The 453,451-nt window shown below is 67.0% G+C and carries 441 protein-coding genes, 8 tRNA genes and 18 pseudogenes (2 of these 467 only partly in view); 209 read left to right on the top strand and 258 right to left on the bottom strand.

The window, feature by feature from the left end:
* Both MRAB57_RS12060 and MRAB57_RS12055 read left to right on the top strand, forming a co-directional pair.
* Positions 1-569, top strand: partial view of an acyl-CoA dehydrogenase family protein gene (locus tag MRAB57_RS12060; protein ID WP_077087754.1) — the 3' portion only. Its footprint begins 538 nt before the window's first position; 569 of the gene's 1,107 nt are visible here — the last part of the coding sequence; the start codon falls outside the window, past its left edge; it ends in the stop codon at positions 567-569.
* 62 nt (positions 570-631) lie between these two features.
* Positions 632-1,393: an acyl-CoA dehydrogenase family protein gene (locus MRAB57_RS12055; protein WP_083743608.1), complete on the top strand. Its 762-nt coding sequence runs from the start codon at positions 632-634 to the stop codon at positions 1,391-1,393.
* A gap of 1 nt (position 1,394) precedes the next feature.
* Here the strand turns inward: MRAB57_RS12055 and MRAB57_RS12050 are convergent, their stop codons facing one another.
* Positions 1,395-2,459, bottom strand: coding sequence for an NAD(P)H-dependent amine dehydrogenase family protein (locus MRAB57_RS12050; protein ID WP_077087753.1), 1,065 nt, complete (start codon positions 2,457-2,459; stop codon positions 1,395-1,397).
* Between the two features lie 84 nt (positions 2,460-2,543).
* Between MRAB57_RS12050 and MRAB57_RS12045 the strand changes: the two genes are divergently transcribed.
* The gene (locus MRAB57_RS12045; protein WP_077087752.1) at positions 2,544-2,858 is read left to right on the top strand and encodes a DUF4190 domain-containing protein; all 315 of its coding nucleotides are present in this window, start codon (positions 2,544-2,546) and stop codon (positions 2,856-2,858) included.
* 11 nt (positions 2,859-2,869) lie between these two features.
* Here the strand turns inward: MRAB57_RS12045 and MRAB57_RS12040 are convergent, their stop codons facing one another.
* Positions 2,870-4,066, bottom strand: a complete 1,197-nt coding sequence (locus tag MRAB57_RS12040; protein ID WP_077087751.1) for an acyl-CoA dehydrogenase family protein — start codon at positions 4,064-4,066, stop codon at positions 2,870-2,872.
* 231 nt (positions 4,067-4,297) lie between these two features.
* On the opposite strand from MRAB57_RS12040, the gene MRAB57_RS12035 reads away from it, so the two are divergent.
* Together MRAB57_RS12035 and MRAB57_RS12030 are read left to right on the top strand one after the other, a co-directional pair.
* On the top strand, positions 4,298-4,948 hold the full coding sequence (locus MRAB57_RS12035; RefSeq protein ID WP_077087750.1) for a TetR/AcrR family transcriptional regulator: 651 nt from the start codon (positions 4,298-4,300) through the stop codon (positions 4,946-4,948).
* A gap of 274 nt (positions 4,949-5,222) precedes the next feature.
* Positions 5,223-6,062 carry a mycofactocin-coupled SDR family oxidoreductase gene (locus MRAB57_RS12030; protein ID WP_077087749.1) on the top strand — a complete coding sequence of 280 codons (840 nt, stop codon included), beginning with the start codon at positions 5,223-5,225 and terminating at the stop codon, positions 6,060-6,062.
* 4 nt (positions 6,063-6,066) lie between these two features.
* On the opposite strand, the gene MRAB57_RS12025 is transcribed toward MRAB57_RS12030, so the two are convergent.
* Both MRAB57_RS12025 and MRAB57_RS12020 read right to left on the bottom strand, forming a co-directional pair.
* On the bottom strand, positions 6,067-6,483 hold the full coding sequence (locus MRAB57_RS12025) for a DUF5313 domain-containing protein (protein ID WP_077087748.1): 417 nt from the start codon (positions 6,481-6,483) through the stop codon (positions 6,067-6,069).
* A gap of 20 nt (positions 6,484-6,503) precedes the next feature.
* A complete protein-coding gene (locus tag MRAB57_RS12020; protein ID WP_077087747.1) occupies positions 6,504-6,995 on the bottom strand; it encodes a MarR family winged helix-turn-helix transcriptional regulator in 492 nt (163 codons plus the stop codon).
* Between the two features lie 88 nt (positions 6,996-7,083).
* On the opposite strand from MRAB57_RS12020, the gene MRAB57_RS12015 reads away from it, so the two are divergent.
* Positions 7,084-7,923, top strand: coding sequence for an SDR family NAD(P)-dependent oxidoreductase (locus MRAB57_RS12015; RefSeq protein ID WP_077087746.1), 840 nt, complete (start codon positions 7,084-7,086; stop codon positions 7,921-7,923).
* Here the strand turns inward: MRAB57_RS12015 and MRAB57_RS12010 are convergent.
* The 9 genes from MRAB57_RS12010 to MRAB57_RS11970 form a co-directional block, all read right to left on the bottom strand.
* Entirely contained in the window at positions 7,920-10,340 is a 2,421-nt protein-coding gene (locus MRAB57_RS12010; RefSeq protein WP_077087745.1) for a CaiB/BaiF CoA transferase family protein, read from the bottom strand. The two genes, MRAB57_RS12015 and MRAB57_RS12010, sit on opposite strands and share 4 nt — an antisense overlap.
* Positions 10,340-11,335, bottom strand: a complete 996-nt coding sequence (locus MRAB57_RS12005; RefSeq protein ID WP_077087744.1) for an enoyl-CoA hydratase/isomerase family protein — start codon at positions 11,333-11,335, stop codon at positions 10,340-10,342. The genes MRAB57_RS12010 and MRAB57_RS12005 overlap by 1 nt, the downstream gene beginning before the upstream one ends.
* 2 nt (positions 11,336-11,337) lie before the next feature.
* On the bottom strand, positions 11,338-12,465 hold the full coding sequence (locus MRAB57_RS12000) for a M24 family metallopeptidase (RefSeq protein ID WP_077087743.1): 1,128 nt from the start codon (positions 12,463-12,465) through the stop codon (positions 11,338-11,340).
* Positions 12,455-13,699 carry a M24 family metallopeptidase gene (locus MRAB57_RS11995; RefSeq protein ID WP_077087742.1) on the bottom strand — a complete coding sequence of 415 codons (1,245 nt, stop codon included), beginning with the start codon at positions 13,697-13,699 and terminating at the stop codon, positions 12,455-12,457. The genes MRAB57_RS12000 and MRAB57_RS11995 overlap by 11 nt, the downstream gene beginning before the upstream one ends.
* Positions 13,699-14,760 carry an amidohydrolase family protein gene (locus MRAB57_RS11990; RefSeq protein WP_173814019.1) on the bottom strand — a complete coding sequence of 354 codons (1,062 nt, stop codon included), beginning with the start codon at positions 14,758-14,760 and terminating at the stop codon, positions 13,699-13,701. Before MRAB57_RS11990 ends, MRAB57_RS11995 begins: the two co-directional genes overlap by 1 nt.
* A gap of 170 nt (positions 14,761-14,930) precedes the next feature.
* The gene (locus MRAB57_RS11985) at positions 14,931-16,169 is read right to left on the bottom strand and encodes a cytochrome P450 (RefSeq protein WP_077087740.1); all 1,239 of its coding nucleotides are present in this window, start codon (positions 16,167-16,169) and stop codon (positions 14,931-14,933) included.
* A 1-nt stretch (position 16,170) separates the two neighbouring features.
* A complete protein-coding gene (locus MRAB57_RS11980; protein ID WP_077087739.1) occupies positions 16,171-16,365 on the bottom strand; it encodes a ferredoxin in 195 nt (64 codons plus the stop codon).
* An 11-nt stretch (positions 16,366-16,376) separates the two neighbouring features.
* Positions 16,377-17,042, bottom strand: coding sequence for a TetR/AcrR family transcriptional regulator (locus tag MRAB57_RS11975; RefSeq protein WP_077087738.1), 666 nt, complete (start codon positions 17,040-17,042; stop codon positions 16,377-16,379).
* A gap of 134 nt (positions 17,043-17,176) precedes the next feature.
* The gene (locus tag MRAB57_RS11970) at positions 17,177-17,986 is read right to left on the bottom strand and encodes an SDR family NAD(P)-dependent oxidoreductase (RefSeq protein WP_077087737.1); all 810 of its coding nucleotides are present in this window, start codon (positions 17,984-17,986) and stop codon (positions 17,177-17,179) included.
* A gap of 142 nt (positions 17,987-18,128) precedes the next feature.
* Here MRAB57_RS11970 and MRAB57_RS11965 point away from each other — a divergent pair, with 142 nt between their 5' ends.
* The 3 genes from MRAB57_RS11965 to MRAB57_RS11955 all read left to right on the top strand — a co-directional run bounded on the left by MRAB57_RS11965 (position 18,129) and on the right by MRAB57_RS11955 (position 21,610).
* Positions 18,129-19,013 (top strand): hypothetical protein, encoded by an 885-nt coding sequence (locus MRAB57_RS11965; RefSeq protein ID WP_077087736.1) that lies wholly within the window; start codon positions 18,129-18,131, stop codon positions 19,011-19,013.
* Positions 19,014-19,085: 72 nt separating this feature from the next.
* On the top strand, positions 19,086-19,832 hold the full coding sequence (locus tag MRAB57_RS11960; protein WP_077087735.1) for an SDR family oxidoreductase: 747 nt from the start codon (positions 19,086-19,088) through the stop codon (positions 19,830-19,832).
* 146 nt (positions 19,833-19,978) lie between these two features.
* Entirely contained in the window at positions 19,979-21,610 is a 1,632-nt protein-coding gene (locus MRAB57_RS11955; RefSeq protein WP_077087734.1) for a multicopper oxidase family protein, read from the top strand.
* Here MRAB57_RS11955 and MRAB57_RS11950 read toward each other — a convergent pair.
* Genes MRAB57_RS11950 through MRAB57_RS11915 form a run of 8 tightly spaced genes read right to left on the bottom strand, consistent with a single transcriptional unit; the run spans position 21,598 to position 30,739 of the window.
* A complete protein-coding gene (locus tag MRAB57_RS11950) occupies positions 21,598-22,431 on the bottom strand; it encodes an alpha/beta fold hydrolase (RefSeq protein WP_077087733.1) in 834 nt (277 codons plus the stop codon). The genes MRAB57_RS11955 and MRAB57_RS11950 overlap by 13 nt on opposite strands.
* Complete coding sequence (locus MRAB57_RS11945) at positions 22,431-23,423, bottom strand: cyclase family protein (protein ID WP_077087732.1); 993 nt, start codon at positions 23,421-23,423, stop codon at positions 22,431-22,433. The genes MRAB57_RS11950 and MRAB57_RS11945 overlap by 1 nt, the downstream gene beginning before the upstream one ends.
* Positions 23,407-24,237, bottom strand: a complete 831-nt coding sequence (locus tag MRAB57_RS11940) for a coniferyl-alcohol dehydrogenase (protein WP_077087731.1) — start codon at positions 24,235-24,237, stop codon at positions 23,407-23,409. The genes MRAB57_RS11945 and MRAB57_RS11940 overlap by 17 nt, the downstream gene beginning before the upstream one ends.
* A gap of 6 nt (positions 24,238-24,243) precedes the next feature.
* The gene (locus tag MRAB57_RS11935) at positions 24,244-25,551 is read right to left on the bottom strand and encodes an LLM class flavin-dependent oxidoreductase (RefSeq protein ID WP_077087730.1); all 1,308 of its coding nucleotides are present in this window, start codon (positions 25,549-25,551) and stop codon (positions 24,244-24,246) included.
* Between the two features lie 2 nt (positions 25,552-25,553).
* Positions 25,554-27,284, bottom strand: a complete 1,731-nt coding sequence (locus MRAB57_RS11930; protein WP_077087729.1) for an FAD-binding protein — start codon at positions 27,282-27,284, stop codon at positions 25,554-25,556.
* A complete protein-coding gene (locus MRAB57_RS11925) occupies positions 27,281-28,198 on the bottom strand; it encodes a 3-carboxyethylcatechol 2,3-dioxygenase (protein WP_245835904.1) in 918 nt (305 codons plus the stop codon). The genes MRAB57_RS11930 and MRAB57_RS11925 overlap by 4 nt, the downstream gene beginning before the upstream one ends.
* Positions 28,146-29,876, bottom strand: coding sequence for a bifunctional 3-(3-hydroxy-phenyl)propionate/3-hydroxycinnamic acid hydroxylase (locus MRAB57_RS11920; protein WP_077087727.1), 1,731 nt, complete (start codon positions 29,874-29,876; stop codon positions 28,146-28,148). The genes MRAB57_RS11925 and MRAB57_RS11920 overlap by 53 nt, the downstream gene beginning before the upstream one ends.
* Positions 29,876-30,739: an alpha/beta fold hydrolase gene (locus MRAB57_RS11915; protein WP_077087726.1), complete on the bottom strand. Its 864-nt coding sequence runs from the start codon at positions 30,737-30,739 to the stop codon at positions 29,876-29,878. Before MRAB57_RS11915 ends, MRAB57_RS11920 begins: the two co-directional genes overlap by 1 nt.
* Positions 30,740-30,867: 128 nt before the next feature.
* On the opposite strand from MRAB57_RS11915, the gene MRAB57_RS11910 reads away from it, so the two are divergent.
* Both MRAB57_RS11910 and MRAB57_RS11905 read left to right on the top strand, forming a co-directional pair.
* Positions 30,868-31,545, top strand: a complete 678-nt coding sequence (locus MRAB57_RS11910) for an IclR family transcriptional regulator (protein ID WP_077087725.1) — start codon at positions 30,868-30,870, stop codon at positions 31,543-31,545.
* A 14-nt stretch (positions 31,546-31,559) separates the two neighbouring features.
* Positions 31,560-33,173: an FAD-dependent oxidoreductase gene (locus MRAB57_RS11905; protein WP_077087724.1), complete on the top strand. Its 1,614-nt coding sequence runs from the start codon at positions 31,560-31,562 to the stop codon at positions 33,171-33,173.
* On the opposite strand, the gene MRAB57_RS11900 is transcribed toward MRAB57_RS11905, so the two are convergent.
* Positions 33,166-34,398, bottom strand: coding sequence for a sensor histidine kinase (locus MRAB57_RS11900; RefSeq protein WP_077087723.1), 1,233 nt, complete (start codon positions 34,396-34,398; stop codon positions 33,166-33,168). The genes MRAB57_RS11905 and MRAB57_RS11900 overlap by 8 nt on opposite strands.
* Positions 34,399-34,511: 113 nt before the next feature.
* Between MRAB57_RS11900 and MRAB57_RS11895 the strand changes: the two genes are divergently transcribed.
* A complete protein-coding gene (locus tag MRAB57_RS11895; RefSeq protein ID WP_077087722.1) occupies positions 34,512-35,165 on the top strand; it encodes a response regulator in 654 nt (217 codons plus the stop codon).
* On the opposite strand, the gene MRAB57_RS11890 is transcribed toward MRAB57_RS11895, so the two are convergent.
* The 3 genes from MRAB57_RS11890 to MRAB57_RS11880 all read right to left on the bottom strand — a co-directional run bounded on the left by MRAB57_RS11890 (position 35,158) and on the right by MRAB57_RS11880 (position 38,267).
* Positions 35,158-36,081, bottom strand: a complete 924-nt coding sequence (locus MRAB57_RS11890; RefSeq protein ID WP_216823737.1) for a thiamine pyrophosphate-dependent enzyme — start codon at positions 36,079-36,081, stop codon at positions 35,158-35,160. The genes MRAB57_RS11895 and MRAB57_RS11890 overlap by 8 nt on opposite strands.
* A gap of 162 nt (positions 36,082-36,243) precedes the next feature.
* Positions 36,244-37,128, bottom strand: a complete 885-nt coding sequence (gene meaB / locus MRAB57_RS11885; protein WP_077087721.1) for a methylmalonyl Co-A mutase-associated GTPase MeaB — start codon at positions 37,126-37,128, stop codon at positions 36,244-36,246.
* The gene (locus tag MRAB57_RS11880; RefSeq protein ID WP_077087720.1) at positions 37,128-38,267 is read right to left on the bottom strand and encodes a thiolase family protein; all 1,140 of its coding nucleotides are present in this window, start codon (positions 38,265-38,267) and stop codon (positions 37,128-37,130) included. Before MRAB57_RS11880 ends, meaB begins: the two co-directional genes overlap by 1 nt.
* A gap of 215 nt (positions 38,268-38,482) precedes the next feature.
* Between MRAB57_RS11880 and MRAB57_RS11875 the strand changes: the two genes are divergently transcribed.
* Both MRAB57_RS11875 and mbp1 read left to right on the top strand, forming a co-directional pair.
* A complete protein-coding gene (locus MRAB57_RS11875) occupies positions 38,483-39,367 on the top strand; it encodes a proline iminopeptidase-family hydrolase (protein ID WP_425436808.1) in 885 nt (294 codons plus the stop codon).
* Positions 39,368-39,464: 97 nt separating this feature from the next.
* The gene (gene mbp1, locus MRAB57_RS11870) at positions 39,465-39,707 is read left to right on the top strand and encodes a microaggregate-binding protein 1 (RefSeq protein ID WP_077087718.1); all 243 of its coding nucleotides are present in this window, start codon (positions 39,465-39,467) and stop codon (positions 39,705-39,707) included.
* Between the two features lie 37 nt (positions 39,708-39,744).
* Here the strand turns inward: mbp1 and MRAB57_RS11865 are convergent, their stop codons facing one another.
* From MRAB57_RS11865 to MRAB57_RS11850, 4 genes are read right to left on the bottom strand one after another with little or no spacing between them, the layout of a single operon-like run.
* Positions 39,745-40,512 carry an enoyl-CoA hydratase/isomerase family protein gene (locus tag MRAB57_RS11865; protein WP_077087717.1) on the bottom strand — a complete coding sequence of 256 codons (768 nt, stop codon included), beginning with the start codon at positions 40,510-40,512 and terminating at the stop codon, positions 39,745-39,747.
* Position 40,513: 1 nt separating this feature from the next.
* Positions 40,514-41,602, bottom strand: a complete 1,089-nt coding sequence (locus tag MRAB57_RS11860) for an acyl-CoA dehydrogenase family protein (protein WP_077087716.1) — start codon at positions 41,600-41,602, stop codon at positions 40,514-40,516.
* A complete protein-coding gene (locus tag MRAB57_RS11855) occupies positions 41,589-42,494 on the bottom strand; it encodes an acyl-CoA dehydrogenase family protein (RefSeq protein ID WP_077090561.1) in 906 nt (301 codons plus the stop codon). The genes MRAB57_RS11860 and MRAB57_RS11855 overlap by 14 nt, the downstream gene beginning before the upstream one ends.
* Positions 42,472-43,887, bottom strand: coding sequence for a class I adenylate-forming enzyme family protein (locus MRAB57_RS11850; protein WP_077087715.1), 1,416 nt, complete (start codon positions 43,885-43,887; stop codon positions 42,472-42,474). Before MRAB57_RS11850 ends, MRAB57_RS11855 begins: the two co-directional genes overlap by 23 nt.
* A gap of 152 nt (positions 43,888-44,039) precedes the next feature.
* Between MRAB57_RS11850 and MRAB57_RS11845 the strand changes: the two genes are divergently transcribed.
* Both MRAB57_RS11845 and MRAB57_RS11840 read left to right on the top strand, forming a co-directional pair.
* Complete coding sequence (locus MRAB57_RS11845) at positions 44,040-44,375, top strand: 2Fe-2S iron-sulfur cluster-binding protein (protein WP_077087714.1); 336 nt, start codon at positions 44,040-44,042, stop codon at positions 44,373-44,375.
* 18 nt (positions 44,376-44,393) lie between these two features.
* Positions 44,394-44,702, top strand: a complete 309-nt coding sequence (locus tag MRAB57_RS11840; protein WP_077090560.1) for a DUF4286 family protein — start codon at positions 44,394-44,396, stop codon at positions 44,700-44,702.
* Here MRAB57_RS11840 and MRAB57_RS11835 read toward each other — a convergent pair.
* From MRAB57_RS11835 to MRAB57_RS11815, 5 genes are all read right to left on the bottom strand, one after another.
* Positions 44,699-45,166 carry a hypothetical protein gene (locus MRAB57_RS11835; RefSeq protein ID WP_077087713.1) on the bottom strand — a complete coding sequence of 156 codons (468 nt, stop codon included), beginning with the start codon at positions 45,164-45,166 and terminating at the stop codon, positions 44,699-44,701. The two genes, MRAB57_RS11840 and MRAB57_RS11835, sit on opposite strands and share 4 nt — an antisense overlap.
* Before the next feature lie 114 nt (positions 45,167-45,280).
* Entirely contained in the window at positions 45,281-46,321 is a 1,041-nt protein-coding gene (locus MRAB57_RS11830; protein WP_077087712.1) for a CaiB/BaiF CoA transferase family protein, read from the bottom strand.
* Positions 46,318-47,274, bottom strand: coding sequence for an LLM class F420-dependent oxidoreductase (locus MRAB57_RS11825; RefSeq protein ID WP_077087711.1), 957 nt, complete (start codon positions 47,272-47,274; stop codon positions 46,318-46,320). The genes MRAB57_RS11830 and MRAB57_RS11825 overlap by 4 nt, the downstream gene beginning before the upstream one ends.
* Positions 47,259-47,684 carry a cobalamin-dependent protein gene (locus tag MRAB57_RS11820; protein WP_077087710.1) on the bottom strand — a complete coding sequence of 142 codons (426 nt, stop codon included), beginning with the start codon at positions 47,682-47,684 and terminating at the stop codon, positions 47,259-47,261. The genes MRAB57_RS11825 and MRAB57_RS11820 overlap by 16 nt, the downstream gene beginning before the upstream one ends.
* Positions 47,685-49,262: a methylmalonyl-CoA mutase family protein gene (locus MRAB57_RS11815; RefSeq protein ID WP_077087709.1), complete on the bottom strand. Its 1,578-nt coding sequence runs from the start codon at positions 49,260-49,262 to the stop codon at positions 47,685-47,687.
* Between the two features lie 69 nt (positions 49,263-49,331).
* Between MRAB57_RS11815 and MRAB57_RS11810 the strand changes: the two genes are divergently transcribed.
* Both MRAB57_RS11810 and MRAB57_RS11805 read left to right on the top strand, forming a co-directional pair.
* A complete protein-coding gene (locus MRAB57_RS11810; RefSeq protein ID WP_077087708.1) occupies positions 49,332-50,156 on the top strand; it encodes an SDR family oxidoreductase in 825 nt (274 codons plus the stop codon).
* A 49-nt stretch (positions 50,157-50,205) separates the two neighbouring features.
* Entirely contained in the window at positions 50,206-51,744 is a 1,539-nt protein-coding gene (locus MRAB57_RS11805; RefSeq protein ID WP_077087707.1) for an amidase, read from the top strand.
* Positions 51,745-51,746: 2 nt separating this feature from the next.
* Here MRAB57_RS11805 and MRAB57_RS11800 read toward each other — a convergent pair whose 3' ends face one another.
* The gene (locus MRAB57_RS11800; protein WP_077087706.1) at positions 51,747-52,556 is read right to left on the bottom strand and encodes a methyltransferase domain-containing protein; all 810 of its coding nucleotides are present in this window, start codon (positions 52,554-52,556) and stop codon (positions 51,747-51,749) included.
* Positions 52,557-52,615: 59 nt separating this feature from the next.
* The gene (locus MRAB57_RS11795) at positions 52,616-53,308 is read right to left on the bottom strand and encodes a M15 family metallopeptidase (protein WP_425436807.1); all 693 of its coding nucleotides are present in this window, start codon (positions 53,306-53,308) and stop codon (positions 52,616-52,618) included.
* Between the two features lie 170 nt (positions 53,309-53,478).
* Between MRAB57_RS11795 and MRAB57_RS11790 the strand changes: the two genes are divergently transcribed.
* The 3 genes from MRAB57_RS11790 to MRAB57_RS11780 all read left to right on the top strand — a co-directional run bounded on the left by MRAB57_RS11790 (position 53,479) and on the right by MRAB57_RS11780 (position 56,693).
* Complete coding sequence (locus MRAB57_RS11790) at positions 53,479-55,464, top strand: molybdopterin-containing oxidoreductase family protein (RefSeq protein ID WP_077087704.1); 1,986 nt, start codon at positions 53,479-53,481, stop codon at positions 55,462-55,464.
* Positions 55,465-55,707: 243 nt separating this feature from the next.
* Positions 55,708-56,148: a hypothetical protein gene (locus tag MRAB57_RS11785; protein ID WP_083743370.1), complete on the top strand. Its 441-nt coding sequence runs from the start codon at positions 55,708-55,710 to the stop codon at positions 56,146-56,148.
* Between the two features lie 89 nt (positions 56,149-56,237).
* Entirely contained in the window at positions 56,238-56,693 is a 456-nt protein-coding gene (locus MRAB57_RS11780) for a PPOX class F420-dependent oxidoreductase (RefSeq protein ID WP_077087702.1), read from the top strand.
* A 12-nt stretch (positions 56,694-56,705) separates the two neighbouring features.
* Here the strand turns inward: MRAB57_RS11780 and MRAB57_RS11775 are convergent.
* The 4 genes from MRAB57_RS11775 to MRAB57_RS11750 form a co-directional block, all read right to left on the bottom strand.
* Positions 56,706-56,767 (bottom strand) — tRNA-OTHER (locus tag MRAB57_RS11775).
* A gap of 197 nt (positions 56,768-56,964) precedes the next feature.
* Positions 56,965-57,624: an RES family NAD+ phosphorylase gene (locus MRAB57_RS11770; RefSeq protein WP_077087701.1), complete on the bottom strand. Its 660-nt coding sequence runs from the start codon at positions 57,622-57,624 to the stop codon at positions 56,965-56,967.
* Complete coding sequence (locus tag MRAB57_RS11765) at positions 57,621-58,016, bottom strand: XRE family transcriptional regulator (RefSeq protein ID WP_077087700.1); 396 nt, start codon at positions 58,014-58,016, stop codon at positions 57,621-57,623. The genes MRAB57_RS11770 and MRAB57_RS11765 overlap by 4 nt, the downstream gene beginning before the upstream one ends.
* Positions 58,017-59,151: 1,135 nt before the next feature.
* Complete coding sequence (locus MRAB57_RS11750) at positions 59,152-60,192, bottom strand: alpha/beta hydrolase (protein ID WP_245835902.1); 1,041 nt, start codon at positions 60,190-60,192, stop codon at positions 59,152-59,154.
* A 210-nt stretch (positions 60,193-60,402) separates the two neighbouring features.
* On the opposite strand from MRAB57_RS11750, the pseudogene MRAB57_RS29165 reads away from it, so the two are divergent.
* Together MRAB57_RS29165 and MRAB57_RS11740 are read left to right on the top strand one after the other, a co-directional pair.
* Positions 60,403-60,643, top strand: a pseudogene (locus tag MRAB57_RS29165) (IS1 family transposase); the annotation flags it as partial.
* A 354-nt stretch (positions 60,644-60,997) separates the two neighbouring features.
* Positions 60,998-61,285 (top strand): annotated as a pseudogene (locus MRAB57_RS11740) (TetR/AcrR family transcriptional regulator); the annotation flags it as partial.
* A gap of 74 nt (positions 61,286-61,359) precedes the next feature.
* Here the strand turns inward: MRAB57_RS11740 and MRAB57_RS11735 are convergent.
* From MRAB57_RS11735 to MRAB57_RS11725, 3 genes are all read right to left on the bottom strand, one after another.
* A complete protein-coding gene (locus MRAB57_RS11735) occupies positions 61,360-62,307 on the bottom strand; it encodes an SAM-dependent methyltransferase (protein WP_077087697.1) in 948 nt (315 codons plus the stop codon).
* Complete coding sequence (locus MRAB57_RS11730) at positions 62,304-63,140, bottom strand: alpha/beta fold hydrolase (protein WP_077090558.1); 837 nt, start codon at positions 63,138-63,140, stop codon at positions 62,304-62,306. Before MRAB57_RS11730 ends, MRAB57_RS11735 begins: the two co-directional genes overlap by 4 nt.
* Positions 63,141-63,222: 82 nt before the next feature.
* On the bottom strand, positions 63,223-63,864 hold the full coding sequence (locus tag MRAB57_RS11725; RefSeq protein ID WP_066911730.1) for a TetR/AcrR family transcriptional regulator: 642 nt from the start codon (positions 63,862-63,864) through the stop codon (positions 63,223-63,225).
* Positions 63,865-63,956: 92 nt separating this feature from the next.
* On the opposite strand from MRAB57_RS11725, the gene MRAB57_RS11720 reads away from it, so the two are divergent.
* Positions 63,957-64,367: a limonene-1,2-epoxide hydrolase family protein gene (locus MRAB57_RS11720; RefSeq protein ID WP_077087696.1), complete on the top strand. Its 411-nt coding sequence runs from the start codon at positions 63,957-63,959 to the stop codon at positions 64,365-64,367.
* 4 nt (positions 64,368-64,371) lie between these two features.
* On the opposite strand, the gene MRAB57_RS11715 is transcribed toward MRAB57_RS11720, so the two are convergent.
* The gene (locus MRAB57_RS11715; RefSeq protein ID WP_066911724.1) at positions 64,372-65,034 is read right to left on the bottom strand and encodes a TetR/AcrR family transcriptional regulator; all 663 of its coding nucleotides are present in this window, start codon (positions 65,032-65,034) and stop codon (positions 64,372-64,374) included.
* Positions 65,035-65,149: 115 nt separating this feature from the next.
* Here MRAB57_RS11715 and MRAB57_RS11710 point away from each other — a divergent pair, with 115 nt between their 5' ends.
* From MRAB57_RS11710 to MRAB57_RS11680, 7 genes and pseudogenes are all read left to right on the top strand, one after another.
* Positions 65,150-66,124: an oxygenase MpaB family protein gene (locus MRAB57_RS11710; protein ID WP_083743369.1), complete on the top strand. Its 975-nt coding sequence runs from the start codon at positions 65,150-65,152 to the stop codon at positions 66,122-66,124.
* A 264-nt stretch (positions 66,125-66,388) separates the two neighbouring features.
* Positions 66,389-67,297 carry an SDR family oxidoreductase gene (locus MRAB57_RS11705; protein ID WP_077087694.1) on the top strand — a complete coding sequence of 303 codons (909 nt, stop codon included), beginning with the start codon at positions 66,389-66,391 and terminating at the stop codon, positions 67,295-67,297.
* A gap of 54 nt (positions 67,298-67,351) precedes the next feature.
* A pseudogene (locus MRAB57_RS11700) lies at positions 67,352-67,567 on the top strand (aldehyde dehydrogenase family protein); the annotation flags it as partial.
* A gap of 13 nt (positions 67,568-67,580) precedes the next feature.
* Positions 67,581-68,789: a cytochrome P450 gene (locus MRAB57_RS11695; protein ID WP_024636719.1), complete on the top strand. Its 1,209-nt coding sequence runs from the start codon at positions 67,581-67,583 to the stop codon at positions 68,787-68,789.
* Positions 68,790-68,947: 158 nt separating this feature from the next.
* Complete coding sequence (locus MRAB57_RS11690) at positions 68,948-69,859, top strand: SDR family NAD(P)-dependent oxidoreductase (protein ID WP_077087693.1); 912 nt, start codon at positions 68,948-68,950, stop codon at positions 69,857-69,859.
* Between the two features lie 28 nt (positions 69,860-69,887).
* Positions 69,888-71,156: a cytochrome P450 gene (locus MRAB57_RS11685; protein ID WP_077087692.1), complete on the top strand. Its 1,269-nt coding sequence runs from the start codon at positions 69,888-69,890 to the stop codon at positions 71,154-71,156.
* Between the two features lie 6 nt (positions 71,157-71,162).
* Positions 71,163-72,380 carry a cytochrome P450 gene (locus tag MRAB57_RS11680; RefSeq protein ID WP_077087691.1) on the top strand — a complete coding sequence of 406 codons (1,218 nt, stop codon included), beginning with the start codon at positions 71,163-71,165 and terminating at the stop codon, positions 72,378-72,380.
* Here the strand turns inward: MRAB57_RS11680 and MRAB57_RS11675 are convergent.
* The 5 genes and pseudogenes from MRAB57_RS11675 to MRAB57_RS11650 form a co-directional block, all read right to left on the bottom strand.
* On the bottom strand, positions 72,370-72,648 hold the full coding sequence (locus tag MRAB57_RS11675) for a hypothetical protein (RefSeq protein ID WP_157900593.1): 279 nt from the start codon (positions 72,646-72,648) through the stop codon (positions 72,370-72,372). The genes MRAB57_RS11680 and MRAB57_RS11675 overlap by 11 nt on opposite strands.
* A 245-nt stretch (positions 72,649-72,893) precedes the next feature.
* Positions 72,894-73,441: pseudogene (locus MRAB57_RS11665) on the bottom strand (MMPL family transporter).
* 162 nt (positions 73,442-73,603) lie between these two features.
* Complete coding sequence (locus MRAB57_RS11660; RefSeq protein ID WP_077087688.1) at positions 73,604-74,737, bottom strand: spirocyclase AveC family protein; 1,134 nt, start codon at positions 74,735-74,737, stop codon at positions 73,604-73,606.
* Positions 74,738-74,779: 42 nt separating this feature from the next.
* Positions 74,780-75,916 carry a spirocyclase AveC family protein gene (locus MRAB57_RS11655; protein ID WP_077090557.1) on the bottom strand — a complete coding sequence of 379 codons (1,137 nt, stop codon included), beginning with the start codon at positions 75,914-75,916 and terminating at the stop codon, positions 74,780-74,782.
* Between the two features lie 343 nt (positions 75,917-76,259).
* A pseudogene (locus MRAB57_RS11650) lies at positions 76,260-76,712 on the bottom strand (SDR family oxidoreductase); the annotation flags it as partial.
* A gap of 509 nt (positions 76,713-77,221) precedes the next feature.
* Between MRAB57_RS11650 and MRAB57_RS11645 the strand changes: the two are divergent.
* Positions 77,222-77,734 carry an alpha/beta fold hydrolase gene (locus MRAB57_RS11645; protein WP_157900592.1) on the top strand — a complete coding sequence of 171 codons (513 nt, stop codon included), beginning with the start codon at positions 77,222-77,224 and terminating at the stop codon, positions 77,732-77,734.
* Between the two features lie 36 nt (positions 77,735-77,770).
* On the opposite strand, the pseudogene MRAB57_RS11640 reads toward MRAB57_RS11645, so the two are convergent.
* Positions 77,771-78,182: pseudogene (locus tag MRAB57_RS11640) on the bottom strand (SDR family NAD(P)-dependent oxidoreductase); the annotation flags it as partial.
* A 624-nt stretch (positions 78,183-78,806) separates the two neighbouring features.
* Here MRAB57_RS11640 and MRAB57_RS11635 point away from each other — a divergent pair.
* The 5 genes and pseudogenes from MRAB57_RS11635 (at position 78,807) to MRAB57_RS11615 (ending at position 85,149) form a co-directional block, all read left to right on the top strand.
* A complete protein-coding gene (locus MRAB57_RS11635; RefSeq protein ID WP_077090556.1) occupies positions 78,807-80,126 on the top strand; it encodes a TetR/AcrR family transcriptional regulator in 1,320 nt (439 codons plus the stop codon).
* Positions 80,127-80,363: 237 nt separating this feature from the next.
* Positions 80,364-81,863 carry a nitric oxide reductase activation protein NorD gene (locus MRAB57_RS11630; RefSeq protein ID WP_425436742.1) on the top strand — a complete coding sequence of 500 codons (1,500 nt, stop codon included), beginning with the start codon at positions 80,364-80,366 and terminating at the stop codon, positions 81,861-81,863.
* Positions 81,860-82,816 carry a CbbQ/NirQ/NorQ/GpvN family protein gene (locus tag MRAB57_RS11625; RefSeq protein WP_083743368.1) on the top strand — a complete coding sequence of 319 codons (957 nt, stop codon included), beginning with the start codon at positions 81,860-81,862 and terminating at the stop codon, positions 82,814-82,816. The genes MRAB57_RS11630 and MRAB57_RS11625 overlap by 4 nt, the downstream gene beginning before the upstream one ends.
* 60 nt (positions 82,817-82,876) lie before the next feature.
* A pseudogene (locus tag MRAB57_RS11620) lies at positions 82,877-83,446 on the top strand (ABC transporter substrate-binding protein); the annotation flags it as partial.
* Positions 83,447-83,814: 368 nt separating this feature from the next.
* Positions 83,815-85,149, top strand: coding sequence for a lipase family protein (locus MRAB57_RS11615; protein ID WP_157900591.1), 1,335 nt, complete (start codon positions 83,815-83,817; stop codon positions 85,147-85,149).
* 208 nt (positions 85,150-85,357) lie between these two features.
* Here MRAB57_RS11615 and MRAB57_RS29505 read toward each other — a convergent pair whose 3' ends face one another.
* Entirely contained in the window at positions 85,358-85,603 is a 246-nt protein-coding gene (locus MRAB57_RS29505) for a hypothetical protein (protein ID WP_306460716.1), read from the bottom strand.
* Positions 85,604-86,227: 624 nt separating this feature from the next.
* Positions 86,228-86,677: a hypothetical protein gene (locus MRAB57_RS11605; protein ID WP_245835900.1), complete on the bottom strand. Its 450-nt coding sequence runs from the start codon at positions 86,675-86,677 to the stop codon at positions 86,228-86,230.
* 415 nt (positions 86,678-87,092) lie between these two features.
* Here MRAB57_RS11605 and MRAB57_RS11600 point away from each other — a divergent pair, with 415 nt between their 5' ends.
* The 3 genes from MRAB57_RS11600 to MRAB57_RS11590 all read left to right on the top strand — a co-directional run bounded on the left by MRAB57_RS11600 (position 87,093) and on the right by MRAB57_RS11590 (position 89,256).
* Positions 87,093-87,344, top strand: coding sequence for a hypothetical protein (locus MRAB57_RS11600; protein WP_077087685.1), 252 nt, complete (start codon positions 87,093-87,095; stop codon positions 87,342-87,344).
* Positions 87,345-87,449: 105 nt separating this feature from the next.
* Complete coding sequence (locus tag MRAB57_RS11595; RefSeq protein ID WP_077087684.1) at positions 87,450-88,439, top strand: IS481 family transposase; 990 nt, start codon at positions 87,450-87,452, stop codon at positions 88,437-88,439.
* Between the two features lie 592 nt (positions 88,440-89,031).
* Positions 89,032-89,256 carry an antitoxin VbhA family protein gene (locus tag MRAB57_RS11590; protein WP_077087683.1) on the top strand — a complete coding sequence of 75 codons (225 nt, stop codon included), beginning with the start codon at positions 89,032-89,034 and terminating at the stop codon, positions 89,254-89,256.
* Between the two features lie 248 nt (positions 89,257-89,504).
* On the opposite strand, the gene MRAB57_RS11585 is transcribed toward MRAB57_RS11590, so the two are convergent.
* Entirely contained in the window at positions 89,505-89,843 is a 339-nt protein-coding gene (locus tag MRAB57_RS11585) for a hypothetical protein (RefSeq protein ID WP_077087682.1), read from the bottom strand.
* Positions 89,844-90,341: 498 nt separating this feature from the next.
* Here MRAB57_RS11585 and MRAB57_RS11575 point away from each other — a divergent pair, with 498 nt between their 5' ends.
* The 4 genes from MRAB57_RS11575 to MRAB57_RS11560 all read left to right on the top strand — a co-directional run bounded on the left by MRAB57_RS11575 (position 90,342) and on the right by MRAB57_RS11560 (position 94,905).
* The gene (locus MRAB57_RS11575; protein WP_157900590.1) at positions 90,342-92,228 is read left to right on the top strand and encodes a hypothetical protein; all 1,887 of its coding nucleotides are present in this window, start codon (positions 90,342-90,344) and stop codon (positions 92,226-92,228) included.
* Positions 92,229-92,414: 186 nt separating this feature from the next.
* Positions 92,415-93,230, top strand: a complete 816-nt coding sequence (locus MRAB57_RS11570) for a TIGR04255 family protein (protein ID WP_077087679.1) — start codon at positions 92,415-92,417, stop codon at positions 93,228-93,230.
* Positions 93,227-93,907: a hypothetical protein gene (locus tag MRAB57_RS11565; RefSeq protein WP_077087678.1), complete on the top strand. Its 681-nt coding sequence runs from the start codon at positions 93,227-93,229 to the stop codon at positions 93,905-93,907. The genes MRAB57_RS11570 and MRAB57_RS11565 overlap by 4 nt, the downstream gene beginning before the upstream one ends.
* 2 nt (positions 93,908-93,909) lie before the next feature.
* Positions 93,910-94,905: a hypothetical protein gene (locus MRAB57_RS11560; protein WP_157900589.1), complete on the top strand. Its 996-nt coding sequence runs from the start codon at positions 93,910-93,912 to the stop codon at positions 94,903-94,905.
* Positions 94,906-94,924: 19 nt separating this feature from the next.
* Here the strand turns inward: MRAB57_RS11560 and MRAB57_RS11555 are convergent, their stop codons facing one another.
* Positions 94,925-96,493 (bottom strand): ApeA N-terminal domain 1-containing protein, encoded by a 1,569-nt coding sequence (locus tag MRAB57_RS11555; protein ID WP_157900588.1) that lies wholly within the window; start codon positions 96,491-96,493, stop codon positions 94,925-94,927.
* Between the two features lie 42 nt (positions 96,494-96,535).
* Positions 96,536-97,543 (bottom strand): IS481 family transposase, encoded by a 1,008-nt coding sequence (locus MRAB57_RS11550; RefSeq protein WP_108638077.1) that lies wholly within the window; start codon positions 97,541-97,543, stop codon positions 96,536-96,538.
* A gap of 1,428 nt (positions 97,544-98,971) precedes the next feature.
* Between MRAB57_RS11550 and MRAB57_RS11540 the strand changes: the two genes are divergently transcribed.
* Positions 98,972-100,063 carry a tyrosine-type recombinase/integrase gene (locus tag MRAB57_RS11540; protein WP_077087673.1) on the top strand — a complete coding sequence of 364 codons (1,092 nt, stop codon included), beginning with the start codon at positions 98,972-98,974 and terminating at the stop codon, positions 100,061-100,063.
* Between the two features lie 98 nt (positions 100,064-100,161).
* On the opposite strand, the gene MRAB57_RS11535 is transcribed toward MRAB57_RS11540, so the two are convergent.
* The 3 genes from MRAB57_RS11535 to MRAB57_RS11525 all read right to left on the bottom strand — a co-directional run bounded on the left by MRAB57_RS11535 (position 100,162) and on the right by MRAB57_RS11525 (position 100,449).
* Positions 100,162-100,238: transfer RNA gene (locus tag MRAB57_RS11535), tRNA-Phe, on the bottom strand.
* A 26-nt stretch (positions 100,239-100,264) separates the two neighbouring features.
* A tRNA-Asp gene (locus tag MRAB57_RS11530) sits at positions 100,265-100,341 on the bottom strand.
* A 35-nt stretch (positions 100,342-100,376) separates the two neighbouring features.
* Positions 100,377-100,449, bottom strand: a tRNA-Glu gene (locus MRAB57_RS11525).
* A gap of 134 nt (positions 100,450-100,583) precedes the next feature.
* Between MRAB57_RS11525 and MRAB57_RS11520 the strand changes: the two genes are divergently transcribed.
* Both MRAB57_RS11520 and MRAB57_RS11515 read left to right on the top strand, forming a co-directional pair.
* Positions 100,584-100,659, top strand: a tRNA-Lys gene (locus MRAB57_RS11520).
* An 80-nt stretch (positions 100,660-100,739) separates the two neighbouring features.
* A complete protein-coding gene (locus MRAB57_RS11515; protein ID WP_245835898.1) occupies positions 100,740-101,537 on the top strand; it encodes a TIGR04255 family protein in 798 nt (265 codons plus the stop codon).
* A gap of 3 nt (positions 101,538-101,540) precedes the next feature.
* Here the strand turns inward: MRAB57_RS11515 and MRAB57_RS11510 are convergent, their stop codons facing one another.
* Complete coding sequence (locus tag MRAB57_RS11510) at positions 101,541-102,440, bottom strand: class I SAM-dependent methyltransferase (RefSeq protein ID WP_077087671.1); 900 nt, start codon at positions 102,438-102,440, stop codon at positions 101,541-101,543.
* Positions 102,441-102,536: 96 nt separating this feature from the next.
* Here MRAB57_RS11510 and MRAB57_RS11505 point away from each other — a divergent pair, with 96 nt between their 5' ends.
* Positions 102,537-103,034, top strand: coding sequence for a nucleoside deaminase (locus tag MRAB57_RS11505; protein ID WP_077087670.1), 498 nt, complete (start codon positions 102,537-102,539; stop codon positions 103,032-103,034).
* A gap of 20 nt (positions 103,035-103,054) precedes the next feature.
* Positions 103,055-103,423: an ArsR/SmtB family transcription factor gene (locus MRAB57_RS11500; protein WP_077087669.1), complete on the top strand. Its 369-nt coding sequence runs from the start codon at positions 103,055-103,057 to the stop codon at positions 103,421-103,423.
* A gap of 26 nt (positions 103,424-103,449) precedes the next feature.
* Here MRAB57_RS11500 and MRAB57_RS11495 read toward each other — a convergent pair whose 3' ends face one another.
* Entirely contained in the window at positions 103,450-104,508 is a 1,059-nt protein-coding gene (locus tag MRAB57_RS11495) for an oxygenase MpaB family protein (RefSeq protein ID WP_077087668.1), read from the bottom strand.
* 68 nt (positions 104,509-104,576) lie between these two features.
* Between MRAB57_RS11495 and MRAB57_RS11490 the strand changes: the two genes are divergently transcribed.
* The 5 genes from MRAB57_RS11490 (at position 104,577) to phoU (ending at position 110,520) form a co-directional block, all read left to right on the top strand.
* Positions 104,577-105,188, top strand: a complete 612-nt coding sequence (locus MRAB57_RS11490; protein ID WP_108637930.1) for a TetR/AcrR family transcriptional regulator — start codon at positions 104,577-104,579, stop codon at positions 105,186-105,188.
* Between the two features lie 92 nt (positions 105,189-105,280).
* Positions 105,281-106,303, top strand: a complete 1,023-nt coding sequence (locus tag MRAB57_RS11485; RefSeq protein WP_077087667.1) for an acyl-ACP desaturase — start codon at positions 105,281-105,283, stop codon at positions 106,301-106,303.
* A gap of 7 nt (positions 106,304-106,310) precedes the next feature.
* Entirely contained in the window at positions 106,311-107,444 is a 1,134-nt protein-coding gene (gene dusB, locus MRAB57_RS11480; protein WP_077087666.1) for a tRNA dihydrouridine synthase DusB, read from the top strand.
* Positions 107,445-107,667: 223 nt separating this feature from the next.
* A complete protein-coding gene (locus MRAB57_RS11475; RefSeq protein ID WP_083743367.1) occupies positions 107,668-109,791 on the top strand; it encodes an LCP family protein in 2,124 nt (707 codons plus the stop codon).
* Between the two features lie 57 nt (positions 109,792-109,848).
* Positions 109,849-110,520, top strand: a complete 672-nt coding sequence (gene phoU, locus MRAB57_RS11470; RefSeq protein ID WP_077087665.1) for a phosphate signaling complex protein PhoU — start codon at positions 109,849-109,851, stop codon at positions 110,518-110,520.
* 13 nt (positions 110,521-110,533) lie between these two features.
* Here phoU and pstB read toward each other — a convergent pair whose 3' ends face one another.
* From pstB to MRAB57_RS11440, 6 genes are read right to left on the bottom strand one after another with little or no spacing between them, the layout of a single operon-like run.
* Positions 110,534-111,310: a phosphate ABC transporter ATP-binding protein PstB gene (gene pstB, locus MRAB57_RS11465; RefSeq protein WP_077087664.1), complete on the bottom strand. Its 777-nt coding sequence runs from the start codon at positions 111,308-111,310 to the stop codon at positions 110,534-110,536.
* Between the two features lie 12 nt (positions 111,311-111,322).
* The gene (pstA, locus tag MRAB57_RS11460; RefSeq protein ID WP_077087663.1) at positions 111,323-112,237 is read right to left on the bottom strand and encodes a phosphate ABC transporter permease PstA; all 915 of its coding nucleotides are present in this window, start codon (positions 112,235-112,237) and stop codon (positions 111,323-111,325) included.
* Positions 112,234-113,265 (bottom strand): phosphate ABC transporter permease subunit PstC, encoded by a 1,032-nt coding sequence (pstC, locus tag MRAB57_RS11455; protein ID WP_077087662.1) that lies wholly within the window; start codon positions 113,263-113,265, stop codon positions 112,234-112,236. Before pstC ends, pstA begins: the two co-directional genes overlap by 4 nt.
* 31 nt (positions 113,266-113,296) lie before the next feature.
* Positions 113,297-114,406: a phosphate ABC transporter substrate-binding protein PstS gene (gene pstS, locus MRAB57_RS11450; RefSeq protein WP_077087661.1), complete on the bottom strand. Its 1,110-nt coding sequence runs from the start codon at positions 114,404-114,406 to the stop codon at positions 113,297-113,299.
* 10 nt (positions 114,407-114,416) lie between these two features.
* Complete coding sequence (gene mshD, locus MRAB57_RS11445) at positions 114,417-115,355, bottom strand: mycothiol synthase (RefSeq protein ID WP_077087660.1); 939 nt, start codon at positions 115,353-115,355, stop codon at positions 114,417-114,419.
* The gene (locus MRAB57_RS11440) at positions 115,352-116,131 is read right to left on the bottom strand and encodes a winged helix-turn-helix transcriptional regulator (protein ID WP_108637929.1); all 780 of its coding nucleotides are present in this window, start codon (positions 116,129-116,131) and stop codon (positions 115,352-115,354) included. The genes mshD and MRAB57_RS11440 overlap by 4 nt, the downstream gene beginning before the upstream one ends.
* A 209-nt stretch (positions 116,132-116,340) precedes the next feature.
* On the opposite strand from MRAB57_RS11440, the gene lmeA reads away from it, so the two are divergent.
* The 9 genes from lmeA (at position 116,341) to MRAB57_RS11400 (ending at position 124,602) form a co-directional block, all read left to right on the top strand.
* A complete protein-coding gene (gene lmeA, locus MRAB57_RS11435) occupies positions 116,341-117,153 on the top strand; it encodes a mannan chain length control protein LmeA (protein ID WP_077087659.1) in 813 nt (270 codons plus the stop codon).
* 46 nt (positions 117,154-117,199) lie between these two features.
* Entirely contained in the window at positions 117,200-117,622 is a 423-nt protein-coding gene (locus MRAB57_RS11430) for a thioredoxin family protein (RefSeq protein ID WP_077087658.1), read from the top strand.
* Between the two features lie 5 nt (positions 117,623-117,627).
* Positions 117,628-117,747, top strand: a complete 120-nt coding sequence (locus MRAB57_RS29600) for a putative leader peptide (protein ID WP_425436741.1) — start codon at positions 117,628-117,630, stop codon at positions 117,745-117,747.
* Positions 117,748-117,846: 99 nt separating this feature from the next.
* Positions 117,847-118,329, top strand: coding sequence for a DUF4395 domain-containing protein (locus tag MRAB57_RS11425; RefSeq protein ID WP_077087657.1), 483 nt, complete (start codon positions 117,847-117,849; stop codon positions 118,327-118,329).
* A 15-nt stretch (positions 118,330-118,344) separates the two neighbouring features.
* Positions 118,345-119,178 carry a sulfurtransferase gene (locus MRAB57_RS11420; RefSeq protein ID WP_077087656.1) on the top strand — a complete coding sequence of 278 codons (834 nt, stop codon included), beginning with the start codon at positions 118,345-118,347 and terminating at the stop codon, positions 119,176-119,178.
* Position 119,179: 1 nt separating this feature from the next.
* Complete coding sequence (locus MRAB57_RS11415; protein ID WP_077087655.1) at positions 119,180-119,482, top strand: DUF1416 domain-containing protein; 303 nt, start codon at positions 119,180-119,182, stop codon at positions 119,480-119,482.
* Between the two features lie 155 nt (positions 119,483-119,637).
* Positions 119,638-120,306: a nitrobindin family protein gene (locus tag MRAB57_RS11410; protein ID WP_077087654.1), complete on the top strand. Its 669-nt coding sequence runs from the start codon at positions 119,638-119,640 to the stop codon at positions 120,304-120,306.
* Between the two features lie 261 nt (positions 120,307-120,567).
* A complete protein-coding gene (locus tag MRAB57_RS11405) occupies positions 120,568-122,934 on the top strand; it encodes a hypothetical protein (protein ID WP_077087653.1) in 2,367 nt (788 codons plus the stop codon).
* A 144-nt stretch (positions 122,935-123,078) separates the two neighbouring features.
* Positions 123,079-124,602, top strand: a complete 1,524-nt coding sequence (locus MRAB57_RS11400; RefSeq protein WP_083743365.1) for a sensor domain-containing protein — start codon at positions 123,079-123,081, stop codon at positions 124,600-124,602.
* A gap of 242 nt (positions 124,603-124,844) precedes the next feature.
* Here the strand turns inward: MRAB57_RS11400 and MRAB57_RS11395 are convergent, their stop codons facing one another.
* Positions 124,845-125,732, bottom strand: a complete 888-nt coding sequence (locus tag MRAB57_RS11395; protein ID WP_077087652.1) for an aminodeoxychorismate lyase — start codon at positions 125,730-125,732, stop codon at positions 124,845-124,847.
* 67 nt (positions 125,733-125,799) lie between these two features.
* Here MRAB57_RS11395 and ygfZ point away from each other — a divergent pair, with 67 nt between their 5' ends.
* A complete protein-coding gene (gene ygfZ / locus MRAB57_RS11390; RefSeq protein ID WP_077087651.1) occupies positions 125,800-126,894 on the top strand; it encodes a CAF17-like 4Fe-4S cluster assembly/insertion protein YgfZ in 1,095 nt (364 codons plus the stop codon).
* Between the two features lie 148 nt (positions 126,895-127,042).
* Entirely contained in the window at positions 127,043-127,231 is a 189-nt protein-coding gene (locus tag MRAB57_RS11385; protein ID WP_077087650.1) for a DUF3073 domain-containing protein, read from the top strand.
* 44 nt (positions 127,232-127,275) lie between these two features.
* Here the strand turns inward: MRAB57_RS11385 and purM are convergent, their stop codons facing one another.
* The 3 genes from purM to MRAB57_RS11370 form a co-directional block, all read right to left on the bottom strand.
* Complete coding sequence (gene purM, locus MRAB57_RS11380; protein WP_077087649.1) at positions 127,276-128,370, bottom strand: phosphoribosylformylglycinamidine cyclo-ligase; 1,095 nt, start codon at positions 128,368-128,370, stop codon at positions 127,276-127,278.
* A gap of 51 nt (positions 128,371-128,421) precedes the next feature.
* Complete coding sequence (gene purF / locus MRAB57_RS11375) at positions 128,422-129,966, bottom strand: amidophosphoribosyltransferase (protein ID WP_077087648.1); 1,545 nt, start codon at positions 129,964-129,966, stop codon at positions 128,422-128,424.
* A gap of 130 nt (positions 129,967-130,096) precedes the next feature.
* Positions 130,097-130,492, bottom strand: a complete 396-nt coding sequence (locus MRAB57_RS11370; protein ID WP_077087647.1) for a sterol carrier family protein — start codon at positions 130,490-130,492, stop codon at positions 130,097-130,099.
* 108 nt (positions 130,493-130,600) lie between these two features.
* On the opposite strand from MRAB57_RS11370, the gene MRAB57_RS11365 reads away from it, so the two are divergent.
* Positions 130,601-131,890 (top strand): HAD family hydrolase, encoded by a 1,290-nt coding sequence (locus tag MRAB57_RS11365; protein WP_077087646.1) that lies wholly within the window; start codon positions 130,601-130,603, stop codon positions 131,888-131,890.
* A 280-nt stretch (positions 131,891-132,170) separates the two neighbouring features.
* Here the strand turns inward: MRAB57_RS11365 and MRAB57_RS11360 are convergent, their stop codons facing one another.
* Positions 132,171-132,671, bottom strand: a complete 501-nt coding sequence (locus MRAB57_RS11360) for a tautomerase family protein (RefSeq protein WP_077087645.1) — start codon at positions 132,669-132,671, stop codon at positions 132,171-132,173.
* A 114-nt stretch (positions 132,672-132,785) separates the two neighbouring features.
* On the opposite strand from MRAB57_RS11360, the gene MRAB57_RS11355 reads away from it, so the two are divergent.
* The gene (locus tag MRAB57_RS11355) at positions 132,786-133,265 is read left to right on the top strand and encodes a winged helix-turn-helix transcriptional regulator (protein WP_077087644.1); all 480 of its coding nucleotides are present in this window, start codon (positions 132,786-132,788) and stop codon (positions 133,263-133,265) included.
* A gap of 11 nt (positions 133,266-133,276) precedes the next feature.
* Here the strand turns inward: MRAB57_RS11355 and purL are convergent, their stop codons facing one another.
* The 3 genes from purL to MRAB57_RS11340 all read right to left on the bottom strand — a co-directional run bounded on the left by purL (position 133,277) and on the right by MRAB57_RS11340 (position 138,741).
* Entirely contained in the window at positions 133,277-135,553 is a 2,277-nt protein-coding gene (purL, locus tag MRAB57_RS11350; protein ID WP_173814018.1) for a phosphoribosylformylglycinamidine synthase subunit PurL, read from the bottom strand.
* A gap of 83 nt (positions 135,554-135,636) precedes the next feature.
* Entirely contained in the window at positions 135,637-137,451 is a 1,815-nt protein-coding gene (locus MRAB57_RS11345) for a molybdopterin-dependent oxidoreductase (RefSeq protein ID WP_077087642.1), read from the bottom strand.
* A gap of 219 nt (positions 137,452-137,670) precedes the next feature.
* The gene (locus MRAB57_RS11340) at positions 137,671-138,741 is read right to left on the bottom strand and encodes a phosphotransferase (protein ID WP_077087641.1); all 1,071 of its coding nucleotides are present in this window, start codon (positions 138,739-138,741) and stop codon (positions 137,671-137,673) included.
* 83 nt (positions 138,742-138,824) lie between these two features.
* Between MRAB57_RS11340 and MRAB57_RS11335 the strand changes: the two genes are divergently transcribed.
* A complete protein-coding gene (locus MRAB57_RS11335; RefSeq protein ID WP_077090550.1) occupies positions 138,825-139,415 on the top strand; it encodes a TetR/AcrR family transcriptional regulator C-terminal ligand-binding domain-containing protein in 591 nt (196 codons plus the stop codon).
* Here the strand turns inward: MRAB57_RS11335 and MRAB57_RS11330 are convergent.
* Entirely contained in the window at positions 139,409-139,756 is a 348-nt protein-coding gene (locus MRAB57_RS11330; RefSeq protein WP_077087640.1) for a VOC family protein, read from the bottom strand. The two genes, MRAB57_RS11335 and MRAB57_RS11330, sit on opposite strands and share 7 nt — an antisense overlap.
* Before the next feature lie 11 nt (positions 139,757-139,767).
* A complete protein-coding gene (locus MRAB57_RS11325) occupies positions 139,768-141,027 on the bottom strand; it encodes a M18 family aminopeptidase (protein WP_077090549.1) in 1,260 nt (419 codons plus the stop codon).
* A 77-nt stretch (positions 141,028-141,104) separates the two neighbouring features.
* Between MRAB57_RS11325 and MRAB57_RS11320 the strand changes: the two genes are divergently transcribed.
* The 3 genes from MRAB57_RS11320 to MRAB57_RS11310 are packed head-to-tail and all read left to right on the top strand — an operon-like array spanning position 141,105 to position 143,732.
* A complete protein-coding gene (locus MRAB57_RS11320) occupies positions 141,105-142,124 on the top strand; it encodes a Dyp-type peroxidase (RefSeq protein WP_077090548.1) in 1,020 nt (339 codons plus the stop codon).
* Entirely contained in the window at positions 142,121-142,921 is an 801-nt protein-coding gene (locus MRAB57_RS11315) for a family 1 encapsulin nanocompartment shell protein (RefSeq protein WP_077087639.1), read from the top strand. Before MRAB57_RS11320 ends, MRAB57_RS11315 begins: the two co-directional genes overlap by 4 nt.
* Positions 142,922-142,955: 34 nt before the next feature.
* Complete coding sequence (locus MRAB57_RS11310; protein ID WP_425436806.1) at positions 142,956-143,732, top strand: SDR family NAD(P)-dependent oxidoreductase; 777 nt, start codon at positions 142,956-142,958, stop codon at positions 143,730-143,732.
* On the opposite strand, the gene MRAB57_RS11305 is transcribed toward MRAB57_RS11310, so the two are convergent.
* Together MRAB57_RS11305 and MRAB57_RS11300 are read right to left on the bottom strand one after the other, a co-directional pair.
* Positions 143,729-145,429 carry an MOSC domain-containing protein gene (locus MRAB57_RS11305; protein WP_077087637.1) on the bottom strand — a complete coding sequence of 567 codons (1,701 nt, stop codon included), beginning with the start codon at positions 145,427-145,429 and terminating at the stop codon, positions 143,729-143,731. The two genes, MRAB57_RS11310 and MRAB57_RS11305, sit on opposite strands and share 4 nt — an antisense overlap.
* A gap of 36 nt (positions 145,430-145,465) precedes the next feature.
* On the bottom strand, positions 145,466-146,182 hold the full coding sequence (locus tag MRAB57_RS11300) for an SDR family oxidoreductase (protein ID WP_077087636.1): 717 nt from the start codon (positions 146,180-146,182) through the stop codon (positions 145,466-145,468).
* 165 nt (positions 146,183-146,347) lie between these two features.
* Here MRAB57_RS11300 and MRAB57_RS11295 point away from each other — a divergent pair, with 165 nt between their 5' ends.
* The 7 genes from MRAB57_RS11295 (at position 146,348) to MRAB57_RS11265 (ending at position 152,522) form a co-directional block, all read left to right on the top strand.
* On the top strand, positions 146,348-147,217 hold the full coding sequence (locus MRAB57_RS11295; RefSeq protein WP_077087635.1) for an alpha/beta fold hydrolase: 870 nt from the start codon (positions 146,348-146,350) through the stop codon (positions 147,215-147,217).
* 78 nt (positions 147,218-147,295) lie between these two features.
* Positions 147,296-147,988 carry a TetR/AcrR family transcriptional regulator gene (locus tag MRAB57_RS11290; protein WP_077087634.1) on the top strand — a complete coding sequence of 231 codons (693 nt, stop codon included), beginning with the start codon at positions 147,296-147,298 and terminating at the stop codon, positions 147,986-147,988.
* On the top strand, positions 147,985-148,659 hold the full coding sequence (locus MRAB57_RS11285) for a TetR/AcrR family transcriptional regulator (RefSeq protein WP_077087633.1): 675 nt from the start codon (positions 147,985-147,987) through the stop codon (positions 148,657-148,659). Before MRAB57_RS11290 ends, MRAB57_RS11285 begins: the two co-directional genes overlap by 4 nt.
* 114 nt (positions 148,660-148,773) lie before the next feature.
* Positions 148,774-149,823 (top strand): zinc-binding dehydrogenase, encoded by a 1,050-nt coding sequence (locus MRAB57_RS11280; RefSeq protein ID WP_077087632.1) that lies wholly within the window; start codon positions 148,774-148,776, stop codon positions 149,821-149,823.
* 21 nt (positions 149,824-149,844) lie between these two features.
* Positions 149,845-150,528, top strand: coding sequence for a haloacid dehalogenase type II (locus MRAB57_RS11275; RefSeq protein WP_077087631.1), 684 nt, complete (start codon positions 149,845-149,847; stop codon positions 150,526-150,528).
* 60 nt (positions 150,529-150,588) lie between these two features.
* The gene (locus MRAB57_RS11270; protein ID WP_077087630.1) at positions 150,589-152,034 is read left to right on the top strand and encodes a dihydrolipoyl dehydrogenase family protein; all 1,446 of its coding nucleotides are present in this window, start codon (positions 150,589-150,591) and stop codon (positions 152,032-152,034) included.
* A gap of 20 nt (positions 152,035-152,054) precedes the next feature.
* The gene (locus tag MRAB57_RS11265; protein WP_077087629.1) at positions 152,055-152,522 is read left to right on the top strand and encodes a cupin domain-containing protein; all 468 of its coding nucleotides are present in this window, start codon (positions 152,055-152,057) and stop codon (positions 152,520-152,522) included.
* On the opposite strand, the gene MRAB57_RS11260 is transcribed toward MRAB57_RS11265, so the two are convergent.
* Complete coding sequence (locus MRAB57_RS11260) at positions 152,516-152,914, bottom strand: VOC family protein (protein ID WP_077087628.1); 399 nt, start codon at positions 152,912-152,914, stop codon at positions 152,516-152,518. The genes MRAB57_RS11265 and MRAB57_RS11260 overlap by 7 nt on opposite strands.
* A 102-nt stretch (positions 152,915-153,016) precedes the next feature.
* On the opposite strand from MRAB57_RS11260, the gene MRAB57_RS11255 reads away from it, so the two are divergent.
* From MRAB57_RS11255 to MRAB57_RS11240, 4 genes are all read left to right on the top strand, one after another.
* Positions 153,017-154,225, top strand: coding sequence for a cytochrome P450 (locus MRAB57_RS11255; RefSeq protein ID WP_077090547.1), 1,209 nt, complete (start codon positions 153,017-153,019; stop codon positions 154,223-154,225).
* 96 nt (positions 154,226-154,321) lie between these two features.
* Positions 154,322-154,792, top strand: coding sequence for a hypothetical protein (locus MRAB57_RS11250; protein ID WP_077087627.1), 471 nt, complete (start codon positions 154,322-154,324; stop codon positions 154,790-154,792).
* A 138-nt stretch (positions 154,793-154,930) separates the two neighbouring features.
* The gene (locus tag MRAB57_RS11245; RefSeq protein WP_077087626.1) at positions 154,931-155,740 is read left to right on the top strand and encodes a lysophospholipid acyltransferase family protein; all 810 of its coding nucleotides are present in this window, start codon (positions 154,931-154,933) and stop codon (positions 155,738-155,740) included.
* 32 nt (positions 155,741-155,772) lie between these two features.
* On the top strand, positions 155,773-157,188 hold the full coding sequence (locus MRAB57_RS11240; protein ID WP_173813930.1) for a WS/DGAT/MGAT family O-acyltransferase: 1,416 nt from the start codon (positions 155,773-155,775) through the stop codon (positions 157,186-157,188).
* Here the strand turns inward: MRAB57_RS11240 and purQ are convergent.
* From purQ to MRAB57_RS11225, 3 genes are all read right to left on the bottom strand, one after another.
* Positions 157,155-157,829 carry a phosphoribosylformylglycinamidine synthase subunit PurQ gene (gene purQ, locus MRAB57_RS11235; protein WP_077087624.1) on the bottom strand — a complete coding sequence of 225 codons (675 nt, stop codon included), beginning with the start codon at positions 157,827-157,829 and terminating at the stop codon, positions 157,155-157,157. The two genes, MRAB57_RS11240 and purQ, sit on opposite strands and share 34 nt — an antisense overlap.
* Positions 157,826-158,065 carry a phosphoribosylformylglycinamidine synthase subunit PurS gene (gene purS, locus MRAB57_RS11230; protein WP_077087623.1) on the bottom strand — a complete coding sequence of 80 codons (240 nt, stop codon included), beginning with the start codon at positions 158,063-158,065 and terminating at the stop codon, positions 157,826-157,828. The genes purQ and purS overlap by 4 nt, the downstream gene beginning before the upstream one ends.
* 64 nt (positions 158,066-158,129) lie before the next feature.
* On the bottom strand, positions 158,130-158,864 hold the full coding sequence (locus MRAB57_RS11225) for an ATPase (RefSeq protein ID WP_108637928.1): 735 nt from the start codon (positions 158,862-158,864) through the stop codon (positions 158,130-158,132).
* Here MRAB57_RS11225 and MRAB57_RS11220 point away from each other — a divergent pair.
* Positions 158,841-159,479, top strand: coding sequence for an MBL fold metallo-hydrolase (locus tag MRAB57_RS11220; protein ID WP_077090545.1), 639 nt, complete (start codon positions 158,841-158,843; stop codon positions 159,477-159,479). The genes MRAB57_RS11225 and MRAB57_RS11220 overlap by 24 nt on opposite strands.
* Before the next feature lie 90 nt (positions 159,480-159,569).
* On the opposite strand, the gene MRAB57_RS11215 is transcribed toward MRAB57_RS11220, so the two are convergent.
* Both MRAB57_RS11215 and MRAB57_RS11210 read right to left on the bottom strand, forming a co-directional pair.
* On the bottom strand, positions 159,570-161,237 hold the full coding sequence (locus MRAB57_RS11215; RefSeq protein ID WP_077087622.1) for an FAD-binding dehydrogenase: 1,668 nt from the start codon (positions 161,235-161,237) through the stop codon (positions 159,570-159,572).
* Positions 161,238-161,286: 49 nt separating this feature from the next.
* The gene (locus MRAB57_RS11210; protein ID WP_077087621.1) at positions 161,287-161,991 is read right to left on the bottom strand and encodes a DUF2334 domain-containing protein; all 705 of its coding nucleotides are present in this window, start codon (positions 161,989-161,991) and stop codon (positions 161,287-161,289) included.
* 199 nt (positions 161,992-162,190) lie between these two features.
* On the opposite strand from MRAB57_RS11210, the gene MRAB57_RS11205 reads away from it, so the two are divergent.
* A complete protein-coding gene (locus MRAB57_RS11205; protein ID WP_173813929.1) occupies positions 162,191-163,807 on the top strand; it encodes a DHA2 family efflux MFS transporter permease subunit in 1,617 nt (538 codons plus the stop codon).
* Positions 163,808-163,858: 51 nt separating this feature from the next.
* Positions 163,859-165,469 (top strand): DHA2 family efflux MFS transporter permease subunit, encoded by a 1,611-nt coding sequence (locus MRAB57_RS11200; protein WP_077090544.1) that lies wholly within the window; start codon positions 163,859-163,861, stop codon positions 165,467-165,469.
* Between the two features lie 5 nt (positions 165,470-165,474).
* Here the strand turns inward: MRAB57_RS11200 and MRAB57_RS11195 are convergent.
* A pseudogene (locus MRAB57_RS11195) lies at positions 165,475-165,771 on the bottom strand (TetR-like C-terminal domain-containing protein); the annotation flags it as partial.
* Between MRAB57_RS11195 and MRAB57_RS11190 the strand changes: the two are divergent.
* Positions 165,772-165,999 (top strand): annotated as a pseudogene (locus tag MRAB57_RS11190) (DoxX family protein); the annotation flags it as partial. It abuts the pseudogene before it with no gap.
* Here MRAB57_RS11190 and MRAB57_RS11185 read toward each other — a convergent pair.
* Complete coding sequence (locus MRAB57_RS11185; RefSeq protein WP_108637927.1) at positions 165,928-168,087, bottom strand: S9 family peptidase; 2,160 nt, start codon at positions 168,085-168,087, stop codon at positions 165,928-165,930. The pseudogene MRAB57_RS11190 and the gene MRAB57_RS11185 sit on opposite strands and share 72 nt — an antisense overlap.
* The gene (locus MRAB57_RS11180) at positions 168,087-168,980 is read right to left on the bottom strand and encodes a phosphoribosylaminoimidazolesuccinocarboxamide synthase (protein WP_077087618.1); all 894 of its coding nucleotides are present in this window, start codon (positions 168,978-168,980) and stop codon (positions 168,087-168,089) included. Before MRAB57_RS11180 ends, MRAB57_RS11185 begins: the two co-directional genes overlap by 1 nt.
* A gap of 52 nt (positions 168,981-169,032) precedes the next feature.
* Between MRAB57_RS11180 and MRAB57_RS11175 the strand changes: the two genes are divergently transcribed.
* Positions 169,033-169,653: a hypothetical protein gene (locus MRAB57_RS11175; protein WP_077087617.1), complete on the top strand. Its 621-nt coding sequence runs from the start codon at positions 169,033-169,035 to the stop codon at positions 169,651-169,653.
* Here MRAB57_RS11175 and MRAB57_RS11170 read toward each other — a convergent pair.
* The 3 genes from MRAB57_RS11170 to purB are packed head-to-tail and all read right to left on the bottom strand — an operon-like array spanning position 169,634 to position 173,285.
* On the bottom strand, positions 169,634-170,626 hold the full coding sequence (locus MRAB57_RS11170; protein ID WP_077087616.1) for a tellurite resistance/C4-dicarboxylate transporter family protein: 993 nt from the start codon (positions 170,624-170,626) through the stop codon (positions 169,634-169,636). The genes MRAB57_RS11175 and MRAB57_RS11170 overlap by 20 nt on opposite strands.
* Entirely contained in the window at positions 170,623-171,870 is a 1,248-nt protein-coding gene (locus MRAB57_RS11165; RefSeq protein ID WP_077087615.1) for a cytochrome P450, read from the bottom strand. Before MRAB57_RS11165 ends, MRAB57_RS11170 begins: the two co-directional genes overlap by 4 nt.
* Positions 171,867-173,285 (bottom strand): adenylosuccinate lyase, encoded by a 1,419-nt coding sequence (purB, locus tag MRAB57_RS11160; protein ID WP_077087614.1) that lies wholly within the window; start codon positions 173,283-173,285, stop codon positions 171,867-171,869. Before purB ends, MRAB57_RS11165 begins: the two co-directional genes overlap by 4 nt.
* Before the next feature lie 42 nt (positions 173,286-173,327).
* Here purB and MRAB57_RS11155 point away from each other — a divergent pair, with 42 nt between their 5' ends.
* Entirely contained in the window at positions 173,328-174,074 is a 747-nt protein-coding gene (locus MRAB57_RS11155; protein WP_077087613.1) for a DUF429 domain-containing protein, read from the top strand.
* Here the strand turns inward: MRAB57_RS11155 and MRAB57_RS11150 are convergent.
* The gene (locus tag MRAB57_RS11150; RefSeq protein ID WP_173814017.1) at positions 174,071-174,706 is read right to left on the bottom strand and encodes a TetR/AcrR family transcriptional regulator; all 636 of its coding nucleotides are present in this window, start codon (positions 174,704-174,706) and stop codon (positions 174,071-174,073) included. The two genes, MRAB57_RS11155 and MRAB57_RS11150, sit on opposite strands and share 4 nt — an antisense overlap.
* Positions 174,707-174,749: 43 nt before the next feature.
* Here MRAB57_RS11150 and MRAB57_RS11145 point away from each other — a divergent pair, with 43 nt between their 5' ends.
* Together MRAB57_RS11145 and MRAB57_RS11140 are read left to right on the top strand one after the other, a co-directional pair.
* Complete coding sequence (locus MRAB57_RS11145) at positions 174,750-175,661, top strand: alpha/beta hydrolase-fold protein (protein ID WP_077087611.1); 912 nt, start codon at positions 174,750-174,752, stop codon at positions 175,659-175,661.
* A 26-nt stretch (positions 175,662-175,687) separates the two neighbouring features.
* The gene (locus MRAB57_RS11140) at positions 175,688-177,271 is read left to right on the top strand and encodes a gamma-glutamyltransferase family protein (RefSeq protein ID WP_077087610.1); all 1,584 of its coding nucleotides are present in this window, start codon (positions 175,688-175,690) and stop codon (positions 177,269-177,271) included.
* Here MRAB57_RS11140 and purD read toward each other — a convergent pair.
* The 5 genes from purD to MRAB57_RS11115 are packed head-to-tail and all read right to left on the bottom strand — an operon-like array spanning position 177,268 to position 182,099.
* Positions 177,268-178,536: a phosphoribosylamine--glycine ligase gene (gene purD, locus MRAB57_RS11135; RefSeq protein ID WP_077087609.1), complete on the bottom strand. Its 1,269-nt coding sequence runs from the start codon at positions 178,534-178,536 to the stop codon at positions 177,268-177,270. The two genes, MRAB57_RS11140 and purD, sit on opposite strands and share 4 nt — an antisense overlap.
* 39 nt (positions 178,537-178,575) lie before the next feature.
* Complete coding sequence (locus tag MRAB57_RS11130) at positions 178,576-179,013, bottom strand: carboxymuconolactone decarboxylase family protein (protein WP_077087608.1); 438 nt, start codon at positions 179,011-179,013, stop codon at positions 178,576-178,578.
* Positions 179,014-179,868, bottom strand: coding sequence for an NAD(P)-dependent oxidoreductase (locus MRAB57_RS11125; RefSeq protein ID WP_077087607.1), 855 nt, complete (start codon positions 179,866-179,868; stop codon positions 179,014-179,016).
* The gene (locus tag MRAB57_RS11120; protein WP_077087606.1) at positions 179,865-180,614 is read right to left on the bottom strand and encodes an SDR family oxidoreductase; all 750 of its coding nucleotides are present in this window, start codon (positions 180,612-180,614) and stop codon (positions 179,865-179,867) included. Before MRAB57_RS11120 ends, MRAB57_RS11125 begins: the two co-directional genes overlap by 4 nt.
* Before the next feature lie 18 nt (positions 180,615-180,632).
* Positions 180,633-182,099, bottom strand: coding sequence for an aldehyde dehydrogenase (locus MRAB57_RS11115; RefSeq protein WP_077087605.1), 1,467 nt, complete (start codon positions 182,097-182,099; stop codon positions 180,633-180,635).
* 223 nt (positions 182,100-182,322) lie between these two features.
* Between MRAB57_RS11115 and MRAB57_RS11110 the strand changes: the two genes are divergently transcribed.
* From MRAB57_RS11110 to MRAB57_RS11065, 10 genes are all read left to right on the top strand, one after another.
* Positions 182,323-182,961, top strand: coding sequence for a TetR/AcrR family transcriptional regulator (locus MRAB57_RS11110; protein ID WP_077087604.1), 639 nt, complete (start codon positions 182,323-182,325; stop codon positions 182,959-182,961).
* Positions 182,958-184,175, top strand: coding sequence for a cytochrome P450 (locus MRAB57_RS11105; protein ID WP_077087603.1), 1,218 nt, complete (start codon positions 182,958-182,960; stop codon positions 184,173-184,175). Before MRAB57_RS11110 ends, MRAB57_RS11105 begins: the two co-directional genes overlap by 4 nt.
* On the top strand, positions 184,175-184,999 hold the full coding sequence (locus tag MRAB57_RS11100) for an SDR family oxidoreductase (protein WP_077087602.1): 825 nt from the start codon (positions 184,175-184,177) through the stop codon (positions 184,997-184,999). Before MRAB57_RS11105 ends, MRAB57_RS11100 begins: the two co-directional genes overlap by 1 nt.
* A gap of 52 nt (positions 185,000-185,051) precedes the next feature.
* Positions 185,052-186,404 (top strand): cytochrome P450, encoded by a 1,353-nt coding sequence (locus MRAB57_RS11095; RefSeq protein ID WP_077087601.1) that lies wholly within the window; start codon positions 185,052-185,054, stop codon positions 186,402-186,404.
* A gap of 12 nt (positions 186,405-186,416) precedes the next feature.
* Positions 186,417-186,626: a ferredoxin gene (locus tag MRAB57_RS11090; protein WP_077087600.1), complete on the top strand. Its 210-nt coding sequence runs from the start codon at positions 186,417-186,419 to the stop codon at positions 186,624-186,626.
* Positions 186,627-186,628: 2 nt separating this feature from the next.
* Positions 186,629-187,174 carry a nuclear transport factor 2-like protein gene (locus MRAB57_RS11085; RefSeq protein WP_077087599.1) on the top strand — a complete coding sequence of 182 codons (546 nt, stop codon included), beginning with the start codon at positions 186,629-186,631 and terminating at the stop codon, positions 187,172-187,174.
* Between the two features lie 145 nt (positions 187,175-187,319).
* On the top strand, positions 187,320-188,447 hold the full coding sequence (locus MRAB57_RS11080; protein WP_077087598.1) for an NDMA-dependent alcohol dehydrogenase: 1,128 nt from the start codon (positions 187,320-187,322) through the stop codon (positions 188,445-188,447).
* Positions 188,448-188,462: 15 nt separating this feature from the next.
* Positions 188,463-190,517, top strand: coding sequence for an FAD-dependent oxidoreductase (locus MRAB57_RS11075; RefSeq protein WP_077087597.1), 2,055 nt, complete (start codon positions 188,463-188,465; stop codon positions 190,515-190,517).
* Between the two features lie 19 nt (positions 190,518-190,536).
* Entirely contained in the window at positions 190,537-190,956 is a 420-nt protein-coding gene (locus MRAB57_RS11070; RefSeq protein WP_077087596.1) for a ketosteroid isomerase family protein, read from the top strand.
* A 37-nt stretch (positions 190,957-190,993) separates the two neighbouring features.
* Positions 190,994-191,398: an HIT family protein gene (locus MRAB57_RS11065; RefSeq protein WP_077087595.1), complete on the top strand. Its 405-nt coding sequence runs from the start codon at positions 190,994-190,996 to the stop codon at positions 191,396-191,398.
* Here MRAB57_RS11065 and MRAB57_RS11060 read toward each other — a convergent pair.
* Together MRAB57_RS11060 and phoP are read right to left on the bottom strand one after the other, a co-directional pair.
* Positions 191,395-192,825, bottom strand: a complete 1,431-nt coding sequence (locus tag MRAB57_RS11060; protein ID WP_077087594.1) for a sensor histidine kinase — start codon at positions 192,823-192,825, stop codon at positions 191,395-191,397. The genes MRAB57_RS11065 and MRAB57_RS11060 overlap by 4 nt on opposite strands.
* Positions 192,826-192,856: 31 nt before the next feature.
* Positions 192,857-193,576 carry a two-component system response regulator PhoP gene (phoP, locus tag MRAB57_RS11055; RefSeq protein WP_077087593.1) on the bottom strand — a complete coding sequence of 240 codons (720 nt, stop codon included), beginning with the start codon at positions 193,574-193,576 and terminating at the stop codon, positions 192,857-192,859.
* 162 nt (positions 193,577-193,738) lie between these two features.
* Here phoP and MRAB57_RS11050 point away from each other — a divergent pair, with 162 nt between their 5' ends.
* Together MRAB57_RS11050 and MRAB57_RS11045 are read left to right on the top strand one after the other, a co-directional pair.
* On the top strand, positions 193,739-194,467 hold the full coding sequence (locus MRAB57_RS11050) for a hypothetical protein (protein ID WP_077087592.1): 729 nt from the start codon (positions 193,739-193,741) through the stop codon (positions 194,465-194,467).
* Between the two features lie 28 nt (positions 194,468-194,495).
* Positions 194,496-194,570: transfer RNA gene (locus tag MRAB57_RS11045), tRNA-Thr, on the top strand.
* A gap of 623 nt (positions 194,571-195,193) precedes the next feature.
* Here MRAB57_RS11045 and MRAB57_RS29160 read toward each other — a convergent pair.
* The 6 genes and pseudogenes from MRAB57_RS29160 to MRAB57_RS11010 all read right to left on the bottom strand — a co-directional run.
* Positions 195,194-195,280: pseudogene (locus MRAB57_RS29160) on the bottom strand (DUF6131 family protein); the annotation flags it as partial.
* A 798-nt stretch (positions 195,281-196,078) separates the two neighbouring features.
* The gene (locus tag MRAB57_RS29155) at positions 196,079-196,453 is read right to left on the bottom strand and encodes a hypothetical protein (RefSeq protein ID WP_245835896.1); all 375 of its coding nucleotides are present in this window, start codon (positions 196,451-196,453) and stop codon (positions 196,079-196,081) included.
* Between the two features lie 355 nt (positions 196,454-196,808).
* On the bottom strand, positions 196,809-197,219 hold the full coding sequence (locus tag MRAB57_RS11025) for a hypothetical protein (RefSeq protein WP_077087590.1): 411 nt from the start codon (positions 197,217-197,219) through the stop codon (positions 196,809-196,811).
* Between the two features lie 121 nt (positions 197,220-197,340).
* Positions 197,341-197,520 (bottom strand): DUF6131 family protein, encoded by a 180-nt coding sequence (locus tag MRAB57_RS11020; protein WP_077087589.1) that lies wholly within the window; start codon positions 197,518-197,520, stop codon positions 197,341-197,343.
* Between the two features lie 51 nt (positions 197,521-197,571).
* Entirely contained in the window at positions 197,572-197,745 is a 174-nt protein-coding gene (locus MRAB57_RS11015) for a CsbD family protein (RefSeq protein ID WP_077090542.1), read from the bottom strand.
* Between the two features lie 74 nt (positions 197,746-197,819).
* Positions 197,820-198,269, bottom strand: coding sequence for a hypothetical protein (locus MRAB57_RS11010; RefSeq protein WP_077087588.1), 450 nt, complete (start codon positions 198,267-198,269; stop codon positions 197,820-197,822).
* A 141-nt stretch (positions 198,270-198,410) separates the two neighbouring features.
* Between MRAB57_RS11010 and MRAB57_RS11005 the strand changes: the two genes are divergently transcribed.
* The 3 genes from MRAB57_RS11005 to MRAB57_RS10990 all read left to right on the top strand — a co-directional run bounded on the left by MRAB57_RS11005 (position 198,411) and on the right by MRAB57_RS10990 (position 202,099).
* Positions 198,411-199,130: a TetR/AcrR family transcriptional regulator gene (locus MRAB57_RS11005; protein WP_077090541.1), complete on the top strand. Its 720-nt coding sequence runs from the start codon at positions 198,411-198,413 to the stop codon at positions 199,128-199,130.
* Between the two features lie 730 nt (positions 199,131-199,860).
* Positions 199,861-200,547, top strand: coding sequence for a type 1 glutamine amidotransferase (locus MRAB57_RS10995; RefSeq protein WP_216823736.1), 687 nt, complete (start codon positions 199,861-199,863; stop codon positions 200,545-200,547).
* Between the two features lie 301 nt (positions 200,548-200,848).
* Complete coding sequence (locus tag MRAB57_RS10990; protein WP_077087586.1) at positions 200,849-202,099, top strand: phosphatidylserine decarboxylase family protein; 1,251 nt, start codon at positions 200,849-200,851, stop codon at positions 202,097-202,099.
* 122 nt (positions 202,100-202,221) lie between these two features.
* Here MRAB57_RS10990 and MRAB57_RS10985 read toward each other — a convergent pair whose 3' ends face one another.
* Positions 202,222-203,400 (bottom strand): ATP-grasp domain-containing protein, encoded by a 1,179-nt coding sequence (locus MRAB57_RS10985; RefSeq protein WP_216823735.1) that lies wholly within the window; start codon positions 203,398-203,400, stop codon positions 202,222-202,224.
* Positions 203,401-204,841: 1,441 nt separating this feature from the next.
* Here MRAB57_RS10985 and MRAB57_RS10980 point away from each other — a divergent pair.
* The 4 genes from MRAB57_RS10980 to MRAB57_RS10965 all read left to right on the top strand — a co-directional run bounded on the left by MRAB57_RS10980 (position 204,842) and on the right by MRAB57_RS10965 (position 212,299).
* A complete protein-coding gene (locus MRAB57_RS10980) occupies positions 204,842-205,708 on the top strand; it encodes a slipin family protein (protein ID WP_077087584.1) in 867 nt (288 codons plus the stop codon).
* A 30-nt stretch (positions 205,709-205,738) separates the two neighbouring features.
* Complete coding sequence (locus MRAB57_RS10975; RefSeq protein WP_281254373.1) at positions 205,739-208,249, top strand: phosphoketolase family protein; 2,511 nt, start codon at positions 205,739-205,741, stop codon at positions 208,247-208,249.
* A 109-nt stretch (positions 208,250-208,358) separates the two neighbouring features.
* A complete protein-coding gene (locus MRAB57_RS10970; RefSeq protein WP_077090540.1) occupies positions 208,359-209,354 on the top strand; it encodes an Acg family FMN-binding oxidoreductase in 996 nt (331 codons plus the stop codon).
* Between the two features lie 188 nt (positions 209,355-209,542).
* Positions 209,543-212,299: a cation-translocating P-type ATPase gene (locus MRAB57_RS10965; protein WP_077087583.1), complete on the top strand. Its 2,757-nt coding sequence runs from the start codon at positions 209,543-209,545 to the stop codon at positions 212,297-212,299.
* 463 nt (positions 212,300-212,762) lie between these two features.
* Here the strand turns inward: MRAB57_RS10965 and MRAB57_RS10960 are convergent, their stop codons facing one another.
* Together MRAB57_RS10960 and MRAB57_RS10955 are read right to left on the bottom strand one after the other, a co-directional pair.
* Positions 212,763-213,395, bottom strand: a complete 633-nt coding sequence (locus MRAB57_RS10960; protein WP_077087582.1) for a hypothetical protein — start codon at positions 213,393-213,395, stop codon at positions 212,763-212,765.
* A gap of 72 nt (positions 213,396-213,467) precedes the next feature.
* On the bottom strand, positions 213,468-214,295 hold the full coding sequence (locus MRAB57_RS10955) for a GAF and ANTAR domain-containing protein (protein ID WP_077087581.1): 828 nt from the start codon (positions 214,293-214,295) through the stop codon (positions 213,468-213,470).
* A gap of 311 nt (positions 214,296-214,606) precedes the next feature.
* On the opposite strand from MRAB57_RS10955, the gene MRAB57_RS10950 reads away from it, so the two are divergent.
* Entirely contained in the window at positions 214,607-215,062 is a 456-nt protein-coding gene (locus tag MRAB57_RS10950; RefSeq protein ID WP_077087580.1) for an STAS domain-containing protein, read from the top strand.
* A gap of 919 nt (positions 215,063-215,981) precedes the next feature.
* Here the strand turns inward: MRAB57_RS10950 and MRAB57_RS10945 are convergent.
* From MRAB57_RS10945 to MRAB57_RS10925, 5 genes are all read right to left on the bottom strand, one after another.
* Positions 215,982-216,779 (bottom strand): DUF732 domain-containing protein, encoded by a 798-nt coding sequence (locus MRAB57_RS10945; RefSeq protein WP_077087579.1) that lies wholly within the window; start codon positions 216,777-216,779, stop codon positions 215,982-215,984.
* Between the two features lie 59 nt (positions 216,780-216,838).
* On the bottom strand, positions 216,839-217,978 hold the full coding sequence (locus MRAB57_RS10940) for an epoxide hydrolase family protein (RefSeq protein WP_077087578.1): 1,140 nt from the start codon (positions 217,976-217,978) through the stop codon (positions 216,839-216,841).
* A complete protein-coding gene (locus MRAB57_RS10935; RefSeq protein ID WP_077087577.1) occupies positions 217,975-219,966 on the bottom strand; it encodes a flavin-containing monooxygenase in 1,992 nt (663 codons plus the stop codon). Before MRAB57_RS10935 ends, MRAB57_RS10940 begins: the two co-directional genes overlap by 4 nt.
* Positions 219,967-220,132: 166 nt before the next feature.
* On the bottom strand, positions 220,133-221,272 hold the full coding sequence (locus MRAB57_RS10930) for a hypothetical protein (RefSeq protein ID WP_245835895.1): 1,140 nt from the start codon (positions 221,270-221,272) through the stop codon (positions 220,133-220,135).
* Between the two features lie 352 nt (positions 221,273-221,624).
* A complete protein-coding gene (locus tag MRAB57_RS10925; protein WP_077090539.1) occupies positions 221,625-222,269 on the bottom strand; it encodes a S1 family peptidase in 645 nt (214 codons plus the stop codon).
* A gap of 179 nt (positions 222,270-222,448) precedes the next feature.
* On the opposite strand from MRAB57_RS10925, the gene MRAB57_RS10920 reads away from it, so the two are divergent.
* Entirely contained in the window at positions 222,449-222,715 is a 267-nt protein-coding gene (locus MRAB57_RS10920; protein WP_077087576.1) for a YdeI/OmpD-associated family protein, read from the top strand.
* Between the two features lie 66 nt (positions 222,716-222,781).
* Complete coding sequence (locus tag MRAB57_RS10915; protein ID WP_077090538.1) at positions 222,782-223,672, top strand: lytic transglycosylase domain-containing protein; 891 nt, start codon at positions 222,782-222,784, stop codon at positions 223,670-223,672.
* A gap of 4 nt (positions 223,673-223,676) precedes the next feature.
* Here the strand turns inward: MRAB57_RS10915 and MRAB57_RS10910 are convergent, their stop codons facing one another.
* The 8 genes from MRAB57_RS10910 to MRAB57_RS10880 form a co-directional block, all read right to left on the bottom strand.
* Complete coding sequence (locus MRAB57_RS10910) at positions 223,677-224,447, bottom strand: enoyl-CoA hydratase (RefSeq protein WP_077087575.1); 771 nt, start codon at positions 224,445-224,447, stop codon at positions 223,677-223,679.
* A gap of 77 nt (positions 224,448-224,524) precedes the next feature.
* Entirely contained in the window at positions 224,525-225,508 is a 984-nt protein-coding gene (locus MRAB57_RS28805; protein ID WP_173813881.1) for an MAP_0585 family protein, read from the bottom strand.
* 28 nt (positions 225,509-225,536) lie between these two features.
* Positions 225,537-226,007 carry a lipoprotein LpqH gene (locus MRAB57_RS10900; protein ID WP_077087573.1) on the bottom strand — a complete coding sequence of 157 codons (471 nt, stop codon included), beginning with the start codon at positions 226,005-226,007 and terminating at the stop codon, positions 225,537-225,539.
* Between the two features lie 149 nt (positions 226,008-226,156).
* Positions 226,157-226,813, bottom strand: coding sequence for a S1 family peptidase (locus MRAB57_RS10895; RefSeq protein WP_108637925.1), 657 nt, complete (start codon positions 226,811-226,813; stop codon positions 226,157-226,159).
* A gap of 152 nt (positions 226,814-226,965) precedes the next feature.
* Positions 226,966-227,556, bottom strand: a complete 591-nt coding sequence (locus MRAB57_RS10890; RefSeq protein WP_077087572.1) for a TetR-like C-terminal domain-containing protein — start codon at positions 227,554-227,556, stop codon at positions 226,966-226,968.
* A gap of 93 nt (positions 227,557-227,649) precedes the next feature.
* Positions 227,650-228,525: an alpha/beta fold hydrolase gene (locus tag MRAB57_RS10885; protein ID WP_216823734.1), complete on the bottom strand. Its 876-nt coding sequence runs from the start codon at positions 228,523-228,525 to the stop codon at positions 227,650-227,652.
* A 100-nt stretch (positions 228,526-228,625) separates the two neighbouring features.
* The gene (locus MRAB57_RS28800; protein WP_173813927.1) at positions 228,626-228,790 is read right to left on the bottom strand and encodes a hypothetical protein; all 165 of its coding nucleotides are present in this window, start codon (positions 228,788-228,790) and stop codon (positions 228,626-228,628) included.
* 105 nt (positions 228,791-228,895) lie between these two features.
* Positions 228,896-230,035 carry a TDT family transporter gene (locus MRAB57_RS10880; RefSeq protein ID WP_077087571.1) on the bottom strand — a complete coding sequence of 380 codons (1,140 nt, stop codon included), beginning with the start codon at positions 230,033-230,035 and terminating at the stop codon, positions 228,896-228,898.
* Between the two features lie 104 nt (positions 230,036-230,139).
* Between MRAB57_RS10880 and MRAB57_RS10875 the strand changes: the two genes are divergently transcribed.
* Together MRAB57_RS10875 and MRAB57_RS10870 are read left to right on the top strand one after the other, a co-directional pair.
* Positions 230,140-230,364 (top strand): hypothetical protein, encoded by a 225-nt coding sequence (locus MRAB57_RS10875; RefSeq protein ID WP_077090535.1) that lies wholly within the window; start codon positions 230,140-230,142, stop codon positions 230,362-230,364.
* 20 nt (positions 230,365-230,384) lie between these two features.
* Positions 230,385-230,771 carry an integrase gene (locus tag MRAB57_RS10870; protein WP_245835894.1) on the top strand — a complete coding sequence of 129 codons (387 nt, stop codon included), beginning with the start codon at positions 230,385-230,387 and terminating at the stop codon, positions 230,769-230,771.
* A gap of 41 nt (positions 230,772-230,812) precedes the next feature.
* On the opposite strand, the gene MRAB57_RS10865 is transcribed toward MRAB57_RS10870, so the two are convergent.
* Entirely contained in the window at positions 230,813-231,403 is a 591-nt protein-coding gene (locus tag MRAB57_RS10865; RefSeq protein ID WP_077087570.1) for a hypothetical protein, read from the bottom strand.
* 277 nt (positions 231,404-231,680) lie between these two features.
* Here MRAB57_RS10865 and MRAB57_RS10860 point away from each other — a divergent pair, with 277 nt between their 5' ends.
* Positions 231,681-233,255 (top strand): LCP family protein, encoded by a 1,575-nt coding sequence (locus MRAB57_RS10860; protein WP_077087569.1) that lies wholly within the window; start codon positions 231,681-231,683, stop codon positions 233,253-233,255.
* A gap of 10 nt (positions 233,256-233,265) precedes the next feature.
* On the opposite strand, the gene MRAB57_RS10855 is transcribed toward MRAB57_RS10860, so the two are convergent.
* The 5 genes and pseudogenes from MRAB57_RS10855 to MRAB57_RS29700 all read right to left on the bottom strand — a co-directional run.
* Positions 233,266-234,051, bottom strand: a complete 786-nt coding sequence (locus MRAB57_RS10855) for an SDR family NAD(P)-dependent oxidoreductase (protein ID WP_077087568.1) — start codon at positions 234,049-234,051, stop codon at positions 233,266-233,268.
* A 14-nt stretch (positions 234,052-234,065) separates the two neighbouring features.
* On the bottom strand, positions 234,066-234,899 hold the full coding sequence (locus MRAB57_RS10850; protein ID WP_077087567.1) for an SDR family oxidoreductase: 834 nt from the start codon (positions 234,897-234,899) through the stop codon (positions 234,066-234,068).
* Positions 234,900-235,025: 126 nt separating this feature from the next.
* Positions 235,026-235,961 carry an enoyl-CoA hydratase gene (locus tag MRAB57_RS10845; RefSeq protein ID WP_077087566.1) on the bottom strand — a complete coding sequence of 312 codons (936 nt, stop codon included), beginning with the start codon at positions 235,959-235,961 and terminating at the stop codon, positions 235,026-235,028.
* A 114-nt stretch (positions 235,962-236,075) separates the two neighbouring features.
* Complete coding sequence (locus tag MRAB57_RS28795) at positions 236,076-236,834, bottom strand: hypothetical protein (RefSeq protein WP_173813880.1); 759 nt, start codon at positions 236,832-236,834, stop codon at positions 236,076-236,078.
* A 180-nt stretch (positions 236,835-237,014) separates the two neighbouring features.
* Positions 237,015-237,083: pseudogene (locus MRAB57_RS29700) on the bottom strand (DivIVA domain-containing protein); the annotation flags it as partial.
* Between the two features lie 597 nt (positions 237,084-237,680).
* On the opposite strand from MRAB57_RS29700, the gene MRAB57_RS10835 reads away from it, so the two are divergent.
* From MRAB57_RS10835 to MRAB57_RS10825, 3 genes are all read left to right on the top strand, one after another.
* Positions 237,681-237,845 carry a hypothetical protein gene (locus MRAB57_RS10835; RefSeq protein WP_108637924.1) on the top strand — a complete coding sequence of 55 codons (165 nt, stop codon included), beginning with the start codon at positions 237,681-237,683 and terminating at the stop codon, positions 237,843-237,845.
* Positions 237,846-239,327: an alpha,alpha-trehalose-phosphate synthase (UDP-forming) gene (locus tag MRAB57_RS10830; protein ID WP_077087564.1), complete on the top strand. Its 1,482-nt coding sequence runs from the start codon at positions 237,846-237,848 to the stop codon at positions 239,325-239,327.
* A 69-nt stretch (positions 239,328-239,396) separates the two neighbouring features.
* Positions 239,397-239,975: a hypothetical protein gene (locus MRAB57_RS10825; protein WP_077087563.1), complete on the top strand. Its 579-nt coding sequence runs from the start codon at positions 239,397-239,399 to the stop codon at positions 239,973-239,975.
* Between the two features lie 10 nt (positions 239,976-239,985).
* Here MRAB57_RS10825 and MRAB57_RS10820 read toward each other — a convergent pair whose 3' ends face one another.
* The 12 genes and pseudogenes from MRAB57_RS10820 to MRAB57_RS10765 all read right to left on the bottom strand — a co-directional run bounded on the left by MRAB57_RS10820 (position 239,986) and on the right by MRAB57_RS10765 (position 251,791).
* Entirely contained in the window at positions 239,986-240,477 is a 492-nt protein-coding gene (locus tag MRAB57_RS10820) for a mammalian cell entry protein (RefSeq protein ID WP_077087562.1), read from the bottom strand.
* Entirely contained in the window at positions 240,477-241,163 is a 687-nt protein-coding gene (locus MRAB57_RS10815; protein WP_077087561.1) for a mammalian cell entry protein, read from the bottom strand. Before MRAB57_RS10815 ends, MRAB57_RS10820 begins: the two co-directional genes overlap by 1 nt.
* Positions 241,163-242,890, bottom strand: a pseudogene (locus tag MRAB57_RS10810) (virulence factor Mce family protein). Before MRAB57_RS10810 ends, MRAB57_RS10815 begins: the two are co-directional and overlap by 1 nt.
* Positions 242,891-242,901: 11 nt before the next feature.
* A complete protein-coding gene (locus MRAB57_RS10805) occupies positions 242,902-244,059 on the bottom strand; it encodes a virulence factor Mce family protein (RefSeq protein ID WP_077087560.1) in 1,158 nt (385 codons plus the stop codon).
* Positions 244,056-245,474, bottom strand: coding sequence for a virulence factor Mce family protein (locus tag MRAB57_RS10800; protein ID WP_077087559.1), 1,419 nt, complete (start codon positions 245,472-245,474; stop codon positions 244,056-244,058). Before MRAB57_RS10800 ends, MRAB57_RS10805 begins: the two co-directional genes overlap by 4 nt.
* A complete protein-coding gene (locus tag MRAB57_RS10795) occupies positions 245,471-246,535 on the bottom strand; it encodes a virulence factor Mce family protein (protein WP_077087558.1) in 1,065 nt (354 codons plus the stop codon). The genes MRAB57_RS10800 and MRAB57_RS10795 overlap by 4 nt, the downstream gene beginning before the upstream one ends.
* A complete protein-coding gene (locus MRAB57_RS10790; protein WP_077087557.1) occupies positions 246,525-247,577 on the bottom strand; it encodes an MCE family protein in 1,053 nt (350 codons plus the stop codon). The genes MRAB57_RS10795 and MRAB57_RS10790 overlap by 11 nt, the downstream gene beginning before the upstream one ends.
* Positions 247,577-248,779: an MCE family protein gene (locus tag MRAB57_RS10785; protein WP_077087556.1), complete on the bottom strand. Its 1,203-nt coding sequence runs from the start codon at positions 248,777-248,779 to the stop codon at positions 247,577-247,579. The genes MRAB57_RS10790 and MRAB57_RS10785 overlap by 1 nt, the downstream gene beginning before the upstream one ends.
* A gap of 20 nt (positions 248,780-248,799) precedes the next feature.
* Positions 248,800-249,642: an MlaE family ABC transporter permease gene (locus tag MRAB57_RS10780; RefSeq protein WP_077087555.1), complete on the bottom strand. Its 843-nt coding sequence runs from the start codon at positions 249,640-249,642 to the stop codon at positions 248,800-248,802.
* 7 nt (positions 249,643-249,649) lie between these two features.
* Positions 249,650-250,414 carry an MlaE family ABC transporter permease gene (locus tag MRAB57_RS10775; RefSeq protein WP_077087554.1) on the bottom strand — a complete coding sequence of 255 codons (765 nt, stop codon included), beginning with the start codon at positions 250,412-250,414 and terminating at the stop codon, positions 249,650-249,652.
* Between the two features lie 235 nt (positions 250,415-250,649).
* Positions 250,650-251,564 carry a 3-oxoacyl-ACP reductase gene (locus tag MRAB57_RS10770; protein WP_077087553.1) on the bottom strand — a complete coding sequence of 305 codons (915 nt, stop codon included), beginning with the start codon at positions 251,562-251,564 and terminating at the stop codon, positions 250,650-250,652.
* Positions 251,565-251,599: 35 nt separating this feature from the next.
* Positions 251,600-251,791 carry a ferredoxin gene (locus MRAB57_RS10765; protein WP_077087552.1) on the bottom strand — a complete coding sequence of 64 codons (192 nt, stop codon included), beginning with the start codon at positions 251,789-251,791 and terminating at the stop codon, positions 251,600-251,602.
* Between the two features lie 188 nt (positions 251,792-251,979).
* Between MRAB57_RS10765 and MRAB57_RS10760 the strand changes: the two genes are divergently transcribed.
* Genes MRAB57_RS10760 through MRAB57_RS10745 form a run of 4 tightly spaced genes read left to right on the top strand, consistent with a single transcriptional unit; the run spans position 251,980 to position 256,570 of the window.
* On the top strand, positions 251,980-253,158 hold the full coding sequence (locus tag MRAB57_RS10760; RefSeq protein WP_077087551.1) for an acyl-CoA dehydrogenase: 1,179 nt from the start codon (positions 251,980-251,982) through the stop codon (positions 253,156-253,158).
* Between the two features lie 31 nt (positions 253,159-253,189).
* A complete protein-coding gene (locus tag MRAB57_RS10755; RefSeq protein WP_077087550.1) occupies positions 253,190-254,287 on the top strand; it encodes an acyl-CoA dehydrogenase family protein in 1,098 nt (365 codons plus the stop codon).
* 53 nt (positions 254,288-254,340) lie between these two features.
* A complete protein-coding gene (fadD17, locus tag MRAB57_RS10750) occupies positions 254,341-255,852 on the top strand; it encodes a long-chain-fatty-acid--CoA ligase FadD17 (protein WP_077087549.1) in 1,512 nt (503 codons plus the stop codon).
* 4 nt (positions 255,853-255,856) lie between these two features.
* Complete coding sequence (locus MRAB57_RS10745; RefSeq protein ID WP_077087548.1) at positions 255,857-256,570, top strand: hypothetical protein; 714 nt, start codon at positions 255,857-255,859, stop codon at positions 256,568-256,570.
* Here MRAB57_RS10745 and MRAB57_RS10740 read toward each other — a convergent pair.
* The 3 genes from MRAB57_RS10740 to MRAB57_RS10730 are packed head-to-tail and all read right to left on the bottom strand — an operon-like array spanning position 256,556 to position 259,724.
* A complete protein-coding gene (locus MRAB57_RS10740) occupies positions 256,556-258,106 on the bottom strand; it encodes an acetolactate synthase large subunit (protein ID WP_077087547.1) in 1,551 nt (516 codons plus the stop codon). The two genes, MRAB57_RS10745 and MRAB57_RS10740, sit on opposite strands and share 15 nt — an antisense overlap.
* Positions 258,103-258,927, bottom strand: coding sequence for an amidohydrolase family protein (locus MRAB57_RS10735; RefSeq protein ID WP_077087546.1), 825 nt, complete (start codon positions 258,925-258,927; stop codon positions 258,103-258,105). The genes MRAB57_RS10740 and MRAB57_RS10735 overlap by 4 nt, the downstream gene beginning before the upstream one ends.
* Positions 258,928-258,956: 29 nt before the next feature.
* Entirely contained in the window at positions 258,957-259,724 is a 768-nt protein-coding gene (locus MRAB57_RS10730) for a fructosamine kinase family protein (RefSeq protein ID WP_077087545.1), read from the bottom strand.
* A gap of 92 nt (positions 259,725-259,816) precedes the next feature.
* On the opposite strand from MRAB57_RS10730, the gene MRAB57_RS10725 reads away from it, so the two are divergent.
* The 3 genes from MRAB57_RS10725 to MRAB57_RS10715 are packed head-to-tail and all read left to right on the top strand — an operon-like array spanning position 259,817 to position 261,962.
* Positions 259,817-260,107: a YiaA/YiaB family inner membrane protein gene (locus MRAB57_RS10725; protein ID WP_077087544.1), complete on the top strand. Its 291-nt coding sequence runs from the start codon at positions 259,817-259,819 to the stop codon at positions 260,105-260,107.
* Between the two features lie 45 nt (positions 260,108-260,152).
* On the top strand, positions 260,153-261,310 hold the full coding sequence (gene macS, locus MRAB57_RS10720; protein WP_077087543.1) for a MacS family sensor histidine kinase: 1,158 nt from the start codon (positions 260,153-260,155) through the stop codon (positions 261,308-261,310).
* Positions 261,303-261,962: a response regulator gene (locus tag MRAB57_RS10715; RefSeq protein WP_077090532.1), complete on the top strand. Its 660-nt coding sequence runs from the start codon at positions 261,303-261,305 to the stop codon at positions 261,960-261,962. Before macS ends, MRAB57_RS10715 begins: the two co-directional genes overlap by 8 nt.
* Here the strand turns inward: MRAB57_RS10715 and MRAB57_RS10710 are convergent.
* The gene (locus MRAB57_RS10710) at positions 261,959-263,254 is read right to left on the bottom strand and encodes an acyltransferase family protein (RefSeq protein ID WP_077090533.1); all 1,296 of its coding nucleotides are present in this window, start codon (positions 263,252-263,254) and stop codon (positions 261,959-261,961) included. The two genes, MRAB57_RS10715 and MRAB57_RS10710, sit on opposite strands and share 4 nt — an antisense overlap.
* 81 nt (positions 263,255-263,335) lie before the next feature.
* Positions 263,336-264,988 carry an acyl-CoA synthetase gene (locus tag MRAB57_RS10705; RefSeq protein ID WP_077090531.1) on the bottom strand — a complete coding sequence of 551 codons (1,653 nt, stop codon included), beginning with the start codon at positions 264,986-264,988 and terminating at the stop codon, positions 263,336-263,338.
* 64 nt (positions 264,989-265,052) lie between these two features.
* Here MRAB57_RS10705 and MRAB57_RS10700 point away from each other — a divergent pair, with 64 nt between their 5' ends.
* Together MRAB57_RS10700 and MRAB57_RS10695 are read left to right on the top strand one after the other, a co-directional pair.
* The gene (locus tag MRAB57_RS10700; RefSeq protein WP_077087542.1) at positions 265,053-265,865 is read left to right on the top strand and encodes a crotonase/enoyl-CoA hydratase family protein; all 813 of its coding nucleotides are present in this window, start codon (positions 265,053-265,055) and stop codon (positions 265,863-265,865) included.
* A gap of 104 nt (positions 265,866-265,969) precedes the next feature.
* The gene (locus tag MRAB57_RS10695) at positions 265,970-266,830 is read left to right on the top strand and encodes a hypothetical protein (RefSeq protein WP_077087541.1); all 861 of its coding nucleotides are present in this window, start codon (positions 265,970-265,972) and stop codon (positions 266,828-266,830) included.
* 33 nt (positions 266,831-266,863) lie between these two features.
* Here the strand turns inward: MRAB57_RS10695 and MRAB57_RS10690 are convergent, their stop codons facing one another.
* The 3 genes from MRAB57_RS10690 to MRAB57_RS10680 are packed head-to-tail and all read right to left on the bottom strand — an operon-like array spanning position 266,864 to position 269,870.
* Positions 266,864-268,057 carry a cytochrome P450 gene (locus MRAB57_RS10690; RefSeq protein ID WP_173814015.1) on the bottom strand — a complete coding sequence of 398 codons (1,194 nt, stop codon included), beginning with the start codon at positions 268,055-268,057 and terminating at the stop codon, positions 266,864-266,866.
* 11 nt (positions 268,058-268,068) lie between these two features.
* Entirely contained in the window at positions 268,069-268,785 is a 717-nt protein-coding gene (locus MRAB57_RS10685; protein WP_077087539.1) for an acetoacetate decarboxylase family protein, read from the bottom strand.
* A 44-nt stretch (positions 268,786-268,829) separates the two neighbouring features.
* Positions 268,830-269,870 carry an LLM class F420-dependent oxidoreductase gene (locus tag MRAB57_RS10680; protein WP_077087538.1) on the bottom strand — a complete coding sequence of 347 codons (1,041 nt, stop codon included), beginning with the start codon at positions 269,868-269,870 and terminating at the stop codon, positions 268,830-268,832.
* A gap of 81 nt (positions 269,871-269,951) precedes the next feature.
* Here MRAB57_RS10680 and MRAB57_RS10675 point away from each other — a divergent pair, with 81 nt between their 5' ends.
* Genes MRAB57_RS10675 through MRAB57_RS10660 form a run of 4 tightly spaced genes read left to right on the top strand, consistent with a single transcriptional unit; the run spans position 269,952 to position 273,629 of the window.
* Positions 269,952-270,956 carry a Zn-ribbon domain-containing OB-fold protein gene (locus MRAB57_RS10675; RefSeq protein WP_077087537.1) on the top strand — a complete coding sequence of 335 codons (1,005 nt, stop codon included), beginning with the start codon at positions 269,952-269,954 and terminating at the stop codon, positions 270,954-270,956.
* 14 nt (positions 270,957-270,970) lie between these two features.
* The gene (locus MRAB57_RS10670) at positions 270,971-272,032 is read left to right on the top strand and encodes a thiolase domain-containing protein (RefSeq protein WP_077087536.1); all 1,062 of its coding nucleotides are present in this window, start codon (positions 270,971-270,973) and stop codon (positions 272,030-272,032) included.
* Positions 272,032-273,225: a thiolase domain-containing protein gene (locus tag MRAB57_RS10665; protein ID WP_077087535.1), complete on the top strand. Its 1,194-nt coding sequence runs from the start codon at positions 272,032-272,034 to the stop codon at positions 273,223-273,225. The genes MRAB57_RS10670 and MRAB57_RS10665 overlap by 1 nt, the downstream gene beginning before the upstream one ends.
* Positions 273,222-273,629 carry a nuclear transport factor 2 family protein gene (locus tag MRAB57_RS10660; RefSeq protein ID WP_077087534.1) on the top strand — a complete coding sequence of 136 codons (408 nt, stop codon included), beginning with the start codon at positions 273,222-273,224 and terminating at the stop codon, positions 273,627-273,629. Before MRAB57_RS10665 ends, MRAB57_RS10660 begins: the two co-directional genes overlap by 4 nt.
* On the opposite strand, the gene MRAB57_RS10655 is transcribed toward MRAB57_RS10660, so the two are convergent.
* Positions 273,626-274,150 carry a gamma carbonic anhydrase family protein gene (locus MRAB57_RS10655; RefSeq protein ID WP_077087533.1) on the bottom strand — a complete coding sequence of 175 codons (525 nt, stop codon included), beginning with the start codon at positions 274,148-274,150 and terminating at the stop codon, positions 273,626-273,628. The two genes, MRAB57_RS10660 and MRAB57_RS10655, sit on opposite strands and share 4 nt — an antisense overlap.
* Positions 274,151-274,265: 115 nt before the next feature.
* Here MRAB57_RS10655 and MRAB57_RS10650 point away from each other — a divergent pair, with 115 nt between their 5' ends.
* Together MRAB57_RS10650 and MRAB57_RS10645 are read left to right on the top strand one after the other, a co-directional pair.
* Positions 274,266-275,453, top strand: coding sequence for a 3-ketosteroid-9-alpha-monooxygenase, oxygenase component (locus MRAB57_RS10650; protein ID WP_077087532.1), 1,188 nt, complete (start codon positions 274,266-274,268; stop codon positions 275,451-275,453).
* A gap of 2 nt (positions 275,454-275,455) precedes the next feature.
* Positions 275,456-275,902: a hypothetical protein gene (locus tag MRAB57_RS10645; RefSeq protein ID WP_077087531.1), complete on the top strand. Its 447-nt coding sequence runs from the start codon at positions 275,456-275,458 to the stop codon at positions 275,900-275,902.
* 6 nt (positions 275,903-275,908) lie between these two features.
* On the opposite strand, the gene MRAB57_RS10640 is transcribed toward MRAB57_RS10645, so the two are convergent.
* The 7 genes from MRAB57_RS10640 to MRAB57_RS10610 all read right to left on the bottom strand — a co-directional run bounded on the left by MRAB57_RS10640 (position 275,909) and on the right by MRAB57_RS10610 (position 282,207).
* The gene (locus tag MRAB57_RS10640) at positions 275,909-277,054 is read right to left on the bottom strand and encodes a sulfotransferase family protein (RefSeq protein WP_077087530.1); all 1,146 of its coding nucleotides are present in this window, start codon (positions 277,052-277,054) and stop codon (positions 275,909-275,911) included.
* Positions 277,054-277,836 (bottom strand): SDR family oxidoreductase, encoded by a 783-nt coding sequence (locus tag MRAB57_RS10635; protein WP_077087529.1) that lies wholly within the window; start codon positions 277,834-277,836, stop codon positions 277,054-277,056. Before MRAB57_RS10635 ends, MRAB57_RS10640 begins: the two co-directional genes overlap by 1 nt.
* Positions 277,833-278,960 carry a hypothetical protein gene (locus MRAB57_RS10630; protein ID WP_077087528.1) on the bottom strand — a complete coding sequence of 376 codons (1,128 nt, stop codon included), beginning with the start codon at positions 278,958-278,960 and terminating at the stop codon, positions 277,833-277,835. The genes MRAB57_RS10635 and MRAB57_RS10630 overlap by 4 nt, the downstream gene beginning before the upstream one ends.
* Positions 278,961-279,048: 88 nt before the next feature.
* A complete protein-coding gene (locus MRAB57_RS10625; RefSeq protein WP_077090530.1) occupies positions 279,049-279,348 on the bottom strand; it encodes a hypothetical protein in 300 nt (99 codons plus the stop codon).
* Between the two features lie 52 nt (positions 279,349-279,400).
* Complete coding sequence (gene dmpG, locus MRAB57_RS10620; protein WP_077087527.1) at positions 279,401-280,459, bottom strand: 4-hydroxy-2-oxovalerate aldolase; 1,059 nt, start codon at positions 280,457-280,459, stop codon at positions 279,401-279,403.
* The gene (locus MRAB57_RS10615) at positions 280,456-281,370 is read right to left on the bottom strand and encodes an acetaldehyde dehydrogenase (acetylating) (protein WP_077087526.1); all 915 of its coding nucleotides are present in this window, start codon (positions 281,368-281,370) and stop codon (positions 280,456-280,458) included. The genes dmpG and MRAB57_RS10615 overlap by 4 nt, the downstream gene beginning before the upstream one ends.
* 51 nt (positions 281,371-281,421) lie before the next feature.
* Positions 281,422-282,207: a 2-keto-4-pentenoate hydratase gene (locus tag MRAB57_RS10610; protein WP_077087525.1), complete on the bottom strand. Its 786-nt coding sequence runs from the start codon at positions 282,205-282,207 to the stop codon at positions 281,422-281,424.
* 72 nt (positions 282,208-282,279) lie between these two features.
* On the opposite strand from MRAB57_RS10610, the gene kstD reads away from it, so the two are divergent.
* Both kstD and MRAB57_RS10600 read left to right on the top strand, forming a co-directional pair.
* Complete coding sequence (gene kstD / locus MRAB57_RS10605; protein WP_077090529.1) at positions 282,280-283,962, top strand: 3-oxosteroid 1-dehydrogenase; 1,683 nt, start codon at positions 282,280-282,282, stop codon at positions 283,960-283,962.
* Between the two features lies 1 nt (position 283,963).
* Positions 283,964-284,824, top strand: coding sequence for a MaoC/PaaZ C-terminal domain-containing protein (locus tag MRAB57_RS10600; RefSeq protein WP_077087524.1), 861 nt, complete (start codon positions 283,964-283,966; stop codon positions 284,822-284,824).
* Positions 284,825-284,846: 22 nt separating this feature from the next.
* Here MRAB57_RS10600 and MRAB57_RS10595 read toward each other — a convergent pair whose 3' ends face one another.
* From MRAB57_RS10595 to MRAB57_RS10565, 7 genes are all read right to left on the bottom strand, one after another.
* Positions 284,847-285,725: a hypothetical protein gene (locus tag MRAB57_RS10595; protein ID WP_077087523.1), complete on the bottom strand. Its 879-nt coding sequence runs from the start codon at positions 285,723-285,725 to the stop codon at positions 284,847-284,849.
* Positions 285,726-285,840: 115 nt separating this feature from the next.
* Complete coding sequence (locus tag MRAB57_RS10590; protein ID WP_077087522.1) at positions 285,841-287,010, bottom strand: lipid-transfer protein; 1,170 nt, start codon at positions 287,008-287,010, stop codon at positions 285,841-285,843.
* Positions 287,010-287,411 (bottom strand): MaoC family dehydratase, encoded by a 402-nt coding sequence (locus tag MRAB57_RS10585; RefSeq protein ID WP_077087521.1) that lies wholly within the window; start codon positions 287,409-287,411, stop codon positions 287,010-287,012. Before MRAB57_RS10585 ends, MRAB57_RS10590 begins: the two co-directional genes overlap by 1 nt.
* Complete coding sequence (locus MRAB57_RS10580; RefSeq protein WP_077087520.1) at positions 287,408-288,370, bottom strand: bifunctional MaoC family dehydratase N-terminal/OB-fold nucleic acid binding domain-containing protein; 963 nt, start codon at positions 288,368-288,370, stop codon at positions 287,408-287,410. The genes MRAB57_RS10585 and MRAB57_RS10580 overlap by 4 nt, the downstream gene beginning before the upstream one ends.
* Positions 288,367-289,530: an acyl-CoA dehydrogenase FadE29 gene (gene fadE29, locus MRAB57_RS10575; protein WP_077087519.1), complete on the bottom strand. Its 1,164-nt coding sequence runs from the start codon at positions 289,528-289,530 to the stop codon at positions 288,367-288,369. The genes MRAB57_RS10580 and fadE29 overlap by 4 nt, the downstream gene beginning before the upstream one ends.
* A complete protein-coding gene (locus MRAB57_RS10570; protein WP_077087518.1) occupies positions 289,521-290,534 on the bottom strand; it encodes an acyl-CoA dehydrogenase family protein in 1,014 nt (337 codons plus the stop codon). The genes fadE29 and MRAB57_RS10570 overlap by 10 nt, the downstream gene beginning before the upstream one ends.
* Positions 290,534-291,784 (bottom strand): cytochrome P450, encoded by a 1,251-nt coding sequence (locus MRAB57_RS10565; protein WP_077090528.1) that lies wholly within the window; start codon positions 291,782-291,784, stop codon positions 290,534-290,536. Before MRAB57_RS10565 ends, MRAB57_RS10570 begins: the two co-directional genes overlap by 1 nt.
* A 121-nt stretch (positions 291,785-291,905) precedes the next feature.
* Here MRAB57_RS10565 and MRAB57_RS10560 point away from each other — a divergent pair, with 121 nt between their 5' ends.
* The 3 genes from MRAB57_RS10560 to MRAB57_RS10550 are packed head-to-tail and all read left to right on the top strand — an operon-like array spanning position 291,906 to position 293,929.
* The gene (locus tag MRAB57_RS10560) at positions 291,906-293,069 is read left to right on the top strand and encodes a steroid 3-ketoacyl-CoA thiolase (protein ID WP_077087517.1); all 1,164 of its coding nucleotides are present in this window, start codon (positions 291,906-291,908) and stop codon (positions 293,067-293,069) included.
* Positions 293,070-293,076: 7 nt separating this feature from the next.
* A complete protein-coding gene (locus MRAB57_RS10555; RefSeq protein ID WP_077087516.1) occupies positions 293,077-293,463 on the top strand; it encodes a DUF8021 domain-containing protein in 387 nt (128 codons plus the stop codon).
* Between the two features lie 10 nt (positions 293,464-293,473).
* Entirely contained in the window at positions 293,474-293,929 is a 456-nt protein-coding gene (locus MRAB57_RS10550; protein WP_077087515.1) for a nitroreductase family deazaflavin-dependent oxidoreductase, read from the top strand.
* 6 nt (positions 293,930-293,935) lie between these two features.
* On the opposite strand, the gene MRAB57_RS10545 is transcribed toward MRAB57_RS10550, so the two are convergent.
* Both MRAB57_RS10545 and MRAB57_RS10540 read right to left on the bottom strand, forming a co-directional pair.
* On the bottom strand, positions 293,936-294,841 hold the full coding sequence (locus tag MRAB57_RS10545; RefSeq protein ID WP_077087514.1) for an SDR family oxidoreductase: 906 nt from the start codon (positions 294,839-294,841) through the stop codon (positions 293,936-293,938).
* Positions 294,842-294,854: 13 nt separating this feature from the next.
* Positions 294,855-295,652, bottom strand: a complete 798-nt coding sequence (locus tag MRAB57_RS10540; protein WP_173813926.1) for an SDR family oxidoreductase — start codon at positions 295,650-295,652, stop codon at positions 294,855-294,857.
* Between the two features lie 65 nt (positions 295,653-295,717).
* Here MRAB57_RS10540 and echA20 point away from each other — a divergent pair, with 65 nt between their 5' ends.
* Genes echA20 through ipdC form a run of 4 tightly spaced genes read left to right on the top strand, consistent with a single transcriptional unit; the run spans position 295,718 to position 299,173 of the window.
* On the top strand, positions 295,718-296,473 hold the full coding sequence (gene echA20, locus MRAB57_RS10535; protein WP_077087513.1) for a (7aS)-7a-methyl-1,5-dioxo-2,3,5,6,7,7a-hexahydro-1H-indene-carboxyl-CoA hydrolase: 756 nt from the start codon (positions 295,718-295,720) through the stop codon (positions 296,471-296,473).
* Entirely contained in the window at positions 296,470-297,354 is an 885-nt protein-coding gene (gene ipdA / locus MRAB57_RS10530; RefSeq protein WP_077087512.1) for a cholesterol ring-cleaving hydrolase subunit IpdA, read from the top strand. The genes echA20 and ipdA overlap by 4 nt, the downstream gene beginning before the upstream one ends.
* A complete protein-coding gene (gene ipdB, locus MRAB57_RS10525; RefSeq protein WP_077087511.1) occupies positions 297,351-298,106 on the top strand; it encodes a cholesterol ring-cleaving hydrolase subunit IpdB in 756 nt (251 codons plus the stop codon). The genes ipdA and ipdB overlap by 4 nt, the downstream gene beginning before the upstream one ends.
* A complete protein-coding gene (gene ipdC / locus MRAB57_RS10520) occupies positions 298,103-299,173 on the top strand; it encodes a (3aS,4S,5R,7aS)-5-hydroxy-7a-methyl-1-oxo-octahydro-1H-indene-4-carboxyl-CoA dehydrogenase (protein WP_077087510.1) in 1,071 nt (356 codons plus the stop codon). Before ipdB ends, ipdC begins: the two co-directional genes overlap by 4 nt.
* 71 nt (positions 299,174-299,244) lie before the next feature.
* On the opposite strand, the gene fadA6 is transcribed toward ipdC, so the two are convergent.
* The 4 genes from fadA6 to ipdE1 are packed head-to-tail and all read right to left on the bottom strand — an operon-like array spanning position 299,245 to position 302,987.
* Positions 299,245-300,405: a steroid 3-ketoacyl-CoA thiolase FadA6 gene (gene fadA6 / locus MRAB57_RS10515; protein ID WP_077087509.1), complete on the bottom strand. Its 1,161-nt coding sequence runs from the start codon at positions 300,403-300,405 to the stop codon at positions 299,245-299,247.
* 2 nt (positions 300,406-300,407) lie between these two features.
* Positions 300,408-301,010, bottom strand: coding sequence for a TetR family transcriptional regulator KstR2 (gene kstR2 / locus MRAB57_RS10510; protein ID WP_077087508.1), 603 nt, complete (start codon positions 301,008-301,010; stop codon positions 300,408-300,410).
* Between the two features lie 43 nt (positions 301,011-301,053).
* Complete coding sequence (gene ipdF, locus MRAB57_RS10505) at positions 301,054-301,842, bottom strand: (5R,7aS)-5-hydroxy-7a-methyl-1-oxo-2,3,5,6,7,7a-hexahydro-1H-indene-carboxyl-CoA reductase (protein WP_077087507.1); 789 nt, start codon at positions 301,840-301,842, stop codon at positions 301,054-301,056.
* The gene (gene ipdE1 / locus MRAB57_RS10500; protein ID WP_077087506.1) at positions 301,839-302,987 is read right to left on the bottom strand and encodes an acyl-CoA dehydrogenase IpdE1; all 1,149 of its coding nucleotides are present in this window, start codon (positions 302,985-302,987) and stop codon (positions 301,839-301,841) included. Before ipdE1 ends, ipdF begins: the two co-directional genes overlap by 4 nt.
* Before the next feature lie 153 nt (positions 302,988-303,140).
* Between ipdE1 and MRAB57_RS10495 the strand changes: the two genes are divergently transcribed.
* From MRAB57_RS10495 to MRAB57_RS10480, 4 genes are read left to right on the top strand one after another with little or no spacing between them, the layout of a single operon-like run.
* Entirely contained in the window at positions 303,141-304,286 is a 1,146-nt protein-coding gene (locus tag MRAB57_RS10495) for an acyl-CoA dehydrogenase family protein (protein ID WP_077087505.1), read from the top strand.
* Entirely contained in the window at positions 304,283-305,218 is a 936-nt protein-coding gene (locus MRAB57_RS10490; RefSeq protein ID WP_077087504.1) for an acyl-CoA dehydrogenase family protein, read from the top strand. Before MRAB57_RS10495 ends, MRAB57_RS10490 begins: the two co-directional genes overlap by 4 nt.
* Positions 305,219-305,267: 49 nt before the next feature.
* Positions 305,268-306,218: an acyl-CoA dehydrogenase IpdE2 gene (ipdE2, locus tag MRAB57_RS10485; protein WP_077087503.1), complete on the top strand. Its 951-nt coding sequence runs from the start codon at positions 305,268-305,270 to the stop codon at positions 306,216-306,218.
* A complete protein-coding gene (locus MRAB57_RS10480) occupies positions 306,215-307,384 on the top strand; it encodes a pyridoxal phosphate-dependent aminotransferase (protein WP_077087502.1) in 1,170 nt (389 codons plus the stop codon). Before ipdE2 ends, MRAB57_RS10480 begins: the two co-directional genes overlap by 4 nt.
* On the opposite strand, the gene MRAB57_RS10475 is transcribed toward MRAB57_RS10480, so the two are convergent.
* Both MRAB57_RS10475 and MRAB57_RS10470 read right to left on the bottom strand, forming a co-directional pair.
* On the bottom strand, positions 307,374-309,209 hold the full coding sequence (locus MRAB57_RS10475; protein WP_077087501.1) for a fatty acyl-AMP ligase: 1,836 nt from the start codon (positions 309,207-309,209) through the stop codon (positions 307,374-307,376). The two genes, MRAB57_RS10480 and MRAB57_RS10475, sit on opposite strands and share 11 nt — an antisense overlap.
* Before the next feature lie 209 nt (positions 309,210-309,418).
* Positions 309,419-310,249, bottom strand: a complete 831-nt coding sequence (locus tag MRAB57_RS10470; protein ID WP_077087500.1) for an arylamine N-acetyltransferase family protein — start codon at positions 310,247-310,249, stop codon at positions 309,419-309,421.
* 273 nt (positions 310,250-310,522) lie between these two features.
* Here MRAB57_RS10470 and MRAB57_RS10465 point away from each other — a divergent pair, with 273 nt between their 5' ends.
* Both MRAB57_RS10465 and MRAB57_RS10460 read left to right on the top strand, forming a co-directional pair.
* Positions 310,523-313,630, top strand: a complete 3,108-nt coding sequence (locus MRAB57_RS10465) for a serine/threonine-protein kinase (protein WP_077087499.1) — start codon at positions 310,523-310,525, stop codon at positions 313,628-313,630.
* Positions 313,630-314,073, top strand: coding sequence for a YybH family protein (locus tag MRAB57_RS10460; protein ID WP_077087498.1), 444 nt, complete (start codon positions 313,630-313,632; stop codon positions 314,071-314,073). The genes MRAB57_RS10465 and MRAB57_RS10460 overlap by 1 nt, the downstream gene beginning before the upstream one ends.
* Positions 314,074-314,079: 6 nt before the next feature.
* Here the strand turns inward: MRAB57_RS10460 and MRAB57_RS10455 are convergent, their stop codons facing one another.
* The 3 genes and pseudogenes from MRAB57_RS10455 to MRAB57_RS10445 form a co-directional block, all read right to left on the bottom strand.
* Positions 314,080-314,496, bottom strand: coding sequence for an ArsI/CadI family heavy metal resistance metalloenzyme (locus tag MRAB57_RS10455; protein WP_077087497.1), 417 nt, complete (start codon positions 314,494-314,496; stop codon positions 314,080-314,082).
* A gap of 29 nt (positions 314,497-314,525) precedes the next feature.
* Positions 314,526-315,575: pseudogene (gene arsB, locus MRAB57_RS10450) on the bottom strand (ACR3 family arsenite efflux transporter); the annotation flags it as partial.
* Positions 315,572-315,940, bottom strand: coding sequence for an ArsR/SmtB family transcription factor (locus MRAB57_RS10445; RefSeq protein WP_077087495.1), 369 nt, complete (start codon positions 315,938-315,940; stop codon positions 315,572-315,574). The gene MRAB57_RS10445 and the pseudogene arsB, both read right to left, overlap by 4 nt.
* A 496-nt stretch (positions 315,941-316,436) precedes the next feature.
* Between MRAB57_RS10445 and MRAB57_RS10440 the strand changes: the two genes are divergently transcribed.
* Positions 316,437-316,871, top strand: coding sequence for a hypothetical protein (locus tag MRAB57_RS10440; protein WP_245835893.1), 435 nt, complete (start codon positions 316,437-316,439; stop codon positions 316,869-316,871).
* Positions 316,872-316,907: 36 nt separating this feature from the next.
* Here MRAB57_RS10440 and hsaB read toward each other — a convergent pair whose 3' ends face one another.
* Genes hsaB through hsaA form a run of 4 tightly spaced genes read right to left on the bottom strand, consistent with a single transcriptional unit; the run spans position 316,908 to position 320,456 of the window.
* Positions 316,908-317,474: a 3-hydroxy-9,10-secoandrosta-1,3,5(10)-triene-9,17-dione monooxygenase reductase subunit gene (gene hsaB, locus MRAB57_RS10435; protein ID WP_077087493.1), complete on the bottom strand. Its 567-nt coding sequence runs from the start codon at positions 317,472-317,474 to the stop codon at positions 316,908-316,910.
* A gap of 10 nt (positions 317,475-317,484) precedes the next feature.
* Positions 317,485-318,396: an iron-dependent extradiol dioxygenase HsaC gene (gene hsaC / locus MRAB57_RS10430; protein WP_077087492.1), complete on the bottom strand. Its 912-nt coding sequence runs from the start codon at positions 318,394-318,396 to the stop codon at positions 317,485-317,487.
* Complete coding sequence (hsaD, locus tag MRAB57_RS10425) at positions 318,393-319,268, bottom strand: 4,5:9,10-diseco-3-hydroxy-5,9,17-trioxoandrosta-1(10),2-diene-4-oate hydrolase (RefSeq protein ID WP_077087491.1); 876 nt, start codon at positions 319,266-319,268, stop codon at positions 318,393-318,395. The genes hsaC and hsaD overlap by 4 nt, the downstream gene beginning before the upstream one ends.
* 3 nt (positions 319,269-319,271) lie before the next feature.
* A complete protein-coding gene (gene hsaA, locus MRAB57_RS10420) occupies positions 319,272-320,456 on the bottom strand; it encodes a 3-hydroxy-9,10-secoandrosta-1,3,5(10)-triene-9,17-dione monooxygenase oxygenase subunit (protein ID WP_077087490.1) in 1,185 nt (394 codons plus the stop codon).
* Between the two features lie 147 nt (positions 320,457-320,603).
* On the opposite strand from hsaA, the gene MRAB57_RS10415 reads away from it, so the two are divergent.
* Positions 320,604-321,686, top strand: coding sequence for a ferredoxin--NADP reductase (locus tag MRAB57_RS10415; protein ID WP_077087489.1), 1,083 nt, complete (start codon positions 320,604-320,606; stop codon positions 321,684-321,686).
* Positions 321,687-321,717: 31 nt separating this feature from the next.
* Complete coding sequence (locus MRAB57_RS10410) at positions 321,718-322,251, top strand: hypothetical protein (RefSeq protein WP_077087488.1); 534 nt, start codon at positions 321,718-321,720, stop codon at positions 322,249-322,251.
* A 4-nt stretch (positions 322,252-322,255) separates the two neighbouring features.
* Here the strand turns inward: MRAB57_RS10410 and MRAB57_RS10405 are convergent, their stop codons facing one another.
* Entirely contained in the window at positions 322,256-324,409 is a 2,154-nt protein-coding gene (locus MRAB57_RS10405) for an acyl-CoA dehydrogenase family protein (protein WP_077087487.1), read from the bottom strand.
* 273 nt (positions 324,410-324,682) lie between these two features.
* On the opposite strand from MRAB57_RS10405, the gene kstR reads away from it, so the two are divergent.
* Entirely contained in the window at positions 324,683-325,282 is a 600-nt protein-coding gene (gene kstR / locus MRAB57_RS10400) for a cholesterol catabolism transcriptional regulator KstR (protein ID WP_173814013.1), read from the top strand.
* Positions 325,283-325,300: 18 nt separating this feature from the next.
* On the opposite strand, the gene MRAB57_RS10395 is transcribed toward kstR, so the two are convergent.
* Positions 325,301-326,380, bottom strand: coding sequence for an Rv3575c family transcriptional regulator (locus MRAB57_RS10395; protein WP_077087485.1), 1,080 nt, complete (start codon positions 326,378-326,380; stop codon positions 325,301-325,303).
* 149 nt (positions 326,381-326,529) lie between these two features.
* On the opposite strand from MRAB57_RS10395, the gene MRAB57_RS10390 reads away from it, so the two are divergent.
* From MRAB57_RS10390 to MRAB57_RS10365, 6 genes are read left to right on the top strand one after another with little or no spacing between them, the layout of a single operon-like run.
* Positions 326,530-327,447: a metal ABC transporter solute-binding protein, Zn/Mn family gene (locus tag MRAB57_RS10390; protein ID WP_077087484.1), complete on the top strand. Its 918-nt coding sequence runs from the start codon at positions 326,530-326,532 to the stop codon at positions 327,445-327,447.
* Positions 327,434-328,261: a metal ABC transporter ATP-binding protein gene (locus tag MRAB57_RS10385; RefSeq protein WP_077087483.1), complete on the top strand. Its 828-nt coding sequence runs from the start codon at positions 327,434-327,436 to the stop codon at positions 328,259-328,261. Before MRAB57_RS10390 ends, MRAB57_RS10385 begins: the two co-directional genes overlap by 14 nt.
* Positions 328,258-329,118, top strand: a complete 861-nt coding sequence (locus MRAB57_RS10380) for a metal ABC transporter permease (protein ID WP_077087482.1) — start codon at positions 328,258-328,260, stop codon at positions 329,116-329,118. The genes MRAB57_RS10385 and MRAB57_RS10380 overlap by 4 nt, the downstream gene beginning before the upstream one ends.
* A 16-nt stretch (positions 329,119-329,134) precedes the next feature.
* Positions 329,135-329,893, top strand: coding sequence for a LamB/YcsF family protein (locus MRAB57_RS10375; RefSeq protein ID WP_077087481.1), 759 nt, complete (start codon positions 329,135-329,137; stop codon positions 329,891-329,893).
* Positions 329,893-330,810 carry an MBL fold metallo-hydrolase gene (locus MRAB57_RS10370; RefSeq protein ID WP_077087480.1) on the top strand — a complete coding sequence of 306 codons (918 nt, stop codon included), beginning with the start codon at positions 329,893-329,895 and terminating at the stop codon, positions 330,808-330,810. The genes MRAB57_RS10375 and MRAB57_RS10370 overlap by 1 nt, the downstream gene beginning before the upstream one ends.
* A gap of 3 nt (positions 330,811-330,813) precedes the next feature.
* A complete protein-coding gene (locus MRAB57_RS10365) occupies positions 330,814-332,055 on the top strand; it encodes an SLC13 family permease (RefSeq protein WP_077087479.1) in 1,242 nt (413 codons plus the stop codon).
* Here MRAB57_RS10365 and MRAB57_RS10360 read toward each other — a convergent pair.
* Positions 332,052-334,661, bottom strand: coding sequence for a LuxR C-terminal-related transcriptional regulator (locus tag MRAB57_RS10360; protein ID WP_077087478.1), 2,610 nt, complete (start codon positions 334,659-334,661; stop codon positions 332,052-332,054). The two genes, MRAB57_RS10365 and MRAB57_RS10360, sit on opposite strands and share 4 nt — an antisense overlap.
* 171 nt (positions 334,662-334,832) lie before the next feature.
* On the opposite strand from MRAB57_RS10360, the gene MRAB57_RS10355 reads away from it, so the two are divergent.
* Complete coding sequence (locus tag MRAB57_RS10355; RefSeq protein WP_077087477.1) at positions 334,833-336,236, top strand: FAD-dependent oxidoreductase; 1,404 nt, start codon at positions 334,833-334,835, stop codon at positions 336,234-336,236.
* Positions 336,237-336,267: 31 nt separating this feature from the next.
* On the opposite strand, the gene MRAB57_RS10350 is transcribed toward MRAB57_RS10355, so the two are convergent.
* From MRAB57_RS10350 to carD, 6 genes are read right to left on the bottom strand one after another with little or no spacing between them, the layout of a single operon-like run.
* On the bottom strand, positions 336,268-337,200 hold the full coding sequence (locus MRAB57_RS10350; RefSeq protein ID WP_077090526.1) for a glycerophosphodiester phosphodiesterase: 933 nt from the start codon (positions 337,198-337,200) through the stop codon (positions 336,268-336,270).
* A 52-nt stretch (positions 337,201-337,252) separates the two neighbouring features.
* Complete coding sequence (rlmB, locus tag MRAB57_RS10345) at positions 337,253-338,194, bottom strand: 23S rRNA (guanosine(2251)-2'-O)-methyltransferase RlmB (RefSeq protein WP_077087476.1); 942 nt, start codon at positions 338,192-338,194, stop codon at positions 337,253-337,255.
* On the bottom strand, positions 338,194-339,603 hold the full coding sequence (gene cysS, locus MRAB57_RS10340) for a cysteine--tRNA ligase (protein WP_077087475.1): 1,410 nt from the start codon (positions 339,601-339,603) through the stop codon (positions 338,194-338,196). The genes rlmB and cysS overlap by 1 nt, the downstream gene beginning before the upstream one ends.
* Positions 339,604-339,653: 50 nt before the next feature.
* Positions 339,654-340,133 (bottom strand): 2-C-methyl-D-erythritol 2,4-cyclodiphosphate synthase, encoded by a 480-nt coding sequence (gene ispF, locus MRAB57_RS10335; RefSeq protein ID WP_077087474.1) that lies wholly within the window; start codon positions 340,131-340,133, stop codon positions 339,654-339,656.
* The gene (gene ispD, locus MRAB57_RS10330; RefSeq protein WP_077087473.1) at positions 340,130-340,798 is read right to left on the bottom strand and encodes a 2-C-methyl-D-erythritol 4-phosphate cytidylyltransferase; all 669 of its coding nucleotides are present in this window, start codon (positions 340,796-340,798) and stop codon (positions 340,130-340,132) included. Before ispD ends, ispF begins: the two co-directional genes overlap by 4 nt.
* Before the next feature lie 41 nt (positions 340,799-340,839).
* Positions 340,840-341,328: an RNA polymerase-binding transcription factor CarD gene (gene carD, locus MRAB57_RS10325; protein WP_077087472.1), complete on the bottom strand. Its 489-nt coding sequence runs from the start codon at positions 341,326-341,328 to the stop codon at positions 340,840-340,842.
* Positions 341,329-341,719: 391 nt separating this feature from the next.
* Here carD and MRAB57_RS10320 point away from each other — a divergent pair, with 391 nt between their 5' ends.
* From MRAB57_RS10320 to disA, 3 genes are read left to right on the top strand one after another with little or no spacing between them, the layout of a single operon-like run.
* Positions 341,720-342,196 carry a copper chaperone PCu(A)C domain-containing protein gene (locus MRAB57_RS10320; RefSeq protein ID WP_245836085.1) on the top strand — a complete coding sequence of 159 codons (477 nt, stop codon included), beginning with the start codon at positions 341,720-341,722 and terminating at the stop codon, positions 342,194-342,196.
* A 52-nt stretch (positions 342,197-342,248) separates the two neighbouring features.
* A complete protein-coding gene (radA, locus tag MRAB57_RS10315) occupies positions 342,249-343,643 on the top strand; it encodes a DNA repair protein RadA (RefSeq protein WP_077087470.1) in 1,395 nt (464 codons plus the stop codon).
* 27 nt (positions 343,644-343,670) lie between these two features.
* Positions 343,671-344,744: a DNA integrity scanning diadenylate cyclase DisA gene (gene disA / locus MRAB57_RS10310; protein ID WP_077087469.1), complete on the top strand. Its 1,074-nt coding sequence runs from the start codon at positions 343,671-343,673 to the stop codon at positions 344,742-344,744.
* Between the two features lie 9 nt (positions 344,745-344,753).
* Here the strand turns inward: disA and MRAB57_RS10305 are convergent, their stop codons facing one another.
* Together MRAB57_RS10305 and MRAB57_RS10300 are read right to left on the bottom strand one after the other, a co-directional pair.
* Entirely contained in the window at positions 344,754-345,563 is an 810-nt protein-coding gene (locus MRAB57_RS10305; protein WP_108638072.1) for a hypothetical protein, read from the bottom strand.
* Between the two features lie 115 nt (positions 345,564-345,678).
* A complete protein-coding gene (locus tag MRAB57_RS10300; RefSeq protein WP_077087467.1) occupies positions 345,679-346,296 on the bottom strand; it encodes a carbonic anhydrase in 618 nt (205 codons plus the stop codon).
* 30 nt (positions 346,297-346,326) lie between these two features.
* Between MRAB57_RS10300 and MRAB57_RS10295 the strand changes: the two genes are divergently transcribed.
* Positions 346,327-347,211 carry an HhH-GPD family protein gene (locus tag MRAB57_RS10295; RefSeq protein WP_077090525.1) on the top strand — a complete coding sequence of 295 codons (885 nt, stop codon included), beginning with the start codon at positions 346,327-346,329 and terminating at the stop codon, positions 347,209-347,211.
* Here the strand turns inward: MRAB57_RS10295 and MRAB57_RS10290 are convergent.
* Complete coding sequence (locus tag MRAB57_RS10290) at positions 347,194-347,949, bottom strand: alpha/beta fold hydrolase (protein ID WP_077087466.1); 756 nt, start codon at positions 347,947-347,949, stop codon at positions 347,194-347,196. The two genes, MRAB57_RS10295 and MRAB57_RS10290, sit on opposite strands and share 18 nt — an antisense overlap.
* A gap of 64 nt (positions 347,950-348,013) precedes the next feature.
* Here MRAB57_RS10290 and mhuD point away from each other — a divergent pair, with 64 nt between their 5' ends.
* Together mhuD and MRAB57_RS10280 are read left to right on the top strand one after the other, a co-directional pair.
* On the top strand, positions 348,014-348,334 hold the full coding sequence (gene mhuD / locus MRAB57_RS10285; RefSeq protein ID WP_077087465.1) for a mycobilin-forming heme oxygenase MhuD: 321 nt from the start codon (positions 348,014-348,016) through the stop codon (positions 348,332-348,334).
* Complete coding sequence (locus MRAB57_RS10280) at positions 348,306-349,667, top strand: Cpe/LpqF family protein (RefSeq protein WP_077087464.1); 1,362 nt, start codon at positions 348,306-348,308, stop codon at positions 349,665-349,667. The genes mhuD and MRAB57_RS10280 overlap by 29 nt, the downstream gene beginning before the upstream one ends.
* A gap of 3 nt (positions 349,668-349,670) precedes the next feature.
* Here MRAB57_RS10280 and MRAB57_RS10275 read toward each other — a convergent pair whose 3' ends face one another.
* The 19 genes and pseudogenes from MRAB57_RS10275 to MRAB57_RS10180 form a co-directional block, all read right to left on the bottom strand.
* Positions 349,671-350,222: a histidine phosphatase family protein gene (locus MRAB57_RS10275; protein ID WP_077087463.1), complete on the bottom strand. Its 552-nt coding sequence runs from the start codon at positions 350,220-350,222 to the stop codon at positions 349,671-349,673.
* Entirely contained in the window at positions 350,219-351,010 is a 792-nt protein-coding gene (locus MRAB57_RS10270) for a CbtA family protein (RefSeq protein WP_077087462.1), read from the bottom strand. Before MRAB57_RS10270 ends, MRAB57_RS10275 begins: the two co-directional genes overlap by 4 nt.
* Before the next feature lie 7 nt (positions 351,011-351,017).
* Complete coding sequence (locus tag MRAB57_RS10265) at positions 351,018-351,227, bottom strand: CbtB domain-containing protein (protein ID WP_077087461.1); 210 nt, start codon at positions 351,225-351,227, stop codon at positions 351,018-351,020.
* A gap of 162 nt (positions 351,228-351,389) precedes the next feature.
* Complete coding sequence (locus tag MRAB57_RS10260; protein ID WP_077087460.1) at positions 351,390-351,770, bottom strand: YbjQ family protein; 381 nt, start codon at positions 351,768-351,770, stop codon at positions 351,390-351,392.
* A 131-nt stretch (positions 351,771-351,901) separates the two neighbouring features.
* Positions 351,902-354,433: an ATP-dependent protease ATP-binding subunit ClpC gene (clpC1, locus tag MRAB57_RS10255; protein WP_077087459.1), complete on the bottom strand. Its 2,532-nt coding sequence runs from the start codon at positions 354,431-354,433 to the stop codon at positions 351,902-351,904.
* A gap of 325 nt (positions 354,434-354,758) precedes the next feature.
* Complete coding sequence (gene lsr2, locus MRAB57_RS10250) at positions 354,759-355,097, bottom strand: histone-like nucleoid-structuring protein Lsr2 (protein ID WP_025736770.1); 339 nt, start codon at positions 355,095-355,097, stop codon at positions 354,759-354,761.
* Positions 355,098-355,218: 121 nt separating this feature from the next.
* Positions 355,219-356,727, bottom strand: coding sequence for a lysine--tRNA ligase (gene lysS, locus MRAB57_RS10245; RefSeq protein ID WP_077087458.1), 1,509 nt, complete (start codon positions 356,725-356,727; stop codon positions 355,219-355,221).
* Positions 356,728-356,783: 56 nt separating this feature from the next.
* On the bottom strand, positions 356,784-357,599 hold the full coding sequence (locus MRAB57_RS10240) for a type III pantothenate kinase (RefSeq protein WP_077087457.1): 816 nt from the start codon (positions 357,597-357,599) through the stop codon (positions 356,784-356,786).
* Between the two features lie 2 nt (positions 357,600-357,601).
* Positions 357,602-358,018: an aspartate 1-decarboxylase gene (gene panD / locus MRAB57_RS10235; protein ID WP_077090524.1), complete on the bottom strand. Its 417-nt coding sequence runs from the start codon at positions 358,016-358,018 to the stop codon at positions 357,602-357,604.
* Positions 358,018-358,950 (bottom strand): pantoate--beta-alanine ligase, encoded by a 933-nt coding sequence (gene panC / locus MRAB57_RS10230; protein WP_077087456.1) that lies wholly within the window; start codon positions 358,948-358,950, stop codon positions 358,018-358,020. Before panC ends, panD begins: the two co-directional genes overlap by 1 nt.
* The gene (locus tag MRAB57_RS10225) at positions 358,947-359,882 is read right to left on the bottom strand and encodes a Rossmann-like and DUF2520 domain-containing protein (RefSeq protein WP_077087455.1); all 936 of its coding nucleotides are present in this window, start codon (positions 359,880-359,882) and stop codon (positions 358,947-358,949) included. Before MRAB57_RS10225 ends, panC begins: the two co-directional genes overlap by 4 nt.
* 116 nt (positions 359,883-359,998) lie before the next feature.
* A pseudogene (locus MRAB57_RS10220) lies at positions 359,999-361,397 on the bottom strand (DUF6779 domain-containing protein).
* 87 nt (positions 361,398-361,484) lie between these two features.
* Entirely contained in the window at positions 361,485-361,961 is a 477-nt protein-coding gene (locus MRAB57_RS10215) for a DUF3180 domain-containing protein (RefSeq protein WP_077087454.1), read from the bottom strand.
* Positions 361,961-362,476 (bottom strand): 2-amino-4-hydroxy-6-hydroxymethyldihydropteridine diphosphokinase, encoded by a 516-nt coding sequence (gene folK, locus MRAB57_RS10210; protein ID WP_077087453.1) that lies wholly within the window; start codon positions 362,474-362,476, stop codon positions 361,961-361,963. Before folK ends, MRAB57_RS10215 begins: the two co-directional genes overlap by 1 nt.
* A complete protein-coding gene (folB, locus tag MRAB57_RS10205; RefSeq protein WP_077087452.1) occupies positions 362,476-362,874 on the bottom strand; it encodes a dihydroneopterin aldolase in 399 nt (132 codons plus the stop codon). The genes folK and folB overlap by 1 nt, the downstream gene beginning before the upstream one ends.
* Entirely contained in the window at positions 362,867-363,709 is an 843-nt protein-coding gene (gene folP, locus MRAB57_RS10200; protein ID WP_108637923.1) for a dihydropteroate synthase, read from the bottom strand. The genes folB and folP overlap by 8 nt, the downstream gene beginning before the upstream one ends.
* A complete protein-coding gene (gene folE, locus MRAB57_RS10195) occupies positions 363,706-364,314 on the bottom strand; it encodes a GTP cyclohydrolase I FolE (protein WP_077087450.1) in 609 nt (202 codons plus the stop codon). The genes folP and folE overlap by 4 nt, the downstream gene beginning before the upstream one ends.
* Positions 364,315-364,602: 288 nt before the next feature.
* Positions 364,603-367,008: an ATP-dependent zinc metalloprotease FtsH gene (ftsH, locus tag MRAB57_RS10190; RefSeq protein ID WP_077087449.1), complete on the bottom strand. Its 2,406-nt coding sequence runs from the start codon at positions 367,006-367,008 to the stop codon at positions 364,603-364,605.
* A 240-nt stretch (positions 367,009-367,248) separates the two neighbouring features.
* Positions 367,249-367,659, bottom strand: a complete 411-nt coding sequence (locus MRAB57_RS10180; protein WP_077087448.1) for a VOC family protein — start codon at positions 367,657-367,659, stop codon at positions 367,249-367,251.
* A gap of 103 nt (positions 367,660-367,762) precedes the next feature.
* On the opposite strand from MRAB57_RS10180, the gene MRAB57_RS10175 reads away from it, so the two are divergent.
* Genes MRAB57_RS10175 through MRAB57_RS10165 form a run of 3 tightly spaced genes read left to right on the top strand, consistent with a single transcriptional unit; the run spans position 367,763 to position 370,916 of the window.
* Complete coding sequence (locus MRAB57_RS10175; RefSeq protein WP_108637922.1) at positions 367,763-368,728, top strand: alpha/beta fold hydrolase; 966 nt, start codon at positions 367,763-367,765, stop codon at positions 368,726-368,728.
* Positions 368,725-369,900, top strand: a complete 1,176-nt coding sequence (locus MRAB57_RS10170; RefSeq protein ID WP_425436738.1) for an LLM class flavin-dependent oxidoreductase — start codon at positions 368,725-368,727, stop codon at positions 369,898-369,900. The genes MRAB57_RS10175 and MRAB57_RS10170 overlap by 4 nt, the downstream gene beginning before the upstream one ends.
* Positions 369,900-370,916 (top strand): zinc-binding dehydrogenase, encoded by a 1,017-nt coding sequence (locus MRAB57_RS10165; RefSeq protein WP_077087446.1) that lies wholly within the window; start codon positions 369,900-369,902, stop codon positions 370,914-370,916. The genes MRAB57_RS10170 and MRAB57_RS10165 overlap by 1 nt, the downstream gene beginning before the upstream one ends.
* Before the next feature lie 23 nt (positions 370,917-370,939).
* Here the strand turns inward: MRAB57_RS10165 and MRAB57_RS10160 are convergent.
* Positions 370,940-371,095, bottom strand: a pseudogene (locus MRAB57_RS10160) (PE family protein); the annotation flags it as partial.
* A 415-nt stretch (positions 371,096-371,510) separates the two neighbouring features.
* Here MRAB57_RS10160 and MRAB57_RS10155 point away from each other — a divergent pair.
* On the top strand, positions 371,511-372,323 hold the full coding sequence (locus MRAB57_RS10155; protein ID WP_077087445.1) for a helix-turn-helix transcriptional regulator: 813 nt from the start codon (positions 371,511-371,513) through the stop codon (positions 372,321-372,323).
* Positions 372,324-372,669: 346 nt separating this feature from the next.
* Here the strand turns inward: MRAB57_RS10155 and MRAB57_RS29145 are convergent, their stop codons facing one another.
* Positions 372,670-372,945 (bottom strand): hypothetical protein, encoded by a 276-nt coding sequence (locus MRAB57_RS29145; RefSeq protein ID WP_245835892.1) that lies wholly within the window; start codon positions 372,943-372,945, stop codon positions 372,670-372,672.
* A 124-nt stretch (positions 372,946-373,069) separates the two neighbouring features.
* On the opposite strand from MRAB57_RS29145, the gene MRAB57_RS29140 reads away from it, so the two are divergent.
* The 3 genes from MRAB57_RS29140 to MRAB57_RS10140 are packed head-to-tail and all read left to right on the top strand — an operon-like array spanning position 373,070 to position 374,636.
* On the top strand, positions 373,070-373,642 hold the full coding sequence (locus MRAB57_RS29140) for a cytochrome P450 (RefSeq protein WP_245835891.1): 573 nt from the start codon (positions 373,070-373,072) through the stop codon (positions 373,640-373,642).
* Positions 373,639-373,875 carry a hypothetical protein gene (locus tag MRAB57_RS10145; protein ID WP_077087444.1) on the top strand — a complete coding sequence of 79 codons (237 nt, stop codon included), beginning with the start codon at positions 373,639-373,641 and terminating at the stop codon, positions 373,873-373,875. The genes MRAB57_RS29140 and MRAB57_RS10145 overlap by 4 nt, the downstream gene beginning before the upstream one ends.
* A gap of 8 nt (positions 373,876-373,883) precedes the next feature.
* Positions 373,884-374,636 (top strand): SIMPL domain-containing protein, encoded by a 753-nt coding sequence (locus tag MRAB57_RS10140; protein WP_077087443.1) that lies wholly within the window; start codon positions 373,884-373,886, stop codon positions 374,634-374,636.
* Between the two features lies 1 nt (position 374,637).
* Here MRAB57_RS10140 and hpt read toward each other — a convergent pair whose 3' ends face one another.
* Genes hpt through dacB form a run of 4 tightly spaced genes read right to left on the bottom strand, consistent with a single transcriptional unit; the run spans position 374,638 to position 378,672 of the window.
* The gene (hpt, locus tag MRAB57_RS10135; protein ID WP_108637921.1) at positions 374,638-375,300 is read right to left on the bottom strand and encodes a hypoxanthine phosphoribosyltransferase; all 663 of its coding nucleotides are present in this window, start codon (positions 375,298-375,300) and stop codon (positions 374,638-374,640) included.
* Positions 375,301-375,302: 2 nt separating this feature from the next.
* A complete protein-coding gene (gene tilS, locus MRAB57_RS10130) occupies positions 375,303-376,262 on the bottom strand; it encodes a tRNA lysidine(34) synthetase TilS (protein WP_077087441.1) in 960 nt (319 codons plus the stop codon).
* Positions 376,241-377,290 (bottom strand): zinc-dependent metalloprotease, encoded by a 1,050-nt coding sequence (locus tag MRAB57_RS10125; RefSeq protein ID WP_077090522.1) that lies wholly within the window; start codon positions 377,288-377,290, stop codon positions 376,241-376,243. The genes tilS and MRAB57_RS10125 overlap by 22 nt, the downstream gene beginning before the upstream one ends.
* A complete protein-coding gene (gene dacB / locus MRAB57_RS10120) occupies positions 377,287-378,672 on the bottom strand; it encodes a D-alanyl-D-alanine carboxypeptidase/D-alanyl-D-alanine endopeptidase (protein ID WP_077087440.1) in 1,386 nt (461 codons plus the stop codon). Before dacB ends, MRAB57_RS10125 begins: the two co-directional genes overlap by 4 nt.
* A 132-nt stretch (positions 378,673-378,804) precedes the next feature.
* On the opposite strand from dacB, the gene MRAB57_RS10115 reads away from it, so the two are divergent.
* The gene (locus tag MRAB57_RS10115) at positions 378,805-379,293 is read left to right on the top strand and encodes an inorganic diphosphatase (protein WP_077087439.1); all 489 of its coding nucleotides are present in this window, start codon (positions 378,805-378,807) and stop codon (positions 379,291-379,293) included.
* 16 nt (positions 379,294-379,309) lie between these two features.
* Here the strand turns inward: MRAB57_RS10115 and MRAB57_RS10110 are convergent, their stop codons facing one another.
* Entirely contained in the window at positions 379,310-380,386 is a 1,077-nt protein-coding gene (locus MRAB57_RS10110; RefSeq protein WP_077090521.1) for a DUF475 domain-containing protein, read from the bottom strand.
* A gap of 126 nt (positions 380,387-380,512) precedes the next feature.
* Between MRAB57_RS10110 and MRAB57_RS10105 the strand changes: the two genes are divergently transcribed.
* The 3 genes from MRAB57_RS10105 to MRAB57_RS10095 are packed head-to-tail and all read left to right on the top strand — an operon-like array spanning position 380,513 to position 382,856.
* Positions 380,513-381,811, top strand: coding sequence for a polysaccharide biosynthesis protein (locus tag MRAB57_RS10105; protein ID WP_108637920.1), 1,299 nt, complete (start codon positions 380,513-380,515; stop codon positions 381,809-381,811).
* A gap of 13 nt (positions 381,812-381,824) precedes the next feature.
* Entirely contained in the window at positions 381,825-382,520 is a 696-nt protein-coding gene (locus tag MRAB57_RS10100) for a glycosyltransferase family 2 protein (RefSeq protein ID WP_077087438.1), read from the top strand.
* Positions 382,521-382,856 (top strand): DUF2304 domain-containing protein, encoded by a 336-nt coding sequence (locus tag MRAB57_RS10095; RefSeq protein WP_077087437.1) that lies wholly within the window; start codon positions 382,521-382,523, stop codon positions 382,854-382,856.
* A gap of 2 nt (positions 382,857-382,858) precedes the next feature.
* On the opposite strand, the gene MRAB57_RS10090 is transcribed toward MRAB57_RS10095, so the two are convergent.
* Complete coding sequence (locus MRAB57_RS10090) at positions 382,859-383,803, bottom strand: GDP-mannose 4,6-dehydratase (RefSeq protein WP_077087436.1); 945 nt, start codon at positions 383,801-383,803, stop codon at positions 382,859-382,861.
* Here MRAB57_RS10090 and MRAB57_RS10085 point away from each other — a divergent pair.
* Positions 383,769-385,583, top strand: coding sequence for a hypothetical protein (locus tag MRAB57_RS10085; protein WP_173813925.1), 1,815 nt, complete (start codon positions 383,769-383,771; stop codon positions 385,581-385,583). The genes MRAB57_RS10090 and MRAB57_RS10085 overlap by 35 nt on opposite strands.
* On the opposite strand, the gene MRAB57_RS10080 is transcribed toward MRAB57_RS10085, so the two are convergent.
* The 3 genes from MRAB57_RS10080 to MRAB57_RS10070 all read right to left on the bottom strand — a co-directional run bounded on the left by MRAB57_RS10080 (position 385,580) and on the right by MRAB57_RS10070 (position 387,709).
* Positions 385,580-386,344, bottom strand: coding sequence for a glycosyltransferase family 2 protein (locus tag MRAB57_RS10080; protein ID WP_077087435.1), 765 nt, complete (start codon positions 386,342-386,344; stop codon positions 385,580-385,582). The genes MRAB57_RS10085 and MRAB57_RS10080 overlap by 4 nt on opposite strands.
* Positions 386,345-386,369: 25 nt before the next feature.
* Positions 386,370-386,445 (bottom strand) — tRNA-Thr (locus MRAB57_RS10075).
* A gap of 55 nt (positions 386,446-386,500) precedes the next feature.
* The gene (locus tag MRAB57_RS10070) at positions 386,501-387,709 is read right to left on the bottom strand and encodes a DNA polymerase III subunit delta' (RefSeq protein ID WP_077087434.1); all 1,209 of its coding nucleotides are present in this window, start codon (positions 387,707-387,709) and stop codon (positions 386,501-386,503) included.
* Positions 387,710-387,819: 110 nt separating this feature from the next.
* On the opposite strand from MRAB57_RS10070, the gene MRAB57_RS10065 reads away from it, so the two are divergent.
* Positions 387,820-389,493, top strand: coding sequence for an adenylate/guanylate cyclase domain-containing protein (locus MRAB57_RS10065; protein ID WP_245836084.1), 1,674 nt, complete (start codon positions 387,820-387,822; stop codon positions 389,491-389,493).
* A gap of 9 nt (positions 389,494-389,502) precedes the next feature.
* On the opposite strand, the gene topA is transcribed toward MRAB57_RS10065, so the two are convergent.
* The 3 genes from topA to cspA form a co-directional block, all read right to left on the bottom strand.
* Positions 389,503-392,316, bottom strand: a complete 2,814-nt coding sequence (topA, locus tag MRAB57_RS10060) for a type I DNA topoisomerase (RefSeq protein WP_077087432.1) — start codon at positions 392,314-392,316, stop codon at positions 389,503-389,505.
* Between the two features lie 203 nt (positions 392,317-392,519).
* A complete protein-coding gene (locus tag MRAB57_RS10055; RefSeq protein WP_077087430.1) occupies positions 392,520-393,110 on the bottom strand; it encodes a hypothetical protein in 591 nt (196 codons plus the stop codon).
* Between the two features lie 178 nt (positions 393,111-393,288).
* Entirely contained in the window at positions 393,289-393,492 is a 204-nt protein-coding gene (gene cspA, locus MRAB57_RS10050; protein ID WP_007166602.1) for a cold shock protein CspA, read from the bottom strand.
* A 250-nt stretch (positions 393,493-393,742) separates the two neighbouring features.
* On the opposite strand from cspA, the gene MRAB57_RS10045 reads away from it, so the two are divergent.
* Positions 393,743-396,064, top strand: coding sequence for a DEAD/DEAH box helicase (locus MRAB57_RS10045; RefSeq protein WP_077087429.1), 2,322 nt, complete (start codon positions 393,743-393,745; stop codon positions 396,062-396,064).
* A gap of 242 nt (positions 396,065-396,306) precedes the next feature.
* A complete protein-coding gene (locus MRAB57_RS10040) occupies positions 396,307-397,335 on the top strand; it encodes a PAS domain-containing protein (protein WP_077090518.1) in 1,029 nt (342 codons plus the stop codon).
* Here the strand turns inward: MRAB57_RS10040 and MRAB57_RS28940 are convergent.
* The 7 genes from MRAB57_RS28940 to ssd are packed head-to-tail and all read right to left on the bottom strand — an operon-like array spanning position 397,332 to position 401,810.
* Positions 397,332-397,643 carry an Rv3654c family TadE-like protein gene (locus MRAB57_RS28940; protein ID WP_077087427.1) on the bottom strand — a complete coding sequence of 104 codons (312 nt, stop codon included), beginning with the start codon at positions 397,641-397,643 and terminating at the stop codon, positions 397,332-397,334. The two genes, MRAB57_RS10040 and MRAB57_RS28940, sit on opposite strands and share 4 nt — an antisense overlap.
* 16 nt (positions 397,644-397,659) lie before the next feature.
* Positions 397,660-397,962 carry a TadE family type IV pilus minor pilin gene (locus tag MRAB57_RS28935; protein WP_077087425.1) on the bottom strand — a complete coding sequence of 101 codons (303 nt, stop codon included), beginning with the start codon at positions 397,960-397,962 and terminating at the stop codon, positions 397,660-397,662.
* A gap of 23 nt (positions 397,963-397,985) precedes the next feature.
* The gene (locus tag MRAB57_RS10030; protein WP_077090517.1) at positions 397,986-398,177 is read right to left on the bottom strand and encodes a DUF4244 domain-containing protein; all 192 of its coding nucleotides are present in this window, start codon (positions 398,175-398,177) and stop codon (positions 397,986-397,988) included.
* 36 nt (positions 398,178-398,213) lie between these two features.
* Positions 398,214-398,801, bottom strand: coding sequence for a type II secretion system F family protein (locus MRAB57_RS10025; protein WP_108637919.1), 588 nt, complete (start codon positions 398,799-398,801; stop codon positions 398,214-398,216).
* Positions 398,798-399,604 (bottom strand): type II secretion system F family protein, encoded by an 807-nt coding sequence (locus MRAB57_RS10020; RefSeq protein WP_077087423.1) that lies wholly within the window; start codon positions 399,602-399,604, stop codon positions 398,798-398,800. Before MRAB57_RS10020 ends, MRAB57_RS10025 begins: the two co-directional genes overlap by 4 nt.
* Positions 399,601-400,764, bottom strand: a complete 1,164-nt coding sequence (locus MRAB57_RS10015) for a TadA family conjugal transfer-associated ATPase (protein ID WP_077087421.1) — start codon at positions 400,762-400,764, stop codon at positions 399,601-399,603. Before MRAB57_RS10015 ends, MRAB57_RS10020 begins: the two co-directional genes overlap by 4 nt.
* A complete protein-coding gene (gene ssd, locus MRAB57_RS10010) occupies positions 400,761-401,810 on the bottom strand; it encodes a septum site-determining protein Ssd (RefSeq protein ID WP_077090515.1) in 1,050 nt (349 codons plus the stop codon). Before ssd ends, MRAB57_RS10015 begins: the two co-directional genes overlap by 4 nt.
* A 493-nt stretch (positions 401,811-402,303) precedes the next feature.
* On the opposite strand from ssd, the gene MRAB57_RS10005 reads away from it, so the two are divergent.
* Complete coding sequence (locus MRAB57_RS10005) at positions 402,304-403,149, top strand: HAD-IB family hydrolase (protein WP_077087420.1); 846 nt, start codon at positions 402,304-402,306, stop codon at positions 403,147-403,149.
* 439 nt (positions 403,150-403,588) lie between these two features.
* Here MRAB57_RS10005 and MRAB57_RS09995 read toward each other — a convergent pair whose 3' ends face one another.
* The 5 genes from MRAB57_RS09995 to MRAB57_RS09975 all read right to left on the bottom strand — a co-directional run bounded on the left by MRAB57_RS09995 (position 403,589) and on the right by MRAB57_RS09975 (position 409,468).
* Positions 403,589-404,341 carry an oxidoreductase gene (locus tag MRAB57_RS09995; protein ID WP_077087419.1) on the bottom strand — a complete coding sequence of 251 codons (753 nt, stop codon included), beginning with the start codon at positions 404,339-404,341 and terminating at the stop codon, positions 403,589-403,591.
* Between the two features lie 104 nt (positions 404,342-404,445).
* Positions 404,446-406,062, bottom strand: coding sequence for a dipeptide ABC transporter ATP-binding protein (locus tag MRAB57_RS09990; protein ID WP_077090514.1), 1,617 nt, complete (start codon positions 406,060-406,062; stop codon positions 404,446-404,448).
* Positions 406,059-406,922, bottom strand: coding sequence for an ABC transporter permease (locus tag MRAB57_RS09985; protein WP_077087417.1), 864 nt, complete (start codon positions 406,920-406,922; stop codon positions 406,059-406,061). The genes MRAB57_RS09990 and MRAB57_RS09985 overlap by 4 nt, the downstream gene beginning before the upstream one ends.
* Positions 406,915-407,841 (bottom strand): ABC transporter permease, encoded by a 927-nt coding sequence (locus MRAB57_RS09980; RefSeq protein ID WP_077087415.1) that lies wholly within the window; start codon positions 407,839-407,841, stop codon positions 406,915-406,917. The genes MRAB57_RS09985 and MRAB57_RS09980 overlap by 8 nt, the downstream gene beginning before the upstream one ends.
* Position 407,842: 1 nt before the next feature.
* A complete protein-coding gene (locus MRAB57_RS09975) occupies positions 407,843-409,468 on the bottom strand; it encodes a peptide ABC transporter substrate-binding protein (protein WP_077087414.1) in 1,626 nt (541 codons plus the stop codon).
* Between the two features lie 100 nt (positions 409,469-409,568).
* Here MRAB57_RS09975 and MRAB57_RS28535 point away from each other — a divergent pair, with 100 nt between their 5' ends.
* Positions 409,569-410,390, top strand: coding sequence for an LppU/SCO3897 family protein (locus tag MRAB57_RS28535; protein WP_077087413.1), 822 nt, complete (start codon positions 409,569-409,571; stop codon positions 410,388-410,390).
* Between the two features lie 3 nt (positions 410,391-410,393).
* On the opposite strand, the gene MRAB57_RS09965 is transcribed toward MRAB57_RS28535, so the two are convergent.
* Positions 410,394-410,939 carry a DUF4232 domain-containing protein gene (locus tag MRAB57_RS09965; protein WP_108637918.1) on the bottom strand — a complete coding sequence of 182 codons (546 nt, stop codon included), beginning with the start codon at positions 410,937-410,939 and terminating at the stop codon, positions 410,394-410,396.
* 141 nt (positions 410,940-411,080) lie between these two features.
* Here MRAB57_RS09965 and acs point away from each other — a divergent pair, with 141 nt between their 5' ends.
* Positions 411,081-413,042: an acetate--CoA ligase gene (gene acs, locus MRAB57_RS09960; protein ID WP_077087411.1), complete on the top strand. Its 1,962-nt coding sequence runs from the start codon at positions 411,081-411,083 to the stop codon at positions 413,040-413,042.
* A gap of 1 nt (position 413,043) precedes the next feature.
* Here acs and MRAB57_RS09955 read toward each other — a convergent pair whose 3' ends face one another.
* Entirely contained in the window at positions 413,044-413,739 is a 696-nt protein-coding gene (locus MRAB57_RS09955; RefSeq protein ID WP_108637917.1) for a S1 family peptidase, read from the bottom strand.
* Between the two features lie 210 nt (positions 413,740-413,949).
* Here MRAB57_RS09955 and MRAB57_RS09950 point away from each other — a divergent pair, with 210 nt between their 5' ends.
* Positions 413,950-414,465 (top strand): phage holin family protein, encoded by a 516-nt coding sequence (locus tag MRAB57_RS09950; protein WP_077087410.1) that lies wholly within the window; start codon positions 413,950-413,952, stop codon positions 414,463-414,465.
* Positions 414,466-415,431 carry an alpha/beta fold hydrolase gene (locus tag MRAB57_RS09945; protein ID WP_077087409.1) on the top strand — a complete coding sequence of 322 codons (966 nt, stop codon included), beginning with the start codon at positions 414,466-414,468 and terminating at the stop codon, positions 415,429-415,431.
* Here MRAB57_RS09945 and marP read toward each other — a convergent pair.
* From marP to nth, 4 genes are read right to left on the bottom strand one after another with little or no spacing between them, the layout of a single operon-like run.
* On the bottom strand, positions 415,424-416,617 hold the full coding sequence (gene marP / locus MRAB57_RS09940; protein WP_108638071.1) for an acid resistance serine protease MarP: 1,194 nt from the start codon (positions 416,615-416,617) through the stop codon (positions 415,424-415,426). The two genes, MRAB57_RS09945 and marP, sit on opposite strands and share 8 nt — an antisense overlap.
* Before the next feature lie 5 nt (positions 416,618-416,622).
* The gene (locus tag MRAB57_RS09935) at positions 416,623-417,429 is read right to left on the bottom strand and encodes an NUDIX hydrolase (protein ID WP_077090512.1); all 807 of its coding nucleotides are present in this window, start codon (positions 417,427-417,429) and stop codon (positions 416,623-416,625) included.
* Positions 417,430-417,487: 58 nt separating this feature from the next.
* Positions 417,488-418,120: a TlpA family protein disulfide reductase gene (locus MRAB57_RS09930; protein WP_077087407.1), complete on the bottom strand. Its 633-nt coding sequence runs from the start codon at positions 418,118-418,120 to the stop codon at positions 417,488-417,490.
* 15 nt (positions 418,121-418,135) lie between these two features.
* A complete protein-coding gene (gene nth, locus MRAB57_RS09925; protein WP_108637916.1) occupies positions 418,136-418,816 on the bottom strand; it encodes an endonuclease III in 681 nt (226 codons plus the stop codon).
* Between the two features lie 161 nt (positions 418,817-418,977).
* Here nth and MRAB57_RS09920 point away from each other — a divergent pair, with 161 nt between their 5' ends.
* Both MRAB57_RS09920 and crp read left to right on the top strand, forming a co-directional pair.
* Positions 418,978-419,376, top strand: coding sequence for a hypothetical protein (locus MRAB57_RS09920; protein WP_245836083.1), 399 nt, complete (start codon positions 418,978-418,980; stop codon positions 419,374-419,376).
* 97 nt (positions 419,377-419,473) lie between these two features.
* Entirely contained in the window at positions 419,474-420,148 is a 675-nt protein-coding gene (crp, locus tag MRAB57_RS09915; protein WP_077087405.1) for a cAMP-activated global transcriptional regulator CRP, read from the top strand.
* 26 nt (positions 420,149-420,174) lie between these two features.
* Here the strand turns inward: crp and MRAB57_RS09910 are convergent, their stop codons facing one another.
* Genes MRAB57_RS09910 through sp36 form a run of 3 tightly spaced genes read right to left on the bottom strand, consistent with a single transcriptional unit; the run spans position 420,175 to position 421,607 of the window.
* Complete coding sequence (locus MRAB57_RS09910; protein ID WP_077087404.1) at positions 420,175-420,969, bottom strand: MBL fold metallo-hydrolase; 795 nt, start codon at positions 420,967-420,969, stop codon at positions 420,175-420,177.
* A 5-nt stretch (positions 420,970-420,974) separates the two neighbouring features.
* Positions 420,975-421,430 carry a RidA family protein gene (locus MRAB57_RS09905; protein WP_077087403.1) on the bottom strand — a complete coding sequence of 152 codons (456 nt, stop codon included), beginning with the start codon at positions 421,428-421,430 and terminating at the stop codon, positions 420,975-420,977.
* 15 nt (positions 421,431-421,445) lie between these two features.
* Complete coding sequence (gene sp36, locus MRAB57_RS09900; protein WP_096443360.1) at positions 421,446-421,607, bottom strand: Sp36 family protein; 162 nt, start codon at positions 421,605-421,607, stop codon at positions 421,446-421,448.
* A 54-nt stretch (positions 421,608-421,661) separates the two neighbouring features.
* Here sp36 and bagA point away from each other — a divergent pair, with 54 nt between their 5' ends.
* A complete protein-coding gene (bagA, locus tag MRAB57_RS09895) occupies positions 421,662-422,684 on the top strand; it encodes an ATPase BagA (RefSeq protein WP_077087402.1) in 1,023 nt (340 codons plus the stop codon).
* Complete coding sequence (gene bagB / locus MRAB57_RS09890; RefSeq protein WP_077087401.1) at positions 422,681-423,838, top strand: ATPase BagB; 1,158 nt, start codon at positions 422,681-422,683, stop codon at positions 423,836-423,838. Before bagA ends, bagB begins: the two co-directional genes overlap by 4 nt.
* 328 nt (positions 423,839-424,166) lie before the next feature.
* Here the strand turns inward: bagB and MRAB57_RS09885 are convergent, their stop codons facing one another.
* The gene (locus tag MRAB57_RS09885; RefSeq protein ID WP_077087400.1) at positions 424,167-424,517 is read right to left on the bottom strand and encodes a WhiB family transcriptional regulator; all 351 of its coding nucleotides are present in this window, start codon (positions 424,515-424,517) and stop codon (positions 424,167-424,169) included.
* Between the two features lie 386 nt (positions 424,518-424,903).
* Here MRAB57_RS09885 and ponA2 point away from each other — a divergent pair, with 386 nt between their 5' ends.
* The 4 genes from ponA2 to MRAB57_RS09865 all read left to right on the top strand — a co-directional run bounded on the left by ponA2 (position 424,904) and on the right by MRAB57_RS09865 (position 429,587).
* Positions 424,904-427,333, top strand: a complete 2,430-nt coding sequence (ponA2, locus tag MRAB57_RS09880) for a transglycosylase/D,D-transpeptidase PonA2 (protein WP_077087399.1) — start codon at positions 424,904-424,906, stop codon at positions 427,331-427,333.
* Positions 427,334-427,387: 54 nt separating this feature from the next.
* Positions 427,388-428,347: a metallophosphoesterase gene (locus MRAB57_RS09875; RefSeq protein ID WP_077087398.1), complete on the top strand. Its 960-nt coding sequence runs from the start codon at positions 427,388-427,390 to the stop codon at positions 428,345-428,347.
* A complete protein-coding gene (gene cds1 / locus MRAB57_RS09870; protein WP_077087397.1) occupies positions 428,344-429,450 on the top strand; it encodes an L-cysteine desulfhydrase Cds1 in 1,107 nt (368 codons plus the stop codon). Before MRAB57_RS09875 ends, cds1 begins: the two co-directional genes overlap by 4 nt.
* Before the next feature lie 60 nt (positions 429,451-429,510).
* Positions 429,511-429,587 (top strand) — tRNA-Pro (locus MRAB57_RS09865).
* Between the two features lie 28 nt (positions 429,588-429,615).
* Here MRAB57_RS09865 and MRAB57_RS09860 read toward each other — a convergent pair.
* From MRAB57_RS09860 to MRAB57_RS09850, 3 genes and pseudogenes are all read right to left on the bottom strand, one after another.
* Complete coding sequence (locus MRAB57_RS09860; RefSeq protein ID WP_077090510.1) at positions 429,616-430,671, bottom strand: PPE family protein; 1,056 nt, start codon at positions 430,669-430,671, stop codon at positions 429,616-429,618.
* A gap of 14 nt (positions 430,672-430,685) precedes the next feature.
* Positions 430,686-431,891, bottom strand: a complete 1,206-nt coding sequence (locus MRAB57_RS09855; protein ID WP_077087396.1) for a PPE family protein — start codon at positions 431,889-431,891, stop codon at positions 430,686-430,688.
* 255 nt (positions 431,892-432,146) lie between these two features.
* Positions 432,147-432,323, bottom strand: a pseudogene (locus MRAB57_RS09850) (TetR/AcrR family transcriptional regulator); the annotation flags it as partial.
* Here MRAB57_RS09850 and MRAB57_RS09845 point away from each other — a divergent pair.
* Both MRAB57_RS09845 and MRAB57_RS09840 read left to right on the top strand, forming a co-directional pair.
* A pseudogene (locus MRAB57_RS09845) lies at positions 432,323-432,481 on the top strand (carboxymuconolactone decarboxylase family protein); the annotation flags it as partial. The pseudogenes MRAB57_RS09850 and MRAB57_RS09845 sit on opposite strands and share 1 nt — an antisense overlap.
* A 79-nt stretch (positions 432,482-432,560) precedes the next feature.
* Complete coding sequence (locus MRAB57_RS09840) at positions 432,561-433,109, top strand: hypothetical protein (protein WP_077087395.1); 549 nt, start codon at positions 432,561-432,563, stop codon at positions 433,107-433,109.
* Positions 433,110-433,192: 83 nt separating this feature from the next.
* On the opposite strand, the gene MRAB57_RS09835 is transcribed toward MRAB57_RS09840, so the two are convergent.
* Together MRAB57_RS09835 and MRAB57_RS09830 are read right to left on the bottom strand one after the other, a co-directional pair.
* Positions 433,193-433,573 carry a thiol-disulfide oxidoreductase DCC family protein gene (locus tag MRAB57_RS09835; protein ID WP_077087394.1) on the bottom strand — a complete coding sequence of 127 codons (381 nt, stop codon included), beginning with the start codon at positions 433,571-433,573 and terminating at the stop codon, positions 433,193-433,195.
* Between the two features lie 44 nt (positions 433,574-433,617).
* Complete coding sequence (locus MRAB57_RS09830; RefSeq protein WP_077087393.1) at positions 433,618-433,911, bottom strand: DUF4193 family protein; 294 nt, start codon at positions 433,909-433,911, stop codon at positions 433,618-433,620.
* Positions 433,912-434,096: 185 nt separating this feature from the next.
* Between MRAB57_RS09830 and MRAB57_RS09825 the strand changes: the two genes are divergently transcribed.
* On the top strand, positions 434,097-434,771 hold the full coding sequence (locus tag MRAB57_RS09825) for an HAD family hydrolase (RefSeq protein WP_077087392.1): 675 nt from the start codon (positions 434,097-434,099) through the stop codon (positions 434,769-434,771).
* 7 nt (positions 434,772-434,778) lie between these two features.
* Here the strand turns inward: MRAB57_RS09825 and MRAB57_RS09820 are convergent, their stop codons facing one another.
* Entirely contained in the window at positions 434,779-435,279 is a 501-nt protein-coding gene (locus MRAB57_RS09820; protein WP_077090509.1) for a DUF6328 family protein, read from the bottom strand.
* Positions 435,280-435,362: 83 nt separating this feature from the next.
* Positions 435,363-435,728, bottom strand: coding sequence for an STAS domain-containing protein (locus tag MRAB57_RS09815; protein ID WP_108637915.1), 366 nt, complete (start codon positions 435,726-435,728; stop codon positions 435,363-435,365).
* Positions 435,729-435,880: 152 nt separating this feature from the next.
* Here MRAB57_RS09815 and MRAB57_RS09810 point away from each other — a divergent pair, with 152 nt between their 5' ends.
* From MRAB57_RS09810 to MRAB57_RS09785, 6 genes are all read left to right on the top strand, one after another.
* Complete coding sequence (locus MRAB57_RS09810) at positions 435,881-436,783, top strand: STAS domain-containing protein (protein ID WP_077087390.1); 903 nt, start codon at positions 435,881-435,883, stop codon at positions 436,781-436,783.
* Positions 436,784-436,805: 22 nt separating this feature from the next.
* Positions 436,806-437,195 carry an STAS domain-containing protein gene (locus tag MRAB57_RS09805; RefSeq protein ID WP_077087389.1) on the top strand — a complete coding sequence of 130 codons (390 nt, stop codon included), beginning with the start codon at positions 436,806-436,808 and terminating at the stop codon, positions 437,193-437,195.
* Entirely contained in the window at positions 437,185-437,595 is a 411-nt protein-coding gene (locus tag MRAB57_RS09800) for an anti-sigma regulatory factor (protein ID WP_077087388.1), read from the top strand. Before MRAB57_RS09805 ends, MRAB57_RS09800 begins: the two co-directional genes overlap by 11 nt.
* Positions 437,592-438,224 carry a SpoIIE family protein phosphatase gene (locus MRAB57_RS09795; RefSeq protein WP_425436737.1) on the top strand — a complete coding sequence of 211 codons (633 nt, stop codon included), beginning with the start codon at positions 437,592-437,594 and terminating at the stop codon, positions 438,222-438,224. The genes MRAB57_RS09800 and MRAB57_RS09795 overlap by 4 nt, the downstream gene beginning before the upstream one ends.
* A complete protein-coding gene (locus tag MRAB57_RS09790; protein WP_077087387.1) occupies positions 438,221-440,446 on the top strand; it encodes a SpoIIE family protein phosphatase in 2,226 nt (741 codons plus the stop codon). Before MRAB57_RS09795 ends, MRAB57_RS09790 begins: the two co-directional genes overlap by 4 nt.
* Positions 440,447-440,529: 83 nt before the next feature.
* Entirely contained in the window at positions 440,530-441,531 is a 1,002-nt protein-coding gene (locus MRAB57_RS09785; protein ID WP_083743357.1) for an iron-containing redox enzyme family protein, read from the top strand.
* Here MRAB57_RS09785 and MRAB57_RS09780 read toward each other — a convergent pair.
* The 6 genes from MRAB57_RS09780 to MRAB57_RS09755 all read right to left on the bottom strand — a co-directional run bounded on the left by MRAB57_RS09780 (position 441,524) and on the right by MRAB57_RS09755 (position 444,984).
* Positions 441,524-441,733, bottom strand: coding sequence for a CDGSH iron-sulfur domain-containing protein (locus MRAB57_RS09780; protein ID WP_077087385.1), 210 nt, complete (start codon positions 441,731-441,733; stop codon positions 441,524-441,526). The two genes, MRAB57_RS09785 and MRAB57_RS09780, sit on opposite strands and share 8 nt — an antisense overlap.
* Positions 441,730-442,422 (bottom strand): HemK2/MTQ2 family protein methyltransferase, encoded by a 693-nt coding sequence (locus MRAB57_RS09775; RefSeq protein WP_077090507.1) that lies wholly within the window; start codon positions 442,420-442,422, stop codon positions 441,730-441,732. Before MRAB57_RS09775 ends, MRAB57_RS09780 begins: the two co-directional genes overlap by 4 nt.
* 94 nt (positions 442,423-442,516) lie before the next feature.
* Positions 442,517-443,071, bottom strand: coding sequence for a type 1 glutamine amidotransferase domain-containing protein (locus MRAB57_RS09770; RefSeq protein ID WP_077087384.1), 555 nt, complete (start codon positions 443,069-443,071; stop codon positions 442,517-442,519).
* Positions 443,072-443,084: 13 nt separating this feature from the next.
* Positions 443,085-443,453, bottom strand: coding sequence for a malate dehydrogenase (locus MRAB57_RS09765; protein WP_077087383.1), 369 nt, complete (start codon positions 443,451-443,453; stop codon positions 443,085-443,087).
* A 38-nt stretch (positions 443,454-443,491) separates the two neighbouring features.
* Entirely contained in the window at positions 443,492-444,478 is a 987-nt protein-coding gene (locus MRAB57_RS09760; protein ID WP_077087382.1) for an LLM class F420-dependent oxidoreductase, read from the bottom strand.
* Positions 444,479-444,519: 41 nt separating this feature from the next.
* Positions 444,520-444,984, bottom strand: coding sequence for a GatB/YqeY domain-containing protein (locus MRAB57_RS09755; protein WP_077087381.1), 465 nt, complete (start codon positions 444,982-444,984; stop codon positions 444,520-444,522).
* Positions 444,985-445,021: 37 nt separating this feature from the next.
* Between MRAB57_RS09755 and MRAB57_RS09750 the strand changes: the two are divergent.
* The 5 genes and pseudogenes from MRAB57_RS09750 (at position 445,022) to MRAB57_RS09730 (ending at position 450,301) form a co-directional block, all read left to right on the top strand.
* Positions 445,022-446,204, top strand: a pseudogene (locus tag MRAB57_RS09750) (DUF7847 domain-containing protein).
* A gap of 17 nt (positions 446,205-446,221) precedes the next feature.
* Positions 446,222-446,875 carry a DUF4129 domain-containing protein gene (locus tag MRAB57_RS09745; protein WP_077087380.1) on the top strand — a complete coding sequence of 218 codons (654 nt, stop codon included), beginning with the start codon at positions 446,222-446,224 and terminating at the stop codon, positions 446,873-446,875.
* Positions 446,872-448,005: a DUF4350 domain-containing protein gene (locus MRAB57_RS09740; protein ID WP_077087379.1), complete on the top strand. Its 1,134-nt coding sequence runs from the start codon at positions 446,872-446,874 to the stop codon at positions 448,003-448,005. The genes MRAB57_RS09745 and MRAB57_RS09740 overlap by 4 nt, the downstream gene beginning before the upstream one ends.
* Positions 448,002-448,979, top strand: a complete 978-nt coding sequence (locus MRAB57_RS09735; protein ID WP_077087378.1) for an AAA family ATPase — start codon at positions 448,002-448,004, stop codon at positions 448,977-448,979. The genes MRAB57_RS09740 and MRAB57_RS09735 overlap by 4 nt, the downstream gene beginning before the upstream one ends.
* Complete coding sequence (locus MRAB57_RS09730; RefSeq protein ID WP_077087377.1) at positions 448,979-450,301, top strand: DUF58 domain-containing protein; 1,323 nt, start codon at positions 448,979-448,981, stop codon at positions 450,299-450,301. The genes MRAB57_RS09735 and MRAB57_RS09730 overlap by 1 nt, the downstream gene beginning before the upstream one ends.
* Before the next feature lie 7 nt (positions 450,302-450,308).
* Here the strand turns inward: MRAB57_RS09730 and MRAB57_RS09725 are convergent, their stop codons facing one another.
* Positions 450,309-451,301 (bottom strand): stage II sporulation protein M, encoded by a 993-nt coding sequence (locus MRAB57_RS09725; protein ID WP_077087376.1) that lies wholly within the window; start codon positions 451,299-451,301, stop codon positions 450,309-450,311.
* A gap of 77 nt (positions 451,302-451,378) precedes the next feature.
* Between MRAB57_RS09725 and MRAB57_RS09720 the strand changes: the two genes are divergently transcribed.
* Positions 451,379-452,275 carry an RDD family protein gene (locus tag MRAB57_RS09720; protein ID WP_077087375.1) on the top strand — a complete coding sequence of 299 codons (897 nt, stop codon included), beginning with the start codon at positions 451,379-451,381 and terminating at the stop codon, positions 452,273-452,275.
* A gap of 26 nt (positions 452,276-452,301) precedes the next feature.
* Here MRAB57_RS09720 and MRAB57_RS09715 read toward each other — a convergent pair whose 3' ends face one another.
* Positions 452,302-452,691, bottom strand: a complete 390-nt coding sequence (locus tag MRAB57_RS09715) for a hypothetical protein (protein WP_077087374.1) — start codon at positions 452,689-452,691, stop codon at positions 452,302-452,304.
* A gap of 188 nt (positions 452,692-452,879) precedes the next feature.
* Here MRAB57_RS09715 and MRAB57_RS09710 point away from each other — a divergent pair, with 188 nt between their 5' ends.
* A protein-coding gene (locus tag MRAB57_RS09710; RefSeq protein WP_077087373.1) for a PadR family transcriptional regulator crosses the window boundary here: on the top strand, positions 452,880-453,451 show its 5' portion. It continues 157 nt past the right edge of the window; the window shows 572 of its 729 coding nt (coding positions 1-572); its start codon is at positions 452,880-452,882; its stop codon lies off the right edge, out of view.

The following is a 453,451-nucleotide window of genomic DNA, read 5'->3' as shown; positions in this document are numbered from 1 at the left end:
ACCTGGACACGCCGGGAATCACCATCCGGCCGTTGCGCACGATGCATGGCGTCGACGAGTTCTGCGAGGTGTACTACGACGACGTGGTGATCCCCGGCAGCCGGATGCTCGGCCAACCGGGTGACGGCTGGCGACTCGCCATGGACCTGCTCCCCTACGAGCGCTCCACCTGCTTCTGGCAGCGCATTGCGTACCTGTACTCCCGCTTCGATGCGCTGATCGCCGAGGTGTCCGGCGGCACCCAACACGGCGGCCACGACGAATACGACCTGGGCGCAGCCTATCTCGCGCTGCACATGGTGCGCTCCCGTTCCCGCCTCACCCAACATCGGCTGCGCGACGGGGCGCGCCTGGGTCCCGACACGTCGGTCGACAAGGTGCTGCTGGCCTCCGCCGAACAGCGGCTCTACGACACCGTGCGCGACCTGCTGCCCGGCGACTTGGAGCTCGACGATATGCCGTGGCGCTCGGAGTATTTGTACTCCCGCTCGGCGACGATCTACGGCGGGACCGCCGAGATTCAGCGCAACATCATCGCCCGCCGGCTGCTCGACCTCGGGAAGGAGTGATCGTGGACCTGACCTCAGACTCCGAGGAACTGCGGCTGCTGGCCGAGTCGATACGCACCGCGATGAGCTCGGCTTCCGGCGCCAAACTCGATGCGGCGTTGGGCGATCTCGGTTGGCAGGACATGCTGGCTGAAATCCCGGATATTGCCACTCCCTTGGTGTTTCGACTGCTCGGCGAAACCGGCGCACATGCGCCGGTGCTCAACGACGTGGTGCTGCGCGCGGCCCGACGGGCGTCGGGCGGTGTCACCCCGCTTCCGTTCGCGGGCGGCTCCTGGGTGGTGTGGAACCGCGAAGACATTCCGAGTTCGGCGATCGACAGTGAATTACCGATACATCCTGTCGCAGAAGGTGATTCAGCCGCACAAACCGGGCTGGCCGCCGGACGGCAGGCACTGGGCTGGTGGCTCGTCGGCGCTAGCCGCGCCATGCTTGCCCTGGCGCGGCAGCACGCCCTGGACCGCGTCCAATTCGGCCGTCACATCAGTTCGTTCCAAGCGATTCGGCATCGGCTGGCCGAAAGCCTGGTTGCGATCGAAGGCGCCGAGGCGACGCTGCACACGGCCGCGAACCCATCCGACGACCCGGACGGCCTCGCCTGCCTGTTGGCGAAGGCGGCCGCCGGCCAGGCGGCGCTGACCACCGCGCGGCATTGCCAGCAGGTCCTCGGCGGCATCGGCTTCACGGCCGAACACATGTTGCACCGTCACGTCAAGCGGGCGCTAATACTGGACAGCCTGCTCGGCAGTTCTCGAGAACTCACCAGCGAGGCGGGCAACGTGTTGCGCGCCAAGGGATCCGCGCCCCGGCTGGCGCAACTATAACTCAGCGATTCCCGAATCCGTTGTGACTGCGGATCAATGGCAGGTCGGCCGTGGTGGCGAAGCCGCAGGGCGCGGCGCAGACGGCGGGTACGGCGTTGAGGATCTGCATCCCGGTGGCCACGCTGGCCGACCGGACGTGTTCTTCCATGCTGGCGGCCCGGGTGAAACTGGCCAGGGCGAAAAAGTGCGTGCGCATCGACGGGTCGCCGTCGATGGTCAACGTCCAGCCGTCCTTGGGTTTCGGCCAGTGCCCGGGGTATTCGCCGCCGACCGTCCACAGCGTCTCGATCTCGATCAGTGTTTGACCGTCGCGGCGTCCGGACCAGTTCCACCGTTGCCCGGCAGTGGTTCCAGCATGGAGCACGCGGTCGAAGATCTGGTGATCGGCCTGCGCCGCTACCGCGTCCACGCTGACCGCGACCTCGTCGATGCCCGCGTTGAGCGCGTCGGCGAGGAACCAGACCTGCTCTTCGAATATGCCGCTGTTGAACGCCAGGAATTCGGTGCCGGTGCGGCTGATCGTGTCCACCGGTTGCCCAAAGGCCATGTTGTCGAACGTGATCGACGTACTTTCATAGACCGACCAGTCGGCCCGCTCCTGCAGCGTGACCTTGTCGATCGTGCGGCTCATCCCCGACAACGCCAAAGGCAATACGCCGGAAAGGTTTCCGGGGTTCAGCCCGCTGCCGTGCACGGTTGAGTCACCGGCCTGGCAAGCCCGCAGCAGCCGGTCCCGATCCGCGGGCGCGGTGCGTTGCGGGTGGAACAGGAAGGCCGTCGTGACCACGTTCTTGCCGCTGGCAAGGATGGCGCAGACGTCGTCGATGCTCGTGTTGCGCGGCGTGTACAGCACGCAGTCGGCGTCCAGGGCCAGGATCGCGGCGGGATCGGTGGATGCCGTCACGCCGATGGGTTGCCGTCCGACCAGGGTGCCGATGTCGACGCCGCTCTTGGCCTCGGAATACACCCGGGCGCCGACGATTTTCAGGTCGGGGCGGTGGTCGATGATCGCCGTCGTGATCTCGCCGCCCACCGTGCCGATGCCCCACGGAATGACCCGGATCAACGCGACACCTTCGTTCGCACGGCACGCTCCAGCTGGTTTGCGGCTAGGTTTGCACTGAGCAACCTACACCTAGGATTAGCAGGCATGAGTCATCCGGACGCCCCGAAAAACCAGATCGGCACCACTTCGCTGATCCTGGGCGTGGCCTCGCTGATGACCTGCTGGTTGATGCTCGGCGTGCCGCTGGGCGTCGCGGCGGTGGTGACCGGCGACATCGCCAGAGGCCGAGTCAACCGAGGCGAAGCGACCAATCGCCGGGTCGCGATCGCCGGCATCGTGTTAGGGGTGGTCGCGATAGCCGCCGGGCTGACAGCCCTCGGCTACTACGCCTGGGTGGACTCCAAGGATCCGGGCTGGTTCCAACGGTGCGTGGACGACCCCGCGACGAACAATTGCTGAGCGAGTCGGCGCTAGTTGCGCGGTAGGCCGAGGATCCGTGACGCGATGATGTTGCGCTGGATCTCCGAGGTTCCACCGGCGATCGTGGCCGCGAAGGTGCGCACGTAGCGGTCGAACCAGCTGCTGTAGTGGCTGTCCAGATTCAGCGGGGCAAACGGCGCGGTGACCGCGCGCATCGCAAGCCCTTCCGGCCCTTGAGAGTTCAGCTCGTCCTCGCACGCCCGCTGCATGGCCTCCGACCCGAGCAACTTGAGCACCGACTGGGCGGGCACGTCCTCTTCGCCGCGGGCGGCCTTGGCCAACGACGCCGACCCCATCAGCCGCATGGCGTAGCGATCCATCACCAGCGTGGCGTAACGGTCGCGCTGCACCGGACCGGACGGATGGGATTCCACGCACAGCGCCTGCAGCATGTCGGCGTAATCCATCCACAGCATGGCGCGTTCGTGGCCCAACGATCCGGTCGCTACCCGCCAGCCCTCGTTGACCTCGCCTACCAAGTTTTCGGCGGGCACCCGCGCGTCGGTGAAGAAGACCTCGTTGAAGTCGACGTCCTCGTGGTCGGACACCGATGCGAACGGGCGGCGCACCACCCCCGGGGTATCGGTGGGAATCAGTAAAGCGCTGATGCCCTTGTGTTTTGGCGCTTCGGGATCCGTGCGCACGAACGTCAGCAACACATCGGCGTGATGGGCGCCCGACGTCCACACCTTCTGTCCGTTGACCACGAAGTGGTCGCCTTGCGAATCCGAGGAGCGCACCGCACGCGTTTTCAGCGACGCCAGGTCCGACCCTGCGCCGGGTTCGCTCATGCCCAGCGACGCGGTGATCTCGGCGCGCAGGATCGGTATGGCCCAGCGCTGCTTTTGCTCCGGCGTGCCGAACGACAACAGCGAAGCGGCGATGATGCCCACACCCTGCGGGTTGAAGCTCTGATACATCCGCCGCCGCGACAGCTCCTCCATGTACACGTACTGCTGCAGCAGCGACGCATTGCGGCCGCCGAATTCCGGCGGATTGCCTGGCAGCAACCACCCGTTGTCGAACAGCAGCCGCTGCCAGTGGCGCGCCCACTCTGGCACGTCCGAACTCGAACCAGGTCGCTTCAGCACGTCACCCGACGCGAAGAGGTCCGACAGATGGCCGTCCAGGAACGCCACAAACTCGTCGCGAAATGCCTCGACGTCGGCATCAAAGGTCAGCTGCACAGCACTCCCGGGGATACGCCGGCCCTGGCGGATCAGGCTTTCCGCCTAGGACGTGATTGACTCTTTACGAATGGGCTTCCATACACACGTGTAAGAGAATAATATTCTCGCAGTACGAAAGTTACAATCTCCGACACTACGGCCGCGAGGGGGTCGAGCGCACCGATGGCACGGCGTTCTCCGGTAGAGTCCAATCATGTTCTCCCCTCGCGGCAATCGTCTGAGCCGGCCGTGACCAGCCCGAGCGAGGAGCCGGCCTGGAAGCAGCGGGCCGTCGAACGGTCCATCAAGACCGCGAAACTGCGCGCCGCACAACGCGTCCAGCGCTTCCTGGATGCCGCGCAGGCGATCATCATCGAAAAGGGCAGCACCGACTTCACTGTCCAAGAGGTGGTGGACCGCTCGCGCCAGTCACTGCGCAGCTTCTACCTGCAGTTCGATGGCAAGCACGAGCTGCTGCTGGCGCTCTTCGAAGACGCGTTGAGCCGGTCGGCCAACCAGATCCGTGCGGCCACGGAGAACCATTCCGATCCGCTCGAGCGGCTCAAGGTGGCCGTCGAGCTGCTGTACGAGTCGTCGCGCCCGGATCCGACGGCCAAGCGCCCGCTGTTCACTGACTTTGCCCCGCGCCTGCTGGTCACGCACCCGGCCGAGGTCAAGATTGCCCACGCCCCGCTCGTGGCGTTGCTGACCGAGCTGATGGAAGCGGCAAGTGACGCCGGGAATTTGCGGCCCGAACTCAATCCGCGCCGCCTCGCCGCCATGACGATGCAGACGGTGATGTTCATCGCGCAATCCAGCGGTGGCCCCGACGATGCGACGATTCACCCCATCGACGCCGACGAAGTCTGGGATTTCTGCTCACGCGGATTCGCGCGCTAGCGCGCCGCCCCGCTGCCCCCCCAAGCTGACCAAATAGCGCACACGATTTGCCGCAGGAGAATCGAATTCTCTAATATTCAGAATCACAAATAGCCAAAATGATTCCGCCGTTGACACCTATTGGCGGCTGATGACAGAGTTCTCCGAAGCGGCACGAAACGTCGATCTGAGCGAATGCAAGCTTTCCCCGACGTCCACCGTTCGGGGCTGGGAGACAATGCCGGCTCATCTCCGCTGAGGCGTGCCGAACAAAACAAGAAGGAATGAGGTAGCCATGGCTGGACGTGTTGAAGGCAAAGTCGCTTTCGTCACCGGTGCGGCGCGCGGTCAGGGCCGCGCACACGCGGTGCGGTTGGCCCAGGAGGGCGCCGACATCATCGCGGTCGACATCTGCAAGAAGATCGACACCGTCGATCTGATCGCCGCCTCCACACCGGAGGATCTGGCCGAGACCGCGGACCTGGTGAAGGGGCACAACCGCCGGATCTACACCGCCGAGGTCGACGTCCGTGATTACGACGCGCTCAAGGCCGCGGTGGACACCGGCGTCGAGCAGCTCGGCAAGCTCGACATCATCGTCGCCAACGCAGGCATCGGCAACGGCGGCCAGACGCTGGACAAGACCAGCGAAGCCGACTGGACCGCGATGATCGACATCAACCTCGCCGGTGTGTGGAAGACCGTGAAAGCCGGTGTGCCGCACCTGATCGCGGGCGGCAACGGCGGCTCAATCATCCTCACCAGCTCGGTCGGCGGCCTCAAGGCCTACCCGCACACCGGCCATTACGTCGCCGCCAAGCACGGTGTGGTCGGCTTGATGCGAACCTTCGCCGTCGAGCTCGGCGCGCAGAACATCCGCGTCAACTCCGTGCACCCGACCAACGTGAACACCCCGCTGTTCATGAACGAGGGCACGATGCGGCTGTTCCGCCCCGACCTGGAAAACCCGGGCCCCGAGGACATGAAGGTTGTCGGTCAGCTGATGCACACCCTGCCGATCGGCTGGGTCGAGCCCGAGGACATCGCCAACGCGGTGCTGTTCCTGGCATCCGACGAGGCGCGTTACGTCACCGGCGTCACGCTGCCCATCGACGGTGGCAGCTGCCTCAAGTAGCCGCCTAGAAGGGGCTGCTGTTGTTTTGCCACTCCGCCGATTCGGGCCGCGGCCCGAATCGGCGGGCGTAGTCCTCGTGCATCCGTGCGTTTTTGCGACGGTTGATCTCGTCGACCAAGTTCGGGTTCAGGCCGTGTTGTGCAAGTCGATGCCGGCGCCAAACCTTGTTCAGGGCAAGCGATATCAGCAACGCCCAGATATAGAGCGGCGCGGTCATCTCGGTGTGCACGTAGAGCGAGGCCGGCAGCAGCCACAGCGGGGCAAGCACCACCAGCGGCGGGATGGCCCACCGCAACATGTGCCGGCGGATGGCCCCCTCGCCGGCCAGGTCGCGCGCGACCCAGCTGCGCATCGAGTCGGGTAGGCGCTTGCCGTAGGAATAGCCGATGCGCTGCCAGAGATTGGGTTTCGCGGCGGTCATGGTGGCTCCTTGGGGTGGTGTCAGGATTGCAATGCGCCGGCCGCTTGGGCGGCCGCGTTGATACGGGTGAGAACCTGATGCAGGTTCTCGAGCTCGGCCAGCTCGACACCGAGGCGCGCCACAACGGCGGGCGGAATATCAAGTGCGCGCTCGCGCATGGTGATTCCCCGTTGGGTGAGCTTGACGTCGGTGGTGCGCTCGTCCGCAGCATTCTTGGCGCGAGTGATCAGGCCGAGGCCTTCCAGGCGCTTGAGCATCGGCGAGAGCGTGGCCGAATCGAGCTGCAGCGCCGCGGCAATCTCCTTGACCGACAACGGCAATTCGTCCGCCGCGGGCTTCTTGCGGTGATCCCAGAGCGCCAGCATCACCAGGTACTGCGGGTGGGTGAGACCGAGCGGCTCCAAGAGGGGCCGGTACACCGCCAGGACCGCACGATTCGTGGTCGCCAGGGCGAAGCACACCTGATGTTCGAGCGCGAGCGGATCGATCTCGCGCGCGGTCAGCTTGGCCATACATACATAGTGCCCTAATAGTTAGCGCGCTATCTACATGATGCCTCTCACACCGGCGCCCGCGGGGAGGGAATACGCTCTTGAATCCATGGACGGATTCGAAGGTCGCGGGGCAGTCATCACGGGCGGCGCGAGCGGCATCGGGTTGGCCACCGCCACCGAGTTCGCCCGCCGCGGCGCCCGCCTAGTCCTGGCCGACGTCGACAAGCAGGCGCTGGAGCAGGCCGTCACCAACCTGAAGGCCGACGGTTTCGAGGCACACGGCGTGGCGTGCGATGTGCGGCACCTCGAGCAGATGGTGCACCTCGCCGACGAGGCGTTCCGGCTGCTCGGCCAGGTCGACATCGTGTTCAGCAACGCCGGCATCGTCGTCGCGGGCCCGCTGGTCGACATGACGCACGAGGACTGGCGCTGGGTGATCGACATCGATTTGTGGGGCTCGATCCACGCCGTCGAGGCGTTCGTGCCGAAGTTGCTCGAGCAGGGCAAGGGCGGCCACGTCGCCTTCACCGCATCGTTCGCCGGGCTGGTGCCCAATGCCGGCCTCGGGGCCTACGGCGTTGCCAAATACGGCGTCGTCGGCCTGGCGGAGACGCTGGCCCGCGAGGTCAAGGACAAGGGCATCGGGGTCTCGGTGCTGTGCCCGATGGTCATCGAGACCAAGCTGGTGTCCAACTCCGAACGCATCCGGGGCGCGGACGACGGACTGGCGTCCACCCCCGACGTGACGAGTGCGTTCGGGCCGCTGCCGCCCACGCAGGACGAAACGGTGTCGGTCGACGCCGTGGCGCGGCTGACCGCCGACGCGATCCTGGCCAACCGTCTCTACGTGCTGCCGCACGGGGCCGCGCGGACGTCGGTGCAGCGCAGGTTCGAGCGCATCGACCGCACCTTCGACGATCAGGCCGCCGAGGGCTGGACGCACTAGGTCGCCGAATACATCGCCGGCGCTTGGCCGATGACGCCGTCGGACTCCAGGTCGGCGATTTCCGATGCCGTCAGCCCGAGCTCGGCAAGCAGCTCGTGGTTGTGCTGCCCGAGCAGCGGCGCGGGCTGCGCGTGCAGCGTCGCGGGTCCGGCGGAAAACTTCAGCGGTACGGTACTGAGCCGAGACTCCCCGCTCACCGGATGGTCGACGACTTCGAAAAAGCGGCGGAAGGCCAATTGCGCCAACTCCGTTTGGCGATGCGGCTGCATGACCTTGGCGACCGGAACACCCGCGTCCCACAGGGCCGCGACGATGTCGTCACCGGTGCGGTCCGCGCACCACGCGGCCAGGTGCTCGTCGATGAGGTCGTGATGCTCACGTCTGCCCGCCATCCCCGCTAGCGCGGGATCGGTTGCCCAAGAGGGGTTTCCGATCGACCCACACAGGCCGTGCCACTGCTCGTCGGTTTGCACCGCGATCGCGACCCAGTTGTCGGGCCGCCCGAATTCGTCGATACCGGCACAGCGGTAGAGATTCTGCGGCGCGGCCGTCGGTCCCCGGTTCCCGTCGCGCTCCAACAGTGCACCGTAGGCCGAGTACTCGATGACCTGCTCGGCGGAGATGCTCAGTGCCGCGTCAACCATCGCGGCTTCGACGAACACGCCGTCTCCGGTGCGGCGTCGGTGCTCGAGCGCCAGCAGCACCGCGTTGAGCGCATGCACACCCGCGTTGGGATCACCGATCGAATACGGGTCATACGGCGTGCGGTCGGGGTAGCCGGTGAGCCAACTGACGCCGGATGCGGATTCGATGACGTAGGCGAAGGCCGGGTTGTCCCGCCACGGCCCATCGAGGCCGAAGCCGGGCATCCGCACCATCACGATGTCGGGTCGAATCGATTGCACGGCAGCGAAATCCAGGCCAGCCTGGTCCAGCACCCGCGGCGTGAAGTTCTCCACGATCACGTCGCACGTCGCGATGAGCTCACCCACGAGCTCGCGGCCGCGCGCACTCTGCAGGTCTAGCGTCAGGCATTTCTTGTTGGTGTTCAGGGCCTCGAAGATCGGCGATTTTTCCCACCACTGGTCCTCGGTGATCGGTATGCCGGCAATCAGCCGCGTGCCGTCCGGGCGGCGGGTGGATTCGAGGTGGATAACCTCGGCGCCGAGCATGGCCAGGAAGTGGGTGCCGCAGGGGCCCGCCCAGAACGCCGTCATGTCCAGCACTCGAAGGCCGCTGAACGGCAATGGTTTTGCGGTCCCGCCCGGTTCGGGTCGTGGTGTCAGGTCCGCGTTGCGGTACTGCTCGGTGTGCTCCCCCAGCCGCGGCGCCGGCTGTGGCTCGCGCAATTGCGCGGGACGCAGCCGATACGGGTGGCTCGGCTGCTGAAAGCCGTTGCGGGGATTGCGCACGAAGGACTCGCGTTCGACGAACTGATCAAACGACGTGACGTTCGCCCCGTTGGCCACGGGTGCGTTGGGGATCCGGAATGCCGAGGCCAGTTCCCTGATTTCATCGACCGAGGTGACGGCCAGCCAGGCGAAGATCTCGTCGGCGTAGACGTTGGCCAGCTCGGTGATCGATAGCGGCGACTCCTCGTCGATCCACTCCGGGTGACCGACCATCGCGCACAAGTCGAACCACTGCTGCGCCGTGCCACACCCGACATCCACCAGACCGTCTTTGGCTTGGGCCACTCCGGGGATGGTCGGGCGCCGGGTGTCTCGCCAGGGCCGTCCAAGGAGTTCGAAGTAGGTGACGGGATAATAGGTGAGACAGAGGATCTGGGTTTCGAGCATGGACAGGTCCAGCAGTTCGCCCGCCCCGCCGTCGATTCGGCGGTATCGCGACGTCATGGTGGCCGCGCTGGCGTAGGCGCCCGCCAGGTACTCGCCGACCTGGCCGCCCACGAAGACGGGCGCCCGCTCCTGCTCGCCACGCCCGAGCCCAACGATCCCGCCCGACCACGCCTGCAGGGTGAACTCGGTGGCCGCGCGGTCCCGCCATGGACCTTCCAGACCGAATGGAGTGATCGCGGTGACGGTGAGGTGTGGGTGACGAGCATGAATGGCTTGCGGCGTAAAGCCTTGGTGTTCAGTGACTTTCGATCCATCGGACCAGATCACCGCGTCCGCGGAGGCGAGTAGCCGGTTCACCAGGTCGGTGTCCTCGTTGCTGTCGGGATCGGTGACGACACTGTGCTTGGCGCCGGCCAGGAAGCTGAACAGGGCGCCATCACCGTCGGCCGGGATCGCACTCGAGGCCGACCATCGGCGCAGCGGATCACCTTCTGGTGACTCAACTTTGACGACGTCCGCGCCGCCATCGGCGAGCAACTTCGTGCAGTAGGCGCCCGCTATACCGGTGGACAGATCGATCACCGTATAGCCGGTCAACGGCGGGTCGACGGGCGCCACTATTTCTTTCTCTTCGCTTTGGTTTCCTTGCCGGCGCACGCCTTCTTGCGCGCTTTCTTGCTCAGCGCCCAATCGGTGGGGAACTTGCCGTCGTTGTCCTTGACCGCATCGCCCAGCCCGCGTTCCATGGCGTCATCGAGCATTAACTCGTCGCCGCCGTCCGGGCGCACCTGGGAGCCCATCGACTCGAAGACGGCGCTGAGCATGCTGCCCAGGTATTCACCCTGGAACTGCTTCATGATCTCGAAGAAGACCTTCTGCATGAACACCGTGTCAGTGGGGCGGTTACGCGCGCAGGCCAACGCGTACTTGTCCACCTCGGCCTCCAGCTCATCCCTGGGGACCACGCTGTTCAGGAAGTTGCAGTCGTACATCTCGGCGGCGGTGAAAGCCCTTCCGGTGAAAACCATTTCCTGGAACTTGCGGATGCCCATCGTCTGGGCCCACCACCACATGCGCGGGCCCCAGCCGTAGTAGCGAAACGACGGATGACCGAACAGCGCGTCGTCGCTGGCGATCACCAGGTCGGCGTCGGCGGCCTGGTAGAAGTGCCAGCCGTAGCAGTACCCCTTGGCCTCGAGGATGCTGATCTTCTTGAAGTCCTGCAGGCCGCGGATGCCGGAATTCGGATTGGCATACCACTGGCCCAGGGTCGCGCCGTTCCGAAAGGAGCCTTGCGGCGGATACCTGACTTCGTCTGCGCCGATTCGATATTCGGCGAGCCGCGGACCCTGATCAGCTGCGTCCCGGATCCGCATCACCTCGGAAAGGTCGGCGCCCGAACCGAGATCGTCACCGGCCCCACGGACCACCAGCACCTTGACGTCGTCGTCGACGTTGGCTCGGTGCAAGAGATCCGCATACCGCACCCGCGCCGCGATCGTCGGGGCATTCAGGTAGTCGGGCCGGTCGAACGTGATGGTCGCGATGCGGGTCTTGGCATCCTTGCTATAGCGGATGATCTCCTCCGCCGGCGGCTCAGACTTCTCAGCCATCGCTACGGGTGCCAGAAGGGGCTGGAGGTCAGCACTTCGGGACCATCCGCGGTAATCAGCACCGCCTCTCGCCCGAATACCGCCCCGACGCCCTGTTCCCAGACGTAGCCCGTCACCGCGAGCACCATGCCCGGCTCCAAACGCTCCGCGGCCGCGGTCACGGGCAGGTGCTTCGACACGACGGGCGGGTCGAATCCCATGCCCAAACCGCGGGCCACCGGCATCGGCGGCGCCGGCTCACCCGCCGCCTCGTAGGCGGCCAGCAATTCCGTGGCCCCGAAACCGGGCTGGCACGAAGAGATCAGCTTGGCCCACAAGGCTTCCCAGCGCTTGTGCAGCGCCGCGGCGCCGTCCGGCGTGCGCCTGGTGTCCGCCGGCCAGGTTCGTCCAACCTCGCCGACGTAACCACCGGCCAGCACGCCGGCGGAGAAGGCCACCAGATCGCCGTCCTGGATCCGGCCATCACCGTTGGCCCGGCGCCACGGATGCTCGCGCGAAGTCACCCACGCGACATCCTGATTTGACGGGGTGCTCACGCCGCCTGCCGCCGCGGATTCCAGCAACGCGCCGGCAAGTGTCTGTTCGCTCACCCCTGGCCGTAGCTCGGATATCGCTGCGGCCAAAGAGGATTCGGCTACCGCGATGGATGAGCGCAGGGCGGCTATCTCCTCGGCCGTCTTGATCCGGCGGGCGTCCCGCACTGCCAACTCTCCGTCAACCAGCTGCGCGTTGGGAAACGCGGTGGGCAGGAGCTGAGCGAAAACCGGTGAGAGCGCATCGGTTCCGACCCGGCGGGCGGTGGCCGCGCCCTCGATGCGCGCCAGCGCCGACATGGTATTCATCGGATTCCACGAGATGCCGTAGAGGTTCTCGTGCGGGATGTCCTCGGGAATCCCCTCGTCCCACGTGCTGAGCAGGTGAATGGCGCCGGTCTCACGCACCAGCACACAGCTAGGCCCGAACGGCCGGGTGCCGGCGACCCACAGTTGCTGGGCCCCGGTGACATAACGAACATTGGCCTGGCGACCGAGTACCAGCACATCGAGATCGTGTGCGGCCATCTGGTCCAGGGCCCGCTGACGACGCCCTGAGCGCAGCGTGCGCTCGTCGGGCAGGACTTCAGTTGCCATAGGGGTCGTACGGGTAGTTGGACAAGCGGAGCCAGCCTTCCTCGGTGATCACCAGGACCTCTTCGCTGCGGTAGCCGCCGGTGCCGTCTTCCCACACCACCGGCTCCAGGACCAGCACCATCCCGGGTTGCAAGACAAAGTTTTCGTCGAACTCCTGCCCGAGATCGGTTCCGATCATGGGCATTTCGGCCGCGTTGACACCGATCCCGTGCCCCAGGTAGAAGTGCGGCAGCCACGGCTTGGTGCCACCGTTGGCATTGATCGCGGCCCGCCCCAGATCCGCCGCGGTGGCGCCGGCCTTGGCAACACCCAACACCGCAGACATGATCTCGAACCACTTGTCGAACTGCGCCTGCTGGCGCGGTGACGGGTCCCGGCCGACGATCCAGGTGCGGCCGAAGTCCGAGCAGTAACCCTGGTAGGTGATGCTGACGTCGCTCCACAGCACGTCGCCCTCGGCCAGCTCGCGCTCGGTGCTCAGCAACGGCAGCGCCAGGTCGCCGTGCGTGGTCCACACACCCTCGGCCTTGCTCGGCGGCATCACCTGCCAGATCGGCTCCAGCATGCTGGCCGACGCTCCCAATTCGAAGGCCCGGCGTAAAAAGCTTGCCGACAAGTCGATTTGGCGAACGCCGGGGGCCAGTCGCTTGTGTACCTCGACCATGGCTTCGTCGGTGATCTGGATCGCGGTCCGCACGCAGGACAGTTCGTCCGGCGTTTTGACCAACTTGGCGGCGCTGACAACGGCCGCGGCGTCGACCGGCGGACCGCCGGGGAACAGTTGCTTCGCGGCACGAGACATCGCGCCGGTGATTTCGTCGACCGCGATCACCGAACCGGGCGGAATCAGGTCGGCAATCGTGCGCGCGAAATTGGCTACGCCCTCCTCGAATTCGAGGTAGACGGGCCCGTGCAAGTGATCGGCGGGCAAGTCGGACTCCTGCGATGCTCCCTCGCGGAACGGCAAAAACAGGTGCGGCCACTCGTCGTTGGCCAGCACCACGGCCACCGGCCGTTCCACGTAGGACAGGCCGGCGTCGCCGAGCGGCCAGCTGGCGCCGGTCGCATAGGTTACCGCGTTGTTGCCCAACAGGATCAGCGCGTCGACTCCGCGCTCGGCCATCGCCGAGCGCAGCCGGGCGCCGGTCTCCCGGCGCAGCCGGGCCAGGTCGGGCGTTTCGGGGATCACCAGTCCGCTGCCGGTGCTGGTGCCCAGGTCTGCGAGCGTCTTCACTACAGGCCCAGGAACTTCGTCACATTGTCGCTGACGATCTTCTTCGCGTTCGCCGGACCGACGGCGTCGACCACGGCCTTCAGCGATTTCTCCGAGTAACCGTAAGTGCTTTCGTTGTGCGGATAGTCGCTGGACCACATCACCTTGTCCACCCCGATCTGGTCGATCAGTTGTAGGCCCAGCGGGTCGACCATGAACGACGCGCTCATGTGGGTGTCCCAGTAGTAGCGCACGTCGTGCTCCAGCGGCCGGTTCAACATGTGCTGGTAGGACCCCATCAGATGTTCGGCGTCCTGCAGGGCCCACGGCACCCAGGCGATGCCGCCCTCGAACCAGCCGATGCGCAGCCCGGGGTGATCGTCGAGGATGCCGGTGAAAAGGTACTTGGCGAACTGCTCGCGGAAGCCGTCGATGTTGATCATCATGCCGACCACCACGCTGTTGAACTGACACGGGGTTTTCGGCGGGGTCTCGCCGATGTGGTGCGTGATCGGAAGCCCGGCGGCTTCGATCTCGTCCCAGACCGGCCGCATCGCGTCGCAGCCGTAGTCGATGATGTTGCCGTCGTCGTCCTTGCCCGGGTTCAGCGGCAACAGGAAGGTCTTGAGCCCCAACGATTTCAGCTCTTCCAGTGTCTTCCTAGCGCCCTGCGGGTCCCACCAGTTGATCAGACCGGCACCGTAGAAGTGCCCGTTCGAGCGCTCCTGCAGTTCGGCGATGTACTCGTTGTAGATGCGGAATGCCAGCTCGCGAAGTTGCTTGTCCGGGTAGTGGAACAGCGCCAGGATCGCGTTGGGGAACGCCAGTTCCTTCTCGACGCCGTCGTCGTGCAGCTCCTGGATGCGGGCCTCGATGTTGGTGCTCGCCGCCCCGGGCAGGTCGTCGTATTGCATCAGCACCGCGCTGAAGTCACCGGGCAGGAACGACTGACCCTTGCGCCCGACCTGGTAGGCGCCGTCCTCGTACCAGATCCGGGGTGCCTTGTCCTTCAACTCATCCGGGAAGCGGTCGAAGAAGATGTCGTCGGCCAGCGAGATGTGGTTGTCCGCGGAGAACACCACGGTGCCCGCGGGCAGGCCCACGTCGCTGTCCGCGGCGTGGCCGCGCCGATCCTTCGGTGCGCCATAGCCACCGGGCGGGTAGAGCGAGGCGGTAGTCGTCGTTGACATTATTGACCCTCCATTCGGATCGGGATATGAGGACTAATCTCGGGCTGCTCAATCGATTTCGGTTACCAGGTCACCGGCAATTCGTAGACGCCGTAGGCGAGCCGGTCGTGCTTGAACGGGACCTCCTCGACCGGTACGGCCAGCGCCATGGTCGGGATGCGGCGGACTAACGTCTGGAAGACGATCTGCAGCTCCGCCCGGGCGAGCTGCTGACCCACACACTGGTGCCGGCCGTAGCCGAAGGCGACGTTGCGGTCGGCCCCCGAGCGGTGCACATACAGCCGATCCGGCTCGGTGAAGGCGTCGGCATCCCAGTTCGCCGGCGCCAGATCGATGATGATGCCCTCGTTCGCGCGGATGGTCTCCCCCGCGATGTGGATGTCCTCCAAAGCGACTCGGCGCTGGCCGTTTTGGATGATGCTGAGGTAGCGCAGCATCTCTTCGACCGCGTTGGCGAGAATCTTGGGATCTTCGGCGTCGCGGATGACGGCCGCCTGGTCGGGGTTCAGCAGCAGCGCGAGGACACCGAGCCCGATCATGTTCGCGGTGGTCTCGTGTCCGGCGATCAGCAACCCGGTGCCCAGCTGTGCGGCTTCCTTCACGCTGAGCTCGCCGGCCTTGACGCGCTCGGCAAGGTCGGAAACCGCGTCCTCCGCAGGGTTTTCCATCTTGGCCTCGACGAGCTGAGCCAGGTATTTGTGCAGGCTCATCGCGCCCTTCATGGTGTCCTCGGCGGCGGCGTAGCGCGCGAGGCCCACATTGGCGTGGTGCTGGAACATCTCGGCGTCCTCGTAGGGCACGCCGAGCAGTTGGCTGATCACCAGGGACGGCACCGGCAGCGCGATCGAGGAGACGATATCGGCCGGCTGCGGCCCGGCCAGCATCGTGTCGATGTGGTCGTCGGTGAGGTGCTGGATCGTGGGCCGCAGGTTCTCCACCCGACGGAAGGTGAACGGCTTGGACAGCATCCGCCGGAACCGGGTGTGCTCCTCGCCGTCGGCGGTGAACACCGACCGCGGCCGCTTGTGGACGGTGGACAGCATGCCTTCGTTCCAGTGCGGGAACCCGGCAACGCGGTCGTCGACGCTGACCCGGGAATCCGAAAAGAGTTCGCGCACCTGCTCATAGCCGGTGATGAGCCACGGCATGCTGCCGTCCCAGATCCGAACCCGGGACAGCGGTTTGCTGTCGGCGAGCGCCATGACGTCCGGGGGCGGGGCGAACGGGCAGCGAGCGTCCCTGGCCATCGGATATTCCGGGATCTCTGCCTCGGTTGTGGTGTCCGTCAATGCTTCCGACATGTCATTCCTCGATGTGGATTGCCTGGGCTGGGCACGCGGCGACGGCCTGGCGGGCGCCTTCGCTCTGTTCGGGCGACGGGTGGTCGTTGAGCAGGACGACGACGCCGTCGTCGTCTCGCTGGTCGAACAGTTCGGACGCGTGCATGACGCAGTTGCCCGACGATGCGCAAATATTCTGGTCGACAGTCACTTTCATGGGCTTACTCTTCACTCGTGCGGCGTGACGGGTGCCAGCCATAGGCCCACGATCGCATCGATGAGGCCGAAAGCAGCAGTCCGCCAGGATGATTGGGCCGTTTGCGTGCCCGCGGCGAGCGCGCGTTCGCGATCGGCGCAGGTGTGCATCAACAAATTGCGGGCCATGATGTTGCGCTCGAAGTGGACATTGGCCGGCAGGTTGGGCAGGCAGCGGTTGAAGCCGTCGACGACCTGAACCAGTGACGGCGAACTCAGCGCGCCCTTGACGACGATGTTGTAGTAGGCCGGGTCGGTCATGGCCTGCGCGGCGAAGCGCGCGTACCAGGTCGGGTTGCCGAGGTCGGCCAGGTGGTCGGTGAGCGGGCGGACCAGGCAGGCCACCCAGTCGCGCAGTTCGGCGTCGCCGCCCGACTCGAGCAGCTCGGCGACCATCTGCTCGCGCAGCTGCTCGACGGGTCCACGGTGCTTTTCCTCGATGGCGCGCACCAGGTCGGCCTTCGTGCCGAAGTGGTACCCGACCGCGGCGTTGTTGCCCTGCCCGGCGGCCTCGCTGACCTGCCTGTTGGACACCGCGAACATGCCGTGCTCGGCGTACAGCCGCTCGGCGGCGACCAGTATCGCCTCCTGTGTGGAGCTGGCCCGCTCGGTGCGAACAGCCCTGCCTGCCGCGGTCATTGCCCTAGTCAACCTCGTCCGATCCCTTTAAGTCAAGCGCTTGATTTAAATTGCTCACGTGTTCCACGCCGAGCGTGACGCTGCGGTCACGCTGGGCGCCGAACGTGACGGCAGCGTCACGCTCGGCGGACGCGCTAACCCTCGCTCCTCCGGGGCCGGACCACCTTGCCGGTCGAGGTCCCGCCGTCCACCGGGAGCACGGTCCCCGTGACATACGGCGAGCGGTCCCCCGCGAAGTACAGCGCCGCCTGTGCGACGTCGTCGGGCGTGCCCTCGCGCTTCAGCGGACGGTCGTCGCGCATCCCCTGACGGATCTTCGCCTCGAACTCCTTGAGCTGCTCCGGGCCCATTCCGGCGGCCGACTTGCCCAGGATCGGCGTGGGTATGCTGCCCGGCGCGATGGCGTTGACCCGAATCTCGTAGCGCGCCAGCTCAATTGCCGCGGATTTGGTGAACTGGATGACCGCGGCCTTGGATGCGCGGTAGATCATCACCCCGCCGCCGGCCTGAATGCCACCGATCGAGGTGAGGTTGATGATCGACCCACCACCGTTTTCGGCCATGTGCCGGGCGGCATCTCGGGTCCCGGCCATCACGCCCAGGACATTGACGCCCATGATCCGGTGGAAATCGGAGAGGTCATCGTCGAGCAGGCGGCGCAGCGGGCTGGAGACCGCGGCGTTGTTCACCATGACGTGCAAACCACCGAATTTCTCGACGGTGGTGGCCACCAGAGCCCCGATCTGTTCGGGATCGGAGACGTCGGTCCGCGAAAATAGGGCGACGTCTCCCAGCCCGGCGGCCAACTCCTGCCCCTTGTCGGCCTCGACGTCGGCGATGACGACCCGGGATCCCTCGGCCACAAACCGTTCCACGATGCCGCGCCCGATGCCGGAGGCTCCGCCGGTGACGATGGCGACCTTGCCCTTCAGTTCGTTGACCACCCGACGAGTTAATCCGTGCGCCAGGTATTAAGTCAAGCAGTTGATTTAAGTGAATCGCCACAGCAAACCCCGGCTGATGGACAGCGGCTGGCTATTGTTTGGCCATGAGCGAGGCGGTCTCGACCTTCGGATTGCGGCGCCAATGAATCCCGACAACTTCTGCACCTCCGACCAATGGAGCATGATCACGTCGGCGCCGTCGACGTCGCAGCTCGCCGGTGTGCTCGGCGGCTTCCTGATCACGGCGATCGCCCTGCTGTTCGACCGTGGCAGCCGGGAGGGCGTGCACACGCTGGCGCTGTTCTCGTCGGCGGTGCTGATCCTGATGCTCGACAGCTTCCTGTTCAGCCTCATCAGCGGAACCCAGCCGCCCGACAACGCTGACCGCCAGGGCATCTGCGCGATCGCCTGGACGCAGGGTGATCTGGCGACCGGCATGCTCGCGGCGGGCACCACGGGGCTGTTCGGCGGGCTGGGCTGGATGCTCGCGAGTCACGCCGTGAACAAGGTCCCCTCCGAGGACCCCGCGGACATCCGCGCCTACTGCTTCCTCGCCGACCTCGGCGGGTGGCTGACATTCGGCTCCGCGATGGCGACGACGTTGATCATGAGCGAGACGAGCATCGACTATTTGCATTTCGTGCTCGGCCACCGACCGGCGCTCTGGCTGACGGGGGCGATCGTCGGATTCAGCGCGGCGGTCATCCTGCTCGATTTCGCGTTGGTCTACATCCGCACGAAGACCCTCAACCGCTCGCTGGCGAACACCGCCGAGCCGACGCGGTTGGCGCTGCGGTCGATCAAGGTGGCCACTGTGGGGACGCTGTTTCTCGCGGTCGCCGCGTCATGGCTCGCCGTCAGCCTGGCGCGCTTCCCGATCGGCTGGCTGACCACCCCCAACCGCGGATTCGTCGGATTCGTCTTCGTGCTGGCACTTCTCGTGCCGACGATCGTCTCGACCGCGATCTGCTACTCGGTCGCCAGCACCGACGACGGTCCGGCCCGGCGCTTCGCCAGGCGCCCGTAGGGGTTCCAAACGGCCGTCCCACCGACCATGCTTGTGCCAGCAAACCATCGAGAAAACGAAAGAGGCGTGGTTATGAAGGTCTTGGTCATCGGCGGCAGCGGGCTGATCGGGAAGCAGGTCGTCGCGATCCTCACCGAGCAGGGACACGAGGCCGTGCCGGCCTCGCCGAGCACCGGCGTCAACGCCATCACCGGCGAGGGTCTCGCCGACGCCGTCGCGGGTGTGCACGCGGTGGTGGACGTCGCCAACTCGCCGTCCTGGGCCGACGACGACGTGCTGGAGTTTTTCACCACTTCCACCCGCAACCTTCTCGAAGCGGAGCGGGCCGCGGGCGTGGCGCATCACGTCGCGCTCTCGATCGTCGGGTGCGACCGGCTGCCCGACAGCGGCTACATGCGGTCCAAGGTCGCCCAGGAGAAGATCATCGTGGAATCGGGTGCTCCGCATTCGATCGTGCGAGCGACGCAATTCTTCGAATTCGTTGGCGGCATTGCCGATTCGCTGGCCGACGGCGACACGATTCGCGCGCCGCACGGGGCGTTCCAGCCCATCGCTTCGGTTGACGTCGCGACGGCCGTCGCCCGCGCGGCGAGCGGCGATCCGGCCGGTCTGACCAACATCGCCGGCCCCGAAAAGCAAGGCATGGACGACTTCATCCGGACCTGGTTCGCCGCGACCGGCGATGCGCGCGAAGTGGTCACCGACCCGGCAGCCCGCTACTACGGTGCGGTGATCGACGAGGGCAGCATCGTCCCCATCGACGGCGAAGAAGTGACGGTCTACCCCACCAAGTTCAAGGATTGGGCGGCTTCGCAGTAACGGTGCCGCGGGCGACCGATGGCCGCGTTCAACGGAATTCCTGTCTGAGTCGCCTAACGTCGTTTCGGTAACGGTTGCGCGTTGACTACCGGCCAAGCACGGTATAACTCGCTGGGGACGAATTGACCGACAACAAGGAGCGATCAATGCCGGTGCCACCCACACCCGGGGTCCCCTGCGACGCGGCCCAGCTGACCAGGCGGGGCTTCATCGCGGCCGGCATCGCCGGCGGGTTGACGCTGGCGGGCTGCAGCGGCGCCAAGCCGCAGCCGCCCGGCGCCGCGGCCCAGATGAACGCGGCAATCGCTGCGGCCGAGAAGGCTCGCCCGCACAGCGGCCGCACCGTGACCGCCAACTTGACGCCGCAGGTGACCGAGATCGACTTGGGTGGACCGATCGCCCGCACGCTGGCCTTCGGCAATTCGATCCCCGGCCCGGTGATCCGGGCCCGCGTGGGTGACGAACTCGTTGTCACGGTGTCGAACAAGCTCGACCATCCGACGTCGGTGCATTGGCACGGCATCGCGTTGCGCAACGACATGGACGGCGCCGAGCCCGCCACCCCGGACATCGGCGCGGGCCAGGACTTCACCTACAAGTTCAGCGTCCCGAACCCCGGAACGTATTGGGCTCACCCGCATACCGGGCTCGACGAAGACACGGGCCTGTATCTACCGGTGATCATCGACGATCCTACCGAGGGCAGCTACGACACCGAATGGATTGTCGTCCTTGATGATTGGACCGACGGCATCGGGAAATCCCCGCAACAGCTCTACGAGGAGCTGGTCAGCCCGAACAAGTCCGGCATGCCCATGCCCATGCCGGCCGCGACGCCCACCCCGCCGGTAAGCACGTCCGCCACCTCCACGACCCCGACCTCGACGACGTCCGCGACGTCGAGCACCCCAACCAGCTCGGCGGCCGCGCCACCGCCGCCACCGGAGGCACCGCGGGTCGGAAACAGCGACCTTCTCGGCGGCGACGCCGGGGATATCATGTACCCGTACTACCTGATCAACGGGCGAATTCCGGCCGCCCCCACCACTTTCAACGCCAAGCCCGGTCAGCGCATCCGGATCCGCTTCATCAACACCGGATCCGACACCGCCTTCAGGGTCGCGCTGGGCGGCCACTCGATGACGGTCACCCACACCGACGGCTTTCCGGTGGTGCCCACGCAGGTCGACGCCCTGCTGATCGGCATGGCCGAGCGCTACGACGTCATCGTGACCGCGGCCGACGGCGTCTTCCCGCTGGTCGCGGTCGCCGAGGGGAAAAACGCGCTGGCGCGGGCGCTGCTCTCCACCGGGAAGGGCAGCGCCCCCGACGCACAGTTCCAACCGCCCGAGCTCACCAAACGCGTGGGCACCATCGAGATGTTCACCGCCACAACGCCGGTCAACCTGGGCCGACCCGAACCCAACCTGGACCTACCGGTTGTCCTGGGCGGCAACATGATGCAGTACAACTGGATGATCAACGGCGAGCCCTACAGCAAGACCAATCCGCTGCAGATCCGGCTGGGGCAACGGCCCACCCTCACGTTCGACAATACGACGATGATGTATCATCCAATTCACCTGCACGGGCACACTTTTCAGCTGATCAAGTCCGACGGCACCCCCGGCGCCCGCAAGGACACCGTGATCGTGCTGCCCAAGCAGAAGCTGATCGCCGTCCTGGTCGCCGATAATCCCGGGCAGTGGCAGTTGCACTGCCACAACACCTACCACCAGGTCGCGGGAATGATGACCCGGCTGGATTACGTCTTCTGAGCCGCCTTAGCCAAAAAGTCCAGCAGCAGCTCGTTGACCACTGAGGACTGCTCGATCTGTGGGCAGTGGCCGGCGTCGTCGACCACCGCCGACCGGGCGCCGTCGATCTGCCCGGCGATCTCGGCGGCCCAACCCGGCGGCAGCAGCTTGTCCTTGCCGCCCTCGACGACAAGCGTCGGCACACCGATGCGTTCGTAGGCACGGGTGGCCGACGGGGTCGGGGGCCGCGACGAGCCGGGACGACGGAACCTGGCCGCGGCCACGGCCTCCCACGCTCCCGGCGCGGTGCTCGACTCGTAGCGGCGTCGCACGTATTCCTCGTCGCCGGGGTAGGCGGAATCGTAGAACAGCGCCTCGACGATGCTGCGCATGGCCTCGTAGGTCGCGTCGTACTCCTGCAGCGCCTCAAAGTGCTTGTTCTGCTGGATCTCTCCGCCGCCACAGATGATCGTCAAGCCGCGCACCGGCAGCCGCGGCGCCTCCGCCGTGGTGTCGTTGAGCAGGTTGATGGCGCCCATGGAGTTTCCCACGAAATGCGCCGAGGCGATGCCGAGGAGATCGCAGAACCGGGCGACGTGGCGTATCCGCATGCCGCGGCCGTCGACGAAGTCGATCACCTTCGCCGAATTTCCATAGCCCAGCATGTCGGGGGCCAACACCCGATAGTGCGCGGCGAGCGCGGAAATGGTGCGTTCCCAGCCGAGTTCGGCGCTGGCACCGAACTCGCCGCCGTGCAGCAGCACCACCGGATCGCCTTCGCCCGCCTCCAGGTAGCCGGTGGTCAGGCCATCCACCAGCATGGTCTTGCGTTCAAAGCCCATCACTTGATCGCGATCGGGTTGACCGGGGAGCCCACGGCCCCAATGACTCTCAGGGGCGGCGCGATGAGCTGGAACTCGTAGACACCGTCGGCGGCGCAATCGCCGGCCAGCGCGGTGAGGTCCCAGTACTCGCCGAACATCATTCCCATATCACGCAGGCAGAGCAGGTGCAGGGGCAGGAATACGCCGTCGACTCCGGAGACGAGGTCCTCGACCTGGAGGTTGTCGGAGGCGACCGCCGCGACCTCGTGGTCGTGCAGCCACGAGGCGCAGCCCCAGTCCAGCCCGGAGAAGGGCTCGGTCTTGTTGCCGGTCTGCGCGAACCTCGTCCACCAGCCGGTCCGGATCAGGACGATGTCACCGCGTTCGATCCGCACGCCCTGCGTGCGTGCGGCGTCGTCCAATTCTTGGGGCGTGATCGGATTCCCCTGCTCGAGAAAGACTTCCGCGCCGCGATGGCGAACCAGGTCCAGCAGCACGCCTCGGGAGGTGATGCCCTTGCCGTCGACCTTGTCGATTCCGCAATGGCGGGCGCCCATGCTGGTCACCGAGTTCGCGGGGAAGCCGTTGTAGAGCTGCTCGTCGTAGTAGACGTGCGACAGCGCGTCCCACTGGCTGGCCGCCTGCAGCGGCATGATGATCAGGTCGTCGTTGAAGCGGAACGGGTTGTCGTCGCCCATGTAGCTACTGAGCTGCTTGGCTATCGGGTTGCTCGCCCAGCCCGGCCCATACTGGAGCAGCGTGTTCGCGTCGCCGCCGTCGATGGTCATCACGTGCACGGGATTGTGCCGATATTCGAAGGCGCCCTGCGGGCCCGAGGCGCCGAAGTCCACGCCGAGCGGAAACACCTTGCCGTGCTTGACCAGGGCCGCCGCCTGGGCCGCCTTGTCTTGGGTGATGAAGTTCAGCGTGCCGAGCTCGTCGTCGTCACCCCACCGCCCCCAATTGGAGACGTCACGCGCGACCCGCCGGAAGTCAGTCAAGTCGGCCATGGGCCCGTCCTTCCTCGAGTTCACGGGCGATCGCGGCACCCACGTTTCCGCCGTCGACCCAGAGGACCTGTCCCGTGATGTAGCTTGCTGCACGACTATTCAAGAAGAGCAGCACCGCGGCCTGCTCGGCGGGGTCGGAAACGCGGCCCAGGGGTTTGGGAATGTCGTCGAGGAAGCCCTGCCCGTACGCCGTCCGCAGCTGATCGAGGATCGGGGTTTCGGTGACCCCGGGCCCGGAGCAGTTGATGCGAATACTCTTGGCGCCCAACGGCGTGGCGCTGCGCATCGTGTAGAGGATGATCGCTTCCTTAGACAGTTGATAGCCGTTGCCCAGTTCGTCGGGGTGGGCATGACACCAGTCGATGCCGTCCTGCATCGTCGCGGTGCCCAGCAGCGGCGCCACCACCGCCGCGTGTTCGCGGTAGGCGGCCGCCGCGAGCGACGACACGCTCACGACGGATGACCCCGCGCCCATCCTTGGAACCAGCGCCTCGGTGACGTGCCGCAGGCCCAGGAAGTTGATGGTGGCGACCAGCGCCGGCTCGCCGATCCCCGACGAGACGCCCGCGACGTTGAAGAGCGTGTCGACGCGCCCGCCGACCGACGCTACCGCGCCGTCGATCGAGACCGGGTCGGCCAGGTCGACCTCATGAAACTCGTTGACCGGCAACGATGGCCGGCGTTTGTCCAGCCCGACGACCTCGGCTCCGAGCTCGGTGAGCTGTCGAACCACGTGTTCGCCGATGCCGGACGCACACCCGGTGACCACCGCACGGCGGCCGTCGTAGCGCCACAGCTGGTCGATGTCTACCAAGGCCTTCTACTTCTTGTTCTGTTCTTCCTTAGCCCGCTGAGCCGCCTGGACCCGGCCCTCGTTGATCTCGGCCATGGCCTCAGGAATCTCGCTGGCGGTGAACTTACCGCCACGACCGGTGGGCAGGCCGCCGAAGGAGTAGTTTTCGTCGAATTTCGGTGCGGTCGACTTGGGCCGGCGCGCCTCCACCTTCTCGATGACGGGTGCCAGGCGCTTGGCCTTCTCGGCCACCTGCTTCTTGTCGCGCTCGATGAACTCGGGCAGCACCTCTTTGCCCATCAACTCGATGGACTCCATGGTGCCCTCGTGACTGCGCGGGTTGAGCAGCAGGATGATCTCGTCGACGCCGCTCTCCTCGTAGCCACGCAGGAATTCGCGCACGGTGGCCGGCGATCCGATCGCGCCACGTCCCGGGCCGTAGGCCAGCGTCGGATCCTTCTCGACCTCTTCGAGGTAGCGATTCCACACGCCGGTCCGCCCGGGGGTGTGCACGCCGGTCATGTAGTAGTGCATGATGCCGAACGAGAAGAAGCCGCCGCCCTGCCCGAGGCGCTGCAGGGCCTGCTCGTCGGTCTTGGCGACCATCATCGACAGGTCACCGCCGATGGCCAGGATGTTCGGGTTGATCTGCGGCGTGGCGGGCACGCCGTTCTCCTCGAGCTCCTTGTAGTAGCCGTTGACCCGCTCGGTCAGCGGTCCGGGCCCGGTGTAGGCGAAACTCAGTGCGCCGATGGCCTTTTGGGCGGCCATCTGCACGCTGGCCGGCCGGGTGCAGGCCACCCAGACGGGCGGGTGCGGCTTCTGCAGCGGCTTGGGCACCACGTTGCGGGCCGGCATCGAGACGTGCTGGCCTTCGAACCCGGAGAAGGGTTCCTCGATCATGCAGCGGATCGAGACCTCGAGCGCCTCTTCCCACTGCGCGCGCTTGTCGGCGGGGTCGATGTTGAACCCGCCCAGCTCACCGACGGAGGAGGATTCGCCGGTGCCGAACTCGACGCGCCCGTTGGACAGCAGGTCGAGGGTGGCGATGCGTTCGGCCACGCGCGCGGGGTGGTTCACGATGGGCGGCATGTGCATGATGCCGAAGCCGAGCCGAATGTTCTTGGTCCGCTGGCTCGCCGCGGCCAGGAAGATCTCCGGGGCGGTGGAATGACAGTATTCCTCGAGGAAGTGGTGCTCGGTCAGCCAGACGGTCGAGAACCCCGCCTTGTCGGCGGCCTCCACCTCGTCCAGGCAGTCCTGCATCATGACGTGCTCGTCGTCCGGGGCCCAGGGGCGCGGCAGGGCGAACTCGTAGAACAGTGAAATTTTCATTGCTACCTCCTATGAGAATTAGTGGCCTGGGTGGCTAGATGTTTGGCGGCGACGAAGCCGAAGGTCATGGCCGGGCCGATGGTCGCCCCCGCCCCCGCGTAGCTGCGGCCCATCACCGCCGCGGAGGTGTTACCCACCGCGTACAACCCCGGTACCGCCGTGCCGTCCGGCCGCAGCACCCGGGCATGTTCGTCGGTCAGCAGACCGCCCGAGGTGCCCAGGTCGCCGAGCACGACCCGGAACGCGTAGTACGGAGGATCGCCCAGCGGGTACAGGTTTGGGTTCGGCAACGTCGGGTCGCCGTAGTAGTTGTCGTAGACGCTGTCGCCACGGTTGAAGTCGTCGTCGTGACCCTTGCGCGCGAGTTCGTTGAAGCGACCGGCTGTTTCGTGCAGCTGCTGCGCCGGGACGCCGATCTTGGACGCCATCTCGTCCCAATTCATCGCCGATTTGACGACGCCCGATTCGAGCCACGCCTTGGGCACCTTGCGCCCCGTCGGCACCGGGGCGAACGGGATTTTCGGTATCGGCAGGTGACCCCCGACGACGTAGCGGTTGAACGACCGGTGATCGGTGATCAGCCAGCACGGGATGTGGGTGACCCCGGAGTTCTGGCCGTCGATCATCGCGTGGCCGAAATCCATGTACGGCGCGGCCTCGTTGATGAAGCGCTTGCCCGCACCGTTGACGATGAACTGGGACGGCATCATCCGCTCGTTGAGCATGAATTGCATTCGGCCGTCCGGCCATTGGATCGCGGGGAACCACCACGCCTCGTCGAGCAGGTCGGTGGCGGCGCCCAGCTTCTGGCCCGCGCGGATTCCGTCGCCCATGGAGGCCGGATTGCCGAAGCTCCAGTCCTGGTCCACCACGGGCAGGTGTTCCTTGCGCCAGGCCAGGTCGTGGTCGAAGCCGCCGGAGGCCAGGATGACGCCGGCGCGCGCGGCGATCCGCTGCTTGGCGCCGTTTCGCTCCACCACCGCGCCGGTCACCGATCCGTCGACGTCGGTGAGCAATTCGGTCATCGGCGAGTCCAGCCACAGCGGGATGCCGCGCTCGCGCATCGCCAGCCGCAGCCGGGCCGCCAGCGATTGCCCGATCGCGGCCATCCGCTCGTTGAACACCCGGGCCCGGACCATGCGCGCGACCAGCTTGAGCAGCACGCCCTTGCCGGTCCACGACTGCCTGATCCGATAGAACTGGCGCAACTCCTTGGGGCCCAGCCAAATTCCCCGCGGCGCCAGCGCCAGGGGCTGCAGCAGCGTCTGCTCGTCGGCACCCAGCTTCCGTAGGTCGATGGCCGGCACGTTGATCGTGCTGCCCAGTTCCGACCCGCCGGGCCGCTCCGGGTAGTAGTCGGCATAGCCCGGCTTCCAGACGAATTCGAACCAGCCGGACAGCCCTTCGAGGAATTCCAGCATCTTCGGCGCGGCCTCGACGTACTGCCGGATGCGGGCCTCGCTGACCAGGCCGTCGGTGATGTCGAGCAGGTATCGGACCACTTCTTCGGGGTCCGGGGTGTAGCCGCCCCGGCGCTGCGCGGGCGCGCCCGGCACCCAGATGCCGCCGCCGGACAGGGCGGTGGAACCGCCGAAGTGCGAAGACTTTTCGACCACCAGCACGTCCAGCCCCGACGCTGCGGCGGTCAGTGCGGCCGCCATCCCGCCGCCACCTGATCCGACGATCAGCACATCGACGACGTGGTCGTGGCCGTCGCGGTCCGCGGCGGTCATGTCAGCGTCGCCGTTCTGATGGCGAACCCGGCGATCAGCTCGGCGGCCGGCTTGTAATAGCGCAACACGGTCTGATAGTCCCCCGCCGTCTGCAGCGCCGCGAAAGCGGCCACCCACGTTCTGATTTCGTGCGCGGAGCTGCCACCTTCGGACAGGACGAAGGAGTTCGACCACTGGTCGAAATCGTCGATACGCCCCGCGTCGACCGTCTCGAGGAAGCGGTGGTCCCAGGCCGGGTTGAGCGGTTGCAGATCGCTGTCACCGCCCGCGAAACTCCGGGCCGCTTCCATCACGGCGGTCTGCCGGGCCTGCCGCTGCTCGGGCGTCATCGGCGTGCCGTGCACAATCCGGTCCAGGGCCGCCGGCCGCGCCGTCGCCAATGTCGGCACCGGAGGGCTGTGTGACAGCCCGCCGGACCCCAGTATCAACACCCGCTTGTCCAGGGTGGCCAGAAAATTGCCGATGGCCGTACCCAGCGCCCGGACCCGGTGCATGGGGCCCAGCGGTACGGCGACCGCATTGATGAAGACCGGGATCACCGGTCGCGCGGTGGCGTCCCCGAACAGCTTCTCCAGCGGTTGCACGGTGCCGTGGTCCACGTCCATGCTCGCCGACACCGCGACGTCGACGCCCGCGTCCAGGACGGCCTCCGCGCACCGCTCCGCGAGCTCGGTGGGCACGTCGAGCGGGCCCGCGTGCGTGCCGTAATCACCAACACCGTTGGCGCTCAGCCCGATACAGAACGGCGGCATCGACTTGTAGAAGAACCCGTTGTAGTGATCCGGGGAGAAGGTGAGCACCAGCTCGGGGTCATAGTCGCGGACGAAGTCGCGCGCCTGCGCGATGGCACCCTCGATGTCGTCAAGCAGGTCCCGCGACGGCCCCGGAAGATTCAGGAGCGGGCTGTGGGACATACAGCACAGAGCCGTTGCCACTGTCGACATCACCCCCTCCCGGGATGAGGGTGAGGGCGTCGATCAGCGACGCGCTCAGGTCGGGGGCGAGCTGGGCGATGCAGGCACCCGCGATGCATCGATCGGGACGCAGGAACACCACCGATTCCTTGTGCCCGTCGAACCAGCCTTTGAGGCCGCCGGTGCGATCGCCGACGACGATGACGTCCGGGTCGTCGTGCGCGGCCCAGTGCAGCTGGGTCGACGGCCGCAGGGCAATGAAGTACGCGCCCAACGCTTTCCAGGCCGTGAAAGCCTCGTCGCCGAGGATCTTGCGCGGGTTGTTGTTCCAGCACAGGACCGCGAACCACGGGCCGAGCACGTCGTCGAGCAGGACGTCCTGCTGGGTGCGGGTATCGACCTTCGGCTGGATGAACAGGGTGCCCACCGGCGACAGGGCGCTGCGCGGCTCCTTGGGGTCGAGCGAATGCACGACGGCGCCCTGCTCGTAACGAGGCATCGGCTTGAACCGCATCTCGAGCACATATCGCTTGAGCGACGGGACAATTGACGCGGAGCGCACCAGCAGGTCGCGCGCCGAGGCGACCCGGCGATTGGTCGGCGAGATCACCCGGCCCACCATCGTGGACAAATCGATCATGGCCCGGGCGTGCTTGCGGCGCTCCACATCGTAGGTGTCCAGCAACGCCTCGTCGGCCAGGCCGCGCACCACCGCGGCCAGCTTCCAGCCCAGGTTTGCGGCATCCCGGATGCCGCTGTTGTAGCCCTGGCCCTGCCACACCGGCATCAAGTGCGCGGCGTCGCCGGCCAGCAGCAACCGGCCGCGCCGGAATGCGCCGGCGATGCGGGAGTGATGGGTGTAGACGCGGCGCCGGATCACGTCGACCCGGTCAGGATGCGGCACCATCCGCGCCAGCATCCGGGTCAGGAACGCCGGATCCTCGGCCTGCTCGTCGGATTCGTCGGCGTGAATCATGAACTCGAAGCGGCGAATTCCGTGCGCGATCGAGATTGAGGCGTACGGGCGTTCGGGGTCGGCGCCCACCTCGCTGTTGGGGTGACCCAGCGGGTCGTTGGCGATGTCGACGACCAGCCACCGCGTCGAGGACGTCGTGCCGTCGAAGGAGACATCCATCGTGCGGCGCGTCATGCTGCGCCCACCGTCGCAGCCCACCACGTAGCGCGCGCGCACGGTGGCCGCCTCGCCCGCACCGCCGAGGGTGACGGTGACGGCGTCGGCGGCTTCCTCGCAGGCGGTCATCGGGCTGCCCCAGCGCACCTCGACGTTGTCGAATCTGTCCAAGCCGACCAGCAATTCGGCGTCGACGAGCGGCTGCACGAATCCGTTGCGCTTGGGCCAGCCGAATCTCGCGTCGGGCGGGGCCATTTCGGCAAGGATGCGGCGCTTGGCGTCGACGAAACGCAGGATCTGGTTGGGCACGGTGTGCGGCAGCACGCGGTCGACCAGACCGATCGACTGGAAGGTGCGCAGCGACTCGTCGTCCAGCCCGACCCCACGCGGGTAGTCGATCAGCGTGTCCCGTTCCTCGGCCACCAGCGTGCGGACACCCTGGGCGCCAAGGGTATTGGCCAGGGTCAGGCCGACTGGCCCCGCGCCGACGATGACGACGTCGACGTCCACGCCCTCGTCTTTGGCCTGGTGCCCGTCGTTGCCCATCAGCGCCCCAGCAGGAAATCGAGATGCAGGCGGTTGAAGGTCTTGGCGTCCTCGTACTGCGGCCAGTGACCGCAGCCCGGCATCACCTCGAAGCGCGCGCCCGGGATCATCGACGCCATGCGGCGCCCCTCGGTGACGTCGGCGGTGGGGTCGTCACTGGTCCACAGCACCAACGTCGGCGCGGTGATCGAGCCGTATTCGGTCGGACCGAGGATGTTGCGCGCGCGAATCTCGGGGTCCTGCAACGCCATGATGTCGCTCATCGCGGAGACGAATCCCGGCTGGCGATAGACGCGTTGGCGGCTGGCGACTAGGTCGTCGTAGTCCTTGGACTTGTCGGCCATCAGCCACTTGATGCGCGCCTGAACCGTTTCCCAGGTCGGGTCCTCGGCGGCGGCCATCGACAGCGTGATGATGCGTTGCATCACCACGGGGTCGGCCTGCGAGCCGCCGGCGGTGTTAAGCACAAGGCGCTCAACCACATCCGGGTGGTCGACCGCGGTGCGGGCGGCGACCCAGCCGCCGAGCGATTCGCCGCTGATGTAGGCGCGGTTCACCCCGATGGTGCGCAGCACCGCCATCAGGTGCTCGACGTAGTGGCTGACTTCCAGCGGATGGCCCGGCTTGTCGGTGTAACCGTGGCCCAGCATGTCGACCGACCAGGTCCAGAAGTGCTCGGCGTGCGCCGCCAGGTTGCGGACGTATGCCTCGGCGTGGCCACCGGATCCGTGCAGCAGGACCAGCACCGGCTTGCCCGGATCGCCGGCCCGCAGGTAGCGGGTCTTCACTCCACCGGCGCTGAGATAACCCTGCTCAAACGCGACGCCCTGGAGATCGCTCCAGACGCTTTCGAACTCAGCCACGGTTGCTCTCTGCCTGCCTCTGGTGGAAATCCGGTTCTCGATTTAGACTTACCTCGTGTGCGAATATCGCACATGTACGTGCGTTATATATTAGAGCTTCGCTCTCGACATGGAGGTCTGTCAAGACTGTGACGGCTTCGGGCACCGGCTCCCAGACGCTGGCCAGGGGAATCACCGCGCTGCAAATAGTGGCGGCCTCTCCGACCGGCCTGACGGTGCAGCAGCTCGCCGACCAGATCGGGGTGCACCGCACGATCGCCTATCGGCTGCTGTCGACGCTGTCCCAATTCCGGCTGGTCGCCAAGGGCGAGGACGGGCGCTATCGGCCGGCCGCCGGGCTGGCGGTGCTCGGCGCCTCCTTCGACCGCAACGTGCGCCAGCTGAGCCTGCCGACGCTGCGCGCCCTGGCCGACGAGCTCGGCACCACGGTCTCCCTGCTCGTCGCCGAGGGCGATCAACAGGTGGCGGTCGCGGTGATCGTGCCGAGCCATGTCGCATACCAACTCTCCTTCCACGAAGGCAGTCGCTATCCCCTGGACCGCGGCGCCGCCGGAATCGCGTTGCTGGCGAGCATGCCGCCGCGCCCGGACGAGCGCAGCCTCGTCTCGCGCGCTCGCGAGCGCGGCTGGGTGACGACATACGGTGAGATTGAACCGAATACGTACGGGTTGGCCGTGTCGGTGCATCGCCAAGCGCCCTCCCCACCAACCTGCATCAACCTGATCTCCCATCGGGAGGACGTCGTCTTGCGTGGAAAAGACGCGGTGCTCACCGCCGCAAAGCAGTTGACCGAGCTACTGAGCTGAAGGGATAGCCGTCCATGCCTTGGGACTCCGAAGTCGATGTCGTCGTGCTCGGCAGTGGCGGCGCCGGGCTCACCGCGGCGCTGTCCGCGTTGTCCGCCGGCGCTTCTGTGGCGGTGTACGAGAAGGCCCCGACGGTCGGCGGGACCACCGCGGTCTCCGGCGGCGTGGTGTGGATTCCGGCCCACAACCGTTCTCCCGAAGGCGAATTGACGGAAGCCGACGCGTTGCGATACCTGCGGGCGCAGTCCCTCGGCCAGATGGATGACGATCTGGTCGAGACGTTCGTGCGGACCGGCCCGACGATGCTGGAATTCGTGGAGGGACACAGCCCCCTGCGCTTCGAGGTCGCCACCGGATTCCCCGATTACCGACCGGAGCTACCGGGTGGGCAGCCGACCGGGGGCCGGTCGCTGAGCGCGGGGCCGTTCGACCTGAACCAGCTCGGCGAGTGGGGCAAGCGGATCACGTCATTTCCCGCGGACTGGTCCAACGTCGGTATCGATGCCGAGACCCGCGCACGCCTGCATGTGACGGTCGACGAAGGCAGCGACCTGTGCGTCGCGGGCACCGCGCTGATCGCGGGCCTGCTCAAGGGATTGCTCGACGCCGGCGTGACGCCGCACACTGACGCCACCGCCGAGGAACTCATCGCCGAGGGCGGGGAAATCACCGGCGTACGTATCTGCTTGGCCGGCAAGCACATCAACGTGCGCGCGCGCCGCGGGGTCGTCCTGGGGGTGGGCGGCTTCGAGTGGGATCCCAACCTGGTGCAGGCGTTCTTGCGCGGCCCCATGCACGGCCCGGTGTCGCCGCCGAACAACACCGGCGACGGGCTGCGCATGGCGATGGCACACGGCGCGGACCTGGCCAACATGGGCGAGGCGTGGTGGGTGCCGATCGTGCAGATCCCCGGCGACAGCATCGAGGGCAGGCAACGCAGCCGCAGCGTGCGGCTGGAGCGCACCCGCCCACGCAGCATCATCGTCAACCAGGCCGGGCATCGATTCGTCAACGAGGCCTGCGATTACAACTCCATGGCCGGGGCGTTCCACTACCTGGATCCCCGCGGCGGGTACGTCAACGATCGCGGCTGGATGGTATTCGACTCAGTTCACTTGCAGCGCTATGGATTTCTCGGCATCGCGCCCGGGGACCCCGTTCCGGACTGGTTCTGCGAGTCCGCTGATCTCGCCGAGCTGGGCGCCAAGACCGGCATCGACGCAGAGGGCCTCATCCGAACGGTCGAAGAGTGGAACCGCCATGTCGCGCAGGACGCGGATCCGGACTTCGGGCGCGGTTCCAGTGCGTACGACGGCTATTGGGGCGACGACACCGCCACCACGGCCGCCGGCAAGACCCTGGGGCCGATCGATACCGCGCCGTACTATGCGGTGCCGGTGTCCATCGGCGCGATGGGTACCAAGGGCGGGCCGCGCACCGATCACGATGGGCGGGTGCTGCACGTCAGCGGCGAGCCGATCCCGGGGCTATTCGCCGCGGGAAACGCGATGGCCGGTGCGACGGGGCGGGCCTACGGCGGTGCCGGTGGAACCATCGGCCCGGCAATGGTTTTCGGCTACCGTGCGGGTCACGCAGCGGCGACCGGGAAGTCGGTCGATCTCAAGTAGCGGGGTGCGCCGGCTTCAGCGGCATTTCCACGCAGATGTGGGAGCCCACGGGTTCGTCGAGGATGAGGAACACCCCGCCGGCCGCGTCCACCCGGGTCCGATGGGACTCCAACCCGATGTGGCCCTCGCCCAGGCGGCGCGCCATGGTGTCGGCGTCGAATCCCACCCCGTCGTCGGTCACGTCCAGCACGCATTTGTGTTCGTTGACTCCGAGCGTCACCGAAGCGTGCTTGGCCTTCGAGTGGTGCACGATGTTCGAGAGCAGTTCGCGCACCACTCCGAAGACGATCCGGTCGTTCTCGTCGCGGATCGGATAGTCGATGTCGGTGGAAACCTCGATGCCCGAGCGCCGCTGGGTGTAGGAGGCCAGCTCCTGGACGGCGGCACCCAGCCCGGCCTGCTCCAGCACCGCCGGGTGCAACTCGAAAGTGGCCTGCCGCAGGCTCTGTGAGGCGGTCTGCAGCCCGGCCAGCGCCCGCTCGACACGCTCGTCGCCCGGGAAGGCGTGCTTGAGCTCGACGAGTTCCTGGCGCACGGCCAGCACGTCTTGCAGCGGTCCGTCGTGGATGGACTCCGATATGCGGCGCTGTAGCACGTCCGACGCGGTCATCGTCTGGGCGAGCAATTCCTCCCGCAGCGCGCTCAGGCCGGCGATCGAGCGCGTGTGCCGCTCCTCGATGCGGACGGCCATGTATGCCGTGCCGCACAGGCCGGCGTAGAGCGCAAATCGAAACAGAGTCTCGTCGAGCCCGAATTCGTCCTGCATCAACGGATCTTCAAGCACCGCAATCAGATACCCCACCATCGAGCAGACCAGCACCACCGCCGCCCGCCGCGACGAGACGTCCAGGCCGATGAAAATGGGCAGCAGCATCATGATCAGCAACGGATCGATGCCGTCGGTGGACAACACCTGAAAGACCGTCAACGCCACGACGTCAACGATGGTGAAACCGAAGGGCTCGAGCCGGCCGATCCCGACCAGCCGCCCCCGCCCGAGCCACGCGAATGGGGAAAATGCCCGCGCCAAAGCGAAGAGTGCGACACCCGCGTACAGGCCGATCAAAATGCTTTGCCGGGGCCATTCATACCGGCGGGTGCCAATGACCATGGCGGTGAGCATGAGTCCGACCACGCCGATGCGGATCACGGCGGCGATTCGGTACGAACGCAGCTGATGCCCCCTGCGCGTGCGCTGCAGTTCTGCGTCGCCGATCTCCGTCACCCGATCACCGTACTCATCGGCGCCACCTCCCCCGAGGTAACTTGAGAAATTGCGAATCAGCAAGTCCGGAACTCCCAACTTCCCCTTTGCGGCGTACCGCTAAACTGTCCGCCATGTCCGGCGCAGCAACGCCCGAAAATGTGCGTGTGGTTGTTGGTGACGACCACCCGCTTTTCCGCGAGGGCGTCGTGCGCGCGCTCTCCTCGAGCGGTTCGGTGACCGTCGTCGGCGAGGCGGACGACGGAGCCGCGGCCCTCGAGCTCATCAAGGAGCACCGGCCCGACGTCGCGCTGCTCGACTTTCGGATGCCCGGCATGGACGGCGGCGAAGTGGCGGCGGCGGTGCGCAGCCAGGAGTTGCCGACCCGGGTGCTGCTGCTTTCGGCGCACGACGAGTCGGCGATCGTGTATCAGGCGCTGCAGGCGGGCGCGTCCGGCTTCTTGCTGAAGGACTCGACCCGCGCCGAAATCGTCAAGGCGGTGCTCGACGTCGCGCAGGGTCAGGACGTCGTGGCGCCCGCGCTGGTGGGCGGTCTGACCGCCGAGATCCGGCACCGCGCAGCACCGAGCGCCCCCGTGCTCAGTGCACGGGAGCGCGAGGTGCTCAATCTGATAGCCCGGGGTCAAAGCATCCCTGCGATAGCCGGTGAGCTATTCGTTGCGCCGTCGACGGTGAAAACGCACGTTCAGCGGTTGTACGAAAAGCTCGGGGTCAGCGATCGCGCGGCGGCCGTTGCCGAGGCTATGCGCCAAGGCCTGCTCAACTAGCCGCCGGCCATTCCTCGGGCTGCCGCACCGACTCCGGTGCCTGGCCGACCAGCGTGGCCTTCGCGAAGACCTCGGCCTCGGCTACCAGGTAGCGGGCTCGGCGCTCCACTTCGTACAGGTGGGCGTCGCTGACGCCGCTGGCGATCAGGTGGTCCCTGGTCGTGACCAACGGGTCGACCTTGCCGACATTGTTGAACGGGTTGGTGACCGCGCGCACCAGGGTGGGGCCTTCGTCGGCGCTCGCACGCCGCAGCGCACTCGCGACCGAGTTCCGAACCGCTCCAACCTCATTGCCGTCGACCGACCACACGGGCATCCCCAGGAGCTCCTGCAGGACACCGTCCTCGATCTCGCCGCGCGCACCGCGCGAGTTCTCGACGACGAACACCACCGGCAGCCGCCACAACACCGCCGCGTTGACGACTTCGGCGAAGTCGGCGGAGTTCACTTCGTGCTCGCCGATGACGCAGAGGGTGACCCGACCTTCTTCGGAGAGCCAGTTCGCGTAGGCCTGACCCACGGCGCGCAGCGCCGACCGCTGCAGAGCGCTTGCAGATGACCACAATTCGCCGCCCCGCTTGACCTCGCGCGGGGTCTCCTCGTAACCGCAGTCCGCATCCCGGCCCGCGCCGATCTGCTCGCCGATGCTCGGGCCGAGCGGCATCGCCAGGCCGATCTGCTGGGCGTGCAGGACGTGGGGAATGCTCGTCGTGAGGGCATCGCCCGGCCGCATCGCGGCGGTCGCGCCGATCGCCACGGCCTCTTGGCCGAACGCGGCCTGCACCGGGTCCTTGATCAGACCGTCGATGCGCAGGTCCTGCAGCGCCATGTCGACCAGACGCAACACCCACATGCGCCGGTACAGCTCCAGCTGCTCGCTCAGAAGTGCCGTCGACTGCTCAGTGGTGGAAGTCATCTGCCGCTCTCCTAACTCGTCGCGATGTGTCCGCTATGGGCACCACCAAAAGGTATGACGAATTAGCTGGACAGAACTCCGCCGATCGGATGGCAAAAGTGATGAATGTTGGTGTCCCCCGATCGGGGGACAAGGGGGGCCGCCGGTTTTCCGACGCCGATGTCAATCCTGCAGGTCAGCGGGGGGTGAGAGCAGGCGATCGGCCGCCGCATAGGGGTTATCGCGCCCGTCCACCACCGCCTCGGCAAGCCGGTCGAGGTCGGGTCGCGTCCGCAGGCGGGTTTGCGCCAGGGACAGGATCTGCGCCCGGGCGCGGGCCAGCCTGCGGGCCCGGCTGTCGGTGCGGCGGTGGTCGTCGATGGCGGCCACCAGCTCCGCCACCCCTTCTCCGCGGGCGGCGACGAGGCTGACGATCGGGGCCGACGTTTCGGCCCGCAGGTCCCGGACGGTCTGTTCGGCCCCGTCGCGGTCGGCCTTGTTCACCGCGACGATGTCGGCGACCTCCAGCACGCCCGCCTTGGCGGCCTGCACCGCGTCGCCGGCGCCGGGGTTGAGAATGACGATCGTCGGGTCGGCGACCGCGGCGATCTCGATCTCGGACTGGCCGACGCCGACCGTTTCGAGCAGGACCACGTCATAACCGATCGCGCCCAGCAGGGTGATGGCGGCGGGCACCGCGGCGGCCAGCCCGCCGAGATGACCCCGACTTGCCACCGACCGGATCAATACGTCGGAGTCGTTGATGTGGGCGGCCATCCGAATCCGATCGCCCAGCAGCGCGCCACCGCTGAACGGTGACGACGGGTCGACGGCAAGCACCGCCACCCGATTTCCCCGCTCGCGGTAGGCGCCGACCAGCACAGCGATCGTCGTCGACTTGCCCGCGCCGGGTGGCCCGGTGATCCCCACGACGAGCACCGGCGCGGGTTCGACGCTGGCGAGCACCTCGTCGCGGCGCTCACCCTCGACGAGGCTCAGCAGCCGGCCCACCGCGCGTTGGGATCCGTTGCGCGCCCCCGCAATCAGGTCGGCGATGGATGTGGACACTAGGGGGCCGGAACCTCGATGACTGTCGCCGAGCCCATTCCGCCGCCCGCACACATGGCCGCGACGCCGATTCCGCCGCCGCGCCGGCGCAACTCGTGCACCAGGGTGACCAGCATCCTGGCCCCGGTGGCGGCCACCGGATGCCCCAGCGAGCAGCCGCTGCCGCTCACGTTGACCTTGTCCGGATCCAGCTCGAGCAGCTTGATGGTGGCCACGCACATCGCGGCGAAGGCCTCATTGATCTCGAAAAGGTCCACGTCAGAGGCCGAAAGCCCGGCGCGGGCAAGGGCTTTCGGAATGGCGTCCACCGGAGCCAAGCCGGTGATCGCGGGGTCGACGCCGACGGACGCCCAGGACCGCACCGTGGCCAGCGCGGGCAGCCCGAGCCGGTCGCTGGCGATCGTCAGGGCCGCGGCGCCGTCGTTGGCGCCACACGCGTTGCCGGCGGTGATCGAAAAGCCCTCGATCTCCGGGTGCAGCGGCTTGAGCCCGGCCAGCTTCTCCATGGTGGTGTCGCGGCGCGGGTGCTCGTCGACCGAGAACAGCCCGTGCGGCGTTTGGATGGGAACGATCTCCTCTTTGAAGCGGCCTTCGTCGATCGCGGCGATCGCGTTGCGGTGCGACCGCAGCGCCCAGGCGTCCATCTCCTCGCGGCTGACGCCCGCCTTGACCGCGGCGTTCCATCCCACGGTGATCGACATGTCCATGTTGGGGGCGTCGGGACGGTCGGGGTGGGTCGGCGGGAACCAGTCGACCCAGTCCTCGCCGACTTGCAGCCGCGACCGCGGCGACGTCGACGCCGAGTTCACCCCGCCGGCGATGATCAGCTCGTCCATCCCCGCGCGGATGCTGGCCGCCGCGCTCTGCACTGCGGCCTGGCCGGCGGCGCAGTGCCGGTTGTTGGCCAGGCCGGGCACCTGGGTCAGGCCGGCCGTCAGCGCCGCGTGGCGGGCGATCACGCCGCCGCCGTTGAGCCCCTCGCCCAGGATGACGTCGTCGACCTGCGCCGGGTCGAGGTCCGCCGCCGCCTCGGACACCACGTGATTCGCGAGGTCATAGGCGTTGGTATCGCGCAGCGTTCCCTTGCGGGCGGTTCCGATGGGAGTGCGTAGGGCGGACACGATGACGGCTTCGGGCACGGTTCTTCTCCACTTCGGCGGGCATGCTGCGGCACTTGAGAGCAGACCGCACGTACATGAGAACACTATTCTCTCAGGCCGAGAGCGTGAGTTGCAAGGACGCCGGTACGGCCTCGATCGGCGAGCAGACGCAGAATCGCGTATAACGGCACCCAACTGTGCGATTCTGCGTCTGCTCACCGATCAATCAGGAGGCACGGCCCACCATGACCCAGGTGGAGGGGACGATCGCGGTCCCGGGCGGAAACGTCTGGTTCAAGCGCGTCGGCGGTGGCCGCGGCCGCCCGCTGCTGGCGGTCCATGGCGGCCCGGGGTTGCCGCACAACTACATCCGCTCGCTGGAGCGGCTGGCCGATGAACGCGAGGTGATCTTTTGGGATCAGCTCGGCTGCGGTAACTCCGAACGCCCGTCGAACCCGACGCTGTGGACGATGCCTCGTTCGGTGGCCGAGCTGGACGCGGTGGTTAAGGAGCTGGGACTCAACCGTTTTCACATCTTCGGAAATTCCTGGGGTGGCATGCTCGCACAGCAGTATGTCCTGGACGCGCCCGAGGGCGTCGCCAGCCTCACCATCTCCAACAGCATCGCTTCCATACCGGAATTCTCAAAGATGGTGGCGCGCTTGAAATCTGAGCTCGATCCGGCGACCCAAGCGGCCATCGATCGCCACGAAGCCGCGGGCACCACCTACTCCGCCGAATACCAGGCGGCGATCCGCACCTGGAACGAGACCTACCTTTGCCGCCTGCGCCCCTGGCCCGCCGAGCTCGAGGACGCATTCCGGCGAATGGGCCCCGAGATCTTCGAAACGATGTTCGGGCCGAGCGACTTTCACATCGTGGGGACCATCAGCAGGTGGGACGTGTTCGACCGATTGAGCGAGATCGCGCTGCCGACCCTGGTCGTCGCAGGCAGGTTCGACGAATGCGCGCCCGAACACATGTTTGCGATGCACCAGCGCATCGCGGGATCGCGGTTCGAGTTGTTCGAGTCGAGCGCGCACATGCCGTTCATCGAGGAGCCCGCGCGGTTCGACGAAGTGATGCGCGACTTTCTGCGGGCCCACGACGGCGTCGACGCTGGTCAGCTGCCAGGGTGACCGACGCCACAGCTTTGCGGTCGTTTAAAACGATTGCCACGCCCGGCTCTTTGGGTACGGGTCTAGAGTCCGTCAACTGACTGAAGGGGGAGCCATTATGAGTGACCGCGACAATGGACTCGTAGAAGGCGTCCGGGGCGTCATCGAGGACGCGATCGGCAAGACCAAGGAAATCGCCGGCATCTTGCTGAACAACGAGAGTCTTCGCAAGGAAGGCCGCGCGCAGCAGGACAAGGCGAAGGCGCAGCGCGACGTCGCCAAGAAGGAGGCCCAGGCCGAGGCGGCGCGTGGCGCCGAGAAGACGGCCGAGGCCCGCGAAAAGGCCGCCGCTAAGAGCTAGTCACCCACGGTAGAGGACTGGGCCGCGATCTCGCGGCTCAGTTCTTTGCCGCGTTGAACTTGGCGACGTTGGCCCGGAAGTCTTCGGTCAGGAACGACTGGCTCTCGGCCGAAAGGGCGTAATCCAGGCTGGCCAGCACCGCGCGCTCCAGGTGAATGTTGAGCACCCGCTTGGTGCTTTCGACCGCCTGCTGCGGCAGCTTCAAAATCTTCTCCGCGGCGGCGATAGCCTCCGCGACCGGATCGGCCGCCACGTGATTGGCCAGGCCGAGCTCGACGGCCCGCTGCGCCTTGATGCGGGTTCCCGTCAGCGCGTATTCCTTGGCCAGCAGCAGGCTGATGTGCAGCGGCCAGGTCAGCGGCCCTCCGTCGGCGGCGACCAGGCCCACCTGCACGTGCGGGTCGGCGAGGTAGGCGTCCTCGGCGATGTAGACGAGGTCGCTGAGCGCCACCAGGCTGCAGCCGAGCCCGACGGCGGGGCCGTTGACGGCCGCTACCACCGGAATTCGGCATCGTGCCATGCCCAGGACGATCTCGCGCCCGTCGCGAATGGTCTTGGCCCGCAGATCCGCGTCGTTCGCAAGCTCTTCGAGGTAGCCGAAATCGCCGCCCGCCGAGAATGCCCTGCCGGCGCCGGTGATCACCGCCGCGCGGGCGCTGGGGTCATCGGTGAGCCGCTGCCAGATCCGCGCGAGCCCGGAGTGTAGGTCGTCGTTGACCGAGTTGAGCGAATCCGGCCGGTTCAGCGTGATGATGCGCAATGCACCATCGGCACGGACGTCGATTTCGTCAGGCATGTCGTACACGTCAGACTCCCAATCCCAAGATTCGTGAAGCGATGATGTTTTTCTGGATCTGTGAGGTGCCACCCATGACGCTTTGCGCGCGACTGTACAAATATGCGCTCAGCAGGTCCGGATCGCGGGTCCCGGTGACCGCCAACGCGGCATGCCCGACGGATTGCTCGACCCAGGTCATCAGCAGCTTGTCGAGCGACCCCTCCGACCCGTGCGATACGCCGTCGAGCTGTTCGGACAGCCGCCGCCGCACGTGATGCGTCAGCATGTCCGACTGAACCGCGGCCCATGCCAGCTCTTCGGAAACCTCGCCGTCGTTGCGGGACAACAGCTCTCGCACCAGCTTGCCGTAGCGGGCCGCGTAGCCGAGCGTGGATGGCTCGCGCTCGTGCCCGACGACGGTCATCGCCACCGCCCAGCCGTCACCGGGGGCGCCGACCATGCGGTCGGCAGGCACCGTGGCATCGTCGAAGAACACCTGACCGAACTCGTTGGTGACGCCGTTGATCATCTGCAGCGGGCGCTGTTGCACCCCAGCCTGTTTCATGTCCAGAACGAACGCCGACAGGCCGCGGTGCCGCTTGGCCTCGGGGTCGGTGCGCGCCAGCAGCAGGCATCGGTCCGCGACGTCGGAGTAGCTCGTCCAGATCTTGTGCCCGTTGATCACATAGTTGTCGCCGTCGAGACGGGCGGTGGTGGTCAGCGACGCCAGATCCGAGCCGGCACCCGGCTCGCTGAAGCCCTGGCACCAGCGCTCGGTTCCGTTGATGATGCCCGGCAGGAAGCGCTTTCGCAGTTCGTCGTTCGCGTGGTGGCCGATGCCGTAGACCAGGTAGCCGACGCTGGGGCGCGGCGGAGCGCCGGCGCGCACCAGCTCCTCGTCGACGATGACGTCGTAGACGGGGGCCAGGTCCTGCCCGCCCCAGTCGCGCGGCCAGGACAGGCCGAAGAAACCGTTCTCGTACAGGGCGCGGTGCCAGTCGGCCATGCGGGCCCAATACTCGTCGCCGGATCCGGAGAACTCCTTGGCATGCGCGGAAAGCCAGGCGCGCAACCGTTCCCGGAAGGCCGCCTCGTCGGATGAGTCACGAAAGTCCAAGATCGATCTCCTTCAACGCGACCGGCCATAGCTCGGTCGATGTCAGCGCACGGCGCAGATAGACGTGTGCCACGCACTCCCAGGTGTTGCCGATGCCGCCGTGCACCTGAATGGCCGTTTCGCAGACGGTTCGGGTGGCGCGCGCGCAGTAGACCTTGGCGATCTGGGCGGCCCGAGTCGCTTCGGCGGGGGACAGCTCGTCGACCGCCCATGCGGCATGGCGCAGCACGCTGATCGAACCCTCGATCAGCGCAAGGCTTTCGGCCAGCAGGTGCGCGATGGCTTGATAGGAACCGATCGCCTTGCCGTACTGCTCACGGATCTTCGCGTAGTCGCAGGCGACGGCGTGGGCGCCGCGGGCGACCCCGACCAGATCCGCCGCGGTGGCCACCAGCGCGAGCGCATGCCATTGGGCCGCAACGTCTTCCGAGACCTGGCCGAGCTCGGTCGGCGAACCCGTGAGCTCGGCGTCGGCGCGGGTCAGATCCACCCCAACGCCCGGGGTGCCCAGGTCGAACGCCAGCACCGTGGTGCCGGAGAGCTGCAAGGCCCGCTGGTAGCCGCGGGCGTCGATCGCGCGATCGTCGACCGCGATGGTCAGTCCCCCCGCGTCGGCTGCGACGTGGCGCGCCAAATCGTCGGCCAGGACCGGGCCCAGGAACGGCGCGTCGACCAGACGGCGGCCGAATTCCTCGGTAACGATCGCCACTTCGACGCCGGAAGCCTCGTCGGAACGCAGCGTCCGCCAGCCCGTCGCCTCAATTTGCCTGTCCAGACGGCTGATTCGGCCCTGGTCGTCCAGATCCTGGACGGCGCCGGGCCCCAGGTCGTCGCCCAGCTTCGCGGCCGCGTCGCGTAAGAGCTGTTGTTCAGCTGTTAGTCGTACATCCATAGCGCTCCTTCAAGACTCTGCGCAGCACCTTGCCCGACGGCAGGCGCGGAATATCGGGCACGAAGACGACCCGGCTCAGGCGTTTGTAGGACGCCAACCTTTCGTCCACGCGGGCGGTGAGGTCGGCGGCGACCGCCTCCTCGTCCAGGGGGCTGCAAATCGCGACCGCTGCGACGACCGCTTCCCCGTTGATTCCGTCGGGAACGCCGAACACCGCGCAGTCTTTCACGGCCGGGTGGCCGTGCAACACCGTTTCGATTTCGGCCGGCGCAACCTGGAAGCCGCGCACCTTGATCATTTCCTTCAGGCGGTCGGTGATCCGCAGCCACCCGCCGACGTCCAGCCAGCCGACGTCCCCGGTCCGGTACCAGCCGTCGTGGATGACCTCCGCGGTCGCCTCGGACGGCAGGTAGCCGGCCATCAAGGTGTCCGACCGCGCCTGGATCTCGCCGATCTCCCCGGGAGCGACGGGTTCGCCGGTCTGCAACGAGATCACGCGGATGTCCACGCCGGCCACCGAGCGGCCGACCGAATCGAGCCGGGGCCCGTCCAGCGGATTGCACGCGATGACGGGCAATTCCGTTGTGCCGTAAGCGGGTAGCCAGCCGACTCCGGTCCGCTTGGTGACGGTTTCGGCGACGCTGGCGCTTACCGGTGTGGCGCCCCACATGATGTAGCGCAGCGAGGACAGGTCGAACGACTCGAGCGTGGGATGCGAGGCGATGGCCAGCGCAATGGGGGCGACCGCCATTTCGATTGTGATGCGGTCACTTTCGATGTGCTGCAGCATCCGGTCGATGTCGAACCGGGGGTGCAGCCGCATCCAGGCGCCGGTCCGCAGCACCGTGAGGATGTTGAGCAGGCCGAGGATGTGCGAAGGCGGCGTCACGATCTGGATTCGGTCGCTGCGGGTGAGCTGCAGTGCCTCACGCCACTGCCGCACGGCCTCGTGCAGCGCCGCGTGCGTGTGCCGGACGGCCTTGGGCAGTCCGGTGGTGCCGGAACTGAACACCAGCACCGCGTCGGCGCGGGGCGGCAGCGACCTAGGCGTCGGCTCCGTGGGCGTGATCGGTTCGTCCAGGTGCAGCATCGGCATCAGGTCCGCCAGTACCGGGTGGTCGCCGATGGCATGCGACGGCTGCGTGAGCCCCAGCGCGTGGTCGACCTCGTCGCGCTTCCACGCCGGACTGATCAGCACGACCGTCGCGCCCAGCCGCCAGATCGCCAGCAGGGCGGCGACGAACTCGGGCCGGTTGGATGCCATGACCGCGGCGCGTTGACCTGCGGCGAGTCCGGCCTTGGCCAGATTGGCGGCGAGTCCGTCGGCCAGCGCGTCGAGCTGCGGCAGGCTGTACTGCCGTTCCTCGAACGCGAGCGCGGCCGGCTCGGTCACGTCCTGTCCTTTCCTGGCAGGCCCGGCTGACCCGACATCCGCACAGTCCTGAGAAGATCCTATCGATTAGTGAGAATAGTATTCTCTAGAGTGAAGAATGCAAGTACGGCGTTGGTAGTCAGCGGTGGCCCGCGGACTCGCAGTGTTCCCACATGCGCCGTCACACGATGATCGAGGAGACTGCACGGGTGGCAGAACCGTTGAACGGGGCCGGCGCCGGCAAGGTGACCATCTACCTCGAACGTAAGAAGGTGGAGGTGCCGCTGGTCCCCGGCGAGACGCTCCTGGAAACCGCCCGCCGTGCCGGCTTGGACCCGCCGTTCAACTGCGAGGCCGGCAACTGTGGCACCTGCATGGCCCGGCTTGAAGAGGGCCACGCGAACATGCGGATCAACGACGCTTTGGACGACGACGAGGTGGCCGACGGCTACATTCTGACGTGCCAGGGTGTACCGGACACGGACTCGATCACGGTGCGCTACGAATAGTCCCGAGAGGTGGCGGCGATGGCCAAGGGCATCATTTTCGTCAAGAGTTATCCCAGCTCGCCCGAGCGCGAGCAGGAGTACAACACCTGGTACGACGAAGTCCACCTGGGCGAGCTCGTGGCGCTCGACGGTTTCGTCTCGGCGCGGCGGCTGCGTCCGGTCGACGGCAACGGCCCGTACGTCGCCATCTATGAGATCGAGGGCGACGATCTGCAGGCCATCTTGGATGGCATGGTCGCCAACGCCGGGCAGCTGCACATGTCGGATGCCCTGCAGTTGGACCCGGCGCCGATCCCCCGACTGCTCGAGACGACCACCGAGGCCTAAGCCTTCGCGGCCGGCGGGTTTGCCTCGAAGCTTTTCAGCATCTCGGGTTGCAGGGGTTCCATCTGCAGGTAGATGTCGATATGACGGATCTTGCCCTCATCGGTGAACTCGTACACGGACAGGGAGTTGACGACGCTGCTGAAATCGCCGACCTTACTGCGCTCCTCGAGTTCGAGGAACACCCGGCCGTCGCTCTCGGTGATGCGCTTGAAAGAACATTCCCACTCCGACGACATGGCCCAGTTTGTCAGGAAGTTGACGTAATCCGACCACGTCATCACCTCCTTGAAGGCGCCAACGCGCTCGAACTCGTCGGTGGCGAGCAGCTCGGCCAACGGTGCCCAACTATCAACGGAGAAGCCAGGTTTCTTCGCTTCGTCAACCAATCGCTTGGTGATCAGGCTGTATTGCAGCACCGTGCGCGCTCGACCGGCATGGCTGTCGATGACGTCCGCTACGTTCACCGCGCTTCCCCCTGGATCGAACTCACGTTATGGCCGAACGTGAAGGTGACTTCACGCTCGAGTCCGAACGTGAAAGTGGTTTCACGCTCGACGAGAAGCACCCCCGGCCGCGCGCTAGCACTGCGGCAGCTCGGGCGGCGGGCGGTACTCGGGCTGATAGCCGGAGATGTGGATCGGGCTGCCGACGAGCCGGAACTCGCCGGCCGTCACCACAACTTCCGGCGTGGCCTCGAGCGCCTCGGGCAGGATCCGGACGGCGGCCGCCGGGACACCGAGCGGGCGTAGCCGTCGTTCCCATCCGGCGGCGGTGTCGGTTGCCAGCATCGCGGTGACGACGGCCAGCACCTCGTCGCGGCGGGCGACCCGCTCGGCCATGGTCTCGAAGCCGCCGACGCCCGCCTCGGCGGCGAACGACTTCCAGAATCCGTCGTGTGTGATGAACAGCGCGAGATATCCGTCGGAGGTCGGAAAGAGCTGAGCCGGAACGTAATACGAGTGCGCCCCATAGGGGCGGCGCTGTGGCACGACGCCGTTGTTGAGGTAGGCCGAGGCGTGGTAGTTGAGCTGCGAGAGCATGACATCGCGCAACGAGACGTCCACCTGCCCGCCGGTGCCGGAGACGATCTTAGCCAAAAGCCCCAGCGCCGCGGTCATTCCGGTGGAGTTGTCGGCCGAGGAGTAACCGGGCAGCGTCGGCGGGCCGTCCGGGTCACCGGTCAGGGCGGCGGTGCCGACGCCGGCCTGCACCACGTAGTCGAAGGCCGGATCGTCGCCGCCGTACAGGCCGAAGCCGGTGATCGCGACACAGACGATCCGCTCGTTGTGCCGGCGCAGCTCGTCGTAAGTAAGGCCCAGCCGGCGGATGGCCGACGGCTTCAGGTTCACCAGCAGCGCGTGCGAATCCGCGACCAGCTCGCCCAACCGCTGTTGTCCCGCTTCGGAATTCAGGTCCAGGCAGATGCTGGACTTGTTGCGGTTGAGGCTGGCGAAGTAGGTGGCGCCGACGCTGCGGGAGATCTCGCCCCCGGCGGGCTCGATCTTGGTGACCTCGGCACCGAGATCGGCGAGCAGCATGGTGGCGTAGGGCCCCGCCAGCATGGTGCCGACCTCGAGGATCTTGATCCCCGCCAGCGGCCCGGTGTTGCTGTCAGTCAACGCAATTCCGCTGCGAGCGAGGCGATCATTTCGCGGGTACGGCGTTTGGAGGCGACGAGCTCGTCGCGGTTCTCGCCGATCGGCAGCAGCCGCACCGACAGGTCGGTCACGCCCGCGTCGGCGAATCGGCGCATCCGGGCCAGGATCTGCTTCTCGTCGCCGGCCGCGCACAGGTCGCCGACGTCGCGGGCATCGCCGCGGTCGAGCAGGCGCTGATAGTTCGGCGACACCTCGGCCTCGCCCAGAATGCGGTTGGCCCGTTCCTTGGCCTCGTCGACCCGCGAAGGCTCACACAGGCATACCGGAATACCCGCGACGATGCGCGGCGCGGGCCGGCCGGCATCCGCGGCGGCCTTGGTGATCTTGGGCGCGATGTGATCGCCGATCGCGCGCTCGTCGGCCATCCACAACACGGTCCCGTCGGCGAGCTCGCCGGCGATCTGCAGCATCACCGGCCCCAGCGCGGCGACCAGCACCGGCATCGGGGTGTCGGCCCCGACGGCCATCGGGTTGTGCACGGTGAACGAATCGTTCTCGACGTCAACGTCTCCCGGCCCGGCGATCGCTTCGTTGAGCACCTGAAGGTAGTCGCGGGTGTAGGCCGCCGGCTTCTCGTAGGGCAGCCCGAGCATGTCGCGGACGATCCAGTGGTGCGACGGCCCGACACCGAGCGCCAGCCGGTTACCGGCGACCGCGTGGGCCGAAAGGGCCTGCCGGGCAAGGGCGATCGGGTGCTGGGCCTGCAGCGGCACCACCGCGGTGCCCAGCTCGATGCGCGAGCTGTGCGCGGCCATCAGCGACACCATGGTCAGGCAGTCGAAGTCGTTGGGCACCTGCGGCATCCACGCGGTGTTCAGCCCCGCGGATTCGGCCCATTCGATGTCGGCGGCCAGCTTGTCCACCTTGCGGGCCATGTCGCCACGCTCGGCGCCGATCATCACTCCGACGCGCACGGTTCCTCCAATGCCGGTTCGGGGGTGCCGGTCAGTACGCGGATCTCGCGCACCAGGTTCTCCAGCGGCGTCCCAGTGGGGAACACCGCCGCGGCACCGGCGGAAAGCAGTTTGGGAACGTCGGCATGCGGGATCGTCCCGCCGACGACGACGGCGATGTCGGCGGCATCGGCGGCCCGCAACGCCTCGACGGTGCGCGTGGTCAGCGCCAGGTGCGCACCGGACAGGATGCTCAGGCCGACGACGGCGACGTCCTCCTGGACCGCGATGGAGGCGATGTCCTCGATGCGCTGCCGGATGCCGGTGTAGATGACTTCGAAGCCGGCGTCACGCAGGGTCCGGGCGACGATCTTGGCGCCGCGATCGTGCCCGTCGAGGCCGGGCTTGGCGACGAGAATGCGAGCTGTCATCTAAAACACCACCGGTTGCTGGAATTCGCCCCATACCGCCTTGAGCGCGGAGACCATTTCCCCGACCGTGCAGTAGGCATTGGCGCAGTCGATCAACTTGTGCATCAGGTTGTCGTCCCCCTCGGCCGACCGCGACAACGCAGCCAACGTGGATTCCACTGCGGCCGAATCCCTTTCGGCCTTGACCTTGGACAAACGCTTGAGCTGCAGATCGCGGCCCTCGGCGTCGAGCTCATACGTGACGACGTCGTGCTCGGGCTCCTCGGTCACGAACCGGTTGACCCCGACCACCGGCCGGGTGCCGTCTTCGACGTCGTGGTGCAGGTTGAAGGCCTCGTCGGCGATCAGGCCCTGCAGGTAGCCGTCCTCGATGGCGTGCACCATCCCGCCGTGGCGTTCGAGGTCGGCCATGATCTCGATGATGCGCTCCTCGGTGGCATCGGTGAGCGCCTCGACGAAGTAGGAGCCGCCCAGCGGGTCGGCGACGCTGGCCACGCCGGTTTCGTGCGCCAGGATCTGCTGGGTGCGCAGCGCCAGCGTCGTGGTCTCCTCGGTGGGCAAGGCGAACGGCTCGTCCCACGCCGCGGTGAACATCGACTGGACACCGCCGAGCACCGCGGCCATCGCCTCGTAGGCCACCCGGACGATGTTGTTGTGGGCCTGCGGGGCGTACAGCGACGCGCCACCGCAGACGCAGCCGAAGCGGAACATTGCCGCCTTAGCCGTCGTCGCCCCGTACCGCTCCTGCACGATCGTCGCCCAACGGCGCCGTCCCGCACGGTATTTCGCGATCTCCTCGAAGAAATCGCCGTGGGTATAGAAGAAGAACGAGATCTGCGGCGCGAACTGGTCGATGGTCATGCGGCCGCGCTCCACCACGGTGTCGCAATAGGTCACCCCGTCGGCCAGGGTGAACGCCATCTCCTGCACCGCGTTGGCCCCGGCATCGCGGAAGTGCGCCCCTGCCACCGAAATCGCGTTGAACCTCGGCACCTCGGCCGCGCAGAACTCGATGGTGTCGGCGATCAGCCGCAGCGACGGCTCCGGCGGCCAGATCCAGGTGCCGCGCGAGGCGTATTCCTTGAGGATGTCGTTCTGGATGGTCCCGGTGAGCTTGGCCCGCGGAATCCCCTTTTTCTCGGCGGCGGCGACGTAGAACGCCAGCAGGATCGCGGCCGTGCCGTTGATCGTCATGCTCGTGCTGAGCTTGTCCAGCGGGATGCCGTCGAACAGGATCTCGAAGTCGGCCAGGGTGTCGACGGCGACGCCGACCCGACCCACCTCCTCGCCGAACTCGGGGTCGTCGGAGTCGTAGCCGCATTGGGTGGGCAGGTCCAGCGCGACCGACAGCCCCGTCCCGCCCTGCTCCAGCAGGTAGCGGTAGCGGCGATTGGATTCCTCGGCGGTGCCGAACCCGGAGTACTGCCGGAACGTCCAGAGCTTGCCGCGATAGCCGGACGCGAAGTTACCCCGGGTGAAGGGGAACTCCCCCGGCTGCGGAGGCTCCGCGGCTACATCCGCCGGCCCGTAGACGGGCTGCAGCGGGATACCAGACGGAGTGTGGGCCGTATTATCCATCGGTGAATAACGTACTTGCAAAAAAAGAGAATGCCAATACCGCCTACTTGACCAGGCCAAAGGAGACAAATGGTTAACAAAGAGTTCGCCGACCGGACCGTGGTGATCTCCGGCGGCAGCCGCGGCATCGGCCTCGCGATCGGGATCGCGGCGGCCAAGCGGGGCGCCAACGTGGTTCTGCTGGCCAAGACCGACACCCCGCACCCCCGCCTGCCCGGGACGGTGCACACCGCGGCCGGTGAGGTCGAGGCCGCGGGCGGCAAGGCGCTGGCCGTGGTCGGCGATGTGCGCAACGAAGAGGACGTGCAGCGCGCGGTCGACGCCGCGGTGCAGCGGTTCGGCGGGGTCGACGTCTGCGTGAACAACGCCAGCGCCATCGCGACGGACCCGACGCCCACGCTGTCGGCCAAGAAGTACGACCTGATGCAGGAGATCAACCTGCGTGGCACGTTCCTGTTGACCAAGGCGTGCGTGCCGCACTTGCAGAAGTCGGCCAACCCGCACGTGCTGACCATCTCGCCGCCCATCAACCTGAATCCCCGGTGGCTGGGCGCGCACCCGGCCTACACGCTGTCCAAGTACGGCATGACGCTGCTGTCGCTGGGCTGGGCGGCGGAATTCGCCGACGACGGCATCGGCGTGAACTGCCTGTGGCCGGAGACCTACATCGCCACCTCCGCGGTCGCCAACATGGCCGACGGTGACCGGTTGGCCCAGTCGTCGCGCAGCCCGGAGATCATGGGCGATGCCGCGGTCGAGATCGTCTCCCGGCCCGCGCGCGAAGCCACCGGCGACTGCCACATCGACTCGGAGTTGCTGCGGTCCAGCGGTGTTTCGGACCTGTCCCGCTACGGCGGTGGGGACCAGCCCATTGGAGACCTTTTCCTGGACTGAGCGCTAAGCTGCTCGGACGCGCAGGTCACGGCCCACGACGGAGGTCGACATGACGGTGTCCAGGCCATCGGCGGCTGATATCGACTCGGCCGCTAGGCATTTCGGCTTTCACTTCGACGCGGACGAGCAGCGGGGCTACCAGGCTTTCGTCGGGCACTCGCTGAAGGCCTACGACGTGGTCGACGAGCTCTACGATCGGCTCGCCAAACCGCAGGCCCCCGAACGCGCGTACGCATTCCCGAAGCCAGACGCCAACCCGCTGGGCGCCTGGTACGTCACTACCGCGATCGCCTCCGGCGCCGAGGGCCCGCTGTCGGGCAGGCCGGTGGCGATCAAGGACAACATCGCGGTCGCCGGCGTCCCGATGATGAACGGGTCGCGGGCCGTCGAGGGGTTCGTCCCCAGCCGGGACGCGACGGTCGTCGAGCGCCTGCTCGCCGCCGGCGCAACGATCGCGGGCAAGAGCGTGTGCGAGGACATGTGCTGCTCGGGCTCCAGCTTCACCTCCGCGTCCGGGCCGGTGCGCAACCCGTGGGCGCCCGATCGCGAGGCGGGCGGATCGTCCAGTGGTAGTGCGGCATTGGTGGCCGCGGGCGAGGTCGAGCTGGCCCTGGGCGGCGATCAGGGCGGATCGATCCGCATCCCCGCCGCGCTGTGCGGCGTCGTCGGGCACAAGCCGACGCACGGGCTGGTCCCCTACACCGGTGCCTTCCCGATCGAGCGGACGATCGATCACCTCGGCCCCATGACACGCACTGTCGCCGACGCCGCCCTGTTGCTCACGGTGCTCGCCGGGGCCGACGGCCTGGACCCGCGCCAGCCCGGGGCCCTCGACGCCGTCGACTACCGGGCCGCACTCACCGGCGACGTGGCCGGCCTGCGCATCGGCCTGCTCACCGAGGGCTTCGGCCAGCCCGGCTCGCTGGCCGCGGCCGACGACCTGGTCCGCGCCGCCCCCCGGCGCTTCACCGAAATCGGTTGCACGACCGGCGAAGTCAGCGTGCCCATGCACCTGGCCGCCCTGCATGTCTTCACCGTGATCATCACCGACGGCACGGCCTATCAGATGCTGGACGGCAACGGCTACGGCCTGGGCGCCGACGGGCTGTACGACCCGGAACTCATGGCGCACTTCGCAAGGCAGCGCGTCGCCCACGCCGACCGATTCGCCAGCACCGTCAAGGCGACGGCGCTGTGCGGCCATCACGGCCTGCGCGCGCTGGGCGGCGTGTCCTATGCCAAGGCGCGCAATCTGGTACCGCATGTGCGCGCGGCCTACGACGACGCGCTGGACCAATACGACGTGCTGGCGATGCCGACCGTGCCGGGCACGGCCAGCACGCTGCCGCAGGGCGGCCCGGAGGAGGTCGCGCTGCTCGCGTCGGCCCTCGGCAAGGCGCGCAACACCGCGCCCATGGACATCACCGGCCATCCCGCCGTCTCGGTGCCGGCCGGCCTCGTCGACGGCCTGCCGGTCGGAATGATGCTCGTGGGCAAGCGATTCGACGATGCCACCGTGCTCAAGCTGGCCGATGCCTTTGAAGCGCTGTGCGGGGGCTTTCCGAGCCCGCCGGGCGCCGCCGCATAAAGTTAAGCGCGGCAGATGATTTCGCCGTGCGGTATCGCGATCCAGCCGTCCGGTGCCGCGGCCCACTGCAGCCACGCCGCGGAGATCTCCTCGAGTTGCGCGGCGGTGGCCAGGCCCAAGCGCACGATGTCGCGCGCAATCGCCGAGTGCAGGATGCGGTCGGCCCACATTCCGCCCCACCACTCGCGGTCCGCGGGTGTCGCGTAGCACCACAGGCTGCCGGTCGGCACGACGTCGTCGAAGCCCGCTTCCAGCGCCCAGGACAGCAGCCGCCGGCCCGCGTCCGGTTCGCCGCCATTGGCGCGGGCGGCGTGCTCGTAGCTGTCGCGCCACAGGTCCAGCGCCGGCAGTTGCGGGAACCAGATGAAGCCCGCATAGTCGGCGTCGCGCGCGGCGACGACTCCACCCGGCCGGCACACGCGGCGCATCTCTCGCAGCGCCCGCACCGGATCGGCGACGTGCTGCAGGACCTGGTGGGCGTGCACGACATCGAAAGTGCCGTCCGGGAATTCGAGCCGGTGCACATCGGCGGTCGCGAAGGAGACGTTGGACAGGTTGCGGCTCTCGGCCTCGGCGCGGGCCACGTCGAGAACGTCGGTGACCTGGTCGACGGCGGTCACCGCCCCGGGGGCGACCCGGGCGGCGAGATCGGCGGTGATCGTTCCCGGGCCGCACCCGATGTCGAGCACCGACAGCCCCGCCGTCAGGTGGGGCAACAGGTAGGCCGCCGAATCCGCCGCGGTGCGTCGCCGGTGGCCCCGCAGCACCGACTCGTGATGTCCGTGGGTGTAGGAGGCCGAGCGCTCGTTCATCACGCCAGCCTAGCGCCTGCGCCAGAATATGAAACTGGTGTCTCACTATTTGAAATAGCTCAATCGACCGGGACGTTGAGGATCGGGCGGTCGACGCCGGCGCCGGGCCCGTCGAAATGCCACCACTCCCCCGAATACACGGACAGCCCGCCGTACTTCATCGCATCGCGCAGCTGTGCCCGGTTCGCCTGCGCGTTGGCGCTGACCCCCTGCGTCGCGAATGCCGTTGCCCGCGGCGAGAAATCGTCGAAGTCGGTGCCCATGTCGGCCACGCAGAGCCCGGCGACCTGCCGCTCGGGCGGGCATTGCTGTTGCACCGCAGTGAATGTCACGTCGACCGAACGCCCGGACTCGTGGCTGTGCGCGTATTGACCCGGGCGCGCCACCCAGGCCGGGTTGGGGACAACGTTGAACATCCGGACCTGGACGTCGTGCGGGCGGTAGCAGTCCCAGAACACCAAGACGTGGCCCTGCGGCCGCAGCGCGGTCGCCGCCGTGGCGAGTCCGGACGCCATGGATTGGTGCACCAGGCATCGGGCGTCGGACGGATACAACTGGGTGTGGGTGAAGTTGTTGGTCGTCGCGTAACGCAGGTCGATGATGGCGTCGGGCACCACGGTTCGAACGTCGACGAATCCGGCGGCGTGCGCCGCGTCGCTCACCGGTGGCACGTCGGGGCCGGCCTGTGCCGCCCCGGGGCCGCACACCGCGATCAAGCCGACGGCCACCGCCAGCGCAAGGAACCGCCGCATCGCACGCATCCGCCCATTGTCGCGGTTCGCGTTCGATTGCCGCCTTAAGGACGGCGTTCATCCGCCTTTCGCGAGGCGGCCCGTAACGCCGCAAAGTGACTTGCGTCACCATAGCCGATCGTCTAGTTTTGAGTAGCCGATCGGCTAGTCACTAGACGAGGAAGTTCCGCATGCACACGGTCCGTAGCTTCTGCCGCATCTGCACCTCCGTCTGCGGGATCCTGGTCGACGTCGAGGGCGACCAGGTCCTGCAGGTCCACGGCGATCAGGACCACCCCTTCTCCCACGGCTATTGCTGCCCGAAGGGGCGGGCGCTGCCGCAGCTGCATCACCACCCGGATCGCCTGGAACGGCCGCGTATGCGGGTGGACGGCCTGTTGCAGGACACCTCGTGGGAAACGTGCCTGGACGATCTGGGCTCGCGGTTGAAGGACATCATCGATCGCCACGGACCCGAGTCGGTCGCCTTCTATTTCTCCACCATGGAAAGCGCCGGGTTCCGGATGGCCGAGGCCCTGCACGCGGCCATCGGCACCCCGGCGAAGTTCAGCCCGCTGACCATCGACGGCACCGCCAAGCCGTTGATCTCGGATCTGGTGGGCGGCTTCATGGGCCTGTCGGGCAGAGCGGACCTGGACAACACCGACTTCCTGATGCTCGTCGGCATCAATCCCGTTGTCTCCCATGGCCACGCGATCTCGATGCCCAACCCTACGGGCACGGTGCGCGCGATCGCCAAGCGCGGGCAGGTGTGGGTGATCGACCCGCGTCGCACCGAGACCGCCCGGCTGGCCACCGGTCACCTGGCGCCCCGCCCCGGCACCGACCACGCGGTGCTGGCATATCTGGTTCGCGAAATCCTTTGCGACGGCATGAAAACCGATGTGCCGGTACAGGGTATCGACGAGCTGACGGCGGCGGTGGAGCCCTTCACGCTCGAGCACACCGCGACACTCGCCGACGTGCCCGCGGCCGAGTTGCTCGAGCTGTGCGCGGCGGTGCGCGCCGCCAAGTGCGTCAACATCGAAACCGGAACGGGCGTCACCATGACGGCCGAACGGGGCAATGTCACCCAGTGGCTCGCGTGGGTGCTGATGATCCTCACCGGCGCGATGAACCGCCCCGGCGGCATCTGGTTCCATCCCGGATTCGCTTATCAGCTAGAGGCTTTCGGCGAGTTCCTGCCCATCACGCCGATCGAGGGGTCGTTCGGTCCCGGCCCGCGCAGCCGCCCGGAGGCGCAGGCGTTCATCAACGAATGGCCGTGCGCCGTCCTGCCCGACGAAGTCGAGGCCGGAAACATCCGGGCCCTGATCAACGTCGGCGGCAGCCTGATCACGTCGTTTCCCGAGACGGGCAAGTTGATCCCGGCCCTGCGGAACCTCGAAGTCTTCGCCACCACCGAGATCATCAACAACGAAACCACGGAGTTGGCCACGCACGTGCTGCCGACCAAGGACCCGTTGGAGCGGCCCGACATCACCATCCACGACATCCTGAGTTCGCAGGTGTCGGTGCAGTACACGTCCGCGGTGGTGGCCCCGGTCGGTGAGCGGCGCTCGATGTGGTGGGTCTTCGCCGAACTCGGCCGCCGGCTCGGCTACGAGATGGGCAGCCTCGGGGACCCCGAAACCAGCACCGACGACGACGTGCTCAAGGTCCTGCTGTCCGGCGCTCGAGCCAAATACGACGAGGTTGCGGCCAAGGGTTGGGCCGAGGTCCCCAGGGAGCTGCCCGCGGAGTGGGTGGAGGACCACATCGGACGGATGGGCGGCTGGCGCCTGGCGCCGCCGTTGCTCGTCGACCAGCTGGCCGCGCTCGAGCCGCCGGCGCCGCTGGTGTTCGTGCCGCGCCGCCAGCGCAAGAAGTTGAACGGGCAGCTCGACTTCCTCGGCGAGCCGCCCGAGATCTTCATTCATCCCGATGACGGCGAAGCCGCCGGAGTCTTCAACGGCGACAAGGTGACCGTCCGCAGCTCCACCGGCGAGCTGACCGGCATCGCGAAGGTCGACGGCTCGATTCGGCGTGGGGCGGTGTCGATTCCGCACGGCCACCACGCGGCGAACGTCAATCGCCTGACCAACAAGGATGACATCGACGTCGTCACCGGCATGGTGCGTTATTCAGGCATCCCGGTCAGCCTGCACCCGGTGTGACGCCGCGGCTTAGCGCCGCAGAGCGTTCCCTTCTTGTCCTGCAACGGCTTTAGCACCAATGTGAGCTGGATTTCACAAAGCGGGTGTGTGTGATTTGCCTAACGAGAGCGCATTTATCGCCGAATTCACTGGCCGCCTTTGATACGTTCGCAACAATATCTTTGACAGAAATACTGCATCAGGAAATCAATGCGAAGAATCATCGCGCTGCTAATTGTCGGCGCCAATATGCTTGGGGCAACAATGTTTTGGGGTAACGCTGGCATCGCCGCGGCGGACGCCAGCTCCGGTGCCTTCGTGCCGTTGACACCGAAATTCCGGGCGTGTGACTTCACCTGGGCGACGAATGTGGCGACAAACGGCACGGGCAGCGGCCGCACCGCGATTAGCAAGGCGGGATCCAACAAGGTCGTCGCGCAGGTGCAATTGATCGCCGCGCAGCCGCAGGCCCACTACAACGTCAGGCTGATCCAGTCGCCCAGCCCCACCGCGGGCTGCGGGGCCGGGGATGCCGGAGTCACCGCGGGCGGTTTCGACACCGACGGCAGCGGAGCGGGCGCGCTGACGCTGCAAAGCACGATCTCTTCAAACACGACGGGCGTGTGGGTGTTCGTCGACCGACCATCGCCGCACTCGCAGACGCCGATCGACTTCTTCACATCGGAAATCATCACGCCGATCTAGCCGAGGGCATTTCCACCGTCAGGCGCGTTGCGCCCCAACGTATTCGATCAGATCACTGACCCGGTACTTTTGTCGCTACCATTGGCCTCATGGCTCCCAAAGTGGCGACCGCGGATGTGGTCAGTCTTGCCGAGCTCCTCGATTTCATTCGGCCGAGACACAAGATGCTGTTGACCAGTTTTCGTTCCGACGGGTCGTTACAGAGTTCGCCGGTGACCGGCGGTGTCGACGAGCAGGGCCGCATCGTGATCGCGAGCTATCCCCAACGCGCCAAGTGCCGCAACATCCGGCGTAACCCGTCGGCGAGCGTGGTCGTCTTCTCCGATGAATTCAACGGGGCGTACGTGCAAGTCGACGGTGCGGCCGAGGTGATCGATCTGCCCGAAGCGGTGGACCTGCTCGTCGACTATTACCGGGTGATCGCTGGAGAGCACTCCGATTGGGCGGAATATCGCCGCGCCATGGTGGACCAAGGCAAGTGTCTGATCCGGATCACGCCGCGCCACTGGGGGCCGGTCGCCACCGGCGGTTTCCCGCCGAAGTAAAGCTGTCCGAAGTGGTGGCCAGGGGCGGGATCGAACCGCCGACCTTCCGCTTTTCAGGCGGAGTTCGGGCCTACACCAATGTGTTTCAGCCGGTCAGACCAGACGCGCGACCGGCATTCGGACGTGTTGGATCAGTCGGTCTGGCTCGTTGGCCCCATATTGGCCCCATGACGTGACCCAAATCGGCCGCAATCGACAGGCAGGATGCAGTGCAATTTTCTTGCGTGTGGTCCGAAGGGCACCACGCGCGCATCCCAATCTGGGAGCAATTTCACGGCGCCGGCTCAAGCATCAGGCCCCACGGCGTGGTGACGTTGGTGAGCGGTTCGGGCGGCGGGTCGGTGAGCGCGATGAGGTCTCCCGCCAAGCTCGCGGTGCCGCGGCCCTCGAAGAGTGCGACGCAAGCGTTGCCGTCCAGGCGGGACGGGAACCGGACGGCGCCGGCGCCTCGGTCAAAAAGGTCCGCGGCGATCGTCTGCGTGATGGCGCGGCGACTGGTGGTGATCTCGTGTAGATCGAGGTGCTGCAGGTCGTGCTTGAGCAGCAGTTCGACGTGGCGATGCTCGGTCTCCTGGCGTGTGGGGACGTCGGTCAGGTCGATCAAGGGGCCATCGAGCTTGAGGACTGTGGGAACGAGGACGTGCTGTATGCGCCACTGCGCAGTGACCGGCTTCTCAGCGAAGTCTTGAGCGGCCTCGGGTCCGTAGCGCTCGACATGGCGGCGCAGCGCGCCGAGGTTCGGCCGGAAGTCGGCTAGAACCTCGCGGAGACACGTTTCGGCCGAGTCAGCGCAATAGAGCGTGCGGAAACGGCGGTGGACGTCGTCGAAACGGTGACTGAACTGGTATAGATCTAGCGGAGTGAAGCCGAGCGGGTCAGCGTAATAGCCAACCCGCCACAGGGGTCGCCCTTGCTCGGGCGCCGCGATCACGACTGGAAGCTGGCGACCTGCCGTGCGGCCCGTACGACCATCGCGAACTCCGCGGTGTCGATCGCCGCACCGAGCACCTCGATCGGCGCGCGATCGTCCAAGCGCGTGTTGGTGCCAAACAGCCACGCCCGCGCCGTCTTGTCGTCGTAGGCGTCGACGAGCATCCTGACGACCTTGTAGCCCTCGCGTAACCGGCGCTCGGTCGCGCCGTGAGGTTCCGGGCCGCCATTGCGCGCGTAGCGACCGATTTGTTTAGCGTCAGCCAAGCCCGCCATCGCCGCCGCGACGCGTTGGCCGACAGCCTCTTGCAGATATGCGGCGATCTCGCGGATCGAAAGCGTCGCTGCCTCATCATCCAGCCGCTGCGCCGCAGAGACGGTCAAGACCGGCATATCGCACCTCCATATTGGTCTACCCGAGACATTACCACATAAGTGCCCGGTAACACGCCCATAAGCTACACCAGATAGCACACCAGGCGGCCCGACCTACGCCGGTTCGCGGTTGGAGAGGTTGAAACAGCATGTTCGCAGCAAAAATGCGCCAACACGCCGCTCGCTGGCCACGATTCGACCTCTAAGGTGTGAGCTAACCGGTCGCCGTCTTCCCCAATACGCTCGGTCTCATAGCTGCAGGTCAGCGATGTTCAGCCGTCCAGCCTGTCTCGCCTCGTCCCGCTTGTTCGCATCGGTTTCATCATGTTACGTGTCCAAATCCGTGGCCAATCCTCCGAGCCACAAGCGGAACCACACCGCCTTGCGCGAGGTGCTGGCAACGCAAGGGGGCCGCAGCCCGGCGTTGTCCACCACTTCTCCCGTCGCCGCTGCCTGTGCGGGACGAAGCTATGCCGGTTTCGTTACGTCGTTTCGTTTCGTTGCGTCATTTGACATAAAGCGACGAAAGTCGCATCTCGCCGCAACGCGGCGGCGATACTAGCGCCTGAGCGACTGCCACTCAGCGAGGGGGCGCTTTACGCCGGCGCTGCGTGTATGGTCGGCTGGAACCTGCCGGTCCGCCAGCTTGGCCGACGCGCTGGTGGCACGGGCAGTGATCTTCTTGACGTCCGCCTTCTTGACACTCTGCCTATTCACTCGCTGCGTTTTCTCATGCGTCTGCCGGTCGTGCCGGTAGCGGGCAAGCTGAGCCCGAAATTCGTACGACATCATGAGTGGCGGAACAACTATTGGAATTCTGCTGCAGCCGCTGCCGTTTCGCGTTGCTGTTCACTCGTCGTGTCGAATGATGCCACCGCGACCTCTCGGCCAAGCACATGCGCCACGGCCAGCCCCATACCGCCAGCCCCACCAGTCACCACTGCCACCTTCGGCATCACCGGAGGCCCTCGGAGGGCGATTCACTCGTATTCAGCGCATCCACGACGAGCGTGACTCCCACATCGGTGGCGCAACGGGCAGCTAGCGGCTGGGTGTGGGACAGCCTCGGGGCGAGTGTGGGCGCCGGTGATGGCGGTGTTTCTAGTCCTGGGCGGCAGGAATCGGTTCGCATGATGCTCCTAACGGTGCAACCTCAGCCGCGGCTGAGGTGGGCCCGAATGGCCGAGATGGTCGCCGCAACCGCATCGGCGCTGCCGCCGCCGAACGGTGCGAGACTGGCAAAGCCGTGCGTAAGCGCATCGAACTGGCGGTGGTCCACGCTGACACCGGCCGAGCGCAACGCCGCGGCGTATTCGTTACCCTCATCGCGCAGCGGATCGAATCCCCCGGTAAGCACCAGAGCCGGCGCCAGACCGGATAGATCAGCGGCCTTCAGCGGCGATACCCGCGCATCGTCGGCTGCGAGGCCGGTCCCGCCCAAATACAGCTCCGTGAACCAATCCCTGTCCTGCCTGGACAGAAAGAACCCGTCTGAGAACAAGGTGCGCGACCGGGTCTCCTCACACAGGTCGAGGACCGGATAGAGCAGCACCTGCAGCGCCGGCTGTCGAATGCCCTCGTCGCGGCTACGCAGCGCGACCAGCGCAGCCAGGTTTCCACCGGCGCTGTCCCCGCCGACGCCAATACGGGACGGGTCGGCGCCTAAATCGGCGGCATGTCCAAGTGCCCATCGATACGCTGCGAAGCAATCGTCGACCGCGGCCGGGGCCTTGTGTTCCGGCGCGAGCCGGTAGTCCACCGACAACACATGAATTCCCGCGTCTCTACAGATCATCCGGCACAGTCCGTCATGAGATTCGATGTCACCCACGACGAAACCACCACCGTGGAAAAACACAAGTAACGGGGCCGGCCCCGCAATAGTCGGCAGATAGTGCCGTGCCCGCAGGGGGCCGTCGGGACCGGGGATCGTGAGGTCGGCGGTGGTGACAGCGACGTGGGCGCCCATCACCGAGTGCGAGTTCCGCATCAGGGCGCGGGCGACTCGCGGATCGTCAGCAGCCGACAGACCGCCGGTACGTGTGATTCGTTGGGCGGCCAGTATCAGTTGAACCGTGCTGTCAAGGGTGTTGCCGTCGATGATGACTTTTCTGCCGCCGGCGAGAAGGCGCTTCAGCCAAAGCGGAATCCGCGGCATGACCTTCACCCCGATACGAAGGGCTGCGTTGAGCACCGAGAGAGAGCGGCTCCTAGGCTTCGTAAGTGCCACAGCTAGCCCCTTGTGTCATTCGAGGTCAGCGAGCACCGAAACCCCGGCTACCAGCGAGGCTTCCTGTCACGCCTCGCGCGTTTCGCGACTTCCTTTCCGGGGACTGTAGCGGGAACATATATTTGGTTCAACCAGGCAGCTTCGGCCTGGCCGGTTGTGGAAGTCAAGCAACAGGATCTCAACAAAGCTTCCACGACGTATGTCAAGCGGCAGAACCTATCCATGCGGATGTGTATGCGGCGGTTCACCCGGCTCACCAACGGCTTCTCCAAAAAGGTGGAGAACCTGGCATGCGCGGTGTCGCTGCACTACATGTACTACAACTTCGCCCGCCCGAAAAACGACACCCGCGATGGCTGCCGGGGTCGCCAACCGCGTGTGGACGCACCGCGACATCACAGCGCTACTCGACTAGCTTCCCTGGCCACGACAGTGCACCGCCACAAATGAGAAGAATACAGCCTGCGCGGAACAGATATTTGGTTCAATGCCAGGACGCGTCTTCGGCGAATGACTTGGGGAGGATCAGTGCAGAGCAACAAAGCTGGCGCAGGTTCAGTTTCGACCGTGCTGGTCGATTCGCATCAGGTGGGTGTGTGGCGGTTTGGGTCGCCGGGTGGATGGCCGTTGGTGTGGAATCACGGCGGACTCAGTTGCGGTATGGACGCCACGGTGATGGACGAGGCGGCGCAATCTTGTGGCGCGGAGATCATCGCTATTGACCGACCCGGCATTGGGCGCAGCGACCTGTGGAGCATGGCCTCAGTCGACGCTCGTCGCATCGGAGACGCTCAGCGAGGACGAGATCGCCGACGCGGGTATCGCCGACATCACGCGGGCGCTCGGCGTGCTCGGTCAGATCAGCGCTGAGGGCATGCGTCTGCGCGGGTTGCGGGCCGGTCGGCCCGACCTGCCCGCGCACACCACGGTCGCAACGATCGCCGGCATGGTCGCTTTGCGCTCGACCTTCTTCGGGGCCAACCAGCCTTCCCGTGAGGCGATCGTCGACGAACTCGTCCAAGCGATCCTGCACGGTTTCCTGCATCGCTGCGACTGAAAGCCAAGAACGGCGCGACCGAACATGCCGAATGAATCACCGCGGTGACCAGTCACGAAATGCGGCTGTAGACGTCATGGGCTGGTCAGGGCAGATCCCGGAGGCATTGTGGCGGTGATCAGGGAGCTGATCGGAAGGACACCGATCAGGTCGGCAGGCAGAGCGCGCCCGAGGCGCGCCATCAGCTCGCGGCTGTCGAGGGCGTCGACGATCCATCCGCGGCGCGCAAGCCAATCGGCAATGTCGGTGAGGTCCTCGTGCTTGATGTAGGCCGCCACGTCCATGGCGACGCCGATCTTGTCGCGCATCTCAGCGGCCCCCTGCCGCCAGCTGCTCATCCGATCCTCACCGAGATGGGTCGACGCACTGGGATAGGCGTCCGCTCCGATACAGCTACCCTCGGCGCTGAGCCCGAGTACCCGGTCGAAGAGGTGCTCCTGATCGGCAGACGACAGGTACGGAAGCAGCCCTTCCACCAGCCACGCCGTGGACGCCGAGGCATCAAAGCCCGCCGAGCTCAGCGCTGAGGGCCACTCGTCGTCGCGAAGATCGACCGGCACCGCACGCATATCCGCCACCGGCACCGCGCCATGCGCCCGCAACACGGTGTGCTTGAAACCCAGGACATTGGGTTGATCCACTTCGTAGACCACCACCCCGGACAGGCTGTTCAAGCGATACGACCGGGCATCCAGACCGGCAGCGAGGATGACCACCTGACGGATTCCCGCGGTGACGGCGGCGGCGAGGAAGTCGTCGAAGTGCACGGTTCTGCTGGCGACGTAATCGCGCCCGCTCGTGGCTGCCCGGCGGCCGTTGTCATCTTCGGGACCCATCCAGGACAGGTCACCCGAGGCCATCATCTGCCAACCGGGCTCCTCGACGGCCGCGACCAGCACAGCGGCGAACTCGTCACGAAACAGCGGATCGTCCTGGGCCGTCTCGGCGGCCCGCTGAGCCGCCACCCCCAGCGCGGTGGTTCCGAGATTGGTGGTGACATCCCAGCTGTCGTTGCCGGTCATGACGCCGCCGCGATGTCGACGATGGCGCTGGCCAGCTCCTGGGGTGCATCGATCATCACGTAAGCGAGACTGTGCGGAATCGTGATGAGCGTGGCCCGGGGGAAATCGCGGGCGAGCCGCTCGGCATCGGAGAAGGGAAACAATTTGTCCTCGGTTCCCCACACCACGGCCACTGGCTTGTCGAAGCGCTGGATCGCGTCGACCGCCCGCAGGGTCAGCGCCGGATCCAACGACGCGGTGACGGTGGCGGCTTGCGCACGCGTGGACTTGTTGGTCAGGAAGGCACCGAACAGCTCGGCGCGTTCTCCCGCGGACAGTCGCGTGCGACACACCGCCCGCAGGAACACCTTCTGACCCACCGGGCTGGCCAGCATGGCGAGCATCGCTCGGCCCACCGCGGGACTTCGTCGGCACAACCGCACGACGAGCTTGAACTGGCCAGGCGGGAAGTGCTCGTAGCTGTCACAGTTAGTGAAGACCAGGCTGGCGATGCGCGACACGTCCAGCGAGGGGTCGCCCAGCGCGGCCAGCACCAGCCCGCCGCCGGTGTCGTTGGCCACCACCGTGACATCGTGTAGGTCGAGCTGGTCGAGAAAGGCCACGATGCGCCTCGCCGCGGCGCCGGCACCCAGATCGACATCGCGACCGACCGGCAGATGGGCACCCAGCGGCCAGGTCGGCACGATGCAGCGCACCCGCCCCCCCAGCGCCGCCACCACCCGCTGCCAAATCGCCCCGCCGACGTAAACGCCGTGCACGAACACCACGACTGGCCCCGATCCGGTGTCGGTGAAGTCGATGACTGCGTCATCCACGGTGCAGCTGTTGCCCATCACGCCTCCTTTGCCGGCAGCTTTGTCCATGAGATCTGCCCGCGTGACGTGCGAGCCTACATACAGGCTGTATGTGGGTCAATCATTCGCGGTCGGTGTTGCGCAACCCTTCGACGAGTGCATCCAGGGTGTGCACCGCTCGATCGCGCGCTGCGACCTGATCGGCGGCGTTGGCGATGAACAGTGCGGCCTCGTCGGCGGCCGCGAGCAGCAGATGCGCGAGCACGTCGATCGACAGTGCCGTGGCTAGGTCACCCTCGTCGGCGGCGCGGTGCAGCATGGCGTGGATAGCGCCCAGGCCGTAGCGGCTTTCCAGCTCGCGCCAGCGCTGCCAGCCCAGCACCACCGGTCCGTCGATGAGCAGGATCCGTTGCACGGGCTTGGTCAGGGAGGCGTCGAGGAAGCCGAGCAGGCCGCGCCGCAGCACGTCCAGCGCCGACAGATCCGCATCGCCGGTGAGCTTCTGCGCTGCCGCCATCACGAGTTCTTCTTCGACCGTCAGGAAGACGGCCTCGAAAAGAGCCTGCTTGTCGGTGAAGTGGTGATACAGCGCTCCGCGCGTGCCCACACCGGCGGCCAGCACGATCTCTTCGGTCCCGGTGTCGTGGTAGCCCTTCTCGACGAAAAGGTCACGTGCAGCGTCGATCAACGCTGCACGGGTGGCCTCAGCCTGCGCAGCGCGGCGGGCTTTGGTGTCGAGGCGCTCAGAACCGGCGGCAGCCATCACGTAAGCCTATTGCATACCGCCTGTAGGTGACCTACATTCTGTATCTGAACCGTAGCTTCGCCTGCCCTGTAGCTCACCGGAGGTCGCTGATGCCTGATCCCGTCGATGTCGTCCGCCAGTTCTGCGCGCTGATGGAAAAACGCGACGCCGAGGCGCTGCGCCCGCTGTTGGCCGACGGTGCGGTATATCAGAACGTCGGCATGCCCGCCACCGTGGGCGCCGACGCCATCGTGGAAAACATGGCCGCCCAGTTCTCCATGTTTCCCGACGCCTATGCGTTTGAGATCGTCAACATCGCCCACGACGGTCCGATCGTTCTCACTGAACGACTCGATTACATTCAGGCCCCCGACGGATCCAAACCGGGCGTGCCGGTGATGGGAACATTCGTGGTCGACGAGGACGGCACAATCACCCGCTGGACCGACTACTTCGACGTCAACCTGACCGTCAAAATCCTGCAAGGCGAGGACATCTCGGCGCTGGTGCCCACCGCCTAACAGCTCACCGGCGCAGTGGAATGCTGTTCGCCGAGACGGCTGGCAACGCGGCCGCGATGTCGGGGATGGCCAGTAACAGCCCGGCAACGGTGTCAGCGACGTGATCTTGGTCGGTGGCGAAATCACCGCGCAGCCAGCCGGCGATCACTTCCATCGCACCGCTGACCAACGCAAACGACGCCATCTCGATGTCCAGCCGGCTAGCAGGTCCAGTGGTGGCCGTATCGGTGAGCATCGCGGTCATCGCGTTGGCGATCGCCCGAGTGCTGTCCACGCGCGCACGCTGCATCACGTCGGAGGTGTGCGAGCGCAACAGCAATTGGCCACGGCGCGGATCGGCAGTGAGAAATACCAGCGACGCAGCAGCGGTGGCGCGGATCTGCGCGCCGACATCGGAACCGACACCATGGGCGGCGGCGCCGACTGCCTCCAGCCCGGCAGTGGTCTGATCCCTGACCATGGCTTCTAGCAGTGCGTCGGAATCGGTGAAGTGCTCGTAGAAATATCGGTCGTTGAGTCGCGCGCGTGAACACACCGCACGCTTGGACACCGCGCGCGCACCGTATTCGGCGAAGAGGTCCAGGGCCGCCTCCAGCAGCGCCGCACGCCGGGTGGCGCGACGCCGCTCGGCAGTGACGCCACCGTAAGAGCGCGCAACAGAAGTCATCGCAAAAAGTATCCCAGAGCCCTTGACCCTTCGGACTGTTTGGTGCAATCTGACACCAGAATATATTCTGGTGTCGCGCTGCGCCAGATCTGCCCAGATCTGAGGGAGAGGCCTCATGTCGGTTGAATCGCCTGACGTGTTGATCGCGTCATCAGCACCGATCCACGACCACCCCGCGGCGTCGTGTCTTGCTGACGCGCCAACCGCCTCGGTGGCCCACCGTTTCGAACGCATCATGGGAACCCGGTTGCTGGCACTGTTCTCCCCGGCCCTGTTCGACGAGATGATGCTGCCGATGGTGTCAGCTTCTCTGGTTGACACCGCCCGCATCCGCGACAACCCGTATGGGCGGGCACGGCGCACGGCGGCGTCAGACCAAGTGGCGGTGCTGGCGAACGGCGCCCATCGCCGCGAAGAGATGCAACGCCTGGTGCGGCTGCACCGCGACATCAAAGGCGTGACACCCGAGGGGATCCGGTACAGCGGGCTCAACCCCGAGGCCTGGAACTGGAATCTGATCAGCATCTTCTTCATGCACCGCGGCGCCTTCATCGCGCTGACCGGTGAACAGCTCGACGACACGGGCGATCAGGCCGTCTGGGACCGCTACCGAGCACTCACCGCCGACTTGCAGATGCCCGGCCGGGCGCGTGAACTTCCGACCAGCTATCCACAGCTGTGCGCCTACTACGATCATGTTGCCGCCGAAAAGCTCACCCACACCGAAGCTTTGGACATCGTCATGGCCGCCACACTGCACCCAAGGCGGCCCGCGCACATGCCGGCGATCACCGCGCCGCTGTATTCGCTTCTTGGCCCGATCTTCGGGCATATTGCGGCCATCCTCGGATTCGGCATCATGCACCCCAGAGTCCGCGCCCTGGTCCCGATGCCCTGGACGCGCCGACACGACATCGAATTTCTCGTGTTCAGCCGGGTACTGCGCGGGGCCTACCGTCGGCTGCCGCGCCGCATCACCGAAACACCCTTGGCCCGCAACCGCCGCCAGTACGAGCGCATCGTCGCCCGGTATCAGGGTGTCGGACTGGTGTCCTTCGTGCCCGGCGCCACCCAAACCTGCGGTCGCTGAGGTTGTCTCACGCAGAGCCGACATGCCGCGAAGGAGTCGTCGTGGCGATGGAGACGCTCACGGCGAGCTTTTCCGATTCGACCCGCGCTACGGGAGTAAGGGATTACACGAAAGTGACCAGCGTGCAGAGCTTCTATGACACGGCCGGCCAACGGAGACCGTGCCGGGCAGTGATGGGGTCGACGCGGATACGGGGCCGATCGCAGAGCCATCGCGCCGTCGATACGGTTTCTGACAGTCCATGCTGCGCGCTGCAGGTCAGCCATGGGTGAGTCCCGCAGCGTCGTCATCACCGGGGCCTCGCGCGGGCTGGGGCTGGCCTCGGCGGCCCACCTGTACAAGGCCGGATGGCGAGTCGTCGCGGCGATGCGCACACCGGAGATCGGCCTGCAAAACATACTGGATGCCACCGGGGCCCCCGCCGACAGTTCGCGGTTGATCGGCGTGCAACTCGATCTCACCGATCCGGCATCGATCACGAACGCAGCCAAGGCCATCCTCGAGGCGGTTGGAGCCCCGGATGCTGTGGTGCACAATGCCGGGATCACCGCGGTGGGCTGCGTCGAAGAACTCGACCTCGACGTGTGGCAGCAGCTGTTCGCCACCAACCTGTTCGGCCCGGTGGCACTGACCAACGCGCTGCTGCCCTCGATGCGCGCCGCCGGACGCGGCCGCATCGTGGTGATCGCCAGCGAAAACGGTGTCCGCGGGATGCCCTGCACGGCGTCGTACTCGGCGTCCAAGGCCGGATCTGAGCGGTGGGCTGAAGCCCTGGCCGCCGAGATCGCGCCGTTCGGGCTGGGTGTCAGCGTCCTGGTGACCGGGGTGTTTGACACCGACATCATCACCGACGCCGGGGTGCAGGACCACCGCGACTTCAGCGGACCCTACGGCGCCTTGACCACCACCATCGAGCGGCGGGGCCGACTGGCCATCCGGATGGCCAGCCCGCCCAGACGTTTCGCGCACGCACTGGCCAAAGCCCTCGACGATACTGCGCCCTACGCCCGGCACGCCGTCGGCGTCGACGCCAAAATGCTGCTCATCCTCAACCGGCTTTTGCCCGCCAGGGCGATGCACCAGATCATCCGCATCGCCATGGGCCTTCCACGGCACGGCGCCGCCAAGGCCACGAGCGCAGCGCCACGCCCGGAAAGCGAGAACCGTGTTTGAGGCAGTTACCGGTCGGTCTGAGTCGCGGATGCTCATTGACGACAGCTGGTCGACGGCCAAGCCGGCAACGTGATGTCGGGATCACTGGAACAGTCACTGGCCGTGGCGCGGCGGCTGCGCACCGGGTTCATCGGACTCAACGGCACGGTCGGATACGGCGCCGACACCCCGTTCGGGGGTTTCAAGGCCAGCGGTGTCGGCCGCCAAAACGGTGTCGCCGGGTTCGACCAGTCCACCGAGGTGAAGTCCGTCGCCTACCCAGCCAGCTGAAAGGTTTTAGCGCATGCAATTATTCGATGATCTGGAGGACTTCGGGTCTTTCGATGACGCCGTGGCCGGCGACGTCCGCGACCCCTATACCGAACTGTCGCGGATGCGGCGCACCGAACCCATTCAGCGCCTCGACTTTTCGGTCATGCCCGGCGAGGAGGGCAAACCGGTCTTCATGGTGTACCGCCACGAGGACATTCAGGAACTGTTGCGCGACAACGAAACCTTCTCCTCGGCCATCATCAAGGACTTCTTCGGGATCGGCAAACACGTCATGGTCGGCATGGACGAGCCCGAGCACGGCCGCCACCGCGCACTGGTCTCCAAGGCCTTCTCCCCCAAAGCGCTGGCGCGCTGGGAAACCGATCTTGCCGGCCGAGTCGGCAACGAGCTGATCGACACGTTCGCCGATCGCGGCAGCGCAGATCTGGTGAAGGAATTCACCTTTCCCTACCCCAGCCGAGTCATCGCCGGCCTGCTGGGCCTACCCCAAAAGGACTATCCACAGTTTCAGCGGTGGTCCATTTCGCTCCTGTCAGTAGGGGTCAATCCCGAGCGCGCCGCCGAAGCCACCAAGGCGCTGGGTGACTACCTGGTGCCGATCCTTGCGGCCCGCCGCGAGCAGCCCCGCGACGATCTCACCAGCGGCCTGGCCGCCGCCGAGATCGACGGAGAGAAACTCTCCGATGAGGAAATCTTTTGCTTCCTGCATCTGTTGTTGCCCGCCGGGGTGGAAACCACGTACCGCTCACTGGGAAACCTGCTGTTCGGGCTCCTGTCCAACCCCGATCAGCTCGACGCCGTGCGCGACGACCGCACACTGCTGTCAGCAGCCATTGAAGAGGCCGTGCGGTGGGAGGCGCCGCTGCTGTCGATCACGCGTGTGGCCACCCGCGACACCGAACTGGCCGGGGTGCCCATCCCCGCCGGGTCCTCGGTGATGCCGATGCTCGGTGCCGCCAACCGCGACGAGAACCGCTACCCCGACCCCGACCGGTTCGACCTGTTCCGTCAACCCAGGACCCCGATCTCGTGGGGTCACGGTCCGCACGTCTGCCTGGGAATGCACCTGGCCCGCATGGAGATGCGCGTTGCGGTCAATCTCTTATTGGACCGCCTTCCCAACCTGCGGCTGGACCCCGACGGCAACGATCCCCACATCCGCGGGCAGGTGTTCCGATCGCCGACGTCGCTGCCGGTCCGGTTCGGCGCCGACACCTAAGAGGTGGCGGTGGGTTCCACGACGGGTCGACGCGATGATGCACGGCGGGCGGCCGCAGCACCGCTTACTGCGGCGCTGCCCCGAATCGCCTGCGGTGGACCGGTCTGCCACGTGGGCGCAGTCGCCTCGAACCGCACAATCGCAGACAGGAGGGGGTCGTGACCGGACTGCGCTTCGATGACCGGGTGGTCGTGGTCACCGGCGCGGGCCGGGGGGTCGGACGAAGCCACGCACTGCTGTTGGCCGCCAAGGGAGCACGCGTCGTCGTCGTCGATAGCGGCGCCGACATCGACGGCAGCGGTCACTCTCGGGCGCCCGCCGAAGCGGTCGCCGAGGAGATCAACGCCTCCGGCGGCCAAGCCGTCGCCTGTTTTGCCTCGGTCGCCGATGAACGCGCCGCCGCCGACATCATCGACACCGCGCTCAGACAGTTTGGGCGGCTGGACGCGATCGTCAACAACGCCGGCATCCACGATCCCGCCCCGTTCCAAGATCTGACCGTCAGCCAGTTTCGCACGATGATCGACGTTCACTATGTCGGCACCGCGCTTGTCACCCGCGCCGCCTGGCCGCACTTCATCCGCGCCGGATACGGCCGGGTGGTCAACACCGTTTCTGAAGCCATGCTCGGCGGTATCCCCGAATTGAGCAGTTACGGGGCAGCAAAGGGTGCAGTGTTTGGACTGACCCGGAATCTGGCCACCGAGGGAGCCGCGCACGGCATCGCGGTTAACGCCATCGCGCCGCGCGCGTTCACCCGCATGTCGGCCTCACACTCCCACGCCCTGGCCGACCACCTGTCCATACCCACCGACGTCATGGACCAAATCAACGCCGCCATGCCGCCCGAATTATGCGCGCCGGCAGCGGTGTTCCTGGCTCACGACTCGTGCACACTGACCGGTGAGGTTCTTCAGATTGGGATGGGCAGCGTCGCGCGCCTCGCCGTCGTGCGTGGACCCGGCTTCGCCAGGGACGCGCTGACCGCCGAAGACATCGCCGACAACCTTGCCGACGTCATGAACCTCCACGACGCCTCGGTCACCGGATCCGCCGCGCCCGTATTGTGACGGCCCCACTGCAAGAGGAGATTTGGCTGTGAACGACTTCGATTCGGTCGACTATTTCACCGACCCTGAGCTGGTGCCCGACCCCTACGGGTATTTCGACCATCTACGCGCCAAATGCCCGGTGACCGCCGAGCCGCACCATCAGGTGATGGCCATCACCGGCCACCAAGAAGCCCTCACCGTCTATAAGGACAACACCTTTTCGGCGTGTGTGTCGGTGGCCGGCCCCTACGCCGGGGTGTCCTTCGACACTAACACCGATGACATCAGCGCCCTGATCGCCGAAAAGCGCGACCAGATCCCGATGAGCGAGCACATCGTCACCCAAGACCCCCCCGAGCACGCCTACACCCGAGGGCTGTTGAGCCGTCTGCTGACCCCCAAGCGCCTGTCGGAGAACGAAGACTTCATGTGGCGCTTGGCCGACGAGCAACTCGACGAGTTCGTGTCCCGCGGCAGCTGCGAGTTCCTGGAGGACTACGCGCGACCGTTCTCGCTGCTGGTGATCGCCGATCTGCTCGGTGTTCCCGAAGACGACCACAAGCTGTTCCGTGCGACGCTGGCAGCCAACGACGAGGTCCCCGGCGCTCTCGGCGACGACGCGCCAGCGCACAACCCGCTGCTGTGGCTGGATGAGAAGTTCGCCGGCTACATCGTCGAGCGCCGCGCGCAGCCACGCCAGGACGTGCTAACTGAACTGGCGCAAGCCAAGTACCCGGACGGGTCAACACCTTTGGTGATGGATGTCGTGCACCTGGCGACGTTCCTGTTCTCGGCGGGCATGGAGACCACCACGAAACTTCTCAGCTTCGCGCTGCGCGTTCTCGGGGAGCGCCCCGACATTCAGACGGTGCTGCGCGAGGACCGCAGTCGCATCCCGGTGTTCCTGGAAGAAACGCTGCGCATGGAAAGCCCGGTGAAAAGCCACTTCCGCCTGGCACGGCAATCGACCACGGTGGGCGGCGTGCCGATCGCGGCCGGCACCACCATGATGCTGCTCCCTGGAGCATGCAACCGTGACCCCGCAAAGTTCGACGCTCCCAACGAATTTCGGCTGGACCGCCCGAATGTGCGTGAACACATCGCCTTTGGCCGCGGCAACCACTCCTGCCCAGGGGCGCCGCTCGCGCGTGCCGAAGGCCGCATCTCACTGAACCGCATCTTTGACCGGATGGCCGACATCCGCATCAGCGAGGCCTGCCACGGCCCCGCCGACACCCGCCACTACGGGTATGAACCCACCTTCATCCTGCGCGGTCTGACCAACCTTCACTTAGAGTTCACCCCGCTGGACTGACCGTCGATGTCTTCGGAAACCTCAGATCTCTCCTCCGGCGGCGATATGCCAGTGATGCCGGTCCCCCGCGCAGTTCAGTGTCCGCTTGAGCCGCCTGCGGCATTCACGACCTGGCGCCAGGAGCCGGGTCTGCGACGTGCGACATGGCAAGGCCAACCACACTGGGTGGTGAGTCGCTACCACGACATCCGGGAAGCGTTAGTCGATCAACGACTTTCGGCCGATACGATCGATTGGTCCCGCATGCCTGCGGGCCGCGAAAATACACCCGTCATGTTTGCGCGAACCGACGACCCCGAACATCATCGGCTCCGACGGATGATGACCAGTCAATTCACCTTCAGGCGCAGCGAATCGCGTCGGCAACAAATCCAACAGCTGGTCGATGAATGCCTGGATACGATGATTGCCACCGGGCCACCATCGGATCTGGTGCGCGAATTCGCTTTGCCCGTACCGTCTTTGGTGATCGCTTTGCTGCTGGGCGTCCCGGAGGAAGATCTCGATTTTTTTCAGCGCAACACCGCGATCACCTTGGACTCAAGTGTGAGCGACGAGCAGCGTTCGCAGGCATTTGCGGCAATGTACCTTTACATTCACGAGTTGACACAGCGAAAGCAACGCGAGCCCGGCGACGACCTGATCAGCCGCCTGGTCACCGATTACGTAATGACCGGCCAACTCGATCGAGACACCACAGCCATGACGGGCGTGATCATGATGCAGGCGGGTCACGAAACCACGGCGAATATGATCGCGTTGGGTACCCTTGCGCTGCTGGATCGGCCAGAGGTGTTTCATCGACTGGGCCAAACCGACGATCACTCTTTGGTTGCCAACATCGTTGAAGAGCTGATGCGGTATCTCACCATCGTGCAGAGTCAAGTCGACCGGGTGGCTACCCAAGACCTCGTAATCGGTGGCCAACTCGTGCGTGCGGGAGAAAGGCTGTTGATGAACCTGCCGGCCGGCAACTGGGATGATACTTTCGCCAGCCATCCCGATCAGTTCGATGTCGAGCGAAAGACGCGGGGACACCTCGGTTTTGGCTACGGAGTTCATCAATGCATCGGGCAGAACCTTGCGCGAGTCGAAATGCAGGTAGCGTTTGCGTCACTGGCAAGGCGCCTGCCCAGCTTGCAATTAGCCGTACCGTCAGCCGATCTCACGTTCAAAGCCGAGTCCGGCATCTACGGTATGAATGAGCTGCCCGTCACGTGGTAAAACGCGTTCGGGAGCTCATCCGTGCTGGAGTTCGGGTAGCAGCCGGTCCAGGCGGCGTGGGATCCACCAGTTCCAGTTCCCGGTGATTTTCAATGAAGGCAGGCACAAGGGTGACGCGGATGAGTGTGGCGTCAAACAGCACCGCAACAGCGAGTCCGAATCCCATCTGTTTCATCTCCGGGATTCTGTCCAGGCAGAAAGATCTGAAAATTGCCACCATGATCGCGGCCACCAACAGGATCAGTGTGCAGGCCACAAGAACCGGCACCGGGCGTCTCATCACCGCACGCGCCCAACGTTCCCATCGACTACCGTTGTCTGCCAATCGTTTGGAGCTGGGTGAAGCCTCCTCCCTCTGTCCAGCCGGTCGCCCAGGACGACCAGCAACAATGCCGGCAAGAGGGTCAGTGCGCCGGTGACCAGGACGAGGATAACGAGGATGACTCCGATTGCGGAGTCAGCGTAAAACGGGCCGACCGGTGACTGCCATTGCGACCAGTGAGATGACGACGATCATGCCCGAAAGAGCGCCGTGCGACCCGCTGTCTCGAGTGTTCGCACGATGGCCTGCCGCGGGACCATGCCGGCGGACAGTTCCTCACGGTAGCGCCGCACGATCAGCAACGAGTAGTCGATCCCGATCGCAAGGCCCATCATCGCCACCAACGACTCGACGAATACGTTCCAGTCCATGAGGGACACCGAAGCGACAACAAGCCGAGAGTGACCCCCACAGCGCACATTCCGAGCACCATCGGCATCATCGCGGCCAGCACGGACCGCTGCGCGAGCGGCAGCACGATGAACGCCAATGGCAGACTGACCATCTCGGCGGTCATCATGTCCTGTCCGTCGACTTCGGTGAGGTCGCCCATCAGCGGACTGTTGCCGGCCATCGCGGCGTTGATTCCAGCGGGCATGTCTTTCGCCAAGTGCTCGTTGAGCGACGCCGACGCCTTCCGGCGTTCACCAACATCGCCCTTGAGCAAGACGGTTGCCGTAATGACGCTGCCATCGGCAGAAAGCGCGCCTCCCCCGGAAGCGCCCGCGGGGCAGGACATCCACGATGACCAATTGTCGCCTCACCACGCCGGTTTCCCACGCGAACGTATCGGCGCCTTCGGCACAGATCGCCCCCAACGGCAATCACAGGGTCACACGGTCGTTCCCGACGTGCAGACTGCGCACTCGTTGCTTGCAGACGCCACCGATGCGCCCAGCACTCACTGCTTGTTCGAAGCGCACCGGTCACTGATGGATCCGAGCGTCACGTGGGGACGTCCGTGCGGTTGGGCCATCATCCACGTCGAGGCAATACCCACCGAGTACGGGCCTTGCTGACCGTTTTGCTCGTAAAAGCCCTGCGGGTCATAGACTTTGGCTTCCGCGTAGGGCCAGGGGCACGCGACAGATGTCGCGATCCGTGTCCATTTGAACGAGGCGAACGCCAGCCCGTACACCAAATAGAACACATTGACGATGATGAGCATCACGATGAACGAGCCCAGCGCCGGTCGGCCCGTAAAGATGCGGGCACGTTGGGCCAGTTTCTCCGACACCGTGCGGCCGGTGTCGTCCCGATAGACCAGTATCCCGGCAGGAATCATCACCAGCGTCACCAATGAGGATTCCCACAACAAGGGGAATTGAACGGGAGTGCCCACAAAGATCGACCCAAAGGGAATCACCTGGGAGTACATGTAGAGCCCGGTGTGGATCATCGTGACCTCAAGAATCATGTCGATAATGAACCCGAAGATGAAGATCAGTACCCCCAGGCTCAGCAGGGGGTGGCGCCACACGAAGGTGTCAGTGCCCCGCCGGGCCTGAATTTTGCGCAGCGCCCAGACTCCCGGGAAGTACGGTCCGAACTGGAACATGACGTAGCCGAAGACGACGAACGGTTCGACGGTCGGCGCCAGCGAGACCCATGGCCAGGATTCGGGCCAGTGCCATAGCCGCGGGTCGTACACGGCGTAGGGCGCCCAGTTCATCAGCGGGTCCTGCCAGACGATGATCGTGGTCACCAGGCTCATCAGGATGTAGGGGTGCGGCCCGTAGCGTCGCCAGCCCCATACGCCTGCCACGATGAGGCCCACGACGGCGATGACGGTGAAGATCTGCAGGACGGGGATCCAGTGCTGGTAGCCGAGGAGCGGCTCCCAAGGCCGTGGCGTACCCGTGACCGCGGGGTTTGCGATCCGCGCATCAGGATAATTGCGCACGTTCCACCCGACAGCCACCACCGCGGCGACACCGAGCGCGAGCCACACCCACTTCCAGATCCCGCTGGCCGACCAGCGGGTCCGCTCGATGTCGGGTCGGCTCGCCGGCTTGGAGGTTCGTTCAGTGGTCATTGTCTCTCCTCACCCATCACTGATCGTCTGAAATTTGCGCGGTCACCTGTTGGCGCCCTGGGCACAACGGTCACTTTCGGAGCCGAGCTGCACGTTCGGGCGCCCGCGGGGCTGGCCGTTGCCCCAGGTCGACATGATCCCGACTGAATAGGGACCTTTCTGGCCGTTCTGCTCGTAAAACCCCTGGGGGTCAAAGACTTTGGCGTCGGGGTACGGCCACGGACAAGCGACCGAGGAGGCCAGCCGAGACCACTTCAGCGCGGTGAACGTCACTCCATAGACCAGGTAGGAGACGTTGATGATGACCAGCATCACCAGAAACGAGGCGAGCACCGGCCGCCCTGCGAGGATGCCGGCGCGCTGGGCCAGTTTTTCTGACACCGTGCGGCCGGTGTCGTCGCGATACACCAGGATGCCGGCGGGGATCATGACCAGCGTCACCAACGACGACTCCCACAGCAATGGGAACTGGTAGGCAGTGCCCACAAAGATGGAGCCGAACGGGATCACCTGGGAGTAGATGTAAAACCCGGTGCGCACGAGGAAGACCTCTAACAGCATGTCGATGAGGAAGCCGCAGACGAAGATCAACGCGGCGAGGCTGATCAGCGGGTGACGCCACACGAAGGCGTCAGCCCGGCGCCGGGCCTGACGTTTGCGCAGAATCCAGACGGCAGGAAAATACGGGCCAAACTGAAACAACGCATAACCCAGGACGACGAAGGGCTCGATGGTCGGAGATATCGAAACCAGCGGCCATGACTCGGGGAAATGCCACAGCCTGGGGTTGTACACCGCGTAGGGCGCCCAGTTCATGATCGGGTCTTGCCAGGCGATGAAGGTGGTCACCACACCCATCAAGACGTAGGGGTGCGGCCCATAGCCTCGCCATCCCCACAGGAATAGCGCAAAAAGGCCGGCGACCAACACGACCGCGAAGATCTGGAACAGCCCCAGCCAATGGTCATAGCCCACCAGCGGCTCGACGGGGCGCGCCGCGCCGGAGACCTCCGGATTACCAACCCGCGCATCGGGATAGTCGCGCGCGTTCCACGCGACGGCGACGACCAACGCGACGCCGAGCACCGCGAGCAACCAGGCTGCGATCCTGCCCCTTGGGGACCGTGCAGCGACGCGTTGCGGTGTCCGCGAAGGTGCTGCGGTTTGCTCGGTGGTCACCAACCGCCCTCCACAAACATTTGTTCCGGCCCGGGGCGATCGCCGACTACGTCTCGGGATCGCATCGATAACGCCGGAGCCCCGCTGCGGCGGGGCTGGCGTGGAGGCGGATGGGGTGAACGCCTGTCGTACTCGGATGTCATCTAGCGGCTCACCAGCGCGCGCGTCGCCGGCGCCCCCGGCGGCCGCGACGTCACGGGGTCGACCTGCACCTCTGTCGAGTCAACCGACATTGCTCCCTACCCATTCTTTCTGGTGTCGTTCGGCACCAGACCATGATTGTGGAGTCAGACTGCACCACAACGGGGCCATTGGTCAAGCATTCAGGGGGCACGTCCCATCTGCCGGGCCCGTTTGGCCACTTCAGCAGGGACCCGGCGTCCACGCGGATGTATTGGCCGGTGATGTAGCGGCTTTCGTCGCTGGCCAGGAACACGCCCAGGTTGGCTTTGTCTTCGGATTCGACGGAGGGAATGGGCATGGCCCGGAAAAGGGTGAATAACGGTTCGGCGTCCTCGCGGGTGGCCTTCTTGCCCGCTTGGGTCAGATCCGGGCGGAACATGCTGTACATGCCATCGTTCTGCAGCAGGTGGGTGTTGCAGTTGGTCGGGTGGATGGCGTTGATCTGGATCATCCGCGGCGCCAGGTGCAAGCACATCTCCTCGACGTCCTCCATGACGACGCGCTTGCTCCAGGCGTAGCCCGCCCCGCCGGGGCCCATGTTCGGGTTGTCGGTGGCGCCCCGGATCATGCCGGCGGTGGAACCGGTGACGATGATGGAGGCGCCGTCGCACAGTGCGCGCTATTCGACTAGACCTCTGCACCGGGCCGCGATCATTATGCCAGCATGTGCAGGGAAATACCACTAGCGCGGAACAGATATTTGGTTCAATAGCCGAGAACGGTGCGGCGGGGTGACCTTTCGGAGGGGCGATCAATGCAGAGCCACAACGGCGGTACCGATTCGGGTTCGACCGTGCTGGTCGATTCGCGTCGCGTGGGTGTGTGGCGGTTTGGGTCGCCTGGTGGGTGGCCCCTGGTGTGGAACCACGGCGGACTCAGTTGCGGTATGGACGCCACGGTGATGGACGAGGCGGCGCGTTCTTGTGGTGCCGAAATCATCGCAATTGACCGACCGGGCATTGGGCGCAGCGACCTGTGGAGCATCGCCTCGGTTGGCCAGTGGGGGCACACCGTGGCTCAGGTTGCTGACCTGCTGCTTCTAGATGACTTCGCCGTCGCCGGCTGGTCGGGCGGAGGCCCCTTCGCGTTAGCGTGCGCTGCGGCGATGCCGGGCGAGTACGCGTGGTCGCCACCATCGACGGGATGGCTCCCCTGGAGCGACTCAGGAACGTCTTCGAGATTGGGTTCTTGCCCGATGAGTTGCTCATCCCGGCCGCCCGATGGGCGCCGTGGGCCGCTGCGGCGCTGCTGCAACTGATACGCCGTGTACCGCCACGGGTGCTCGGGTGGGTCCTCCCGCACCTAGCAGGCAGCCGGGATGGCGCAGCACTCAACCCGCCGCCCCTATCCCTGCTGGCGACGCATCGCGAAGTGATGAGCGGCGGCGTACAGGGAATGGTCGAAGAGTACCGTCACTACTTCGGCTCATGGGGCTTCGACCTCCCCGAGATCCAGCAGCCGGTCACCATCTGGCAAGGGGAAGAGGACACCTTGGTGCCGATGAAACATGCACGTCGTTTGGCTAGCCTGTTGCCCAACAGCACGCTGAGAACGGTTCCCGCGACCGGTCACCTGCTCCCCGTTGTCATGGCCAAAGAAATTCTCGACGATCTCGCGCCAAGGCCGCGCAACTAGCCAATAACTTCAAACTGACCCACTACCCACAGGTGCGGGCATGGTGACTGCGACGGTGCTCATCGCGCCGACCAGGTCGACGTCGGAGGCGTCGACGAAATGCATGGGGTCGGGGTTGCCCATCGCCATCGGCAGGATGCCGGCATTGGCGACGACGACGTCGATCCTGCCGAGATCGGCCAGAGCGGCCTCGACGGTGTCGCGCAGTTCGTGGCGTTCACGCACTCGGGATTCGCGCGACCACGCGCCGCCCAAGTTCTTTCACCGATCGTTCGGTGTCAGAGAGGTCGTCGGGTGTCGCCAACGGGTGAGTTGCTCGGGACGTCCCGGCAGATATCGAGGGCAACGATGTCGGCGCCCGCTTTGGCTATGGCGACGGCGTGCGCGCGCCCTTGGCCGCGGGCAGCTCCCCTGATGACGGCGACCTGCCGTCGAGACGTCCGGACAAAGGATCTTCCTCCACTTCGGTTGCTTATCAACGTGATACGGCTAACCTGCAGGCCGGTCCATCAACCAGGAGCAGGAAGCGGTGACTCGGCGTCTGGCTGCGGTCCCTTGACCAACCCAACTGATCTGGTGCAATCTAGCACCAGATCTTATTCTGGAGTCAGACTGCACCACAATAGGTCGGGACGGAGAGGACGAGCGATGTCGCTAAGCTGCCCGCGTGTCTCGACCGGCCGGTTAGAGGTGTCTGCTGAGCTGGTGGCCATCTCAGTTCTCTTCGGTAGCGCGTCGATGAGCTTGGGTCCGACCGGGTCGAGCAGCTGTCGGGTTCGCGTTGCGCCCAGGAAACGCTGCCGCCCCGCCGCACCCGCCGACGCTCTTGGGGATTCGCCGTCATGACAGGCCTGCTTCGATTCGCCACCCGATGCTTGCCTTGGCAATTCATCGGCACCACGCGTGGTCGCACGCCGCGAGAGCACGGTCGATTCAGCGCCGGCCACAACAACGTCGGACGGAGGTCAGCCGCACCCGGCGCCGCCAACAGACCTCCAGACATTATCGAGTGTCAGTCATGGTGACCCGCGCCCGCGTCATGCGATCGGCTCAGCCCCGCCGGGCCGAACCGATGTCACCACCGCATAGTGGTCCCCGCTTGCCGGCGGACACTTGTTGGGCCCGCCAGTGCACGGCACGTGCCAGGATCCTGCAAGCGGCCGAATCGGTGATCGCCTCGGCAGGCCCGCGCGCCTCGTTGGCTGACATCGCCGCAGCCGCCGGCATATTGGCGGGCAGCCTGTATCACCACTTCAGCAGCAAAGAAGAGTTACTTTTCGAACTGGTCCAGCGTTTTCGCGCCGACATCGACGGCGTCGCAAAGGCGGCGCTCGATGACACCGACCACCGCCAGGCCAGCCCATTCCCCGCCGGGTTCTATGACTTCGGCTCAGCCATCGCGCGCTGTGCGGCGCGCCACCCGGCCGCATTGCAGATGTCATTCTTCGAGGCTGCCAGCGCCAACCCATCACTGAGCCTGCTTCTGTCCGCGAGACCCACGACGCTGCAATACACGATGACCCAGATACTGGCGGCCGGCGCGGCCAACGGTCTGCTTCGATCAGGTGTCGCCATATCGGCGCTGGCCGATCGTATCTGCCAAAGCCTGATGCACGTCGGGCTCGACGTCATCCGCCACACCGCCGCCGCCGAGGATGTCGCCGCCCTGTTGTGCCGAATCATGACGACAGGGCTGAGCAGCCAGCCGCCTACAGATGACGAACTGGACTCCTCGGCCGCCTTCGCCGCCGCCGAAAAGGCCATCGGCTCGTGGGGTGAGGACAGCCATGTCGAGGTCACCGGCAAGTCCGCCTACATCCACGCCGTGGCGCGAGAACAATTCGGTCGCCGCGGATATGAGGCCACCACGATGCGCGACATCATCGAGGCCACCGCATTGGGTCCTGCCCGCGTGTACTCGGTGGTCGGCTCCAAAGACAGGTTGTTCAGAGCGATCATCGAGGCGTTCGGACGCAAGGCCGGCGGAGGTTTCGCCGAAGTCCTGGCCAGCGACGCCACCGCGGTCGAGAAGCTCGATGCGCTCAGTTGGGTCAACATCAACGCGATCGACCGCTTCCCCCACGAGTGGAAGATTCAGCTCGCGTGGCTGCGCCAGCACCCGCCGAACACACCAGAACCAGGCCTGGCCTTCGCCCAGCGACTGGCCGAACTGGAAAGCCTGCTGCGCGAGGGCATCCGGTCACACGACCTGCAAATGCACACATCATCGCTAGAGATGCTGGCGCGCTGCGTCATGGCCGTGTTGTGGATACCCGAAAACCTCGTCCACCGCCTGGGTAGACGGGCGGCGCTGCGCCTGGCCCGCGACACCGTGATCCGTGGCATCGCCGACCGCAGCCTGACTCCGACGCGCGGCCCGGCACGGACATAGGACCAGATGACACCCGATCGCCCCGCCACACCCTTGCCACAGCTAGAGATGCTGGCCTCAGCGCTGTCAGGGCAACCGGTTGCCGTCGCCGCGATAGAGCCCGGGCAGCCGTGCTGGACCAACAGGCGCACGATTTTCGTCGACCCAAACAGCCCGCCCACAGCTCGACTCACCGCGATCACCGTTCAAGCCTGTCTGATCGCGGCCGACAGCCTCCAACCCGCGATCACCCGCACATTGAGCACACATCGCGCGGCGGTGCGCCGCTACCTGGCCATTGAAGGTCACCGCGCGCTGGCCGCCAACCAGACGTGGCTGCCCCCGGCAGTGCGCACGCTCATCGACGACGACCTCGCCTCGCGCACCGACTCGCCGGCCGCCTCACTCGACATCGCGTTAAGTCGCCAACCCATACCCGACCCGCCCGCCGATTTCGGCGTCCTACGTCCCCGCAAGGTCGTCGTCGACAAACGCGCCGACCACGGGCCCGGGCCGGCCGGCGAGCACACCCCACGACGACAACAGGACAAAGAACTCCAGGAACTGGCCGACGACGACATCGCCGACGACCAGGACATGCAAGACCCGTTCACCAGCCCGGTCGGCGGTGGCGGCGTGCTGGGCAAACTGCTGGCACGCATGCTCAGCGTGGTGCGCCAGCTGTCCGGAGGCGGCCAACCAGGCGCTGACACACCGACGCATCGCACCCGGGCCGGCGCGACGGGCAGCACTGCAGTGGTTTCCAACGCACGATCGGCAACCGAGACTGACGATCCCTTCGCCCCGCACGCCGCGACATATCCCGAATGGAACATGCGCGAGCGCCGCTACCGCCCGCAGTGGTGCACGGTGCACGAGATCGAACCCCCGAATACCGGTGCGGCCGCGCACATCGCACGCGATATCGGGCTGCGTAAGCCGCTGGCACGCCTCGGGGTCGGCCTGCAACGGTCGCGCCGCCAGGCCCAAGGCGACGACATCGACATCGACGCGGCGGTGGAAGCCCAAGTGGAAACACGGGCCGAAGCGCCCTCGGCCGAGGAGGTCTACCTCGATACCCTGCGGCGCCGACGCGATCTGGGGGTGATGATTTTGGTCGACGTCTCTGGATCCACCGCCGAACCGGGAACGCACGGTCAGACCGTACACCAACAGCAGCGCACCACCGCAGCAGCGCTCACCGTGGCGCTGCACGACCTCGGTGACCGAGTCGCGTTGTATGCGTTCGCCTCCCAAGGTCGATCAATGGTTGAGGTGACACCGGTAAAACGCTTCGACGATCACCTCGACACCCGCACCATGCAACGGCTGCAGGCCATCACTCCCGGCGCCTACTCACGACTGGGCGCCGCGATCCGTCACGGCACAGCGGCGGTAGAAAAACACGCCGGCACGCCGCGCCGCCTGCTCGTGGTGGTCTCTGACGGCCTGGCCTACGACCACGGATACGAACGCGACTACGGTGCCGCCGACGCGCGCCGCGCGCTGGGGGAGGCGCGCCGCCGCGGCACCGGCTGCCTGTGTCTGACCATCGGCGCCAGCACCGACGTCGCGGCGCTGCGCCACGTCTTCGGCAGCACCGCCCACGCCACCATTGCACGCCCCGAGGATCTCAAAGGTGTTGTCGGACCCCTTTTTCGGTCCGCGCTTCGCTCGGCAGAAGCGCGCCGCCGCCTGACCAAAGCCACCCGCCCGGTTCAGCACATCACCTCAACAGAACGGACACGAAGCGCATGACGCGATCCACCGACCCCCAGCACCTGACCAACGTGTCCGCACCGCGAGACCCCGGCAACGACGGTGGGCGGCTGCACGTTGCCAGCACCGAGGGTGCAGTGGCCCCATCGGCGGCCGCCGACACCGCCGGCAACGGTGAATCGACCCGCGCCGACGTCGGCGACAGTGCTGCCCGTCCCTACTATGTCGCCGTCGGTGATGAAGAAGACGTGTTCAAAGCCGCCTACCTGCAAGGCCTTTCGATTCTGCTCAAAGGTCCCACCGGCTGCGGCAAGACCCGCTTCGTCGAGGCCATGGCCCACGACCTGGGTCGCCCACTGATCACCGTCGCCTGCCACGACGACCTCACCACCGCCGACCTCGTCGGACGATTCCTCCTCATCGGCGGAGACACTCAATGGGTCGACGGGCCGCTGACCCGCGCGGTGCGCGAAGGAGCCATCTGCTACCTCGACGAAGTCGTCGAGGCCCGCCAAGACACCACCGTCGTGCTGCACCCATTAGCCGATCACCGCCGCCAGCTGCCCGTCGAACGGCTCGGCGTCACCCTCGAGGCGGCACCCGGGTTCGGCCTGGTGGTCTCCTACAACCCCGGCTACCAAAGCGTCCTCAAAGATCTCAAAGACTCCACGCGGCAACGCATGGTCGCCTTAGAGTTCGACTTCCCCAACGCCGACATCGAAGAAAAGATCGTCGCGACCGAAGCAGGAATCAGCAGCGACCACGCCGCACAGCTCGTCCGGTTCGGTCAAGCGATCCGGCGCGTGGAAACCGGGGGGTTGCGCGAAGTGGCGTCCACGCGGGTGCTCATCGCAGCGGGCCGCCTGATCGCCCAAGGCCTTCCCGCACCCAAAGCGGCACGCGCCGCGATCGCCGGACCCCTCAGCGACGATCCCGCCATCACCAACGGACTCATCCAGATGATCGAGGTCTACCTCAACGAAAACGTCTAGCGAATCCGCGCGGCAGATAACAAATCTTAGGTTGACCGGCATAAACCCGAAGGAAGTGCGATGTCCTACGAAAGCACTGCAGAGCCCATCAAGATCGGCTACCTGATGGACTTCACGTTGCCACCGATGTTCCCCGAGGAGATGAAGGCGGACTTCACCCGCTGCTTTGACCTCATCTTCGAAGAGGCCACCGAGCAGGGGCTGATGGACCGCCCTGTGCAGATGATCTACCGCGAGGTAGAGGGCCTGCCCAAGGGATCGGTCAAGGCGGTCATCGACGCTTTCGGTGAGCTTGTCGACGAAGGCAGTCTGGTGGTGTTCGGACCCCACATCACCGACAACTGCGTGCCCACCCGCGAATCGATCGAAGAGCGGTTCAAGCTCCCGGCGATCGCCGTCACCGGCACCGACGACTGGTTAGGCGAGTGGACCTTCGCCTTCCCGCAGGGCTCGATGACCGACGAGCCGATTTTCATCGCGGACCTCGTTGCCAAACGCGGACTCTCCGAAATCGGAGTTCTCGTCGAGCAGAACCTGATCGGCGAAAGCTACCTGAAGAATTTGCGAAGCGCGTGTCGGCGCAAAGGCATTCGCATCGTCGCCGAAGCGGCAATCGCCCAGACGGCTCGACGGCTCGGCGGACACGAGACACAGAAAGCGATCGCCAACATGATCGACTCCGGTCTCGATGAGCAGACAGCGCACGACACTTACTCCGCGGTGTCGGAACTCGTTCGAGGGTCGCTACTTCTCGCCAGGATGACGCAGAAGCACGGTGCAGCGCGGGCGGCGGAGTCTGCCGATGACGGTGGATTCCCAAACGCCCCGATAGCGCTGGATGACCGACCGTTTGAACTTCTTCTGCAGGGACTACTGAGACAGCAATCCCAGCACACGAACACCCCGGTGCGCGATATCGCTCAAGGCATCACCAACACAGCCTGATTACATACCGCGGCGCGCGCCAGCTAGACAAGCAGGTCGTGCCTAACGTTTTGTTGGGCGCGCACCATCAACAGCCTGGAAAGCAACACATCATGAAGAACTCGTCCTCCTGGACACGCCCCGGCATCCCCACACCTGATCGCGATCCTTTCTACGCCAGCCCCGCCGGTCTCGACGAGATCGCACACGGGACGGTGTTGCGGTCACGGTCGGTGCAGGTGTCGTTCTTCGGTCGCTTCCGGCGGAGCGCGGCGTCGCAGCTGATGTACCGCAGCACCGACTCTCACGGTCGCCCCGAGGCGGCGGTGACCACAGTGGTGGTTCCACATGGGAAGGACCCGGCGACGTGTCCGTTGCTGTCCTACCAGTGCGCCATTGACGCAGTAGCGGCGCGGTGCTTTCCGTCGTATGCCCTGCGTCAGGGCGCCGAGCTGGTAGGAGCCTCTGTTCAGGCGGAATTCTTTTTCATCACCGCAGCCCTGTCGCGCGGGTGGGCGGTCAGCATCCCTGATCACGAGGGCCTGCAGGGCATGTGGGGCGCGCCGTACGAGGCGGGCTTTCGTGTTCTCGACGGTCTGCGGGCCGCTATCACCGACCCGGAGTTGGGCCTTTCATCCGACGCTTCGATGGCGGTGTGGGGGTATTCCGGGGGCGGTCTGGCCAGCGGATGGGCCGCCGAAGCCGCCGCCACGTACGCACCCGAGCTCAACATCGTTGGCGCAGTGATGGGTTCACCAGTGGTGGATCCCGAAAGCGTTGCGCGCCGGCTGAATGCGTCGCCGTGGGCGGGTCTTGCAGCGTTGATGATCGCGTCCTTGGTGCACGTGTTCCCCGAGGCGAAAAAGGTCGTCGACGGACACGCGACCGAGGATGGCAAAGCCCTGCTTGCAGAGATCGAGGGGATGTCGACCGGAGGTGCGATCCGACGCTTCCGCAACGTCAACATCGCCGACTACGTCGACCTGAGCTTCGAGGAATTGTTCGCGCTGCCCGAGCTGCGGCATGTGTTCGAAGTGACGCGGCTCGGGCAAAAGACACCGAGCATGCCCGTCCTGCTCATCCAGGGCGTCCATGACAAGATCGTCGACGTCGCCGATGTGGACAGGCTGGCCCAGACCTACACCCAAGGCGGCGCCGCGGTGAGCTACCACCGCGACCCCCTTGCCGAGCACCTGTTGTTGTATCCCTTCGCGGTTCCGATGAGCCTATGGTGGCTCGCCGAACGGCTCGCCAAAAACGACCGGCCCAATAGCTGGCACACCTGGCCCGCGCTGCTCGATGCGCGTACCTACGCAGGTCTGCCGGCACTCGCCGCCGCCGCATCGCAAGCCGTCAAGTCCGGTTTCTCCCCAGGGCGATCGCTTCGCCACCGACGTCGGAAGAAGTAGATCGAGGCCCTACCATCCATACCGTGGGTGTAACGCGCCATGCAACCTCGCATATCGTCGCGATGTTTTGAGGCGTCGAACCTATTGCGCCAGAGTTGAATCCGCCTGTGTCACGAGTCTCAGCCATCAGGTTCCAGCGACGAATCGACACTTCTGGCGGCGCCAGCGTGGCGCGAAAGCCAACCCACCGCTGCGCTAGCGCCCCGACTTAGAGGCGCTTGAGCACCATCACCGATTCATTGTACGGAAAGAGGCGGTACAGCCACCGCGAGGAGGGACTCACCTGGGGGGCCACCTCGCTTTTGGCTAGGAGGACAGGATGGCCGACCGCGACAGTCTTGCGGTGCTTGCAGATGGCGGTGTCGCCGCCCGCGAGAACGTTTCGCACCCAGTTTGTTTGGGGTCCGTAGCCGACGAGCAATGCAAAGCCGTCGGTCGTGTCGAACACCAGCAACGGTGTACGGTAGCGTGCTCCGGATCGGCGCCCGACGTGGTAAAGAATTCCCATACCAGGCATTCGGTCGACCACCCGAAGGGCGGCTGGATTGGTGATTCGCTTGTTAAAGGCCGCGACTCGACGCGACACGCGCACACCGAACTCCTCTCAGTGCATCCGAGCAGCCTCAACGTCTGCCTCGTTGAAAGTCTCATCGCGCGAGCAGTGGCTTCCAACCACGAGTAAATAGCTTCTCCCGCCAGCGGCGCAACTCTGACCGGCAGTAGATCCATTTTGAGGGGCCTAGATGTGGCCGGACGGGCCGCAAATCGAGACGGGCTTGTTAAACAAGCTCTGGCAGTTTGTCAATCTTCGCTGCATCTCGACGACATCCGCCGCCGATAACGTCCGATTACGTCGACCGCGACAGGTGCAGTCGGTGGGCCACCCTGGCTGTGTTAGCAGAAGCCGTGCTGCCATCGGTTGACCGACAGCGCATTCGTCGCGGCTGACAGAACAAACGACGATGAGACCGTCATCCGAGGACGGAATCCTCGAGCATCTTGCGGTGACCACAGCCAGCCGTACCCACACCTGCGGCAGTAGCCGCCTGAAGCGCACCCCAACTCTCCTCCGGCCTCACTACAGCTTGGGCGCATCGCCGAGCGCGCCACGCCCACGGCCGTCCGGCGCGGCACTGGCAGCGTCCGACGCGCCGCCGCGCGCGCCCCGTGTGTCTGGAGCCACGATCGGCTGTGCGCCCGCCGATTTCAGCACCGCACGGACGTCGCTGACTTTGACGCCGGCCAGCTCGGCGATCACGGTCAGCGTTTCACCGCGATCCAACATTCGCGACACCGCTGCCGCGCCCTCCTGGCGATGCTCGTGTCGACGCCGCTCACCTTCAGCGTGAATCTCGGCCACGCGGGCCTGCTCCCACTCATCGATTGCCGCCAGCCGGCGTAGCTCGACCAGAAACGACGCCCCGTCATCGACGTTGAGACGCTCACGTTCCTGTCGAGCCTCATTCGCCCGAGCCTGCGCTTCGCGAACTCTTTTGCGCGCTTCGGTTTTCGGGTTGACGTTCGCCATTAACGGAGCATACGGCCCGGAGTATCGTTTCTCTACCATCGCCACCAACATCACCGTGTCCACATTTGTCCCCCATTCATGTTTCCCAGTCCTCCACTGCCGCAACATAACCGGAAACACACCCACAGCCACCTCGCCAGAGCACACCGCCACCAACCGTTTTCGACCAGCCCGGGAACCACACACCTCTTGCATTAAGGTCACGAATCGGTAACGCCATTTCGTCCGTACGAAATTACGGTAGCGTGTCACCATGTCCGATCCGTCTGTCTGCCCGCGCTGCCATGGGCAGCTGCCGGCTGCCGTAGGTAGGGGTCGTCGACGCTTGTGGTGCTCGCAAAAATGTCGCCGGGCCGCCTACGAGGAGCGCCGAGCTGCTCGCTGCGGAGCGATCGGGCTGCGCGTCGAGCGCGTTGTGCAGCAGGTCGAAAAGCCGGTGCGATATGTGGAGTATCGAGACCGCATCGTTGAGGTGACCCCACCGCCACCAGACCCCGCCCAAGCGGCCGCGATCGTCCTGACATCGCCGCGCGCGTGCCGGATGGTGCTCGACAGCCTCACCGATGCCGCGACCCTGGGCACGTTGCATCGCGGCGAGCACCACGCCACCGTGCGCTCCGCCGCGCGCCTGCTGACCGCACTTCGGGCCGCCCAGCTGCTGACCTAACTGTACTGACCACGGACGTTGGTGACGGCGTGGCGTGGTGACATGACGAAGACCTCCGAGTGAAGTGCGAGCTGTCTAGGAAAGCACTCACTACCGGAGGTCTTCGTGTCCCACCGTAATGCCCCATTGTCAGAAACGGGTCGGCTGCGGCTTGCTCGTTGTGTTGTCGAGGACGGTTGGCCGCTGCGCCGGGCCGCCGAACGTTTCCAGGTCGCGGTAACCACCGCGGCGCGCTGGGCAGGCCGTTATCGCGCACTTGGGGAGGCCGGCATGGCCGACCGCAGCTCTCGGCCCCATCGCAGCCCGAATCGCACACCCACTCGTAGGGAGCGGCGCATTATCAAGGTCCGCGTTACGCGGCGATGGGGGCCTGCGCGAATCGGCTACTTGCTTGGCCTTCATCCCTCGACCGTGCACCGCGTGCTGGCCCGCTACGGGTTGGCCAAACTGCGTTGGCTAGATCGCCCCACCGGCCGTGTCGTTCGCCGCATCGAGGCAACCCAATGCGGCGAAATGGTCCATGTCGATGTCAAAAAGCTCGGCAAGATCCCCGCTGGCGGCGGGTGGCGGATGCTGGGCAAAGCCGTCGGCAAGCGCAACAAACAGGCCGACAAAAGCGGCGGCATCACAACCCAATACCGCAATCCGCGGCGCGGCTATCACTTTCTGCACACCGCCATCGACGGGTACTCCCGGCTGGTCTACAGCGAACTGCTGACCGACGAGCGCAAAGAAACAGCTGCCGCGTTTTGGATCCGCGCGCAATCGTGGTTCAGCGAACGCGGCATAACAGTACGAAAAGTATTGACCGACAACGGCTCCTGCTATCGATCACACGCATTCAGCGATGCGCTGGGCACCGTTGAACATCGCCGGACCCGCCCGTATCGACCCCAGACGAACGGCAAAGTGGAGAGATTTCACCGCACACTGGCCGACGAGTGGGCCTACGCCCGGCTCTACCGCACCGATGCCGAACGCTGTGAGCAATTCACCACCTGGCTACACATCTACAATCATCACCGCGGCCACACGGCACTCAAAGGTCAACCACCCGCTAGCCGCGTACCTAACCTCTCAGGTCAGTACACCTAACCACCGGCGCCGCGCCCCGCGCCCGCGGCGATGCGCGTCGCCCTATCCGAGCGCCGCCGCGCCGGCGCGCGTCAGCTGACCTGCTGCCCTCGCGGCGCGCGCCAACCGTGCCAGCGAGCGCGACCGCGGTCCGCCGACGCGACCGCCCCGTCCACGGAGCGGCGGATGTCAAACCGTCAACGACGGCGTGCCCTTGCGCGAGCGGATGCGTGGGTGCGCCTTTCACGCAGCTGGTTTGGTGGCCTCGTCAAAGCTGCGATGCGCGCGGCCAAGCCAGGGCCCAACGGCCGTGGACGAGTCGCGGCGAGTCGATCGATCCAGCGGGCCGCCACCCGTCAACGTGTCGTCGCAGCAACCGGTGCGCTTCCCGACCGACAAACCGAATCCGGTGTAAGACTGCGGATTTAGCTATTACCGCCTGCGGGGACCGCGCGTTTTTGGACCCCAGTCCATTGAGGCGGGGCTGCCCCTTCGGCGTGCTATTGGCAAAGTCGTCCAGCTAAGTGGCACATCCGCGGGTTCGCTCTCGCGCGAGGTCTGAAAGCCGTTGATGGGCGCCGCCGGTGCACACTCGAAAGGTAAAGTCGTTGCTATGCGCCATCCTGATTCCTCGACGTGGCTGCGTCGCTGGCCGGACCTCTTCGACGGGCTTACCGCCGAGCAGCGCCGCATGGTGATCACGGCCGTCGCCGACAATGTCCTGGAAGGCTGGCGACCCAGCCGTGCAGATATCCAGGCCCTCGTCGACGTCGTGTGCGGTAAGACCACCACTGAGGAGTACATCGACACAGTGCGCACCGCTCCAGCCGTTCGATAAACCGTGGCGTGGGCTAAGTAGATCTGGCCTAAATCAACCGTCCTGCCGCACCACGCTCAATCCCCCATGGTATCGATTCGTAGCGTGGCGCACCATGTGAGCGCAGTCCGCCAAACAGAGATCACCCTGTGGCTCGCATCGACAAGCCGACACCAACGGTGCCCCACGGCAGTCATCGAGTTCCGCGTAAAAGATGTCGACTCCGTTGGGGTCCAGGGCATTACCGCCTTACCGATACCCGATCAGATTCAGGTCCCGTCAACGGGCGCGAGCTCACCGATATCGAACCGGGCGACGGGCACTGTGGGCAGCACATCGCACAACACATCGATCAGTGCCGATCTTCGGGCTTGGCGCACCAGCTCAGCCTGGATTTCCGCGTTAGGCAGTTGCCAATGCCATCGGCCCCATTCGGTCACAGCGCGATCAGACCAATCATCGGCCAGCTCAGCCACTCGATATGCAACCTCTCGAGCGGCTTCGTCGACATACTCCCGCCGCTCGAGGTCATCCCAGCTCGCCGGCAGCCGCAAATGCCGGGCCAACACCCGGGCAACCAGCGCGGTAGGTACCAAATCGTCCTCCATGCTGCCATTGTGCGCCGGCAGAACTCTTTTCGTCCGAACGCACGCACTACGCCGCCGTCAAGGGTGAAAAGATCGCGAAAACCAACGGCCCGCAGCGACAGTCGGCACCCCATATCTGGCCCCGCCACCCAGAACAGTTGACTCTTGAACAGCCGATCTCGACGCGACCCCTCCGCCCGGGCCAACTTGGCAGTCTTGGGTTACGACGGGCTTCCCGGTCGTGGCTGACCCACCAGCTTGTCCTGGGATGCGCTCGTTGCGCCCGGCACGACGAAAATTCAGATCACGACGTTGGGCGGCGACTCCTGCGCAATTTTTTGCGAGGGAGTTATTTGCGGGGCGTTGGTAGACGGCTTTCCGTAGTGTCTTTTACGCTGCGGCCATGCTACGACAGCGCGAGCCCAAACAAACGCCGGGCGGCGCACCCTTGGGATTGCCGTCCGGTCGCTCGTGGGCGATCACACAGCGTCGCAGCGCTCAAGCGAAGGCCTGAAAGCTGTGGGACGCAAGAGTCGCCGCAAGCTCGAGCGCAGGCTCGGGCAGGTTCAATCGACTCCCAAACAAGTCGAGCGTGTGACGCTAAAGGCCCAACGACGCGCTCGCAACGTTGCACCGACCGTCGAAGCCTATGAGCGCGTCGCTGCAAGCGGCCCGACGCGACTCATTGAGACACTCATCGGTCGTCACTGGACTCGGGTCGATAATCTTGATGTGGTTGCCCAACTTTCGATGGATCACTGCCTTGGGCATGTCATGTCGGTCTGCCAATTGGATGCGATCTTTATCCGCCAAGGTCATGAGCTGAACCAGCATTCGCCACCACATGAGAGCCCGTGGCCGACGCACCTGTCCTGGAGTTTTGAAAGCACCATCGCGGCTCTGCGCTTGATGCTGGCCGGCCAAATCGTGGGTGCAGCAATTATTTTGCGGCAGCAACTTGGCCGATGGACACTGCTGCTGGCGCGGGCTGGCCGTGTCGTGCAGCGCCGCGGCGAGCCGATCGAGTCGTTTATCGCCAGAGCATGGACGCAGCGCGCCATGGATATGCTCGGCCTACATACCTTTGACGTCGCGCTCGATGACATCTTCGATGACCTCGACGACCACCCACGCACGACGGGTGCCATTGACACCGATCATGAGCATGTACACATCGACGGACGGTCCCTATGCCCTGCCCGCGTGTACCACACACTGTGCGAGCTCATCGACGCACAACACACCGATCAGCCGGTCGCGTGCCAAGTTGTGCGCGACCTGGACACCGAGACCTCACCAACCGATACCAACGGTCCGTCCCAGATTCTCTTAGATACGTTGGCGCTGTGCATGATTCAGATGCGACTCGCCACAGCAACGACGTATGTCTTCACAACAGACCCCGACACCATGCGCGGAGTTCCTTTGGTGTCGCCGCTGCCCGAGCGACGCCCCATCCAGCACCCCTCGCAAATACCACTGCCCCTTAGCAAGCCGGTGGCCACCCGACTGACCCCGGCCCTTGTGCCGCTCGTTGGCCGCGAAGTTGCCACCTTCGGCGCCCTCGCCGATCTGTGGCCGCTCTACACCGACTACCACACTGCGCTTGCCGACAGATCCACTGCTCGGCGCTGGACACCCCAGCAACTCGCCGAACTCACCTTCGCTGCACATCGGTTCTCACGGCTCCTGGTCACCGCAGACGCCTGCGCCCAAGACCACAAAATTGCGGACAAGCGCCTCAAGCTCCACCAACACCTCACCCCCGCATCCCCCCACGTTTTGACCGCGGAGTTCGCCGCGTTGTGCGCGCTCTGGAACCAATCCCGACCGCAGATCGCCGCCGCCGCCACACAGATCTCGTCGACGCTGCTCGCCGGATACTGGCTCTGGATCGAAGAAGACGACCGTGCCATGGGCATACTGCGATGCACACTGCACCAAGCAGCTCGATTGCGCACCTGGCACGTCCACCCCGACACCGCCCAAGCATTGCAGTCCAGGTCCGGGACCGCCCCGCTCCGCTGGATCACCGTGGCTGGCTGGTCGAAATTCCGCTCGCTTGATCGCGCGCTATTCGAGTTCGCCCATGCCAACCGAGAAAGCCGCCTCGACGCCGCAGGAATCCTCAACGATCACCGCAACGACCCCGACAGCCTCATATCCCAGCGGGTAGCCCGACAGACAGCACTGGACACCGTTGCCGTCCTCGCCGCAGCCGAAACCCTCAGAGTTGTTGCCGCACAACAATCACCAGCAATCGCTGACGCCATGCGCGAAGCGCTAGATCAGCGCGGACTCGACGTCCCGACCAACCCAACTCGCAGACAACCCAACAAACGCACCCCACCACCCCGAATGGCACAAGACGTCACCGCAACCCCCGATGTACCTGTCTTCGAGTAACCCGATACGCGCTGTCCATCACATTCTCTGCTCGGGCGTCCCCGTTTGCATCGGAGATCCGTCAGTTAGTGATTGGTTGTCGCGGGACCTAGCTGGGCGTATACCGCACGCGCATTCGCGGTGGCTGCATCGGCTAGCAGGCCATTATCCCAGTAGGTGTCACTAGTGTGAAGTAAAGTGTGAAGCATGCCGACTGATCTTCACCCCTTCGCCGGCGAAGGGCCAGGCAACGTCCCGCTGCCTAGGGCCCCGCTCGTTCGTACGATTGCGCAGTTAAAGTTCCCCTACCTCACGCAGTTTGCCGTCAACGAAGACGCTGTGGCGTCGGCTGTTGCTGGTGCCCTTTCCGGCTCGTATCCAATCATGGAGTTCGGACACGAAGTCGCCGTGACTATCACCGCCCAAGGTGTCACCGAGAATCGGAGCCCGACCAAGATTTGGCGTCTGGCAAGTGGGGACCGGGCTTGGCAGATCAGTTTCAGCGGTACCTTTCTGAGCATCGACACGACGAGCTATGTGCGTCGCAGTGATTTTGCTCAGCGGCTTGCCGATGCCTGGACCGCGCTGAACAGCGCAGTTGCGGTTCCGTACGTTGAGCGACTCGGAGTGCGATATATCAACCAGTTGACCGATCGAGAGCATCTGGATCGGCTGACGTTGTTTCTTCGCGCGGAGGTACTGGGCGTCGTTACATCCGAGCATCCTGATGAGGCGGCGCTCGTGTCTGCCCTCAATGAGGCCCAGTACCGATTCCCCGATGGAGGGGTCTTCCAGGCGCGTTGGGGACTGCTTCCTGCGGGCGCCAGCATCGACAATGCGCGTCCCGCGTTCGACCACCCGACTTGGATACTTGACACGGACTCGTTCCGTGAGTTTGCTCCCAGCGTGCAGAACGGCGAGCACCTCTACGACGATGTTCGGGATTTGGCACTTCGCGGGTACCAGTTCTTCCGTTGGGCAGTGACCGACGAGTTTCTTACCGCCTTCGGAGGAGAGCTGTGAGCACCTCGACCGATATCGCCGCCGACGGCTACGACCTGGTCGCAGAGTACAAATTCAGCGAGTTCGGAACCAGCGCGCCGGTACCCTCCATGACACAGCCTTGGCCGTATGCAAAGAAAACAGGAGCGTCGCTCCTGCTCACCGGCGTCGCCATGCTGAGCGGACTCGTTGGCACCTCCGCCGGCCACTACGGATCGATCGGCTCAGTTGTGATGGTCGGTCGAACAGCCCGGGGAGAGTTCACGCCAATCGCTCCGACGCGAGAAATGCTGTCCCACAACGTTATGAGCGCTGAATCGCGGAGTGACCGCGAGGAGATAACTTGGATCAAAGAGCGCTCGGGCCTTACCTGGGATCAGTTGGGCAGGGTGTTTGGTGTTTCTCGACGGGCTGTTCACATGTGGGCGAACGGCGGACGACTCAACGAGTCAAACGCGCGCCGTTTGCGCGCGTTCTCGGCGACTATTCGCGCTGTCGAATCCGAAACTCACGGGTCGACACCTGACGCCGTTCGCGGCCGCTTACTTGAGGTCGGGCCGGACGGCCTGAGCATCATCGACCGGCTGCGCCGCGAACGTTCCGGCGGCCCCAGCTGGGGTGCCCCATTCGGACCCGAGCGCTTGGTGGGCGCTGTACGCGACCCCCTGCGCACGCAGGTGGGTCAACTTGGGACGTAGTGGTGTCGGGTTTCGAGTGGGCGCGAGCACGCTGCCAGCGGGCAGAAAGCGACACGGTTCAGCCGGCGCCACAATTCGAGCCGGAACTCGGTGAGGCGAGCCGCGACTGGCGGCAGGGAGATGTCTTCCGTGATGCCAAGACGTTCGTCTTCGATACAGCGTGGAACCCTCGCCCTGTAGATACGACGCACGGCGCGGTTATCGTGAGCCAATCGTGTGATGCGGCGCTGCCCAACCGGCCACGCATTCAGATCGCGCCAGTCGTACAACTCAAGGACGACAACGATATCCGGGAGGCTGCATCTGGTAAGCGCCCCCAGTACGTTGCGATACCGCGACTCGGGATTGACTTTTTCGCCGATCTCGACGGCATCACTACCGTGCTCAAGACGGCGCTACTGGGCTCCGAACGTGTCGCGGGAATAGAGACGGACCAAGAGGTTCGCGAGTTCGCATTCTCGGTTGCACGAAGGTTCGGCCGCTTCGCCTACCCCGACGAAGTAGTCGAGTGCTTGCAACCGCTCACCAGAACACTTCAGTCCAAGGCGCGCAAGGAACAGTCGCCTCTCGGGCAGCTATTGACCCAGGTCCACTCACTCAGAATGGAGTGCGAGGACTGGACGATGACGCCCTACGAATTGACTCTGATCGTGGTGATGGAGCCCGACGCAATCCCGTTTCCTGAAGACGTCGACGAAGTCCCTGCCAGCCTAAATCAACTATCCAGCAACGGTTTAACTGATCAGATCAACCAATTAGTTCAGTACCTGAGAGACGACGGGCGCAATCCAACGGAACGGTACTTCGGTTGGCAATACCTCGCTGACGCCTGGGCGCTCCAATGTGAGACGATCGCTGACTCGAACGATTTGTCGAGCTTCGTCGGCTCCGTCACAGCGGAACTTGTTTCAGTCGACGGATTTCCACTATCGCGATACCTGGCTTCGGATAGTCTCGATCTCGATTACCTCTCGGACTCGCGCAAACCAATCCAGTAACGCTGTCTAGGCACTAGATTCACGGCGACGGAGATGCCTGACTTGGATGGGAAGCGGTTGCGCCGTTGTCAGGATTTTTCGCTGGCCAGTACCTGCGAGCAAGGTCCGGGGCGTGTCTGAGGTCCGGGTGCTGTTCGAGTGCTTGAACTATCCGCGCTGTCGGTATTCCTAGTTGAGTCAGAAGCGATATGACGATGACCGCAACCGTCACATTGACGATCGCGCTCATTTCCATTGCGGGAACGCTTTTGGATTCGCCCCTGTGTGTCAGGTCGTTTCGCGCCGTGGTGGTCCGTTGAGCCCAAAGCTCTACGTTGGGTAGCAGTTTGTCGGTGATTTGTTTGTCGAGTTGTCCCGCTAAGAGCTTCAGCTTGTCGTGGAGGCTGGGCGTGTTATAAAGCTTCTTATCCAGCCAGTCGCGGTACTCCGCGGGCGCCAGGCAGAGCAGCTCTTTGCGTAGAACCTTGTACTTTACTTTCGGTACTGGAAGCGGTCGGTCTAGCCCATGCGCAAGAGAGCCCTCCATCACCTCGGCTGCCCCAGTAGCAGTCAAAAGTTTTGTCTCCAAATAGCCTTCAGGAATGTATTTGAGCCCCAGGACCATGTTGCATGTCGGCCTGAGCATGTCTCGGACCTTGGACCACTGGGGCAGCAGCACCCCAAAGTCGATGTCAGACAGGTTGAACAGCATTGCCCATGGCTCCATCGCCGGTTCGTTCGGTGCGCCCCTGACGAGTTGCTTAGCGTAGAGGTGTACGTCGCTTCGCGCGGTGTTGTCCGATGCGACTTTCGCGTCGTCCGGTATCAAGGTCTCACGCAGCAAAGCGCACGGCGAGAACGTGGCGAGCGATAAGAGGTCTTGAGCCATGCGGGCAACCTCTTCCCATTGCTCAGCAGTTCGCGACCGCGTAGAGGAAAAGTGCAGCACAGATCGCGCAGCGATCCGACCTACTGTGCGGTCTCGGTGCTCGTCCCAGTTCGGTAACGTCCTAGAGCGCCGTAATTCAGCCGTCATATCGTCCATCTGTGCCCGCCGTTCATCTGTCGGTTTGCCTTCAACACCCCAACTCGCGTAGCCGGTTGGCACCGTTTGGACTGGCTGACTGACCTGTGGGGGGCGCCGGCGGAAGACCCTTTTCAGGGTGCGGCGGATACGGCCGCCGGTAGATTCATCGTCTTGATCGGACGGCGCTAAGCGGTCGTCGAATTCCAGTTTGAGGGTCATGTCCTGGTCCGCAGACCAGCGGCTGAGGTTTTCAATCTCAATATCGAGTGCCTTGAAGCAGGGCTCTGCAGGGTCATTCAAGTTGATGCCATAGAGCAGAAGTTGGGGTTCGATGTCTTGTCGAACGGGAACGGGTTGAATCAAGCCTTGCTTGTGGGTCGAGGTGGCTATGCAGTCCACAAGGGTGATCGGTACTCGCTCAAAGGTTCCGTGAATCGCGCGGAGGTCGTAGACGCTGAAGGCGCCAATCAGCCTGACTTTTAAGCCATCCTCCGGTCGATAAGAAACGTGTCCCGGAGTTGCCAGGTGCTCCATCTGACCGGGGGGCCAAAGGTAGCCGAACCACTCCTCAGCTTCTGACAAGTCCCCAGTTGCCGCCATCGCCTTTCTCCGGTTCTCGGTGGACTAGCTGTGATGTCCAGGGAGGTTGGTCAGTCGAGTGACCGGTGGGCGGCCTCCGATGGCGGAGTGGGCTCGGTGGTGATTGTAGAAGTGGAGCCAGCCCGTTAGCTCGGCGTCGCGCTGTGCGGTGTTTTCGTAGAGTCGGGCGTAGGCCCATCCGTCGGCCAGGGTGCGGTGAAATCTTTCGATCTTGCCGTTGGTCTGCGGCCGGTATGGGCGTGTTCGCTTAGCGGTGATGCGCAACGCGGTGCAGGCGTCGCGCCAGGCGTAAGAACGATAGGCCGATCCGTTGTCGGACAGCACTCGCTCGATGGTGACGCCGCGCTCGGCGAACCATGCCACTGCCCGCTGCAGCACGGCGATGGCGGTGAGGGCCCTTTCGTCGGTGCAGATCTCGGCGTAAGCGATCCGGGAGTGATCGTCAATCACTGTGTGTACGAACGCCGTTCCGATCCTTGGGCGATAACCCAGGGCCGGGCTGCCACGTTTACCGGTGCGGTGGCCGGTGGTGATGGCATTGCGTTTGCTTTGTTGTCGGCTTACGAACTTATGGCCGCCGCCGTCAGGGATGTTGGCGAACTTGGTGACGTCGACATGGATCAGCGATCCGGGATAGGCGTGTTCGTAGCGGCGCAACGGCTCACCGGTGACGCGGTCGATGTAGGACAGCCGATTGATACGACACCGAGTAAGCACCACGTGCACCGTCGAAGCCGGCACTCCAAGGCGCCCGCCGATCTGCACCGGCCCTAGCCGATGCCGCCAGCGCAGATCCACGATCTGACGGGTCAGCGCAGACGGGGTCTTGGCAGGGCTGACACGTGGACGCGAGCTGCGGTCGATCATTCCCAGCGGGCCCTCGACGCGGTAGCGATCGGTCCACTTCCTGGCGGTACGCGGCGAAACCATGAACATCTTGGCTGCCGCGGCATAGGTCCAGCCACAATCAACAATTAATTGCGCGAGCCTCAAACGAGCACGCGGTGTCAGTGCAGCGTTAGCGTGGGACACGAAGGCCTCCTGGTTAGTGAAGCGGTTCCTAGACAGCTCCACTTCACAACCGGAGGCCTTCTCTGTCACACAGGCTCACCGATAACGGGAGGGACAACCTCCCTGGACATCACAACTAGCCGGTCGCCGGCCTTTGCATGCGTTGCACGGTAGGCCATGCGCCCGACAACTGACTAGGGGTAAGGGGACCGCTTCCGCCACGCCATCCGTCTGCCGTTCGCGTTTACGGCAGCACCGGGTCGCCGACCGCGTTAGTTGGAATCGTCGCGCACCCTGACGCTGCGGCGGCGGTCAGAAGCAGCGCCGCGGCGACGCCGGAGCGGTGGTCGTGGACCTGATGATCTTCCTTTCTTTTGAAGGTATGTGCAGACTATGCCGTCAGTCCGGAGCCCCCAGCGAGCAGCTCTGGGCCAGACGCCCGACGCCCTCCTACGGTCGGCGGTTGGTCGGTGAACACGTGACACGCCGAGGTTTCGCCTGGCATCCGTTGGCGCTATATGGCCAGTTCAGATATCTTTTCAGTGCCTCAACCAGGGGGGCCTTCAGGCTCTCCTAAATCGTTCTCAAGGACAACCACAACGACCCCTCAAGCGCAATATCGCTGCGGCTAGCCCAACAGACAGCACTTGACACAGTCGCAGCGCTTGCCGCATCCGAAACGATCAAAGTTGTTGCAGCACAACAATCAACGGCGATAGCCGACACCATGCGCGAAGCGCTACATCAGCGCGGACTCGACATCCAGACCAACCGAGCCGCAGACGACCAAGCAGGCACAGGCCACCAGCCCTCACGGTACAAGACACCATTGCAACCCCCGACGCACCACTCGTCGAACAACGCGATACCTGACCTTCACCAACCTCCCAAGCGGAAACAGCGAGCGACACCAAATCGCCGGGCCAGCCCTGTCATAGCCTGTTGGACCCGCGTGTTCAACCTTGAGCGGACCGCCGCCCGTACCCGAATTGCCTTCGAAGATTTATCTGCTATCAAATGTCGCACCGTTGGTAGCGGAGATCGGGGACCATCCCTCATGATCTCGGTATGACCTGCCGACCAGCGCCAACGGCGGAATACGGAGTTAGAGACTATGACTGCTGTGAGAGAGGGTTCAGTGATGCTCACTGCCCATGAAGTTCGAGCGATGACTGGGGTTCCGGTCTCGACGCTGCACGACTGGGCAGCCAAGCGCGAACGAGGCATCGCCGCGCCGGGACCGCACCATCTGCGACTTAGCGATCGACACCGCCGCTGGTTACTGGATGACGTCAACGAATGGCTGGAATCCACTCGAGTGTAAAGCAATTCGATTTCCAAGCTGGTCGGAACGAATGCGCGACCATAGTGTCAATCGAGTGTGTTGCTAGTCACCGGACGGCTGAGGATCCTGACCACTAGGGCCTGCAACGCTATTCGGGAGGAATTATGGCAATAAAGCGCCGAGAGACCATGGACGGCGTGCGATACGACGTGCAGTGGCGCTTGCCGGATCGTTCGAAGCGCAAGAAAACCTTCCGAACAGAACGCGAGGCACGGCAATTCGAAGCGAAACTCGTCACCAACGGCGCTGCGGGCGTGAGGGTCGATCCGCGCGGAGGCAAAACCCAGCTCCACGCTGTCTATCGATCCTGGCTCGCCTCGCGCCCCGACCTGAGCGCAAAGGTTCGCCGCGGATATGAAGACAACTGGAGACTTCGCATCGAGCCGCAGTTCGGCTCATGGCCGATCGGAAAGATTGATCACGAGTCGATCCAACAATGGGTGAATGCCATGTCCGCCTCGGGCCTCGGGCCTCGGACTGTGAGGTGGACGCACTCGGTCCTCAAGATGACCCTTGACCGGGCCGTTCAGGAAGATCAGCTCCTGGGCAGGAACCCGGCGTCTCGCACCAAGTTTCCACCGATGCGCCACGCCCCTCACATCTATTTAACCGCCGGCGAAGTCGCAGCCCTTGCCCAGGTATGCGGGGCTCAGGGCGACGTTGTCTTGTTCCTGGCCTACACCGGGCTTCGATTTGGCGAACTCACCGGTCTCAATGTTGAGGATGTCGACCTGGGCGCTCGTCGAGTCCGTGTTCGCCGCTCGATGACTCAGGTCGGCGGCAAGCTCGTTGAAGGTAATCCGAAATCGGAGGCGGGTCGACGCTCAGTTCCGATTCCTGAGCGCTTGATGCCGGCGCTGAAGGCGCGGCTCGATGCACGGATCCCCGGCGCGCCGGCAATCGCATCGCCGAAGGGATCCCGGCTAGGCCTGGAGAATTGGAAGCGCGCGGTCGACTGGCGCAGATCCGCGACGGAGATTGGCCGACCCGACTTGCGCGTGCACGATTTGCGGCACACCTATGCGTCGCTATCACGTCGGGCCGGTGCCGACCTGAGACTCCTCCAAAAGGCAATGGGCCACGCGTCGATCACCGTTACCGCACACACCTACGCGGATCTCTTTGACGATGAACTTGACGACATCGCAACGGCACTCGACTCGCTCGACGACAGCTTCCACGACGGCGGCAGCTGATCCCGTTGGCCCCATTTTGGCCCCATTTCGACGATTTCTCGCGAGATAGAGGAGGTGCTAAAACTGTTGGTATAGCGCCCTGAGCTGCGCAAACATTCTGGTGGCCAGGGGCGGGATCGAACCGCCGACCTTCCGCTTTTCAGGCGGACGCTCGTACCGACTGAGCTACCTGGCCGGAAGGCAGCTAGTGCCTCGCCGTGCTGGCGACCCTGACGGGACTCGAACCCGCGACCTCCGCCGTGACAGGGCGGCGCGCTAACCAACTGCGCCACAGGGCCTTGCTGTACTGCTGCTCCACGCATAGCGCGATGCGTACCCCCAACGGGATTCGAACCCGTGCTACCGCCGTGAAAGGGCGGCGTCCTAGGCCACTAGACGATGGGGGCCAGAACCGAATCACTCCGGGGTACTCACAACGCAACTACCGTTGGGAGCCACGCCAGCTTAGGTCACCGCAGGCCTAATCCTCAAACGAGGGCGGTTCGAGGCGCGTTTCTCACCCAGTATCCTGGATCACCGCGCCCCTATAGCTCAGTTGGTAGAGCTACGGACTTTTAATCCGCAGGTCCTAGGTTCGAGTCCTAGTGGGGGCACCAACATGAGATGACCTCGGGCGATGTCGGCCGCACTACTCGACACGGGTTTATTCGCTAGATGCCTTGGCTATGCTTCGCGGGTGAGCGTCGATGCGGTCGGGCCCGGGTCGCCCATAGCCCTGGTGACGATGGAAATCCGGCACCCGGCAACAGATTCCCTTGACGAAGCCTCGAACAGTGAGCTCAAGCGTCAGCTCACCGAGTTCCTTCCCATCGAACGCAAGCCTCAGGACGTCGCCTGGGGCGCGGCGCCGAGCGGGGGCCCGGCACCGGCGGCCGAACGCTTCGTCCGGTTCGTCAACCGCGAGAACACGATCGCCGCTTCGATCAGGAGCCAGGCGGTCATCGTCGAGACGACCGAATACTCGAGCTTCGAGTCGCTGTCGGACATCGCGATGCGCGTCGTCGACGCCCGCTCCCAGGTCTCCTCGATCGTCGGGGTGGAGCGCATCGGCGTGCGCTACGTCCTCGAGGTCCGCGCGCCCACGGGCGAGGATGGCCGCATCGAGTGGGCCAACTGGATCGCCGAGCCCCTGCTCGGTCCGCATCGCATCGCCCCGGGCGGTTTGAACCTGACCGAGTGGCAGGGTGCCGCGGTCTTCCGCGAGGCGCAGCCGGGCAAGTCGATGATCGTGCGATACGGGCCGGGACTCGGGCAGGCGCTCGATCCCAACTACCACCTGCGCCGCACGTTGCCAGTCGAGGCCGGGCCGTTCTTCCTGGTGGATGTCGACAGCTTTTGGACCCCGGCCGCCGCGATTCCCGAGTTCGACAGGGACGCGGTGCGCGCGACTCTGCACAATTTGTACGAACCGGCGCGAACCGCGTTCGACGAATTGCTCACCGGCCGCGCGAGAGACGAATTGCTCCGCTCGTAGCGGTTATTCCCCGAGCACCGCGCTGCTGTAGGTCACATCGGAAAAGGCTTCCGCGACATCGTTGTCGGGGTAGGCGAACCCGTTGGCCGCGTGCAATTCCTTGACGTTGTGCGACGACGTCCGCCATCCACGCTGGCGCAGGTAGTCGAAGACGTGGTTGCGGTCGCCGTGGTACACGAGGTCGTTGAAATCGACCTCGAATCCAAGTTCGCTCATCCGGTCGTGGTGCGCACGCCACCGCTCGTCGGTGAAAACGGCGGTGTTCGGCACGAGGTCGAACGACAGCCGACTGCCGGGGGCGCTGAGCGCGGTGATCTCGTCGAACAACGCGTCCTGCGCCTCGTCGGGCAGGTAGAGCAGCAGGCCTTCGGCGCTCCAGGCCGCCGGCGCCTTCGGGTCGAACCCCGATGCCCGCAGCGCCGCGGCCCAGTCGTCGCGCAGATCGACGGCCACCGTGCGCTGCTCGGCGGTCGGCTCGGCGCCGAGATCGCGCAGTGTCGACGTCTTGAACTCGATCACCTCGGGCATGTCGACCTCGTAGACGACGGTGCCGTCCGGCCACGGCAACCGGTAGGCGCGCGCGTCAAGACCCGACGCCAGGATCACCGCCTGGCCCACGCCGCTGCGGGCCGCGTCGAGGAAGAAATCGTCGTAAAACCTTGTGCGACAAGCCATTCCCTCGGCCATTCGGCGCGGATCGAACCCGGCGTCTCCCCCGACCGGGATCTGGCCGTTCACCAGCCGGACGTAGGCGTCGAGCCCGACCGCCCGCACCAGGGGCGCGGCGTAGGGGTCGTCGATGAGCTTCTCGTCGGTCGAGATCGCCCGTTGCGCGGCGATCATCGTCGCCGTCGCCCCGACGCTCGACGCCAGGTCCCATCGATCGCTTTCGGCGCGCGCCATGAGCGTCCCCTCAATCCCGAATACCAACAAACATAGACAGTCTAGTTAATATCACGGCGGCCGCCCCGCGTCACCGGGGACTATCGTCGAAAGCCTATGAGCGACTTTGCCCAACGGACGATCGAGCTGGCCCGCCGGAACGTCATGGAGGGCGGCCGTCCGTTCGCGACGGTGATCGTCCAGGACGGCCAGATCCTCGCCGAGAGCGCCAACAAGGTGGCCCAGACCAACGATCCCACCGCGCACGCCGAAATCCTGGCCATCCGGGAGGCCTGCATAAAGCTGGGAACCGAGCACCTGGTCGACACCACTATCTACGTGCTGGCCCACCCGTGCCCGATGTGCCTGGGATCGCTGTACTACTGCTCGCCCAAGGAAGTCGTCTTCCTGACCACCCGCGAGCTGTACGAGGAGTACTACCTCGACGACCGCAAGTACTTCGAGGTCGCCACGTTCTACGACGAATTCTCCAAGAGCTGGGACCAGCGGCGCCTGCCGATGCGCTACCAGCGCGAAGACAGCGCCGTGGAGGTCTACCGCCTGTGGAATGAACGCAACGGCGGTCCTACGTCGACGGTGGTCCCGCCGAGCTGACCCCGGGCTACTATCTGCGTATGCATGCAGGTAATGGGGAAGGCCGGTTGCCCGACGACCAGGTCAGCCTGGTCGTCGAGATTTTCCGGATGCTGGCCGACGCCACCCGCGTGCAGGTGCTGTGGACGCTGGCCGAACACGAGATGTCGGTCAACGAACTCGCCGAGCACGTGGGCAAGCCCGCACCGTCGGTTTCCCAGCACCTGGCGAAGCTACGCATGGCGCGCCTGGTGCGGACCCGCCGCGACGGAACAACCATCTTCTACAGCCTGGAAAACGACCATGTTCGCCAGCTGGTCATGGATGCGGTCTTCAACGCCGAGCACGCCGGCCCCGGCGTTCCGCGGCACCACCGCGGCGAGGGTGGGCTGAAAGCGGCGCACGGGTGAATTGACCGCGGGCACAGCGCCTTCGGCTACACCTTCGGGCAGTAGTGCATCGGGTTGTCGCGCTCGTCCATTGGCGGCAGGTTGCGCGCGGGCGTCTGCACCAATGGCGTATCCGCTGCGATGCGTCCGGTGGTGCGGTCCAGTCCGGCCCTGGCCCGCGGGTGCTTACGGAATCGGCTTGGCACACAAGCGAACACAAGACGGACGACGTCGCCGAACCGCCGGTGCATCCACTCGTCGCGGCGCGACCAGCGGTAGCCCATCAGGTCGCGCACGGCCGGGTCGTAGAGGCCGACGGTGAACCAGACGAAGAACGGGGCAAGCAGCTTGCGTTGCGCAGCCCACAACTTGTCTGGCAGCCATTGAGCGAAGGGGGGCTTCGGCAGCTCGGTCAGGTCGAGGACGGCCCGTGCGGCCCAGTTGTCCTCTAACACGTTGCGGCACATGTGGTCCCAGTACTCCTGAAATGCCTCCCAGGACTCCGGAACGGGCCGCATGCTCATGCCGTACATGCGATACCAGTCGACGTGCTCGTCGAACAGCTGGCGCTTCTGCGCTTCGGTCAGACCGCCGCAAAGGCGTTCCGCCACAATGATGGTGCCGACGAAGAAGGTGGCGTGCGCCCAGTAGAAGACGTCGGGGTTCAGCGCGTGGTAGCGGCGGCCCTGTTCGTCGGCGCCCTTGACGTCGACGTGATAGTCGCGCACCTCCGCGCCGGTGACCGGGGCGCGGTCACCGTCGAACACGACGCCGCCGATCGGATACAGCGAGCGCAGCAGGCGCGGCCAGCGCTCCCGGAAAAACGTCGAGTGATCGATGACCGCGGCACCCAATTGCGGGTGCATGTTCTGCATGGATCCGGCCCACGGGCCCTGCAGCATGCCGCGCCAATCCCCGAAGTAGCGCCAGGTCAGCGAGTCCGGCCCCAGCGGGGTCGGCGGCGCGTCATAGCCCCCCGGTGCCACCGGACAGCCGCTCGCGACGTTATTGGCTTCGGGCGCAACTGCCGCCCGAGCGTGAGTGGTTGTGTCACTACTAGCTCCGTTGCTGGTCAGCGGACAGGTAGCGGACGTATGTTGGGTCACGATCGGCCCCCCGGTCGAGGTCGCGCATTCTGACTACATGCGTTGTCATTTTCGAGCTTAGGAGCGATGTGCCGTCTGGTCAACGACGGGGCCGTTGGTCCGGCGTCCCCCTGGAGAGTCGCAATGCCCTGCGCCGCGACAACTTGATCGCCGCCGGGGTGCAGTTGCTGGGCAGCCAGGACGGGCCGGCGCTGACCGTTCGCGCCGTCTGCCGCAAGGCCGCACTCACCGAACGCTACTTCTACGAGAGCTTTTCCGACCGTGACGAATTCGTGCGCGCGGTCTACGACGATGTCTGCACGCGGGCGATGGAGACCCTGACGTCGGCCGACACCCCCCGGGAGGCTGTCGAGCAATTCGTGGAGCTGATGGTCGACGACCCGGTGCGCGGGCGCGTGCTGCTGTTGGCCCCGACAGTGGAACCGATACTGACCCAATCGGGCGCGGCCTGGATGCCCAGCTTCATCGACCTGCTGCAGCGCAAGCTGTCCCGGATCGGCGATCCCGCCCTACAGAAGATGATCGCGACCAGCCTGGTCGGCGGCCTGTCGGGCCTGTTCACCGCCTACCTGAACCGGCAGCTCGGGGCGACCCGCAAGCAATTCATCGACTACTGCGTCAACATGCTGTTCACCACGGTCGCGCCGTACGTGCCGGTCATCGATTCCGAGTCCGATTAGTTACCGCACCGTGCCGAGACGAAACTTGATGCAACTCAAGTACACAGATATATTGACTGCTACCAATAGACACAGATAACTGGGGGTTTGTCATGGCAGGCACGCTGACCGACTTGCAGCTGCTGCACGAACTCGAACCGGTCGTGGAGAAATACCTCGACCGGCACCTGTCCATGCACAAGCCCTGGAATCCGCACGACTACATCCCGTGGTCCGACGGGAAGAACTTCTACGCGCTCGGCGGACAGGATTGGGACCCCGAGCAGAGCAAGCTCTCTGATCTCGCCCAGGTGGCGATGGTGCAGAACCTGATGACCGAAGACAATCTGCCCTCCTATCACCGCGAGATCGCGATGAACTTCAGCCTGGACGGCGCGTGGGGCACGTGGGTCAACCGCTGGACCGCCGAGGAGAACCGGCACGGCATCGCGCTGCGCGACTACCTCGTGGTGACCCGCGCGGTCGACCCGGTCGAGCTGGAGAGGCTGCGCATGGAGGTGGTGAACCGCGGGTTCAGCCCCGGCCAGAACCAGCAGATTCGAGCGGACCTGTTCGCCGAGAGTCTGTTCGACTCGGTCATCTACGTGACGTTCCAGGAGCTGGCCACCCGGATTTCGCACCGCAACACCGGCAAGGCGTGCAACGAGCCGATCGCCGACCAGCTGCTGGCCAAGATCTCGGCCGACGAAAACCTGCACATGATCTTCTACCGAGATGTCAGCGACGCCGGATTCTCGGCTTCGCCGAATCAGGCGATGAGGTCGCTGCACAAGGTGCTGCGCAACTTCCTGATGCCCGGCTACCAGGTGCCCGAGTTCCGGCGCAAGGCGGTCTTCATCGCCGTCGGCGGCGTCTACGACCCCCGCATCCACCTCGACGAGGTCGTGAGGCCGGTGCTGAAGAAATGGCGCATCTTCGAGCGCGAGGATTTCACCGGTGAGGCGGCGGCAATGCGCGACGACCTGGCGGTGTTGATCAAAGAGCTCGAGGAGGCCTGCGACAAGTTCGAGGTGTCCAAGCAGCGCCAGCTCGACCGGGAGGCGCGCACCGGGAAGAAGACCACCGCCGCCGAACTCCACCAGACCGCCGGCACGCTGAGCATGAGCGGGCGGTAATCCGGCGGTGCGCATCGGATCCATCGCGCTCGCCAGCCCGGTGGTGTTGGCGCCGATGGCTGGCGTGACCAACGTCGCGTTCCGGACGCTGTGTCGTGAGCAGGAGCGGTCGAAGGTCGGTACGGTCAGCGGGCTGTACGTCTGCGAGATGGTGACGGCGCGCGCGCTCGTCGAGCGGCACCCCGTCACCATGCATATGACGACGTTCTCCGCGGCGGAGTCGCCGCGTTCGCTGCAGCTCTACACCGTCGACCCGGCCACCACGTACGCGGCGGCCAAGATGATCGCGGACGACGGCCTGGCCGACCACATCGATATGAACTTCGGCTGCCCGGTGCCCAAGGTCACCAAGCGCGGCGGCGGCGCGGCGCTACCGTTCAAGCGGCGGCTGTTCGGCGAGATCGTCGCCGCGGCCGTGCGCGGCACCGAGGGCACCGACATCCCGGTGACCGTCAAATTCCGCGTCGGCATCGACGACGACCACCACACCCACCTCGATGCCGGCCGCATCGCCGAATCAGAAGGTGCCGCCGCGGTCGCCCTGCATGCCCGCACCGCCGCGCAGCGCTACTCGGGCACCGCCGACTGGGAACAGATCGCGGCGCTCAAGCAGCACGTGCGAACGATTCCGGTGCTCGGCAACGGCGATATCTACGAAGCCAATGACGCGCTGACGATGATGGCCACCACCGGCTGCGACGGCGTCGTGATCGGGCGGGGCTGCCTGGGCCGGCCGTGGCTGTTCGCCGAGCTGTCGGCCGCCTTCACCGGCACTCCGCCGCCGGAGCCGCCGGCCCTCGGCGAGGTCGCCGACATCATCCGCCGGCACGGCCAACTGCTCGCCGAGCACTTCGGCGAGGACAAGGGCATGCGCGACATCCGCAAGCACATCGCGTGGTACCTGCACGGCTTTCCCGCCGGCTCGGAGTTGCGCCGGGCCCTGGCGCTGGTCAAGACGCTCGACGAGCTCGACTCCCTGCTGCAGCAGTTGGACGGCAGCGTTCCGTTCCCGGAGGCGGCGACCGGCCCCCGCGGCAGGCAAGGTTCACCCGCCCGGGTGGCGCTGCCGGACGGCTGGCTGAACGACCCCGACGACTGCACGGTCCCGGCCGGGGCCGACGTGATGCACTCGGGCGGCTGAGGCCTACCTCGAAATCGCTTCCGGGCCGATAAATCAGTACGATGTGGAACTTGCTGGATTGCGCTTGGGTGGCGGTTCGGTTTACCCCGCTACATGAGGGCTACTAGACACCGCGCCACCCACGGGTAGCGCGGGTCGCGATACCTGGTAGACGGCAGCGCTGCCGCGACGCGGTGCATGCACGAGGCCGACGTCGGCAACTGAGCTTCGGAGGCGTAGGGACATGAGTGACGGCGATAGAAACGCCACTCCTGACCATCGGCGCGCTCCGGGCACCGGGCAGCTGATCACGTCGACCCAAAGCGCAGCGCCGTGGGAGCGGTCTGAGCCGGCGTTCGACGAAAACCTGCACCGGTGGCAACCCGAGCCGCCGTCCGAAACTCATCCGGATACCGCGGCCGAGCCCGTCGAGCACGGGTCGCGCGCGGCCGAGAAGCTGGGTTCGCATACCGGCGGGGGGCTCAGCGTCGCGGACCTGATCGCCAAGGTCGGCGCCAAGCCCCTCGGGCCGCCCGCCCATCATCACCTGCCGCCGGCCGAGCCCGACGAGGCTGCCCCGGACGCGCTCGCCGACCTGCAGCAGACCCAGGTCATCGAGACCCCGGCGTACTCGCTGGAGGTCGTCTCCGAGCTTCCCGACCTCGAGGCCGCCAGCTACCCCAATGGCGACGAGCCCGAAACGGCTCACGACGCCGACGACGCGGAAGCCGCTTCCCGGCCCAAGAAATCGAGGCGGGTCCGCAAGGCAAAACCTTCGGTCGACGCGGCCACGGAACGAAAGTCTCGGCGCAGGCCGGCCCTGCTCGCCGTTCGCTCACTGGCGGCGGTGTTCGCGGTGCTGGCGTTGGTCCTCACCGGCGGCGCGTGGCAGTGGAGTTCGTCAAAGAACGCCCGGCTCAACGTCATCAGCGCCCTGGACCCCGATTCGACCGATATCCGCGACCCCAACGGGCAGTACGGCGACGAGGACTTCCTGATCGTCGGGGTCGACTCGCGGGCCGGCGACAACTCGAACATGGGCGCGGGCGATACCGACGACGCCGACGGCGCCCGCTCGGACACCGTGATGCTGGTCAACATCCCGGCGAACCGCAAACGCGTGGTGGCCGTTTCGTTCCCGCGCGACCTGGCGATCACCCCGATGCAATGCGAGGCGTGGAATCCCGACACCGGAAAGTACGGGCCCCTCTACGACGCGAAGACCAAGACGTGGGGTTCCAAGAACGTCTACACCCAGACGAAGCTGAACTCGGCGTACTCCTTCGGCGGTCCGAAATGTTTGGTGAAGGAGATCCAGAAGCTGTCCGGCCTGAGCATCAACCGCTTCGTCGCCGTCGACTTCTCCGGATTCGCAAAGGTGGTCGAGGCGCTCGGCGGCGTCGAGGTGTGCAGCAGGACACCGCTGCACGACTACGAGCTCGGCACCGTGCTGTCGCGGGCGGGACGCCAGGTGATCGACGGGACGACGGCGCTGAACTATGTACGGGCCCGCCAGGTCTCCACCGAGAACAACGGTGATTACGGCCGCATCAAACGCCAGCAGTTGTTCCTGTCCTCGCTGCTGCGCTCGCTCATCTCCGACGACACCCTGACCGACCTCGGCAAGCTCAACAACGTCGTCAACATCATCGCCGGCAACACCTACGTCGACAACGTCAAGACCAAGGACCTGGTCGAGCTGGGCCGGTCGCTGCAAGGCACGGCAGCCGGGCACTTCACCTTCGTGACGGTGCCGACCGGCGTGACCGACCAGAACGGCGACGAGCCGCCGCGAACGGCCGACATGCGCGCCCTGTTCGACGCCATCATCAACGACGATCCGCTGCCGATGGAAAACGATCAGAACGCCCAGAACCTGGGTTCGACGACACGATCCGGCACACCCACCACCAAGAAGACGCCGCCGCCCAGCGCGGCCCCGGAGGCGCAGCACCAGCAGGTGACCACCGCGTCGCCGCAAGACGTCACCGTGCGGGTGTCCAACGCGACCAGCCAGACCGGTCTCGCCGCCACAGTGACCAGTCAGCTCAAGCACAACGGCTTCAATGTGATGACGCCCGATGACTACTCGAGTCAGGTGAACGCCACGACGGTGCTGTTCTCGGCCGGCAACGAGCAGGCGGCCGCGACGGTGGCCTCGACGTTCGCCAATTCGAAGATCGAGCGGGTCTCCGGCTACGGGCAGGTCGTTCAGGTCGTGCTCGGTCCGGACTTCAAAACGGTGAGCGCTCCCCCGCCCTCGGGCTCGTCGGTGAACGTGCAGATCGACCGCAACCCCGGCAACACGACGGCGAAGCTGCCCGAGGACCTGACGGTGACCAACGCGGCCGATACCACGTGCGAGTAAGCATGTTTCATCGCACTCACGCGCCGATTTCGATGGCCGCAAAGTAGGCTGGGCGGCATGCGCACCGCCTACCACGAGCAGCTCTCGGATCTATCCGAGAAGCTTGGCGAGATGTGCGGGTTGGCCGGCGCCGCGATGGAGTGCGCCACCCAGGCACTGCTGCAGGCCGATCTGGTGCTTGCCGAACAGGTGATCTCGGGCCACGAGGAGATCGCGGCGTTGAGCGCCCGCGCCGAGGAAAGCGCGTTCGTGCTGCTGGCCTTGCAGGCGCCGGTCGCCGGTGACCTCAGGTCCATCGTGAGCGCCATCCAGATGGTCGCCGACATCGACCGGATGGGCGCGCTGGCCCTGCATGTGGCCAAGATCGCCCGTCGGCGCCACCCCCAGCACGCGCTGCCCGAGGAAGTCAACGGGTATTTCGCCGAAATGGGCCGGGTCGCAGTCGAATTGGGCAACAGCGCCCAGGAAGTGGTGTTGTCACGCGACCCGGAGAAGGCCGCCCGGATCCGCGAAGAAGACGACGCCATGGACGACCTGCACCGGCACCTGTTCTCGGTGCTGATGGACCGCGAATGGAAGCACGGCGTGGCCGCCGCCGTCGACGTGACGCTGCTGGGCCGGTTCTACGAGCGCTTCGCCGACCACGCCGTGGAAGTGGCGCGACGCGTCATCTTCCAGGCGACCGGCAAGTTCCCCGAGGACGAAACCGCACCACCGCCCGCGCGTTGAGCACCGTTGGCCGCTAGCCGAAGCGGCCCGAGATGTAGTCCTCGGTGGCCTTTTCGGCGGGGTTGGAAAAGATCTTCTCGGTGTCGTCGATCTCGACGAGCCGCCCCGGCTTTCCGGCCGCCTCCAGGTTGAAGAACGCGGTGGAGTCGCTGACGCGGGCGGCCTGCTGCATGTTGTGGGTCACGATGACGATCGTGTAGTCCTGCTTCAACTCGCTGATCAGTTCCTCGATCGCCATCGTCGAAATCGGATCCAGCGCCGAGCATGGCTCGTCCATCAGCAACACATCGGGTTGCACGGCGATGGCCCGCGCAATGCACAGCCGCTGCTGCTGCCCGCCGGACAAGCCGCCGCCGGGTTTGTTCAGCCGGTCCTTGACCTCATCCCACAGGTTCGCCCCGCGCAGCGAGTATTCGGCGGTGTCGTCGAGCAGCTTGCGATTGCGCACGCCCTGCAGCTTGAGGCCGGCCACCACGTTGTCGCGAATGGACATGGCGGGAAACGGGTTTGGCCGCTGGAACACCATGCCGATGGCACGGCGCACACCGACCGGGTCGATGCCGGGGGCGTAGATGTTCTCGTCGTCGAGCAGCACGGTGCCATCGACCCGGGCACCCGGGATGACTTCGTGCATCCGGTTCAGGGTGCGTAGCACCGTCGTCTTGCCGCAGCCCGACGCTCCGATGAACGCGGTGACGCTGCGCGGCAGGATGGACAGCGACACATCCGAGACCGCATGAAACGGCCCGTAGTAGATGTTGACGTCTTTCATGTCCAAGCGCTTGGCCACTGTATTCCTCGCCTATGGATTCTTCTGGGCAAAAATCATCGAGACCATCCTGGCACCGATGTTGATGACGGCAACGATCGCGATCAGTGTCAGCGCAGCGCCCCACATTCGCTCCGTGGGAATCGGATTGACGCCGGCGCCGGCCGATGTCTGGTCGTACATCATTCCGGGCAACGTTCCCATGAAGCCGCGGAAAGCGTTCAGATTGATCGCCTGCGAGTAGCCGACCAGGATCAGCAATGGCGCTGTCTCGCCCACCACCCTGGCCAGCGCCAGCAGTACTCCGGTGACGATGCCTGGCAGCCCGGTCGGAATGACCACTCTGACAATCGTTTTCCACTTCGGCACGCCCAGGGCGTAACTGGCCTCGCGCAGATCCGCCGGAACGATCAGCAGCATCTCTTCGGTGGCCCGCACGATCACCGGCAGCATCAACAACACCAAAGCCAACGCCGCCGCGAACTGCGAGCGGGGCAGCCCGAGGGTCGCGACGAACAGCGCGTAGATGAACAGCGCCGCCACGATCGCGGGCACACCGCTGAGGATGTCGATCATGAAGGAGGCCAGCCTGCCCCGTAGGGTTCCGCGACCGTACTCGACCAGGTAGATCGCGATCAGGATGCCGACCGGCACGGACATCGCGGCGCATAGCAGTCCCTGCAACAGGGTGCCGAGGATCGCGTGGTACGCACCGCCGCCGATCGACAATGGCGTCATCCCCGCCTGCGAATGCGTCCACCACGAGGCGGAGGCGATGGCCCTGAACCCCTTGGCGACAACGGACCACAACACCCACAGCAGCGGCGCCAGGGCGATCACGAGCGACAGCGAGACCGCCACGGTCGCAACGCCATTCGCGACTCGGCGGCGGGGGCTGAGCTTGGACAGCGTGCGGGCCTTCAGCGGGCGGTCGAGGATCGAGGTCATCGAGTGCCTTTTGCGGTCCTGGCGGCAATCGCCCGGGCGAGGGCGTCGGACAGGAATGTCAGCACGAAGAGCACCAGCCCCGCGGCGATGTACGCGCCGGCCTGGTACTGGTTGTTGAATTCCCATGCGGCAGATGCGATCTTGTTCGCAAAGGTCGAACCGCCGTCGAAAAGTGACCAGTGGAAGGCGGTTTGGGTTCCGCGCAAGATGATCAGCATCGCGACCGTTTCACCCAGCGCGCGACCCAGGCCCAGCACCGCGGCGCTGACGTATCCCGACCGGCCGAACGGCAGCACGGTGGTCTTGACCACCTCCCAGCGGGTGGCGCCCAGGGCGAGCGCCGCCTCGATCTGGTCTTGCGGAGTCTGGACAAACACTTCGCGGGTGACCGCGGCGATGATCGGCAGGATCATCACCGCCAGAACGATTCCGCCCGTGAAGATCGTGCCGCCGCCGCCCACCGATGCGTTGCCGGAGGCGAACAGAAAGAACCAGCCCATGGTGTGGTTGAGCCAGATCGCCACGGGCCGCAACTGCGGCCCCAGCACATGCAGGCCCCAGATGCCGTAGATGATCGAGGGCACCGCGGCCAGCAGGTCGACGGTGTAGGCGAGCGGCGCGACGAACCGCCGCGGCGCGTACTGGGTGAGGAAGATCGCAACGCCCAGCGCGACCGGCATCGCCAGCAGCAAGCCGAACACGGACACGCACACCGTCACCTGCAACAGGTTGAAGATTCCGAAGTGCATCGACGACACGTCGTTGGTGACCCAAGCGCCGCCGTAGGTGAAGAAGTTCTCCTTGTTGTGGTGCAAGGCCGGCAGGGCGCGCATCAGCATGAAACCGCCGATCGCCAGGACGAGGACGACGATCAGCACACCGGACGCGTCGGCGGACCGCCGGAATACGGCGTCGCCGAAGCGGCCTCTGGTGTCGCGCCACGGGGTGATGGGCGGCGGCCCCGGACGGGACGCGGGCGCAGTCGCAACTGCGCCCGATCCTGCCTGGGCTGGGTTTGGCGTTGTCACTGTTCTGCCGTTGCTCCTCCGAACCCGAGGGTTATTGCATCGCGTTGATGGCGGCAATCAGTCGCTCTTTGACCTTATCGGGCAGCGGCACGTAGCCGACCGACGGAAGACCGGCCTGCCCGTTGGTGGCGGCCATGGTGAGGAAAGATCTGACCGCCAGGGCCGTCTGCGCGTCGTAGCCCTTCGAGCAGACGATCTCGTAGGTGGCCAGCATCAACGGATAGGTCCCCGCCCGCTGCGCCGCGTGCATCGAATTCATGTCCAGCACCAGGTCGTTGCCGCTGACCACGAAGCTGGCCGAGGCGACGGCCTTCGCGGCGGTGTCATTGGTCAGCGGGACCACGCCGTTTCCGCTGTCGAGCTGGGCATACGGCAGGCCGGCCTGGTCGGCGAAGCCCTTCTCGACGTAGCCGATGCCGCCGTGCGCGGTTCGCACCGCCTGGACGACGCCAGACGACCTCGGCGCACCTTCACCGACGCCGCCCCGAAACTCGCCCCCGACCCCCTTGGTCCAGCTCTCCGGTGCCGCGACGGTCAGGTACTCCTGCAGGTTGTCGGTGGTTCCCGACGAGTCGACCCGGTAGATCGGCGTGATCTTGAGGTCGGGCATGGTCTGGCCCGGGTTGAGGGCCGCCAGTATCGGGTCATTCCACGACGTGATCCTGCCGGTGAAGATCTTGGCCAGCGCGTCGCCGTTGAGCGTCAGCGTGGGCAGGCCCGGGACGTTGTAGACGAGGGCGATCGGCCCGAACACCAGCGGCAGATCCCAGGCCGGGTAGCCACCGCAACGCCTGGCGGCCGGCCCGATCTGATCCGCGGTCAACGGCGAATCCGACCCGGCGAAGTCGGCATGGCCGGCGATGAACTGCTCGCGGCCCGCGCCCGACCCGGTCGGGTTGTACGACAGCCCCTTGCCCGGGCAGTACTGGCTCCACATCTGGGTGAAGACGGCCATCGCGTTCTGCTGCGCGCTGGATCCCTCCGCGGTCAACCGATCCTTGCCCGTGCATGCGATGGTGCCGGTCGGCCCGGGGGACGTCACCGCCGATGCGCCGGGCCGGTTGTCGTCGCTGCCGCAGGCGGTCAGCCCGACGAGCACCGTCATCGACGCCACCGCCGCGAGCGCCTTGGCGAGCTGCACGCCGTTCTCCTCAGCTGCTCGCCGCCGCCGCCGCGTAGGCGGTGTCGACGCTGTAGGTGGTGAAGCCCAGCCGCTGGTAGGTCCGAACCGCGGCGACGTTGTCCGACTCCACATAGAGCAGCACGGTGGGCTCGGTATCGGCCGCGGCCGAATCCGCCAGCCGCCGGGCCAACCAGTCGACGCCGACGGCCGTCAACGTCTTGCCCAGGCCGCGGCCCTGCATCGCCGGGTCGATGCCGACGACGTAGACCTCGCCGAGCGCCGGCTGATCGAGGTGCACCTTGGTCCAGTGGAAGCCCAGCAGCTTGCCCGGCTGGTCGCTGGTGGAGTCGCCGAACGCCATGAACAATCCCGCCGGGTCGAACCACGGCTCGCCGCGCCGCTCGGCCAGGTCGGCTTCGGTCCACCCGCCCTGCTCGGGGTGCGTGACGAACGCGGCGTTGTTAACCCGCAACAGCTCGGCGTCGTCGTCGGTGCCCGCATAGGTCCGGATCTGCACCCCGGGCCCGGGGCTTGGAGCGTCGGGAACGTCGCGCAGCGAGCGCCGCATCTGCACGAGCTCGCGGACGGTGACCAAGCCCAGCGCGGACGCCGTCGCCTGCGCCGGCGCCAATGTGCCGTGCGCCCAGAACCGGTTGCGCCCGGCGGCCCTGTCCAGCGCCGCGCGCGCCATCGCCGCGCCGATGCCCCGGCGTCGGGCCTGCGGGTGCACCACCAGTTCGGCCATCCCCTCCTCGCCGTCGCGTGGCGGGCTCAGGTTGAGATAGCCGACGACGGCATCGCCGGCGGAGGTGATGAGCAGATGATCGGTGCGGTCGTGCCCGAGCTCGCGCAGCACCTGTTCACCCACGGGTGCTATGCCATCGAATTCGGTTGCGGCCGTGACGAGTTCGCGCACTGCCCGCTGCTCGTCGGCCTGCAGGGTCGAGCGCCAGTCCGGCGAGGTCACTGAGTGTGCAACGGGTCGACCAGGGGGTCCTGCAAGCTGCCGGCGTCGACATCGACGTCGGACTCGGCGGCCTCGTCGTCCGGCGATGGGACCGGCGTCCGGCCACGCGCCGGCCGCACGGCCTTGTAGCCGACGTTGCGCACGGTGCCGATCAACGCTTCGTGCTCCGGGCCGAGCTTGGCCCGCAGCCGCCGCACGTGGACGTCGACCGTGCGCGTTCCACCGAAGAAGTCGTACCCCCACACTTCGTGCAGCAGCTGGGCGCGGGTGAAGACCCGGCCGGCGTGCTGGGCTAGATACTTCAGCAGCTCGAATTCCTTGTACGTCAGATCAAGCGGACGCCCCCGCAGCCGCGCGGTGTAGGTGCCCTCGTCGATCACCAGCTCGCCGAGGCTGACCTTGCCCGCGCTCTCCTGGTCGGCCATGCCGCCGCGGCGCCCGACGACCAGCCGGATCCTGGCGTCGATCTCGGCAGGCCCGGTGCTGGGCAACAGGATGTCGTCGAGCCCCCAGTCGGCGCTGATCGCCACCAAGCCGCCCTCGCTGACGATCGCCACCACGGGCACCGATCGGCCCGCCGTGCTCAGCAGGCGGCACAGCCCGCGCGCCGATGACAGGTCGATGCGCGCGTCGACCAGCACTGCGTCCGCGGTCCCGGCCTCCAGCAACGAGGCCGGCTCGGCCGGCGCCGTCCGCACCGTGTGCGGAAGCAGCGACAACGACGGCAGGACCGGGTCGGGGTGCAGCTCCGAGGTCAGCAGTAACAGCTCCAACAAGCCCCTCCAACTCGTGGGGACAGGCGACTTTCCCATTTCGTCAAGAAATGTGGCGTTAGTCGCCAGGTCATCTAACGATAACGTGCCACCTGGCCTTTGGCCTGGTGAAAAGCGCTGCGGCGGCGAGTGTGATGAACCGCTCCCATCGGCGGTCGAGGAACCGGGCAAACCGCCTCCGGCGGCGCGGCATCAGACGCGCAGGCCACAATATGCGGATGCGCAAAGTGCTGATCAGCGTGATCGCGGTGGCGTCCACCGTCGCGGCAATCGTCGTCGGCGTCGTCGGCGTCGACTACGGAGCCAGCATCTACGCCGAATATCGGCTGTCGTCCACCGTGCGCAAGGTGGCAAATCTGGGGTCGGACCCGTTCGTGGCCATCGTGGCGTTCCCCTTCATTCCGCAGGCGATGCGCAAGCACTACAACCAGGTGGAGATCAAGGCCAACGCCATCGATCACACGATGGTCGGCAAGGCCACGCTGGAAGCCACGATGTACTCGGTCGACCTGTCCTACGCGTCGTGGCTGATGAGGCCGGACGCGAAGCTTCCGGTGGGCACGCTGGAAAGCCGCATCATCATCGACTCGACGCACCTGGCCCGGTACGTGGGCATCACGGACCTGATGGTTGAGGCCCCGCCCGCGGAGACCAACACCGCCACCGGCGGCGTCACCGCGTCAGGCATCTCCGACAGCCACGGCCTGGTCTTCAGCGGCACGCCCCACGTGCCCGGCTTCGACAAGCGGGTCAGCGTCTCGGTGGACCTGTCCATCGCGCCCGACGACCCGGCCACGCTGGTCTTCACCCCCACCGGGGTCCTCACCGGTCCCGACACCGCCAACCAGACCGTGCCAGACGACAAGCGCGACGCGGTGCTGCACGCATTCAGCTCCCGGCTGCCCAATCAGCGGCTGCCGTTCGGGGTGGCGCCGCACACCGTGGGCGCGCGCGGCTCCGACGTCATCATCGAAGGCATCGCCACGGGAGTAACCATCACCCTCGAAGGGTTCAAGCAGTCATGACGCGCGCCGGCGACGATGCAGAGCGCAGCGATGGGTTCAAGCGGTCATGACCACTGTGATCGTCACGATCGGGGCGGCGCTTGCCCTGGCAGCCCTCGTCGGCTGGTTGCTGACCAGCCGATCGGGTGCCGTCAGGGAGGTTCGTTCGGACTCCGGTCCCGGGGCCGACGCGGACGCCACCGACCTGGACTTGTCGAGCTCCGGACCGACCGTCGTGCATTTCAGCGCACCGTGGTGCGGACCCTGCGACCGGGTGCGCCGGGTGGTCGATCAGGTCTGCGACGACATGGGCTCGGTAGCCCACGTCGAGATCGACATCGACGCCAATCCGGCGGCGGCCCGACGATTTTCGGTGCTGTCGCTGCCCACGACGTTGATCTTTGACATCGACGGACAGCAGCGCTACCGGGCATCCGGCGTCCCCAAGGCCGCCGACCTGCGGTCGGCCCTGCAGCCACTGTTGGCCTGACCACTATGTCGTTGGGTAAGCTAGCCAGCGTGTCAGCCCGCCTGGAGCCCATGCTCACCACGCGTCGCGCAGTCGACCTGTGCCGTATCGCGGGCTGTTGTTGTCGCTGTCGCTGTAGCTGCTGAGTAGCCGCGCCCCTTTCGCGTAGCACTCGGAGCAGCCCGGCCCCGAACCGTGGCATGCCCTCCCACCGTTCCTTCAGCGCGCAAATCAAGGAGTAATTCGTGTCAATCACCAACACCGACGCCGGCATCGACCGCGTCGATGTGCGTGGGCCACGGTTTGCCGCCTGGGTGACCACCGCGGTGCTGCTGACCGCGCTGATCGTCTCGGCGGTCAGCCCCCAGGCAGCCGCGATCATCCTGGCCCTGCAGGCCGTCATTTTCGCCATCGGCGCCGTGGGTGGCCCGCGCCGGCACCCCTACGGCAAGGTGTTCGCGACCCTGGTCGCGCCGCGGCTCGAACCGGTCAAAGAACGCGAGCCCGTGCCGCCGTTGAAGTTCGCCCAGCTGGTCGGATTCGTCTTCGCGGTCGCCGCGGTGGCCGGTTTTGGGTTTGACGTACCCTTAGCTGGCGTTATCGCCACCGCGTTCGCACTGGTAGCGGCCTTTTTGAATGCGGCTTTCGGGATTTGCCTGGGCTGCCAGCTCTACCCGTTGGTCGCCCGCTTCCGCCGCGTCCCGGCCGAACGCCCTCATATCAAGTAATCGAAAGGATCCCCCATGGCACGCTCCGACGTCCTGGTCTCTGTTGACTGGGCCGAGAGCAATCTCGACGCCGCCAACGTCGTCTTCGTCGAGGTCGACGAGGACACCAGCGCCTACGATGACGGACACATCGCGGGCGCGGTTAGGCTGGACTGGCGCACCGATCTGCAAGACCCGATCAAGCGCGACTTCATCGACGCCCAGCAGTTCTCCAAGCTGCTCAGCGAGCGCGGCATCGCCAACGACGACACCGTGATCCTCTACGGCGGCAACAACAACTGGTTCGCCGCCTACGCGTACTGGTACTTCAAGCTGTACGGGCACGAGCAGGTCAAGCTGCTCGACGGCGGCCGCAAGAAGTGGGAGCTCGACGGGCGCCCGCTGTCGAAGGACGCCGTCAGCAGGCCGTCGACCTCGTACTCGGCCGCCGCGCCGGACAACGACATCCGCGCGCTGCGCGACGAGGTCATCGCGGCCATCAACACCAAGAACCTCGTCGACGTGCGTTCTCCCGACGAGTTCTCGGGCAAGATTCTGGCGCCCGCGCACCTGCCGCAGGAGCAAAGCCAGCGGCCCGGGCACATTCCGGGAGCGATAAACGTGCCATGGAGCAAGGCCGCCAACGAAGACGGCACCTTCAAATCCGACGACGACTTGGCCAAGCTGTACGCCGACGCCGGCCTGGACGGCACCAAAGAAACGATTGCCTACTGTCGGATCGGGGAACGTTCGTCACACACCTGGTTCGTCTTGCGGGAATTACTCGGGCACAAGAACGTCAAGAACTACGACGGCAGTTGGACGGAATACGGCTCCCTGGTGGGCGCCCCGATCGAGTTGGGAAGCTGATATGTGCTCTGGACCGAAGCAAGGACTGACGTTGCCCGCCAGCGTCGACCTCGAAAAGGAGACGGTAATCACGGGCCGCGTCGTGGACCGCGACGGCCAAACCGTGGGGGGCGCCTTCGTCCGGCTGCTTGACTCGTCCGGCGAGTTCACCGCCGAGGTCGTTGCGTCGGCCACCGGCGACTTCCGCTTCTTCGCCGCGCCCGGATCCTGGACGCTGCGTGCGCTGTCCAAGGCCGGAAACGGCGACGCCGTGGTGACGCCGTCGGGTGCGGGCATCCACGAGGTGGACATCAAGATCGGCTGACGCGCACCAGACCGGGGCGTCCCGAGGTGCGCGGAAGCCAAGCCGAATAGACTTGTCGACGTGGTGCTCTTCTTCGAGGTCATGCTGGTCGTGGCCGTCGTGGTCATCTCATGGTTCGCCTTGTACACGCTGTATCGGCTCATCACTGACGAGTCGTGAGCTCCGAAGACAGCCCTGACACACCTGCCCGGCCCGCCGGCTCTGCCGACCGCGCCGTTGCCGCCGCCGCCGAACGCGCGAAGGTGACCGCGGCCCGCAACATCCCGGCCTTCGAGGACCTGCCGCTTCCCACCGATACCGCGAACCTGCGCGAAGGCGCCAACCTCAATGACGCGCTGCTGGCCTTGCTGCCCCTGGTCGGCGTGTGGCGCGGCGAGGGCGAGGGCCGCGGGCCCGACGGCGACTACCGGTTCGGCCAGCAGATCGTGGTCTCCCACGACGGCGGCGACTACCTGAATTGGGAAGCCCGCTCCTGGCGCCTCGACGACTCCGGCGGCTACCAGGAGCCCGGCCTGCGCGAGACCGGCTTTTGGCGGTTTGTCCCCGATCCCGACGACCCGACCGAGTCCTCGGCAATCGAACTGCTGCTGGCGCATTCGGCCGGCTACGTCGAATTGTTCTACGGCGGCCCGCGCAACCAGTCGTCCTGGGAGCTGGTCACCGACGCCTTGGCGCGCAGCCGGTCCGGCGTACTGGTCGGGGGCGCCAAGCGACTCTACGGAATCGTCGAAGGCGGCGACCTGGCCTACGTCGAGGAGCGGGTGGACGCCGACGGCGGGCTGGTGCCGCATCTGTCGGCGCGGCTGTCACGCTTCATCGGCTAGTGACGCCGGGTCGTCGGCGGTGCGTTGACGGTTTTGAGTGTGCGCTGATGTTTTGAGTGTGCGTCCTGGGCGACGACACGCCGCGCGAGGCCGCCGCGACCGCACCCTCAAGGCAGGGCCCGCACATGCGAAGCCGTGAATGCACACTCAACGCCGGCGGCGCGCACGCCAATCCGTAGGTACAACGTTGCTTTCGGCTGATTTTTTGCGTGTACTGTTCGACGTCCGAGCGGCCGATATTCCAGAGAGGGAGGTCGGCGGATGCGTCCCAAGAAGCCACCCCCGCCCAAGTTGCGCTGGGCCGTAACGGGCGCCGGCCTGCTGCTGATCGTCTACCTGGCCGTCGTTGCGCTGCGCCCCGCCATCGTGGATGCGCTGCCGCCGGGGGCGAGATGGTTTGGCCGCGCGGGATCCATGCCGACGCTCGGGATCGTTGTGGCCGTCCTGATCTGGGCATCGGTGCTGACCTTCCGGTCCGGCAACAGCCACCGGGTGGTCGGTGTTTCGTTCAGCCTGATCGCAGCTCTGGTCCCGATGACCGCGGTGCTGGGACTGAGCGCCTACTGGGGTTGTCACGACGCCAACCATCCGGCCGTCTTCACCCCGATGATGGCGACCGCCAGTCTGGTCAAGGGCGGCACCGGCGACTTCTCCGTCGGTGGCCGAACCTGCCCGAACCCCACGCCGGTCGGGCTGGAAATGGCCCGGATCGCGGCGCTGTCAGCGATTTTCACCGGACTGGGCGGCGTCGTCATCGGCGCCTTCCGGTCTCAGGTGGACCGGCTGCGCGCCAATCTGGCCGAATCCGTCACCGCCATAGTCGGAGTCGACGCCGACACCGAATCGATGGTCAGCGGGGTGGCACGGACGCTGGAGCGCCGCGGCACTCTGGTCGTCATCACCGGCGCCAGCGACGACCGCGTGCAGCGGACCCGCAGGCAGGGCGCCCGCGTGGTCTTGGTGGACTTCAATACCCCGGAAACCATGGTGTCACTTCGGTTGTGGCGCCACCTTTCTCGGCTCTATCTGATGGCGCCCGACCCGGCGGTCAACCTGCTGTGGCTGGACCTGATCAGCAAGCGGCTCGCCGAGGTCGACCACAAGCAGCGGTTGCCCCTCATCGTGCGCATGGACGACCCGTGGCTGGCCCAGGCGTGGCGCGCCCAGCAGTTCGGTGGATCGGACACCCGCTGGGCGGCGGACGTGGTCGGCAAGTATGAGGTGACCGCGCGCAGACTCCTCGACAGCATCCTCGCAACGGGACGGACGAGCCACGTATTCGTCTGTGGCACTTCGCAATTGACGTTGGCATTATGCGCCGACCTGACCCAGCGCGCGCTGGAACGCGACTTCTACACCCCGCCCGACGCGGTGCCGCTGCCCGCGCTCACCCTGGTCGAAAGGGACGCCGAGGATTACCTGCGCGATCACGAATTCCACCGCCAGCAAGCCGGATTCATGTCGGAGGGGCCGGCGATCGACGCGGTGGCCGAGGCGCCGACGATACCGACCATGCTGAATCTGGTTGCCGATGGCGACCCGGCAACCAGCGCGGTGATCTTCGTCGACGCCCATGCCGCGACGCCCGCAGCCAGGCTCGCCGCCCGCTTTCCCGAGATGCCCATCTATGCCTCGGATCTCAACACCAGCGTCAACGACGACTCGATCCAGGTCGTCGGCCGGATGCAGTCCTACTCACTGGTGCTCGACACCCGCGAAGGTCAGGTCCAGGACGCGTGGGAGCGCGCGGCGCGGCTGATCCACGAGCGCTACGTCTCCACCATCGACCCGAGTTGGACGCGCGGGCCCGCAGCCGTGCCGTGGGCCGAGCTCGACGAGTTCTACCGCGGATCCAACCGGCGCCAGGTTCGCAACGCGTTATGGATGGTCGAGCAGATCGCGGGTCACACCTGGAACACCTGGGGCACCCCGCCCGCGCAACTGTCCGGCACCAAGATGGCGGGGTTGGAGCCTCTGGAACAGCTTGCGCTGATGGGCTTCGACCGCCACTCCTCGATGAGCATGGCCCAGGCCGAGCACGAGGACTGGTGCCGCTACTACCGGCGCAATGGCTGGAAATACGGTACGCCCCGGGATGATTCGCGCAGGATCCACGACAAGCTGGTCGACTGGTCCGTGGTCGAAAGCGACCCCGATCTGCTCAACGCCGCGGTGCGCAGCCTCGCCGCGACGCTATGGAGCTTGCGCCAGCTGGGTTTTCGGTCACGCCCGATCTGGCAATCGTTCACCCGGATCGGGACGGTGGCCGCCGAGCAACGAAGCGCCCCTTGGACATGGACGTCGGAGTCGGGTCACACCATGCGCGCCGACGCCGGCGACTGGGCCGTGCAGGAGGACGGCAAGACCTGGTCGGTCCGCGATGACATCTTCCGCGACACCTACGAGCCGGCCGGCGACGGACGCTGGCAGCGCAAGGGACGCGCGCAGGCTCGCCCGGCGTACCCGGGCGAGACCGTCAACACGCTGGAAGGACCGGCGACCGCGGCCGAGGGCGATTGGATCGTGCGCGGGGGCACCGGCGAGCAATGGCCGGTTCCCGGTGACGAGTTCGCCCGCCGCTACGCGGAATTCCGGCCGCCCGAGGATGCCGAGGTTCACGACGCGTGATCGCCGCCGCCAATCGGCGGCGAAATTCCCGCATCCCGATGGGCCCCCACACTGATACGGTATCGAGCGCATGCGCAATACGGGTCCGCGCGTGCGGGCTTTCGCCTCCGTCCGTTCACTCCGCCTTAGCTCTAGGAGACTGCGATGGCGCTGTTTATCAGCTACTCGAGCCAGGACAGGACGACGGTCGACGCCCTGACGACCGCCCTTCGGCGCGGCCAGCAGCAGGTGTGGTTCGACCAGGAGCTCGGCGGCGGCGACTCGTGGTGGAACAAGATCTTGGAGCAGATCCGCGAGTGTGACGTCTTCATCGTCGCGCTGTCGAACAACTGGCTGCAGTCCAAGCCCAGCCAGTCCGAGCTGCGCTACGCCAAGGCGTTGAACCGGCCCATCCTTCCGGTGCGCATCGGCGATGTGGACAGCATGCGGGTGAATCCGCTTGCCGCGTTGCAGATCATCGATTACCGGGAGCCGACGATCGACGCCGGCATTCAGTTGGTCACCGCGGTGCACCAGCTCAGCAGCAAGCCCGTGCCGCTGCCGGACCCGCTGCCCGAAGAGCCGCCGGTGCCGTTCGGTTACATCACCCGGCTAGGCAACCAGATGGCCGAAAAGGAGCTCAGCCCGCAGCTGCAGCTTCAGCTGTTGGTCGAGCTGCGATCCGGACTCGACGAGGACGGCGACGACCCCAGCGCCCGCGGCGACATCGCTCAGCTGCTGCGGATGCTGCGGCTGCGACACGACGTCACCTACCGCACCCGAAGCGAGATCGACAACGTGCTCGCCGAGATCGAAGCCAAGGACAATCCGTCGGGCGCGGCCGACGCCAAGACGGACGTGGGGACGAAGCCGGCGGCGGCTGCGCCCGCCCCGACCTCAGCCACCGCGCCGACGGCGGCCGGTGGCGGCTCTGGCGGCGGAAACAAACGGTTGATCCTGCTCGGCGGCGCGGCGCTGGCCGTCATCGCCGTGATCGCGATCGTCATCGTGCTGACCACCCAGGGCGGCAAGAGCAAGCCGGCTCCGAAGGCCACTCCGAATTCGAATTCGGCGACTTCCGCGCCGGGCGCGGTGGCCCAGACCCCTCCGGACTCCGCGACCTCGGCCAAGCTGGACTCTTATCTGCTCGCGCCCGCCGATGTCGGTGCCGTGGTGGGCGACCCCAATCTCATCGTCTCCGAGAAGACCTCGGTGCTACGCAACCTCCGGGCGACGCTGTCCAACCCGAATTGCAAGGGAGCGTACGAACCCATCGAAGAGTCGGCGTACCGCGGGGCGGACGGCTTCACCGCAGCGAGCGGTCAGGCGGTGCATACCTCCGGGGAAAACCCGCCGCACCGCATCTTCGAAGCCGTTGCCGCGTTCTCGTCGCCCGACAAGGCCGAGGCATTCGTGACGGCTTCGGCGGACAAGTGGAAAGCATGCACCGGGCAATCGATCACGGTGAACTTCAACGGCAAGACGTGGCAATGGACGTTCGGTGAGGTGACCGGAACCGGGCCGAAAATCTTCCAGCAGCGCACGCAAGCAGACGGCGGTCGAATTTGTCATCACGCGCTGCACGCGGTCAACAACATCGTCGTCGATCTCCTGCTGTGCGGCCCAGACGCCGAAACCGGCCAAGCGGGCAAGCTCGCCGGGCAGATAGCCGCGAAGGTCGGCCAATAGCAGTTGGTCGACATGGAGCGGCCCCCGAGCCATCTCCCAGTTGGACAGACCGGGACGCTCGGGGGCCGGGTGGCTACGGGGAATTCGCCAGCGCGCGTTGATCGCTAGCTCTTCCGAGCCATTGCAGCTAGCGCGTAGCCACCTCACATGTCCATGAAGCTATCAATTTCGCGGACCACCTCCCTTCCTGTGTACGGCCGACCGTACCCGCCATTGCGCGAGCCGACAACAGAATTCAGCGCTCAGCGATCGCTGACGATCGCGGCGTCGATCAGTTCGGCGAATTCCGTGCCGATGGGCGACCGGGACAGCCGTCGGCCGTCGAGCGTGTGCACTCGCGCGGCCAACGTCATACTCGATACCAGCCAAATACCCTGCGCGGCTTGCAGATCCGCGACCCGTAGCGCGCGGTAGTCGCAGTCGTAGCCCTTGTCCCGGGCCACCTCGAACAACGCCTGCTGGGTGGTGCCGCGCAAAATCGGATACCACGGTGGAGGTGTCAGCAGACACAGATTGCCGTCGGCTCCCCCGGAATCCGTGGCGATCACCACCGTCGAGCGCGGACCCTCGAGGATGAACCCGTCTGTGCTGACGAAGATCACGTCGCCGGCCCCCTGCCGCGCGGCATGCCGCAGCGCCGCCATGTTCACCGCATACGACAGGGTTTTGGCGCCGGCCAGCAGCCACGGCATCGCGTCGACACCGTTGGCCGGCAAGCCGCGGTCCAACGTGATCGCGGCCAGGCCGTCGCGCCGGACCGCCTCGACCCGCTCGGGAACGGGGTTGACCGTCACGTATGCGGTGGGCGCCGAACCGCTTTCGCGGCCCCGGCTGTAAACCAGCCGCAGCGCACCCTCGGCAGCGGTGTCCGCGGTCCACTCCCGGGTGGCCAGTGCGATCGCGCGCCGCCAGCCCGCGAGGTCGGGTGCGGGCAGGTCCATGAACTTGGCCGACTGGCCGAGGCGCTGCAGATGCGGCTCGACGAGGCAGGCCGCGCCGTCGCGCACCAGCAGCGTCTCGAAGGCGCCGTCGCCGCGCACCGCGGCGAGGTCGTCGGCGTGCAGCAGCGGGGCCTGCGGCGGATGTATCTCGCCGTCCAGCGTGACGATTACGCTGCTGCGGCCGGCCATGGAGACAGAGCCTAGCCGCCGTCGTGGACCCCGCCGCACGCTTGGCACCTGTCCGTAGAGTTGAGCTGTGGCAGCAGTACCCGCACCCGACTCCGGACCCGACGCCGGCGCGATCTGGCACTACGGCGATCCGCTGGGCGAGCAGCGGGCGGCCGAGACCGAAGCCGTCTTCGTGGATCGCTCCCACCGCGCGGTGCTCACGCTGACCGGCAAGGATCGGCAGACCTGGCTGCACACCATCTCCAGCCAATTCGTCAGCGACCTAGTCGAGGGCGCCACCACGCAAAATCTGAGCCTCGACGGCCAGGGCCGGGTGGAGGATCACTGGATCCAGACCGAGCTGGGCGGGACGACCTACCTCGACACCGAGCCGTGGCGCGGCGAGCCGCTGCTGAGCTATCTGAGCAAGATGGTGTTCTGGTCCGAGGTCACGGCGGCCGCCGCCGATATGGCGGTGTTGTCGCTGCTGGGGCCGCACCTCGGCGACCGCGGCGTGCTCGACACGCTGGGGCTGGATGCTTTGCCCGACGAGCTGCTCGCGACCGCGCTTCCCGCCGGCGGCTTTGCCCGCCGCTTGCCCGGCTTCCCCGAAGGGATGATCGAGCTGGAAATCGTGGTGCCGCGTGCCGCGTCGGCCGATTGGCAGCAACGTCTGACGCAGGCGGGGGTACGACCGGCCGGCGTGTGGACCTACGAGGCAGACCGGGTCGCGGCGGTGCGCCCCCGGCTCGGCGTCGACACCGACGAACGCACCATTCCGCACGAGGTGGGCTGGATCGGCGGCCCCGGCCTGGGCGCGGTCCACCTGGACAAGGGCTGCTACCGGGGCCAAGAGACCGTCGCCCGGGTGCACAACCTGGGAAAGCCGCCCCGGATGCTGGTGCTTTTGCACCTCGACGGCTCCGTGGACCGTCCGGAGACGGGCGACCCGGTGCGTGCCGGCGGCCGCGCCGTCGGGCGCCTCGGCACCGTCGTCGACCACGTCGATCTCGGGCCCGTGGCCCTGGCGTTGCTCAAGCGGGGGCTGCCGGCCGACACCGAATTGACGACGGGCGCCGACGGCGGGGTGTCGGCGGCAATCGACGCCGATTCCGTGCCCGCCGCCGACGAAATCGGGGCTGGCAGATTAGCCGTTGAACGGTTGCGGGGCGGTGCGAGATGATGGTGATGACGTCCGCCACAGCGGGACAGGGGCCTCCGACGACTATCGGCGAGGCACGGTAAACTGTCCGAAGGACAATAAACGACACCAAGAGATCGGAGCCGCCTACTTGTTAGGCCGCTCCGTTATTGCGCGAGGGGGTCCCCCCATGGGCCGCGGCCGGGCTAAGGCAAAGCAGACCAAGGTTGCTCGAGAACTCAAGTACAGCTCACCGCAGACCGACTTCCAGTCGCTGCAACGCGAGCTGTCCGGGACAGATGCCGACGATTCCGACGGCCTGGACACCAACGGTGTCGAAGAGCCATGGGTTGACGAGGACGACTGGCGCCGCCGCTAGAACTTCGTGCCGGCCTGTAATCGGGCCCGACTAGCCGAAATCGCTTAAAACCTAGGGTGCTGTCCGACCAGCTTTGCTCGGGGCCCTTCTTTGCCGCCCTTGCACACGGTTCCCAGCACCCAGCAATTCAAATGCCGGGCGGTCAATATCGCCAGGGCGCGGTCGGTGTCTTCGGGCGCGACGATGGCGACCATGCCGACGCCCATGTTGAACGTCTTCTCCATCTCCTGACGCTCGACGCGGCCGCGCTGGGCGATCATCGCGAACACCGGGGCGGGCGTCCACGTGCCGCGGTCGATCTCGGCGACCAGCCCGTGCGGGATGACGCGAAGCAGGTTGCCCGCCAGCCCCCCGCCCGTGACGTGGCAGAACGTGCGGACGTGCGTCTCGGCGGCCAAGGCCAGGCAGTCTTTGGCATAGATGATGGTGGGTTCCAGCAACTCCTCGCCCAGGGTGCGGCCGAATTCCTCCACGTGTCCGGCCAGGTTCATCCGGTCGATCTCCAGCAGCACCGTGCGGGCCAGCGAGTACCCGTTGGAATGCAATCCCGACGAACCCAGCGCGATGATCACGTCACCGGGCTTGACGCGGTCGGGCCCCAGCACGTCGTCGGCCTCGACCACGCCGACCCCGGTGGCCGAGATGTCGTAGTGGTCGGGCTCCATCAGCCCGGGATGTTCCGCGGTCTCACCGCCGAGCAGCGCGCAGCCCGCCCGCACACATCCCTCGGCGATGCCACTGACGATGGCGCTCAGTCGTTCTGGGACGGTTCGGCCGACGGCGATGTAGTCCTGCAGGAACAGCGGCTCGGCGCCGCACACCACCAGGTCGTCGACCACCATTGCGACCAGGTCGAGCCCGACGGTGTCGTGCTTGTCCATCGCCTGCGCGACAGCGATTTTGGTGCCTACGCCGTCGGTGGAGGCCGCCAGCAGCGGCTCGCGGTAACCGCCGCGTAAGGCGAACAGCCCGGCGAAGCCGCCCAGCCCGCCGCGCACCTCGGGCCGGGTGGCCTTGCTTGCCAGCGGTTTGAACAGATCGACGGCGCGTTCGCCGGCGTCAATGTCCACCCCGGCCGACGCGTAGGTAACGCCCTCGCTGCCCGGCTCTCGTCCGTCGCTCTTTCCCGGATCCGTCATCGCGATAAAGGCTACCGGGCGATCACGGCCGGTAGCAGCCGCCTTCGAGTACTAGGGACGAATTTCCGTGAGCGGACCGATGGGGACCTCATCGGCAGCGAGATCGCCCATGCCCGCGCCGCGTGCGGCATTGGTCAGCATGTGCTCGATGACGTTCTTGCCCAACACGGTTTCGCTGGGTAGCTCGATCGGATAATTGCCGTCGAAGCAGGCGGTGCACAGCCGCGACGCCGGCTGCTCGGACGCCGCGACCATGCCGCGCAGCGAGATGTAGCCCAGCGTGTCGGCGCCGATGGCGTGCCGGACCGCCTCGAGCATCTCTTCCTCATCCTCGACGGCGTTGGCAATCAATTCAGCCGGCGACGGAAAGTCGATGCCGTAGAAGCACGGCCATTTCACCGGCGGTGACGCGATGCGCACGTGCACCTCGACGGCACCGGCCTCGCGCAGCATGCGCAGCAGCGCGCGCTGGGTGTTGCCTCGCACGATCGAGTCGTCCACGACGATGAGCCGCTTGCCGCGGATCACCTCTTTGAGCGGGTTGAGCTTGAGCCGGATGCCCAGCTGGCGGATGGTCTGCGACGGCTGGATGAACGTCCGCCCGACGTACGCGTTCTTCATCAGGCCCTGCCCGTAGGGAACACCGGACTCTTGGGCGTAGCCGACCGCGGCGGGCGTGCCCGATTCCGGCACACCGATCACCAGGTCGGCGTCCACGGGGCATTCGCGGGCCAGTCGACGACCGATGTCCACCCGGGCCGCATGCACGGACCGGCCGCCGATCGTGCTGTCCGGCCGCGCCAGGTACACGTATTCGAACACGCAGCCCTTGGGGGTGGGGTTGGCAAAACGGCTGGACCGTACCCCGTCGGCGTCGATGGCCAGCAGTTCACCGGGCTCGATGTCCCGGACGAACGAAGCGCCGACGATGTCCAGCGCGGCCGTTTCAGAGGCCACCACCCAGCCGCGATCCAGCCGTCCCAGCGACAACGGGCGCACGCCGTGCGGGTCGCGGGCGGCATACAGGGTGTTCTCGTCCATGAACGTCAGGCAGAACGCGCCGCGCACGGTCGGCAACAGTTGCAGCGCAGACTGTTCCAGGCTGGAGTCGGCCGCGCCGTGGGCCAGCAGCGCCCCGAGGATGTCAGAGTCGGTGGTGGCCGGCGCCGGGGCGCGCTTGGCGATCAGCCCGGCGTCGCGCGCCTGGGCGGCGAGCTCGGCGGTGTTCACCAGATTTCCGTTGTGGCCCAACGCAACTCCGGTGCCTGCCGCGGTGTTGCGGAAGACCGGCTGGGCGTTCTCCCAGGTGACGCCACCCGTGGTGGAGTAGCGGCAGTGCCCGATGGCGACGTGGCCCTGCATGGCCGCCAGCGTCTGCTCGTCGAACACCTGGCTGACCAGGCCGAGGTCTTTGAAGACCAGCACCTGGGAACCATCGGCGACGGCGATGCCCGCGGCTTCCTGGCCGCGATGCTGCAACGCGTAAAGGCCGTAGTAGGTGAGTTTGGCGACGTCCTCGCCCGGGGCCCATACCCCGAATACGCCGCATTCTTCGCGGGGCGAGTTCAGGTCCTGCTCGGATTCCTGGACGGTCACGGTGGGCGGCTCCCTAGCGAGGGGTAGTGACGCTACGGAGTTTACGGGCACGTAAGCCGCGCGCACGAATTTGTTGGGCGTGTTGAGCGCCGAGTTTATTGGCGTGTCACCCTAAACCTGCAGTTCAGAGTTATATTTCGCTCACATCGAACAGGGGCAGCCAGTGGTCAATTTCACCCGCGCGCGAGCCCGACAGCGTTAGGGATCCGTTCTCCTGCGCGTCGGCGAGCGTCAACGTCCCGGTCGCGAGCAGCAGCCAGGTCCGCGGGTCGGTCTCGACGACGTTCGGCGGGGTGCCGCGGGTGTGCCGCGGCCCGGTGACGCACTGCACCGCCACGAACGGCGGGACGCGGACCTCGACGCTGGCGCCGGGCGCCAGCGCGGCCAGGGTGCGCGCGGTGAGCCGGACCGCGGCCGCCAGCGCGGTGCGGTCCGGGGCCGGCTCGGTGTCGTCGCGCAACCAGCCCGCAACGGCCAGCACCGCCTGACGCGTCTTGGCCGGATCGGCTCTGTCGCGGGCGGCCATACCATAGGGTCTCAGAATCATGAGGCCTCGTCGCTTGGGGGATGTCCGGAGAAGCCGCCGCGGGCCGGACCCGCTGAGCGGCCGCTCAGCCAACCCCCAAGGGGCGCAATGACAAACGAACGTGCCGCGGTCGCGGCGCGCCGACTGGTCGCGTCCGCGCTCGCCGGGGCCATGCTGCTGGTTTCCGGCTGCGGCGACTCCGGCGACTATTCGGAGGGCGACACGTCGGACGCGCACTGTCGCACCGTAGCCGCCGATCCTGGCTGGTACGGCGACAACCGCGACCGGATCGACGCGATGATCCGCAAGCTGGGCAGTTGCGGCAAGTTGGGATCGGCGGCCGACGGAGCGCCGTTGGCGCTGTTCGACTTCGACAGCACCGTCGTGAAGAACGCCATCAGCGACATGACGCTGTTCTGGATGATGCGCAACTCCAAAGTGCGTCAACCGGCCGGCGGCGATTGGAGCACCAACAACCCGTACCTCACACCGCCGGCGGCCGCGGCGCTGTCCACCGCGTGCGGCGGGCTCGCACCCCCGGGGCAGCCGCTGCCCACTGGCACCAACTCCAGTTGCGCCGACGAGCTGATGTCGGTGTACGCCAATCGCCAGACCCGAACGGGCGCACCGGCATTCGCCGGCTACAACCATCGCCGTATCGACCCCGGCGCCGTCTGGGCCGCGCAACTGCTGGCCGGCTGGACCGACGCCGATGTGGCGGGGGTCGTCGAAGCGGCCCGCAACGAGAGCCTGGCGGCGCCCGAAGGGGCCGAGCAGCAGATCGGCAGCGTCCGGCGCGCCGCGTGGGTGCGCTACTACGCGCAGATGCGCGACCTCATTGCCACCTTGCAGGACAACGGGTTTGACGTCCGCATCGTCTCCGCCTCGCCGGAGCCGGTGGTGCGCGTCTGGGCCGCCGACGTGGGCATCTCCGCCGATCGCGCGATGGGCACCCGCACCGAGCACGACGGCGACGTCCTGACGTCACGCCTGGGCGCGTGCGGCGGGGAGCCGTCCGTGCCGTACAACGAGGGCAAGCGCTGCCGGGTCAACGAGCAGGTGTACGGCATCCAGGGGCCGGCGGCGTTCGACCAGCTGCCCGACAAGCAGCGTCAGGTGTTCGCCGCCGGCGACTCCGACGGGGACGTCACCTTCATCGGCGATGCCACCGCGCTGCGCCTGGTGATCAACCGCAACCAGATCGAGTTGATGTGCCGCGCCTACGCGAATCTCGACGGACGCTGGCTGGTCAATCCGATGTTCATCAAGCCGCTGGGCATCAGCCCGCCGTATCCCTGTGCGACGCAGGGCTTCGACCAGCCCAACGGCGACCAGGCGCCGCTGCTGCGGCCCGACGGCAGCGTCGTCGGAGACCAGCTCGACCGCGTGTACGCGTAACGGCGACGTCGGGCCGCCTCACAGTCTGAACATTTCGCGGGACATCGCGGCGTCCTCGACGAAGCCTTCGCGCCGGTGATGGTGGCCTCGGGCGGGTCTACCGGGTTTGGGCCCGTGCCGCGCCGTGGTGGCCACGGCGTAGGCCGCAATGATGCTCGCTACGATACGTCTGCCAATGATGTTGGGCGCCAACCTGTCCGCCCATGATGGTCGCCGCGCGGGGATGCTGCCCGGGATGGCCCATTCAGCGATCGCAGGCCGTCCAACGCCGGCCGCCAGGTCAGCCACCGGTTGATCCTGCCAGTGCGGCCGGCCGGCCGAGCAGGCGTTGCTGCGCATACTCGCGCCCCTTGTCGGCGTCGCGCAGTACCAATCCGGCGATGTCGGCGAGACGGACCACGCGCCCACCCGCACCCCAGTTGCCGTCGGGAATCTCGTTGCCGATCACCCAAATTCGCAGCGGGTCTTGGTCGTAGCGCCCGGCTTCGGCCGCCAGGATCGCTTCGGTGATGGCCGCGACGACTCTGGCGGTCCGCTGGTCGTCGAGCTGGCCTTGCGGCACCGAGGCGATCACCTTGTAGTGCGGGGCCGCGGGTGTCTCGCCAGCGTGCAACATCGCAGCGGGCCGATGCAGCCAAACCTTGGCCAATGACCGCGCCACCGGATCGGCGGGATCGGCTCCCTCGTGTTCGATCAGGATCTCGGCGAGCTGTCCCAGCAGCTGGTGTTCGGCCTCGGCGGGCAGCGCGTGTTCGGGGATGTAGACGTCGAGCATCGGCATAGCGGTGTGCCTTCCGGTTCGGTGCGCGCCTCACCCACGCACCCTGAGTTGTCTAACACAACGCAGACTAACTGGGGCTGAGTTGCAATGTCAAACCCTGGTAAGCTGACCGTTATGTCCGAGCTTCGCGATCGTTATGTCGCCGACAACTGCTCGATCAAGCGAGCGCTCGATGTCGTCGGCGAGAAGTGGACGCTGCTGGTCATGCGGGAGGCGTTCTACGGCGCACACCGTTTCGATCAGTTCCAGAGTCGAATCGGATGCGCGCGCAACATACTCAGCGAACGTCTCGTGACGTTGACCGAAGCCGGGCTTCTGGACCGGGTTCCCTACCGCGAGCCCGGACAACGGGAGCGGCACGAATACCGGCTCAGCGAAAAAGGACTAGACCTCATCACAGTCGTCATCGCCCTCATGCAATGGGGAAACCGCTGGGAGGCGGGCCCGGATGGCCCACCGGTCGAGGTCTTACACCGCGATTGCGGCCATGCCGTCGAAGCGATCCTGCGGTGTCCGCACGACGACACCGTCCTGACCGCACGCGACCTGCATCCCGTACCCGGGCCCGGCGCTCACCCGGTATCGGACGCCTAAGGCGACGGCGCTCAGCCGAAGAGCCGCGGCAACACCGCGTCGGAGGTCGCGCGCAATTCCGCCAGCGACACCCTGAACAGGCCCTGGAATTCGATCGCGTCCGAGTCGCGGTCGGCGACCCCGATGCGCACGGCGGGCAGCCCCCGCGCCTCGCACATCGAGCGGAACCGGCTCTCCTCGGTGCGCGGCACCGCCACCAGCGCGCGGCCGGACGACTCGGAGAACAGCGTCACGAACGGATCGGCACCCTCGGGAAGCACGATGCGACAACCGCTTTCGCCCGCCAGGGCCGCCTCGACGATGGCCTGGGCCAGGCCACCCTCGGACAGGTCGTGCGCCGCGGACACCAGGCCGTCGCGCGATCCCGCGCTCAACACCTCGGCGAGCAACTTCTCGCGGGCCAGGTCGACGGCCGGCGGCACGCCACCCAAATGGTCGGCGCTCACCTGCGCCCAGACCGAGCCGTCGAACTCGTCGCGGGTATCGCCCAGCAGCAGCAGGGCCTCCCCCGGCTCGCTGCCCAGGCCGGTCGGGATGCGCCGGGCCACGTCGTCGATGACGCCGAGCACGCCGACCACCGGCGTCGGCAGGATCGCCGTCGATCCGGTCTGGTTGTAGAAGCTGACGTTGCCGCCCGTGACCGGAATGCCAAGGGCCACACAGCCGTCCGCGAGCCCTCGCACCGCCTGGGAGAATTGCCACATCACCCCGGGGTCCTCCGGCGAGCCGAAGTTCAGGCAGTTGGTCACCGCGACGGGGGTGGCACCGGTGACGGCGACGTTGCGGTACGCCTCGGCCAGCGCCAGCTGCGCGCCGGTGTAGGGGTCCAGCAGCGTGTAGCGCCCCGAGGCGTCGGTCGACAGCGCGATGCCGCGGCCGGTGGACTCGTCGATGCGCAGCACGCCGCCGTCGGCGTGCTCGGCCAGGACGGTGTTGCCGCGCACGTATCGGTCGTACTGCTCGGTGATGAACGCGCGGCTGCACAGGTGCGGGCTGCCAAGCAGCGCAAGCAAAGTCGCGCGCAGCTCGTCGCCGGTGGCCGGGCGCGGCAACCGGGCCGAGGTGTCGGCGTTCAGGGCGTCCTGCGAATCGGGGCGGGCCACCGGTCGCTCGTACACCGGGCCCTGGTGGGCCACCGTGCGCGGCGGCACGTCGACCACGGTCTCACCGTGCCAGGTAATGCGCAGGCGGTCGCCGTCGGTGACCTCGCCGATGACGGTGGCCAGCACCTCCCACTTGCGGCATACCGCCAGGAAGGCGTCGACGTTTTCCGGCGCGACGACGGCGCACATGCGCTCCTGCGACTCGCTGGACAGGATCTCGGCGGGCGTCATGTTGGCGGCGCGCTGCGGGACGGTCTCCAGCTCGACCTGCATGCCACCGTCGCCCGCCGACGCGAGTTCAGAAGTGGCACAAGACAATCCGGCGCCACCAAGATCCTGGATCCCGATCACGATTCCAGCGGCGTACAGCTCGAGGCAGCACTCGATGAGCACCTTCTCGGTGAACGGATCGCCGACCTGCACCGAGGGCAGCTTCTTGCGGCCGGGGCCGCCGCCCTCGTCGCCGCCGAACGTCTCCGAGGCGAGCACGGACACACCGCCGATGCCGTCGAGGCCGGTGCGCGCGCCGAACAGAATGATCTTGTTGCCGGTGCCCGATGCGAACGCGAGGTGCAGGTCCTCCTTGCGCAGCACCCCGACGCACAGCGCGTTCACCAACGGGTTGCCCGCATACGACGGGTCGAAGATGGTCTCGCCGCCGATGTTGGGCAGGCCCAGCGAGTTGCCGTAGCCGCCGATGCCGCGGACCACGCCGTCGAGCACGCGACGGGTGTCGGGCGCGTCGGCGGCACCGAACCGCAGCTGGTCCATCACCGCGACCGGTCGCGCGCCCATGGCCATGATGTCGCGGACGATGCCGCCCACGCCGGTGGCCGCGCCCTGGTAGGGCTCGACGTAGGACGGGTGGTTGTGCGATTCGACCTTGAAGGTGACGGCCCAGCCGTCGCCGATGTCGACGACGCCGGCGTTCTCGCCGATGCCGGCCAGCATGGCCGCCCGCATCTCCTCGGTCGTGGTCTCACCGAAGTAGCGCAGGTGCACCTTCGACGACTTGTACGAGCAGTGCTCGCTCCACATCACCGAATACATCGCCAACTCGGTGTCGGTGGGCCTGCGACCCAGGATCTCGCGAATCCGCTGGTACTCGTCCTCTTTGAGGCCTAGCTCGCGAAACGGCTGCGGCTGGTCGGGGGTGGTCGCGGCGTGGTCGACGGTGTCAATCAGCTGGGTGCGCGCGCTCGTCACGCAGACAGTCTAGAGTCCCCGCCCCGTCAGCTGCCGCTCGCCGATTGTTCGAGCCGAGTCGGTCAGATCGGCATCCGGTAGCCGTAGTACTCGTGGTCTTCGTTGTAGCCGCCATGTCCCAGCCCGAGGTGATCGAAATTTTCCACGAACTCGATCGCCTCGATCCATTTGACCTGTTTGAAACCGAGTTCGCGTTCGTTGCGCAGCCGTAGCGGCGCGCCATGGGTTTCGGTGAGGGGAAGACCGTTCATCGCGTACGCCAGGAGTGTGGTCGGCTCGCGCATGTGCTCGATCTTGTGGCAGTCGTAGTAGCGGCCTTCGGCGGGGCCGCCTGCTCCGTAGGCGAAGGAATAGAAGACCACCCAGCGCGCCGACGGCAGTGGCCGCACGATGTCGAGGATCTCCGACATTCCAACGCCTCCCCATTTCGCCACGCCGGACCAGCCCTGAATGCAGTAATGCTGGGTGATCTGATCATGGTTGGGGAGCGCGAGCAGCTCGTCGTAGGTCAGGCTGACCGGATTCTCGACGAGGCCTTCGATGCGAAGCGAATATTGCGACCAGCCCGTCGCCTGCAGCTCGTGATAGCGATCCGAGTCGGGGAGCGTTCCGTTGGGCCACAGGTAGGGCGAGATGTCCTTTTCGGAATACGTCGCGTTGGGATGCGGCAGCTCGAGCAGCTCCTTGGCCCAGCCCACAAACCCGCGGCCGACCCGTCGGACGACGCCCGGGTACCGGGCAGTGAGGGGGGAGGCGAGCAACCACAACGTCACGATGGCCGCCATGGCCAGCGCGTAAATGACGACTGCCCAATACGATCGGGTTTCGGTGCCGAAGACGATGTGGTTCACATTGCCGACGAATCCGGTGACGAAGACCATCACGGTGTGGACCGCGATGAAAAAGACCATCCACACCAGGACTGCGAAATGCAGTGTCCGCGCCACTTGTCGGTTGAGCGGGCCCCGCCCGAAACCAAACCATGCCGCGATCGCGGGCGCTTGCAAAAGGCCGGTGACGAACGCCAGCGGTGCGGCGACGAACACCGTGGTGAAGTAGGCGGTGATCTGCATTCCGTTGTAGTTGGTGAAACCGGCGTTCGACGGGAAATCCAGCGAGGCGTATTGAATCGCCGTCGACAGTGCGTTGGGGAAAACGTCCACCGAACGCGGCACGATCCGGCGCCACTGCCCGCTCGCGAAGAGAAGTACGTAAAAGACGAGGCCGTTGGCCAGCCACAGCAGGTCGAAGCTGAAATGCCACCATCGGGCAAGCCCGATCGAATGCCGAAAACCGGGTATGCCCAACCACTTCGGAATGGCCACCGAATCGTCCTTGGCCGTCCATATCTGGGCGGCTTCGCCTTGGTCCTGGCGATCGGCGGGGACCGGCCCGCGCATCCGCAACCATTCGGTCCCCGGTCGACACCCCGCGTTCAGATACAGCCGCGGATGGTCAGCGAGAATCTGCAACCCCGCCCGGATGATGAACATCATGAAGACGATGTTGAACAGGTGCTGCCAGCGCAGCCAACTGGGAAACCCCGAATACACCGGCGATGCAAAGCTTGCCGACGTTCCCGGGTAATGCTCGATGAAGCCCTGCATCCACCCGTACTGGCGTAACTGCTGCGCCAGCGCGACCGCCACCAGCATTCCGACCGCACCGATCGGCAGCAACCAGAGCACGCTGAACCAGCGTCGACCAATCCGAACCGCCGGTACCCGCGCCGCTTCCTGCTGCGACAACCCCCCGGCCCACTCGTCGAGATCGATGCGTTGATCCAGCAACCGCTGGCGCGCACGCTGATCAAGCAGCGACTCGAGGCGGGCGCGCGCAACCGTATCGGTAGGACCTGCCGGTGACTGGTCAGCCATTTTGCGCCCTTCTCCCGGTCGCGGCGGCACAAAACCGTCGTCAGCAAACTCAAGTTACGCCCATTTCGTCGTCACCGGCGGCAATTCGCGCTGCGCGCGCCAAACTCAGCGCAACCGCCCGAGGGTGTTACCGACAACCGATGGGCCGTCGAGAAGTGTTTGACCGCAGTGCATTTCGTGGCTACTCAAACGACGGCCACCCGCAACCGGCGGCCGCGCCTACCCGGAGATCGCGGCCAGCGCCGACGCCGCTTCGAGGTCGGCGTAGGCGAACGAATACCGTTGCGCCAGAGCGACAGAGACGTCGGTGCGTTGCCATTCGCCGGCGCTCGCGGTCACCAGCCACAGCGTCAGTCCGTGTGCCACCGACGCCCGGTATCGCAGCCAGATCTCGTCGGCGCTGGGCAGCTCGCCGGCGGGCAGCGCGAGCGCGTCGCGATACTCACCCAGCAACGCGCGCTCGCTGGCGCGCCGGTCCTCGACGGTGAGGGCGCCCTGCAGGAAGTAGCCGAGATCCAGCGACCAGTTGCCCCGCCGGGCCACCTGCCAGTCCAGGAAACCGACCTCGCCGCTGGGCAGCAGGTAGGTGTTGCCGATGTGCGGATCGCCGTGCAGCAGGGTCTGCGGCGAGGTGGTCAGCGTCCGGATGTAGGGCTTCCAGATCGACTCGATCAGCTCGTCGATGCCCAACGACAGGACCTCCGCGGGCGCGTCGTCGCCGAGGCGTTCCAGCGCGACGGGCAGCGGCGCCGCCTGCATGCCCTCCCAGGTGACGAAGGGTTCGAGCCAGCCCAGCGCGGGCTCGCGCAACACGCGCTCGCCCCAATACTTTCCGTGCATCCGGCCCAGGCCGCGCACGCCGGTGGTGACCTCGTCGACGGTCATCGGGCGGGTGCCGTCGCGGGGATCGGCCCCCCGGGCGCGCAGATCCTCCATCACCAGGACGAAGTCGTAGTCGGCCTCGTCGATCAGCGCGGCGTGGACCGCGGGATGCTCGAGCGGCAAGTCCACCCCGCAGGTGAACAGTCGCGGCTCGTGGAACATGCCGCTGGTCAACCGGATCATGGCCTTGTGTGCGGGATCGGCGGCCTTGACGAAGACGGTCGCGGGGCCCGCGCCCTCTCGATAGGTGACGCCCAATCGGGCGCGCCGGTTGGTGCCGTCGTCACGAAGCTCGACGCCCACCGTGTCGACCTGCGCGCCGGGGAAGTCCGCGGCCAGCGCCGCCGACATCCATTCCGGGGTGATGTCGTCCCAGGTCTTGGGCACCGACAACGAAGTAGCGCTCACCGGCGAGCCCCTTCCTAGAAACGACACGTGTCGTTTCCTACACTGTCGGAATGAAGGTAGCCCAATCCGACCGCCCGCCGCCACTGCCCGACGAACGCGTGGGTCGGCCGCGGGACACCAGGTTGGACCACGCGATCCTGACAGCCACCTGCGAACTGCTCACCACCGGCAGTTACGCCGAGCTGTCGATGGAAAGCGTCGCCGCCCGGGCCGGCGTCGGAAAGAAGACCCTCTACCGGCGCTGGCCGTCGAAGGCCCCCTTGGTCGCCGACGCGGTGCTGGAGGCGTACGGCGGATCGGGATCCTTTCCCGTCGCCGAAACCGGCGACGTGCGCGCCGATCTGCAGCGCTGGCTCGACGAGCACGCCGAATTCCTGGCCGAGCCGCCGAACGCCGCATTGGTCAGGGCGCTGGTCGCCGCGTCGGCCGCGCGCCCGGCCGACGGTGCCGATCTCTACCGACAGCTCAGCGCGCCGCAGCTGGACGGGTTGATGACGAGGCTGCGGCGCGCGGTCGCGGACGGCGAACTGCGCGCCGACGCCGACCTGAATGCCGTTGCGGATGCGCTCATCGGCACGCTGCTCTTCGACGCCCTGACGCACCCGGGCGATCGCACCACGCGGCTATTCGGCGGCGTGCTCGACGCGCTGCTTGACGGGGTAGCGGGTTACTGAGGGACCACGCAGAACACATTGCCCTCGGGGTCCGACAGGACTACCCAGCGAAAGTCGTCGCCGAAGCTGTGCCGACCTATCTCGATGGCTCCGGCCGCCTTGAGCCGCGACACTTCGTCCTCCACATCCGACGTACCGAAATCCAGGTGCACGCGGTTTTTCCCGGGCGTGGGATCCGGCACCTTCTGAAATCCGAGCTGGAGCCCCTCCGGCAAGGTGACGACCGTGAATTCGTCGGCCAGCAAGTCGTGCGTGGTGCCGCCGAACTGCTGCGCCCACCACGCTGCCAACGTCGCGGGATCGCTGCAGTCGACGGTGATCATCTCCACGTTGAGCGCCATATCGCCCGACCCTAGGCGGTGGCCGAAAAGAACGCCCGCAGCGCGGCCGAGTACGCGGTCACGTCGTGCGCTCCCATCAGCTCCCGCGCGGAGTGCATCGCGAGCTGGGCGGCGCCGACGTCGACGGTGGGAATGCCGGTCCGCGCCGAGGCGATCGGCCCGATCGTCGACCCGCACGGCAGGTCGGCGCGATGCTCGTAGCGCTGCAGCGCGACGCCGGCCTGCTCACACGCCAGCGCGAACGCGGCCGCCGTCCGGCTGTCGGTGGCATAGCGCAGATTCGGGTGCACCTTGAGCACCGGGCCGCCGTTGATCGCGATGGGATGCCCCGGCTCGTGCCGCTCCGGGTAGTTCGGGTGGGTGGCGTGTGCCATGTCGGCCGAGGCGAGCAACGACGCCGGCAGGCGCCGCAGGTAGTCCTCCCGGCTGCCGCCCGCGGCGAGCACGATGCGCTCTAGCACGGTGCCCAGCAGGTTGGACTGCGCGCCGTGATCCGACGACGAACCAACCTCCTCGTGATCGAAAAGCACCACCACGGGCACGAAGTCTCGCGGCTGCGCGGCCACCAACGCCTCGACTCCCGCGTAGCAGCTGGCCTGGTTGTCCAGCCGGGGAGCGCTCACCAGGCTGGCGTCCGCGCCGACCACCGACGACGGTGTCAGGTCGTGCGTCATCAGATCGGCGGCCAGCACGTCGGCCGGAGCCACCCTGGCCCGCTCGGCCACGTAGCCCACGAAGGACCGTGCCCGGTCACCGACCCCCCACACCGCGTTGACATGTCGCTGCGGGTCCAGCGTCAGCGATTTGCGATCTTCGGCCAGGTGGATGGCCAGCTGCGGCACACGCAGGATCGGGTCGTCGATCCGGACCAGGTGATGCTCCACCCCGCTCCCATTGCGGACCGATAACCTGCCGCTGATCCCCAGGTCGCGGTCCAGCCACGAGTTGAGCCAGGCGCCGCCGTACGGTTCCAGCGCGACCACCTGCCAGCCCGCGACCACCCGGTCGGGATGCTGCTTGACGCGCAGATTGGGGCTGTCGGTGTGGGCGCCGACGATCCGGAACGGGCCGCTGGACTCGGCGGTGTTCCACGCCACCAGCGAGCCGGCGCGAACGGTGAAGTAGCGGCCCGGTTCGCCGGGCCACGGGTCGGCCTCGCGGAGTTCGGTATACCCGGACGCAACGAGCCGGGCGGCCGCCGTGGCGCACGCATGGAACGGCGACGGGGAGGCGTCGATGAATTCGCAGAGGCCTGCGGCGCTGGCCGACATGTTCACCATCATGGCCGCCGGTGACGGCGCAGGTCACCCTGGGCCTGATTGCGCGGCTCCTTGCTAAGGTCGCCCATGTGCCTCCGGTTCAGCCGCAGCCCGTGCTTGCGCCGCTGACGCCTGCCGCGATTTTTCTGGTGGTCACCATCGACGACGGCGGCGAATCGACCGTGCACGACGCGTTGCCCGGCGTTTCGGGGCTGGTGCGCGCGATCGGATTTCGCGACCCGAACAAGCGCCTGTCGGTGATCACCTCGATCGGCTCGGACGCGTGGGACCGGTTGTTCGACGGCCCTCGACCCGCCGAACTGCATCCGTTCATCGAGCTGACCGGACCGCAACACACCGCCCCCGCCACACCCGGCGACCTCCTCTTCCACATCCGGGCCGAGTCGCTGGACGTGTGTTTCGAGCTGGCCGGAAACCTCCTGAAGTCGATGGCCGGCGCGGTCACCGTGGTCGACGAGGTGCACGGCTTCAAGTTCTTCGACAATCGCGACCTGCTGGGCTTCGTCGACGGCACCGAAAATCCCGGCGGACCAATTGCCGTGAGCGCCACCGAGATCGGCGGCGAGGACCCCGATTTCGCCGGCTCCTGCTACGTGCACGTGCAGAAGTACCTGCACGACATGCCCTCGTGGGATGCGCTGACCGTCACCGAGCAGGAGCTGGTGTTCGGCCGCACCAAGCTCGACGACATCGAACTCGACGACGACATGAAACCGGCCAACTCCCACATCGCGCTCAACGTCATCGAGGACGACCACGGCAACGAGCTCAAGATCGTGCGACACAACATGCCGTTCGGCGAGCTCGGCAAGGGCGAGTACGGCACCTATTTCATCGGCTACTCGCGGACGCCGGCGGTCACCGAACGAATGCTGAGCAACATGTTTCTCGGCGACCCACCGGGCAACACCGACCGGGTGCTGGACTTCTCCACCGCGGTCACCGGCGGCCTGTTCTTCTCGCCCACCGTCGACTTCCTCGACGACCCCCCGCCCCTGCCCGCGCCAGCGGTTTCGGAGCCCGCGCCAACACCCGCTTTTGCGGACGGCTCACTTTCGATAGGCAGCCTGAAAGGAACCACTCGATGACAAACAACCTCTACCGCAACCTGGCGCCGGTCACCGACGCCGCTTGGGGCGAAATCGAATTGGAGGCGACGCGGACGTTCAAGCGTCACATCGCCGGGCGTCGGGTGGTCGACGTCAGCGACCCCGGTGGGCCGACGACGGCCGCGGTCAGCACCGGCCGCCTGCTGGATGTGGAGGCGCCTACCGGCGGCGTGGAGGCGCAGCTGCGCGCGAGCAAACCCCTTGTCCGGCTGCGGGTTCCGTTCACGCTGTCGCGCACCGAGATCGACAACGTCGAGCGGGGCGCGCAAGACTCCGACTGGGATCCGGTCAAGGAGGCCGCCAAGAAGCTGGCGTTCGTCGAGGACCTGGCCATCTTCGAGGGCTACACCGCCGCGGCGATCGAGGGCATCCGCTCCACCAGCTCCAACAAGTCCTTGACGTTGCCGGCGGATCCCCGCGAGATTCCCGACGTGGTCACGCAGGCGATCTCCGAGCTGCGGCTGGCCGGCGTCGACGGCCCCTACTCGGTGCTGCTGTCCGCCGAGGTGTACACGAAGGTCAGCGAGACCACCGAACACGGATACCCGATCCTCGAACACATCGACCGGCTGGTGCCCGGCGACATCATCTGGGCGCCGGCCATCGACGGCGCCTTCGTGCTGACCACCCGCGGCGGCGACTTCGATTTGCAGCTCGGCACCGACGTGTCGATCGGGTACACCAGCCACGACGCGGACAACGTGCAGCTGTACCTGCAGGAGACGATGACCTTCCTGTGCTACACCGCCGAAGCGGCCGTCCCGCTCAACCCGTAGGAATAAACGCGGTCCGGCCGATGCTTTGCGGGAAGTGAACGACGAACTTCTCTTCCCTAGGCAGGATTCGATGGCAGCACCACTGTCCGGCTCGTCCGCATTGGTCACGGGCGCTACGTCAGGCATTGGATACGAGATTGCACTGGAGCTGGCGGCGCGCGGCGCCGAAGTCGTGGTGCATGGCCGTAGCGCCGAACGCGGTGCCAAGACCGTCCGCGAAATCGAGAATGCCGGCGGCAAAGCACGTTTCGTGGCGGCGGACCTAAATGACGCTGACGACGTTAGGCGCCTGGCCGCCGCGGCGGGTGAGGTCGACATCCTGATCAACAACGCCGGCATCTACAAGTTCGGCACCACCGCGGAAACCGACGACTCGACGTTCGACGAGCACGTGAACGTCAACCTGCGCGCCCCCTACATCCTGGTCCAGAAACTGGTCCCGGGAATGGTCGAACGCGGCGGCGGCAGCGTGGTCAACGTGAGCACGATCGTCGCATCGGTGGCGGGCGCCGGAACCGGGATCTATGGCGCCAGCAAGGCCGGGCTGGAACAGCTGACCCGGGTCTGGGCCGACGAATTCGGCGGCTCCGGAGTGCGGGTAAACGCGCTCGCGGTGGGGCCGACCGAGACGCCCGGCACCACGGCCGTCCCGGGGATGCTGGCGGCGGTGGCTGCAACCACTACGTTCGGCCGAGTGGCCGAGCCGAGTGAAATCGCTAGGGCTGCAGTATTTCTCGCATCCCCGGATGCCAGCTACGTTAACGGTGCCGTGCTGCACGCGACCGGCGGCCAGCGCGCGATCGCCGCTTAGAGATCCAGCACCAGATCGCTCGCCGGAGCCGCCGAGCAGATCAACACGCTTCGTTGGTCCGGCGGATCCAGCGGCGCCTGGACGTAGGTCGTCGTACCGGTGACCACCCCGGTTTCACATATGTGGCAGACACCGCTCCGGCAGGAGAAGCGGGTCGGCACGTCACAGGCCTCCGCCAGGTCCAAAATATTGGCGTAGCCCGAAGACCAGTTGACCGTAAGTCCGCTGCGGGCGAACGTGATTGACGGCCCGGTTCCCGGCGTGCCTGCAGGAGCGTGCGGCGGCCGGCGGGGTGCGCCGTCGACGACCCCGGGATTGATCGCCGGCAACGCACCGAACAACTCCGTGTGGATACGTGCGTCGTTGAGCCCACACGCGACAAGCGCGCCGCGCATATCGGTCATGAATTGCGTTGGGCCGCAGAGGTATGCCGTAGCAGTAGTCGGTAAACCCAGTGCCGCGACGGATTGCGGATCCAGGCGCCCCTGAATCTGCGTGAAGACCGTCAGCTGCCGCGCACGCGGCAGCGCCTCGATCAGGCTCGTGACTTCGGTGGCAAAGGCTTGCGTTTCGGGAGCTCGCGTGGTGTGCAACCACCAAATCTCGCGGCCACTGCGGGACCTCGACAGGGCGTGCAGCATCGCCAAGACCGGAGTGATGCCGATTCCCGCCGAGACCAGGACCACCGGTTCGTCGCCATCGGTGAGATAGAAGTCCCCGCGCGGCGCGGCCGCCTCCACGATTGATCCGGGTTCGATGTGGCGGTGCAGCCACCGGCTCACCACGCCATGGTCTTCGCGTTTGACGCTGATGCGGTAGTTGGTGGCGTCGCCGGACAACGAGTAACTGCGCAGTGGCGCCGGATCGGCGGCACCGGGGATTCGCACGGTCAGGTACTGGCCGGGAAGCGCCTCGGGCAGCAGGCCACCATCGTCGGCATGCAGACGAATCGACATCACCTGCGCGCTCTCCCGAATTACCGCGGCCACCCGCAACCGGCGAAATCCCTGCCATCCGAGCGGAGTGGGTGGTGACGTTTGCGCCCCGGCATTGTCACGGGCATTCAGCATGTCGTTGAACGATTGCTGCCAGCCCGGGCTCAGCGCAGGAACGTCGACAACCTTGCGTAGCTGCTCGATGTCGCGGTCGGGCAGATAGAGCAGCGCGTCGACGCCGGCGACGCTGAGCCCGTGACGGCCGCGCCGGGTCCGCACAATGTCGTCGCCGGCGTGCACGCTTCCCTCGGTGAGCACGCGGAAGTAGAAGCCGGGACGGTGCTGGGCCACAAGGAGATTGGGCATCTCTGGGTCGTCAAGCCGGAGACCGACCCGAAAGCAGGTAACGCGCGGTTGGGTGACCTCGAATTCGGCGTCACCGATGCGGTAGCGGTCACCGATGCAGACTTCGTCGTCGGCAAGCCCGGTAACGGTGAAGTTCTCCCCGAAATGGCCCGGGGCGAGGTCGTGGCGATTCAGGTGGGTCTTCCAGAAGTCGTACGCCTCGGTCTGGTACACCATGACCGCCCGTTGCTCACCGCCGTGTCCGGCCAGGTCGCCTTGGCCGTCACCGTCGATGTTGAGTCGGCGGACCATCACCGGCCCCTGCACCGGGGTTTTCCAGATGCCGGTGTAGACGGTTTTGTCGCGCCATTGCACGTTCTTGGGCATGCCCACGTTGACCGAAACAAGCCTGCCCACCGTGTCTCCTCGGTTTCTCAAACCCCGCGGAAAAGCCTAGGTCAGCGGTTCGCCGCCGTCGACCTTGAGCGTCATTCCCGTCATAAACGTATTGGTCATGGCGAACAAGGCGGCGCTGGCAACATCCTCGGGGGTTCCGATGCGCCCGACCGGGTTCCCCTCGGCGATGTGCGCGAAGTAGTCGCGTTTGCCGTCGTCGCCGAGCGCGTCCCAGGCGCCGGTGTCGATCACGCCGGGCGAGATCGCATTCACTCGGGTCGGAGCGAGTTCGACGGCCAGCCAACGGGCCAGGAAGTCGACCGCGCCGTTGGTGATGCCCACGCCCAGGTAGCCGACGTTGTGCTTGAAGGCGTGCACCCCGGAGAACAAGACGAACGAGCCACCCGGATTGATCTGGGCGGCAAACGATTTCGCCAGCATCGTGGGCCCGATGACCTTGGTGTCGAACGACTGCCGCAGGTTGCTCCGCTGCAGGTCCGCCAAGTTGCCGCGGGCGCGCGCCGACGCGGTCGACACCAGGTGGTCGACGACCCCCACCCGGTCGGCAAGCGCGGCGATCGACGCGTCGTCGGTCAGGTCGACGGTTTCGGCGTCGATGTCGCTGTCGCCGTATGCGGCTGCGAGTTTGCCGCGATCCCGCCCGGCCGCGATCACGCGGGCGCCCTCCGCCCGAGCCAGCAAAACGATCGCACGCGCGATTCCGCTGCCGCGACCCACCACCAGAACGGTCTTGTCCCGCAACGCCTTACCCATCCGCGCTCCTTCGGGACAAATTGGGATAGCCGACCCACAATATGCCCGGCCTGGTCGGCGGTCAACTCGCACAGCGACCCTTGCGGGCTAGCGGTTTTGGTGCATACTGGGATAGGCATCCCAGAATTGGGAAGGCTCGGAATCACACGGCGCAGGAGGCTGCTCATGCCGGTCGTTCATCATCGTTACGCCACCATCGACGGCCATCGATTGTTCTACCGCGAGGCCGGGGACGCGGCGTCGCCCACAGTGGTGCTGCTACACGGCTTCCCGACCAGCTCTTTCATGTTCCGGAATTTGATTCCGGCGCTGGCCGACCGCTACCACGTGATCGCGCCCGATCATTTGGGGTTCGGCCTTTCCGACGCGCCATCGGTCGAGGAGTTCGATTACACCTTCGACGCGCTGACCGATTTGACCGCGGGCCTGCTGCGCAGCGTCGGCGTCGACCGCTACGCCGTCTACGTGCAGGACTACGGCGCCCCGATCGGCTGGCGGCTAGCGCTGCGCGAGCCGTCGGCCATCACCGCGATCGTCAGCCAGAACGGCAACGCCTACGACGCCGGGTTCGTCGAGAGCTTCTGGAAAATCGTCGAGGCCTATCAGTCGGAGCAGACACCCGACACCGAGGCCGCGGTCCGGAACTTCCTGACGCTGGACGCCACCCGATGGCAATACCTCACCGGCGTACCGGACGAGACGCTCGTCGACCCCGAAACCTGGCACCACGACTACACATTGCTGTCCCGCCCCGGCAACGACCTGGTGCAGCTGAAGCTGTTCCGCGACTACGCCACCAACGCGCCGATGTACCCCCGCGTGCAGGAATACTTCCGGACCAGCCAGGTGCCGCTGCTGGCGGTCTGGGGCCGCGGTGACGAGATCTTCGGTCCGGCCGGCGCCGAGGCATTCGCCGATGATCTTCCCAACGCCGAGATCCGCCTGCTGGACGGCGGCCATTTCCTGCTGGAATCCGCCCTCGACGAGGTCGCCGCCCTGATCCGCAACTTCCTCGAAGGTCGCGTGTCCACCTGACCGCGACCCGCGGGCGCCACGGCCGGCAATGGGCTGCAGATCCCATAATCGGCGGTGCCCGCGGGTTAGCCTGACGCGATGGCCCATCCCGATGTTCAGGACGAACAACGGTTGACCGCCAAGGGGCGTGCCACCCGCGACCGGATCGTGCAGGCCGCCGCCCAGTTGATCGTCACCCAGGGCCTCTCGGCCTCCAACATGGAAAGCGTCCGTCAAGCGGCGTCGGTCAGCGGCTCTCAGCTCGCCCACTATTTCGCCGACAAGAGCGCCCTGATTCGCGCGGTCATCCGGCGCCAGATCGGCGTGGTCGTGGACTTCCATCGCCAGCCCAAGCTCGCCGATCTCGACTCGTTCGACGACTTCGAGCGGTGGATCGATCTCAACATGCGCTACCTGCGACACATCGGAACCTCAGGTGGCACACCGACTTACCACGCGCTCACCGCTCAGCTGGCGAAGTCCGACGACGCCACGCGCGCCACGTTGGCGGCGGGCTACTGGCAGTGGATCGAGTTGCTCGAATCGGCGATCCAACGAATGAAAGACCATGGGGTCCTTTACGTTACGGCCGATTCCCGACGGCTGGCCCTGACGATCGTGTGCGCCCACCAGGGCGGCGCGACACTTGCCTTCACGTATCGGGCGGAATGGCCGCACGCGGATGCCACCCGATTCGCCGTCAATTACCTACGGATGTTCGCCACCGATCCGGCCGAAAGGATGCCGCGCCCCGCGCGACGGCCCCGCCGCAGGCGCGCAACGACAACGTGAGCGACGACCGCACATCGCGGTTCACCCGCAAAGGACTGGCGACGCGCGCGCGCATCATCGACGCCGCCGCCCGGCTGATGTTCCGGCGCGGTGTCGCCAACACCAGCATCGACGAGGTCCGGACTGCCGCCGGCGTGGGCGGATCGCAGATCTCGCACTACTTCCGCGACAAACGAGAACTGACCCGCGAGGTCGTCGCCGCCCGCCGGGGCGACGTCATCGCGTTCCACACCCGGCCGCAGCTGGGTGGTCTCGACACGCTGGAGGCCTTGCGGGCCTGGGCCGACGCGTGCGTGGCCGACATCGACACCGTTTACCGGGTGGGCGGATGCGTATACGGATCGCTGGCCGGCGAGCTGATCGATTCCGACGACGAGGTCCGCGACGATCTGGCCGACGGATACGACCAGTGGCTGGAGCTGTTCCAGACCGGCCTCACCGAAATGCGGCGGCGCGGCGATCTGCGGCCCGAGGCCGATCCGCGGCACCTCGCGGTGTCGCTGGTAGCAGCCCACCAGGGCGGGGCGATGGTCACGCATGCCACCGGCGACGCCGAACCGCTGCGGGTGGCCGTCAATGCCGCTGTCGACTACGTGCGGTCCTTCGCGCCGGCACCAGCCCGGCCCGCCAAGCGCCGCTCCCCCTCGCCTCGGCGCAGGCCCAAGTCCTGACAATCGCTCTGGACATCTTTGGGCCGACTCGCCCATAATAATGGGTTGAATGACCCATTATTTGCCAGCTCGATTTTTCCCAAGCGCGCCCGACGATGTGAAAGAGGCAATGCCATGAGCACGACCGCAACTACCACCGACGGGCTTCCGACCCATCCGGCCGTGGTCCGCGAACAGGCGAGCAGTGAAACGATGCGCGCGATCGTCCTGACAGGCTTCGGTGGGCTGGACCGCCTGGTGTACACCGACATCCCCAAGCCACTGCCCAAGGACGGCGAAGTGGTGATCCAGGTCAAGGGCTTCGGCATCAATCACGCCGAAATACACATGCGCAAAGGCGAGTGGGCCGAAGCCGCCGAGGTCAGCGGCATCGAATGCGTGGGCATCGTCGATTCCTGCCCGGGCGGGGAGTTTCCGGTGGGCGCCAAGGTCGCGGGTCTGATGGGCGGTCTGGGGCGAACGATCAACGGCAGCTACGCCGAGTACACCCGGGTGCGCACGACGAACGTCGCCCTCATCGAGTCCGACCTGCCCTGGTCGCAACTGGCCGCGCTACCCGAGACGTTCGCGACGTCCTGGACCTGCCTGTACCGCAACATCCAGCTGACCGCGGGGCAGACGCTGGTGATCCGCGGTGCGACGTCGGCGCTGGGCCAGGCCGCGCTCAAGATGGCGGTTGCCACGGGCGCAAACGTCATCGCCACCGCGCGCAGCAAGGACCGCTTCCCCATGCTGGAGGAACTGGGGGCGGCGCGCGTCGAGGTGGAGCGGCCCGACCTGGCCGCCCACATCGCCGAAGCCAAGCGCATCGACGCGGTCTTGGACCTCGTCGGCAACAGCACCATCCTCGATTCGCTGGACATGCTGCGCCGGGGCGGCACCGCGTGCCTGGCGGGCTGGCTGGGCGGGCTCGCCCCGATCGGCGACTTCAACCCGTTGGCCCGCATGCCCAGCGGCGTCAACTTCAGCTTCTTCGCCAGCCCGCACTTCGGAAATCCCGGCTTCGAGGTCTCCGACGTACCGCTGAGTGACATCGCCCAGCAGGTAGCCGACGGCAAGCTCGACGCCACGCCCGCGCGCGCCTTCTCGTTCGACCAGATTCGCGAGGCGCACGAGGCCGCGGAAGCCGGCGCCGGCGGGAAAGTCGTGGTCGTCATGGCCTGACGACACCGGTAGGTTGGCGGAATGCCTACGCAACCCTCGGTGCTGGTGTTCGACGTGAACGAGACGCTGATCGATATCGATTCCCTCGCACCGCTTTTCGGCGAGCTGTTCGGCGACGAGCGGGTGCTGCGCGAGTGGTTCGGCCAGCTGATCATGTATTCGATGACGGTCACGCTGGCCGGGCGCTACGTCGACTTCTTCACGCTCGGTCAAGGCGTGCTGCGCATGGTGGCCGCGGGACACCAGGTGCAGATCGCCGACGACGAGGCCGCCCGTCTGCAACAGCAGCTGCGGACGATGCCGGCGCACCCCGACGTCGTCGCCGGGCTCACGGCCTTGCGCGACAGCGGCTTTCGGCTGGTCACACTGACGAACTCACCCCACCGGCCCGGCTCCGCGACGCCGCTCGAAAATGCCGGGCTCGCAGAGTTTTTCGAGCGCCAGCTCAGCGTGGAATCCGTCCGCGCCTTCAAACCGGCTCCGGCGGTGTATCAGCACGCCTGTCAGGAACTCGGCGTGACGCCCGCCGATTGCATGATGGTTGCCGCCCACGTGTGGGACACCCTCGGTGCGCAAGGCGTGGGATTCGGCGGTGCGCTGATCACCCGGCCGGGCAATCCGCCGCTGCCGGTCGACGGGTTGCCGCAGCCGGACCTGGTGGTCAGCGACCTGCGGGAGCTCGCCGAACGCCTTACGATCAGCTGAACTTCGCGACGTCGCCACGGCCTGCGGAACCGGGCCGCGAACCGGAAGGACCAGAAGACGATGGCTACGACCGCCGAATTCGACGTCGTGGTGCTCGGCGCGGGACCGGTCGGACAGAACGTCGCAGAACGCGCTCGGGCCGCAAACCTACGGGTGGCGATGGTCGAACGCGAATTGGTTGGCGGTGAGTGCTCTTATTGGGCCTGCGTACCTAGTAAAGCTTTGCTACGTCCGGTGATTGCGCTTTCCGATGTCCGCCGGGTCGACGGTGCGAGGCAGGCGGTTACCGGCACGATCGACCCGGCGGGCGTCTTCAGCCGCCGCGACCGCTACGTGACCAACTGGGATGACGCCGGCCAGGCCGAGTGGGTCGCCGGAATCGGCGCCACCCTGATGCGAGGTCACGGACGATTGGATGGCGCCCGGCAAGTCGTGGTCAGCACGGCAACCGGTGAAGAGACGCGACTGCTCGCGCGCCATGCGATCGTCGTTTGCACCGGGAGTCGTCCCGCGCTTCCCGACTTGCCCGGCATCGCTGAAGCGCGATCCTGGACCAACCGCCAGGCGACCGATAGCAGCGAAGTACCGGAACGACTCGCCGTCGTCGGAGCCGGCGGCGTGGGAGTGGAAATGGCTACGGCGTGGCGGGGCCTGGGATCCAAGGTGACCCTCCTGGCTCGGGGATCCGGCCTACTGCCGCGGATGGAACCGTTCGTCGGCGAGTTCATCGGCCGTGGACTTTCCAGCGCGGGTGTCGACGTGCGCACGGGCGTATCGGTGCGGTCGCTGCATCGGCCAACGCCCGATGGCCCGGTGACTCTGGAACTGCACGACAATACCGAATTGCAAGTCGACGAAGTGCTTTTCGCGACGGGCCGGGCTCCGCTCACCGACGACATCGGCCTGCAGACCATAGGCCTTAGTCCCGGAAGCTGGCTCGATGTTGACGACACCTGCCAGGTGCGGGCCGTTGACGATGGCTGGCTCTACGCGGCGGGCGATGTCAATCACCGCGCTTTGTTGACCCATCAGGGTAAATACCAGGGACGGATCGCCGGCGCGGCCATCGGAGCCCGCGCGGCGGGGACACCCTTGGACACCGGGCCCTGGGGTACCCACGCCACGACGGCCGACCACTACGCCGTGCCGCAGGCCTTCTTCACCGATCCGGAGGCGGCCGCCGTCGGACTGACTGCTGAACAAGCCTCCGCCGCCGGTCATCGCACCCGCACGGTTGATATCGAAATCGGCGATGTCGTCACAGGGGCCAAGCTATATGCCGACGGATACGCCGGCCGGGCCCGTATGGTGGTCGATGAGGATGAGCATTACTTGCTCGGCCTGACGTTGGTCGGACCGGCCGCCACCGAAATGCTGCACTCAGCCACGATCGCCGTCGCCGGCAGGGTGCCCGTCGCCCGGTTGTGGCACGCGGTCCCATGCTTCCCTACGGTCAGCGAGCTGTGGTTGAGACTTCTTGAGGCTTATCGAGATTCGGCTGATTGAGAGTTTCGAAAGGAACGCAGATGGCCACCGCGGACGGCTTTCACCCGGATTTCAACGAAAACGATCGGCAACCGACGAACAACCGCGTGCACCACATCAAGGCATCCGATCTCAGCAGCGACACGGCGCAGTCCGAGGGGCTGCGCCGCTTCGCGGCGCTGTCCGGGCGCTCGGTTGGTGCCCAGAAGCTATGGATGGGCGAGACGTACGCGTCGCCCCAGACCGTGTCGTCCAACCACCATCACGGTGATTCGGAGACCGCGGTCTATGTGCGCAGCGGCAACCCGGAGTTCGTGTTTCACGACGGAGTCCAAGAGGTTCGCATCACGGCCGCGCCGGGCGACTATGTGTTCATCCCGCCGTATCTGCCGCACCGAGAAGAAAATCCCGACCCGAACAACGACGCCGAGGTCGTGATCGCGCGCAGCAGCCAGGAGGCCATCGTGGTCAACCTGCCCTCGTTGTATCCGCTGGAAGGCGGTCAGTAGACCGCGATCTCGACCAGATTGCCGTCGACATCGCGGCAGTAGTGCGAGGTCATCGGCCCCAGCGCGCCGGTCTTCGGCACCGGCCCCGCGGTGATCTCGACTCCGCATGCCCCCAGGTGGGCGCGAACCTCCTCGGGCGTGGCCTCGGTGATGAAGCACAGGTCTTCGGAGCCGGCCGCCTCGACGGCCCCGGTGACCCACTCGGGGTCGTCGGCCAGCGCGCCGATCGGTCGCAGGTTGATCTTCTGGTTCCCGAAACGCAGAGCGGTGCGGCCCGTCGGACCGAACGTTTCCCGGCTCATTCCCAGCACCCGCTCGTACCACGCCGCCGTCGCCTCAACGTCGTTGCAGTTCAACACAATATGGTCGACCCGCTGCACCACGAATCCCACGTGCGCCCTCCTTCGGTACCAGACTAATCGCCCTCGCAGGCCTTGACCTCGGCCAAGCCGAATGCTAAGCAAGTGCTCAGCATCGTGGTTGAGGAGGACACAATGACCGCCGCAAAGCTGGTCTTCGACCCGTTCTCGGAAGAGTTCTTCGCAGACCCCTACCCGACGTATCGGCGGATGCGCGCCGAGGCGCCGGTCTATTACGACGAGGCGCGCGATTTCTACGCGCTGACCCGCCACGAGGACGTGGCCGCCGCGTTCAAGGACCATCAGACGTACTCGTCCTCGCGCGGCATCGATCTGGCGATGGTCCAGAGCGACGGGGTCCCGCCGGAATCCAAGTCGATGATCTTCATGGATCCCCCCGAACACCGGCGGATGCGCAGCCTGGTCAACAAGGTCTTCACTCCGCGCGCGATCACGGCGCTCAAAGACGCCGTCACCGAGCTCATCGAATTTCACCTCGGGCGGGTCGACAACCAACGATTCGATGTCGTCGGCGACTTCTCGGCGCTATTCCCCGTCGAGGTGATCAGCAGCGTGCTGGGCGTGCCCGCCGAGCATCGCCAGCAAATTCGGCACTGGGTCGATGCGTCCCTACATCGCGAGCCGGGGCAGATCGAAATGAACGACGCCAACTGGGACTCGGTCACCAAAATTGCTGCGTTCTATTACGAATTGATCCAGGAACGACGGAAGCAGCCGCAGGACGACATGATCAGCGGTCTGCTCGCCGCGGACGTGGAACGCGACGAAGGCGGCATCACACAGCTCGACGACATCGAAATCACTGGCTTTGCAACGCTTCTCGGTGGCGCAGGTGCCGAGACGGTCACCAAGCTGGTCGGCAACGCGATCGTGCAGTTCGCGCGCAACCCCGACCAGTGGCAGGAACTGCTCGACGACCGCAGCAAGGTCCCGGCCGCGATCGAGGAGGTGCTGCGCTACGAGGCGCCGGCGCAGTACAACGTCCGCTATTCGCTGAAGGAGGCGCACCTGCATGGCGCCACCATCCCGGCCGGCAAGGCGGTGTTCCTGTTGGGCGGCTCGGCCAACCGTGATCCCGAAGCCTTCACTGACGCAGACAAATTCGACATCAACCGTGATCGAACCGAGGCCCAAAATTTAGGATTCGGTTACGGTGTGCACAGCTGCCTGGGCGCCGCGCTGGCCCGGATGGAAAGCGCGATCGCCCTGGAGAAGCTGCTGGACTTCATGCCCCGCTACGAGGTCATCTGGAGCGACTGCAAGCGGGTGAGCATGCAGAATGTGGCAGGGTGGTCGAGTGTGCCGGTGCGGGTGTCGCCCTGACCGGGCATCGTCGCTCAGCAAATTCTCAACAGATTCTTTGCTCACGCCTTGCTCGGCTCCAAGCATTTGCTTAGGGGTGGGCCCCACCATCGGTATATGACAATCGAGGTGCTGTCCGCAGATCTGATCGAACGCTATCTGTGCACCCGCGGCAGTCGGTACTTCCGCGGCCAGCACGACGGCGAATACTTCTACGTCGCCAACACCAGGCCGCGTCGCCTGCACGTGCACCTCGGGATCTCCCGCTGGCACCGCGACGAGTTCACCATCCAGGTCACTCCCGGCTGCTTCTTCCCCGCCGCCGTCGAGACCGACCTGGCCCGCCTTGCCGAGTGCTGGAACGAGCAGCACGACGACGTCGTCGTGACCGTCCGTGGGTCTTCCGACCCGCAGCGGGTCGGCGTGGTCGCGCGCAACTCCCGGAAAATCCGGGAGTCGGTCGACTTCGACGACTTCGCCATATTCGTCGACCACACCATCGCGGCCGCGATCGAATTCTTCGCCGAGTTGGCGCCGGGCACCGACTGTCCCGTGGTGGCGGCCCCGCTGGTGCTCGACGCCGGCTGAGTCCGGGGCACCCGCAGCAAATGGATAATGCCATTCTCCTATTAGGAGAGTGACATATGTCACGGTTGCTGGGGGTTTGAGATCACCGTCGCACCGGCAACAAGTAGCGAATGCGAACAACACGACAGCGGCGGAGTGATGAAGGCCATCGACGCGGCTGACAACCGCGAGACCGCGAAATGGGATCCGGCGTTCACCGAGCAGATCGCGAACACCGTCGGCCCGTGGATCAAGCGGTGGTACCGCGCCGAGGTGCGAAACGTGCACAACGTGCCGGCGGCGGGCGGCGCGCTGGTGGTATCGAACCACTCCGGCGGCATGCTCACGCCGGACGTATTCATCTTCTCGCCGGCCTTCTACAAGCATTTCGGTTACGACCGCCCCGTCTACACCCTGGGCCATTACGGGCTATTCATCGGTCCTCTGGACGGGTTGCTGCGCCGGATGGGAGTTATCGAAGCGAGCCGGGAAAATGCCGCGGCCGCGCTGCATTCGGGCGCCGTGGTGCTGGTCTTCCCCGGCGGCGACTATGACTCTTACCGGCCCACTCTCAGCGCGAACACCGTCGACTTCAACGGCCGCACCGGCTATGTGAGAACCGCGCTCGAAACCGGAGTGCCCATCGTGCCCACCGTGTCGATCGGCGGCCAGGAGACGCAGCTGTTTTTGACCCGCGGCAACTGGCTGGCCCGCAAGCTGGGAATCACCAAGGCGCGCATGGACATCCTGCCGCTCAGCTTCGGCTTCCCGTTCGGGGCGAGCGTGATCTTCCCGCCGAACCTGCCGCTGCCGGCCAAGATCGTCACCGAGGTGCTCGAGCCGATCAACATCACCGAGCGATTCGGCAAGGACCCCGACATCGACGAGGTCGACGCCCACGTGCGCTCAGTGATGGAGGCCGCGCTCAAGCGACTGGCCGGCCAGCGCCGCTTCCCAATTCTCGGCTGACGGCTAGTGCGTTCGGCACGGCGAGGTGGCCTGTGAAAAGACTCAACGGTATGGACGCCATGCTGCTTTACAGCGAGGCGCCGAACCTGCACACCCATACGCTGAAGGTGGCGGTCATCGACCCCGCCGACATCGGCGGCGAATTCGGCTTCGACGCCTTCCGCCAGCATGTACGCCGCCGGTTGCATCTGCTGGAACCGTTGCGCTACAAGCTCGTTGACATTCCCTGGCAACTGCATCACCCGATGTGGCAGGAGGACTGCGAGGTCGACCTGGAATACCACCTGCGCCGGGTGCAGGTGCCCGCGCCGGGTGGTCGGCGCGAGCTCGACGACGTCATTGGCCAGGTTGCCTCCACCCCGCTGGACCGCAGCAGGCCGCTGTGGGAATTCCACTTCGCCGAGGGTCTGGCCGGCGGCCGCTTCGCCCTGATCGGCAAGGTGCACCACGCCCTGGCCGACGGCATAGCCTCGGTGAACCTGTTGGCCCGCGCGATGGACCTCGAGGACGGGACGGCCGACGAGCGCGACAACGACGAGGCCGGCATCACCGCGTCGCGGGGCGACTTGCTGCGCGCCGCGGCCCGCGACCACGGTCGTCAGGTCGCCGAACTGCCGCGACTGGTCAAAGACGCGACCGTCGGGATGCGGCGGGTGCGCCGCCGGTCCAAGGAGCGCGGGGCACACCCCGATCTGGCCGACGCGTTCGGTGCGCCGCCGACCTTTCTCAACCACGTGGTGTCACCGCAGCGGCGCTTCGCCAGCGTGACGGTGCCGCTCGCGGACGTGAAAGCCACCGCAAAGGCGTTGGGCGTCACCGTGAATGACGTGGTGCTGGCGATGGCCGCCGGCGGCCTGCGGACGCTGTTGCTCGCCTACGACGGCGCCGCCGAGCGGCCGATCGTCGCGTCGGTGCCGACCGCCACGGACAAGTCGGACCGCGTCACCGGCAACGAGATCAGCGGGCTGTCGATCTCGCTGCCCGTCCACATCGCCGACCCTGTCGAGCGGGCGCGGCTGGTCGCGCTGGCCACCCGAATCGCCAAGGAAGACCACGAGATCATGGGGCCGGAGCTCTACGGGCGGCTGATGGCCTACCTGCCAACCGCGTTCGCGCCCGGGGCGTTTCGCTGGCTGGCCCGCCGCGACATACCGAACAAGCTGATGAACGTGGCCGTGTCCAGCGTGGTGGGGCCCCGCCAGCGTGGCCATTTCGGGGGCGCGGCAGTCAGCGAGATCTACTCGACGGGCGTGCTGTCGCCGGGCGCCCCGGTCAACATCACCGTGTGGAGCTATGTCGATCAGCTCGGCATCGCGGTGCTCACCGACGACCGGACGTTCAACGAACCCCACGAAGCGACCGACGCACTCGCCAGTGCATTCGCCGAATTACGTAGTGCCGCAGGTATTTCCGCTCAGGCGGTCAACACGGCGTCGAGCGCCGAGTAAAACAGGCCCAGCCCGTCGTCGGACGGCCCGGTCAGCCCCTCGATAGCGTGCTCGGGATGCGGCATCAGCCCGACGACTCGGCCGTTGGCCGAGCTGATGCCGGCGATGTTGCGCATCGAGCCGTTGATGTTGTCGTGGTAGCGGAACACGATCCGCCCCTCGCCCTCCAGCTCGTCGAGCACGTCGTCGGATGCCACGTAGCGGCCCTCGCCGGATTTCAGCGGGACCAGCAGGTCGGCGTCGCTGTCGAAGCGTGACGTCCACGAGGTCGCGTTCGACGCCACCCGCAGCCACACGTCCCGGCACACGAAGTGCAGGCCCGCGTTGCGGGTCAGGACCCCGGGGAGTAGCCGGGTTTCGCACAGCACCTGAAAGCCGTTGCAGATGCCCAAGACCGGCATGCCACGCCCCGCCGCGTGCACCACTTCGGACATCACCGGGGCGAACCGCGCGATCGCGCCCGCCCGCAGGTAATCGCCGTAGGAGAACCCGCCGGGCACCACCACGGCGTCGACGCCCTTGAGGTCGGCGTCTGCGTGCCACAGGCTGACCGCCTCGGCGCCGACGAAGCGCACCGCGCGGGCGGCGTCCACGTCGTCGAGGGTGCCGGGGAAGGTGATGACCCCGATGCGTGTCGTCACAACATTTCCCGGGTGATCGTCCAATCCTCGATCACCGTGTTCGCCAACAACGATTCGGCGATCTCGGCCAGCGCGGTGTCGTCGACGCTGTCGTCGATTTCGAGCTCAAATCGCTTGCCTTGCCGAACATTCGAGATACCGGGATGACCGAGCCGGCCGAGCGCGCCGACAATCGCCTGACCCTGCGGGTCGAGAATCTCCGCTTTGGGCATCACACTCACGATCACCCGTGCCACCGTCGTCTCCTCCTCAAGTCCGTCCCGACGCCGATCCTACCGGCGAGCAGCGCGGCAGGCGGCCCTACGGACACGAGGCGATGTAGGCCTCGCACAGGGGCGTGGTCATCGAGTCCAGCACCTGATTGTCCGCCATCGAGGGCCAGGGGACCTGCGGCGGCCCCGACGACCACAGCGTGAGCTCGCTGATCGTGCTGCTCGCGACGTGCGCGACCAGGTAACTGTGCATGACGACGGGGCCGCTGACCACCGCGGCCATCCGGTTCGGTTCGTCGACGGTGACCGACGGCGACTGCAGCGGTGCGCCCAGCTGACAGCCGCGCAGCTCACCGAGGGCATTGGTGAACACCGACGCCGCGACCGGGCCCCCACGGGCGGTGTCGCCGCGCCAGTGCAGGACCTGCGCCTCCAGCTGCCATTGGCCGTCGGGGTGGACCACCGTGGCGCGGGCGACGACCGCCCCGGCCCGCGGGTCCTGCGGCGTCGGGCGCGCGCCGCAGACCTCCTCGAAGCGGAATCGCGGGGGGTTGGCCGCCCCGGTCAGTTGCGCCGCCTGTCCGGCCAGCGGGGGCCAGTTGTAGACCGGGTTCAGCGGCACCGCGCGCGGGCCGATCCACGCGGTGTTCGGAATTTGGTCGCAGACGGGCGGGCAGGCCTCGGGTTCGGCGGGCGCTGGCACCACGACGACAAACGCCCACACCAGGCTTCCTGCGACCAACATCGTTGCCAGCGCTACCCGCACCACAACCACCCCCGTCGGGGCACAATCGTAAGCATGCAACTGACGCATTTTGGGCATTCCTGCCTACTTGCCGAGTTCGACCACACTAGCGTGCTCTTCGACCCCGGGACGTTCGCGCACGGCTTCGAGGGGATCACCGGCCTGTCGGCCATCCTGATCACCCACCAGCATCCTGACCACGTCGATATGTCGCGCTTGCCGGCGCTGCTGGAGGGCAATGCGGACGCCGCTCTGTACGCCGACCCACAGACCGCCGAGCAACTCGGTGTGCCGTGCCAGGCGGTGCATGTCGGAGACGAGTTGACGATCGGCGAGCTGACGGTGCGCGGCGTCGGCGGTCGCCACGCCGAGATTCATCCGGAAATCCCTGTGATAGACAACATTTCGTATCTGGTGGGCGATTCGGACCACCGCGCCCGATTGATGCATCCGGGTGACGCGCTGTTCGTGCCCGACGAGCCGGTCGATGTGCTGGCCACACCCGCGGCCGCGCCGTGGATGAAGATCTCCGAGGCCGTCGACTACCTGCGGGCGGTCGCGCCGGCGCGCGCGGTCCCCATCCACCAGGGCGTGGTGGCACCGGACGCACGGGGCCTCTACTACGGCCGGATCACCGAGATGACAAGCGCCGACTTCCAGGTGCTGCCCGAGGAAAACGGGGTCACCTTCTGACGGTGCGCAGTTCTAAACAGCGAGCAGACGCAGAATCGCACGATCCGAGTGCAAAACGCGGGAGTCTGCGTCTGCTCGCGGCTTTCGCCGCTAGGTGATGTCGTCGGCGGCGCCGCGGCCGGCGGCCCGGCCGGAGAAGATGCAGCCGCCCAGGAATGTTCCCTCCAAGGCGCGGTAACCGTGCACGCCGCCGCCGCCGAACCCGGCCGCCTCGCCGGCCGCGTACAGCCCGGTGATCGGGGTGCCGCCGGTCTTCAACACCCGTCCGCCGAGGTCGGTCTCGATGCCGCCCAACGTCTTTCGGGTCAGGATGTGCAGCTTGACCGCGATCATCGGCCCGGCCTTGGGGTCGGTGAGCCGGTGCGGCGCCACCACCCGGCCCAGGCGGTCGCCGAGATAGTTGCGCGCGGCGCGAATCGCGGTGATCTGGCCGTCCTTGCTGAACTTGTTGGCCACCTCGCGGTCGCGCGCGGTCACCTCGGCTTCCACCGTTGCGTAGTCCAGGGGCTGCACGCGGGGCAGGGCGTTCATCGCGGTCACCAACTCGCGCAGCGAATCCGCCGAGACGAAGTCCACGCCCCGATCGATGAACGCCTGCACCGGTCCCGGCGGCCCGGAACTGGCCCGGTTGCGCACCAGCTCGCGCACGCTCTGCCCGGTCAGGTCGGGATTCTGCTCCTGACCGGACAGCGCGAATTCCTTCTCAATGATCTTGGTGTTCAACACAAACCAGGTGTAGTCGTACCCGGACTTGGTGATGTATTCCAACGTGCCGAGCGTGTCGAAGCCGGGATAGAGCGGGACCGGCAGCCGCTTGCCGGACCCGTCGAGCCACAGCGATGACGGCCCGGGAATGATGCGGATGCCGTGCAGCGGCCAGATCGGGTCGTAGTTGGTGATGCCCTCGGTGTAATGCCACATCCGGTCCGGGTTGATCACCCGCGCGCCGATGCGCTGGGTGATTTCGATCATCCGGCCGTCGACATGGGCGGGCACCCCGCTCAGCAACTGTTCGGGGACCCGGCCCATGCTTTTCGGCCAATTCTTTCGCACCAACTCGTGGTTGCCGCCGATGCCACCGCTGGTGACAATCACCGCTGACGCACGAAACTCGAACTGCTCCAACTCTTTTCGTGACGACGGCACGCCGCGCGCTTCGGTCGAGGGCTCCAGCACCGCACCCCGCACCCCGGTCACCGCGTCGCCCTCGACGATCAGCTCGTCGACGCGGTGCCGGTGCGCGAAGCGGACGGTCGTACGGTCGCGCAGCCGGCGCGCGAAGATGTCGACGAGCGCCGGTCCGGTGCCCCAGGTGATGTGGAACCGGGGCACCGAATTGCCATGGCCCTGCGCGTCGTAGCCGCCGCGCTCCGCCCAGCCCACGAGCGGAAAGATCTTCAGCCCCCGCTCGCGCAGCCAGCTGCGCTTCTCCCCCGCCGCGAAATCGACGTAGGCGTGCGCCCACTGCCGTGGCCAGTAGTCCTCTTCGCGGTCGAACGCGGCCGTTCCCAGCCAGTCCTGCAGCGCGAGTTCGTGGCTGTCCCGGATGCCGAGCCGGCGCTGTTCAGGGCTGTCGACGAAGAACAGGCCGCCGAACGACCAGAAGGCCTGGCCGCCCAGGTTGGCGCTGTTCTCCTGATCGAGGACCAGCACCCGCAGGCCACGGTCCACCAGCTCGCAGGCGGCCACCAGCCCCGACAGGCCCGCTCCCACAACAATCGCGTCGGCCTCAAACCCCGCCGCCGAAGAATCGCTCATGCCGCAACAGGGTAGCTTCTGCAGCTGGGCGATTAACCAGACGGCTTAATCAGGCGGCGTCGAGAATCGCCTTGGCGGACCGCCAGCGGTACACCGTCGGCGTGCACCCGTGCATCGAGGCGAGGTCGACGGCGTCCAGCATCGCCTGCAGCGGGCCGGGCTTGCGCAGCTGACGGGCGGCCACGGCCACCCGCACGATCCCGTCGCGACGGGCGATCCGCTCGGCGGACAGCACCACCATGCGGCACCACCACGGCTCGCTCAGGAAGCCCTCCCCGATCCCGAGCACGCGGGCGCGCTCGGTGGTGTGCCTGACCAAATCGGTGATCCCGTGCAGGTCGGCCAGCAGTCGAAAACCGTTGCCCGGCAGTGCCTGTACCGCGCCGGGCGACACTACCCAGCCCGGGGCCGCGAAGAGCCGGGTGCGCAGCCCCAGGTGTTCGAGCACCCGGTCGGCGGCCATCAGCCGCAGATTGGCCTCGTGCGCGCGCAGCATCGCGAACTCGCCGCGCCGCTTCTTGGTGGCCGCATCGTCGTAGCCATGCAACACGATCGCGTCGCCGCCGGCCCGGCGCTGGGTCAGCCACTCGACGGTGCGCGGGTCGCGGTCGAGGCGATAGTCGCCGGACAGCCGCGGGGCCACCAACAACGACACCGGGATTTTGCGGGCGTCCATTTGTGCGCAGAACGCCTCGACGTCGGCCAGGGTGCGCTCGCCAATCCCTGAGACGGAGACGATCAATTTTCCAGCCACAACCGCAGTTTGACGAGTTTAGGTGTCGAAACCGTGAAGGACACGCAGACGGCAGGCATATATCGCCGTTGCTGCGGCACAGCTCACAGCGCCGTGCGCGGCCCGATCGCGGACGCGCGCAACGACGTTGGGACGGGGGTCGAGTCGGGTGCGCGGCGAGCAAACGCCAACTAGCGCCGAAACCGGAAAACAATTCGATATGCTAAGCAACGCTATGGAGAAGGCCCACTCCGCCGCGGCCGACGCACCGCTTCCCGCCACCCCCGCCCGGCCTCCGGATGGGGGCGAAGGCGGCTATCCGGACAAGCTCGATGCCGCTCTGCTGCGGATCTCCGGCGTCTGCATCCTGGCCACGATCATGGCGATCCTGGACGTCACCGTCGTCAGCGTCGCGCAACGCACGTTCATCGCGGAGTTCGGGTCCAGCCAGGCCGTGGTCGCGTGGACGATGACCGGCTACACCCTTGCGCTGGCAACCGTGATCCCGCTGACCGGTTGGGCGGCCGATCGGTTCGGCACCAAACGGCTCTTCGTGGGGTCGATAGTCGCGTTCTTGTTCGGCTCGCTGTTGTGCGCGTTGGCGTCAACCATCTTGCAGCTCATCATTTTTCGGGTTATCCAGGGTGTCGGCGGCGGCATGCTGTTGCCGCTGGGTTTCATGATCCTGACCCGGGAGGCCGGGCCGTTGCGGCTGGGCCGCCTGATGTCGATCCTGAGCATCCCGATGCTGCTCGCCCCGATCGCCGGGCCGATTCTGGGTGGCTGGCTCATCGACACATCCAGTTGGCGATGGATCTTCTTGATCAACCTGCCGGTCGGCCTGCTGACGATTGCACTGGCGGCAATCGTGTTTCCCCGGGATCACCCGGCGCGGTCGGAAACGTTCGACCTCGTCGGCGCGCTGTTGTTGTCGCCGGGGCTGGCCACGTTCCTGTTCGCGGTGTCGTCCATCCCGCGCTGCGGAACCGTGGCGGATCGTCGCGTCTTGCTACCCGCGGCGGTCGGCCTGGTGTTGATCGCCGCGTTCGTCGTGCACGCGCTGCGCCGCGCGGATCACCCGCTGATCGACCTGCGGCTGTTCGCCAACCCGGTGATCACCCACGCCAACGTGACGATGATGATTTTCGCGGGCAGCTTCTTCGGCGCCGGCCTGCTGCTGCCGAGCTACTTCCAGCAGGTGTGGCACTACACGCCGATGCAGGCCGGGGTTCACCTGATCCCGCAGGGCCTCGGGGCGATGCTGACGATGCGGCTGACCGGGCCGCTGGTGGACCGGCAAGGGCCGGGCAAGATCGTGCTCGTCGGCATCGGGTTGATCATCGCCGGCCTGGGCGGCTTCGTCTACGGCGTGGCCAAGCAGGCCCCGTACCAGCCCACGTTGCTCATTGCGCTGGCGATCATGGGCCTGGGCATGGGATGCACCATGATGCCGCTCTCGGTGGCGTCGGTCCAGGCGTTGGCGCCGGCGCACATCGCGCGGGGCACCACGCTGATGAGCGTCAGCCATCAGGTGGGCGGCTCGGTGGGGACCGCGATGATGTCGATGGTGCTGACCAACCAGTTCAACCGGAGCGAAAACATCCTCGCGGCGAACAAGCTCGCGGCCCTGCAGCAGAGGGCCGGCCCCGGCAAGCCGGTCGATCCGTCCGCCGTGCCGCGGCAGTCGCTGGCCCCCGACTTCGCGGCCAACGTGGTCCATGACCTGTCCCACGCCTACACGACGGTGTTCGTGATCGCGGTGATGCTGGTGGCGCTGACGCTCATCCCCGCGTCGTTCCTGCCGAAGAAGCCGGCCATCCAAACGCCCGAGGTATAGGCGAGCAACCCGATTCAACCGTTGCCGGCCCCAGCGCTGAACGGTATGGATATGCTCGGCGACGCCATGAAAAACCCATTCTCCGCAGCGTCTGACTTCCCGGCCGCCCTCGGGGTGCCCGCCCAGGCCGAGCGTGAGTACCCAGACAAACTCGACGCGCGGTTGTTGCGCATCGGCGCGGTGTGCGGGCTGGCGGCGGTGATGGGGGCGCTGGACTCGACCATCGTCGCCGTCGCGCAACACACCTTCGTCATCCAATTTCAGTCGACGCCGGGCATCGTGGCCTGGACGGTGGCCGGCTATCTGCTGGCGTTCGCGACGGTGATCCCCATGACCGGGTGGGCGGCCGACCGATTCGGCGCCAAGCGCATCTTCATCGGTGCGGTTCTGGTCTTCACGGTGGGCTCGCTGCTGTGCGCCGTGGCACCGAACATATTGCTGCTCATCCTATTTCGGATGGTGCAGGGCGCCGGCGGCGGCGTGCTGGCGCCGGTGAGCTTCGCCATCATGACCCGCGAAGCCGGCCCCAAGCGGCTGGGCCGACTGGTCGCGGTGGGGGGCATTCCCGTTTTGCTCGGCCCGATCTGCGGGCCGATCCTCGGCGGTTGGCTGATCGGCACCTACGGGTGGAAGTGGATCTTTTTGATCAACGTCCCGATCGGAGTGCTCGTGGTCGTTTTCGCGGCCATCCTGTTCCCCCGGGAAGAGCCCTGTCCGTCGGAAACCTTCGATTTCGTCGGCGTGCTGTTGTTGTCACCCGGCCTGGTCATATTCCTCTTCGGGGTGTCCTCCATCGGGGTCCGCGGCACGGTGGCCGACCGCTACGTCTTGCTGCCGACGGCCCTTGGCCTCGCGTTGATCGGCGGTTTCGTCTGGCACGCGCTGCATCGCGCCGACCATCCGCTGATCGACTTACACCTTTTCCGCAATCCAGGACTCACCCGGGCCAACGTGACGGTGTTGGTGTTCGCCACCGCCGCCTTCGGCTGCATGCTGCTGCTGCCCGGCTACTACCAGCTGGTGCTGCACCGGACGCCGATTCAGGCCGCCTTGTACATGCTGCCGCAGGGCATCGGCGCCATGTCCACGATCCCGCTGGCGGGGATCTTCATGGACAAACGCGGCGCCGGAAAGATCGTGATGGCCGGCATCTCGGTGATCGTCGTGGGGCTGGGGATCGTCAGCTACGGCATGGCCAAGCAGGCCCCGTTCACTCCCATCCTGCTGATCGGGCTGGCGATCATCGGCATGGGCATGGGCTGCACCCTGATGCCGCTGACCGGGGCGTCGGTACAGACGCTGGCCCCGCATCAGATCGCCCGCGGGACAACGGTGATCAGCGTCAATCACCAGATCGCCGGGTCGCTGGGGACCGCGGTGATGTCGATGATCCTGACCAACCAGTTCAACCGAAGCGAATACATCACCGCGGCAAACAAAATCTCGGCACTCGAAGAAGCGTCCGCTCTGCGCGGAGTGCCGGTGAATCCATCCGCGATACCGTCACAGTCGCTGGCACCCGGCTTCTGGGAGCACGCGAATCGCGATTACTCGCACGCTTACACCCTCGTCTTCGCGATCGCCGCGGTATTCGTGGCACTGTCGCTGATCCCCGCCTCGTTCCTGTCGCGCACGCCGGCCGACGAAACCGCCGACGCCTAGGGCGATCACCCCTCGAAGAGCATCGTCGCGATCCGCGTGACGGTGTCCATCGGGTCCGACTGTCGCACTTCGGCATTCACCGCGTCGTTGAGCCACAGCGTCGAAAATCCATGAACCAGAGACCATGCCGCCAACTGCGCGCCCGCCGGGTCCGCCCGCGCCCCGGGGTCACGCAGGGTGGCCACCCCGCGTGAGAGTTCCGCGCCTGCGGCGGCTTCCGCGGCGGCCAGCCCGGCGTCCGATCCGTCGAGCAGCGATTTGTTGAACATCACCTGGTAGTGGCCGGGGTGCCCGATGGCGAACCGGGCGTGCTGGAGCTCCTGGGCGCGGCCGGCCTGCTATTGCCCGCCACCCGGGTGGCCGCGGCGCTGTGCCTGCTGGCGCTGATGCTGGCCATGTTCCCGGCCAACGTCTATGCCTCGCGGATGCCGGATCCGCCGAAGTCGATGACGACCCGGCTATCCGTGCGAACCGCTACCGAGATCGTCTTCCTCGCCGCCGCCGTAGCGGTCGCCATCGGCAGCCGCTAGCAGCCAGGAGTACTGGAACGCCGTTTCCTCCCAGGCCCGGTAGCGACCGCTGACACCGCCATGCCCCGCCGCCATCTGAGTCTTGAGTAACACCGGGTTGCCGTTGGTATTGGCGTGGCGCAACGCCGCGACCCACTTGGCCGGTTCCACGTAGTAGACCCTGGTGTCGTTCAGCGACGTCATCGCCAGGATCGCCGGGTACCGCTTGGTCTCGACGTTCTCGTAGGGCGAATACGACTTCATGTACTCATAAACGGCGCTGTCGCTCAACGGGTTTCCCCACTCGTCCCACTCGGTGACGGTCAGCGGCAGCGACGGATCCAGGATGGTGGTCAGCGGGTCGACGAACGGAACCTGCGCCAGTATTCCGGTGAACAGCTCCGGCGCCAGGTTGGCCACCGCACCCATCAGCAGCCCACCCGCGCTGCCGCCCAACGCCACCAGCTGCTGTGGCCGAGTCACTCCCGCGTCGACCAAATGCCTTGCGGCCGCGACGAAGTCGCTGAAGGTGTTCTTCTTCTCCAATAGCTTGCCATGCTCATACCACAGCCGGCCCATCTCGCCGCCGCCGCGGACGTGGGCGATGGCGAACACCATACCCCGGTCCAGCAGCGACAACCGCGCGATGGAAAAGACCGGGTCGGTACAGATCTCGTAGGCCCCGTATCCGTAAAGCAGTGCCGGGGCCGGGAATTCGATATCCGCGCGGTGCACGATCGACACCGGGACCCGGGTGCCGTCATCGGCGATCGCCCAGTCGCGCCGCTCCACATAGTCGCCCGGGCGGTAGTCGCCGAGCACCGGTTGCTCGCGCAGCAACGTGCGCTCCCCGGTGCGTAGGTCGATGTCGTAGACCCGCAACGGCGTGACCAAAGATGCCGCCCTGATGCGCAGCTTGGGCGAAACCCAGTTCGGGTTGCCACCCAGGCCCGACGACATCAGGTCGGAATCGAACGCGATCTCTTCCGGATCACCATAGTTGCCATCGGAACCGATGGGCCACAACTGAATTCGCGGCAATGCCGCACGTCGGTAGCTGATCACCAGATGGCCGGCGAAGGCATCGGCGCCCTCGAGGCGGACGTCGTCGCGGTGCTCGATCAGGGTGCGCTGCTGGGTTGGATCGCTGACCGGGGCCTCGGCCAGCGTGAAGTTCACCGCGCCGTCGTTGTGCAGGATCAGGAAGCGATCCTGCCCCCCGACCACCGCGTGCTCCACCGAATACTCGACGCCTTCGCGACGCGGCAGCACCACCGTGAACTCCGCGTTCGGATCGGCGGCATCCGCGTAGCGCAGCTCGGAGGTGACCGACGAGCCCGAGGCGATCAGCACGTACGCCTCGCTGCGGGTGAGCCCCGCCCCGAGCCAGAACCGTTCGTCGGCTTCGTGATACACCAACTCCGACGGCTCACCGGAGCCCAGCCGGTATCGCCACACCTTGTCGGGGCGGTGCGCATCGTCCAGCGTCAGGTAGTACACCGTGCGGTTGTCCGCGGCCCAGGTAACGCCGGCCGAGATGTCGGCGATCTCGTCGGGGTAGTTCTCGCCGGAGCGTAAGTCCCTGAACCGCAGCGTGTATCGCTCGTCGCCGACGGTGTCGACCGAATACGCAAGCAAATTCGCGTCCAGACTCACCAGGGCCGCGCCCAGCGCGAAGAAGTCGTGGCCGTCGGCCTCGACATTCGAATCCAGCAGCGTCTGTTCGCCGGGTATCTCGGTGTGCTCGTCCAGGACGGGCGGATCCCAGTCGTCGGGATCGGCTACCGGGCAACGGCATTGGGCACGGTACTGCTTGCCCTCGAAGGTCCGGGAGTAGTACCACCAGTCGCCCTGCCGGGTCGGCACGGACAGATCAGTTTCCTTGGTGCGAGCCTTGATCTCGGCGAAAATCTGCTCCCGCAGCGGCTGCAGGTGCGCGGTGCTCTGGTCGACGTAGGCGTTCTCTGCCTCGAGGTACGCGATAACCTCCGGGCTTTCCTTGTCGCGCAGCCATTCGTAGGGATCGACGAAGACATCGCCGTGGAATTCGCGTCGGGTATCGACACGCTTGGCGACGGGCGGGGCGGGCGTCTGGTCGGTCGACTCCATCATGCGGCGGGGCCGATCCAGTCATCGAACTTCAATCCGGAAATCCGTTCGTAGGCATTGATGTAGCGGTCGCGGGTGGCCTCGATGATGTCGGCGGGCAGCGGTGGCGGCGGTTGCGAGCCGTGGCGGTCCCAGCCCGATTCTGGACTGGTGAGCCAGTTGCGGACGAATTGTTTGTCGAAGCTGGTCTGGACGACGCCGGCGCGGTAGTCGGCGGCCGGCCAGTACCGCGACGAGTCCGGGGTGAAGATCTCATCGGCGAGCACCAAATCGCCATTGCGGTCGGTGCCGAACTCGAACTTCGTGTCCGCGACGATGATTCCGGTCGTCAGGGCGTGATCGGCGGCTTGCACATAGATCTGCAGCGTGCGGTCGCGAAGCTGGTTGGCGCGCACGCCGCCCACCATTTCGATCACCCGGGCGAACGAGATGTTCTCGTCGTGATCGCCCAGTGCGGCTTTGGTCGCCGGGGTGAACAGGGGCGTGGTGAACTTGCTGGCCTCCACCAGGCCCGGCGGCAGCGCAATGCCGCAGACCTTGCCGGTCGCCTGGTAGTCCAGCAGCCCTGAGCCGGTCAAATAGCCGCGGGCCACGCACTCGACCGGAAGCATCTCCAGCTGGCGCACCACCAGGGCGCGGCCGAGCGCCTCATCGGGGATGCGGGGGTCGTCCGGCGGGCCGGCCAGGTGGTTGGGCGCCTCGACGAGGCCGAAGAAGAACACGCTCATCGCGGTCAGGATGCGGCCCTTGTCCGGGATGATGCTGTCCAAGACGAAGTCGTACGCGGAGATCCGGTCGGAGGCGACCAGCAGCAGGTGTTCGTCGTCGACGCGATACAGCTCGCGGACCTTGCCGCTGGCCAGATGCTGATAGTCGGACAGTGCAGGGCGCATCGGGCCAGCCTATCGGGCACCGCAACCGCCACATTGTGCTGGGATCGACGTTATGACATCCCGGTTCCTGCCCTATGCGACCACACCCGGTCGATTGCTGGGCCAACTGTTCAGCGATGCCGTCATCGTGGTGTGGACGGCGATCTGGGCCCTGGTCGGCACGGCCGTCTACGACGCCATCTCGACCATCGCCGAGGCCGGGCGACAAGTCGAGAGCGGCACCCACGGCATCGCCGGCGACCTGGCCTCCGCGGGCCATGGGGCGCAACACATTCCGGTGGTGGGCGATGCCGTCAGCAAGCCCCTCACCTCGGCCGCCGACGCGGCCGTCGCCATCGCCGACGCCGTGCACGAGCTGGACACCACGGCCGGTTGGCTGGCGGTGTTGCTGGCCATCTCGGTCGTAGCACCACCGATCCTTCTCGCGGTCGCACCCTGGCTGTTTCTGCGGCTGCGGTTCTTCCGGCGCAAGTGGATAGTCACCGCCCTGGCCGCCACCCCGGCCGGCGAGCAGCTGCTGGCCCTGCGGGCGCTGACCAACCGGCCGCCGCGGCGGCTGGTGGCGGTCAGCGCGGATCCGGTCGGGGGCTGGCGCCGCGAGGATCCGGTGACCATCCGCGCGCTGGCGGCGCTCGAACTGAGGTCGGCCGGGATCACGATTCGCGCGGGCTGAACACCGCGCGGCCGGCCAGCAGCAGCCCGGCGATGACCACAATGACCCACGCGGCCAACGCGTCCCAGAAGAAGACCAGCGACACCGTGATCAGCGATGGCCGCCCGATCTCGGCGGCCATCGCGTAGGTGGCCGCCGAATACATGCCCAGCGGGAAGACGAATGCCCACCACACCCCGGCGAAGTGCAGCATCTCCGGGCGATGGCTGATGCGGTGCAGGCCGAAGTAGATCAGCGGCGGTATCCACAGCGTCGCCGCCACCCACGTGACGATGGTGACCACACGCACCGGCCCGGCCAGCCAGGCCGGGGCGAGGCCGTGGATGATGTCGCCCGCCAGTGTGGCAATTGCCAAGCCGCCCATCAGGATCCAGGTGTCGGGCTCGAATCCGTCGCGGTCCTGGCGCTCGTCCACCGTGCGCCACAGGATGAGGCCGGTCATCAGGCAGTAGATGCCCAGCGCCGCCACCCAGATGGGCACCGCCGCCATGAGACACCAGTGCGCCGGCGTGTGCACCGCGACCTTGGTGGACACGATCGCCAGACCCGAGGTGCCGACGCTGGCCAGCTCCCAGGCGCCGTGCGACTCGTCGCGTAGCGCCGACCAGGAACGCCGCGACATGTTGCGCACGCTCAGTGCGATCAGCAGCAGCCAGGACGCCAGCGCGGCCACCGCGAGCACCCACACCAGGATCGGCTGGGTCGCGAGCCGGCTATCCAGCACCGCGCACGCGGCGACGAAGGTGAACAGCCGCAGGGTGATGTCGGGGTCCCTGAGGTCCCAGCTCGAAAACCGGCGCGTGACGATCACCAGACCGGCCAGGATCACCAGGCCCAGCGTCGCCAGAACGCTCACCGTTTGGCTGATTTGGCGGTAGTGATGGTCGGCCGCCGCGATGGACAGGATTCCCGTCGCCATCACCGCGGCGAACACATCGGGCGACGGCTCGAGGGCGGCGAGCCGGATCGTCACTGTTCCTCGAGCAATTCCACGACGAGGTGGCGGATGCCGGTATGCCGGTTGCTGCGGGTCCATTCGACGGGCTGGGCGACCCGCCCCGCGCCGAACCTCGACAGCAGCTCCTCGAAGAGCACCCGCAGTTCCAGGCGGGCCAGGTTGGCGCCCAGGCAATAGTGCACGCCCTGGCCGAAGCCCAAGTGCGGGTTGGGTTTACGCGCAATATCGAACTCGTCGGCGCGATCGAACGCGGCGCCGTCGCGGTTGGCCGAGCCCTCCCACACCTGGACCTTCTGCCCCGCCTCGATGGCCTGCCCGCCGAGGGTGATGTCGCGGGTGGCGGTGCGCCGCTTGGACGGCGACGGCGAGGTCCACCGCACCATCTCCTCGACGGCGCTCGGCAGCAGGTCGGGGTTGGCTCGCAGCACCCGCCACTGCTCGGGGTGCTCGGTCAACGCCAGCAGGCCGCCCGCGACGGCATTGCGGGTCGTCTCGGCACCGGCGCTGAACAGCAGGCTGAAGAACAGGTACACCTCGAGATCCGTAGGGGTGGGCCCATCTAACACGTCGACGGTCGCGTTGGCGACCAACGACAACATGTCGTCGGTCGGCTCGGAGCGCTTCGACGCGATCAGCTGCTGACCGTAGTCGTACATCCGCGACCCGGCCTCTTCGACCGACAGCTGCGAGAGCGATGCCTTGCGCGAGCCGCCGAAGTCGAACTGCGGCTCGATGGCCTCGAACAGCCAATGCCGTTCGGACTCCGGCACTCCCAGCAGGATGCAGATCATCTGCATCGGCAGTTCGGCGGCGATGTCGACCAGAAAGTCGAAGACCTCACCGGGTTTGACCGCATCCAGCAGCCGGCAGGCCCGGCCCCGCAGATCGTCCTCGACACGACGGATCATCCGCGGTGTCAGCCCGGAGCTGACCAGCCGTCGGATCTGCGAATGCCTGGGGTCGTCCATCATGTTGAGCACCTGGCCCGCGATGGACAGGTCCTGCAACAGCGTCCCGCCGTACGGCCGCTGGCCACCGGTGACCGACGAATAGGTCACCGGATCCTTCAGCACGGCAAGCGTTTCCGCGTAGGTGGCGACGGACCAGAAGCCCTCGCCGTCGGGGGTGTTGTCGGTCGGCTCGTGCCAGTACACCGGTGCCTCGCACCGGTGCACGGCGAACAGGTCGTGTGGAAATCCGTTGGCGAAGTTGTCGAGATCGGTGAAGTCGATCTCCGCGAGCGCGCTCGCCAGCGTCACAAGATCGCGCCCTGCGTGTACTTGGCGGCGTCCGGGTAGCGACTCACCAACGCATCCACCGCGGCGGCCACCTCGTCCACCTGGTCGCCGGCGGCCCCGATGAATGCCTTCTTGTCGGCCAAAGCGGCGTCCAGGGCGGCCCGATCCAGCGGCAGCCGATCGTCGGCGGCCAACCGATCCAACAGGTCCGGCTCGGCACCCTGTTCGCGCATCGCCAACGCCGTCGCGACTGCGTGTTCGCGGATCACGTGGTGTGCGGCCTCCCGGCCCATGCCCGCGCGCACCGCGGCGATTAACACCTTGGTGGTGGCCAAGAACGGTAGGTAGCGGTCGAGCTCGCGCTGAATGACCGCCGGGTAGGCACCGAACTCGTCGAGCACCGTCAAGAATGTCTCGATCTGCCCGTCGACGGCAAAGAAGCTGTCCGGCAAGGCAACTCGGCGCACCACCGAGCAGAACACGTCGCCCTCGTTCCACTGCGCACCCGCGAGCTCGGCGGCCATCGATGCGTAGCCCCGCAGCACGACCTGCAGCCCGTTGACGCGTTCACAACTGCGGGTGTTCATCTTGTGCGGCATCGCCGACGAACCGACCTGCCCCTCCGCGAATCCCTCGGTGACCAGTTCGTGCCCGGCCATCAGCCGGATGGTGTGGGCCATCGACGACGGCCCGGCCCCGAGCTGCACCAGCGCGGAGATCACATCGTGGTCCAGCGAACGTGGATACACCTGCCCGACGCTCGTCAAAACCGTTGCGAAACTGAGGAAGTCGGCGATGCGGCCTTCGAGTTCGGTCAGCCTGGCGGCGTCGCCGTCCAGCAGATCGAGCATGTCCTGCGCGGTGCCCATCGGGCCCTTGATGCCGCGCAGCGGGTAGCGGTCGATCAGCTCCCGCAGCCGGGTCAACGCGACCAGCGTCTCCTGGGCGGCCGAGGCGAATCGCTTGCCCAACGTGGTGGCCTGGGCGGCGACGTTGTGGCTGCGGCCGGCCATCACCAGATCGCGGTACGTGACCGCCCGCTCGGCGAGCCGAGCCGCCACCGCAATCCCGTGGGAGAAAACCAACTCCATCGACCGTCGGATCTGTAGCTGCTCGACGTTCTCGGTCAGATCCCGGCTGGTCATTCCCTTGTGCACGTGCTCGTGGCCGGCCAGCGCGTTGAATTCCTCGATGCGGGCCTTGACGTCGTGGCGCAGCACTTTCTCCCGGGCCGCGATGGAGGACAGGTCCACGTCGCCGAGCACCCGTTCGTAGTCGGCGATCGCTTCGGGCGGCACCGCGACACCCAGTTCCGCCTGAGCGCGCAGCACGGCGAGCCACAGCTGTCGCTCGGCGACGATCTTGGATTCCGGCGACCAGATCGCGACCATCTCGGGACTTGCGTACCGGGCGGCCAGCACATTCGGAATGCTCACAAGCACACAGCTTACGGTCGGTGCAGGTCGTAACCTATGCGGATGTACTTCGCCGGGGTGGACCTCGCCTGGGCGGGGCGAAATCCGACCGGCGTCGCGGTCGTCGACTCCGAGGGCTGCCTGGTTACCGCCGGAGCGGTCCGCGACGACAGCGAGATCCTGGCCGCGCTGCAGCCGTTTGTGCGGGGCGCGTGCGTGGTCGGGTTCGACGCGCCGCTGGTGGTGACCAACCCGACCGGGCAGCGTCCCGCCGAGACCGCCCTCAACCGTGATTTCCGCCGGTTCGAGGCCGGCACCCACCCGTGCAACACCGGGAAGCCGGAATTCGCCGACGGCCCGCGCGGGGGACGCTTGGCCGAAGCGTTGGGCCTCGATTTCGACCCGCGGTCTTCGTCTGCGCGCCGCGCCCTCGAGGTCTACCCGCATGCGGCAACGGTCGCGCTGTTCCGGTTGGAGCGGACCCTGAAGTACAAAGCCAAACCCGGCCGCGACCTCAATCGGCTCAAATCGCAGCTGCTGCTGTTGATGGACGGCATCGAGAAGCTCGCGCGCACCGCGGTGCCACTGCGCGTCGTCGACAACGCCGCCTGGATTGAGCTGCGCCGGCAGGTCGTTGTCGCCCAACGCAAGAGCGAGCTGCGCCGTGCCGAGGATCCGATCGACGCCGTGGTGTGCGCCTACGTCGCGCTGTACGCCCAGCGCTGCCCGGCCGGCATCACGATCTACGGCGACCCCGCGACCGGCCACATCGTCACGCCGTCGCTGCCGGCGGACCTGGTAAGCCGCTAGATCCGGACCGGTCGCTCGTCGATGGGCGCGAGCACCTCGACGAGATCGACCATCGTGGTCAAGGCTGCCGCGCGCGGATCCCGCCCCTCGACCAGCGCGGAGACCACCGAACCGTCCACGGCACAGATCAGCGTGCACACCAATTCGATGTGCACATTGCGGCCCGACCGCTCGAGAGCGTCGGCCACAGCCTCGGCACGCTGACGCAGGCTGCGGCGCATGGTGTCGCGCAACGCGGGCAGGCGGGTGCAGGCGATGTGGCGTTCGTACCGCGAGGTCAGCTGCTCGGCCAGTCCGACACCGTCGATGTCGCCCACCAACAAATCGACCAGCAACTCGGCGGTCGCCTCGGGCCCCCGGCGGCGGCGCGACAACGCGGTGACCCTCGACCGCAGCTGTGCCACCTCGATCATCCCGATGTGTTCGACCGCCTTGGCGATCAAGTCATCGAGCGACGAGAAGTAATAGGTCGTAGAAGCAAGCGGCAGACCGGCTCGGCGCGCGACCGCTCGGTGGCGCACCGCCTCGAATCCACCCTCTTCCAGCAGCTCAGCGGCAGCGCTGACCAACGCATAGCGTCGGCGTTCTCCTTTCGGAGTTGCGGCTGCAGTCACGCCTGAACATAGTGCCAGTCAAAGTGGTACTGCATTGCCATTTCGGATAAACGGCCATGGCATGATGGCCCGCATGCCCGACTTGAGCCGCCGCGCCGTGCTCGGTCTCGGCGCCGGCGCCGTTCTCGGCGCGGCGGGCGGATTTGGCCTGGATAACCTGCTTCGATCGCAGAAAACTCGGACCATCCCGGTGACGACCGCCAGCACCCAGGTTCCGTTGGCCCCGCCCGCACCGCTCGAACCGCCTCCCGCCGCCGATCCCGCGCCCACCATGACAACCGGGTCCTTCGTGTCGGCGGCCCGCGGCGGAATTTCGACCAATTGGGCGATCGCCCGCCCGCCCGGACAGACCAAGGCGCTGCGTCCGGTGATCGCGTTGCACGGGAAGGGCAGTGACGCGGCAACCGTGATGGCCGGCGGCGTCGAGCAGGGCCTCGCCCAGGCCGTCAACGCCGGGCTGCCGCCCTTCGCAGTGGTCGCCGTCGACGGCGGCGGCAGCTACTGGCACAAACGCGCGTCCGGCGAGGACAGCGGGGCCATGGTGCTCAATGAGCTGATCCCGATGCTGGACGGCCAGCGCCTGGACACCTCGCGGGTGGCGTTCCTGGGCTGGTCGATGGGCGGCTACGGTGCGCTGCTGCTCGGGGGCCGGCTGGGGCCCGCACGCATGGCAGCGATCTGCGCGGTGAGCCCGGCGTTGTGGATGTCGTCGGGCGCGGCTGCCCCCGGCGCCTTCGACGGCCCCGACGACTTCGCGGCGAATTCGGTGTTCGGCCTGCCCGCGCTGGCGTCCATCCCGATCCGGGTGGACTGCGGAGACAGCGACCCGTTCTACGGCGCCACCAAGCAGTTCATCGCCCAACTGCCCAACCCGCCCGCCGGCGGCTTCTCCCCCGGCGGCCACAACGGGGAATTCTGGAGCTCGCAGTTGCCGGCGGAGCTGACCTGGATGGCACCGCTGCTGACGGCCTGAGGGCGCTGAGCGTTACGCTCGCGAGGGTGAGCGCGCCCTTCGATTGGACCTTCCCGTACGCCTGGCCGCGAAAGCCCGTGCTGGCGGCGAACGTCGTATGCACGTCGCAGCCGCTGGCCGCGCAAGCGGGTCTGCGGATGCTCGCCGAGGGTGGCAGCGCCGTCGACGCGGCCGTCGCCACGGCCATCGCCCTGACGGTGGTGGAGCCGGTGTCCAACGGCATCGGCTCGGACGCGTTCGCGATCGTGTGGGATGGCCGAAAGCTCCATGGCCTCAATGCTTCTGGCCGGTCCCCCGCGGGGTGGACACCAGAGTACTTCGGCGGCAACCCGATTCCCGTGACGGGCTGGGACTCGGTGACGGTGCCCGGGGCGGTGTCGGCGTGGTCCGAGCTGCATGCCAAGTTCGGAAAGATCCCGTTCGAGAGGCTCTTCGCGCCTGCGATCTCCTACGCCCGCAATGGATTTCTAGTCTCGCCCACCGTCGCCGCGCAGTGGGCAGCCCAGGTGCCGATGTTCGAGTCCCAGCCGGGATTTGCCGAGGCATTCCTGCCCCACGGACGGGCACCGAGGCCAGGCGAGCTGTTCAGGTTTGCCGACCAGGCCGCCACGCTAGAGCAGATCGCCGCGACCAACGGCGAGGCGTTCTACCGCGGGCCGCTGGCGGACGCACTCGAGGCGCACTCGACGGCCAACGGCGGCGCCATGCGGGCCGGCGACCTCGACGCTCACCGCGCCGATTGGGTCGACACGATCAGCGCCGACTACCGCGGCTACACCGTCCACGAGATACCGCCGAACGGCCAGGGCATCGTCGCGTTGATCGCGTTCGGGATTCTGCGGCACTTCGACATGGCCGCGCTGCCAGTCGATTCCGCGGACAGTGTGCATCTGCAGATCGAGGCGCTCAAGCTGGCTTTCGCGGACGCGCAGACCTACGTGTCCGACATCGACCACATGCCGGTGCGCCCCGGCGACCTGCTGGACGACGAGTACCTGCGCCAGCGCGCGGCGCTGATCGACCCGGAGCGGGCAAAGCCGGCCTCCGCCGGCACACCGGCCGGGGGCACCGTGTACCTGACCGCCGCCGACGCGTCGGGCGCCATGGTGTCGATGATCCAGTCGAACTACATGGGCTTCGGCTCCGGCGTGGTGGTGCCGGGCACCGGCATCTCGCTGCAGAACCGGGGGGCGGGTTTCGTTGCCACGCAAGGGCATCCGAACCAGGTGGGCCCGGGCAAGCGGCCTTTCCAGACGATCATTCCCGGCTTTGTCTCGCACGACGGGGCGCCGGTGATGAGCTTCGGGGTGATGGGCGGCCCGATGCAACCCCAGGGCCACGTCCAGGTGCTCGTTCGTATCGCCGACTACGGCCAGAACCCGCAGGCGGCCTGCGACGGCCCACGCTTTCGCTGGGTGCAGGGCATGCAGGTCAGCTGCGAGCCGGGCTTCCCGCCCGCAACGCTCGAAGAGTTGCGCCGACGCGGCCACGACCTGCTCGCGATGGACGACTACAACGCGTTCGGCAGCTGCCAAGCGATCTGGCGCCTCGACGACGGATACCTCGCGGCGAGCGACCCGCGCCGCGACGGCCAGGCCGCCGCCTTCTAGACGCTGACCTCGCCCTGCGCCGCGGCCAAGCCGATATCACCGCGGAAATGGCTGCCGGGCAACCGAATTGATCCCATGATCTGATAGGCGTGCTCGCGCGCCGCGGACAGGTCCGCCCCGGTGCCCCCCACCGCCAGCACCCGCCCGCCCGAGGAGACGACCGCACCGTCGTCGCGGCGGGCCGTTCCGGCGTGTAGCACCCCGTCGGCCTCGGAGCCGACGATGACGTCGCCGACCCGTGGGCGCCCCGGATAGTTCTCCGCGGCCAGCACCACCGTCACCGCGGCGCCGTCGCGCCAGCGCAACTGGCCGAACTCGGCCAACGTTCCGGTGCTTGCGGCGTGCAGCAGCTCCCCGAGCGGAGAGTCCAACAGCGCGAGCACCGCCTGGGTCTCGGGATCCCCGAAGCGGCAGTTGAATTCGACCACCGCCGGCCCCTTCGCGGTGATCGCGAGTCCGACGTAGAGCAGGCCGGAGAAGGTGCTGCCGCGCTTAACCAGTTCGGCCGCAACGGGTTCGACGATGCCGCCGACCACGTCCCGCAGCACGCTTTCGGGTAGCCAGGGCAGCGGCGCGTAAGCACCCATGCCGCCGGTGTTCAGCCCGGTGTCGCCGTCGCCGACCCGCTTGAAGTCCTGCGCCGGCAGCAGCGGCACTACGGTCTCGCCGTCAACGACGCAGAACAGCGATACCTCGGGGCCGTCGAGGAACGACTCCAGCAGCACCGGGTGCCCGTCGTCGAGCAGGCTGGCCGCATGCGCGCGCGCCGCGTCGCGGTCCGCCGTCACCACCACGCCTTTGCCCGCCGCCAAACCGTCGTCTTTGACGACCCAGGCAGGATCGCCGCTGGGCGGCCCGAATCGATCCAGTGCGGCATCCAACTTGGCTGGGCTGTCAACGATTTCGCTGCTGGCCGTCCGCACGCCCGCGGCGTCCATGACGTCTTTGGCGAAGGCCTTGGAACCCTCGATGCGAGCCGCATCCTTGCTGGGACCGAAGCAGGCGATGCCCGCGGCACGCACGGCGTCGGCCACCCCGAGCACCAGCGGCACCTCGGGGCCGATGACCACCAGATCGGCCGCGACCTCACGGGCCAACGCGACGACGTCGTCGCCGGAGGTGACGTCCACGGCGTGCTGCTCCGCGAGCCGCGCGGTGCCGGCATTGCCGGGAGCGATGGCTAGCGCCGTGACCTGCGGATCTCTGCGCAGCGCCAGCAGCAGGGCATGTTCACGTCCGCCTGAACCGATCACCAGAACCCGCACGAAACGCCACTCTAGCGGGCCGGTCGAGCGGGCACAGGTCTAGTCGTTCGTCTTTCCCGAGTGCATCTTCAGCGCACCCTCGACGTTGGCCTTCTTGTCCTCGCCTGCGCCCTTGGCCGCGGCCTTCTTGCGCTTGGAGATGACGGTGCCGACCGCCCCGTTGAGCGCCGAACCTAGCGGGAACCCGAGATAGTGGGTGAGGAAGACGGCCATCTCCTTCAGCTCGTCCTCGGTGAGTTCCTCGTTGAGCAACGCGGCGTTGATCTGAATCTCGGCCAGGTCGCGATTTCCGACCGCGGTCACTGCCGTCAGCGTCATGATGCGCTTGTCGCGCATCGACAAACCCGGCCGGTTCCAGATGTTGCCGAACAGGTGATCGACAGTCAGGTCGAAGTATGGATCGCCCTCCATGTTGGGCATCTCCCAGCCGTAGACCTCGTTCATCTTCTCGAGACCCTTGCGGCGCAGCTCGTCCATTTACGTCTCTTTCTCTGTGTGCGGGACCCCGAGGCCGGCGGCCAGCCCCTCATACGCTAGCCGGGCCAACGGTAGGTCGACCGACACGGCCTCGCCCAGCGCCAGCGCCAGGCTCAGGTCCTTCTCCCCCAGCCCGCGGGCGTGCACGAAGGACTGGTACAGAAAGTTATCCGGCTCAATATCTTTCATGTCCTCGCGCACCATGATCGCGCCCGGACCGCTGGTGAGCGCGTCGGTGTGGCGGACCACCCGGCCCAGCGCCTGCAGGTCCAGACCAGCCGCCTCGGCGAGCTTCATGGCCTCGCAGGCCGCCACGTACGAGGTGAACGTCAACATGTTGCGGGCCAGCTTCATTCGGGTTCCCGCGCCCGGCTCACCGGCATGGACGACCATCGCCGCCCAGTGTTTGAACGCCGGCTTGATCCGCTCGTACACCTCGCGTTCGGCGCCCACCATCGTGGCGAGCTTGCCCTCGGCCGCCGCGGCGGCCCCTCCGCTGACCGGCGCGTCGACGATGTGGATGCCCTGCGGCTTGAGCTGATCGGCCAGCTCCGCCGCGGTGGTTTCGCTGATCGTGGAGTGGATCGCGACGACGGTCCCCGGCTTGGCGTGGGCCGCCAGCTCGCCGACGACCTCCCGCACCTGGGCGTCGTCGAGCACGGTGATGTGGACGATGTCGGCGGCGGCGATGTCGGCCACGCTGTCGGCGATGCGTGCGCCCTTCTCGACTAGCGGCGTCATCGCCTCGGTCCGGATGTCGTAAACGGTTATCCCGCCGGGCCATTCGGTCATCTTGGTGGCCATCGGCGCGCCCATGTTCCCCAGCCCGATGTACCCCAGCTTGAGATCGCTCATGATCGGAAGATCTGTCCGCCGTCGACGTTGAAGATCTGCCCGGTGATCCACTTCGCCTCGTCGGACAGCAGGAACAGGCACATGCCGACAAGGTCTTCGGGCTGTCCCATGCGCGACAACGGAATTCCCTTGACGATGTCGGCGACCATTTCCTGCGGCGTCGTGGACCGGTTGGCCTCGGTGTCGATAGGACCGGGTGCGATGGCGTTGATCCGGATGTTCTGACCCCCGAGTTCGGTGGCCAGCTGCTGGGTGAGTCCGTTGATTCCGACCTTGGCCAGCCCGTAGAAGTTCGAGTACAGCCAGGCCGCGGTGGACGACTGGTTGACGATCGCCCCGCCGCCCCGCTTCGCCATCTTCTTGTAGACCGCGCGGGTGCACCACAGCGCGCCGTCGAGGTTTACGCTCATGAACTTCTTGTAGTACTCGGGGTCGACGGTGATCAGGAAGTCGAGCTTCATGCCGCCGAAGATCGCGGCGTTATTCACCAGGTAGTCGATGCCACCGAACTCGGCCAGCGTGCGATCGGCCATCTCCTTGGCCGACACCGGATCCGACACGTCGACGGGCAGCGCCAGCGCCCTACCGCCCTCGCCGTTGATCCCGTCGGCCACCTTCTCGGCGCCCTGCAGGTTGATATCGGCGACGACGACCGCGGCGCCCTCGCGGGCCAGCGCCTCGGCGTAGGCCTGACCGATGCCACCGCCCGAGCCGGTGACGATGGCGACCTTGTTCTCGAATCTCATGCTGTTGAGCTCCTTTGGTTAAACCGCTGTCGCGATGGTCTTGGTTTCCAGGTATTCCTCGAAACCGGCGAGCCCCATCTCGCGGCCGTTTCCGGACTGCTTGTATCCGCCGAAAGGCGCGTCGGCCGAATACCACACGCCCCCATTGACATTGATCGTGCCCGCGCGGACCCGGGCGGCGGCTCGCGCAGCCCGCTCGGGGTCGGTGCCGAACACGGTGCCCGACAACCCGAATGCCGAGTCGTTGGCAATCCGCACGGCGTCGTCGTCACCGTCGTGCGGGATCACGGTCAGCACCGGGCCGAAGATCTCCTCGCGCGAGACCCGCGCGTCGTTGCCCAGCCCCGCGATCACGGTGGGTTCGATGAAGAAGCCGACCTCGCGGTCCGCCGGCCGGCCACCGCCGCAGGCGAACGTGCCGCCCTCGGCAATCGCCGAGTCGAGATAGCCCTGGATCCGATCGCGTTGGCGCGCCGAAATCACGGGGCCGCAGATGGTTCCGGAGTCCGTCGGATCGCCGGCCTTGATGCCGCCCACCGTCGCGGCCGCGATGGAGACGGCTTCGTCGTACTTGGCCCGCGGCACCACCAGGCGGGTCGTGATGGCGCAGCCCTGTCCGGCGTGCATGCACACCGAGAAGCCCGCCACACCCACCGCGCCGGCCAGGTCGGCGTCGTCGAGGACGATGAACGCCGACTTGCCACCCAGCTCGAGGAAGACCCGCTTGATGGTCGCGGCGCCGTCGGCCATCACGGCGCGGCCGGTGGCGGTGGATCCGGTGAACGAAACCATGTCCACCCGAGGGTCTTTGGACAACATCGCGCCCACGCCGTGGTCGCTGGAAGTGACGATGTTGATCACCCCGGGCGGGAAGTCGGTGTGCTCGGCGATGAGTTCGCCCAGCACCGCGGCGCACCAGGGCGTGTCCGGGGCGGGCTTGAGGACGACGGTGTTCCCGGCGGCCAGCGCGGGTCCGATCTTGGCGAGGTTGATCTGGTGGGGGAAATTCCACGGCGTGATGGCGCCGACGACGCCGACGGCCTCACGGGCGATGGTGCGCCGGGTGGGGATGCCCATCGGCTTCGCTTCGCCCAGATCCTGGCGGTACTCGTAGGATTCGGCGGTGTCGGCCGCGAACGACAGGTCGTTGACCGGGACTTCGAGCTGGGCGATCGAGGTCAGCATTCGCGGCGCTCCGACTTCGGCGATGGTCAGGTCGCGCAGCTCCTCGAGGTGCCCCTTCATCGCCTCTTGCAGTTGGCGCACGCACCGGACCCGCAACTCGGTATCGCGCGACCACTCGGTCTCGTCGAAGGCGCGGCGCGCGGCGCCGATGGCGCGGTCCATGTCGCCGGCGTCGGCGTCGGCCGCGACGCCCAGGACTTCCTCGGTGGCCGGATTGATCGTCGGGAAGGTCCCGGCGCCGCCGGTCGATACCTTGCCGTCGATGAAGAGTCCGCTGACACCGTCGGCCAATAAGGCCATCTCCCGCTCCCGTCTGTGCGTGAATCCAGGGGGGTCTGAATCCGCAGGGCATTTAGATGGACAGTTGTCCGATATTGCCCCATCGCACGATAGCCGTCAGGTCGTCAGCGGTGCAAGGGGCTCCCTCCACTACGGACGCAACGGCCCCGGAAAACACCACATTAAGCCGCATATTGATTGATCGGGCTTGCTTCGCCTCCCACTCATCCGATAGCTTGGACATGTGTCCAGCGATGCCCTGGTGACGGTCGCAGCCCAGGCCGAGCAACCGACGGGTCAGCCGCCGCGTAATCGCCGCCAGGAGGAGACCTTTCGCAAGGTGCTCGCCGCCGGCATCGAGACTCTGCGGGAGAAGTCGTACGGCGACCTGACGGTGCGCGCCGTGGCCGCCCGCGCCAAGGTCGCCCCGGCCACCGCCTACACCTACTTCTCGTCGAAGAACCACCTGATCGCCGAGGTCTACCTGGACCTGGTCCGCCAGGTCCCGTACTTCACCGACGTCAACGACCCCATGCCGGTCCGGGTGGACAAGGTCCTGCGGCATCTGGCGCTGGTGGTCGCCGACGAACCCGAGGTCGGTGCGGCCTGCACGACAGCGTTGCTCGGCGGCGGCACCGATCCCGCGGTGGGCGCCGTGCGCGACCGGATCGGCGCGGAGATCCACCGCCGCATCGCCACCGCGATCGGGCCCGGCGCCGATCCCGACAAGGTGTCCGCACTGGAGATGACGTTCTTCGGCGCACTGGTGCAGGCCGGCAGTGGCCAGTTCACCTATCACCAGATCGCCGACCGGTTGGCCTACGTAGTGAAACTGATCTTGCCCGGCGCCGGGGAGACAAGCCAGGAGACAAGAACCTCATGACCCTGCACGTGCCAGACCACGAACTGGTCCTCGATCCATACGACTACGACTTCCACGAAGATCCGTATCCGTATTACAAACGGCTGCGCGACGAGGCTCCGCTGTATCGCAACGAGGAGCTGAAGTTCTGGGCGCTGTCCCGGCATCAGGATGTGCTGCAGGGATTCCGGAACAGCACAACGCTTTCCAACAAGTTCGGCGTCTCGCTGGACCCGGCGTCCCGCGGACCGCACGCCAGCAAGACGATGAGCTTCCTGGCGATGGACGACCCGGCCCACCTGCGGCTGCGCACGCTGGTGTCAAAGGGCTTCACGCCCAGGCGGATTCGCGAACTCGAGCCTCGGGTCACCGAGATCGCCGTCAAGCATCTCGACACCATGCTGGAAAAAGCGAAGGGCGGCACGGTCGACTACGTCGACGAGTTCGCCGGCAAGCTGCCCATGGACGTGATCTCCGAGCTGATGGGGGTTCCCGAGGCGGACCGGGTCCAGGTCCGGGCTTGGGCCGACGGCGTGATGCACCGCGACGAGGGTGTCACCGATGTGCCGCCGGAAGCCATCGAAGCCTCGCTCAACCTGATCGTCTTCTACCAGGAGATGGTGGCCGAGCGGCGCAAGAAGCTCACCGACGACCTGACCTCGGCGCTGCTGGAGGCCGAGATCGACGGCGACCGCCTCGACGACGACGAAGTGCTCGGCTTCATGTTCCTCATGGTGATCGCCGGCAACGAGACCACCACCAAACTCCTTGCCAATGCCGCGTTCTGGGGCCACAAGAACCCCGATCAGCTGGCCCCGGTCTACGACGACGCCGAACTGGTGACGCCGTGGGTCGAGGAATCGCTGCGCTACGACACGTCCAGCCAGATCCTGGCCCGCACCGTGGCCGGCGAGCTGACGCTCTACGACACCACCATCCCGGACGGGGACGTCCTGTTGCTGCTGCCCGGTTCGGCCCATCGTGACGAGCGGGTGTTCGACAACCCTGACGATTACGTGATCGGGCGCGATATCGGTTCCAAGCTCATGAGTTTCGGTAGCGGCGCGCACTTCTGCCTGGGTGCCCATCTGGCCCGGATGGAAGCCCGCGTAGCGCTCACCGAGTTGTTCAAGCGAATCCGCGGATATCAAGTGGACGAGGCCAACGCCGTCCGCGTCCACTCCAGTAATGTCCGCGGGTTCGCTCATCTACCAATGACCGTGGAGACCCGCTGATGCCTCGCTTTGCCCCCCTGCCCGAACGCCGGCCGGCCATCGTGGCAGGCGCCTCCTCCGGGATCGGAGAGGCCGCCGCCATCGAGCTTGCCGCGCATGGCTTCCCGGTCGCGCTCGGCGCCCGTCGGGTCGAGAAGCTCGACGACATCGTCGGCAAGATCAACGCCGAAGGCGGCGAGGCAGTCGGATTCCACCTGGATGTCACCGACCCGAACTCGGTGAAATCCTTTGTCGCACAGTCGACCGATGCACTCGGTGAGATCGAGGTGCTGGTCGCCGGTGCCGGCGACACGTACTTCGGCAAGCTCGCCGAGATCGCAGGCGACGAATTCGACTCGCAGCTGCAGATCCACCTGGTCGGCGCCTTCCGGCTCGCCTCAGCCGTTCTGCCGGGCATGTTGGAGCGGCAGCGCGGCGACCTCATCTTCGTGGGTTCCGATGTGGCGCTGCGCCAACGACCGCACATGGGTGCCTACGGCGCCGCCAAAGCCGCGCTGGTCGCGATGGTCACCAACTTCCAGATGGAGCTCGAGGGCACCGGCGTGCGGGCCTCGATCGTGCACCCCGGCCCGACGAAGACGTCGATGGGCTGGAGCCTGCCGGCCGACAAGATCGGCCCCGCGCTCGAGGACTGGGCCAAGTGGGGCCAGGCCCGACACGACTACTTCCTGCGCGCGGCGGACCTGGGACGCGCCATCACGTTCGTCGCTGAGACACCGCGCGGTGGCTTCATCGCGAACATGGAGCTTCAGCCCGAAGCCCCGTTGGCCGACAACACAGATCGCCAGAAACTCGCACTCGGCGAAGAGGGGATGCCGTCATGACTTCGCGATTCGACGATGCGGCGCGCGCCGCGCGCCGAGGAGGAGTGAGCAAATGACCACCGCTATCGTGCCCCGGGTCTCCGGCGGCGAGGAAGAGCACGGCCATCTCGAGGAATTCCGCACCGACCCAATCGGTTTGATGAAGCGCGTCCGCGACGAGTGCGGCGACGTCGGCTGGTTCCAACTCGTCGACAAGCACGTCATCCTGCTGTCCGGCGCTGGCGCCAACGAGTTCTTCTTCCGGTCCGCCGACGAAGAGCTCGACCAGGCCGCGGCATACCCGTTCATGGCGCCGATCTTCGGCAAGGGTGTGGTGTTCGACGCGAGCCCGGAGCGACGCAAGGAGATGCTGCACAACTCGGCGCTGCGCGGCGAGCAGATGAAGGGCCACGCCGCGACCATCGAGGCCCAAGTGAAGGGGATGATCGCCGACTGGGGCGACGAGGGCGAGATCGAGCTGCTCGACTTCTTCTCCGAGCTGACCATCTACACCTCGACGGCCTGCCTGATCGGCGTGAAATTCCGCAACGAGCTTGACCACCGCTTCGCGGAGTACTACCACGAGCTGGAACGCGGCACCGACCCGTTGTGCTACGTCGACCCCTACCTGCCTATCGAGAGCTTCCAGCGTCGCGACGAGGCCCGCGTCAAACTCGTTGCGCTGGTGCAGGAAATCATGAACCAGCGGCAGGCCAGCCCGCCGAAGGACAAGGCCGACCGCGACATGCTCGACGTGCTCGTGTCGATCAAGGACGAGGACGGCAACTCGCGGTTCACCGCCGACGAGGTCACCGGGATGTTCATCTCGCTGATGTTCGCGGGCCACCACACCAGTTCGGGAACGTCGGCCTGGACGCTGATCGAGCTGATCCGCCACGCGGACGTCTACGCCGAGGTGCTGACCGAACTCGAGGAGCTCTACGCCGACGGCCAGGAGGTGAGTTTCCATGCGCTGCGGTCGATTCCGAAGCTGGACAACGTGGTCAAGGAGACGCTGCGGCTACACCCGCCGCTGATCATCCTGATGCGCGTCGCCCAGGGCGAATTCGAGGTCGAGGGCTTCGGAATTCACGACGGCGACTTCGTCGCGGCGTCCCCGGCGATCAGCAACCGGATCCCCGAGGACTTCCCCGACCCGGACGCGTTCAAGCCCGATCGCTACAACAAGCCCGAGCAGGCCGACATCGTCAACCGGTGGACCTGGATCCCGTTCGGTGCGGGCCGGCACCGCTGCGTCGGCGCGGCCTTCGCGCAAATGCAGATCAAGGCGATCTTCTCGGTTCTGTTGCGCGAGTACGAATTTGAGATGGCGCAGCCGGCGGATAGCTATCACAACGACCACTCCAAGATGGTCGTGCAGCTCGCCAGGCCGGCCAAGGTGCGCTACCGCAAGCGCACCGCGTAAGGAGTAACTCCGATGGGCGGTTTCAGAGTCGAAGTGGATCTGGATTTGTGTCAGGGCCACGCCATGTGCGAACTGGAGGCACCGGACTACTTCCGGGTGCCAAAGCGGGGCAAGGTCGAGATCGTCGACTCCGAACCGCCCGAAGACGCCCGCGACGAAGTCCAGCGCGCGGTCGATATGTGCCCAACGCAAGCACTATTCATCAAAGAGAAGGAAGACTGACAATGTCGTCACACTCGCGTGCAGACCTGGAGGCATGGGTCGACCGCTGGCTGCAGGTCAACAGGGACTGCGAAAAGGCCGGTGACTGGAAGCCGCTGGCCGACTTCTACACCCAAGACGCCACGTACGGCTGGAACATCGGCCCCAAGGAAGACGTGATGTGCGTGGGCGTCGACGAGATCCGCGACGTCGCACTCGGGCTGGAGATGGAAGGCCTGGAGAACTGGGTGTACGAGTACCAGAAGGTGCTCATCGACGAGAAGCAGGGCGAGATCGTCGGCTTCTGGAAGCAGATCGTCAACAAGGGCGACGGCACCCAGGACGAGATCTATGGCATCGGCGGCAGCTGGTTCCGCCTCAACGCCGACGGGCTCATCGAATGGCAGCGCGACTTCTTCGACTTCGGTCACGTCGCGTACATGTTCGGCAAGCTCATCGAGTCCGGCGACCTCAGCGACGGCATGCAGAAGCGCATCGAACGCAGCATCGCCGGCGAGAAGTTGCCCGGCTATTACCCGCTTGGCCAGGCGCCGGTCCCCATCTGGTGACCGGTCAGCACCCAACCAAGCATTTGATTTGTTGCACGCGCTATGCTGGCGCGACAAGGGTGCCGTGTGGCACTCGTCACCACCGCTGCCGGACTGAATCGGGTCGGGCAGTTAATTTCAAAGGCGAAATGGGGTCAGGTCCAACGTGAAGACAAAAGGCGCTCTGATCTGGGAGTTCAACCAGCCGTGGTCCATCGAGGACATCGAGATTGGTGACCCCGTCAAGGACGAGGTCAAGATCCAGATGGAAGCGGCGGGCATGTGCCACTCCGACCACCATCTGGTCACCGGCGGCATCCCGATGGCCGGCTTCCCGGTGCTGGGTGGGCACGAGGGCGCGGGCATCGTCACCGAGGTCGGCCCCGGCGTAGAAGACCTCGCCCCGGGCGACCACGTGGTGCTCTCGTTCATCCCGTCCTGTGGGCAGTGCCCGACCTGCCAGGCCGGCATGCGCAACCTGTGCGACCTGGGCGCGGGGCTGCTCGCCGGCGCCGCGGTGTCCGACGGGACGTACCGCATCCAGGCGAAGGGCCAGAACGTCTTCCCGATGACGCTGCTGGGCACCTTCTCGCCGTACATGGTCGTGCACCGCAGCTCGGTCGTGAAGATCGACCCGTCCATCCCATTCGAGGTCGCCGCCCTGGTCGGTTGCGGCGTCACCACCGGCTACGGTTCGTCGGTTCGCACGGCTGACGTCCGGCCGGGACAAGACGTCGCCATCGTCGGCGTCGGCGGTGTCGGCATGGCGGCGCTGCAGGGCGCGGCGAACGCCGGCGCTCGCTACATCTTCGCGATCGACCCGGTGGAGTGGAAGCGGGATCAGGCATTGAAGTTCGGCGCCACCCACGTCTACCCCGACATCATGGCCGCGATGGCGGGCATTGCCGAGGTCACCTACGGCCTGATGGCCCACAAGGTCGTCGTTACCGTCGGCGAGCTGCTCGGTGCCGACATCGACAACTACCTGAACATCACCCAAAAGGGTGGCACCTGCGTGCTGACCGCCATCGGCAGCCTGATGGACACCAACGTGACGCTGAACCTGGCGATGCTGACCCTGATGCAGAAGAACCTGCAGGGCACCATCTTCGGCGGCGGGAACCCGCAGTACGACATCCCGCAGCTGCTGTCGATGTACAAGGCCGGCAAGCTGAACCTGGACGACATGATCACGCGCCAGTACAAGCTGGAGCAGATCAACGACGGCTACCAGGACATGCTGGACGGCAAGAACATTCGCGGCGTTATCCGGTTCACCGACGCCGACCGGTAACCCGACCGGTCCTGGGTGACCAACTTTCCGCACCTCCTGGCGCCGGGGCGAATCGGCGCCATGGAGGTGCGCAACCGGGTCGTCATGTCTCCGATGGAGACGATGTACGGGACGCCCGACGGGTTGCCGTCGGAACGCACCCGCGACTACTTTGCCGCGCGCGCGAAGGGTGGCGTCGGGCTGATCACGTTGGGCGCCACCGGCGTCGACCATCAGCATCCGGAGACGCCCGGCGGCCTGCACCTGGCGACTGACGACGCGGTCGCGGCCCACCGGGCGCTCGTGGAGGTGGTGCACGAGCACGGTGCCAAGATCCAGCCGCAGATCGTGCACGCGGGCCCAGATGGGTTGGGGCCGGAGATGTTCGGCGTGGATTCGGTGGGGCCGTCGGTGATCCCGTCGTATCTCACCGGCCGGCCGTCCCACGAGATCAGCAAGCATCAGCTCACCGCGGTGTTCGACTTGTTCAAGGCGGCCGTCCGGCGGGCCGCCGAAGCCGGCTACGACGGGATCGAGCTGCACGCCGCGCACGGCTACATGCTGCTGGGTTCTTTCCTTGCCCCGCAACGCAATCGGCGCACCGACGAATACCGGGGCGACTCGGCGCAGGGGCGCGTGCAAGTGGTGCTCGAGGCGCTGGCCGCGATTCGGTGCGAGATCGGCGACGCGCTACCGATCACGTTGCGCGTCTCCGGCTACGAACGGGTGGCTGGCGGGCGGCCGATCCACGAAACCGCCGGAATGGCACCCGAATTGGTGGCCGCCGGCGTCGACGCGTTCCACGTTAGCGGCGGCGTGATCGATCGGCTGGTCACCGGCATGGTCAACAGCGCCGACGACGGCGACGCGCTCAATGTGGGCGCCGCGGCGGCGGTGAAGCAGGTGGTGGACGTGCCGGTCATCGTTGTCGGCCGGATCCACGACCCCGACCGGGCCGAGCGCATCCTCGCCGAGGGACGTGCCGACTTCATCGCCATGGGGAGACCGCTGCTGGCCGACCCGGAGCTGCCACGCAAGATCCAAGCCGGCCAATCGCAGCGGGTCCGCAAGTGCATCTCCTGCGAAAACTGCATTGACGCAATGGAACAGCGTTTCTCGGTCGACTGCGCGGTCAACCCGCGCACCGGCAAGGAGCGCGAACTGTCCGCGCCGCCGGCGTCTCGCCCCAAGCGGGTGGTGGTGGTTGGCGGCGGACCGGCCGGGCTGGAGGCCGCCCGGGTGGCGGCCAGACGCGGCCACGACGTCACCCTCTTCGAGCGCGCCCACCAGCTGGGCGGTGCGCTGCGCTGGGCGTCGGTTCTGCATCCGGAGAACCAGCCGTTCCTGCGATATCTGCGCGACGAGATCAAGCTCAGCTCCGCGAAAGTGCAGCTAGGCCATGCCGTTTCGGTCAGCGACGTGGTGGCGCAGGCGCCCGATGCCGTGGTGGTGGCCACCGGCGGTCACGTCGCCGTGCCGGCGATTCCGGGCTGCGAGCTCCCGCACGTGCACACCGGACCGGGACTGCGTGAACTGCTGGGCGGGCACGCCGGAGCGAGCGACCCGGCCTGGCAGCGGCTGGGCGCGTCGGTGCTGGGCGGCTGGCGGCAGCGCCTGGTCCGCCCCGCCGCGGTCCGGCTGGCCACCCGCGCGTGGATGCCGGTGGGTCGCCGCGTGGTCATCATCGGCGGCGACCTGGTGGCCCTAGAGCTGGCCGAGTTTCTGGCCGGCCGCGACCGGCTGGTGTCGATACTCGAAGCGGGCAAAGACATTGCCCCGGAAGTCGGCAACAAGCGCAAGACCGAACACATGGATCGCCTGGACCGGCTGGGCGTCACCGTGCACGTCCGGACATCGGTCGAACGCATCACCAACGACGCCGTCGTGTTCGCGCCCGCGGGTGGCGGCACGCGGGCGCTGCCCGCCGACAGCGTCGTGATCGCCGGGTCGGTCGAAGCCGACACCACGCTGTTCGACGACCTGAAAGCCGCCATGCCCGGCGCCGACGTGCACGCCGCGGGCGACTGCGGCGGCATGGGCCTGATCCGCAAAGCCACCGAGGAGGGTGCACGCGCCGCGTGCGCCATATGAAGAAGACAGGAGAACAACGATGACCCAAACCACCCAATCCCCCGCTCTGACGGCGTCCCAATCGTCCTGGCGTTGCGCGCAGGGCAAGGACCGCGAGGGCTGGCTTGCGCTGATGACCGACGACGTCGTCATCGAGGACCCGATCGGCAAGTCCGTCACCAATCCCGACGGCACCGGCGTGCGCGGCAAGGCGGCCGTCGGCGAATTCTTCGACAACAACATCGCGCAGAACCAGCTGACCATCACCTGCGAGGAGACCTTCCCGTCGAGCACGCCCGACGAGATCGCTCATATTCTGGTGCTGCAGAGCAAGTTTGAGGGCGGCATCACCAGCAAGGTGCGCGGTGTGTTCACCTACAAGGTCAACGAAGCCGGGCTGATCACCAACATGCGCGGGTACTGGAACCTCGACGTGATGGAGTTCGGCAAGGAGGACTGAGTCCGGGTCCCCGGATCGCCGAACCTATGCTGGGGCCATGGCGTCGATCTTCACCAAGATCATCAACCGTGAACTACCCGGCCGTTTCGTTTATGAGGACGACGACGTCGTCGCGTTCCTCACGATCGAACCGATGACGCAGGGGCACACGCTGGTCGTGCCCCGCGCGGAAATCGATCAGTGGCAGGGAGTCGAGTCCGGGGCGTTCAACCGGGTGATGTCCGTGAGCCAGTTGATCGGCAAGGCGGTGTGCAAGGCGTTCCACGCCGAGCGCGCCGGATTGATCATCGCCGGGCTGGAGGTTCCCCACCTGCACGTGCACGTGTTCCCCACGCGCAGCCTCGGCGACTTCGGCTTCGCCAACGTCGACCGCAACCCGTCACCGGAATCCCTGGACGCGGCGCAGGCCCAGATCAAGGGCGCACTCGAGCAACTGACCTAGCCCACCTGGGCGGGCACGTCGCTGATCCGCGGCAGCGTGACGCGGAAGCAACAACCTTCGCCGGGTGCGGTTTTCACGGTGACAGCGCCGCCGTGCGCGTGCACCAACGAGTCGACGATGGACAGCCCCAGTCCGGTACCGCCGCTGGCCCGCGCACGCGACGAGTCGGTGCGATAGAACCGCTCGAATATCCGCGACGCATCCTGCTGGCTCATGCCGGGCCCGCGGTCGGCCACCTCGATCACCGCGTCGTCACCGTCGGTGCCCACCCGTACGACGACGTCGGCGGTGGTCGGCGTGTGCTGCAGCGCGTTGGCCACCAGGTTGCTGAGCACCTGGCGGATGCGCGGCTCGTCGCCGAGCACCTCCGGGGTGCCCGGGCCGTCGAGGACTTCCATACTCACCGCGCGTTTGGGGTCGATGGCCTGCGCGTCGTGCACGGCGTCGCTGGCCAGCGCCAGCAGGTCCACCCGATGGTGTTCCAGCGGCCTTTGCACATCCAGCCGGGCCAGCAGCAGCAGGTCGTCGACGAGCAGGCCCATCCGGCTGGCTTCGCTTTCGATCCGCGACAGCAACATCGCCACGTCACGCGCGGCGCCTTGGCGATACAGCTCGGCGAACCCACGGATGGTGGTCAGCGGAGTGCGCAGCTCGTGGCTGGCGTCGGTGATGAACCGCCGCATGCGTTCCTCTGAACCGCGGGCCGTCTCGGCCGACGACTCCGAAGAAGCCATCGCCTGCTGAATCTGGGCGAGCATGCCGTTGAGCGCCAGGGAAAGCCGGCCGACCTCGGTTCGGGGATCACGTTCGGGGACTCGGCGATCGAGCTGACCGGAAGCGATTGCCGCAGCGGTCTTTTCGACCTCGGACAGCGGTCTGAGGCTTCGCTGCACCACCGCGAAGCCAGCGATTCCGACCACCACGAGGACGACTACCCCGATACCGACCTGCAACCAGACCAGTGAGCGCACCGTGTGCTCGAGATCGGACAGGTCGATCGCGACCGTGATCAGGCCGTGGGCTCCGCGTACCGACACCGCTCGCCACTGGATGTCGGACCCGTTGACGGACGGCAGCGTGATCGGGTTGGGGCCGACGTCGTTGTTGGCGGGCAGCGCGGGCTCGGCATTGCGGTCGTTGATGGCGGTGAACGGAGTTCCGTCGGTGCTGATGCCGCGCACGTAGAACTTCGAGGGCGGTCGGCTGGGATCGGGGCCTCCGTAGAGCGGCGGTGATTGCTTGCGGGGGGCCTGCGCCCAGCCCTTGGACGCGTCCAGCAGCGTCTGGTCGATGCGGCTGATCAGGCTGTGCCGCAGGATCGAGGTGACCATGACGCCCGAGGCCGCCAGGCCGCAGGCCACCAGAACCAGGGTCGCGGCGACCAGACTCACCCGCAGTGGCAGTCCTCGCCGGGGCTGATTGGGCATACCTTTTATCTCGCTCTACTCGGGCGCGGTCTTACCGGGGCTCCCGCAGCACGTAACCCACTCCGCGCAGGGTGTGCAGCAGCCGCTTTTCACCGGTGTCGATCTTGCGGCGCAGATACGACACGTAGGACTCGACGACGTTGACGTCGCCGCCGAAGTCATAGCGCCAGACGTGATCGAGGATCTTCGGCTTGCTCAACACCGTGCCCGCGTTGATCACGAAGTAGCGCAGCAACGTAAATTCGGTGGGCGACAACGACACTGGCTCGCCGGCCTTCCACACCTCGTGGGTTTCCTCGTCGAGTTCGATGTCGGCGAACGTCAGGCGAGCGTTGCGCGGTTCGGCGCCGCCCTTGCCGGCGCGGCGCAGGATGACCCGAAGCCGGGCGACGACCTCCTCCAGGCTGAACGGCTTCGTCACGTAGTCGTCGCCGCCGAGGGTGAGGCCCGCGATCTTGTCCTGCAGGGAGTCGCGGGCGGTCAGGAACAACGCCGGGGCGTCGATGCCGTCGGCCCGCAGCCGACGCAGCACGCCGAACCCGTCCATGCCGGGCATCATCACGTCGAGGATCACCGCGTCGGGCCGGGCCTCCCGGGCCCGGTCGAGCGCTTGGGCGCCGTTGGTCGCCGTCGCGACCTCGAATCCCTGGAACTTCAGGCTCACCGAAAGCAATTCGACGATGTTGGCCTCGTCGTCGACCACGAGAACGCGTGCCTCAGGCTGGTTTTCGGTTGGGGTAGCCGCGGTCATCTGTTCACACTTTCGTCACTAGTTTGTACGTTACCTCCACAACCATTGTGTAGTTGCTGTGAGGCTGTTGCGAACCGTCTGCAAGTAGTCTGCCAGAAATCATCGCATCGGCTTTGACCAGGCTGGGTTTAGATGCGGCGCGTCGTGCATAAACTCGGAACTATGAATCTCGCGAAGAGCGTCGTGGCAGCGGCAACCGCTCCGGCGCGCGTGGGGTTGGCCGCCGCGGAGGCGAGCCTGAACCTGGCGGGCGCGGCGGTGGGGGTGGCCAAGCGTTCCCTGGGCGACGCCGGGGATGCCGGGACGAACGCCGTGACCTCCATGCTGGGAATCGACGACGCGATCGTGCGCGCCAACCGGATCGCCCGGCTGCTCGACGACGATGCGCCGCTGGGACGCGCGGTGGCGCCCGACGGCCCGATCGATCGCCTGCTGCGACCGGGCGGCGTCGTCGACCTGTTGACCTCGGAGGGCGGCTTACTCGACCGGCTCACCGCCGAGGGCGGCGGGCTGCATCGCGCACTGCAGACCGACGGGCTGGTCGATCAGCTGCTGGCCGAGGAGGGGCTGATCGACCGGGTGTTGTCCGAGGACGGACTGGCCGAGCGACTGCTCGCCGACGGCGGGCTCATCGACAAGCTGACTGCCAAGCACGGTCCGCTGGACCAGCTCGCCGACGTTGCCGACACCCTGGCCCGACTGACGCCGGGGATGGAGGCGCTCGAGCCGGCCATCGCCACCCTGCAGGACGCCGTCAGCGCGCTGACGATGGTGGTCAACCCGCTGAGCAACATCGCCGACCGCATCCCGCTGCCCGGCCGCCGCCGCTCGCCGTCCCGGTCGCCGTCGCGCCCGGTGCCCTCACAGCGCATCATCGAAGGCGACGTGTGACCCGTTAGGCTGGCAGCCGATTTACCCGGCCTCCTTAGCTCAGTGGTAGAGCACTCGCCTTGTAAGCGAAAGGTCGTCAGTTCAATCCTGACAGGGGGCTCCACGCCGATCTAAAACTGACGGACATGGCTCGACGCCGACATCCCCTCACTGCTCAAACCCGTGTGACGTGGCCGCCCGAAGGGTGTTCGAAGGAGGCAGCCGGGCGAGCGTAACGGCTGCACGACAGTACCGTCGGGCCAGTCGGCTGGTGTGGTCCCTAGGCGGACCAGTACTCCAACATCGGCTCGCCCTCAACAGGGTTAAACCCGGATGACGACCAGCGACCCGGAGTGGCCGATTACTGCACACCGTTGTTGGCCACAACGACGCCCGCTCCGGCTCTAACTGGATCCTCGGTTTCGACGGGATGGTCGTGTCTTGACCAAGAGTCCGTCGGTGGAACCCTATCGAACCCGTACGCCGGCCAAGCCAACGACAGGCGCCTTATCGATAGGCGAGGCAACAGCTGGCTACGGCTTTGCAGCTCCGTCTAAACGGCAAGCATCTCTGATGTCTGGCCAGAGATACCGCAATTTGTCTGCCCGCCAATACTTTTCGACGAGTCGGTCGCGAGGGTTCGTTACCTCCCGGCGACAAGCGGCTTGTTGCCGCCAGAAGTTGGCTGGCCGAGCCGAGCCGCCGAGCCGAGTAACTCTGGCCGCTCAATAGGAATGGCGGCGGCCGCAACAGGCCGACGACGAGCAGGATGACGCCGAGGACCAAAACAACATGGGCGAAGGCGAAGGTAGGGAACAGGATCGGGAGGAGGAGGAGCCCCGTTCGGGCGGAGGGCCGCTTGGGTGTGTGTTGAAGGCGTCATTTAGCTTGGGCCCCGGCCAGTTTGGCATTACCCAGGCCAGATCGACGCGTCCTTCGTGCGCGGCCGGGTTGTAATCCCGGCTTCGTCTGCATAGTTGTTTCTCGTTCGGTCGCCGGTCACGTGGTCAAGGAAAGAGCGGCACGTGGGCGGATATCGGAAGCTGCGGCGCGAGCGAACGCTCATGAAGTTCAGCGGCGTACAGCCAAACTCTTCCGGACTGGCTGAAGGACCTAGCAACAGCAATGCTCCCCCTTCGGAGACCTCCGGCACTTGACCGCCGAGCGCGGTGCAGGCGTCGTCGCCGCCCCGGTTTTTGCTTGTTCAAATATCCACCAGCCCAATTAGTTTGACAGTTCGTCTTGATATTGACGTGCACGGTCTATCGCTGAGCCCAGACTCACCCGGGATTCATGAGGTTGTTGGTCGCTGCGCACAGTCCCAACGGGCGGTGCTGCGTCGCTACTTCCCCGCTTCGTGTGCCCCGCCTTCGGAATCCCACGACGACTGGGCCGCAACCATCTCTTTGCGCCCTACCGTGCGTGCTCTACCTGCACGGAGTACTTCGTGGATGGTCAAGTACTGCGTGTCGCTAGCTGCTCGCGTTGATGTGCCCACGGCGGCATCGTTGCCGCTAATACCCGCTTCGGCGTTGTACGTCATGATCGTCTCCTGTCGGCCCACTAACGCGGGCTCATGGGCGGTGTTCACCTGCATTGCAAATCGGGTGATCTTGAATGGCGTGGAGGTGGCTAATGGCGGATCGTGGCACTATGGCGACCGCGGCTGCTCATGGGGTCGCGCGCCGATTTCTGGTGTTCGAGTTGCCGGATCAGCTCGCGCTTTGCTTCGTTGAGAGCGGGGGTGATGTCCGGGTTCTCAGCGACCGCTACTAGCGGCGCACAGCCGGGCAAGCTCGTACGCAAAGTGACGCGTTGCTCCTTGCCGCCGCGGTCCTGCAACGACACTTCCACATCAATGTCGCGCGGATCCCATCGTCCCAGCAGGTGCGGACCAAGCGTCGACAACGTCTCCAATACATGCGGGTGCTCCTTTTCGTGGAAGCCAGCACCTACATGAAGGACATTCTCGCCGAAGGTATCTCGTTGTTCGTCGTCGGACTTCATTGCGATCGTTCTCCTTTGGCCCAGGGGTGTCATGCACGGCCTCGGCGGCATTCCCGCACGGGTGGTCGGGGCTACCCAGGCGAAGTGTGTAAAACCCTTGGGGACCTTGCCTATTGGAATCAAAGTGTTTCCGTGTGTTCCCGAGGAAATCGGATTCGACCACCGCAGGCCACAGGCGGCCCCCGACTACGTAACTCTGGCGGCTCGGGCGGCGCACTCGAAGATGCTGTTCTGTGCGATCTGTCTCGCGGCGCTCGTCACATCACCGCCGGATCGTGGGTGTGTGGATACTCTCCAGGGTGGGTGTTGGTATCGCTGAGCAGGGGGTGAGCCGCGGTGGCGAGGTGCGCCGGGTTCAACGAGACCCGGCTGTGGGTTGTGGTTCGTCGTGGGCGACCGCGCTGGTGTCAGAGGTTGGGGACGCCGGGTCTAGCGTGTCTGCACGGTCCCATTGCTCGTTGAGGTGCTCGCGCGAGGTGACCGCTTCACCGCGGTGCACGGCAGCTTGTTGTTGCAGGCCGGAGGCGTGAGCCGCTTTGACGTCGGCTTCGGCCTGGGCGGCACGGGCTTTGGCGGCGGTCTCCTCGGCGAGGGCTTCGCGTTGTTTGACGTACAGCGTTTCCTGCTGAGCGTCCTCGCGAATTTTGCCTGCTTCGATGCGGCGATGTTGGTTGCGTTTGTTGCGCGCCGCCCACGTCAGCGCTGCGATGAGCAGGATGGCCACGACCGCGGCGATGACGATCAAAACAATTGTGCTGGTTGCCATGTCGGCTCCTTATGTTGGTGAAGCGGTGTCGATGGTCGCGTTGCGGCCAGCCGGAGTTTCGTCCGGCCACGCGGCGAGTAATCATGAGCCGTCGACCGGATTGGGCCGGCGTGCAGGGGGTCTAGTAGTAGTGGCGGCGTCCGCCGATGGCGTGTCCCGTCCGTCCCGCGACCAGCAGTACCAGGCCGACGATGAGCAGGATGACCCCGACGACGAACAGCAGATGGGCGAAGGCGAAAGTCGGGACGAGGCTGGGGAGGATGAGTCCCAAGACGATGAGGACGATTCCGAGAACGATCATGGGTGTTTACCTAGTTTCGATGGTTGTGCAGAAATACATGGGAAGTGGGGGTCAGTGCTTGAAGACGTCTTTGACTTTTGCCCCTGCCTGTTTGGCGTTGCCCTTGGCCTGATCGGCGCGGCCCTCGGTGCGCAGCCGGGTGTTGCCGGTGGCGCGGCCAAAAACCTTCTTGGTGGCACCTTTGGCGGCTTCGGCTTTGTGGGCGAGCTTTTTGGCGATGCTCATGACGGATTCCTTCATTTCTTCGGTGATGCCAGGCCGCGACGGCGGGCTGAGCGATCTCAAGCGACGCGGTCTATTCACTGGGCTACGTCGACGTGCGTGTGGTCGATCGTTTGCCGACGACGCGCCCAGCGAGCGAGCGGGGAAACCCTTTCCCCGCCGGGAGTACCTGCTGTCGAATCCGACGCCGATGCGGTGTGCGTGCCGGGTTGGCCTTCAAGTAGAAGGGCACGGTCACGGTTCACAAATGCCGTCTCGCGCTGAGAGCGTGCAAGCTCGCGGCGGGCATCGCGCCCACGGTTGGCACTGCGCCGGGCGCCGGCCAACAACACACTCAGACCCAGGATCCCCACGGCGCCGACCACGATCCCAGACAGGAACAACGTGCCGGTCGACCCGGTCACGTGATAGCCGAGCACGGAAAAGTTCTCGGCCAACGGATGAGCGGCTCCGGCATTGCCCAGCACCCCGATGGTCCCGACAATTACGGCGACGAACAGAATGACCAATCCGACGATGACGATCATGGCAAGCCTCTAATTCCGTGCTAGAGCCCCCAGTACACACCCAGCTAGACCGTATGTCAACAGCGTTGACAGACACCGTTGGTCTACAGTGACTTCGGACGAAGAGGAGGTGCTCCGATGGAAGAGCCGACTGTTCCCGATATGACTGCTGACGGTGCAGGCCCCTCCGTGACAGCCGGCGCCTCAGACGGCCGCCAGATCAGCCGCGGGCTCATCCTGCAGACTGCGCTAGATATCGTCGACCGCGACGGTGTGGATGGCCTATCCATGCGCCGCCTCAGCGATGCTGTAAATCGCGACACGACGGTGCTCTACCGGCACCTACCCAACAAAGCCGCCGTCCTCGACGGCGTCGCTGAACTCGTCCTCAGCCAGCTCACGGTGGACACCACCGACGCGGACTGGGCCGCTCAGCTGCGCACTGTCGCCCACGCCTTCCGGCGCCTCGCGCTAGCGCACCCCAACGTCGTGCCGTTGTTGGTAACGCGGCCGCTAGCCACTCCACTCGGACAACGACCGCCCGGAACGCTACGACCGCTCGAAGACGTCCTCACGCTGCTCGTCGCTGCCGGGTTCCCCGGCGAGGACGCCCTGCACATCTACCGCGTTCTCTTCGCCTACCTGCACGGTCACGTCGTCAACGAACTGCAAGAGATCGTCGAACGACCCGAAGAAACAGACCACGTTCTGCGACTCGGTCTGCACCGACTGTCGATCACCGAATTCCCCCACCTACGTGCTCTCGCCGCAGCCCTCGCCTCCTACGACGGCGCCGCCGAACTCGACCGAGGCCTCGACCTGGTTCTCGCCGGCCTCGCCGAAACTCTCACTCAACCAGCGAGAACACCCCCAACCACCTGAGCGACGCCGACCACCGCGACCGATAGCCTGAAGCGGCCCAAGCGATTCTGGTCCGCGGACCGTGATGGCCCGCCCCAACGCTCGCGAAAACGAACGAATTTTGCCGACGCGGTGATAGGGACGACTTGGCGCTACAGAGGCTCTGGTGTCGACGGGCGCGAGTATCACCACCCGCGCCGACATTAACGCCCCGTCGAGAAAGGAATTTGTCGCGGCGGCCATCTCGCGCCGTAGTTGGCCTCGACTGCGGACGAGACACGGAGGACAATTCTGGACAGGACAATAAGGTCGACATTACGGAGTTCGTGGACCGGGGGGCAGTGGTTGGACGAGGACCGGAGTGAAAAGCCAGCAGCGCGAAGCGATTCTTCAGGAGGTGGTCGGCGTGGTTGAGCGTGAACAGCAGGTGATGTGCGTTCGTCGCATCGGCCGACGCTCCGGTGGACGCCTACGATGTCGCCGCCGCCTGGCCTGACGCTGGCCGATGAGCGGGGCAGCTCGGCAGATGCTGCCGTCTCCGGAAAAGGGAAGTCCATATCTCTGGCTGGGCAATCACCTAGACCGCCTGGAATTCCGGCTGATGTTCGAGACGCTGGTGGTCCCGAATCAAGCGCATCGCGCTGGCGGGGGAACGTCGCAGGGTGCGTAGCAACTTCGCGAACGGGATCCAGCGGTTCCCAATCCACGTGACCACTCACTGACGGGAGTAACCGTGCGTGCGCTGTGTGTCTTGCACGACGCCGTGTCGTCCACCGGCCTGATCGGCGACGCGCTGTCCGATCGGAGCTGGAAGGTGGATGAATTCCTGGTGGTGCCTGCCGATCAACATTACTCACCCAACATCGAGGTGTCGTTTCCGGACGGTTCGAACTACGACCTCCTGGTGGTGCTGGGCGCGCCGTGGGCCGCCTATGACGACGCGGGCATCGGCCGATGGCTAATACCCGAGCTACGGTGGCTGTCCGGGGCGGTCGCGGCCGGCGGCGCCGTACTCGGCATCTGTTTCGGCGCCCAGGTACTGGCGCGGGCACTGGGCGGTTCGGTTGCCCGGTCCGACGACCCGGAAGTCGGTTGGGTGTGTATCGATTCCGACGTACCGGCGCTGATCCCGGCCGGCCCGTGGTTCCAATGGCACAACGACAGTTTCACCCCGCCGCCGGGCGCGATCGAATTGGCTAGGAATGCCGCTGCGGTGCAGGCATACCGGGTCGGCCGCAGCCTGGGCGTGCAATTCCATCCGGAGGTAACCACGGCCGGAATCAAGCGCTGGTTGGACAACGGGGAAGCTAGGCGAGCCCACCCCCACGTCGTAGATCGAGCGGAACTGCTCGCAGAGGCTGGCCGGCAGGCCGCCGCGGCACGCGGCCGCGCAGACGCGCTCGTCGCGGGCTACCTAGACCGGGTATTTCGGTTGTAACGATGGGAACTCTTGCGCTGGCCCCATTGTTCAGGCCGAAGTACAGATAGCTGTGCTCGGCATGGCGCCACGATGGCTCCGCTGGCGAGGTCGAACTCGAACGTGATGCCGCGTCCCGGCAATTCCTCCGCGCCCGGAAACTGCCACCACCAAACCCCAACTTAGCGCTCGGCACCATTCGGATCGAACGGGCGACTGCGTACCGCCATCTGAAGAGTTGATGCCGAGCGGGCCACGAGTTGTGGTTGGCGACAAGAAGCAGAACTATCTGAGGGATACCGTTTCCGTTAGGTTTGGGGACATGGCGGCTGGTTCCGATGGTGGAGATGTGCAGCGCCGGGCCGGCTGGTTGCCACCGGATCAGGACGATTTGGAGTCCTGGCTTGAGGGCCACCGGGAGCGGGTGGAAGCAAAGGGTGAGCAGGTAGCGCTGCATCCCGTGCTTACTGAGTTCCAAAAGTTGATAGACACCGACCCGGTGGTGCGGTTGTACGTCACCGAGATGATCGCCCAAGTGCCGCGAACCAAGCGGTACCGCAGACGGCACCTGCATAGTGTGTCGCAGCTGGTGCGCCTGATCAATGAGGTCTTGACCATGGCGCCCGAGTTCGGCGAGAACGTGGTAACCATCCCGCTGGGCGCGATCTTGGACTGGGCGACGTCAACCCCGGCGGGGTTGGCCGCTTTCCGCGACCCACGGATCAACGCGATGCTGAAGAAGATCCTGACCGCGTGGTGTGAGTTCCTCAGCGGCCCCGACTCGCTGTACGTGCTCAACGACTCGCCCACCGGCTGGAAGTGTGCTGCGGCCCAACGGGCGGTGGGGATCGAGCAGTATGAACACGACCCGCACGACGAGCACTGGGGCTTTGTCTCCTGGAATGATTTTTTCACCCGACGCTTCACCGACGGTGCACGCCCGGTCGCCTCACCAGAGGACGACACGGTGATCGTCAGTGCCTGTGAGTGCACGCCGCACCGGATCAGCACCGACGTTCAGCGCCAGGACCGGTTCTGGATCAAGAGCCGACCGTATTCGCTGCAGGACATGCTGGCCAATGACGAGTCGGTCGATCAGTTCGTCGGCGGGACCGTCTATCAGGGCTTTCTGAGCGCCACCAATTACCACCGGTGGCACAGTCCGGTCGCCGGGACGATCGTGCGGGCGTTCCTGAAGGAGGGCACCTACTACTCCGAAACCGACTCGCAGTCCTACCTGGCCCATGTCGCCGCGCGGGCGATCTTCCTCATTGAATGCGATGATCCGGTCATCGGCCTGCTGGCCTTCGTGCCGGTCGGCATGGTGGAGGTCTCCTCCTGCAACATCCACCCGAACATCACCCCGGGCTACCACGTCGCCAAGGGTGAAGAACTCGGTTACTTCCAGTTCGGCGGCTCCACGCACTGCCTGGTCTTTCGCCCCGGCGCGGTCGCCGACTTCACCCTCGCCGCTATCCCGCAGCCACAAAACCCCCGCCCGCCGCTGGTGCGAGTCCGATCACAGCTCGCCACCGCCACACCAGTGCGTGAAGCCGGGAAGACTGGGACCTGAGCGGGCTTGTCCAGCCAGGTTCGCCCAACCCCGACCACGCTAATTGGCGGGCGGTCCCCACGCTTAGACATGTTCAAGGCCCGCGTCCTACAAACATCGCCCTGGCTTCACGCTGCAAATTCCTACGATTCGCCGCGCTGGAGGCGGGTGAGTAGCATCGCGTCGTCCTGCGACATTCCGTCGATGTGCTCGCCATCCCAGGCCATGTCTCCGGCGATGGCCACTACCTTGCCCATGTGCTCGCGGAAACTCTGGCCGACGGAATGGCAGAACGCCAGCGTCGAGTACAGCGTGGGCAGCGGATCGCGCCAGCCACTGCCCGCGTCTCGTACCTGCGCGAGGTCGCCGATCGTCGCGGGCAGGCGGTCCAAACGATCAGCGAAGCCGTCGGCCAGCACGGCGAAAGCGAGCTGTACTCGGCGCCCGGGCCCGAGCACGAACGTCTCGGGCCGGGGGGCGAACAGCGCCGCCGCCAGCTCTTCTTGGGGCATCAGCAGCAGGCCGTCGGTAGCGCGTGGATTGCACTCCACGAAGGTAAGGCCGTCATCGGTAATCAGGAAGTCGAAGGAGATCTGGCCCGTGTAGTCCAGCTCGGCCACGATCGGCTCGATCAGCTTCAGCGACTCAGTCGCATCGATAGCCTCAAACTGGATGCCACTGCTGTGCTTCCGCTGCCGAGGGATTCGGTACATCAGATGGGCACTGACGCGGCCCTGGTGAGCGGTGCTGTAGGTACAGACCGTCTCACCTTCCACGAAAGGCTGCACCAGCCAGGGCGACGCTCGCGTGGGTTGGACCTCGTATATCTCCAGCGCGCCGGCCAGCGGACCAGTGTTGGTCAGACAGCAGGCCCCGCCGCGCGAGAACGCGGCGCGCGCGAAGTACCTTTCGAAGTGATCGATGGCCTCACCCAGCTCGCCACCGGAGGTCACTAGGACCGTCTCGGCGATCGGAAGCCCGAGCTGCTTGACCAGCCCCGCGAACGCCCCCTTGTGATGCAGACGGGCCAGCGTGGCGAACGGCGAGGCAAAGATCTTCGTGACCCGACTGAGCCGCTCGATCTGAGCGGAAATGTAGAAGACCTCTTCGAAAGTCGGGATGATCACGTCGATCTCGTACTCGCCGACGATCCGCTCAAGCTCGGCGAGAAAGCCCGCGGTGTCGCTGCTCGGCGATGGATAGACGAAACGACCCGCCAGGTATTTCGAATGGTTCCCCGGCGACAGCGTGTGGTCGTCGGCGGCATAGATCACGCAGCCCTCAGCCGCGAGCTTGCGCACCATGCCCAGCGCGAACGGCATCCGCGAGCTGGTGATCAATACCTTCATGGGTCCATCTTGGTTCAAACCGCCACGTAAGAACAGGCGCGAACAAGAGTCGCAGGGGCTGCCTAGCGCAGGGCTCCGGCGTCTGAGGTCAAACTCGATCACCGGTCGGTTCTCATCCGAGCATGAAATCCGTGGCACAAGCCCGCATCGGCGTCGTCGGAGAGTGTCAGCCGACCTTCGAACCGCACGCCGCCATCCGCCCGGCTGTCGATCACGCAGAGCCTGCAGACCCGGCCTGTCCGCCGGTTGTGTCGGAGTCAGATCGCCCTCTTAGGGGACTGCGTTGCTGCGCAACACTTTTCAGATGGTAATACGATGGTTGCTGATCGCTAATGTTGTTTTTTCCGCCAACTACGCAACACCTGCAGCAACCACCACACTGGTCATGTCGTGGCCATGGGCGACTTCGCCATCGGCCATTGATGAAGCCGTCGCTCCCGCTTCGTCGAAGACGCGCTTGACGATCACCATGGTGACGGGTTCGCCGGTCCGTTGGGGTTCTTCGTAGACGGCGACGGCGAGCTTGTAGGCGCTAGATGAGAACCTCTCTCATTCCTCTAGAGCATCGGGATTTAGCACGTAGGGCGTGAACATCACGACTTTTCACACGCGGGTTGAGAGTTCCCACTACTATCAAATATACTGTGCAACAACGTATTTCGCGTCACATAATACAAAAGTCACGGTGCTTTTCAACGTTGTTCACGCGTCAGACACGGTTCCGGTGTGCCGGTTTCGCGGCCGAAATCGCCTGACCAGCAAACTTTTCGAGCCTCCTACGGTTCGCCACCAAGACCGCACTGGACGCTAGGGTAGGTTTTCGCCGTCCCCCGAAGGGCCGTCAGAACAGTTCAACCGACTCTGAACAGAGGCTCCCACTTTCAGTAACTGTCGAGCCTGACCCAATTGTCTGCCCGCCAGTATTACTCGTGAGTTGGTCGCGGGAGGTCGCTACCTGACCGAGCTCCGCCATACCTGCGCTGAATAATCTTGCTGGAACTGGCATCTACACCGAAGCCCGGCGCCCGAGTCTTTGAGCAACCGTCACGAGGTGGTTGTCAACAGTCGCCGTGCACGAGTCAAATCAGCAGCAGCTGCGCGGGCTGACGAAGGTAGTTGGTCGCTATGAGCAGTCCAACCGGCGTAGTGTCAAGAGTGCTGAGCATTTCAGCTGGTCTGGGATGAGTTTGGCCGTCCGCCGCCTAACTCAAGGAGTATCGGCTCCGAGCCCTCACACGCCACGATCAAATGCACGTCGGGTCACCCATGACCGCATCCCTTGCTTTCCCCCAACCCGCCCACCTGCTGGCGCCCCAGATCTCGACGGCGGCTGCCCCGCGGACTCATGCACAACAACAGCTTCGTCCGCGACTGAGTTCCGACCCCAAGATTCGATATCAATGAAGGACGCGTCATGAAATCTTTGATCATCCTGGTTGTGGTGCTTTTCGTCGTCGCCCTGATCGCGTTGTCGCTGTCGATAAGAGTGGTGACCCAATACGAGAAGGGTGTGTTGTTCCGCCTTGGCAAGGTGGTGGGTGTCAAGGACCCCGGGCTGGCCGTAATCATCCCGGTCATCGATCGGCTCATTAAAGTATCGCTGCGAATTGTGACGATGCCAATCCAGTCCCAGGGCATCATCACCCGCGACAACGTCAGCGTCGACATTTCGGCCGTTGCTTACTTCCGGGTTGTCGACGCGGTGAAATCGGTGATCGCCATCGAGAACGTCCACGCCGCGATCAACCAGATCGCGCAGACCACGCTGCGCAAGGTCGTCGGCCAGCACACCCTGGACCAGGCGCTATCGGAGACCGACACCATCAACGCCGATATCCGGAAAATCCTCGACATCGCAACACTCGAATGGGGTGTCGAAGTGACATTAGTCGAGCTCAAGGACATCCAGTTGCCCGACAGCATGAAGCGCGCGATGGCTCGGCAAGCCGAGGCCGAGCGCGAGAAGCGAGCCAAAATTATTGCGGCAGAGGGTGAATCGATGGCCGCTGCCGCGTTGGGTGAGGCATCGGACACGATGATGGCGCACCCGTTGGCATTGCAACTGCGCAACCTGCAAACGCTTGTCGAACTCGGCGTGGAGAAGAACACCACCATCGTGTTCCCGGCTCCTTTAATGAGTGCGATCGGTGAACTGGGCGCCTTCCTTGCCAGAGAGAGTGCCGCAGTGCCCTCACCCCACCCAACCATCGCGAATGAGGCTGACACGTCAACGCAACCCGGGCAGTTGCCCGCGAACGGCCGGGTTCCGGACTCGACATGAAGTCCGTCGAACCACGACTCGCGGCGGTAGATGAGAGTCGACCAAAGGAGCACGACAATGACGACCCGAACGCTGGAACCTGAACTACTGCACAAGATGGACGCCTATTGGCGGGCAGCGAATTACCTGTCGGTCGGTCAGCTCTATCTGTATGACAACCCGTTGTTGAAACGACCATTGCAGCTATCGGATGTGAAACCGCTCGTGGTCGGCCATTGGGGAACGACGCCGGGTCAAAACTTCATCTACGTGCACCTGAACCGGGTCATCACAAAGTACGACCTGGACATGTTCTACGTCGCCGGCCCCGGCCACGGCGGACCGGCGCTGGTCGCCAACACGTACCTCGAGGGCTCTTACACCGAGATTTATCCCGATATCAGTCAGGACGAGTCCGGACTGAAGAAGCTGTTTACCCAATTCTCTTTTCCCGGAGGCATTTCCAGCCATGTGGCACCGACGACGCCCGGATCGATTCACGAAGGCGGAGAACTCGGCTACTCGCTGAGTCATGCGTTCGGCGCTGTTTTCGATAATCCCGGCCTGATTGTGGCGTGCGTGATCGGTGACGGTGAGGCGGAGACGGGGCCACTGGCCACAGCCTGGCATTCCACCAAGTTCCTCAACCCGATCGGCGATGGGGCGGTACTGCCGATCCTGCATTTGAACGGCTACAAGATCAGCAACCCCACCGTGCTGGCTCGAATCGAACACGAAGAGCTGGACCAGTTCCTGCGCGGCTGCGGCTGGGAACCGCGCTACGTCGAGGGTGAGGACCCCGAAGAGATGCATGAGCTGATGGCAACCGTCCTCGATGAGACGGTGGAGGCCATTCACGGGATCCAACGCGACGCTCGAACCGCCGGCGACACCACCCGCAGACGGTGGCCGATGATCGTGTTGCGCTCTCCCAAGGGCTGGACCGGCCCCAAGGTCGTCGACGGCCTGCAGATCGAAGGCACTTTTCGGGCACACCAGGTGCCACTACTGGTCGATGAGCAGCATCCCGGGCACGTCGACCTACTCGACGCCTGGATGCGCAGCTACAAACCCGACGAGCTGTTTGACGTGGCCGGTCGGCTGCTGCCCGACCTGGCTACGCTGGCCCCTCGCGGGCAACAGCGGATGGGCGCCAACCCGCACACCAACGGTGGGGTGTTGCTGCGGGACTTGCGGATGCCCGACTTTCGCGCCCACGCCGTGACGGTGACCTCGCCCGGCGCGGTGGAGGCCGAAGACACCCGCGTGCTCGGCACTTTCCTGCGTGACGTCATTGCGCTCAACGATGAGGCGCGCAACTTCCGGATCTTCGGCCCCGACGAAACCCTGTCGAACATGCTCGGCGCCGTCTTTGAGATCACCGACCGACAGTGGCAGGCCCGCACCACCGCGAACGATGAATTCCTTGCCCCGCAGGGGCGCGTGCTGGATTCGATGCTCAGTGAGCATCAAAGCGAAGGCTGGCTGGAAGGTTATCTGCTCACCGGGCGGCACGGGCTGTTCAACTGCTACGAGGCGTTTATCCACATCGTCGACTCGATGTTCAACCAGCATGCCAAATGGCTCAAGGTCACCGCTCAACTGCCGTGGCGCCGCGACATCGCGTCGCTGAACTACCTACTCGCCTCCCACGTCTGGCAGCAAGACCACAACGGCTTCACCCACCAAGACCCCGGGTTCTTGGACCATGTCGTCAACAAAAAGGCCGACATTGTGCGGGTCTACCTGCCGCCGGACGCCAACTGCCTACTCTCGGTTGCCGACCACTGTCTGCGCAGCCGCCACTACGTCAACGTCGTGGTCGCCGGGAAGCGCGCGATGCCGCAATGGCTGAGCACGGACGACGCGGTGGTCCACTGCGCCGAGGGCATCGGCATTTGGGAATGGGCCGGAAATGACCGCGGCGCCGAACCGGATGTGGTCCTGGCCTGCTGCGGGGACACCCCCACCTTGGAGGTGCTCGCCGCGGTGTCGATCTTGCGGGAACACCTGCCCGAGTTGAAGATCCGGGTGATCAACGTGGTGGACCTGATGAGGTTGCAGTCGGCCACCGAGCACCCGCACGGGCTAAGCGACCGCGACTACGACACCCTGTTCACCACCGACAAACACATCATCTTCGCCTTCCACGGCTACCCGAGCCTGATCCACCGACTCACCTACCGCAGGACCAACCGCAATCTGCATGTGCGCGGCTACACCGAAGAAGGCACCATCACCACCGCCTTCGACATGCGGGTGCAGAACCGCTTGGACCGTTTCCACCTGGTGGCAGACGTCATCGACCGGCTGCCCCAGCTCGGCGCGACCGCCGACTACCTCAAGCAGGCGATGGCCGACAAACTCGTCGAACACAACCTCTACATCAACACCCACGGCCAAGACCTGCCCGAAATCCGCGACTGGACCTGGAATCCACCGCAAACAACATCGACACCACCCATGGGCGGGCGTGCAGTGTTCGCCGAGTTCTCCGCCGGCCAGAGACGGCGCGACAACTCGCCGACGTCCGACGTACGGAACAACCGCCGTGACCGCTGACGCGCCGGATTTCGCGATGCCCCGGTCTGCGGACGCACCCGAACCGGGTCGGGACTTGAAATCGGCGCCCAGTTCCAGGACTGACGCAGACACGAACTGGAGGTTGATCATGCCGGACACGTTGGTGGATACCGACATACTCAGGAATGCGGTGCAATTGGCCTGCCGGGCCCCGTCGTTGCACAACAGCCAACCGTGGCACTGGGTCACCCAAGGCGCAGGGCTGCATCTATACCTCGACCGCAGCCGGATTCTCTCGTCCGCCGACAAGTCGGGGCGGGAGGCGCACATCAGCTGCGGCGCCGTGCTTGACCATCTACGCGTCGGGATGGCGACAGCCGGGTGGGCTGCCAACGTCGAGAGATTTCCCGACCCGAATAACCTCGATCATCTCGCGTCACTCGATTTCAGCCCAATGGGCCCCGTCACCGATGACCAGCGCCGCCGGGCCGACGCGATCCCGCACCGCCGTACGGTTCGGCTTTCCTTCGCCGCACCAAGGAACTGGGAGTCCTTAAAACCTTTGCTGCACAACGCCGTCGGCGCCAGCACAGTTCACCTCGATGTGATAGCCGACGAGCTGCGCCCAAAACTGGCGGAGGCCTCACGGCTCACCGAATCGCTGCGGATGCACGATGCCTCGTACCACACCGAATTAAATTGGTGGACAGGTCATTTCGAGAATTCCGATGGAATTCCGCGCAGTTCACTGTTATCGGCGGCCGAAAGCAATCGGGTCGACATCGGACGTACCTTCCCGGTTAGCGCTCACAACGAGCGGCCCGCCGGCTTTGGACAAGACCAGTCCACAGTGCTGGTTCTGTCCACCGACGAGGACACCCGCGATGACGCGTTCCGGTGCGGCGAAGCGTTGTCCGCCGTGTTGTTGGAGTGCACGCTAGCCGGGATGGCGACATGCACACTGAGCCATCTCACGGAGCTACAGGCCAGCCGTCACCTGATCGGCATCTTGACCGGACGGGCAGCTATACCGCAACTTGTGATCCGCGTCGGCGAAGCGCCTGTCCTGGACGAGGTACCCCCCATGACGCCGCGACGGCCACTTAGCGAAGTTCTGACGTTTCACCCCGATGCCAGTGGTTGAGCGGTGGCGCGACCATCACACGCGGCCGGGCCGCGCCCGCGAAGTCCGACTCTGATGTCGTCGACGACACGCAAATCCGTCCGCCGGATGCTAGCGAAGGGGCCGACCGTGACGCTCGGCAATACCCAATTACCAATGCGCAGGACGCCCTTGCTCACAAACCCAACGAACCAGGTTGTCGGCCGATCATGACTTCCAGCGATACGCGCGAGGTCGACGGGACCTCGACGACAGCTGATCCGAGGGAACCCCTGATTTCGTTGTTTCGAGATCTGCGCACGTCCGCATTGGGGTTGTCCGGCCGCGACGCGCAACGGCGGCTATTGGTGTATGGGACAAATGAGCTTCCGAAGCGTTCCGGCCGACAGTGGCCGGGTCAACTCCTCAAGCAAGTCACCCACCCGCTCGCCCTGGTGCTGGTTATCGCGGCCGTGCTGGCCTGGTTCACGGGGACCCCCGTCCTGGCGACGGCGATCGTTGCCGTGATCGTATTGAATGCCGGCTTCGCGTTCGTTCAGGAACTTCAGGCGGAACGGGCCGTGGAGGCGCTGGCCGCCTACCTGCCCACCCACGCCCATGTCATGCGGGACCGTCAGCGGGTCGAAGTCGAGGCCCGCACTTTGGTGCCAGGTGATGTGCTGGTGATCTCGGAGGGTGATCGCGTGTGCGCCGACGCCCGAATGATCGACGGCGACTTGGAGGTTGACCTGTCCACACTCACCGGTGAGTCGCTTCCTGCGGCCCGTTCCGCTGATCAAGTAGAGACCGCCGGGTCCAGGCTGCAGGCCCGGAATCTCGTGTTCAGCGGCACGGCCTGTACGGAGGGCGAAGCTCGGGCGGTGGTCACCGCGACCGGCGCACACACCGAGCTCGGCCGGATCGCTGCGCTGACCCAGCGCAGCACCCGGGCCGACAGTCCGCTCGAGCGGCAGGTCAAGCGGGTGGCCTGGTTGATCGCGCTGGTCGCGGCCGGGGCGGGGGTGGTATTTGTCCCGGCCGGCGTTGCGGCCGGCTTGGGCTGGACGGCCGCAGCGACGTTCGCGATCGGGCTGATCGTCGCCAATGTCCCCGAGGGGCTGCTGCCCACCATCACACTTGCGCTGGCGGTCGGCGTACGCGATCTCGCCCGCCGCGGCGCCGTCGTCAAGCGTCTGTCGGCGGTGGAAACCCTGGGTTCGACGACGGTGATCTGCACGGACAAGACTGGCACGCTGACCGAGAACAAGATGCGGGTCACCAAAGTTTGGCTGCCCGGCGGTGAGATTGACCTCGAAAACGGCTCCGACGCAGCCGGATCCGCCGAATTGCGCGTCCTCACTTACACGGCGGCCGTGTGCACCAGCGCCGAACTGGCGTCTCAACCACTGGGGCCGACGACCGGGGATCCGACGGAACTCGCGTTGCTGGAGGTGGCCCGCTCCTTGGGCGTACCCCTAAATCCGCACGATCGCGACGCCGGCCGACGGGCCGTGTTTCATTTCGACCCTCACCTGCGCCGCATGTCCACGGTCGACATCGAAGGCGACAGAACCGTCGCGGTGCATACGAAGGGCGCACCGGAAACAGTGTTGCCATGTTGTTCGGGTATCGCCGGAATCGACGGCGGGCAACGCGAACTCACTGACGCCGACCGGTCCCGCCTGTCCGGATTGATCGATGAGTACGCCGCGCAGGGACTGCGAATGTTGGCGATCGCCCGTCGCCGACTCGATGACGACACCGTGATCGGCCCGGCCCGTGAGGCCATCGAGAATGGACTGTGTCTGCTCGGGGTGGTCGCGTTGTTCGACCCTCCCCGGGCTCAGGTCGCCGACGCGATAATCCAGGCGCATCGGGCCGGGATCCGCATCCACGTGGTGACTGGGGACAACGGGCTTACCGCGGCCCAGATAGCCCGTCGCGTCGGGATCGGCTCAGTGGGTGCCCAGATCATCACCGGCGAACAGCTCGACGCATTGAGTGAACCCGAACTCGACCACCTGCTTTCCGGTGACGAGGAGATAATTTTCGCCCGTAGCTCACCCGAGGCGAAGCTCCGCATCGCCGACGCGCTACGGGCGCAGGGGCAAGTGGTGGCCATGACCGGTGACGGCGTCAACGACGCCCCCGCTCTGCACCGCGCGGACATCGGCGTGGCCATGGGACGCTCCGGCACCGATGTAGCCCGCGAAGCGGCGACAATGGTATTAACGGACGACGATTTCGGCACCATCGTCGTCGCGGTCGAGGCGGGTCGCCGAGTCTATGACAACATTCGCAAATTCATCCTTTACATTTTCACCCACGCCGTCCCCGAGGTCGTGCCCTTTCTGGCGTTCGCCCTCTCGGGCGGGGCGATACCGCTGCCGCTAACCGTCTTGCAGATCCTCGCGATTGACTTGGGCACCGACATCCTGCCGGCGCTCGCGTTGTCCCGGGAACCGGCCGAACCGGGACTGATGGACCGGCCACCGCGCCCACGCAAGGAAGGGATCATCCGCGGGGCCTTGCTGCTGCGCGCCTGGGCATTCCTGGGCGTTATATCAGCGGTGCTGGTCATGGGCGGCTTCCTGCTCGTCCTCTACCAGGCCGGGTGGCACCCCGGGGACCCCACCGGGGTGGGCGCGCCGCTGCATCACTCCTATCAACAGGCCACCACCGTGGCGTGGCTCGGCATCGTCGCCTGCCAGATCGGGACCGCGTTCGCCGCCCGCACAGAACACGCATCGCTACGCGCGATCGGTGTATTCAGCAATCCGGCACTACTCGTGGGCATCGCAGGAGCAATCGTGTTCGCCTTGTTGCTGGTATACACGCCCTTCCTGCACCCGCTGCTCGGCACCGCCGCGCTGCCGGCCGACCAACTCATGCTGGTGACCCCGTTCCCGTGCATCGTGTGGGGCGCCGATGAATTACGCCGACTGTGGCTTCGACATCGTGCACACCGACGGCCCACCGCACCTTAGAGCCCGTGAACGCCAATCTTCTCGCCGAATCGGGCCCCGCAACCCCTGTCACGCCCCGCTCGGCGTCATCACCGCCGACCTTTTCCTGGTCGATGGTGACCCGCTGCAGAACCTCGACCTAGTAGCCAGCCACACCTCAAACCGCATTCACCGTCATCATGAAGAACGGCGAACTCATCAAAAGCGGGCAGTATAGCGAAATCTGGCTCCAATCACCGACGTCAATGAGGGCAGCTGAATGACTCACTATTGTTGCAGCACAACATATTACGATGCCCTCCCCAGGTGGCATGAGGGCACCCATGCGTCGCGATGACGCCGGTCTGGCAGTCGAATCGGATTTGGGCAGCGCAAGACAACGGCATTAGCACGTCTCGCGGGCGTTCATCGACGGATCCGACATCTAACTTCATTCCGGACCGGCTGGATTCCCAACCCGACCCACAAAACACGCGATGAGCGGCTACCGCTCATTGAGCCCGGCCAGGATGCGCAGGCCGACGGCGTGCCGACTGATACCGGCGTCGGCACCTTCAGCCGTGAGGTGGCGCTCGGCTTGCTCGGGTGTGTGGCCCTGGCCGATGAGGGCCCCGATGGCCTGGTTGATGACGGACACCTCGAAAAGGTTTGGCACGGTGCCCGATTCGGCAGCGGCGGGCAGGTGCTGATCGAGGACGAATTCACTCGGGTTCCGGGCGGTGAGCCACGCGAGGTCTGCGGCCAGATCGACAAAGGCTCCCGGCGACCCCGCGTACAAAACGATGGCCACCACCGGGAGAACCCCGGCATCACCGACACCTGGTAGCGCCAGCCTCAACGAGGTGCGGACATCGCTCGCCCCGACACTCTCGACGAATGTGGTGAACGTGAATGGCGGATCACTGCCGTCGACGGTCACGCTCAGACCCAGGAAGGTAGATATTGCGGCAGTGGCATCGGCCGCGAGTAGGCGCAGGCTTTTGGCCAGGTCGGCGCCGGGCTCATCCAAGGCCGCGGTGAGAATGCCCAGGTCTGCGGCCAGGACCGCAGCGATCTTCACAAGAGGATTGCTCCGCTGCGCGCTCCCGAGCGCGATCGAGCTGCCGGCGCCGCGCAAGGCCAATCGCTGTGCGCGGTGAGGACCCCGAGACGCGAATCAGGACCCGTCTCGTGACTGTTTCCCCACTTGTTAGGGTACGCCGGCTGGGCCTCCCGGCTCGGGTCGGGCGCGGGCGCGGGCGCGGCGCACCGCTTCATCGACAATGTGTTGGGCCACATCAGCTAACTTGCGGTGCTCAGATTGGCTCATCGCTCGCAGCTGGGCGAACGCGTCCTCGGCGCTGCGCCCGCTGCGTCCGCGGATGAGGCCGATCGCTTGATCGATCACCGGGCGGGTGGACAATGCGGTCTGCAACTGGATAGAGAGAGCGAGCGCGTCGGCGAGGATCTGCGCGTTGTACACAGCGACAGCCGCTGGTTTGGCGAACAACTCCCCCAATTCAGCGGCGTGCTCATCGAAAACGCCTTTGCCGTAGGCATATACGTTGATCGCCCCGACCACCCGATCAGGCAGCAACAGGGGCAGCGACAATGCACTGTGCACCCCCAAGCGGCCCACCCGCGGACCGAACCGGGGCCACATCTTCTCCCCACCCAACGACCCGGAGCGCACCGTGCGACGTTCCAGCGCCGCCGTGATACATGGCCCCTCGTTGAGGGTCGCATACTGGATTTCGTCAATCTCGGCGACAAAGGGAGCGCTGGCCGCCAACGCCGCGACTATGTTGTCCACCCGGTCGAGATTCAGCAACGTCACCCCAGCACCGTCGGCCCCCGGTATCGCGCGCACAGCAAACGTCGCCACCTCGGCCAGCAACTCGGGCAAGCGCTGATGGTCGGCGACCAGACCCGCGAGATCCGCGATCCCCGCCTGCAAGTCGGCGTCATCGGCACTGAGCTGCCCCAGCGTGCGCGACTCTAGCGGGGGCCTGCCATCGTCCTCGGTGAACTCCGCCATTATCGGGACCTGTTCATTTCTTGCTGGAGCCCCTCATAACGGGCGCCCAGCCATACACCCGGGCGTACGCCGCGAGATGCTCCCATCCTAGAACCAAGTTGACTTGCGGGACTAAGGCGAGATTGGGGTAGCCGCATTCCCGATTTTGGATATGCAGCCTGAACACCTGCGCGTCACCCACCAACCGGAGTAGTGTCATGGCTGCTGAGACTCTCAGCTGGTCCGGACGGGTCCAGCCGCACGCTGCTGAAGCCGAGGAGCGTTGCTCCGAGTCCTGACATTCCGGTGATCATCCGCACGACGGGATCACCATGACCGACACATCGTTACGCACTTACGCCCCGCCGGGCGATGCCATTTTCTCCACACCTTTGTCCAAGCCGCGCAACGGTCAATTAGCCCATTGGGACGCTCACTGGATGAAGTCGTCGGTGGTCGTTGTCCGCGCCCACGGCGACATCGACTGTTCGAACGCACATTCCCTAACCGAGCATTCACTCGCCCACCTGGTGCGTTGCCGCGGACTGATCCTTGACCTGGCGCGTCTGGAATTCTTTGGTGCCGCATGTTTCTCTGCGCTGCACAGAGTCTCGGTGAACTGCGCAGGCGCTGGAATAGAGTGGGCGTTGGTACCGGGTGCCGCGGTATCCCGAATACTACGGATCTGCGACCCGGACGGCTTACTGCCAGCCGCCGATACTGTCAGTGCGGCACTGGGGAGCCTCCAAGGATCGACGTCCGATGCGGACCACGACATCTCCACGTGACGTCAGCCGGTTTACCCTTTGTCTCAAAACAGACCACACATGATGGTCGCAAAAGATAGTCGCGGCTCGGTGCCACCCACCAGCGCCGCGAAAGCAGAGGTGTGTGCCATTTGGTGGCGCGCTACCCAAACATTCACGCGGGACTCAGCAGCAATCCCAGTCCAAGCAAAAACTGACGACAAGACTAGGCACGGACGCAGGGACGCATTTTGGCCTTGCGTCGGCAAGCAGACCGCCACCGGCCCCGGGAGTTTGGCACATACGAGTCGGACGGCTCTCCTGACGAAAAGGAGCGCCGTCCGAAGCACCAACCACCTGGTTACCAAGCGTGCATGATGGCGCGGTGCAAAGTGGCCTCGGCGTCAGGAGAGAGTTTCCCGACTGACGCAAGCCCACCGCGCTGTGCCCAGTTGATGGGCTTTGCTTCGCGTGGGTGCCTAGTGATCGTGCTAGGCGCCACAGCCGAGAGGAGGAATCTTTTCTTCCGGTCCGACCTTGGTCTGCCGTGGATCCGTTCTCTCAGTCTACGCCTGCCCAGGTAAGCACAGGAGTTGGGTCGAGCGTTAGACGGGCATCTCGCCGCCATCACCAACCACTGAATCGTCCTCCGAGTTCGCATAGTTCAGGTCGTGGCCGCAGGCCGGAATGCTGAGCGCAGCTCACGGAAGATGGCGAGGCCCGTCTTCCCGCCTGAGGCATTATGTGCCCGTGGCTGAACTCGCAGAGGACTCTCACACAACCCTTTTGGTCCCACACCGCGACATAGCAGCCATCGTTTATTCATCGCGAATGATTGAGAATGATCGGACTCGCCCGGTGCAGGCGGCGGTGAGGTGGCCCCCTCAGCCGCTGCCACCGACTGTGCGAGGTTTCCCGACACTTCGGGCCGTTGATATCCGGAGGTGAGGCGACAACCCCGTTACGGGTGGCCGGGCAGGCCGTCGATGACGCCCTGGATGCCCTGCAGATCCCCTTGGACGTCATGCAGCTTTCCTTCGATCGCCTGCACACCGGAGAGAGCATTCTGAGAGGCCGGTCCGCTCGAAACGGCAGGCTCGGCCTGCGGGCAGTACGAGACGATGGCACCCGCGATGACATCGGTGCTTTGGTTGGCATCCCATATCGACGACCCCTGCACGAACTTGAGGGCATCCTCGAAGTTGGGTTGGCGCGCCAGGAAGTCGCAGACCGCGTGCCCCTGCGACGTCACGTAATCCTGGCTGGGCACCGGCACGCCTTCGTTCTTCAACGTCTCGACAAATGCCGAGTCGATGATGTTGATATGCGGGACGGGTATTTTCGGCGCGACCTGTTTGGGTGAGGCGGTCGGTGCGGCCTCCGTCGGCTGCGCTTGCGCCGACTCCTGCGACGAGTCCTGGTGGCGCATCGCGAACATCACCACCACCGCGGCGATGACGGCGATCAGCGAGAGCGGCAACGCCGCGGACAGTCCCAGGCGGCGCAGCGCAGCCTGGCGCCGTCGGGGCGCGGTGCGGGTCTTGGTACTGCCGTTGGTGCTGCGCAACCACGCTTCGGGGACGAAGATGTCAGCCGATGTTGTCGCGCGGGTGAACGGTATCCCCGCGGCGTGGGCCAACAGCTCGTCGAGCAGTTCGTCGGTCTCTCGCGACGACGGCTGGCGGCCCTGCTCGCGGATTGATTGGCGTCTGAGAGCGGCGCGCCGCAGTTCCGAATCGATCGTCTCGCGGTCCCGCATATCAACCAGTTTGCGAGTGTCGCGCCTATGTGACAAGTCCTGCCCCAGATCGGTCGGGCTCAGAACACTCCGAGCTCCCGTAGCTTGTCGCCGTAGGCGATAACGTCGGCCGCGAACAGTTGGGGCTGTTCGAAGGCGGCAAAGTGGCCGCCTCGGTCCTGCACGGTGTAATGCACCAGGTTGTAACGGCTCTCGGCCCAGACCCGCGGGGTTTGCAGCAACTCGAAGGGATACACCGCGTAGCCCGTCGGCACATCGACCCGGCCATGCCACTCGCTGAGCGCCGAGTTACCCGCCCGATCGGCCTCGCAGTACAGCCGCGCCGCCGAGGTGGCGGTGCCGGTGAGCCAGTACATCATCAGGTTGTCGATCAGGCGGTCGGTGCGGACCGGCATGCCCTCGCGGATGTCGCACCAGGCATGGAACTTCTCCAGGATCCAGCCGGCCAACCCCAACGGCGAGTCGTCGAGGCCGAAGCCCAACGAGTGCGGCCGTGTGGACTGGATCTGCATGTAGGCCGTGCCGTCCGCGAGGCGTTCGGCGGACGAAACGATCGATGCCAGTTCGCCTTCCGTGACCCCCGTCATGGCCTCGGCGGCGTCACCGGCGAAGGGAGCGAACAGCATGTTGGTGTGGATGGCGGCCACCCGCGGAGCGTAGTGCTCGCCGAGGTGCCGGACGACGATCGCGCCCCAGTCGCCGCCCTGCGCGACGTAGCGCTCGTAGCCGAGTTGCGACATCACGTCGGCGACGGCCGCCGCGACGTTCGCGACGTCGACGCCCCGCTGCGTCGTCGGGCCCGAGAACCCGTAGCCCGGCATCGAGACCACGACCACGTGGAAGCGTGCCCGTAGCGCCGGCAGTGCGTCGAGGAACTCGACGATCGACCCGGGCCAGCCGTGCACCAGCACCAGCGGGATGGCGTCGGCGTCATCGGAGCGCGCGTGCAGCAGGTGCACCCGCTGACCGGCCGCGGTCATTACGTGCGAGCCCCACTCGTTGAGCTCGGATTCGGTTGTCCGCCAGTCGTATCCAGAGCGCCAGCGCTCGACGACGGTCCGCAGGAAGGCTTGCTCGGTTCCGTAGTCCCACCCGCTGTCCGACAGCTCCGCCGGCCATCGCGCGTTGTCGAGGCGGCGGCGCAGATCATCGAGAGCGGAATCGGGCACCGCGATCGGAAATGACGCCGGCCCCGTCATGCCAACTCCCCTGCCGCCGAACGCAGTTCGTAGTCGCCCGGGTCCGGGCGGCTGGTCCATCGCCAGTAGTCGAAGATGCGGAACCCGTACAACGTCGGCAACCCGCCCGCCGCGTTCTTGTAGTAGCTGCTGGTGACCGCCGGGTGGCTGTACACCATCGACCGCAACCGTTCCTGACTGCGCCGATTGTAGTCGTCGCACACCTCGACCTTTGGTATGGCCGAGCCGAATTCGCCCGCCAGCACCATGTCGATGCATCCCATGATGTACCGCATCTGGCACTCCGAGTTATAGATGATGCTGGCCCCGTTGACCGCGTTGGTCCCCGGGCCGTACATGCAGAACAAGTTCGGGAATCCCGGCACGGTGACACCCAGGTAGGCGTACGCCGAATCACCCCATGCCGCATTGAGTTCCACGCCGTCGAGCCCGCGCACATTGATTGGGCCGAGTTGGTGGTTGACGTCAAAGCCGGTGGCCCACACCAACACGTCGGCCGGGCGGTGCACCCCATCGACGGTGGTGACGCCGTCGACGGTGACTTCCGCGATGCCATCGGTGATCAGCTCGACGTCCGGGCGCTGCAGCGTGGTCAGCCAGGTTCCGTTGTCCTGCAACGTGCGCTTACCCATCGGCGGGTAGTTCGGCGTGACCTTGGCGAGTATTTCCTCGTCGGTGCAGAAGACGCGCATCCACGCGATGAACATCTCGCGGATCGCGTGGTTGGACTCGCTGCACGACAGCCCGCCGTTGTCCCACTCGGGGTCGATCCGCACCTGCTCGTCGAGCGCGTCGGCGATCGGCCACCACGACACGAACCGCAACCACCTTCCGTAGTAAGGCAAATGGCGGATCGCCCACCTGGCGCCGTCGGGAATGGCGTCGTGGTAAATCGAGTTGGGCGCCATCCACTGCGGGGTGCGCTGATAGACGTCGACCTGCTGAGTCGAATCCGCGATGGCCGGCACCAGCTGGAACCCGCTGGCACCCGCGCCGATCACCGCGACCCGCTTGCCATCCAGATCGACGTCGTCGCGCCAGTCCGCGGTGTGAAAGGACGGTCCGCGAAAGTCACCGGCGCCCTTGATGTCCGGGATCACCGAGTTGCTGAATTGCCCCACGGCGCAGATCAATGCGCGCGACGTCAGGACTTCGATCCGGCCATCGGCCCCACGGATCGTGACCCGCCAGGTCGCGGACTCCTCGTCCCAGACAGCTCCGGTCACCGCGGTGTTGAACCGCACGTGCGGGGCGATGTCGTGCTTGGCGGCGACGTCCTGCAGGTACCGCAGGATCTCGGGCTGCTCGGAGTAGTAGTGCGTCCAGTGATCGGTCGGCTCGAACGAATAGGCGTAGTACTGATTGGCAATATCGACGCGGCAGCCCGGGTAGCGGTTCGCCAGCCACGTCCCGCCCACCGCGGACTGCTTCTCCACGATCGTGAACGGTATGCCGGCCGCCTTGAGCTTGATCCCCGCCAACAGGCCGGCCTCGCCGCAGCCGATGACGACGACCGGGAAGTCGCCGCGCTGCTCTGGCGTCGACGCCAGCACCGGTCCGCATTGGTCGGCATCGCTGAACCGCAAGTCCGCCGCGACGTAGTCGACGAACTCCTCGGTCAAGGTCCCCGCCGACATCACGTCGAACATCACCCGCATCTGCTGGGCGTCCGGAACGAACGGCGGCGGACACCCGCGGTCGCGGTATTCGCGGATCACGTCGAACGCGCGGTCACGCACTTTCTGCTTGTCGGGCTCACTCATCGCGCCCTGCAGGTCCATCGCGATCAGCAGGTACGGCCCGGGGAGTTCGTCGAGCAGAGCCATGTCGCCGGTCATGTGCACCATCGACATCAACAGGGCGGGGACGCTCGCTTCGGCGATGGCGGCTCGAATGACGTCATCGGGGTCGTCGAACGGAAGCCCCAGCAACGGGTTGCTCTCCGTCTCATCAGGCGTGGTCGAGGTGCCTAGCGCCGAGCCAGCCATCCAATCACCATACAGAGCATGCGCTCCGTATGGTCCGTGAAATTCGGCAGATTGTGCGATGACAGGCAGACCGCCCGACTGTCGCCCGCAAGCACTTCCGTAGCAGCGGAATGACTATACATATTGCGAATTACGTATTGTCTCGGCTTGACGCAGCTGGACCGACCTAGAGGCCGGCGTTGTCCTCCGCGCTGCGGCTCCGACGACCCATGAACCAGAAGATGAGGATCAGCGCGACGGCCAGCGACCCGTACCCCAGCACGGACGGCCACCAGGGCTTGGCCGGCGGGGCGGTTTGGGCGGCGAGGTCCTGACGGCTCGCCAGCGCCACCAGGTAGTCGCCCCGATCGGTAGGCCCGTAGCCGGGCAACGGCTGGGTCTTGGTCACCCGGATCTGGGTGCTCCCGGCCGGATCGTTGATCTGCCCCCAGGCCAGGGTGGAGTCGTCGAGCAGGAAGGTGTCCTGGCTGCCCGGGACTTGGTGCTCGTCGCGACCAATGACTTCCACCTGACCGACTTGCACGGTCTGGTTATTGGCTGGGACCGAGATCAACACGTCCGGGTACACCGCCGGGGGTGCGGGCAGTTTGTAGTCCGGCGGCGGTTTCCCTTCCCCCGTACCCTTCGGGACCGAGGCCCCGCCGTAGAAGCTGCCCGCCGCCAGGTGGCTCTCGCCGACCGCGGTGAACGGGTACAGGCCCGGCGCGGCGCCGTCGATCACGATGCGACCGCCGGACGGCACGAATGCCTCCCGGTAGGCGCCGTCGTAGAAGTAGCGGAACGCCATCGCCTCTTCGAGCGGGTTGAACAGCGTCGGGCGGCCGTAGTCGTCGTACTCGATGTAGTCCCAGTGCCGGGGGCGCGCCACCGTCTGGCCGTTGACCTTGACGATGTCAACGTTGCCGCTGTGGGCGTCGACGACGTTTTGCACTCGCTGGCCGAAGTCGTACACCTGCATCGGCGGCGGCGGCGGGCTGCCGGGGTTGATCCGCGTCGAGGGTGCGGCCTTGGCCGCCGCGATCGACGGCGGGGCGGCATCCAAGCCCTTCGGCGGGGGTACCAACGCCGCGACGCGGGGCGAGCCGGCGCCCGGCGGACTGATCGTCGGGGTCTGCGGTCCGACGGAGGTAGGCGGAGCGGCGGTGGTCGGCACGACCGTCGGGAGCGGTTCCGGCGGCAGGTTGATCGGCTCCGGGATCTGCACCGGGGCGCTGGGGCCGAGTCGCAGACGTTCGCCGTGTGATACGCCGACACGTAGAACCGGCAGTGCGCGCAGGAGGTGGGGTTCGACCCGGGGCCGGCGCACGGGGCCGCCTCCGCCACACCGGGCAGGGCCACCACCGCCGTCAGCGGCGCGAAAGCCATGACGGCTGCCGCCGCCAATCCGAGTGCTTTCACGTGGTGGCCTTTCAGGAACCGCACCGCTGCGGGAGCTGGCGACCACCAACGGTGGTGCGTTCGGGTCCCGGCGGTTTTGCCGTTACCCATGATTTCGCCATTACCCACGACGCCGTTACCTTTGTTTTTTCGACCTGATGCGGCCCACACCGCCGATGGTTTCTCCGGGTCCCCGGACCCTGAAGTAGGGCTTCCGAGCCCAGCTAAGCCTACCCGGCAACCTCGCGACGTCCAGCGAACAGCGGTTTTGCCCCCTTTGACTAGGGCAGGACGCGTAGTCCCCAGCGGTCGAGCAGCGGCTGCACGAGCACGTAGTAGGTCGTGTTGTCGTCACCCGTCAGGGAGCCCATCAGGATGCCGACAGCGCTGACACTGCCGTCTTCGTTCTTCACAAATCCGGCGCTGCCGCTGTCACCGTTCAGGGCGTACACGCTGGCTTCGACGACTTCGCCGTCGATGTTCTTGATCGCCCCACACGTCTCGCCGGTGATCGCGCCGAGCTTGCAGAACGGCGTGCCCGGCTGGATCTGGGCAGCGCCCCAGACGTCGCGGACCCGCCGACCGCCGACATCGCCTACCGGCTTGCCGACAGTGCGATCGAGCCGGATGACCGCGGCGTCCTTGCGGTCACCCTCTTCCTCGCTGGCGCTGATCTTTCCGAGGGGAACGTTCTGCTCGTATTTCCACAGCGAATCCTGGTGGCTGTCGCAATGTCCGCTGGTCAACAGGTAGTAGCTGCCGTCGTTGCCTTTGGCCGCGAAACCTGCTGTGCACTTGAGGATTTCGTCGGTCATCTGGATCCCGGGCGCGGGGGGCGGCGCTGCCCGCGCCGGGCTCGCGGACACCAGCGCGGACATCAAGGCGGTCACGGTCAGCGCGGCCCCTTGCAACCAACGAAAGCTCACCCCGCCCTCCTCTGCCCCGGACCGCACGGCCCACATCGCGAAAAAAGACTAGCCCGCAGTCGCCCTCCTCGCAGGACGGCGGCGAAAACGAGCCGTTACCAACGACTTTGGTGCAACACGGTGCGGCCGAGCGCGAGGCGGCTCTACGCCTTTTGCCCGCCGCGAGTTACCCTGTCCCGGTGACCAGCAAGCAAGTGCCGGGCGGGGTGGTGCACAAGTTGCCCGCGGACCTCCGACAGGCGCTACTGACCAACGGCACCGCGCTGGATGCCTGGAACGACATCACCCCGTTAGCGCGCAACGAGTTCATCTGCTGGGTCGAGGACGCCAAGCAGGAGAAGACCCGCGAGCGTCGCATCCGCCGCACCCAAGAGGAACTCGAAGAGGGCAAGCGACGGCCCTGCTGCTGGCCGGGATGCAAGCACCGCGAGCGGACCGGCAAGTAGGAGGGCCGCGTGGTGCCGGTAGCCGTCAACGCAACGAGCCGTGCCGCGGCATTCGCCCTCGGCGCGATGATCGCGCTCGTGGGCTGCACGTCCCCGGCGGCGCGCTCCACGCCGTCGCCGTCCATCCAAGCGCCCGCGCCGCGCAACCAAACGCCGGTGCCCGTCGCGCCGAGCCCGCCCCTGGGGGCGCAGCCGCAGCTGGCCACCGATCCGGCCCAACTGGCCGACGACCTTGTCGCCGATGAGCGTGCGCTGCGGGACCCGGGCACGCCGGAGCCGGCGTTGGTGGCGGCGGCGCACCGCGAGCAGGCCGCCTACCGCGCGATCGGGCGGCACCCCGAATGGGATGCGACGACGCGCCCGCGAATTCCTTCGGAGCTTCTCGGCGTCTACGACGGCAACGTCGACGCCCGCCGGCAGCTACAGGCGATGGCACACGAGCGAGACACGCTGCCCGCGTGGCGGATTGACCCCCCACCCCCGGTCGACGGGCTGATGGGTGACTACCACGCTGCGGAGGCGGAGTCCGGCGTCGGCTGGAACTATCTGGCCGCGATCAACCTGGTCGAGACGCGGTTCGGCAGCATCAATGGCGTGAGTACCGCTGGGGCACAAGGCCCGATGCAGTTCTTGCCGTCGACGTTCGCCTCGTACGGCAATGGCGGTGACGTCAATTCCCCGCACGACGCCATCATGGCGGCGGGCCGCTACCTGGCCGCCAACGGCTTCGCCAACGACCGCGACCATGCGATCTACCAGTACAACCACGCCCACCAATACGTGCAAGCGGTCGACGATTACGCCGCCTTGATCGGGGCCGATCCGGCCGCGTTCGCCACGTACTACCGGTGGGACGTGTACTTCGTGACGACCGCCGGCGACGTGTTGCTCCCCATTGGATACGCCGAGCCGTCACCCATTCCCGTCGGCGACTACCTCGCCAGCCACCCGCAGTAGCGCGTTATCGCTTGCGGGACAGGAAAGCTCGCATGTGTGCTTGCGGCTCCCCCGTCAGGAACGCCAGGCCGAACTGCTCGACGCTGTCTTCGATCGCGCCGTGGATCGTCATGTCGAACCACTTGTTGAGCAACCGCTTCTGTTGGCGGACCGCGTGCGGGCCGTATCCGGTGAGCTTCGTCGTGAGCTCGCCGATGCGCGCGTCGAGCGCGTCGGGAGCGACGACCTGATGCACCAAGCCCCACGTGGAAGCCGTTGCGGCATCGATGGTTTCGCCGGTCAACAAGAGCCAGGCCGAGTGCGAGGCACCGATCAGCGCCGGCATCAGCGCCGCGTGAATCACCGAGGGGATTCCGACCGCGACTTCCGGCATACCGAACTTGGCACCCAACTCGGCGATCCGTAGGTCGCAACACATCGCGACTTCCAGGCCACCACCCAGACACCAGCCCGCGAGCCGGGCGATGACCGGGACCGGGCATTGGCGAATCGCCTCACAGAATCCGGCGAGGCGGCGAATGAATGCCTCGCCGCTGGCGCGGTCGAGCTCGACCATCTCGTTGACGTCGGCGCCGCCGATGAACGCCTGATCCCCCGCGCCCCGCAACACGACGACACGCACGTCGTCGTCGTGGCCGATCGCCCGAAACGCCTCGGTCAGTTCCCCGATGGCGCCGCTGCCGACGATGTTCAGCGATTTGGAGTTGATCAACTCGATCGTGGCCACGCCGCCGTCGCGACCGACCCTGACGAACCGCTTTTCCATCGTGTTCATGCGTTCATCCTGGCCCGGGGCGCAGAAACGTGAAAGCCGCCCCGACGAATACCGGGGCGGCTCTCACAAAGGGTCTATCAGTAAAGCGGAACCCACACTCCGAAGAACCAGTAGCCCCAACCGCCGTACTGCCAGTTGAAGACCGGAACGGCCGTGAAGGTGTCGTATTGGAACGGCCCGAAGTCGGCACGGGCGACGGCCACGTCACGCGGCGGGTAGTTCCACGGACGGTTCCATCCCCCAGGAGGCGGCGGGCCATCCCAGCCCCCGGGAGGCGGCGGGCCTTCCCAGTTGGGCGGCGGGCGATGCGGCGCCGGGCCGTCGTTCCAGCCCCAGCCGCGCTGCGCCGGCGGGGGCGGCGCGCCGCGTCCCGGGACGATGAAGCTGACGCGCGCGTCCCCGCCGGGGCCGCCGATTTGCGCGCTGGCGGTGACCAAGTCGTCGCGCCGCGGGATGTAAGCCTGGTGCGGCGGCTGGGTGCTCGGCGGGTTCAGTACCACGGTTACACCCGGCCTGGTCGGCTGCGTGCTGTGCTGGTTCGCCGGCGTGGTCGGTTGCGGACTCGGCGCGGTGGTCTGGTTCCCCGGTTGCGTGGTCTCGCTGCGCGGCGGCTCGCTGCCGTGTGACCACGACGGCTGGGTGCTTTGGGTCGCCGGCGGCTGCGTGCTTTGAGTAGCCGGAGCTTGACTGGTCATGGCTGGCGGCGGCGTGGTATGCGTCGCCGGCGGCTCGGTGCTTTGGGTGGCCGGCGGCTGGGACTGTGTGGCCGGCGGCTGCGTGGTCTGCGGGGCCGGTGCCTGCGTGGTTTGCGGGGCCGGCGGCTGCGTGGTTTGAGGGGCCTGTGGCTGGTGAGTCTGCGGGGCCTGCGGCGCGCCGCCACCGACCTCCGCGCCCCCACCGACCTGAACGCCACCGCCCCCACCGCCGCCACCGCTGTGGCAGTTCGGGCACGGCGGTGGAGGATCCAGCGGAGCGCCGTTGGCCAGCACCGGATTGGTCATTACGGACATGCCAAGGCCGGCCGCAACCGCGGCCGCGCTGACGACACGTTTCATAGACATTGCTGTGTCCCTTCTACGATCGCCTGCGCTACGGGCAGGTCACGTCCAATTCGAATGGCTTGGTCACCGTCTGCGGCTGCTGCGGGTTAGTCATGTCCGTCCCCGTCGCGGTGCCTTTGATCGCATACGACTTGCCGTTGACCGCGGCTCCCGCGTTGCTGGCCTGGTTGGGGGCGGCGTCGGAAAAGCCGAGCGCGACGTTGTTGACGTTGCCCAATCCGACCGAGTGGACGATGGGCGGATTGTCGGTGCTGAGCACCGCGCCGATTCCGGCGGTCGCGTCGCCGACGCCGATGGTGAGGACGCCGTTCGCCGTGTTACACGTGATCGCGCCGCTGATGTTCTGGTTCTGGCCGTCGACGATGAGCTGGGTGGCTGCAGGAGCTGGCGCGCCCGAACTCGAGGGCGCACCCGAGTTGGACTTGTTGCTCGAACAGCCAGCGCAAGCCGCGACCGCCATGGCCACGCCGGCTACGCCGACGACGATCTCACGTTTCACCACTGATCTCCTTTGTGTGTCGCTGGTGCCGGTACTTTCGTCGCCTTGACAACCTCTGCGGACCCTACTCGCTCAACACGAGTCCGCCGTTGTGGACATCGCGTCGCCGGGTACCCAGAACCGCTGTTCGCAAAACAGTCGTTCGCCCGTCATGGCAGGAGCCGCAAGCCCCATTTGGCGAGCAACGGGGACACCGGGACGAAGTACGACGTGTTGTCGTCACCGTCCGGTGACCCCGTCAAGATGCCCACCGCGCCGACGGTTCCATCGAGATTCTTGACGTAGCCGGGACTGCCGCTGTCACCGTTCAAGCTGAAGACGCTGGCTTCGATCACGCCGTCGTCGCGCACCTTTGTGACGCCCCCGCATGTCTCACCGGTCACGGAACCGAGCTTGCAAAAGGGCACACCGACTTTGATGTCTTCGGAGGCGTACACACCGTGGACCGGCCTGCCGCCGATATCACCCGCGGGGACACCGATACTCGGGTCGAGACGGATGATCGCGGCGTCGATGTTGCCACCTTCGTTCTCGCTGGCGGTGATCGTGCCCAGCGGGACGCCCTGCGCGTAGGTCCATCCCGAGCCGTCGCGCGGGTCGCAGTGCCCGCTGGTGATGAAGTAGTAGTCGCCGTCGTCGCCACGGGCCGCGAAACTGGCTGTGCACTTCATATTTTCGTCTTGGACCCGCATACCCGGTGCCGGCCGTGGGGAGGCCGCATCTGCCGGTGCGATGCTCACGAACACCGTCACGGGCATCGCCACGGCGCCGATTAGCCCCAACCTTCGCAACCACGGTCCGGCCACGCCGCTCTCCTCTTGTGTAAGACGGCCTGCATCGTACCAACCCGTAAGCACGCGTTAGTTAGCTCAAGCAGTGTAGCGGAAAGACCGGCCCGAAGCCGTTGTCGCGAAAGGTATTACGCGGATATGTGACCTGGATTAATTATCGTCAACGTCTATTTGCGGGCGATGGCGTGCCATGCCATGTCGGCGACCGCCTGGCAGTACTCGTCATCGACGGCCGCATCGGAGTACAGGACGCGAACGTTCAAGGGCGCCAATACGATTTGCACGGCCGCCAGCGTGTTCACGCCGTCGCGCAATTCGCCGCGCTTCTGCGCCCGGTCGACCACGCCACGCACGACGGAAAAACGCGCCCGCCAGAACATCATTCGGGTTTCTTCGTCGTGATGCCCACCGCCGTCCATCACCAGCGACCGCAGGAAAGTCCGGCCGACCTGACTGTTGGCCCGTTCGGCGACTTTGCGGGCCAACGCCAACAGATCTCCGCGCAGCGAGCCGGTGTCGGTGGCCGAGGCCAGGCCCTCGACGTCGGCCAGGGCGGCATCGACGATGAGTCGCTGACGGTTGCCCCAGTAGCGGTAAATCATTGCGGGGTCCAGCCGGTGGCGCTCGGCCAGGGCCTCGACGCTGAATCGCTCGACGCCCCAGTGCGCCAACTCATCGAGTACCGCGGGCATGACACGCGCCCGGATGTCGGCGGGAACAGCGACCACCTGTTCATCGGGTGGCTGCGACTGCTCCATCCGTGTCCCCCTCGTCTGAGGTCAAAAATCGCCCTACCAGTGTGGCATCCATTGCGCAGCGGTGCGACCATCCGCACCGTCGCCTCGCCGAAGCTATCCGGCGTCGACGTGCCGGCCGAGAAAGTCCAGAACCGCGTCCGCGAATATGTCATTGCGATCGCCGGCGACCATGTGGCCCGCGCCGCGCACATCGGTGAATTCGACTTGCGGGAAGCGAGCAAGGAATTCGTCCGCACGCTCCTGGCTCACCAGGTCGCTCACCTGACCTCGAACCAGCAGCATCGGTACGCCGCCGCCTAGGATCGCCTCAACGGCCGCGTGCATGCGGTCGGGGTCGGTGACCTCAAAAGGAGGATTGGCCGCCTTGCCGCTGATGAACTGCGGATCCCAATGCCAGTACCAGCGATCGCCGCGGCGGCGCAGGTTGGCCGTCAGACCGTCCAGGTCCGTCGGCCGGGGCCGGTGCGGGTTGTATTCGGCGATCGCGTCGGCAACCTCCTCGAGTGACTCGAACCCCGACTCCACCCGGTCGGCCATGAAGTTGTGGATGCGGTTCGCCCCGGATTGCTCCATGTTCGGCACGATGTCGACCAACACCACCGCGCTGGCAATGCCGGGCGAGATTTCGCCCGCCAACAACATCGAGGTGAAGCCGCCCAGCGAGGCGCCGACCAGAACCGGCTTCGGGGGCAGCCCGCGCAGCACTTCGGCGACGTCGGCGGCGAAGCTGACGACGCGATAGTCACCGTCGTTGGACCAGTCGGATTCGCCGTGGCCGCGCAGGTCGACCGTCACAGCCTGCCAGCCGCGCTTCGCGACCGCGGCCGCCGCCCGGCCCCACGAACGACGCGTCTGCCCGCCCCCGTGCAAGAAGACGACAGCGCGGGCATTCGGGTCGCCCTGACGGTCCGAGACGATGCGAACACCGTCCAACCCGGAAGTCGAGAACTGTTCAGGCGCCGTCGTCATCAGCAAATGGTAGGACGTGCCGAATCAGGGCCTACGCACGGAGTATCGATGCCGGGCTCAGGGGGCCGTCGGCAGAGCGCCGGCGACGACGGCAGTCGGCTCAGCCGGGCGGGGCGCCCCGCCCGCCGCGAAAGATCTTGGCAATACGGCTAAAAATGCCCGCGTTGTGACCCCGGGCGTGCTGAGTCTCCTTGATTTTGCCGAGCGTTTGCTTTCCCTCGACGGCGTAATCCTTCAGGGATTCATCGCCTTCTTCGGCGCGCATGCGCAACCCTCCGTTCTGATCGAGCCGGCCGCTACGGCGGCGTCCAGTCGCTCTGTGTCGCCTACCCATTGGTCCGGTGGGCTCAAACGACCGCAGGCGACCGGGTTAGCCCTTGCTGGCTTTGATCGGCGCGCTGCTCGGGGGCAGCCGCAGCAGATTGCCGCGCAGGCTGCCCCGCGCGGTTCGGACGGTCACTAGGAGCCAGGTGAACAGCAGCCCGGCGTAGGCGACGGCCGCGGCGACCTTGAACGCCGGCAGATGCGTGTGCGCGGCAAGCTGCGAAGTGCCGGTGACGAAGGTGCCGACGGGGAACGTCAGGCTCCACCACGTCAGCGCGAACGGCATTCCGCGCCGCAGCGTGCGCACCGTGAGCGCGGTGGCCAGCGCGATCCACAGCACGGCGAAGCCCCACACCGGGACGCCGAACAGGATCGCGAACGTATTCATGTCCTCTGCCACCTCGTGCTGGACGGCCATCCCCGAGACGGCGCCGAGAAGCCCTGCAGCCGTGATGGATTGGCCAAGCGGACCCAGCACGATCCACAACGTCGGCACCCGCGCGGTGCCCGAGGTGCCGTAGAGGACCAGTCGGCTCCAGATCATCGCGATGATGTTCACCGAGGCCACTAAGGACAGTCCAAACATCGCGTAGCAGCCGTAGAGCATGGTCTGGCGGCCGGTCGCCGCCGCTATGTGCGGCAGCAGCAGCGCGCCCGTCGCCGCGGAGACCATGGGCGGAACCACCGGCATCAACCATCCGCCGAATGCCGCGTCGGGCTCGACTTCGTGCTGGGTGAACATCAGGAACGGAATGCTGACCGCGGTGAACAACCCGCCCAGCGTGCCCGCGGTCCACAGCACCCAATCGAGATCCACGGCGATGCGCTCTCCGATCAGATCCCGGCCCACCAGCATTGCCCCCGCGCCCACGGTCATCAGCGCCATCGGAGCGGCCCCGTAGAAGTGGGCCATCTGCGGGTTGCGGGCATGGCCGCGCGCCACCGTCGGGTGCCGCAGCCAGTGGCCACCGACCAACACGATCAGCAGCGCCAGCAAACCGGCGGCCCCCACCCACACCGCTTCGGCGAAAGCGCGCAACCCGAACACATGGACGGGCAGCGCGGCACCAGCCGTGGCGACGATCCCGGTGCCCATCACCGAGGCGAACCAGTTCGGCCCGATGTTGCCCAGTACCTCGACGCGCTTGTACGACGATGGCAGGTCGTCGGCGGGTGCAGTAGCCATCGCCGAGAAACCCTACTTCCTCGGGATGGCTCGATGTTCCGCTTAGACTCCAATCCGTGACGCAGATCCAGCAATCCCGGCGGGCCCTCAATAGGGTCCACGTCATGCTGGGGATCGTCGTCATCGTGGCGCTCGCCGTACTCGCGATTCCGATCAAGGCGCGGTGCGGTGCGCCGGGCCTCTCGTGCGCTTCCGCGCTGGACGCCCATGGCTACGTCCACTACTACTACGAGGTGGAGCCGCTGGGCGTCTTCCTCGCCGAGGTCGCCACGGGCTCGAACATCAAAGTCTTCTACACCTCAGGCGAGGACCTGGAAAAGGCCAGCTAGACACGTCAACCGGAGGGACTATGCGGATCCGCATCGGGGCCGGCCTTGCCCCCGCGCTGGTTGTGACAATGTTGGCGACGCTGTGCGCACCGGTACCCCAGGTCACGCTCGTCGATGCCTGGCGCGGAACCTGCGGCCCAAACACGTTGTGCGCCAACGATCCCCCGCCGGACGCCGGTGATCAGGCGACCGCCGAGCGGAAGATCATCGACGGCTACAACGCCAAGCAGGTCGGGTGCACGCCCAGCATGCCGCCCAACCCGCAGTCCATCACCTGGGACCCACCCGGCTTCAGTCCCAACGTCGGGGGCACCGGCGTGATCCACGACGCCAATCCGCAGCTGGGCGGTCAATACCGCGCCGACTACGTCAACGGCCGCTGGCACATCGAATATCTGTACTGCTGAAAAGCGCTGCGCCGGTTAGCCTCTCACAATGCCGGAGGTGACTAGCCGTGACAGACCTGCATCGCGTTACCCTGCGACGTGACCGTCAGGGTGGGGCTGATCAATTCCTTCTCGATGCCGAACTTCGTTAGGTCGAGCACCATCTCGACGGTGTCGGGCAGGGTCCGGGTGGCGTTGGTGCTCTTGCCCGAGCGGACGTCTGCGCCGCCCGTCGTTCGCACGTTGCGGATCGCCAGGTCGTTGCTGCCCTGCTGGGTGTTCAGGACGGCGAACGGGGAGCCGTTGTTGGCGAGGCTGTAGGTGAGCTGGTCGCCCGGTGGCGGCGGCAGCGCCTGCGCGAAATGAACCGCCAGCTGCAGCACGTTGCCGTGGGGATGCGCGACGTCGACGGAAGCCACGGTCACCGACGGCGGCGGAACCAGGCCGGACTGCACCTGGCAAACGAGCCGGCTCGGCAGGCGCGACCAGTCGTCGTGTTCGGGCCGCACCCAGTTGTAGAAGCTGACGACCACGACGGCCAGCAGCAGGGCGATGGGGATGACCAGCTGCGCCCCCGCCGGGATTCGGGCCCAGGAGCCGCGGATGCCGCGGTCTCCGCCCGGTGACGAATCGGGCTCGATCTCATCAACCACGCATTCCTCCTGAGATTCCGCCGAGATTCCCGCGGGCCGCGAGTTCGGCGCATCTTAGCCAGAATGCGCTGGTAGCGGGGAGATCGCCGCAGGGTGTTTCGCCTGTTGGGCTACGTGAGCCCGGGCACACCGCTCGGCGTAGGCCCTGTTCGCGGCCCGCTTCGATTGGAGGCTTCTCAGCTGGTTAACGCATACTTGACCTCATGCTTTCCGCGCCATCACCGCAAACCGCCGATGCGGTAGCCAGTGGTGCGCTGGAGTTAGGTCGAGGTATCTGATGGCAGGCTCTGGCGGTGCGCGTCACCGCCATCGAGCGGTTCGCCAGCCGTCGGCTCTGCGCAAGGGGCTGAGCCGCGGCTTCATGACCGTGGTGTCACTCGGCGCGGTGCTGATGACCGGGGCCGGATACTACGTGGCCCACGGGGCACTTGGGGGCATCACCGTTTCGGACGCGCTGACCGCGGAGGATCCGCGATCCAGCGGCAACGAGATGAACATCCTGCTCATCGGCCTGGATTCGCGGAAAGACCAGGACGGCAACGACCTGCCCAACTCGATCCTCAAGCAGCTGCATGCGGGCGATTCCGACGACGGCGGCTACAACACCAACACGCTGATCCTCGTCCACGTCGGCGCCGACGATAAGGTCGTCGCCTTCTCCATCCCCCGCGACGACTGGGTGGCATGGAACGGAATCCCGGGATACAACCACATCAAGATCAAAGAGGCGTACGGGCTGACCAAGCAGTACGTCGCGCAGAAGCTCGCGAACCAGGGCGGCAGCAGCCAGAAGGAACTCGAGACGAAGGGCCGCGAAGCGGGCCGGGCGGCGACGCTGCGGGCGGTACGGACCCTGACCGGGGTGCCGATCGACTACTTCGCGGAGATCAACCTGGCCGGTTTCTACGATCTGGCCCAGAGCCTCGGCGGTGTGAACGTCTGCCTGAACCACGACGTCTACGACTCGTATTCGGGTGCCGATTTCTCCGCGGGCCCGCAGCGGCTGAACGCGTCGCAGGCGCTGGCATTCGTCCGGCAGCGGCACGGTCTGGACAACGGGGACCTGGACCGCACGCACCGGCAGCAGGCCTTCATTTCGTCGGTGATGCGCGAGCTGCAGGATGCCGGCACGTTCACCAACTTGGACAAGCTCAAGAGCCTGATGGCGGTCGCGCGCAAGGACGTGGTGCTGTCATCCGGTTGGGACGACAACCTGATCCGCCGCCTGGGTGCGCTGGCGGGCGCCGCCGGTGCGGGCCAGGTGGAGTTCCGGACGCTGCCGGTGGTGCGCTACGACACCATCGACGGCCAGGACGTCAACATCATCGATCCGGCCGCGATCAAGTCCGAAATCGCCGCCGCGATCGGCGCCAGCCCGTCGACAACCGCCACCACCACCGCCGCCAAGCCCAGCCCCGACACCGTCGTCGACGTGATCAACTCCGGCAGCATGAGCGGGCTTGCCTCCGAGGTGTCCCGCTCGCTCAAGAAGTCCGGCTACACGGCCGGCCAGGTCCGCGACCGCAACTCCGATGAGCCGGCCAACTCCGCGATTCGGTATGGCGCCGGCGCCGACACCGACGCCCACAAACTGGCCACGTTGCTCGGCATGCAGGCCCCCAACCAACCGGATCCCGACATCAAGGCCGGGCACATCCAGCTCACGGTCGACACCAGCTTCACGATGCCGCCCCCGGACGAAACCACCATGGACGACAGCACGTCCACGACCACCACGACGACGACGAGCAAATCGAGCTCGCGTTCGGGGTACGGATACGGCACCTCGAGCTACCCGACGCCCGATCAGGGGAAGCCGATCGGCGGCGGCGGAGTGCCCTGCGTCAACTAGCGCATCGCCCTTAGGCGTGCGTGCCGCCGTCCATCCGGATTTCGGTGCCGGTGATCCAGGCCCCATCGTCGGATACCAGCATGGCGATCACCCCGGCGACCGCGTTGGGTTCGGCCATTCCCGCGCCGCTGGATTCCGCCGTCGTCGGCAGGATCGGCATGAGCCGGGGGAACAGCGACCAGTCCGCGTCCTGCGGGATGTAGCCGCCGGTGGCGTCGGTGATACCGGACTTGATGCTGCCGGGCGCCACGCACGCCGCGCGCAGGCCGTCCTTCGCGTATTCCAGCGCCAGGGAATGGGTGAAGGCCTGAATGCCACCCTTGCTCGCGGCATAGGCCGCCATGTACGGGTGGGCGAACGACGCGGAGGTGGAGCTGAAGTTCACGATTGCGCTGCGCGGATTCGCCAGCAGCGCAGGCAGCGCTTCGCGGACGACCAGAAAAGTACCCGTCAGGTTGACGGCGATGATCCGGTTCCACTGCTCGAGGGTGGTCTCGTGCGTGTGCCAGGCGCGCAGGATGCCAGCAGCGTTGACGAGCGAATCCAGGCCGCCCAGCTTCTCCACGGCCGACGCCACACCGTCGATCACCGAATCCTCGTTGCCGACGTCTAATGCCATGGTGGTCAGCCGGTCCGCGTCGGCGCCGGCCTGGGCCCGGGTGTTGTCCAGGCCGTCGGCTGCGATGTCGGCGGCCACGACGGCGGCGCCCTCGCTGAGCAGCCGCACCGCGGTGGCCTGGCCGATTCCCGACGCGGCGCCGGTCACCAGAATCCGTTTGCCTTCAAGTCTTTTCATCTGATTCTCCCGGCTCAGACCACTCCACGAAGTCCGTCGGCGCCGAACACCGGCTCGAGCATCGCCGAGTAGTCGGGACCGCGTCGCACCAACACCCCGCCGTCGACATTGATGAGCTGCCCGGTCACATAGCTGGCCGCGTCGCTGAGCAAGAACATCGCCATGTTGGCGATATCCTCGACCTCACCGGGCCGCGGTAGCGGCGTGCAGAGACGATAGTCCTCGCTGAGCTCCGGCGACTCCAGCACGGGCGCAACCAATTCCGTGCGGATCAAGCCTGGACGAATGCTGTTGACGCGCACCCAGGACGGGCCGAGCTCGTCGGCGGCCAGCTGCATCATGTGGTCGACGGCCGCCTTGCTGACGCCGTAGGCGCCGAACCAGCGGTGGGTGTTGCTGGCCGCGATCGACGAAATCCCGACGAACGATCCACCGCCACCGCGGACCATTTCCCGAGCGGAGTGCTTGAGCACGTACATGGTGCCGTTGACGTTGAGATCGATAGTGCGCCGCCACAATTCCGAGTCGATCTGGGTGATCGGCCCGATGGTCTCCGAGCCGCCCGCGCAGTGCACGACGCCGTTCAGCCTGCCGTGCCACGCGGTCACCGCCTCGACGGCCCGCGTCGCCTCGTCCTCGTTGGTGACGTCGGCGGGCTCGTAGCGGATCGCGCCGCCGTTCGCCTGCAACCCTTCGATCTCTTCGACGGCCCCCGCCAGCCGGTCGGGATTGCGCCCGACGATCATCACCGAGGCACCGGCCGCGACCAGTCCGGCGGCTACGCCCTTGCCGATTCCACTGCCGCCACCGGTGACCAGGTAAGTCCGGTCTTCGAAAGAAAGCTGCACGCGAGGCCCTCTCAAACTGGAACAAGTTCTAGCTATAGAAGCATGTGCCCTCGGCGTGAATATCGCTACCCCCCGTCTCGTTAAAAGGCGGGTGCGACAGCAGCGGGTGCGACCGCAAGCGTGCGGCTACGGCTCGTCGCGGCGAGCCACCTTCGTCGGCTTCGCGTTGCGCCAGTCCTCGACGTGCGGCGGCTGGCCGACCGGCCACCGGTTCTCGTTGAAGGCCGCCCAGTGCGCGTGCCCCAGCAGGTGGACGTGGAACGCGTGCCGCAGCGCCTCGGTGTAGCCCATCGCGTCGGACGCTGCGTTGACCGAATCCTTGATGAGCAGCGACGCCATGGTCGGCCGCTCGGCGATGCGGCGGGCGAACTCGAGCGTCTTGTCCTCCAGCTCGTCGACCGGGAAAACCTTCGACACCATGCCCAGCCGGTGCGCCTCGTCCGCGTCGATCGAATCACCGGTCAGCAGAAGCTCTTTGGCCTTGCGCGGGCCGAATTCCCAAGGGTGTGCATAGTATTCGACGCCGGGCATGCCCAGTCGGACCGCGACGACGTCGCTGAACTTCGCGTTGTCGGCCGCGACGATCAGGTCGCACGCCCAGATCAGCATCAGGCCGGCCGAGATCGCGTTGCCCTGCACCTGCGCGATGGTTATCTTGCGCAAATCGCGCCAGCGGCAAGTGTTTTCGAAGAAATAGTGCCATTCCTGGTGGTACAGCTTCTCCATGATCGGCTCGAGCGTGGCCCCGCGTTCGCGGAAGCTCGGATGCTGGCCCGGCCCCGGTGCGCGCTCGGCCAGTGCCTGCTCGGAACCCAGGTCGTGGCCGGCGGAGAAGTTCCTGCCGCGCGCCGCCAGGATCACCACCCGGACCGTGTCGTCGGCCTCGGCGCGACCGAAGGCCTCGTCGAGCTGGACCAGCAGGCCGCGGCTCTGCGCGTTGTGGGCCTCGGGACGGTTGAGCCAGATCCTGGCGATACGGCCCTCGTCGAGGGTTTCGTAGGCCACCAGCTCGCTTGCGCTGGCGTTGGCCGCCTCGGCGCCGGCTTGGTCAGAGACTGTCATTCCGCCTACCTCAGTTCTCGGGCTGCTGCGTGTCGCGTCGACGCTTTACAGATTACGACCAGCGCGTAACGACTCCCGCGGTGGGTTGGTCGCCGGTCCAGCCGGTGTCGCGCGCTACTGCTGCTCGAGCGCGGCCGCCAAGAGCGCCGCGGCGGACTTGATCAGGCCAAGCGACCGGGCGAGTTCCGCGTTCTCTTTCATCAGCTGCTCGATGTGGTCCGACGCTTCGGGAGGTGCCGCAGGAGCGGCATTCTCGATCGCGCTCCGGCGCGTCCGTTCGTGGACGGTCTCGGTCACGGTGTTGCCGAGGGTGTCGGTGACGGCCCGGATCGCCATCCGCTCCATGTCGTGGCGCCCATGCACCGCGGCGACCCGCGTCTCCTCCACGTGCGCCCCGTTGACCGCCACGGGTGTCGGCACCGCCCGCAATTGCTGCTGGTAGGGCCGCGCCACCTGCCTGTTCGCCGTCTCCAGGCCCATCTCGGCCGAATGCGGCTGATCCAGCAGCTGCTGCAGTTTGACTTCCTGCTCCTGCAGGTCCGCTTCCTGCTGGGCCAGCTCGGAGTCCCGCTCGACGAGCTGGGCTTCTTGTTGCTCGAGCTCTTCGGATTGCCAACGCAGCTCGGTCTCCCCCTGGGCCAGCTCGGCCTGCCGCTGGCGGACCTCGACCTCGCGCTGGGCCAGCTGCGCGTCCTCGTGGGCAAGTTGTGCCTGGCGCTGCGCGATTTGGGCTTCCCGCTGCGCGACCTGAGCCTCCCGATAGCGGATCTGGGCCACCTGTTGGGGAAGCGGGGTCGCGCGCTGGGCGAGCTGGCTTTCTTGGTGGGCGAGCTGCGCCCGGTGCTTACGCAACTCGGCTTCATGCTTGTGCATCTCGGCCTCGTGCTTCTGCAGGGCGGCGTCGCGCTGAGCAAGCTCGGCTTCCCGCCTTTTCAGCCCACCGTCGCGGTTGCGGAGCTCGGCGTTTCGGTGCCGGAGCTCGGTGTCTTCCTCGATGTGGCGGATCAACTCCTGCTCGACGAGATCGATGAAAAGGTCGACTTCTTGCTCGCAGTAACCACGCTTACCAACACGCGCCCTGGAGAACGCTACATTGTGAACATCGGCTGGAGTGAGAGCCATGTTCTTCTCCCGAAGTCGTGGACGGCGGCGCAACGTCAAAATATGGGTCGCCGGGGCTCAGGATAATGCCTTTGCCGCGAGGGCATCCTGGTTTGCCTTTGAACAACTGCCATCCGACAGTAGACGGACTGGTGCGGTCCCGCAGCCCGGCACCACGGCGTGGATTACCCCGGCGCAGAGCCGATTACCGCACTTCGCGGCGATGACTGCCACGACCCCTGCCGAACCGATGCCGGTCGATCCGCTCCGGCCGGCGGCTGGTTCGCCAGTGGGCATGCGGGCCCCCGTACATATTCGCCAAGCAGTGGGCAGAAATCGCCTGGTATTTGCGCCGAGCCACCTTCTCTGGATTTCAATACACGGTTTTCTGACGCATATCTCGGGCGCCCCTTCGCCACCAATCGGGAATGTCAACGGGCCCCTATTCGGGCTTTGTGAACAAATTCGGATATTTGCGTGAATACATGACTGCGGGCGGGTTTCGGCAAGGCATTCGGGGCGTGACCCGGCGGTTCGACGGCCGCGCGGGTGGTCCCGGAAGCCGCCCCGCGCGAGATGGCTGACGAGCGAACGATCACCTTCGCCTAGAGTTGTGTTATGCCTACGAAATCTGATGGTGCCGAAATCGGCGATGTGGAGCCGGTGGCTGACAGCACGGCAAGTCAGGCCAGGCGGGTCGTCGCGGCGTACGCCAACGACGCCGACGAGTGCCGCGTCTTCCTGTCCATGCTCGGTATTGGACCGGCAAAGCTCGACGCCTAAATGGCTCCTAGGGGCGGCCAAGGCTCGAAGACCCCGAAATTCGGGGAATCCGACTTCGTCGTCGTCGCCAATCGATTGCCGGTCGATCTCGAGCGGCAGCCCGACGGCAGCACCACCTGGAAACGCAGCCCTGGCGGCCTGGTCACCGCCTTGGAGCCGCTACTGCGCCGCCGCAGCGGGGCATGGGTGGGCTGGCCCGGCATCACCGACGACGGCGGCGAGATCGGTCACGACCCCATCGAGCAGGACGACCTGCAGCTCCACCCGGTAAGCCTGTCGACCGACGACGTCGCCGAGTATTACGAGGGGTTCTCCAACGCCACACTGTGGCCGCTCTACCACGACGTCATCGTCAAGCCGATCTACCACCGCGAATGGTGGGACCGCTACGTCGACGTCAACCGCCGCTTCGCCGAAGCCACCTCCCGCGCCGCCGCAAAGGGCGCGACCGTCTGGGTGCAGGACTACCAGCTGCAGCTGGTTCCGCAGATGCTGCGCGAGCTGCGGCCAGACCTGACTATCGGCTTCTTCCTGCACATCCCGTTCCCGCCGGTCGAGCTGTTCATGCAGATGCCGTGGCGCACCGAAATCATCAAGGGCCTGCTCGGTGCCGATCTGGTGGGATTCCACCTGGCCGGCGGCGCCCAGAACTTCCTGATCCTGTCGCGACGGCTGATCGGCGCGAACACGTCGCGGGGATCCGTCGGCGTACGCGCGCGGTACGGCGAAGTGGAGGTGGCGGACCGCGCGGTTCGGGTGGGGGCGTTTCCCATCTCCATCGACTCCGGCGCGCTCGCCCAGGCCGCCCGCGATCGCCACGTCAAGCGCCGGGCCCGCGAAATCCGGGCCGAGCTGGGCAACCCGCGCAAGATCATGCTCGGCGTCGACCGGCTCGATTACACCAAGGGCATCGACGTCCGGCTCAAGGCATTCTCCGAGCTGCTCGCCGAGGGGCGGATCAAACGCGACGACACCGTGCTCGTCCAGCTGGCGACTCCGAGCCGCGAACGCGTGGAGAGCTATCAGCTGCTGCGCAACGACATCGAACGCGAGGTCGGCCACATCAACGGCGAATACGCCGAGGTCGGCCATCCCATGGTGCATTACATCCATCGCGCGGTCCCCCGCGACGAACTGATCGCGTTTTTCGTCGCCGCCGACGTCATGCTCGTGACGCCGTTGCGGGACGGCATGAATCTGGTGGCCAAGGAGTACGTCGCCTGCCGCAACGACCTCGGCGGCGCGCTGGTGTTATCCGAATTCACCGGCGCCGCAGCCGAATTGCGTCAGGCCTATCTGGTCAACCCGCACGACCTCGAAGGGGTCAAGGACGTCATCGAGGCGGCGCTGAGTCAGACGGACGAGGAGGGGCGCCGTCGGATGCGCGCGCTGCGGCGCCAGGTGCTCGCGCACGACGTCGACCGTTGGGCGCGCTCGTTCCTCGATGCGCTGTCCGAGGCGCATCCTCCCGGCTCCAAGTAACGCGGACCAACCCATGGTGCTAGCGGCGAAACGCTGTGATACTCGATGGATCGGTGAAGGGAGAGCACGGTGAATCTCCGTCGCGGGCTGGCCGCTACGGCCGGCGTCTGCTCGGTCGTCACACTGGGAATCGCGCTCGAGTCGGGGAATCCGGCGCGCGCGCTCGGACCGCCGGCGGACGGCACCTACTCCTACAACGAGTCGGGCGTTTCCGGAGTCACCTGGACCCTTTCGTCAATATGCGATCAGCCGTCCGGAACCCGGAATATGAACGACTATTCCGACCCGATCATTTTCGCGATGCAATGCGCACTGAACGTCGTGAGCACCACCGACGAGAAGATCAGTGCCGCCGACAAGCTGCAGAACTACAGCGGCCGGGCCCGGATGTCCAGCATGCTATGGAGTTTCACGATAGATAAGTCCGACGGTGTCTCATGCCCGGGCGGCGGCACCGCTCCGACCACCGAGAGCTGGGCCTTCAGCGACGAATCGATGAGCGGCACCCACACGGTCATGCATGGTCCCGTCTGCGGGTTGCAGGCGGGGATGAAGAAGCAGCCGTTCTCGTTGGCGATGACTGGGCCACCGCCCAGCCCGGTACAGCGTTATCCCATGCAGTGCAACAACATTGCGATCTGCTACTGATCGGGTTCGGTTAGATCGGCGTAATGTAGGCGATTAGCCACTTGCCGCCGATCTTCTTGAAGTCCACTCGTAACCGGCTGCCGTCATACAGCGGTTGGCGCGTTTTGTCGGTGACGGTGCGGTTCATATAGACCATGACCGACGCCGAATCCCGCTTGGCCGACATCACGCCGACACCAACGACATTGGCCTGCACGACGACCTCGCGCTTCTTGGCCTCCGGGATGATCTGCGTGTTGGCGCTCTTCTGAAACTCCTGGCGGTAGTCCGGCGTCAGCAGCGGATATGCCTGTGCGAGACTGCGTTCCACGGTCTGATAGTCGTAGGCGAACACCTCAGGCACTTCCCTGGCGGCCAACCCGGGCAGCACCGCACGCGCCGCCTGTTCACCGCGGGTCTGCACCCGGTCCCAGTAGAACCAGCCGGTCGCCGCCGACAATCCGACGATGCCCGCGACCACAAGGTAGCCCGCGATGGCGAGCAGCCACCGCCGCCAACGCATCAGTTGCCCCCGTCGGGATACTTCAGGTCGTATCCGGTCATCCGGCCCTGCTCATCCTCGTGCACGATCACCCGCAACCGGTACGGCATGGACGGTTTGTGCACTCCGTCGATGTCGGCCACGGTCACGCGCACCGACACCAGCACCGAGGCGTTGTCGGTGACCGTGTCGATGCCCTCCAGGGCGGCGCCGTTGATCACTGCCTCGGACGCCGCGTTGGTCGAACGGAACAGGGCCTTGAGGTTGTCGATGTTGTTGTTGGCGCCCAGCATGCCGCGCAGCGGGCCGCTGGTGCCGTTGAAGAACCGGTTCACGCTGTCGTCGACGTTGTCCTGCTTGTAGCTGAACATGTTGACCACCGTCTGCGTGGCGGTGTCGACGAAGCGCTGATCGCGTGCTTGCGCCGCCTGGGCATGCCGATGCTGGATGACCAGGACCGCCAGGCAACCGGCCAGCGCGCCAATTGCCAAGAGCGCAGCCGCAAACGAGATCCACCCGACCAGGACGCGGTGCGGCCGCCGTCGCGGCGGCGGCTTGACGGTCTTGAGGGCCTTGGCCCGCTTGGCCGGCTGCTTCGGCTCCGCCGGAGCCTCGAGCTGGACCGTCGCGGAAGAGTCGACCTCGCCCTTCGCCGGGCCCGCGGCCCGCGATGCGCGCCGACGAACCCGCGGTGTCGGAGAAGCCACTACATCGGCCTCGGATCAAGCATGAGGTCCACCCAATTCTCGGCGCCGGACGTGGTGGCGCCGGCCGCGAAGATACCAGTGCCACCTGCGGGGTCCCTGAAGGCTCCGGTGTTCTGGTCATAGGTGGTGTAGGCCGGGCCGCTCGCCTGCGGCGGCGCAGCGGGACCAGGCGGCGGACCCCACGGTTTCTCGGGTCCCGGTCCGGCCGGCGGCGGGTTGATGCCCACCGGCGGCGCCGGCGGCGGCAGCCACTTCGGGTACGGAAGCTGCGGGGGCACCGGCGGATTGCCGGGCGGCATCCACGACGGGTTGCCCGGCGGCGGCCCGCTGTCGTTGGGCGGCGGCGGAGCGTAGGCCGGCTGGTGGTTGGGCAGCGGACCAGGCCCGGGCACCACGCCCGGAGGGGGCGGCCCGGCAATGGCGATACCCGGATCAGGTTCGGCTTCCGGCGGGATGTACGGGAACTTGTTGGGCGGCAACGTGTTCAGCCCGTTTGTTTCCGGGGTGTTGTACGGGACGGGCGGGCCGCGCCACGGGTTACGGCCTACCGGCACATAGCCTTTCGGGTCACGACAGAGCTGAATCGTCGGCGCCCGCTTGCCGGGGAACTCCTGGCAGGGATAGTTGCGCGCGCCACGAACGGTACTGGGGTCGTTCTGTGCGACCTTGCAGTACATGTCCCGCGGGAGCTCGCGCACCGTCTCGTCCGCCGGAGTGCGCATCATCGGCGGTGGCAGGAAGCCGACGGCGCACGGCGGCGGGTCGTTGAGGTCGAGCTTGAAGTCCAGCTTGCCGCCCTCGTCGATAGGAGGACCACCCGCGATCGTGATGATCGCGGCGAACAGCGCCGGCAGCACCACGAGGAGCTGCTCGATCGACTTGTGGTAGATCACGCCGACCCGGCCCAGGTTGGCCAGGCTCGCGGCCAGCGCCGGGAAACTCGGACGGATACCGGAGAACGCGGTGCTGGCCTCGTCGGCCGCATCCGGCGCGGTCGCCAGCGTCGAGCGCAACTGCGGATCGGCCTGGCGCACCTCGGAGGTGAAGCGCGCCAACCCATCCGACAGGGACTTGATGTCGGCGCCGGAGCGAATCTGAGCCTGCAGGAACGGGCCCGCCTGATCGATCAGCTGCGAGACCTGCGGGTAGTTCGCGTTGGCCTCGTCGACCAGCAGCCGTGCCGATTCGATCAGCCTGGCCAGCTCGGGTCCGGAACCATTGGCCGCCTGGAATGTCTCGTGCAGCAAGTCGCGCAACCGCGTGTCACCGAGGCTGTTGACCAGGGTCTCGGCCCGCTTCAGCAGGTCGGCGACGTCCTGGCCGATCCGGGTGTTGGCCCGGTCGATTCGAGAGCCGTTGTGCAGCTTGGCCGATGTCGGGCTGCCCGGCGGCACCAGGTCGATTTATTGCTCACCGACAGCGGACACGCTCTTGACGCTGGCGGTGACATTCGACGGGATGGGCGTCCCACTGTTCAACCGCATCTCGGCGGTGACGCCGTTGGGGTTCAGTCCCACCGACTCGACCCTGCCGACCGCGACGCCCCGGTAGGTCACGTTCGCGTTCTTGTACAGGCCGCCACCCGCGACGAAATCGGCACTCACACCGTATGTTCCGATGCCGAGCGTGGCGGGCAGCCGCAGGTAGAAGATGGCCATGATGATCAGCGTGACGGCGGTGATCACCGCGAATATGCCGAGCTGAATCTTCGTAAGTCTGTCGATCATCTGCGCCGCCCCTACTGTCCCGTTGCCGTGCCGGGCGGAATCTTGAACGGGTCGGCCGCCTGTCCGGACAGGTTGGCCAGTTCGCCGGTCAAGAAATCGGGCGCGTTGACGATCTCGCTCATATGCATCATGTTCGGATCGAGTGCGTACGACGTGGTGAAGAACGTTTCACCGAGCCGCCGCAAGGTGAGGTCGAAGGTGGTGAACACATTGAGATAGTCGCCGCGCACGGCCTGCTTGATGCCGTAGTTGGGGAATGGGAACGTCAGCAAGAGCTGCAGCGAGGTGACAAAGGTCTTGCGGTTGTCGTTGAGCGCCTTGACGACCGAATACAGGTCCTTGAGGTCCGCGGCGAAGTCCACCTTGGTTTTCGACAGTACATTCGACGAGACCGTCGCCAGCTTTTTCAGGCTGGCGAACGCGTCGACGATGTGGTCCCGGTTCTTGTTGAGCACGCGAATCGCTTCGGGCAGGCTATCCAGCGCCTTGCCCAGGTTGTCCTTGTCGCGGGCCAGGGTCGCCGAGAATCGGTTGAGTCCGTCGACCGCGTCGACGATGTCGTTAACCTGGCGATTGAGCCCCGATGTCAACTCGGCCAGCCGCGGCAGCAGGCCGGTCAACTTGTCTTGCCGACCGGCGAAGGCCTGGTAGGTCTCGTCGGTAATCTCCTGCAGCGCACCGAGATTGCCCTTGTTCACCACGACACCGAGGGCGGAGAACACCTCCTCGGTGGTGGGGAAGCGGCTCGTGTTGGATTCCGAGATCTTCGATCCGTCGACCAGCCTGCCGGTCGCCGGCTTGCCCTTGGGTGCGGCCAGGTCGATATGCAGCGATCCCAGCAACGACGTCTGCGATACGGCCGCGGTCGCGTTCGCCGGCAGCACGACGTTTTTGTCCAGCGCCAATTGCACTGCCGCATAGAAGGATCCGTCGGGTCGCTGCTGGGCCTGGATGCCCGAGACACTGCCGACGGTGACATCGTCGATCATCACCGGCGAGTTCTGCGGCAGCGTCGCCACGTCGGCCATGTCGACGGTGATCGTGTAGGCGCCGCTGCCGTGGCCGCGCGTTCCGGGCATCGCCAGCGAATTCAGCCCGTTGAACTGGCACCCCGCGAGCAGGACGCCGCCGACGGCCAAGGCACTGGCGCGCAACCAGATTCGGCTCACTGGCCACCGTCCTGGCCGTTTTGCAGCCCCGCAGAGGGCCCCTGCGGCGGTCCGGGCAGCGGACCGAACGCGGAGCCCGGACCCGGTCCCGGGGCGGGCGCGTTGGCGCCGGCCGGTCCGGCCTGTGGGGCCGTCGGCACCAGCAGGGCCTGCAGATCGGCGGGATTCTGGGCGGGGGGCGCGGGGTTACCGTTGGCCGGTATCCACGTCAGCTGCGGAATCGGCGTCTGCGCCTTGGCTTTTGTCTCGGGAGTGTCATAGATGATCTGCCCCTTGTACGCCGTGATCGTGTTCAGCGGGTGGAACATGATCGGCGGGTAGTTCACCGCCAACCGGCGCAGCACCGGTCCGAGCCGCTCGCGGCACAGCTCGGCACGCCGGAAGTAATCGGGCGCCTTGGGCCCGCCAGCGGTCTCGAAGGAACCCCCGCAGATGAACTGCACCGGGTTGGCGAACTCCGGGATCGACAGCAGGCCGTTCAGGGTGCCCTGCGCCGGGTCATAGATGTTGTAGAAGTTGGCGATACCGGGGCCCGCCACATGCAGCACCTGCTCGATGTTGTCGCTCTGGTCGCTCAGCGTCTTGGCAAAGTCGTTGAGCTGGTTGACCGTATCGATCAGCGTCGAGTTGTTCTCGTGCAGGAAGCCGCGGATGTCCGAGAGCGCCTGGTTGAGCGTGCCCAGCGTGTGGTCCAGGTGGCGCGAGCTGTCGGCGAGCACCTGCGATACCGATGCGACGCTCCCGGCGAACTGCACGATCTGTTCATTGCTCGCCGACAGGGCGTTGACCAGAACCTGCAGATTCTTCACGGTGCCGAAGATGTCGCCGCGCGAATCGCCCAGTCGGCCTGCGACTTGCGACAGCTCGCGCAGTGCGCTGTGGAACGATTCGCCCTTGCCGTCGAAGGTGTCCGCGGCCTGGTTGATCGCCGCGCCCAACGGTCCCTGCATCGAGCCCGTCGTCGGCCCGAGCGAGACCGCCAGCTGAGTCAGCGATTCCTTTACCTCGTCCCACTCCACCGGGACGGCGGTGCGCGACAGATCGATGCTGCCGCCCGCAGGAAGCGTCGCCCCGCCGTTGTAGACGGGGGTCAGCTGAATGAACCGCGCCGCCACCAGGTTCGGCGACATGATGATAGCCTTGGCATCCTTGGGGATCTTCACGTCGTTGGACACCGACATGGTGATCTTCACGTCCGACGGCCGGGGCTCGATCGAGTCGATCGTGCCGACCGGGACGCCGATGATGCGGACCTGGTCTCCGGGGTACAGCCCTACAGCAGAAGCGAAGTAGCCGACGACCTTTCGGCTATTCGCTTGTACGGACAGCACATAGACGCCACCCACCAACACCGCGACCAGCGCGATGACGGTGACGTAGCGAATCCCGCGGCTACCCGCGATCCGTTGGATCATGGCGACTTCGGGCGGACGACCCAGCGTTCCTGGATCAAGCCGCGTAGGTAGTCGGAGAGGCTGGCCGGCAGCTTGCCCGGCTGGTAGAAGAAGTCGAACATAGTCGCCAACAGGGGCGCGGGGATGACACCGAAGACGTTGACGTTGAACCCGGGTCCGGAACCGACGACCTCGCCCAGCTCCGTCGCATAGGTGGGCAGCCGTTTGAGGGCCTCGGTGATGTAGTCGCGGCGCTCATTGAGATTGCTCAGGACGTCGTTGAGCTTGCTCAATGCCGGGCCGAATTCCTTGCGGTTGTCGTTCACAAACCCCGAAATCTGTGCCGAGACACCGTCGATGCCGGAGATCAATTGCGACAGCGCGGCGCGCCGGTCGTCGAGTGCGGCGAACAGCTCGTTGCCGTCGTCGACCAGCTTGTTGACCTGGTCTGCGCGCTGGGACAGCACGCCCGTGACCGACTTCGCATGGGCCAGCAGGCTTTGCAGCGCCTCGTCACGGCGGTCCAGCGTGCGGGACAACGAGGTCACCCCGTCCAGCGCGCCACGCAGCTGCGGCGTCGCGTCGTGCAGGGTGTCGGTGAGGACGTTGAGCGCGTGTTCGAACTGCGGCTTGTCCAGGTTGGTCGCGTTTTGGCCTAGGTCCTCGAGCGCGCCGGCCAGCGTGTAGGGCGTCGTGGTGCGGCTCAGCGGAATCGACGTCACCTTGCCGGTTCCGGCCGGCGTCACCGAAATCGAGCGCTCACCGAGGATGGTGTCGGTGCGGATCGCGGCCATCGACTGGTCACCGAGCGCAACGTGCCGGTCCACCGAGAACGTCACCTTCGCGCTGCCTCCGGCCAGACCGACCGCTTGCACCTTGCCGACTTTGAAGCCGGAGACGTAGACGGCGTTGCCGGGCGAGATGCCGCCGGCGTCGCTGAAGTAGGCGTCGTAAGTCTTTCCCTGCGGATAGAACGGCAGGTTGGCGTAGCCGAAGGCGATGAGGACGACGCAGATCACCAGCACCACACCGAAGACCCCGGTGCGCAACGGATCACGTTCGTGCCTGGCACTACTTGGCAAAAGCGCACCTCCCCTGGCTGGGATCCACCTGGCCGCCGAGGGGCAGGAGGATGTCGCTGCCCGCCGGGCCGTTGATCTTGATGCTCACGGAGCAGAAGTAGATGTTGAAGAAGGAACCGTAGGCCCCGAGCGCGGACAGCCGCAGATAGTCTTCGGCCAGCTGCTCGACGTCGTTGTTCACCTCGGCCTTGCGGTTGTCGAGCTCGGTGGCCAGCGGCCGGGTGTTCTCCAGGATGCCCTGCAACGGCCGGCGTGAATTCTTCAGCAGCTCAGTCAGATCCGCTGTGGTCGACGCCAGCGGCGGGATGGCTCCCGCGATCGAGTCCTTATTCTTGGCCAGCCCGGTGATCAGCTGCTGCAACTGGTCGACGCTGGCCGAGAACTTCGCACTTCTCTCGTCGATGGTGCCCAGCACGGTGTTGAGGTTGGTGATCACGTCGCCGATGAGCTGATCGCGTTGCCCCAACGTCGTCGAGAAGGCATTAGTGTCGGCGAGCACATTCGACAACGCCCCACCCTGGCCTTGCAGCAATTCGATGACCGCGCTGCTGATCGTATTGACCTTGTCGGCGTCCAAGCCCTTGAGCACCGGGCGCAGCCCACCCAGCAGCGCATCCAAATCCAGTGCGGGCTGGGTGTGTTGGGCGTTGATCGTGCCGCCGGCCGGCAGCTTACGCAGCTCCCCCGGGCCCGACGCGATCTCCAGGAATCTGTCCCCGACCAGGTTCTCGTAGCGGATCACCGCGCGCGTCGAGGTGTAGAGCGTATAGCGATCGTCGATGCCGAACTCAACGTCCACGCTGTTGTCGGGGTTCAGTTTGATCCCGTTCACCGCACCGACCGGCACCCCGGAGATGCGGACCTTCTGACCCGCCTTCAGCCGAGACGAGTCGATAAATGTTGCGTGGTAGGTGTTTTCGGAGCCGAACCGGAAGTCACCGAAGACCACCACCAGGCCGGCGGCCACCAACAGCATCGCCACGGCGAAGGCGCTCACCTTGATCACCATCGACCGGTGCGACGGCATCTCCGATTTGGGCATCAGAAGTCGTCCCGTTCCGCGAAAGAACCGTGGAACAGGAACTGCAACGTCGAGGGCGCGTCGAACTGCAGCTCGGTGAACGGCTCATATGGGACATTGGCGTTGTCGGTGACCAGGAATGGCGACCGGAACCACGAACCGCCGTGCTGCTTGTTCGGGATGTCGGGCAAACCGCGGCAGTTCGGGCCGCCGGAGGCGTTGACGATCGGCAGCGACTCCGGGTAGGTGTACGCGGGCGCGCCCAGCACGAAGCTGGACGACGTGAACAGACCGGCCTTGCGGACACCGAGAATCGGACCGAACTCCTTGAGCCCGCGGTCGACACCCCTGAAGAGGCAACCGAATTCGGGTGAGTAATCTCCGGCAACCTTCAACGGGGCCCGTAGCCGGTTGAGGGCATCAATCAGGTCTTGCTCCGCCGGCTCCAGCGTCTCGTAGGCGTTGTTGGCCAGGCCGATCGTGGACAGCAACGTGTCGTTGAGATTCTTCTGCTGGTCGACCACGGTCTTACTGATGGTCGGCAGGTTGTCGAAGATCGTGTTGAGGTCGGGGGCGGCGTCGGCGTAGATGTTGGTCACGACCGCGGTCTTGCGGAAGTCCTCCTGCAGCGCACCGAGCTTCGGATTCGTCTGCTGCGTCAGGGTATTCAGCCCTGACAACAGCGCGCCGAAGTCGTCGCCGTGACCGCGCAGGCCTTCGGCGAACGCGCTCAGCGTCCCGTTCAGCTCGACCGGGTCGACCTTGTGCAGCAGGTCGATCAGCGACTGGAACAAGGTGTTGACTTCCAGCTGCACCGCCGAGGCGCTCAGGTGCGCGTCCGGGCGCAGGGACGTCGGCGAAGGCGCTTGCGGCGGAACGAATTCCACCGACTTCGCTCCGAAGATCGTGTTGCCTCCGATGTGCACTGTGGCATTGGACGGGATGAAGTGCATGTCGTCGCTGTTGATCGCGAGCGTCAAGCGGGCCTGGTCGTCCGCGTAGTTGATGTCGGTGACCTTGCCGATCTGGACGCCGCGGTACTTGACCTTGGCGCCCTTGTCCATCACCAGCCCGGCCCGCGGCGCCGCGATGGTCACGGTGTCGACCGAGGCGAAGGCCGCCGTGTAGGAGAGGTAGGTCAGGACGGTGAACGCCACCAACAAACTGGCCAGCAGCGCCGCTGCCAGCCGTACGTGTGTGCGTCGCGTGTCTGTCTCTGCCATGTTCCTTTTAAGCGGGTCTCTTATCCGGAGAGGTTGAAGTTACCGGACGCGCCGTAAACGGCTAGCGAGATGAACAAAGTAATGACCACCACGACGATCAGCGAGGTCCGCACCGCCTGTCCGACCGCGATGCCGACGCCGACCGGCCCACCGGTGGTGTTGTAGCCGTAATAGGTATGTACGAGCATCACCGCGATGGACATCACGATGGCCTGCAGGAACGACCACAGTAGGTCCGACGGGATGAGGAAGGTATTGAAGTAGTGGTCGTAGAGGCCCGCCGACTGTCCGTTGATGAACACCGTCGTGAAGCGGGCGGCGAAGAAGGCGGCCAGCACCGACAGCGAATACAGCGGGACGATCGCGACGAGGCCGGCGACCAGCCGGGTCGACACCAGGTAGGACACCGAGTGCACCGCCATGCACTCCACGGCATCGATCTCCTCCGATACCCGCATGGCGCCCAGTTGCGCGGTGGCGCCCGCGCCGATGGTGGCCGCCAACGCGATGCCGGCGATCACCGGTGCGACGACGCGCACATTGAGGAACGCCGACAGGAAGCCGGTCAGCGCCTCGATACCGATGTTGCCCAGCGACGAATAACCCTGCACCGCAATGACACCGCCGGAGGCCAGCGTCAGGAACGCCGCGACGCCGACGGTGCCACCGATCATGACGAGCGCCCCGGCGCCCAGTGTCATTTCGGCGACCAGCCGGATCGTTTCCCTGCGATAGCGGGTCAGCGCGTTGGGGACATAGCGCACGGTCTGGCCGTAGAACAGTGCCTGCTCACCGAAGTCGTCCACCGGGCCTTGCAACCGTGACGCGATATTTCGGAACCGGAAAGTGAGGTCGTAGCTCATGCGCCGCTCACTTCGCCGAAATCCGGACGCCGATGGCGGTCATCACCACGTTGATGACGAACAGGCAGATGAAGGCGTAGACGACGGTCTCGTTGACCGCGTTGCCGACGCCCTTCGGCCCACCCTTGACGGTCAGGCCGCGGTAGCACCCGACCAGGCCGGCCATCACACCGAACAACAGCGCCTTGCCCTCCGCGAGCACCAACTCGCGCAGTCCCGTCAACACGGTCAGCCCGTTGATGAACGCCCCGGGGTTGACGCCCTGGAGGAACACCGAGAAGACGTAGCCGCCGGACAACCCGATGGCGCACACCAAACCGTTGAGCAACAGCGCGACGACCGTGGACGCCAAGACGCGGGGCACCACCAGCCGGTGGATCGGGTCGATGCCCAACACCCGCATCGCGTCGATCTCTTCGCGGATGGTCCGGGCGCCCAGGTCGGCACAGATGGCCGTGGCGCCGGCGCCGGCCACCACGAGCACCGTCACCACCGGGCCCAGCTGAGTGATGGTGCCGAACGCCGTTCCGGCGCCGGACAAGTCGGCCGCGCCGATTTCCCGCAGCAGGATGTTGAGCGTGAAGGCCACCAGGACCGTGAACGGGATGGACACCAGAAGCGTGGGGACCAGCGACACGCGCGCGATCATCCAGGTCTGATCCAGGAACTCGCGGAATTGAAACGGCCGTCGCACTGAGGCGCGGCCGGTATCGATCATCATTTCAAAAAACCCGCCGACAGCGCGGGCGGGCACGGCAAGTTGTTCGATCAACCCGATAGCCCCCTTTGCTGCTCACGGCGAAGTGTGCGTCGCCTCGGTACAGTCCTCGTTCGCACTCGGCTCGCTGTGAGCCGGCTCATATTAACTCAAAGAAGTTCACACCTGTCAATGAACAGGAATTCCGTATCCAAAGCGTTAATTTATCCAGGTCAACGCAGTTACGGAATTTCCAATCTGACACACGTTCTACTAGCCCATTTCCCCCTCAAGAAGTGGCATTTAGCGGCTATTGCTCCATGAGCCCAACCGCCGAAAATCCAATCTCCGGATCGCGGTCAGCAAAGTAGTTTTCGAGTGCGCCGCTGAGTTGCGCGGGCTCCCATGCGGAGCCGTCCGCGATGAACCTGTGCTCGGCGACCGGCGCCGAAACAAGCGTCACCTGGGGACCGTAGACGATAAAAACCTGCCCGTTCACCCGTGCCGCAGCCGGGGACGACAGGAACTTGACCAGGCTCACCACGTGGTCCGGCGACAGCGGGTCGACGCCGCCCTCCTCGACATCCGGCGCCGCACCGAACACGTCGGCGGTCATCGCGGTGCGGGCCCGCGGGCAGATCGCGTTCGCGCTCACGCCGTAGCGGCCCAGCGCCCGCGCGGCCGTCGACGTGAGCGAGATGATGCCCGCCTTGGCCGCGCCGTAGTTGGCCTGCCCCACCGGGCCCACCAGACCGGCCTCCGACGAAGTGTTCACGATGCGGCCGAAGATCGAGCCCCCGGCATCCTTCGCCTTATTGCGCCAGTAGGTGGCCGCGTTGCGGGTGAGCAGGAAGTGGCCGCGCAGGTGCACGGCGATGACCTGGTCCCACTCCTCGTCGGACATGTTGAACAGCATCCGGTCCCGGGTGATGCCGGCGTTGTTCACCACGATAGACAGGCCGCCCAGGCCGTCGGCGGTCGAGACCAGTTCGTCGGCGGTCGAGCGCTCGCTGATGTCGCCGGCGACCGCGATGGCTTTGGAGCCGGTCGCATTGATCTCGTCGATGACATCGGAGGCGTCGAGCGCCGACGCGATGTCATTGACGACGACGGTGGCGCCCAGGCTTGCCAGGCCCAGGGCCTCGGCGCGTCCCAGCCCCGCGGCCGCGCCGGTAACCACCGCGACCTTTCCGGATAGATCGGTCGCGTTCGTGCTGCTAGTCAATTTATGAATACCTCTAGTTTTCGGGACACTCGTCGTTAGTCTTCGCGCGTCAGCGCCGCGCGCGGGCACTCGGCGATCGCCTGCTCGGCCAGATCTTCTTGGTCGGACGGTATCGGATCGGTTTTCACGACGGCATAGTCCTCGTCGTCCAGGTCGAAGATATCTGGCGCGATTCCCAAGCACACCGCGTTACCTTCGCACCGGTCTCGATCCACGATCACCCGCACGGCACCCTCCTTGAAGCTGACCCCGGTGTGGCCCCATACCCTTGATTGGGTAGCTCCACCATAGGGCCCCGCCGCGTCTGACGAAACGGTCGCTGGATTCCAAGACTAGAACGTGTTACAACCGGGAAGGCGAACGGGTAGCCGTTGGTCGAGTTACGGCGTGTCACGTTGAGCAAAGGACGGCTGGAATGCGCATCAGTTACACCCCCGAACAGGAGGAGCTGCGTCGCGAGCTGCGGTCGTACTTCACCGCGCTCATGACCCCCGAGCGGCGCGAAGCACTGACGTCGACGCAGGGCGAGGTCGGCACCGGCACCGCGTATCGCGACACCGTCGCGCAGATGGGCAAAGACGGCTGGCTCACCCTGAACTGGCCCAAGGAGTACGGCGGTCAGGACCGCTCCCCGATGGAGTCGCTGATCTTCACCGACGAGGCGGCCGTCGCCGGCGTTCCGGTGCCGTTCCTGACGATCAACAGCGTGGCGCCGACGATCATGGCGTTCGGCACCGAGGAGCAGAAGAAGTTCTTCCTGCCCAAGATCGCGGCGGGCGAACTGCACTTCTCCATCGGCTACTCGGAGCCGGGTGCTGGTACCGACCTGGCCAACCTGCGCACCACCGCGGTGCGCGACGGCGACGACTACGTGATCAACGGCCAGAAGATGTGGACCAGCCTGATCGCGTACGCCGACTGGGTGTGGCTGGCGGTGCGGACCAACCCCGACGCCAAGAAGCACCGCGGCATCTCGATGCTGACCGTGCCGACGACGGCCGAAGGCTTCTCGTGGACGCCGGTGCACACGATGGCCGGGGTGGACACCAGCGCCACCTACTACTCCGACGTGCGGGTGCCGGTCAGCAACCTGGTCGGTGAGGAGAACGGCGGCTGGAAGCTGGTGACCAATCAGCTCAACCACGAGCGGGTCGCCCTGGTCTCGCCACAGCCGATCTTCCTGGCCCTGCGCGAGGTTCGCGAGTGGGCGCAGAACACCAAGGACTCCAGCGGGGCCCGGCTCATCGACTCGGAGTGGGTGCAGCTCAACCTGGCCCGGGTGCACGCCAAGGTCGAGGTGCTCAAGCTGATCAACTGGGAATTGGCCTCCGCGCATGATGACGCCTTGAACCCGGCCGACGCGTCGGCGGCGAAGGTGTTCGGCACCGAGCTGGCCACCGAGGCCTATCGGTTGCTGATGGAGGTGCTGGGTACCGCGGCGACGGTGCGCCAGGATTCGCCGGGCGCGTTGCTGCGCGGCCGGGTCGAGCGGATGCACCGGGCGTGCCTGATCCTGACCTTCGGCGGCGGCACCAACGAGGTGCAGCGCGACATCATCGGCATGGTCGCGCTCGGCCTGCCTCGAAACCGCTAAGTACCGCTGAGCATCGAGAAGGACGACTTTCATGGATTTCACGACAACCGAAGCGGCGAACGACCTCGGTGGCCTGGTCGACACGATCGTGGACTCGGTGTGCACGCCCGAGCATCAGCGCGAACTCGACGGGCTCGAGCAGCGGTTCGACCGTCAGCTTTGGCAGAAGCTGATCGAGGCCGACATCCTCACTAGCGCTTCGGCTTCCGCGCTGGGCGGCGACGGTTTCGGCGCGCTCGAGCAAGTAGCCATCCTGGTGGCGCTGGGCCACCAGCTGGCGGCCGTGCCGTATCTCGAGTCGGTGATGCTGGGCGCCGGAGTGCTGGCCCGGTTCGGCTCCGAGGAACTGCAGCAGAGCTGGGGCGTGCCGGCCGTCAAGGGCGAGAAGATCCTGACCATCGCGCTCGACGGCGAGATGGGTGAGGGCGCGGTGCAGGCCACCCGGGGCAGCGACGGCTACCGGCTGACGGGAACCCGCACCCAGGTCGCCTTCGGAACCGTGGCGGACGCGTTCCTGGTTCCCGCCGAAACCGATTCCGGCACGGCCGTTTTCCTGGTGGCTGCCGACGACCCCGGCGTCAAGGTGACCCCGCTGCTGACCACCGGCCTGGGCAGCGTCGCGCACCTGGCGCTGGACGGCGTCGCCGTGGATGACGCGCGGCGCGTCGGCGGCGGCGAAGTCGTGACCTGGCTGGGCACGCTTGGCACCCTGGGCCGCAGCGCATATCAGCTCGGGGTACTCGACCGCGGTTTGCGGATGACGGCCGAATACGCCCGCGAGCGTGAGCAATTCGACCGCCCGATCGGCAGTTTCCAGGCGGTGTCGCAGCGGCTGGCCGACGGCTACATCGACGTCAAGGGTCTGCGGCTGACGCTCACCCAGGCCGCATGGAAGGTCTCGGAAGACATCGCCGCCGAGATCGATGTGGCCAGTGCGGCGTTCTGGGCCGCCGATGCCGGACACCGGGTGGCGCACACCATCGTGCACGTACACGGCGGCGTCGGAGTCGACACCGATCACCCGGCGCACCGGTACTTCCTGGCCGCCAAAGAGGCAGAGTTTGCGCTCGGCAGTGCCACCGGCCAGCTGCGCCGGATCGGCCGTGAGCTGGCGGAAACCCCTGCCTGACCGCCCGACGACGATGCGGTTCGTGCAACGAACCGAGGAGGAGTAGGGCTGCCTTGGATACTTCGACTGACCCGACCGTCGCCGAACTGCTAGTCCCGCTCGCCGATATCGACGACCAGGGCGTCTACTTCGAAGAGTCGTTCACCAGCTGGCGCGACCACGTCCAGCAGGCCGCGGAGATCGCGGCGGTGTTGCGCGGGCGAATGGACCCGGAAAAGCCACCGCACGTCGGCGTGCTGCTGGAGAACACGCCGTTCTTTTCGGCAGTGCTCGCCGCTGCGGGGATGTCGGGGATCGTGCCGGTGGGCTTGAATCCGATACGCCGTGGCGAGGCGCTGGCCCGCGACATCAGCAAGGCGGACTGTCAGCTGGTGCTGGCCGACTCGAATTCGGCTGCGACACTGGACGATATCGACCATCTGAACGTCGACTCCGCGAAGTGGGCCGCCGAGGTCGACGCGCATCGCGGCACCGAGCCGCGCTTCCAGTCGGCGTCTCCCACCGACCTGTTCATGCTGCTTTTCACGTCGGGCACCAGCGGCGACCCCAAGGCGGTGATGGTCAGCCACGGCAAGGTCGCGTCGGCCGGTCTACGGATGACGGAGCGGTTCGGCCTCGGCACCAACGACGTCTGCTACGTATCGATGCCGTTGTTCCATTCCAACGCGGTGCTGGTCGGCTGGGCCGTGGCGGCGGCGTGTCAGGGGTCTTTAGCGTTGCGGCGCAAATTCTCTGCGTCGGGGTTCTTGCCGGACGTGCGCCGCTTCGGCGCTACCTACGCCAACTATGTGGGCAAGCCGCTGTCGTACGTGCTTGCCCAGCCGGAGGGGCCCGACGACGCGGACAACCCGCTGCGCGCGGTGTATGGCAACGAGGGTGTCCCGCGCGACGTCGACCGGTTCAGCCGCAGGTTTGGCTGCGTCGTCCAGGATGGGTTCGGTTCGACTGAACTCGGAGTGGCCATAGCCCGGACCCCCGAAACTCCCGACGGCTCACTAGGTCCGCTGCCCGAAGGAGTCGACATCATCGACCCGGACACTGGCGAGCCGTGCCCGCCGGGGATCGCAGGCGAATTGGTGAACACGACCGGAGCCGGCGGTTTTGAGGGTTACTACAACGACGAGGCCGCGATGGCCGAGCGGATGCGCGGCGGGGTCTATCACAGCGGCGACCTGGCCTATCGCGACGAAGCCGGCTACGCATATTTCGCTGGCCGCCTGGGTGATTGGATGCGGGTCGACGGTGAGAACCTGGGTGCGGCCCCGATCGAACGGGTGCTGCTGCGCTATCCCGATGTGACCGAGGTTGCGGTGTATCCGGTGCCGGACCCGGTCGTCGGCGACCAGGTGATGGCCGCGGTGGTGCTGGCGGCCGGTACCGAATTCGACGCCGACAAATTCCGGGCGTTTCTGGCCGAGCAGCCGGACCTGGGCCCCAAGCAGTGGCCGTCCTACGTCCGGGTCGGCGCGGAGCTGCCGCGCACGGTGACGTTCAAGGTGTTGAAGCGTCAGTTGTCGGCCGAGGGTGTGGACTGCGGCGACCCCGTCTGGCCGATTCAGCGTTGACCACATGACTTTTCGGCCCCTTGAGCAAGCGCTCGAAGCGAGCTTCGAACAGCTCTCCGCGTCGGTGCCGGCCGACGTGGGCGTCGCGATCGCCCGTCCGGATCGGACCTATTCGCTGGGCCGGTGGTCCTGCGGTGTCGCCTGGTCGACCATCAAGGTGCCCCTGGCGATCGCAGCGCTGCGCACCGACTGGCCACGTGCCAAAGACCGTGCCGCGAAGGCGATCACGGAGTCCGACAACCCCGCCGCCGAGCAGCTGTGGGCCGGGCTGGGCGACCCGGCGGACGCGGCGCGGCGGGTGCAGGCTGTCATCGCCGAAACGGGTGACACCGAAACCGCGGTCGAGCCGAGGCGGCTTCGGCGCGGCTACACCGCATTCGGCCAGACGCAGTGGACCCTGCAGCGCCAGGCACGTTTCGCCGCGGAGCTCCCGTTGCTCCCCGGCGCGGCGGGCGTCATCGACCTGATGGGCAACCTCACCGCCGAGCACCGATGGGGTTTGGCCACCAAAGGTGTTGCCGCCAAGGGTGGTTGGGGTCCGGGCGCCGAGGGCGGATACCTGGTCCGGCAGTTCGGAATCGTCGGGACCCCGTCCGGGCAGTGGGGCGTCGCGCTCGCCGCCGACGTGCGCGAGGGCGGGTACGAAACCGGCGTCGAGGTGGTCGATGCGCTGGCCGAGTGGCTGGTGAGCCGGCTGCCCGGGCTAGCCCGTTATTGACGGCACGACCGCGTCGATCAAATGCGGTCCGGGCTCGTCGAACGCCGCGCGCAGGGCCTCGGCGAACTCCTCGGCGGTGCTGACGCGGCGGGCCGGCACTCCCATGCCTTCGCTGATCTTCACGAAGTCCATTGTGGGTCTTGACAAGTCGAGCAGGTCGAGCGCCTTGGGGCCGGGTGCGGACCCGGCGCCCACGCGCTGCAGTTCGACTCGCAGGATGTCGTAGGCGCTGTTGTCGTAGACCACGGTGGTCACGTCGAGGTTTTCCCGAGCCTGGGTCCACAGCCCCGAAATCGTGTACATCGCCGACCCGTCGGATTCCAGGCAGAGCACCGGACGGTCCGGGGCTGCGATCGCGGCGCCCGCCGCCGTCGGGATGCCATAGCCGATCGCCCCGCCCGTCAACGTCAGCCAGTCATGGGCCGGCGCGCCCGCGGTGGCCTGCGGCAGCAGCAGACCCGAGGTGTTCGACTCGTCGACGACGATCGCCCGTTCCGGCAGCAGCGCCCCGATCACGTCGGCAGCAGACGCGGACGTCAGCGGGCCGCTGGGCAGCTGCGGGCGCGACGCGGCGGCAACGGGGGCCGTGGTGCCCGGCGCCACTTCGTCGGCCAGCGCCACCAGCGCTTCGGCCGCACCCGCGTGCTCGGCGAGCACGTGCACCGCGCAGCCCGCCGGCACCAGGTCGCTGGGCATGTCGGGGTACGCGAAGAAGGACACTGGCGATTTGGCGCCGGCCAGCACCAGGTGCTTGGCGCCGTCCAGTTGGCCTGCGGCGGCCTCGGCGAAATATGCCAGCCGGTCGACGGCCGGTATGCCCGCCCCGCGCTCCAGCCGCGTGGGGAACGTCTCGCACAGCAGGCGTGCGCCGGTCGCCGCGGCGATCCGCGCGGCCGCGGCAAGCGCGGGGCCGCGGGTGGCGTCGCCGCCCACCATGATCACCGTCGGCTCCCCCGACCGCAGCACCTCGGCAACCCCGGCCGCCAGCTGCGGGTCGGCGACCGCGGGCCTGGCCGGCCGTGGTGTGGCGGGCATCGCGCCGTCCGACCAGGACGCGTCGGCGGGCAGGATCAGCGTCGAGATGCACGAGCCGGCGCGGCATGCGGCGATCGCCTCGGCCGCGTCGATCGCGACGTCGGCGGCCGTCGCCGTCCGGTGCACCCAGCCAGAGACGGTGCCGGCAAGCGCGTCGATGTCGGATTCCAGTGGGGCGTCGTACTTCTTGTGGTAGGTGGCGTGGTCGCCGACGACCACCACCATGGGAACGTGGGCCCGGCGCGCGTTGTGCAGGTTGGCCAGCCCGTTGCCCAGCCCGGGGCCCAGGTGCAAGAGCACCGCCGCAGGCCGGTCTGCGATGCGGGCGTATCCGTCCGCCGCACCGGTGGCGACGCCCTCGAAAAGGGCTAGCACACCGCGCATTTCGGCGACGGCGTCCAGCGCGGCCACAAAGTGCATCTCCGAGGTACCCGGGTTGGCGAAGCACACGTCGACGCCGCCGTCGACCAACGTACTGATCAGCGCCTGCGCACCGTTCACTTGATTGCCTCCAGTCTGAAAACACGTCTGGCGTTGTCGCGCAGGAAACTGCGCCGGGCGTCGTCGGTGAGCCCGAGTTCGTCCAGCCCCGCCAGGGCGTGTTCGTGGGTGATCATCGGATAGTTGGTGCCGAACAAGACTTTTCGTTGACCCGTCCCGGTTTTCATGAACCGGACGAGTTCCTCCGGCAGCCGCCGCACGGTGTAGGCGGAGGTGTCGATGAACACGTTTTCGTGCTTGCGGGCCACGGCGACCATCTCTTCGGTCCACGGATAGCCGACGTGCCCGCAGACGACCACCAACTCGGGAAAGTCGAGGGCGACCTGATCGATGTAGGGAATCGGGCGTCCGGTCTCCGAAGGCCGCAGCGGGCCGGTGTGACCGACCTGGGTGCAGAACGGCACCCCGGATTCCACGCACTGCGCGAACAGCGGGTAGTAGCGGCGGTCGGTCGGCGGCGCGCCCCACAACCAGGGCACCACCCGCAGGCCGACGAAACCCTCGGCGACTCGGCGCCTCAGCTCGCGGACGGCCTCCATCGGACGGTCCAGGTCGACGGTCGCCAGCCCGGCGAACCGGTTCGGGTGCAACCGAATCCATTCCGCGACCTCGTCGTTGGAGATCAGGTCCAGGCCTCCTGGGCCATACCACGCGCTGAGCACGCCGAGGTCGACGCCCGCGGCGTCCATCGCGGCGATGGTCACGTCGATGGGAATGTCGGCATCCGGTATCGCCCCCCCGGTCCAGCGTCGCAGGGAGGCCAGCATGTCGCTGCGCAGAAACCGCGCAGTCGGATGCTGCATCCACACATCGATCGTCATCGATTTTCGACTCTAGACCTCACCCGAGGTCAGGCGGCCAGCGCGGCGCGGGCCGCGGCATGCGTCTGCGCCGCGTACCCGCCGCCGAACAGCACGACATGCGCCAGCAGCGGATACAGCTGGTGTAGGCCGATGCGGTTGCGCCACCCGGCTTTCAGCGGCCGCACGCGCTGATAGCCGTCGAGGATGGCGTCGTAATGCGGGCAGCCGAACAGCTCGAGCATCGCCAGATCGGTTTCCCGGTGACCGGCGTGCGCGGCCGGATCGATCAGCACCACACCGTCGGCCGTCCACATCACGTTGCCGCTCCAAAGATCGCCATGCAGCCGCGCCGGACGGTCGTCATCGTCGAAGTCGCCGGCCCGGCAACGCGCCACCACGGAGTCGATGGCGGACCGGGTCGCCGCATCGAGGCGCGCCGCCGCGAGCTCGGCCATCGGAACCAATCGCTCGTCGGCGTAGAACTCGCCCCAGCGCCGATGGGGGCGCAGCGACATCGGCAGCGGCTGCGACAACGGGCCGAAGAATCCCGGCCCGTCCCAGCCGTCGGGCCCCGCACCGAACGCCGCCGCCCCCGCATCGTGCGTGACGGCCAGCCGGCCGCCGAACGCGTGGCCCACGTCGCGACTGGGCGCCGCCGACTCGAGTCGCTGCAACGTCAGACTGGTCGCGTCGACGGCGATGACCCGCGCGCACGGCACACCGCCGTCGACGGCCGAAAGCCACCGCAAGCCCGCGGCCTCGCACGCGAAGAAGCCGTCGGGGGCGCCGGAGCGGCTTTTGACGAAGTCGGTCATCCGGCTTCCACCCTAGACAGGCCGTCGCGGGCCGGCGAATCTGAGTAGTTGTACGGATTCCACGAATGGCGCGCTCCCGCATGATTATTGGCATGAACCTTCCGGACAACACAGCAAAGAACACCGCCGCCTTCTTCGTGCAGGCGGCCATCGCCTTCGGCGTGAGCTTCCTCAGCGCCCTCGGCGGCATCTACTTCCTTCCGATCGATTCGTGGCAGCGGATGTTCCTCGGGATCACCGTGCTGTTTCTCGTCTCCAGCGCGTTCACCCTGGCGAAGGTGATCCGCGATCAACAGGAAGCCTCGACCGTGCGGGTCCGCCTGGACGAGGCCCGAATGGAGAAGATGCTCGCGGAGTACGACCCGTATTCCGCGGCCGCCTGACCAACGTGGGCGGCGTGGGGAACCACGCCGCCCACAAACCGACCTATGCTGAGCCCGATGGCGTCTCCCGGTCCCGACCCGACCGCGCCGCTGTGGCGCGCGGCGCAGGTGTTCCGTCTGGTGAGCTGCGTCTACGCCCTGGGCTTCCAGATCGCCATCAACCCGGATCTACGCAGGCCCATGCTGGGCTGGGTGCTGTTCGCCGTGCTGCTCGGCTGGAGCGCGGCCTGCGCCGCCGCGTATCTGCGCGGCTTCGGCCGCAGGCCCGCGTGGGTGATCGCCGAAATCGTGATCGTCGTGCTGCTGATGGCGTCCAACCCGATCGTCACCAACCCGCAGTGGGCCAGCGACAATCAGACCTGGCCGACGACGCTGTGGGCCAGCAACCCCACCATCTCGGCCGCGATCCAGTTCGGTCCGGTCGGCGGCACCCTGACGGGGTTGATCGTGATGATCGCCAACTTCGCCGCCAAGAACTACTTCGCCCTCAACCTCGGGCACAACGCCACGATCATCATCGAGGTGGCGATCGGCGCGGCGTTGGGCATGGCCGCGCAGACCGCGCGCCGCGCGCACGAGGAGTTGCAGCGGGCGGCCCGGCTCTCGGCCGCCGTGGCGGAGCGTGAGCGGCTATCGCGCGAGGTTCATGACGGCGCCATCCAGGTGCTGGCGCTGGTCGCCCGGCGGGGCCACGAAATCGGCGGCGCCACAGCCGAGCTGGCGGATCTCGCGAGCGAGCAAGAGCGCGCGCTGCGGCGCTGGGTCACCTCCGCCGGCATCGACCACGACGGTGACGGCAAGACCGTCGACTTCCGCTCGTTGCTGCGCCGCAGGGCATCCGATCGGGTGTCGCTGAGCCTGCCGGGAACCCCGGTGCCCCTTGCCCGTTCGGTCGCAGCGGAATTGGACGCGGCGGTCGGCAACGCCCTGGACAACGTGGGCGCGCACGCGGGCCCCGACGCGCAAGCATTCGTCCTCTTGGAAGACCTCGGCAATTCGGTCACGGTGTGCGTTCGCGACGATGGGGTGGGCATCGCCACCGGCCGCCTACAGGAAGCGGCCCGGCAGGGACGCCTCGGGATCTCCAAGTCGATCGTGGGCCGGTTGACGTCGCTGGGCGGCAGCGCCGAGTTGCACACCGGCGAAGGTGACGGCACCGAGTGGGAGCTGTGCGTGCCGCGAGGGGGTGAACGCCATGGCTGACGCAACGACGGTGATGGTCGTCGACGATCATCCGATCTGGCGCGAGGCGGTGGCCCGCGACCTCGCCGAGGGCGGCTTCAACGTCGTCGCCACCGCCGATGGCGTGGCCGCCGCGCGACGCCGGGCGGCGGCGGTCAAGCCCGACGTGGTGGTGATGGACATGCAGCTTGCCGACGGCGATGGCGCGGCGGCCACGGCCGAGGTGCTGGCGGTATCGCCGTCCTCGCGGGTGCTGGTGCTCTCGGCGTCGGACGAGCGCGACGACGTCCTCGAGGCCGTGAAGGCCGGGGCCACCGGGTATCTGGTCAAGAGCGCGTCTGCGTCCGAACTGGCCGACGCCGTCGAGGCCACCGCGGCGGGCCGGGCCGTCTTCACCCCGAGCCTGGCCGGGCTGGTGTTGGGCGAATACCGGCGCATCGCCCAAACCAAGGACGCCGGGCCCTCTCGCCCCAGCCTCACCGAGCGCGAGACCGAGGTCCTGCGCTATGTGGCAAAAGGATTGTCCGCCAAGCAGATTGCCGAGAGGCTGTCGCTGAGCCACCGCACCGTCGAAAATCATGTCCAGGCGACCTTCCGCAAGCTTCAGGTGGCCAATCGAGTGGAGTTGACCCGCTATGCCATCGAGCACGGGCTGGATACCGAGGCCGACTAGTCTCGCCGGACGGCGGCCAGCGCCCGGGCGGACACCAGGCCCGACACGACCACGCTGACGCACACGAGGCCGTCGTCCTTGAGGCCCCACTTCACCAGCGCAAGCGTCGCTGCCCCCGCGATGCAGAGCAACGCGCCGATGACCGCGCCACGCCGCGCCGAGGTGACGGCCGGGACACCGTCCCATCCGGACAGCGGGTTGTTCTCCAGGGGTCGCAGCGCGACGAACAGCACCGCCACCACCAAGCTCATGATGAGCACCTGCGCGATGCTGACGGCCAGGAAGTCGGGCTGGCCCGGGTACCGCGGGTGGCCAAGGTAATCGAAGACCACCTGCACGGCCAGCAGCGCGGGCATGTGCCACAGGTACAGGGTCATGGCGCCGGAGTTGCCGAACGCGGTCCACCACCACACCCGCGGCCGCTGCGCCCACCGGGCGATCGCCGGGGCGGCAGCAATTGCCAACGCGCTCAAGATGATTGCGTGTCCGGCCAGCAGCAGCGAGGGCGGGCTGGTGTTGGAGAGGTGATGGTCGCCGGTGCCGACCATGCTCAATTCGTAGGGACCCCAGCGCACCAGCGCGACATCGACGACGAACAGCGTCAGCGCCGTGACGAGAGCGATACGTGCGGTGAGCAGTTGGCGGCGGTAGGCGATGCCGAACATGGCGGGAATGAGCCAGACCGAAAGGTTGAGATAGCCCAGCGGTGCCGCGGCGGTCCAGTGCAGCCGCGCCGCGTCGATGGCCGCGATGGTTCCGTACACCGCGAGCACACCGACGGCGAGGCGGGCGGGCGTGGTGATCCTGGACAACACCGGCATCGCGGCCAGCACCAGGACGTAGGCGCCCAGAAACCACAGCAGCTGCACGCTGACCCCGGCGATCGGCTCGTAGACATGTTGCGGGAGAAGCGGATACAGCGCGGTCAGTGCGACGGCCCAGAACGCAAGGTAGTAGAACACCGGCCGGAACAGCCTGGTGCAGCGGTTCATCAGCCAGCCGCCCCAGTTGGCGCCGGGGCGCCAGGACGACACGCACGCGGCGGCGCCGGCGAAGAAGAACAGCGGCATGATCTGCAAAAGCCACGTCATGGCCTGAAACACCGGTGAAGCGGTGAGCAGGTTTTCCCAAATGAATACGTGACCGCGGATGATGCTGATCGCCATCACGGTGTGGCCGAGCACCACCCCGACCAGGGAGACGATGCGGATGACGTCGATGGCGCGGTCGCGATCGGCCGGTGTGCTCGCGGCCAGCTCCGCGGGGCCGGGAATGCCGGTGAGTGTTTTCATCTCGCCAGCATCGCCGGAGAGCACACGCGCATGCGCGTGCATTTCTACGCGTCAGGCGTGAGTAGTACTACTCAAATCGCGTCAGGCAGAGATGTGCGCCGAGTGCACGTCGTCGGCGGGCCGCGCCTCGGTCTGTTCCTTGGCCCAGCGGTAGTCCGGCTTGCCGGCCGGTGAGCGCTTCACCTCGTCGACCAGCCAAAGGCTGCGCGGCACTTTGTATCCCGCGATCTCCGAGCGCACGAACGCGTCCAGCTCCGAGAGCGCCGGCCGCGTTCCCGGGCGGGCCTGCACCACCGCGGCCACGTGCTGGCCGTAGCGGGCGTCGGGCACGCCGACGACCAGGGCGTCGAAGACGTCGGGGTGACCCTTGAGCGCGGCCTCGACCTCCTCGGGGTAGATCTTCTCGCCGCCGCTGTTGATCGACACCGATCCGCGGCCCAGCATCGTGACGGAGCCGTCCTCCTCGACCGTCGCCCAGTCACCGGGGATGGCGTAGCGGACGCCGTTGATGGTCTTGAACGTCTCGGCGGTCTTCTTCTCGTCCTTGTAGTAGCCGACGGGAATGTTGCCCTTTTTGGCGATGAAGCCGCGGACGCCCGAACCCGGCTTGACCTCGTTGCCGTCCTCGTCCAAGACCACGGTCTTGTGATCGATCGTCACGCGCGGGCCGCCGGCGTGCGGGGCGTCCTTGGCGACGACGCTGGTGCCGCCGAACCCGGTCTCCGAGGAACCGATGGAATCGGTGATGACCCGGTTGGGCAGCAGCTCGAGGAACTTCTCCTTGATGCTCGGCGAGAACAGCGCCGCGGTGGACGCGAGCAGGAACAGCGACGACAGGTCGTACTCGTTGCCCTTGTCCTGGTGGGCCAGCAGCGCGTCCAGCAGCGGTCGCGCCATCGCGTCGCCGGTGAAGAACAGCAGGTTCACCTTGTGGTCGTGAATCGTGCGCCAGACCTCGTCGGCGTTGAATTCCGGTGCCAGCACGGTGGTTTGGCCCGAGAAGATCGACATCCAGGTGGCCGACTGCGTGGCGCCGTGGATCATCGGTGGGATCGGGTGGCGGACCATCGGCGGGTTGGCCGCAGCGCCCTTCGCCAGGTCGTACTCGTCGGCGATGAATTCGCCTGTGGCGAAGTCGGTTCCGCCGAACAGCACCCGGTAGATGTCCTCGTGGCGCCACATCACGCCCTTCGGGAAGCCCGTCGTGCCACCCGTATACAGCAGGTAGATGTCGTCGGCGCTGCGCGGGCCGAAGTCACGCTCGGGCGAGCTGTTGGCGGCCGCCGAATAGAACTCGACGCCGCCGTAGCGGCCGAAGTCGTTGTCGCTGCCGTCCTCCACCACGAGGATCGTCTTGACGTTGGGCGTCTCGGGCAGCACGTTGGCGACGCGGTCGGAGTACTGGCGCTCGTGCACGAGCGCGACCATGTCGGAGTTGTCGAACAGGTAGCGAAGCTCGCCCTCGACGTAGCGGTAGTTGACGTTCACCAGGATGGCGCCGGCCTTGATGATGCCGAGCATCGCGATGACGATCTCGATGCGGTTGCGGCAGTAGAGCCCGACCTTGTCGTCCTTGTTGACGCCCTGCTCGATGAGGTAGTGCGCCAGGCGGTTGGCCTTCTCCTCCAATTGGGCGTAGGTCAGCTGCTCGTCACCGCAAATGAGGGCGACACGGTCGGGCACAGCGTCGATGGCGTGTTCTGCGAGGTCGGCAATATTCAGGGCCACGGCCACCAAATTAGAACGTGTTACATTTCTTGACAAGTTCATGCTCGATGTGGAGTGAAAGGCGGTAGCCGTGGCCGAGGCGCCAGCAAACGAACCAACGGGACCCGACGCCCTAGTGGAGCAGCGCGGTCACACCCTGATCGTGACCATGAACCGGCCGCACCGGCGCAACGCCTTGAGCACGGAAATGATGGAAATCATGGTCCAGGCCTGGGACCGCGTCGACAACGATCCCGACATCCGCGTCTGCATCCTGACCGGAGCCGGTGGCTACTTTTGCGCCGGCATGGACCTCAAGGCAGCAACCCAGAAGCCGCCGGGCGATTCTTTCAAGGATGGCAGCTACGACCCGTCGCGGATCGACGCTCTGCTCAAGGGCCGCCGGCTCACGAAGCCGCTGATCGCCGCCGTCGAGGGCCCGGCCATCGCGGGGGGCACCGAGATCCTGCAGGGCACCGACATCCGGGTTGCCGGCGAGAGCGCCAAGTTCGGTATCTCGGAGGCCAAGTGGAGCCTGTATCCGATGGGCGGCTCCGCCGTGCGGCTGGTGCGCCAGATCCCCTACACGGTCGCCTGCGACCTGCTGCTGACCGGACGCCACATCAGCGCCACCGAGGCCAAGGACATGGGCCTGATCGGCCACGTCGTGCCCGACGGGCAGGCGCTCACCAAGGCGCTCGAGATCGCCGAGATCATCGAGAACAACGGCCCCCTTGCCGTGCAGGCAATCCTCAAGACGATCCGCGAGACCGAGGGAATGCACGAGGAAGAGGCCTTCAAGCCCGACACCGCCAACGGCATTCCGGTGTTCCTCTCCGAGGACTCCAAGGAAGGCCCGCGGGCGTTCGCCGAGAAGCGCAAGCCCAACTTCCAGAGCAAGTAGCGCTTTAGCGCCGAGCGTGTAGTCATTGCGAATTCTCGGCCGGGTTCTCACGCTGAGTGCACGCTCGGTGAGCGTGTCAGTGCCGCGCGCGACACTCCCCGACTATGGGACCGTTCATCGGGAGCGAGGCCGTCGCATCCGGCATCGTGACGCCGTACGCGCTGCGCAGCCGCTTCGTTGCGATCCACCCCGACGTCTATCTACCAACAGGCACCGAGCTCACCGCTCGGTCCCGCGCCCACGCCGCGTGGCTATGGTCGCGGCGCCGCGGCATCGTGGCGGGAAGCTCCGCGGCCGCGCTGCATGGCGCCAAGTGGATTGACGATCGCGCATCCGCGGAGTTGCTTTACGCCTATCGGCGTCCGCCAGCTGGCATCAGTACGTGGTCAGATCTAGTCGCCGAGGACGAGAGGGCACTCATCGCCGGCCTCCCGCTGACGACACCGGCGCGGACCGCGCTCGATCTTGCCTGCCGCTATCCCGTCGTCAAGGCGGTTGCGGCCATCGACGCGCTCAGTCGCGCAACGGGTCTCAAGATGGCTGAGGTCGAGATGCTGGCCGAGCGTTACCGGGGACACCGCAACATCAGGCGCGCACGCCGGGCGATGCGTCTGGTCGACGCCGGAGCCGAGTCACCCCGCGAAACGTGGCTGCGGCTGCTACTCATCGAGGCGGGCTACCTGCGACCGCAGACCCAGATCACCGTTTACGGCCAGTACGGCGAGCGCGTGGGAGTGCTCGACATGGGCTGGGAGGACATCAAAGTCGGCGTCGAGTACGAGGGCGACCACCATCGCACCGACCGCAGACAATTCAACCGGGACATTGCGCGTTACGAAGCACTGTCCGACCTCGGCTGGATCGCCATCCGTGTCACGGCCGAGGACACCCGAGGCGGGATTCTGGCGCGGGTGGCCGCGGCCTGGGCACGGCGAATGTGCACTCAGCGCGGACAATCAGCGTGAATCTCGCAGTGGGTGCACGTTCGGCGAACACGTCTACGCCAGCGGCGCGGTCGGGCTGAACGCCACCGGCATCTTCTCCAGGCCGGACACGAAGTTCGCGGGACGCAAGGGCAGCGGCGCGTCTGGAGACGCCAGCCGCATGTCCGGCAGGCGTTGCAGCAACCGCGTCTGCATGATCGACAGCTCGAGGCGGGCGAGCTGGTTGCCAAGACAGAAGTGCGTGCCGAAGCCGAACGCCAGGTGGTTGTTCGGGTAGCGGTCGATGTTGAAGCTCTCCGGGTCGTCGAACACCTTCTCGTCGAAGTTCGCCGACTCGAACAGCAGGATGATCTTCTCGTCCTTTTTCAGTTGAGTGCCATGGAATTCGGTGTCGGCGGTGATCGTGCGCGCCATGTTCTTCACCGGCGCGGTCCAGCGCAGCATCTCTTCGATCGCGTTGGGCAGCAGGCTCAGATCGCCCGCCAGCCGCCGGTGCTGGTCGGGGTGCAGCAGCAGCTGGCGCGTCCCGCCGGACAGGGTGTGACGGGTGGTCTCGTCGCCGCCGATCAGCAGCAGCAGCACCTCGGTGACGATCTGGTGGTCCTCCAGGCCCGCCCCTTCGACCTCGGCGTGCACCAGCACGCTGACCAGGTCGTCGGTCGGTGCCTTCTTGCGCTCCTCGATCATCCCCATCATGTACTGGCTGTAGGTGGCGAAGGCCTCCATCGTCACCTGGACATCCGCCTCGGCGGCGGTGCTGCTCAGCGAGCTGACCAGATCGTCGGACCACTTGAGGAACATCGCGCGTTCCTCGGGACGCACACCGAGCATGTCGCCGATGACCGCCATCGGCAGCGGCGCGGCGAGGTCCCAGACGAAGTCACACTCGCCGCGTTCGCACACCGCGTCGATCAGCGTGTCGCACAGCGACGTGATCGAGGCCTCCAGGTTCTTCACCCGCTTGCGGGTGAACCCGTAGTTGACGAGCTTGCGGCGCAACAGATGTTGCGGATCGTCCATCTCGATCATCATCTCGACGCCGGGCTGGTCGGGCCGGATGCCGCCGGCATTCGAAAACAGCTCGGGGTTGCGCTCGGCCTCGATGACGGACTGATAGGTCGAGGCCGCGGCAAGTCCGTTGCGGTCCCTGAAGACTGGCTCGTTCTCGCGCATCCACTTGTAGATGGACCGGGAGTCGCCGGCGTAGAAGGCGCCGTCCGTCAAGTCGACGTCGGGCTTGGTCTTCACATCGGGAAGGGTCATGAGATCTCCTGGGCGTCGCCGAATGTCATTTGCACGTGGTCAGAGGAGCTGGAAACGATCGCGCGCTTCGGAAGTCCCAGCGATGCAAGCTCTTTCGCGTAGGGATGATCGCCCAGCCGGACGCGCGCGCCGCCGATACGGGTCCGCACACCGTCCAGGGTGTGCTCGAAGGCGGTCTCGCGGGTGATGCCGTCGCGGTGGGAGTAACTGCGCTGCGCCTGCTCGCGGGGGGTCAGCCGGAACGGCAGCCCCCGGCCGAAGTCCATGCTGATCACCAGCTGGCCGTCTATCGCACAGTCGAACCCGAACTGACGGCCTTCGCGAATCGTGAAGTCCGCCATGACTTTCGGGTAACCCCAGATCTTGGTTCCGGCTTCCAGTGTGAACGGCTGGTCGACGGGCAGGTGGTGGATGAAGGCGCCGGCGTCGCCGAGAGCGCGCGGCCCGCTGGCGTTCGACCCCGGCGGGTTGACCATGATGCTGGTGCCGAACTCGTAGTACTGACCCAGGTCGCCGTCGATGTAGTGCATCAGCATCAGGACCGCGACCGCGCGGCCGGGCAGATAGCGACAGACCTGCAGGCCGCTGTAATCGATCAGCTGCTGCGCGGCATCGGCGTTCACCGAGAACATCGCCATGTGCTGGTTTGCCTCGCGGATCCTCACCGGCATGGTGAGGACGGTGCCCGCGATAGTGTGCTGAGACACAGTCATCCGGTCAATCTAGAACCCGTTCTATTGACGGGGCAAGCCTGGGCCTAGATCAGCGCGGCGAGCTCGTTTACCTGCTCGGTCGAGCGGCCGGAGACCACCATCATCGTGACGCCCGCGGCCTCCCAGGCCTTGATCTGCTTACGGACGTAGTCGACGTCGCCGACGATCGCGGCGTCGTCGATGACCTCGTCCGGGATGATCTCGGCGGCCTTCTCCTTCTGGTTGCTGCGGAACAGCTTGGTGACGTCGTCGACCACCTCGGAGTAACCCATCCGGCGGTAGACGTCGGCGTGGAAGTTGGTGTCCTCGGCGCCCATCCCGCCCATGTAGAGCGCGATGTAGGGCTTCATGGCCGCGAAGGCGGCGGCGCGGTCCTCGGTGATGACGATGTTGGCCGTCGCGCAGATCTCGAAGTCCTTGCGGCTGCGGCGGGCACCCGGGCGGGAGAAGCCCTCGTCCAGCCACTCGTTGTAGGTGTCGGCCATCCGCGGGGTGTAGAAGATCGGCAGCCAGCCGTCGCAGATCTCGGCGGCCAGCGCGACGTTCTTCGGCCCCTCGGCTCCCAGCATGATCGGGATGTCAGCGCGCCGCGGATGGGTGATGGGCTTCAGCGGCTTGCCCAGGCCGGTCGCGGGCCGCCCGGGCCCCTCCTTCAAAGGCAGCGGGTAATGGGGGCCGTCGCTGGTCACCGGCTCCTTACGGGCCCAGACCTGCCGGATGATGTCGATGTATTCGCGCGTGCGGGCCAGCGGCTTGGGGAACGACTGGCCGTACCAGCCCTCCACCACCTGCGGGCCGGACACGCCCAGCCCGAGGATGTGCCGGCCGCCGGACAGGTGGTCGAGCGTCAGCGCGGCCATCGCGCACGCCGTCGGAGTCCGCGCGGAGAGCTGAACCACCGACGTGCCCAGCCGCACCCGCTGCGTCGACGAACCCCACCAGGCCAGCGGCGTGTACGCGTCCGAGCCCCAGGCCTCGGCGGTGAACACGGCGTCGAATCCGGCTTCCTCGGCCGCGGCGACGAGCTCCGCGTGATTCTCCGGCGGCTGAGCGCCCCAATATCCGAGCTGCAAACCCAGCTTCATTTCTTCGCCTTTCCTCACCAGAACGGACCCGACAACAACCCAGTGTTGAAACGGTTCTTAGAACCTGTTCTACTCGAAGGCGTGACAGCCACTTCGAGCGGCCCGACCACTATCGATCACTCTGAGCCGCCTCTCTCCGCGCCGTTAACCCTGGCATTCGACTACACCCGTTCAGTCGGAACCACGCTCGGTGAGTTCTTCACCGCACTGCGTGACCACCGCGTCCTGGGGGTACGTGGATCGGATGGCCGGGTGCATGTGCCACCGGCGGAATACGACCCGGTTACCTACGAACCGCTGGGCGAGATGGTACCGGTGTCAGCAGTCGGGACCGTCGTCTCCTGGACCTGGCAGCCCGAGCCGCTGGGCGGCGAGCCGCTGGACCGGCCGTTCGCGTGGGCGCTGATCAAGCTCGACGGCGCCGACACTCCCCTGATCCACGCCGTCGACGCCGGCGAGCCGGACAAGATCAGCACCGGCGCCCGCGTGCACGTGCACTGGGCAGCCGAGACGGTGGGCGCCATCACCGACATCGCGTACTTCAAGCCGGGCGACGAGGAAGAGCCGGCCGAGCCCGAGGGGCAAGCCTCAGCGAGCGATAAAGACCCGGTCACCATGATCGTCACGCCGGTCTCGCTGACCATCCAGCACACGGCCTCGCACGAGGAGAGCGCCTACCTGCGCGCCATCGCCGAGGGCAAGCTGCTGGGCGCCAAGACGGGCAAGAAGGGCAAGGTCTACTTCCCGCCGCACGGCGCCGACCCGGCCACCGGCCAGCCCACCACCGAGTTCCTCGAGCTGCCCGACAAGGGCACGGTGACGACGTTCGCGATCATCAACATCCCGTTCCAGGGCCAGCGCATCAAGCCGCCCTACGTGGCGGCCTACGTTCTGCTCGACGGGGCCGACATTCCCTTCCTGCACCTGGTTGCCGACATCGACGCCCACGAGGTGCGGATGGGCATGCGCGTGGAGGCGGTGTGGAGGCCTCGCGAGGAGTGGGGCTTTGGCATCGACAACATCGAGTTCTTCCGGCCTACCGGTGAGCCGGACGCCGACTACGACACCTACCGCCACCACCTGTAAAGGCCAATCTGCACATGAGCGAACGCACTGTTGCGGTCGTCGGCTTCGCCCACGCCCCGCATGTCCGCCGTACTGACGGCACCACCAACGGCGTCGAGATGTTGATCCCGTGCTTCGCCCAGCTGTACGAAGAGCTGGGCATCGCCAGGACCGACATCGGCTTCTGGTGCTCAGGATCGTCCGATTACCTTGCCGGACGGGCATTCTCGTTCATCTCGGCGATCGACTCGATCGGCGCCGTGCCGCCGATCAACGAGTCGCACGTCGAGATGGACGCCGCCTGGGCGCTCTACGAGGCCTACATCAAGATCCTGACCGGCGAGGTCGACACCGCGCTGGTGTACGGCTTCGGCAAGTCCTCGGCCGGGATCCTGCGGCAGGTCCTGTCGCGGCAGACCGACCCCTACACCGTCGCGCCGCTGTGGCCGGACTCGGTGTCACTGGCCGGACTGCAGGCCCGCGTCGGGCTGGACAGCGGCAAGTGGACGGCCGAGCAGATGGCGCAGGTCGCGCTCGACTCGTTCGCCCAAGCCGAGCGCAACGACTCCGAGAAGCCGGCCAAGAGCATCGACGAGCTGCTGTCCCGCCCGTTCTTCGCCGACCCGCTGCGCCGCCACGACATCGCGCCGATCACCGACGGCGCGGCCGCGATCGTGCTGGCCGCCGGTGACCGGGCCCGCGAGTTGCGCGAAAACCCCGCCTGGATCACGGGAATCGAGCACCGCATCGAAACGCCCGTGCTCGGCGCGCGCGACCTCACCGTGTCGTCGTCCACGGCAGCTTCGGCCAAGGCGGCCGAGGCGTCCAAGGGCGGGATCGAGGTGGCCGAGATCCACGCGCCCTTCAGCCACCAGCACCTGATCCTCACCGAAGCGATCGGGCTATCGGGCAAGACGAAGGTGAACCCGTCCGGCGGCGCGCTCGCTGCCAACCCGATGTTCGTCGCCGGTCTGGAGCGGATCGGCTTGGCGGCACAACACATCTGGAACGGATCAGCCGAGCGGGTCCTTGCGCATGCCACCAGTGGGCCTGCGCTGCAACAGAACCTGGTCGCGGTCATGGAAGGGAAGAACTGATGGCCGGCGCGGGAGCACATCTGGCCGCGGTACTGGGTACCGGGCAGACCAAGTACGTGGCCAAGCGCAAGGACGTTTCGATGAACGGCCTGGTGCGCGAGGCGATCGACCGTGCGCTGGAAGATTCGGGTAGCACGTTCGACGACATCGACGCGGTCGTGGTCGGCAAAGCGCCCGACTTCTTCGAGGGCGTCATGATGCCGGAGCTGTTCATGGCCGACGCCATGGGCGCGACCAACAAGCCGCTCATCCGGGTGCACACCGCGGGTTCGGTCGGCGGTTCCACCGCGGTGGTCGCGGCCAGCCTGGTGCAGTCCGGCAAGTACCGCCGGGTGCTGGCGATGGCGTGGGAGAAGCAGTCGGAATCAAATGCCATGTGGGCGTTGTCGATTCCGATCCCCTTCATCAAGCCGGTCGGCGCGGGCGCCGGCGGCTACTTCGCCCCGCACGTCCGGTCCTACATCCGCCGGTCGGGCGCACCGCTGAACATCGGCGCCATCGTCGCGGTCAAGGACCGGCTCAACGGTGCCCGCAACCCGCTGGCCCACCTGCACCAGCCGGACATCACCGTGGAGAAGGTGATGGAGTCCCCGATGCTGTGGGACCCGATCCGCTACGACGAGACGTGCCCGTCCTCCGACGGCGCCGCCGCGGTCGTCATCGGCAACGAGGAGATCGCCGAAGCCCGTCTGGCGCAAGGACAACCGGTGGCGTGGATTCACGCGACCGCGCTGCGCACCGAGCCGCTGCAGTTCTCCGGGCGCGACCAGGTCAGCCCGCAGGCCGGCCGTGACGCGGCCGCCGCGCTGTGGAAGGCGGCCGGGATCAAGAGCCCGATCGACGAGATCGACGCCGCGGAGATCTACGTGCCGTTCTCCTGGTTCGAGCCAATGTGGTTGGAAAATCTCGGTTTTGCCGCCGAGGGCGAGGGCTGGAAGCTCACCGAGGCCGGCGAGACCAAGATCGGGGGGCGGCTTCCGGTGAATCCCTCCGGCGGTGTGCTGTCGTCGAACCCGATCGGCGCCTCGGGCCTCATCCGCTTTGCCGAGTCGGCGATCCAGGTGATGGGCAAGGGCGGCGACCACCAGGTGCCGAACGCGCGAAAGGCGTTGGGACACGCCTACGGTGGCGGTTCGCAGTACTACTCCATGTGGGTGGTCGGTGCCGACAAGCCGCAAAAGGTGGACGCGTGACCGACCATCCCGCGCACGAGGCCGGCAGGCGCTCGCGGGAGGCGGTCATCGCCCGGGACAAGGAAGCGTGGCTGGCGGTGTTCGCCGACGACGCCATCGTCGAGGACCCCATCGGACCGTCGCCCTTCGACCCAGAGGGCAAAGGCCACCGCGGCCGCGACGCGATCTCGGAGTTCTGGGACAAGGTCATCGCCCCCACCACCAAGATCGAGTTCTACTTCCGCGACACCTACGAATGCGGCAACGAGGAAGCCAACGTCGGGCACATCCTGATCACCACCGGCGACTACCAGACCACCGCCGAAGGCGTGTTCACCTACAAGGCGAACGCCGAGGGCCAGATGCTCGCCCTGCGCGCGTATTGGGAGATGGAACGCGCCATCGCGAACACGGCCAAGGTCTAGAGCTCCTCGAGCCCGGCCAGATGGCGCTGCGCCAGGTCGCGGTAGGCCTGCGGATTCACGTTGAGCCACATTTCGGCGCCGGTACCGGCGATCGGCCCCTTGATCTGTGCCGGCGCCCCGACGGCCAGCACCCCGGACGGGATCTGGCTGCCGGCGGTCACCAGCGAATGCGCGGCGACCAGACTGCGGGCGCCGATCACCGCGCCGTCGAGCACCGTGGCGTGGTTGGCGATCAACGCCTCGGATCCGACATGGACCCCGTGGATGACGCACAGGTGGGCAACCGTCGCGCCAGGGCCGATGTCGACCGGGATACCGGGCGGGGCATGCAGCACCGATCCGTCCTGCACGTTGGCGCCTTCCCGCACGACAATCGGCCCATAATCGCCGCGCAGCACGGCGTTGAACCACACCGACGCGCCCGCCTCCACGGTGACGTCGCCGATCAGGGTCGCAGTCGGCGCCACGAAGGCGGTGGGATCGATCCGCGGCGCGCGTCCCTCGAATGCAAACAGTGGCATCGTTTAGATATACCCCAGAATGAATATCCCATGGTTAGGACCGCTGTCATTGCGCGTCCACGGCACAAAACTGTAACGTGTTCTAGTTAGAGGGCTAGCAAGTTGGAGGTAACTGGTGAGTACCGACACCAAAGCGGTCGGGATCCGGGAGATCGACCCCGGCGCCTTGCCGACCAGATATGCCCGTGGCTGGCACTGCCTGGGCGTCGCGAAGGACTTTCAGGACGGTAAGCCGCACTCGATCGAGGCGTTCGGCACCAAGCTGGTGGTCTTCGCCGACTCGCACGGCGACGTCAAGGTGCTCGACGGCTACTGCCGCCACATGGGCGGGGACCTGTCGGAGGGCACGATCAAGGGCGACGAGGTCGCCTGCCCGTTCCACGATTGGCGCTGGGGCGGGGACGGTCGCTGCAAGCTGGTGCCGTACGCAAAGCGCACGCCGAAAACGGCGCGCACCCGGTCGTGGGCGACCGACATCCGCGGCGGACTGCTGTTCGTCTGGCACGACCACGAAAACAACCCGCCGGACCCCGCCGTCCAGATTCCCGACATCCCGGAATCCCACAGTGACGAGTGGACCGAGTGGCGGTGGAACAGCATCCTCATCGAGGGGTCCAACTGCCGCGACATCATCGACAACGTCACCGACATGGCGCACTTCTTCTACATCCACTTCGGATTGCCGACGTACTTCAAGAACGTCTTCGAGGGCCACATCGCCTCGCAGTACCTGCACAACGTGGGCCGGCCTGACGTCAACGACCTGGGCACCTCCTACGGCGAGGCGGAGCTGGATTCCGAGGCATCCTATTTCGGGCCGTCGTTCATGATCAACTGGCTGCACAACAGCTACGGCGGCTTCAAGGCCGAGTCGATCCTGATCAATTGCCACTACCCGGTGACCCAGAACTCCTTCCTGCTGCAGTGGGGCGTCATCGTCGAAAAGCCCAAGGGCATGGACGAAAAGATGACCGACAAGCTGTCCAAGGTCTTCACCGAGGGTGTGAGCAAGGGCTTCCTGCAAGACGTCGAGATCTGGAAGCACAAGACCCGCATCGACAACCCGCTGCTGGTCGAGGAAGACGGCGCCGTGTACCAGCTGCGCCGCTGGTATCAGCAGTTCTATGTCGACGTCGCCGACATCGAGCCGGAGATGGTGCAGCGCTTCGAGATCGAGGTGGACACCACCCGGGCCATTGAACACTGGAACGTCGAGGTCGCTGAGAACCTGAAGACCAGGGACTCCGAATCCGATGGGGCCGAATCGGTTTCCGACGACGTCCCGGCCAAGCAACACTCGTAGCCATGTCCGACGATCGGCCGGACGTTCCCGACGTCGACCGGCTCGCCCGGTCGATGCTGCTGCTGCACGGCGACCATCACGACCACGATGAGTCACCCGCGCGCAACGGCGGCTCCGGGACATGGTCGAAGTCAAGGGATTTCAGCAACGACCCCCAGCGCGCCGCGGCCGTCGCCGAGGCCAGCCGCGCCGACCGCGAGCGCTACCTGACGTCGGGGCTGCTGCCGGTGGACTGCCGGTTCTGCCACGTCACCGTGACCGTGCGCAGGCTGGGGCCGGGACACACCGCGGTGCAATGGAATTCCGAGGCATCGCACCGGTGTGCCCACTTTGCCGAAGTGCGTGAGTCCGGCGGCGACCCGGCGCGAACCAGGTCGTGCCCGAGGCTTAGCGACAGCATCGAACACGCCGTCGCCGAAGGCTATCTCGAGCGTCCGGACGAAGACTAGACCGGCCTACAGCCCGGCGAACCGCTCTTTGACCTCATCGGCGGTCAGCCCGTAGTCGGCCAGCGAGTACTTGTGCTTCGGGGCCCGGGCGCCGGTCTGGCTCTCGGCGTGGCTGTCCTCCATGGCCTTTCGCGCCTCGTCGGTCAGCGTCATGCCGAAGTGGCCGTACACGTTGGCGACGGTTCCGAGCGGGTCGTCGATCAAGTCGCGATAGTCAACGTCATAGAACTGAGCCGGGTTGTGCTTGGCGCGTGCGGTATTGAACTGTTCCAAGCCGCGCGACCAGGTTTCCATCGCGTCGGCACCGATCTGGTCGCCCGAGAAGGTCGTCGACCAGCCCTCGGCGGTGTGCTGCGCCAGCGAGCACATCGAACCCATGATCGTCTCCACCGGCCGGTGCGTCTGGATTACCAAGGCATCCGGGTAGGTCGCCATCAACGCGTCCAGCGCGAACAGGTGGCTGGGATTCTTGAGCACCCAACGCTTTTCGACGTCATTGAGCCCGATCAACTGAAGGTTGCGGCGGTGCCGCTGATAGGACGGCGTCCAGTCCTGTCCCGACAGCCACCGCGAATAGGTGGGCAGGTGCGACAGCGTCTCGTAGGACACCGAATGCAGCGACTGCCGCAGCAGCTGCCAGCACTCCTCCAGCTCGTAGGCCGCCATGAAATGCAGGCCGGTGTATTCCGGATTCTCCGCGTGCGCCTTTTCGAACTGCGCATTCAGCGTGCTGTACCACGGGTTGGAGTCCCAGGTGTCGCGCGGTGGGCGCGGCTGCGGGAATTCGGCCAGCCACAGATGCAGGCCCTGATGAACCGGGTCCGCGCCGAGCAGGCGGTGCAGGATCGTGGTGCCGGTGCGGGGCAACCCGGTGACGAAGATCGGCCGCTCGATGCCCACCTCGGCGTGCTGCGGGTATTGCTTCCAGGCGGACTCGGCGAACAGCCTGGCCACCAGCGCGCCGCGCAGGAAGAACCGATTCATCTTGCTGCCCAACGGCGTTAGGCCCGCATCACTCCGGTACGACTCGAGGAGCACCCCTAGCGCCTCACGGTAGTTGTCGTCGTCGACGCCGAAGTCGTCGAGCCCGACCAGCTTGGTGGCCGACGCTTGCATGTCCTCGACGGTGCCGACGTCGGTGCGCTCCGCCATCAGGTGTGGTACTCCCCGCAGTTGACGTCCAGGGTCTGGCCGGTGATGCCGCTCGAAAGGTCGCTGGCCATGAACAGGATCGCCGAGGCGACCTCGTCCTCGGTGGGCAGCCGCTTGAGGTCGGAGTCGGCCGCGGTGGCCGCATAGATCTGATCGGCCGTCGTGTCGTACTTGCCGGCCTGGTGGTTGAAGTAGCCCTGCAGCGTCTCGCCCCAGATATAGCCGGGTGCAACGGAATTGACGCGGATTCCCTGCTCACCCAGCTCGGTGGCCAGCGAATGCGACATGGACAGCAGCGCGGACTTGGCCATCTTGTAGGCGCCGTACTTCGCCTGCGAGTGCCGCAGCACCATGGAGTTGACGTTGACGATCGAGCCCTTCGCCTCGGCCAGCGCCGGCGTGAAGCCCTGGATCAGCCGCAGCGCGCCGAGCGCGCTGAGTTCGATCGCGTCGCGGATGTGCTGGAAGCTGGTGCCCGAGAACGGTTTCAGCGACGGCACCCGGAACGCGTTGTTGATCAGCACGTCGACCTTGCCGTAGGCCTCCAGGGTGGCGTCGACCAGGTTGCTCACCTGGTCGTCCTCGGTGATGTCGGTGCGCACCGTCGTCGCTCGGCCTCCGAGGTCGGCGATCTGCTTGGCGACGTCGTCCAGGCGTTCCGGCGTGCGGGCCGCAATCACCAGGTCGGCGCCCTCGCGCGTGCATCGGTGCGCCAGCGTCGTACCCAGACCCGGGCCCACGCCGCTGATCACCACTACCTTGCCGTCGAGCAACTTCGTCATCCCAGCATCCTTGCCTGAATTTGTTGGTGGCGCAGCGAAATTCGCGCGCGCCAGTCGTCTTCGGAAATCTTGTTGTGGTCGAAATACGGCAGCGCGGCCGGCACCTTGTCGATGTCGACCACGTCGACCGTGGGGCCGTCCGCATCGGTGAGCTCGCGCGACACCCGCTGCCAGCGGAACTGCAGGAAACCGCGCCGGTGGCCGAGTGTCTCGGTCCAGTTGGTCACTCCCGGGTTCTGGTCGGCGACGACAATGCGCACCTTGCCGTCCGGATCCGCTTGCGCCTGAGTGTTGTTCAGCGAGGTCTGGTGGTTGATGTAGTCCAGCGAGATGTACCACAGGCTGCCCAACTGGAAGCCGAGGTAGGGCGCGTCGGAGACCGGGATGGTGACGATCATCGCCTGGTCCGGTCGCAGGTCGAAGTGCCCGACCGACGAGTACTGCGTGGACAGCCCCCCTGGAGTCAGCCGCGGCGGCACCATCGTGTTGACCGGCAGGTCCAGATAGAACCACTGCGGAAACTGCAGCCAGGTCTTCACCCGCTGGACGAGCTGCTTTCCGGCTGTGGCGTAACGCCTTTCGATGAGCTCGCGGGTCAACGGCGGCGGCGCCGTGCCGGCCGTGTCCAGCCGGGATATCGCCAGCGTGCCGCGCTGCGCCGACCAGTCGCCGTACACCTCGCGGATCACCAACTGCCCGGGGCTGGTCGGCCGCACCCGCCACTCGAAGGTGCCGTCGGGCGCGATCTCGAGCTCGCGGTCGTCGAACGCGGCCTGGCTGACGGGCACGAAGTCGTCGGTGTACTCGCCGCCGAGCAGCTGGAAACTCAGGTCGGTGGTGGTTCCCCGCCTGCCGGTGACCACGTAGTCGTGGTTGGCATGCACCCGGGTACCGAAGTAGAGGGTGTCGGGGTTGTCCAGGCCCATCTTGGTGAACGGCCCGGTGCCCGATTGTAGGAAGGGATGGTCGCGGTCGTAGTCGACGGCCAGGTGGATGCAGCCCGAGATGCAGCCGGCCAGATACTGCAATCCTTCGAGTAGGTCGGCTTCGGTCTCGATGAACGGTGCGTCGGCCACCAACTGCTCGGCCTCTGCGATCGCTTCGGTAAGGGGATTAGAGAACACGCCTAGACGCTAGAACGTGTTCTACTTTTTCGTCAATGGCGAACATTCCCGCGTGTCGACCGCACCGTTCATAGACGAGGCCGGCTCACTAAGGCGCGCACTGCTGCGACAGGTCGATCAGGTGCTGCCGCACATCGGGATGCCGATTCAGGTAGTCGATGGCATTGAAGCCACCGCCCTCGGCCGCAGACTTGGCGGCCAGCGACTGCTTGACGTCGGGATGCCGCTGCAGGTACGAGTTGACGGAATCCCCCACGGTCTGATCGCAGGGAGCCGCGTTCGCCACGGGCAACGCGATCAACGTCGCGGCGGTTGCAGTCAGTAGCCCCCCGGCGAGCAGGCCGTACAGTCCGCGACGACGGACGTCGCCTGTATTGGATGTGCTCATGCGCGCCACGCTACCCGCGGCACCTATGCCCCGGCTGTGAGCGAAGGCGGCGTCAGCGCGCTGCGGCCGTGCCGCTTTCCCGCTCGCGCTTGATCTCCAGCGCGATGTCGATGAGCTGGTCTTCCTGGCCGCCGATCAGCTTGCGCTGGCCGGCGCGGTGCAACAGCTCGTGGGCCGGGACGCCGTAGCGCTCACCCTGGCGGACCGCGTGCTTGAGGAAGCTCGAGTACACGCCGGAGTAGCCCATGACCAGCGCGTTGCGGTCCAGCAGGCATTCGGCGGGCATGGCGGGACGCACCACGTCCTCGGCGGCGTCGGCGATGTCGAAGAAGTCGATGCCCGTCTTGACGCCGATCTTGTCGAATACTCCGATCAGCGCCTCGACCGGCGCGTTGCCCGCACCCGCACCGAAGCGCCGCACGCTGCCGTCGATCTGCTTGGCGCCCGCGCGGACCGCCTCCACCGAGTTGGCCACCCCGAGGCCGAGGTTTTCATGGCCGTGGAAGCCCACCTGGGCGTCGTCGCCGAGCTCGGCAACCAGTGCCTTCACTCGATCAGCGACGCCGTCGAGCACCAGGGCGCCGGCGGAGTCGACGACGTAGACGCACTGGCAGCCGGCATCGGCCATGATGCGGGCCTGCGCGGCCAGCTTCTCCGGGGGAATGGTGTGGGCCATCATCAGGAACCCGACGGTTTCCAGGCCCAGCTCGCGGGCCAGCCCGAAGTGCTGGATCGACACGTCGGCCTCGGTGCAATGCGTGGCAATCCGGCAGATCGACCCGCCATTGTCCTGCGCCTCTTTGATGTCTTCCTTGGTGCCCACGCCCGGCAGCATCAGGAATGCGATTTTGGCTACTTTCGCGGTTTCGGCCGCGAGCTTGATCAATTCCTGTTCGGGAGTTTTAGAGAAGCCGTAGTTGAAGGACGAGCCGCCCAATCCGTCGCCGTGCGTCACCTCGATCACCGGCACACCCGCCGCGTCGAGGGCCGAGACGATGGAGCCGACCTCGTCCTTGGTGAACTGGTGGCGTTTGTGGTGCGAACCGTCGCGCAGCGACGTGTCCGTCATGCGGACGTCCCACACGGGGTTGAAGAAGATGTCAGTGCTCATGCTTGCGCTCCTGTGACCGCGAGGGTTTCCTTGGCGATCTCTTCGCCGACCTTGGTGGCCGCCGCCGTCATGATGTCGAGGTTGCCGGCGTACGGCGGCAGGTAGTCGCCGGCGCCCTCCACCTCGACGAACGTGGTGACCAGGGCCTGGCCACCGGAGTGCATCGACGGTTCGTCGAACTGCGGCTCGTTGAGCAGCCGGTAGCCCGGCACATAGGTCTGCACCTCGGCGACCACATCCTTGATGGACTGGGCGATCGCGTCGTGGTCGGCGTCCTCGGGAATGGCGCAGAAGATGGTGTCGCGCATGATCATCGGCGGATCGGCGGGGTTCAGGATGATGATCGCCTTGCCGCGCTTTGCGCCACCGATGGTCTCGACGCCCCGGCTGGTGGTCTTGGTGAACTCGTCGATGTTGGCCCTGGTGCCCGGCCCCGCGGATAGCGATGCGACCGAGGCGACGATTTCGGCGTAGGGCACCTCGACCACCCGCGACACCGCGTACACGATGGGGATGGTCGCCTGCCCGCCGCAGGTGATCATGTTGACGTTCGGCGCGTCCAGGTGCTCGCGCAGGTTCGCCGGCGGGATCACCGCGGGGCCCACCGCGGCCGGCGTCAGGTCGATGGCCCGGATTCCGGCGGCCTCGTACTTCGGCGCGGCGTCGCGGTGCACGTAGGCGCTGGTCGCCTCGAAGACCAGGTCGGGCTTCTCGGACAGGCCCAGTAGCCAGTCGACGCCCTCGTGGGTGGTCTCCAGACCCAATTTGCGGGCCCGCGCCAGGCCTTCGCTTTCGGGGTCGATGCCGACCATCCAGCGCGGCTCCAGCCAGTCCGATCGCAGCAGTTTGTAGAGCAGGTCGGTGCTGATGTTTCCCGACCCGACAATGGCGACGCTTGCCTTCGACGGCATGATGCTCCTTTTTCGAAGCTTTAAATCGACTGATTCAAAACTAATCCGCGCTCATTCAAAGGACAAATGAACTGAACCGAGCCCGGTGAATTCGGCGACGAAGTCGTCCCCCGGGCGTGCATCTATCGCTCGCGTGCACGACCCGGGAAGAACGACGTCGCCTTTGCGCAGGCGCACCCCGAAGCTCTCGACCTTGCGGGCCAGCCAGGCCACGGCCGTCACCGGGTTGCCCAACACCGCATCGCTGCGGCCCTCCGCGATCACCTCGCCGTTGCGGGTCAGTACTGCGTCGATCGTCTTGACGTCGAGGTCGGCCGGTGACACGCGGGCCTTGCCCAGCACGTAGCCCGCCGAAGATGCGTTGTCGGCGATGGTGTCGCACAGGGCGATCTTCCAGTCGGTGATCCGGGTGTCGATCAATTCGATGGACGGCACCAGCGCCTCGGTGGCGGCCAGGACGTCGTCCTCGGTGCAGTCCGCGCCGGGCAGGTCTTCGGCCAGGATGAAGCCGACCTCGACCTCGACCCGCGGGTACAGGAAGCGTCCCGCCTGGACCGGGACGTCCTCGAAGACCTGCATTTCGTCCAGCAGATGCCCGTAGTCGGGCTCGTCGACACCCATCATCTGCTGCATCGCCTTGCTGGAAAGACCCACCTTGTGGCCCAGCACGCGGGCGCCCTCGGCGACCCGCTGGCGGATGTTGATCAGCTGAATCTCGTACGCGTCGACGACGTCGATGTCCGGATGAGCGGACGTCAGCGGGGCGATCGGCACGCGGCTGCGTTCAGCCTGAGCCAGGTCGGCAGCCAGCTCGTCGCGGGTCGCAACACTGAGCATTTACCGAAGTCCCCTCGTCCGTTTGACCGGGCCAGTAGCGCCCAGCCCGGGCAATTCTATAACGTGTTCTACATGACAGCGCAGGAGTATGACGTCGTCGTGGTCGGAAGCGGCGGGGCCGGGATGGTTGCTGCCCTTGCCGCCGCGCACCAAGGCCTCTCGACAGTAGTCATCGAAAAGGCGCCTCACTTCGGCGGCTCCACCGCGCGCTCGGGTGGCGGTGTGTGGATCCCGAACAACGAAGTCCTCAAGCGCGACGGGGTGAAGGACACCCCCGACGCGGCCCGCACCTACCTGCACGGCATCGTCGGCGACGTGGTCGAGCCGGAGCGCATCGACACCTATCTGCAACGCGGTCCCGAGATGCTCTCGTTCGTGCTGAAGAACACGCCGCTGAAGATGTGCTGGGTGCCGCGCTACTCCGACTACTACCCCGAAGCGCCGGGCGGCCGCGCGGGCGGCCGTTCGATCGAGCCCAAGCCGTTCAATGCCCGAAAGCTCGGCCCGGACGAAAACGGACTCGAACCTGCCTACGGCAAGGTGCCACTGAATGTGGTTGTGATGCAGCAGGACTACGTGCGACTGAACATGCTCAAGCGGCACCCGCGGGGAGTGCTGCGCAGCCTGAAGGTCGGCGGTCGCACCATGTGGGCGAAGGCGACGGGGAAGAACCTCGTCGGCATGGGACGGGCGCTGATCGCGCCGTTGCGCATCGGGCTGCAGCGCGCCGGCGTTCCTGTGCAGCTGAACACCGCGCTGACCGACCTGTACGTCGAGGACGGCGTGGTGCGGGGTGTGTATGTGCGCGCCACCGGTTCGGCGGAATCCGCCGAGCCGCAGCTGATCCGAGCGCGCCGCGGCGTGATCCTCGCCTCCGGCGGCTTCGAGCAGAACGAACAGATGCGGGTGAAGTACCAGCGCGCACCGATCACCACCGAGTGGACCGTCGGCGCCAAGGCGAACACCGGCGACGGGATCATCGCTGGCGAAAAGCTGGGCGCCGCACTCGATTTAATGGAAGACGCCTGGTGGGGCCCGACTGTGCCGCTGGTGGGTGCGCCGTGGTTCGCGCTGTCCGAGCGTAATTCGCCGGGGTCGATCATCGTCAACATGTCCGGCAAGCGGTTCATGAACGAGTCGATGCCCTACGTCGAAGCGTGCCACCACATGTACGGCGGCGAACACGGCCAGGGCCCCGGTCCGGGCGAGAACATTCCCGCGTGGCTGGTCTTCGACCAGCAGTACCGCGACCGCTACATCTTCGCGGGATTGCAGCCCGGGCAACGCATTCCGCGCAAGTGGATGGAATCCGGCGTCATCATCAAGGCCGACACGCTCGAAGAGCTGGCGCAGCAGGCCGGCCTGCCCGTCGCCGAGTTCACCGCGACGGTGGCCAGGTTCAACAACTTCGCCCGCGCTGGCGTCGACGATGACTACCACCGTGGTGAGAGCGCCTACGACAAGTACTACGGCGACCCCACCAACAAGCCCAATCCGAACCTCGGTGAGCTGACGCATGCGCCGTATTACGCCGCCAAGATGGTGCCCGGGGACCTGGGCACCAAGGGCGGCATCCGCACCGACGTCCACGGCCGTGCGCTGCGCGACGACGGCAGCATCATCGACGGCCTTTACGCCGCGGGTAACGTCAGCGCCCCGGTGATGGGACACACCTACCCCGGGCCGGGCGGCACCATTGGACCGGCGATGACCTTCGGGTACCTCGCCGCACTGCACCTCGCGGGAGAGAACTGACATGCCGATTGACGTCGACGTTGCGCTGGCCGCCGAGCTGGAGCCGATCGAATTCTCTTGGTCCAGTAGCGATATCCAGCTCTACCACCTAGGGCTGGGTGCGGGTAAGGATCCGATGGATCCTCGCGAGCTGCGCTACCTGGTCGACGACACCCCGCAGGTGCTGCCGACGTTCGGCAACGTCGCGGCCTCCTTCCACATGACCAAGCCGCCGACGGTGCAGTTTCCCGGCATCGACATCGAGCTGAGCAAGGTGCTGCACGCCAGCGAGCGGATCGAGGTGCCCGGGCCGCTGCCGCCGTCCGGTTCCGCCACTGCGGTCACCCGATTCACCGATATCTGGGACAAGGGCAAGGCCGCGGTGATCTGGAGCGAGACGACGGCCACCGCGCCGGACGGCACCGTGCTGTGGACGCAGCGGCGGTCGATCTTCGCCCGCGGCGAGGGCGGATTCGGCGGCGACCGCGGCCCGTCGTCGTCGGACGGGGCGCCGGACCGCGCTCCCGACTTGGAGCTCGAGGTGCCGATCTCGCCGCAGCAGGCGCTGCTGTATCGGCTCTGCGGCGATCGCAATCCATTGCACTCCGATCCCGAATTCGCCGCTGCCGCAGGCTTTCCACAGCCGATCCTGCATGGCCTGTGCACCTACGGCATGACCTGCAAGGCCATCACCGATGCGCTGCTCGACGGCGATGCTTCCGCGGTATCTGCCTATGGCGCGCGCTTTGCCGGGGTCGCTTTCCCGGGCGAGACGCTGCGCGTCAACGTCTGGAAAGAAGATGGCCGTTTCGTGGCCGGCGTCGTCGCACCCTCCCGCGACAACGCCGTCGTGCTGTCCGGCGTCGAACTGATCCCGGCGTAGGTCTTCCGTGCCGAGTGTCCGCCTAGCCGGGCTTTGGGGGCCCAGCGCCCGGCCAGCCGGGGCCTCGGCTGGCGCGCGCGGAGCGAACCCTGCGAACGATGTCGCCGGGACGATCGCCTGCGACCACCCGGACGAGGACCCAGCCACGACGCTCCAGTAGTTCGCGTCGGCGAATGTCCCAAGTGTATTGTCGTCGATCACTGCGATGCTGCTCGCCGTCGTACTCCACGGCGACCTTTACGTCGTTCCATCCCATATCCAAATATGCGAAGACACAACCGAACTCGTCGAGCACCTCTATCTGTGTCTGCGGCCGTGGCAGTCCGGCCTCAATCAGCACGACGCGAAGCCACGACTCTTTCGGCGATTGCGCCCCGGCATCAAACAGCTCCATCGCTCGGCGCGCCCCTGTGATGCCGCGACGGCCGGGATACCTGCGGGCCAGCAGTTCGACATCAGCCGCTTTGACCTCCGTCACCGCCGCCAGCGCGTCGATACCCGCCACGGCAGTGGTCGTCGGGTACCAGCAACCGAGGTCCAGAGCTGTCCTCGTCGGTGACGTAACCGCTACGCCGCCGATCATTTCGATTTCGTCCGCCTCGACAGTGTCCCTATGCAGCTGTATCCCCGCCGTCGCGCAATGGTGGTTGTCGTGGATCAGCTCCACAGCTCTTCTGTCGTCGACCCAGCTACTGGCGTGCAGCCCGGCCGCCGAGAACCCCGCGACCACACCCCGCCGTCCGGTCCATAACCACCCAGCCTTGGCCCGCACCGCGGCGGTGAGCTCGGCGTCGCGATCGATGTAGATGCCTCGAAACAACCGAATGTAGCGCGTTTCCAACTGACTCTTCGTCAGCAGTCCACACGCAATAGCTTCGGTCCCGACAAACGGCTCGCCCATCGCCGCAGCGTCGCATGCCGCACAGCACGCGTCACTTCAGCTGTCGAGTGCCCGGCTAGCCGGGCGTGGACCTTCGACGGCCCGGCTAGCCGGGCGCTCGGCGGAGGGGAGGCCGCTAGCCGAGGATTAGGCCCGACGTGGGGACGCCGGTGCCGGCGGTGACGACCACATGCTCGACGTCGGGCACCGGGTTGACGGAGGTGCCACGCAATTGCCTGACGCCTTCGGCGATGCCGTTCATGCCGTGGATGTAGGCCTCACCGAGCTGACCGCCGTGCGTGTTGATCGGTAGCCTACCGCCCACCTCGACCGCGCCGTTGGCGATGAAGTCCTTGGCCTCGCCGCGGGCGCAGAATCCCAACTCCTCCAACTGAATCAGAGTGAACGGGGTGAAGTGGTCGTAGAGAATCGCGGTCTGTATGTCGGCCGGCGACAGACCCGACTGTTGCCACAGCTGCTGACCGACCACGCCCATCTCGGGCAGACCGAGTTCGGGGCGGTAGTAGCTCACCATCGTGTACTGGTCGGGGCTCGCGCCCTGCGCCGCCGCCTCGATGACAGCCGGACGCTGCTTGAGGTCCCGCGCGCGCTCCACCGACGTCACGACGAGGGCGACCGCGCCGTCCGTCTCCTGGCAGCAGTCCAGCAGCCGCAGCGGCTCGGCGATCCACCGCGAATTCTGGTGTTCCTCAATGGTTATCGGCTTCTCGTAGAAGTAAGCCTTCGGATTCTTCGCCGCGTGCTTGCGGTCCGCCACCGAGATCGCACCGAAGTCGCGGCTGGTGGCGCCGGACCAGTGCATGTACCGCTGCGCGATCATGGCCACCTGCGCGGCCGGCGTGGAAAGCCCGTGCGGATACGAGAAGGAGTTGTCCGCGGCCGTCGAATCGGCCTGCACCCCAGCGTTTCCCACCAGGCGGGTCTGCACCTGACCAAAGCGCTGGCCGGACCTCTCGTTGAACGCGCGGTAGGCCACCACGACGTCCGCCAGTCCGGTCGCGACGGCCGCCGCGGCATGCGCGACTGTCCCGCATGCGGCACCGCCGCCGTACCCGGTCTGCGCGAAGAACTTCAGGTCGCCGATGCCGGCCGCGCGCGCCACCGCCGTCTCGTTGTTGCTGTCCATCGTGAAGGTCGTGAGGCCGTCGACGTCCGACGGCGAAAGGCCCGCGTCATCGAGCGCATCCAGAACCGCCTCGGCCGCCAGGCGCAGCTCGCTTCGGCCGGAGTTCTTCGAGAAGTCGGTGGCACCGATGCCGACGATGGCGGCCTTACCCGACAGCATTACGCGTCCCCAATCGTGAGTGTGGCGGTCGCGATGACGTGGTCACCAAGACTGTTGCGGCCGAACACCTTCACCGTGATCAACCTGTCCTGCACCGCGGTCACCTCACCGGAGAAGGTGATCGTGTCGTAGGCGTACCACGGCACGCCCAGCCGCAGCCCGATCGACTTGATCATCGCCGTCGGCCCGGCCCAGTCGGTCAGGAAGCGCTGCACCAGCCCGGTGTCGGTGAGGATGTTGACGAAGATGTCCTTGGATCCCTTGGCCTGTGCCAGATCCCGGTCGTGGTGCACGTCCTGGAAGTCGCGGGTGGCAATGGCCGTCGAGATGATGAAGGTGGGCGTGCCCTCGATCTTGAGCTCGGGCAGCGTTGTACCCACTTCGATGGCGGGTGCGCTCATGCTTGGGGCTCCCACGCGTACAGGGTCCATTCCGGGCCGGACTCACCGGCGGGAAAGTCGATATAGGTTGCACGAACCGGTATTCCGATCTTCACCGCGGCCGGGTCCACCCCCCGCAGCTCGCCCAGCATCCGGACGCCTTCCTCGAGTTCGACCAGGGCGATGACGAAGGGCAGCGTGCGCCCGGGGACCTTCGGCGCGTGGTGCACCACGAAGCTGTACACCGTGCCCATGCCACCGGCCACCACGTAGTCGATCGGCTGCTCTTTGTCCTGCCACACCGCCGGCACCGGCGGGTGCTGCAAGCTGCCGTCCGGCCGCCGCTGGATGCGCAGCTCGTGCGCCTTGACGCCTTCCCAGAAGAACGCGGTGTCGCGCGACACCGCGGGACGCATCATCGCGTCGGCGTCCAGATCCTGCGGGACGGAGCCGGTGTCGCCAGAATCCTCGCGCGGCTTGAATTTCAAGATGCGCCATGCCATCTCGGCGACATCCTCGTCGCCGACGCGCCAGCTGATGTGCTGGTTGATGAACCAGCCCTCACCGAGCGCGGTCTGCTTGGGGCCGACCACGTCACGCATCTCGGAGTGGACGGTCACCTTCTCGCCGGGACGCAGATACCGGTGATAGGTCTGCTCGCAGTTGGTGGCGACGACGCCCACATAACCTGCGCCGTCGAACAATTCCATGATGGGGCCCATCGGGTCGTCCGTCGGACGCTCGCCGCTGAGGCCGAACATCGTCCAGACCTGGATCATCGCCGGCGGCGCAACCAGTCCCGGATGACCGGCGGCCTTGGCCGCGGCCTCGTCCACATAGATCGGGTTGCGGTCGCCGAGCGCCTCGACCCAGTTGTTGATGATCGGCTGGTTCACCGGATCGCGGCCCACGCGGGGCGCGGCTACGACGGTGGACGTGATCTCTTCGATGGCCTTCTTGATGCTGTCCGTGTCGGTCATCGAGGTACCCGCGGCACCTTAAGGCCGGCCGCAGCGATCATTTCACGCATCACTTCGTTCACGCCTCCACCGAAGGTAATCACCAGGTTGCGCTTGGTCTGCGAGTCGAGCCAGTCGAGCAGCTCGGCGGTGTCCGACTCGGCCGGGTTGCCGTACTTGCCGACGATCTCCTCGGCGAGCCGCCCGATGCGCTGAATGCTCTCGGTGCCAAAGACTTTCGTCGAAGCGGCGTCGGCCACGTTGATCTCCTCGCCGGCGGCGGCGACCTGCCAGTTCAGCAGCTCGTTGATCCGCCACATCGAGTAGATCTCGCCGAGCACCCGCTTGACGTCCTGGTGATCGATCGGCGTGACGCCGTCGCCACCGGGCTTGGATGCCCAGGCGTGCAACCGGTCGTAGATGCCTGCGGTCCGGCCCGCCGGACCCAGCATGACCCGCTCGTTGTTGAGCTGGGTGGTGATCAGCCGCCAGCCGCCGTTCTCCTCGCCGACGAGCATGTCGGCGGGCACCCGCACGTCGTTGTAGTAAGTGGCGTTGGTGTGGTGGGCGCCGTCGGACAGAATGATCGGTGTCCAGGAGTAGCCGGGATCCTTGGTGTCGACGATCAGGATCGAAATACCCTTGTGCTTCACGGCTTCCGGGTCGGTGCGGCAGGCCAGCCAGATGTAGTCGGCGTCGTGGGCGCCGGTGGTGAACACCTTCTGGCCGTTGACGATGTACTCGTCGCCCTGGCGCACGGCGGTGGTCCGCAGCGACGCCAGGTCGGTGCCGGCCTCAGGCTCGGTGTAGCCGATCGCGAAGTGCACCTCACCGGCGAGGATCGCCGGCAGGAACTTCTTCTTCTGCGACTCGCTGCCGAACTGCTGCAGCACCGGGCCGACGGTCTGCAGCGTCACCGCCGGCAGCGGCACGTCGGCGCGCTGCGCCTCGTTGACGAAGATCGACTGCTCGATCGGCCCAAAGCCGTGGCCGCCGAACTCCTTTGGCCAGCCCACGCCGAGCTTGCCGTCGTGACCCATCCGGCGGATCACCGCGCGGTAGGCCTCGTTGTGGCGGTCGGACTCCATCGCCGTCGCCTCTTCGGGCGAAATCAGGTTCGAGAAGTATTCGCGTAGCTCCGCTTGCAGCTGACGCTGCTCCGGGGTCAGTTCTATGAACATTGCGCTCCCACCAGATCGAGACGATGAGAAGGCCCGCCCAGCAACCGGGACAGGTCCTTGATCGTGGAGTAGTACCGATGCATCGGGTAGGTGATGTCCATACCCATGCCGCCGTGCAGGTGATGGCAGATCTGCATCACCGGCGGGGCCTGCGAGGTGATCCAATACCCGAGCACGTCCAGGTCGTCGTCGGCGTCGCGGCCTTCGGACAGCCGCCACACCACCGACTTCGCTGCCAAATCGATGGTGCGCGAAGCGATGTAGACCTCGGCCAGCTGCGCGGCCACCGTCTGGAACGTCGACAGCGGCTTACCGAACTGCTTGCGCCCGGCCACGTAGTCGGCGGTCAGCCGCAGCGCCCCGGCCACCAGGCCGTCGGTGAACGCGCCGATCGCCGCCAGCGCCAGCTCGTTGACCCGGCGGGCGGTGGCGCCGTCGAGCACGTCGGCGTCGGCAACCGCGACCCCGGCGAACGTCACCGTGTATTCCTCCGAATGATTCGACGTCGGCGTCCGCACAACCTCCACACCGTCGGTCTTCGGCGACACCACGACAACCGCATTGTCCGCGGTCACGATGAGCCAGTCCGCCTGTTCGGCGTACGCCACACCGACTTTGGTGCCCGACAGCCGACCGTCGGCGAAGGTCGTCGCCGGCCGATCGGGCAGCGCCGCACCCGGTTCGTTGAGTGCCGCGCTCAGCACGCCGCCCTTGGCGACACCGGCCAGGAACCGGTCCTGCTGTTCGTCGGAGGCCAGATCGACCAGCGGCAGCACGCCGAAGCCCAGCGTCGCCAGCGCCGGGGTGATGGCACCGTGGCGGCCCACCTCGGTCAGCACCGTCGCGACCTCGGGCAGACCCACGCCGTCGCCGCCGAGCCGTTCCGGCACGGGCAGCGCCGTCACACCCCCGCCGACCAAAGCGTCCCAAGTCAATTCGCGTTCGGCCACAGACGTGACCACATCGGCGACGGCCTGCTGCGTCGCGGTGAGATCGAAGTCCATCAGGAGGCCACCGGGGAATTGCCGGTGTAGTCCACCTGCCAGTGCTTGATGCCGTTGAGCCAGCCCGACCGCAACCGCTCGGGCTCGCCGGCCGACTTGAGGTCCGGCATGTGATCGGCGACCGCGTTGAAGATGAGGTTGATGGTCATCCGGGCCAAGTTCGCGCCGATGCAATAGTGCGCACCGGTGCCGCCGAAGCCGACGTGCGGGTTGGGGTCGCGCAGGATGTTGAAGGCGTGTGGGTCCTCGAAGACCTCTTCGTCGAAGTTGGCCGACCGGTAGGACATCACCGTCCGCTGCCCCTTCTTGATCAACACGCCGCCCAACTCGATGTCCTCGTTGGCGGTGCGCTGGAACGCCGATACCGGGGTGGCCCACCGGATGATCTCGTCGGCCGCGGTCACCGGGCGCTCCTTCTTGAAGAGCTCCCACTGATCGGGGTTGTTCGCCATCGCGATCATGCCGTGGGTGATCGAGTTGCGGGTGGTCTCGTTGCCCGCCACCGCGAGCATCACCACGAAGAAGCCGAACTCGTCGTCAGAGAGCTTCTCGCCATCGATGTCGGCCTGGATGAGCGTCGTGACGATGTCGTCGGTGGGGTTCTGGTTCCGCTCGGTCGCCATGGCCATCGCGTACATGATCAGTTCCATCGACGACTGCGCGGGATCGACGGTCGCGTACTCGGGGTCGGTGCCACCGGTCATCTCGTTGGACCAGCGGAACAGCTTGTCGCGGTCCTCCTGGGGAACACCGAGCAGGCCGGCGATGGCCTGCAGGGGCAGCTCGCACGAGACCTGTTCGACGAAGTCGCCGCTACCCTCCGCCGCGGCAGTCTTCGCGATGTTCTCGGCACGCTGGGCGAGTTCGGCCTCCAGTCGACCGATGGCCCGGGGCGTGAACCCGCGGGAGATGATCTTGCGCAGCCGGGTGTGGTGCGGTGCGTCCATGTTGAGCATGACGCTGCGCTGCAGCTCGACCTGCTCGCGCTTCATCTCCGGTGGCCAGGTCGGGATGGCGCCGTTCTCCCAGCTGGAGAAGACGTCACTGCGGCGAGAGATCTCCTTGACGTCGGCGTGCTTGGTGACAATCCAGTAACCGTTGTCCTCGAAGCCACCCGAGCCGCCGGGGATGTCGACCCAGTGAATCGGTTCTGCCTTGCGCAGCTCGGCGAGCTCCGCGACGGGCAGCCCGGCCAGGTTGACGTCGGGGTCTAGGAAGTCGAAGTCTGCGGAAATGTTGGGGGGTGCCATGTGCATGCGCTCCTCAATTGCAACGTGTTCTAGTGCCAGTAAAACACGCCTCCTGCGCTGATAAAAGCCGCACGAGCATCCTCGCTTGTCAGACTAATGAAACGTGTTCTAGCCTGACGGAATGGGTAACCCTGTCATCGTCGAAGCCACCCGCAGCCCCATCGGCAAGCGGAACGGATGGCTGTCCGGTCTGCACGCCACCGAGTTACTGGGCGCCACGCAGAAGGCTCTTGTGGAGAAGGCCGGCCTCGACGCCGGCGAGGTCGAGCAAGTCATCGGCGGCTGCGTCACGCAGTTCGGCGAGCAGTCCAACAACATCACCCGGGTGAGCTGGCTGGTAGCGGGGCTGCCCGAGCACGTCGGCGCCATGACGGTGGACTGCCAGTGCGGCAGCGGCCAGCAGGCCAACGGCCTCGTCGCCGGCCTGATCGCGGCGGGCGCCATCGACATCGGCATCGCGTGCGGCATCGAGGCCATGAGCCGCGTCGGGCTGGGCGCCAACGCCGGCCCCGACCGCGGCATCCTGCGGCCCGCATCGTGGGACATCGACCTGCCCGACCAGTTCACCGCCGCCGAGCGCATCGCCAAGCGCCGCGGCATCACGCGCGAGGACATCGACCAGTTCGGCTTCGACTCGCAGCGCAAGGCCGCCCAGGCGTGGGCCGAGGGCCGGTTCGACCGCGAGATCAGCGGCATCGAGGCGCCGGTGCTCGACGAGAACAAGCAGCCGACCAGCGACCGCCACATCGTGTCCAAGGACCAGGGCCTGCGCGAGACCACCCTGGAGGGCCTGAGCCAGCTCAAGCCGGTCCTCGAGGGCGGCATCCACACCGCGGGCACGTCGTCGCAGATTTCGGACGGCGCGGCCGCCGTGCTGTGGATGGACGAGGACAAGGCCAAGGCCCTGGGGCTGAAGCCGCGGGCCCGCATCATCAGCCAGGCGCTGGTCGGGGCCGAGCCGTACTACCACCTCGACGGCCCGGTGCAGTCGACGGCGAAGGTGCTGGAGAAGGCCGGGATGAAGATGGGCGACATCGACATCACCGAGATCAACGAGGCCTTCGCGTCGGTCGTGCTTTCCTGGGCGCGGGTGCACAACCCGGACATGGACAAGGTCAACGTCAACGGCGGCGCGATCGCGTTGGGCCACCCGGTGGGCAGCACCGGCAGCCGGCTGATCACCACCGCGCTGCACGAGCTGGAGCGCACCGACCAGACCACCGCGCTGATCACCATGTGTGCGGGCGGCGCGTTGTCCACCGGCACGATCATCGAACGCATCTAGCTGCTCGGTGCTGGTCTCCGACGAAAGCCGGATAGCGGCTGCCCAGGCCTATATCGACGCGCTGGTCAGCCACGACGGCGACGCCGTTCCCTTCGCGCCCAACTGCATCCGCATCGAGCAGGGGATGAAGAACGGGTTCTCCGGAAATCATCTGCGCCGCAGCCTGAATCGCGGGGTGCAGTACCGGCTGCTCGCCGAGACGACGCCACCGGACTACCGCATCTCCGGCGACGAGGTGCACGCGGTGTACAACGTTCTCACCAAGGCGGCGTTGGGCGGGCGCCGGGTCGCCGCGAAGGTCACTGAGACGTTCGTAATCCCCGCCGAAAACCCAAGCGGGCGAGCCGAAATCCACCACATCAGGGTTCGCTTCCAACCGTTCATTCAGCGCTAGGAGCTCCGAAATGCCGAAATCGAAGCCGCGCGCTTTGAACTCGCCGTTGGTCACCTTCTTCATCAAGTGGATGGCCAAGGGCAACACGTGGATTTACCGGCGCACCAACGGAAAACTCGGCGGCGTATTCCAGAACGCACCGGTCGCGTTGCTCACCACGATCGGCCGCAAGACGGGTGAGCCGCGGGTGAGCCCGCTGCTGTATCTGCGCGAGGGCGACCGCGTGATCCTGGGCGCGTCGCGGGGCGGCAGCGACAAGCACCCGCTGTGGTACCTCAACCTCAAGGCCAATCCCAAGGTGACCGTGCAGATCAAGGACGAGACCCTGGCGTTGACGGCTCGCGACGCCAACGAGGCCGAGCGCGAAGCGTATTGGCCGAAGATGGTGGCCATGTATCCAACATTCGAGGACTACAAATCGTGGACCGATCGGGTGATCCCGGTCGTGATCTGCGACCCGTCGTAACTCGCGTCAGGCCCCGTAGACCGGGACCGGCGGGCGCGACTTGGCCAGCAGGTCGGCGACGACGGGCCCCAGCTCGGCGGGATCCCATCGGTCGCCCTTGTCGATCTGCGGCCCGTGCGCCCAGCCTTCGGCGACCCGGATCTTGCCGCCTTCGATCTCGAAAACCTGGCCGGTCACGTCGCGGGATTGCTCGCTGCCCAGCCAAACCACCAGCGGCGAAACGTTTTCCGGCGCCATCGCGTCGAAGTCCTTGCCCTGGGTGGCCATCATCTCGGCGAAGACGGTCTCGGTCATGCGGGTGCGTGCCGAGGGGGCGATCGCGTTGACGGTGACGCCGTAGCGGCCCATTTCGGCGGCGGCAACCAGTGTCATGGCCGCGATGCCGGCCTTGGCCGCGCTGTAGTTGCCCTGCCCGACGCTGCCCTGCAGGCCCGCGCCAGAACTGGTGTTGATGATCCTGGCGTCAACGGTATTGCCCTCTTTGGACAGCCCGCGCCAGTACGAGGCGGCGTGCCGCATCGTCGCGAAGTGACCCTTGAGGTGCACGGCGATGACGGCGTCGAACTCCTCTTCGCTGGTGTTGGCCATCATCCGGTCGCGCACGATGCCGGCGTTGTTCACCAGCACGTCCAACCCACCGAAGGTGTCGACGGCCGTCTGCACCAGCGCGGCCGCCTGGTCCCAGTCCGCGATGTTGGACCCGTTGGCGACGGCTTCCCCACCGGCGGCGGTGATTTCGTCGACCACGCCCTGCGCGGCGCTGCCGCCACCCGCCGGGGAACCGTCCAGGCCGACGCCGATGTCGTTGACGACGACGCGCGCACCCTCGGCCGCGAAGGCCAGCGCATGGGCGCGGCCGATGCCGCCGCCCGCTCCGGTGACGATGACGACACGGCCGTCAACCACTCCCATAGTCGTTGCTCCTCTACTTGACCGCGCTGGCGGTCGTGGTGGACAGGTAGTGCGGCGGCTCGCCGCCGCCGTGCACCTCTAGCGAGGCGCCACTGATGTAGGACGCCGCGTCCGAGGCCAAAAACGCTGCGGCCCAACCGACATCCTCGGGCTTGGCCAGCCGGCCCAGCGGCACATTCTTGGAGATCGCGGCGATGGAGTCGGCGTCGCCGTAGAACAGATCGGCCTGTTCGGTCTCGACCATGCCGACGACGCAGGCGTTGACCCGGACCTTCGGGCCCCACTCCACGGCCAGCGTCTGCGTGAGGCTTTCCAGCCCGGCCTTCGCCGCGCCGTATGCGGCGGTGCCCGGCGACGGGCGCCGGCCGGACAGGCTACAGATGTTGACGATCGAGCCGCCACCGGGCTGGGCCTGCATCTTCTCGTTGGCGAACTGCGAAACCAGCAGCCCGCCAATGAGATTGAGTTCGATGATCTTGCGGTTGAACTTCGGGCTGGACTCCGCGGTCAAGACGAACGGCGAGCCCCCGGCGTTGTTCACCACGGCGTCGAGCCGGCCGTGCCGCTCGGTGATGTCGTTGATCAACTGCTGGACGGCGTCCTCATCGCGAACGTCGCAGGAGTGAAACTCGTAGGGCAATCCGTCGACGGCGCGACGGGCGCAGGTGACGACGGTCGCGCCCTGCCCGGCGAAGACCGAGCTAATGCCGGCACCTACTCCTCGAACGCCGCCGGTAACCAAAACAACCCGGCCGGCCAATCCCAGATTGATGGCTCCCCCAGGAACGGGGCCTGCCTCGGCGCGAGTCACTGTGCTAGCGTACCAAGCAAGTGCTTGCTTAGGTAGTCGGCCTCAATTTCACGAGGAAGTGCCAATTGACCATTACATCCACCAGCACAGAACCGGGCATCGTCGCGGTCACCGTCGACTACCCGCCCGTCAACGCCATCCCGTCGCGCGGCTGGTTCGAACTCGGCGACGCGATCACGGCCGCCGGCAACGACCCGACGACACACGCGGTGATCCTGCGTGCCGAGGGGCGCGGCTTCAACGCCGGCGTCGACATCAAGGAGATGCAGCGCACCGAGGGCTTCAGCGCGCTGATCGACGCCAACCGCGGTTGCTTCCACGCGTTCCGTGCGGTCTACGAATGTGCCGTGCCGGTGATCGCCGCGGTCAACGGATTCTGCGTCGGCGGCGGCATCGGCCTGGTCGGCAACTCCGACGTGATCGTGGCCTCCGACGACGCCACCTTCGGGCTACCCGAGGTGGAGCGCGGCGCGCTCGGCGCGGCGACGCACCTGTCGCGGCTGGTGCCGCAACACCTGATGCGGCGGCTGTTCTTCACCGCGGCCACCGTGGACGCCGCCACCCTGCACCACTTCGGGTCGGTGCACGAGGTGGTGCCCCGCGACCAGCTCGACGAGGCCGCACTGCGGGTGGCTCGCGACATCGCCGCCAAGGACACCCGGGTGATCCGGGCCGCCAAGGAGGCGCTGAACCTGATCGACGTGCAGCGGGTCAACGCGAGTTACCGCATGGAACAAGGGTTTACGTTCGAACTCAACCTCGCCGGTGTCGCCGACGAGCACCGCGACGCGTTCGCCGGGACCGAGAAGGGCAAGAAGTGAGCGACAAGCGGACCACGCTGGACGAGGCCGTCGCCCACGTCAGCAGCGGCATGACCATCGGCATCGGTGGCTGGGGATCGCGGCGCAAGCCGATGGCGTTCGTGCGCGCGCTGCTGCACACCGACGTCACCGACCTGACCGTGGTCACCTACGGCGGACCCGACCTGGGGCTGCTGTGCTCGGCGGGCAAGGTGAAGCGGGTCTACTACGGCTTCGTCTCGCTGGACTCGGCGCCGTTCTACGACCCGTGGTTTGCCAAGGCGCGCACCGCCGGAGCCATCGAGGCACGCGAGATGGACGAGGGCATGCTGCGGTGCGGGCTGCAGGCCGCCGCGCAGCGGCTGCCCTTCCTGCCGATCCGCGCCGGGCTGGGCAGCTCGGTGCTCGACTTCTGGGAGGGCGAACTTCAGACCGTGACGAGCCCGTACCCGGCGCCCGGCGGCGGCCACGAGACGTTGGTCGCCATGCCGTCGCTGAACCTGGACGCCGCCTTCGTGCACCTCAATCTCGGTGACAGCCAAGGCAATGCCGCGTACACCGGCGTCGACCCCTACTTCGACGATCTGTTCCTGATGGCCGCGCAGCGGCGCTTCCTTTCGGTCGAGCGGGTCGTGTCGACCGAGGAACTGGTCAAGGCGGTGCCGCCGCAGGCGCTGCTGGTGAACCGGATGATGGTCGACGGTGTGGTGGAAGCGCCCAATGGCGCCCACTTCACCACCACCGCACCTGATTACGGCCGCGACGAGAAGTTCCAGCGGCACTACGCCGAGGCCGCCTCGACGGAAGAGGGCTGGCAGCAATTCGTCGCGACGTACCTGTCCGGCGGCGAGGCCGAATACCAAGCGGCCGTCCGCAAGTTCGCAGAGGAGGCGGCCAAGTGAGCAGCACCGAGAGCACCCGGGCCGAGATCTGCGCGGTCGCGTGCGCCGAATTGTTCCGGGACGCGGGCGAGATCATGGTCAGCCCGATGGCCAACATGGTCTCGGTCGGGGCGCGGCTGGCCCGGCTGACCTTCTCCCCGGACATCCTGCTGACCGATGGCGAGGCGCAACTGCTCGCCGACACCCCGGCGCTGGGCAAGACCGGGCCCGTCGAGGGCTGGATGCCGTTCGGCCGCGTCTTCGAGACGCTGGCCTGGGGCCGGCGCCACGTGGTGATGGGCGCCAATCAGGTTGACCGCTTTGGCAATCAGAACCTGTCGGCGTTCGGCGCGCTGCAGCACCCCACCCGTCAGATGTTCGGCGTGCGGGGTGCGCCCGGCAACGTCATCAACCACGCGACCAGCTACTGGGTGGGCAACCACTCCAAGCGGGTGTTCTGCGAGCAGGTCGACATCGTCTGCGGCATCGGCACCGACAAGATCGACGCCGACAACCCGGCGTTCCGGTTCGCGAAGGTCTACCGGGTGGTGTCCAACCTCGGCGTGTTCGACTTCGACGGCCCCGGCGGCACGATGCGGGCGGTGAGCTTGCATCCCGGGGTGTCGGCCGACGAGGTCCGCGAGAACACGTCGTTCGAGATCGACGGACTCGACTCCGCCGAGGAGTCCCGGCTGCCGACGGACGACGAGCTGCGTCTGATCCGCGAGGTCGTCGACCCGAAAGCGTTGCGCGACCGAGAGATCCGCTCGTGAGGTTGAAAACTCCGCTGACCGAGCTGGTCGGTGTCGAGCACCCGGTCGTCCAGACCGGGATGGGCTGGGTCGCCGGCGCCCGGCTGGTGGCGGCCACGGCCAACGCCGGCGGGCTGGGCATCCTCGCCTCGGCCACCATGACGCTGGATGAGCTGGCGACGGCCATCAAAAAGGTCAAGGCCGCCACCGACAAGCCCTTCGGGGTGAACATGCGCGCCGACGCCGCCGACGCGGGCGACCGCGTCGAGCTGATGATCCGCGAGGGCGTGAAGGTGGCGTCGTTCGCGCTGGCGCCCAAGCAGGAGCTGATCGCCCGGCTCAAAGAGGCTGGGGCGGTGGTGATCCCGTCGATCGGCGCGGCCAAGCACGCGCGCAAGGTCGCGAGCTGGGGCGCCGACGCGATGATTGTGCAGGGCGGCGAGGGCGGTGGGCACACCGGGCCCGTCGCGACCACGCTGCTGCTGCCGTCGGTACTGGACGCCGTGCAGGGCAGCGGCATCCCGGTGATCGCGGCGGGCGGCTTCTTCGACGGGCGCGGGCTCGCGGCCGCGTTGTCCTACGGCGCGGCCGGCGTGGCGATGGGTACCCGCTTCCTACTCACCTCAGATTCGACCGTGCCCGATTCGGTCAAGCAGCGCTACCTGCAGGCCGCGCTGGACGGCACTGTGGTCACCACGCGCGTCGACGGCATGCCGCACCGGGTGCTGCGTACCGAGCTGGTCGAGAAGCTCGAAAACGGTTCGCCGGTGCGCGGTTTCACCGCGGCGGTGCGCAACGCGGGGAAGTTCAAGAAAATGTCCGGGATGACCTGGAAGTCGATGATCACCGACGGCCTGGCGATGCGCCACGGCAAGGAGATGACCATGGCCCAGGTGGTGATGGCGGCCAACACGCCGATGCTGCTGAAAGCCGGCCTGGTGGAAGGCAATACGGAGGCCGGGGTGCTGGCCTCCGGGCAGGTCGCCGGAATTCTCGAGGACCTGCCGTCGTGCGCCGAGCTGATCGAGTCGATCGTCGGCGACGCTATTCAGCACCTACGGTCGGCATCGGCGCTGATCCAGGACTGATCGGCGAGCAGACACACAATCGCATGCGGGAGGCCCGCGGAGTGCGATTCTGTGTCTGCTCGCGGTAGGAGCTACAGCCGCTCGATGATCGTGACGTTGGCGGTGCCGCCGCCCTCGCACATCGTCTGCAGGCCGTAGCGGCCGCCGATGCGCTCGAGCTCGTTGAGCATGGTCGTGAACAGCTTGGCCCCGGTGGCGCCCAGCGGGTGACCCAGGGCGATCGCGCCGCCATTGGGGTTGACCTTCTCGGGATCGGCCTTGATCTCCTTGAGCCACGAGATCACCACGGGCGCAAAGGCTTCGTTGATCTCGACGGTGTCGATGTCGCCGATCGACAGACCGGTCTTCTCCAGCGCGTAGCGCGTGGCCGGGATCGGCCCGGTGAGCATGAAGACCGGGTCGGCGGCGCGGGCGCTGATGTGGTGAATGCGGGCACGTGGCGTCAGCTTGTGGTCCTTGACCGCCTGCTCGGAGGCCAGCAGCACCGCGCTGGCGCCGTCGGAGATCTGGCTGGCCATCGCCGCCGTCAACCGGCCGCCCTCGACCAGCGGCTTCAGGCCGGCCATCTTCTCCAGCGTCGACTCGCGGGGGCCCTCGTCGACCCGGAACGGGCCGGATTCGGTTTCCACGGTGATGATTTCGTTGTCGAAGTGACCGCCGCGGATCGCCGCGAAAGCGCGCTCATGGCTGGTCAGCGCGTAGCGCTCCATCTCCTCGCGGGAGATGTTCCACTTCTCCGCGATCAGCTCCGAACCGCGGAACTGGGAGATCTCCTGGTCGCCGTAGCGGTGCAGCCACTGCTTGGATTCGTTGGTGGGCGAAGTGAATCCGAACTGCTCGCCGACCGTCATCGCCGACGAGATCGGGATCCAGCTCATGTTCTGCATACCGCCGGCCACGATCAGGTCGGCCGTGCCAGACAGGACTGCCTGTGCGCCAAAGGAAATCGCCTGCTGGCTGGATCCGCACTGCCGGTCCACCGTGACACCGGGAACCTCTTCGGGGTAGCCGGCCGCCAGCCACGAAAGGCGGGCGATGTTACCGGCCTGTCCCCCAATGGCATCCACGCAACCGGCGATCACGTCGTCGACGGCGGCGGGGTCGACGTCGACCCGGTCGAGCAGCCCGCGCCAGCCCAGCGCACCAAGGTCGACGGGGTGAACGCCGGCCAGCGCGCCATTGCGCTTGCCAACCGCGGTACGCACGGCGTCGATGACATACGCCTCAGCCATTTTCAGACTCCTTCTTTGGTAATCCCGCCAAGCACGATGGCGAGATACTGCTGACCAACCTGCTTCGCGGTGAGCGGGCCGCCGGGTCGATACCAGCGCACCGACACCCAGGTGGTGTCACGGATGAAACGGTAGACAAGGTCGACGTCGAGGTCGGGCCGGAAACAGCCCTCGTCGACGCCCTGATGCAGCAACTCCATCCACATTTTGCGTTGTTGCCGATTCATGTCCTCGATGTAGGAGAACCGGGGCTGCGACAGCAGGCGCTGGGCCTCGTCCTGGTAGATGACGACCTGCGCGTGCCGGTCCTCGATGGCCTCGAACGAGGCCATGAACAGCCCCTTGAGCCGCTCCAGCGGGTTGGATTCGCTTTCGACGATCTCGTTGTAGCGGGTGAAGAGCCAGTCCAGGAAGCCGCGCAACAGCTCGTCGACCATCTCCTCTTTGGAGGCGAAGTGGTGGTACAGGCTGCCGGACAGGATGCCCGCGCCGTCGGCGATGTCGCGCACGGTGGTGGCGCGCAGGCCGCGCTCGGCGAACATCGACGCGGCGAGCTCGAGCAGCTCGTCCCGTCGACTGTTGGCCTGACCGGTCACGCGGTCCATTCGACCAGAGTATCAACCAAGCGCTTGCTTGGCCAGTGGGCGATCACGCGCGCTGGCTGGAGACTGAGATGACTTCGCCGGTGAGGTAGCTCGAGTACTCGCTGGCCAGAAACGCAATGGTGGCCGCGACTTCCCACGGCTCGGCGGCCCGCCCGAACGCCTCGTCGGCCGACAGCCGGTCCAGTAACTCCGACGACGACGTCTTCTCCAGGAACTTGTGCCGCGCGATGCTCGGTGACACCGCGTTGATGCGCACCCCGTACTCGGCGGCTTCGATTGCGCTGCAACGGGTCAGCGCCATCACCCCCGCCTTAGCGGCCGCGTAGTGCGACTGCGAATGCTGGGCCCGCCAGCCCAGCACGCTGGCGTTGTTGACGATGACCCCGCCGTGCGGCGCGTCGCGGAAGTAGCGCAGCGCCGCGCGCGTGGCCCGCAGCACCGACGTCAGCGTCACGTTCAGGACGCGGTCCCACTCCTCGTCGGTCATGTCGACCACGGGCGTCTGCCCGCCCAGGCCCGCGTTGTTGACCAGCACGTCGATCCGTCCCAGCCGGGCGGTGGCCGAGGAGATCAGCGCGTCGACCTGCGCGGTGGACGTTACGTCGCACACCACGTGCTCGACGCGGCCCTGGCCCAGCGCCGACAGCTCCTCGGCGGTCTCGGCCAGCCGTCGCTCGTGGTGGTCGGAGATCACCACGTCGGCGCCTTCGGCCAACGCCCGGCGCGCGGTGGCCGCGCCGATGCCGGTGCCGGCGGCCGCGGTCACGACGACCACCTTGCCGGTCAAGAGTCCGTGTCCGGCAATCTCTTTCGGAACTTCGGCCAAACTCATCCCTTGACCTCCCGGGGTAGGCCGAGCACGCGCTCGGCGATGATGTTGCGCTGGATCTCGTTGGATCCGCCGTAGATGGTGTCGGAGCGGGTGAACAGGAACAGGCGCTGCCATTCGTCGAACTCGCCGTCGGCCAGGATGAGGCCCGGCTTGCCGACGACGTCCATGGCCAACTCGCCCAGGTCGCGATGCCAGTTGGCCCACAACAACTTCGACACGTTGTCCTGGCCGGGCTGCTCGACGTCCATGGTGGCCAGCGCGTAGCTGCGCATGGCGCGCAGCCCGGTCCACGCCCGGGTCAGCCGCTCCCGGATGAACGGGTCGTCGGCGGCGCCGGTGCGCTGCGCGAGCTCCGCCAGATTGGAAAGCTCACGCGCGTAACGGATCTGCTGCCCGAGTGTGGACACGCCCCGCTCGAAGGTCAGCGTGCCCATCGCGACCCGCCAGCCGTCGCCGGGGTCGCCGACCACCAGCTGGGCCTCGGTGCGGGCGTCGTCGAAGAACACCTCGTTGAATTCCGAGTCGCCGGTCAACTGGATGATCGGGCGCACCTGGACGCCGGGCTGATCCAACGGCACCAGCAGATACGACAGGCCAGCGTGCCGCTTGGAGCCCTTCTCGGAGCGGGCGACCACGAAGCACCACTGCGCCCAGTGCGCCAGCGACGTCCACACCTTCTGGCCGTTGATCACCCACTCGTCGCCGTCGAGCTCGGCGGTGGTCGCCACGTTGGCCAGGTCGCTGCCGGCGCCCGGCTCCGAGTAGCCCTGACACCACAGCTCGGTGACGTCGAGGATGCGCGGCAGGAAGCGCTGCTGCTGCTCGGGTGTGCCGAACGCGATCAGGGTCGGGCCCAGCAGCTCCTCGCCGAAGTGGTTGACCTTGTCCGGGGCGTCGGCCTTGGCGTACTCCTCGTAGAAGGCCACCCGGTGCGCGGTCGACAGGCCACGGCCGCCGTGTTCGACCGGCCAGCCCAGACAGGTCAGCCCCGCCTTCGCGAGATGCTGGTTCCATGCCCGGCGTTCTTCGAACGCCTCATGCTCGCGCCCCGGACCGCCGAGGCCCTTCAGAGCTGCGAATTCGCCGACCAGATTGTCGGCGAGCCAACCGCGGACCTCGGCCCGGAACTCCTCGACGTCCTGCATGCCCTGTAGGCTAACCTACCAAGCACTTGCTTTGTTAGGAGCGTCGCCGATGACCAACGATCCGCGCACCGTGCCGGCGGCGCTGGATCGTTTTGCGCACCAGCTGCCCGACCGGCAAGGTGCTCAAACCACAACTGCGAGAGTTGGCCTAAATTGGATCTGGAACTGGACGAAGAAACGCTGGCCTTCCGGGACGAGGTGCGCGAATTCCTGTCGGCCAACGCCGAGTCGATCCCGACGGAGTCCTACGACAACGCCGAAGGATTTGCCCAGCACCGGCATTGGGACCGGGTGCTGTTCGACGCCGGCCTGTCGGTGATCAACTGGCCGAAGAAGTACGGCGGCCGCGACGCACCGCTGCTGCATTGGGTGGTCTACGAGGAGGAGTACTTCCGCGCCGGTGCGCCGGGACGCGCCAGTGCCAACGGCATCTCGATGCTGGCGCCGACGCTGTTCTCGCACGGCACCCCCGAACAGCTCGACCGGATACTGCCGAAAATGGCCAGCGGCGAACAGATCTGGGCGCAGGCCTGGTCAGAGCCCGAGTCCGGCAGCGACCTGGCGTCGTTGCGGTCCACCGCCACCCAGACCGAGGGCGGCTGGCTGCTCAACGGCCAGAAGATCTGGAGTTCACGGGCGCCGTTCGCCGAGATGGGCTTCGGGCTGTTCCGGTCCGACCCGTCGGCCGAGCGGCACAACGGCCTGACGTACTTCATGTTCGATTTGAAGGCCAAGGGCGTCACGGTGCGACCCATCGTCCAGCTGGGCGGCGACACCGGATTCGGCGAGATCTTCCTCGACGACGTCTTCGTTCCCGACCACGACGTCATCGGTACCCCGAACGACGGATGGCGGGCGGCCATGAGCACGTCGAGCAACGAGCGGGGCATGTCGCTGCGCAGCCCGGCCCGCTTCATGGCGGCCGCCGAGCGGCTGGTGCAGCTGTGGAAGGACAGCGGCTCTCCCGTCGAATTCGCCGACCGGGTCGCCGACGCCTGGATCAATGCGCAGGCCTACCGGCTGCAGACGTTCGGCACGGTGACCAGGCTGGCCGCCGGCGGCGAGCTGGGCGCCGAGTCGTCGGTGACGAAGGTGTTCTGGTCCGACCTCGATGTCGCCATTCATCAGACCGCGCTGGACATCCGCGGCGCCGACGGCGAGCTCGCCGGGCCCTGGACCGAGGGCCTGCTGTTCGCGCTGGGCGGCCCGATCTATGCCGGTACCAACGAGATTCAGCGCAACATCATCTCCGAGCGGCTGCTTGGCCTGCCGCGCGAAAAGTCCGGGAGCAGGAAGTGAAATTTGCGCTCGACGAACAGCGACGCGACTTCGCCGCCAGCATCGACGCCGCGCTGGGCGCGGCAAACCTGCCCGACGCGATACGCGCGTGGGCCGACGGCGACGTGGCGTCCGGCCGCAAGGTGTGGGAGCAGTTGGCTGAACTCGGCGTCACCGCGCTGGCCGTGCCGGAGAAGTTCGACGGCATCGGGGCCGAGCCGGTGGACCTGGTGGTCGCCCTCGAACGCCTGGGGCGCTGGTGCGTGCCCGGGCCGGTCGCCGAATCCATTGCCGTGGCACCGATTTTGCTCGCCGACGACGAGCGCAGCGCGCAGCTGGCGTCCGGTGAACTGATCGTCAGCGTCGCACAGCCGCCCGAGACGCCGCGCGCGGTCGACGCCGAGGCCGCGGGCCTGGTGTTGCTGGCCACCGACGACGGCGTCAGCGAAGCGACTGTCGGCGAATGCGTTCGGTCCGTCGATCCGAGCCGCCGCCTGTACGACGTCACCGCGACAGGGGACGCCTGGCAGGCGGATACCCAGCGCGCGTATGAGTTCGGGGCGCTGGCCACCGCCGCACAGTTGATCGGCGCGGCGGAGGCGCTGCTGAGCGACGCCGTCGAATACGCCAAGCAGCGCACCCAGTTCGGCCGGGTGATCGGCTCATATCAGGCCATCAAGCACAAGCTGGCCGACGTGCACATCGTGATCGAGCTGGCCCGTCCGCTGGTGTACGGGGCCGCGCTGACGCTGGAACCGCGCGACGTGAGCGCAGCCAAGGCGGCGGCGTCCGAGGCCGGACTGCTGGCGGCCCGTGCGTCGCTGCAGACCCACGGCGCGATCGGCTTCACCCAGGAACACGACCTATCCCTGACGCTGCTCCGGGTGCAAGCATTGCGTTCGGCGTGGGGCACGCCGGAGGGGCATCGACGCAGAGTGCTGGAGGCGCTGTGAGTCGCGCCGGCGACGATGCAGAGCGCAGCGATGAGGAGGAGTGGCGCAAATGAGTGAAGAGCGAGAGCTGCTGCGCGAGACCGTCGCCGCCCTGGTCGCCAAGCACGCGGGCCCGGCGGCGGTGCGCGCCGCTATGGAGTCCGAAAAGGGCTACGACGAGTCGCTGTGGCAGCTGCTGTGCGAGCAGGTCGGCGCCGCCGCGCTGGTGATACCTGAGGAGTTGGGCGGTGCGGGCGGCGAACTCGCCGATGCCGCAACGGTTTTGCAGGAGCTGGGTCGCGCCCTGGTACCGTCCCCGCTGCTGGGCAGCACGCTGGCCGAGCTGGCGCTGCTGGCCGCCCCCGAACCGGACGGCGAGACGCTCGAGGCCCTCGCCATGGGCAGCTCGATCGGCGCGCTGGTGCTCGACGCGGACTATGTGGTCAACGGCGACATCGCCGACGTGGTCGTCGCCGCGGCCGACGGTGAGCTGAGCAGGTGGACGCGGTTCACCGCGGAGCCGGTGACCACGATGGATCCCACCCGCAGGCTGGCCTGCGTCGCGGCCGAAGAGAGCGTCGCGCTGGGGCCCGACCCCGGGCTGGCCGACACCGCGGCAATCCTGTTGGCGGCCGAGCAGATTGGGGCCGCCGAGCGCTGCCTGGACCTCACCGTCGAGTACGCCAAGAGTCGTGTGCAATTCGGCCGCCCGATCGGCAGCTTCCAGGCGCTCAAGCATCGGATGGCCGACCTGTATGTCGCGGTGTCCGCGGCGCGGGCCGTGGTCGCCGACGCGTGCGTCGACCCCACGCCGACCGGCGCCGCAACCGCTCGCCTGGCCGCCACCGAAGCGCTGTGTACCGTGGCGGGCGAGGCGATCCAGCTGCACGGCGGCATCGCCATCACCTGGGAACACGACATGCACCTGTACTTCAAGCGCGCACACGGCAGCGCGCACCTGCTGGCATCGTCCAGGGAACTGCTGCGCCAACTGGAATCCGAGGTGCTCGAAACGTCGTGAACGACCCCGTCGCATTGCGTGCCGGCATTCCGCCCTTCCATGTGATGGACGTCTGGCTGGCGGCCGCGGAGCGACAGCGCAGTCACGGCGACCTGGTCAACCTCTCGGCGGGACAGCCCAGCGTCGGGGCGCCCGAGCCGGTGCGCGCGGCGGCGGCGGCCGCGCTGCAGGCCAACCAGCTGGGCTACACCGTGGCATTGGGCATTCCAGAATTGCGTGCCGCGATCGCGGCCGACTACCGGCGGCTGCACGACATCGACGTCGAGTCCGACGCGGTCGTGATCACCACGGGTTCCTCCGGCGGCTTCCTGCTCGCGTTCCTGGCGTGCTTCGACGTCGGCGATCGGGTCGCGCTGGCCAGCCCCGGCTATCCGTGCTACCGAAACATATTGTCCGCGTTGGGTTGTGAGGTCGTCGAGCTCCCGTGCGGGCCGCAGACCCGGTTTCAGCCGACCGCGCAGATGCTCGCCGAGCTCGATCCGCCCGTGCGCGGTGTGATCGTCGCCAGCCCGGCCAATCCCACCGGGACGGTGATACCGGCGGACGAGCTGGCGGCGATCGCGGCGTGGTGCGACGAGACCGGGGCGCGGCTGATCAGCGACGAGGTCTACCACGGCCTGGTCTACGAGGGCGCGCCGCAAACCAGCTGCGCCTGGCAGACCTCGCGAAATGCGTTGGTGGTCAACAGCTTTTCCAAGTACTACGCGATGACGGGCTGGCGGCTGGGCTGGTTGCTGGTGCCTACCGAGCTGCGCCGTGCCGTGGACCGCCTGACCGGCAACTTCACCATCTGCCCGCCGGTGCTGTCGCAAATCGCCGCGGTGTCGGCATTTACGCCCGAGGCGACTGCCGAGGCCGACGCGAACCTGCACCATTACACGGTCAACCGCTCGCTGCTGCTCGACGGGCTGCGCCGCATCGGCCTGGACCGGCTGGCCCCCACCGACGGCGCGTTCTACGTCTACGCCGACGTATCGGACTACACCGACGACTCGATGGCCTTCTGCTCAAAGCTGTTGGCCGATACCGGCGTTGCTATCGCGCCGGGCATCGACTTCGACACCGTGCAGGGCAATAAATTCGTCCGGCTGTCGTTCGCCGGACCGACCGGCGACATCGAAGAGGCGTTGCGCCGGATCGGACCGTGGCTGTCGGTCAGCGGTTGAATTCGCCCGCAAGGTATTCGGCCCGGCATGCGCTGCGGGCGAGCTTGCCGCTGGTGGTGCGGGGGATGGTGCCGGCGGCCACCAGTCGTAGATCGGCCAACCGGACCTGGTGATGGCGCGAGATCGCGGCCCGTACGGCGTCGGCGACCGCGGCGGGTTCGGTGCGGCCCGCGCCCGCGGCGCGCTCGGCGACGACGACCAACTGCTCGCCCGAGCCGGCATCGGAAGACGTGAGCGCGTCGGCGGGGACGGAGAACGCGGCGACGTAGCCGGTGCGGATCGCGGGTGACGCGTTGCTGACCGTCGACTCGATGTCGAACGGGTAGTGGTTGCGGCCGTCGATGATGATCAGGTCCTTGATGCGGCCCGTCAGGTACAACTCGCCGTCCAGGTAGACGCCGAGATCACCGGTCGCCAACCAGAAGCCGTTGTCGGCCGCGCCCTCGGCGTGGCTGCCGTCGTCGAGGCGGGACTGCAGCTTGTTGCCGAACACCCGCCGCGTCTCGTCCTCGCGGCCGAAGTATCCGCGGCCAATGTTGTTGCCGTGCAACCAGATTTCCCCGACCCTGCCGTCGGGCGCCTCGGCGCCGTCGGGGTCGGTGATCACCAGCCATTGATCGGGGATCGGCTGCCCGCACGACACCTGGGAGACCGCGGCCGGATCGTCGGCCGCGACGATCACCGCGTGCCCGGCGGCGAGCTTCTCCCGGTGCACGAAGATCTCGCTGGCCGTCGCGTCCTGCGAGATGCTAGCCACCGACAGGGTCGCCTCGGCCATGCCGTAGGACGGCTTGACCACATTCGACCGCAGACCGTAGGGCGCAAACGCGGTGGTGAACTTGTCGATCGCCGACATGGTGACGGGCTCGGACCCGTTCAGGACGCAGTCGACGCCGCTGAGGTCGAGGGTCTCGCCGGCGGGGGGCAGCCCACGCTCGGAGGTCAGTTCGAAGGCGAAGTTCGGCGCGGCGGCAAAGGTGCGGCCGTAGCCCGACTCGATGCCCAGTTGTTTGATCCATCGATAGGGCCGGCGCAGAAACGCCATCGGGTCCATCAGCGTGACGTGGGCGCCGAAGAACGCCGTGAACATGATCATCATCAGGCCCATGTCGTGATACAGCGGCAGCCAGCTCACGGTGCGAACGTCCACGTCCAGGCCGCCACTCATGACCATCTGCATCGCGTTGGTGTAGACGGACCGATGGGTGATCTCCACACCGGCCGGCGAGCGCGTCGAACCGGAGGTGTACTGCAGATAGGCGATGTCGTCGGTGTCGATGGGCGCCGCGACGAACATCGATCCCAGGGTTTCCGGGAGCGCGTCCACCGCGATCATCCGCGGCCGCTCGGCGGGTATCAGCGTCTTGAGGAAGGTCCGAACGGATTCGGCGGCGGCCGTCGTCGTCAACACCGCGGCGGGCTTGGCGTCGGCCAGCACGGCGGCCAGTCGCTCGGCGTGCCCCGACATGGCCGGCGCGAACAGCGGGACCGCCACGTTGCCCGCATACACCGAGCCGAAGAAGGCCGCGACATAGTCGAGCCCCTGGGGCGCCAGGATCGCCACCCGATCCCCGGGCTGGGTGACCTGCTGCAGGCGGGAGCCGATCGCGCAGACCCGCGCCCACAACTCGTTCCAGCTGAGAACCACCGGACGCCCGTCGGGTTCCTGCGAGTAGTCGAGGAAGCGGTAGGCCGGGCTGTCGCCGTGCTCGGCGCGGTTGCGGTCAAAGTACGAGGTCAGCGTCAGGCCATCGGGTACCGAAATCGCGCGGCCCCTGGATGCGTTGGGGTCGGCATCGCCCGAGGTGGGCGCGACATTGTTCAACCAGTGATCCCGAGTCACGGTAGGCCAGGCTAGTAGACGTGTGCGTTATTTACCTATCCGATGGTGTATGACCGGCATCACTGTCAGCGAAAGTCGGCTTTTTCGGCTGCAATTGGCGGCCCCGGGTGACCGCTGCTCAACCCGGTTTTCGCGAACAACCAGACGTGCGGGATGGCGATTGAAAATGAATGTTGCCGTCGCAATAGTTTTTAACTGTCGAGAATGCCGTCGATGCGCGATTCGAGTAGGCCGCGGTCGCCGAGATCGTCGATATTGATCCCGAATCGGTCGCGCAGCGTATCGACGACGGCGGCAGCGTCGGCAAGGACGGTCTTTTCGGATCCGCCCTCGCGGTGGACGGTCAGCTTGCGGCCGGCCAGGTTGTAGCGACCGTCGTCGGTGACCAGCGCGGCCATCAGGCTCGTCACGAAGTGCGACGCCGGGTTGGTCGAGACGAACCAGCTGCCGACCTTCAGGTCGATTCCCGGTTGGGTCCGCGTGGTGAACTCGTAAAGTGGCTGCCACTCCCCGGCCACCAGCGCCTGCAGCAACAGTCCATCGCCGTGGTCATCCAATCGGTACGGCTCATGTGTCGTCTCCTGGACGTTGCCCGTCTGGAAGCGAATGGGAGAGGTCAGCGTCTGGCCGCCGAAGCCGACGTCGGCCAGATAGGGCCCGTCGGAGCCGGGGAACGTCACCGCCAGCACGGTGTGGGTCTGCGCCGGCAGCGGAGCGTCGGGTGGCGCCATCCACACCACGCGACCCGCCAGGCGCCGGACCCGGAAGCCGATTGCGGCAAGCGCGTGGCCCAGTAGCCCGTTCTGTTCGTAGCAGTAGCCCCCGCGGCGCCGGCGAACCAACTTGTCCGTCAAGGCCTCTGGACCCAGGTCGTCGACCGCCACCCCCATCAGCGGATCGAGGTTCTCGAACGGGATGGTCCGGGTGTGTGCGGTCATGAGATCCTGCAGCACTTCCAGCGTCGGCCGGGCGGTGCCGCCGTAGTTGATCCGATCGAAGTAACCGCTCAGGTCCAGCGTCATACACCCATTATCCGCAGGAAACCTCCGGCGTCAGAACATCTTTGACCCGAATTACGCGACCGCGAATGTCCTCGTCCCCGGCGCCGCGGCCGCGCCATCAGGCCAGGGCTGCTACGTGCCGCTGAGCCCGCGAGACCCGCGATTTCAGCTAGCCGGGCTGTTCAGCGGGGGTATCGGGAGAAATCATGGACAGATTGCGTTCCCGCCGCGTGTGACGAGCGTTACTCTTGAGCTCCCTGATCCGGTTAACACTGGGAGTTGAGCGTCGAGAATATGGCTGACGGACCCAAGGCCGACGGTACGGCTTCACCGACTAGCGGGATCACAGCGGAGCTAGCCGCCGCTGGATTCGAAGAAGCACGCCAAGTCGGCCGCGGCGGTGCCGGAGTGGTCTACTGCTGCTACGAGACCGCACTCGGGCGCAAGGTCGCCTGCAAGGTGCTGCCGTCGCACATCAACGACGAGAGCAGAGAACGATTCCTGCGCGAGGGTTATGCGATGGGTGGCCTGTCGGGCCATCCGAACATCGTCAACATTCTGCGCGTCGGCGTCACCGACAGCGGCCGGCCGTACATCGTGATGCCGTACATGGCCGCCGATTCGTTGGCCGTCCGGTTGCGACAGGAAGGGCCGATCCCGTGGCCCGAGGCCCTGCGGATCGGTGTGAAGCTGTGCGGGGCATTGGAAACCGCGCACCGAAGCGGCACCCTGCACCGGGACATCAAGCCAGCCAACGTACTCGTCAACGACTACGGCGAGCCGCAGCTGAGCGATTTCGGGATCGCCCACATCGAAGGCGGATACGAGACTGCGACCGGATTCTTCTCCGGCACAATCGATTACACCGCGCCCGAGGTGATGACCGGCGGACCGGCGACGGTGGCTTCCGACCTCTACTCGCTCGGCGCGACCATCTATGCGCTCGTCGCCGGCAGTGCTGCTCACGAGCGCAAGAACGACGAGGATCTGGTCGCGCAATACCTGCGCATCAGCACCACCCGGGTGCCCGACATGCGTCCGGAAGGAATCCCGGACGCGGTGTGCGCGGCGATCGAGCACGCCATGTCGATCGATCCGGCCGAACGGCCACTCTCGGCGGCCGAGTTCGGCCGCGAACTGCAGTCGGTGCAGCGCAGCTGCGGCCTGCGGCCCGACTCGATGGCGATCACCGATAGCTCCTTCGATTCGGCCTCGACCGGTATCAACCAGCCGAATGCCCGGGTGACGCCGGTGGCCCCGCCCCCGCGTGACGCCACGACCGGGCAGCTGTCCCGCCCGCAGGAGCCGCCCGCCCCACCGGAAGAGTTCGTCGAGGCGGCGAACATCTTGCGCAGCATGCACAACGAACCGGTGCCCGAGACTCAAGTCGCTGCCTCGGATCCGACGCAAATGATGTCGTCCGGCCCGACGCAAAAGATGGCGGACGCCGGCGGCGCGGGCAGCACCCCGCCGCCGTCGCGGAAGTCCCCGCTGGCCGGCGCGCGAGCATGGTTGACCGAACCCGGGAAGAAGCGCAACCGGATGGCGCTGACCGGCGGTGCCCTCGTCGTGGTCGTGCTGCTGGTAATCGGGGGCCTCTATTTCGGGCTCGCACCCGATAACAACAACCAGAAGCGCGCCGCGACCCCGTCGACGGCCCAGGCGCCGGTGGCGTGGAAGGCGATCACCAACGACCGTGTGTCGCGCGTTGAGACCGCGACGACGCAGGTCGACGGAACCATCTGGGTGTTCGGCGGGATTCGTAGCGACGGCGCCGTCACGGCACTACAAGAGGGCTACGACCCCGTCATCGACAGCTGGAAGGGCGGCGACGATCTACCCGTCGCCGTGCAGGACGCGATGGCGGTCAACTGGCAGGGCAACCCCGTGGTACTCGGCGGCTTCAAGAGCGTCGGCGGCAAACCTGTTGCGAACGACCAGGTTTGGCGGGTCGTCAACAGTCACTGGGTGGAGTTGCCTCGGTTGCTGCAGCCCCGCGCGGGAGCGGCGGCCGCGGTCGTGGGCGACCGCCTGGTCGTCACCGGCGGCGTCGACGCCCACGGCGCACTGCTTAACACCACCGAGGTCTTCGACGGCACGTCCTGGAGCCTCGGCGCGCCGATACCGACTCCGCGCCAGCAGCTGGCCGCGGCGTCGGACGGAAAGCTCGTCTATACCGTCGGCGGCACCACCGGGGACTCCGACCAGGTGAACGTCGAGGCATATGACCCGGCCGCCAAAACCTGGACGACGTTGCCCGCACTTCCCCAGGCGCGCAGCGATCTTGGCGTCGCCATTGCCGACGGCCGGCTGGTCGCCGTCGGAGGGGTGTCCGGCGGGCAGGTTCTCAAGAGCGTTTCGGTGTTCGATCTGATGAGCAAGACGTGGTCCGGTCTGCCCGACATGTCGACCCCGCGCCACGGCATGGCCGTGGCGGCGGTCGAGAAGTCCGTCTACGCGATCGGCGGGTCGAGCACCATCGGCGATAGCCAGCCGACGTCGACTGCGGAAGTGCTGAAACTGCCGGCCCGCAAGATTCAGCCGGCGGCGCAGTGGCGGTCGTTGCCCGATGCCCCGACGGCCCGGCTGATGATGGCGTGGGCCGTGCTGAACAACAAGATCTGGATCATAGGGGGGCTGCAGAACGGCGTTCCCCTGCAGACGGTCGAGAGCTACGACCCGAAGACCGGGGCGTGGGAAACCGGTCCCCCGCTGCCCATTCCGCTGCACCATGCCGCGGCGGCGACGTTCCGCGGCGAGGTGGTGGTCCTCGGCGGCGCGACCGAGAACCTCGCCGACGGGTCCAACCGCGTGTTCGCGTTGCGCGGCGGCAACTGGGTCGAACTGCCGAACCTCTCCCACCCTCGCGCGGCGCCGGCCGCGGCGGTGGTGGGTGACAAACTGGTCGCCGTCGGGGGCCAGAACGCCAAGCAACTCGTTCCGCAGACCGAGGTGTTCGACGGCAGTTCGTGGAAGGACGCCGCCGACATGCCCACCCCGCGCGAGCATCTGGCGGCGGTGTCGGACGGCACCTACGTCTACACCGTCGGCGGCCGATTCCTGTCCTCGGACAAGAACTCCTCGGCTCTAGAAAGGTTCGACCCGCAATCGGGGCAGTGGACCAAGTTGGTGGGCATGCCGACTCCACGAGGAAGCTTCGGCGCCACCTACATCGACGGCCGGATTCTGGCGGTCGGTGGCGAGGAGCCGACCCGGGTGCTCAACGTCATCGAGATGTACGACATCTCCGAGGGCAAGTGGAGCACGCTGACACCGATGCCGACGCCGCGGCATGCCGAGGTGGTCGCGACGGTGGGCAACACGGTCTACGTCATCGGCGGCGCGAACCGTCCGACGCATGAGGGCCCCATCGCGACGGTCGAAGCGCTGGACTTCATGTAGTGGCCGACTTCTCCGAGCTGCCCGCGGCGGACCAGGAAGCGATCGGCAAGACGCTGCTGACGTTGCTCAAGGCGTTCGACGATCGCGACGCCGAGGCGCTGCGGGGCGTGTACTCCGCGGATGCCGACTGGGTGAACGCCTTCGGCACGGTCAAGCGCGGGCGCGACGAGATCGTCGACTATCTGCGCGGCCTGTTCGGCGACGCCAACTTCAATCGCGGCGAGCTCGCGGGTCCGCCGCAGACCAGTTTCCGGGTGCTGACGCCGGAAACGGTGTTGGTCAGCGCGCACCTGCAAGTCAAGGGTCAGGGGTTGGTCGGCGGCGAAACGCTGGACCGCGACAACTTCTCGTTGCGGGCCCTGCAGCGTCAGGGTGATGGCTCGTGGCTGATCGTCTCGGAGATGTTCTCCGATGCCAACACCGAGACCACGTACGCGCATTGATTCCGCTCAGCCGGCGCAGCAGGCTTCGTCGGGTTGATCCGTGCCGGCTCCGAAGGTGTCGGAGTCGGATAGAACCGTGTAGATCTCCCAACGCTCCCGGCCGGGACCGGTAACCCAAACCTTGTCCTGGGCGGCGAAACAGCAAGTGGTGCCCAGCTCTTCCTCGGTGAACAGGCCTTGGTCGCCTAGCCGGGCGATCTCACGGTGCACGGTGTCACTGTCGGCGACTTCGACGCCGAGGTGGTTTAGGCTGCCGCCGCGGTCGGGATTCTCGATCAGCACCAGCTTGAGCGCGGGCTGGTCGATCGCGAAGTTGGCGTACCCGGGTTTGACTTTGGCCGGCGGGGAGCCGAACAGCTTGGAGTAAAACGTGATCGCCTCGTCGAGGTTGTCGACGTTGAGGGCCAACTGGATACGCGACATGGTGATTCCCTTCTCCGAGTGTGGTGTTACAGGCGCGGCCGTAGCGCCAGCGAGACGTAGACCAGCGCGACGAGAACGGGCACTTCGATGAGGGGTCCGACGACGCCGGCGAGGGCTTGCCCGGAAGCGGCGCCGTAGGTCGCAATGGCCACCGCGATGGCCAATTCGAAGTTGTTGCCTGCGGCGGTGAAGGCCAGGGTGGTAGTGCGGGCATAACCCATTCGCAACAGGACGCCGAGGGCGTATCCGCCGGCCCACATGATCGCGAAGTACACGAGCAGCGGGAGCGCGATGCGTGCCACATCCCACGGCCGCGAGGTGATCTGGTGACCTTGCAGCGCAAACAAAATGACGATGGTGAACAGCAGACCGTAGAGCGCCCAAGGGCCGATCCGCGTCACGAAGCGGCCCTCGTACCAGTCCCGGCCTTTGGCGCGCTCGCCAAGTCGGCGCGACAAGTATCCGGCCAGCAACGGGATTCCGAGGAAGATGACGACGGATTTCGCGATGTGGACTGGGCTGACGTCGATTCCGGTTTGCGGCAGGCCCAGCCAGCCGGGCAGCACGGATAGGTAGAACCAGCCCAACAGGGCAAAACAGACCACTTGGAACAGTGAGTTCAGCGCGACCAGTACCGCGGCGGCCTCCCGGTCGCCACAGGCCAGGTCATTCCAAATGATGACCATCGCGATGCAGCGGGCCAGTCCGACGATGATCAGCCCGGTGCGGTACTCGGGCAGATCCGCGAGCAGCAGCCAGGCCAGCGCGAACATCAGGGCGGGCCCGGCCAGCCAATTCAGCACCAAGGACGACGCCATGAGCTTGCGGTCCGCGGTGACGTCGCGCAGGCGGTCATAGCGGACCTTGGCCAGCACCGGATACATCATCACCAGCAGCCCGAGCGCGATCGGCAGCGAGACGCCGTCCAGCTCGATTGCGCTCAACGCCGACCCGATGCCTGGAACGAGGCGGCCCAGTAGCAGGCCGGCAAGCATCGCCGCACCGATCCAGACCGGGAGTAACCGATCCAGTGTCGACAGTCCGGCGACCCTGGCGCGGCGGGCTTGGGTGGAGGTCATGAGCAACCGTCCGCGGCCGGCGGGATACCCAGGTCCCCGATCTTCAGCACCGCCGAGAGGCGCTGTAACGCCTCTGGCAGCACCCAGTAGTAAACCCAAGTGCCGCGCCGTTCGCAGTCCAGGAGCCCGGCCGAGCGCAGCAGCTTGAGGTGATGAGAGATGGTCGGCTGTGAGACGTCGAAGCTCGACGAAATCTCGCAGACACACGCCTGGCCGCCAGGGTGGCTGGCGATGAGACTCAGCAGCCGTAACCGGACGGGGTCGCCCAAAGCCTTGAACATCGCTGCCAATTCGACGGCCTGCGGCCCATCCAATGCGGCCGCTCCGAGCGTCGGACAACACATCGCATCCGTCTGTTTCGACATCCATCTATATAAGCAGATATCTAATCAAGGCGCCAGATGCGATCGCTTCCGGAAACTGGGGATACCGCGACTTGGACTTGTTTGATATATGTCTAATACGGGGAAATCGTAATTCAGACTTGTGCCGGTGGCCCGACCCCTCAGCGGGCCACCGGGCACTGCCAGTGCTCGCCCGCATCCCCGGACCCTGCCGCGAGACCTGCGACACCGCCGGGCGATTTGTTCCCGCACGCGTGTTGTTCCCGCACGCGTCGCCGAGGCTATTCTCCCCGACGATCGTGCAGTCCGCCACCGCCACGATGATCGCCGAGCGGGGTGTGGATTTGCTTGTAGTGCTTGGCCGTTCGCTGCGCAGACTCGGACAGCAGCCGAGCATCGCGAAGTGCGCTTGTTTTAGTTGTGCCCAATACGGGGATCCGGTGAAGACGGCTGCAGCGCAACCAGACAGATGACGGGAACCAATATGAGCACCAGCACTTGGATTGTGATCGCAGTAGTGGCAGCGGTTGTATTGATCGCCGTAGTGGTCGCGGCCATTACCGCCACCAGGAGGCGCCGGCACCGGCAGGCCGAAGAGATTCGCGAGCAGGCCAGGCTGGAGTCGGCCAGCGTCGACCGGCGCGAAGCGCTGGCTCAAGAGACGGCCGCCAAAGCACGTGCCGCGCAGGCCGAGGCCGAGGTCAAGGCGGCTGAAGCGGCAAGGCTGCAGGAGCGCGCGGCCCAGCATCAAACCGAGGCGTCAGCATCCCGCGACCAACTTCAGGAACGGTGGAGCCACGCCGACAAGATCGACCCGAAAACCGGCAAGCACCAAGGCGATACGGACGGCGCCGCAAAGGATCCCGACGCAGCATGGTCGGCGGAGTCACCCGAAGCGGCGACCGATGCCGAGGCCGTCCGGCACGAAACATATCGCGGAACGCCCAGCTGATCGCGGGACCGGCGGCCGTGTGCCGCCATCGCGGTGCTAGAGCCAGGTGTCCTGCGTCGTGGTGGTGAGGAAGGCATCCAGGTCGTCGCGCCATTGGGCCGGTGTGGTCTTGTCCGGCTCGATGCCGGTGTACTCACCGCGATAGAACAGCAAGGGCCGCGGCTTGATCTTCGGGGCTTCCGACATCGACTCGACCGCACCGAACACCACGAAGTGGTCGCCGCCGTCGTGCACCGAGGCCACCGTGCAGTCGATGTATGCCAGCGAGCTGTCGATGATCGGTGAGCCGAGTTCCGAAGCGTGCCAGTCGATCCCGGCGAATTTGTCGGGCTCCTTGGAACCGAAGCGGGCCGAGACGTGCTTCTGGCTCTCGGTCAGCATGTTGACGCAGAATCGGCCGCTGGCCTCGATGGCCTTCCACGATCGCGAGACCTTGGTCGGGCAGAACAGCACCAGCGGCGGCTCCAGCGACAGCGCCGCGAAGGACTGGCAGGCGAAGCCCACCGGGACGTCGTCGTGCACGGTGGTGATGATCGTGATCCCAGTGCAGAACTGCCCGAGCACGCTGCGGAACGTGCGCGGGTCAATCGGCGCGGCAGTCATAGCCCTGAAACTAACCCTTGAAGCCGACACTGAAGTCGTGGCCCCACAGGCTGATCGCGGTGCTCTCTCTGGCGATCCAGTCGTCGTCTTCGACTTGTCTTCCCTCGCAACCGAATTCAATGTCGAATCCGCTGGGTGTCTTCATGTAGAAGGACAGCATCAGGTCGTTGACGTGGCGGCCGAGCGTCGCCGACATCGGCACCTTCTTGCGCAGCGCCCGGTCCAGACACAGCCCTACGTCGTCGGCCTCTTCGACCTCGACCATCAGGTGCACGATGCCGCTGGGCGTCTGCCCGGGCATGAACGCCAGGCTGTGGTGCCGCGGATTGCAGCCCAGAAACCGCAGCCAGGCCGGCGGCCCGTCGGCGGGCCGGCCGACCACCTGCGGCGGCAGCCGCATCGAGTCGCGCAGCTTGAAATCCAGCACATCGCGGTAGAAGTGCAGCGTCTCTTCGTCGTCGCGGGTGGTCAGCACCACGTGCCCCAAGCCCTGCTCGGCGGTGACGAACTTGTGCCCGTACGGGCTGACCACCCGGCGGTGCTCCAGCGCGGCGCCGTGGAAGACCTCCAGGCAGTTGCCGGACGGGTCGGAGAACCGGATCATCTCGTCCACCCGGCGATCGGCCAACTCGGCGGCAGTGGCCTCCTTGTAGGGAGTGCCCTCGACATCGAGTGAGTTCCGGATCTCTTGCAGGCCAGCGGCATTCGCGCATTCCCAGCCGGCCTCGATGAGCCGGTCCTGCTCGCCGGGAACGATCACCAGCCGGGCCGGAAAATCGTCCATCCTTAAGTAGAGTGCACCCTCGGTGCTGCCCTTGCCCTCGATCATGCCGAGGACCTTGCACCCGTAGTCACGCCAGGCCGCCATGTCGGTGGTCTCAATACGCAGGTAGCCCAGAGAGCGGATGCCGCTGCTTGTCATGACACCCCTCCCAAAAAGTCGATGGTGAGCTTGTTGAACTCGTCGAACTTCTCCACTTGCGCCCAGTGCCCACATTGCCCGAAAACGTGCAGCTGCGCGCGCGGAATGGTCTTGAGCGCCACCAGGGCGCCGTCCAGCGGGTTGACCCGGTCCTCGCGGCCCCAGATCAGCAGCACCGGCTGGCGCAGCCGGTGCACCTCACGCCACATCATGCCGAGCTCGAAATCGGCTCCGGCGAAAGACATTCCCATCGCGCGGGTCGCCGTCAGTGACTCCGGCGTGCTGGCCAGCTCGAAACGCTGCTCGACCAGTTCGGGGGTGATCATCTTCTGGTCGTAGACCATCACCCGCAGGAACGCCTCGAGGTTCTCGCGGGTGGGCTCGGCGGAGAACTTGCCCAGCCGCTTGACGCCCTCGGTCGGGTCGGGGGCGAACAGGTTGACGCTCACCCCGCCGGGGCCCATCAGCACCAGCTTGCCGGCCCGGTCCGGGTAGTCGAGCGCGAACCGGACCGCCGTACCGCCGCCCAGCGAATTGCCCACCAGCGGAACGCGTCCCAGTTCCAGCTGGTCGAACAGGCCCTTGAGCGCCCTGGCCGCGTAGTGGTTGAACTGGGCGTGCTCGGCGCGCTTGTCGGAGTGGCCGTAGCCAGGCTGGTCGACGGCCAGCACGTGGAACTTACTTGCCAGCACCGGGATGTTGCGCGAGAAGTTCGTCCAGCTCGCCGCGCCCGGGCCGCCGCCGTGCAACAGCACGATCGTCTGCTCGTTGCCTACGCCCGCCTCGTGGTAGTGCAGCTTCAGCGGCCCATCCACGTCCACCTCTGCGAAGCGCGAGGTGGACTCGAACGTCAATTCCTCGGTCGCAGTCATGCGCTAGACCATGGTGTCGCCGGGCGGCAACCCGAACTCGTTGTTCCCGAAGATCTGGTAGGCCCGCTCGGGATCGTTGGCCGCGTGCACCCGGCCGGCGTGCGCGTCACGCCAGAACCGTTGCACCGGTTGGTCGTTGCCCAGCGCCGTGGCGCCGGAAGCCTCGAACAACCGGTCGATGGAAGCGATCGCACGTCCGGTGGCGCGCACCTGGTCGCGGCGCGCGCGGGTGCGCAAGTCGAACGGGATCTCCTTGCCGGCACTCAACAGCGCGAACTCGTCGGCGACGTTTCCGCTGAGCTGGCGCCACGCGGCGTCGATGTCGCTGGCCGCCTCGGCGATGCGGACCTTGGCGAACGGGTCATCCTTGGCCTTCTCGCCGGCGAACGCCGCGCGCACCCGCTTACCCTGGTGCTCGACGTGCGCGTCGTAAGCGCCGTAGGCCATCCCGACGATCGGTGCCGAGATGGTGGTGGGATGCATTGTGCCCCAAGGCATCTTGTACACCGCTGCGGTGTTGTTCTCATACCCGCCGGCGGTGCCGTCGTTCATCGCCTTGTAGGACAGGAACCGGTGGCGCGGCACGAAAACGTCCTTGACGACCACGGTGTTGCTGCCGGTGCCGCGCAGGCCGACGACATGCCACACGTCGTCGATGCGGTACTCACTGCGCGGGATCAGGAAGCTGCCGAAGTCGACGGGGCGGCCGTCCTTGATGACCGGGCCGCCGAGGAACGCCCACGTGGCGTGGTCACATCCCGACGACCAGTTCCACGAACCATTGACCAAGTAGCCGCCGTCGGTCACCACGCCGGCGCCCATCGGGGCGTACGACGACGAGACGCGGGTCTTGGGGTCCTCGCCCCAGACCTCCTCCTGCGCCTGCTGGTCGAACAGCGCCAGGTGCCAGTTGTGCACGCCGATGATCGAGCTGACCCAACCGGTGGAACCGCACGCACTGGCGATCCGCCGCACCGCCTCGTAGAACAGCGTGGGATCGCACTGCAGGCCGCCCCACTGCTCGGGCTGCAGCAGGGTGAAGAAACCGACCTCGTCGAGCTGCTGAACGGTCTCGTCGGGCAGCCGCCGCAGATCTTCCGTCGCCTGAGCGCGCGCGGCAATCTGCGGAAGCAGATCATCGATCCCAGCCAACACCGACTGCGCATCACGCTGTTGAATGGACGTCACTTACCTTTGCCTCCTGGACTGCGGACTTAACACTGAAGACTAGAACATGTTCTGATTTGTGTCGAGCAGGGTATTCCTGCGGCTGGTAGCGATATGAATCGGGTTTTCTATAACATGTTCTAGTTGCGACGAAAGGAGGGGCCGGTCTTGACGGAAGAGATTCCCGACGAGCCGCTGGGCGACCACGTTCTCGAACTGCAGATCGCCGAGGTCGTCGCCGAGACCGACGACGCGCGGTCACTGGTCTTCTCGGTCCCGGACGCCGCGGGCGACCCCGACATCCCGCCGGAACGGCTGCGCTACGCGCCCGGCCAGTTCCTGACGCTGCGCATCCCCAGCGAGCGCACCGGATCGGTGGCGCGCTGCTACTCGCTGTGCAGCTCGCCGTTCACCGGCGACGCGTTGACCGTCACCGTCAAGCGCACGGCCGACGGATACGCGTCCAACTGGCTGTGCGACAACGCGCAAGCGGGCATGCGCATCCACGTGCTGGCCCCGTCCGGGACGTTCGTCCCCAAGACGCTCGACGACGACTTCCTGCTGCTGGCCGCCGGCAGCGGCATCACCCCGGTGCTGTCGATCTGCAAATCGGCGCTGTCCGAAGGCAGCGGGCAGGTGACGCTGATCTACGCCAACCGCGACGAGCGCTCGGTGATCTTCGCCGACGCGCTGCGCGAGCTGGCGGCGAAGTACCCCGACCGGCTCACCGTGCTGCACTGGCTGGAGTCGCTGCAGGGGCTGCCGAGCGCGACCGCGCTGGCGAAGCTGGCCGCGCCGTTCGCCGATCGGCACGCCTTCATCTGCGGGCCCGGACCGTTCATGGATGCCAGCCGCCAAGCCCTGGAGTCGCTGAAAGTGCCTGCGGCACAAGTGCATATCGAGGTGTTCAAGTCGCTGGAATCCGATCCTTTCGCGGCTATCACGATCGAGGACACCGCCGACGGCGACGAGCCGCCGGCGACCGCGATCGTCGAGCTGGACGGCGAGACCCATACCGTTTCGTGGCCGCGCAACGCCAAGCTGCTCGACGTGTTGCTCGCCAAGGGCCTCGATGCGCCGTTCTCCTGCCGCGAAGGCCACTGCGGCGCGTGCGCCTGCACGCTGCGCAAGGGCAAGGTCAACATGGAGATCAACGATGTCCTGGAGCAGGAAGATCTGGACGACGGTCTGATCTTGGCCTGTCAATCTCACCCGGAATCTGATTCGGTAGAAGTCACCTACGACGATTAGTCGCGAGGTTTGTTGGCCGAAGGGAAGCGCGATGAAGCGGCTAGCCACGGGGTTTGCGGTCGTTGGGTCGATGCTGATGGTGTTGCCTGCGCCCGTCGGCGCCGCGGCCAGCAACACCGCCACCACGCTGTTCCCGCTGGATGGGCCCAACCAGCTCGAGACGCGGATGACGCTGAACTGCTTCGCCGGCGACGGCCACTGCGACTTCACCGCGAGCGCCGTCATGCGCACGCCCGACGGCGTGAGCGGCTTCCCGCCCGGCCTGTGGGCGCGCCAGACCACCGAGATCCGCTCGTCCGACCGGATGGCCTACCTGGACGCGCACGCGAACGGCCAGTACGAGCGGGTCGACAAGTCGATGGGCAAGGACGAGATCACCACGATCTACATGGGTGAGGGCCCGCCGGACAAGTATCAGACGACGGGTCGCATCGACTCCACCAGCTGGCAGACGGGTGCGCCCAAGACCGACAGCAACGTCATCACCTGCACCCACATCCAGGTGGTCTACGGCGGCGTCAACGTCACGTCGCCGAGCACCTGCGCGGTGACGACGTTCTCGTAAGCCGTTAGCGGGGCAGGCCGAGCAGCCGTTCGGCGGCGACGGTGAGCAGGATCTGCTCGGTGCCGCCGGCGATCGTCAGGCAGCGCGTGTTGAGGAAGTCGAACACCGCCCGGTCCTTGTCGTCCCGGCGGTCGACGAGCCCACCGCCCTCGGCGACGTCCATCGTGAATTCGGCCAGCGCCTGGCGGTAGCGCACCCCGATCAGCTTGCGCACGCTGGATTGCGCGCCGGGATCCTGGCCGCCCACCGCGAGCTGGGCGATCCGCTGGTCCAGCAGCGCGCCCGTCTGCGCAAGGATTATCAGGCGACCGAGCCGGTCCTGCTCGGCGACGTCGAGATCCCTTGTCGCCAAGAGCTTTAGCAGCTCTTCCATCGGGTTGCCCAGCGCGGTCCCGTTGGCCATCGCGACGCGTTCGTTCGCGAGCGTGGTCCGCGCCAGCCGCCAGCCGTCGTTGACCTCGCCGACCACCATCTCGTCGGGCACGAACACATTGTCCAGGAACACTTCGTTGAACAGCGATTTGCCGGTGATCTCGCGCAGCGGCCGGATGTCGATGCCGGGCGCTTTCATGTCGATCAGGAAGTAGGTGATGCCCTTGTGTTTCGGGGCGTCGGGGTCGGTGCGAGCCAGGCACACGCCCCAGCGCGCCTTGTGCGCCGCCGACGTCCACACCTTCTGCCCGGTCAGCAGCCAGCCGCCGGCTGGGTCCTCCGTGCGTACTGCTTTAGTGCGCAGCGACGCCAGGTCGGAGCCCGCGCCGGGCTCGGAAAACAGTTGGCACCAAAGGAATTCGCCACGCAACGTGCCCGGTACGAATTGCTCCACCTGTTCGGGCGTGCCGTGCTCGAGGATGGTCGGCGCCGCCCACCAGCCGATCACCAGGTCCGGGCGGTCAACGCCGGCGGCGGCCAGCTCCTGATCGATCAGCAGCTGCTCGGCCGGGGAGGCCGCGCGCCCATAGGGTTTCGGCCAGTGCGGCGCCTGCAGTCCAGCGTCGGCCAGACCCACCTGCCGCTTCTCGGCGGGCAGCGCGGCGATCTCGGCGACGGCCGCGGCGATCTCGGCGCGCTGGCTCTCGACCTCGGTGATGTCGATGGACAGGCGGCGGCGCACGCCGTCCTGCGTCAGCGCGGTGATGCGGCGCAACCAGCGCTCGGCGCCGCCGAGGAACCGGCCGATCGAGTGCGCCCGGCGCAGGTACAGGTGCGCGTCGTGCTCCCAGGTGCAGCCGATGCCGCCGAGGACCTGGATGCAGTCCTTGACGTTGGCCTTGGCCGCGGCGATGCCCACACTCGCGGCGAGCGCCGCGGCGATGGAGAACTGGTCGGCGTCGCCGGAATCCGCTGCGGCGCGCGCGGCGTCGGCGGCGGCCACCTCGGCCTGCTCGGCGCGGCACAGCATCTCGGCGCACAGGTGCTTGATGGCCTGGAAGCTGCCGATCGGCTTGCCGAACTGCTCGCGCACCTTCGCGTATTCGACCGCGGTGGTCAGCGACCATCGGGTGACGCCGGCCGCCTCCGCGGCCAGCACGGTCGCGGCGAGTTCCTCGACCCGCTGCCGCGACTCGTCGATCGCTGTCGCCGGCGCCGACGACAGCACCACACGTGCCAGCGGCCGGGAGAAGTCGGCGGCCCGCAACGGCTCGACCTGGACGCCGTCGCTCTCGGTGTCGACGAGCACCCATTTCTCGCCGGCGGGCAGCAGCAGCACCCCGCCTGCGGCGCCGCCCAGCACGAATTCGACGGTGCCCGACGCCGAGCCGCCGTCGAACTGCACTTGGTTTTCTGAGCCCTCGAGCGCGAGCCCGGCGAAGCGCTCACCGGAGGCGAGCGCACCCAGCAGCTCGGGATCGGATATCACCAGGGTGGCCAGCGCGGTCGTCGCGATCGGGCCGGGGACCAGCGCCTTGGCGGCCTCCTCGACCATCGCGCACAGGTCCTCTACGCTGCCGCCCGCGCCACCGGCGTCCTCGGCGACGGCGACACCGAATATGCCGAGGTCGGCCAGGCGGCCGAAGACCGGGCGCCAGGCGTCGATCTCGCCCTGCTCGACGTCGCGGATGGCCGTGGTTCCACCGGGCCCGGAACTCGAGTTGCGGGCCCAGTCGCGCACCAACTCACGTGCCGCGAACTGCTCGTCGGTGACGGTCGCTACCACGTAAAGCCCTCCGGGTCTTGAATACAACGTGACATTAAGGGGCGCTATCGCGCACTAGAACGTGTTCTAATAGTGCCAGCGTTCGATCGTCAAGTCGAATGTCGTTGCAGCAGGATAGATCGTTGTCTTGGCCGAACGGAGGTGGGAAATTCACACTCGGCTTGCGTATCGTTTGCGAACGAACCACCCGGAAGAGGAGCAACGCGTCAGATGTCGCCAGCGAACACCAACCCCGGCCGCGTCTCTGACTCGCAGCCGCGCGAGGTCACGAACGTGACGGTACTGGCCGAGTCCGAACTCGGTTCGGAGGCACAGCGGGAGCGCCGCAAGCGCATCCTGGACGCCACCATGGCCATTGCCTCCAAGGGCGGTTACGAGGCAGTTCAGATGCGCGCGGTGGCCGATCGGGCCGACGTCGCGGTGGGGACCCTGTACCGCTATTTCCCGTCGAAGGTGCACCTTTTGGTGTCGGCGCTGGGCCGCGAATTCAGCCGCATCGACGCCAAGACGGACCGTTCCGCGGTGGCCGGTGGCACGCCGTTCCAGCGGCTGAATTTCATGGTCGGCAAACTCAACCGCGCGATGCAGCGCAACCCGCTGCTGACCGAGGCGATGACCCGGGCCTACGTTTTCGCCGACGCGTCGGCGGCCAGCGAGGTCGACCAGGTCGAAAAGCTGATCGATTCCATGTTCGCGCGCGCCATGAGCGACGGCGAACCGACCGAGGACCAGTACCACATCGCCCGGGTGATCTCGGACGTGTGGCTGTCGAACCTGCTGGCGTGGCTCACGCGGCGGGCGTCGGCGACCGACGTCAGCAAGCGGCTGGACCTCGCGGTGCGGCTGCTGATCGGCGACCAGAACGGCGCTTAGCGGGTCGGCGCCAGCCACTTAGGCCGGCGGCCCCGAGGTGCGACCGCGGATCAGCTCGGTGTCCAGGAGTTCGACGACCGGTAGCCCAGACCGGGGCGGCTTCAGCAGCAATTCGCCCGCCCGGTGCCCCTTGCGCAGGCTCGGCTGGGCGACCGTGGTCAGCCCGCGGCTGAGCGCCTCCGGGACGCCGTCGAACCCGGTGACGGTCAGCTGGCCGGGCACGTAAATGCCATGTGCGCGAAGGTAATCCATCGCCGACAGCGCCAGGATGTCCGCCGTGCACATCAACGCGGTGATCCGCGGATTCGCCTCGAGGGCCACCTTGGCCGCCTCGCCGCCCGACTCGGGCAGGTGCTCGTAGCTTTCCACCACGGTCAGCGAACCCGGATCCACGCCGGCGGCCTGCATCGCCTCCCACACGCCGACGATGCGTTCGCGCTGCACGTCGAACTTCAGCGACCGCAGGCGATCGCCGTCGGCCAGGGCCTGCCTGCGGTCGCGGCCCAGGCGCATGGTCAGCAGCCCGATCTCGCGATGCCCCAATCCCAGGACGTACTCGGCCAATTCGCGCATCGCGGCCCGGTCGTCGATGCCCACCCGGGACACGTCGGCGAGCCCCTTCGGCTGGTCGACCACCACGACGGGCAGGCGCCGCTGCAGCACCACCTGCAGGGAGGGGTCGTCGTCGCAGACCGAGTACACGACGAAGCCGTCCACCCCGGCGCCCAGCACCGCGGCGGTCCCGTCGTCCTGGCTGCGGGTGGGACCGACCGCGACCAGCAGCAGGCCCTGGCCCAGCTCTTCGCAGGACTGCGCCACTCCCGCAACGAAATCCCGCGCCGCCGGGTCGCTGAAGAAGTAGGTCAGCGGTTCGGCCATCACCAGGCCCACCGCACCGGCCTTGCGCGTCCGCAACGATCGCGCGACCGGATCCGGCCCCGGATAGCCCAGGCGCTTGGCCGTCGCGAGGATGTGCTCGCGGAGGTCTTTGGAGAGCTGATCCGGGCGATTGAAGGCGTTCGAGATGGTGGTGCGCGAGACCTTGAGTTCGGCCGCCAACGACGCCAGAGTCGCATGCCGCCGCGGTGTGGAACTCACGTTCGGTGACGCTACAGCGCAGCCGCGCATGCCTCCTACCAGGCGTTGATCCCCCACTTCCTAATGGAAACGATTTTCATTAGTATTGGGTGGCAGCCCCGGCCCGCGCGGTATCGATTCGCGCGGGCGATTCACCGAAGTAGGAGACGATGGCATCTGTCAGGGTGACGCGTTGGCTGGCAGCCGTCGCCGTCGGCGTGGCCGCGCTGACGGGCTGCGGGAGCGGCGGCGCGGCACACCCGGCCGGTATCACCGTGGCGGCGTCCACCGACGTGTGGGGCAGCGTCGTGAGCGCCGTCGCCGGCCGCCACGCCACCGTCAAGTCGATCCTGTCCGGCCCCACCGTCGATCCGCACACCTACCAGGCCAGCCCGTCCGATGCCGCGGCCATCACCGACTCGTCGCTGGTCGTCTACAACGGCGGCGGCTACGACGGCTGGGTCGAGGAAGTGCTGGCCCGCCATCCCGATATCAAGCCGGTGAATGCCTTCTCGTTCCTGCCCACCGCGGGCGGCGAGCACGCGCCCAACGAGCACGTCTTCTACGACCTGAACGTCGCCAAGGCGGTGGCCAACGCCGTGGCCGACCGGCTGGCGGCGATCGACCCGGCCGACGCCGCGGAGTTTCGGGCCAACGCCGCCGGGTTCGGCCGCGACACCGATGGCATCGCGGCCACCGAGCGTTCGATCGCCGACAAGTACCCGGGCGTCTCGGTCGTCGCGACCGAGCCGGTCGCGTACTACCTGCTGCAGGCCGCGCGACTGGCGGACCGGACGCCGGCCGCCTTCACCAAGGCCAACGAGGACGGGACCGACCCGTCGCCCGCCGACATGGCCTTCGTCCTGGACCTGGTCAATCAGCGGCAGATCGCGGCGGTGCTGATCAATCCGCAGACGTCCACCCCGGCGATCGGCAGCCTGCAACAGGCCGCCCAGAAGGCCGGGGTGCCGGTGACCATGGTGACCGAGACCCTGCCCACCGGCACCGACTACCTGTCCTGGCAGCGCAACACCGTCAACCAGCTGCTCGCCGCGTTGCAGACCGGCCGAAGCAATGCCAGTCATTGACCAAACGGTCGAGACCGTCGACCACCAGCCCCCGGCCGTCTCGCTGACCGGCGCCCGGCTGGCCTTCGGGGACCGGGTGCTATGGGACCAACTGGACCTGTCGGTCTCGCAGGGCGAGTTCATCGCGGTGCTCGGCCCCAACGGCACCGGCAAGACCTCACTGCTCAAGGTGTTGCTCGGGCAACTGCTGCTGAGCGCGGGCGCCGCGTCGGTGAACGGCACGCACGTCACCTCCGGCAGCGGGCGCATCGGCTATGTGCCGCAACACCGCCCGATCGACCGGGAAGTGATGCTGCGCGGACGCGACCTGGTCCGGCTCGGCGTCGACGGGCACCACTGGGGCTGCGTGCCCCTGCGATCCGACGACCGGCGACGCCGCCACGAGACCGTGCGGCGCGCGCTCGAAGCGGTCAACGGCGCGCAGCTGGCCGACGTCCGCGTCGGCGTGATGTCCGGCGGCGAGCTGCAGCGGGTGCGTATCGCCCAGGCGCTGGCCAGCGACCCCATGCTGATGCTGTGCGACGAACCGCTGTTGGCCCTGGACCCGGCCAACGCCAAACTCGTTGCCGCACTGATCAACCGGCGCCGGCTCGAGGCCAACACCACGGTCATCATGGTCACCCACGAGATCAACACGATCCTGCCGTACGTGGATCGGGTGCTGTACCTGGTCGACGGCCGCTTCCGGATCGGCACCGTCGAGCAGGTCATGACCACCGAGACGCTGTCCCTGCTCTACCGGGCCGACATCCAGGTGGTGAAGGTCAACGACCGCTACGTCGTCGTCGGCGAGGACAGCGGGCACCAGCTATGAACTCACAGCTCGCGGGGATCCTGCAGCACCTGTTCGCCTTCGACATCACCGCGCGGTTGCTCAGCCACGACTTCGTCCGGCAGGCGCTGCTGGCCGGTGCGCTGTTGGGGCTGGTAGCGGGGCTGATCGGGCCGTTCATCGTGATGCGCCAGATGTCGTTCGCCGTCCACGGGTCCAGCGAATTGTCGCTGACCGGAGCGGCATTCGCACTGCTGATCGGCTTCGAGGTGGGCTGGGGCGCGCTGATCGGCAGCGCCCTGGCGGCCGCGCTGTTCGGCGTCCTCGGCCAGCGGGTCCGGGAGCGCGATTCGGTCACCGGCGTGGTGCTGGCGTTCGGCATGGGCCTGGCCGTGCTGTTCATCTACCTCTACCCGGGCCGCACGGCGACCAGTTTCGCGTTGCTGACCGGCCAGATCGTCGGGGTGGGCTACTCCGGGCTGGCGATGCTCGGGCTGGTGTGCCTGCTCGTCATCGCCGTGCTGGTGGTCTGCTACCGCCCGCTGCTGTTCGCCACCGTCGACTCCGAGGTTGCCGCCGCCCGCGGTGTGCCGGTGCGCGGCCTCGGCATAGTGTTCGCGGCGCTGGTGGGCGTGGTCGCCGCGCAGGCCGTGCAGATCGTGGGGGCGCTGCTGGTGATGTCGCTGCTCATCACGCCGGCGGCCGCGGCGGCCCGGGTGGTGAACGCGCCGGTGGCGGCGATCGTGGCGTCGGTGGTCTTCGCCGAGGTCTCCGCGGTGGGCGGGATCATGTTGTCGCTGGCACCCGGCGTTCCGGTATCGGTCTTCGTCGCGACGATCTCGTTTTTGATCTATCTGTGCTGCTGGCTGCTGGGACGGCGTCGAGCGGTGCTTGCCTAGCTCATAAGCTAGGCGGATGGCCGGTATCGACCTCAACGCCGACTTGGGCGAGGGCTTCGGCGTCTGGCGCCTCGGCGACGACGACGCGATGCTCGAGATCGTCACAAGTGCCAACGTGGCCTGCGGCTTTCATGCCGGGGATCCGGCCGGGCTGATGCGGGTCTGCCGGACGGCCGCAGAACGGGGCGTGCGCATCGGCGCCCAAGTCAGCTATCGCGACCTGGCCGGGTTCGGCAGGCGCTTCATCGACGTCGCCCCCGAGGACCTGGTCGCCGACGTCGTGTATCAGATCGGCGCGTTGCAGGCGCTGGCGCATGCGGCCGGCGGGGCAGTTTCCTACGTCAAACCCCATGGCGCGCTGTACAACACGATCGTCGCCAACCGCGAGCAGGCCGCGGCGATGGCCGAGGCGGTGCGGCTGGTGGACGCCGGGTTTCCGGTGCTGGGCATGGCGGGCTCGGTGTTTTTCGACGAGGCCGCCAGCCGCGGGCTGCGCACCGTGGGCGAGGCGTTCGCCGACCGCGCCTATACGCCGGACGGCCGGCTGGTTTCGCGGCGCGAACCGGGCGCGGTGCTGCACGACCCGGCGCAGATCGCCGAGCGCGTGGTCACCATGGTGAGCGCGGGACAGGTCACCGCGATCGACGGCTCCCTGATCCCGATCGAGGTGGAATCGGTTTGCGTGCACGGTGATTCGCCGGGCGCGGTGCAGATCGCGGCCGCGGTACGCGACCGGCTCAGCGGCGCGGGCGTCGAGATCGGGTCGTTCTGCTGATGCGCCTGCGACTTGGTCGGCCCGACATCTCCCGGTATTCGGATCGCTTCAACGTGCCCGCCGCCGATGCCGCGGCGCTCTCGGTGACGTGGATGGGCGTGGCGACACTGCTGCTCGACGACGGTTCGTCGGCGCTGATGACCGACGGCTACTTCTCCCGCCCGAGCCTGGCGCGGATCGCGGCTGGCAAGCTGTCGCCGTCGCAGGCCCGGGTGGACGGCTGCCTCGCGCACGCGAAGGTGTCCCGGCTGGACGCCGTCATTCCGGTGCACACGCACATCGACCACGTGATGGACTCGGCACTGGTCGCCGACCGCACCGGAGCGCAGCTGGTCGGCGGCGAATCCGCGGCCAACGTCGGGCGCGGCTACGGGCTGCCGGAAGACCGCCTCGTCGTCGCCGCCTCCGGTGAGCCAATTTCGTTGGGCGCCTTCGACGTAACCCTGATCGAGTCGCATCACTGCCCGCCCGATCGGTTCCCCGGCGTGATCGACGCGCCGCTGATACCGCCGGTGCAGGCATCGGCCTACCGGTGCGGCGAGTCGTGGTCGGCACTGATTGCGCACCGGCCGTCGGGGCGCCGCCTGCTGATCCAGGGCAGCGCCGGCTTCGTCGAAGGCGCGTTGAGCGGACAGCGCGCCGATGCCGTCTACCTGTCCGTCGGGCAGCTGGGCCTGCAGCCGCGCTCCTATCTGGTCGACTACTGGACCGAGACCGTGCGCGCGGTGGGGGCGCGCCGGGTGATCGCCATCCACTGGGACGACTTCTTCCGACCTTTGTCAAAACCCTTGCGGGCCTTGCCTTACGCCGGTGACGACCTGGACGCGTCGATGCGCGTCCTCGACGAGCTGGCCGCCGCCGACGGCGTCACGCTGCACTTTCCGACGCTGTGGCGACGCGAAAACCCCTGGATTTAGACGTTGACACTGACCGTAGCGCTGCTGCTGCTTGCCGTCGTGCTCGGCTTTGCCGTCGCTCGCCCGCGGGGCTTGTCGGAGGCGGTGGCCGCCGTTCCTGCCGCGCTGATCGTGATCGCGATCGGCGCGATATCGGTGCATCAGGCCGCCAAGCAGGTCACCGACTTGTCCGGTGTGGTCGGCTTTTTGGGCGCGGTGCTGGTGCTGGCCAAACTGTGCGACGACGAGGGCCTGTTCGAGGCCGCAGGCGCGGTGATCGCGCGGGTGCCCCGCGGATCGCACGGCCTGCTGCGGCAGGTGTTCGTCATCGCCGCCACCATCACGGCGGTGCTCAGCCTGGACGCCACCGTGGTGCTGCTGACCCCGGTGGTGCTGGCGGCCGTGCGGCGGCTGCGAACGCCGGTGCGCCCCTACGCGTTTGCCACGGCGCACCTGGCCAACGGCGCATCGCTGTTGCTGCCGGTGTCGAACCTGACCAACCTGTTGGCCTTTCACCTCGCCGGGGTTTCCTTCGCCAAGTTCACCCTGGTAATGGCGTTGCCGTGGCTGGCCACGGTGGCCACGCTGTACGTGGTCTTCCGGTGGTTTTTCGCCGGCGAGCTGCGCGTGGCGCCCGATCCCGAAGAACTCGGACCGCTGCCGCGGCCACCGGTCTTCGTCCTGGTGGTGGTGGCGCTGACGCTGGTTGGGTTCACGTTCTCCGAATCGATCGGGGTCGCGCCGGCCTGGGTTGCGGCCGCCGGCGCGACGGTGTTGGGGGTGCGCAGCCTGAGCCGCGGACACACCTCGGTGATGGAGATCGCACGCTCGGCGCAGGTGTCGTTCCTGGTGTTCGTCCTGGCGCTGGGCGTCGTGGTGCATGCGGTCACGCTGAACGGGATGGACAGGGCGATGTCGGCGGTGTTGCCGACCGGGTCGGGCCTGCCCGCGTTGCTCGGCATCGCGGCGGTGGCGGCCGCGCTCGCCAACGTCGTCAACAACCTGCCCGCCACGCTGGTGCTGCTGCCGCTAGTGGCACCCGGCGGTCCGGTGGCGATTCTGGCGGTGCTGATCGGCGTCAACATCGGACCGAACCTGACCTACGTCGGGTCCCTGTCAAACCTGTTGTGGCGGCGCGTGTTACGTCAGCACAACGTCGAGGCCGGCGTCGGTGAGTACACCCGGCTCGGGTTGTGCACGGTGCCGGTGGCGTTGGGGGCGGCGGTCGTCGCGCTGTGGGGTTCCGCGCGACTGCTCGGCCTCTAGGGGCCCGACCGGATGATCGACGCCAGCTCCTCGCGCGACTGCGCGCCCACCCGCTGGCAGGCGCGGTACACGTGCCCCTCCACGGTGCGCACCGACATCACCAGCTTTTCGGCGATCTCGCGGTTGGACAGGCCGGCGACCACGAGCTCGATGACGTCGCGCTGACGGCCCGACAACTTCAGGCCCGTCGGCGTGTGCAGCGCCGGTGTGTGCAGGCCGCCGCACTCGTCGGCCAGCTCCCTGGCCAACGCGGCGGCGTACAACCCGCGGCGGTGGTGTTGGCCTTGGTCGAACACCGTGGACGCCTGCGCCGCCGCATCGGCGGCCGCGACCCGATCGCCGATCCCCCGATACGCCACCGAGGCCGCCAGCAGGCCCTCGCCGTCGGAGGCCGCCAGCGCCTCCGCGTGCGCGGCGACGGCATCGGCCAGCGGCAGCGACAACGCGTCGGCCAGCTCTCGCGCCCGCGCCGCGCGCGACGCGTCGCCCCATTGCGCGGCCGCCTGGATGCAGGCCAGCTCGTGGGTGGGCTGGCCGCGGTCGCGGGCCAACCGTGCCGCCTCGCGCACGCTCGCGACGGCCTCACCCAACCGGCCGCTGGCCGCCATCGCCCAGCCGCTGGCCAGCGCCAGTCCGGTGTGCATGAACAGGAAGTCGGCCGGCACACACGCATACGCCCCGACGACCGCCTCATTGGCCGCGTCGGCCTGCCCGAGCTTGGCGTGCGCCTCGGCCAGCGCGAAGTAGCTCGCCGGCCGCAAACCCGTTGTGACACTGTGCCTTTCAACTCCCGCCGCCGCCTCGTGCACCAGCCGAACCGCCTCCGCGACCGCGCCGCGGGCCAGCTCGGCGTTGCCCGACAGCAGGACCAGGTTCGCATACGCCAGACCCGGAATGTCCCGGGTAGAGTCCGCCAATTGAGTTGCTGTGCTGACGAATTCGTCGATGCGCCCGGTCAGCCGGCAGGCGCGGCCGTACACGGCACCGAACCAGAACCGCATGTGGGACGCCTGGAACGACGTCGTCGCGCGCCGCAGCGCTTGCTCGGCCACGTCGGGGAGTTCCTCGACCTGACCCAGCGCGCCCATCGCCATGATCAGCGCCAGTGACGCCATCATCCGGTGAAAACCGGGTAGTTCGGGGAAAGCCAGTGCGGCCCGCGCGGTTTCGGCCGCGAGCTCACAGCGCGCCGCCACCGCGTCCAAGCCCGCCTGCACCGCCAGGCGCTCCGCCCGCTGGGCCGGGGTCTCCGTGGCCGCGGCCAGCCCGTCGAGGATCGCCGCCGCGTCTTTGAGGCTGAACAGGTTCCACATCAGGTTGGCGGCGCGCACCGTCGCCCAGTGGTGGCCGTCGGGCAGGTCGAGGTCCGCCATCTCGCGCAGCGCCGCCTCGGCCGGCTCGCCCCGCCCGAGCAGCGCCAGGTTCATGGCCCGCACCCCCGCCGCCCCGGACGCACCGGCCCGGACGGCCGCGGTGGCGAACCGGTCGGCCAGATCCAAATCCAGCAGCGTCATCGCGTGCCGTGCCGACTCCAGGTACAGCCCGGGGTCTGGGTCGAGGTCGGACTCGAGGCGCAGCAGGGCGCGGCGCACCGTGGCCTGCATGTCGGCGTCGCCGTCGTTGCCCAGCCGCGCCGCCAATTTCCCGCGGATCCCCGACAGGTACAGCTCGCCGGCGCTCGCGCGACGCAGCTCACCGAACAGCGGGTGGGCCAGCCTGGCCGTCAGCCCGGCCCCGGTGCGTTCGACGCTCACCAGGCCCATCTGCTCAGCGTCCGCCAGGTCGCTGCGCCGCGCCAGATCGCACAGCACCTCCACGGCCAGCGGCTCGCACTGCGACAGCGTGTCGATCACCATCGCCACCCGCGGGCTCAGCTGGCCCATCTGGCGTCCGACGGTGTCGGACAGGCTCGCCGAGACGGCGACATCGCCGTCCCACATCCATACCCCGGCCGTCTTGCGCATCCGCCCGGCGGCCACCTGATCGGCCAGCAGCTGCCGCAGGAACAGGGCGTTGCCCCCGGTCAGCTTCTGGAACCTCGTGGCACTGCGCGCATCGACGGGCCCGTCCAGCTTGCTCTCGATGACCTCGCGGGTCGCCTCGGCCGAAAGCGGTCGCAGATCAATCCTTTCCAGCAGACCGTCCTTCCACAGCGCGGTCACCGCATCGGGTTCGTCGCTGCAGGATCGGACGGTGACCACCAGCCGGACCCCACCCGACTGAGCCAGCTGGTGAACAACGAGCGCCGACAGCCGGTCCAGCAGGTGCGCGTCATCGATCCCCAGCACCACGCGGCGCTGCCGCTGTTGTGCGACAAACGAATTAATCACGCGTCGCACGTCGGTCAGCGGATCCGACATCCCACTGCCCAGGGCGCCGATGAACGCCCCAAGGGGCACTGCCTTCGCCGAGTCGGTGCCCACGATCCACGTGACGTGCTCCCCCGCCGCCTCCGCGCGCCGCAGCACCTCGTGGGCAAGCCACGTCTTGCCCACCCCGGCGGCCCCGGCGATAACGACGCCCGCGTAGTTGCCGCCCGGACTCAGGGCGCGGCGAATGATTCCCAATTCGCTGTCACGCCCGGTCAGCGGCTCGGCGCCGATCACTCGGCGACTATAACGGCGCGCACGCGTCAAATGGGAATCTTTTTCGGCGGTTTCGGGGCTTCACGTGTAGCCGCCCCGCAGCAATGGCGTAGCCGACTACGCTGTCCGGCCCAGTGCTGCCTGCCTGACCATGACTTTTGTCGGATAACTGCTCAGCACAGGCGGTGGGCTATGGCGAAGATCGGAAATCACGCACTGGTATTGGGAGCGAGCATGGCCGGCCTGCTGGCCGCGCGCTCACTCAGCGAGTTCTACGACAAGGTCACGGTGGTGGAGCGCGATCCGCTGCCCGACATTCCTCCCGAAACCGCCGCCGCCCGCCGGGGCGTGCCGCAGGGCCGCCATTTGCACGGGCTACTGCCCCGCGGCGCCCAGGCGATCGAGCAGCTGTTCCCCGGCATCCTCGATCAGATGGTCGTCGACGGCGCCCATCACCTGGACGGCCGGGACCTCTCCCGGCTGTACTACCACCTGGGCGGGCACCTGATGGTGCGCACCGGCGGCGCCCCCTCCTTCGCCGCGTACCTCGCCACCCGGCCCTTCCTCGAAGAGCACGTCCGCGCGCGGCTGCGCCGCATCGCCAACATCACGCTGCTCGACGACCACGACATCGTCGATGTGATCACGACACCGGACCGCCACCGCGTCACCGGCGCCCGCGTGGTCAACCGTCGCACCCGCGAGGACATCGCGCTGAGCGCGGACCTGGTTCTCGATGCCACCGGCCGCGGCGCCCGCACCCCGGCGTGGCTGACCGCCCTGGGCTATCAGCGCCCGGCCGAGGTCCACGTGCCGGTGCAACTGACCTATGTGAGCCAACATTTGTGCATGGCGCCCGACGCGCTGCACGAGTTCGCTTTCTTGGTCGGAGCCGTGCCGGGCCGGCCGCGTGGGGTGGGCATGGTGCGTGCAGAAAACGACACCTGGATGTTCACCGTCTACGGCATAGCGGGACTCGCGCCACCCACCGACCTGATGTCGATGTGCGAGTTCATCGAGGATTGCACACCGCCGCGCCTGCTGGCCGCGGTGCTGGAGTCCGAACCCATCGGGGAGCCCGCGCGCCACGGTCAACCGTCCAGCCAATGGCGCCGCTACGACAAGATGCAACGCTTCCCCGACGGCCTGCTGGTCATGGGCGACGCGATCTGCAGCTTCAATCCGATCTACGGCCAGGGCATGACGGTGGCCGCGCTGGAGGCCTTGGCGCTGCGCACCTGCTTGTCCGGCGGCACAACCGATTTGGCGCGGCGATTCTTCCGGGCCGCGGCGGTGCCGATCCGCCAGGCGTGGGATTTGTCGGCAAACCCCGACCTCTGCCTGCCCGAGATCGAGGGCACGCCGCCACTGTTCACGCGGCTGCTCAACGGGTACATCGACCGCATCCTCACCGCGACCGAATACGACCCCACCGCGGTTGACCGGTTCGTCCGGGTGACGGCGCTGATCGACCCTGCCACCCGTTTGCTGCGCCCGGGCATGGTGTGGCGGGCGGCGATGGCCAACCGTCGCAGGCCGCGACGCGAACTGCCGGTCCGCGCGGACGACAGCCTGACCCGCAGCTCGGCCAGCTAGCCACCGAGGCGGGTGACGACGCGGGCCGGCGCTAACCGCGCGGATACGGCTGCGGTAGCGGCATGCCGAGGCCGGCCAGCCCGCCGCGCAGCAGCGTCGGGTAGTCGGTGATGATGCCGTCGACGCCGTAGCCGATCTGCTCGCGCATTGCACCCGCGTCATTGACAGTCCACGGAATCACCTTGAGCCCCAACGCGTGTGCGTGGTCGACGTAGGGCCTGCCGGTGACCAGCCGGTAGTCGGGCGAGACGATGTTGGCGCCCACCATCAGCGCCCCGACGATCGGGTCGCCGACGGCCGCGGCGTCGATGCCGGCCAACCATGGCGAGCCGGGCGCCCAGGTCCCGTCGTCGTACAGCGCCGCCAACGGAATCGACGGCTCGGCCCGGCGCACCATCGGCAGGGTGCGCCAGTCGAAGCTCTGAATCTCCACGCGGTCAACCTTGCCCGCGGCCCGGACAGCGGCCAGAATCGCGTCGACGAATTCTTGAGGCTCGGCCGACGCGCCGGGCCGGTCGGCCTCCACCTTGGTCTCGATGTTGTAGCGCACGTCGGCGCGATGAGCGTCGGCGAGCGCGAAGACCTGCGGCAGCGTCGCTATCCTGTTGCCCCGCACCACTTCCGCGTGCGGGAACTCGGCGAGCCTGCGGCCGCAGTCGAGTGTGCGAATCTGCGCCCAGGTGAGTTCGTGCACCAGCTTGCCGACGTACGGATACTCCGGGTCGCCGGCGAATTCCGGGCCGGTGTCGGCGCACTTCTCCGGATCGATCGTCGGGTCGTGCCATACCAGGGGCAGGCCGTCTTTGGTGATGACGACGTCGAGTTCTAGTGTGCTGACGCCGAGTTCGATCGCGTTGGCGAAGGCCCGCAATGATTCCTCGGTGAACTCGCCGCGCCCGCCGCGGTGGGCCTGCAGGTCGAACCCGGGGTCTTGCGGCCATGCGGATGGCGTGGGCATCAGCATCGCGACCGCCGCGAGTGCGGCGAACCGGCGCGCGAGCCGCCCGGTCAACCCGTTAACGCCTGCGCTGCCGGGCGATCTCGGCGAGCACGACGCCGGCCGCCACCGAGGCGTTGAGCGATTCGGTGTCGCCGGCCATCGGTATCGACACCACCTCGTCGCAGTTCTGCCGGACCAGGCGCGACAGGCCCTTGCCCTCGGAACCGACGACCACCACCATCGGGTCGCTGCCGTCCAGGTCATCGAGCACAGTGTCGCCGCCGGCGTCGAGCCCGACCACCCGCAGCCCGCGGTCGGCCCAATCCTTCAGTGTCCTATTGAGATTGGATGCCCGCGCCACCGGGACGCGGGCGGCGGCACCGGCGCTGGTGCGCCACGCCACCGCCGTCACCGAGGCCGATCGCCGCTGCGGTATCACGACGCCGTGTCCGCCGAACGCCGCGACCGAACGAACGATCGCGCCGAGGTTGCGGGGATCGGTGATGTTGTCCAGCGCCACCAGCAGCGACGGCGGCGACTGCAGCGCGGTGGCAAGCAGGTCGTCGGGATGGGCATAGTTGTACGGCGGCACCTGCAGCGCGATGCCCTGATGCAGATGATTCGTGGTCATCCGGTCCAGGTCGTGGCGCGGGACCTCAAGGATCGCGATCCCCAAATCGGCTGCGCGGTTAACGGATTCGGTTACTCGCTCGTCGGCCTCGATGCCGAGCGCGACGTAGAGCGCCGTCGCGGGGACCCTGGCCCGTAGGCATTCCAGCACGGGATTGCGGCCCAGCACCGTCTCGGCTTCGTCGGTGCGCTTGGCCGGCCGGCGCTGCTGCGACTGCGACTGCGACTGAGCGCGCTTGCCCGCGGGATGGTTGGGGCGCATGTGCGCCGGCGGCGTGGGGCCGCGACCCTCCAGGCCGCGCCGGCGCTGTCCGCCCGAGCCTACGGTGGGCCCCTTCTTGCTGCCGGATTTGCGAATCGCGCCCTGCCGCTTGGAGTTACCGGCCATTACTTGTCGTCACCGGCCAGCAACTCCCACTGCGGCCCGTCGGCGGTGTCGGTGACCTCGATGCCGGCTTCCTTGAGTCGATCTCGGATCTCGTCGGCCAGCGCCCAGTCGCGCTGCTCGCGGGCCTTCTTGCGGCTTTCCAGTTCGGACTGCACCAGGACATCGACGGCCGCGAGCGCGGCGGAGGTTTCGTCGCGCAATTCCCAGCGTTCGTCGAGGGGGTCGCAGCCCAGGATGCCCATCATCGCCCGGATCGCGCTCGCGCTGGCCAGCGCGCCGTCATGGTCGCCGGCGTCGAGCGCGCGATTGCCCTCGGCGCGGGCGTGATGGATTTCGGCCAGCGCGATCGGCACCGCCAGGTCGTCGTCGAGCGCCTCGCCGAACCGCGGCGTCCACTTGCCCGGCACGACGGCACCGACCCGGGTGCGCACCCGATGCAGGAATTCCTCAACTCCGACATAGGCTTTGACGGCGTCCTGCAGGGCGGTCTCGGAGAACTCCAGCATCGAGCGGTAGTGCGCGCTGCCCAGGTAGTAGCGCAGCTCGGCGGGCCGAACCCGTTGCAGCATCGCGGGTATGGACAACACGTTGCCCAGCGACTTGCTCATCTTCTCGCCGCCCAGCGTCACCCAGCCGTTGTGCAGCCAGTAGCGGGCGAATCCGTCGCCGGCCGCCTTGCTCTGCGCGATCTCGTTCTCGTGGTGCGGGAATACCAAATCCATTCCGCCGCAATGGATGTCGAATTCATTCCCGAGATAGGTGCGGGCCATCGCCGAGCATTCCAGGTGCCAGCCCGGACGGCCGCGGCCCCACGGCGTCGGCCACGACGGCTCGCCCGGTTTGGCGCCCTTCCACATGGTGAAGTCGCGCTGGTCGCGCTTGCCGGTGGCCGCGCCCTCGCCCTGATGAACGTCGTCGATCTTGTGCCCGGACAGCTGGCCGTATTCGGGATAGCTGAGCACGTCGAAGTAGACGTCGCCGCCGCTGGCATAGGCGTGACCGGTTTCGATCAGGCGGTCCATTAATTCGACCATCTGGGTGATGTGGCCGGTGGCGCGCGGCTCGGCCGACGGCGGCAACACGTCCAGGGCGTCGTAAGCCGCGGTGAACGCGCGCTCGTAGGTGGCCGCCCACTCCCACCAGGGCCGGCACGCCGCGGCGGCCTTATTGAGGATCTTGTCGTCGATGTCGGTGACGTTGCGGATGAACGCGACGTCGTAGCCGCGCGCGGTCAACCAGCGCCGCAGGATATCGAAGGCCACCCCGCTGCGGACGTGCCCGATGTGCGGCTGCCCCTGCACGGTGGCGCCACACAGGTAGATGGAGACGTGCCCCTCGCGCAGCGGGATGAAGTCACGCACGGCACCGGCGGCCGTGTCGTGTAGCCGCATGGGGGCGCGTTCGGTCACGACGTGCCACCTTACCTGCTGGTTCCGATCCGCCCGCCGCCGAGCGGGGGCTATCCGGCGGGGACGATCAGCGCCGTCGCGACGGCGGCCAGCCCCTCGCCGCGTCCGGTGAGGCCCAGCCCGTCGGTGGTGGTCGCCGACACCGATACCGGTGCGCCCAGCAGGTCCGACAGCAGCTGCTGCGCCTCGGCGCGCCGCGGGCCGACCTTGGGGCGGTTACCGATCACCTGCACCGCGGCGTTTCCGATCCGGTAGCCGTGCTCTGACACCAGTTCGGCGACGTGGCGCAGCATGTCGGCGCCGCTGACGCCTTTCCAGCGTGGATCGTCGACCCCGAACACCGCACCGATGTCGCCGAGCCCGGCCGCGGACAACACGGCGTCGCAGAGGGCGTGGGCGGCGACGTCGCCGTCGGAGTGCCCGGCGCAGCCGTCGGTGTCGGAAAACAGCAGGCCGACCAGCCAGCAGGGACGTCCCGGTTCGATCGGGTGCACGTCGGTGCCCAGGCCGACCCGCGGCAGCCCGGTCACCGGCGCACGATCGCTTCGGCCAGCAGCAGATCCAGCTGGGTGGTGATCTTGAAGGCCAGCGGATCGCCGTCGACCACCTGAACCTGTCCCCCGACGTGCTCGACGAGGGAAGCGTCGTCGGTGAATCCGGCCGCGCCCGAGGCGCCCTGGTACGCCCGCAGCAGCAAATCGGTGGCGAACCCCTGCGGGGTCTGCACCGCGCGCAGACCGGCCCGCTCCGGCGTTCCCAGGACCGCGCCGTTGGCATCCACGGCCTTGATGGTGTCAGACAGTGGCAGCGCGGGCACGACGGCGCTGTGACCGGCCCGCAGCGCGTCCACCACGCGCACGATCAGCTGGGGTGGGGTGAGCGCCCGGGCGGCGTCGTGCACCAACACGAACTCCGGTTCACCGGACAGCGCCGACAGAGCCAGCCGCACGGATTCGGTGCGGTCGCCGCCGCCGGCCACCACGATGGCCCGGTCGGCCACCACCCGCTCGGCCTGGTCCATTCGATCGGCGGGAACGGCGACGACGACGCGGTCGACTACCTGCGAATCGAGCAAACCGGTGACGGCACGCTCAAGCAGAGTGAGCCCGTCGAGCTCGCAAAATGCTTTCGGAATACCCGCAGCCAGCCGCTCCCCCGACCCGGCGGCCGGGACCACTGCAGCTACTGCGCCCAAGGCACCGGCTTTCCCGAGACCTCAGAAGAACCTCATACCCTTCAGGAAGCGGCGGCCAGGACCTCGTCGAGAATAGTTTCCGCCCTCGCGTCGTCAGTACTCTCGGCCAGCGCCAGCTCACCGACCAGAATCTGACGAGCCTTAGCCAGCATGCGCTTCTCGCCCGCGGACAGGCCACGCTCCTGGTCGCGACGCCAAAGGTCGCGCACTACTTCTGCCACCTTGTTGACGTCACCGGAGGCCAGCTTCTCGAGGTTGGCCTTGTAACGGCGCGACCAGTTGGTCGGCTCTTCCGTGTGGGGAGCGCGCAACACCTGGAAAACCTTGTCGAGGCCTTCCTGGCCAACGACGTCGCGGACGCCGACGTATTCGGCATTGTCGGCAGGAACTCGAACGGTCAGGTCCCCCTGCGCCACCTTCAGGACGAGATATTCCTTTTGCTCACCCTTAATGGTGCGGGTTTCGATCGCCTCGACTAACGCAGCACCGTGGTGTGGGTAAACAACAGTGTCGCCGACCTTGAAGATCATCTGATTCGAGCCCCTTTCGTTACTTCATTCTAACACGGCGGCCCAAGACGCGCGAAGCAACGTTGCAGGTCAGGGGCACAACACGCGCGGATCAGGGGTTGACTTACTGAGTAAGACGTGCAATGGAGCACCCTACGCCTGCCCTGTTCGTCCACTTCGGCGGCCCCTTTCGGGGTGCTCGCGACCGGTGTGGATCCCTGCGCTACCGCTGACAAGAGCTTGCTACTACTGTGCATAGTTGCGCGGTTTGCCCCACTGAATCACGCCCCCACTTGCCGTTATCGACCCTGACCGACTCCGCAGGAGGCATTGAGTGAACCGCATCAGGACGGGCCTGCCGATCCGCCTATCTCCCCGGGTCGCCCTCGTCGGCCTGACCGCCCTGGTCGCCATGGTGCTCAGCGGTTGCGGCGCCGGACAGATTTCGCAGACGGCCGTCCAGGAGCCCGCGATCAACGGCAACCGGCTCACGATCAACAATGTGGCGCTGCGCAACATCCGCATCCAGGCCGACCAGACCAACGACTTCATTCAGCCCGGCCGATCGGTCGAGCTGGCGCTGGTGGCCGTGAACCAGTCGCCGGACGTGGCCGACCGGCTGGTGAGCATCACCAGTGACGTCGGACCGGTGACCCTGAGCGGCGACGGTCGCCTGCCCGCCAACGGCATGCTGTTCATCGGCAAGCCCGAAGGCCAGAACGTCGCGCCGGGCCCGCTGGACTCCAACACCGTCGCCAAGGCGACGGTGAACCTGGCCAAGCCGATCTCGAACGGCCTCACCTACAACTTCACGTTCACCTTCGAGAAGGCCGGCCAGGGCACCGTACTGGTGCCCCTGGCGGCCGGATCGGCACCGCGGCAGGGCTGACGGGCCAGCCCGCCTCCCGGGATTTGTCGCCGCCTCCCGATACCGTCAGGGCGTGGCAACTGCGCGCTCGCAATATCGGTGTTCGGAATGCCGCCATGTCACCGCCAAGTGGGTGGGCCGCTGCGGTGAATGCGGCACCTGGGGCACCGTCGAAGAGGTAGCCGTCCACGGCGCCGTCGGCGGCGGCCGCCGCCCGCTGAATTCGGCCTCGCGACCCGTTCCGATCAGCTCCATCGAGCCGAACGCCAGCCGGCATCGCGCGACCGGGGTGGCCGAACTCGACCGGGTGCTGGGCGGCGGCGTCGTGCCGGGGTCGGTGGTGTTGCTGGCCGGCGATCCCGGCGTCGGCAAGTCGACGCTGCTGCTCGACGTTGCGCATCGCTGGGCGCAGTCCGGCCATCGCGCGCTGTACATCTCCGGCGAAGAGGCCACCGGCCAGATCCGGTTGCGCGCCGACCGGATGGGCTGCGGCGGTGACGAGGTCTACCTGGCCGCCGAGTCCGACGTGCACACCGTGCTCGACCACATCGACACGGTGCAGCCGTCGCTGGTCATCGTCGACTCGGTGCAGACCATGTCCACCACCGAGGCCGACGGTGTCGCTGGCGGCGTCACCCAGGTGCGCGCGGTCACGGCCGCGCTCACCGCCTCGGCGAAGGCCAACGGCGTGGCGCTGATCCTGGTCGGCCACGTCACCAAGGACGGCGCCATCGCCGGGCCGCGCTCGCTCGAGCATCTCGTCGACGTGGTGCTGCATTTCGAGGGCGACCGCAACGGCACGCTGCGCATGGTCCGCGGCATCAAGAATCGGTTCGGCGCCGCGGACGAGGTCGGCTGTTTCACGTTGCACGACAACGGGATCGAGGGCGTCACCGACCCGTCGAGCCTGTTTTTGGACCAGCGTCCGACGCCGGTTCCCGGGACCGCGATCACGGTGTCGCTGGACGGCAAGCGGCCGCTGATCGGCGAGGTGCAGGCGTTGCTGGCGACGCCGAGCGGTGGATCGCCGCGTCGGGCCGTCAGCGGGATCGACAACGCCCGGGCCGCGATGATCACCGCCGTCCTGGAAAAGCACGGCAAGTTGAACGTCGCCGTCGCCGACATCTACCTGGCCACCGTGGGCGGCATGCGGCTGACCGACCCGTCCTCGGACCTCGCGGTGGCGATCGCGCTGGCCTCGGCGTACGCCGACCTGCCGCTGCCCACCACCGCGGTGATCATCGGCGAGGTGGGCCTGGCGGGCGACCTACGCCGGGTCAGCGGGATGGAACGGCGGCTGGCCGAGGCCGCACGACAGGGCTTCACGATCGCGCTCATCCCGGACGGCGACGACCCGCGGCGCGAAATCGTGCCGAAAGGGATGCGGGCGCTGCGCGCACCGACCATCTACGCGGCCCTGCTGCACATGAAGGACATCGCCCACCACCACAACCGGCTGGACGCATGACACCGTCGGGCCGCAGAATGACTCGCTGTGAGTCGTCCGACGCTGCGTGAGACCGTCGCCCGCCTGGCCCCCGGCACCGGGCTCCGGGACGGGCTGGAGCGCATCCTGCGCGGCCGTACCGGTGCCCTGATCGTGCTCGGCAACGACGAAAACGTCGAGGCCATCTGCGACGGCGGTTTCGCCCTCGATGTCCGCTACGCCCCGACCCGGCTGCGTGAGCTGGCCAAGATGGACGGCGCCGTGGTGCTGTCCACCGACGGCAGCCGCATCGTGCGGGCCAACGTGCAGCTGGTTCCCGATCCGTCCATCCCCACCGACGAGTCGGGCACCCGGCACCGCTCGGCGGAGCGCGCCGCGATCCAGACCGGCTACCCGGTGATCTCGGTCAGCCACTCGATGAACATCGTCACCGTGTACGTCGGCGGGGAGCGCCACGTGGTGGCCGACTCGGCGACCATCCTGTCGCGGGCCAACCAGGCCATCGCGACCCTGGAGCGCTACAAGACCCGCCTCGACGAGGTGAGCCGCCAGCTGTCCCGGGCCGAGATCGAAGACTTCGTCACGCTGCGCGACGTGATGACCGTGGTCCAGCGGCTCGAGCTGGTGCGGCGCATCGGGCTGGGGATCGACTACGACTGCATCGAGCTCGGGACCGACGGTCGGCAATTGCGGCTGCAGCTCGAGGAACTCATGGGCGGCAACGAGATCGCCAGCGAACTGATCGTCCGCGACTACCACGCCAGCCCGGAGCCGCTGTCCGAGGCGCAGGTGATCGCGATGCTCGACGAGCTGGACGCGCTGTCGGACACCGAGCTACTCGACTTCACCGTGCTGGCAAAGGTTTTCGGGTATCCGACGACGACCGAGGCGCAGGATTCGGCGCTGAGCCCGCGGGGCTACCGCGCGATGGCGGGCATCCCGCGGCTGCAGTTCGCCCACGTGGACCTGTTGGTCCGCTCGTTCGGGACGCTGCAGGGCTTGCTGGCGGCCAGCGCCAACGACCTGCAATCGGTCGACGGCATCGGCGCGATGTGGGCCCGCCACGTGCGGGAAGGGCTCTCACAGCTGGCGGAGTCGACGATCACCGACTCCGTGACTTAGACGGCCCGCCTAGCCCGGGGGAAGCGGGGCGGCCCCGGGGGCCACTCCGGGCGCCTCGGGCTGCGGCACCGCCGGCTGTCCCGGCACCGGACCCGGCGGGGGCGGCGGCTGGTTCAGGATGAACGGAACCTGCAGCGAGCGCAGGTTGCCCAGCTGCACGACGAGGTTGTAGGTGCCCGGCCCGATCGCCGGCCGCGGCAGCGGGCAGTGCGGGGCTGAACCCATGCCGGTCCACGTCACGGCCGTCGTCACCTGCTCACCCGGCGTGAACGTCTTGACCAGCGTCTCGTTGGAAGGCGCGCAGTCCAGGTTCGACCACAGCCGCTTGTTGTCCAGCGAGTAGACGTAGGCCGCCAGCACCGCGGCGCCGACGTCGCGCTTGCAGGCCACCAGCCCGATGTTGGTGACGACCATGGTGAACTTCGGCTGGTCACCGATGAAGTACTGAGGCGCGTTGGTCAGGCCCTTGACGGCCAGCGTCGAATCGGGGCAGTCGTCGCCCTCCTTGAGCACCGGCGGCGGCATCACCGCGGCCGTCGGCGTCGGGGACTCGGCGTTTTGTCCCTGCGGCGGCGGTACCGGGGTAACGCCTTCCTGCCCGGGCGGCGGCGCCTGCGGGGGCGGCGCTGCTGCCGGCGTGTTCTGAGCAGAGCCGGGCTTGTTGGCGCTAGCGGGTTTGGCACCCGCGTTGCTGCTGACAAAGGCGATGACCGTGGCGACCGCGATGCCGATCACGACAACCGCGATGCCAATAGCCAAGCCTCTGCGCCGCCAATAAATCTCCGTGGGTAGCGGGCCACGCGGTTCCAGATCCAGCACGTTCTCACCGTAAGGCCAGGTCACGCAGATCTGGCCGATCCGCGTCGGCGTGTCGCAAGGTTGACTGACAGACCGCCGTGTTAGTGGCGGCGAAAACGCCCCGACCTAGGCGTCGCTACTCGCCGATGTCACCGATGTGGTCGACCAGCGCGGCGCGCCCGTCGGCCAGGTGATAGACGATGCCGGCGAGCGCGACGGTGCCCGCCGACACCCGCTCGGAGATGATCGACGAACGCGAGACCAGCTGCGCCAGCGTCTCTTTGACGTGCCTCTCCTCGAACTCGTCGACGCGGCTCAGGCCGTCGCGGCGGCCCAGCAGGATGGTCGGCGCCACGCGCTCCACCACGTCCCGGATGAAACCGCCGGGCACGTCGCCCTCGTCGACGGCGCCGATGGCGGCCTTGACCGCGCCGCAGCTGTCGTGGCCGAGGACCACGATCAGCGGCACGTTGAGCACCGCGACCGCGTACTCAATGGAACCCAGCACGGCGGTGTCGATCGCCTGCCCGGCGGTGCGAACCACGAACACGTCGCCCAGGCCCTGGTCGAAGAGGAGCTCGGCGGCCACCCGGCTATCCGCACAGCCGAAGATCACCGCGGTCGGCTTCTGGCCTGCGGCCAGGCTGGCCCGATGCTCGACGCTTTGGCTGGGGTGCACGGGCTCGCCGGCGACGAATCGCTCGTTACCCTCTTTGAGTGCTTTCCATGCGGTTACCGGATTGGTGTTGGGCATGGCACACATTCTGGCGTGCCCCGGGCGCCGATGACTAGCCAGGGGCAAATCCCGCCGAATGAACTTCTGGGTTGGTACGACCGCGCGCGGCGCGATCTGCCGTGGCGGGAACCGGGTGTGGACGCCTGGCAGATCCTGGTCAGCGAGTTCATGTTGCAGCAGACGCCGGTGGCACGTGTGCTGCCGATCTGGACGGAGTGGGTGCGACGCTGGCCGACCCCGTCGGCCACCGCGGCGGCCAGCGCCGCCGATGTGCTGCGCGCGTGGGGCAAGCTCGGCTACCCGAGGCGGGCCAAGCGGCTGCACGAGTGCGCCATCGTGATCGCGCGCGACCACGGCGACGTGGTACCCGACGACGTCGAAACGCTGTTGGGGCTGCCGGGCATCGGCAGCTACACGGCAAGGGCCGTGGCATGTTTCGCCTACCGCCAGTCGGTTCCGGTGGTCGACACCAACGTGCGCCGGGTGGTGGCCCGCGCCGTGCACGGCCTGGCCGACGCCGGTGCCCCGTCGGCCACCCGCGATCACGCCGCCGTTTCGGCACTGCTGCCGGAAGATGCTACGGCGCCGGACTTTTCGGCGGCGTTGATGGAACTGGGCGCCACGGTGTGTATCGCGCGGGGGCCGCGGTGCGGGTTGTGTCCGCTGGGTGAGTGCGCGTGGCGCGGCGCCGGCTATCCCGCCGCGCAGGGGCCGGCCCGCCGGGTGCAGACCTATGCCGGCACCGACCGGCAGGTACGCGGACGGCTGCTGGATGTGTTGCGCGCCAACAGTTCCCCGGTAACCCGGGCGCAGCTGGATGTGGCTTGGCTGACCGATACCGCGCAGCGCGACCGGGCGCTGTATTCGTTGCTCGCCGACGGGCTGGTGACCCAGACGGCCGACGGCCGGTTCGGGCTAGCCGGCGAGGAATGACTCGACGGCCCGGCGGTATACCTGCGGCGCGTCGTCATGGATCAGGTGTCCCGCTTCCGGGACGGCTAAATACGTTGCCTCCTGGCGTCTTTCGGCCATTTCGCGCATCTGGCCGGGCGGGGCGACCGAATTGCCCGCCTCGATCAACAGGGCAGGTGCGCGCACGGCCGACCATTGCGCCCAGTAGTCACGGGTGCCCCATTCGGCCGCGATCTCGATCCACCGCGACATATCTCCGTGCAACCGCCACCCGGTGTCGGTGCGGTCGAAGGCTTCCAGGAAATACCGTCCCGCGACGGGCCCGAATTCACCGAATACCTGTTCCGCGGAGGAGAATTCGACCGGGAGCGCATGCAGCCACGGCTCCCACGGGCCGGTGGTGCGGCCGCGAAAGTCCGGTGCCATGTCCTCGACGACCAACGCCGTGACCAGCTCGGGGCGCGCCGCCGCCAGGCACCACGAGTGCAGGCCGCCCATCGAATGCCCGACCAGCCGGGCCGGCGACCCCAACGCACCGACCGCGTCGGCCAGGTCGGCCACGAACCGTTCGGTACTGATCGGTTGCGGATCGTCGACGTCGCGGCCGCGGTGCCACGGTGCGTCGTAGGTGTAGACCGTGCCCAGCCGCGTCAGCCACGGCAGCTGGCGCGACCAGGTGGTGCCCCGGCCCATCAGGCCGTGCACCAGCACCAACGGCTCCCCTTGTCCGCCGCGGCAGGTCAGCAAGTCGCCGGTCATGTCTCCATCTTGCGTGGCAAACCCTCGAGCGGGACGAGCGAGGGGGCGCGGTAGCCTAACAGGCATGCCGCCAGTGGTGAAGATCAATGCAATTGAAGTACCCGCCGACGCTGGCCCCGAGCTGGAGAAGCGCTTCGCCCACCGCGCGCACGCGGTGGACAACCAACCCGGCTTCCTCGGCTTTCAGCTGCTGCGTCCGGTCAAAGGTGAGAACCGCTACTTCGTGGTGACACACTGGGAGTCCGATGAAGCGTTCCAGGCGTGGGCGAGCGGCCCCGCCGTCGAAGCCCATGCCGGCCAACGTGCCAACCCCGTCGCGACGGGTGCGTCACTGCTGGAATTCGAGGTCGTCATGGATGTCACGGGGAACAAGCCCACTGCGTAGGCGACACCCGGCGCGGCTGCTCGCCGTCACCGCCGCCACCGCACTGGTCGCGGCCCTGGCACCGGGCTGCGCCCCCTCCCCTTCCTCGCTGGCGAACGCCGCGAACCCGGCCCGTCCGATCGACACCCGGACGCCCCCCGGCCTGCGCGCCCAGCAGACCGTGGACATGCTGAACTCGGACTGGCCCATCGGCCCGGTCGGAGTTCGCACACTGGCCGCGCCAAGCATGGTCGATCCGGTGGAAACCACCATGGAGGCGTTGTGGTGGGACCGCCCCTTCGCCCTCGACGGCGTCGACATCAGCGCCAGCGTGGCCACGCTGCATCTCACCTCGTCCTACGGCGCGCGACAAGACATCCGGATCCACACCGACGACGAAGGCAGGGTCGACCGGTTCGATCTCGAGACGCTGCCGCCGACGGTCGCCTCCTGGCACGACGTCGACGCGGTGCTGAGCAAGACCGGCGCCCGCTACTCGTATCAGGTGGCCAAGGTCGACAGCGGCCATTGCGACCCGGTCCAGGGCACCAACACCGCCGAATCCCTGCCGCTGGCATCGATTTTCAAGCTGTACGTGTTGCACGCGCTGGCGGGTGCGGTCCGCAACCACACGGTGTCGTGGGACGACCAGCTGACGGTGACGGAGAAGAGCAAGGCCGTCGGCTCATCTGGCCTGGGATTGCCTGTCGGAGCGCATGTTTCGGTTCGCACCGCAGCCGAGAAGATGATCGCCACCAGCGACAACATGGCCACCGACCTGCTGATCGAGCGGATGGGTACGCACGCCATCTCCGAAGCGCTCGCGACGGCCGGCCATCACGATCCGGCCAGCATGACGCCGTTCCCCACGATGTATGAGTTGTTCTCGATCGGCTGGGGCGAACCGGACCTGCGCAGCCAGTGGCAGAACGCGGGCCCGCAGGAGCGCGCTGCGCTGCTGGCGCATGCGAATTCGGCTACCTACCAACCCGACCCGACCCGCGCGCATACCCCCGCGTCGGCCTACGGCGCCGAGTGGTACGGCAGCGCCGGGGACATCTGCCGGGTGCACGCGGCACTGCAGTCCGACGCGGTCGGCGAGGCCGCACCGGTCAAGCAGATCCTGTCGGCCGTGTCGGGTATCCAGCTGGACCGCAGCGTGTGGCCGTACATCGGCGCGAAAGCCGGTGGCCTGCCCGGTGATTTGACCTTCAGCTGGTATGCCGTCGACAAGACGCAGCAGCCGTGGGTGGTCAGCTTCCAGCTCAACTGGCCGCGCGATCACGGCCCGAAGGTGACCGGCTGGATGCTGCAGGTGGCCAAGCAGGTCTTCGGTCTGATCGCGCCCCAGTAGGACCTAAAGCCTTAGCGACCAACGGTTTCCGCGAAAATGCAGCGCGACCGGGCTGACCGGCTTGACGTCGATGCGCCAGAAGGATTGCGGCGCGGCTTTCAAAGCGACCAGGATCGCCGCCCGGATCACCGCAGGATGCGTGACGGCCACCGTCCGTAAGGCGTTGTCGGTCAAGGACTCCAGCCAGCCCTCGACCCGCTCGAGGATGTCGACGACCGACTCACCGCCGTGTGGCGCCGAAGCGGGCTCGGTCAGCCACTGCCGCAGCTCGGCCGGGTCGACGGCGTCGAGCGCCGACCCGCGCCACCGCCCGCAGTCCAGATCGGCCAACAGCGGTTCCGTAATGGGTTGCAGCCCAAGCAACTGCGCGGTCTGGCGGGCGCGGCGCTCGGGACCGGTGAATTGCCGGGCAGCGGCGGCGGCGTTCGGGCGCACGGCCGTCTCGACTTGCCGAAGGCCCAAATCGTTCAGCGGTTCGTCGGCGGGAAATCGCCCGGCTGCCATCGCATCGGTCATCGCGTGCGACACCAGCGTCAGCCGGACGACCTCGGTCACGCGGCGATGCTCGGTGCCCGTTCGCTCGGGGCCTTGTCGCCGATCACCCGCTCGGCAAGTGACCCGAAGACCAGGCCGATGCTCACCCACAACACCAATTGCGCAGCGAGCGAGAGCACTCGAAATTCGTAGAGGACGTCGGCGGGAAAGCCGGGGTAGATGATCGCGCCCGCGGCATCGCGCAGCGGTTGCGGCGTCTCGGCCACCATCGGTAGCAACGAGAGCACCACGGCGACCACCACCACGTAGCCACCCGCGGCGAGCAGCCTGCCGTTCCACACGCCGAACCGATCGACCAGCCGGCGAGCCAACAGCACCGCTCCGATCGCCAGCACCACCGATACCAGCACCGCGAACAGGTACCAGCCGGTGCGCATTCCGATCGTGTCGGACTGGCCGACTGCGGGCGGATTCGGCGGATACTTCGCGAACGGAACCAGGTACACCGCGACGAACGATCCTGCGGCAAGCAGGGCCGAAAGCGGCCGCGACGCAACGCTTCCCGTGCGCGCGTAGACGACGCAGAACAGCACGGCGAACAGCGCACCGATGGCGACGCCGAAGATCAGCACTCCGAAGCCCAATCCGACGCCGGACTGGACGCCGCGGGTGAACAACTCGACGCCGTGCTCGTGCACGCCCTGGGCCTGCTCGGCCTCGGTTCGGCCGTCCTCGAATGCGATCGCGCGGGCAATTACGGGTTCGGCGCAGAGGCGGGCGACTACGAATGCCAGCACCGCGCCAATGGCGCCGGCCAGCAGCCCGCGTGCGATCAGACGCTTTTCCACGCCCGGGTCAGTGGCAGGGGAAGCCGAGTAGATGCCGTGCGTCGTGCACGAATTCGTGCACGTGCATATCGCTGCCGAACAGCGAGACCGCGCCCTGATCCACGCCGATGAAGTAGATCGCCAGCAACGCCAGGAAGGTGGTTGCCGCCAACCACAGCGCGGCACTGGTCGCCGACAGGTCTATCGCGCGTGTGCGAGTTGTCTCCGAATTGGACACCGTTAACTCCTTCTGGGGATGTCGCGTCCCGCTAGTGGTGTTGGTGACGGGGTCCGGGTCTGACTATGGACAGTGGCGCGACCGTTCTGGAGTCTCACCAGATTCCGTCGCCCGTCTATCAACTTGGGTCAGTCTAAACGGCCCAGACGGTTGAGCAAACAGCTATTGCTGGGGCGGCGGACCGCCGTAACCGAGCTGGCTTGCCGTGTACTTCGCGCCCTCGGTGACCGGCACCGCCTGCACCGCCGTGCCGTAGGCACAGATCTCGGTCCACACGTCGCCGATCTCGGTGGTGTCGAAGCGCATCGCGACGATCGCGTTGCCGCCGCGATTGCGCGCCTCCGCGATCAGCCGGCCCATCGCCTCGTTGCGGCTGTCGGAGAGATTCTTGGTCATCCCAGCCAGCTCGCCGCCGAACATGGCCTTGAAGCCCGCGCCCATCTGGGAGAAGGCATTTCGCGAGCGGACCGTCAGGCCGAACACCTCGCCACACACGCGTTGGATCTCCCATCCCGGGAGGTCATTGGTCGTCACGATCAGCACGGGCGGGCCCTTCTTCTGAGAGCACAGCAAAAACGGGCGGTAGTCCGTCAGAGACTAGTTCGGTAGTGGCGACCCGCTTCACCCGGCTCCGCCGCGCTTGCGATCGCCACGCCGCCCGTTTTTGCTGATCGCTATTGCGGGTCTGCGCTGTGCGCCCCGGCCTTGGCCAGGTCCGGCTCGGCCGGTGGCTTGCGGGTTCCGGTGAAGGTGAACGTCGCGTCCTCGCCGGCGCCCTCGCCGTCCCAGTTGTCCACGTCGACCGTGACGATCTGTCCCGGCCCGACCTCGTCGAACAGGATCTTCTCCGACAGCTGGTCCTCGATCTCGCGCTGGATGGTGCGCCGCAGCGGGCGTGCCCCCAGCACCGGGTCGAAGCCACGCTTGGCCAGCAGCGACTTGGCCTTGTCGGTGAGCTCCATCTCCATGTCTTTGGTCTTGAGCTGCTTGCCGACGCGTTCGATCATCAGGTCGACCATCTGGATGATCTCTTCGCGAGTCAACTGGTGGAAGACGATGATGTCGTCGATGCGGTTGAGGAACTCCGGGCGGAAGTGCTTCTTCAGCTCGTCGTTGACCTTCTGCTTCATCCGCTCGTAGTCGTTCGCTCCGCCGCCCTGGGTGAACCCGAGGCCAACCGGCTTCGAGATGTCCGACGTGCCCAGGTTGGACGTGAAGATCAACACGGTGTTCTTGAAGTCGACCGTGCGTCCCTGGCCGTCGGTGAGACGGCCGTCCTCGAGGACCTGCAACAGGCTGTTGTAGATCTCCTGGTGGGCCTTCTCGATCTCGTCGAACAGCACGACCGAGAACGGCTTGCGCCGCACCTTCTCGGTGAGCTGACCGCCCTCCTCGTAGCCGACGTATCCGGGCGGAGCGCCGAACAGCCGCGACGCGGTGAACCGGTCGTGGAACTCGCCCATGTCGATTTGGATGAGCGCGTCGTCGTCGCCGAACAGGAAGTTCGCCAGTGCCTTGGACAGCTCGGTCTTACCGACACCGGACGGGCCGGCGAAGATGAACGAACCCGACGGGCGCTTGGGGTCCTTCAACCCGGCGCGGGTGCGGCGGATCGCCTTGGAAACCGCCTTGACGGCGTCGACCTGGCCGATGATCCGCCTGTGCAGCTCGTCTTCCATCCGCAGCAGCCGCGTGGTCTCGGCCTCGGTGAGCTTGAACACCGGGATGCCGGTCCAGTTGCCCAGCACCTCGGCGATCTCATTGTCATCGACCTCGGCCACCACGTCGAGATCGCCTGAACGCCACTGCTTTTCGCGTTCCGCACGCTGCGCGACGAGGGTCTTCTCCCGGTCACGCAGGCTGGCGGCCTTCTCGAAGTCCTGGGCGTCGATCGCCGATTCCTTCTCCCGGCGGGCGTCGGCGATCTTCTCGTCGAACTCGCGCAGGTCTGGCGGCGCGGTCATCCGGCGGATCCGCATCCGCGCGCCCGCCTCGTCGATCAGGTCGATCGCCTTGTCCGGCAGGAACCGGTCGTTGATGTAGCGATCGGCCAGGGTGGCCGCGGCCACCAGCGCCGCGTCCGAGATCGACACCCGGTGGTGCGCCTCGTAGCGGTCCCGCAGGCCCTTGAGGATCTCGATGGTGTGCTCCACCGTCGGCTCGCCCACCTGCACCGGCTGGAAGCGACGCTCCAGCGCCGCGTCCTTCTCGATGTACTTGCGGTACTCGTCGAGCGTGGTGGCACCGATCGTCTGCAGCTCGCCACGGGCCAGCTTGGGCTTCAGGATGCTCGCGGCATCGATCGCGCCCTCGGCGGCTCCGGCACCCACCAGGGTGTGCAGCTCGTCGATGAACAGAATGATGTCGCCGCGGGTGTTGATCTCCTTGAGCACCTTCTTCAGGCGTTCCTCGAAATCACCGCGGTAGCGGCTGCCCGCGACCAGTGATCCCAGGTCCAGGGTGTAGAGCTGCTTGTCCTTCAGCGTCTCGGGCACCTCGCCGTGCACGATGGCCTGCGCCAGGCCCTCGACGACGGCTGTCTTGCCGACACCGGGCTCGCCGATCAGCACCGGGTTGTTCTTGGTGCGCCGGCTCAGCACCTGCATCACCCGCTCGATTTCCTTCTCGCGGCCGATGACGGGGTCCAGCTTGCCTTCCATCGCGGCGGCCGTCAGGTTGCGCCCGAACTGGTCGAGCACCAACGAGGTGGACGGGCTGCCCGATTCACCGCCACGGCCACCCGTGCCGGCCTCGGCGGCCTCCTTGCCCTGGTAGCCGCTCAGCAGCTGAATCACCTGCTGGCGCACCCGGGTCAGCTCGGCGCCCAGCTTGACGAGGACCTGGGCGGCAACGCCCTCGCCCTCACGAATCAGCCCCAGCAGAATGTGCTCGGTGCCGATGTAGTTGTGGCCGAGCTGCAGCGCCTCGCGCAGACTCAGCTCGAGAACCTTCTTGGCGCGCGGGGTGAACGGGATGTGCCCCGACGGAGCCTGCTGGCCCTGGCCGATGATCTCCTCGACCTGGCTGCGGACGCCCTCGAGCGAGATCCCAAGCGATTCCAGCGACTTCGCCGCTACGCCTTCGCCTTCGTGAATCAGCCCCAGCAGGATGTGCTCGGTGCCGATGTAATTGTGGTTGAGCATCCGGGCCTCTTCTTGGGCCAGGACGACCACCCTGCGGGCACGGTCGGTAAATCTCTCGAACATCGGTGTTTACCTGCTCTCCATCACCATCGGTACGCCCCTCTTAGCGGTCCCACCGGCCCGTGGGGCCGGAACTGCGTACCTGATGTCCACTCTAATGGTCGGCCCCCCGGGGTTCCCACCTCGCGGTGCCTTGCTGTGCGGCCCTGCGACTGGAGCTCCCGGCCTAATCTTGGGGCCTCCCGATGGCCTCAGGGCCACAATTGGTGAAACGGAGCAAACCACCAAATGGTTTCCCCTAGTCGCCGGCAATTGTTTCGCCACCAGCGAAAGAGACAAATAACCGGCGCCCGGGCCGGGTGGCCCAGACGCCGGTTAGTCGTTTTTGCTAGGTCGCCGCGTGGAATGCGTCGATGACGTCAGCCGGGATACGGCCGCGGGTCGACACGTTGTGACCGTTCCGACGAGCCCATTCGCGGATCGCCGCGCTCTGCTCGCGGTCGATGGCGCCGCGGCCGCGGCCAGAGCCCGAACGACCACGACGACGGCCGCCGACACGACGACCGGCCGCCACCCACTGCTTCAGATCACCGCGGAGTTTCGCGGCATTCTTAGTCGAAAGATCAATCTCGTAGGTCACCCCGTCAAGCCCGAATTCGACAGTTTCATCGGCGGCACCCGCACCGTCGAAATCATCGACCAAGGTGACGGTGACTTTTTTCGCCATTGGCTTACCCTCGCGTTTCTTCCTGAGCAGTTGCTGAGCAGATTGAACCCACTCCCCGGTTAACAATCTGCCATATGTAAGCAGCATACTCAATCCGAGGACGAGACGTACAGTTCAGCTTTCAGCCGGAGTGGGGCCGAACAATCGGGAACAAAACTGTCTCTCTAATTGACAGGCCGGTCAAACACATCAACAACCGATCGATACCCATTCCGGTTCCAGTGCATGGCGGCATCCCATACTCGAGTGCCGCGAGAAAATCTTCGTCAAGCAACATGGCCTCGTCATCACCGGCGGCCGCGGCGCGCGCCTGGGCGGCGAATCGCTCCCGCTGCACGATCGGATCGGTCAATTCGGAGTACCCGGTGGCCAGTTCGACGCCCTGCACGTACAGGTCCCACTTCTCCGTCACACCCGGAATGCTGCGGTGTTGGCGCGTCAAAGGTGTTGTCTCGACTGGGAAATCCTTGACGAAAGTGGGCGCGGTCAATGCGTTGCCGACCAGGTGCTCCCACAGTTCCTCGACGAGCTTTCCATGCCCGTAGCCGCGGTCTTTGGGTATCTCGGGAATCTTCGGGCCGAGCTCGTCGACGATGGCCCACAGCCGCTCGACGGAAGTATCAGGGGTGATCTCTTCACCCAGCGCCGCCGACAGCGACGGATACATTTGTATAGAAGCCCATTCTCCGTCTATGTCGTAGACAGATCCATCTGGCAACGCTAGTTGTCGACTTCCGATCGCCTCGTCGGCCACCTCTTGAATAAGCTCTCTGGTGACGACTGCCGAATCGTCATACGTTCCGTAGGTCTGGTAGGTCTCCAACATCGAGAATTCTGGAGAATGCGTCGAATCGGCCCCTTCGTTTCGGAACACGCGATTTAGTTCGAAGACCTTGTCGAAACCGCCAACGATGCACCGCTTGAGGAACAGTTCCGGTGCTATGCGCAGGTAGAGATCGATGTCAAGCGCATTGGAATGGGTGACGAAGGGCCTGGCCGCCGCGCCGCCGGCAAGCGTCTGCAAGATAGGAGTTTCGACCTCGAGAAACCCGCGCCGTTCCAGCGCGTTGCGGATCGCCCGGATGACGGCAATTCGCTGCCTGGCCACCGTGCGGGCCTGCGGACGGACGATCAAATCGACATAGCGCTGCCGCACCCGCGACTCTTCGCTCATCTCCTTGTGGGCGACCGGCAGCGGACGCAACGACTTGGACGTCATTTGCCAGGAGTCGGCCAGGACGGACAATTCGCCGCGGCGTGAGCTGATCACGTTGCCGTGCACGTAGACGATGTCGCCGAGATCGACGTCGGCCTTCCAGGCGTCCAACGATTCCTGGCCGACTTTGTCCAGGCTGATCATCACCTGCAGGGTGGTTCCGTCCCCGTCCTGCAGCGTCGCGAAGCACAGCTTCCCGGAGTTACGCGCGAAGATGACCCGGCCCGCGACGCCGACGAGGTCGTCGGTGGCGGTGTCGATCGGCAGGTCGGGGTGGGCGGCGCGGACTTCTGCCAGCGTGTGGGTGCGTTTGACCGCCACCGGGTAGGGGTCGTGCCCCTCCGCCAACAGCCGAGCACGCTTATCCCGGCGGATCCGGAATTGCTCAGGGGCGTCTGAATCGGGGGCACTCACGACGTGCCAGCTTAAATGACAGCGCTGAGTGGCTGCGCCGACGGCGGGCGTGCGGGCTAGCGCGCCGTCTTCAGCCGGCCGCGCTGGACCTCTCGGTTGCGGTCGAAGACCAATCGCAGCCCGAGCAGGGTCAGGTCCTTGTCGTAGTGGTTTTCGGTGCGCAGTTCCGGCAGCAGCAGCGCCGCGGAATGCCCGGTGGTGACCACCACCACGTCGTCGCCGGCGAAGCCGTCCACGTCCTCGCGGATGCGGGCGACCAGGCCGTCGACCAGCCCGGCGAAGCCGAACACCGCGCCCGCCTGCATGCACTCGACGGTGTTCTTGCCCACGACCGAACGGGGGCGGGACAATTCCACGTGCAGCAGCGCGGCAGAGCGCGCCGCGGCGGCGTCCGACGAGACCTGCACCCCGGGCGCGATGGCGCCGCCGAGAAACTCACCCTTGGCCGACACCAGGTCCACGCAGATCGACGAGCCGAAGTCGACGACGATGGCGGGCTTACCGAACTTGTGGAACGCCGCCAGACAGTTGACGATTCGGTCGGCGCCCACCTGCTTGGGATTGTCGACCAGCAGCGGGATACCGGTCCGCACCCCGGGCTCGATCAGCACGTGTGGCACCGACGGCCAGTACTGGTCGAGCATGACCCGCACCTCGTGCAGCACCGAAGGGACGGTGGACAGCCCGGCGGCGCCGGTGAGTTGCTCGGAGTCATCGCCGATCAGGCCGTCGATGGTGAGCGCCAATTCGTCCGCGGTGATCTCGGATTCGGTGCGAATCCGCCACTGCTGCACAACCTTTGCCTGCTCCTTGGCGCCGGATAGCAGGCCTACGACGGTGTGCGTGTTGCGGACGTCGATCGCCAGCAGCACGTCTACCGCGCCACTCTCGGGTCCAACAGCTCGGCGGCGTCGTCGGGCACGTGTGCGGGATCGTTCCCCAGGTCCATCACCTTGTTGTCGGCGTCGACGAAGACGACCCGCGGCTGGTAAGCCCGCGCCTCCCCCTCGTCCATGGCCCCGTAGGCGATCAGGATCACCAGGTCGCCGGGGTGGACGAGATGCGCTGCGGCACCGTTGATTCCGATCACACCGCTACCCCGCTCACCGGTGATCGCGTAGGTGACCAGCCGCGCACCGTTGTCGATGTCGACGATGGTCACCTGCTCGCCCTCCAGCAGGTCGGCGGCGTCCATCAGGTCGGCGTCGATGGTCACCGAGCCGACGTAATGCAGGTCGGCCTGCGTGACGGTGGCGCGGTGGATCTTCGCCCTGAGCATGGTCCGTAACATCATTGCCTCCAACGTGATTCATGTGTGTCCGGCCCTAACGGTGCCGGCGTGGCTTCCACTTCGATCGCGACGTTGTCCAACAGTCGGGTGCTGCCCAGCCGGGCGGCGATGAGCAGGCGTCCGGCGCGGTTGGGCTGCAGCGGACCGAGATCCGAGTCACGCAGCTCCAGGTAGTCGACCTCGATCGCGGGCACCGCGTCGAGCACGGCCCGGGCGCCGTCCAGCGCGGCCGCCGCGCCGTGGTGTGCGGCGTGCGCCCCTGCCGTCAGCGCCGCCGAAAGCGTCACGGCCAGTTCGCGTTGCGTGGCATCCAGGTAACGGTTGCGCGACGACATTGCCAGCCCGTCGAATTCGCGGACGGTCGGAACACCGACCACCGCGACATCGAGGTTCAGGTCGGCGACCATCTGCCGGATCATCACCAGCTGCTGATAATCCTTCTCGCCGAAGAACACCCGGTCGGGGCGCACGATCTGCAGCAGCTTGAGCACCACGGTCAGCACACCGGCGAAATGCGTTGGGCGAACGCTTCCTTCGAGCTCGGCGGCCAGCGGCCCGGGCGCGACGGTGGTGCGCAGGCCGTCCGGATACATCTGCGCCGCGGTCGGCGCGAAGACGATCTCGACACCCTCACCGCGCAGCAGCGCCACGTCGTCGTCCAGCGTCCGGGGATAGGCGTCCAGGTCTTCTCCGGCGCCGAACTGCAAGGGGTTGACGAAGATCGAGACGCCGACGACCGCTCCGGGCACCCGCTTGGCGGCGCGCACCAGGGACAGGTGCCCGGCGTGCAGCGCCCCCATGGTGGGCACCAGCATCACGCGCCGGCCGGTGGCGCGCAGAGCGCGGCTGACGGCGGTGACGTCGCGCGGCGTGGAGTAGAGGTTCAGCTCGCCGGGGTTGAAGGCGGGCGGGCGGGGCTGCGGCGAATTCATCCGGCCAGCACCTCGACCACTTCCCGCGGGGCGTGGGCGCGCTGGGCGGTACGCAGGGCGTTCACCCGATACGCCTCGCCCAGCTGCGGGTCGACGCTGGTGAGCGCGGCCAGATGCGCGGCGACGGCGGCGGCGTCGCCGCGGGCGACGGGGCCGGTGAGCGCGGCCTGGCCGCGCTGCAGGGTGTTCTCCAGCGCCGCGCGGGCCAGCGGCCCGATGACCCGCTCGGCGATGCCACCGGGCTGATCGTCGACGAGCTGCTGGCCGAGCAGTCCCCCGCAAGCGGGAGGTGCCCCCACGTTTCCGCGCAGCGCTGCCCGCAGCGCGTCGAGCGCGTCGGCAAGCACCGCGACGATGTGGTTGCCGGCGTGGGCCAGCGCGGCGTGGTAGAGGATGCGGGCATCCTCGGCCACGCTGAACGGCTCCCCGCCCATCTCCAGCACCAGCGACTGCCCGATCGCGTAGCCGACCTCGTCGGCCGCGGTGATCCCGAAGCAGGCGTCCGACAGCCGGCTGATGTCCTCGTCGGACCCGGTGAACGTCATCGCGGGGTGAATCGCCAGGGCTATGCAGCCGTCCTGGGCCAGCGGCTCGAGGATGCCGACGCCGTTGGCGCCGGACGTGTGCACGACGATCGTCCCGGGCCGCACCGCCCCGGTCGCGGCCAGCCCGGACACCAATCCGGCCAGTTCACTGTCGGGAACGGCGAGCAGCAACAGTTCGGCGTCGGCCGCCACCTCCGGCGGCGTGACCACCGGGGTGTCGGGCAGCCGACGCTCAGCCCGTTGCCGGGACGCATGCGAGATGGCGCTGCACGCCACCACCACGTGATCGGCACGTTCCAGCGCTACACCCAGCGCGGTGCCCACCCTGCCGGCCGAGATGATTCCCACCTTGAGCCGCGCCGGGCGCAAACCGTCGAGCTGCACCATCGCAGACGACCTCACCTGTGTCTTTTCTTCGTTCCGGTCCCACTCCGTGGGTACCGTTCGGTCACTAGAACTGTAGTCGATCGCGGGGCGGCTCCCAATGTGAGGAAGCTCCCAACTCAGTCCTCGCGGCGACGACGCCTGCCGCCCCCGGACGGCTGCACCTGCAGGCGGGCCATCAGGTCGGCGACCGACTGACCGCCGCTGCGGGGGCTTTCTTCCGAGTCATCCGGCTCGTCGAGTGTGCCGTCGGCGCCGCGGTGCCGGGGCGCGAGGGGCCAACCGGGGTGGCGGCGGGCCGTCGGCGACCGGCGGCGGCAAATGGTGCGGCGGCGGGCCGGCTGACGGTGCGGCGGCGGGCGCGTGCGGGAACGGCGGCGGCACCTCGGCGCCCTCCACCGGGACGAAGTTGCGCACGCCGTAGTCCCGGAACTCGGCCGAATGGCGCGAGCGCGCGCGCCGGCCAGGATCGCCGTACTGCTGTGACGGGTCTGATTCCGCGGATTCGCCCTGCGGGGCACCCTCGGCCGCGGGCTCGTCGGGCACGGAATCCCGGTACCGGCGGCGCCGGCCCGACGACGGGGGCGGTGGAGTGGGCGTGTCGTCGCCGGCCCAGTTGCTGCCGACCATTCCCGGCGGCAACCACTGGCCGGAAGGGCCGATGGGCTGCCAACCCTGCGGCCCAGGCTGCGGCTCAGGCTGGGGCGGTGGCGGCGTGTGGTGGCGGGGCTCGTAGCGCGGCTCGGGCTCCGGTTGGGGCGCCATCTGCGGCGGCATTTGCGGTGCCGGCTGCGGGGGCGCGTGCGGCGCGTCTTGCGGCGCTTCGTACTGGGCCGCCGGGTCGTACTCGTATCGGGGCCGGTCCCGCTGGCGGGGCGGCAGCAGCGGTTCCTCGGGCACGTCGATGATCCCGGAGTCGTCGGCGCCGGCCTCGGCGTGCGCGGGCGACTCCTCCTCGCGGACCGACGTCACCCGGTCGCTGGACACCCAGTCGACGGGGGTGTTGTCGCCGCTGCGGTCCCAGTCGCTGTAGGCGCGGCCGGGCGGCGTCTCGGTCTCCATCGCGCCCAGCGCCGGGCGGTGCTCGAGGTCGGTGTCGAACAGGATTTCCAGGCTGGTCCGCAGCGCCGCCAGTTCCGCGCGCAGCGTGGCGACGTCGTCGGCGGCCTGCGCCTGCAGCTCGGTGGCCAGCTCGCGGCGCAACTGGGATTCCACGGTCAGTTCGTACTCGCGGCGGGCCGAGATCTCGCGGTCCAGCTGCAGGTCGTAGACCAGCTTCAGGTCGCGCACCCGGGACTGGTCGGCGTCGCTTTGCCGCCGGTAGATCACCGACACGAACGCACCGGCGAAGGCGGCCCACAGCGCCAGGATCACAGCGAGCTTGAGGAGTTCCACGCGGTTGGTGAAAACAAGCGCTGAACTGGCTCCGATGGCGAGGACCAGCAACGCCGTCAGGAGCACCCACCCCGGTCTGCGGCCGCCGCGCCGGACCCGGGCGCCGCGGGACAGAACGGTCATGGCCTGACTGTACCTGCGAGTAGTCCGTCCGCGTGTCGCCCTGCTTCGGCGTTTCCCACCTGGGTTTATCTGACTGTGACCTGCGGGCTAGGTTTCGGCTCCCTCGCCGCGCTCGGTCGGATCCGGCGGCGACTTGCAGCAGTGCTGCAGCCACAGCGCGGCAACCACCAACGCCAGCGCGCTCACCGCGGCCACCACCGTTCCCGTGGTGTCCTCCGCGGCCGCCCGCAGCCAGGGCCGGCGCGGCAGGAAGTACACCAGCACCCCGGCCCACCAGCCCAGCACCAGCGCGCCCACCCAGGCCGACGCCTTGGCGATCACGAGGCTGCGCGCCACCGCCAGCGGGTGCACCCAGCCGGGCCCGTCGCCGATCTCGCCGTCGTTGATCTTGGCGCGGATGTGGCGCGCCCACAGCGCCTCGGCGATGGCGACCCCCAGCAGCGACAGGCCGGTCCACACCGTTATGGGCGGGAACCACCGAAACAACTGCAGGACCACCAGGTAGCTCAGGAACGCGGCGCCGACCACCGCGCCGGTCAGGTCGCGCTTGCGGGTCGGCCCCATCAGCGGCGCTCGAGCGTCAGGGGAGACAACCGGACGCTGTGCCGGTCGGCCGGGTCCAGCTGGGTAAGCAGCCCGGCGACGGGCTGCGGGCCCTCGGCGACCGTCAAGCGGGCGTCCGGGTCGACGGCCAGCCACGGCACCATGACGAACGCCCGCAGATGCGCCAGCGGATGCGGCAGGGTGAGGTTGTTCTCGCGGGAGATGACCTCTGTCTCGCCGTAACAGGCGATCAGGTCGACGTCGAGGCTGCGCGGTCCCCAGCGTTCGCCCCGGACCCGGCCCGCGGCCTGTTCGAACCCCTGCGCCCGGCGCAGCCACCCCTGCCCGTCGCAGCCGGGGTCCTCGGCGATCAGCACCGCGTTGAGGAACGGCGCCTGCTCGACGCCGCCCCACGGATCGGTTTCGTACACGGGCGACACCGCGCGGATCGCCTCGCCGAGCCCGTCGATGACCGACTGCAGCCGCGCCAGCCGGTCACCGAGATTGGAACCGATGGATAGGACGACGCGCGTCATTACACCCCGCTCGCCGGGATGACCGAACCCCGACCGCCACGCCGCGAGCGCCGAACCACCACGGCCACGTCGTCGAACTGGTGCGGAATCGGGGCGTGCGGCTTGTGCACCGTCACCTCGACGGCATGCACGCGCGCATCGTCCATCACGTAGTCGGCGATCTCGGTGCCGACCGTCTCGATCAGGTTCCGCGGCGGCCCGGCGACGATGTCGGCCGCCCGCTGGGCCAGCGCCCCGTAGTCGTAGGTGTGGATCAGGTCGTCGCTGGCGGCGGCCTGCTCCAGGTCGATCCACACGACGATGTCGACGACGAAGTCCTGCCCCGTGGCCCGCTCGTAGTCGAAGACGCCGTGCCGGCCGTGAACGGTCAAGCCGCGCAACTCGATTCGATCAGCCATCGCACCCAACCTTTTCGCTATCCGTCCAGGCGTCGACGACCTTGAGCGCGTCGACCGAGGCCTGCACGTCGTGCACCCGCACCCCCCACACCCCGGCCAACGCGGCCAGCGCGGAGATCACCGCCGTCGCGGTCTCGCGCCCGTCGGGCGGCCGCGGCGATCCGTCCGGCCCCGCCAACAACGTACCGAGGAACCTTTTGCGCGAGGCGCCCAGCAGCACCGGGACGCCGGTCGCGACCAGCTCGGGCAGCGCGTGCAGCAGCGCCCAATTGTGTTGTCCCGTCTTGGCAAATCCCAGACCGGGATCGATGATCAGGTTCGCCGGATCGACACCTGCGGCAACCGCGTCGTCGACCCCTGCCAGCAGTTCGGTGCGTACCTCGGCGACCACGTCGCGATACTGCGGGGCCCGGTGCGGATGTTCCGACGACACCGACCGCCAATGCATCAGCACCCAGGGCACGCCGGCTTCTGCCACCAGCCGCGCCATCGCCGGATCGGCCCGTCCGCCGGAGACGTCGTTGACGATCCGCGCGCCACTGTGCAGCGCCGCTCGCGCGACGTCGGCGTGCATGGTGTCAATGCTTACGGTAAGTCCTTGCGCGACAAGTTCTTTGACGACCGGTACCACGCGCGCCGCTTCGGCGTCGGGATCGATCCGTTCGGCGCCGGGCCGCGTCGACTCCCCGCCGACGTCGACGATGCCCGCGCCCGCGGCGGCCATCGCCAGACCGTGCGCGACCGCGCTGTCGGCGTCCAGGTACCGGCCGCCATCCGAGAACGAGTCGTCGGTGACGTTCAGGACGCCCATTACCTGCACCGTCGGCGAACTCACCTACGCAAAATGAGGTCGAGCGCTTCGGCTCGAGAAGCGGCACTGGTTTTGAACTGGCCGCGCACCGCCGACGTCGTGGTGACGGCGCCGGGCTTGCGGACGCCACGCATGGCCATGCACAGGTGCTCGGCCTCGACCACCACGATCACCCCGCGCGGGTCGAGCTTGTTCACCAGGGCGTCGGCGATCTGGCTGGTGAGTCGCTCCTGCACCTGCGGGCGCTTGGCGTAGAGGTCCACCAGCCGGGCGATCTTCGACAGGCCGGTGACCCGGCCGTCCTTGCCGGGGATGTAACCGACGTGTGCCACGCCGTGGAACGACACCAGGTGGTGCTCGCAGGTGGAGTACAGCGGGATTTCCTTGACGATCACCATCTCGTCGTGGTCCTCGTCGAACATGGTGTTCAAGACGGTGTCGGGATCGGTGTAGAGCCCGGCGAACATCTCGCGGTAGGCGCGGGCGACGCGAGCCGGGGTGTCGCGCAGGCCATCTCGGTTGGGGTCTTCGCCGATCGCATGCAGCAACTCGCGGACCGCGTCCTCGGCGCGTTGCTGGTCGAAAGTACGTATGCGGCCAACCGGGCTGGGGGTTACCGGCAGCGCCATCGAATCCTCCGTTCGTCAGCCGTGGGCCGGTGGATTGGACCGGCTCACGTCGTCATTCGGCTGTTCAGGGGATTTTCCGGCATCCGGGCTGGGCTGACCCGGCGGGGGGTACGGCGGATACGGCGGGTAGGGGGGCTGCCCCTGGCCCGGGTAGCCGTGCTGACCCTGTTGACCTTGGTGGCCTTGATGATTCAGCNGGACCGCGTCCTCGGCGCGTTGCTGGTCGAAAGTACGTATGCGGCCAACCGGGCTGGGGGTTACCGGCAGCGCCATCGAATCCTCCGTTCGTCAGCCGTGGGCCGGTGGATTGGACCGGCTCACGTCGTCATTCGGCTGTTCAGGGGATTTTCCGGCATCCGGGCTGGGCTGACCCGGCGGGGGGTACGGCGGATACGGCGGGTAGGGGGGCTGCCCCTGGCCCGGGTAGCCGTGCTGACCCTGTTGACCTTGGTGGCCTTGATGATTCAGCGGACCCTGGCGGCCCTGCGGGCCGGGGTAACTCGGCGCCGGCTGCGGCCAATGAGGTTGCTGCTGCGGGGGCGGGTGCCATTGGCCCGGCTGCTGTTGGGAGGGCGGCCATCCCGGCGCCTGCCAGCCCGCGGGGGCCCCGTAATCGGGCTGGGTCGGCCGGCCGGCACCCTGACGATCTCCAGCGTGAGAGCCGTTGCCGCCGTTGGCGTTTCGGTCGGCCTCGGCGCGCGCGGCCTCGGCCGCCTGGCTGGCCGCCGCGATGGCGGCCTTGAAGGCGGGCTCGGCGACCGGCGGCGGCCACGGCTCGCCGCGCTCGATGGCCAGTTCGCCCGGCGTCTTGATGGGCGGCTTGTCCGACGGAATGCGGCCGCCGAAATCGTCGAACACCGTTATGCGAGGCCGCTTTTCGACACCGGAGAAGATGGCCCGCAGCTCGGCCCGGTGCAGGGTTTCCTTTTCCAGCAGCTCACCGGCCAAGATGTCCAGCACGTCGCGGTATTCGGTGAGGATCTCCCACGCCTCGGTGTGCGCGGCCTCGATGAGCTTGCGAACCTCGTCGTCGATGTCGCGGGCCACCTCGTGGGAGTAATCCGACTGAGTGCCCATCGACCGGCCCAGGAACGGGTCCCCGTGTTCGGTGCCGTATTTGACCGCACCCAGCTTGGAACTCATGCCGTACTCAGTGACCATCGCGCGCGCGATCTTGGTGGCCTGCTCGATGTCGGACACCGCGCCGGTCGTCGGCTCGCGGAACACCAATTCCTCGGCGGCCCGGCCACCCATCGCGAACACCAGCTGGGCGACCATCTCCGAGCGGGTCCGCAGGCCCTTGTCCTCCTCGGGCACCGCGACGGCGTGCCCGCCGGTACGGCCGCGGGCCAGGATCGTCACCTTGTACACCGGGTCGATGTCGGGCATCGCCCACGCTGCCAGGGTGTGCCCGCCCTCGTGGTAGGCGGTGATCTTCTTCTCGTGCTCGCTGATGATCCGGCCCTTGCGGCGCGGGCCACCGATCACCCGATCCACCGCCTCCTCGAGGGCGGGGCTGGTGATGACGGTGCCGTTCTCGCGGGCGGTCAGCAGCGCGGCCTCGTTGATGACGTTGGCCAGGTCGGCGCCGGTCATGCCGACGGTCCGCTTGGCCAGCCCGTCCAGGTCGGCCTCTTCGGCGATCGGCTTGCCCTTGGAGTGCACACGCAATACCGCGCGACGGCCGGCCAGGTCGGGGTTGGACACCGGGATCTGGCGGTCGAAACGGCCGGGCCGCAGCAACGCCGGGTCCAGGATGTCGGGCCGGTTGGTCGCGGCGATCAGGATGACCCCGGCGCGGTCACCGAAGCCGTCCATCTCGACCAGCAGCTGGTTCAGCGTCTGTTCGCGCTCGTCGTGGCCGCCGCCCAGCCCGGCGCCGCGCTGACGGCCCACCGCGTCGATCTCGTCGACGAAGATGATGCACGGGCTGTTCTGCTTGGCCTGCTCGAACAGGTCGCGGACCCGCGAGGCGCCGACGCCGACGAACATCTCGACGAAGTCGGACCCGGAGATCGTGAAGAACGGCACCCCGGCCTCGCCGGCCACGGCGCGGGCCAGCAGCGTCTTGCCGGTGCCCGGCGGGCCGTAGAGCAGCACGCCCTTGGGGATCTTGGCGCCCAGCGCCTGATACCTGCTGGGGTTCTGCAGGAAGTCCTTGATCTCGTAGAGCTCCTCGACCGCCTCGTCGACGCCGGCGACGTCGGCGAAGGTGGTCTTGGGCATGTCCTTGGACAGCTGCTTGGCGCGCGACTTGCCGAAGCCGAAGCCCATGCGGGCGCCGCCCTGCATGCGCGAGAACATCACAAACAGGCCGACCAGCAGCAGCAGCGGCAGCACGTAAACCAGCAGCTCGCCCAGAATGCTGCCCTCGTTGACGACCGTGGCGACCTTCGCGTTCTTGGCGTTGAGCGCGTTGAACAGGTCGACGGCGTAGCCGTTGGGGTATTTGGTGATGACCTTGTCGGAGTTGTCGGTGTCGTTGTTGCCCTTCTTCAGGGTCAACCGCAGTTGCTGCTCACGATCATCGATCTGCGCGCTCTTGACGTTGTCGCCGCTGATCTGCGCCATCGCCACCGAGGTGTCGACGGGCTTGAAGCCGCGGGTGTCGTCGCTGAAATAGAAGAACGACCAGCCCAGCAGCACCACGACAGCGATCGCCGTGACGGTGCGGATCACGTTTTTTCGGTTCATCAATCATCGGCCGTGTCGGCCAGGTCCTTCCCGATACACGGAGCTGGAAAAGTCCAGGTTACCTCCGTGGCGATCGCCAGCTCCGGCCGAGCCGGAGCGCAGCGGGTCGCCACCATCGTGCCTAGCGGCGATTGCCAGCCCGGCCGATCCGGGCGCAGCGGCTCGCCAACATCCTGCCCTGACAACGAGCGGCGGTTCCCCATTCGGTTCCCCGGGCAGCTGTGATGTGGCAAACCGCGGTCAGTCGTAGTGGCGCGCTTCGACCACATTGCCGTCCGGATCGGAGAAGTAGAACGCCTTCGGCGCCCACCCTTGCGCGCCGAAGCTGTTGCTGAGCCGGGCGCCGATGGCCACGCCTTCGGCCTGCAGCCGCTGGTCCAGCGCGTCGCACTCGGCCTTCGACAGCGCCAGGCAGAGGTGATTGAGGCGGTGGCCGGCGCTGCCGTCGGCAACGCTCGCCGTCGTCCCGGTGGCCATGTCGAGCGGCATCAGGTCGATGATCGAGTCCGCGCTCACCCGCACGCTCGGAAACGGCGCGTCGCCTGCCTCGAACTCGGCGAACCGGACGGGCTCGAGCCCGACCACCCGCGAGTAGAAGTCCATGGCCACCCGCGGATCCCGTGTCCACACGACGACGTGGTCCAGCCTCACGGCAAGCCATATTTCCAGACCGCCAAACCCGGCACCGGACAACGGCCATACGCAATCGCACCGAGGCCTTCTCAGCCCGCGGCCGTTGTGATTTGGTGAGACGGTGCCCCCCTCAACCGAACGGTTAGTTGACACCAACGGTGTGCGACTGCGCGTTGTCGAGGCCGGTGACCGCGGTGCGCCCGTGGTGGTCCTGGCCCATGGCTTCCCCGAATTGGCCTACTCGTGGCGACACCAGATCCCGGCGCTCGCCCAGGCCGGCTATCACGTGCTCGCACCCGATCAGCGCGGCTACGGCGGCTCGTCTCGCCCGGACGCGATCGACGCCTACGACATCCACCAGCTGACCGGCGACATCGTCGGGCTGCTCGACGACGTCGGAGCGCAGCGCGCCGTCTGGGTCGGGCACGACTGGGGCGCCGCGGTGGTGTGGAACGCGCCGCTGCTCCACCCCGACCGGGTCGCGGCCGTCGCCGCGATGAGCGTGCCGGTGACGCCGCGCCCCCGGGTCGCGCCCACGCAGGCGTGGCGGAAAACCTTCGGCGAGAACTTCTTCTACATCCTGTACTTCCAGGAGCCCGGCGTCGCGGACGCCGACTTGAACGCGGATCCGGCCCGGGTGATGCGACGGATGATGGGCGGCCTGCGGTCGGACGACAAGGCCGCGGGGCTGCGGATGGTGGCACCCGGCCCGGAGGGTTTCGTCGATCGCCTGCCCGAGCCCGATGGCCCGCCGGACTGGATAAGCCAGGACGAGCTCGACCACTACATCGCCGAGTTCTCCCGCACCGGATTCACCGGCGGCCTGAATTGGTATCGCAACTTCGACCGCAACTGGGAGACCACCCCCGAACTCGCCGACGCGAAGATCTCGGTGCCGTGCCTTTTCATGGGCGGGACGGCCGATCCCGTGCTGTCTTTCACCCGCACCGACCGCGCTGCGGAGGCGATCTCCGGCCCGTATCACCAGGTGATGATCGAGGGCGCCGGGCACTGGCTGCAGCAGGAGCGCCCCGACGAAGTGAATGCGGCGTTGCTGGACTTCCTCAATGGATTGGAGCTGCGATGAAGTTCGGGGTCTTTATCACACCCTTCCACCCGGTGGGCCAATCCCCCACGGTCGCACTGGAATACGACATGGAACGCGTCGTCGCCCTGGACCGGCTGGGGTTCGACGAGGCGTGGTTCGGTGAGCATCACTCGGGTGGCTACGAACTGATCGCCTGCCCCGAGGTGTTCATCGCGGCGGCGGCCGAGCGGACCAAGCACATCCGGCTGGGCACCGGAGTGGTCTCGCTGCCGTATCACCATCCGCTGATGGTGGCCGACCGCTGGGTGCTCCTGGACCACCTGACCCGCGGCCGCGTCATGTTCGGGACGGGCCCCGGCGCGCTGCCGTCGGACGCCTACATGATGGGCATCGATCCGGTAGAGCAGCGACGGATGATGCAGGAGTCCCTCGAGGCGATCCTGGCGCTGTTCCGCGCCGGGCCCAGTGAGCGGATCGACCGCCACTCCGACTGGTTCACCCTGCGCGACGCGCAGCTGCACATCCGCCCCTACACCTCGCCGTATCCGGAGATCTCAACGGCGGCAATGATTTCCCCGTCCGGGCCGCGGCTGGCCGGAACCCTGGGCACGTCGCTGCTTTCGCTGTCGATGTCGGTTCCCGGCGGGTTCGCCGCCCTGGAAACCACCTGGGACGTGGTGCGCGAGCAGGCGGCCAAGGCCCGCCGCGAGGAACCGGACCGCGCCGACTGGCGGGTGCTGAGCATCATGCACGTCGCGGACACCCGCGAGCAGGCGATCGAGGACTGCACCTACGGCTTGCAGGACTTCGCCAACTACTTCGGCGCGGCCGGCTTCGTGCCGCTGGCCAACAGCGTCGACGGCGAGCAGTCGGCGCACGAATTCGTGGAAAGCTATGCGGCCGCAGGTAATTGCTGCATCGGCACGCCCGAGGACGCCATCGCCCACATCGAGGACCTGCTTGAGCGGTCGGGCGGTTTCGGGACGCTGCTGATCCTCGGCCACGACTGGGCCCCGCCCCAGGCGACATACCACTGCTACGAACTATTGGCCCGCAAAGTGATTCCCCACTTCAAGGGCCAGCTGGAGGCGGCACGCTCGTCGCACGAATGGGCCAAAACCCATCGCGACCAGTTGATCGGCCGCGCGGGCGAGGCCGTGGTGAAGGCCATCACCGAGCACGTCGGCGAGCAGCAGGGCGGGGCGAACTGATGCGCGCCTCGGTGCTGAGGGATGGCCGGATGGTCTACCGGGAGGACGTGCCGGATCCGGTGCCCGGACCCGGCCAGGTGCTGGTGGCGGTGCGCTCGTGCGGAATCTGCGGCTCCGACCTGCATTTCGCCGCCCACGGGGACCAGGTCTTGACGATGAGCGCGCAGGCGGCCGGTGGTAGTGGCGGTGGCATCGAGGTCGATCTGGCCCGAGACGTCTTCATGGGTCACGAGTTCAGCGCCGAGATACTGGAAGCCGGGCCGGACACCGAGACTCATCCTGCCGGAACATTGGTGACGTCACTACCGGTCTTGTTGTCCGCCAAGGGCGCCGAGCCGATCGTCTACAGCAACAGCACGCTCGGTGGCTACTCCGAGCGGATGCTGCTGTCCGCCCCCCTGCTGATGCCCATCCCCAACGGCCTCGACCACACGCATGCCGCGTTGACCGAACCTCTGGCGGTGGGTTTGCATGCCGTCAACAAGTCGAACATCGAGCGCGGCGAGACCGCCCTGGTAATCGGTTGCGGCCCGATCGGAATCGCGATTATCGCGATGCTTCGCGCGCGCGGTGTCGAAAGTATTGCGGCAGCGGACTTTTCACCGAAGCGGCGCGAGCTGGCCACCGCGATGGGTGCGCACCAGGTGCTGGACCCGGCGCAGGGGTCGCCGTTCGATTCGGTGAAAGCCAGGGTGGTGTTCGAGGCGGTGGGGGTGCCGGGAATCATCGACGACGTCTTGCGCCGGGCGCGGCCGGGGACCCGGCTGGTGGTGGCCGGGGTGTGCATGGAGGCCGACGCCGTGCACCCGTTCTTTGCGATTGCCAAAGAGATCAACGTGCAATTCGTGCTCGCCTACACCTTCGAGGAATTCGCCGAGTCGCTGCGTTCGCTCGCCGAGGGCGACATCGATGCCGCACCGATGATCACCGGAGAGGTGGGCCTGGACGGGGTCGGCGCGGCCTTCGACGACCTCGCCGACCCCGAGCGGCACTGCAAGATTCTCGTCACGCCATAAGGGGAGCACGTCGGCTTCGGGTCGGCGGTCAATATCGACACCGCATCCGCAGCGGCCGGAACCACTCCCGTCGTCGGAATGGCCGCGGCCGAATTTCCCTCCAGCAACGCGGCGTTGATGCCGTGCAGCTCACCGGCAGCCGCATCCAGCATGTCCGGTTGCGCGATCAGGAATGGCATATCTACTCCTCAAAAATGTTCCCATTGAACAACTTTCAGCGACCGAGCCCGGCCCCTGAATCAGACGCCTGGTCACGTTAGGCGAGCCCCGCCGACAATTGACAGCTCCCGACTGGCCAATTCACTGGCGAGTCGGCGATTGTTCATGTTGCTGGTCGAATTCCCGCAGTATTTGCGCTTCGCATGAAAGATGCTGCAATCAAATATATTTGGAGATATGCGGGCACAAATATGTGGTTCCTAGGACAGCCGCGAAAATTTGCCAGCGAAGCCGCCTCCGCGTTTCCCCGGCTTTGCTCGCCGGTGCGGCGAGATCGAATACCCTGAGCACCGACCGGACGCGGGTTCTGATCCCAGCTAACAGCTGGATATGCTGCTCGAAGCGGGTTGTCCGGGATGCGCGGGACGGAGGCCGATGACCGACTTGGCCCGAGGATCCGCCCTGGCACAGTTCCTGCGCGCGCGGCGCAGCCTGGTCCAGCCCGCCGACGTCGGCCTGCCCGCGGGCGGCCGGCGCCGGGTCGCCGGGCTACGCCGGGAGGAAGTCGCGATACTCGCCGGCATCAGCACCGACTACTACCTGCGACTCGAGCAGGGCCGGGAAGACCATCCGTCGGATCAGGTGCTCGACGCCATCGCCCGGGCGCTGCGCCTGGACGACGACGCCGTGTCCTACATGCGAAACCTCATGCAGCATCAGTCGGCCCGCGGGCGTATCGCGCCGCTGCGGGAGCTGCATCCCCGCATCGACGGCCTGCTCGACGGATTCGGGCGGGTTGCCGCGTTCATCGTCGATCCCGGCATGACCGTGGTCGTCGCGAACAGACTTGCCGAGGCGTTGTCACCGCACCTGCGGGTCGGGGTCAACACCATTCGGGAACTGTTTCTCGATCCGAACTCACCGGACCAGTACCTCGACTGGAAGCTGTCGACGGCTTGGGCCGTCCGGCTGATTCGCGCGACGTACGGCCAGCGTCCCGATCCCGCACTGGTCAGCCTGGTCGACCACCTGATCGAGCAAAGCCCCCGGTTTCGTCGGCTCTGGGAGCGCCACGACGTCAAACACAGCGTCGCGGGCGAATTGGGAATCAACCACCCCCAGGTGGGCGTGCTGAATCTCAACTATCAGCAGTTGACGATCCCGGCGACCGGTCACACGCTGATCACCTATTGGGCCGAGCCCGGCTCGCCCTCGGAAGCTGGCCTGCGTCGCCTGGTCGCCGACTGATCCTGGGTGTCGCACAACCAGGAACAACGCGTCCTGGATAGCCGCGGCTGGCCGTCGCAGTATTCGAGGCATGAGCGTCAACGAACAGCAGCTCGATGAAGACCTTGTGGCGGTGCAGAACTCGCCGCGGCTGGGCCGAGCATTCATCCAAAATCCACACGCACTGTATCGAGAGCTGCGCGCACAGGGGCCGGCCCATCGCGTGACAATCTGGGGCGGGACGGACGTCTGGCTGATAACTCGCTACGCCGAGGCACGCGCCGCACTCAACGATCCGCGGCTGAGCAAGAACTGGCGACGGCTGACCGACCTTGTCCCGTGGGGCATCCAGAGCCCGAACACCGCGCTACTCAACGAGCATATGTTGCAACAGGATCCGCCGGACCACACCCGGCTGCGCAAACTCGTGGCCAAGGCGTTCACCGTTCGCAGTGTGCAGAAGATGCGACCCGACATCGTCGCGATCGCCGACGAGCTGCTCGACGACATCGCGGTCGCCGCCGCGGCGGGCGAAGTGGTGGACCTGATGAAGTCGTACGCGGTGCAGCTGCCGCTCGGCGTCATCGGGGAGTTGTTGGGCGTCGCACCGGACGATCGTGATGAGTTTCAAATGCGCGTCCAACCGATGCTCACCAGCACCGACCCAGCCGAATTGGCCACCGTACAAGACGCTTTGGTCAATCTGCTGACCGCGCTGATCGACAAGAAGCGCGCACGGCCGGGTGACGATGTGCTGAGCGCGTTTGGTGCACGCATCCGACGTCGACGACCGGCTGTCCCACAGCGAGCTGGTGGCGACCTCGTTCCTGCTGATCGTGGCCGGATACGAGACCACGGTGAATCTCATCGGCAATGGGGTTCTCGCGTTGCTACGCAACCCCGCTCAACTCGCGGCGCTGCGTGCCGATCCGACGGGGCTGCCGACCGCGGTCGAGGAGTTCCTCCGATTCGAGAGCCCGCTCAACACCGCGACCACGCGGATCACCACCGAGCCGGTTCGGGTCGGCGACGTCGAGATCCCGGCGGGCCAGCTGGTGCTGGTGGCGCTGCTCGGCGCCAACCACGATTGGCGCCAGTTCGACGCCCCCGATCGCCTCGACGTGACCCGGGCAACGAATCCGCACCTCGCGTTCGGACACGGCATCCACCACTGCCTGGGCGCACCCCTGGCGCGGCTCGAGGGCGAGATCGCGATCGGCCGACTACTGGCCCGATTCGGTCACATTTCGTTGGACGACAACATCATTCTGCGATATCGAGGCAGCGTGTTGATGCGCGGTCTGACCGCGCTCCCCATCCGGCTGGGTGAATTCCGATGAACGGCCATTGCAGCCAGACGAACGCGCCGCACGTGCTCGGCATGCTGGCGGGCCTGATCATCGCCCCGGTGGCGACTCCGGCGTTGATCTGGGTGAGCTTGGCCACGAATCTCCCTCTCGCAGTGATGATTCCACAGCTGATCGTCATGGCGATGGTTGCACATTGGCTGTCGCGTATCACGGTCCATGCCTGCAAGCTGGTCGACGGCTGGCGGGAGGAGCGCGCGGGCTAGGGTCAGGCATGGCGATCGCACGAAACGCAAAACGGCTCGCTCGCTGGACGATTGCGGTTGCTGCGGCCTGCTTGGCCGCCGCGACCGTGTCGGCGTGCGACAAGCACAATGCCGCACCGGCCCCTGGCGCGAATCCGCGCCAGGTGACCGTGCTGGGGTCCGGGCAGGTGCAGGGCGTCCCGGACACCCTGACCGCCGACGTCGGGATCGAATTCACCGCCCCCGACGTCACGGCCGCGATGAACCAGACCAACGACCGTCAGCAGGCGGTCATCAACGCCCTTGTCGGCGCCGGGATGGACCGCAAGGACATCGCCACCACCGAGGTGACGATGTCGCCGCAGTACGGCAACCCGGAGCCCAACGGCACCGCGACGATCACCGGCTACCGCGCCACCAACGCCATCCGGGTCAAGATCCACCCGACCGACGCCGCGTCGAAAATGCTGGCGCTGATCGTCGGCACCGGCGGCGACGCCACCCGGATCAGTTCGGTCAGCTACTCGATCGCCGACGACTCGCAGCTGGTCAAGGATGCCCGGGCCCGGGCGTTCAATGACGCGAAGAACCGGGCCGACCAGTACGCGCAGCTGTCCGGGCTGCGGCTGGGCAGGGTGCTGTCCATCTCGGAGGCCCCCGGCGCCGGGCTGGTCGCCGGCGGGCCGCCCGCGCCGCCGAAGGCCATGGCGGCCGCGGTCCCGCTGGAGCCCGGCCAGCAGATGATGAGCTTCTCGGTGACCGCGGTGTGGGAGTTGGATTGAGCTACTGGTAGATCCGCGGATCCAGGGTGCCGATGTACGACAGGTCGCGGTAGCGCTCGTCGTAGTCCAGGCCGTAGCCGACCACGAAGTCGTTGGGAATGTCGAAGCCCACGTAGGAGATCTCGGCGTTGGCCCGCGCCGCGTCGGGCTTGCGCAGCAGCGTGCACACGCGCAGCGAGCGCGGATGGCGGCTCTTCAGGTTGCGCAGCAGCCACGACAGGGTGAGGCCCGAGTCGACGACGTCCTCGACGATCAGCACGTCCCGCTCGTTGATGTCGCGGTCCAGATCTTTGAGGATGCGCACCACGCCCGACGACGACGTCGATGAACCGTAGGAGCTGACCGCCATGAATTCGAACTGCGTCGGCAGCGGAATCGCGCGGGCCAGATCGGTGACGAACATCACGGCGCCCTTGAGCACGGTGATCAGCAGCAGATCTTGGCCGGTCTGCTCGGCAGGTTCGCGGTAGTCGTTGCCGATCTGCTCGCCGAGCGCGCTGATGCGCGCCTGAATCTGCTCAGCGGTGAGCAGCACAGACTTGATGTCCCCCGGGTACAGGTCCGCTGGCTGCGCCGGGGTGATCGCCGTGGGGATCTGGGCCACGCCCACAGATTGCCACGCCTGCGGCCGAACAACCAACGGCGGGCCTGATTTCGAAGGCATTTCTATACCGGTTCGCGATGCATGGCGAGGACGCCGTCGCGCCGCGCCGCGATCAATCGCTCGTTGCGCAGCGCGGATCCGACCGCCACCCCGCCCTGCCCGCGCCACGCGGTGACCAGCGCGTCCACCCCGCGGATCTGCTTGTCGGTCAGCCCGGTCGCACCGCCGGCCAGCAGCCAGCCGCGGATCACCCGGCGCCGGACCGGGTCCGGCAGGCCGGCCAGCGCCCGCACTTGCAGCCCGGTCCCCTCGGTCGCCGCGGGCAGCGCCGCGGCGGCGAGCGCGTCGATCAGCTCGGTGTCCTCGCGCAGCGCGATCGCGGTGCGCGCCAGCGCTTCGGCGACCCCGCCGCCCAGCACCTCTTCCAACAGCGGCAGCACCTCGGCACGCAGCCGGGTCCGGGTGAAGCGCGGGTCGGCGTTGTGCGGGTCCTGCCAGGCGGTCAGGCCCAGCTCCCGGCACGCGGCGTGGGTGGTGGCCCGCCGCTCCCCCAGTAGCGGCCGGCACCAGGGCGGATCGTGCGGCCGCATCCCGGCGATCGAGCGCGCCCCGGAGCCGCGGCCCAAGCCGAGCAGCACCGTCTCGGCCTGGTCGTCGAGCGTGTGCGCCAGCAGCATCGGGCCGATATGGTAGGCGCCCAGCGCGGCGTACCGGGCGGCGCGCGCCGCGGCCTCGGGCCCGCCCTCGTTGCCCACCCGCACGCAAACCACTTGTGCGTCAACGCATCCCAACCCGAGGGCCTGGGCGCGGGCGGTCTCGGCGATCTCGGCGGAGCCGGGCTGCAGGCCGTGGTCGACGATGCACGCGGTGGTGGGCCGCAGCTGGGCGGCCACCGCGGTCAGCGCCAACGAGTCCGGCCCACCCGACAGCGCCACGCACCATTGCTCCGCGGTGGCCACGTAGGCCTGGGCGAACCCCTCGACGGCGGCGCGCAGCTGCGCTACAGGACCCTGTCGATCCATCGCTGCGGTTCTTCGATCTCGGCGGGCAGGGGCAGTGTTTCGGGGCTCGACCAGACGGCGTTGAACCGTGTCATGCCGACCTTGCCCACTACGTGGTCGACGAACGCCTTGCCCCGGGTGTACTGGTCGAGCTTGGCGTCCAGGCCCAGCAGCGCGCGCAACAGGCGCTGCAGCGGCGGCTGCTTGCGGTGACGGCGTTCGTCGAAGCGGCGGCGGATGGTGGTTACCGACGGCACCGCCATCGGCCCGACCGCGTCCATCACGTGGTCGGCGTGGCCCTCCAGCAGGGTGCCGAGCACCAGCAGCTGATCCAGGGCCTCGCGCTGCGGCTCGGACTGCACGGCGCGCACCACGCCGAGAATGCCCGACGTGCCGCCGTCGGCGTCGCCGGTGCCCAGCCCGCGGTTGCGGACGTAGTCGGCGAGCCGGCCGGCCACCTGCCCGATGTCGTCACCGGCGTCCCGGGTCAGCAGCGCCAGCGCCTGCGACATGTAGTCGGTCAGCCAGCGGTTGGCGGTGAACTGCACCCGGTGCGTCACCTCGTGCAGGCACACCCATAGCCGGAAGTCGGCGGGGTCGATGCGCAGCTGCCGCTCGACGGCGATGACATTCGGATAGACCAGCAGCAGGCAGCCCTCGCGGTCGGCCGCGAACGGGTCGTACTGGCCGAGGATCCCGGAGGACACGAACGCCAGTACCGCGCCGGTCTGGGCGCCGGTGATCCGGCCGGTGAGAAACCCGCGCGGCTTCTCGGCCCCGTTCACCATCAGCCGCATCGACTCGGCCGCGGCGCTAACCCACTCGACGCGGTCGACGACGCGGGCCGCCGGGATGCCGCCGTCGGCGATCAAGCCCGTCACGTCGCGCACCAGCGGCTCGGCCTTCGCCGCCGAGCTGGCCAGCTCGTCGATGACCTGACGGCGGGTGTAGTCGCTGGACAGCGGGCCCGGCCGGGCCAGTCGCTGGCCGACACTGGCGGCGAATTGCCAGTCGACGGCGTCACCCATGGTCAGGTCAGCGGGTGTCATGCGCACCCACAGGTCCACAACCTGCTCGCCAGCGCGTCCACCGCGTTGCGGCCGTTGGGGCCGGCCGCGTTCGACAGGAAGGCGAATGTCAGGACACGTCCGCTGCGGTCGGTGACGACGCCGACCAGCGAGTTGATGGCGGTCAGCGAGCCCGTCTTCGCCCGCAGCCAGCCGGCCGGACCTTGGTTGGTGGCCTGGTCGAGGAAGCGATCGGCCAGCGTGCCGCTGCCGCCGGCGATCGGCAGCAGGTCCAGCAGCGGTCGCAGCGCCGGCTGGTCGGGTCCGGCGGCGGCCTGCACCGTGCCGTCGAGCGTCTTGGCCGTCAGCCGGTCATCGACGGAGAGCCCGCTGGAGTCCTGCAGCGCGGCGCCGCTGGTGTCGATGTGCGCGTTGCTCAACCGGTTGGTCACCGCGTCGACCGCGCCGGCGAAGCTGCGCGGCCGGTTGATCGCGGCCGCGACCTCGCGGGCGATGCATTCGGCGAGCACGTTGTCGGAGTGGTCCATCATCTCGGACAGCCGCAGCATCAGCGGCCCCGACTGCACCACCGCCAGCTGCCGCGCGCCCGACGGCGCCGTCGCGATCGTCACCGCCCCGGGGTCCAGGCCGAGGGCCTTTGCGAGCTCACGCCCGGCGTCCAGCGCCGGGGTCTTCGACCGCCGCGAGTTGACGGTGCTGGGCTGGATGCGCCCGGCGTCGATCATGGCCGACTCGATCGGCGCGATGTCACCGTTGTCGACGTCGGCCGGGTCCCAGCCCTGCGCCAGCGTCGGGCCGGTGAACGCCGAGGTGTCCACCTGCACCGCGGTCGGGGTCATGCCGCTGCGGTGGATCTGTTCCACCAGGTCGCTGATGCGCGGCCCCCCGCGATACCAGGTGTCGACGCCGGGTGGCGCCGCCGACAGCGTCGGATCACCGGCACCCACCAGCACGACGGGCCCCTGGGGATTCTGGCTGCCGGCCACCACCTTGGTGGTGATCCGGGCCTGGCTGTCCAGCGTCAGCAGCGCCGCGGCCGCGGTCAGCACCTTGTTGGTCGATGCGGGCACCAAGGGCAGGCCGTCGGCCACCTGCCAGAGTTCTTTGCCGGTGAGGGCGTCGGTGACCCGGCCGCCCAGGCTGCCCAGGTTCGGGTCGGCGAGCGCGGGCCCCAGCGCGGCCGCGAGCCCGCCCGCGCTTGGCGTCTCGGCGTTGTCGGCCACGGGCACCATGCCCGGCTTCACCGTCGGCGGGTGCGGCGGCTGTACCGAAGCCCGCGTGCCGTTGGCGCCGTGCCCGGCCGAGGTGAAGAACATCGCCGCCGCGACCACGGCGGCGACAAACGCCACCGCGGCTAACCCGATGAATACTTGAATGGATCTTCGCCGGCGAGTCGGACCCATGAATCTCCTGACTGTTTCGTCCCATTCTGCCGAACGATCCGGCGTATCGGCCTCTCGGCTAGGGTGAACGCGCAACGCAACTGGTCTACCCGGGCCCCCCGAGACAGTTTCTTTTTTGAAGGAGCCGAAACAGTGCAATTCGACGTGGTCATTGAGATCCCGAAAGGGCAGCGGAACAAGTACGAGGTCGACCACGAGACCGGACGGTTGAAGCTGGACCGCTACCTCTACACGTCGATGGTCTACCCGGCCGACTACGGCTTCATCGAGGACACCCTCGGCGAGGACGGCGACCCGCTGGACGCGATGGTGCTGTTGCCGCAGTCGGTGTTCCCCGGGGTGATCGTGGAAGCGCGCCCGGTGGGCATGTTCCGGATGACCGACGAGAAGGGCGGCGACGACAAGGTGCTGTGTGTGCCGGCCGGCGACCACCGCTGGGACCACATCCAGGACATCGGCGACGTTCCGGCCTACGAACTGGACGTCATCAAGCACTTCTTCGTGCACTACAAGGACCTGGAGCCGGGCAAGTTCGTCAAGGCCGCCGACTGGGTCGGGCGCGCCGAGGCCGAGGCCGAGATCCAGCGCTCGATAGAGCGGTTCAAAACCGAAGGGCACTAACGCTTTTGGCGTGACCTCAAGCGGTCTTGGCGATCCGCCGGTTGCGCAGCACGCTCCACGTCAACGCCGCGCCGATGAAGACCACCCCCACCGACGCGGTGAGCGCCTCGGGGATCTCCAGGTGCGGATCGATCGACAGCAGCATGATCACGGCCAGCGCGCCGATCGCCCAGTGCGCGCCGTGCTCGAGATACACGTATCGATCCAGCGCCTCCTGCTCCACGAGGTAGATGGTGATCGACCGGACGAACATCGAGCCCACGACGCCGAGGCCCAGCGCGATGACGATCGGGTCCGACGTGATCGCGAAGGCGCCGGTGACCCCGTCGAACGAGAAGGCGGCGTCGAGCACCTCGAGGTAGATGAACAGCGTCAGGCCGGCCTTGCCTGCCGCCACCACCGTGCCGCCCGCCGCCGCTTCGAGATCCGGCGGCCGGAACGCCCGGCTCAGCCCGTTGACGACGAGGTAGGTCACCAAGCCCAGCAGCCCGGCCGTCAGCACGGTCGCGCGCTCCTGGCCGGAGTGCGTCAACGTCGTGCCGACGAGCACCAGAGCGACGACGGCCACCGCCACCGACACCTGGCCGAGCCGGCCGATGCGCGCGAAGGGAATCTCAATCCACTTGAGCCACTTGATGTCTCGATCCTGGACGAGGAAATCCAGGAAAAGCATCAGCAGGAAGATCCCGCCGAAGGCCGCGATCTGCGGGTGCGCCGAAACCAGCAGCTTCTCGTAACTGGGTGAGCCGTCGGGGAATTCCAGTGCGCCGTGCGGCGGCGGATTGAGCGCCAGGTCGAACGCGCGGACGGGGTCGACGCCGGCGGTCGCCCAGACCAGTAGCAGCGGAAACGCCAGTCGCATCCCGAAGACCGCGATCAGAATTCCGATCGTCAGGAACATCTGCCGCCAGAACCGGCTCAGCCGCCGCAGGATCGCGGCGTTGATGATGGCGTTGTCGAACGACAGCGACACCTCGAGGACGGCCAGCGCGACGAGCAAGAACAGGGCGTTGAGCCCGCCGTGGGCATATCCGGCGACCAGGGCCAGCGCGGTCACCAGAAGCGAGAAGCCGAAGACGCGTAGGGCTGCCATGGATCCTTCCTGACAGCCGCCCACACTAGCGAAGCCGATCACCATCGCGAGAGCCGGCGAGGAGCGCACTTACTATTTTCAAATTGTGGCAATACATCGCGTCGATCGACCTAAAGCGCCGCTTCGGTGACCGAGGTCGGCGGTGCCGCGTCTCCGCTCGGGGCTCCCGGCGTCACCGGAGCACCGCAGGGGCCGGCCGCCCGGGCCAGCGTGGCGCGGGTCGGCGCCGCGACCGCCGTCACCGCCGTGTGCGGCTACGTGCTGATCTACCTGGCCGCGCGCGCCCTGGCGCCGAGTGGCTTCTCCGTGTTCGGCGTGTTCTGGGGAGCGTTCGGATTGGTGGGCGGCGCCGCCAACGGCCTGCTGCAGGAGACCACCCGGGAGGTCCGCGCCACGCGGTACACCGATGTTCGGCCGGATCCCGGCACGCCCCACACCCATCCGCTCCGGGTGGCGGCGCTGGTCGGAGTCGCCGCCGCCGCCGTCATCGTCGGCAGCTCCCCGCTGTGGGGCGGGCGGGTCTTCGTCGAGGCGCGCTGGCTGTCGGTGCTGCTGCTGGCCGCCGGCCTGGCCGGTTTCTGCCTGCACTCCGCCCTGCTCGGCACGCTGGCCGGCACCGACCGGTGGACCCACTACGCGGCGCTGATGGTCACCGACGTGGTGATCCGCTTGGCGGTCGCCGTGGCCGCGTTCGTGATCGGCTGGGGCCTGGCCGGCTTCCTGTGGGCGACGGTCGCCGGCGCGGTGGCCTGGTTCGTCCTGCTGGTGGCCTCGCCGTCGGCGCGCGCCGCGGCCCGGGTGCTTACGCTGGGCAGCGTCGCGACCTTCCTGCGCGGCACCGCCCATTCCATGACGGCGGCCGGCGCCAGCGCGATCCTGGTGATGGGCTTTCCGGTGCTGCTGAAACTGACCTCGAACGAACTCGGCGCCCAGGGCGGCGTGATCATCCTGGCCGTGATGCTGACGCGCACGCCGCTGCTGGTCCCGCTGACCGCGATGCAGGGCAACCTGATCGCGCATTTCGTCGACGAGCGCACCCACCGACTGCGGGCGCTGGTCAACCCCGCGCTGATCGTCCTCGCGATCGGGGCGGTCGGGGTGGTGGCCGCCGCGCTCGTGGGCCCGTGGCTGCTGCGCGTTGCTTTCGGGGCGCAGTACGACGCCAGCTCCACACTGCTGGCGTGGCTGACGGGCGCCGCGGTGTCGATCGCCATGCTGACGCTGACCGGGGCCGCCGCGGTCGCGGCCGCGCTGCACCGCGCCTATTCGCTGGGCTGGGTCGGGGCGACGGCGGCGTCGGGGCTGTTGCTGATGCTGCCGCTGCCCCTGGAGACCCGCACGGTGGTCGGCCTGCTGTGCGGCCCGCTGGTCGGCATCGGTGTGCACTTGCTGGCGTTGGCGCGCGTCGGGCGCCCAGCCGGGTGAACCTGGCTAACCTGTGAGCATCGAAACGGATCAGCCTGGCGTCTGGATCGTCATTCCGGCCTTCAACGAAGCCGCGGTCATCGGCGAGGTCGTCGCCGATGTGCGCGCGGTCTTCGGCAACGTCGTGTGCGTGGACGACGGCAGCCCCGACGGCACCGGGGAGATCGCCCGCCGCGCCGGTGCGCACCTGGTGCGCCATCCGATCAACCTGGGCCAGGGCGCGGCGATCCAGACCGGCGTCGAGTATGCGCGGCGGCAGCCCGGGGCGCAGATCTTCGCGACGTTCGACGCCGACGGGCAGCATCGCGTCGCGGACCTGGCCGCGATGGTCGAGCGCGTGCGCACCGGCGAGGTCGACATCGTCATCGGGACCCGATTCGCCAATCCCGGCGGAGACCGGCCGCCGTTCCTCAAGGCGCTGGTGCTGCAGACCGCCGCGCGGTTGAGCAGGCGCGGTCGCCGGCTGGGCCTGACCGACACCAACAACGGCCTGCGGGTGTTCAACAAGAAGGTGGCCGACGGGCTGGAAATCACCATGAGCGGCATGAGTCACGCCAACGAATTCATCATGCTTATCGCCGAAAACCATTGGCGGGTAGCCGAAGAGCCGGTCCAGGTGCTCTACACCGAATACTCGAAGTCGAAGGGCCAGCCCCTGCTCAACGGGGTCAACATCATCTTCGACGGGTTCCTGCGAGGGAGGTCCTAAGTGAACTGGATCCAGGTGCTGCTGATCGGTTCGATCGTCGCGCTGCTGGTCTACCTGCTGCGCTCGCGCAGAAGCTCACGGTCCAAGGCCTGGGTCAAGGTCGGCTACGTCCTTTTCGTGCTGGCCGGCATCTACGCGGTGCTGCGGCCCGACGACACCACCGTGGTCGCGCACTGGTTCGGCGTGCGGCGCGGCACCGACCTGATGCTCTACGCGCTGATCATGGCGTTCAGCTTCACCACGCTGAGCACCTACATGCGGTTCAAGGACCTGGAGCTGCGCTACGCGCGACTGGCCCGTGCCGTCGCCCTGGACGGCGCGCAGGCGCCCGAGTAGCGCTACGACGCCTGGACCGACCGGAAGTACTCGACCGTGCGGCGCACGCCGTCGTCCAGTGCCACCTTCGGCTCCCAGCCTAAAACCGTTGCCGCCGAACTGATGTCGAGGCAAGACCGCTTCAGGTCGCCCAGCCGGGGCGGGTGGAACTCCGGGTCGTCGGGCGCGCCGACGGCCGCCGCCACCGCCGTATGCAGTTGCCGGTCCGAGGTTTCCACGCCGGTGCCGACGTTGAAGCGCTGCCCGCCGCCCGCCTCGCCCGAGGCCTTGACGAAGGCGTCCACCACGTCGTCGACGAACACGTAGTCGCGGGTGTTGCTGCCGTCACCGAACACCTTGGTCGTCGTGCCCGCCAGCAGCCCCTGGGCGAAGATCGCCACCACGCCCGCCTCGCCGTGCGGATCTTGGCGTGGCCCATAGACATTCGCCGGCGCGATGTGCGAGCAGTCCATGTCGTAGAGGTGCCGGAACGTGTTCAGGTAGATCTCGCCGGCCACCTTGCCCGCCGCGTACGGCGACCACGGGTCGCATGCCACGCTCTCGGGCGTCGGGTATGTCGGCGGGGTGCCGTAGATCGATCCGCCCGACGAGGTGTGCACGACCTTGCGAACGCCGGCCAGGCGCGCGGCCTCGGCCAGCCGCACGGTGCCGGTCACGTTGACCGACGCGTCGAATTGCGGGTTGGCCACCGACTTCCGCACGTCGATCTGGGCCGCCAGGTGGAACACCACCTCGGGCCGGTGCTCGGCGAGGATGGCGTCCAGGTCCGCCGTCACGATGTCGGCTTCGACGAAGACGTGTGCGGGGTTGTCGACCAGATGCTCGAGGTTGGTCGCCCGGCCCGTCGCGAAGTTGTCCAACCCCACCACGGTGTGACCGTCGGCCAACAAGCGGTCGACTAGCGTCGACCCGATGAATCCGGCTGCCCCGGTGACCAGTGCGCGCACCGGCCCACCATACCCGGGGGTCGCCGTGGCGGCCGTCGCCCTGATCGTGGTCCAGCTGGTGATCCGGGCGGTGCTCGCGTTCGACGGCTATTTCTACTGGGACGACCTGATTCTCGTCGGCAAGGCCGGCACCCAGGGCCTGCTGTCGCCGTCGTACCTGTTCGACGACCACGACGGCCACGTGATGCCGGCCGCCTTCCTGGTCGCCGGGGCGATCACCCGGTTGGCGCCGCTGGATTGGACCGGGCCCGCGATCAGCCTGGTGGTGCTGCAGCTGCTGGCCTCGCTGGCGCTGCTGCGCGCGCTGCACGTGATCCTCGGCTGGCGGCCGGTGCTGCTGATCCCGCTGACCTTCGCACTGTTCACACCGCTGGCAGTGCCGGGGTTCGCGTGGTGGGCGGCCGCCCTGAACTCGCTGCCGATGCTCGCGGCGCTGTGCTGGGTGTGCGCCGACGCGGTGTTGCTGGTGCGCACCGGCCGGCAGCGCTACGCGGCGACGGCCGTTGGCGTCTACTTCGGCGGGCTGCTGTTCTTCGAAAAGGCCGCGGTGATCCCGTTCGTGGCGTTCGCGGTGGCCGCCCTGCTCTGCCACGTCCGCGGCGATCCGGCGGCGCTGCGGACCGTGTGGCGCGCCGGGCGCCGGTTGTGGATCGCCTCGCTGCTCGTCACGGCCGGCTGGATCGCGGTCTACCTGGTGGTGGTCAACCACCAGCGCTGGAGTTTCGACCTCGCGATGACCTGGGACCTGCTGTCGCGCTCGGTCACCCACGGCATCGTCCCCGGGCTGGCCGGCGGGCCCTGGCACTGGGACCGCTGGGCGCCGGCGTCGCCGTGGGCCACCCCGCCGCCGGTGGTGATGGCGCTGGGCTGGCTGGTGCTGGCGGGGGTGCTGGCGCTGTCGCTGGTCCGCAAGCGGCGCATCGGCCTGGTGTGGCTGACCGCGGTCGGCTACGCCGCGGCCTGCCAGGTCCCGATCTATCTGCTGCGGTCGTCACGGTTCACCGCGCTGGAACTGGCCCAGACGCTGCGCTATCTGCCGGACCTGGTGGTGGTGCTGGCGCTGCTGGCCGCGGTGGCGTTGTGCGCACCGAACCGGTCGCTGGGCGCGCGCTGGCTGGACGTCTCGCGCGGGCGCACGCTGGCGGCGACGGGCATGGCGGCGTTGTTCGTGGCCAGCAGCCTGTACTCGACGACGACCTTTCTGGCCAGCTGGCGCGACAACCCGGCCCAGCTCTACTTGCAGCATGCCCGCGCGAGTTTGGCTGCTGCGCATGCGGATTCGGCCGCACCGCTGCTGGACCAGGAGGTCGATCCGCTGGTGCTGCAGCGGGTGGCCTACCCGGAGAACCTGGCCAGCCACATGTTCGCCCTGCTGCGGGAGCGGCCCGAATTCGAGCCCGCGACAACGCAATTGCGCATGTTCGACAGTTCGGGCCATCTGGTGCCCGCGCGCGTGACGTGGGTGCGCACGATCGCGCCGGGACCTATGCCGCAGTGCGGCTACTTCGTCCAGCCGGACAAGCCGGCCCGCCTGGCGCTGGACGGGCCGCTGCTGCCCGCCGATTGGACCGTCGAATTCAACTACCTGGCCAACAGCGACGGCTCGATGACGGTGTCGCTGGCCGAGGGCCCTGAGGTGAAGGTGCCGCTGCATCCGGGACTGAACCGGACCTTCGCGCGCGTGCCGGGCGCCGGTGACGCGATCGTCGTTCGCGCCAACACCACCGCGCTGTCGCTGTGCATCGCGTCTGGGCCGGTGGGGTTTTTGGCGCCGGCCTAGGCGTCCACCTCCGGCGGCGCGTAGCCGGGAAAGTACTTGGCTAGCAAGAACTCCGGCAGCACGTACTGCGGGAACGCGCGGGAGATGTTGTCGTGGTGCACGAGGTGCAGTGCCAGGCCCTCGACGTCGGCGGCATAGCGCGTCCGAAAGCCCGCATTCACGATGCCGTCGACGAACTCCGCATCCTCGCCGTGATCCTGGTTCGGGAAGCGGACGACCTCGGCGACGCCTCGCCGCCACGCGGAGGCGAATCCATAGCCGTTGAGATGCGGCAGCACCGACTCCTGCGCCATCCCCGCGGTCGACACGGGCAAAAACTTGTCGTGCGGCGACAGCACGAAATGCACCGGCGACAGCGCGTCGGTTTCCCAGTAGCAGAATTTCCCGTGTACCCGGCTGTAGAGAAACCATCCGCTCAGGGTGAGGTAATCGTCGTCGCCGAGCAGCGCCAGCATCCGCTCCACGTAGGCGGGCGCGTAGTAGTCGTCGTCGTCAAACCGCATCAGGACGTCGCCGCACGCCAACTCCATCAGCGCATTGAGCTTGGCGCCGATCGACATCCGGTTGCCCGGGCGATGGAAGTAGTGAATTCCGGCGCTTCGATATTCCTCGGCCGCAAGGGATTCGTCGGGTTCGGGGCTGTCGTCGAGGATCATCAATTGCAATTCGCCGGCGAACGTCTGGGCTTCGAAATACCCGATCATTCGGCGCAGTTGCGCACCGCGCTGATAAGTCGGGCAAATTACGCTGACGCTCGTCATCGCGGTGAGAATACAACCGATGATGTGGAGCCGCCTGGGGGAATCGAACCCCCGACCTATTCATTACGAGTGAATCGCTCTACCGACTGAGCTAAGGCGGCACACCCTCACGCCGGGCGGCACGAGTCTACGGCAGGCGGGCGCGCGCACCCAACTTCAGCCCCGCAGCTGCTGGCCGATAGTCGCGACCATGGCGTCGACGGCGAACTTCGGCTTGACGTTGACGGCCAGCGCCTCGCGGCACTCCAGCACCGCCTCGATGCAGCGCAGCAGCCGTGCCGGGGCGGCGTGGGCGGCCAGGGCGGCCACCGGCTGGGCCATGTCCGGATGGTTGGCCGCGACTGCCCCGGCGCTGGATGAAACCAGCAGCGCGTCGCGGAAGTAGGTCGCCAGGTCGATCAGCGCCCGGTCCAGCGCGTCCCGGGACGCCCGGGTCTGGCGGGACTTCTGCCGCCGCTCCAGGTCCTTGATGGCGCCCGCGGCGCCGCGCATGGCCCCGGCGGTGCCCTTGCCCGTCCCGCCGGCCCCCAGGGCCGTCCGCAGCTCTTCGGTCTCGGCCTCGGCGCGGTCAGCGGTCAACACCACCGCCTCGGTCTCGGCGGCGGCCACCAGCTCCTCGGCGGCGGCGTACGCCCGCGACGGCGTCGCGGCATCGCGGACCAGCCCGAGGGCGCGCTCGCGACGCTGCCGGGCCTCGGGGTCGGTAGCCAGCCGGCGCGCGCGGCCGACGTGCCCGCCGCTGACCGACGCCGCCCACTGCGCCGTGTCGGACGCCAGGCCGTCGCGGTCGACCAGCACCCGCGCGATCGCGTCGGTCGACGGGGTCACCAACGCGACGTGGCGGCAACGGGACCGCAGCGTGACGGCGATGTCCTCGGGATCCACCGACGGCGCGCACAACAGAAACACCGTCGACGGCGGCGGCTCCTCGACGACCTTCAGCAGGGCGTTGGCCGCGCCCTCGGTCAGCCGGTCGGCGTCCTCGATCACCACGATCTGCCAGTGCCCGGTGGTCGGCCGGCGCGACGCGATCTGCACGATGGACCGCATCTCGTCCACGCCGATGGACAGGCCTTCGGGGATCACCCGCCGCACGTCGGCGTGGGTGCCGGCCATCGTCGTCGAGCACGCCCGGCAGCTCCCGCAGCCGGGCTCGCCATCCGAGATACATTGCAGCGCTGCGGCAAAGCACAACGCGGCCACCGAGCGCCCCGAACCCGGCGGTCCGGTGATCAGCCAGGCATGTGTCATAGTCCCGGGCTCGGTGGTGCTGTGAACAGGATCACGGCGGGCCGCCCGCGCCGCACTGAGCAGCTCGGCTTCCACCGCTTCCTGGCCTACCAGCCGCGTAAACACTCCGGACATCAACGGCAACAGTAATGACAGCGGCCGACGTCTACCGGATGGCTACCATTTCGCGACAATTCCGTGACCTTTCCCGGTGTTTTGCCAGGTGCTGGCGACTTGCCGACGAAATTAGAGGTTTCCGACAAGTCCCCCCCGACCGATACGGTGGGCAGGTGGCTAACGGGGCAGCACTGCCCGGGCGAATCAACGGGTTCGTCCGGTGGGTGGTGCGCACCCCGTGGCCGCTGTTCTCGCTGAGCATGCTGCAGGCCGACATCATCGGCGCCCTGTTCGTGTTGGGTTTCCTGCGCTACGGGCTGCCGCCCCAGGACCGCGTCGAACTGCAGGACCTGCCCGCCCTCAACTTGGCCGTCTTCTCGGTGTCGCTGGTCGTCGTGGTGATCGCCGGCTGGGTGATCAACCTTCGGCTGCTGGTGCCGGTATTCCGCTGGCAGCGCCGCGACAACCTGTTGGGCGAGACCGACCCGGCCGCCACCGAGCTGGCCCGCAGCCGGGCGTTGCGGATGCCCTTCTACCGAACGCTGAGCAGCGTCGTGCAGTGGTGCATCGGTGGTGTGGTGTTCGTGCTGGCCAGCTGGACGGTGGCCAAGTACGCGGCGCCCGTGGTGGCGGTCTCGACCGCGCTGGGCGCCGCCGCGACGTCGATCATCGGCTACCTGCAGTCCGAGCGGGTGCTGCGGCCCGTCGCGGTCGCCGCGCTGCGCAGCGGCGTGCCCGAGAACGTCAAGGCGCCCGGCGTCATCCTGCGCCAGCTGCTGACCTGGACGCTGTCCACCGCCGTGCCGGTGCTGGCGATCGTGCTGGCGGTGGTGGCCGACAAGGCGTCGCTGCTGCATGCCACCCCGGAGCGGTTGTTCACCCCGATCCTGCTGCTGGCCCTGGCGGCGCTGGGCATCGGTTTCTTCAGCACGCTGCTGGTGGCCATGTCGATTGCCGACCCGCTGCGGCAGCTGCGCTGGGCGCTCTCGGAGGTGCAGCGGGGTAACTTCAACGCGCACATGCAGATCTACGACGCCAGCGAGCTCGGCCTGCTGCAGGCCGGCTTCAACGACATGGTGCGCGACCTGTCCGAGCGGCAGCGGCTGCGCGACCTGTTCGGTCGCTACGTCGGCGAGGACGTCGCCCGGCGGGCGCTGGAGCGCGGCACCGAGCTGGGTGGCCAGGAGCGCGACGTCGCGGTGCTGTTCGTCGACCTGGTCGGCTCCACGCAGCTGGCCGCCACCCGGCCGCCCGCCGAGGTGGTTCACCTGCTCAACGAGTTCTTCCGCGTGGTCGTCGACACCGTCGGCAAGCACGGCGGCTTCGTCAACAAGTTCCAGGGTGACGCGGCGCTGGCGATTTTCGGCGCGCCCATCGAACATCCCGACGCCTCCGGCGGTGCGCTGGCGGCCGCCCGCGAACTCCACGACGCACTGCTCCCGGTGATCGGGTCGGCGGAGTTCGGCATCGGGGTGTCGTCCGGGCGGGCCATCGCGGGCCACATCGGCGCGCAGGCCCGCTTCGAGTACACCGTGATCGGCGACCCGGTCAACGAGGCCGCCCGGCTCACCGAGCTGGCCAAGCTGGAATCCGGGCACGTGCTCGCCTCGGCGATCGCGGTCAGCGGCGCGCTGGACGCCGAGGCGCTGTGCTGGGACGTCGGTGAGGTGGTCGAGCTGCGCGGCCGCCGGGCCCCCACCCAGCTGGCCCGGCCGCTGAAGCTGGCGAGCCAGGTCGACGGACGGGTCACCAAGGCCGCCGCGAAGGCACCGTCTTCCGAGTCGATCGGCCCGGGCTACTAGCCGGGTCGGCTAGCTGCGCTTGGCGGCCTTTTTGGCGGCCGTCTTCTTGGCCGGCGCCTTACGAGTTGTCTTGCGGGCCGGGCGTTTTGCCGGACCGCGGGCGCGGCGGTCCGCCAACAGCTCGGAGGCGCGCTCGTCGGTAATCGACATCACGTCGTCGCCCTTGCGCAGGCTGGCGTTGGTCTCGCCGTCGGTGACATACGGCCCAAATCGACCGTCCTTGACCACCATTGGCTTGCTCGACACCGGGTCGGTACCCAGCTCACGTAGCGGCGGCGCCGAAGCACCTTGCCGCCCAGAGCGTTTCGGCTGCGCGTAGATCTGCAGCGCTTCGTCGAGCGTGACCGTGAACATCTGCTCTTCGGACGACAGCGAGCGAGAATCGGTGCCGCGCTTCAGGTATGGGCCGTAGCGGCCGTTCTGCGCGGTGATCTCTTCCTTGGACTCGGGGTCCACACCGACGACCCGGGGCAGCGACAGCAGCTTCAGCGCGTCCTCGAGCGTGACGGTCTGCAGGTCCATCGTCCGCAGCAGAGATCCCGTCCGGGGCTTCGGGCCGGTCGGCTTCTTGCCCTTCTTCGCGGGCGTCCCGGCCGCGCCGTCGTCGCCCTCGCCTTCGGGCTTGGGCAGGACCTCGGTCACGTACGGCCCGTAACGCCCGTCCTTGGCGACGATTTCGTGGCCGGTCTGCGGGTCGACGCCCAGCGAGCGGCCCTCCTGCGGGGTGGCGAAGAGTTCCTCGGCCACCTCGAGCGTCAGCTCGTCGGGAGTCAGCTCATCCTTCAGGTTGGCGCGCTGCGGCTTCGGCTCACCGTCGTCGCCGGTGATCGTGCGCTCCAGGTAGGGCCCGTTCTTACCCACCCGCACGTAGATGGTTCGCCCCTCGACATCGTCAAAGAGCTTGATGGAGTTGACTTCTCGCGCGTCGATGCCCTCGAGGTTGACGCCGACCAGCTTCTTCAGGCCGCCGGCGCGGGCCACCGAATCCTGCACGCCGTGATCGCCACCGAAGTAGAAATTGTTGAGCCAGTTGGTCCGCTGCTCGTTGCCCGATGCGATGGCGTCGAGCTCGTCTTCCATCGCCGCGGTGAAGTCGTAGTCGACCAGGCGGCCGAAATGCTGTTCCAGCAAACCGGTTACGGCGAACGCGACCCACGACGGCACCAGGGCGCTGCCCTTCTTGTGCACGTAGCCGCGGTCCTGGATCGTCTTGATGATCGACGAATACGTCGACGGGCGGCCGATTCCCAGCTCCTCGAGCGCCTTGACCAGGGACGCCTCGGTGTAGCGCGCGGGCGGGTTGGTGGCGTGCCCGTCGGGCGTGAGCTCCTGGGCGTCCAGCCGCTGGCCCTCGGTGAGGCGGGGCAGGCGGCGCTCGGCGTCGTCGGCCTCGCCACCGGCCAGCTCGTCGACGGTTTCCACATACGCCTTCAGGAAGCCGGCGAAGGTGATGGTGCGACCGCTGGCCGAGAACACAACGTCGCGGTCGCCGGATCGGCCGTTGATCCGCAGGCTCAGCGTGGTGCCACGGGCGTCGGCCATCTGCGAGGCGACGGTGCGCTGCCAGATCAGCTCGTAGATCCGGAATTCGTCGCCGTCGAGTTCGCGGCGCACCGCGTCCGGGGTGGCGAATGTCTCACCGGCCGGCCGGATCGCCTCGTGCGCCTCCTGGGCGTTCTTGACCTTGCGGGTGTACTGCCGCGGCGACGGGGAGACGTATTCCTCGCCGTAGAGCTGGCGCGCCTGGGTCCGCGCGGCGTCGATCGCCGAGGTCGACAGCGTCGTCGAGTCGGTACGCATATAAGTGATGTAGCCGTTTTCGTACAGGCGCTGGGCGATGCTCATCGTCCGCTCCGAGGAGAACCGCAGCTTGCGCCCGGCCTCCTGCTGCAGCGTCGACGTCATGAACGGGGCGTAGGGCCGCCGGGTATACGGCTTCTCCTCGACCGAGGCCACCGACAGCTGGGCCCCGCGCAGGCCGGCCGCCAGCGAGGTCGCATCGGCCTCGTCGAGCACGACGACCTCGTCGGCCTTGCGCAGCACGCCCAGCGAGTCGAAGTCGCGCCCGCTGGCCACGCGCAGGCCGTCTACGCCCGTCAGCCGGGCGGTGAAGGTGGGCGGCGCGGCGGCCGGGTCGGACACGCTGGCGTCCAGCTGGGCGATGATGTCCCAGTAGGACGCGCTGCGGAACGCCATCCGGTCGCGTTCGCGCTGCACGATGATGCGGGTGGCCACGGACTGGACGCGGCCCGCCGACAGCCGGGGCGCGACCTTCTTCCACAGCACCGGGCTGACCTCGTAGCCGTACAGCCGGTCCAGGATCCGCCGGGTTTCCTGCGCGTCGACCAGGTCGATGTCCAGGTCGCGGGGGTTTGCGGCGGCCTCGAGGATCGCGGGCTCGGTGATCTCGTGGAACACCATGCGCTTGACCGGGATGCGCGGCTTGAGGGTTTCCAGCAGGTGCCAGGCGATGGCCTCGCCCTCGCGGTCACCATCCGTTGCCAGGTAGAGCTCGTCGACGTCCTTGAGCAGGCCCTTGAGCTCGCTGACCGTGCTCTTCTTCTCGGGGCTGATGATGTACAGCGGTTCGAAGTCGGCGTCGACGTTGACCCCGAGCCGCGCCCAGGGTTCGGATTTGTACTTGGCGGGCACGTCGGCGGCGGCCCGCGGCAGGTCACGGATGTGCCCGCGCGACGACTCGACGATGTACCTGGACCCCAGGTAACCCGCCAGTTTGCGCGCCTTCGTCGGCGACTCGACAATCACAAGTCGCCGACGGCTGCCATTTCCGCTGCTGTCGCGGTCTAAATTCGGGTCAGCCAACTGCGCTTACGCTCCATCTCTTATCCCGGCCCCCACGAGACCGCCCTCAGGAAGAATGACAGGCGGACATCCGAAATTCCGGTGAAATTCAGATACGCCGGCGTTCCTTCCCGTCCGGGCACCTGACAATTTCGCACCCCTAGGCGGGCCTACGCAAACCGACTCACTGAAAACGCAGGTATTCACCTATCCGGGGTACCGGCCTACAACCGGGGCCACAGTGGCAACGCGTCCGCATCGTCGGGAGGCTCCCCTACGTTCTCTACCAGCCGCGATAGCCTTCGGCGGCCGGTAATCCGCAGGGCCGGGTGCCCGCCACGGGTCCCGATCAGGGTGGGCGCAATCCCAACGCGCATCAGCGCGGACGCCAACGGCGAGTGGGTGTCGGGCGCGTGCGGATCCAGGCCCAGCAGATAGTGGTCCCCCTCGGGGCCGCCGGCCGCGAGCGTCCACGCCCGCAGCTCGCGCGGCCCGGGCAGCCAGCGCGGCGGCACCGTCTTGACCGCCCCGCGCGTCCATTCCCTGGCGATCGTCGTCAGCGAGAGCTCGACCGCCGTGCGCACCAGGGGCGTGCCCTCCTCGGTGCGACTCATCTCGGGCACCATACCCGCTTCCCGGATCATGTCGGCCAGCCCTGAGGCGCGCCACAGCTGCTCCACGACGACGGAGAGCCGGGCGCCCTGCGCATCCGATGCGCCCACCCGCACCACCTGACCCGAGGCAGCCAGCACCCCACACAGATCGGCGACCGCGGGCGGCACCGATTCTGCTGTGAAGAAGGAAAGCTGGCTCACCTCAACGACAGTAAGCCAGGTCGTCAATCCCCGCCTTCGCCGCGTCCGGCGCGGCGGCGCTCAACGGCCAAGGGGCGAACTGAGGTTGCGTCAGCGTCAATTCCATTGAGTGTGAAAACCCCCCGCCTGGACCCGCTGGGCGGGACAGGACGGGGGGCTTCGTCGGAATCTGCTCGATCTAGACCGAGCGGACTCCGGTGGCCTGGGGGCCCTTAGGGCTGTGGCCGATCTCGAACTCGACCTTCTGGTTTTCTTCGAGGGTGCGGAAGCCCGAACCCTGGATCTCCGTGTAGTGGACAAAAACATCCGCGGAACCATCTTCAGGGGCGATAAAGCCGAACCCCTTCTCCGCGTTGAACCACTTCACAGTTCCCTGTGGCATTTCTCGATCTTTCCTTTTCTTCTGGGTGCGGGGCGCCGCCTTCCGATGCCCCGGGCGCCGAATACGACCGCCATACCTCGCAGAGTCGCCGGAACTTCGCCCGACCGATAACCTCGCAGGAACCGCGGCCGCAACGTTGTTCCTGCGAAGGTTTTGACACGAACACAGAAGCTGCGACCGCCAACAGTCAACCATGTTCATCGCGTCGGCGACAGACTTCGGTACCCGGCGGATTCTTGGAGGGTGCGACGTGGCCAGTTTCGGCAGCGACCTGCTCGCCGTGGCGCTCGCCGGTACAGCGACCGACGAGCGTCCGCTGCGCCACGTCGCCGAACTGCCCGCCCGCACTGGCAGAGCGCACAATTGGCCGACCTGGGCCGATCCGGATGTGATTCGGGCTTTCGCCGAACGCGGCATCAGTGACCCGTGGTCACATCAGGCGCAGGCGGCCGAACTGGCCTATTCCGGGCGCCACGTGGTGGTGAGTACCGGTACCGCGTCGGGTAAATCCCTTGCCTACCAACTTCCCGTCCTCAACGCGCTCGCGACCGATCCGCGCGCCCGGGTGCTGTATTTGTCGCCGACGAAAGCGTTGGGCCACGACCAATTGCGGGCCGCGCACGCGCTGACGGCCGCCGTCCCGCGCTTGGCCTCCCCGGATTTCGCGGTGGCGCCCACCGCCTATGACGGCGACAGCCCTACCGAGGTACGCCGCTTCGCCCGGGAGCGCTCGCGGTGGCTGTTCTCCAATCCCGACATGATCCATTTGTCGATACTGCGCAACCACCCCCGCTGGGCCGTGTTGTTGCGCGGGCTGCGGTTCATCGTCGTCGACGAATGTCATTACTACCGCGGCGTTTTCGGCTCGAACGTGGCGATGGTGCTGCGCCGCCTGCTGCGGCTGTGCGCGCGGTATTCGGCGTCGCCGACGGTGATCTTCGCCAGTGCGACGACGGACTCGCCGGGCACGACGGCGTCCGAACTCATCGGTCTCCCAGTCGAAGAGATCGTCGACGACGGTTCGCCGCAGGGCGCACGGACCGTGGCGTTGTGGGAGCCGGCGCTGCGCGCCGACCTCACCGGTGAGAACGGCGCCCCGGTGCGCCGTTCGGCCGGCGCCGAGGCCGCGCGGGTGATGGCGGACCTGATCGCCGAGGGCGCCCAGACACTGACGTTCGTCCGTTCCCGGCGCGCCGCGGAGCTGACCGCGCTGGGAGCCCAAGGGCGCCTGGACGATATCGCGCCGGAGCTGTCGTCGAAGGTGGCGTCGTATCGGGCCGGTTATCTCGCCGAGGACCGCAGCGCGCTGGAGCGTGACCTGGCCGAGGGCCGGCTGCGGGGACTGGCTACCACCAACGCGCTGGAGCTGGGTGTGGACATCGCCGGGCTGGATGCGGTGGTGCTGGCCGGTTTTCCGGGGACGGTCGCGTCGTTCTGGCAGCAGGCGGGCCGCTCGGGCCGTCGCGGCCAGGGCGCCTTGGTGGTGCTGATCGCCCGCGACGACCCCCTGGACACCTACCTGGTGCACAACCCGGCCGCGTTGCTGGACAAGCCGGTCGAGCGCGTGGTCATCGACCCCGGCAATCCGTATATTCTCGGGCCCCAACTACTCTGTGCAGCAACAGAATTGCCACTCGATGTCGCGGAGATCAGGGACCTGGAGGCAACGGATGTGGCCGACGGCCTGGTCGACGACGGGCTGTTGCGCCGGCGCGGCGACAAGTACTTTCCCGCGCCGGGCCTGGAACCGCATGGCGCCGTGGACATTCGGGGTTCGATCGGCGGCCAGGTCGTCATCGTGGAGGCCGACACCGGGCGGCTGCTGGGCAGCACCGGGGTGGGCCAGGCCCCGGCATCGGTGCACCCGGGGGCGGTGTATCTGCACCAGGGCGAGAGTTATGTCGTCGACTCGCTGGATCTCGACGAACAGATCGCGTTCGTGCATGCCGAGGATCCCGGCTATGCGACGTTCGCGCGCGAAATCACCGACATCGCACTGACCGGCACCGGGGAGCGCCTGACGTACGGCCCGGTCACCCTGGGCCTGGTGCCGGTCACGGTGACCCACCAGGTGGTGGGCTACCTGCGCCGGTTGCTCTCCGGCGAGGTGATCGACTTCATCGAGCTGCAGATGCCGCAACACAGCCTGTCCACGATGGCAGCCATGTACACGATCACACCGGAGGCATTGGAAGACAACGGGATTGACCTATCGCAGATTCCCGGGGCGCTGCACGCCGCCGAGCATGCCGCCATCGGGCTGCTGCCTCTGGTGGCCAGCTGCGACCGCGGCGACATCGGCGGCCTGTCGACCGCGATCGGTCCCGATCCGCAGGGCCTGCCCAGTGTCTTTGTCTACGACGGCCATCCGGGCGGCGCGGGATTCGCCGAACGCGGATTCCGGCAGGCCCGCACCTGGTTGAGTGCGACGGCCGCGGCCATCGAAGCCTGCGAATGCCCACGCGGCTGCCCGTCGTGCGTGCAGTCCCCGAAGTGCGGCAACGGCAACGACCCCCTGGACAAGGCGGGAGCCGTGCGGGTGCTTCGACTGGTCCTCGCGCAGCTGCCGTAGCTGTTGGGGCAATCCGGCGGATGGCGACCGACCCCTCGACGGTCGACCTCCACGGATCTGTCCCCGCTGGGAAAACGCCAGCGTGGGCGTAATGCGGCGAACGGTCGGACAACGCGACCCGTTCGCAGACCCCGACTAGGCGGGCGCAGCAGCAAACTACCAAGTCGGCGATGGCGTTTGCAAACACCTCGACGGCACGGCTGGCCACCAATCACGTCGCCGGCGGCCTTAAAATCGATCGCATGGCCCACGACTGGTTGCTCGTGGAGACGCTGGGGGACGAACCGGCTGTAGTCGCGCAGGGACGACAGCTGAAGAACTTGGTACCCATCACGACGTTCCTGCGCCGCAGTCCCCATCTCTCCGCGGTCCGGACAGCGATTGCCGAGTCGATGCAGACCGGACAGAGCTTGAGCAGCATCACCCCCAAGCACGACCGGGTGATCCGCACCGAGCCGGTGCTGATGTCCGACGGGCGCCTGCACGGCGTACATGTCTGGACGGGCCCACCCGACGAGGATCCACCCGAGCGACCGACGCCGGGCCCGCTGAAGTGGGACCTGACCCTGGGCGTGGCCACCGATACCCGCGAGTCGCTGGTCAACAGCGGCAAGAACCCCGAAGTCGAGGTCACCTTCGGCAGGGCGTTCGCCGAAGACCTGCCCAACCGCGAGCTCAATCCGAACGAAACCAAGGTCCTGGCCATGGCCGTTCGGGCCGAGCCTGGGCTAACCCTCTGCAGCACTTGGGATCTCACCGACTGGCAGGGCAACCCCATCCGCATCGGATTCGTGGGACGCAGCGCGCTGGAGCCCGGGCCGCACGGCCGCGACCACCTGGTCGCGCGCGCGATGAACTGGCGAGCCGAGCTCAAGGGCCCGGTGACCTCCACCGACGACCTGGCGCAGCGAATCCTCAACGGGCTGCGCGAGGCCGGCGTCCACCGGGCACTCGTCGACCTGAAGACCTGGACGCTGCTGAAGTGGCTCGACGAGCCGTGCACCTTCTACGACTGGCGCGGCGCCAACGCCGATACGCCGAAGGTTCATCCCGACGATCAGCGCCTGCTGAACTCGATGACCAAGGAGTTCAGCAAGGGTGCGACCAGCCGCGTCCTGCGGATGCGCGGCCACGACGCCGACTGGGTGCCGGTGCACGTCACGGTCAATCAGGTGGAGCTCGAGCCGGATACCTACGCCGGTCTGCTCTCGCTGCGGCTGCCCAGCGACGAGGAGATCGCCGCCGCGGGGTTGTCGGGCAACCCGGACTAGGGCGCATCGACCGGTCCGGCCCTCGCGGCGGCTCGCGCCGCACCGGCAACCGCGACGGGCACCTCGGTGGTGACGACGATGTCAAGATCGTCCACCCGGCATTGCACGCCGTCGACCCGCATCTCGCGCGCCACCGCCGTCGCACGCGCACACGCCGCCACGGCACCGGCCGGCAGCCGCGCCGCGGCGGCCAGCGCGGCCAGGTCGGCGGCCGCCTGCGCACGATGCCGCGCCACCACCGCCGAGCCGACGTATGCCCCGGCGCCGGTGACCCACAGCAGCACCGCGACCATGGCGGCCGCGACCACGGTTGCCGAGCCGCGCTCACCCCGGCGGCTCGGCTGCCGAGACCGCGCGGGCGCCGATGTCCAGCGCGGGCAGCAGGTTTGAGTGCGCCACGACGGTAGCGACCAGGAAGTCGCCGTCGCGGTGCACCTGGACCCGCGCCCCGCTGGGCGCGAGCCGACGCGCGGTGTCGACCGCCGCGTGTTCGTCCCCGCGCGCGGCCAGCCGCGCGGCCTCGCGGGCGGCGTCGACACAGCGAACCTGCATCGACACTGCCGTGATCCCGGCCAGGCACAGCACCAGCACCACGACCAGCGCGGCGATCCCCAGCGCCGCCTCCACCGTGCTCGCACCGGCACAGCCGGCTACACCTTGGTGTTGAGCGCGCGGCCGATGATGTTGGTCAACGCCGTCACGATGGAGTCGCCGGTGACGACGGTGTAGAGAATCGCGCCGAACGCGGCCGCCGCGATGGTACCGATGGCGTACTCGACCGTCGACATCCCCGACTCGTCGGTCGCCAGGATGGCGAGCCGCGCTATGGCCGTGCGAAACATGTTGATCACCAATGGTTCTCCCCTCTAATAGTTGTGTCACAACAGCCCCGACTGCAGGACGTCGCCGGCCAGCCCGGCCACCACCGGGACGATGCCCAGGCACACGAACGCCGGCAGAAAGCACACCCCGAGCGGGCCCGCGATCAACACCCCGGCACGTTCGGCCGCCGCGGTGGCCGCGTGCGCCGCGTCGTGACGGCACTGGTCAGCCAACTCGGCGACGCCGGCGGCCAGCGCCGCACCCGAAGACGCCGAACGACGTGCCAGCCGCAGCAGCGCATCGGTATGGACGTCGACCGCGCCGATCGCCAGTGACGGCGAAATCGACCACGCGGTAACAGGATCGGCGCCGAGCGCCAGCAGATCGGCGGCGCGCCGCAGCGCCAGGCCCAGCCGCGAGGGCGCGGAGGCGGCTGCCGCCGCCGCAGCGGTCGATACCGCCATTCCCGCGGTCAGGCACACTGCCAGCACGTCGAGGCTGGACGCGACGGCCAGCGGGTCCGCACCCCGCGCCGGCCGTGGCCGCTGCCGCGGTCCGGCGGTGCGTCCGGCTCGGGCCCGCACCACCGACGGGCCGGGCCCAATCCACAACGCGACGGCCAGCAACACCGACGCGGTGCTCATGTCCCCGCTTCCGCGCGCTCGGTGATCCGGTCCGACCACAGCAATCCCGCGCACGCCAGCGCCGAGCCCACCACCAGCAGCCAGCCGCCAGCGCCCCCGCCCAGCAGGAAGCTCAACGGCCTGGCCCCGATCAGCTGCCCGAGCAGCACGCCCAGCGCCGGCAAGCCGGCCAATATGGCCGCGGTGGCGCGCGCCCCGGCCATACCCGATGCGACGCGTACCGAGAACCGTTGCCGCTCAGCAATATCGCGCTGTGCGGCACGCATCAGCGTCGCGATCGCCAGCCCGTGGTCGGTGGCCAGCTGCCAGCACACCGCGAGTCGATCCCAATGCGCGGGCAGCGCCGACGATCGCTCGGCGGCCCGCAGGCCGGCCGTGACGTCGGCACCCAGCTTGGCGCGCGCGGCGACGGCATGCAGCGACGTCCCCACTGCGCCAGCGGTTTCGGCGGCGGCGATCTCGAAGGCGCGCACCGGGTGAGAGCCCACCCGAAGCTCGCCGACCAGGACGTCGAGCGCGGCCTCCAGGCTTCGGCCCTCGTCGACGGTGCGCCGCATCCGGCGACGGCGGCGATAGCGCGAACCGGCTGTCGCGGCGACGGCGAACAACGCGAGCGCCGTCGGCAGCGGTAGCAGCATGGCGGCGGCGAGCGCGCCCCCCGCCGCCATGCAGGCGGCCCCTTGTCGGCCGATCCGGGCCCGGCGCCAATCGGGGCCCACCGCGCCGAGCCGGCGCCGCGGCGATGAGGGAACGACCAGGAGCGCCGATGACAACGACAGCGCGGCGGCCGTGGCCCCGGTCATGCGGAGATCCGGGCTCGCAGCAGCCGATGCAGATCGGCCGCGTCGTCGGTCATCCCGCGGTCGGCGTGCCACGCCGTGACGGCCCGCACGCGTCCGTCGATCGGGCGCAGCACCGCGATCTCGGCCAGCCTGCGCCGGCCCCGTCGGTCGCGTCCGACGTGCAGCAGCACCTGGACCGCGGCGGCGAGTTGGCTGTGCAACGCGGCCCGATCCAGGCCGCCGAGGGCGCCCAACGCCTCCAACCGCGCGGGCACCTCGCCGGGACTGTTGGCGTGCACCGTGCCCGCGCCGCCGTCGTGCCCGGTGTTCAACGCCGCCAACAGGTCGACGACTTCGGCTCCCCTGACCTCGCCGACGACGATGCGGTCGGGCCGCATCCGCAGGGCCTGCCGGACGAGTTGGCGCACGGGAACCTCGCCCGCCCCTTCGACATTCGCGCACCGAGCGACCAGCTTCACCAGATGCGGGTGTCGCGGCGCCAGCTCGGCCGCGTCCTCGACGCAGACGATTCGCTCGCTGGCCGAGACGGCGCCGAGCATCGCCGCCAGCAGCGTCGTCTTGCCGGCGCCGGTTCCCCCGGACACCAGGAAGGCCAGCCGGGCGGCGATGATGTCGTGTACCAGCGCGGCGGCCCGGGAGTCGATCGCGCCCGCCGCGGTCAGGCCCGCGAGGTCCTGAGTCGCCGGCCGCAGGACCCGCAGCGACAGGCAGGTGCCGTCGGCCGCGACCGGCGGCAGCACCGCGTGCAACCGCACCGCGAACCCGCCGGCGCCGATCCCGGCCAGCTGGCCGTCGACCCAGGGCTGCGCGTCGTCGAGGCGCCGGCCGGCGGCCAACGCCAGCCGCTGCGCCAGACGCCGCACCGCCGCCTCGTCGGCGAATCGAATCTGGCTGCGCCGCAATCCGTTCCCATCGTCGACCCAGACCGCGTCGGGGGCGGTCACCAGGACGTCGGTGGTGCCGTCGGCGCAGAGCAACGGCTCGAGGATGCCGGCGCCGGTCAGCTCGGTTTGCAGCACCCGAAGGTTGGCGAGGACCTCGGTATCGCCGAGCATCCCACCGGACTCCGCACGAATGGCGGCGGCCACCACGTTGGGCCGCAGCGGGGTGGACTCGACGGCCAGCCGCTCGCGCACCCGTTCGATCAGCGAATCAGTCACGCCGCCTTGCCTTTCCGCTCAGGAGTCGCCCGGGGCAGCACGGCGAGCACCCGCCCGGCCGCCGCCGCGAGCGGCGACCGCCGCCCCACCCGCAGGCCACCATGTTCGAGCCGCTCGGCCAGCTGCGGCTGCGGCCTCATCGACGCCAGCAACGGCAGGCCGGTGATGTGGGCGACCTCGGCCGCCCGCAACCCGCCGGGAGACGGACCGCGGACGACCAGGCCGAGGTTGGGATTGCTCGCGGAAAGCACCGGGGCCATCGCCGCACTGGCCGCGCAGGCCCGGACATCACACGGGCTGACGACCACGACAAGGTCGGCGGCATCCATCGCGGACTGGGTGGCGTCGGTCAGCCGGCGGGGAAGATCGCAGACCACGGTCACTCCCCCACGCCGGCCCGCATCGATCACGGCGTCGACCGGGCCGGCCTCCAACTCGTAAGCGCTCCGGGTGCCGGACAGGAAGCTGACCCCGCGGTGGCGCGGCAACGCGTCGCGCACCGCCGACCAGACCAGGCGGCCGCCCTGCAAAGCCAAGTCGGGCCAACGCAGACCCGGTGTGGCCTCGCTGCCCATCAGCAAATCGATTCCGCCGCCCCAGGCGTCGAGGTCGACGAGCAGCGCATCGGTGGCGCCGAGCGCCAAAGCGACCGCGAACACCGAGGCGCCGGCACCGCCGCAGCCTCCGATCACGGCGACGACTTCGCCGCGCGCACCGTCGTCGCGCGCCGATTCCGCGGCCTCGGCGAGGGCGCGCACCAACCCGTCCTCCTGCTCGGGCAGGCGCAACACCTGCTGTGCGCCGGCCGCGATGGCCGCCGTCCAGGTCGCGGTCGTCGGCTCGATGACGGTCAACACGGTGACGTGCGCGCGCCGCGGCAGCGCCGCCCGTCCGCAGCGATCGGCCGCCGTCTCGTCGAGCACCACCGCCGCTGCGGCCGACCACGTCTTCCTGCTCACCGAAGACCCACGGGCGTGCACCACGCGAAAGCCGACGGCCGCGGCGACGCGGTCCAATTCCTCGCGCAACTGCGGGTCGGTCAGCACCGCCAGGACGCCGGGATCAGCCGTTGCGGGGGTGCGGGCGCTGCTGGTCACCACCCCACGGTGCGGGCCGTGACCTTGGCACACCAGTGCCAAAAGCTGGATTTGTGGATGGACGCTCAGGTGTGCGTAACGGCATCGGCCCGGCTAACACCCGGCCGCGCGATCGCGGCGGCCCCGCAACGTGGATTGACGGGCGCCAAGTCTGCAAATCTCGGGGAAAAAAGACCCCAGAAAAGGGACGACCCCCGCCAGGGGGGGAGGAGGCGGAGGTCGTCGTGCATCAGCCCCGGGGGGTCGGGCTGATACACCCTCGGCTCAGGCCGAGTAATGCTTACTATACACACGACAGTGGGAGGTGACGCAAGTTTCAGTTTTATTGAAAAATCACCGTGAGCCGCAAAAACACCGTCAATAACGCCAACCACAGTCGTCTGAGCGCTCGTTTTGGGTGCGATATCCCGGCCCCGTCCGGTTGCCGACCTATGCTGGGTCGGTGACCGTCTCCGACTCGGCCGCGCAGCAGCAAAGTGTGCCGGCCGCTGGTTCCAATGCCCGCACTGCGGCCTTCTTCGACCTGGACAAGACGATCATCGCCAAGTCCAGCACCCTGGCGTTCAGCAAACCGTTTTTCAACCAGGGACTGCTCAATCGGCGTGCTGTGCTGAAGTCCAGCTACGCCCAGTTCATCTTCCTGCTCTCCGGTGCCGACCATGACCAGATGGACCGGATGCGGACCCACCTGGCCAACATGTGCACCGGGTGGGACGTCGCCCAGGTGAAGTCGATCGTCAACGAGACGCTGCACGACATCGTCACTCCGCTGGTGTTCGCCGAGGCCGCGGACCTCATCGCCGCGCACAAATTGTGCGGCCGCGACGTCGTCGTGGTCTCAGCGTCCGGCGAGGAGATCGTCGCGCCGATCGCCCGGGCGCTCGGTGCCACGCACGCGATGGCGACCCGGATGGTCGTCGAGGACGGCAAGTACACCGGCGAAGTCGCGTTCTACTGCTACGGCGAAGGCAAGGTCGAAGCGATCCGCGAATTGGCGGCGCGCGAGGGGTATCCGCTGGAGCACTGCTACGCGTACTCCGACTCGATCACCGACATACCGATGCTCGAAGTCGTCGGCCACCCCAGCGTGGTCAACCCCGATCGGGGCCTGCGGCGGGAAGCCACCGAACGCGGCTGGCCGGTGCTGAGTTTCTCCCGGCCGGTGTCGCTGCGCGACCGCATCCCGGCCCCGTCGGGCGCCGCGATCGCGACGACGGCCGCGGTGGGCATCAGCGCGCTGGCGGCCGGCGCGGTTACCTATTCGTTGCTGCGCCGCTTCGCATTCTGACTCAATCTTTCTGACAGCAAACGATTTAGGCGCGATTTCGACTCCGCTTCGCAACATTCGCAGATTTAGGCCTTGCTGTGCTAAGGCACCAGGAGTACAAAGGAAACCACGGAAGCCCGGTTAGGCCTAGGTCGATCCGGAAGAGAAGGATCCATCTCCCGATCCGGGCGCCCAGCATGGAACCCGGCACCCACGCGGAGTCACAGCCGCGAAGATGGCAGAAGTGTTGCGGGCCTGCGTAATTGCGAAAATCAAGAGGCGTCGACGGCCCTTTGGGTGGGGCAGCAGCCGGTGATGTCGCAAGATCGCCGAGGCCAACCCACGCGACCCATAGTTGCACGCTTGGTAACCGAGTTCCGTGCTAGCGGGCGGTGGACCGAAGAAATTCGGGACGCCGCCCGCTCTACATTTTCCGGCAGGCGCTTAATTGTCGCGCTGGCTACTTCTTCGACTGGGCTTCGGCGATCGACCACGCCTCCTGTGCGCCGTCGCGCATCGCGTGGCAACAGAGCACCAGCCACCCCCCCAGGCCCTTTGGTGTGCCGTCGGCGAATCCGAGTGCCGCATCGCGATATTCCGCGGGCTTGCGCATCCAGCGCACCTCGGGCACGCCCAGCCCGTGTGGGTCCAGTCCACTGGCGATCGTCACCAGCCGCGACACCCCACGTGCCACCACGCCGTCGGCGCTGCCAAACGGCTTGAGCGTCAGCAGTTCCCCGTGCGCCACGGCGGCAACCACCGGAGCCGGCGCCGCCGTGGCGCCGGTCACCAGTTCGGCGAGCAGCTCCAGCCGCGGCCCCACCTGGGGATCGGCCCGCGGGCGGCCCAGCTGATCGTCGCCGACCTGGTCGGCCGCCGCCAGCATGTGCAGGCGGGCCAGCGCCTGCAGCGGCGCCCGCTGCCAGACGCCGACCAGCGCGCCCCCGCCGCCCTCCAGTGCCTGGGCCACGCGCAGGGCGCCGCCGAACACCGGGTCACCGACCGGGTCCGGCAAGTCTTCGAGCCGCGCGGGGCCGCCGTCGAGAACCGAGGAGGCGCGCGCCGCCCGCCACGCGGCCTCGGCCGCCGACGCGGGCCAGCCCCTCAGGTTCGCCCGGTGCCGGTGCGCCCGGCCCAGCGCATCGCGGGCCTCGTCGCTCGCCTCGGCGACGCCGGGCAACTCCATCAGCGGGGCCAGTGGGTCAGCGCTCACAGGTTGCCAACCTAATCGATGGTCGCGACCCGCCGCGCCCGGCTTCGCCGCGCTTGCGATCACTCCTAATCGATGGTCGCGACGCGCCGCGCTTGCGATCGCTCCTATCGGGGCGGCGTGGGCGCGCCGGGAATGGCATCCAGCAGTTGGCGGGTGTACTCGTGGCCGGGGCGAGTGAACAGCGCCTCGGTGGCGGCCCGCTCGACGACCCGGCCGGCGCGCATCACCAGCACGTCGTCGGCGATCTGCCGGATCACGGCCAGGTCGTGGCTGATGAACAGGTAGGTCAGCCCCAGCTCGGCCTGCAGCTCGGCCAGCAGGTCCAGGATCTGCGCCTGCACCAGGACGTCGAGCGCCGACACCGCCTCGTCGCAGACCAGCACCTGCGGCCGTAACGCCAGCGCCCGGGCGATCGCCACCCGTTGCCGTTGGCCGCCCGACAGTTCGCGGGGCAGCCGGCCCAGCATCGACGACGGCAGCGCCACCTGATCGACGAGCTCGCGCACCGCCTTCTCGCGGTGCCCGCGGTCGCCGATCCGGTGGATGCGCAGCGGCTCCTCGATGGCGCGGAACACCGAGTACAGCGGGTCCAGACTGCTGTACGGATTCTGGAACACCGGCTGCACGCGGCGGCGAAACGCCATCGCCTGGGTGTGGTCCATCGCGGTGACGTCCTGGGTGCCATCGAAAACCACTGTGCCCGAAGTGGGTTGCAGCAACCCCAGCACCATGCGCGCGACGGTGGACTTGCCCGACCCGGATTCGCCGACGATCGCGAGGGTGCTGGCGCGGCGCAGCCCAAACGACACGTCATCGACGGCGCGGAACTCCGCGCGCCGCCACGGCGAAGCGCGCGACTCCGAATACACCTTGGTCAGCCGCGAGGCGACGAGGATGTCGTCCTCGCCGGTCGCCGGTTCGCGCGTTCGCGGCGCGGTCACGGTGAGCGACGGGGCGGCAGCCACCAGCTTCCGGGTGTACTCGTGCTGCGGCTTCCGCAGAATCGACTGTGCCGCACCCGATTCCACCACCACCCCGCGATGGACGACCACCACGGACTCGGCACGCTCGGCGGCCAGGGCCAGGTCGTGGGTGATCAGCAGCAGCGCGGTGCCCATCTCGTCGGTGAGGTGCTGCAGGTGGTCGAGCACTTGGCGCTGAACGGTGACGTCGAGCGCCGACGTCGGCTCGTCGGCGATCAGCAGCTGCGGCCTGCCGGCCAGGCCAATGGCGATCAGCGCGCGTTGACACATGCCGCCGGACAGCTGGTGCGGGTACTTCCCCGCCTGCTTGGCCGGCTCGGGCATGCCGGCCTCCGCGAGCAGTTCCACCGCCCGCCGGCGCGCGTCGCGGCCATCAGTGTTGGCGCGCAACGCTTCACGGATTTGAAAGCCGACCTTCCACACCGGGTTGAGGTTGGCCATCGGGTCCTGGGGCACGTAGCCGATGCGGCGGCCCCGGATGGACCGAAGCAACTTGCGGTCGGCCGACGTGATGTCGAGTCCGTCGAACACGATGCGGCCGTTGGTGATTCGGCCGCCGGGCGCGAGCAGACCGAGGACCGCGGCCGCGGTGGTCGACTTCCCCGACCCCGATTCACCCACGATCGCGACGGTCTGCCCGCGCATTACGCTGAGGTCCACACCGCGAACGGCCGGGGCATGGTCGCCGAAGGTGACCTCGAGGCCCTGCACCGACAGCAGGGGCAACGGCGCGCTCATGCCCGCCACGCCCGTGACGCCGGATCGAGGGCGTCGCGCAACGCGTCGCCCATCATCATGAACGCCAGCACCGTGATCGCCAATGCGCCAGCGGGATAGAACAGGATCGGCGAGCCCGCCCGCAGCCGCGTCTGCGCCAGGTTGATGTCGCCGCCCCACGACACCACCGAGGGCGGCAGCCCGACCCCAAGGTAGGAAAGCGTCGCCTCGGTGACGATGAACGCGCCCAGCGCGATCGTGGCAACCGCGATCACCGGCCCCAGCGCGTTGGGCAGGGCGTGTCGCAGCAGGATCTGAAAGCGGCTCAGGCCCAGCGCTTTAGCGGCGAGTACATAATCGCTCGCCCGCACCTCGAGCACCGCGCCGCGGGCGATCCTGGCGATCTGCGGCCAGCCGAACAACGCAAGAATGGCGATCACCGTCCACACCGTGCGGTGGCGGGTGACCTGCATCAGCACAATCGCGGCCAGCAGCAACGGGATTCCGAAGAACACGTCGGTGACGCGCGAGACCAGCGCGTCCAACCAACCGCCGTAGAAACCGGCCAGCGCGCCCAGCGCGCCGCCGACGAGGAACACCGCCAGGGTGGCGCCCAGCCCGACGGTGACCGACGCCCGCGCACCGTAGACGGTGCGCGCGTAGATGTCGTGGCCCTGCAGGTCGGTGCCGAACCAGTGCGCCGACGACGGGCCGAGCATGCTTTGGCTGGGGTCGGCGTAGTTCGGATCGGCGCCGGTGAACAGCGCCGGGAACAGCGCGACCAGCACGACCAGCAGGATCAGCGCGGCGGCGACGGCGAACTTCGGGCGCCGGTGCAGCTTGCGCCACGCCTCGCCCCAAAAGCCAGAGTGCTCAGCCATAGCGAATCCGTGGGTCCAGGGCCGCATACAGCAGGTCGACCATCAGGTTGGTGAGCAGATAGATCATGACGAGCACCGTCACGATCGACACCACCGTCGGCGCCTCCTGCCTGGTGACGGCCTGGTACAGCACGCCGCCGACGCCGTGGATGTTGAAGATGCCCTCCGTCACGATGGCCCCGCCCATCAACGCGCCGAGGTCGGCGCCCAGGAATGTCACCACCGGAATCAGCGAATTGCGCAGGATGTGCACCGAGACCACCCGCGGCCGCGACAGGCCCTTCGCCGTCGCGGTGCGCACGTAGTCGGCATGCGCGTTGGCGGCCACCGCCGAGCGGGTCAACCGCACCACGTAGGCGAACGAGATGGAACCCAACACCACGCCGGGCAGCAGCAGCCGAGCGAAACTGGCGCGCTCGCCCACCGTGACCGGCGCGATGCCCAGCCGGATTCCGAACACGAACTGCGCCAGAAAGCCCAACACGAAAATCGGGATCGCGATGATGAGCAATCCGGTGATCAGTACCGTCGCGTCGAAGATTCCGCCCTCCCGCAGCCCGGCGATCACGCCGAATCCGATGCCCAGCACCGCCTCCACCACGAAGGCGATCAGCGCCAGCCGCAGCGTGACCGGAAAGGCATGTGCCAGAACGTCTCTGACCGGCAGCCCGGAATACGCGCGGCCAAGGTCGCCGTGCAGCACGCCGCCCAGGTAACGCAGGTACTGCACCAGGAACGGATCGTCGAGGTGGTAGCGGGCCCGTAGCTGCGCGGCCACCGCCGGGGTCAGCGGACGATCGCCGGCCAGCGCGGCCAAGGGATCACCGGGCAACAGGAACACCATCGCGTAGATCAGCAGGGTGGCGCCGAGGAAGACGGGCACCATGATGGCGGCTCGGCGCGCGATGTAGGAGCCCATGTCAGGCCTTGGCGATGTTCTCGTAGTCGGGCAGCCCGTTCCAGGTAACCCTGACATTGCTCACATGCGCCGACCATCCGACCACACTGATGTAGTACCACAGCGGCACGGCGGGCATGTCGTGCAACAGGATTCGCTGTGCGGTGTTGACCAGCACGTCCGCCTCGTGCAGGTTGGGCGCGGCCTCGGCGGTGGTCAGTGCGGCGTCGAACTCGCGGCTGGAGTAGCCGACGTCGTTGGAACCCGCGCCGGTGGCGTACAGCGGGGCGAGGAACTCGATCATCGACGGGTAGTCGCCGATCCAGCCGGCACGGAAGGCGGTGTCGATGGTGCGGTTGGTGATCTGGGTGCGAAACCCCGCGAAGGTGGGCTGCGGGGCTCCCACGGCATCGATGCCCAGCACGTTCTTGATGCTGTTGGCCACCGCATCCACCCATTCCTGATGGCCGCTGTCGGCGTTATAGGCGATGGCGTAGCGTCCGCTCCAGGGCGCGATCGCGTTGGCCTGGGCCCAGAGTTGCCGGGCCCGATCGGGATTGAAGTCCAGCGCCTCGTTGCCCGGGATGTGTGGATCGAATCCCGGCAGCGAGCTGGCGGTGAAATCGCTTGCCGGACTGCGTGTCTCGTTGAAGATCTGCTTGCAGATCTGTGGGCGGTTGATGGCCGCCGACAACGCCAGCCGGCGAAGCCGGCCTTCCTCGCCGCCGAAATGCGATAGCCGCAACGGGGTGTCGAGCGACTGGCTGACCGCGACGGGCCCACTGGCGGCGTTGCCGCCCAGGTCCCGCTTGTAGATCGTCAGCGCGCTCGACGGGATCGTGTCCAGGACATCGAGATTGCCGGACAGCAGATCCGCGTAGGCGGTGTCCAGGTTCGCATAGAACTCGAACCGCAGGCCCTTGTTATGGGGCTTGCGGTTGCCGTGGTAGCCAGGGTTGGCTTTGAGGTCGATCTTGACGTTGTGCTCCCAGGCCGGCCCGTCAGGACTGTCGGCCAGCTGATACGGGCCGTCGCCGACGGGGTTGCGGCCGAAGGCAGCCATGTCGCGAAACGCTATGTCGGGCAGGGGATAGAACGCGTTGTGCCCCAGTCGCAGCGCGAAGTCGACGGTTGGCGCCCGCAGGCGCACGGTGAATTCCAGGTCGCTGACGACCCGCAACCCGGACATCGTGGTCTGCTTGGGGGCGGGCCCGGCGACGTCGTCGAAACCCTCGATCGGGCTGAAAAAGTCCTGCTGCAGTTGGGCATTGGTGCTCAGGGCGCCGTAATTCCACGCGTCGACGAACGAGTGGGCCGTCACCGGCGAGCCGTCGGTGAACGTCCAGCCCGGTTTGAGCGTGATCCGGTAGTTGACGTTGTCGGTGGTCTCGACCGCCTGCGCCACCTCCGGCCACGGCTTGCCGTCGGCGTCATAGGACACCAGGCCGGCGAACAGCCGGTCCAGGATCCGCCCGCCTAGGCTGTCGTTGGTGCCGGTCGGAATCAGCGGGTTGGGCGGCTCGCCGCCGTTGACCACCACGACGTCGGGGCTGAGCATCCCGCCGCCGCAGCCGGCCAGCGACGCCACCGCCAGCATGGTGGCGGTGAGCGGGGCCGTCAGTGCCCGCGCGGCCCGCGTCCGACGCATGACAGCGACCCTAGAGCCTGCGCGGGCGACGGCCCCGCAAGGGCGGCTGCGCGGCGCAGGTGAAGTACGTCTGCCGGCGTTTGCGACCTAGGATTTCGCCATGGGGGTTTCGGTTCTCGCCGCGGGCGGCCCCGGCTATGTGGCCGGTCAGTTGGCCTTCGACTTCGGCATTCCCCTGATCGGATTGGTCTGCCTGATCATCGGCCTGCGGGAAAGTGCCCGCAGTCGCCGACAACAGCGTCCCGCCTACCCCGCCTACCCGTACCCGCCGGGACCGCCGCCGATGGGGTACCCGGGCGCGGGATACCCGGGCCCGTACCCGCCTCGGCCGTACCCGGGATACCCGCCCTATCCGCCACCACCACCACCGCGCCCCAAGGGCAAGTCGGGCACCGCGCTCATCATCATCGGCGCGGTGCTGCTCACGTTCGGAATCCTCGGCAACGTCGTCCGGGTTGCCGGCGACATGGCGGGCAAGTCGCACCGCGGCGCGTCGGACACCTCGATACAGGTGGGCGAATGCATCACCCAAAAGGCATACCTCGCAAGGTCATTCGGCTCTGGCCCAGCGAACAACTGCTCCGATCCGGCCAACATCGATGAGCTCGTATACAAAAGCGATACTCGACAAACGTGCCCGGACGGCAAACGCGAACACTCCCTTTATGACTGGTTCGCCGACGGATCCACCATCCTGTGCTTTGCCATGAACCTCAAACAAGGCGACTGCTACCTGGCTACAGGCGATATGCAGAATCCGAGCCTGAGCTATGGCGACTGCACTGACGATCGGCAGGTGTTGATCAAAGTTGTCCAGCGCATCGACGGGAGCGCGGACAAGATGCAATGTCCGACGGACACCAAGGGGATCAGCTATCCCGACCCCGCCCGCGTTTACTGCCTCGCGCGGGCCGGGACTTAAGCGTCAGCCGGCGGTGACGGGATGCACCTGCAGTTCGCAGGCATCGATGGTGGCCGGCACGGTGAGCACGATGATCGTGTTGGGTGGATTGACCCGCAGCTCGGAGTAGCTGGCGCACTGGTCGCCCTTGGCGTCGGTGGCCATGCCCTCCACGACGGCCTGCCCCTGGTCGGCCAGCGAGAGGGTGACGGTCGGCGGCGCGTCGACGTCATTCGGCAGGCCGCCCATGTACCCGCGCAGCGTCGGCTTGGCGTGAATGTCCGGGCCGCCGGCGCCGGACTCGACGGACGGGTAACCGGTGAGCGTGCACGCCTCCGCGCCGCCGGCGAGGCTGAACGTCAGCGTCACCGCGCGGTGGCCCACGGCGGCCTGCGCCGGGGCGGCCGTCACGGCGACTTGCTCCGACCGGCACGGCGCCGGCTGGTCGCCGGCCTCCGGCGGCACTGCCCACGCGTGCGGTCCCAGCGCGGCGGCGACGGCGTAACTCGTTGCGGCTGCGGCAAAGCTGAGAAGTAGTCGGTGGGGGCGCTGTCCTCGGCGTACCTGCACACCGGGAATTATGCGTTACTTCGGTGCGCTTTGCCTCCGTATTCGCGAGGACGGGCCGCGCCGGCAGGGCTAGGCTCTCAAACGGTTGCCGAGCTACCACGCGACCGCAAGCGGCAGCGCCTCGACCTAGGAGAGAAGCCAGTGACCGCCACCCACACCGAAGGCCCGTCGTCGTACCCGCCCCCGGCCCACTTCGTCGAGCAGGCCAACGCCCGCGAGGGGATCTACAGCGAAGCCGACGCGGACTGGCTGGCCTTCTGGGCCAAGCAGGCCAACCGCCTGTCGTGGGCGAAGCCGTTCACCGAGGTGCTGGACTGGTCGGAGGCGCCGTTTGCCAAGTGGTTCGCGGACGGCAAGCTCAACGTCGCGTACAACTGCGTGGATCGCCACGTCGAGGCCGGCCATGGCGACCGGGTCGCCATCCACTGGGAGGGCGAACCCGTCGGCGACAGCCGCGACCTGACCTACGCCGATCTGCAGGCCGAGGTGTGCAAGGCGGCCAACGCGCTGACCGACCTCGGTTTGACGGCCGGCGACCGGGCCGCCATCTACATGCCGTTGATCCCGGAGGCCGTGGTCGCGATGCTGGCCTGCGCGCGGCTGGGCGTCATGCACAGCGTCGTGTTCGGCGGCTTCACCGCCAAGGCACTGCGCGCCCGCATCGCCGACGCCCAGGCCAAGGTGCTGATCACCGCCGACGGCCAGTTCCGGCGCGGCAACCCGGCACCGCTCAAGGACGCGGCCGACGAGGCGGTGGCGCCGGGGCCCGACGGCCCCAGCCCGGTCGAGAAGGTTCTGGTGGTGCGCCGCACCGGAATTGACGTGTCGTGGGACGACGACCGCGACGTGTGGTGGCACGACGCCGTGGACTCCGCGTCGCCCGAACATGACGCGCAGCCCTTCGACGCCGAGCAGCCACTGTTCCTGCTGTACACCTCGGGCACCACCGGCAAGCCCAAGGGCATCGTGCACACCAGCGGCGGCTACCTGACCCAATGCAGCTACACCGCGCACGCCATCTTCGACTTCAAGCCCGACAGCGACGTGTTCTGGTGCACCGCCGACATCGGCTGGGTCACCGGCCACACCTACGGCGTCTACGGCCCGCTGTCCAACGGCATCACCGAGGTCCTCTACGAGGGCACGCCCGACAGCCCGGACCGCAACCGGCACTTCCAGATCATCGAAAAGTACGGTGTCACAATCTATTACACGGCTCCGACGCTCATTCGCACCTTCATGAAATGGGGCCGCGAGATCCCCGACGCCCATGACCTGTCGAGCCTGCGGCTGCTGGGCTCGGTCGGCGAGCCGATCAACCCCGAGGCGTGGCGCTGGTATCGGGAGGTCTTCGGCGCGGGCAGCCTGCCGGTCGTGGACACCTGGTGGCAGACCGAGACGGGTTCGGCGATGATCTCGCCGCTGCCCGGAATCGCCGCTGCCAAGCCGGGTTCGGCGATGACACCGCTGCCGGGAATCTCGGCGAAAATCGTTGACGACCACGGTGATCCGCTGCAGCCCGATCCCGACAACGCCAAGAACATCAGCGGGTACCTGGTGGTGGACCAGCCGTGGCCGTCGATGCTGCGCGGCATCTGGGGCGACCCCGATCGGTACCGGGACACCTACTGGTCGAAGTTCGCCGACAAGGGCTACTACTTCGCCGGGGACGGCGCGCGCTTCGACCCCGACGGATCGATCTGGGTGCTGGGCCGCATCGACGACGTGATGAATGTGTCCGGACACCGGATCTCCACCTCCGAGGTGGAGTCGGCGCTCGTCGGGCACTCCGGTGTCGCCGAGTCGGCCGTCGTGGGTGTCACCGACGAGACCACCGGCCAGGCCATCTGCGCGTTCGTCGTGCTACGCGGGAGCTACGAGGCGCATGACGGGACCATCGACGAGCTGCGCGCCGAGGTGGCCCGGGAGATCTCGCCGATCGCCAAGCCGCGCGAAGTCCATGTGGTGCCCGAGCTGCCGAAGACCCGCAGCGGCAAGATCATGCGCCGGCTGCTGCGCGACATCGCCGAAAACCGTGAGCTCGGGGACACCTCGACGCTGCTGGACCCCGGCGTGTTCGACGCGATCCGGGCGGCCAAGTAGCTCAGGCCGGTATCGGGACGAATCCCGCGCCGGGCCGGTGCTTGGCGTTGATGTCGGCCAGAGCCGCGCTGAACGACATCACCACGGCCGGAGTGTGCAGCGGGATGTACTTGATGACGCAGGTCGGCAGGTTGTCGCTGAACGCGCCGTGGATCATCCCGACCAGCAGGTTGTCGACCGTCACCGGGCCCCCGGAGTCGCCCGGCCTACCGCAGACCTGCATGACGATGGTTCCCGGATCCTGGCCCGGCCCCCAGGTGACGCCGCACGAATTACCCGTGGTGCGGCCCTGCTTGCAGGCGATCTGACCGAACACCGGGTCGGGACCGACGCCGTTGATCACGAAGCCGTTGTAGTTGGCCACGGGCGCCACCTTGGCGGGATCGAACTTGATCACCGCGTAGTCGAGGGCGTCGTTGCCGGAGACCATGACGCCCAGCACCCCCCTGCCCTCGGCGGCCTCGGCGGCGACCTGCGCGCCCGGGCCACCGCAGTGCGCGGAGGTGAAACCGATCAGCTCGCCGGCGGCATCGCCGCCGATGGTCGTCAGGGTGCACATGGTGTCCCCGTTGATCACGATGCCGGCCCCGCCGCCCATCGGAACCCTGTCGTCGGCAACGGCCCGGCCCGGCGCGCACTGCAGCATCAGCAGCATGGCCACCAGCGCCGCGACGAAGCAGCGATGCGCGTTCCGCACAACGAAACTCCCGTCAGCTGGCCGAATGTCGGAGAACAGCTGCGCCAGTCTAAATGATCATCGGGGCACCCGCCGGGGTGCGAAGGGCGGCGCCGTCGAAACTTCGGGTCCGTCGCCTGTCGGGCTGCGGCGCCCTCGGCTGGCCTCGTCTGACACCGCGACACATGGCAACATAAGGCCACGACGGCAATCGACCGGAGAGGACCGTCTGTGAGTAACGACCGCACCAACGGCGTGCCCAGCACGCTGACCACGATCCCGTTGGCCGACCCGCACGCCGGGCCCGCTGACCCGTCGATCGGTGACCTGATCAAAGAGGCGACCACCCAGGCCTCCACCCTGGTACGCGCCGAGGTCGAGCTTGCCCGCGCCGAGATCACGCGCGACATCAAGAAGGGCCTGACCGGCAGCGTCTTCTTCATCGCCGCGCTGGTCGTGCTGTTCTACTCCACCTTCTTTTTCTTCTTCTTCCTCGCCGAGCTCCTCGACAACTGGCTATGGCGCTGGGTGGCTTTCCTCATCGTGTTCGCGATCATGGTCGTGGTCGGGGCGGCGCTGGCGCTGCTGGGTTGGCTGAAGGTACGCCGGATCCGCGGGCCGCGAGAGACCATCGAATCGGTCAAGGAGACACGCAACGCGCTGACCCCGGGGCACGATAAGCCGGCGGCCGCCAAGCTCACGGCGCCGCCCGCCACTCCCCCCGCCACAGATCCCTCGGGTTGGTAGATGTCCGCGCCCGATCCGTCGGCGATCCGCATCGACGGGCCGTGGCGACATTTGGATGTGCACGCCAACGGCATCCGGTTCCACGTCGTCGAGGCGCTCCCGGCTGATCAGGACGCGGCCACCCCGGTCACATCGCGCCCCCTGGTCATCCTGCTGCACGGGTTCGGGTCGTTCTGGTGGTCCTGGCGCCATCAGCTGCGCGGGCTGACCGGTGCGCGCGTGGTCGCGGTCGACCTGCGCGGCTACGGCGGCAGCGATAAGCCGCCCCGCGGCTACGACGCCTGGACGATGGCGGGCGACACCGCCGGACTCATTCGCGCACTTGGACATTCGTCGGCAACGCTGGTTGGCCACGCCGACGGTGGACTGGCCTGCTGGACCGCCGCGCTGCTGCACTCACGGCTGGTGCGCGGCATCGCGTTGATCAGCTCGCCGCACCCGGCCGCGCTGCGCCGGTCCACCCTGACCCGCCGCGATCAGGGTTACGCCCTGCTGCCCACCCTGCTGCGCTATCAGGTGCCGCTGTGGCCGGAGCGGCTGCTGGCCCGGGACGACGGGGCGGAGATCGAGCGCCTGGTCAGCAGCAGAAGCTGCGCCAAATGGGTTGCCTCCGAGGACTTTTCGCAGACCATCGGCTACCTGCGCACGGCGATTCAGATCCCCGGTGCCGCACACAGCGCGCTGGAGTATCAGCGCTGGGCGGTGCGCAGCCAGCTGCGCGGCGAGGGACACCGGTTCATCAAATCGATGTCACAGCAACTCGGTATGCCGCTGCTGCACCTGCGCGGTGACGCCGACCCGTACGTGTTGGCCGACCCGGTCGACCACAGCCAGCGCTACGCGCCGCAGGGACGTTACCTATCTATCGCCGACGCAGGGCATTTCAGCCACGAAGAAGCGCCCGACGAGGTCAACAAGCATCTGATGAGGTTCCTCGAACAAGTGCACGGGCCGCGGGTCAGCTGACGCAGACCCCGGTGGCCACCTGTTGCGTGTCACCGATTCGGGACAGCTGACCGGCCACCTCGTCGGCGGTCAACACGAAGCCGGTGTCGGGGTCGTCGACGGCGGCGCCGAACACCACGCCGAGCACGTGGCCGCTCATGTCGATCAACGGCCCACCCGAATTCCCTTGCTCCACATTGGCTCTGATGGTGTACACGTCGCGCGTCACCGGCGCGGGGTCCCGGTAGATGTCGGGACCGCTGAGCTTGATGGCCTCCCGGATGCGGGCCGGGGTCGCGGTGAAGTTGCCGCCGCCGGGATAGCCCAGCACGACGACGTTGGCCCCGGTCTTCGCCTCGGTCTCGGCGAAGGCCAGCGGCTGCGGCGGCAGGTTCGGGACGGCAAGGATGGCGATGTCGACCGACGGGTCGTAGGACACCACGGTCGCGTCCAGCGGGCTGCCGCTGGCGTAGATCTGCACGCTGCTGGACCCGGCGACGACGTGCGCGTTGGTCATCACCCGATCGGGCGCGATCACAAATCCGCTGCCCTCCAACACTTTCTGGCAGCTGGGCGCGACACTGCGCACCTTGACGACGCTGGGCGCGACGGAGGTGACGACGGGATTGGTGGACAGGGCCGGGTCCGGTGAGGCGACCGGGATCACCGGGGTGCGGCTGAAGGGTTCCAGCACCGCGGGCAGACCGGAAGTGTTCAGCAGGGCCGAAAGTCGCTTGGGCACCGTCTTGAGCCACGGCGGCGCCACCTCGTTGACCCGGGCCAGCACCCGCGAACCCCGCACTGCCGCAGCAAGTTCAGGTTGATCCTTCGACTGGGTCAGCGGCGTGGCCAGCAGCCAGGCCGCGGTCAGCACGACGACCAGCTGGACTCCCACGCCGATCACCGAGTCGACGGTCCGGATGGTGCGGCTGTGGATCGCGCCGCGAACGGCCCGTCCCAGCACCACGCCGGCGACCTCGCCGACGACGACCAGCGCCAGGATCAGGAACAGGGCGGTGAACAGCTTGGCGCGCGGGGCGGCGATGTGGCTGACGATGTGCGGCGCCAGCAGCACGCCCGCGATCGCGCCGAGCAGCACCCCGATGAACGAAAACAGCGAACCCATCGCCCCGGAGCGCCAACCCGAGATGGCCGCGATGAACGCGACCGCCAGCACCGCGACATCGAGCCACTGGGAAGGCGACATGGTGTTCATTGCGCGCCGCCGTCGTCGCCGACCAGCTTCATCGCGTCGTCCAGCTCGCGAAGGTCGTCGGTGTCCCAGGGCTGCGCCCAGCCCGCGACGTCGAGAACCGCAGAGATCACCTGGCCAGTGAATCCCCAAACCAGCATCTGATTCAGCAGAAACGCCGGACCGGCCCACCGATGGCCGAGATCGCCGCGGTACACCATCAACCGGTTCTCCGGATTGATGAAGGCGCGCACCGGAACCCGCGACACGATCGCCGTCTCGCCCTGGTTGACGACGGCCACCGGCCCGGGGTCCGGCGAATACGCCAGCACCGGGACGACCTCGAACTGCGACGGCGCGATGAAGGTCCGCTCCATGGTGACCAGCGGATGCAGCCGGTCGACGTCGATCCCGGTCTCTTCGTTGGCTTCCCGCAGCGCCGTGGCGACCGGTCCGTCGTCGCCGGGGTCGGAGGCCCCACCGGGGAACGCCGCCTGACCAGCGTGGTGTCGCAGCGTCGAGGCGCGCACGGTGAGCAGCAGGTCGGCGTCGTCGGGCACACCGCCGTCGGCGGGGCCGGCTTCCGGGCCGGAGAACAATACGAGCACGGCGGCCTCACGCTGGTCGCCCGGTCCGGAGGCGTCGGCCCTGGCCGCGGTCACCATCTCCCAGACGTCCGGCGGCAGCCGGCGCCGCAGCGCCTCGGGGATCTGACCCACGTTGTCCACTAAGGGACGCAGCCAGGGCGGGCACACGTCAGGCGTCAGAGGAAGCCGCGCGCGGGTGGGGGTCCCTCCCGCTTGCGGGGGCATACCCCCAGCACTCACCGGCGCCTCCTTGTCGGGTCCACCCGCCCAGCCTGTCTCGGGCTGCCAAGCCGGCTCATCAGTCGTGTCCGACCGCCGCCGCGATCTCGTCGGCACTTGCGAAATCCCGCAGCAGCGTCTGCGCAACGCTACCGTCCGACCGCAGGACCACGGTCGCGGGCACCACGTTTGCGACCCGCAATGCGGCGGCGATCGAGCGCCGGCCGTCCTGCAGCGTGGGCAGCCGAACCCCCAGTTCGGCCAGCCTCAGCAACGCGGCCGTTTCGTTCTCGTCCTGGTGCACCGTGACCACTAGGACGTCGGGCCCGACGCGGCGCTGATACTCGGCCATCGCGGGCAGTTCGGCCGTGCACGGCGCGCACCAATAGGCCCACAGGTTCAGGACGACTTTGCGCCCCGCCAGCGCCCGGGCCACGTCGACGGTGGATCCGTCGGCGGCGCATTCCGCCGTCACGCCGCGGAGTGCTTCCGGGCCGGAGCCCGCGGCGAGGGGCGGACAGGGCGCCAGGTTCGCGCGGGCACGCGGCCCGGCCAGAGCGGCCGGTGTATCGGCATCGCGATGGACGCGGCCGGTCGCGGGCTGGGTGCCGGCGCTCGGCTCGCCGGTGTCGCGCAATTGGGCCACCAGCGCCGCGACCAGTGCGGCCACCACGGCCAGGATCGCGATCGTCCAGCGGGTTCTGGGAGTCACCCTCGCCGGCCCGCGTTACAGCCCGGCCAAGGCCAGCAGGTGCTCGGTTTCGGGGCCCTGCACCAGCGGCGCGGCCAGCAGTGGATCGGTGGGGCCCGCGCCGTACGACGGGCAGTCCTTGGCCAGCAGGCAGACACCGCATGCGGGCTTGCGGGCGTGGCACACCCGGCGGCCGTGGAAGATCACCCGGTGGCTGAGCAGGGTCCATTCCTTGCGTTCGATCAGTTCGCCGATGGCGTGTTCGACCTTGACGGGGTCCTCTTCAGTCGTCCATCCCCACCGCCGCACCAGCCGCCCGAAGTGGGTATCGACGGTGAGTCCGGGGATGTCGAAGGCGTTCCCCAAGATGACATTTGCGGTCTTGCGCCCCACCCCGGGCAGCGTCACGAGCTCGTCCATGGTCGAGGGCAGCTCGCCGTCGAACCGCTCGACCAGGGCCTGCCCCAGGCCGATCAGCGAGGAAGCCTTGTTACGGAAGAAGCCGGTGGGGTGGACGAGTTCTTCCAGCTCGGCGCGGTCCGCCTGGGCGTAATCCACCGCCGACCGATATCGCGCGAACAATGCCGGCGTCGTCAGGTTGACCCGTTTGTCGGTGCTCTGCGCCGAAAGAATGGTGGCCACCGCCAGTTCCAGCGGCGTCCGGAAGTCCAGCTCGCAGTGAGCGTCCGGAAAGGCCTGCGCCAGTATGCGATTCATCCGGCGCGCGCGGCGCACCAAACCGATGCGAGTTTCCTTCGAGAAGCGCCGGGCAAGCGCGGGATCAGGCGTGGTCGGCGAGGATTTCGAGCGTCGAGACGCCTTTGCCGCTGTCACCTACGACAGAGTACTGATTTCGTGATCTGGCTGAGACCTTGGCCATGTTTACTCTCCTTGTGTCATGGTTGCTGGTGGCCCTAATCCCCGGGCTGCTCATGCTGGCGGCGCTCGGTCTCGGGCGGCTCGAAAGAGAACTCGCCCGTGAGTCGGTCTCGACGGCCGACGTGGACGAGTTCCTCGAGCACGCACAGGCTGTCGATGTGCGCACGCTGGCCCGGGAAGGCATCACGGAAGCGCTGGAATACCTGCATCAACGCGAGGCCCAGCAGCTGGCCGCCGCGCCGGCGCCCAAGGCGCTGACCGGGCGGCATCACGCCGAGTCGATGTTTGCCATCGACTTGACCGACCCCTACACGGGCCGATTGATGCCGGTGCGAATACACGCGGATTCGCCCGCCAATCGGCAATTTGATGCGACTAGACACGTCAATCGTGTGTAGCGTTGGCACGTTGGACAACATTGGCCCACCTCTAGACTTCACAAAGGCTGAGGGGTTGGCCGGACATATCACATCGTTGGAAAGCTGAAGAGGCAACGTGGACGAGATCCTGGCTAGGGCCGGAATCTTCCAGGGGGTTGAACCCGGCGCAGTCGCGGCACTGACCAGGCAGCTACAACCCGTCGACTTCCCCCGGGGGCACACCGTTTTCGCGGAAGGGGAGCCGGGCGACCGGCTCTACATCATCGTTTCGGGGAAGGTGAAAATCGGTCGGCGCTCACCCGACGGCCGGGAGAACCTGTTGACGATCATGGGACCGTCGGACATGTTCGGCGAGCTGTCGATCTTCGACCCGGGCCCACGGACGTCCAGCGCCACCACCATCACCGAGGTGCGGGCGGTGTCGATGGACCGGGATGCGCTGCGGGCGTGGATCGCCGATCGCCCCGAAATCGCCGAGCAGTTGCTGCGGGTGCTCGCCCGGCGGCTGCGGCGCACCAACAACAACCTGGCCGACCTCATCTTCACCGACGTTCCGGGCCGGGTCGCCAAGCAGCTGTTGCAGCTGGCACAGCGCTTCGGCACGCAGGAGGGTGGCGCCATGCGGGTCACCCACGACCTGACCCAGGAGGAGATCGCCCAGCTGGTCGGCGCCTCCCGGGAGACGGTGAACAAGGCGCTGGCCGACTTCGCCCACCGCGGCTGGATCCGGTTGGAGGGCAAGAGCGTCCTGATCTCGGACTCCGAGAGACTGGCCCGCCGGGCCAGGTAAGCGCGGGCCACTTCTCCTGCCGAGCTTCAGTCTCGGCGCAGGTAATCCAGCTGCGCCTGGACCGACCACTCGGCTGCGTCCCATAGCTTTTCGTCAACGTCGACGTAGACGTGTTCGACGATCTGGCGGGCCGTGGCGTCCTCGCCGAGGTCGCCCAACGCCGACCGCACCTGATCCAAACGCTGCTGACGGTGGTTCAGGTACTCCTCGACGACGGCTTCCATGTCGGCCAAATCGGGGCCGTGCCCGGGCAATACGGTGCGACGGCCCAAGCCGCCCAGCCGCCGCAGCGATTCGAAGTAGTCGGCCAGGCTGCCGTCCTCGTTGTCGATGACGGTGGTGCCGCGGCCCAGCACCGTATCCGCCGTCAGCACTGCATCTTCGAGCAGGAACGACAGCGAATCGGCGGTGTGGCCGGGGGTCGCCATCACCTTGATCTTCAGGCCGGCGGCGTCGATCACCTCGCCGTCGGTGAGATGACCACCCATCCCGCGCAGAAAGCCGCTACCGGCCGACCGCACCGTCGCCCCGGTCAGCTCGACCAGCTTGTCGATGCCGTCGGTGTGGTCGCCGTGCCGGTGGCTGATCAGTACCAACGCGATCCGGCCCAGGGCGGCGACCCGGGCGATGTGTTCGTCGTCGTCGGGGCCGGGGTCGATGATCACCAGCTCGTCGCTGCGCGGGCCGCGCAGCACCCACGTGTTGGTGCCCTCCAGCGTCAACAGCCCCGGGTTGTCGGCCAGCAGGACCGAGGCCGTGTCGGTAACCGCCCGCAACTTGGCGTATGCGGGATGGCTCAACGACTCGGCGGCTTCGGTCACGGCCGTCAGCCGACCTCCACGATCAGCTCGACTTCCACCGGCGCATCCAGGGGCAGCTCGGACACCCCGACCGCCGAGCGGGCGTGGATTCCGGCGTCACCGAACACCTCGGCCAGCAGGTCGGAGGCCCCGTTGATGACGCCAGGCTGCCCGTTGAAGCCCGGCGTCGAGGCGACGAACCCGACGACCTTGACCACCTGCGTCACCGCGTCGACGCCCACCAGCGCATGCACCGCCGCCAACGCGTTCAGCGCGCACAGGCGCGCCAGCGCCTTGCCGTCCTCGGGGCTGACCTCGGCGCCCACCTTGCCGATGCCGGCGAGCTTGCCGCCCTGCATGGGCAGCTGGCCGGCCGTGTAGACCAGGTTGCCGGTGCGCTTCGCCGGAACATACGACGCCAGCGGCGGAACCACGTCGGGCAGCTCGATGCCGAGCTGGGCAAGCCGCTCTGAGGCGGTCATCCCTTGCCCGTCGTCTTACTTGGGGCGCTTCAGGTAGGCCACGTGCTGCTCGCCGGTGGGCCCGGGCAGCACCGCGACCAGCTCCCAGCCGTCTTCGCCCCACTGGTCGAGGATCTGCTTGGTGGCGTGCGTCAGCAGGGGAACCGTGGCGTACTCCCACGCGGTCGGTTGGCTCATGCCCGCGAGCTTATCCGGCCCGCTGGCCGGCCAACGGGCTCGGGCTAGCATGCGATGGTGGCAAACAGATCGAGCGGCGGTAACTCCGTCGGGTGGCCGACGCGCTTGTCGAAGGCCCGGGTGCATTTCGTCACCGGCAAGGGCGGCACGGGTAAGTCGACGATCGCGGCCGCGCTGGCGCTCACCCTGGCCGCCGGGGGCCGCAAGGTCCTGCTCGTCGAAGTTGAGGGGCGCCAGGGCATTGCGCAGCTCTTCGACGTCCCACCGCTGCCCTACGAAGAGGTCAAGATCGCGACCGCCGAGCGGGGCGGGCAGGTCAACGCCCTGGCGATCGACATCGAGGCCGCGTTTCTGGAATACCTCGACATGTTCTACAACCTCGGTATCGCCGGGCGCGCGATGCGCCGCATCGGCGCCGTCGAGTTCGCCACGACGATCGCACCCGGGCTGCGCGACGTGCTGCTCACCGGCAAGATCAAGGAGGCGGTGGTGCGCCGCGACAAGAACAAGCTCCCGGTCTATGACGCCGTGGTCGTGGATTCCCCACCGACGGGCCGGATTTCGCGCTTCCTCGACACCACGAAGGCGGTGTCCGACTTGGCCAAGGGCGGGCCGGTGCACTCGCAGGCCGACGGCGTGGTGAAGCTGCTGCACTCCGACCAGACCGCCATCCACCTGGTGACGCTGCTGGAAACACTGCCGATCCAGGAGACCTTGGAAGCCATCGAGGAACTCTCCGAGCTGGGGCTGCCGATCGGCAGCGTGATCGTCAACCGCAACATCCCGTCGTATCTGGAGACCCGTGATCTGGCGAAGGCCGCCGAGGGTGACGTCGACGCGGACTCGGTGCGAGCCGGCCTGAAGGCCGCGGGCATCGAGCTCAACGACGCCGACTTCGCCGGGTTGCTGACCGAAACCATCCAGCACGCAATCAGAATCACCGCACGCGCCGAGAGTGCCCAGCAGCTCGACGCGCTCAAGGTGCCGCGACTGGAGCTGCCCGCCATCTCCGACGGCGTCGACCTCGGTAGCCTTTACGAACTTTCGGAATCTCTTGCGCAGCAGGGAGTTCGATGATCGCCAAGCCGAAAACACTTGACATGGCCGCAATCCTGGCCGACACCGCCAACCGCGTCGTGGTGTGCTGCGGCGCCGGTGGTGTCGGCAAGACCACCACCGCTGCCGCGATGGCGCTGCGCGCGGCCGAATATGGCCGCACGGTATGCGTTTTGACGATCGACCCGGCCAAGCGATTGGCTCAGGCGTTGGGAGTCAACGACCTTGGCAACACCCCGCAGCGGGTCCCGCTGGCGCCCGAGGTGTCCGGCGAGCTGCACGCGATGATGCTCGACATGCGCCGCACCTTCGACGAGATGGTCGAGCAGTATTCCGGCCCGGAGCGGGCCCAGTCGCTGCTGAACAACCAGTTCTACCAAACGGTCGCCACGTCGCTCGCCGGCACGCAGGAATACATGGCGATGGAGAAGCTCGGCCAGTTACTGGGGCAGGACCGCTGGGACCTGATCGTGGTGGATACTCCCCCGTCGCGCAACGCGCTCGATTTCCTAGACGCGCCAAAGCGATTGGGCAGCTTCATGGATAGCCGACTGTGGCGCCTGCTGCTCGCACCGGGCCGCGGCATCGGCCGATTGGTCACCGGCGCAATGGGTTTGGCGATGAAGGCGCTGTCCACCATCATGGGCTCCCAATTGCTCAGTGACATTGGATCTTTCGTGCAGTCACTGGAGGCCACCTTCGGCGGTTGGCGGGAAAAGGCAGACCGCACGTATGCGTTGCTGAAGCGGCGCGGCACCCAATTCGTCGTGGTCTCGGCGGCCGAACCCGACGCGCTGCGCGAGGCGGCCTTCTTCGTCGACCGGCTGCAGCAGGAGAGCATGCCGCTGGCGGGGCTCATCCTGAATCGCACTCACCCGATGCTGTGTGCGCTGCCCGTCGAACGCGCAATTGACGGAAGCGAAACCCTGGCGGCCGGGAACGACCCGCAGGCCAACTCGCTCACTTCGGCCGTGCTGCAGATTCACGCCGACCGCGGGCAGACCGCCAAGCGCGAGGTCCGGCTGCTATCCCGGTTCACCGGAGCCAACCCGAATGTGCCGATCATCGGTGTTCCGTCGCTGCCGTTCGACGTCGCCGACCTGGAAGCTCTGCGTGCCCTTGCCGACCAGATCACCGCGGCCGACGACGACGCGGCCAGCGTATCGGGCGACTGAATCCAGTCCAGTTAGGTCGCCGCCGGCGACGAGTGCACCCGCATAACAGCCGCTGACCAGCGCCTTAGCGGGTCGTTGCGCGCGCTGCGCGGTAGCCAGATCAGTCTGGCGAAATTTACGCATTTGGGTAACGAACCAGCCCTCGGGCGCGAAATCCCATCTAGTACAACGCAGTCGGGCTCAGGCCGCTTATTAGACGCGACTCTGATTAGGGCCCGATGGCTCCCGTTTGTAACAGTTTCGTAATGATGAACAACGGCTAGCCCAAGCCCCCACACGCGGATTGGATCTACCGCCGATGGCGATAGATCCAGTCGCAAATTGGGGACTAAATGACTCCGCGGCTTCTGCGCTTGTCGAAGAAGTCGGACCACGACACGACCTCGGGGTGCTGCTTGAGCAATGCCCTGCGCTGACGTTCGGTCATGCCTCCCCAGACACCGAACTCAACCTTGTTGTCCAGCGCGTCTGCGCCGCATTCCTGCATTACCGGGCAGTGCCGGCAGATGACCGCGGCCTTCCGCTGCGCCGCTCCTCGAACAAATAGTTCGTCGGGATCGGTAGTCCGGCATAACGCCTGGGAGACCCAAGCGATCCGGTCTTCCGCCTCCACACTCCGGAGCACCCCCTGTGCTGCCGAAATGTTGGTCCGACGCGCGGTTGATCGTGTTCCTGACACGAGCTGTTCCCTTCCTCCCGGTCGCGGCTTGGCGACCGCCCTCCTGCTGGGTCCTTACCCTCGCTGCGATCCACGCCACACTGTGCAGATCCGTGTTACCTGAATCTCACCGTCTGTATAAGTTAGGTGGTCAGGTGCCAATTGCGCAACAGTCTCATAACGCTTTTTTTGGGACGCGCGTCCCGTCTCGTACAAAATCTTAAGCGGAGATCCGAGACCGGCCACCACTAATTCATGGCTGATCAGTAAAACGAGCGCGAACAATCCCGACGAACGCGACAAACTGCCTGGTCAGAAGCGTGGGTAGGATGGCGCCCCCGCGCAAAGAAAATTCCCGCGAACTTGAGGGGACGTCCAGATTTCTAAGGGCCGCTACTCTAGGACGCATGTCAGACCGGCCGCCGGCAGTCCTCACGGTGCTCAAGCTGGCGGGGTGCTGCGTGTTGGCAAGCGTCGTCGCCACGGCCCTGATGTTCCCTCTGGCCGGCGGTCTGGGCCTGATGTCGAACCGGGCCTCCGAGGTCGTCGCCAACGGATCGGCTCAGCTGCTGGAGGCACAGGTGCCCGCGGTGTCGACGATGGTCGATTCGAAGGGCAACGTCATCGCGTGGCTGTACGAGCAGCGCCGGTTCGAGGTGCCCAGCGACAAGATCGCCAACACGATGAAGTTGGCCATCGTCTCCATCGAGGACAAACGGTTCGCCTACCACAACGGGGTGGACTGGAAGGGCACGCTGACCGGGCTGGCGGGCTACGCGTCCGGCGACGTCGACACCCGGGGTGGCTCGACGATCGAGCAGCAGTACGTGAAGAACTACCAACTGTTGGTCACCGCGAAGACCGACGCCGAGAAGCGCGCGGCCGTGGAGACCACCCCCGCACGCAAGCTGCGCGAGATCCGGATGGCGCTGACGCTGGACAAGACGTTCAGCAAGCCGGAGATCCTGACGCGCTACCTGAACCTGGTCTCGTTCGGCAACGGCTCGTTCGGGGTACAGGACGCCGCGCAGACTTACTTCGGCATCAACGCGTCCGACCTCAACTGGCAGCAGGCGGCCCTGCTGGCCGGCATGGTCCAGTCGACGAGCGCGCTCAACCCGTACACCAACCCCGACGGGGCGCTGGCGCGGCGCAATCTGGTGCTGGACACCATGATCGACAACCTGCCCCAGGAAGCCGACGCCCTGCGCGCCGCCAAGACCACGCCGCTGGGCATCCTGCCGCAGCCCAACGAGTTACCCCGCGGCTGCATCGCGGCGGGCGATCGCGCCTTCTTCTGCGACTACGTCCAGTCCTACCTGTCCCGCGCGGGGATCAGTAAGGAACAGGTGTCCCGCGGCGGCTACCTGATCCGCACGACGCTGGACCCCGACGTACAGAACCCGGTGAAGGCGGCCATCGACAAGTTCGCCAGTCCGAGCCTGCCGGGCATCTCCAGCGTGATGAGCGTGATCCAGCCCGGCAAGACGTCGCACAAGGTCATGGCGATGGCCAGTAACCGCACCTACGGCCTGGACATGGACGCCGGCCAGACGATGCGGCCGCAGCCGTTCTCGCTCGTCGGCGACGGTGCGGGTTCGGTGTTCAAGATCTTCACCACGGCGGCCGCCCTGGACATGGGGATGGGCACCAACGCCACACTCGAGGTGCCAGGGCGGTTCCAGGCCAAGGGCCTGGGCTCCGGCGGCGCCAAAGGCTGCCCCAAGGACACCTGGTGTGTGCTGAACGCCGGCAACTACCGGGGCTCGATGAACGTGACCGACGCGCTGGCCACCTCGCCCAACACCGCGTTCGCCAAGCTGATCTCCCAGGTCGGCGTGACGCGCACGGTCGACATGGCGGTCAAGCTCGGGCTGCGGTCCTACGCCGACCCGGGCACCGCGCGCGACTACAACCCGGACAGCAACGAGAGCCTGGCCGACTTCGTCAAGCGGCAGAACCTCGGGTCGTTCACGCTCGGCCCGATCGAAGTGAACGCGCTGGAGCTGTCGAACGTCGCGGCCACGCTGGGCTCCGGTGGCACGTGGTGCCCGCCCAACCCGATCGACAAGCTGATCGACCGCAACGGCAATGAGGTGGCGGTCACCACCGAGACCTGCGATCAGGTGGTGCCCGAGGGGCTGGCCAACACCCTGGCCAACGCGATGAGCAAGGACGCCACCGGCGGGGGCACGGCGTCGGGCTCGGCGGGTGCCGCGGGGTGGGATCTGCCGGTGTCCGGTAAGACGGGCACCACCGAGGCGCACCGTTCGTCCGGGTTTGTCGGCTTCACTAGCCACTACGCGGCCGCCAACTACATCTACGACGACTCGACCACGCCGACCGACCTGTGCTCGTCGCCGCTGCGTCATTGCGGCGAGGGCGACCTGTACGGCGGTAACGAGCCGGCCCGCACCTGGTTCACCGCGATGAAGCCGATCGCCACCAGCTTCGGCGACATCAAGCTGCCGCCGACCGACCCCCGGTACGTCGACGGCTCGCCGGCCGGACGGGTGCCCAGCGTCGCCGGTCTGGATCTGGACTTGGCGCGCTCCCGCCTCAAGCAGGCGGGCTTCCAGGTCGCCGATCAACCCAACGCCGTGAATAGCACCGCGAAGGCCGGCGAAGTGATCGGGACGATGCCGAGCGGGCAAACGATCCCCGGCTCGATCATCACGATCCAAACCAGCAACGGCATCCCGCCGGCGCCGCCGCCACCGCCCGAGGGCGGGCCGGTGCCGGTCGGATCGCAGGTCGTCGAAATCCCGGGCCTGCCACCGATCACCATCCCGCTGCTGGCGCCCCCGCCGCCCCCGCCCGGCCAGCCGCCTCCATAACAACGCGGCGCAGGAGATGCGTCTTGAGTGTTCGACCGGCAGTAAGCTGCCTGTATGGCTGACGTCCTGCCCACCCTGATTCGCGCCGGGGCCGTCGCGCTTGGTTCGACCGTCGCCGGCGTCGGTTATGCCGCGGTCGTCGAGCGCAACGCGTTCGTGCTCCGCGAGATAACGATGCCCGTGTTGTCGCCGGGATCCACACCGCTGCGCGTGCTGCATCTCAGCGACCTCCACATGCTGCCCACCCAGCGCCGCAAACAGGCCTGGCTGCGCGAGCTGGCCGCCTGGGAGCCCGATCTGGTCGTCAATACCGGCGACAATCTGGCGCACCCGAAGGCCGTGCCTGCGGTCGTCCAGACGCTCGGCGACCTGCTGTCCCGGCCGGGCGTCTTCGTCTTCGGCAGCAACGACTACTTCGGTCCGCGCCTGAAGAACCCGATGCACTACCTGACCAACCCGTCGCACCGGATCAAGGGCGAGCCGCTGCCCTGGCAGGATCTGCGCGCGGCGTTCACCGAGCGCGGCTGGCTCGACCTCACCCACACCCGCCGCGAGTTCGAGGTGGCCGGCCTGCACATCGCCGCGGCGGGCGTGGACGACCCCCACATCGACCGGGACCGCTACGACGCGATCGCGGGCCCCGCCAGCCCCGCGGCCAATCTGCGGCTGGGCCTGACGCATTCGCCCGAGCCGCGCGTGCTGGATCGCTTCGCCGCTGACGGCTACCAACTGGTGATGGCGGGCCATACCCATGGCGGGCAGCTGTGCCTGCCGTTCTACGGCGCCCTGGTGACCAACTGCGGGCTGGACCGCACCCGGGCCAAGGGGCCGTCGCGCTGGGGCGCCAACATGGCGCTGCATGTCTCGGCCGGCATCGGCACCTCGCCGTTCGCGCCCGTGCGCTTCTGCTGCCGCCCCGAGGCGACGCTGCTGACCCTGATCGCGGCTCCGACGGGCGGACGGGACTCCCGCAGCGATCTGGGCCGCACGCATCCGGCGGCTTCACTGCGTTGAGCGATCGGACCCAGGTCGCGGTCCGCAGCCAGGACCGCGGTTGGGCCGACAACGCGGTTCGGCTGATCGAGGCCGACGCCCGCCGCAGCGCCGACACCCACCTGCTGCGCTACCCGCTTCCGTCGGCGTGGGGCGGCGACGCCGGCGCCGCGCTGTACCTCAAGGACGAGACGACGCACATCACCGGCAGCCTCAAGCACCGGCTGGCGCGGTCGCTGTTCTTGTATGCGCTGTGCAACGGGTGGATCGGCGAGGGCACCACGATCGTCGAGGCGTCGTCGGGTTCGACGGCGATCTCCGAGGCGTACTTCGCGTCGCTGTTGGGCCTGCCGTTCATCGCCGTGGTGCCGGCGAGTACCAGCTCGTCGAAGGTGGCACTGATCGAATCACAAGGTGGCCGTTGCCATTTCGTGGAGAATTCGAGCCAGGTGTACGCCGAGGCCGAGCGGCTGGCGCGCGAGACCGGCGGGCACTACCTGGATCAGTTCACCAACGCCGAGCGCGCCACCGACTGGCGCGGCAACAACAACATCGCCGAGTCGATCTTCGCCCAGATGCACGACGAGCAGCACCCGATCCCGGAGTGGATCGTCGTCGGCGCGGGCACCGGCGGCACCAGCGCGACGATCGGCCGCTACATCCGCTACCGGCGGCACGCGACCGGGTTGTGCGTCGTGGACCCGGAGAACTCGGCGTTCTTTCCCTCCTACGCGCAGGGCCGCGACGACATCGTGATGACCGCGTCGTCGCGCATCGAAGGCATCGGCAGGCCTCGCGTGGAGCCGTCGTTTCTGCCCGGAGTGGTCGACCGCATGGTCTCGGTGCCCGACGCCGCGTCGATCGCGGCCGCCCGCCATGTCAGCGCCGTGCTGGGGCGGCGGGTGGGTCCGTCGACCGGCACCAACCTGTGGGGCGCCTTCGGGCTGCTGGCCGAGATGGTCGCGGCCGGCCGCAGCGGTTCGGTGGTGACGCTGCTCGCCGACAGCGGCGACCGCTACGCCGACACGTATTTCGACGACCAGTGGGTCGGCGGGCAGGGGCTCGACCTCGCCGAGCCCGCGGCGGCGCTGGTCGAATTCGAGCGAGACTGCGCCTGGGCCTAGCTATTGGCCAGCGGTTTGGCACGGCAACGGGCCGGTGCGATACGCTGTCGTGGCTTCAGGCGGGGTGTGGCGCAGCTTGGTAGCGCGCTTCGTTCGGGACGAAGAGGCCGTGGGTTCAAATCCCGCCACCCCGACCAGTTTTTCCACTGGTGACCCGTCGCATCGCTAGCCCGCGGCTGGCGAGCGGGCGACGAAGGTCACGCGGAAGCCGTACTGAGGCCGGGCACGCCCTTCGCCTTGAGTCCCCCATCTGGCCGCCCCGGGAATCGGCGGCGGGCTTTCCACCTCTGCGGCCGGCACCGTAACCGGCGCCCCGGCCAGAGCCGGCGGGCCGGGTTGCGACGCGCTGGCGGTCCAGCTCGACGGCACCGACAACGAACCGGCGCGGGCACCCTGTCCGATCACTGCGGCGACGGAATTACCCACTGGCGCAACGCTTCCCAGGGCATCCGCGGCTGCATTCGCGGTCGCAGCCGCCGCAGTGGCAGCCGGCTGAGTCAGGCTCGCGAGCTTGGTCGCGGTGCCCAGGTATTTCGACGGCATGTAGAACGCCGGCATGAAGATGGTGTTCAAGATATTGCTGTTGACCATTTGTCCGAAGGCCGTATCGGTGCCGAACAGAGCGTTGAGCAAGCCGTTGAGTCCGGTGGTGTCACTCGCCGAGCCGGGCGCGAACGGATTCCAGCCAGCCATGGCGGGGTTGGTGGTCGACTCCGGCGGGTCGAAGCGCGTCAGCTCGGTAGCCGCCGCGGAGGCGGCCGCGTAGCCGTACATGGCTGCCGCGTCTTGAGCCCACATCGCCGCGTACGCGGCCTCCGTGGCCGCGATAGCGGGCGTGTTCTGGCCCAGCAGGTTGGTCGCGATCAGCATCATCAATCGAGTGCGGTTAGCCGCGACCACAGTCGGAGGCACGGTGGCCGCGAACGCTGCCTCGTGAGCAGCCGCGGCGGCCTCGGCCTGCAGGGCGGTGAGTTCAGCCTGCGCCGCAGCGGTATTGAGCCACACCACATATGGTGCGGCCGCGGCCATCATGGCCGCCGCAGACGGGCCGTGCCATCGCGCGCTCAACTCCTCGAGCACCGAGCGATAACCCAGCGCCGCGGCCCGCAACTCTGCGGCCAACCCGTTCCACGCGGACGCGGCCGCCAGCATCGGACCGGGGCCCGTGCCCGAATACATTCGACCGGAATTGACCTCGGGCGCAAGTGCGGCGAAATCCAGTGTCGGGATCACCGTTATCCCGCGGCGGGTGGACGGGCGACGACGGTGGGCCTGAAGCCGTATCGGGGGCCGCCGCCGTAACCCTGGCCGGACATGCCGGGCCCGGGCATGCCCGCGGCGACGACGGGCGGTGGGGCGATCATGCGTGTCGCGCCGAGCGCCGGGAAAAGTGGGCTGAGCGGTCCGGTGGCGGTCCAGCTCGGCGGTACCGACAGCGGGCCGACGAGGGCTCCCTTGCCCAACTCCGCCGAGATGGCGTTGCCCGCGGCTGCCGCGGCTTCCCCCGCCCCGGCGGCGGCAGCGGTCGCCGCGGCGCTTTCCGCCGCAGGCGCTGCCGCCTGGCTCAGGCCGATGAAGTCCGCGCCGGTGCCCAGGAAATTGCTCGGCAGGTAGAACCCGGACCCAAAGATGGTGTTCCAAATGTTGGCGTTGACGAACTGCCCGAACGCCGTATCGGGGCCGAACATCGCATTGAACACCCCATTGATGCCGGTGGTGTCACCGGCCGAGCCCGGCGCGAACGGATTCCACCCACCCGACTCCATCGACGACGACGGCGACGCCAATGACCGCAATTCGCGCGGCACGGTCGCGGTCAACTGCGACAACGTCTCTCGGCCCGCGCCCGCCGACTCGGCCGCCACTCGATCCACCGCCGCCATCTGCTCAGCCACCCCGGCGGTAGCCACGATCTCCTGTGGTGTTCCGATTGGCGCCAGCTCAGCGGCGACCGCCGAGGAAGCCGCATACCCATACATCGCTGCGGCGTCCTGAGCCCACATCTCCCCGTACTGCGCCTCGGTAGCGGCGATCGCCGGCGTGTTCTGCCCCAGCAGGTTGCCGGCTTTCAGAACGGCCAGTCGCGTCCGATTGGCCGCGATCTGCGGCGGCGGCACGGTCGCCCCAAACGCGGTCTCGTGGGCCGCTGCGGCGGCCTCAGCCTGCAGGGCGGTCTGCTCGGCCTGCACCGCGGTGGCATTCGTCCACGCCACGAAAGGTGTTGCGGCCGCGGCCATCGCCGCCGAGGCGGGCCCGTGCCATTCTTCCTCGGTCAACGCCGCGAGCACGGCGCCATACGACAAGGCGGCCGAACGCAATTCGGCGGCCAGCGACTTCCATCCGGATGCGGCGATCAACAAAGAGCCCGATCCCAATCCCGAATACATTCGCGCCGAATTCACCTCCGGCGGCAGCAACGCGAAATCCAATACAGCAGTCAACGTTTCAACTTCCCTTCAAGACCGTGCGGCGCCCCCGACCACCCGCCGCGCATTCCAATCGCACTGATCCGCGAAATAAGTAGTTGCTCACAGCCGCCCGACGTTACAAATTCCTCGCTGAGCTACCGCTGAGAGAATTATTGGAATATGGCCTGTGCGCGGGTGTTAACGCGTTGTGGCGCGAGCCACACCGTGACTCGGTGGCGTTCGACACCATTTGCTGTGTCCACCGACACGTGGTGCCGCCCCCGGTGACTAGCGGTTGACCGGTTTCTCTTCGTACGCGGCGGTCAGCCAGAACACCGTCCGCTCGATGCCGGGCACGATCCCGGTGACGTCGATCTCTCCCTCGGTGAAGCGCCCGAGGAATCCGAAGATCACCCCGTTAAGGATCAGCTCCAGGTCCTTGGCGTAGCCCGGGTCGGCGTCGGCTGTACGCGGCGCTGAAGAGCGGCGACGTCTCGTTCGACGAATTGGATGAATTGGCACTGCAATTCGCCGCCTACTACGGCTGCGCCAAGGCGGAATATCTCGCCCAGGTGATCGCCGAGCAGAAGCAACGGGTGCTGTCCGAAAACCAAGACCGGTGACGCAGGCGCCGCGCCTACCGCGACGGCGCTAGATGCACCAGGTGGCCGAGGTAATCACAGCCGGTTAGACTTTGCTGGCATGTCGTCGGTGCGTCCGACCTCCAGCGCGGGGGATCCTGATCGGTTGCGCGACGGCGTGCCCGAATTCCCGGATCATCCGACGCTGACGCAGATCGCACAGCGTCAGATGCAGATCGACACGTGGGACGCGATGAGCGTCGACGGCTATCGATTCGCGAAACCCGGCGCGATCATTAGCTTTCTGCTCACCGCGATCATGGTGGTGCTGGTCCTCACCCCGATCCCGCCGAACTGGCCGTGGGACATTCCGCTGTGCATCCTGTCCATCTTCTCGGCGGTCGTGATGGTCGTCTGCGGCCTGTTGTGGCTCGACAGGCCCGACAGCGGGCCGCGTCCGGAGTTGCTGGAGATCGTGCCGTTCACCCGCGCGGAGAACCTTCAGCTGATGAGTGGACAGGGCGCCGAGCCCTACGGTGCAATCTGCGCGTGTCCTGGGTGCGGTGACGAGTGCACGCATCTGGTCCGGCGGCCGACCGATAGCGAACCGGACTGGGCGACCGTCACCCGATGCTGCCGAGTGTGTAACCGCGAATGGGTTCAGGCCTGAATTAGGCCCGCGCGCTTAAGATTTCAACACAAGCCCGGAGTTAAGTATGGAAACAATTGCACAGCAACATAATTCACGGGAGCCTAGGCGCACCGCTCGGGCTGGGCCTCGCAGAGCGGCGTCACGCCGCGGAAGTGATATCGGTGCGTCGCCACCCAGCGGTAGACGAGGTTCTGCAGCCACCCGACACCGGGCAGCCGGTAGAACCACATCGGCGCCCGCGTCCCCAGCGCGGCGGACAACGCCGCGTTCATCGCATGGGCGCCGGCCAAGATCTCCCCGGAAGAGTCCAACCACCACGCGGACTCCGTGAACCGGTCGTCGGTGACGCCGAGCAGTTCGGCGATCTCCGGCGTTTGGAATGGCTCGATCCGCAACCAGCCTCTCCGATCCCACTGCGCCAGCCGGTTGACCACCCGCGTGCACATGCCGCATCGGCCGTCGAACGCCAGTGTTCCGCGCATAACCCAATGCTACTGACGCTGCCTACTCCCCGCAGGCAGCCTCACTACGCGCAGTCGGCGCAGACCGGAAGCCCCGAGCCGGAGACACGCATCCGGCTGCGGTGCTGCACCAGGAAGCAGCTCGAGCAGGTGAACTCGTCGGTGCGCTGCGGAACCACCGTCACCGACAGTTCTTCGCCGGACAGATCCGCGTCGGGCGCCTCGAAAAACACCACGTCGCTCGGATCGTCGTCGACGACCTTGGCAGTGCCGCTGGGAGCCAACTCGCGGATAGTGCTCGAGTCGGACATCTCGGGGTCGGGCGCGCGGCGTGCGTCGTAATCAGTTGCGGTCGCCATAGGTGCTACCTCCTGCTCGATCGCGGGCTGACCCACTTACCTGTGCTCGCCCGTGGCACAGGCGATACCCAGTTCGGCTGCGCCCCACACTGAGGGAATATTAAAAACTTGCGCCCCCGCAAATTCATGGAGCGCGGGGCCGCTCTCCCCGTGTCAACCTGCACAAAGCCGGGTATGCGGCTGCGATGAACGCTCCCGCCGTGCTGTTCGACGTGGATGGCACCCTGGTCGACTCCAACTATCTGCATGTCTACGCGTGGCAACGCGCATTTTCCGACGAGGACGTGCCGGTCGCGGCGTGGCAGCTGCACCGCTGCATCGGCATGGACGGCTCAAAGCTGGTGAGCACACTGTCCGACGACGCCCCGGACGACGTGCAGGACCGCCTCAGCGACGCCCACAGCCGCTACTATCGCGACCTAACGCCCCTGCTCAAACCGCTGCCCGGGGCGCAGGATCTGTTGCACCGGGTCGCCGAGCTGGGGCTGCAGGTGGTGCTGGCCAGCTCCGCGCCCGAGGACGAACTGGAGATTCTGCGCAAGGTGCTCGGCTGCGACGACGTCATCGCGGCGACAACGTCCTCGCGTGACGTCGATACCGCCAAACCCGAGCCCGGGATCGTGGAGGTCGCGCTGGATCGCGCCGGCGTGCCGGCCGGTCAGGCCGTGTTCGTCGGCGACGCGGTGTGGGACGCGCACGCCGCGGGGGCGGCAGGCGTGGAGTGCATCGGGGTGCTGAGCGGGGGTATCTCCGAGGCGGAGCTGCGAGCGGCGGGCGCGTCGCCGGTCTACTCCGACGCGCGGAACCTGCTTGACCAGCTGGACTTCACGCCGATCACCGGGCTCGCAGTGAGCCCCTGACGCCGGCTCACTCGATCTTGGCGCCGCGCAGGGTCAGCGGCACGATCAGCCAGAATACCGTGAACAGCGCCAGCGCACACGCCCCGGCGACCAGGCCGGCGCCGCGTCCGGACACCGCGGCGAAGACGATGATCGTCACCCCGCTGAGCGCAAAACCGAGCGTCGCGAGCCCGGCGAGGGCGCATCGGTGTGCCGCGGACACCAGCACCTGCAGCAGGTGGCGCCGGAACAGCATTCGGTGCATCGCCACCGGCGTGATGAGCAGGACCGTCGCGGTGACCGAGCATCCCACCGTGGCCAGGTACACCATCCGCATGGGCTCGCTCAAAATGTCGAATCGCTGCTGGAATGGCAGGGTCAGCAGGAAGCCGGTGAGCAGCTGCACGCCGGTCTGCACGACGCGCAGCTCCTGCAGCAGGCTGTTCCAATTGCGGTCCAGCCGTTCGATTTCAGTTTCGCCGCGTTCTTCGTGGTCCCACTGCTGATCGTTCGGATGATCGACATCCATGGTCGTGATCATCGCACCGGACGGGCACGGCCGGGGTAGGGGGGATCCCCCGGTCATCGGCCGTGCGATGCGCGCGGCAGGTGCTAGCGGTTGAGCTTGCCGTCGCGCACTCCGGTCAACGCGTCGTCGAGCGTCGGGTACAGCGGGAACGTCTTGTCCAAGCCGGTGAGGTGAATCGGCCGCCTGGTCGCCGGCCCGCGGGCAACGACGCCGAACTCGGCGGTCCCGAGCTTCTCGTAGGTCGCCGCCAGGATCTTCAGTCCTACCGACCCGAGGAACTCCACCGCAGAAAGATCGATGACCAGTGCCGTCGGACCCTCCGCAACCACCGCACCGATGGCTTGTTCCAGGGCGGGAGCGGTGACCAAGTCAATTTCACCGCTGACACTGACTACGGACACCCCATCGTGGTCCGCAACCAACGTGGTAATCGAATCTGGAGCTGACAATGGCGATCCTTCGTCCGGGCCGTAAGTGTGGTGCAAGCCTAACCTGCGTTGCGAACTGCGAGAAGAAGAAGACCTCAACACCTGCCCCGCGACAATCCAGGCTAGTCTCCCCATAGAACGTGCGCACTGCGACGCGGCACTCGGGAGGCCAAATGTCAGATTCGCCGTCAGAATTCAGCAGCACCGGCGCCACCGTGCAGACGGCCAGCATTTCCAGCGAGGGCCTGCTGCCGCAGCTAGTGCAGCATTTGCGGCAGAATCGCACCGTTTTGCGCGAGGAATGGGCGCGCAGGATCACCGAAGCGGAACTGCTCACGGCGATGACGCCGGAGGAGCTGTTCTCGGAGGCGACCGCCGTCTACGACAACTATGTCGAGGTTCTCGAGACCGGTAGCGTCGAGGCCCTGCAGGCTTACGCGCGTGACCTGTCGGAACGCATCATCCCGCGGGGTGTCGAGACCGACGAGGTGCTGGGCATCGTGCTGCTGCTGCGCGACGTGCTGGCGCGCTCGTTGTTCGAGAAGTATCAAAGCGACTTCGAGATGCTCAACCGGGTGCTGGACGCCTACGAACCGGCCGCGAACCGCATCGCCAACACCGTGGGCGTGTCGTTCGTGCAGGAACGTGAGCGCATCATCCGCCAGCAGCAGGAGGCGATCCGCGAGCTGTCGACGCCGGTGCTGCAGGTGCGCGAGCAGCTGCTGATTCTGCCGATCATCGGCGTGCTCGACAGCCAGCGCGCCCGCCAGGTCACCGAGCAGTTGCTGCGGGCCATCCGCGCGAACCGCGCGAAAGTGGTCGTCATCGACATCACCGGTGTGCCCACTATCGACTCCACCGTGGCCAACCACCTGGTGCAGACCGTGGACGCGTCCGGCCTGATGGGCGCCAGCGTGATCATCACCGGCCTGTCCTCCGAAATCGCTTTGACACTGGTCACCATCGGGCTTGATCTGTCGAAGATGAACGCCGTCGGTGACTTGCAGGGCGGTATCGAGGAGGCCGAGCGCCTGCTGGGATACGAGGTCACCCGCACCGGCGAGCAGACCGGGTGAGCACGACTAGCGCAGGCGCCTCATGCCAGTACCCATCCTGAAACAGGGCTCGATCCTTATCGCCACGGTGCAAGCCGCCCTCTCCGACTCCGACACCGAGAAACTGCGCGAAGACCTGATGGAACGGGTCAGCCGGTTCCGCGCCCAGGGCATCGTCGTGGACGTCACCGCCATCGACGTGATGGATTCCTTCGCCGCCCGCTCGCTGCGCACGATCGCGCACATGACGCGGCTGCGCGGCGCCGAGACCGTGATCGTGGGGCTGTCCCCAGAGGTCGCGTTCGCGATGGTGCAGCTGGGACTGACCTTCGACGACATGAACACCGCGCTGGATCTCGAAGAAGGCCTTGCCCTGCTGAATCGCGAAGGCCGACTGGGTAAATCAACGATCGGGCGCGACGGTGGCGTGTGACATTGTCGTCGCTATCAACAACCCCGACGACATCGTCGAAGCCCGCAAAGCAGGGCATGAGCTCGCACTAGAACTCGGATTCTCGCTGACCGACGTCACGATGATCTCCACGGCGATCTCCGAAATCGCGCGAAACATCACCAGCTACGCGGGCCGGGGCGCCGTCAAGGTCGAGGTGGCCGAGCGGGAGGGCCGCAAGGCGCTCATCGTTCGTGCCGAAGACGACGGCCCGGGAATTGCCGATATCGAACGGGCGATGGAGGACGGCTACTCGACCGGCCGCGGGCTGGGCATGGGCTTGCCGGGCGCGCGACGGCTGATGGACCGGCTGATCGTGGAATCCGCGCTGGGCCACGGCACCGCCATCGAGATGTGGAAATGGGTTCCGGCCCGTGCATGACCGTGCGTGACAATGGTCGGCTGGGCCCGATCGAATGGGCGACCGCGGGTCGTCCACTACCGGGCGAGCATGCTTCCGGTGACCAGCCGATGGCGATCGCGATCGACGACGACGCCGCGCTGTTCGGGGTGTTCGACGGCCTGGGCCACGGCCCACCCGCCGCCGCGGCGGCGATGCGTGCCGTCGAGGCGCTGCAGCGCAATCCGGGCGAACGGGTCGAGGTCCTGGTGCAGCTCTGCCATCGCGTCCTGTCCGGAACCCGGGGCGCCGCGATGACGCTGGCGCGGATCGATTTTGCGAGCAGCACGCTGACGTGGACCGGGGTCGGCAACGTCAGCGCGAACCTGGTCGCCAAGGACGCGATCGGCATTCACATCCGATCCAGCGCGCGGCTGGCCGCCGGCATCGTCGGCTACCGGATACCGGAAATCAGGCCGGCGCAAGTGGTTTCGCTGCGCGCCGGCGACCTGATCGTCATCGCGACCGACGGCATCGACGACGACCACATCGAGCACATCGACTTCGCTACCCCGGCCACCGCGATAGCCGAAGTAATGCTGACCAAGCACGCCAAGGACTCCGACGACGCCCTAGTGCTCGCCGCGCGTCACCGGGGGGCCTCGACATGACCGGCAGCGAAGACTTTCACGCGGAATACGTCGCGGCGCTGAGGAGCTACGTCGCCGAGCGTAACGAGGACAGCCTGTCGATCGCCCACGAACTCGGGCGACGCGCCCTGCAAGAGCAGGTCAGCATGCTCGACATCATCGAGAAACACGTGCGGCTGGTGCTCGAACTGTCGAAGGACGTTCACATCGCCGCCCCGATCGCGCTCGAATTTCTGTTGCAGACGCTGGCACCGCTGGACGTCGCGACCCGCGGATTCCTCGACGGCACCAAGCGCTACGCCGAACAACGCGCGCGCGCCGAAGGTCTGGCCGATCGGGACAAATTCCGTACCGCGCTGGTGAATTCGTTACAGGAGGGCTTCTTCGTCGCCGACCAAGAGGGCTCCGTGGTCGAGATGAACAAGGCCTTCATCGACATCCTCGGCTACCCCGAAGACGGGCTGCCCTACCGCTGGCCCCACCCGTGGCTGGTCGACAAAAAGACTGCGCGGCAACAACAATCGCGGGTCCGGACCAACGGCAGCGCCGAATACGAGACACCGATCCGGCACCGCGACGGTCATCTCGCGTGGGTGACGGTCACCATCAACGCGGTCAAGGAAGCCGGCAGCGACCACGCCGTCTACGTTGGGACGATCCGCGACATCACCGCCGAACGCGCCTTTGCGGCAAGGGAATCCGCGGTGCTGCGGCTGGCCACCGCGGTGGCGGTGGCCAAGAGCGTGTCCGAGCTGCTGTCGATCACGCTCGACGAGTGCCGGACCGCGATCGACGTGCGGCGCGTGGTCGCCGTCTCGTGGCCCAGCGGCGACGGCGACCCGACCGTCGAGGCGGCGGGCGGGCCCGCCGTCTCGAGCTGGCGCGAACTCGACCCGTGGCTGCGCCACACCTTCTCCGACGCCCGCCACCAACTGCCGCTGACGGCCAAGACCGTCGACCGGCCCGAGAACCCCGGCAAGGCACAGGGATTGGTCGCAGTGCTCTCCGGCGCCGGAGATCTCGCGCTGTGGCTGGAGCTGCACTCGCCGCGTTGGATCAGCTCCGAGGACCGACTATTGGTCACGGTCCTGATCGGTCACCTGAGTCTGGCCATGCAGCATGTGCGCCAATTCGAAAGCGCCCGGGAGACCTCGCTGACCCTGCAGCGCGCGATGCTGCCGCCCGTCCAGCCGCTGGCTGGGTTTGCGGTGCGCTACGAGCCCGCCGTCCCACCGCTGGAGATCGGCGGCGACTGGTACGACGTGCTGCCGATCGCGGATCAGCGGATCGGGATCGTCGTCGGCGACTGTGTAGGCCGCGGCCTGCCCGCCGCCGCGATCATGGGTCAGCTGCGCAGCTCGGCGCGCGCGCTGTTGATCAACGGGGCCGAGCCCGCGCGGCTGCTCGAACAGCTCGACTCGGCCGCCTCGCTGATTCCAAATGCCTACTGCACCACCGTTTTCCTCGCGGTGCTCGATACCGATTCCGGGCTGCTGCACTACAGCAACGCCGGCCACATGCCCGCCATGCTCGCCCGCCCCGAGTCCGGCACGACGCTGCTGAACGATGCCCGTTCGGTGCCGCTGGCGGTCCGCCGGGAACACCCCCGCCCCCAGGCCTCGCTGCTGTTGCCCTACGGTTCGACGCTGCTGTTGTTCACCGATGGCCTGGTGGAGCGCAAGCACGAGTCGATCGACGACGGAATCGACCGTGCTGCAGTCTCTTTGGTGGAAACCATGAGCTTGCCTCTAGACTCCGTCGCCGAGGCCGTTCTTCGGGAGCTGGCCCCGCCGGCGGGATACGATGACGACGTCGCGATGGTGATCTACCGCCGCCAGCACACACCGCTGCGCATCGAAAGCGAGGCCGCCGCAGGGGAATTGGCTGACATCCGCCATCAACTCGCCGACTGGTTGCGCGACGTGGAGGTGCGCGCCATGTTGATCGAGGACATCGTGCTGGTCATCAACGAAGGGTGCACCAACTGCGTCGAACACGCGTACCGGGGACACAACGTCGGGATGATGGTGCTCGAGGTGACGGCGGCCGATTCCGAGATCCGGGCGCGCATTACCGATTCCGGTTCGTGGAAGACACCGAAGGTGGACCCCGGTAACAGCGGACGCGGCCTGGTGCTGATGCGCATCCTGAGCACCACGATGGACATCAGCAGCACTCCGGACGGAACCACCATCGACATCACCTTCCGCCGGTCGGCGCCGGCCGAGCCGGACGACCTCTAGCGCCGGACGGCAGAAGTGCCCGCGATACTGTTTGCCAGAAGCCCCGTCGTGGTATGCCAACAGACGTGACTCGAGCCTCGACCATGGTTGAACCCGGCCTACCGGCGGCGCACGGGCCGCTGTCGACGGCCGTTCAGCACGCCTTGACCGGGCCTCCGTCGCACGACCGCCTCGCGCACGTCAGCGCGTCGGTGCGCGATTCGGACCCGTATGGCCTGGACCTGCAACTGGCCCTGTGCATGTGCTACGAGCTGCATTACCGGGGCTTCGCGGGGGTTGATCCCACTTGGGAGTGGAACCCCGACCTGCTGCATTTGCGCGCCGAACTCGAGCGCGCCTTCTTGACCGGCGTGCGCCGCGACGTAGGCCCCATCGAACCCGACCGCACCGCGGCCCAGGAGATGGAAGCCATCTCCATCGAGCCCGTCAACGGGACGGGGCCGTCGTACCACCTGCGCGATAGCGGGAACTGGCAGCAGATGCGCGAATACTTCGTGCACCGATCCGTGTATCACCTCAAAGAGGGCGATCCACACGCCTGGGCGATTCCACGCCTGACGGGCGGCGCCAAGGCCGCGTTTGTGGCCATCGAGTACGACGAGTACGGCGCGGGCCTTGGCCCCCGGGTGCATCAGCAGCTCTACGCCGATCTGCTGGCGGCCGCCGATCTGGATCCGACGTACCTGAGCTACCTGGACGCCGTCCCGGCCGAGGCCCTCGCGGTGGTGAACCTGATGTCGATGTTCGGCTTGCACCGCTGGCTGCGGGGCGCGGCGATCGGACACTTCGCGGCGACGGAGATCACCTCACCGCCGGGCTCGCGGCGGATGGTGCAGGCCCTGGACCGGCTGGGTGCCCCGCTGCCCTGCATCACGTTCTACGGCGAGCACGTGGAAGCCGATGCGGTGCACGAACAGGTGGTCCGGCTGGATGTGGTCGGCGATCTCGTCGCCGCAGAGCCGCAGCTGGAGCGCGACGTCATTTTCGGCATCCGCGCGGGCGACGTGGTCGAAAGCCAGCTTGCCGACATGATCATGTCCTGCTGGAAGCAGGACAAGACGTCGTTGCGGCTGCCGATCAGCTAGCTTCTGGCACAGCGTCTTTGAGGGTGCGACAGCGCCGGTGACTGGTGTCGCAGAGCGGGTATTGCTTGCTGCGCGAACAGCTGCAGATGGCGACCATGAACCGGTCGGATTCGACCACCTGCCCGTCGGGCATCTCGATGCGCACCGGTCCCGACACCAGGACGGGCCCCTTGGGTATCACCCGCACCCGCGTCGCGGTCATGGCTTGTCCGCCCGGATCACGACCAGCTCCTCCTCGCGGCATCCGCGCTGCACCAGGCCGACGTTCTCAAGCCACTCCGCCCTGGCCGACAGCACGGGACCGAATGGAATCCACCGCGAGGCAACAACTTCAGCGTCCATGCCGGTGGATCGTAGCGTGTCCAGGGAACGTTGGGTACCGGCGAGGGCCGACTGCACCAGCAGCAGAGAACCGCCGTCGCACAGCAGCTTTGACACCGAGGCGCACAGCGGGTCGAGCACCAGGCGCCCATCGGGACCGGCGTTCCACGCCCAGGACGGCCCGGCGTTCGGCGACAACACCTGCGCGTCTCCTTCCGCCGGCGTCGGAACATAGGGCGGATTCGAGACCACGACGTCGAACGTGCCGTGATCGAGGGCTTCCGACCACGAGCCCTTGCGCACGTCGACGTCCACCCCGGCAATCGCCACGTTGGCCCGCGAGCAACGCACGGCGTGCGAGCAGATATCGAAGGCAGTCACGTCCGCACAACCCATTTCGGACGCGGCGATCGCGACGAAGCCGCTGCCGGTGCACAAATCCAGCACCCGCCGCTGCGGTACCAGTCCGCTGCATCGCATCGCCTCGACGAGTAAACGCGAGTCGTCTTGCGGCTGATACACGTTGGAATCAGCCAAGAATCCGGCCGGGGCGGGGTAGGCGATGGTCAACGGTGGGCCTTTCGACATATCGCCGCGGCATTCACGGCGTATCGTTGTAATGCCCCGAAAGCGGCCCCCCAAACGAAACTGAAGTTTGCGGAGTTCACTCCGCGGCGGCGTGCCCCAGTTGCTCGATGAGGGTGGCGCAAAACGCCGGCAGGTCCGATGGCGAACGACTGGTGATCAGGTTGCCGTCGACGACGACTTCCTTGTCCACCACGTTCGCGCCCGCATTGCGCAGGTCGGTCCGGATGCTCGGATACGACGTCAGCGTGCGCCCCGCCGCCACACCGGCCTCCACCAGCGTCCACGGCCCATGGCAGATCGCGCCGACCGGCTTTCCGGATTCGACGAATTCGCGGACGAACGATACGGCCGACTCGTCGGCACGAAGCTTGTCCGGATTCACCGTGCCGCCGGGCAGCACCAGGCCGTCGAATTCCGCCACCGACGCGTCCGACACCGCGCGGTCGACCGCGAATTTGCCCGCCGGCTCGAGATCATGCTCGCGCGCCTGTATCTCGCCGGTTTTCAGCGAAAGAATCTCCGTTTGGGCGCCGGCTCCCTTCAGCGCCGCACGCGGTTGCTCGAGTTCAACCTTTTCTACGCCGTCGGCGGCCAGGATCGCGATTCGCTTGCCCTGCAATTCATTCGACATCGATGTGCTCCTTTCATGCCGATCCGTTGCTTGTGGTGCGCACTGCCGCGTACAGGTCCAGCGCGCCGATCCCGCTAAGCGCCGCAAGGGCGATCGTTCCGCGCCGACGACGGCCCGGGCCGCGCCGGATCACCCCGGCCGCCAGCAGCGCCACATCCAATACGTCGCCGGCGACTCTGGTCCATACCAGCTTGTCCGGGCCACCCAATAGCGCTGCGCCATGGCCACATTCGCGTGCACCAAGCGCGCGGATCACTTTGCGCGACCGATCGTTGTCGTCGACGCCGGAGAGCGCGGCGACCTTCTCGGGGGCGAGCAGCTCGCTGAGGCCCAGCCCCAAACTCGCTACGCCCAAACCGTTTACCAATGCTGAGCTAGCCATGGTCAGGCGAATACCCTTGCCAAATCAGGTCAAACCGATCAGGAGGACGCCTCTCGCAGCGCCTTGAGTAACGGGTCGGCGACTTCGGACAGGAACAGATCTTGGGAATCCCCGCCGATCTGAAGCAGCGCGACGTCGGTGAAGCCGGCCTCCCAATACGGCCGGACGGCATCCACGATCGCGTCCAGGTCGGGACCGCACGGAATGCTCTCGGCGACGTCTTCGGGGCGGACGAATTGCGTCGCGCCCGCGAAACCCGCCGGCGTCGGCAGGTCGGCGTTGACGGCCCAGCCGCCGCCGAACCACCGGAATTGGTCGTGTGCGCGTTCGATCGCCGCGTCGCGGTCGGGATCCCAGCACACGGGTATCTGCCCGACCACCCGCCCGCCTTCGGCGCCGTTGGCGGCCTGACGGGCGCCGTGCCAGGCGTCGACCAGCTCCTTGTCAGGCTGCACCGCGATCAGGTGGTCGGTGAGCTTGGAGAACTTCTCGACGCTGTTCGCGCCGCTCATCGCGACACCGAGGCCGACGGGGACCTCAGGCACGTCCCACAGCCGCGCGGAGTCCACCTGGAAGTAGTCGCCGCGCCAGTTCACCAGCCGGCCACCGAACAGCTCGCGGATGATCTTGATGGCCTCGCGCAGCATGTCCTGGCGCCGTTCGACGGTTGGCCAGCCCTTCCCGACGACGTGTTCGTTGAGGTTCTCGCCGCTGCCCAGCCCCAGCGTGAACCGCCCGTCGGAGAGAATCTGCACGGTGGCGGCCTGCTGAGCGACGATCGCCGGGTGATAGCGCATCGTCGGGCACGTGACATAGGTGTACAGATCCACCTGTTCGGTGGCATGTGCCACCGCGCCGAGCACGGCCCAGGCGTTGGGCGCATGCCCCTGCGACGTCAGCCACGGGGAGAAGTGGTCGCTGCACACCTCGAAGTCGAATCCGAGCTCTTCGGCCGAAACCGCATACCGGACAAGGTCTTTGGGCGCGCTCTGCTCGGTCATCAACGTGTAGCCGAACTTCGTCATACCGGACGGTTACCCCGGCACTATTGAGACAAACGGAGGCCTTAGAGGCGCTCTTTGACCGCCGCGGACAGCCGTGCGCCGTCGGCCTTGCCTGCCGCGATCGCGGTAGCGGCCTTCATAACCTGGCCCATCTGTTTGATCGACGGACGTTCGCCGATCGCCTCGGCGACCTGGGCGATGGCGGTGTCGGCGACGTCGGCCAGCTCGGCCTCGGTCAGCGGCGTCGGCAGATACTCGTCGATGACGCGGGCCTCGGCGTGTTCGGTGGCGGCCAGCTCGCCGCGACCGTTCTGGGTATAGATCTCGGCCGATTCGGCGCGCTTGCGGGCCTCCCTGGCCAGCACTTTGAGGATGTCATCGTCGGAGAGCTCCCTGGCCTGCTTGCCGGAGACTTCCTCGGTCTGGATCGCGGCCAGCAGCATGCGCAGGGTGGCCGTTCGCAACTTATCCTGGGCCTTCATTGCCTCGGTCAGGTCGGCCCTGATCCGGGATTTGAGTTCCGCCATGCCTGAGACGCTACGCGTCCGCGCATTTGAGGAGACTGTGCAGGCCAGCGGCGCCGGGACGCGAGACCGTTCCAAGATTGTGAAAAGGCCCGAGCGCCGACAGGATGGAGTCCATGACGAACGACGACGGCTGCCGGACACGGTGAGCGCGCTGCCGCCTGGTTAGCTATGGGCCGCCCCCCGGGTACGGACCGCCCCCCGGCTATGGCCCGCCGCCTGGCTACGGCCCCGGCCAGGGTCCGACCGCGCTCAAGCCCGGGATCATCCCGCTGCGGCCGCTGACCCTGAGCGAAATTTTCAACGGCGCCGTCGGCTACATCCGCACCAATCCGAAGGCGACGCTGGGCCTGACGGTAATGGTGGTTGTGGTCATGCAGATCATTACGCTGATCGCCACCGTCGTGCCGCTGGCCGCGTACGGCCGGATGTCGAGCGACCGGCCGGACCGGCCGAACTTCGGCGTCGTGGGCGGGTATCTGGCGTCGGTGTCCGGCAGCATGCTGGTCACCTGGCTCGGCAGCATGCTGCTGTCCGGCATGCTCACCGTCATCGTCGGGCGCGCGGTGTTCGGTTCCTCGATCACCATCGGCGAGACCTGGGCCAGGATTCGCGGCCGACTGCTGCCCCTGTTCGGCCTGGCCGTCCTGGAAGCGGCGGTGTTGGCGGCCCTGGTCGGCCTGGTGGTGGTGCTCATCGCTCTGGCGGCAGCGGTCGCCGGGGGCGCCGCCGCGGTCCTGCTGGGTATCCCGCTGACGCTCGCCGTGGTCGCGCTGGCGATCTACCTCTACACCGTGGTGTTGTTCGCGCCGGTGCTGATCGTGCTGGAGCGGCTGCCCGTCATCGAGGCGATCACCCGGTCCTTCGCCCTGATACGGCACGGCTTCTGGCGGGTGCTCGGTATCCGGGTGCTGACCTACATCGTGGCCGCCGTCGTCTCGGGCGCCGTCGCCGCCCCGTTCAGCATCGTGAGCCAGGTGATGACGATCGGCGGGGCGTCCATCGGACTTCTGCTCGCCGGCACCACGATCACCGCCATCGGCGGGGCCATCGGGCAGATCATCACGGCGCCGTTCAACGCCGGAGTCATCGTGCTGCTCTACGCCGACCGCCGGATGCGCGCCGAGGCATTCGATCTGGTGCTGCAGAGCGGCGCCAACGGCGGCGCCTACGCCGACACGTCGACCGACAACCTCTGGCTTACCCGGCCTTTCGCAGGCTGAGCGAGGACTAGCTGACAGTGCCCTCTATCGACATCGAACGCGATGCCGCGCACCAGGCCGCGCAAACCGAGCTCGACCGGCCGATCTATTCCAAGGCCTCCGCGTGGCAGCAGTTCCTGGACTGGATCAACGAACTGGTGTACCGGATGCTGCAGAAGGCCTCGACGATTCCGGGTGGCTGGTTCACCACCATGGTGTTGCTGATTCTGCTCGTCATCGCGGTGATCGTCGCGGTCCACATCGCCAGACGCACCATGCGCACCAAACGTGGTGGCGACTACGAGTTGTTCGAAGCCGCCCAACTCACCGCGGCGCAGCATCGCGCGCTGGCCGAAAGCTCTGCGGCCGAGGGGAATTGGGCTGCGGCAATCCGGCACCGGTTGCGCGCCGTCGCCCGGCAGCTCGAAGAGACCGGCGTCCTCGAGCCGGCACCGGGCCGCACCGCCAACGAACTGGCCACCGCCGCGGGCGCCGCACTGCCGCATCTGGCAGTCGAATTATCCGGGGCGGCAACCACATTCAATGATGTGACCTACGGCGAGCGGCCCGGCACCCAGCCCTCCTACCAGATGATCGTCGACCTCGACGACCACCTGCGCTCACGCGTCCCCGCCGCAGCGTCGGCGGCCGGTCAGCCCGCCGCGGTCGACTCCTGGGCGCAGGTCCGATGACCGCGACCAGCGCGGCACGGCCGCAATCGCGCCGAAGTTCCTGGGCCTGGGTCGCGCTGGCGCTGGTGGTGCTCGCGATAATCGCCGGGATCGGCACCTACCTGACCGCGCCGCGCCCGGGCGACACCATGGATCCGTCGGCCACCGATCCCGACGGCGCCCGCGCGCTGGCGACGCTGCTGCGCGACGGGGGCGTCGAAGTGGTGGTGGCCGACACCATCGGCGACGTCGAGCGGGCCACGCGGCCCGACACACTGATCCTGGTGGCACAGAGCCAGTACCTGACCGACGACGGGCTGCTGGACCGGCTGGCGAAGGCCCCCGGCGACCTGCTGCTGGTGGAACCGACCGTGCGAGCCCGCGAGGCGCTGATGCCCGGCGTGCGCATCTCGCCCTCCAGTAGCTTCGACAGCGATCCGAATTGCTCTCTGCGGGAAGCTACTCGGGCCGGCGCGGTGCGCTTCGGGCCGAGCGACAGCTACGTCGTCGGCAAGGACCGAACGGTGACGAGCTGCTATGACGGCGTGTTGATCCGGTACCGGGACGGCGGGCGAACCGTCACGGCGGTGGGCAACACCGACTTCATGACCAACGGCGGTTTGGCGCAGGCCGGCAACGCCGCGCTGGCGATGAACCTGGCGGGCGACCGGCCCCGCCTCATCTGGTACGCCCCGCACCACGCGGAAGGTGAAACGTCCTCTGGCACATCGCTTTCGGACATGATCCCGGACAACGTCATCTGGGCCGCCGGGCAGCTGTGGCTGGTCGTGCTGCTGGTCGCGCTGTGGAAGGGCCGCCGCCCCGGCCCGCTGGTGTCCGAGCAGCTGCCCGTCGTGGTCCGCGCGTCGGAGACCGTGGAGGGCCGCGGCCGGCTGTACCGATCCCGCCGGGCCCGCGACCGCGCGGCCGTGGCGCTGCGCACCGCGACCTTGCAGCGGCTGCTGCCACGACTGGGCCTGGGCCCCCAGGCACCGCCGCAGGCCGTCATCGCGACCGCGGCCCAGCGCGGCGGGGCCGATGCCGGATTCGTTTCCTATCATCTGTTCGGCCCGCCGCCGGCCACCGACAATGACTTGCTCCAACTCGCCCGCGCGCTCGACGACATCGAAAGGCAGGTCGCACACTCGTGACTCACCCGTCCCCCGACTCCAACCCCACCGCCGAATCGGCGCGAGAAGCGCTGCTGGCGCTGCGCGGCGAGCTCGCCAAGGCCATCGTCGGACAGGAAGGAGTGATCAGCGGCCTGGTGATCGCATTGCTGTGCCGCGGTCACGTGCTGCTGGAAGGCGTTCCGGGCGTGGCGAAGACGCTCATGGTCCGTGCGCTGTCCGCGGCCCTGCAACTGGAGTTCAAGCGGGTGCAGTTCACCCCCGACCTGATGCCCGGCGACGTCACCGGCTCGCTGGTGTACGACACGCGCAGCGCCGCGTTCACGTTCCGGCCCGGACCGGTGTTCACCAACCTGCTGCTGGCCGACGAGATCAACCGGACGCCACCCAAGACGCAGGCCGCGCTGCTCGAGGCCATGGAGGAACGTCAGGTCACCGTGGACGGCGAGGCCCGGCCGCTGCCCGACCCGTTCATCGTCGCCGCGACACAGAACCCGATCGAATACGAGGGCACCTACCAGCTGCCCGAGGCGCAGCTGGACCGGTTCCTGCTGAAGCTGAATGTGACGCTGCCGTCGCGCGATTCGGAGATCGCCATCCTCGGCAGGCACGCCCACGGCTTCGATCCCCGGGACCTGTCCCTTATCCAGCCCGTCGCCGGCCCCGCCGAGCTGGCCGCGGGACGCCAAGCCGTACAACAGGTTCTGGTCGCCGACGAGGTGCTCGGCTACATCGTCGACATCGTCGGCGCCACCCGCTCGTCGCCCGCGCTGCAGCTGGGTGTGTCGCCCCGCGGCGCGACGGCCCTGCTCGGCACCGCCCGCTCGTGGGCCTGGCTGTCCGGGCGCAACTACGTCACCCCCGACGACGTGAAGGCCATGGCGCGCCCGACGCTGCGCCACCGGGTGATGCTGCGGCCCGAAGCCGAGCTCGAGGGCGCCACGCCGGACGGCGTGCTGGAGGGGATCCTGGCGTCGGTTCCGGTGCCCCGCTAGTGGTCCTGACCGGACGCACCGGCCTGCTGGCGCTGATCTGCGTCCTACCGATCGCGTTCTCGCCTTGGCCGGCAAGGGCTTTCGTGCTTCTATTGCTGGCGCTGACCGCGGTGCTGGCCGTGGACATCGCGCTTGCGGCCAGCCCGCGAAAGCTGCGCTACACGCGTTCGCCCGACACGTCCGTTCGGCTAGGCCAGCAGGCGGAGGCGACCCTGCTGATCCACAACGACGGGCGCCGCGGCTTTCGCGGCCAGGTCCGCGACGCCTGGCCGCCCAGCGCCCGCGCCGAACCACGCATCCATCGCATCCGCATCGCCGCCGGGCAACAGCAGCAGGTGCTGACGCAGCTGCGACCGGTCCGCCGCGGCGACCAGCGGGCTGCCGTGGTGACGGCCCGATCGATCGGCCCGCTGGGGCTGGCCGGGCGGCAGAGCTCGCAGCCGATACCCGGCCAGCTGCGGGTGTTGCCACCGTTCTTGTCCCGCAAGCACTTACCGTCGCGGCTGGCCAAGTTGCGCGAGATCGACGGCTTGCTACCGACGCTGATTCGCGGGCAGGGCACCGAATTCGACTCGCTGCGCGAGTATGTCGTCGGCGACGACGTACGCTCGATCGACTGGCGGGCCACGGCGCGGCGCGCCGACGTCATGGTGCGCACCTGGCGGCCCGAGCGCGACCGGCGGGTGGTGATCGTGCTCGACACCGGGCGGATGGCCGCCGGACGGGTGGGCGTCGACCCGACCGCCGCCGATCCCGCGGGCTGGCCCCGGCTGGACTGGTCGATGGATGCCGCACTGCTGCTGGCCGCGCTCGCGTCGCGGGCCGGCGACCACGTCGACTTCCTCGCCCACGACCGGATCAGCCGGGCCGGCGTGTTCGGCGCCTCCCGCACCGAGCTACTCGCCCAGCTGGTCGAGGCGATGGCGCCGCTGCAGCCGACGCTGGTCGAATCGGATTGGCGCACAATGGTTGCCGCGATCGCGCGGCGCACCCGGCGGCGGTCGCTGGTGGTGCTGCTGACCGATCTGAACGCGACGGCCCTCGACGAGGGCCTGCTGCCGGTGCTGCCGCAGCTGTCGTCCAAACACCACGTGCTGCTTGCCGCGGTGGCCGATCCCCGCGTCGACCAGATGGTCGCGGGCCGGTCGGACGCGGCCGCGGTCTACGACGCCGCGGCCGCAGAGCGGTCCCGCAACGAGCGCAGCGCGATCGCGACCCGGTTGCGCCGAAGCGGCGTGGAAGTGGTCGATGCCCCGCCCGCCGAACTGGCGCCGGCGCTGGCCGACCGGTATCTGGCGATGAAAGCGACTGGGCGGCTGTAGGTTCCGCTCAGCGGGTGGGGACGATGTCGGGGGCGTCGTCGATGTCGCCCGTCTCCCCCGCCTTGGCGGCCCGGCGGCCGAAGTAGACGATGTAGGACAAAAACCCCACCTCGGCGAGGATCCCGATGGCGATCCGCACGAACGTCGGCAGCGGCGACGGCGTCACCAACGCCTCGATCAACCCCGAGACCAGCAGCACCCCCACCAATCCCACCGCGACCGACACCACGGCCCGGCCCTGCTCGGCGAGCACTTGGCCGCGCGGACGGTCCCCCGGCGAGACCACCGACCACCCCAGCCGCATGCCGGCCGCCCCGGCCAGGAACACCGCGGTCAGCTCCAGCAAGCCGTGCGGAAGCAGCAGGCCCAGCAGCAGTCCGCCCTTGCCGGCCGGAAACATCAGACCCGCGATCACGCCCACGTTGGCGGCGTTCTGGAACAAGATGAACGGGATCGGGATGCCGAGCAGCACCGCCATCGCGATGCACTGGGCGGACACCCAGGAGTTGTTCACCCACACCTGCAGCGCGAACGCCGCGGCCGGGTGGTCGCTGTAATAGGACGCGACATCGTGGTTGATCAATTGGTCGATGTCACTTGGTGTTCCGAGCGCGGACTGCACCTCGGGATTGCCCGCCACCCAGAATGCGACGATCACGACCACAGCGAAAAAGCCAACCGCGGCGCCCAGCCACCACCGCCAGCTGTTGTAGGCGACGACCGGAAAGGACACCGTCCAGAACCGGACGAACGCGCTGCTAACCGGCGCGTGGGCACCCGTCACCGCCGAGCGGGCGCGCGCGATCAGGCTGGAGAGGCGGCCGATCATCACCGAATCCGACGAGGCCGATCGCAGCGTCGAAAGATGCGTCGACACCCGCTGGTAGAGCTCGACGAGTTCGTCGACCTCGGCGCCGGTCAGCGACCTTCGCTTCTTGACCAACTGCTCCAGCCGGTCCCAGGTAGGGCGATGGGCCAGCACGAATGCGTCGACGTCCACCCTGGGCAGCCTAATCGCACATCCGGGGTAGCCGGACGCGACCGACGCCACCCGCGCAACCTGTACCGTTCGGTGTTATGTCGGAGGTGGTGACCGGGGATGCTGTGGTGCTCGATGTGCAGATCGCCCAGTTGCCGGTGCGGGCGTTGAGCGCGCTGATCGACGTCACGGTGATCTTCGTCTGCTACATCCTGGGGCTGATTCTGTGGGCGGCGACCCTTAGCCAGTTCGACGAGGCGCTGAGCACCGCCATCCTGATCATCTTCACCGTGCTGGTGGTGGTCGGCTATCCCCTGATATTCGAGACCGCGACGCGGGGCCGCTCGGTGGGCAAGATGGTCATGGGCCTGCGGGTGGTGGCCGACGACGGCGGGCCAGAACGCTTCCGGCAGGCCCTCTTTCGCGCGCTGGCCTCGTTGATCGAGATCTGGATGTTCCTGGGCAGTCCCGCGGTGATCAGCAGCATCTTGTCGGCGAAGGCCAAACGCATCGGCGACATCTTCGCCGGCACCATCGTCGTCAGCGAGCGCACGCCCCGGCTCGCAGCCCCGCCGGTGATGCCGCCGTCGCTCGCCTGGTGGGCGTCGTCGCTGCAGCTGTCGGGCCTGGATGCCGGGCAGGCCGAGGTCGCGCGCCAATTCCTCTCGCGGGCAACACAACTCGATCGGCAGCTGCGCCAGCAGATGGCGTACCGCATTGCCAACGATGTGGTGTCGCGGATCGCGCCGCCGCCCCCGCCCGGCGCCCCGCCCGAACTGGTCCTGACGGCCGTCCTGGCCGAGCGGCATCGCCGGGAGCTGGCGCGACTGCGCCCGCAGATGCCGCCGGGACCCGCGCCCTGGCCGCCGGGGCCGGCGCCCTACGGGGCCGGGCCCCAGTTTCCGCCGCCACCGCCGTGGCCGAGTCAGCAACCGGCGCAGGCGACACCGTGGCCGCCGCAGGATCAGCGGGATGGCTTCTCACCGCCGCATTGATTGCAGTCGCGTATTTCAGCCGCGGCTTAGCCCGCGACGCTGGCCGCCATCAAGGCGACGTCGGCGATCAGCAGCGCCCAACCGCATAACGGCACCACGACGCCCTTGCGGCGCTTCGCCGTGAAAAACGAGATGACGATGACGACAAAGGCCACCAGCGGCGCGCCGTAGAACGCGATACCGAAATCGATTCCCCCGCGCCCGAGGTTGGGACAACCGCCGTCGGTGCAGCCGTCGGTGCTCATCACGGCGCCGAGGGCGAAAAGCATCACGATCGCCGAGGCCGGCACGGTCGACAGCGCCAGGCCCCAGTTGACCCACGGCCAGGTTTGCGCGCTCCGGCCGAGTTCGCTTCTCGCCGGGTCCGTCGTGCGGGGTGAGGTATCGAACCTCACGTTGGACTTGTCAGCGTTCATCCCGCTATCTGTACCCGCCGACCCGCGAAGCAAACCGCTGGCGCTCCGCTACAGCTCAAGGCCGTTTTCCGGGAAGCTCGGGGCCGCCGAAGCGATATCAACGTTGCATCGCGTTAGTTTACGATATATCGTGATATTCCGAAGCGCCCATCCGGAGCGCGACCCCATACATGTGAGGACTACAAACAATGAGCAACCCATTCACTCCCCCCGAGAGCCCGTTCGGCGCCCGACCCGGCTTCGGTTTCGGACCCGGCCCCGCCGCCCAGCGGCGAGCCATGCACGACGCCAGGCGGCATGCCCGGCGGGAATTCCGCGAACAACTCCGTGAGCACGGCCGCGACGACGCCTTCGGGCCAGGTTTCGGCCCGGGATTCGGACCGGGCTTCGGCCCGGGATTCGGCCCCGGCTTTGGGCCCGGATTCGGTTTCGGCCCGGGCGGTCGGCGGCGCGGCGGAGGCCGTCGCGGTGGACACAACCGTGGGCGCCGCGGTGACGTGCGCGCGGCAATCTTGAGCCTGCTGGCCGAGCAGCCGATGCACGGCTACGAAATGATCCAGCAGATCGCCGAACGCAGCAACGGAATCTGGCGGCCCAGCCCCGGCTCGGTCTACCCGACCCTGCAGTTGCTCGACGACGAAGGCCTGATCACCGCGGGCGAAAGCCACGGCAGCAAAAAGCTTTTCGAGCTGACCGAGGAAGGACGCGCGGCGGCCGAGCAGATCGAGACCGCGCCGTGGGACGAGATCGCCGAAGGCGC

It is taken from the genome of Mycobacterium rhizamassiliense (assembly GCF_900157375.1).
GTDB classification, from domain to species: domain Bacteria; phylum Actinomycetota; class Actinomycetes; order Mycobacteriales; family Mycobacteriaceae; genus Mycobacterium; species Mycobacterium rhizamassiliense.
This window is presented reverse-complemented; position numbering and strand designations above follow the sequence as displayed.

What these genes read in the sequence shown, in the direction of transcription:
- MRAB57_RS12025 (WP_077087748.1), bottom strand. Translation starts at nt 6,483, where the DNA reads ATGACCGCCGCGAAACCCAATCTCTGGCAGCGCATCGGCTATTCCTAC.
- MRAB57_RS10985 (WP_216823735.1), bottom strand. Translation starts at nt 203,400, where the DNA reads ATGCCGTTCGCGCTGGGCATGGTGCGCAAGCTCGCGGCTGAGGGCTGC.
- MRAB57_RS10380 (WP_077087482.1), top strand. Translation starts at nt 328,258, where the DNA reads ATGAACTCACAGCTCGCGGGGATCCTGCAGCACCTGTTCGCCTTCGAC.
- kstD (WP_077090529.1), top strand. Translation starts at nt 282,280, where the DNA reads ATGACAGCGCAGGAGTATGACGTCGTCGTGGTCGGAAGCGGCGGGGCC.
- MRAB57_RS10280 (WP_077087464.1), top strand. Translation starts at nt 348,306, where the DNA reads ATGTCACGGGGAACAAGCCCACTGCGTAGGCGACACCCGGCGCGGCTG.
- MRAB57_RS09785 (WP_083743357.1), top strand. Translation starts at nt 440,530, where the DNA reads ATGGTTGAACCCGGCCTACCGGCGGCGCACGGGCCGCTGTCGACGGCC.
- MRAB57_RS10945 (WP_077087579.1), bottom strand. Translation starts at nt 216,779, where the DNA reads ATGCGGGACCGCGAGACGATCGATTCGGAACTGCGGCGCGCCGCTCTC.
- carD (WP_077087472.1), bottom strand. Translation starts at nt 341,328, where the DNA reads ATGATCTTCAAGGTCGGCGACACTGTTGTTTACCCACACCACGGTGCT.
- dacB (WP_077087440.1), bottom strand. Translation starts at nt 378,672, where the DNA reads ATGGGTCCGACTCGCCGGCGAAGATCCATTCAAGTATTCATCGGGTTA.
- MRAB57_RS10695 (WP_077087541.1), top strand. Translation starts at nt 265,970, where the DNA reads ATGGGACCGTTCATCGGGAGCGAGGCCGTCGCATCCGGCATCGTGACG.
- MRAB57_RS10800 (WP_077087559.1), bottom strand. Translation starts at nt 245,474, where the DNA reads ATGATCCAACGGATCGCGGGTAGCCGCGGGATTCGCTACGTCACCGTC.
- MRAB57_RS11420 (WP_077087656.1), top strand. Translation starts at nt 118,345, where the DNA reads ATGGCACGCTCCGACGTCCTGGTCTCTGTTGACTGGGCCGAGAGCAAT.
- ponA2 (WP_077087399.1), top strand. Translation starts at nt 424,904, where the DNA reads ATGTCAGACCGGCCGCCGGCAGTCCTCACGGTGCTCAAGCTGGCGGGG.
- MRAB57_RS11275 (WP_077087631.1), top strand. Translation starts at nt 149,845, where the DNA reads ATGCCTACGCAACCCTCGGTGCTGGTGTTCGACGTGAACGAGACGCTG.
- MRAB57_RS10790 (WP_077087557.1), bottom strand. Translation starts at nt 247,577, where the DNA reads ATGCCCAAATCGGAGATGCCGTCGCACCGGTCGATGGTGATCAAGGTG.
- MRAB57_RS10410 (WP_077087488.1), top strand. Translation starts at nt 321,718, where the DNA reads ATGAAGCGGCTAGCCACGGGGTTTGCGGTCGTTGGGTCGATGCTGATG.
- MRAB57_RS11090 (WP_077087600.1), top strand. Translation starts at nt 186,417, where the DNA reads ATGGGCGGTTTCAGAGTCGAAGTGGATCTGGATTTGTGTCAGGGCCAC.
- MRAB57_RS11360 (WP_077087645.1), bottom strand. Translation starts at nt 132,671, where the DNA reads ATGCCGATGCTCGACGTCTACATCCCCGAACACGCGCTGCCCGCCGAG.
- MRAB57_RS11300 (WP_077087636.1), bottom strand. Translation starts at nt 146,182, where the DNA reads ATGGGTAAGGCGTTGCGGGACAAGACCGTTCTGGTGGTGGGTCGCGGC.
- MRAB57_RS11890 (WP_216823737.1), bottom strand. Translation starts at nt 36,081, where the DNA reads ATGACTTCCACCACTGAGCAGTCGACGGCACTTCTGAGCGAGCAGCTG.
- MRAB57_RS10470 (WP_077087500.1), bottom strand. Translation starts at nt 310,249, where the DNA reads ATGACGCTGGACCTGAGCGGTTACTTCGATCGGATCAACTACGGCGGC.
- MRAB57_RS11485 (WP_077087667.1), top strand. Translation starts at nt 105,281, where the DNA reads ATGGCAGGCACGCTGACCGACTTGCAGCTGCTGCACGAACTCGAACCG.
- MRAB57_RS10295 (WP_077090525.1), top strand. Translation starts at nt 346,327, where the DNA reads ATGACTAGCCAGGGGCAAATCCCGCCGAATGAACTTCTGGGTTGGTAC.
- MRAB57_RS11815 (WP_077087709.1), bottom strand. Translation starts at nt 49,262, where the DNA reads ATGGATAATACGGCCCACACTCCGTCTGGTATCCCGCTGCAGCCCGTC.
- MRAB57_RS11185 (WP_108637927.1), bottom strand. Translation starts at nt 168,087, where the DNA reads ATGGAGTCGACCGACCAGACGCCCGCCCCGCCCGTCGCCAAGCGTGTC.
- MRAB57_RS11430 (WP_077087658.1), top strand. Translation starts at nt 117,200, where the DNA reads ATGACCACTGTGATCGTCACGATCGGGGCGGCGCTTGCCCTGGCAGCC.
- MRAB57_RS11785 (WP_083743370.1), top strand. Translation starts at nt 55,708, where the DNA reads ATGTTTTGGGGTAACGCTGGCATCGCCGCGGCGGACGCCAGCTCCGGT.
- MRAB57_RS11500 (WP_077087669.1), top strand. Translation starts at nt 103,055, where the DNA reads ATGCATGCAGGTAATGGGGAAGGCCGGTTGCCCGACGACCAGGTCAGC.
- MRAB57_RS10645 (WP_077087531.1), top strand. Translation starts at nt 275,456, where the DNA reads ATGTCCGACGATCGGCCGGACGTTCCCGACGTCGACCGGCTCGCCCGG.
- MRAB57_RS11205 (WP_173813929.1), top strand. Translation starts at nt 162,191, where the DNA reads ATGCTAAGCAACGCTATGGAGAAGGCCCACTCCGCCGCGGCCGACGCA.
- MRAB57_RS10110 (WP_077090521.1), bottom strand. Translation starts at nt 380,386, where the DNA reads ATGGCAGCCCTACGCGTCTTCGGCTTCTCGCTTCTGGTGACCGCGCTG.
- MRAB57_RS09980 (WP_077087415.1), bottom strand. Translation starts at nt 407,841, where the DNA reads ATGGGCTCCTACATCGCGCGCCGAGCCGCCATCATGGTGCCCGTCTTC.
- MRAB57_RS11010 (WP_077087588.1), bottom strand. Translation starts at nt 198,269, where the DNA reads ATGATCGTCATCGTCGGATTGGTCATTCTGTTCGTCGCCGTAATTGTC.
- MRAB57_RS10290 (WP_077087466.1), bottom strand. Translation starts at nt 347,949, where the DNA reads ATGACCGGCGACTTGCTGACCTGCCGCGGCGGACAAGGGGAGCCGTTG.
- MRAB57_RS10860 (WP_077087569.1), top strand. Translation starts at nt 231,681, where the DNA reads ATGGCAGGCTCTGGCGGTGCGCGTCACCGCCATCGAGCGGTTCGCCAG.
- MRAB57_RS10735 (WP_077087546.1), bottom strand. Translation starts at nt 258,927, where the DNA reads ATGACGATCGATGTGTGGATGCAGCATCCGACTGCGCGGTTTCTGCGC.
- MRAB57_RS09805 (WP_077087389.1), top strand. Translation starts at nt 436,806, where the DNA reads ATGCCAGTACCCATCCTGAAACAGGGCTCGATCCTTATCGCCACGGTG.
- MRAB57_RS11270 (WP_077087630.1), top strand. Translation starts at nt 150,589, where the DNA reads ATGGCTACGACCGCCGAATTCGACGTCGTGGTGCTCGGCGCGGGACCG.
- MRAB57_RS09975 (WP_077087414.1), bottom strand. Translation starts at nt 409,468, where the DNA reads ATGCGTCGGACGCGGGCCGCGCGGGCACTGACGGCCCCGCTCACCGCC.
- MRAB57_RS11935 (WP_077087730.1), bottom strand. Translation starts at nt 25,551, where the DNA reads ATGAAAATTTCACTGTTCTACGAGTTCGCCCTGCCGCGCCCCTGGGCC.
- MRAB57_RS11855 (WP_077090561.1), bottom strand. Translation starts at nt 42,494, where the DNA reads ATGGATGTACGACTAACAGCTGAACAACAGCTCTTACGCGACGCGGCC.
- MRAB57_RS11365 (WP_077087646.1), top strand. Translation starts at nt 130,601, where the DNA reads ATGACAAACGAACGTGCCGCGGTCGCGGCGCGCCGACTGGTCGCGTCC.
- marP (WP_108638071.1), bottom strand. Translation starts at nt 416,617, where the DNA reads ATGTCGCCTTCCCAGTGGCTCGATGTCGCGGTGCTGGCGGTCGCGTTC.
- MRAB57_RS11415 (WP_077087655.1), top strand. Translation starts at nt 119,180, where the DNA reads ATGTGCTCTGGACCGAAGCAAGGACTGACGTTGCCCGCCAGCGTCGAC.
- MRAB57_RS11290 (WP_077087634.1), top strand. Translation starts at nt 147,296, where the DNA reads ATGGCCCATCCCGATGTTCAGGACGAACAACGGTTGACCGCCAAGGGG.
- ipdE1 (WP_077087506.1), bottom strand. Translation starts at nt 302,987, where the DNA reads ATGCAGGACGTCGAGGAGTTCCGGGCCGAGGTCCGCGGTTGGCTCGCC.
- MRAB57_RS11115 (WP_077087605.1), bottom strand. Translation starts at nt 182,099, where the DNA reads ATGGCCTTATTGGCCGACGGTGTCAGCGGACTCTTCATCGACGGCAAG.
- MRAB57_RS11680 (WP_077087691.1), top strand. Translation starts at nt 71,163, where the DNA reads ATGTCTTCGGAAACCTCAGATCTCTCCTCCGGCGGCGATATGCCAGTG.
- MRAB57_RS11840 (WP_077090560.1), top strand. Translation starts at nt 44,394, where the DNA reads ATGGCCAAGGGCATCATTTTCGTCAAGAGTTATCCCAGCTCGCCCGAG.
- MRAB57_RS10640 (WP_077087530.1), bottom strand. Translation starts at nt 277,054, where the DNA reads ATGGCGGAGCGCACCGACGTCGGCACCGTCGAGGACATGCAAGCGTCG.
- MRAB57_RS10885 (WP_216823734.1), bottom strand. Translation starts at nt 228,525, where the DNA reads ATGACGACGGCGCCTGAACAGTTCTCGACTTCCGGGTTGGACGGTGTT.
- MRAB57_RS09790 (WP_077087387.1), top strand. Translation starts at nt 438,221, where the DNA reads ATGACCGGCAGCGAAGACTTTCACGCGGAATACGTCGCGGCGCTGAGG.
- MRAB57_RS11845 (WP_077087714.1), top strand. Translation starts at nt 44,040, where the DNA reads ATGCGCCGTCACACGATGATCGAGGAGACTGCACGGGTGGCAGAACCG.
- folB (WP_077087452.1), bottom strand. Translation starts at nt 362,874, where the DNA reads ATGGCTGATCGAATCGAGTTGCGCGGCTTGACCGTTCACGGCCGGCAC.
- MRAB57_RS11105 (WP_077087603.1), top strand. Translation starts at nt 182,958, where the DNA reads ATGACCCTGCACGTGCCAGACCACGAACTGGTCCTCGATCCATACGAC.
- MRAB57_RS11585 (WP_077087682.1), bottom strand. Translation starts at nt 89,843, where the DNA reads ATGGAGGACGATTTGGTACCTACCGCGCTGGTTGCCCGGGTGTTGGCC.
- MRAB57_RS10950 (WP_077087580.1), top strand. Translation starts at nt 214,607, where the DNA reads ATGACCGACACATCGTTACGCACTTACGCCCCGCCGGGCGATGCCATT.
- MRAB57_RS10550 (WP_077087515.1), top strand. Translation starts at nt 293,474, where the DNA reads ATGCCGAAATCGAAGCCGCGCGCTTTGAACTCGCCGTTGGTCACCTTC.
- hsaC (WP_077087492.1), bottom strand. Translation starts at nt 318,396, where the DNA reads ATGACAAGCAGCGGCATCCGCTCTCTGGGCTACCTGCGTATTGAGACC.
- nth (WP_108637916.1), bottom strand. Translation starts at nt 418,816, where the DNA reads ATGAATCGCATACTGGCGCAGGCCTTTCCGGACGCTCACTGCGAGCTG.
- MRAB57_RS11200 (WP_077090544.1), top strand. Translation starts at nt 163,859, where the DNA reads ATGCTCGGCGACGCCATGAAAAACCCATTCTCCGCAGCGTCTGACTTC.
- MRAB57_RS10455 (WP_077087497.1), bottom strand. Translation starts at nt 314,496, where the DNA reads ATGTCGCGTATCCAGTTGGCCCTCAACGTCGACAACCTCGACGAGGCG.
- MRAB57_RS10980 (WP_077087584.1), top strand. Translation starts at nt 204,842, where the DNA reads ATGAAATCTTTGATCATCCTGGTTGTGGTGCTTTTCGTCGTCGCCCTG.
- MRAB57_RS11955 (WP_077087734.1), top strand. Translation starts at nt 19,979, where the DNA reads ATGCCGGTGCCACCCACACCCGGGGTCCCCTGCGACGCGGCCCAGCTG.
- MRAB57_RS11980 (WP_077087739.1), bottom strand. Translation starts at nt 16,365, where the DNA reads ATGAAAGTGACTGTCGACCAGAATATTTGCGCATCGTCGGGCAACTGC.
- MRAB57_RS11720 (WP_077087696.1), top strand. Translation starts at nt 63,957, where the DNA reads ATGCCTGATCCCGTCGATGTCGTCCGCCAGTTCTGCGCGCTGATGGAA.
- MRAB57_RS10225 (WP_077087455.1), bottom strand. Translation starts at nt 359,882, where the DNA reads ATGGTGCAGCTCGACGGTTTGCGCCCGGCGCGGCTCAAGGTGGGAATC.
- MRAB57_RS10385 (WP_077087483.1), top strand. Translation starts at nt 327,434, where the DNA reads ATGCCAGTCATTGACCAAACGGTCGAGACCGTCGACCACCAGCCCCCG.
- MRAB57_RS10165 (WP_077087446.1), top strand. Translation starts at nt 369,900, where the DNA reads ATGCGCGCCTCGGTGCTGAGGGATGGCCGGATGGTCTACCGGGAGGAC.
- MRAB57_RS11175 (WP_077087617.1), top strand. Translation starts at nt 169,033, where the DNA reads ATGACATCCCGGTTCCTGCCCTATGCGACCACACCCGGTCGATTGCTG.
- MRAB57_RS10820 (WP_077087562.1), bottom strand. Translation starts at nt 240,477, where the DNA reads ATGCGTTGGCGGCGGTGGCTGCTCGCCATCGCGGGCTACCTTGTGGTC.
- MRAB57_RS12045 (WP_077087752.1), top strand. Translation starts at nt 2,544, where the DNA reads ATGAGTCATCCGGACGCCCCGAAAAACCAGATCGGCACCACTTCGCTG.
- MRAB57_RS11705 (WP_077087694.1), top strand. Translation starts at nt 66,389, where the DNA reads ATGGGTGAGTCCCGCAGCGTCGTCATCACCGGGGCCTCGCGCGGGCTG.
- MRAB57_RS11085 (WP_077087599.1), top strand. Translation starts at nt 186,629, where the DNA reads ATGTCGTCACACTCGCGTGCAGACCTGGAGGCATGGGTCGACCGCTGG.
- MRAB57_RS12055 (WP_083743608.1), top strand. Translation starts at nt 632, where the DNA reads ATGAGCTCGGCTTCCGGCGCCAAACTCGATGCGGCGTTGGGCGATCTC.
- MRAB57_RS11015 (WP_077090542.1), bottom strand. Translation starts at nt 197,745, where the DNA reads ATGAGCATCGCCAAAAAGCTCGCCCACAAAGCCGAAGCCGCCAAAGGT.
- MRAB57_RS09765 (WP_077087383.1), bottom strand. Translation starts at nt 443,453, where the DNA reads ATGGCTAGCTCAGCATTGGTAAACGGTTTGGGCGTAGCGAGTTTGGGG.
- MRAB57_RS11130 (WP_077087608.1), bottom strand. Translation starts at nt 179,013, where the DNA reads ATGGACGAGCTGCGCCGCAAGGGTCTCGAGAAGATGAACGAGGTCTAC.
- MRAB57_RS11695 (WP_024636719.1), top strand. Translation starts at nt 67,581, where the DNA reads ATGCAATTATTCGATGATCTGGAGGACTTCGGGTCTTTCGATGACGCC.
- MRAB57_RS10020 (WP_077087423.1), bottom strand. Translation starts at nt 399,604, where the DNA reads ATGACCGGGGCCACGGCCGCCGCGCTGTCGTTGTCATCGGCGCTCCTG.
- MRAB57_RS11895 (WP_077087722.1), top strand. Translation starts at nt 34,512, where the DNA reads ATGTCCGGCGCAGCAACGCCCGAAAATGTGCGTGTGGTTGTTGGTGAC.
- MRAB57_RS11120 (WP_077087606.1), bottom strand. Translation starts at nt 180,614, where the DNA reads ATGAGATTCGAGAACAAGGTCGCCATCGTCACCGGCTCGGGCGGTGGC.
- MRAB57_RS10955 (WP_077087581.1), bottom strand. Translation starts at nt 214,295, where the DNA reads ATGGCGGAGTTCACCGAGGACGATGGCAGGCCCCCGCTAGAGTCGCGC.
- MRAB57_RS11255 (WP_077090547.1), top strand. Translation starts at nt 153,017, where the DNA reads ATGACCGCCGCAAAGCTGGTCTTCGACCCGTTCTCGGAAGAGTTCTTC.
- MRAB57_RS10625 (WP_077090530.1), bottom strand. Translation starts at nt 279,348, where the DNA reads ATGAGCACATCCAATACAGGCGACGTCCGTCGTCGCGGACTGTACGGC.
- mhuD (WP_077087465.1), top strand. Translation starts at nt 348,014, where the DNA reads ATGCCGCCAGTGGTGAAGATCAATGCAATTGAAGTACCCGCCGACGCT.
- MRAB57_RS11730 (WP_077090558.1), bottom strand. Translation starts at nt 63,140, where the DNA reads ATGGGCAACAGCTGCACCGTGGATGACGCAGTCATCGACTTCACCGAC.
- MRAB57_RS11795 (WP_425436807.1), bottom strand. Translation starts at nt 53,308, where the DNA reads ATGCGGCGGTTCCTTGCGCTGGCGGTGGCCGTCGGCTTGATCGCGGTG.
- MRAB57_RS10545 (WP_077087514.1), bottom strand. Translation starts at nt 294,841, where the DNA reads ATGGGAGTGGTTGACGGCCGTGTCGTCATCGTCACCGGAGCGGGCGGC.
- MRAB57_RS10350 (WP_077090526.1), bottom strand. Translation starts at nt 337,200, where the DNA reads ATGCTGATGCCCACGCCATCCGCATGGCCGCAAGACCCCGGGTTCGAC.
- MRAB57_RS10655 (WP_077087533.1), bottom strand. Translation starts at nt 274,150, where the DNA reads ATGCCACTGTTTGCATTCGAGGGACGCGCGCCGCGGATCGATCCCACC.
- MRAB57_RS10465 (WP_077087499.1), top strand. Translation starts at nt 310,523, where the DNA reads ATGGCTGACGGACCCAAGGCCGACGGTACGGCTTCACCGACTAGCGGG.
- MRAB57_RS11370 (WP_077087647.1), bottom strand. Translation starts at nt 130,492, where the DNA reads ATGGCCGCCCGCGACAGAGCCGATCCGGCCAAGACGCGTCAGGCGGTG.
- MRAB57_RS10390 (WP_077087484.1), top strand. Translation starts at nt 326,530, where the DNA reads ATGGCATCTGTCAGGGTGACGCGTTGGCTGGCAGCCGTCGCCGTCGGC.
- MRAB57_RS10585 (WP_077087521.1), bottom strand. Translation starts at nt 287,411, where the DNA reads ATGAGCGCACCCGCCATCGAAGTGGGTACAACGCTGCCCGAGCTCAAG.
- cspA (WP_007166602.1), bottom strand. Translation starts at nt 393,492, where the DNA reads ATGCCACAGGGAACTGTGAAGTGGTTCAACGCGGAGAAGGGGTTCGGC.
- MRAB57_RS10375 (WP_077087481.1), top strand. Translation starts at nt 329,135, where the DNA reads ATGGCCGGTATCGACCTCAACGCCGACTTGGGCGAGGGCTTCGGCGTC.
- ftsH (WP_077087449.1), bottom strand. Translation starts at nt 367,008, where the DNA reads ATGAACCGAAAAAACGTGATCCGCACCGTCACGGCGATCGCTGTCGTG.
- hsaD (WP_077087491.1), bottom strand. Translation starts at nt 319,268, where the DNA reads ATGACTGCGACCGAGGAATTGACGTTCGAGTCCACCTCGCGCTTCGCA.
- MRAB57_RS10680 (WP_077087538.1), bottom strand. Translation starts at nt 269,870, where the DNA reads ATGAAGCTGGGTTTGCAGCTCGGATATTGGGGCGCTCAGCCGCCGGAG.
- MRAB57_RS11590 (WP_077087683.1), top strand. Translation starts at nt 89,032, where the DNA reads ATGCGCCATCCTGATTCCTCGACGTGGCTGCGTCGCTGGCCGGACCTC.
- MRAB57_RS11725 (WP_066911730.1), bottom strand. Translation starts at nt 63,864, where the DNA reads ATGGCTGCCGCCGGTTCTGAGCGCCTCGACACCAAAGCCCGCCGCGCT.
- MRAB57_RS12000 (WP_077087743.1), bottom strand. Translation starts at nt 12,465, where the DNA reads ATGGCAACTGAAGTCCTGCCCGACGAGCGCACGCTGCGCTCAGGGCGT.
- tilS (WP_077087441.1), bottom strand. Translation starts at nt 376,262, where the DNA reads ATGGATCGACAGGGTCCTGTAGCGCAGCTGCGCGCCGCCGTCGAGGGG.
- MRAB57_RS11265 (WP_077087629.1), top strand. Translation starts at nt 152,055, where the DNA reads ATGGCCACCGCGGACGGCTTTCACCCGGATTTCAACGAAAACGATCGG.
- MRAB57_RS10370 (WP_077087480.1), top strand. Translation starts at nt 329,893, where the DNA reads ATGCGCCTGCGACTTGGTCGGCCCGACATCTCCCGGTATTCGGATCGC.
- MRAB57_RS28805 (WP_173813881.1), bottom strand. Translation starts at nt 225,508, where the DNA reads ATGTCTATGAAACGTGTCGTCAGCGCGGCCGCGGTTGCGGCCGGCCTT.
- kstR2 (WP_077087508.1), bottom strand. Translation starts at nt 301,010, where the DNA reads ATGGACCGCGTGACCGGTCAGGCCAACAGTCGACGGGACGAGCTGCTC.
- phoP (WP_077087593.1), bottom strand. Translation starts at nt 193,576, where the DNA reads ATGACCGCGGCTACCCCAACCGAAAACCAGCCTGAGGCACGCGTTCTC.
- MRAB57_RS09720 (WP_077087375.1), top strand. Translation starts at nt 451,379, where the DNA reads ATGTCGGAGGTGGTGACCGGGGATGCTGTGGTGCTCGATGTGCAGATC.
- MRAB57_RS10355 (WP_077087477.1), top strand. Translation starts at nt 334,833, where the DNA reads ATGGCGAAGATCGGAAATCACGCACTGGTATTGGGAGCGAGCATGGCC.
- MRAB57_RS09875 (WP_077087398.1), top strand. Translation starts at nt 427,388, where the DNA reads ATGGCTGACGTCCTGCCCACCCTGATTCGCGCCGGGGCCGTCGCGCTT.
- MRAB57_RS11145 (WP_077087611.1), top strand. Translation starts at nt 174,750, where the DNA reads ATGATGGCCCGCATGCCCGACTTGAGCCGCCGCGCCGTGCTCGGTCTC.
- MRAB57_RS11975 (WP_077087738.1), bottom strand. Translation starts at nt 17,042, where the DNA reads ATGACCGCGGCAGGCAGGGCTGTTCGCACCGAGCGGGCCAGCTCCACA.
- MRAB57_RS29600 (WP_425436741.1), top strand. Translation starts at nt 117,628, where the DNA reads ATGTCGTTGGGTAAGCTAGCCAGCGTGTCAGCCCGCCTGGAGCCCATG.
- fadE29 (WP_077087519.1), bottom strand. Translation starts at nt 289,530, where the DNA reads ATGTTCATAGAACTGACCCCGGAGCAGCGTCAGCTGCAAGCGGAGCTA.
- MRAB57_RS10610 (WP_077087525.1), bottom strand. Translation starts at nt 282,207, where the DNA reads ATGCTCAGTGTTGCGACCCGCGACGAGCTGGCTGCCGACCTGGCTCAG.
- MRAB57_RS11965 (WP_077087736.1), top strand. Translation starts at nt 18,129, where the DNA reads ATGAATCCCGACAACTTCTGCACCTCCGACCAATGGAGCATGATCACG.
- MRAB57_RS10855 (WP_077087568.1), bottom strand. Translation starts at nt 234,051, where the DNA reads ATGAAAAGACTTGAAGGCAAACGGATTCTGGTGACCGGCGCCGCGTCG.
- folE (WP_077087450.1), bottom strand. Translation starts at nt 364,314, where the DNA reads ATGGCGCTGCCGGTAACCCCCAGCCCGGTTGGCCGCATACGTACTTTC.
- MRAB57_RS11225 (WP_108637928.1), bottom strand. Translation starts at nt 158,864, where the DNA reads ATGCCCAAAATGCGTCAGTTGCATGCTTACGATTGTGCCCCGACGGGG.
- MRAB57_RS10785 (WP_077087556.1), bottom strand. Translation starts at nt 248,779, where the DNA reads ATGGCAGAGACAGACACGCGACGCACACACGTACGGCTGGCAGCGGCG.
- MRAB57_RS11125 (WP_077087607.1), bottom strand. Translation starts at nt 179,868, where the DNA reads ATGAGCGATCTCAAGCTGGGGTACATCGGGCTGGGGAACATGGGCGCG.
- hpt (WP_108637921.1), bottom strand. Translation starts at nt 375,300, where the DNA reads ATGCCTTCGAAATCAGGCCCGCCGTTGGTTGTTCGGCCGCAGGCGTGG.
- MRAB57_RS10080 (WP_077087435.1), bottom strand. Translation starts at nt 386,344, where the DNA reads ATGACGAGCGTCAGCGTAATTTGCCCGACTTATCAGCGCGGTGCGCAA.
- MRAB57_RS10910 (WP_077087575.1), bottom strand. Translation starts at nt 224,447, where the DNA reads ATGAACACGATGGAAAAGCGGTTCGTCAGGGTCGGTCGCGACGGCGGC.
- MRAB57_RS10070 (WP_077087434.1), bottom strand. Translation starts at nt 387,709, where the DNA reads ATGTCCGGAGTGTTTACGCGGCTGGTAGGCCAGGAAGCGGTGGAAGCC.
- MRAB57_RS11930 (WP_077087729.1), bottom strand. Translation starts at nt 27,284, where the DNA reads ATGACCGCCGCGGACCGCGACGGCCACGACCACGTCGTCGATGTGCTG.
- MRAB57_RS10665 (WP_077087535.1), top strand. Translation starts at nt 272,032, where the DNA reads ATGGCCGGCGCGGGAGCACATCTGGCCGCGGTACTGGGTACCGGGCAG.
- rlmB (WP_077087476.1), bottom strand. Translation starts at nt 338,194, where the DNA reads ATGGCCGGTAACTCCAAGCGGCAGGGCGCGATTCGCAAATCCGGCAGC.
- MRAB57_RS11475 (WP_083743367.1), top strand. Translation starts at nt 107,668, where the DNA reads ATGAGTGACGGCGATAGAAACGCCACTCCTGACCATCGGCGCGCTCCG.
- MRAB57_RS12020 (WP_077087747.1), bottom strand. Translation starts at nt 6,995, where the DNA reads ATGGCCAAGCTGACCGCGCGCGAGATCGATCCGCTCGCGCTCGAACAT.
- MRAB57_RS10445 (WP_077087495.1), bottom strand. Translation starts at nt 315,940, where the DNA reads ATGTCGAAACAGACGGATGCGATGTGTTGTCCGACGCTCGGAGCGGCC.
- MRAB57_RS11355 (WP_077087644.1), top strand. Translation starts at nt 132,786, where the DNA reads ATGTCCGAGCTTCGCGATCGTTATGTCGCCGACAACTGCTCGATCAAG.
- MRAB57_RS09755 (WP_077087381.1), bottom strand. Translation starts at nt 444,984, where the DNA reads ATGGCGGAACTCAAATCCCGGATCAGGGCCGACCTGACCGAGGCAATG.
- MRAB57_RS10570 (WP_077087518.1), bottom strand. Translation starts at nt 290,534, where the DNA reads ATGGACTTCGATCTCACCGCGACGCAGCAGGCCGTCGCCGATGTGGTC.
- MRAB57_RS10780 (WP_077087555.1), bottom strand. Translation starts at nt 249,642, where the DNA reads ATGAGCTACGACCTCACTTTCCGGTTCCGAAATATCGCGTCACGGTTG.
- MRAB57_RS12005 (WP_077087744.1), bottom strand. Translation starts at nt 11,335, where the DNA reads ATGGCTGAGAAGTCTGAGCCGCCGGCGGAGGAGATCATCCGCTATAGC.
- MRAB57_RS10940 (WP_077087578.1), bottom strand. Translation starts at nt 217,978, where the DNA reads ATGACGGGGCCGGCGTCATTTCCGATCGCGGTGCCCGATTCCGCTCTC.
- MRAB57_RS09990 (WP_077090514.1), bottom strand. Translation starts at nt 406,062, where the DNA reads ATGAGCGCGCCGTTGCCCCTGCTGTCGGTGCAGGGCCTCGAGGTCACC.
- MRAB57_RS11570 (WP_077087679.1), top strand. Translation starts at nt 92,415, where the DNA reads ATGCCGACTGATCTTCACCCCTTCGCCGGCGAAGGGCCAGGCAACGTC.
- MRAB57_RS10935 (WP_077087577.1), bottom strand. Translation starts at nt 219,966, where the DNA reads ATGGCTGGCTCGGCGCTAGGCACCTCGACCACGCCTGATGAGACGGAG.
- MRAB57_RS10565 (WP_077090528.1), bottom strand. Translation starts at nt 291,784, where the DNA reads ATGGCACCCCCCAACATTTCCGCAGACTTCGACTTCCTAGACCCCGAC.
- MRAB57_RS11710 (WP_083743369.1), top strand. Translation starts at nt 65,150, where the DNA reads ATGTCGGTTGAATCGCCTGACGTGTTGATCGCGTCATCAGCACCGATC.
- MRAB57_RS11985 (WP_077087740.1), bottom strand. Translation starts at nt 16,169, where the DNA reads ATGTCGGAAGCATTGACGGACACCACAACCGAGGCAGAGATCCCGGAA.
- MRAB57_RS11945 (WP_077087732.1), bottom strand. Translation starts at nt 23,423, where the DNA reads ATGGCCGACTTGACTGACTTCCGGCGGGTCGCGCGTGACGTCTCCAAT.
- MRAB57_RS11605 (WP_245835900.1), bottom strand. Translation starts at nt 86,677, where the DNA reads ATGGCGAACGTCAACCCGAAAACCGAAGCGCGCAAAAGAGTTCGCGAA.
- macS (WP_077087543.1), top strand. Translation starts at nt 260,153, where the DNA reads ATGCTGAGCCCGATGGCGTCTCCCGGTCCCGACCCGACCGCGCCGCTG.
- MRAB57_RS11905 (WP_077087724.1), top strand. Translation starts at nt 31,560, where the DNA reads ATGCCTTGGGACTCCGAAGTCGATGTCGTCGTGCTCGGCAGTGGCGGC.
- MRAB57_RS11020 (WP_077087589.1), bottom strand. Translation starts at nt 197,520, where the DNA reads ATGATCGTTCTCGGAATCGTCCTCATCGTCTTGGGACTCATCCTCCCC.
- MRAB57_RS11070 (WP_077087596.1), top strand. Translation starts at nt 190,537, where the DNA reads ATGACCCAAACCACCCAATCCCCCGCTCTGACGGCGTCCCAATCGTCC.
- MRAB57_RS11735 (WP_077087697.1), bottom strand. Translation starts at nt 62,307, where the DNA reads ATGACCGGCAACGACAGCTGGGATGTCACCACCAATCTCGGAACCACC.
- panC (WP_077087456.1), bottom strand. Translation starts at nt 358,950, where the DNA reads ATGAATTCGCCGCAGCCCCGCCCGCCCGCCTTCAACCCCGGCGAGCTG.
- MRAB57_RS10890 (WP_077087572.1), bottom strand. Translation starts at nt 227,556, where the DNA reads ATGGAGCAGTCGCAGCCACCCGATGAACAGGTGGTCGCTGTTCCCGCC.
- mbp1 (WP_077087718.1), top strand. Translation starts at nt 39,465, where the DNA reads ATGAGTGACCGCGACAATGGACTCGTAGAAGGCGTCCGGGGCGTCATC.
- MRAB57_RS11280 (WP_077087632.1), top strand. Translation starts at nt 148,774, where the DNA reads ATGAGCACGACCGCAACTACCACCGACGGGCTTCCGACCCATCCGGCC.
- MRAB57_RS09715 (WP_077087374.1), bottom strand. Translation starts at nt 452,691, where the DNA reads ATGAACGCTGACAAGTCCAACGTGAGGTTCGATACCTCACCCCGCACG.
- MRAB57_RS10685 (WP_077087539.1), bottom strand. Translation starts at nt 268,785, where the DNA reads ATGACTGTGTCTCAGCACACTATCGCGGGCACCGTCCTCACCATGCCG.
- MRAB57_RS09835 (WP_077087394.1), bottom strand. Translation starts at nt 433,573, where the DNA reads ATGCGCGGAACACTGGCGTTCGACGGCCGATGCGGCATGTGCACGCGG.
- MRAB57_RS10030 (WP_077090517.1), bottom strand. Translation starts at nt 398,177, where the DNA reads ATGTTTCGCACGGCCATAGCGCGGCTCGCCATCCTGGCGACCGACGAG.
- MRAB57_RS10040 (WP_077090518.1), top strand. Translation starts at nt 396,307, where the DNA reads ATGGCCCACGACTGGTTGCTCGTGGAGACGCTGGGGGACGAACCGGCT.
- MRAB57_RS11405 (WP_077087653.1), top strand. Translation starts at nt 120,568, where the DNA reads ATGCGTCCCAAGAAGCCACCCCCGCCCAAGTTGCGCTGGGCCGTAACG.
- ipdF (WP_077087507.1), bottom strand. Translation starts at nt 301,842, where the DNA reads ATGAGTTTGGCCGAAGTTCCGAAAGAGATTGCCGGACACGGACTCTTG.
- MRAB57_RS11960 (WP_077087735.1), top strand. Translation starts at nt 19,086, where the DNA reads ATGAAGGTCTTGGTCATCGGCGGCAGCGGGCTGATCGGGAAGCAGGTC.
- MRAB57_RS11820 (WP_077087710.1), bottom strand. Translation starts at nt 47,684, where the DNA reads ATGACAGCTCGCATTCTCGTCGCCAAGCCCGGCCTCGACGGGCACGAT.
- MRAB57_RS09740 (WP_077087379.1), top strand. Translation starts at nt 446,872, where the DNA reads ATGACCGCGACCAGCGCGGCACGGCCGCAATCGCGCCGAAGTTCCTGG.
- panD (WP_077090524.1), bottom strand. Translation starts at nt 358,018, where the DNA reads ATGTTACGGACCATGCTCAGGGCGAAGATCCACCGCGCCACCGTCACG.
- MRAB57_RS10725 (WP_077087544.1), top strand. Translation starts at nt 259,817, where the DNA reads ATGAACCTTCCGGACAACACAGCAAAGAACACCGCCGCCTTCTTCGTG.
- MRAB57_RS10970 (WP_077090540.1), top strand. Translation starts at nt 208,359, where the DNA reads ATGCCGGACACGTTGGTGGATACCGACATACTCAGGAATGCGGTGCAA.
- MRAB57_RS11810 (WP_077087708.1), top strand. Translation starts at nt 49,332, where the DNA reads ATGGTTAACAAAGAGTTCGCCGACCGGACCGTGGTGATCTCCGGCGGC.
- phoU (WP_077087665.1), top strand. Translation starts at nt 109,849, where the DNA reads ATGCGCACCGCCTACCACGAGCAGCTCTCGGATCTATCCGAGAAGCTT.
- MRAB57_RS09820 (WP_077090509.1), bottom strand. Translation starts at nt 435,279, where the DNA reads ATGGATGTCGATCATCCGAACGATCAGCAGTGGGACCACGAAGAACGC.
- MRAB57_RS11635 (WP_077090556.1), top strand. Translation starts at nt 78,807, where the DNA reads ATGTCACCACCGCATAGTGGTCCCCGCTTGCCGGCGGACACTTGTTGG.
- MRAB57_RS11155 (WP_077087613.1), top strand. Translation starts at nt 173,328, where the DNA reads ATGTACTTCGCCGGGGTGGACCTCGCCTGGGCGGGGCGAAATCCGACC.
- MRAB57_RS09810 (WP_077087390.1), top strand. Translation starts at nt 435,881, where the DNA reads ATGTCAGATTCGCCGTCAGAATTCAGCAGCACCGGCGCCACCGTGCAG.
- MRAB57_RS10155 (WP_077087445.1), top strand. Translation starts at nt 371,511, where the DNA reads ATGACCGACTTGGCCCGAGGATCCGCCCTGGCACAGTTCCTGCGCGCG.
- MRAB57_RS11790 (WP_077087704.1), top strand. Translation starts at nt 53,479, where the DNA reads ATGCACACGGTCCGTAGCTTCTGCCGCATCTGCACCTCCGTCTGCGGG.
- MRAB57_RS11505 (WP_077087670.1), top strand. Translation starts at nt 102,537, where the DNA reads ATGAGCGACTTTGCCCAACGGACGATCGAGCTGGCCCGCCGGAACGTC.
- MRAB57_RS10880 (WP_077087571.1), bottom strand. Translation starts at nt 230,035, where the DNA reads ATGGCTACTGCACCCGCCGACGACCTGCCATCGTCGTACAAGCGCGTC.
- MRAB57_RS11295 (WP_077087635.1), top strand. Translation starts at nt 146,348, where the DNA reads ATGCCGGTCGTTCATCATCGTTACGCCACCATCGACGGCCATCGATTG.
- MRAB57_RS11345 (WP_077087642.1), bottom strand. Translation starts at nt 137,451, where the DNA reads ATGGCTGACCAGTCACCGGCAGGTCCTACCGATACGGTTGCGCGCGCC.
- MRAB57_RS11805 (WP_077087707.1), top strand. Translation starts at nt 50,206, where the DNA reads ATGACGGTGTCCAGGCCATCGGCGGCTGATATCGACTCGGCCGCTAGG.
- MRAB57_RS11325 (WP_077090549.1), bottom strand. Translation starts at nt 141,027, where the DNA reads ATGTCGGCCAGCGCCGCAGGCCTCTGCGAATTCATCGACGCCTCCCCG.
- MRAB57_RS11330 (WP_077087640.1), bottom strand. Translation starts at nt 139,756, where the DNA reads ATGGCGCTCAACGTGGAGATGATCACCGTCGACTGCAGCGATCCCGCG.
- MRAB57_RS09770 (WP_077087384.1), bottom strand. Translation starts at nt 443,071, where the DNA reads ATGTCGAATGAATTGCAGGGCAAGCGAATCGCGATCCTGGCCGCCGAC.
- MRAB57_RS10715 (WP_077090532.1), top strand. Translation starts at nt 261,303, where the DNA reads ATGGCTGACGCAACGACGGTGATGGTCGTCGACGATCATCCGATCTGG.
- MRAB57_RS09780 (WP_077087385.1), bottom strand. Translation starts at nt 441,733, where the DNA reads ATGACCGCGACGCGGGTGCGGGTGATACCCAAGGGGCCCGTCCTGGTG.
- MRAB57_RS11780 (WP_077087702.1), top strand. Translation starts at nt 56,238, where the DNA reads ATGGCTCCCAAAGTGGCGACCGCGGATGTGGTCAGTCTTGCCGAGCTC.
- MRAB57_RS11950 (WP_077087733.1), bottom strand. Translation starts at nt 22,431, where the DNA reads ATGGGCTTTGAACGCAAGACCATGCTGGTGGATGGCCTGACCACCGGC.
- MRAB57_RS11065 (WP_077087595.1), top strand. Translation starts at nt 190,994, where the DNA reads ATGGCGTCGATCTTCACCAAGATCATCAACCGTGAACTACCCGGCCGT.
- MRAB57_RS11005 (WP_077090541.1), top strand. Translation starts at nt 198,411, where the DNA reads ATGACTGCTGACGGTGCAGGCCCCTCCGTGACAGCCGGCGCCTCAGAC.
- MRAB57_RS11715 (WP_066911724.1), bottom strand. Translation starts at nt 65,034, where the DNA reads ATGACTTCTGTTGCGCGCTCTTACGGTGGCGTCACTGCCGAGCGGCGT.
- MRAB57_RS11215 (WP_077087622.1), bottom strand. Translation starts at nt 161,237, where the DNA reads ATGAGCGATTCTTCGGCGGCGGGGTTTGAGGCCGACGCGATTGTTGTG.
- folK (WP_077087453.1), bottom strand. Translation starts at nt 362,476, where the DNA reads ATGACGCGCGTCGTCCTATCCATCGGTTCCAATCTCGGTGACCGGCTG.
- MRAB57_RS10215 (WP_077087454.1), bottom strand. Translation starts at nt 361,961, where the DNA reads ATGGGGCCGACCCGCAAGCGCGACCTGACCGGCGCGGTGGTCGGCGCC.
- MRAB57_RS11250 (WP_077087627.1), top strand. Translation starts at nt 154,322, where the DNA reads ATGACAATCGAGGTGCTGTCCGCAGATCTGATCGAACGCTATCTGTGC.
- fadA6 (WP_077087509.1), bottom strand. Translation starts at nt 300,405, where the DNA reads ATGGCTGAGGCGTATGTCATCGACGCCGTGCGTACCGCGGTTGGCAAG.
- clpC1 (WP_077087459.1), bottom strand. Translation starts at nt 354,433, where the DNA reads ATGTTCGAGAGATTTACCGACCGTGCCCGCAGGGTGGTCGTCCTGGCC.
- MRAB57_RS12015 (WP_077087746.1), top strand. Translation starts at nt 7,084, where the DNA reads ATGGACGGATTCGAAGGTCGCGGGGCAGTCATCACGGGCGGCGCGAGC.
- MRAB57_RS11385 (WP_077087650.1), top strand. Translation starts at nt 127,043, where the DNA reads ATGGGCCGCGGCCGGGCTAAGGCAAAGCAGACCAAGGTTGCTCGAGAA.
- MRAB57_RS09830 (WP_077087393.1), bottom strand. Translation starts at nt 433,911, where the DNA reads ATGGCGACCGCAACTGATTACGACGCACGCCGCGCGCCCGACCCCGAG.
- MRAB57_RS09760 (WP_077087382.1), bottom strand. Translation starts at nt 444,478, where the DNA reads ATGACGAAGTTCGGCTACACGTTGATGACCGAGCAGAGCGCGCCCAAA.
- MRAB57_RS10140 (WP_077087443.1), top strand. Translation starts at nt 373,884, where the DNA reads ATGGCGATCGCACGAAACGCAAAACGGCTCGCTCGCTGGACGATTGCG.
- MRAB57_RS09795 (WP_425436737.1), top strand. Translation starts at nt 437,592, where the DNA reads ATGACCGTGCGTGACAATGGTCGGCTGGGCCCGATCGAATGGGCGACC.
- MRAB57_RS10670 (WP_077087536.1), top strand. Translation starts at nt 270,971, where the DNA reads ATGAGCGAACGCACTGTTGCGGTCGTCGGCTTCGCCCACGCCCCGCAT.
- MRAB57_RS10915 (WP_077090538.1), top strand. Translation starts at nt 222,782, where the DNA reads ATGATCGCGCTCGTGGGCTGCACGTCCCCGGCGGCGCGCTCCACGCCG.
- lmeA (WP_077087659.1), top strand. Translation starts at nt 116,341, where the DNA reads ATGCGGATGCGCAAAGTGCTGATCAGCGTGATCGCGGTGGCGTCCACC.
- MRAB57_RS11400 (WP_083743365.1), top strand. Translation starts at nt 123,079, where the DNA reads ATGGCGCTGTTTATCAGCTACTCGAGCCAGGACAGGACGACGGTCGAC.
- MRAB57_RS10615 (WP_077087526.1), bottom strand. Translation starts at nt 281,370, where the DNA reads ATGCCGTCGAAGGCAAGCGTCGCCATTGTCGGGTCGGGAAACATCAGC.
- MRAB57_RS10125 (WP_077090522.1), bottom strand. Translation starts at nt 377,290, where the DNA reads ATGACACCCGCTGACCTGACCATGGGTGACGCCGTCGACTGGCAATTC.
- MRAB57_RS10085 (WP_173813925.1), top strand. Translation starts at nt 383,769, where the DNA reads ATGAATCCGGCTGCCCCGGTGACCAGTGCGCGCACCGGCCCACCATAC.
- MRAB57_RS11395 (WP_077087652.1), bottom strand. Translation starts at nt 125,732, where the DNA reads ATGGCCGGCCGCAGCAGCGTAATCGTCACGCTGGACGGCGAGATACAT.
- MRAB57_RS11060 (WP_077087594.1), bottom strand. Translation starts at nt 192,825, where the DNA reads ATGCCCAATCAGCCCCGGCGAGGACTGCCACTGCGGGTGAGTCTGGTC.
- MRAB57_RS11315 (WP_077087639.1), top strand. Translation starts at nt 142,121, where the DNA reads ATGACAAACAACCTCTACCGCAACCTGGCGCCGGTCACCGACGCCGCT.
- MRAB57_RS10745 (WP_077087548.1), top strand. Translation starts at nt 255,857, where the DNA reads ATGACTTTTCGGCCCCTTGAGCAAGCGCTCGAAGCGAGCTTCGAACAG.
- MRAB57_RS10590 (WP_077087522.1), bottom strand. Translation starts at nt 287,010, where the DNA reads ATGCTGTCGGGTAAGGCCGCCATCGTCGGCATCGGTGCCACCGACTTC.
- MRAB57_RS10595 (WP_077087523.1), bottom strand. Translation starts at nt 285,725, where the DNA reads ATGGGCGAGCCGTTTGTCGGGACCGAAGCTATTGCGTGTGGACTGCTG.
- MRAB57_RS10845 (WP_077087566.1), bottom strand. Translation starts at nt 235,961, where the DNA reads ATGACAGTCTCTGACCAAGCCGGCGCCGAGGCGGCCAACGCCAGCGCA.
- MRAB57_RS10300 (WP_077087467.1), bottom strand. Translation starts at nt 346,296, where the DNA reads ATGCCCAACACCAATCCGGTAACCGCATGGAAAGCACTCAAAGAGGGT.
- MRAB57_RS10755 (WP_077087550.1), top strand. Translation starts at nt 253,190, where the DNA reads ATGGATTTCACGACAACCGAAGCGGCGAACGACCTCGGTGGCCTGGTC.
- MRAB57_RS28535 (WP_077087413.1), top strand. Translation starts at nt 409,569, where the DNA reads ATGGGGGTTTCGGTTCTCGCCGCGGGCGGCCCCGGCTATGTGGCCGGT.
- MRAB57_RS10580 (WP_077087520.1), bottom strand. Translation starts at nt 288,370, where the DNA reads ATGACCGACACGGACAGCATCAAGAAGGCCATCGAAGAGATCACGTCC.
- MRAB57_RS11660 (WP_077087688.1), bottom strand. Translation starts at nt 74,737, where the DNA reads ATGACCACTGAACGAACCTCCAAGCCGGCGAGCCGACCCGACATCGAG.
- MRAB57_RS10870 (WP_245835894.1), top strand. Translation starts at nt 230,385, where the DNA reads ATGCGGATCCGCATCGGGGCCGGCCTTGCCCCCGCGCTGGTTGTGACA.
- bagB (WP_077087401.1), top strand. Translation starts at nt 422,681, where the DNA reads ATGATCGCCAAGCCGAAAACACTTGACATGGCCGCAATCCTGGCCGAC.
- MRAB57_RS11100 (WP_077087602.1), top strand. Translation starts at nt 184,175, where the DNA reads ATGCCTCGCTTTGCCCCCCTGCCCGAACGCCGGCCGGCCATCGTGGCA.
- MRAB57_RS10990 (WP_077087586.1), top strand. Translation starts at nt 200,849, where the DNA reads ATGGCGGCTGGTTCCGATGGTGGAGATGTGCAGCGCCGGGCCGGCTGG.
- MRAB57_RS09985 (WP_077087417.1), bottom strand. Translation starts at nt 406,922, where the DNA reads ATGGCTGAGCACTCTGGCTTTTGGGGCGAGGCGTGGCGCAAGCTGCAC.
- MRAB57_RS10760 (WP_077087551.1), top strand. Translation starts at nt 251,980, where the DNA reads ATGCGCATCAGTTACACCCCCGAACAGGAGGAGCTGCGTCGCGAGCTG.
- MRAB57_RS11050 (WP_077087592.1), top strand. Translation starts at nt 193,739, where the DNA reads ATGAATCTCGCGAAGAGCGTCGTGGCAGCGGCAACCGCTCCGGCGCGC.
- sp36 (WP_096443360.1), bottom strand. Translation starts at nt 421,607, where the DNA reads ATGAGCCAACCGACCGCGTGGGAGTACGCCACGGTTCCCCTGCTGACG.
- MRAB57_RS10635 (WP_077087529.1), bottom strand. Translation starts at nt 277,836, where the DNA reads ATGACGAAGTTGCTCGACGGCAAGGTAGTGGTGATCAGCGGCGTGGGC.
- bagA (WP_077087402.1), top strand. Translation starts at nt 421,662, where the DNA reads ATGGTGGCAAACAGATCGAGCGGCGGTAACTCCGTCGGGTGGCCGACG.
- ipdE2 (WP_077087503.1), top strand. Translation starts at nt 305,268, where the DNA reads ATGAGTGAAGAGCGAGAGCTGCTGCGCGAGACCGTCGCCGCCCTGGTC.
- MRAB57_RS09840 (WP_077087395.1), top strand. Translation starts at nt 432,561, where the DNA reads ATGTCGTCGGTGCGTCCGACCTCCAGCGCGGGGGATCCTGATCGGTTG.
- MRAB57_RS09945 (WP_077087409.1), top strand. Translation starts at nt 414,466, where the DNA reads ATGTCCGCGCCCGATCCGTCGGCGATCCGCATCGACGGGCCGTGGCGA.
- lsr2 (WP_025736770.1), bottom strand. Translation starts at nt 355,097, where the DNA reads ATGGCGAAAAAAGTCACCGTCACCTTGGTCGATGATTTCGACGGTGCG.
- MRAB57_RS10830 (WP_077087564.1), top strand. Translation starts at nt 237,846, where the DNA reads ATGGCTCCTAGGGGCGGCCAAGGCTCGAAGACCCCGAAATTCGGGGAA.
- MRAB57_RS10600 (WP_077087524.1), top strand. Translation starts at nt 283,964, where the DNA reads ATGCCGATTGACGTCGACGTTGCGCTGGCCGCCGAGCTGGAGCCGATC.
- MRAB57_RS11540 (WP_077087673.1), top strand. Translation starts at nt 98,972, where the DNA reads ATGGCAATAAAGCGCCGAGAGACCATGGACGGCGTGCGATACGACGTG.
- pstA (WP_077087663.1), bottom strand. Translation starts at nt 112,237, where the DNA reads ATGACCTCGATCCTCGACCGCCCGCTGAAGGCCCGCACGCTGTCCAAG.
- purM (WP_077087649.1), bottom strand. Translation starts at nt 128,370, where the DNA reads ATGACGGATCCGGGAAAGAGCGACGGACGAGAGCCGGGCAGCGAGGGC.
- MRAB57_RS11925 (WP_245835904.1), bottom strand. Translation starts at nt 28,198, where the DNA reads ATGTCCCACAGCCCGCTCCTGAATCTTCCGGGGCCGTCGCGGGACCTG.
- MRAB57_RS10025 (WP_108637919.1), bottom strand. Translation starts at nt 398,801, where the DNA reads ATGAGCACCGCGTCGGTGTTGCTGGCCGTCGCGTTGTGGATTGGGCCC.
- MRAB57_RS11510 (WP_077087671.1), bottom strand. Translation starts at nt 102,440, where the DNA reads ATGGCGCGCGCCGAAAGCGATCGATGGGACCTGGCGTCGAGCGTCGGG.
- MRAB57_RS10710 (WP_077090533.1), bottom strand. Translation starts at nt 263,254, where the DNA reads ATGAAAACACTCACCGGCATTCCCGGCCCCGCGGAGCTGGCCGCGAGC.
- MRAB57_RS10965 (WP_077087583.1), top strand. Translation starts at nt 209,543, where the DNA reads ATGACTTCCAGCGATACGCGCGAGGTCGACGGGACCTCGACGACAGCT.
- MRAB57_RS10875 (WP_077090535.1), top strand. Translation starts at nt 230,140, where the DNA reads ATGCTGGGGATCGTCGTCATCGTGGCGCTCGCCGTACTCGCGATTCCG.
- MRAB57_RS11245 (WP_077087626.1), top strand. Translation starts at nt 154,931, where the DNA reads ATGAAGGCCATCGACGCGGCTGACAACCGCGAGACCGCGAAATGGGAT.
- MRAB57_RS11180 (WP_077087618.1), bottom strand. Translation starts at nt 168,980, where the DNA reads ATGCGCCCTGCACTGTCCGACTATCAGCATCTGGCCAGCGGCAAGGTC.
- MRAB57_RS09920 (WP_245836083.1), top strand. Translation starts at nt 418,978, where the DNA reads ATGTTTACTCTCCTTGTGTCATGGTTGCTGGTGGCCCTAATCCCCGGG.
- dmpG (WP_077087527.1), bottom strand. Translation starts at nt 280,459, where the DNA reads ATGAGCACTGACATCTTCTTCAACCCCGTGTGGGACGTCCGCATGACG.
- MRAB57_RS11920 (WP_077087727.1), bottom strand. Translation starts at nt 29,876, where the DNA reads ATGGGCAACGACGGGCACCAGGCCAAAGACGAGGGCGTGGACGTCGAC.
- MRAB57_RS11800 (WP_077087706.1), bottom strand. Translation starts at nt 52,556, where the DNA reads ATGAACGAGCGCTCGGCCTCCTACACCCACGGACATCACGAGTCGGTG.
- MRAB57_RS11095 (WP_077087601.1), top strand. Translation starts at nt 185,052, where the DNA reads ATGACCACCGCTATCGTGCCCCGGGTCTCCGGCGGCGAGGAAGAGCAC.
- MRAB57_RS11220 (WP_077090545.1), top strand. Translation starts at nt 158,841, where the DNA reads ATGCAACTGACGCATTTTGGGCATTCCTGCCTACTTGCCGAGTTCGAC.
- MRAB57_RS11625 (WP_083743368.1), top strand. Translation starts at nt 81,860, where the DNA reads ATGACGCGATCCACCGACCCCCAGCACCTGACCAACGTGTCCGCACCG.
- MRAB57_RS28800 (WP_173813927.1), bottom strand. Translation starts at nt 228,790, where the DNA reads ATGCGCGCCGAAGAAGGCGATGAATCCCTGAAGGATTACGCCGTCGAG.
- MRAB57_RS10975 (WP_281254373.1), top strand. Translation starts at nt 205,739, where the DNA reads ATGAGAGTCGACCAAAGGAGCACGACAATGACGACCCGAACGCTGGAA.
- MRAB57_RS10730 (WP_077087545.1), bottom strand. Translation starts at nt 259,724, where the DNA reads ATGACCGACTTCGTCAAAAGCCGCTCCGGCGCCCCCGACGGCTTCTTC.
- MRAB57_RS10560 (WP_077087517.1), top strand. Translation starts at nt 291,906, where the DNA reads ATGGGTAACCCTGTCATCGTCGAAGCCACCCGCAGCCCCATCGGCAAG.
- MRAB57_RS12030 (WP_077087749.1), top strand. Translation starts at nt 5,223, where the DNA reads ATGGCTGGACGTGTTGAAGGCAAAGTCGCTTTCGTCACCGGTGCGGCG.
- MRAB57_RS11765 (WP_077087700.1), bottom strand. Translation starts at nt 58,016, where the DNA reads ATGCCGGTCTTGACCGTCTCTGCGGCGCAGCGGCTGGATGATGAGGCA.
- MRAB57_RS29155 (WP_245835896.1), bottom strand. Translation starts at nt 196,453, where the DNA reads ATGAAGTCCGACGACGAACAACGAGATACCTTCGGCGAGAATGTCCTT.
- MRAB57_RS09825 (WP_077087392.1), top strand. Translation starts at nt 434,097, where the DNA reads ATGAACGCTCCCGCCGTGCTGTTCGACGTGGATGGCACCCTGGTCGAC.
- MRAB57_RS28795 (WP_173813880.1), bottom strand. Translation starts at nt 236,834, where the DNA reads ATGCACAAGCATGAAGCCGAGTTGCGTAAGCACCGGGCGCAGCTCGCC.
- MRAB57_RS09905 (WP_077087403.1), bottom strand. Translation starts at nt 421,430, where the DNA reads ATGACCGCCTCAGAGCGGCTTGCCCAGCTCGGCATCGAGCTGCCCGAC.
- MRAB57_RS11025 (WP_077087590.1), bottom strand. Translation starts at nt 197,219, where the DNA reads ATGGCAACCAGCACAATTGTTTTGATCGTCATCGCCGCGGTCGTGGCC.
- MRAB57_RS10170 (WP_425436738.1), top strand. Translation starts at nt 368,725, where the DNA reads ATGAAGTTCGGGGTCTTTATCACACCCTTCCACCCGGTGGGCCAATCC.
- MRAB57_RS10145 (WP_077087444.1), top strand. Translation starts at nt 373,639, where the DNA reads ATGAACGGCCATTGCAGCCAGACGAACGCGCCGCACGTGCTCGGCATG.
- MRAB57_RS10320 (WP_245836085.1), top strand. Translation starts at nt 341,720, where the DNA reads ATGGTGCTCAGCGGTTGCGGCGCCGGACAGATTTCGCAGACGGCCGTC.
- MRAB57_RS10835 (WP_108637924.1), top strand. Translation starts at nt 237,681, where the DNA reads ATGCCTACGAAATCTGATGGTGCCGAAATCGGCGATGTGGAGCCGGTG.
- hsaB (WP_077087493.1), bottom strand. Translation starts at nt 317,474, where the DNA reads ATGACTGCCGCGCCGATTGACCCGCGCACGTTCCGCAGCGTGCTCGGG.